This window comes from Methylobacterium phyllosphaerae (genome assembly GCF_001936175.1).
In the GTDB taxonomy this organism is placed as follows: domain Bacteria; phylum Pseudomonadota; class Alphaproteobacteria; order Rhizobiales; family Beijerinckiaceae; genus Methylobacterium; species Methylobacterium fujisawaense.
The window spans coordinates 3,276,244-3,722,902 of sequence record NZ_CP015367.1; the positions used below are offsets into that span (position 1 = coordinate 3,276,244).

The 446,659-nt window shown below is 70.8% G+C and carries 419 protein-coding genes, 4 tRNA genes and 3 pseudogenes (2 of these 426 running past the window's edge); 194 read left to right on the top strand and 232 right to left on the bottom strand.

From position 1 onward, the window contains the following. From MCBMB27_RS14855 to MCBMB27_RS14895, 9 genes are all read right to left on the bottom strand, one after another. Positions 1-280, bottom strand: the 5' end (the start) of a protein-coding gene (locus tag MCBMB27_RS14855; RefSeq protein WP_043350466.1) for a uracil-DNA glycosylase. 350 nt of this gene lie to the left of the window's left edge; only the first 280 of its 630 coding nucleotides appear in the window; the start codon lies at positions 278-280; its stop codon lies beyond the left edge, outside the window. After that, positions 270-1,028 carry a PIG-L deacetylase family protein gene (locus tag MCBMB27_RS14860; protein WP_075380767.1) on the bottom strand — a complete coding sequence of 253 codons (759 nt, stop codon included), beginning with the start codon at positions 1,026-1,028 and terminating at the stop codon, positions 270-272. Before MCBMB27_RS14860 ends, MCBMB27_RS14855 begins: the two co-directional genes overlap by 11 nt. 157 nt (positions 1,029-1,185) lie before the next feature. After that, positions 1,186-2,424, bottom strand: a complete 1,239-nt coding sequence (locus tag MCBMB27_RS14865; protein WP_053609051.1) for a glycosyltransferase family 4 protein — start codon at positions 2,422-2,424, stop codon at positions 1,186-1,188. A gap of 85 nt (positions 2,425-2,509) precedes the next feature. Next, positions 2,510-3,382 (bottom strand): sugar phosphate isomerase/epimerase family protein, encoded by an 873-nt coding sequence (locus MCBMB27_RS14870; RefSeq protein WP_053609050.1) that lies wholly within the window; start codon positions 3,380-3,382, stop codon positions 2,510-2,512. Further along, positions 3,379-4,980, bottom strand: a complete 1,602-nt coding sequence (locus tag MCBMB27_RS14875) for a YcaO-like family protein (protein WP_053609049.1) — start codon at positions 4,978-4,980, stop codon at positions 3,379-3,381. The genes MCBMB27_RS14870 and MCBMB27_RS14875 overlap by 4 nt, the downstream gene beginning before the upstream one ends. A gap of 224 nt (positions 4,981-5,204) precedes the next feature. After that, positions 5,205-6,200: a Gfo/Idh/MocA family protein gene (locus MCBMB27_RS14880; RefSeq protein ID WP_053609048.1), complete on the bottom strand. Its 996-nt coding sequence runs from the start codon at positions 6,198-6,200 to the stop codon at positions 5,205-5,207. After that, the gene (locus MCBMB27_RS14885) at positions 6,200-7,381 is read right to left on the bottom strand and encodes a class I SAM-dependent methyltransferase (RefSeq protein ID WP_075380768.1); all 1,182 of its coding nucleotides are present in this window, start codon (positions 7,379-7,381) and stop codon (positions 6,200-6,202) included. Before MCBMB27_RS14885 ends, MCBMB27_RS14880 begins: the two co-directional genes overlap by 1 nt. 44 nt (positions 7,382-7,425) lie before the next feature. Continuing rightward, a complete protein-coding gene (locus MCBMB27_RS14890; protein WP_043348083.1) occupies positions 7,426-8,352 on the bottom strand; it encodes an HD domain-containing protein in 927 nt (308 codons plus the stop codon). 39 nt (positions 8,353-8,391) lie between these two features. Continuing rightward, positions 8,392-9,582: an inositol-3-phosphate synthase gene (locus MCBMB27_RS14895; protein ID WP_043381133.1), complete on the bottom strand. Its 1,191-nt coding sequence runs from the start codon at positions 9,580-9,582 to the stop codon at positions 8,392-8,394. A 324-nt stretch (positions 9,583-9,906) separates the two neighbouring features. Between MCBMB27_RS14895 and MCBMB27_RS14900 the strand changes: the two genes are divergently transcribed. After that, complete coding sequence (locus tag MCBMB27_RS14900) at positions 9,907-11,139, top strand: transglycosylase SLT domain-containing protein (protein ID WP_043381265.1); 1,233 nt, start codon at positions 9,907-9,909, stop codon at positions 11,137-11,139. Positions 11,140-11,347: 208 nt separating this feature from the next. Here the strand turns inward: MCBMB27_RS14900 and MCBMB27_RS14905 are convergent, their stop codons facing one another. Continuing rightward, positions 11,348-13,015 (bottom strand): DHA2 family efflux MFS transporter permease subunit, encoded by a 1,668-nt coding sequence (locus tag MCBMB27_RS14905; protein WP_075380769.1) that lies wholly within the window; start codon positions 13,013-13,015, stop codon positions 11,348-11,350. A gap of 5 nt (positions 13,016-13,020) precedes the next feature. Further along, positions 13,021-14,298: an HlyD family secretion protein gene (locus MCBMB27_RS14910; protein WP_075380770.1), complete on the bottom strand. Its 1,278-nt coding sequence runs from the start codon at positions 14,296-14,298 to the stop codon at positions 13,021-13,023. Between the two features lie 191 nt (positions 14,299-14,489). Between MCBMB27_RS14910 and MCBMB27_RS14915 the strand changes: the two genes are divergently transcribed. Together MCBMB27_RS14915 and MCBMB27_RS14920 are read left to right on the top strand one after the other, a co-directional pair. Next, positions 14,490-15,155, top strand: coding sequence for an HdeD family acid-resistance protein (locus tag MCBMB27_RS14915; protein ID WP_075380771.1), 666 nt, complete (start codon positions 14,490-14,492; stop codon positions 15,153-15,155). 161 nt (positions 15,156-15,316) lie between these two features. Further along, positions 15,317-17,785: a PBP1A family penicillin-binding protein gene (locus MCBMB27_RS14920; protein ID WP_075380772.1), complete on the top strand. Its 2,469-nt coding sequence runs from the start codon at positions 15,317-15,319 to the stop codon at positions 17,783-17,785. 4 nt (positions 17,786-17,789) lie between these two features. Here MCBMB27_RS14920 and MCBMB27_RS14925 read toward each other — a convergent pair whose 3' ends face one another. Next, a complete protein-coding gene (locus MCBMB27_RS14925; RefSeq protein ID WP_043381142.1) occupies positions 17,790-18,218 on the bottom strand; it encodes a DUF1810 domain-containing protein in 429 nt (142 codons plus the stop codon). A 101-nt stretch (positions 18,219-18,319) separates the two neighbouring features. Between MCBMB27_RS14925 and MCBMB27_RS14930 the strand changes: the two genes are divergently transcribed. Next, positions 18,320-18,703: a hypothetical protein gene (locus MCBMB27_RS14930; protein WP_043345682.1), complete on the top strand. Its 384-nt coding sequence runs from the start codon at positions 18,320-18,322 to the stop codon at positions 18,701-18,703. Between the two features lie 52 nt (positions 18,704-18,755). On the opposite strand, the gene MCBMB27_RS14935 is transcribed toward MCBMB27_RS14930, so the two are convergent. Further along, positions 18,756-19,025, bottom strand: coding sequence for a hypothetical protein (locus tag MCBMB27_RS14935; protein WP_043381144.1), 270 nt, complete (start codon positions 19,023-19,025; stop codon positions 18,756-18,758). A gap of 412 nt (positions 19,026-19,437) precedes the next feature. Here MCBMB27_RS14935 and pcaD point away from each other — a divergent pair, with 412 nt between their 5' ends. Beyond that, positions 19,438-20,244 carry a 3-oxoadipate enol-lactonase gene (gene pcaD, locus MCBMB27_RS14940; protein WP_075380773.1) on the top strand — a complete coding sequence of 269 codons (807 nt, stop codon included), beginning with the start codon at positions 19,438-19,440 and terminating at the stop codon, positions 20,242-20,244. 73 nt (positions 20,245-20,317) lie between these two features. On the opposite strand, the gene MCBMB27_RS14945 is transcribed toward pcaD, so the two are convergent. The 10 genes from MCBMB27_RS14945 to MCBMB27_RS14990 all read right to left on the bottom strand — a co-directional run bounded on the left by MCBMB27_RS14945 (position 20,318) and on the right by MCBMB27_RS14990 (position 28,560). Then, entirely contained in the window at positions 20,318-20,644 is a 327-nt protein-coding gene (locus MCBMB27_RS14945; RefSeq protein ID WP_043381150.1) for a hypothetical protein, read from the bottom strand. Positions 20,645-21,014: 370 nt separating this feature from the next. Further along, positions 21,015-21,428, bottom strand: coding sequence for an EF-hand domain-containing protein (locus MCBMB27_RS14950; RefSeq protein ID WP_043349950.1), 414 nt, complete (start codon positions 21,426-21,428; stop codon positions 21,015-21,017). A gap of 339 nt (positions 21,429-21,767) precedes the next feature. Beyond that, positions 21,768-23,387 (bottom strand): ABC transporter substrate-binding protein, encoded by a 1,620-nt coding sequence (locus MCBMB27_RS14955; RefSeq protein ID WP_075380774.1) that lies wholly within the window; start codon positions 23,385-23,387, stop codon positions 21,768-21,770. 147 nt (positions 23,388-23,534) lie between these two features. Further along, entirely contained in the window at positions 23,535-24,596 is a 1,062-nt protein-coding gene (locus MCBMB27_RS14960) for an MBL fold metallo-hydrolase (RefSeq protein WP_075380775.1), read from the bottom strand. An 86-nt stretch (positions 24,597-24,682) separates the two neighbouring features. Next, complete coding sequence (locus tag MCBMB27_RS14965) at positions 24,683-24,919, bottom strand: DUF6894 family protein (protein WP_043349956.1); 237 nt, start codon at positions 24,917-24,919, stop codon at positions 24,683-24,685. Positions 24,920-25,354: 435 nt separating this feature from the next. Next, positions 25,355-26,050, bottom strand: coding sequence for a ribosome maturation factor RimM (rimM, locus tag MCBMB27_RS14970; protein WP_043349959.1), 696 nt, complete (start codon positions 26,048-26,050; stop codon positions 25,355-25,357). 11 nt (positions 26,051-26,061) lie between these two features. Continuing rightward, entirely contained in the window at positions 26,062-26,424 is a 363-nt protein-coding gene (rpsP, locus tag MCBMB27_RS14975; protein WP_020092607.1) for a 30S ribosomal protein S16, read from the bottom strand. Between the two features lie 7 nt (positions 26,425-26,431). Further along, positions 26,432-26,764 (bottom strand): chorismate mutase, encoded by a 333-nt coding sequence (locus MCBMB27_RS14980; RefSeq protein WP_043349961.1) that lies wholly within the window; start codon positions 26,762-26,764, stop codon positions 26,432-26,434. Then, on the bottom strand, positions 26,761-28,323 hold the full coding sequence (gene ffh, locus MCBMB27_RS14985) for a signal recognition particle protein (RefSeq protein WP_043349964.1): 1,563 nt from the start codon (positions 28,321-28,323) through the stop codon (positions 26,761-26,763). The genes MCBMB27_RS14980 and ffh overlap by 4 nt, the downstream gene beginning before the upstream one ends. An 18-nt stretch (positions 28,324-28,341) precedes the next feature. Continuing rightward, positions 28,342-28,560: a glutathione S-transferase gene (locus tag MCBMB27_RS14990; protein WP_043381159.1), complete on the bottom strand. Its 219-nt coding sequence runs from the start codon at positions 28,558-28,560 to the stop codon at positions 28,342-28,344. A 299-nt stretch (positions 28,561-28,859) separates the two neighbouring features. Between MCBMB27_RS14990 and MCBMB27_RS14995 the strand changes: the two genes are divergently transcribed. Then, entirely contained in the window at positions 28,860-29,489 is a 630-nt protein-coding gene (locus MCBMB27_RS14995; protein WP_075380776.1) for an ATPase, read from the top strand. 406 nt (positions 29,490-29,895) lie between these two features. Continuing rightward, positions 29,896-30,933, top strand: a complete 1,038-nt coding sequence (locus MCBMB27_RS15000) for an aromatic ring-hydroxylating oxygenase subunit alpha (protein ID WP_075381983.1) — start codon at positions 29,896-29,898, stop codon at positions 30,931-30,933. A gap of 7 nt (positions 30,934-30,940) precedes the next feature. Here MCBMB27_RS15000 and MCBMB27_RS15005 read toward each other — a convergent pair whose 3' ends face one another. Then, entirely contained in the window at positions 30,941-31,660 is a 720-nt protein-coding gene (locus MCBMB27_RS15005) for a class I SAM-dependent methyltransferase (RefSeq protein ID WP_075380777.1), read from the bottom strand. Between the two features lie 75 nt (positions 31,661-31,735). Here MCBMB27_RS15005 and trmD point away from each other — a divergent pair, with 75 nt between their 5' ends. Further along, positions 31,736-32,485 (top strand): tRNA (guanosine(37)-N1)-methyltransferase TrmD, encoded by a 750-nt coding sequence (gene trmD, locus MCBMB27_RS15010; protein ID WP_043381166.1) that lies wholly within the window; start codon positions 31,736-31,738, stop codon positions 32,483-32,485. A gap of 352 nt (positions 32,486-32,837) precedes the next feature. Next, a complete protein-coding gene (locus MCBMB27_RS15020; protein WP_053609039.1) occupies positions 32,838-34,007 on the top strand; it encodes a phosphoserine transaminase in 1,170 nt (389 codons plus the stop codon). Positions 34,008-34,162: 155 nt separating this feature from the next. Here the strand turns inward: MCBMB27_RS15020 and MCBMB27_RS15025 are convergent, their stop codons facing one another. The 3 genes from MCBMB27_RS15025 to tesB form a co-directional block, all read right to left on the bottom strand. Then, the gene (locus MCBMB27_RS15025) at positions 34,163-35,662 is read right to left on the bottom strand and encodes an ammonium transporter (protein WP_043381174.1); all 1,500 of its coding nucleotides are present in this window, start codon (positions 35,660-35,662) and stop codon (positions 34,163-34,165) included. 81 nt (positions 35,663-35,743) lie between these two features. Next, positions 35,744-36,082 carry a P-II family nitrogen regulator gene (locus tag MCBMB27_RS15030; protein ID WP_010683623.1) on the bottom strand — a complete coding sequence of 113 codons (339 nt, stop codon included), beginning with the start codon at positions 36,080-36,082 and terminating at the stop codon, positions 35,744-35,746. A 299-nt stretch (positions 36,083-36,381) separates the two neighbouring features. Continuing rightward, entirely contained in the window at positions 36,382-37,281 is a 900-nt protein-coding gene (gene tesB, locus MCBMB27_RS15035; RefSeq protein ID WP_078947062.1) for an acyl-CoA thioesterase II, read from the bottom strand. 99 nt (positions 37,282-37,380) lie between these two features. On the opposite strand from tesB, the gene MCBMB27_RS15040 reads away from it, so the two are divergent. Next, complete coding sequence (locus MCBMB27_RS15040) at positions 37,381-38,646, top strand: FAD-dependent monooxygenase (RefSeq protein WP_043758941.1); 1,266 nt, start codon at positions 37,381-37,383, stop codon at positions 38,644-38,646. Positions 38,647-38,653: 7 nt separating this feature from the next. On the opposite strand, the gene MCBMB27_RS15045 is transcribed toward MCBMB27_RS15040, so the two are convergent. The 5 genes from MCBMB27_RS15045 to MCBMB27_RS15065 all read right to left on the bottom strand — a co-directional run bounded on the left by MCBMB27_RS15045 (position 38,654) and on the right by MCBMB27_RS15065 (position 46,262). After that, positions 38,654-39,607, bottom strand: coding sequence for a phosphatase PAP2 family protein (locus MCBMB27_RS15045; protein ID WP_075380779.1), 954 nt, complete (start codon positions 39,605-39,607; stop codon positions 38,654-38,656). Continuing rightward, a complete protein-coding gene (locus tag MCBMB27_RS15050) occupies positions 39,597-40,736 on the bottom strand; it encodes an acyltransferase family protein (RefSeq protein ID WP_083683560.1) in 1,140 nt (379 codons plus the stop codon). Before MCBMB27_RS15050 ends, MCBMB27_RS15045 begins: the two co-directional genes overlap by 11 nt. Before the next feature lie 140 nt (positions 40,737-40,876). After that, complete coding sequence (locus MCBMB27_RS15055) at positions 40,877-41,380, bottom strand: cupin domain-containing protein (RefSeq protein WP_043349987.1); 504 nt, start codon at positions 41,378-41,380, stop codon at positions 40,877-40,879. 183 nt (positions 41,381-41,563) lie between these two features. Further along, positions 41,564-43,096 (bottom strand): glycosyltransferase family 2 protein, encoded by a 1,533-nt coding sequence (locus MCBMB27_RS15060; RefSeq protein ID WP_075380780.1) that lies wholly within the window; start codon positions 43,094-43,096, stop codon positions 41,564-41,566. A gap of 19 nt (positions 43,097-43,115) precedes the next feature. Beyond that, positions 43,116-46,262 carry a rhamnan synthesis F family protein gene (locus MCBMB27_RS15065; RefSeq protein WP_075380781.1) on the bottom strand — a complete coding sequence of 1,049 codons (3,147 nt, stop codon included), beginning with the start codon at positions 46,260-46,262 and terminating at the stop codon, positions 43,116-43,118. A 356-nt stretch (positions 46,263-46,618) separates the two neighbouring features. Between MCBMB27_RS15065 and MCBMB27_RS15070 the strand changes: the two genes are divergently transcribed. The 8 genes from MCBMB27_RS15070 to MCBMB27_RS15105 all read left to right on the top strand — a co-directional run bounded on the left by MCBMB27_RS15070 (position 46,619) and on the right by MCBMB27_RS15105 (position 60,488). After that, on the top strand, positions 46,619-47,623 hold the full coding sequence (locus tag MCBMB27_RS15070; RefSeq protein ID WP_043381190.1) for an AAA family ATPase: 1,005 nt from the start codon (positions 46,619-46,621) through the stop codon (positions 47,621-47,623). Between the two features lie 103 nt (positions 47,624-47,726). Continuing rightward, positions 47,727-48,638, top strand: a complete 912-nt coding sequence (locus MCBMB27_RS15075) for a DUF58 domain-containing protein (RefSeq protein ID WP_075380782.1) — start codon at positions 47,727-47,729, stop codon at positions 48,636-48,638. Between the two features lie 7 nt (positions 48,639-48,645). Further along, the gene (locus MCBMB27_RS15080; RefSeq protein WP_075380783.1) at positions 48,646-51,465 is read left to right on the top strand and encodes a DUF4159 domain-containing protein; all 2,820 of its coding nucleotides are present in this window, start codon (positions 48,646-48,648) and stop codon (positions 51,463-51,465) included. A 214-nt stretch (positions 51,466-51,679) separates the two neighbouring features. Further along, positions 51,680-53,764, top strand: a complete 2,085-nt coding sequence (locus tag MCBMB27_RS15085) for a hypothetical protein (RefSeq protein ID WP_075380784.1) — start codon at positions 51,680-51,682, stop codon at positions 53,762-53,764. 149 nt (positions 53,765-53,913) lie between these two features. Then, entirely contained in the window at positions 53,914-55,827 is a 1,914-nt protein-coding gene (locus MCBMB27_RS15090; protein ID WP_083683563.1) for an extracellular solute-binding protein, read from the top strand. 62 nt (positions 55,828-55,889) lie between these two features. Next, complete coding sequence (locus MCBMB27_RS15095) at positions 55,890-57,689, top strand: extracellular solute-binding protein (RefSeq protein ID WP_236953002.1); 1,800 nt, start codon at positions 55,890-55,892, stop codon at positions 57,687-57,689. Between the two features lie 4 nt (positions 57,690-57,693). Further along, positions 57,694-58,800 carry a microcin C ABC transporter permease YejB gene (locus MCBMB27_RS15100; RefSeq protein ID WP_043350022.1) on the top strand — a complete coding sequence of 369 codons (1,107 nt, stop codon included), beginning with the start codon at positions 57,694-57,696 and terminating at the stop codon, positions 58,798-58,800. A 224-nt stretch (positions 58,801-59,024) separates the two neighbouring features. Continuing rightward, positions 59,025-60,488, top strand: coding sequence for an FAD/NAD(P)-binding protein (locus MCBMB27_RS15105; protein ID WP_075380786.1), 1,464 nt, complete (start codon positions 59,025-59,027; stop codon positions 60,486-60,488). 13 nt (positions 60,489-60,501) lie between these two features. Here MCBMB27_RS15105 and MCBMB27_RS15110 read toward each other — a convergent pair whose 3' ends face one another. Next, positions 60,502-61,293, bottom strand: coding sequence for an AraC family transcriptional regulator (locus MCBMB27_RS15110; RefSeq protein WP_236952718.1), 792 nt, complete (start codon positions 61,291-61,293; stop codon positions 60,502-60,504). Between the two features lie 80 nt (positions 61,294-61,373). Between MCBMB27_RS15110 and MCBMB27_RS15115 the strand changes: the two genes are divergently transcribed. Together MCBMB27_RS15115 and MCBMB27_RS15120 are read left to right on the top strand one after the other, a co-directional pair. Then, positions 61,374-62,570, top strand: coding sequence for an MFS transporter (locus MCBMB27_RS15115; protein WP_075380787.1), 1,197 nt, complete (start codon positions 61,374-61,376; stop codon positions 62,568-62,570). A 64-nt stretch (positions 62,571-62,634) separates the two neighbouring features. After that, complete coding sequence (locus MCBMB27_RS15120; protein WP_075380788.1) at positions 62,635-63,144, top strand: GNAT family N-acetyltransferase; 510 nt, start codon at positions 62,635-62,637, stop codon at positions 63,142-63,144. 81 nt (positions 63,145-63,225) lie between these two features. On the opposite strand, the gene MCBMB27_RS15125 is transcribed toward MCBMB27_RS15120, so the two are convergent. Together MCBMB27_RS15125 and MCBMB27_RS15130 are read right to left on the bottom strand one after the other, a co-directional pair. Continuing rightward, positions 63,226-64,407, bottom strand: a complete 1,182-nt coding sequence (locus tag MCBMB27_RS15125; protein ID WP_043381210.1) for a multidrug effflux MFS transporter — start codon at positions 64,405-64,407, stop codon at positions 63,226-63,228. Positions 64,408-64,550: 143 nt separating this feature from the next. Then, positions 64,551-65,528 (bottom strand): c-type cytochrome, encoded by a 978-nt coding sequence (locus tag MCBMB27_RS15130; RefSeq protein WP_075380789.1) that lies wholly within the window; start codon positions 65,526-65,528, stop codon positions 64,551-64,553. A gap of 308 nt (positions 65,529-65,836) precedes the next feature. Between MCBMB27_RS15130 and MCBMB27_RS15135 the strand changes: the two genes are divergently transcribed. Both MCBMB27_RS15135 and MCBMB27_RS15140 read left to right on the top strand, forming a co-directional pair. Further along, the gene (locus tag MCBMB27_RS15135) at positions 65,837-66,580 is read left to right on the top strand and encodes a 3-deoxy-manno-octulosonate cytidylyltransferase (protein WP_043347096.1); all 744 of its coding nucleotides are present in this window, start codon (positions 65,837-65,839) and stop codon (positions 66,578-66,580) included. A gap of 24 nt (positions 66,581-66,604) precedes the next feature. Beyond that, the gene (locus MCBMB27_RS15140) at positions 66,605-67,462 is read left to right on the top strand and encodes a prephenate dehydratase (protein WP_043347099.1); all 858 of its coding nucleotides are present in this window, start codon (positions 66,605-66,607) and stop codon (positions 67,460-67,462) included. A 3-nt stretch (positions 67,463-67,465) separates the two neighbouring features. On the opposite strand, the gene MCBMB27_RS15145 is transcribed toward MCBMB27_RS15140, so the two are convergent. Next, a complete protein-coding gene (locus MCBMB27_RS15145) occupies positions 67,466-68,191 on the bottom strand; it encodes a tyrosine-protein phosphatase (RefSeq protein WP_043347101.1) in 726 nt (241 codons plus the stop codon). Between the two features lie 213 nt (positions 68,192-68,404). Between MCBMB27_RS15145 and MCBMB27_RS15150 the strand changes: the two genes are divergently transcribed. Together MCBMB27_RS15150 and ppa are read left to right on the top strand one after the other, a co-directional pair. Then, the gene (locus MCBMB27_RS15150) at positions 68,405-68,911 is read left to right on the top strand and encodes a GNAT family N-acetyltransferase (protein WP_043347102.1); all 507 of its coding nucleotides are present in this window, start codon (positions 68,405-68,407) and stop codon (positions 68,909-68,911) included. Between the two features lie 111 nt (positions 68,912-69,022). Then, on the top strand, positions 69,023-69,556 hold the full coding sequence (ppa, locus tag MCBMB27_RS15155; protein WP_043347104.1) for an inorganic diphosphatase: 534 nt from the start codon (positions 69,023-69,025) through the stop codon (positions 69,554-69,556). Between the two features lie 39 nt (positions 69,557-69,595). Here ppa and MCBMB27_RS15160 read toward each other — a convergent pair whose 3' ends face one another. Beyond that, entirely contained in the window at positions 69,596-70,129 is a 534-nt protein-coding gene (locus MCBMB27_RS15160; RefSeq protein ID WP_053609025.1) for a gamma carbonic anhydrase family protein, read from the bottom strand. A gap of 157 nt (positions 70,130-70,286) precedes the next feature. Here MCBMB27_RS15160 and MCBMB27_RS15165 point away from each other — a divergent pair, with 157 nt between their 5' ends. Then, the gene (locus MCBMB27_RS15165; protein WP_043347108.1) at positions 70,287-70,565 is read left to right on the top strand and encodes a hypothetical protein; all 279 of its coding nucleotides are present in this window, start codon (positions 70,287-70,289) and stop codon (positions 70,563-70,565) included. A gap of 604 nt (positions 70,566-71,169) precedes the next feature. Here MCBMB27_RS15165 and MCBMB27_RS15175 read toward each other — a convergent pair. Further along, positions 71,170-71,685 (bottom strand): META domain-containing protein, encoded by a 516-nt coding sequence (locus MCBMB27_RS15175; protein WP_043381219.1) that lies wholly within the window; start codon positions 71,683-71,685, stop codon positions 71,170-71,172. 221 nt (positions 71,686-71,906) lie between these two features. Between MCBMB27_RS15175 and MCBMB27_RS15180 the strand changes: the two genes are divergently transcribed. The 4 genes from MCBMB27_RS15180 to MCBMB27_RS15195 all read left to right on the top strand — a co-directional run bounded on the left by MCBMB27_RS15180 (position 71,907) and on the right by MCBMB27_RS15195 (position 74,577). Next, a complete protein-coding gene (locus MCBMB27_RS15180; protein WP_043355970.1) occupies positions 71,907-72,230 on the top strand; it encodes a helix-turn-helix domain-containing protein in 324 nt (107 codons plus the stop codon). A gap of 171 nt (positions 72,231-72,401) precedes the next feature. After that, positions 72,402-73,139, top strand: coding sequence for a PIG-L deacetylase family protein (locus MCBMB27_RS15185; protein WP_043381221.1), 738 nt, complete (start codon positions 72,402-72,404; stop codon positions 73,137-73,139). Continuing rightward, positions 73,136-73,729 carry a class I SAM-dependent methyltransferase gene (locus MCBMB27_RS15190; protein ID WP_075380791.1) on the top strand — a complete coding sequence of 198 codons (594 nt, stop codon included), beginning with the start codon at positions 73,136-73,138 and terminating at the stop codon, positions 73,727-73,729. The genes MCBMB27_RS15185 and MCBMB27_RS15190 overlap by 4 nt, the downstream gene beginning before the upstream one ends. Next, positions 73,726-74,577, top strand: coding sequence for a glycosyltransferase family 2 protein (locus MCBMB27_RS15195; RefSeq protein WP_075380792.1), 852 nt, complete (start codon positions 73,726-73,728; stop codon positions 74,575-74,577). The genes MCBMB27_RS15190 and MCBMB27_RS15195 overlap by 4 nt, the downstream gene beginning before the upstream one ends. 204 nt (positions 74,578-74,781) lie before the next feature. Here the strand turns inward: MCBMB27_RS15195 and MCBMB27_RS15200 are convergent, their stop codons facing one another. The 8 genes from MCBMB27_RS15200 to MCBMB27_RS15235 form a co-directional block, all read right to left on the bottom strand. Continuing rightward, complete coding sequence (locus MCBMB27_RS15200) at positions 74,782-75,753, bottom strand: HpcH/HpaI aldolase/citrate lyase family protein (RefSeq protein ID WP_043355694.1); 972 nt, start codon at positions 75,751-75,753, stop codon at positions 74,782-74,784. A 147-nt stretch (positions 75,754-75,900) separates the two neighbouring features. Beyond that, positions 75,901-78,651: a phosphoenolpyruvate carboxylase gene (locus MCBMB27_RS15205; RefSeq protein WP_053609022.1), complete on the bottom strand. Its 2,751-nt coding sequence runs from the start codon at positions 78,649-78,651 to the stop codon at positions 75,901-75,903. A 287-nt stretch (positions 78,652-78,938) separates the two neighbouring features. After that, positions 78,939-79,829 carry a succinate--CoA ligase subunit alpha gene (gene sucD / locus MCBMB27_RS15210; RefSeq protein WP_043355698.1) on the bottom strand — a complete coding sequence of 297 codons (891 nt, stop codon included), beginning with the start codon at positions 79,827-79,829 and terminating at the stop codon, positions 78,939-78,941. A 15-nt stretch (positions 79,830-79,844) separates the two neighbouring features. Then, on the bottom strand, positions 79,845-81,023 hold the full coding sequence (locus MCBMB27_RS15215) for a malate--CoA ligase subunit beta (RefSeq protein ID WP_043355699.1): 1,179 nt from the start codon (positions 81,021-81,023) through the stop codon (positions 79,845-79,847). Positions 81,024-81,260: 237 nt separating this feature from the next. Next, positions 81,261-81,905 (bottom strand): methenyltetrahydrofolate cyclohydrolase, encoded by a 645-nt coding sequence (gene fchA / locus MCBMB27_RS15220; RefSeq protein WP_043355701.1) that lies wholly within the window; start codon positions 81,903-81,905, stop codon positions 81,261-81,263. Positions 81,906-81,919: 14 nt separating this feature from the next. Then, positions 81,920-82,783, bottom strand: a complete 864-nt coding sequence (locus tag MCBMB27_RS15225) for an NADP-dependent methylenetetrahydromethanopterin/methylenetetrahydrofolate dehydrogenase (protein WP_043381233.1) — start codon at positions 82,781-82,783, stop codon at positions 81,920-81,922. Positions 82,784-83,017: 234 nt separating this feature from the next. Beyond that, positions 83,018-83,959 carry a D-2-hydroxyacid dehydrogenase gene (locus MCBMB27_RS15230; protein WP_043355704.1) on the bottom strand — a complete coding sequence of 314 codons (942 nt, stop codon included), beginning with the start codon at positions 83,957-83,959 and terminating at the stop codon, positions 83,018-83,020. A 103-nt stretch (positions 83,960-84,062) separates the two neighbouring features. Beyond that, on the bottom strand, positions 84,063-85,271 hold the full coding sequence (locus MCBMB27_RS15235; protein ID WP_043355705.1) for an aminotransferase class V-fold PLP-dependent enzyme: 1,209 nt from the start codon (positions 85,269-85,271) through the stop codon (positions 84,063-84,065). A gap of 537 nt (positions 85,272-85,808) precedes the next feature. Between MCBMB27_RS15235 and MCBMB27_RS15240 the strand changes: the two genes are divergently transcribed. The 3 genes from MCBMB27_RS15240 to MCBMB27_RS15250 all read left to right on the top strand — a co-directional run bounded on the left by MCBMB27_RS15240 (position 85,809) and on the right by MCBMB27_RS15250 (position 88,406). Next, positions 85,809-86,606 (top strand): UDP-2,3-diacylglucosamine diphosphatase, encoded by a 798-nt coding sequence (locus MCBMB27_RS15240; RefSeq protein WP_210274854.1) that lies wholly within the window; start codon positions 85,809-85,811, stop codon positions 86,604-86,606. Positions 86,607-86,616: 10 nt separating this feature from the next. Beyond that, positions 86,617-87,663, top strand: a complete 1,047-nt coding sequence (locus MCBMB27_RS15245) for a glycosyltransferase family 4 protein (protein WP_043355708.1) — start codon at positions 86,617-86,619, stop codon at positions 87,661-87,663. 143 nt (positions 87,664-87,806) lie between these two features. Next, positions 87,807-88,406: a ribonuclease HII gene (locus tag MCBMB27_RS15250; protein WP_043385177.1), complete on the top strand. Its 600-nt coding sequence runs from the start codon at positions 87,807-87,809 to the stop codon at positions 88,404-88,406. Positions 88,407-88,422: 16 nt separating this feature from the next. Here the strand turns inward: MCBMB27_RS15250 and MCBMB27_RS15255 are convergent, their stop codons facing one another. Further along, positions 88,423-90,447 carry a methyl-accepting chemotaxis protein gene (locus MCBMB27_RS15255; RefSeq protein WP_335632072.1) on the bottom strand — a complete coding sequence of 675 codons (2,025 nt, stop codon included), beginning with the start codon at positions 90,445-90,447 and terminating at the stop codon, positions 88,423-88,425. Positions 90,448-90,834: 387 nt separating this feature from the next. Next, the gene (locus tag MCBMB27_RS15260; protein ID WP_051976158.1) at positions 90,835-91,950 is read right to left on the bottom strand and encodes a PA0069 family radical SAM protein; all 1,116 of its coding nucleotides are present in this window, start codon (positions 91,948-91,950) and stop codon (positions 90,835-90,837) included. Between the two features lie 157 nt (positions 91,951-92,107). Between MCBMB27_RS15260 and MCBMB27_RS15265 the strand changes: the two genes are divergently transcribed. Next, a complete protein-coding gene (locus MCBMB27_RS15265; protein ID WP_083683565.1) occupies positions 92,108-92,638 on the top strand; it encodes a hypothetical protein in 531 nt (176 codons plus the stop codon). Between the two features lie 134 nt (positions 92,639-92,772). After that, the gene (locus MCBMB27_RS15270) at positions 92,773-94,221 is read left to right on the top strand and encodes an amino acid permease (RefSeq protein ID WP_043385144.1); all 1,449 of its coding nucleotides are present in this window, start codon (positions 92,773-92,775) and stop codon (positions 94,219-94,221) included. 85 nt (positions 94,222-94,306) lie between these two features. On the opposite strand, the gene moaB is transcribed toward MCBMB27_RS15270, so the two are convergent. After that, a complete protein-coding gene (gene moaB, locus MCBMB27_RS15275; protein WP_043355725.1) occupies positions 94,307-94,864 on the bottom strand; it encodes a molybdenum cofactor biosynthesis protein B in 558 nt (185 codons plus the stop codon). A gap of 140 nt (positions 94,865-95,004) precedes the next feature. On the opposite strand from moaB, the gene maiA reads away from it, so the two are divergent. From maiA to MCBMB27_RS15295, 4 genes are all read left to right on the top strand, one after another. Next, the gene (maiA, locus tag MCBMB27_RS15280; RefSeq protein WP_053609017.1) at positions 95,005-95,652 is read left to right on the top strand and encodes a maleylacetoacetate isomerase; all 648 of its coding nucleotides are present in this window, start codon (positions 95,005-95,007) and stop codon (positions 95,650-95,652) included. Between the two features lie 131 nt (positions 95,653-95,783). After that, entirely contained in the window at positions 95,784-97,115 is a 1,332-nt protein-coding gene (locus MCBMB27_RS15285; RefSeq protein WP_043355729.1) for an NAD(P)/FAD-dependent oxidoreductase, read from the top strand. Between the two features lie 65 nt (positions 97,116-97,180). Continuing rightward, entirely contained in the window at positions 97,181-97,492 is a 312-nt protein-coding gene (locus tag MCBMB27_RS15290; protein WP_043355731.1) for an EthD family reductase, read from the top strand. Continuing rightward, complete coding sequence (locus MCBMB27_RS15295) at positions 97,489-97,794, top strand: hypothetical protein (protein ID WP_043758980.1); 306 nt, start codon at positions 97,489-97,491, stop codon at positions 97,792-97,794. Before MCBMB27_RS15290 ends, MCBMB27_RS15295 begins: the two co-directional genes overlap by 4 nt. A gap of 60 nt (positions 97,795-97,854) precedes the next feature. On the opposite strand, the gene MCBMB27_RS15300 is transcribed toward MCBMB27_RS15295, so the two are convergent. From MCBMB27_RS15300 to MCBMB27_RS15310, 3 genes are all read right to left on the bottom strand, one after another. Beyond that, positions 97,855-101,193 carry a GAF domain-containing hybrid sensor histidine kinase/response regulator gene (locus MCBMB27_RS15300; protein ID WP_075380794.1) on the bottom strand — a complete coding sequence of 1,113 codons (3,339 nt, stop codon included), beginning with the start codon at positions 101,191-101,193 and terminating at the stop codon, positions 97,855-97,857. Positions 101,194-101,247: 54 nt separating this feature from the next. Further along, the gene (locus tag MCBMB27_RS15305; RefSeq protein WP_075380795.1) at positions 101,248-102,519 is read right to left on the bottom strand and encodes an O-antigen ligase family protein; all 1,272 of its coding nucleotides are present in this window, start codon (positions 102,517-102,519) and stop codon (positions 101,248-101,250) included. A gap of 125 nt (positions 102,520-102,644) precedes the next feature. Next, positions 102,645-103,652, bottom strand: a complete 1,008-nt coding sequence (locus tag MCBMB27_RS15310; RefSeq protein WP_043385135.1) for a CobW family GTP-binding protein — start codon at positions 103,650-103,652, stop codon at positions 102,645-102,647. Positions 103,653-103,946: 294 nt separating this feature from the next. Here MCBMB27_RS15310 and MCBMB27_RS15315 point away from each other — a divergent pair, with 294 nt between their 5' ends. From MCBMB27_RS15315 to MCBMB27_RS15325, 3 genes are all read left to right on the top strand, one after another. After that, the gene (locus MCBMB27_RS15315; RefSeq protein WP_075380796.1) at positions 103,947-105,269 is read left to right on the top strand and encodes an efflux RND transporter periplasmic adaptor subunit; all 1,323 of its coding nucleotides are present in this window, start codon (positions 103,947-103,949) and stop codon (positions 105,267-105,269) included. A gap of 16 nt (positions 105,270-105,285) precedes the next feature. After that, positions 105,286-108,435 carry an efflux RND transporter permease subunit gene (locus MCBMB27_RS15320; RefSeq protein ID WP_043758984.1) on the top strand — a complete coding sequence of 1,050 codons (3,150 nt, stop codon included), beginning with the start codon at positions 105,286-105,288 and terminating at the stop codon, positions 108,433-108,435. Positions 108,436-108,578: 143 nt separating this feature from the next. Continuing rightward, on the top strand, positions 108,579-110,114 hold the full coding sequence (locus MCBMB27_RS15325; protein WP_043358068.1) for an efflux transporter outer membrane subunit: 1,536 nt from the start codon (positions 108,579-108,581) through the stop codon (positions 110,112-110,114). A 100-nt stretch (positions 110,115-110,214) separates the two neighbouring features. On the opposite strand, the gene MCBMB27_RS15330 is transcribed toward MCBMB27_RS15325, so the two are convergent. The 4 genes from MCBMB27_RS15330 to MCBMB27_RS15345 form a co-directional block, all read right to left on the bottom strand. Continuing rightward, positions 110,215-111,006, bottom strand: a complete 792-nt coding sequence (locus MCBMB27_RS15330) for a flagellar hook basal-body protein (protein WP_075381986.1) — start codon at positions 111,004-111,006, stop codon at positions 110,215-110,217. Between the two features lie 211 nt (positions 111,007-111,217). Beyond that, the gene (locus MCBMB27_RS15335) at positions 111,218-111,700 is read right to left on the bottom strand and encodes a secondary thiamine-phosphate synthase enzyme YjbQ (protein ID WP_075380797.1); all 483 of its coding nucleotides are present in this window, start codon (positions 111,698-111,700) and stop codon (positions 111,218-111,220) included. Further along, on the bottom strand, positions 111,697-113,430 hold the full coding sequence (locus tag MCBMB27_RS15340; RefSeq protein WP_075380798.1) for a cisplatin damage response ATP-dependent DNA ligase: 1,734 nt from the start codon (positions 113,428-113,430) through the stop codon (positions 111,697-111,699). The genes MCBMB27_RS15335 and MCBMB27_RS15340 overlap by 4 nt, the downstream gene beginning before the upstream one ends. Continuing rightward, positions 113,427-114,485 (bottom strand): ligase-associated DNA damage response exonuclease, encoded by a 1,059-nt coding sequence (locus MCBMB27_RS15345; RefSeq protein ID WP_043358063.1) that lies wholly within the window; start codon positions 114,483-114,485, stop codon positions 113,427-113,429. Before MCBMB27_RS15345 ends, MCBMB27_RS15340 begins: the two co-directional genes overlap by 4 nt. Positions 114,486-114,553: 68 nt before the next feature. Here MCBMB27_RS15345 and MCBMB27_RS15350 point away from each other — a divergent pair, with 68 nt between their 5' ends. Continuing rightward, a complete protein-coding gene (locus MCBMB27_RS15350) occupies positions 114,554-115,501 on the top strand; it encodes a methyltransferase domain-containing protein (protein ID WP_075380799.1) in 948 nt (315 codons plus the stop codon). Positions 115,502-115,570: 69 nt separating this feature from the next. Continuing rightward, positions 115,571-116,365 carry a YoaK family protein gene (locus tag MCBMB27_RS15355; RefSeq protein WP_043358073.1) on the top strand — a complete coding sequence of 265 codons (795 nt, stop codon included), beginning with the start codon at positions 115,571-115,573 and terminating at the stop codon, positions 116,363-116,365. 24 nt (positions 116,366-116,389) lie between these two features. Here MCBMB27_RS15355 and arfB read toward each other — a convergent pair whose 3' ends face one another. Beyond that, on the bottom strand, positions 116,390-116,821 hold the full coding sequence (gene arfB, locus MCBMB27_RS15360) for an alternative ribosome rescue aminoacyl-tRNA hydrolase ArfB (RefSeq protein ID WP_043358059.1): 432 nt from the start codon (positions 116,819-116,821) through the stop codon (positions 116,390-116,392). A gap of 169 nt (positions 116,822-116,990) precedes the next feature. Continuing rightward, positions 116,991-117,287: a BolA family protein gene (locus MCBMB27_RS15365; protein ID WP_043758999.1), complete on the bottom strand. Its 297-nt coding sequence runs from the start codon at positions 117,285-117,287 to the stop codon at positions 116,991-116,993. A gap of 109 nt (positions 117,288-117,396) precedes the next feature. Between MCBMB27_RS15365 and MCBMB27_RS15370 the strand changes: the two genes are divergently transcribed. From MCBMB27_RS15370 to cobT, 4 genes are all read left to right on the top strand, one after another. Then, the gene (locus MCBMB27_RS15370; protein WP_043358056.1) at positions 117,397-118,023 is read left to right on the top strand and encodes a J domain-containing protein; all 627 of its coding nucleotides are present in this window, start codon (positions 117,397-117,399) and stop codon (positions 118,021-118,023) included. A gap of 208 nt (positions 118,024-118,231) precedes the next feature. Further along, positions 118,232-119,215, top strand: coding sequence for a cobaltochelatase subunit CobS (cobS, locus tag MCBMB27_RS15375; protein ID WP_043358054.1), 984 nt, complete (start codon positions 118,232-118,234; stop codon positions 119,213-119,215). Positions 119,216-119,232: 17 nt separating this feature from the next. After that, the gene (locus MCBMB27_RS15380; protein WP_236952720.1) at positions 119,233-119,634 is read left to right on the top strand and encodes a DUF29 domain-containing protein; all 402 of its coding nucleotides are present in this window, start codon (positions 119,233-119,235) and stop codon (positions 119,632-119,634) included. 94 nt (positions 119,635-119,728) lie between these two features. Beyond that, positions 119,729-121,639 carry a cobaltochelatase subunit CobT gene (cobT, locus tag MCBMB27_RS15385; RefSeq protein WP_075380800.1) on the top strand — a complete coding sequence of 637 codons (1,911 nt, stop codon included), beginning with the start codon at positions 119,729-119,731 and terminating at the stop codon, positions 121,637-121,639. A gap of 276 nt (positions 121,640-121,915) precedes the next feature. Here the strand turns inward: cobT and rpmB are convergent, their stop codons facing one another. Then, positions 121,916-122,218, bottom strand: a complete 303-nt coding sequence (rpmB, locus tag MCBMB27_RS15390) for a 50S ribosomal protein L28 (protein WP_043351177.1) — start codon at positions 122,216-122,218, stop codon at positions 121,916-121,918. Between the two features lie 361 nt (positions 122,219-122,579). On the opposite strand from rpmB, the gene MCBMB27_RS15395 reads away from it, so the two are divergent. The 8 genes from MCBMB27_RS15395 (at position 122,580) to MCBMB27_RS15430 (ending at position 131,007) form a co-directional block, all read left to right on the top strand. Beyond that, entirely contained in the window at positions 122,580-123,521 is a 942-nt protein-coding gene (locus MCBMB27_RS15395) for a DUF3108 domain-containing protein (protein ID WP_396652030.1), read from the top strand. Between the two features lie 72 nt (positions 123,522-123,593). Then, complete coding sequence (locus tag MCBMB27_RS15400) at positions 123,594-123,884, top strand: DUF1330 domain-containing protein (protein ID WP_075380801.1); 291 nt, start codon at positions 123,594-123,596, stop codon at positions 123,882-123,884. Between the two features lie 192 nt (positions 123,885-124,076). Further along, the gene (locus tag MCBMB27_RS15405; protein ID WP_043351171.1) at positions 124,077-124,394 is read left to right on the top strand and encodes a hypothetical protein; all 318 of its coding nucleotides are present in this window, start codon (positions 124,077-124,079) and stop codon (positions 124,392-124,394) included. Further along, complete coding sequence (locus tag MCBMB27_RS15410; RefSeq protein ID WP_418287716.1) at positions 124,360-127,836, top strand: helicase-related protein; 3,477 nt, start codon at positions 124,360-124,362, stop codon at positions 127,834-127,836. Before MCBMB27_RS15405 ends, MCBMB27_RS15410 begins: the two co-directional genes overlap by 35 nt. Positions 127,837-127,848: 12 nt before the next feature. Further along, positions 127,849-128,142: an RNA-binding S4 domain-containing protein gene (locus tag MCBMB27_RS15415; RefSeq protein ID WP_075380802.1), complete on the top strand. Its 294-nt coding sequence runs from the start codon at positions 127,849-127,851 to the stop codon at positions 128,140-128,142. 219 nt (positions 128,143-128,361) lie between these two features. Continuing rightward, positions 128,362-128,700, top strand: coding sequence for a ferredoxin FdxA (gene fdxA, locus MCBMB27_RS15420; protein WP_043354612.1), 339 nt, complete (start codon positions 128,362-128,364; stop codon positions 128,698-128,700). Positions 128,701-129,206: 506 nt separating this feature from the next. Further along, positions 129,207-129,812: a CarD family transcriptional regulator gene (locus MCBMB27_RS15425; protein WP_043354614.1), complete on the top strand. Its 606-nt coding sequence runs from the start codon at positions 129,207-129,209 to the stop codon at positions 129,810-129,812. A 319-nt stretch (positions 129,813-130,131) separates the two neighbouring features. Next, positions 130,132-131,007 carry an RNA polymerase factor sigma-32 gene (locus MCBMB27_RS15430; protein WP_012320644.1) on the top strand — a complete coding sequence of 292 codons (876 nt, stop codon included), beginning with the start codon at positions 130,132-130,134 and terminating at the stop codon, positions 131,005-131,007. Positions 131,008-131,213: 206 nt separating this feature from the next. Here the strand turns inward: MCBMB27_RS15430 and MCBMB27_RS15435 are convergent, their stop codons facing one another. Together MCBMB27_RS15435 and secB are read right to left on the bottom strand one after the other, a co-directional pair. Beyond that, positions 131,214-132,446, bottom strand: coding sequence for an MFS transporter (locus MCBMB27_RS15435; protein WP_075380803.1), 1,233 nt, complete (start codon positions 132,444-132,446; stop codon positions 131,214-131,216). A 406-nt stretch (positions 132,447-132,852) separates the two neighbouring features. After that, on the bottom strand, positions 132,853-133,353 hold the full coding sequence (gene secB, locus MCBMB27_RS15440; RefSeq protein ID WP_012320646.1) for a protein-export chaperone SecB: 501 nt from the start codon (positions 133,351-133,353) through the stop codon (positions 132,853-132,855). A gap of 349 nt (positions 133,354-133,702) precedes the next feature. Between secB and MCBMB27_RS15445 the strand changes: the two genes are divergently transcribed. The 5 genes from MCBMB27_RS15445 (at position 133,703) to mltG (ending at position 138,921) form a co-directional block, all read left to right on the top strand. Next, positions 133,703-134,416, top strand: coding sequence for a Tim44/TimA family putative adaptor protein (locus MCBMB27_RS15445; protein ID WP_043354619.1), 714 nt, complete (start codon positions 133,703-133,705; stop codon positions 134,414-134,416). 32 nt (positions 134,417-134,448) lie between these two features. Further along, positions 134,449-135,645 (top strand): murein transglycosylase A, encoded by a 1,197-nt coding sequence (mltA, locus tag MCBMB27_RS15450; RefSeq protein ID WP_170861813.1) that lies wholly within the window; start codon positions 134,449-134,451, stop codon positions 135,643-135,645. Beyond that, positions 135,642-136,277, top strand: coding sequence for a Smr/MutS family protein (locus tag MCBMB27_RS15455; RefSeq protein ID WP_075380804.1), 636 nt, complete (start codon positions 135,642-135,644; stop codon positions 136,275-136,277). The genes mltA and MCBMB27_RS15455 overlap by 4 nt, the downstream gene beginning before the upstream one ends. A 162-nt stretch (positions 136,278-136,439) precedes the next feature. Next, positions 136,440-137,330: a bifunctional DNA-formamidopyrimidine glycosylase/DNA-(apurinic or apyrimidinic site) lyase gene (mutM, locus tag MCBMB27_RS15460; protein WP_075380805.1), complete on the top strand. Its 891-nt coding sequence runs from the start codon at positions 136,440-136,442 to the stop codon at positions 137,328-137,330. A 175-nt stretch (positions 137,331-137,505) separates the two neighbouring features. Continuing rightward, the gene (gene mltG / locus MCBMB27_RS15465) at positions 137,506-138,921 is read left to right on the top strand and encodes an endolytic transglycosylase MltG (RefSeq protein WP_075380806.1); all 1,416 of its coding nucleotides are present in this window, start codon (positions 137,506-137,508) and stop codon (positions 138,919-138,921) included. Between the two features lie 71 nt (positions 138,922-138,992). Here mltG and MCBMB27_RS15470 read toward each other — a convergent pair whose 3' ends face one another. Further along, positions 138,993-139,616 carry a PAS domain-containing protein gene (locus tag MCBMB27_RS15470; RefSeq protein ID WP_236953004.1) on the bottom strand — a complete coding sequence of 208 codons (624 nt, stop codon included), beginning with the start codon at positions 139,614-139,616 and terminating at the stop codon, positions 138,993-138,995. A 255-nt stretch (positions 139,617-139,871) separates the two neighbouring features. Here MCBMB27_RS15470 and MCBMB27_RS15475 point away from each other — a divergent pair, with 255 nt between their 5' ends. Continuing rightward, positions 139,872-140,729 (top strand): YicC/YloC family endoribonuclease, encoded by an 858-nt coding sequence (locus MCBMB27_RS15475; RefSeq protein WP_043385162.1) that lies wholly within the window; start codon positions 139,872-139,874, stop codon positions 140,727-140,729. 52 nt (positions 140,730-140,781) lie between these two features. Continuing rightward, the gene (gmk, locus tag MCBMB27_RS15480) at positions 140,782-141,444 is read left to right on the top strand and encodes a guanylate kinase (RefSeq protein WP_043354630.1); all 663 of its coding nucleotides are present in this window, start codon (positions 140,782-140,784) and stop codon (positions 141,442-141,444) included. Between the two features lie 13 nt (positions 141,445-141,457). Here gmk and MCBMB27_RS15485 read toward each other — a convergent pair whose 3' ends face one another. Then, positions 141,458-141,904: a DMT family transporter gene (locus MCBMB27_RS15485; protein ID WP_075380808.1), complete on the bottom strand. Its 447-nt coding sequence runs from the start codon at positions 141,902-141,904 to the stop codon at positions 141,458-141,460. A 100-nt stretch (positions 141,905-142,004) separates the two neighbouring features. Here MCBMB27_RS15485 and MCBMB27_RS15490 point away from each other — a divergent pair, with 100 nt between their 5' ends. Next, positions 142,005-142,898: a LysR family transcriptional regulator gene (locus MCBMB27_RS15490; RefSeq protein ID WP_075380809.1), complete on the top strand. Its 894-nt coding sequence runs from the start codon at positions 142,005-142,007 to the stop codon at positions 142,896-142,898. Positions 142,899-142,903: 5 nt separating this feature from the next. Here MCBMB27_RS15490 and MCBMB27_RS15495 read toward each other — a convergent pair whose 3' ends face one another. The 10 genes from MCBMB27_RS15495 to MCBMB27_RS15540 form a co-directional block, all read right to left on the bottom strand. After that, on the bottom strand, positions 142,904-143,497 hold the full coding sequence (locus MCBMB27_RS15495) for a biliverdin-producing heme oxygenase (RefSeq protein ID WP_075380810.1): 594 nt from the start codon (positions 143,495-143,497) through the stop codon (positions 142,904-142,906). Then, positions 143,494-146,109 (bottom strand): histidine kinase dimerization/phosphoacceptor domain -containing protein, encoded by a 2,616-nt coding sequence (locus MCBMB27_RS15500; RefSeq protein ID WP_043354636.1) that lies wholly within the window; start codon positions 146,107-146,109, stop codon positions 143,494-143,496. The genes MCBMB27_RS15495 and MCBMB27_RS15500 overlap by 4 nt, the downstream gene beginning before the upstream one ends. Before the next feature lie 84 nt (positions 146,110-146,193). Further along, positions 146,194-147,579, bottom strand: a complete 1,386-nt coding sequence (locus MCBMB27_RS15505) for a dihydrolipoyl dehydrogenase (RefSeq protein ID WP_075381989.1) — start codon at positions 147,577-147,579, stop codon at positions 146,194-146,196. A 134-nt stretch (positions 147,580-147,713) separates the two neighbouring features. Further along, positions 147,714-148,730, bottom strand: a complete 1,017-nt coding sequence (truB, locus tag MCBMB27_RS15510) for a tRNA pseudouridine(55) synthase TruB (RefSeq protein ID WP_051044951.1) — start codon at positions 148,728-148,730, stop codon at positions 147,714-147,716. A 67-nt stretch (positions 148,731-148,797) separates the two neighbouring features. Further along, positions 148,798-149,226, bottom strand: coding sequence for a 30S ribosome-binding factor RbfA (rbfA, locus tag MCBMB27_RS15515; protein ID WP_043354641.1), 429 nt, complete (start codon positions 149,224-149,226; stop codon positions 148,798-148,800). A gap of 103 nt (positions 149,227-149,329) precedes the next feature. After that, complete coding sequence (gene infB, locus MCBMB27_RS15520; protein WP_075380811.1) at positions 149,330-152,260, bottom strand: translation initiation factor IF-2; 2,931 nt, start codon at positions 152,258-152,260, stop codon at positions 149,330-149,332. A 76-nt stretch (positions 152,261-152,336) separates the two neighbouring features. Then, positions 152,337-153,059, bottom strand: coding sequence for an RNA-binding protein (locus tag MCBMB27_RS15525; RefSeq protein ID WP_075380812.1), 723 nt, complete (start codon positions 153,057-153,059; stop codon positions 152,337-152,339). A gap of 25 nt (positions 153,060-153,084) precedes the next feature. Next, on the bottom strand, positions 153,085-154,728 hold the full coding sequence (gene nusA, locus MCBMB27_RS15530; RefSeq protein WP_043354656.1) for a transcription termination factor NusA: 1,644 nt from the start codon (positions 154,726-154,728) through the stop codon (positions 153,085-153,087). 64 nt (positions 154,729-154,792) lie between these two features. Continuing rightward, positions 154,793-155,557, bottom strand: coding sequence for a ribosome maturation factor RimP (gene rimP, locus MCBMB27_RS15535; RefSeq protein WP_043385087.1), 765 nt, complete (start codon positions 155,555-155,557; stop codon positions 154,793-154,795). A gap of 367 nt (positions 155,558-155,924) precedes the next feature. Next, positions 155,925-156,935 (bottom strand): aldo/keto reductase, encoded by a 1,011-nt coding sequence (locus tag MCBMB27_RS15540; RefSeq protein WP_043354665.1) that lies wholly within the window; start codon positions 156,933-156,935, stop codon positions 155,925-155,927. 209 nt (positions 156,936-157,144) lie between these two features. Between MCBMB27_RS15540 and MCBMB27_RS15545 the strand changes: the two genes are divergently transcribed. The 3 genes from MCBMB27_RS15545 to MCBMB27_RS29645 all read left to right on the top strand — a co-directional run bounded on the left by MCBMB27_RS15545 (position 157,145) and on the right by MCBMB27_RS29645 (position 159,023). Next, a complete protein-coding gene (locus MCBMB27_RS15545; protein ID WP_052083662.1) occupies positions 157,145-158,074 on the top strand; it encodes a protein-methionine-sulfoxide reductase heme-binding subunit MsrQ in 930 nt (309 codons plus the stop codon). 68 nt (positions 158,075-158,142) lie between these two features. Continuing rightward, on the top strand, positions 158,143-158,538 hold the full coding sequence (locus tag MCBMB27_RS15550) for a hypothetical protein (protein WP_075381990.1): 396 nt from the start codon (positions 158,143-158,145) through the stop codon (positions 158,536-158,538). Between the two features lie 110 nt (positions 158,539-158,648). Then, positions 158,649-159,023: a hypothetical protein gene (locus MCBMB27_RS29645; protein ID WP_139231556.1), complete on the top strand. Its 375-nt coding sequence runs from the start codon at positions 158,649-158,651 to the stop codon at positions 159,021-159,023. A gap of 12 nt (positions 159,024-159,035) precedes the next feature. On the opposite strand, the gene MCBMB27_RS30250 is transcribed toward MCBMB27_RS29645, so the two are convergent. After that, complete coding sequence (locus MCBMB27_RS30250; protein WP_164706367.1) at positions 159,036-159,212, bottom strand: hypothetical protein; 177 nt, start codon at positions 159,210-159,212, stop codon at positions 159,036-159,038. A gap of 137 nt (positions 159,213-159,349) precedes the next feature. After that, complete coding sequence (locus MCBMB27_RS15555; protein ID WP_075380813.1) at positions 159,350-159,748, bottom strand: DUF4174 domain-containing protein; 399 nt, start codon at positions 159,746-159,748, stop codon at positions 159,350-159,352. Between the two features lie 124 nt (positions 159,749-159,872). Here MCBMB27_RS15555 and MCBMB27_RS15560 point away from each other — a divergent pair, with 124 nt between their 5' ends. Beyond that, entirely contained in the window at positions 159,873-160,892 is a 1,020-nt protein-coding gene (locus MCBMB27_RS15560) for an NADP-dependent oxidoreductase (protein WP_043385082.1), read from the top strand. 168 nt (positions 160,893-161,060) lie between these two features. Then, positions 161,061-161,636 (top strand): single-stranded DNA-binding protein, encoded by a 576-nt coding sequence (gene ssb, locus MCBMB27_RS15565; protein ID WP_043354664.1) that lies wholly within the window; start codon positions 161,061-161,063, stop codon positions 161,634-161,636. Between the two features lie 304 nt (positions 161,637-161,940). Here the strand turns inward: ssb and MCBMB27_RS15570 are convergent, their stop codons facing one another. The 7 genes from MCBMB27_RS15570 to xth form a co-directional block, all read right to left on the bottom strand. Beyond that, positions 161,941-162,417: a hypothetical protein gene (locus MCBMB27_RS15570; RefSeq protein ID WP_043385080.1), complete on the bottom strand. Its 477-nt coding sequence runs from the start codon at positions 162,415-162,417 to the stop codon at positions 161,941-161,943. 163 nt (positions 162,418-162,580) lie between these two features. Continuing rightward, the gene (locus MCBMB27_RS15575) at positions 162,581-162,880 is read right to left on the bottom strand and encodes a GCG_CRPN prefix-to-repeats domain-containing protein (protein WP_075380814.1); all 300 of its coding nucleotides are present in this window, start codon (positions 162,878-162,880) and stop codon (positions 162,581-162,583) included. A 139-nt stretch (positions 162,881-163,019) separates the two neighbouring features. After that, positions 163,020-163,334 carry a hypothetical protein gene (locus MCBMB27_RS15580; RefSeq protein ID WP_043354509.1) on the bottom strand — a complete coding sequence of 105 codons (315 nt, stop codon included), beginning with the start codon at positions 163,332-163,334 and terminating at the stop codon, positions 163,020-163,022. Positions 163,335-163,423: 89 nt separating this feature from the next. Beyond that, positions 163,424-163,711 carry a hypothetical protein gene (locus MCBMB27_RS15585; RefSeq protein ID WP_236952721.1) on the bottom strand — a complete coding sequence of 96 codons (288 nt, stop codon included), beginning with the start codon at positions 163,709-163,711 and terminating at the stop codon, positions 163,424-163,426. Between the two features lie 91 nt (positions 163,712-163,802). Beyond that, on the bottom strand, positions 163,803-164,585 hold the full coding sequence (locus MCBMB27_RS15590) for an SDR family NAD(P)-dependent oxidoreductase (RefSeq protein ID WP_043385070.1): 783 nt from the start codon (positions 164,583-164,585) through the stop codon (positions 163,803-163,805). A gap of 277 nt (positions 164,586-164,862) precedes the next feature. Next, the gene (locus MCBMB27_RS15595) at positions 164,863-165,741 is read right to left on the bottom strand and encodes an SDR family oxidoreductase (protein WP_043354517.1); all 879 of its coding nucleotides are present in this window, start codon (positions 165,739-165,741) and stop codon (positions 164,863-164,865) included. 276 nt (positions 165,742-166,017) lie between these two features. Beyond that, the gene (gene xth, locus MCBMB27_RS15600; RefSeq protein WP_043354519.1) at positions 166,018-166,827 is read right to left on the bottom strand and encodes an exodeoxyribonuclease III; all 810 of its coding nucleotides are present in this window, start codon (positions 166,825-166,827) and stop codon (positions 166,018-166,020) included. Positions 166,828-166,987: 160 nt separating this feature from the next. Here xth and MCBMB27_RS15605 point away from each other — a divergent pair, with 160 nt between their 5' ends. Next, positions 166,988-167,728, top strand: a complete 741-nt coding sequence (locus MCBMB27_RS15605; RefSeq protein ID WP_043354521.1) for a lysophospholipid acyltransferase family protein — start codon at positions 166,988-166,990, stop codon at positions 167,726-167,728. Between the two features lie 9 nt (positions 167,729-167,737). Here MCBMB27_RS15605 and MCBMB27_RS15610 read toward each other — a convergent pair whose 3' ends face one another. Continuing rightward, positions 167,738-168,649 carry a LolA family protein gene (locus MCBMB27_RS15610; RefSeq protein WP_075380815.1) on the bottom strand — a complete coding sequence of 304 codons (912 nt, stop codon included), beginning with the start codon at positions 168,647-168,649 and terminating at the stop codon, positions 167,738-167,740. A 283-nt stretch (positions 168,650-168,932) separates the two neighbouring features. Then, entirely contained in the window at positions 168,933-172,196 is a 3,264-nt protein-coding gene (locus MCBMB27_RS15615; protein ID WP_075380816.1) for a DNA translocase FtsK, read from the bottom strand. Positions 172,197-172,539: 343 nt separating this feature from the next. Between MCBMB27_RS15615 and MCBMB27_RS15620 the strand changes: the two genes are divergently transcribed. The 3 genes from MCBMB27_RS15620 (at position 172,540) to MCBMB27_RS15630 (ending at position 175,635) form a co-directional block, all read left to right on the top strand. Continuing rightward, on the top strand, positions 172,540-174,603 hold the full coding sequence (locus MCBMB27_RS15620; protein ID WP_091954993.1) for an NAD(+) synthase: 2,064 nt from the start codon (positions 172,540-172,542) through the stop codon (positions 174,601-174,603). 116 nt (positions 174,604-174,719) lie between these two features. Next, positions 174,720-174,950, top strand: coding sequence for a hypothetical protein (locus MCBMB27_RS15625; RefSeq protein ID WP_043351157.1), 231 nt, complete (start codon positions 174,720-174,722; stop codon positions 174,948-174,950). 280 nt (positions 174,951-175,230) lie between these two features. Continuing rightward, a complete protein-coding gene (locus tag MCBMB27_RS15630) occupies positions 175,231-175,635 on the top strand; it encodes a PilZ domain-containing protein (protein ID WP_075380818.1) in 405 nt (134 codons plus the stop codon). Positions 175,636-175,638: 3 nt separating this feature from the next. Here MCBMB27_RS15630 and MCBMB27_RS15635 read toward each other — a convergent pair whose 3' ends face one another. Then, a complete protein-coding gene (locus MCBMB27_RS15635) occupies positions 175,639-176,076 on the bottom strand; it encodes an HIT family protein (RefSeq protein WP_043387800.1) in 438 nt (145 codons plus the stop codon). Between the two features lie 193 nt (positions 176,077-176,269). On the opposite strand from MCBMB27_RS15635, the gene MCBMB27_RS15640 reads away from it, so the two are divergent. After that, positions 176,270-177,229, top strand: coding sequence for a cation diffusion facilitator family transporter (locus MCBMB27_RS15640; RefSeq protein WP_075380819.1), 960 nt, complete (start codon positions 176,270-176,272; stop codon positions 177,227-177,229). Between the two features lie 547 nt (positions 177,230-177,776). Further along, positions 177,777-178,037 carry a PepSY domain-containing protein gene (locus tag MCBMB27_RS15645; protein WP_236952722.1) on the top strand — a complete coding sequence of 87 codons (261 nt, stop codon included), beginning with the start codon at positions 177,777-177,779 and terminating at the stop codon, positions 178,035-178,037. Positions 178,038-178,105: 68 nt separating this feature from the next. Here MCBMB27_RS15645 and MCBMB27_RS29145 read toward each other — a convergent pair. From MCBMB27_RS29145 to MCBMB27_RS15670, 6 genes and pseudogenes are all read right to left on the bottom strand, one after another. After that, a pseudogene (locus tag MCBMB27_RS29145) lies at positions 178,106-178,207 on the bottom strand (IS1595 family transposase); the annotation flags it as partial. Continuing rightward, positions 178,207-179,061, bottom strand: coding sequence for an SDR family oxidoreductase (locus tag MCBMB27_RS15650; RefSeq protein ID WP_075380820.1), 855 nt, complete (start codon positions 179,059-179,061; stop codon positions 178,207-178,209). The gene MCBMB27_RS15650 and the pseudogene MCBMB27_RS29145, both read right to left, overlap by 1 nt. A 10-nt stretch (positions 179,062-179,071) precedes the next feature. Continuing rightward, positions 179,072-179,251, bottom strand: a complete 180-nt coding sequence (locus MCBMB27_RS15655; RefSeq protein WP_043351142.1) for a DUF1328 domain-containing protein — start codon at positions 179,249-179,251, stop codon at positions 179,072-179,074. A 112-nt stretch (positions 179,252-179,363) separates the two neighbouring features. Then, on the bottom strand, positions 179,364-180,743 hold the full coding sequence (locus MCBMB27_RS15660; RefSeq protein WP_052083668.1) for a chloride channel protein: 1,380 nt from the start codon (positions 180,741-180,743) through the stop codon (positions 179,364-179,366). A 103-nt stretch (positions 180,744-180,846) separates the two neighbouring features. Beyond that, the gene (locus MCBMB27_RS15665; protein WP_043351140.1) at positions 180,847-181,134 is read right to left on the bottom strand and encodes a GCG_CRPN prefix-to-repeats domain-containing protein; all 288 of its coding nucleotides are present in this window, start codon (positions 181,132-181,134) and stop codon (positions 180,847-180,849) included. Positions 181,135-181,418: 284 nt separating this feature from the next. Beyond that, complete coding sequence (locus MCBMB27_RS15670; protein ID WP_043387797.1) at positions 181,419-182,807, bottom strand: deoxyribodipyrimidine photo-lyase; 1,389 nt, start codon at positions 182,805-182,807, stop codon at positions 181,419-181,421. A 541-nt stretch (positions 182,808-183,348) separates the two neighbouring features. On the opposite strand from MCBMB27_RS15670, the gene MCBMB27_RS15675 reads away from it, so the two are divergent. Beyond that, complete coding sequence (locus tag MCBMB27_RS15675; RefSeq protein ID WP_075380821.1) at positions 183,349-184,461, top strand: NHL repeat-containing protein; 1,113 nt, start codon at positions 183,349-183,351, stop codon at positions 184,459-184,461. A gap of 114 nt (positions 184,462-184,575) precedes the next feature. Here the strand turns inward: MCBMB27_RS15675 and MCBMB27_RS15680 are convergent, their stop codons facing one another. Further along, positions 184,576-185,988 carry a phosphatase PAP2 family protein gene (locus tag MCBMB27_RS15680; RefSeq protein ID WP_075380822.1) on the bottom strand — a complete coding sequence of 471 codons (1,413 nt, stop codon included), beginning with the start codon at positions 185,986-185,988 and terminating at the stop codon, positions 184,576-184,578. Positions 185,989-186,126: 138 nt separating this feature from the next. Then, positions 186,127-187,260 (bottom strand): TRAP transporter substrate-binding protein, encoded by a 1,134-nt coding sequence (locus tag MCBMB27_RS15685; protein WP_236952723.1) that lies wholly within the window; start codon positions 187,258-187,260, stop codon positions 186,127-186,129. Positions 187,261-187,407: 147 nt separating this feature from the next. On the opposite strand from MCBMB27_RS15685, the gene MCBMB27_RS15690 reads away from it, so the two are divergent. Continuing rightward, positions 187,408-187,977: a tyrosine phosphatase family protein gene (locus tag MCBMB27_RS15690; RefSeq protein WP_043759068.1), complete on the top strand. Its 570-nt coding sequence runs from the start codon at positions 187,408-187,410 to the stop codon at positions 187,975-187,977. A 12-nt stretch (positions 187,978-187,989) separates the two neighbouring features. Here MCBMB27_RS15690 and MCBMB27_RS15695 read toward each other — a convergent pair whose 3' ends face one another. The 4 genes from MCBMB27_RS15695 to MCBMB27_RS15710 form a co-directional block, all read right to left on the bottom strand. After that, on the bottom strand, positions 187,990-189,126 hold the full coding sequence (locus MCBMB27_RS15695; protein ID WP_075380823.1) for a branched-chain amino acid ABC transporter substrate-binding protein: 1,137 nt from the start codon (positions 189,124-189,126) through the stop codon (positions 187,990-187,992). A 150-nt stretch (positions 189,127-189,276) separates the two neighbouring features. Further along, on the bottom strand, positions 189,277-190,446 hold the full coding sequence (locus MCBMB27_RS15700) for a polysaccharide biosynthesis/export family protein (protein ID WP_075381991.1): 1,170 nt from the start codon (positions 190,444-190,446) through the stop codon (positions 189,277-189,279). A gap of 261 nt (positions 190,447-190,707) precedes the next feature. Further along, positions 190,708-190,956 carry a hypothetical protein gene (locus MCBMB27_RS15705; RefSeq protein ID WP_043388175.1) on the bottom strand — a complete coding sequence of 83 codons (249 nt, stop codon included), beginning with the start codon at positions 190,954-190,956 and terminating at the stop codon, positions 190,708-190,710. Between the two features lie 187 nt (positions 190,957-191,143). Beyond that, entirely contained in the window at positions 191,144-191,428 is a 285-nt protein-coding gene (locus tag MCBMB27_RS15710) for a DUF3072 domain-containing protein (RefSeq protein WP_043388174.1), read from the bottom strand. 175 nt (positions 191,429-191,603) lie between these two features. On the opposite strand from MCBMB27_RS15710, the gene MCBMB27_RS15715 reads away from it, so the two are divergent. The 7 genes from MCBMB27_RS15715 to MCBMB27_RS15745 all read left to right on the top strand — a co-directional run bounded on the left by MCBMB27_RS15715 (position 191,604) and on the right by MCBMB27_RS15745 (position 197,255). Continuing rightward, positions 191,604-192,176, top strand: coding sequence for a gluconokinase (locus MCBMB27_RS15715; protein ID WP_051044788.1), 573 nt, complete (start codon positions 191,604-191,606; stop codon positions 192,174-192,176). A 4-nt stretch (positions 192,177-192,180) separates the two neighbouring features. Then, positions 192,181-193,002, top strand: coding sequence for a Cof-type HAD-IIB family hydrolase (locus MCBMB27_RS15720; RefSeq protein ID WP_075380824.1), 822 nt, complete (start codon positions 192,181-192,183; stop codon positions 193,000-193,002). 188 nt (positions 193,003-193,190) lie between these two features. Further along, positions 193,191-194,174, top strand: coding sequence for a lytic transglycosylase domain-containing protein (locus MCBMB27_RS15725; protein WP_075380825.1), 984 nt, complete (start codon positions 193,191-193,193; stop codon positions 194,172-194,174). A gap of 232 nt (positions 194,175-194,406) precedes the next feature. Beyond that, positions 194,407-195,393 (top strand): helix-turn-helix transcriptional regulator, encoded by a 987-nt coding sequence (locus tag MCBMB27_RS15730; protein WP_391526971.1) that lies wholly within the window; start codon positions 194,407-194,409, stop codon positions 195,391-195,393. 227 nt (positions 195,394-195,620) lie between these two features. Next, complete coding sequence (cysE, locus tag MCBMB27_RS15735) at positions 195,621-196,472, top strand: serine O-acetyltransferase (protein ID WP_043388169.1); 852 nt, start codon at positions 195,621-195,623, stop codon at positions 196,470-196,472. Positions 196,473-196,565: 93 nt separating this feature from the next. Next, positions 196,566-196,781: a DUF3126 family protein gene (locus MCBMB27_RS15740; RefSeq protein WP_007565940.1), complete on the top strand. Its 216-nt coding sequence runs from the start codon at positions 196,566-196,568 to the stop codon at positions 196,779-196,781. Between the two features lie 144 nt (positions 196,782-196,925). Next, positions 196,926-197,255 (top strand): DUF6949 family protein, encoded by a 330-nt coding sequence (locus MCBMB27_RS15745; protein ID WP_043358025.1) that lies wholly within the window; start codon positions 196,926-196,928, stop codon positions 197,253-197,255. Positions 197,256-197,261: 6 nt separating this feature from the next. Here MCBMB27_RS15745 and MCBMB27_RS15750 read toward each other — a convergent pair whose 3' ends face one another. Next, positions 197,262-197,969, bottom strand: coding sequence for a transglutaminase-like cysteine peptidase (locus MCBMB27_RS15750; RefSeq protein WP_051976324.1), 708 nt, complete (start codon positions 197,967-197,969; stop codon positions 197,262-197,264). Positions 197,970-198,288: 319 nt separating this feature from the next. Between MCBMB27_RS15750 and MCBMB27_RS15755 the strand changes: the two genes are divergently transcribed. Next, positions 198,289-198,546 carry a hypothetical protein gene (locus MCBMB27_RS15755; RefSeq protein ID WP_043358027.1) on the top strand — a complete coding sequence of 86 codons (258 nt, stop codon included), beginning with the start codon at positions 198,289-198,291 and terminating at the stop codon, positions 198,544-198,546. Between the two features lie 6 nt (positions 198,547-198,552). Here the strand turns inward: MCBMB27_RS15755 and MCBMB27_RS15760 are convergent, their stop codons facing one another. The 7 genes from MCBMB27_RS15760 to MCBMB27_RS15790 all read right to left on the bottom strand — a co-directional run bounded on the left by MCBMB27_RS15760 (position 198,553) and on the right by MCBMB27_RS15790 (position 207,054). Continuing rightward, positions 198,553-199,185: a transglutaminase-like cysteine peptidase gene (locus tag MCBMB27_RS15760; protein ID WP_075380826.1), complete on the bottom strand. Its 633-nt coding sequence runs from the start codon at positions 199,183-199,185 to the stop codon at positions 198,553-198,555. 322 nt (positions 199,186-199,507) lie between these two features. Continuing rightward, on the bottom strand, positions 199,508-201,241 hold the full coding sequence (locus MCBMB27_RS15765; protein WP_075380827.1) for an AMP-binding protein: 1,734 nt from the start codon (positions 201,239-201,241) through the stop codon (positions 199,508-199,510). 64 nt (positions 201,242-201,305) lie between these two features. Next, positions 201,306-202,085 carry an enoyl-CoA hydratase gene (locus tag MCBMB27_RS15770; RefSeq protein WP_043347510.1) on the bottom strand — a complete coding sequence of 260 codons (780 nt, stop codon included), beginning with the start codon at positions 202,083-202,085 and terminating at the stop codon, positions 201,306-201,308. Next, the gene (mmsB, locus tag MCBMB27_RS15775; RefSeq protein ID WP_043385725.1) at positions 202,082-202,975 is read right to left on the bottom strand and encodes a 3-hydroxyisobutyrate dehydrogenase; all 894 of its coding nucleotides are present in this window, start codon (positions 202,973-202,975) and stop codon (positions 202,082-202,084) included. The genes MCBMB27_RS15770 and mmsB overlap by 4 nt, the downstream gene beginning before the upstream one ends. A gap of 182 nt (positions 202,976-203,157) precedes the next feature. Next, positions 203,158-204,219, bottom strand: a complete 1,062-nt coding sequence (locus MCBMB27_RS15780; protein ID WP_075380828.1) for an enoyl-CoA hydratase/isomerase family protein — start codon at positions 204,217-204,219, stop codon at positions 203,158-203,160. Beyond that, the gene (locus tag MCBMB27_RS15785) at positions 204,216-205,361 is read right to left on the bottom strand and encodes an isobutyryl-CoA dehydrogenase (RefSeq protein ID WP_075380829.1); all 1,146 of its coding nucleotides are present in this window, start codon (positions 205,359-205,361) and stop codon (positions 204,216-204,218) included. Before MCBMB27_RS15785 ends, MCBMB27_RS15780 begins: the two co-directional genes overlap by 4 nt. Positions 205,362-205,557: 196 nt before the next feature. Then, positions 205,558-207,054 (bottom strand): CoA-acylating methylmalonate-semialdehyde dehydrogenase, encoded by a 1,497-nt coding sequence (locus MCBMB27_RS15790; RefSeq protein ID WP_043385717.1) that lies wholly within the window; start codon positions 207,052-207,054, stop codon positions 205,558-205,560. Positions 207,055-207,170: 116 nt separating this feature from the next. On the opposite strand from MCBMB27_RS15790, the gene MCBMB27_RS15795 reads away from it, so the two are divergent. Both MCBMB27_RS15795 and MCBMB27_RS15800 read left to right on the top strand, forming a co-directional pair. Next, positions 207,171-208,079 (top strand): LysR family transcriptional regulator, encoded by a 909-nt coding sequence (locus tag MCBMB27_RS15795; RefSeq protein WP_043759090.1) that lies wholly within the window; start codon positions 207,171-207,173, stop codon positions 208,077-208,079. 88 nt (positions 208,080-208,167) lie between these two features. Then, positions 208,168-209,331 (top strand): iron-containing alcohol dehydrogenase, encoded by a 1,164-nt coding sequence (locus MCBMB27_RS15800; RefSeq protein WP_075380830.1) that lies wholly within the window; start codon positions 208,168-208,170, stop codon positions 209,329-209,331. Between the two features lie 104 nt (positions 209,332-209,435). Here MCBMB27_RS15800 and MCBMB27_RS15805 read toward each other — a convergent pair whose 3' ends face one another. Beyond that, complete coding sequence (locus MCBMB27_RS15805) at positions 209,436-210,665, bottom strand: ABC transporter substrate-binding protein (RefSeq protein ID WP_043385708.1); 1,230 nt, start codon at positions 210,663-210,665, stop codon at positions 209,436-209,438. Between the two features lie 258 nt (positions 210,666-210,923). Here MCBMB27_RS15805 and cpaB point away from each other — a divergent pair, with 258 nt between their 5' ends. The 7 genes from cpaB (at position 210,924) to MCBMB27_RS15840 (ending at position 218,919) form a co-directional block, all read left to right on the top strand. Next, a complete protein-coding gene (gene cpaB, locus MCBMB27_RS15810; RefSeq protein WP_043349290.1) occupies positions 210,924-211,739 on the top strand; it encodes a Flp pilus assembly protein CpaB in 816 nt (271 codons plus the stop codon). Between the two features lie 5 nt (positions 211,740-211,744). Then, a complete protein-coding gene (locus MCBMB27_RS15815) occupies positions 211,745-213,307 on the top strand; it encodes a type II and III secretion system protein family protein (RefSeq protein WP_374701307.1) in 1,563 nt (520 codons plus the stop codon). 36 nt (positions 213,308-213,343) lie between these two features. Continuing rightward, positions 213,344-214,087 (top strand): CpaD family pilus assembly protein, encoded by a 744-nt coding sequence (locus MCBMB27_RS15820; RefSeq protein ID WP_075380831.1) that lies wholly within the window; start codon positions 213,344-213,346, stop codon positions 214,085-214,087. A gap of 75 nt (positions 214,088-214,162) precedes the next feature. Then, positions 214,163-215,407, top strand: coding sequence for a CpaE/TadZ family protein (locus tag MCBMB27_RS15825; protein WP_043349286.1), 1,245 nt, complete (start codon positions 214,163-214,165; stop codon positions 215,405-215,407). Between the two features lie 57 nt (positions 215,408-215,464). Beyond that, on the top strand, positions 215,465-216,907 hold the full coding sequence (locus MCBMB27_RS15830; protein ID WP_043385702.1) for a CpaF family protein: 1,443 nt from the start codon (positions 215,465-215,467) through the stop codon (positions 216,905-216,907). Between the two features lie 4 nt (positions 216,908-216,911). Next, positions 216,912-217,910 (top strand): type II secretion system F family protein, encoded by a 999-nt coding sequence (locus MCBMB27_RS15835; RefSeq protein WP_043385699.1) that lies wholly within the window; start codon positions 216,912-216,914, stop codon positions 217,908-217,910. A 31-nt stretch (positions 217,911-217,941) separates the two neighbouring features. Further along, complete coding sequence (locus tag MCBMB27_RS15840) at positions 217,942-218,919, top strand: type II secretion system F family protein (RefSeq protein WP_043385697.1); 978 nt, start codon at positions 217,942-217,944, stop codon at positions 218,917-218,919. A gap of 25 nt (positions 218,920-218,944) precedes the next feature. On the opposite strand, the gene MCBMB27_RS15845 is transcribed toward MCBMB27_RS15840, so the two are convergent. Further along, positions 218,945-219,178: a GcrA family cell cycle regulator gene (locus tag MCBMB27_RS15845; protein WP_020095642.1), complete on the bottom strand. Its 234-nt coding sequence runs from the start codon at positions 219,176-219,178 to the stop codon at positions 218,945-218,947. Between the two features lie 403 nt (positions 219,179-219,581). Between MCBMB27_RS15845 and sseA the strand changes: the two genes are divergently transcribed. Continuing rightward, positions 219,582-220,427: a 3-mercaptopyruvate sulfurtransferase gene (sseA, locus tag MCBMB27_RS15850; protein ID WP_075380832.1), complete on the top strand. Its 846-nt coding sequence runs from the start codon at positions 219,582-219,584 to the stop codon at positions 220,425-220,427. 145 nt (positions 220,428-220,572) lie between these two features. Continuing rightward, positions 220,573-221,049 carry a hypothetical protein gene (locus MCBMB27_RS15855; RefSeq protein ID WP_043351364.1) on the top strand — a complete coding sequence of 159 codons (477 nt, stop codon included), beginning with the start codon at positions 220,573-220,575 and terminating at the stop codon, positions 221,047-221,049. A gap of 209 nt (positions 221,050-221,258) precedes the next feature. On the opposite strand, the gene MCBMB27_RS15860 is transcribed toward MCBMB27_RS15855, so the two are convergent. Genes MCBMB27_RS15860 through MCBMB27_RS15875 form a run of 4 tightly spaced genes read right to left on the bottom strand, consistent with a single transcriptional unit; the run spans position 221,259 to position 224,483 of the window. Next, the gene (locus MCBMB27_RS15860; protein WP_043351362.1) at positions 221,259-222,083 is read right to left on the bottom strand and encodes an FTR1 family iron permease; all 825 of its coding nucleotides are present in this window, start codon (positions 222,081-222,083) and stop codon (positions 221,259-221,261) included. 53 nt (positions 222,084-222,136) lie between these two features. Beyond that, positions 222,137-223,570, bottom strand: coding sequence for a 4Fe-4S binding protein (locus MCBMB27_RS15865; protein ID WP_043385688.1), 1,434 nt, complete (start codon positions 223,568-223,570; stop codon positions 222,137-222,139). Then, positions 223,567-223,902: a cupredoxin domain-containing protein gene (locus tag MCBMB27_RS15870; RefSeq protein WP_043351359.1), complete on the bottom strand. Its 336-nt coding sequence runs from the start codon at positions 223,900-223,902 to the stop codon at positions 223,567-223,569. Before MCBMB27_RS15870 ends, MCBMB27_RS15865 begins: the two co-directional genes overlap by 4 nt. Before the next feature lie 17 nt (positions 223,903-223,919). Beyond that, entirely contained in the window at positions 223,920-224,483 is a 564-nt protein-coding gene (locus tag MCBMB27_RS15875) for an iron transporter (RefSeq protein WP_210187521.1), read from the bottom strand. Between the two features lie 353 nt (positions 224,484-224,836). Between MCBMB27_RS15875 and MCBMB27_RS15880 the strand changes: the two genes are divergently transcribed. Further along, positions 224,837-226,963: a carbohydrate porin gene (locus MCBMB27_RS15880; RefSeq protein WP_075380834.1), complete on the top strand. Its 2,127-nt coding sequence runs from the start codon at positions 224,837-224,839 to the stop codon at positions 226,961-226,963. A 34-nt stretch (positions 226,964-226,997) separates the two neighbouring features. On the opposite strand, the gene lipB is transcribed toward MCBMB27_RS15880, so the two are convergent. Further along, positions 226,998-227,729 carry a lipoyl(octanoyl) transferase LipB gene (lipB, locus tag MCBMB27_RS15885; protein WP_043351352.1) on the bottom strand — a complete coding sequence of 244 codons (732 nt, stop codon included), beginning with the start codon at positions 227,727-227,729 and terminating at the stop codon, positions 226,998-227,000. Positions 227,730-227,817: 88 nt separating this feature from the next. On the opposite strand from lipB, the gene MCBMB27_RS15890 reads away from it, so the two are divergent. From MCBMB27_RS15890 to MCBMB27_RS15900, 3 genes are all read left to right on the top strand, one after another. After that, positions 227,818-228,123, top strand: coding sequence for a FliM/FliN family flagellar motor switch protein (locus MCBMB27_RS15890; RefSeq protein ID WP_043351350.1), 306 nt, complete (start codon positions 227,818-227,820; stop codon positions 228,121-228,123). Between the two features lie 121 nt (positions 228,124-228,244). Next, positions 228,245-228,329 (top strand) — tRNA-Leu (locus tag MCBMB27_RS15895). Between the two features lie 513 nt (positions 228,330-228,842). Continuing rightward, positions 228,843-230,393: a DEAD/DEAH box helicase gene (locus MCBMB27_RS15900; protein ID WP_053609921.1), complete on the top strand. Its 1,551-nt coding sequence runs from the start codon at positions 228,843-228,845 to the stop codon at positions 230,391-230,393. A gap of 319 nt (positions 230,394-230,712) precedes the next feature. Here the strand turns inward: MCBMB27_RS15900 and MCBMB27_RS15905 are convergent, their stop codons facing one another. Next, the gene (locus tag MCBMB27_RS15905) at positions 230,713-232,851 is read right to left on the bottom strand and encodes a molybdopterin-containing oxidoreductase family protein (protein ID WP_075380835.1); all 2,139 of its coding nucleotides are present in this window, start codon (positions 232,849-232,851) and stop codon (positions 230,713-230,715) included. A gap of 136 nt (positions 232,852-232,987) precedes the next feature. After that, positions 232,988-234,886, bottom strand: coding sequence for a tetratricopeptide repeat protein (locus tag MCBMB27_RS15910; protein ID WP_051976175.1), 1,899 nt, complete (start codon positions 234,884-234,886; stop codon positions 232,988-232,990). A 303-nt stretch (positions 234,887-235,189) separates the two neighbouring features. Here MCBMB27_RS15910 and MCBMB27_RS15915 point away from each other — a divergent pair, with 303 nt between their 5' ends. The 4 genes from MCBMB27_RS15915 (at position 235,190) to MCBMB27_RS15925 (ending at position 236,577) form a co-directional block, all read left to right on the top strand. Next, positions 235,190-235,375 (top strand): YegP family protein, encoded by a 186-nt coding sequence (locus tag MCBMB27_RS15915; RefSeq protein ID WP_043385745.1) that lies wholly within the window; start codon positions 235,190-235,192, stop codon positions 235,373-235,375. 166 nt (positions 235,376-235,541) lie between these two features. Then, the gene (locus MCBMB27_RS15920; RefSeq protein ID WP_043385676.1) at positions 235,542-235,811 is read left to right on the top strand and encodes a hypothetical protein; all 270 of its coding nucleotides are present in this window, start codon (positions 235,542-235,544) and stop codon (positions 235,809-235,811) included. A gap of 149 nt (positions 235,812-235,960) precedes the next feature. Further along, positions 235,961-236,098, top strand: a complete 138-nt coding sequence (locus MCBMB27_RS30255; protein WP_164706365.1) for a hypothetical protein — start codon at positions 235,961-235,963, stop codon at positions 236,096-236,098. Between the two features lie 26 nt (positions 236,099-236,124). Continuing rightward, positions 236,125-236,577, top strand: coding sequence for an acyl-CoA thioesterase (locus MCBMB27_RS15925; RefSeq protein WP_051976177.1), 453 nt, complete (start codon positions 236,125-236,127; stop codon positions 236,575-236,577). Here MCBMB27_RS15925 and MCBMB27_RS15930 read toward each other — a convergent pair. Further along, entirely contained in the window at positions 236,570-237,109 is a 540-nt protein-coding gene (locus MCBMB27_RS15930; protein WP_043348341.1) for a superoxide dismutase family protein, read from the bottom strand. The genes MCBMB27_RS15925 and MCBMB27_RS15930 overlap by 8 nt on opposite strands. A 109-nt stretch (positions 237,110-237,218) precedes the next feature. Here MCBMB27_RS15930 and MCBMB27_RS15935 point away from each other — a divergent pair, with 109 nt between their 5' ends. From MCBMB27_RS15935 to MCBMB27_RS15955, 5 genes are all read left to right on the top strand, one after another. Further along, on the top strand, positions 237,219-237,998 hold the full coding sequence (locus MCBMB27_RS15935; RefSeq protein ID WP_075380836.1) for a TlyA family RNA methyltransferase: 780 nt from the start codon (positions 237,219-237,221) through the stop codon (positions 237,996-237,998). After that, on the top strand, positions 237,995-239,248 hold the full coding sequence (locus MCBMB27_RS15940) for a class I SAM-dependent RNA methyltransferase (protein ID WP_075380837.1): 1,254 nt from the start codon (positions 237,995-237,997) through the stop codon (positions 239,246-239,248). Before MCBMB27_RS15935 ends, MCBMB27_RS15940 begins: the two co-directional genes overlap by 4 nt. 53 nt (positions 239,249-239,301) lie before the next feature. Beyond that, complete coding sequence (locus tag MCBMB27_RS15945) at positions 239,302-239,574, top strand: hypothetical protein (RefSeq protein ID WP_043348336.1); 273 nt, start codon at positions 239,302-239,304, stop codon at positions 239,572-239,574. 501 nt (positions 239,575-240,075) lie between these two features. Continuing rightward, positions 240,076-241,080 (top strand): magnesium transporter CorA family protein, encoded by a 1,005-nt coding sequence (locus MCBMB27_RS15950; RefSeq protein ID WP_043348324.1) that lies wholly within the window; start codon positions 240,076-240,078, stop codon positions 241,078-241,080. Positions 241,081-241,177: 97 nt separating this feature from the next. Further along, complete coding sequence (locus MCBMB27_RS15955) at positions 241,178-242,863, top strand: methyl-accepting chemotaxis protein (RefSeq protein WP_075380838.1); 1,686 nt, start codon at positions 241,178-241,180, stop codon at positions 242,861-242,863. A 3-nt stretch (positions 242,864-242,866) separates the two neighbouring features. Here the strand turns inward: MCBMB27_RS15955 and MCBMB27_RS15960 are convergent, their stop codons facing one another. From MCBMB27_RS15960 to MCBMB27_RS15980, 5 genes are all read right to left on the bottom strand, one after another. Then, positions 242,867-243,187 (bottom strand): DMT family transporter, encoded by a 321-nt coding sequence (locus MCBMB27_RS15960; protein WP_043385663.1) that lies wholly within the window; start codon positions 243,185-243,187, stop codon positions 242,867-242,869. A gap of 280 nt (positions 243,188-243,467) precedes the next feature. Beyond that, on the bottom strand, positions 243,468-245,153 hold the full coding sequence (locus MCBMB27_RS15965; protein ID WP_075380839.1) for a B12-binding domain-containing radical SAM protein: 1,686 nt from the start codon (positions 245,151-245,153) through the stop codon (positions 243,468-243,470). 243 nt (positions 245,154-245,396) lie between these two features. Further along, on the bottom strand, positions 245,397-246,203 hold the full coding sequence (locus MCBMB27_RS15970; protein WP_043348313.1) for an SDR family NAD(P)-dependent oxidoreductase: 807 nt from the start codon (positions 246,201-246,203) through the stop codon (positions 245,397-245,399). 32 nt (positions 246,204-246,235) lie between these two features. After that, positions 246,236-247,015, bottom strand: coding sequence for an enoyl-CoA hydratase-related protein (locus MCBMB27_RS15975; RefSeq protein WP_043348311.1), 780 nt, complete (start codon positions 247,013-247,015; stop codon positions 246,236-246,238). Between the two features lie 10 nt (positions 247,016-247,025). Beyond that, the gene (locus MCBMB27_RS15980) at positions 247,026-248,765 is read right to left on the bottom strand and encodes an acyl-CoA dehydrogenase (RefSeq protein ID WP_075380840.1); all 1,740 of its coding nucleotides are present in this window, start codon (positions 248,763-248,765) and stop codon (positions 247,026-247,028) included. A gap of 137 nt (positions 248,766-248,902) precedes the next feature. Here MCBMB27_RS15980 and MCBMB27_RS15985 point away from each other — a divergent pair, with 137 nt between their 5' ends. Further along, entirely contained in the window at positions 248,903-249,901 is a 999-nt protein-coding gene (locus tag MCBMB27_RS15985) for an L-threonylcarbamoyladenylate synthase (RefSeq protein ID WP_075381992.1), read from the top strand. A gap of 133 nt (positions 249,902-250,034) precedes the next feature. Here MCBMB27_RS15985 and wrbA read toward each other — a convergent pair whose 3' ends face one another. Further along, positions 250,035-250,637, bottom strand: a complete 603-nt coding sequence (gene wrbA / locus MCBMB27_RS15990) for an NAD(P)H:quinone oxidoreductase (protein WP_043348306.1) — start codon at positions 250,635-250,637, stop codon at positions 250,035-250,037. 131 nt (positions 250,638-250,768) lie between these two features. Between wrbA and MCBMB27_RS15995 the strand changes: the two genes are divergently transcribed. Beyond that, positions 250,769-251,641, top strand: a complete 873-nt coding sequence (locus MCBMB27_RS15995) for a LysR family transcriptional regulator (protein ID WP_043385655.1) — start codon at positions 250,769-250,771, stop codon at positions 251,639-251,641. A gap of 6 nt (positions 251,642-251,647) precedes the next feature. Here the strand turns inward: MCBMB27_RS15995 and greA are convergent, their stop codons facing one another. The 16 genes from greA to tuf all read right to left on the bottom strand — a co-directional run bounded on the left by greA (position 251,648) and on the right by tuf (position 272,675). Further along, positions 251,648-252,121 (bottom strand): transcription elongation factor GreA, encoded by a 474-nt coding sequence (gene greA / locus MCBMB27_RS16000; protein WP_043759113.1) that lies wholly within the window; start codon positions 252,119-252,121, stop codon positions 251,648-251,650. A gap of 98 nt (positions 252,122-252,219) precedes the next feature. Next, positions 252,220-253,224, bottom strand: a complete 1,005-nt coding sequence (gene acuI / locus MCBMB27_RS16005) for an acrylyl-CoA reductase (NADPH) (protein WP_075380841.1) — start codon at positions 253,222-253,224, stop codon at positions 252,220-252,222. A gap of 66 nt (positions 253,225-253,290) precedes the next feature. Further along, positions 253,291-253,875: a hypothetical protein gene (locus MCBMB27_RS16010; RefSeq protein ID WP_075380842.1), complete on the bottom strand. Its 585-nt coding sequence runs from the start codon at positions 253,873-253,875 to the stop codon at positions 253,291-253,293. 212 nt (positions 253,876-254,087) lie between these two features. After that, positions 254,088-255,185 carry a cell wall hydrolase gene (locus MCBMB27_RS16015; protein WP_075381993.1) on the bottom strand — a complete coding sequence of 366 codons (1,098 nt, stop codon included), beginning with the start codon at positions 255,183-255,185 and terminating at the stop codon, positions 254,088-254,090. A gap of 264 nt (positions 255,186-255,449) precedes the next feature. Next, complete coding sequence (rpoC, locus tag MCBMB27_RS16020) at positions 255,450-259,658, bottom strand: DNA-directed RNA polymerase subunit beta' (RefSeq protein ID WP_043385733.1); 4,209 nt, start codon at positions 259,656-259,658, stop codon at positions 255,450-255,452. A gap of 176 nt (positions 259,659-259,834) precedes the next feature. After that, positions 259,835-263,959, bottom strand: coding sequence for a DNA-directed RNA polymerase subunit beta (gene rpoB / locus MCBMB27_RS16025; protein ID WP_043385649.1), 4,125 nt, complete (start codon positions 263,957-263,959; stop codon positions 259,835-259,837). A 246-nt stretch (positions 263,960-264,205) separates the two neighbouring features. Continuing rightward, positions 264,206-264,583 carry a 50S ribosomal protein L7/L12 gene (rplL, locus tag MCBMB27_RS16030; RefSeq protein ID WP_012320773.1) on the bottom strand — a complete coding sequence of 126 codons (378 nt, stop codon included), beginning with the start codon at positions 264,581-264,583 and terminating at the stop codon, positions 264,206-264,208. Positions 264,584-264,631: 48 nt separating this feature from the next. Continuing rightward, the gene (gene rplJ, locus MCBMB27_RS16035; protein ID WP_043348291.1) at positions 264,632-265,150 is read right to left on the bottom strand and encodes a 50S ribosomal protein L10; all 519 of its coding nucleotides are present in this window, start codon (positions 265,148-265,150) and stop codon (positions 264,632-264,634) included. A 515-nt stretch (positions 265,151-265,665) separates the two neighbouring features. Then, entirely contained in the window at positions 265,666-267,309 is a 1,644-nt protein-coding gene (locus MCBMB27_RS16040) for a B12-binding domain-containing radical SAM protein (RefSeq protein ID WP_043348289.1), read from the bottom strand. A 477-nt stretch (positions 267,310-267,786) separates the two neighbouring features. Beyond that, a complete protein-coding gene (gene rplA / locus MCBMB27_RS16045; RefSeq protein ID WP_043348287.1) occupies positions 267,787-268,485 on the bottom strand; it encodes a 50S ribosomal protein L1 in 699 nt (232 codons plus the stop codon). Positions 268,486-268,496: 11 nt separating this feature from the next. After that, complete coding sequence (gene rplK / locus MCBMB27_RS16050; protein ID WP_043348285.1) at positions 268,497-268,946, bottom strand: 50S ribosomal protein L11; 450 nt, start codon at positions 268,944-268,946, stop codon at positions 268,497-268,499. Between the two features lie 217 nt (positions 268,947-269,163). After that, the gene (gene nusG / locus MCBMB27_RS16055) at positions 269,164-269,697 is read right to left on the bottom strand and encodes a transcription termination/antitermination protein NusG (protein WP_012320778.1); all 534 of its coding nucleotides are present in this window, start codon (positions 269,695-269,697) and stop codon (positions 269,164-269,166) included. A 73-nt stretch (positions 269,698-269,770) separates the two neighbouring features. Next, on the bottom strand, positions 269,771-270,067 hold the full coding sequence (gene secE / locus MCBMB27_RS16060) for a preprotein translocase subunit SecE (protein ID WP_043348282.1): 297 nt from the start codon (positions 270,065-270,067) through the stop codon (positions 269,771-269,773). A 182-nt stretch (positions 270,068-270,249) separates the two neighbouring features. After that, positions 270,250-270,326: transfer RNA gene (locus tag MCBMB27_RS16065), tRNA-Trp, on the bottom strand. Positions 270,327-270,390: 64 nt separating this feature from the next. Continuing rightward, positions 270,391-271,281: a DUF1444 domain-containing protein gene (locus tag MCBMB27_RS16070; protein WP_124262968.1), complete on the bottom strand. Its 891-nt coding sequence runs from the start codon at positions 271,279-271,281 to the stop codon at positions 270,391-270,393. A 203-nt stretch (positions 271,282-271,484) separates the two neighbouring features. After that, positions 271,485-272,675 carry an elongation factor Tu gene (tuf, locus tag MCBMB27_RS16075; protein ID WP_043348276.1) on the bottom strand — a complete coding sequence of 397 codons (1,191 nt, stop codon included), beginning with the start codon at positions 272,673-272,675 and terminating at the stop codon, positions 271,485-271,487. Between the two features lie 309 nt (positions 272,676-272,984). Here tuf and MCBMB27_RS16080 point away from each other — a divergent pair, with 309 nt between their 5' ends. Continuing rightward, the gene (locus MCBMB27_RS16080) at positions 272,985-273,848 is read left to right on the top strand and encodes an outer membrane protein (protein WP_043351243.1); all 864 of its coding nucleotides are present in this window, start codon (positions 272,985-272,987) and stop codon (positions 273,846-273,848) included. Between the two features lie 147 nt (positions 273,849-273,995). Here the strand turns inward: MCBMB27_RS16080 and phnN are convergent, their stop codons facing one another. From phnN to phnG, 8 genes are read right to left on the bottom strand one after another with little or no spacing between them, the layout of a single operon-like run. Continuing rightward, positions 273,996-274,526, bottom strand: a complete 531-nt coding sequence (phnN, locus tag MCBMB27_RS16085) for a phosphonate metabolism protein/1,5-bisphosphokinase (PRPP-forming) PhnN (RefSeq protein ID WP_170861900.1) — start codon at positions 274,524-274,526, stop codon at positions 273,996-273,998. Then, complete coding sequence (locus MCBMB27_RS16090; RefSeq protein ID WP_043351241.1) at positions 274,526-275,662, bottom strand: alpha-D-ribose 1-methylphosphonate 5-triphosphate diphosphatase; 1,137 nt, start codon at positions 275,660-275,662, stop codon at positions 274,526-274,528. The genes phnN and MCBMB27_RS16090 overlap by 1 nt, the downstream gene beginning before the upstream one ends. A gap of 10 nt (positions 275,663-275,672) precedes the next feature. After that, entirely contained in the window at positions 275,673-276,380 is a 708-nt protein-coding gene (gene phnL / locus MCBMB27_RS16095) for a phosphonate C-P lyase system protein PhnL (protein ID WP_075380843.1), read from the bottom strand. Beyond that, entirely contained in the window at positions 276,377-277,150 is a 774-nt protein-coding gene (gene phnK / locus MCBMB27_RS16100) for a phosphonate C-P lyase system protein PhnK (RefSeq protein WP_075380844.1), read from the bottom strand. Before phnK ends, phnL begins: the two co-directional genes overlap by 4 nt. Continuing rightward, positions 277,147-278,115 (bottom strand): alpha-D-ribose 1-methylphosphonate 5-phosphate C-P-lyase PhnJ, encoded by a 969-nt coding sequence (locus MCBMB27_RS16105; RefSeq protein WP_167380418.1) that lies wholly within the window; start codon positions 278,113-278,115, stop codon positions 277,147-277,149. The genes phnK and MCBMB27_RS16105 overlap by 4 nt, the downstream gene beginning before the upstream one ends. 11 nt (positions 278,116-278,126) lie before the next feature. Next, positions 278,127-279,233 carry a carbon-phosphorus lyase complex subunit gene (locus MCBMB27_RS16110; RefSeq protein ID WP_043387925.1) on the bottom strand — a complete coding sequence of 369 codons (1,107 nt, stop codon included), beginning with the start codon at positions 279,231-279,233 and terminating at the stop codon, positions 278,127-278,129. Between the two features lie 3 nt (positions 279,234-279,236). Continuing rightward, positions 279,237-279,824, bottom strand: a complete 588-nt coding sequence (gene phnH / locus MCBMB27_RS16115) for a phosphonate C-P lyase system protein PhnH (RefSeq protein WP_075380845.1) — start codon at positions 279,822-279,824, stop codon at positions 279,237-279,239. Between the two features lie 2 nt (positions 279,825-279,826). Then, positions 279,827-280,297 carry a phosphonate C-P lyase system protein PhnG gene (gene phnG, locus MCBMB27_RS16120; RefSeq protein ID WP_170861899.1) on the bottom strand — a complete coding sequence of 157 codons (471 nt, stop codon included), beginning with the start codon at positions 280,295-280,297 and terminating at the stop codon, positions 279,827-279,829. A 79-nt stretch (positions 280,298-280,376) separates the two neighbouring features. Between phnG and phnF the strand changes: the two genes are divergently transcribed. After that, a complete protein-coding gene (gene phnF / locus MCBMB27_RS16125; protein WP_043387929.1) occupies positions 280,377-281,120 on the top strand; it encodes a phosphonate metabolism transcriptional regulator PhnF in 744 nt (247 codons plus the stop codon). Positions 281,121-281,144: 24 nt separating this feature from the next. Here the strand turns inward: phnF and phnE (MCBMB27_RS16130) are convergent, their stop codons facing one another. From phnE (MCBMB27_RS16130) to MCBMB27_RS16165, 8 genes are all read right to left on the bottom strand, one after another. Further along, entirely contained in the window at positions 281,145-282,011 is an 867-nt protein-coding gene (gene phnE / locus MCBMB27_RS16130; RefSeq protein ID WP_075380846.1) for a phosphonate ABC transporter, permease protein PhnE, read from the bottom strand. After that, positions 282,008-282,889, bottom strand: coding sequence for a phosphonate ABC transporter, permease protein PhnE (phnE, locus tag MCBMB27_RS16135; protein WP_075380847.1), 882 nt, complete (start codon positions 282,887-282,889; stop codon positions 282,008-282,010). Before phnE (MCBMB27_RS16135) ends, phnE (MCBMB27_RS16130) begins: the two co-directional genes overlap by 4 nt. A gap of 16 nt (positions 282,890-282,905) precedes the next feature. Next, entirely contained in the window at positions 282,906-283,835 is a 930-nt protein-coding gene (gene phnD / locus MCBMB27_RS16140) for a phosphonate ABC transporter substrate-binding protein (RefSeq protein WP_075380848.1), read from the bottom strand. 97 nt (positions 283,836-283,932) lie between these two features. After that, positions 283,933-284,781: a phosphonate ABC transporter ATP-binding protein gene (gene phnC / locus MCBMB27_RS16145; RefSeq protein WP_053611238.1), complete on the bottom strand. Its 849-nt coding sequence runs from the start codon at positions 284,779-284,781 to the stop codon at positions 283,933-283,935. A gap of 112 nt (positions 284,782-284,893) precedes the next feature. Next, the gene (locus MCBMB27_RS16150) at positions 284,894-285,514 is read right to left on the bottom strand and encodes an LbetaH domain-containing protein (RefSeq protein WP_075380849.1); all 621 of its coding nucleotides are present in this window, start codon (positions 285,512-285,514) and stop codon (positions 284,894-284,896) included. Continuing rightward, positions 285,507-286,193: a DUF1045 domain-containing protein gene (locus tag MCBMB27_RS16155; RefSeq protein WP_075380850.1), complete on the bottom strand. Its 687-nt coding sequence runs from the start codon at positions 286,191-286,193 to the stop codon at positions 285,507-285,509. The genes MCBMB27_RS16150 and MCBMB27_RS16155 overlap by 8 nt, the downstream gene beginning before the upstream one ends. A gap of 27 nt (positions 286,194-286,220) precedes the next feature. Then, positions 286,221-287,369 (bottom strand): glycosyltransferase, encoded by a 1,149-nt coding sequence (locus MCBMB27_RS16160; RefSeq protein WP_075380851.1) that lies wholly within the window; start codon positions 287,367-287,369, stop codon positions 286,221-286,223. A 91-nt stretch (positions 287,370-287,460) separates the two neighbouring features. After that, positions 287,461-290,658: an autotransporter family protein gene (locus MCBMB27_RS16165; protein ID WP_075380852.1), complete on the bottom strand. Its 3,198-nt coding sequence runs from the start codon at positions 290,656-290,658 to the stop codon at positions 287,461-287,463. A gap of 431 nt (positions 290,659-291,089) precedes the next feature. Between MCBMB27_RS16165 and MCBMB27_RS16170 the strand changes: the two genes are divergently transcribed. Further along, on the top strand, positions 291,090-292,718 hold the full coding sequence (locus MCBMB27_RS16170; RefSeq protein ID WP_075380853.1) for an inorganic phosphate transporter: 1,629 nt from the start codon (positions 291,090-291,092) through the stop codon (positions 292,716-292,718). 79 nt (positions 292,719-292,797) lie between these two features. Here the strand turns inward: MCBMB27_RS16170 and MCBMB27_RS16175 are convergent, their stop codons facing one another. Further along, complete coding sequence (locus MCBMB27_RS16175) at positions 292,798-293,046, bottom strand: hypothetical protein (RefSeq protein WP_043385309.1); 249 nt, start codon at positions 293,044-293,046, stop codon at positions 292,798-292,800. Positions 293,047-293,049: 3 nt separating this feature from the next. Beyond that, positions 293,050-293,424, bottom strand: coding sequence for a Ros/MucR family transcriptional regulator (locus MCBMB27_RS16180; protein WP_269466598.1), 375 nt, complete (start codon positions 293,422-293,424; stop codon positions 293,050-293,052). 794 nt (positions 293,425-294,218) lie between these two features. Here MCBMB27_RS16180 and MCBMB27_RS30575 point away from each other — a divergent pair. After that, entirely contained in the window at positions 294,219-294,566 is a 348-nt protein-coding gene (locus tag MCBMB27_RS30575; protein ID WP_075380854.1) for a helix-turn-helix domain-containing protein, read from the top strand. A gap of 32 nt (positions 294,567-294,598) precedes the next feature. On the opposite strand, the gene MCBMB27_RS16195 is transcribed toward MCBMB27_RS30575, so the two are convergent. The 5 genes from MCBMB27_RS16195 to MCBMB27_RS16215 form a co-directional block, all read right to left on the bottom strand. Next, positions 294,599-295,927, bottom strand: a complete 1,329-nt coding sequence (locus MCBMB27_RS16195) for an MFS transporter (protein WP_043352551.1) — start codon at positions 295,925-295,927, stop codon at positions 294,599-294,601. A gap of 282 nt (positions 295,928-296,209) precedes the next feature. Beyond that, the gene (locus tag MCBMB27_RS16200; protein ID WP_043352552.1) at positions 296,210-297,136 is read right to left on the bottom strand and encodes a hydroxymethylglutaryl-CoA lyase; all 927 of its coding nucleotides are present in this window, start codon (positions 297,134-297,136) and stop codon (positions 296,210-296,212) included. Then, complete coding sequence (locus MCBMB27_RS16205) at positions 297,133-298,326, bottom strand: CaiB/BaiF CoA transferase family protein (RefSeq protein ID WP_043352553.1); 1,194 nt, start codon at positions 298,324-298,326, stop codon at positions 297,133-297,135. The genes MCBMB27_RS16200 and MCBMB27_RS16205 overlap by 4 nt, the downstream gene beginning before the upstream one ends. A 100-nt stretch (positions 298,327-298,426) precedes the next feature. After that, complete coding sequence (locus MCBMB27_RS16210; RefSeq protein WP_043352554.1) at positions 298,427-299,347, bottom strand: LysR substrate-binding domain-containing protein; 921 nt, start codon at positions 299,345-299,347, stop codon at positions 298,427-298,429. Between the two features lie 27 nt (positions 299,348-299,374). Further along, positions 299,375-299,749 (bottom strand): hypothetical protein, encoded by a 375-nt coding sequence (locus MCBMB27_RS16215; protein ID WP_043385305.1) that lies wholly within the window; start codon positions 299,747-299,749, stop codon positions 299,375-299,377. A gap of 214 nt (positions 299,750-299,963) precedes the next feature. On the opposite strand from MCBMB27_RS16215, the gene MCBMB27_RS16220 reads away from it, so the two are divergent. The 9 genes from MCBMB27_RS16220 (at position 299,964) to MCBMB27_RS16260 (ending at position 308,664) form a co-directional block, all read left to right on the top strand. Next, positions 299,964-300,599: a LemA family protein gene (locus MCBMB27_RS16220; RefSeq protein ID WP_043352562.1), complete on the top strand. Its 636-nt coding sequence runs from the start codon at positions 299,964-299,966 to the stop codon at positions 300,597-300,599. Between the two features lie 22 nt (positions 300,600-300,621). Continuing rightward, a complete protein-coding gene (locus MCBMB27_RS16225) occupies positions 300,622-301,404 on the top strand; it encodes a TPM domain-containing protein (RefSeq protein ID WP_075380855.1) in 783 nt (260 codons plus the stop codon). Next, positions 301,394-302,026 carry a TPM domain-containing protein gene (locus tag MCBMB27_RS16230; protein ID WP_043352558.1) on the top strand — a complete coding sequence of 211 codons (633 nt, stop codon included), beginning with the start codon at positions 301,394-301,396 and terminating at the stop codon, positions 302,024-302,026. The genes MCBMB27_RS16225 and MCBMB27_RS16230 overlap by 11 nt, the downstream gene beginning before the upstream one ends. A gap of 292 nt (positions 302,027-302,318) precedes the next feature. Then, positions 302,319-303,629 carry a glycosyltransferase gene (locus MCBMB27_RS16235; RefSeq protein WP_075380856.1) on the top strand — a complete coding sequence of 437 codons (1,311 nt, stop codon included), beginning with the start codon at positions 302,319-302,321 and terminating at the stop codon, positions 303,627-303,629. Beyond that, positions 303,626-303,865, top strand: a complete 240-nt coding sequence (locus MCBMB27_RS16240; protein ID WP_043385300.1) for a ferredoxin — start codon at positions 303,626-303,628, stop codon at positions 303,863-303,865. The genes MCBMB27_RS16235 and MCBMB27_RS16240 overlap by 4 nt, the downstream gene beginning before the upstream one ends. After that, the gene (locus MCBMB27_RS16245; RefSeq protein WP_053609134.1) at positions 303,862-305,187 is read left to right on the top strand and encodes an NAD(P)/FAD-dependent oxidoreductase; all 1,326 of its coding nucleotides are present in this window, start codon (positions 303,862-303,864) and stop codon (positions 305,185-305,187) included. Before MCBMB27_RS16240 ends, MCBMB27_RS16245 begins: the two co-directional genes overlap by 4 nt. Further along, complete coding sequence (locus MCBMB27_RS16250; RefSeq protein ID WP_075380857.1) at positions 305,180-306,421, top strand: cytochrome P450; 1,242 nt, start codon at positions 305,180-305,182, stop codon at positions 306,419-306,421. Before MCBMB27_RS16245 ends, MCBMB27_RS16250 begins: the two co-directional genes overlap by 8 nt. A 295-nt stretch (positions 306,422-306,716) precedes the next feature. Then, complete coding sequence (locus MCBMB27_RS16255) at positions 306,717-307,892, top strand: zinc-dependent alcohol dehydrogenase (RefSeq protein WP_075380858.1); 1,176 nt, start codon at positions 306,717-306,719, stop codon at positions 307,890-307,892. A gap of 115 nt (positions 307,893-308,007) precedes the next feature. Beyond that, positions 308,008-308,664, top strand: coding sequence for an SOS response-associated peptidase (locus MCBMB27_RS16260; RefSeq protein ID WP_043357758.1), 657 nt, complete (start codon positions 308,008-308,010; stop codon positions 308,662-308,664). Positions 308,665-308,670: 6 nt separating this feature from the next. On the opposite strand, the gene MCBMB27_RS16265 is transcribed toward MCBMB27_RS16260, so the two are convergent. From MCBMB27_RS16265 to MCBMB27_RS16275, 3 genes are all read right to left on the bottom strand, one after another. Continuing rightward, positions 308,671-309,432 carry a lytic transglycosylase domain-containing protein gene (locus MCBMB27_RS16265; protein WP_053609132.1) on the bottom strand — a complete coding sequence of 254 codons (762 nt, stop codon included), beginning with the start codon at positions 309,430-309,432 and terminating at the stop codon, positions 308,671-308,673. Positions 309,433-309,514: 82 nt separating this feature from the next. After that, positions 309,515-309,775, bottom strand: coding sequence for a hypothetical protein (locus MCBMB27_RS16270; protein WP_043357761.1), 261 nt, complete (start codon positions 309,773-309,775; stop codon positions 309,515-309,517). A gap of 60 nt (positions 309,776-309,835) precedes the next feature. Further along, positions 309,836-310,132, bottom strand: a complete 297-nt coding sequence (locus MCBMB27_RS16275; protein ID WP_051045121.1) for a hypothetical protein — start codon at positions 310,130-310,132, stop codon at positions 309,836-309,838. A 136-nt stretch (positions 310,133-310,268) separates the two neighbouring features. On the opposite strand from MCBMB27_RS16275, the gene MCBMB27_RS16280 reads away from it, so the two are divergent. After that, entirely contained in the window at positions 310,269-310,481 is a 213-nt protein-coding gene (locus MCBMB27_RS16280) for a hypothetical protein (RefSeq protein ID WP_075380859.1), read from the top strand. On the opposite strand, the gene MCBMB27_RS16285 is transcribed toward MCBMB27_RS16280, so the two are convergent. Both MCBMB27_RS16285 and MCBMB27_RS16290 read right to left on the bottom strand, forming a co-directional pair. Next, a complete protein-coding gene (locus MCBMB27_RS16285) occupies positions 310,475-311,101 on the bottom strand; it encodes an MSMEG_1061 family FMN-dependent PPOX-type flavoprotein (RefSeq protein ID WP_043357765.1) in 627 nt (208 codons plus the stop codon). The genes MCBMB27_RS16280 and MCBMB27_RS16285 overlap by 7 nt on opposite strands. A gap of 53 nt (positions 311,102-311,154) precedes the next feature. Then, the gene (locus tag MCBMB27_RS16290; RefSeq protein WP_091955218.1) at positions 311,155-312,321 is read right to left on the bottom strand and encodes a hypothetical protein; all 1,167 of its coding nucleotides are present in this window, start codon (positions 312,319-312,321) and stop codon (positions 311,155-311,157) included. Between the two features lie 369 nt (positions 312,322-312,690). On the opposite strand from MCBMB27_RS16290, the gene MCBMB27_RS16295 reads away from it, so the two are divergent. The 3 genes from MCBMB27_RS16295 (at position 312,691) to der (ending at position 315,488) form a co-directional block, all read left to right on the top strand. After that, entirely contained in the window at positions 312,691-313,299 is a 609-nt protein-coding gene (locus tag MCBMB27_RS16295; protein ID WP_043357769.1) for an NnrU family protein, read from the top strand. A 93-nt stretch (positions 313,300-313,392) separates the two neighbouring features. Continuing rightward, complete coding sequence (locus MCBMB27_RS16300) at positions 313,393-314,103, top strand: tetratricopeptide repeat protein (protein WP_043357771.1); 711 nt, start codon at positions 313,393-313,395, stop codon at positions 314,101-314,103. 29 nt (positions 314,104-314,132) lie between these two features. Continuing rightward, a complete protein-coding gene (der, locus tag MCBMB27_RS16305; protein WP_075380861.1) occupies positions 314,133-315,488 on the top strand; it encodes a ribosome biogenesis GTPase Der in 1,356 nt (451 codons plus the stop codon). Between the two features lie 85 nt (positions 315,489-315,573). On the opposite strand, the gene MCBMB27_RS16310 is transcribed toward der, so the two are convergent. The 5 genes from MCBMB27_RS16310 to MCBMB27_RS16330 form a co-directional block, all read right to left on the bottom strand. After that, positions 315,574-316,692: a carboxylate-amine ligase gene (locus MCBMB27_RS16310; RefSeq protein WP_043759155.1), complete on the bottom strand. Its 1,119-nt coding sequence runs from the start codon at positions 316,690-316,692 to the stop codon at positions 315,574-315,576. Positions 316,693-316,753: 61 nt separating this feature from the next. Next, positions 316,754-317,164, bottom strand: a complete 411-nt coding sequence (locus MCBMB27_RS16315; RefSeq protein WP_043385327.1) for a dihydrofolate reductase — start codon at positions 317,162-317,164, stop codon at positions 316,754-316,756. A gap of 194 nt (positions 317,165-317,358) precedes the next feature. Further along, positions 317,359-318,108 (bottom strand): SDR family NAD(P)-dependent oxidoreductase, encoded by a 750-nt coding sequence (locus MCBMB27_RS16320; RefSeq protein WP_043385275.1) that lies wholly within the window; start codon positions 318,106-318,108, stop codon positions 317,359-317,361. Positions 318,109-318,173: 65 nt separating this feature from the next. After that, the gene (purF, locus tag MCBMB27_RS16325; protein WP_075381995.1) at positions 318,174-319,649 is read right to left on the bottom strand and encodes an amidophosphoribosyltransferase; all 1,476 of its coding nucleotides are present in this window, start codon (positions 319,647-319,649) and stop codon (positions 318,174-318,176) included. Positions 319,650-319,780: 131 nt separating this feature from the next. Further along, complete coding sequence (locus MCBMB27_RS16330) at positions 319,781-320,389, bottom strand: CvpA family protein (protein ID WP_043357783.1); 609 nt, start codon at positions 320,387-320,389, stop codon at positions 319,781-319,783. Between the two features lie 263 nt (positions 320,390-320,652). Between MCBMB27_RS16330 and alr the strand changes: the two genes are divergently transcribed. Both alr and radA read left to right on the top strand, forming a co-directional pair. Next, a complete protein-coding gene (gene alr, locus MCBMB27_RS16335; RefSeq protein ID WP_083683569.1) occupies positions 320,653-321,762 on the top strand; it encodes an alanine racemase in 1,110 nt (369 codons plus the stop codon). 46 nt (positions 321,763-321,808) lie between these two features. Continuing rightward, the gene (radA, locus tag MCBMB27_RS16340; RefSeq protein ID WP_043385270.1) at positions 321,809-323,245 is read left to right on the top strand and encodes a DNA repair protein RadA; all 1,437 of its coding nucleotides are present in this window, start codon (positions 321,809-321,811) and stop codon (positions 323,243-323,245) included. A gap of 108 nt (positions 323,246-323,353) precedes the next feature. On the opposite strand, the gene moaA is transcribed toward radA, so the two are convergent. Continuing rightward, a complete protein-coding gene (moaA, locus tag MCBMB27_RS16345) occupies positions 323,354-324,406 on the bottom strand; it encodes a GTP 3',8-cyclase MoaA (RefSeq protein ID WP_043357795.1) in 1,053 nt (350 codons plus the stop codon). An 81-nt stretch (positions 324,407-324,487) separates the two neighbouring features. Here moaA and MCBMB27_RS16350 point away from each other — a divergent pair, with 81 nt between their 5' ends. Together MCBMB27_RS16350 and MCBMB27_RS16355 are read left to right on the top strand one after the other, a co-directional pair. Further along, complete coding sequence (locus MCBMB27_RS16350) at positions 324,488-324,910, top strand: gamma-butyrobetaine hydroxylase family protein (protein ID WP_043357798.1); 423 nt, start codon at positions 324,488-324,490, stop codon at positions 324,908-324,910. A gap of 202 nt (positions 324,911-325,112) precedes the next feature. Then, a complete protein-coding gene (locus tag MCBMB27_RS16355) occupies positions 325,113-325,439 on the top strand; it encodes a cupin domain-containing protein (RefSeq protein WP_043357801.1) in 327 nt (108 codons plus the stop codon). A gap of 52 nt (positions 325,440-325,491) precedes the next feature. On the opposite strand, the gene MCBMB27_RS16360 is transcribed toward MCBMB27_RS16355, so the two are convergent. Both MCBMB27_RS16360 and mdoH read right to left on the bottom strand, forming a co-directional pair. Continuing rightward, positions 325,492-326,157, bottom strand: coding sequence for a L,D-transpeptidase (locus tag MCBMB27_RS16360; RefSeq protein ID WP_043385259.1), 666 nt, complete (start codon positions 326,155-326,157; stop codon positions 325,492-325,494). A 411-nt stretch (positions 326,158-326,568) separates the two neighbouring features. Next, positions 326,569-328,497, bottom strand: a complete 1,929-nt coding sequence (gene mdoH, locus MCBMB27_RS16365) for a glucans biosynthesis glucosyltransferase MdoH (protein ID WP_075380862.1) — start codon at positions 328,495-328,497, stop codon at positions 326,569-326,571. 271 nt (positions 328,498-328,768) lie between these two features. Here mdoH and MCBMB27_RS16370 point away from each other — a divergent pair, with 271 nt between their 5' ends. Continuing rightward, entirely contained in the window at positions 328,769-330,283 is a 1,515-nt protein-coding gene (locus MCBMB27_RS16370) for an OpgD/OpgG family glucan biosynthesis protein (RefSeq protein ID WP_043385253.1), read from the top strand. Between the two features lie 99 nt (positions 330,284-330,382). Here MCBMB27_RS16370 and MCBMB27_RS16375 read toward each other — a convergent pair whose 3' ends face one another. Together MCBMB27_RS16375 and zwf are read right to left on the bottom strand one after the other, a co-directional pair. Beyond that, positions 330,383-330,583, bottom strand: a complete 201-nt coding sequence (locus tag MCBMB27_RS16375) for a hypothetical protein (RefSeq protein WP_043357814.1) — start codon at positions 330,581-330,583, stop codon at positions 330,383-330,385. Between the two features lie 121 nt (positions 330,584-330,704). Further along, a complete protein-coding gene (gene zwf / locus MCBMB27_RS16380) occupies positions 330,705-332,177 on the bottom strand; it encodes a glucose-6-phosphate dehydrogenase (protein WP_043357817.1) in 1,473 nt (490 codons plus the stop codon). 219 nt (positions 332,178-332,396) lie between these two features. Between zwf and MCBMB27_RS16385 the strand changes: the two are divergent. Then, positions 332,397-332,684: pseudogene (locus tag MCBMB27_RS16385) on the top strand (GIY-YIG nuclease family protein). Between the two features lie 150 nt (positions 332,685-332,834). Here the strand turns inward: MCBMB27_RS16385 and MCBMB27_RS16390 are convergent. Beyond that, a complete protein-coding gene (locus MCBMB27_RS16390; RefSeq protein WP_053609123.1) occupies positions 332,835-333,677 on the bottom strand; it encodes an SDR family NAD(P)-dependent oxidoreductase in 843 nt (280 codons plus the stop codon). A 153-nt stretch (positions 333,678-333,830) separates the two neighbouring features. On the opposite strand from MCBMB27_RS16390, the gene MCBMB27_RS16395 reads away from it, so the two are divergent. Further along, complete coding sequence (locus MCBMB27_RS16395) at positions 333,831-335,009, top strand: endo-1,4-beta-xylanase (RefSeq protein WP_075380863.1); 1,179 nt, start codon at positions 333,831-333,833, stop codon at positions 335,007-335,009. Here the strand turns inward: MCBMB27_RS16395 and MCBMB27_RS16400 are convergent. Continuing rightward, complete coding sequence (locus MCBMB27_RS16400) at positions 334,996-336,153, bottom strand: acyltransferase family protein (protein WP_236952724.1); 1,158 nt, start codon at positions 336,151-336,153, stop codon at positions 334,996-334,998. The genes MCBMB27_RS16395 and MCBMB27_RS16400 overlap by 14 nt on opposite strands. Before the next feature lie 174 nt (positions 336,154-336,327). Between MCBMB27_RS16400 and MCBMB27_RS16405 the strand changes: the two genes are divergently transcribed. Next, the gene (locus tag MCBMB27_RS16405; RefSeq protein WP_075380865.1) at positions 336,328-338,145 is read left to right on the top strand and encodes a L,D-transpeptidase family protein; all 1,818 of its coding nucleotides are present in this window, start codon (positions 336,328-336,330) and stop codon (positions 338,143-338,145) included. Between the two features lie 136 nt (positions 338,146-338,281). Next, positions 338,282-338,815, top strand: coding sequence for a Dps family protein (locus tag MCBMB27_RS16410; RefSeq protein ID WP_043385237.1), 534 nt, complete (start codon positions 338,282-338,284; stop codon positions 338,813-338,815). A gap of 57 nt (positions 338,816-338,872) precedes the next feature. On the opposite strand, the gene MCBMB27_RS16415 is transcribed toward MCBMB27_RS16410, so the two are convergent. Continuing rightward, on the bottom strand, positions 338,873-341,548 hold the full coding sequence (locus MCBMB27_RS16415) for a bifunctional acetate--CoA ligase family protein/GNAT family N-acetyltransferase (protein ID WP_043385234.1): 2,676 nt from the start codon (positions 341,546-341,548) through the stop codon (positions 338,873-338,875). A 405-nt stretch (positions 341,549-341,953) separates the two neighbouring features. Here MCBMB27_RS16415 and MCBMB27_RS16420 point away from each other — a divergent pair, with 405 nt between their 5' ends. Together MCBMB27_RS16420 and MCBMB27_RS16425 are read left to right on the top strand one after the other, a co-directional pair. After that, a complete protein-coding gene (locus MCBMB27_RS16420) occupies positions 341,954-342,367 on the top strand; it encodes a Ros/MucR family transcriptional regulator (RefSeq protein WP_043357841.1) in 414 nt (137 codons plus the stop codon). Between the two features lie 98 nt (positions 342,368-342,465). Continuing rightward, positions 342,466-343,224, top strand: a complete 759-nt coding sequence (locus MCBMB27_RS16425; protein WP_043357842.1) for a restriction endonuclease — start codon at positions 342,466-342,468, stop codon at positions 343,222-343,224. Positions 343,225-343,230: 6 nt separating this feature from the next. Here MCBMB27_RS16425 and MCBMB27_RS16430 read toward each other — a convergent pair whose 3' ends face one another. Both MCBMB27_RS16430 and MCBMB27_RS16435 read right to left on the bottom strand, forming a co-directional pair. Beyond that, a complete protein-coding gene (locus tag MCBMB27_RS16430) occupies positions 343,231-343,872 on the bottom strand; it encodes a DedA family protein (protein ID WP_043385228.1) in 642 nt (213 codons plus the stop codon). 92 nt (positions 343,873-343,964) lie between these two features. After that, positions 343,965-344,444 carry a peroxiredoxin gene (locus tag MCBMB27_RS16435; protein WP_043357846.1) on the bottom strand — a complete coding sequence of 160 codons (480 nt, stop codon included), beginning with the start codon at positions 344,442-344,444 and terminating at the stop codon, positions 343,965-343,967. A 372-nt stretch (positions 344,445-344,816) separates the two neighbouring features. On the opposite strand from MCBMB27_RS16435, the gene MCBMB27_RS16440 reads away from it, so the two are divergent. Then, a complete protein-coding gene (locus MCBMB27_RS16440) occupies positions 344,817-345,491 on the top strand; it encodes a YqgE/AlgH family protein (protein WP_257787385.1) in 675 nt (224 codons plus the stop codon). A 165-nt stretch (positions 345,492-345,656) separates the two neighbouring features. On the opposite strand, the gene MCBMB27_RS16445 is transcribed toward MCBMB27_RS16440, so the two are convergent. Further along, on the bottom strand, positions 345,657-346,640 hold the full coding sequence (locus MCBMB27_RS16445; protein ID WP_043385225.1) for a hypothetical protein: 984 nt from the start codon (positions 346,638-346,640) through the stop codon (positions 345,657-345,659). A 393-nt stretch (positions 346,641-347,033) separates the two neighbouring features. On the opposite strand from MCBMB27_RS16445, the gene dnaK reads away from it, so the two are divergent. From dnaK to MCBMB27_RS16465, 4 genes are all read left to right on the top strand, one after another. Then, a complete protein-coding gene (dnaK, locus tag MCBMB27_RS16450) occupies positions 347,034-348,947 on the top strand; it encodes a molecular chaperone DnaK (protein WP_075380866.1) in 1,914 nt (637 codons plus the stop codon). A 317-nt stretch (positions 348,948-349,264) separates the two neighbouring features. Further along, entirely contained in the window at positions 349,265-350,413 is a 1,149-nt protein-coding gene (dnaJ, locus tag MCBMB27_RS16455) for a molecular chaperone DnaJ (protein WP_043357852.1), read from the top strand. Positions 350,414-350,552: 139 nt separating this feature from the next. Next, a complete protein-coding gene (locus MCBMB27_RS16460; protein ID WP_043357854.1) occupies positions 350,553-351,191 on the top strand; it encodes a class I SAM-dependent methyltransferase in 639 nt (212 codons plus the stop codon). Positions 351,192-351,300: 109 nt separating this feature from the next. Further along, complete coding sequence (locus MCBMB27_RS16465) at positions 351,301-351,621, top strand: hypothetical protein (protein ID WP_075380867.1); 321 nt, start codon at positions 351,301-351,303, stop codon at positions 351,619-351,621. A gap of 57 nt (positions 351,622-351,678) precedes the next feature. Here MCBMB27_RS16465 and deoA read toward each other — a convergent pair whose 3' ends face one another. The 8 genes from deoA to MCBMB27_RS16505 form a co-directional block, all read right to left on the bottom strand. After that, a complete protein-coding gene (gene deoA / locus MCBMB27_RS16470; protein WP_075381997.1) occupies positions 351,679-352,977 on the bottom strand; it encodes a thymidine phosphorylase in 1,299 nt (432 codons plus the stop codon). Positions 352,978-352,979: 2 nt separating this feature from the next. After that, positions 352,980-353,711, bottom strand: a complete 732-nt coding sequence (deoC, locus tag MCBMB27_RS16475; protein WP_075380868.1) for a deoxyribose-phosphate aldolase — start codon at positions 353,709-353,711, stop codon at positions 352,980-352,982. Further along, positions 353,704-354,528, bottom strand: a complete 825-nt coding sequence (locus MCBMB27_RS16480; protein ID WP_075380869.1) for a purine-nucleoside phosphorylase — start codon at positions 354,526-354,528, stop codon at positions 353,704-353,706. Before MCBMB27_RS16480 ends, deoC begins: the two co-directional genes overlap by 8 nt. Beyond that, positions 354,521-354,949, bottom strand: a complete 429-nt coding sequence (locus MCBMB27_RS16485; protein ID WP_051045123.1) for a cytidine deaminase — start codon at positions 354,947-354,949, stop codon at positions 354,521-354,523. Before MCBMB27_RS16485 ends, MCBMB27_RS16480 begins: the two co-directional genes overlap by 8 nt. 87 nt (positions 354,950-355,036) lie before the next feature. Further along, on the bottom strand, positions 355,037-355,795 hold the full coding sequence (locus tag MCBMB27_RS16490) for an anti-sigma factor (protein WP_075380870.1): 759 nt from the start codon (positions 355,793-355,795) through the stop codon (positions 355,037-355,039). 103 nt (positions 355,796-355,898) lie between these two features. Then, positions 355,899-356,534 carry a sigma-70 family RNA polymerase sigma factor gene (locus MCBMB27_RS16495; protein WP_075380871.1) on the bottom strand — a complete coding sequence of 212 codons (636 nt, stop codon included), beginning with the start codon at positions 356,532-356,534 and terminating at the stop codon, positions 355,899-355,901. A 58-nt stretch (positions 356,535-356,592) separates the two neighbouring features. After that, positions 356,593-357,147 carry a glutathione peroxidase gene (locus MCBMB27_RS16500; RefSeq protein ID WP_075380872.1) on the bottom strand — a complete coding sequence of 185 codons (555 nt, stop codon included), beginning with the start codon at positions 357,145-357,147 and terminating at the stop codon, positions 356,593-356,595. Between the two features lie 61 nt (positions 357,148-357,208). Next, positions 357,209-358,333, bottom strand: a complete 1,125-nt coding sequence (locus MCBMB27_RS16505) for a patatin-like phospholipase family protein (RefSeq protein ID WP_075380873.1) — start codon at positions 358,331-358,333, stop codon at positions 357,209-357,211. Positions 358,334-358,706: 373 nt separating this feature from the next. Between MCBMB27_RS16505 and ispG the strand changes: the two genes are divergently transcribed. From ispG to MCBMB27_RS16530, 6 genes and pseudogenes are all read left to right on the top strand, one after another. Beyond that, positions 358,707-360,038: a flavodoxin-dependent (E)-4-hydroxy-3-methylbut-2-enyl-diphosphate synthase gene (gene ispG, locus MCBMB27_RS16510; protein WP_043356351.1), complete on the top strand. Its 1,332-nt coding sequence runs from the start codon at positions 358,707-358,709 to the stop codon at positions 360,036-360,038. A 429-nt stretch (positions 360,039-360,467) separates the two neighbouring features. Further along, positions 360,468-362,486, top strand: coding sequence for a potassium transporter Kup (locus tag MCBMB27_RS16515; protein ID WP_043356352.1), 2,019 nt, complete (start codon positions 360,468-360,470; stop codon positions 362,484-362,486). A gap of 96 nt (positions 362,487-362,582) precedes the next feature. Beyond that, positions 362,583-362,927: pseudogene (locus MCBMB27_RS30990) on the top strand (DUF6968 family protein); the annotation flags it as partial. Between the two features lie 267 nt (positions 362,928-363,194). Next, complete coding sequence (locus tag MCBMB27_RS16520) at positions 363,195-363,674, top strand: (2Fe-2S)-binding protein (RefSeq protein ID WP_043385201.1); 480 nt, start codon at positions 363,195-363,197, stop codon at positions 363,672-363,674. Continuing rightward, on the top strand, positions 363,671-366,001 hold the full coding sequence (locus tag MCBMB27_RS16525; protein WP_043385197.1) for a xanthine dehydrogenase family protein molybdopterin-binding subunit: 2,331 nt from the start codon (positions 363,671-363,673) through the stop codon (positions 365,999-366,001). Before MCBMB27_RS16520 ends, MCBMB27_RS16525 begins: the two co-directional genes overlap by 4 nt. Positions 366,002-366,076: 75 nt before the next feature. Beyond that, positions 366,077-366,460 carry a hypothetical protein gene (locus MCBMB27_RS16530; RefSeq protein WP_043352202.1) on the top strand — a complete coding sequence of 128 codons (384 nt, stop codon included), beginning with the start codon at positions 366,077-366,079 and terminating at the stop codon, positions 366,458-366,460. 152 nt (positions 366,461-366,612) lie between these two features. Here MCBMB27_RS16530 and MCBMB27_RS16535 read toward each other — a convergent pair whose 3' ends face one another. The 3 genes from MCBMB27_RS16535 to MCBMB27_RS16545 all read right to left on the bottom strand — a co-directional run bounded on the left by MCBMB27_RS16535 (position 366,613) and on the right by MCBMB27_RS16545 (position 368,959). Further along, positions 366,613-367,392, bottom strand: a complete 780-nt coding sequence (locus tag MCBMB27_RS16535; protein WP_043385316.1) for a DUF1194 domain-containing protein — start codon at positions 367,390-367,392, stop codon at positions 366,613-366,615. A gap of 311 nt (positions 367,393-367,703) precedes the next feature. Then, the gene (locus MCBMB27_RS16540) at positions 367,704-367,931 is read right to left on the bottom strand and encodes a hypothetical protein (protein ID WP_043352204.1); all 228 of its coding nucleotides are present in this window, start codon (positions 367,929-367,931) and stop codon (positions 367,704-367,706) included. A 314-nt stretch (positions 367,932-368,245) separates the two neighbouring features. Further along, a complete protein-coding gene (locus tag MCBMB27_RS16545) occupies positions 368,246-368,959 on the bottom strand; it encodes an SIR2 family NAD-dependent protein deacylase (RefSeq protein WP_075380874.1) in 714 nt (237 codons plus the stop codon). Positions 368,960-369,079: 120 nt separating this feature from the next. On the opposite strand from MCBMB27_RS16545, the gene MCBMB27_RS16550 reads away from it, so the two are divergent. From MCBMB27_RS16550 to MCBMB27_RS16590, 9 genes are all read left to right on the top strand, one after another. Next, positions 369,080-369,640, top strand: coding sequence for an isochorismatase family protein (locus MCBMB27_RS16550; RefSeq protein WP_075380875.1), 561 nt, complete (start codon positions 369,080-369,082; stop codon positions 369,638-369,640). Continuing rightward, positions 369,637-370,641 (top strand): GlxA family transcriptional regulator, encoded by a 1,005-nt coding sequence (locus tag MCBMB27_RS16555; RefSeq protein ID WP_075380876.1) that lies wholly within the window; start codon positions 369,637-369,639, stop codon positions 370,639-370,641. The genes MCBMB27_RS16550 and MCBMB27_RS16555 overlap by 4 nt, the downstream gene beginning before the upstream one ends. 204 nt (positions 370,642-370,845) lie before the next feature. After that, positions 370,846-372,273 carry a dihydropyrimidinase gene (hydA, locus tag MCBMB27_RS16560; protein ID WP_075380877.1) on the top strand — a complete coding sequence of 476 codons (1,428 nt, stop codon included), beginning with the start codon at positions 370,846-370,848 and terminating at the stop codon, positions 372,271-372,273. A 298-nt stretch (positions 372,274-372,571) separates the two neighbouring features. Beyond that, entirely contained in the window at positions 372,572-373,567 is a 996-nt protein-coding gene (locus MCBMB27_RS16565; RefSeq protein ID WP_075380878.1) for an ABC transporter ATP-binding protein, read from the top strand. Positions 373,568-373,584: 17 nt separating this feature from the next. Further along, a complete protein-coding gene (locus tag MCBMB27_RS16570; RefSeq protein ID WP_043386400.1) occupies positions 373,585-374,847 on the top strand; it encodes an ABC transporter substrate-binding protein in 1,263 nt (420 codons plus the stop codon). A 205-nt stretch (positions 374,848-375,052) separates the two neighbouring features. Further along, a complete protein-coding gene (locus tag MCBMB27_RS16575; RefSeq protein ID WP_075380879.1) occupies positions 375,053-375,988 on the top strand; it encodes an ABC transporter permease in 936 nt (311 codons plus the stop codon). Positions 375,989-375,990: 2 nt separating this feature from the next. After that, complete coding sequence (locus tag MCBMB27_RS16580; protein WP_043386406.1) at positions 375,991-376,881, top strand: ABC transporter permease; 891 nt, start codon at positions 375,991-375,993, stop codon at positions 376,879-376,881. Positions 376,882-377,162: 281 nt separating this feature from the next. Then, the gene (locus MCBMB27_RS16585; RefSeq protein WP_139231610.1) at positions 377,163-377,591 is read left to right on the top strand and encodes a hypothetical protein; all 429 of its coding nucleotides are present in this window, start codon (positions 377,163-377,165) and stop codon (positions 377,589-377,591) included. Positions 377,592-377,750: 159 nt separating this feature from the next. Beyond that, on the top strand, positions 377,751-378,443 hold the full coding sequence (locus MCBMB27_RS16590) for a 50S ribosomal protein L25/general stress protein Ctc (protein WP_043386413.1): 693 nt from the start codon (positions 377,751-377,753) through the stop codon (positions 378,441-378,443). A 70-nt stretch (positions 378,444-378,513) separates the two neighbouring features. Here MCBMB27_RS16590 and pdxH read toward each other — a convergent pair whose 3' ends face one another. Then, positions 378,514-379,137, bottom strand: coding sequence for a pyridoxamine 5'-phosphate oxidase (gene pdxH, locus MCBMB27_RS16595; RefSeq protein ID WP_083683572.1), 624 nt, complete (start codon positions 379,135-379,137; stop codon positions 378,514-378,516). Positions 379,138-379,283: 146 nt separating this feature from the next. Between pdxH and MCBMB27_RS16600 the strand changes: the two genes are divergently transcribed. Continuing rightward, positions 379,284-379,721: an RT0821/Lpp0805 family surface protein gene (locus MCBMB27_RS16600; RefSeq protein WP_374701347.1), complete on the top strand. Its 438-nt coding sequence runs from the start codon at positions 379,284-379,286 to the stop codon at positions 379,719-379,721. 54 nt (positions 379,722-379,775) lie between these two features. On the opposite strand, the gene MCBMB27_RS16605 is transcribed toward MCBMB27_RS16600, so the two are convergent. Beyond that, complete coding sequence (locus MCBMB27_RS16605) at positions 379,776-380,075, bottom strand: hypothetical protein (protein WP_043386416.1); 300 nt, start codon at positions 380,073-380,075, stop codon at positions 379,776-379,778. A gap of 359 nt (positions 380,076-380,434) precedes the next feature. On the opposite strand from MCBMB27_RS16605, the gene MCBMB27_RS16610 reads away from it, so the two are divergent. The 5 genes from MCBMB27_RS16610 (at position 380,435) to MCBMB27_RS16630 (ending at position 386,894) form a co-directional block, all read left to right on the top strand. Continuing rightward, complete coding sequence (locus tag MCBMB27_RS16610; protein ID WP_075380881.1) at positions 380,435-382,054, top strand: glucosamine inositolphosphorylceramide transferase family protein; 1,620 nt, start codon at positions 380,435-380,437, stop codon at positions 382,052-382,054. Positions 382,055-382,190: 136 nt separating this feature from the next. Then, positions 382,191-384,167 (top strand): monovalent cation:proton antiporter-2 (CPA2) family protein, encoded by a 1,977-nt coding sequence (locus MCBMB27_RS16615; protein ID WP_075380882.1) that lies wholly within the window; start codon positions 382,191-382,193, stop codon positions 384,165-384,167. 17 nt (positions 384,168-384,184) lie between these two features. Then, positions 384,185-385,621 carry an MATE family efflux transporter gene (locus tag MCBMB27_RS16620; RefSeq protein ID WP_043386422.1) on the top strand — a complete coding sequence of 479 codons (1,437 nt, stop codon included), beginning with the start codon at positions 384,185-384,187 and terminating at the stop codon, positions 385,619-385,621. Between the two features lie 108 nt (positions 385,622-385,729). Further along, a complete protein-coding gene (locus tag MCBMB27_RS16625) occupies positions 385,730-386,503 on the top strand; it encodes a DUF937 domain-containing protein (protein WP_043356569.1) in 774 nt (257 codons plus the stop codon). 73 nt (positions 386,504-386,576) lie between these two features. After that, positions 386,577-386,894 carry a cupin domain-containing protein gene (locus MCBMB27_RS16630; protein WP_043759221.1) on the top strand — a complete coding sequence of 106 codons (318 nt, stop codon included), beginning with the start codon at positions 386,577-386,579 and terminating at the stop codon, positions 386,892-386,894. 77 nt (positions 386,895-386,971) lie between these two features. Here the strand turns inward: MCBMB27_RS16630 and MCBMB27_RS16635 are convergent, their stop codons facing one another. Continuing rightward, entirely contained in the window at positions 386,972-387,412 is a 441-nt protein-coding gene (locus tag MCBMB27_RS16635) for a hypothetical protein (RefSeq protein WP_236953006.1), read from the bottom strand. Positions 387,413-387,483: 71 nt separating this feature from the next. Between MCBMB27_RS16635 and MCBMB27_RS29650 the strand changes: the two genes are divergently transcribed. The 5 genes from MCBMB27_RS29650 (at position 387,484) to MCBMB27_RS16660 (ending at position 391,985) form a co-directional block, all read left to right on the top strand. Continuing rightward, positions 387,484-388,221 carry a hypothetical protein gene (locus tag MCBMB27_RS29650; protein ID WP_139231609.1) on the top strand — a complete coding sequence of 246 codons (738 nt, stop codon included), beginning with the start codon at positions 387,484-387,486 and terminating at the stop codon, positions 388,219-388,221. A 93-nt stretch (positions 388,222-388,314) separates the two neighbouring features. Continuing rightward, positions 388,315-389,619 (top strand): serine hydroxymethyltransferase, encoded by a 1,305-nt coding sequence (gene glyA / locus MCBMB27_RS16645; protein WP_043386430.1) that lies wholly within the window; start codon positions 388,315-388,317, stop codon positions 389,617-389,619. A gap of 102 nt (positions 389,620-389,721) precedes the next feature. Next, positions 389,722-390,255, top strand: coding sequence for a transcriptional regulator NrdR (nrdR, locus tag MCBMB27_RS16650; RefSeq protein ID WP_075380884.1), 534 nt, complete (start codon positions 389,722-389,724; stop codon positions 390,253-390,255). Further along, entirely contained in the window at positions 390,252-391,361 is a 1,110-nt protein-coding gene (gene ribD / locus MCBMB27_RS16655; protein WP_075380885.1) for a bifunctional diaminohydroxyphosphoribosylaminopyrimidine deaminase/5-amino-6-(5-phosphoribosylamino)uracil reductase RibD, read from the top strand. Before nrdR ends, ribD begins: the two co-directional genes overlap by 4 nt. A 3-nt stretch (positions 391,362-391,364) precedes the next feature. Then, the gene (locus MCBMB27_RS16660; protein ID WP_075380886.1) at positions 391,365-391,985 is read left to right on the top strand and encodes a riboflavin synthase; all 621 of its coding nucleotides are present in this window, start codon (positions 391,365-391,367) and stop codon (positions 391,983-391,985) included. A 6-nt stretch (positions 391,986-391,991) separates the two neighbouring features. Here the strand turns inward: MCBMB27_RS16660 and MCBMB27_RS16665 are convergent, their stop codons facing one another. From MCBMB27_RS16665 to MCBMB27_RS16720, 12 genes are all read right to left on the bottom strand, one after another. Continuing rightward, positions 391,992-392,420, bottom strand: coding sequence for a PaaI family thioesterase (locus MCBMB27_RS16665; RefSeq protein ID WP_043386434.1), 429 nt, complete (start codon positions 392,418-392,420; stop codon positions 391,992-391,994). 108 nt (positions 392,421-392,528) lie between these two features. After that, on the bottom strand, positions 392,529-394,100 hold the full coding sequence (locus MCBMB27_RS16670; RefSeq protein WP_043386436.1) for a SpoVR family protein: 1,572 nt from the start codon (positions 394,098-394,100) through the stop codon (positions 392,529-392,531). A gap of 90 nt (positions 394,101-394,190) precedes the next feature. Beyond that, the gene (locus MCBMB27_RS16675; protein ID WP_043386438.1) at positions 394,191-395,492 is read right to left on the bottom strand and encodes a YeaH/YhbH family protein; all 1,302 of its coding nucleotides are present in this window, start codon (positions 395,490-395,492) and stop codon (positions 394,191-394,193) included. Positions 395,493-395,695: 203 nt separating this feature from the next. Then, entirely contained in the window at positions 395,696-397,648 is a 1,953-nt protein-coding gene (locus MCBMB27_RS16680) for a PrkA family serine protein kinase (RefSeq protein WP_043348452.1), read from the bottom strand. 218 nt (positions 397,649-397,866) lie between these two features. Then, complete coding sequence (locus MCBMB27_RS16685) at positions 397,867-398,310, bottom strand: Ig-like domain-containing protein (protein WP_043348449.1); 444 nt, start codon at positions 398,308-398,310, stop codon at positions 397,867-397,869. Positions 398,311-398,430: 120 nt separating this feature from the next. Then, the gene (locus tag MCBMB27_RS16690) at positions 398,431-398,850 is read right to left on the bottom strand and encodes a hypothetical protein (protein ID WP_043759233.1); all 420 of its coding nucleotides are present in this window, start codon (positions 398,848-398,850) and stop codon (positions 398,431-398,433) included. A gap of 87 nt (positions 398,851-398,937) precedes the next feature. Next, positions 398,938-399,429, bottom strand: a complete 492-nt coding sequence (locus tag MCBMB27_RS16695) for a MerR family transcriptional regulator (protein ID WP_075380887.1) — start codon at positions 399,427-399,429, stop codon at positions 398,938-398,940. 246 nt (positions 399,430-399,675) lie between these two features. After that, the gene (locus tag MCBMB27_RS16700) at positions 399,676-399,996 is read right to left on the bottom strand and encodes an integration host factor subunit alpha (protein WP_043348440.1); all 321 of its coding nucleotides are present in this window, start codon (positions 399,994-399,996) and stop codon (positions 399,676-399,678) included. Positions 399,997-400,162: 166 nt separating this feature from the next. Continuing rightward, a complete protein-coding gene (locus MCBMB27_RS16705) occupies positions 400,163-401,170 on the bottom strand; it encodes a beta-ketoacyl-ACP synthase III (protein WP_075381998.1) in 1,008 nt (335 codons plus the stop codon). A 105-nt stretch (positions 401,171-401,275) separates the two neighbouring features. Further along, positions 401,276-402,310, bottom strand: coding sequence for a phosphate acyltransferase PlsX (gene plsX / locus MCBMB27_RS16710; protein WP_043348438.1), 1,035 nt, complete (start codon positions 402,308-402,310; stop codon positions 401,276-401,278). Positions 402,311-402,455: 145 nt separating this feature from the next. Beyond that, entirely contained in the window at positions 402,456-402,971 is a 516-nt protein-coding gene (locus tag MCBMB27_RS16715) for a YceD family protein (protein ID WP_043386443.1), read from the bottom strand. After that, the gene (locus MCBMB27_RS16720; RefSeq protein WP_043348434.1) at positions 402,968-403,537 is read right to left on the bottom strand and encodes a ubiquinol-cytochrome C chaperone family protein; all 570 of its coding nucleotides are present in this window, start codon (positions 403,535-403,537) and stop codon (positions 402,968-402,970) included. The genes MCBMB27_RS16715 and MCBMB27_RS16720 overlap by 4 nt, the downstream gene beginning before the upstream one ends. A gap of 155 nt (positions 403,538-403,692) precedes the next feature. Here MCBMB27_RS16720 and MCBMB27_RS16725 point away from each other — a divergent pair, with 155 nt between their 5' ends. Next, positions 403,693-404,190: an outer membrane protein assembly factor BamE gene (locus MCBMB27_RS16725; RefSeq protein WP_043348419.1), complete on the top strand. Its 498-nt coding sequence runs from the start codon at positions 403,693-403,695 to the stop codon at positions 404,188-404,190. On the opposite strand, the gene MCBMB27_RS16730 is transcribed toward MCBMB27_RS16725, so the two are convergent. The 8 genes from MCBMB27_RS16730 to MCBMB27_RS16765 form a co-directional block, all read right to left on the bottom strand. Further along, the gene (locus MCBMB27_RS16730) at positions 404,127-404,846 is read right to left on the bottom strand and encodes an HAD hydrolase-like protein (protein ID WP_043759239.1); all 720 of its coding nucleotides are present in this window, start codon (positions 404,844-404,846) and stop codon (positions 404,127-404,129) included. The genes MCBMB27_RS16725 and MCBMB27_RS16730 overlap by 64 nt on opposite strands. Position 404,847: 1 nt before the next feature. Next, complete coding sequence (locus MCBMB27_RS16735) at positions 404,848-406,761, bottom strand: PAS domain S-box protein (protein WP_075380888.1); 1,914 nt, start codon at positions 406,759-406,761, stop codon at positions 404,848-404,850. Between the two features lie 103 nt (positions 406,762-406,864). Beyond that, positions 406,865-407,956 carry an alkene reductase gene (locus tag MCBMB27_RS16740; RefSeq protein ID WP_043348413.1) on the bottom strand — a complete coding sequence of 364 codons (1,092 nt, stop codon included), beginning with the start codon at positions 407,954-407,956 and terminating at the stop codon, positions 406,865-406,867. 197 nt (positions 407,957-408,153) lie between these two features. After that, positions 408,154-408,318, bottom strand: coding sequence for a hypothetical protein (locus MCBMB27_RS29655; RefSeq protein WP_159020342.1), 165 nt, complete (start codon positions 408,316-408,318; stop codon positions 408,154-408,156). Between the two features lie 64 nt (positions 408,319-408,382). After that, a complete protein-coding gene (locus MCBMB27_RS16750) occupies positions 408,383-408,757 on the bottom strand; it encodes a response regulator (protein ID WP_236952725.1) in 375 nt (124 codons plus the stop codon). A gap of 10 nt (positions 408,758-408,767) precedes the next feature. After that, positions 408,768-411,278: a GAF domain-containing protein gene (locus MCBMB27_RS16755; protein WP_051044712.1), complete on the bottom strand. Its 2,511-nt coding sequence runs from the start codon at positions 411,276-411,278 to the stop codon at positions 408,768-408,770. After that, on the bottom strand, positions 411,275-412,075 hold the full coding sequence (locus tag MCBMB27_RS16760) for a Crp/Fnr family transcriptional regulator (protein ID WP_043386450.1): 801 nt from the start codon (positions 412,073-412,075) through the stop codon (positions 411,275-411,277). Before MCBMB27_RS16760 ends, MCBMB27_RS16755 begins: the two co-directional genes overlap by 4 nt. Positions 412,076-412,476: 401 nt before the next feature. Beyond that, on the bottom strand, positions 412,477-414,621 hold the full coding sequence (locus MCBMB27_RS16765) for a sodium-translocating pyrophosphatase (RefSeq protein WP_075380891.1): 2,145 nt from the start codon (positions 414,619-414,621) through the stop codon (positions 412,477-412,479). A 259-nt stretch (positions 414,622-414,880) separates the two neighbouring features. On the opposite strand from MCBMB27_RS16765, the gene MCBMB27_RS16770 reads away from it, so the two are divergent. After that, positions 414,881-415,357: a hypothetical protein gene (locus MCBMB27_RS16770; RefSeq protein ID WP_236952726.1), complete on the top strand. Its 477-nt coding sequence runs from the start codon at positions 414,881-414,883 to the stop codon at positions 415,355-415,357. Here the strand turns inward: MCBMB27_RS16770 and thiL are convergent. The 4 genes from thiL to MCBMB27_RS16790 form a co-directional block, all read right to left on the bottom strand. Then, on the bottom strand, positions 415,277-416,272 hold the full coding sequence (gene thiL / locus MCBMB27_RS16775) for a thiamine-phosphate kinase (protein ID WP_075380892.1): 996 nt from the start codon (positions 416,270-416,272) through the stop codon (positions 415,277-415,279). The two genes, MCBMB27_RS16770 and thiL, sit on opposite strands and share 81 nt — an antisense overlap. A gap of 3 nt (positions 416,273-416,275) precedes the next feature. Then, positions 416,276-416,899 (bottom strand): transcription antitermination factor NusB, encoded by a 624-nt coding sequence (nusB, locus tag MCBMB27_RS16780; protein ID WP_051976213.1) that lies wholly within the window; start codon positions 416,897-416,899, stop codon positions 416,276-416,278. An 11-nt stretch (positions 416,900-416,910) separates the two neighbouring features. Continuing rightward, complete coding sequence (ribH, locus tag MCBMB27_RS16785) at positions 416,911-417,405, bottom strand: 6,7-dimethyl-8-ribityllumazine synthase (RefSeq protein ID WP_043348390.1); 495 nt, start codon at positions 417,403-417,405, stop codon at positions 416,911-416,913. 68 nt (positions 417,406-417,473) lie between these two features. Continuing rightward, the gene (locus MCBMB27_RS16790) at positions 417,474-418,136 is read right to left on the bottom strand and encodes a carboxymuconolactone decarboxylase family protein (RefSeq protein ID WP_236952727.1); all 663 of its coding nucleotides are present in this window, start codon (positions 418,134-418,136) and stop codon (positions 417,474-417,476) included. Positions 418,137-418,310: 174 nt separating this feature from the next. Between MCBMB27_RS16790 and MCBMB27_RS16795 the strand changes: the two genes are divergently transcribed. From MCBMB27_RS16795 to dxs, 14 genes are all read left to right on the top strand, one after another. Continuing rightward, positions 418,311-419,033, top strand: coding sequence for an SDR family NAD(P)-dependent oxidoreductase (locus MCBMB27_RS16795; RefSeq protein ID WP_043348395.1), 723 nt, complete (start codon positions 418,311-418,313; stop codon positions 419,031-419,033). Beyond that, a complete protein-coding gene (locus MCBMB27_RS16800; protein WP_083683575.1) occupies positions 419,030-420,217 on the top strand; it encodes a hypothetical protein in 1,188 nt (395 codons plus the stop codon). The genes MCBMB27_RS16795 and MCBMB27_RS16800 overlap by 4 nt, the downstream gene beginning before the upstream one ends. Next, a complete protein-coding gene (locus MCBMB27_RS16805) occupies positions 420,214-420,705 on the top strand; it encodes an NUDIX hydrolase (RefSeq protein ID WP_075380893.1) in 492 nt (163 codons plus the stop codon). Before MCBMB27_RS16800 ends, MCBMB27_RS16805 begins: the two co-directional genes overlap by 4 nt. Continuing rightward, positions 420,702-421,172: a TIGR02301 family protein gene (locus tag MCBMB27_RS16810; RefSeq protein ID WP_043348384.1), complete on the top strand. Its 471-nt coding sequence runs from the start codon at positions 420,702-420,704 to the stop codon at positions 421,170-421,172. Before MCBMB27_RS16805 ends, MCBMB27_RS16810 begins: the two co-directional genes overlap by 4 nt. 159 nt (positions 421,173-421,331) lie before the next feature. Then, the gene (locus MCBMB27_RS16815; protein ID WP_012320917.1) at positions 421,332-421,586 is read left to right on the top strand and encodes a hypothetical protein; all 255 of its coding nucleotides are present in this window, start codon (positions 421,332-421,334) and stop codon (positions 421,584-421,586) included. Positions 421,587-421,687: 101 nt separating this feature from the next. Then, the gene (gene ygfZ / locus MCBMB27_RS16820) at positions 421,688-422,539 is read left to right on the top strand and encodes a CAF17-like 4Fe-4S cluster assembly/insertion protein YgfZ (RefSeq protein WP_043386461.1); all 852 of its coding nucleotides are present in this window, start codon (positions 421,688-421,690) and stop codon (positions 422,537-422,539) included. Positions 422,540-422,851: 312 nt separating this feature from the next. Continuing rightward, positions 422,852-423,262, top strand: a complete 411-nt coding sequence (locus MCBMB27_RS16825) for a DUF4440 domain-containing protein (RefSeq protein WP_075380894.1) — start codon at positions 422,852-422,854, stop codon at positions 423,260-423,262. A gap of 290 nt (positions 423,263-423,552) precedes the next feature. Then, entirely contained in the window at positions 423,553-423,966 is a 414-nt protein-coding gene (locus MCBMB27_RS16830) for an SRPBCC family protein (RefSeq protein WP_075380895.1), read from the top strand. A 154-nt stretch (positions 423,967-424,120) separates the two neighbouring features. Next, positions 424,121-424,324 carry a hypothetical protein gene (locus tag MCBMB27_RS16835; RefSeq protein ID WP_236952729.1) on the top strand — a complete coding sequence of 68 codons (204 nt, stop codon included), beginning with the start codon at positions 424,121-424,123 and terminating at the stop codon, positions 424,322-424,324. Positions 424,325-424,411: 87 nt separating this feature from the next. After that, positions 424,412-425,026 carry a DNA-3-methyladenine glycosylase I gene (locus tag MCBMB27_RS16840; RefSeq protein ID WP_075380896.1) on the top strand — a complete coding sequence of 205 codons (615 nt, stop codon included), beginning with the start codon at positions 424,412-424,414 and terminating at the stop codon, positions 425,024-425,026. Beyond that, a complete protein-coding gene (locus tag MCBMB27_RS16845; protein WP_043386474.1) occupies positions 425,023-425,613 on the top strand; it encodes an HD domain-containing protein in 591 nt (196 codons plus the stop codon). Before MCBMB27_RS16840 ends, MCBMB27_RS16845 begins: the two co-directional genes overlap by 4 nt. A gap of 50 nt (positions 425,614-425,663) precedes the next feature. After that, positions 425,664-426,176 (top strand): tyrosine phosphatase family protein, encoded by a 513-nt coding sequence (locus MCBMB27_RS16850; protein WP_043348372.1) that lies wholly within the window; start codon positions 425,664-425,666, stop codon positions 426,174-426,176. Between the two features lie 127 nt (positions 426,177-426,303). Further along, entirely contained in the window at positions 426,304-426,564 is a 261-nt protein-coding gene (locus MCBMB27_RS16855) for an exodeoxyribonuclease VII small subunit (RefSeq protein WP_043348369.1), read from the top strand. A gap of 43 nt (positions 426,565-426,607) precedes the next feature. Further along, on the top strand, positions 426,608-428,602 hold the full coding sequence (dxs, locus tag MCBMB27_RS16860; protein ID WP_075380897.1) for a 1-deoxy-D-xylulose-5-phosphate synthase: 1,995 nt from the start codon (positions 426,608-426,610) through the stop codon (positions 428,600-428,602). Between the two features lie 168 nt (positions 428,603-428,770). On the opposite strand, the gene MCBMB27_RS16865 is transcribed toward dxs, so the two are convergent. After that, positions 428,771-429,877, bottom strand: coding sequence for a tartrate dehydrogenase (locus MCBMB27_RS16865; protein ID WP_075380898.1), 1,107 nt, complete (start codon positions 429,875-429,877; stop codon positions 428,771-428,773). Between the two features lie 104 nt (positions 429,878-429,981). Next, positions 429,982-431,910: a chloride channel protein gene (locus MCBMB27_RS16870; RefSeq protein ID WP_236952730.1), complete on the bottom strand. Its 1,929-nt coding sequence runs from the start codon at positions 431,908-431,910 to the stop codon at positions 429,982-429,984. A gap of 221 nt (positions 431,911-432,131) precedes the next feature. On the opposite strand from MCBMB27_RS16870, the gene MCBMB27_RS16875 reads away from it, so the two are divergent. Together MCBMB27_RS16875 and MCBMB27_RS16880 are read left to right on the top strand one after the other, a co-directional pair. After that, a tRNA-His gene (locus tag MCBMB27_RS16875) sits at positions 432,132-432,208 on the top strand. 566 nt (positions 432,209-432,774) lie between these two features. Continuing rightward, positions 432,775-433,308, top strand: a complete 534-nt coding sequence (locus MCBMB27_RS16880; RefSeq protein WP_075380899.1) for an isochorismatase family protein — start codon at positions 432,775-432,777, stop codon at positions 433,306-433,308. A 55-nt stretch (positions 433,309-433,363) separates the two neighbouring features. Here MCBMB27_RS16880 and MCBMB27_RS16885 read toward each other — a convergent pair whose 3' ends face one another. From MCBMB27_RS16885 to MCBMB27_RS16920, 8 genes are all read right to left on the bottom strand, one after another. After that, the gene (locus MCBMB27_RS16885; protein WP_051044938.1) at positions 433,364-433,960 is read right to left on the bottom strand and encodes a sigma-70 family RNA polymerase sigma factor; all 597 of its coding nucleotides are present in this window, start codon (positions 433,958-433,960) and stop codon (positions 433,364-433,366) included. Further along, on the bottom strand, positions 433,957-434,217 hold the full coding sequence (locus tag MCBMB27_RS16890) for a NepR family anti-sigma factor (RefSeq protein WP_075380900.1): 261 nt from the start codon (positions 434,215-434,217) through the stop codon (positions 433,957-433,959). Before MCBMB27_RS16890 ends, MCBMB27_RS16885 begins: the two co-directional genes overlap by 4 nt. A 513-nt stretch (positions 434,218-434,730) precedes the next feature. Next, positions 434,731-434,805: transfer RNA gene (locus tag MCBMB27_RS16895), tRNA-Thr, on the bottom strand. 73 nt (positions 434,806-434,878) lie between these two features. Then, positions 434,879-435,256: a hypothetical protein gene (locus MCBMB27_RS16900; RefSeq protein ID WP_075380901.1), complete on the bottom strand. Its 378-nt coding sequence runs from the start codon at positions 435,254-435,256 to the stop codon at positions 434,879-434,881. A gap of 52 nt (positions 435,257-435,308) precedes the next feature. Further along, on the bottom strand, positions 435,309-435,641 hold the full coding sequence (locus MCBMB27_RS16905) for a hypothetical protein (RefSeq protein WP_075380902.1): 333 nt from the start codon (positions 435,639-435,641) through the stop codon (positions 435,309-435,311). 121 nt (positions 435,642-435,762) lie between these two features. Next, positions 435,763-436,128, bottom strand: a complete 366-nt coding sequence (locus MCBMB27_RS16910) for a response regulator (protein ID WP_043354361.1) — start codon at positions 436,126-436,128, stop codon at positions 435,763-435,765. A 165-nt stretch (positions 436,129-436,293) separates the two neighbouring features. Then, complete coding sequence (hpt, locus tag MCBMB27_RS16915; RefSeq protein ID WP_043354359.1) at positions 436,294-436,860, bottom strand: hypoxanthine phosphoribosyltransferase; 567 nt, start codon at positions 436,858-436,860, stop codon at positions 436,294-436,296. A 152-nt stretch (positions 436,861-437,012) separates the two neighbouring features. Beyond that, positions 437,013-437,411, bottom strand: coding sequence for a hypothetical protein (locus MCBMB27_RS16920; RefSeq protein WP_075380903.1), 399 nt, complete (start codon positions 437,409-437,411; stop codon positions 437,013-437,015). A gap of 304 nt (positions 437,412-437,715) precedes the next feature. Between MCBMB27_RS16920 and MCBMB27_RS16925 the strand changes: the two genes are divergently transcribed. Beyond that, positions 437,716-438,141: a response regulator transcription factor gene (locus tag MCBMB27_RS16925; RefSeq protein WP_075380904.1), complete on the top strand. Its 426-nt coding sequence runs from the start codon at positions 437,716-437,718 to the stop codon at positions 438,139-438,141. Between the two features lie 205 nt (positions 438,142-438,346). Here the strand turns inward: MCBMB27_RS16925 and MCBMB27_RS16930 are convergent, their stop codons facing one another. Next, positions 438,347-438,688, bottom strand: a complete 342-nt coding sequence (locus tag MCBMB27_RS16930; protein ID WP_043354355.1) for a phasin family protein — start codon at positions 438,686-438,688, stop codon at positions 438,347-438,349. A gap of 500 nt (positions 438,689-439,188) precedes the next feature. On the opposite strand from MCBMB27_RS16930, the gene MCBMB27_RS16935 reads away from it, so the two are divergent. The 3 genes from MCBMB27_RS16935 to MCBMB27_RS16945 all read left to right on the top strand — a co-directional run bounded on the left by MCBMB27_RS16935 (position 439,189) and on the right by MCBMB27_RS16945 (position 442,601). After that, positions 439,189-441,108: a heavy metal translocating P-type ATPase gene (locus MCBMB27_RS16935; protein ID WP_075380905.1), complete on the top strand. Its 1,920-nt coding sequence runs from the start codon at positions 439,189-439,191 to the stop codon at positions 441,106-441,108. Positions 441,109-441,208: 100 nt separating this feature from the next. Then, a complete protein-coding gene (locus MCBMB27_RS16940) occupies positions 441,209-442,021 on the top strand; it encodes a universal stress protein (RefSeq protein WP_075380906.1) in 813 nt (270 codons plus the stop codon). 175 nt (positions 442,022-442,196) lie between these two features. Beyond that, positions 442,197-442,601 carry a BLUF domain-containing protein gene (locus MCBMB27_RS16945; protein ID WP_075380907.1) on the top strand — a complete coding sequence of 135 codons (405 nt, stop codon included), beginning with the start codon at positions 442,197-442,199 and terminating at the stop codon, positions 442,599-442,601. Between the two features lie 43 nt (positions 442,602-442,644). On the opposite strand, the gene MCBMB27_RS16950 is transcribed toward MCBMB27_RS16945, so the two are convergent. Then, positions 442,645-442,881 (bottom strand): hypothetical protein, encoded by a 237-nt coding sequence (locus MCBMB27_RS16950; RefSeq protein ID WP_043354346.1) that lies wholly within the window; start codon positions 442,879-442,881, stop codon positions 442,645-442,647. Positions 442,882-442,897: 16 nt separating this feature from the next. Further along, the gene (locus tag MCBMB27_RS16955) at positions 442,898-443,758 is read right to left on the bottom strand and encodes a universal stress protein (RefSeq protein ID WP_043354344.1); all 861 of its coding nucleotides are present in this window, start codon (positions 443,756-443,758) and stop codon (positions 442,898-442,900) included. A gap of 268 nt (positions 443,759-444,026) precedes the next feature. Here MCBMB27_RS16955 and MCBMB27_RS16960 point away from each other — a divergent pair, with 268 nt between their 5' ends. The 3 genes from MCBMB27_RS16960 to MCBMB27_RS16970 form a co-directional block, all read left to right on the top strand. Next, entirely contained in the window at positions 444,027-445,577 is a 1,551-nt protein-coding gene (locus tag MCBMB27_RS16960; protein WP_081948865.1) for a PAS domain-containing sensor histidine kinase, read from the top strand. Beyond that, on the top strand, positions 445,567-446,175 hold the full coding sequence (gene fixJ / locus MCBMB27_RS16965) for a response regulator FixJ (RefSeq protein ID WP_043354340.1): 609 nt from the start codon (positions 445,567-445,569) through the stop codon (positions 446,173-446,175). The genes MCBMB27_RS16960 and fixJ overlap by 11 nt, the downstream gene beginning before the upstream one ends. A gap of 114 nt (positions 446,176-446,289) precedes the next feature. Next, on the top strand, positions 446,290-446,659 hold the 5' portion of the coding sequence (locus tag MCBMB27_RS16970) for a response regulator transcription factor (RefSeq protein ID WP_075380908.1). 80 nt of this gene lie beyond the right edge of the window; 370 of the gene's 450 nt are visible here — the first part of the coding sequence; it begins with the start codon at positions 446,290-446,292; the stop codon falls past the right edge of the window.

Sequence of the window (446,659 nt, forward strand, 5' to 3'; positions counted from 1 at the left end):
GGAAGCGGAACAGGTTCGCGGCGGTGCCGTTCGCGCTGTCGCGGGTCACGAAGCCGGTGCGCAGCACCGCCGGGCCCGGCGTCTCGAGGAGGAGCAGCATCCGGGCGTCGACGCCGCCATCCAGGGGGTCGGGCGCCGGGACCGGGGCGCCACGCTCGGCCGCAATGCGCGCGGCGAGGGCCCGGATCGGGGCGATGTGGGGGCTGCCGATCAGGGCGCGGCGTGCCGCGAGGGCGTCCGGATCGGCCAGGGCCCTCGGCGCCTGCGGCTCAGCCGGCATCGAGCCCGGGGACGGACACGCCGAGCGGGCCGGACAGGCGGAAGCGCTCGAGGCCCTCCTCCCGGGCGAGGCGCGCGTCGAGGCCGGCCAGGCCGCCGAACTGGAAACCGATCTGGCTGGCATAGGCCGCGCAGGCGGCGCGCTTGCGGGCTTGCGCCTCCGGATCGAGGCGCATCACCGGCTCGGGAAGCCCCGCGAACAGCGCGGCCAGCGGCGCCTTCGGCGCGGCCTCCCGCACCGTGTAGGGAAAATCGCGCCACCACAGGATCGGTGACGGCACAGCGAGCCCGCGCAGCGCCCGGACCGCCTGGACGTGATCGACATGGCCGCCGATCGCCTGGGGGGCGAGGATCAGGTCGGGCCGCTCGGCGGCGATCAGATCCGCCAGGGCGGGGGCGAGGTCGCCCACAATGCCGTCGTCGGCGCGGGTCTCGGAGAAGAGTTCCGGCGGCGCGCCGTAGCCCCGGTGCGGCGCCTCCCGGAACTGCAGGTGGACGGGCGGCGCGATGCCGAGCGCGGCGGCGGCGCGGACATCCTCGTCCCGGCGCAGGGCCATGTAGTCGACCTCCGGCGCCAAGCCCTTGTCGAGCTGGCAGGCGAGGGCGAAGCCCGTCGGGTCGGCGACGCTGCCGGTGAACAGGGTCGCCATCACCACGCGCCAGCCGTCCCGCGCCAGGCCCGCCAGGAGGCCGCCGCAGGAGAAGGCCGCATCATCGAGATGGGGGGACAGGGCGAGGGCGATCGGCATGGTTCAGAGCCTGTCGGCTGGGGGGATGCTCCAACCCCGAGCCTCATCCGGAGGTGCCGGAGCGCAGTGCCGGCGCGAGGGCGCCTTCGCGGCTTGCGCCCCGCGGGCGCACCTCAGGACGAGGCCCCGGATGGGACGGCCCAAGTGCGGAGTCCCGTCAGAGCAGGTGTGGCTCGGCGCGGAACCGGCAGCTGGGATCGTCGGGCAGGTCCGTCGCAAAGTCGGTGGCCGGCGTCTCGGAGCGCACCCGCGCGTAGACCTCCATGATCTGCCGCCCGACCGCGTGCCAGGAATAGACCCGCCGGCACTCCTCCAGGCCGGCGCTCGCGATGCGGCGGCGGAGCGCCGCGTCCGTGATGATCCGGGTGAGCGCGGCGGCCTGCGCCGGCACGTCGCCCGGATTCACCAGCAGCCCGTTCTCCCCGTCGCGCAGGCAGTCCGACACGCCGACCGCGTGGCACGAGACGGTGGCGAGCCCGGCCGCCAGCGCCTCCAGGATCGTGTTCGAGAACCCCTCCGCGTAGGTCGGCGAGACGAACACGTCGGCGCGGCGGTAGAGGTCGGGCACGGAGCCGTACTCGGCATAGCCCGTGAAGGCGATCTCGCGCTCGGAGAAGGCGTGCTCCGCGGCGAGCGCCTTGGCCGGGTCCACGTCGGGCCCGATCCCCGAGATCGTGGCCGCGAAGGGCGTGCCCTGCCGGCGCAGGATCGCCAGGGCCTCGATGAAATCGAGCACGCCTTTCCGGCGGTCGACCCGGCCATGGTAGAACAGCCGCACCGGCCCGCCCTGGGGCGCTGGCAGCCCGTCGGGCGTGCCCTGCGCGAAGCGCTCGGTGTCGACCGCGCCGGGCACGATCGTGAAGCGGGCGGGGTCCGAGCCCAGGCGCTCGCAGACCTCGTCCACGAAAGAGGCGCCGCCGATCAGCAGGGCGTTGGCGTGAGCCAGCACCTCGCACATGGCGACCCGGTGGGTCTCGCAGCAGGAGCCGACCCAGTGGCCGTCGCCGCCCTGGATCGAGACGACGCTTGGCACCCCGAGCTTGCGGGCGGCCAGCAGCACCGCCCAGCCGGTCGGGTAGCCGTACTGCGCGTGCAGGATGTCGAAGGGGTTCTGGGCGTGCTCTTGGGCGATCGCGTCCACCATGGTGGCGATGTCGCGCTCGAAATCGCCCGACGTCTGCTCGCCGAGCTGCTCCAGGCCGATCACCCGCACCCCCGGCACCGGCGGCGGCGGCCCGCCGCCGTAAACGCGGGTGCCGAAGGCGTCGCCCCGGTACTGCGAGATCATCGTCACGTCGTGGCCGGCGCCGACCAACTCGCGCAGGAGGTTCTGCGCGTAGACGCTCATGCCCGATATGGCGGGGAAGTAGCGGCGGCTGAGGAAGAGGATTCTCATCGTGCCGCCCCTTCGCGCAAACCGGGAGCGGTGCCGCGTGGCCCCCTCTCCCGCGCCGGCGTCCCGTCTCGCCCCGGCTCGTCTCTCACTGCCATTGCCGCCGCGTCTCCTGCTCGCCGGCCAGAACCGGGCCGGGGCGCCGGCAGCCGCGGAGGTAGTCGAGCGCCTGCGGGATCATCACGTCGGCCCGGTGGCTCTCGCGGGACAGCTCGACGCAGATCAGCTTGCCGAAGTTGATCGCCTCCAGCGCCTCCAGGACGCCCGGCACGTCCATGTCGCCCTCGCCGAAGGGCAGGTGGATGTGGCTGCCGCGCTTCATGTCCTCGATCGCCACGGTGCCGATCCGGTCGGCGAATTCCCGCACGGCCGCCGCCGGCTCGCGCTCGCCCGTGACGAGGCAGTGGCCGGTATCGAGGGCGAGCTTCAGCCCCGGCACGTCGAGGGACGCGTAATCGTCGAGGGTCTCGATCAGCATGCCGGGCTCCGGCTCCAGGCAGGGGACGACGCCCGCCTCCGTGGCGAAGGCCGCGACTTCGTGCAGCCCCTCGGCCAGCCAGCGCCGGGCCTCGCCGGGATCGACGCCGGGCTTCGGCACGCCGGCCCAGAACGAGACCGCCTCGGCGCTCAGCATGCCGCCGATCTCGATCGCCCGCTTGAGGAAGCCGACCCGCCGGGCGCGGCCCGCGGCATCGGCCGTCACGAGCGTCGGCTCGTGCTTGGCGGTGGGGTCGAGGAGGAAGCGGGCGCCCGTCTCGATGACGCAGGTCAGCTCCAGCTTCTCCAGCAGGCTCGCCACCCGGCCGGCCTCCGCCGCCCAGGTTTCGGAGAACGGATCGAGGTGGTGGATGTCCAGCGTCAGGGCCACGCCGTCGTAGCCCGCGGCCTTGATCAGGTGGATCGCGTCGTCGAGGCGGTGGTTGGCCGCGCCGTTGGTGTTGTAGGCGAACCGGAGCGTCATGCCGCCCTCCCCTGACGCTGGGCGAGGCGGAACGGCGCGTGGTGCGATTCCGGCTCGCGATAGAGCGGATAGTGCCGCCCGACGATCCGCTCGGCCAGGGCGACGTCGAACAGCGGCTGCCCCCCGAAACGCTCCAGGGCCTCCGGCGTCAGGCGGACCGGCCGCAGGGTCTCGCTCTCGGTGCCGAACTTGATCAGCGGGTGGTCGCGGTCGATGAGCTTCTTCGTGTTGCGCTCGCCGATCCGGTAGTAGCTCATGGTCTCGACCTCGAGCCCCGGCACGATCGCCTTGACCACGCCGACCCCTCCGCCCGGGGGCGTGCAGTCGACGTAGAGGACGTCGAACCCGGCCTCCGTGAGCCGGTCGCAGGCGATCTTGCCCCTGGCATGCCCGTCCGCGGCCGGGGTCGAGGGCAGGTCCGCGAAGCGCTTGGTGCTCCGCTCCGAATAGACGGTGTCGGCCAGCACGCCGCGCAGGTCGGCGGCGGGCATCTCGATCCATTCGAGCATCGCCTGCAGGGCGCGGCTCTCCTCGAGATCGAGGCTCGGAAGCGCCTTCTGGATGAAGGCGTCGATGTAGCCCGGCGGGGTCACCGTGGCGGCCATGTCGAGGGGGCCGTGGCCGAAGGTCTTGCGCACCCGCGCGGCCTGGAACTCGAGCAGCGCCTTGCGGAGGGCCCGCTCCCGGTCCGGATCGCAGGCCTCGCCGCAAGCCGACAGGGCGATCGGCGCCGGGGTGCGCGCCGGATCCGCGTCGTAGCCGACGACGTAGAGGTTGGTGAGGCCGAACTGGTCGGTGGCGAATTTCGGCAGCGCGTGGATGCCAAGCTCCTTGAGCCGGGCCAGCATCGCGGCATTCTCCGGGCCGATGCCGTCGAGGTCGAGCATCACGCCCTGGTCGAGAGCCCGGAACAGCAGGCCGTTGCCGTCCCGCTGGAGCAGCTCAAGGACGCCGTGGCCCAGCGCAAAGGGCACGTCGGGCCCCGCGCCGAGACCGTTGGTGATCAGGTTGGTGAAGGGTTTGTAGCCCTCGGACAGCTCGAAATAGTCGGTGGCGGCGACGTCGAGCGGCATGAGCACGATCTCGCCCGTGGCGTGCCGGACGCTGGGCGTCCATTCGAGCACCGTGTCCCGGCCCACCGGGGAGCCGGCGGGCAGGCAGAGGGTCAGCGGGTCGGCGACGGATTTGGCGCCGTAGACGCGGGCGAGGTCGGTGTAGCTCGCCCGTTCCTTGGCCCGGGGCAGCACCGCGAGCGAGGGCATCAGGTTCTCGGCAATCTCGGCGACCGCGCCGATCAGCGCCTCGTCGTCGGTGGCGCCGTAGCCGATGCCCGACGGCATCGCGCCCACGAAGAACGGGTCGTCGAGGAACAGGGCCACGAACCAGACCGGGATGCCGGTGCGGTCGAGGGGCGCCAGCGGGAAGCCGACGATGCGCCCTTCCGGCAGGACGTCGAGATAGGCGCGCACGGGATCCGGCAGGGTCTCGGGCAGCCCCTCGATCGGCCGCTTGGCGCCGAAGCGATAGGGGCGCGGCGCCTTGATCCGCGCGTGCCGGGCGCGGTCGTCCTGGTCGTGGAAGCCGTCTGCGTTGCTCACGTCGTGTTCCCGTGTTCCTCGGACCGCCTGCTCACCTTCGTCCTGCCCATCCCCTCATCCTGAGCTACCGGAGCGCAGCGAAGGCCTCGAAGGAGGGCTCTGGACGGCACAGCGCTTCCTGGAGCCCTCCCGCGAGGCCCGCTGGTGCGGGCACCTCAGGATGAGGGTGCGGCTTGGATTGGATAGGTAGCTGTCCGGTGTCTGCTCATCCTGTCCTGCGGTCGCTACCCCTGCCCATAGGCGCGGGCGACGAGTCGCATCGTGTGGAGATCGCGTGCGGCCGAGTACGCCCCCCGCTCCTCGGGCCGGCGCAGGGCCGAGCCGAAGGCGCGCACCTGCTCGGTGAAGGGGGAGCTGTCGGCGTCGAAGGCGAGCGGTTCGACGCGCCCGCTGGCGCCGTCGATGAAGGACAGCGATCCGCCGGACGTCTGGCCCATGGTGTTCTCGGCGATCAGCATCCCCTTCGTACCGACCACCTCCAGGCGGCGGCGGGGCAGCGCGTCGGGGCAATTGTAGGCGACGTGCAGGCTTGCCAGCGCGCCGCCCGCGGTCCGCCCGATCAGCAGGGCGCCGTCATCGACGGAATAGTCCTGGGCCCGGCTCTGGGTCAGGGCCGCGAGGTCGGCGATCGGCTCGTCGAGCAGGAAATCCACGAGGTCGAGCCCGTGCGGGGCGAGGTCCATCAAGGCGCCGCCGCCGGCCTGGGCGGCATCGATCCGCCAGTTGGGCTGGCCGGCCTCCGACCAGTCGCGCCCGAGCCAGCAGGCGTAGACGATCCGCACCGTGGTGACGGTGCCGAGCCGCCCGGCCGCGACCTGGGCGCGGATCGTCCGATGGGCCGGGTGGTGACGCTGATCGAAGGCCGTGCCGTAGAAGATTTCTTGCGATTCGACCGCACGCGCGATGGCTTCCGCGTCCGCGAGCGTCGCCGCCATGGGCTTCTCGCAGAGCACCGCCTTGCCGGCGGCGGCGAGCGCCTCGACGGCGCCGCGGTGGAGATGGTTCGGCGTCGCCACGTAGACCGCCTCGACCCCGGGCTCGGCGATGAGACCGGCGAGATCGGCATGGCCGCGGGCGCCCGCCCGCTCGGCCGCGGCGCGGCATTCCGGGTTCGGATCGCAGACCGCCACCAGCCGGTGCCCGGCGGCGCGGATGCCCGGCTCCATGTAGTCGCGCGCGACCCAGCCGTAGCCGACGATGCCCCAGCCGACCGCGTCCATCACCACCGCTCCGGCAGGTCGACGAATTCGCGCACCCGGATACGCTGCGTCTCCGGGCTATCGAGCGTGCCGTCGAAGGTCAGATGCTCGGGGCCGGGCGAGCGCAGCGGGTAGGTGGCCCGGGAGGCGTATTCCGCCTCGTAGCGCTCCGAGGGCCAGCGGATGACGTAGCCGTCCCCCTCGGGCGCATAGAGCGGGTTGAGCCGCAGCACCGTGCCGGGCTTCGGCAGGGTCAGCCCGTCGACCAGAGCGCGCGGCGCCGGGCGCATGCCGGGGCCGCATACCACCGAGAACGCCTCGCAGGTTCGCAAGGCCCCAGGCTCCTGCGGGCCAGGCGCCCGCGCCTCCACCAGCGCCCGCGTGAGCTCCGCGTCGTCGTAGACCAGGGCGTCGGGGAAATACTCGGCGATCTCCTCGGCGGTCACCGCCCGGCCGGCCGAGAAGCCCGGGCAGTCGCGGTTGTGGATGTGGCTCAGCGCCAGCCAGCCGTCGTCGCCGGCATTCTGGCGGAAGTTCTCCAGCAGGGCCGCCTTGTCGTCGAGGAAGTAGAAGGCGTCGTTGCACACGACGAGGTCGACCGGCGCGCCCGGGATGGGCCAGTGCGGCGAGCCGGCGTCGAAGCAGACGAGCTGCGCCTTCTCGTCCACCACCCAGTGGCGCGCGACCCAGAGCTTGGCGAAGACCACGTCGGCGCCAGCGACCTTGCAGCCGCGCCGCTGCAATTCCCGCAGGTAATGGCCGATGCCGCAGGCGAATTCGAAGACGCAGATGGGCTCGTTCCAGTGCGCCTCCAGAAGCGACAGGCCGGCCAGGAAAGTCGGATCGCTCCAGCGATGCAGGAAATAGTCGCCGACGCGGCCCCAGCCGAGACCCTGGACCGCGTCACGCAGCGTCGCGGTGCGGCGCTCCTTGATGAGGCGGATGACCCCGGCGGGATCGGCCGGGGGCCCGTTCCACCAATCGTCCTGATCGACGAGCAGCGCGGCCAGCGCCTCGTCGGGCTCGCCGGCGTCGAGATGGGCCAGAACCCGCTCGACCAGGGCCTCGCGGTTGATCCGCAGGTACGGGATGCCGTCGATCACGGGCCAGCGGGCGCCGGTCTCCGCATCGCGCAAGGCGTGCGGGCCGTCGGCCTTCAGCGGGTTGCCGGTGTCCGGCGAATGGAGTTCGAACGGGATCATGGTTCTCGGAGCCGCCCGGGCAGATGGGCGGCGGGGTCCGGCGATCAAGGGATGCGCATGTCGGCGAGGACACGATCATGGAAGCCCTTCACCGGGCCGGCATGGACCAGCTCCCACTCGTCGAGCACCATCCCCATCGTGGTCGAGGCCCCGCGCAGATGCTGGGCGATCTGGAGGACACGGTCGATGCAATCCGCCGCGTGGAAGGCGCGGCCCTCCGCGGTGGCGTCGTCGGGCAGCACCGCGCGGGCCCGCTCCACCTGACCCCGCAGGGGCTCGGCGAGCTCGGCCAGCGCCCAGGCGGTGGTGGTCGCCATGATCGGCCCGAGATGGTCGCCGAGCAGCATCTCGCCGGTGAAGCCGGCATCGGGCATCGCGGCGTTGTGGAAGTGGTGCGCCATCGCGGCCAGGAACACGGTGCCGGGGTCGGCCCGGTAGAACGGGCTGAGGCAGACCCCGTAGACCGCTACGATGAGGCAGTGCTCGGCGTGGTTCTCCGGCGGCTCCAGTAGGATCCGGGCGCGGCCGGGACAGGTGACGCCCGCCCGCGGCTGCTGCGCCAGGGCGGCGACGAAGCCCGGCAGCGGTCCGGGCCTGCCGGCCGGCCGCGGCGCGAGCCGCCCGCGCAGGCGCTCGCGCAGAGCCGGGTCGAGCTCCCCGGTGACGGCGTCGAAGCCCGCCACCAGCACCGCCGAGGCCGCCTCCTCCGACAGCCCGGCCGCGGTCAGGAAGGCCGCGTCGAGATCGCAGAGGCGCGTCGCCGCGAGGGTGACGGCGGTGATGTCGAGGGCGACGTCATCGGGCGCGGCGCCCCCGGTGAGGAGGCCCCATCCCTGCGCGAACAGCCGCTCGGCGATCGACCCCTCGCGCCCCGCCGAGCGGACGCGCTTGAGGTCGTTCATCTCGATCAGGAGGTCGCGCAGCGCCTCGGGGGCAGCGCCGGAGGGAGGCGGCTGGTTCTCGCTTGGCATCGTCTCGCTCCGGAAGCCGCCCCTTGGTCGCGACGAGGCCTAGTGCACGCCCAGCCAGTCGCGGAGCATCTGCTCCTGCTTGCCGAAGGCGTGCTCCGGCCCATGGCCGTTCTTGACCATCGGGGCCTTGAAGAAGGTCGAGAGCTGCTCCTGCACGCCGCCGTCGCCGCGCGTGCGGGCGAGGTCGAGGACGCGGGCGATCTCGATGACCAGGGGCGCGGCCAGGATCGAATCCTTGCAGAGGAAGTTCACCTTCACCTGCATCCGCTGGCCCATGAAGCCGGTGACGTCGATGTTGTCCCAGGCTTCCTTGTCGTCGCCGCGCGGGCGGTAATAGTGGATGTGCACGAGGTGGTCCTCGACCGGGTAGCCGAGGATCGAGTCGAGCACCGTGCCCTTGGTGTTGAGCTTCGACTGGAGGGAGTTCGGATCGTTCAGGGCGAGTCCGTCGCGGTTGCCCAGGATGTTGGTCGAGAACCAGCCGTCGACGTGGAGCGCCCGCGCCTTGAAGGCCGGGGCCAGCACCGTCTTCATCATGGTCTGGCCGGTCTTGCCGTCCTTGCCGGCCACCGGGACGTTCAGCTCCTTGGCGAGGTCCAGGAGGGCCGGGACGTCGGCCGCCACGCTCGGGGTGAAGTTGGCGTAGGGGATGCCGCTCTTGATCGCCGCGTAGGCGTAGAGCATCGCGGGCGAGATCGCCTCGTCGCTCGAATCGAGCCCCTTCTCGAAGGCGGCCGTGGAGTTCAGGGCCGGGTCGTTCAGGTCCGGCCAGCGCTCGGTGGAGGCGAGGTTCACCACGACCACGTCGTCGAGGTTGCTCTCCTTCTGGAAGCGGCGGAGGTCGTTGGCGATCACCGAGACCGCCTCGCGGTGGTCCTTGGCGACGATGCGGTTCTGGCCGTCGATGTTCTTGCAGAACTTGGCGCTGCCCACCGCCGGCCAGGGGGTGATGCCCTTCAGGGCCTGTGCGCCGCTCTCGATGTCGTCCTTCGAGAGCACGCCGTGGCCGCTCGCAGCGGACGCGAGGTCGTCGCCGTTGAGATCCCAGCCGCCGAAGACGAGGTCCTTGTAGTCGGCCATGCCGGCCACGGAGAGACCGGCGAGCGGCAGCCCGTCGAGGCGATTGGAGCCGGATTTAATCATTTCGATGCCGGCGATGGCAGTGGTGGCGACGGCGCCTCCCATGCCAACGAACGCGACACCGATGCGGCGACCGGACTGCATGCTCATCGGAAAATGATGTCCTTGTGCGGACGCGGGTGGCGTCTTGGGACGGAAAGTTCGACCCCCCCGGGGCCGTATCTAACTGGCTCGACGGTGCCGCGTTCCAACCCGAATGCGACAACATTGCCCCTCCGTCGTCCGAAGCGCGGCCGGCTCACGGCGTTAACGGCCCCCTAAGCGGCAGGGTTAACCCTTCGTTGACCGTGCCACGCTTGGATCACGGGGCCGTCCCATTGTGGTCACGGCCGGCGTCGATAGGGCCGCCGCTTCCGAAAAAACCCGGCCGTCAGAGCCGGGCGGACGCAAGGACCGATCTGAAGAGGACCAATGATGGGGGTTTTCCCGGAGCCGGCGCGTTGCGCCGACGACGTGAGCCGACTCGTGCCGCCGACCCTGAACGGCACGGGCCATATCGAGGATGAAGCCGTGGCATGGCTGCCGCGGGCCGGACGCGGGACAGGGCGCCGGTCACTTCGCCGCACCGGCCTCGGCCGGATTTCCGGGACGCTGGCCCTGGGGCTCGTCGCCGGGCTCGGCCTGCCGCAGGCCGCCTTCGCGCCGGCGTATTTCGCCCCGGCCGCCCAGGCCCACGACCGGATCGACACCAGCCCGCGCGCCGCTCAGGGGCTCGCACAGACGGCTTCCCAGCCCGCAGCCCCGGCCGTCGCGGCGGACGAGCCGGTCCAGAACACCTGGAACGGCCTTCCGGTTCCAGAGCAGGAGCCCGCCACCACGGCGCTGATTCAGGAAGACCTCGCGGCTCTGCCGCGGGTGACGCAGGAGCAGGGTCAGGACGCGGTCAAGTTCGGCGAGCGCAGCGTGCCGCGCAAGGTGGTCGACACGATCGTCAAGGCCTCCGACGAGGCCGGCGTCGACCCCGTCTACATGATGGCGCTGGCCGACAAGGAATCGAGCTTCGACACGGACGCGAAGGCGGCGACCTCCTCGGCGGCGGGCCTGTTCCAGTTCGTGGCCCGCACCTGGCTGGAGATGATCCGTGATTACGGCGCCCGCTACGGGCTCGCCGAGGAGGCCGCCGCCGTGAAGGGCCGGGGCGCCGCGATCACCGTCACGGGCAGCATGCGCGGCCGGGTGCTCGGCCTGCGCAACGACCCGCGCGTCGCCGCCCTGATGGCGGCCGAGCTGATCAAGCGCGACCGTGAGCGGATCGAGGCCCGGGTCGGGCGCGCGCTGACCACGACCGAGCTGTACCTCGCCCATTTCCTCGGGACTGCGAGCGCCGGGCGCTTCCTGTCGCTCTCCTCCGAGAAGCCCGACGAGGTCGCAGGGCGCGAGTTCCGCACCGCGGCGCGGGCCAATCGCAGCCTGTTCACCGCGAAGACGGGCGGCAAGCGCCGCAGCCTGACCGTCGCGGAACTGCACGGACGGATCGACGACATGATCGACCGGCGGCTGACCCGCTACCAGGGCGTCGCGGCGGTCGCCGAGGCGCTCGACAAGGGCCAGTCCCAGAACGAGATCGTCAGCGCCGAGGAAACGGCGCCGGTGGCCGGCAACCGCCGCGTCGAGGTGACGGAGGCGTTGCCGCCGGACGGCGTGTGAGGATCGCGCAGGGGAAGCGGATCCTGCTGAGGCGCTCGATCGTCTCAACCGGGGCGCGGGGGGCTTCCAACACGCCTCCCGCTCCCTTCAGGTCAGGGGACCCGCACCCGAGTCCGGGGCTCCGGCGCCGGAGCCACCGGGTGATTTGCGCCAATCCGGGTGGACGGGCGCGGCGCCTCGGGATGACGTTCAGCCAAGCCGATCCGCCTCAATGGCCCCCGGCCGGCGCCCCGCCGCCGAGCTTGACGCTCTTCAGGCTCAGCGCCAGCGGGACCGCGCAGGCGGCGACGAGGCCGAGCACCCAGAACACGTCGATATAGGCCCAGTACGCCACCTGCGTGCTGAGCACGCTCCCGATCCACGCGGTCGCCTGGCTCTGGGCCTCGACGCCGGCATAGCCGTGCTCGGAGAAGTACTGCGTCGCCTGCCGCATGGTCTCCTGATAGGCCGGCGCGGTCGGGTTGACGCTCTCCACCAGGCGGCTCTGATGGAACTGGCTCCGGTAGGCCAGGATGTTCTGGGCCAGCGAGACGCCCATCGAGCCGCCGACATTGCGGGCGACGTTGATCAGCGCCGAGGCCTGATCGGTCTGGTCCTTGCGGATTCCCTCGTACGAGGCCGAGGTGATCGACAGGAACACCATGGGCAGGCCGATCCCGATATAGACCCGCGACCACGCGAAGAACGAGAACGTCGTGGAGCCGTCGAGCCGCGTCAGGTCGACCATGCCCAAAGCCACGATGGTCATGCCGGCGGCGATCAGCCATTTCGGCTGCACGTAGGCGGAGACGCGGCCGGTGAGGAACATCATCACCACCGTGACGATGCCCCCCGGACCGAGCACGAGCCCCGACAGCGTGGCGGTGTAGCCGTAATATTCCTGCGTGATCTGCGGGATGAACTGCGTGGTGGCGATCAGGATCGCCCCGGTGAACATCATCACCAGGAAGCAGGAGCCGAACTGGCGGTTGCCGATGAGGCGGAGATCGACGGCCGGGTTCTTCTTGGTCAGGAGCCAGGGGATCATGGCCACGAACGACACGACCATCAGCACGCCGGAGACGTTCATCAGCGTCGAGGTCCCGAACCAGTCCTTCCGCTGGCCCTCGTCGAGGATCACCTCCAGCGAGCCGAGGAACAGGGCGACCAGCACGAAGCCGACGATGTCGAAGCGGATCCCCTTCCGGACCAGCGCACGGCGCTCCTTCTTGGCCGCCGCGCTGTCCTCGATGAGCCAGTACATCAGCCCGAGGGCGATGACCCCCACCGGACCGTTGATCAGGAAGCACCAGTGCCAGGAGGCGTTGTCGGAGAGCCAGCCGCCGAGGGTCGGGCCGATCACCGGGGCCACCACGATGGCGACGCCGTAGAGCGCGAAGGCCTGGCCGCGCTTCTCGGGCGGGAAGGAATCCGCCAGGATCGACTGGGCGAGCGGCGCCATGCCGCCGCCGCCGAGCCCCTGCAGCACCCGGAACAGCAGAAGGGATTCCAGGCTCCAGGCGAAGCCGCACAGGATCGACGAGACGGTGAACAGGGCCACCGACCACATGAAGAACGCCTTGCGGCCGTAGCGCTTGGCCAGAAAGCTCGACGCCGTGAGCGTGATCGCGTTGGCCACGAGGTAACTCGTCACCACCCAGGCGGCCTCGTCGGGGCCGACCGCGAGGCCGCCCGAGATGTAGCGCAGCGCCACGTTGGCGATGGTGGTGTCGAGCACCTCCATGAAGGTCGCCAGCGCCACCACGCCGGCGATCAGCCACGGATTGTGGCCACCCGGCGCCTTCGCGGATGCCGTGCCGCCTCGCGCCTTGCCTCCTTGCGCCTTGCCTGTGTTCGGCTTGCGTCCGGACGCGGCCGCACCGGTCCCGCCGGCCATGGCGGTCACCGCACCGTGACGGTCGGGACGATCGACATACCCGGGCCGATCGACACGTCCGTCGGCCAGTTCTTGACCACGATCTTGACCGGGATGCGCTGGGTCACCTTCACGTAATTGCCGGTGGCATTCTGTGCCGGCAGCAGGCTGAAGGCCGTACCCGAGCCCGGCTGCACCGAAGCCACCGTCCCCTGGATCTTGCGGCCCGGATAGGCGTCGATCTCGATGTCGACCGGCTGGTCCGGCCGCATGTCGGTGATCTGGGTCTCCTTGAAGTTCGCCGTGACCCAGATGTCGTCGGGCACGAACATCGCCAGGCTCTGGCCGGCCTGGGCGAGCTGGCCGATGCCGCCGGTCAGCCGCACGACGCGGCCGGCCTGCACGGCGCGGACCGTCGTGTAGCCGAGGTTCAGTTCGGCCTGCTCCACCTGTGCCCGGTCGCGGGCGAGCTGCGCCTGGGTCGAGGCCTTCTGCGCCTGGAGGGCGCCGATCTGCTTCTGGGCCGCCACCACGCTTGCCTGGGCGCTCTGCAGGGAGGCCTGCCGCTGCTGCAGCGTCGAGGTCGCCGATTGCGATTGCTGGATCGAGCCGGAGCCGCGCTCGGCGAGGTCCTTGTAGCGGGCCGCATCCTCCTGGGCGAACTTCAGCGCCGCCTCGGCGGTGGCGACCTGCGCCTTGGACACGTCGATGTTGGCGTATTGCGCCTGGATCTGCGCATCGATGTTCTTGATGCCGGCCTCGTCGGCCTCGATCTGCGCCTTCGCCTGATCGAGCGCGATCTGATAGTCGCGCTGGAAGATCTGGAACAGGATCTGGCCGGCCTCGACGTGCTGGTTGTCGGTGACCGGCACATCGACGAGGTAGCCGCCGACCTTCGGCTGGACCGCAATGCTGCGCGCGTCGACGAAGGCATCGTCGGTGCTCTCGTAGGGGTGCATGTACAGCAACCAGTAGAAAAACACGCCGACGCAGAGCGCGACGACCGCGAGGCCGCCGAGCAGGAACGCGAACGGGTGGCGCCGCAGGACGTTCGGGCGCCGGGCGTCGTCCTCGCGGTCGTCGGCATCTTCCGCGGCGTCGTCGGATTGGCCGTCCTGCGCCTCTGCGTCGTCGGCCGCATCCTCCGTGCCCGGCTTGCGGGCGGTCTCCTGGGCGGCGCCAGCGTCCCGGGCGGGCTTGGCCCGGCCGAGATCCAGCACGTCCCGTTCGCGCACGGCCGGACGGCCGTCGGCGGGATGCGGGCGCGCCTCACCCTCGGAGGAAGGCCGCTGATCGTCAAACATGGGAAGTCGCCGCCCGATGGCCGGTCACCGCACGGTGACCGGGCTTGTCGCATCGCCCGCCTCAGGCAGCAAAAGCCGGCCGCAGGCTCAAGGTTCCATGCGCGGAGCGGGCCACCGGAACGCAGGCGGCCCTGCGGCGTTCTGCGCCCGGAACCTTTGCCGTTCTCGGGCACCGAGCCCAGGAGTACGCCATGACGCACAGCCCATCCCCGACCCCGCAGAGCCCCGGCTCCGGCTCGCCGACTTCGCCCACCGGCATCCCGCTCGTCGGCGTCGCCCGCCTCGACGCCATGAGCGCGGCGCTGGCGCGGAACTGGTGGCTCGTGGCGCTGCGCGGCGTCATCGCGATCCTGTTCGGTGTCATCGCGTTCGTTGCGCCGGGCGCCTTCGTGCTGTCCCTGGTGCTGTTCTTCGCCGCCTACATGCTTGCCGACGGCATCATTGCCATCGTGGGCGCGGTCCGCGCGGCGCAGCGTCACGAGCGCTGGGGCTTCCTGCTGCTCGAGGGCGTCGTCGACATCGTCGTGGGCGTCGCCGCGGCGCTGGTGCCGGCCGCGGCCGTCTGGGCCTTCGTGCTGCTGCTCGCCGTATGGGCGCTGGTGACCGGCGGCCTGATGATCGCGGCCGCCTTCCGCCTGCATCTGCATTACGGCCGGTGGTGGCTCGTCCTCGGCGGGGTCGTGTCGATCCTGTTCGGCCTCGCGCTGCTCATCAACCCGGGCATGTCGGCCCTGGTGCTGACGTTGTGGATCGGCTCCTACACCTTCGCCTTCGGCATCCTGCTGCTGATCCTGGCCTTCCAGCTGCGCAGCCGGCACGGGGCGGCCGCGGGGCCGGGAACGCCGCTCGGCCGGTGAGCCGGTCCCAAACCGGATCGGGCCCCGTGGCCCGATCCACACGGTCGCGGCGCGATCGACGCGCCGGTCGCCCTGCGTCCCCGCACGCGCGGGACACGGGATCGGATGCGGCCTAGAAGGCTCCCTCGACCGGATCGATCGGTCCCGGAACCCGAACCACGATGACGCCCGACGCGCCGGAACGCGCCCCGGCCGACGGGCCGAACCCGCCGAAGCCGGCTCCAGCCGCCGAGTCCCCGGACCCGCGCCTCGCCGCCCGCGAGGCCGGGCGCGCCGCGCGCGACCTGGCCCGGCATCTCCGGACCATGGTGACCGCGGCCGGCCTTGGCCTCGCGCGCGGTGGCCGGGCCATTTCCGCCCGCGCAGCGGCACGGGCGCGCACGCGGTCGGCTTCGGTCGAGAGGCCGGCCGACACCGGCGTCCCGGAGGTCGATGGGCGCGGCGTCGAGCGGCGGGGCGCCCGGACGATCCTCGGCCGCCGGCACCCGGCCCTGCTCGCCGCCGGCCTGGTGATCCTGCTGCCGGTCCTGGCGCTGGCGGTCTACCTGTTCGCGGCCCTGGTGACCCTGCCGCCGCTCGGGGGCGCCGTGGTCGAGACCGGCCAGCGGGCGATCACCGTGGAGGCCGACGACGGCCGGGTCTTCGCCACCCGCGGCAGCTTCCGCGGCCAGAAGCTCACGGCGGCCGACCTGCCGCCGCACCTCGCCCAGGCGATCGTGGCGATCGAGGACCGCCGCTTCTACAGCCACTGGGGCATCGACCTGCGCGGCCTCGCCCGGGCGGCGTGGCGCAATCTCCGCGGCGGCGGCGTGCGCGAGGGCGGCTCGACCATCACCCAGCAATATGTCCGCCTGACCTCCCTCAACCAGGAGAAGACGCTCTGGCGGAAGGTGCAGGAAGCCTTCCTGGCGCTGCGGGTCGAATCGACGATGAGCAAGGACGCGATCCTGCTCGGCTATCTCGATTCCGCCTATTTCGGCGCCGGCGCCTACGGGGCGGACGCGGCGGCGCGGCGCTATTTCGGCAAGCCCGCCAAGGCCCTGAACCTGCCGGAATCGGCGATGCTGGCCGGGCTGGTGCGGGCGCCCTCGCAGCTCGCCCCGACCCGCAACCTCGGCGGCGCCAAGGAGCGGGCCGACGTGGTGCTCCAGGCCATGGTCGAGACCGGCGCGATCACGCAAGCAGAGGCCGACGCCGCGCGCAAGCAGAGCGTGACCCTGAAATCGCCCCCTGAGGCGCCGCCCGGCACCAACTACTTCCTCGACATGATCGCGGGCGACGTGAAGCGCCTCGCCGGCACCGACGGCGACATGACGGTGCGCTCGACCCTCAACCTCGACCTGCAGAGTCTCGCCGAGGGCGTCGTCGCCCGCCGGCTCGACAAGGACGGCGCCCGCCGCAAGGTCGGCCAGGCCGCCATGGTGGTGCTGTCGAAGGAGGGCGCGATCCTCGCCATGGTCGGCGGCCGCGACTACGAGGACAGCCAGTTCAACCGCGCCGTCCAGGCCAAGCGCCAGCCCGGCTCCCTGTTCAAGCTCCTCGTCTACCTGACGGCCTACGAGAAGGGCTACACGCCGGAATCCGTGATGGTCGACCGTCCGGTCCAGATCGGCGACTGGGACCCGGAGAACGACGACGGGCGCTACCGCGGGCCGGTGCCGCTGCGGACCGCCTTCGCGCTCTCGATCAACACCGTAGCGGCCCAGCTCGGGCAGGATGTCGGCATCCCGGCGGTGATCGCCACCGCGCGCAAGCTCGGGATCCAGTCGGACCTGCCGAACGTGCCGAGCCTCGTTCTCGGCTCGGGCGCGGTGAGCCTCCTGGAGATGGCCCGCGCCTACGGCTCGGTCCTGTCCGGGCGCACGCCGCTCCAGGCCTACGGCATCCAGGCGATCCGCGGGGCCGCGCCGCAGCCGCTTTACGTCCGTGCCGACGCGGCCCCGGGCCAGACGTTGGCGCAGGGGCCGCGCACCATGATGCTCGACTCGCTCCAGGCGGTGGTGGAATCCGGCACCGGCCGCGCCGCGCGGGTGCCGGGGCAGATCATCGGCGGCAAGACGGGCACGAGCCAGGACTTCCGCGATGCGTGGTTCGTCGGGATGACCCCCGACCTCGTGGTCGGGATCTGGGTTGGCAACGACGACGACAGCCCGATGAACCGCATGTTCGGCGGCGAGATGCCGGCCGGGATCTTCCACGACTTCATCCAGCGCGCCTCCGAGAAGCTCGCCAAGGGCAAGCCCCGCCCCTCGGCGGAGCGGGCCGAGCCGCCCCGGGCGCCGGCGCCGGCCCCCACGGTCGAGCCGGCCGCGGTCGGCGAGGTCCGCGGCGTGCCGGAGGTGATCGACACCGGCACCCTCAACCTGCGCGGACGGGTCGTGCGCCTCCTCGGCGTCGTCGGCGAGCGCGGCCATCTCGCCCGCCAGCTCGCCAGCTACCTGCGCCGCCGCGAGGTGGTCTGCTCCGGCCTCTCCGACGGGGCCACGGCCCGCTGCCGCATCGAGGGCGACGACCTCGCCGGGCTGATCCTGGCGGCGGGCGGCGCACGGGCCACGGAGGACGCGCCCCCGGACCTCCTGGGCGCGGAGGAGCAGGCCCGCGCCGAGCGGGTCGGCCTGTGGGGCCGGTGAGGGCTTAGGCCACCTGGAGCTTCGCCAGCGTCCGCGGGTCGGGGACGCCGTCGAAGTAGCGCGCCAGCGCCGCGGCGAAGAGCGGCTCCTCGGGCGCGGCGCGGTCGAACAGCGTCATGCTGGAGCGGAACTTCAGATCGTCGGGCGACCCGAAGATCGCGTGGGCCGAGCGCCCGTCGACGGCGTTGACGGCGGCCGTGCAGGCGCGCAGGCGCGCGCCCAGCACCGGATGCGCCGCATAGGCCTCGGCCTCCGCCAGGGATCCGATCGCGTAGCGCTGCGCCATCGGGCTCGACCCGAGCCCGGCGATCTGCGGGAAGACGAACCACATCCAGTGGCTGCGCTTCGCACCGGCCCGCAATTCCGCCAGCGCGCATTCGTAGATCTCCTCCTGCGCGTCGACGAAGCGGCCGAGTTGGTGGCTGTCGGTCATGGCGCTGCTCCGGTGCTCGGTCCCGCTCCGTCAACGACGTTGCGCCGGTCACGGATGCAGGCTGCGGAGACGGGCGGCCCCGATGGGTGTAAGGGCGGCCCATGCTCGGAACGCTTGTCGCCTTCATGGTCGCGAACCCCGCGATGAGCCACGCCCTGACGGCCACCCTCGAGACTGCCGGCCTGGCGGCCGCGCTGATCCTGCTGCGCAGTCCCCGCCCCGAAGGCATCGCGGCGCTGGTGGTCTCGACCTATTACTATGGCCGCGAGGCCGGGCAGCGGGAACACGACCTCAAGCATGCCGGCTGGGATGCCGTGCAGGCGCATCTCGGCGCCGAGTTCCTGTACGGGTGGTCGCTGCCGAACCTGCAGCAATGGGTGGCGCCGACCTGCGCCGCCTGGGTGGTGGCGGGGGCGATCTACCTGATCCGGTCACGGATGGCGCGCGCGGCGCCCCTTCAGCCGCCGCGCCGCGGGCGCTTCTGACGAGCCGCCCGGCCATCCGTCGCGCGATCAGGCGCGGCGCCGGGCGCCGCGTTCAGGCGTGGGTGAACGGACCATCCGACGGCCCGATCTCGCTGCGGTCGCCGAGAAGCCGCCGGCCCGAGGCGATGATCTGGACCGTCTCGCGGCTGCCGCATTGCCGCCGTGCCAGGGCTTCCAGGTCGCGCAGGTAGTCGATCACCGGACCCCGCTGCCGGTCGCCCCGGCCGATCACCGGCTCGACCTTGGCGGTCACAAGCCCGGCCACCGTGTCCCAGAACTCCGCCGGTCGGATCGCGGCATCGCCAGTCGAAGGGTCGTGCATCGCTCGTCTCCTCCTGCCTCGCGGCGCTCGTTGTCGGACGTTTCCCCCGCCGGTGCATTGACCCATGTTGAAGGCAGCACCCCGATCCGTGCCGGCGCCGGGGGGCTCGCGGCATCGTCATCCGCGCCCGGGCGGATCCGGTGGGCCGCGTCCGGTGCGACGCCCATAACGGATCGTGCCGCCGCGCAATTGTTTCGCATGGACAACAGGGAGACCGTATCCCGCGGAGGATGTGCCAGCTTATGACCCCCCCGCCGCCGCGCCCGCGGCGCAGACCGGCTCGTCCGCCCCCGTGACGCTCCCGCGCCGGCACAGGCCCCCGCGCGCGTCGGCGCCGACAGTCGCGCCGGCGTGACATCTGCGAAGACCTCGCGCGAAGGCCCTCGCGAAGACCTTGGACGGAGACAACCGCATGCCGCAGATCACAGTCGGAGGGATCGGGTTCCGCTACCTCCTCGAGGGGCCGGAAGGCGCTCCCGCCGTCGCATTCTCGAACTCGCTGGGTGCGACCCTGGAGATGTGGGACGCGCTGGTGCCGGCCCTGACCGGGCGCTACCGCACCTTGCGCTACGACACGCGCGGCCACGGCGGCTCGGAAACCCGGGATCAGCCCATCACGGTGACGGATCTGGCCGGTGACCTCGCGGGGCTGCTCGACGCCCTCGGAATCGGCAGGGCCCATCTGGTGGGCCTCTCCCTCGGCGGCATGACCGTGCAGGCCCTCGCGAGCGCCGAGCCCGAACGCGCGCTCAGCGCCACCCTGATGGCGACGGCGGCCCACATGCCGAGCCCGCAGAGCTGGGAGGAGCGCGCCGCGACCGTTCGTGCCCAGGGACTGGCGGCCGTGGTCGAGGCGACGCTCGGGCGCTGGTTCACGCCCGGCTTCGCGCAGCGCGATCCTGCGGCGATCCAGGCGATCCAGGCGATCCGCGAACGCTTCGTCGCCTGCGATCCGGCGGGCTACGCGGTGTGCTGCGGAGCGATCGGGTGCATGGATCTCCGGCCGGCGCTCTCCGCGATCACCGCGCCGACCCTGGTGATCGCCGGGCGCGACGACCCTTCGACACCCCCGGCCATGGCCGAGGAAATCTGCGCCAGCATCGCCCAGGCCGAACTCCTCGTCCTGCCCCACGCCGCCCATCTGCTGGCCGTCGAGCGCGCCGAGGCCGTCGGAGGCTATCTGCGGGCCTTCCTCGACCGTGCGTCCCGGGACACCTAGGCGGCCCTCCGGGCCGCTCCGGTCGATGATGGCGGGCAGCGCCGCATCGACCGGTTGCCGCGGGGATCCCGTTTCAGTGACAGGATAGGCCGGCTTCCGCGGGCGACATCCCCCGCGCCAGCCGACGCCCGGTATGCAGCAGGGCCTGTCGGATGAGGGTCACGGTCGTCGGATCGCCGTCCTGAACCGCCAGACGATAGGCGACGATCAGCGTGTCGCCGATCTCGCCGAGCAGATCCGCGGCGCCCGCATCGGCGGCCTGCCCGTCCCCTTCGGCGCCCAGGGCGGGCGCATCCTCCGCCGATGGCCGTGCGGCGTCCCCGTGCGGCGCCTCCGCGATGGCGCACAGATCCGCGAGCCCGAACCTGTTCGCTCCGTCTTCCGGTGGGTCGTTGCGCATCGTCTTGGCCCCTCAACCATCGTGAGGTTGCACTCACAGGTTGAGAAGCGTCAACCGGCCTCCGGGCCGTCGATGAGCGGTCGAGCGTCGCAGCCCGGTTGCGCCGCGCGGCTATCGGGCAGGCCCGTCCGGAACCTGGCGGCAGGGCGGGGACAGGGGACGGGGGATAGAGGATTTTCGGGCCGCAGCCGAACCGGGTTGAGGATGGGGCTGCGAATTTACCCGCGGTTAACCACAACTTTTACGTGCAGGCTCGATCCTGCAGAGCCCCGCGCGAAGGTGAAGGCCCTGTCGAACGCAGAAGGGCTCCCGCGGCCATCTCCGCGGGAGCCCTTCTCATCGATGCTCCACTGGGAGCGACCGGCCCGTTTTACTTGATGAGGGCGATGAGAGCCTTGCCGGCCTTGGAGTTCAGCTCCTTGGCATCGAGCGTGCCGTCGTTGTCCGGATCGGCCATCTTGAAGCGCTCGCCGACCGCCGCGAGGTACTCCTTCTTGTCGAGGGTGCCGTCGCTGTCCGGATCGGCCCGCTTCACGCCGGCCTGGCTGAGGCGGCCCTTCAGCTCGCGGGCGTCGAGGGTCCCGTCGGCGTCCTTCTCGAGACGATCGAAGGTCGCGGAGGCCACCGCCTCCACTTCCTTCATGTCGACGGTGCCGTCGTTGTCGGTGTCGATCATCTTGACGGCGCTCGCTCCGCCCATCGGCTTCGCCAGCGCGGCCGGAGCAGAGAGGCCGCACACCGCGAGGGTCACTGCCGCGAAGCCACTGATGAAACGAAGGGTCATTGCCAGATGCTCCCGAAAAATTATGCCCGATCTTCCTAGTCGCCGACTCCTCATGCTGCAAGTGCGAAATTGCGCCCCGGGGGCAGATCGGTGCGGCTCAGAGGGCACGGACATAGAGAAAGGGGCCGGCTGCAGCCGACCCCTGAAGAGAGCGCATAGTCGCCGGACGGCGCGCGGCGGCGCGTTTCAGTATCCGTCGCCGGGCCGAATCATCGGACAGTTACCGAATCACGGCCGGCGGCCCGGGCGATCCGCGAGAGAGGCGCCGGCGAGACGGATCCCGAAATCCCTAACCGGCCGCGGGACCGCCGCCCGGGACAATGATCACCGCACGTCCGGTCAGGCGAGGGTCGCGAGATCCTGGAACCAGTGCTGCGCCTGGATGTAGTTCTTCACCCGCGGCGAAAGCGCGTGCGGATTGGTGTCGTGGACCACCCAGACCTGCACGGCATCGTCGACGACGATCTCGTGGATGCGCGCCAGCAGCCTGTTCTGCTCAGCCACATCGAGGCTCGCCTTGACCTTGTCGCAGAGGGCGTCGACCTCGGGATTGCGGTAATGGCTCCAGTTCACCCCGTTCGGGGCGATCTGCCGCGAATCGTAGAAGCGCAGGATCGCGTAGAACGGGTCCGAGGTGACGTAGGCGATGTTGCCGGCGCTCACGCCCTTGAGGCTCGGATCCGCGGCGCCCTGGCGCCACGCGGTGTAGGCCACCTCCAGCTCGACGGTCTTGAACTCCACCTGGATGCCGACCTCCGCCCAGCTCTGCTGGACGAACTCGTTGATCGGCAGCGACAGCATCTGCCCCGTCCCCCCGGTCGGGATCAGCACCGTGGCCTTCACGGGGTTCTTGACCGAGTAGCCGGCCTCCTCGACGAGTTTGCGGGCCTGATCCACGTCGGTCTTGATCTTGAAGCTCGGCTTGCCGAACCACGGGCTCGATTCCTGCACCTGCCCGACGGCCGGCTGGGCGAGACCGCCCATCAGTTCGACGACGCCCGCGCGGTCGATGGCGAGGTTGGCGGCCTTGCGCAGGCGCAGGTCGCGCCAGGGGGAGCCCTCCAGCATTGACAGGTGGTAGTTCCAGACATGGGGCGTCTCGTTGCCCACCACCCGCATGCCGGCGGCCTTCAGGCGCGGCACCGCGTCGGGCGCGGGCGATTCGATCAGGTCGACGCTGCCCGACAGGAGCGCGTTCACCCGGGCGAGATCCTCGGGCACGCAGGTGAGGGTCAGCTTCGCGAGCTTCGGGACCCGCTTCGGGTTCCAGTAGCCGACGTTCGGCAGCAATTCGAGGCGCACCCGCGGCACCAGCTGCCCCAGCCGGAACGGCCCGGTCCCCGAGGGGTCGAAGGCGAACTTCGCCCAGTCCTTCCCGACCTTCTCGTACTGCGCCGGCGATGAGATCAGGAACCAGAGCATCTGGTAGGGGAACAGGCTGTCGGGCGTCTTCGTGACGACCTGGACGGTCTTCGCGTCGAGCTTCCGGTAGCTCGCGACCCCGGGCAGGCGCGGCCGGACCTGGGCGGCCTGCCGCTGGTCGAAATGCGGCGCCTCCTTGTTCAGCACCTTGTCGAAGTTCCAGATCACCGCGTCGGCATCGAAGGTCGAGCCGTCGTGGAAGGCCACGCCCTCCCGCAGGTGGAAGGTCCAGACCTTGGGATCGGCCGGATCGGCCTCCCAGGCGGTGGCGAGCCCGGGCACCATCCGGCCCGGCCGGTCCGCGACGTCGAGTTCCCAGGCGACCAGGGGATCGTAGAGGGTCAGGCCGGTGAACTGGTAGCCGCCGGCCCCCCGGTCGGGCTGACCGGTGGTGAGCGGCAGGTCGGTCATCGAGATGCCGTAGGTCAGGGTGCCGGGGGCCGCGCCCTGCGCGCCGGCCCGGCCCGCCGCCCCGAGCGCGGCGAGGGCGACGCCCCCGGCCATCAGGGATCGGCGTGTCGGCTTGATCGGGTCCATCGTGTCTCTCGGCTGAAGGCGCGGGCGTCGCAGGGCGCGGCACCCGCCTTCAGGCGCGCGGCGGCGCTGTCCGGACCGTGCCCCCATGCGGCACACCGAATGATGCATGCATCATGCCCGACGGGCCGGTCCCCGGGTCCGCTCCGGTCAGACCTCCCAGACCTGGCCGGGTCTGAGGGCGAGGAACCGCCCGGGCGCGATGCCGGCCCCGCCGAGGGCGGCCGTCAGCGCCTCCGCGGGCCGCTCGACGCCCTCGTCGGTGAGTTGGAACGTGCCCCAGTGGTGGCCGAGGGCCTGCTCAGCGCCGAGCAGCGCGAAGGCCCTCACCGCCTCGGCCGGATCGACGTGCTGGGCATGCATGAACCAGCGCGGCTCGTAGGCCCCGATCGGCAGCGTCGCGAGGCGGGGCGGCCCGAAGCGGGCCCGGATGTCGGAAAAGAGCGATCCGTCGCCGAAGCCGGTATCGCCGACGTGGTAATGCACGCCGCGGGGCGAGGTGATCACGAAGGCGCACCACAGCGCCATCCGCCGGTCGTTCACGCCCCGGGCCGACCAGTGGTTGGCGGGCACGAGATGGACCTGCAGGCCGTCGCCGAGATCGACCGACTGCCCCCAGTCGCGGGTCTCGACATGCATCGTGTCGTCGTAGCCGCGCAGGATCGTGTCGTTGCCCAGCGGCGCCACGATCAGCGGCTGGTGCGCCTGCCAGATCCGGGCGAGGCTCGGCCCATCGAGATGGTCGTAGTGATTGTGGGTGACCAGCACCGCATCGATGGGCGGCAGGTCGGCGAAGGCGATGCCCGGCGGGTTGACGCGCTTCGGCCCGGCGAATCGAACCGGGCTCGCACGCTTGGCGAAGACCGGATCGATCAGGATGTTCCGGCCGGCGACCTGCACGAGGTAGCTCGCATGGCCGATCAGCACGACCCGCAGGCCCGCCACGCGCTCGGGCGGCCGGTCGGCGGGATAGGGGCTGGGAAAACTCTTCGGCCAGGGCTCGCGCTGCCGCTTGGCCTGCCAGCGCAGCACGTCGGACAGCGCCTTGTCGGTGGCCTGCTCCGGCAGGAAGAACCGCAAACCGTCGAAATGGTCGGAGGTCGGGCCGCGGTAATAGGGGTTCCGGCCGCGCCGGTGCGCGGCATAGCCGACACCGCCGAGCGTCATGACCGTGGCCGCACTCGCGACCGTGAGCAGGCTGCGCCGTTTCATGGATCCGAGATGGCCGGATCCGGGGGCCGGTCAAGCGCCCGGGTGGCGCGACGGGGAGCCTCAGGCGCCTGCGGGACGCCGCCGGCTCACTCCACCATCTCGGCGGCGAGCGACAGGCGCGCCCGGTAGACGATCTTGCCAACGCCGTCGCGGACACAGGCGACATAGTCCTGACGCTCGACATCCGGCAGCATGTCGCGGGCGATCGCCGACATGATGCGGGTCACCTTGGCGCGGGCGGCGGGGAGGTCCGGCAGGTCGAAGCCGACCTCGTCATGGATCGGCTGCGAGCCGTCGTGCAGGTCGATGAAGAAGCGGGGCATCGGCTCGAAGCGTCTCAAAGAGAAGTCGTTCGCCGAGAAGATTGGTCTTGCTATGGTTAATGATGCCTTAAATTTCAGGTTTTGAGACCGCTCGGTCGCTCGGCCGACGCCGCCGCTGCGACGGCCGGAGGGCGCGCATCGGGCAGTCCGGCGAAGGGCCCGTCCGGTGGATTGCGCCCGTCCTGGGCCTCAGACCGACGAGCTTTTTTCGGGATGAAGGGCTGACTGGAGATCCGCCGCCGCAGCGCCGATGGGCAGCGCGTTGGCCCGGGTTGGGCCCGTTCCGAGGGCCGGCTCGGCGCACGAGAGAACCGCGAGAGAGATTCGCGGAAAACTAACGGAGCTGCGTCCGGCGCGGACGTCCCGGCCCGGACGAGCGAGGGCACGGGCTGCCTCGACTGGGCGACGACCGTTCGACAGGCCGCGCCCGACCCTTCAGCCGGGATCGTCGGCGGGCTTCTCGCCCGGGGGCGCGAACAGATCCTCCGGCGCCGCCACGGTGACGCGGCGCTGCGCCATGTCGAGCACCGGCACGAAAGCCTTGGTGAAGGGCAGGAGCGCCGTGGCGCCGCCGTTCGGAGGGCGCAGCTCCAGAAGATCGCCGCCACCGTAGTTCGGCACGGCCACGATCGTCCCGACGAGTGTCCCGGCCTCGTCCACCGCCGTGGCGCCGATCAGGTCGGCCGTATAGACCTCGTCGTCGTCCTCGGGGGCCGTCAGGCGGTCGCGGGGGATGAACAGGGCGACGCGGTTGAGCGCCTCGGCGGCGCTGCGGCCGGAGACGCCCTTCACCCGGGCGATCAGCATGTCGGGTGATGAACCGGGGGCGAGACGCACGTCGGCGAGCGTCAACGACCGTCCGTCCGCGGTCAGAAGGGCGCCGTAGCCGGCGATCGCCCGCGGATCGCCGGTGTAGGATTTGAGCCTCACCTCGCCGTTGAGGCCGTGCGCCCGCCCGAATTCGCCCAGCAGGACGAGGTTCGGATCGGGCGGCACGGGGAGCGGTGCCGGCTTGGGGGCCGGCGCCTTGGGCGAGGTCGCCGCATCGGGGGCGATCTTGCCGATCGCCGAGCTCGTGCGGCCGCGGCGGCCGCCGTCGCGGGGCGTGGAACCTGCGGGGCGGCGCGCCATGATCGGGCGCCTTACGCGGCGGCGTCCTCGGCGGGCGCCGCGGCCTTCTCGGCGCGCTTGGCGGCACGCTCCTTGGCCTTCTCGCCCGGCTCGGCCTTCTGCGGGTTGTTGCGGGTCGGGCGCTTGGCGAGACCGGCCTGGTCGAGGAAGCGCAGGACGCGGTCGGTCGGCTGCGCGCCCTTGGCGAGCCAGCTCTGGATCTTCTCGTTGTCGAGCACGATGCGGGCCGGATCGTCCTTGGCCTTCATCGGGTCGTAGGCGCCGACCTTGTCGATGAAGCGGCCGTCGCGGGGGGCGCGGGCGTCGGCGACGACGATGCGGTAGTACGGGCGCTTCTTGGCGCCACCGCGGGTGAGACGGATCTTGAGGGCCATGGTCTGACTACTTTCGCTGTTGCTCGATCTGGGACTCGTGGTCCGCCTTGATCGACTGGTGGTGCCGAATGACTTCCTTGACCACGAAGGCCAGAAATTTCTCGGCGAAGTCGGGGTCGAGCTTGGCCTCGACCGCGAGCTTGCGGAGCCGGGCGACCTGACGGGCCTCCCGGTCCGGATCGGAAGGGGGGATCCCCTTTCGGGCCTTGAGCTCGCCGACCCGCTGCGTGCAGCGGAAGCGCTCGGCGAGGAGATGGATCAGCGCCGCATCGAAATTGTCGATGCTCTCCCGCAGGCGCGCGAGTTCGGGATCGACGGCTTGAGCGGAGAGGATGCTCATTTCTTCTTCCCCGGCATGAACCCACCGAGACCCGGCAGCTTCGGACCGCCCAGGCCCGGAAGTCCGGGAAGCTTGGGCATTCCGCCCCCGCCCAGGCCCGGCGGCATCGGCGGCAGCTTGCCGCCGAACTGCTTCTCAAGCTGCGCGATCTGCTCCGGCGTCGGCTCCGGCATGCCGGGGGGCAAGCCGGGCATGCCGCCGCCCATCCCACCGCCGCCGAGGCCGAACATCGAGCCGAGCGCCTGCCCGATCCCGCGCTTGCCCTGGCCCATCGCCTTCATCATGTCGGCCATGGTCCGGTGCATCTTGAGCAGCTTGTTGATCTCGGAGACGTCGACCCCCGAGCCCGCCGCGATGCGCTTCTTGCGGCTGTTCTTGAGGAGGTCGGGGTTCTTCCGCTCCTGCGGGGTCATCGACGAGATGATCGCCCGCTGGCGCTTGAACATCTTCTCGTCGAGGTTGGCGCCCTCGACCTGCTTCTTGATCGCGCCCATGCCGGGCAGCATGCCCATCAGGCCACCGATGCCGCCCATCTTCTCCATCTGGGCGAGCTGCATGGACAGGTCCTCAAGATCGAACTTGCCCTTGCGCATCTTCTCCGCGGTGCGGAGCGCCTGCTCGTGGTCGATGGTCTCGGCCGCCTTCTCGACCAGCGAGACGATGTCGCCCATGCCGAGGATGCGGTTGGCGACGCGGGCCGGATGGAACTCCTCCAGGGCGTCGACCTTCTCGCCGACGCCGACGAGCTTGATCGGCTTGCCGGTGACCGCGCGCATCGAGAGCGCCGCGCCGCCGCGGGAATCGCCGTCCATGCGGGTCAGCACGATGCCGGTGACGCCGAGCCGCTCGTCGAAGGCGCGGGCGGTGTTGACCGCGTCCTGGCCGGTGAGCGCGTCGGCGACCAGCAGCACCTCGTGCGGCCGGGTCGCGGCCTTCACCTCGGCGGCCTCGGCCATGAGGCCCTCGTCCACCGTGGTGCGGCCGGCGGTGTCGAGCATCACCACGTCGAAGCCGCCGAGGCGGGCGGCGTCCATGGCGCGCTTGGCGATCTGCACCGCCGACTGGCCGGCGATGATCGGCAGGGATTCGACGCCGACCTGCTTGGCCAGCACCGCGAGCTGCTCCATGGCGGCCGGGCGGCGCGTGTCGAGGGAGGCGAGCAGCACCTTGCGCTTCTCGCGGTCGGAGAGGCGGCGGGCGATCTTGGCGGTGGTGGTGGTCTTGCCCGAGCCCTGCAGGCCGACCATCAGGATCGGCACCGGCGCGGGGGCGTTGAGGTCCACGGTCTCGGCATCGGTGCCGAGCATCGCCACGAGCTCGTCGTTGACGATCTTCACGACCATCTGGCCGGGCGTCACCGACTTCAGCACGACGGCGCCGACGGCCTTCTCCTTCACCCGGTCGGTGAAGCCGCGGACCACCTCCAGGGCGACGTCGGCCTCCAGCAGGGCGCGCCGCACCTCGCGCATGGCGGCGGTGACGTCGGCCTCGGTGAGCGCGCCGCGGCGCGTCAGCCCCGAGAGGATGCCGGAGAGGCGGTCGGACAGGCCTTCGAACATGATCCTAGAGCCCCGCCGTCACTGTTCGAGCCCGGCGCGCTCGACGCGGCGGGCCTGCAGGGCCGCCTCGAAGCCGCGCACCGCGCTCGCGAACTTGTCCCGGCACTCCGGGTTGCAGAAGCCGACCACGGCCCCGTTGTAGAGGGTCAGCGAATCCGCCGAGATCGGCTTGCCCGACCACGGGCAGGTCTCGTTGATCGCGTCCTCGATGTTCAACGCTTCTTGATCGCGCGTCATGGGATGCCTCGGCCGGCGGATCCCGTCGCCGCGAATCGGCCAACACCCATCGCGCCCGAGGGCGCGGACGCGCTGTCGGGCGTTGACCTCCGGTCTCATGGGACCGGTCGGCTTGGCATCGGTCGATCTGCAACGGATCGGGAGGGCGGGGCGTAGCGGTACACGGCCGGAAAGTCAATTTTCCGGCCCCGCCGCCGGCGGCGGCGTGCCGGAATGGGCGGCCGATCGAAGTGCGGCTTTACCGAACGTTAAGCATGTTCGGATTGTCTTCGTGCCATATTCGCTCAGGACGCCCTCCGATGTCGGAACCCGCCCGCTCCCTCTCGCCGACCGAGTCCGGCAGCTTCCCCGCCACCGGCCCGCTCCGCGACTGGCTGGCGGCGATGAAGGCCCACGCGCCGACGGAGACGCACGGCGACGCGCGGCCGGCCGAGGCCCAGCCGGAACCGAAGCGGGTCCGCGGCGGCGAGGCGGCGTGGTCGCCCCGGGTCGTGCCGGCCCCCGAGGCGCCGCGGGCGGCGACCGAGGATCCCGACATCGCCGAGCTGATGGCCGAGAACCTGATGCTCAAGGCCAAGCTCCGCGTGGAAGCCGGGCGCCAGGACGAGTTGCAGGCGATCCTGGCCGAGGAGATCCGGACCCTGCGCGAGCACATCCGCGACGAGATCGGCTCGCTGGAGGATCTGCGGGCCGAGCAGGAAGAGATCCGCATCGAGCGCGAGGAGTTCCGCGGGGAGCGGGAACGCTTCCGGATCGAGCGCGAGGAGATGCGCGCCGAGCGCGACCGGGCGCTTGCGGACCGCGACGTCCTGCGGTCCGAGCGGCTGACCCTGGTCGGCGAGCGCGATGCCTTGCGCGAGGAGCGCGACTTGTGGCGTGCCCGGACCGAGGCGCTGGCCCAGCCGCTGTTCCAGTCCCAGCGGCGCTGACGCGGCATCCGAACCCCGAAACGACGAAGGGCCACCCGCGAGGGTGGCCCTTACATTGCCGAACCGTGCTGTCCGGCGGAACTGTCCCGAGATCGGGTCTCTGACGCGTCTTAGAGCGACGCGCCGGAGGCGACGGTCCAGGTCCGATGAGCCGAGACACACGGCTGATGACAATGAGACACTGGATCACCTCCTTTCGTTGGTTGCGGGTGACGCGAAGGTAAGTGGCCGCGCCCGGCTTGTGAAGCCCCGCGCCTGCGCCCGTTTGTCCTCTCCCGGCCCGCGCTTCCCCGCATCTCCGGCGGGGCGTATGACGGGTGCCCCGAGGTCAGCCCGTACCGCCTTGAACGCGCCCTTCGCCAATCCGCAACGTCCCGCCGACGAGTCCGCGCTCGATCCCGACGCGATGCGCCAGCCTCTGGGCAATGCGTGGTACTGCGTCGGGCAGGCCCGGAGCCTCGGCACGGCAGGCAGCCGGACGGGCCTGCGGGCCGTGGAACTCAACGGCGAGCAGATCGTGCTGGGCCGCGCCCCCGACGGCATGCCCTTCGCGCTGCGCGACCGCTGCCCCCATCGCGGCATGGCCCTGTCGAAGGGCCGCTTCGACGGCGATACCCTGATGTGCCCGTTCCACGGCTGGCGCTTCGGCACAGACGGGCGCTGCCGCGACGTCCCGACCCTGTCGGAGCACGACGCGGCCGACTTCTCCCGCATCCAGGTGCAGCGCTTCCCCATCCGCGAGAGCGCCGGCTTCCTCTGGGTCAACCCGCATATCGGTCCCGCCACCGGGGCTGTGCCGGAGGTGCCCACACTGGATTTCGCGCCGGCCGGCTCCCTCGTGGTCGAACTCGTGGTCGAGGCCTCCTTCGACCTCACCACCCTGAGCCTCGTCGATCCCGGGCACGTCGCCTTCGTCCACGATTCGTGGTGGTTCCGGCCCTCGAAGCAGCTCCGCGAGAAGGTGAAGACCTTCCAGCCGGTGCCCCACGGCTTCGTGATGACGAGCCACGCCACCACGACGAGCTCGCCGGTCTACCGCCTGCTCGGCGGCGTCCCCGAGGTGGAGATCGAGTTCCGCCTGCCCGGCGTGCGGCTGGAGCGCATCCGCGCGGGTGAGAAGCGGGTGGCGAACTACACCTTCGCGACGCCGCTGACGCCGGACCGGACGCTGCTCACCAACGCCCTCTACTGGAGCATGCCGGCTCTGAACCTGCTCAAGCCGGTGGCGCGCCCGCTGATGCGGCAGTTCCTCACCCAGGACCAGCAGGTGCTTCAGCACGCGCAGGACGGGCTCGACCGCAAGCCCACCATGGTCCTGTTCGGCCAGGGCGACCTGCCCTCGCAATGGTATTTCCGGCTGAAGCGCGAGGCCCTGGAATCGGCCCGCGACGGGCGCCCGTTCGTCAATCCGCTGGAGCGCCGCGAGCTGCGCTGGCGCTCCTGAGGCGCGTCTACCGCGCCGTCGCGTCGTCCCGGCAGGGACGGATCGCCTCCGGCTTCGGGCGTGCCTCCGGCGCGGGCGCCGCGAAGACCGCCAGATAGGCCCCGTCGGTCAGCGGCTGGAAGCCGGTCTCCCGGTAGCCGGCGGCGGCGAGTTCGCAGCGCAGGAGCGCCGGCGGGGTGCCGTGCCGCGAGGGGATCGCGTCGGCATCCACGATCCCGACGCGCCCGCCCGGGCGCATCCCCGCAGCGAGATTGTGGAGCAGGCCGAAGGGCTGGGTGATCTCGTGGTACATGTGCACGAGGATCGCCGCATCCACCGAGGCCGGCGGCAGGCGCGGATCATGGGGCTCGCCCCGCACCACCGTGACGTTTTTCAGCGCCTTCACCCGCGTCTCCAGGGCCGACAGGTAGGCGGGCGTCACGTCCTCGGCGAGCACGCGGCCCGCCGGCCCGACCCGGGGGCTCAGCCGCACCACGTAGTAGCCGCTGCCGGCGCCGATATCCGCCACGGTCTCGCCGGCGGCGATGCCCATCCCCTTGGCGACCTGCTCGAACTCGCCGGCTTTGTCCCGCTCGGCCTCCGAGGACCAGCGCGGCGCGACGATCTCGGCCACCGGCCGGTCGGGCCTGGGAAAGGCGCCCGCGGGCGCACCCGGGGGGCCCAGCGGCTCGGCGGCGAGGGCCGGGCCGGCCAGGGCGACGGAGAGGACAGCGAGGGCACGGATCATGGCCGACAACCCGCGGGGGGCCCCGACGGTGCCGGGTCCGTTGACCGTGCCGCACCCGTCACGCCATCAAGCGCCATGACACGCGCGGACACGCCCTGGCGGGCCACGATCCTCACCCTCTATCCGGAGATGTTCCCGGGCCCGCTGGGCGTCTCCCTGTCGGGCGATGCCCTGGCGCGGGGCGACTGGACCCTGGAGGCCCGCAACATCCGCGCGCACGGCCTCGGCCGCCACCGCTCCGTGGACGACACGCCAGCCGGCGGCGGCGCCGGGATGGTGCTGCGCTGCGACGTGCTCGGCGCCGCCATCGACGCCGCGACCGGGGCGGAGGATCCGCGCCCGCGCCTGCTGATGTCGCCGCGGGGCCGGCCGCTCACCCAGGCCCGCGTCCGCGACCTCGCGGCGGGACCGGGCGCACTGATCGTCTGCGGCCGCTTCGAGGGCGTCGACGAGCGCGTGATCGCCGGACGCGGCCTGGAGGAAGTCTCGATTGGCGACTACGTCCTGTCCGGCGGCGAGATCGCCGCCCTGGTGGTGCTCGACGCCTGCGTACGGCTCCTGCCGGGCGTGATGGGCAAGATGGAATCCGGCGTCGAGGAGAGCTTCGAGGGCGGCCTTCTGGAATATCCGCACTACACGCGGCCCCGCGCGTGGGAGGGACGCGCGATCCCGGACGTCCTCTCCGGCGGCAACCATGCGGCCATCGCCCGCTGGCGGCGGGCGGAAGCCGAGCGAATCACCGCAGAGCGGCGCCCGGACCTGCGCGCCGGGGGCGACCCCGGTCAGGCCGGCTCGAGGTCGATCACCGGGCCGTCGCGGTCGTAATCCAAGGGATCGAGCTGCAGCGGCTGCGGCTCGAGCCGCGGCGTCCGGCTCGCCAGCACGACGCGGGGTATTAAGGCCCCAATAACCAAGAGAAGAACTGACCAAATCGCCAATATCGCGGCGCTGTGGAAAGACATCGGCGCACCTCAAACGCAACGCGGCACCGCATTAAGGCTAACGGGCCTGGATTAATCGACTGTTCCCCGCGTCTCGACGCATTGTCCCGGGCAGGGGCACCGACGCGAAGACTGCTGACGGAACAAGCGCTTGCAAGCCGGCGGGTTTCGGCGCATGCGCGAGCCGGGACACGTCTCCCCGCGGAGGAGCGTCCCTCTGCAAGGATGGATCCGTCATGACCAGCCGCCCCACGCAGCGCCCGCGCGTGCCTCATTTCTCCTCCGGCCCCTGCGCCAAGCGGCCCGGCTGGTCCCCGGCCGCCCTGGCCGACGCCGCGCTGGGCCGGTCGCACCGCTCGCCCCTCGGCAAGGCCAAGCTCGCCCGGGCCATCGACCTGACGCGGTCCGTCCTGCAGGTGCCCGCCGGGTACCGGATCGGCATCGTGCCGGCTTCCGACACCGGCGCCGTCGAGATGGCGATGTGGACGATGCTCGGGCCGAAGCCCGTCGAGGTCGCCGCCTGGGAGGCGTTCGGCAAGGAATGGGTCACCGACGCGCTGAAGCAGCTCAAGATCGCGCCCCGCATCCACCAGACGCCCTACGGGATCCTGCCGGACCTCGCGGCGATCGACACCCAGCGGAGCGACGTGGTCTTCACCTGGAACGGCACCGCGGCCGGGGTGAAGGTGCCGGACGGCGACTGGATCGCGGCGGACCGCGAGGGCCTGACGATCTGCGACGCGACCTCGGCGGCCTTCGCCCAACCCCTGCCCTGGGACAAGCTCGATGTCGTGACCTTCTCCTGGCAGAAGGTGATGGGCGGCGAGGCGGCGCACGGCATGCTGATCCTCTCGCCCCGCGCCGTGACGCGGCTGGAGAGCCACACGCCGTCCTGGCCGCTGCCGAAGATCTTCCGCCTCACCAAGGACGGCAAGCTGATCGAGGGCATCTTCAAGGGCGACACGATCAACACGCCCTCGATGCTGGCGGTGGAGGACTACCTCGACACCCTGGACTGGGCCGAGCGGATCGGCGGACTGCCGGCGCTGCACGCGCGGGCCGACGCCAACGCCCGGGCGATCTACGACTGGGTCGCCCGGACGCCCTGGATCGCGCCGCTGGCCGTCGATCCCGCCACCTACTCCAACACCGGCGTCTGCCTCGTGATCGCCGATCCGGACGTGCTCGCCCGGGGCGATGCGGCGGTCTCGGCCTTCGCGGCGGGGATCGTGGAGCGCCTCGACCGCGAGGGAGTCGCCCTCGACATCGGCGCCTATCGCGACGCCCCGGCGGGCCTGCGGATCTGGTGCGGCGCCACCGTGGAGACCGCCGATCTGGAGGCGCTGACGCCCTGGCTCGACTGGGCCTTCGCGGAGGAGAAGGCGGCGCTGACGCGGGCGGCGTAAAAGCGTCGGGGTCGATGCCCGGTCGCAGCCCCGCATCGTCATCGCGAGCGCGGCGCAGCGAAGCGATGACGGCCTGACGTAAAAAACCCCGGCCCTTTCGGAGCCGGGGTTTTCGTTTGCCTGGACGCGGCCCCGCAGGGCCGCGCCGTCCCATCTCAGTAATTGTAGGCGCGCTCGCCGTGATCGGCGATGTCGAGGCCCTCGCGCTCCTCTTCCTGCGTGACACGCAGGCCGATCGTCACGTCGACGAGCTTGTAGAGGATCGCCGAGCCGAGGCCCGACCACAGGAGCGTCAGGCCGACCGCCTCCGCCTGGATGATGACCTGGCTCACCATGTCGTAGGCACCGACCGCCAGCTCGCCCGGCTTCGAGGTGTAGTCGGGGATGCCGACGCCGCCGAGGTTCGGATCGACCAGGATGCCGGTCGCGAGCGCGCCCAGGATGCCGCCGACGCAGTGGACGCCGAAGACGTCCAGGGAGTCGTCGTAGCCCAGCGCGTTCTTCACGGTGGAGCACATCACGAAGCAGACCACGCCGGCGACGAGGCCGAGCACGATCGAGCCCATGGGGCCGGCGAAGCCGGAGGCCGGGGTGACGGCCACGAGGCCGGCGACCGCGCCCGACAGCATGCCGAGCAGCGACGGCTTGCCCTTGAGCGCCCACTCGGCGAACAGCCACGCCACCGCGGCGCCGCAGGTCGCCACGAAGGTGTTGAGCATCGCCAGCGCGGCGGTGCCGTTGGACTCGAGGTTCGAGCCGGCATTGAAGCCGAACCAGCCGACCCACAGCAGGGAGGCGCCGATCATGGTCATGGTCAGCGAGTGCGGGGCGAGGAGGTCGCGGCCGTAACCGATGCGCTTGCCCATGATCAGGCAGCCGACGAAGCCCGCGATGCCCGCGTTGATGTGGACAACGGTGCCGCCGGCGAAGTCCAGGGCGCCCTTCTGGAAGAGGAAGCCGGCATCCTTGTTGACCGCGTCGAGGGCCGCCTGGGCGGTCGCCTTCGAGGCGTCGTCGGTGGCGGCGGCCAGCGCCTTGGCGGCGTTACCGACGGCGTCCGGGCCGGCCCAGTACCAGACCATGTGGGCCATGGGGAAATAGATGATCGTGACCCAGAGGATCGTGAACACCACCAGCGCGGAGAACTTCATCCGCTCGGCGAAGGCGCCGACGATCAGCGCGGGCGTGATCATGGCGAACGTCATCTGGAAGCACAGATAGGCGTATTCCGGGATCACGACGCCGTTCGAGAAGGTCGCCACCGTCGAGTTCGCGTCGATGCCCTTCAGGAAGGCCTTCGAGAGACCGCCAACGAAGTCGTTGAGGCCGCCGCCGTTGGTGAAGGCGAGGCTGTAGCCGTAGAACACCCAGAGCAGGCCGACGATCGACACGATCGCGAACACCTGGGTCAGCACCGACAGCATATTCTTGGTGCGCACGAGGCCGCCGTAGAACAGCGCGAGGCCGGGGATGCTCATCATCAGCACCAGGGCCGAGGAGATCATCATCCAGGCCGTGTCGCCCTTGTTGGGGATCGGCGACGGCGGCGGCGAAGCGGCTTCCGGGGTCGGCGTCTGTGCGAGGGAGGGCTCGATCAGGAGGGCGGCGATGGCCGCCCCTCCCAAGCCGAGCATGAGGGCATGACGAAGTTTCATGGGCACGTGGCTCCCGGTCTTAAATCCGTGTTGTGTCAGAAGGTCTCGACATCGGCGGGCCCGGACGCGCCGGGCCGCGGATCAGAGGGCGTCGGCGTCGGTCTCGCCGGTCCGGATGCGCACCGCCTTCTCCAGCGGCATCACGAAGATCTTGCCGTCGCCGATCTGGCCGGTGCGGGCAGCCCCGGCGATGGCGTCGATCACGCTGGACGTCAGGTCGGAGGCGACGGCGACCTCGATCTTCAGCTTGGGCAGGAAGCTCACCGCGTATTCCGCGCCGCGGTAGATCTCGGTGTGGCCCTTCTGGCGGCCATAGCCCTTCACTTCCGTCACCGTCAGGCCGTGGACGCCGATTCCGGTGAGCGCGTCGCGCACCTCCTCGAGCTTGAACGGCTTGATGATGGCCATCACGATTTTCATGGGCGACGCCCCCTTCGAAGTCCTTGGGAACCGTTGCCGTCACCCGACTGCGGGATGGCCCGGCCCGGACCATCCGCAAGCTCGGGATGACCCGCGGTCGCAAGCCGCTATTCAAGGACTATGCCAGTCGCGCTTGGCTGGGAACATTTTCGCGGATCGTCATTCTGCCCATCGATTAGCCCGGATCGATCACATCCCGGGCAGACCCGGCGCAGGAGCCGCACAACGATAAGGCAAACTGCACGATTCCGTGCACACAGCGATGTTGCGGATCGGCAACGCACGCGCCGGATCGCGTTTTAATCCCGGATCGGGCGGATCAAACCCTCCTGGGCGACCGAGGCCACGAGGTTGCCGGCCCGGTCGAAGATCTGACCCCGCGCGAAGCCGCGGGCGCCGCCCGCGACCGGGCTGTCCTGCGCGTAGAGGAGCCAGTCGTCGATCCGGACGGGCCGGTGGAACCAGAGCGCGTGGTCGAGGCTCGCGGCCTGGATCGCCGGATCGAACACCGAGCGGGCGTGCGGGATCAGCGAGACGTCGAGCAGGGTCATGTCGGAGGCGTAGGCCAGCACGGCCCGGTGGAGCGCCGGATCGTCCGGCAGCGCCGAGGCCGCGCGCAGCCAGACATTGAAGATCGGGTCGGGGGCCCGGCCGCCCGCGCCCGCGGGCAGGTAGCGGTTCAGGTCGACCGGCCGCAGGGCGATCGGCCGCTCGCGACCGAAATAGGCCGCGATCGCCTCCGGCATCCCGGTGCCGCCGGCGGCCGCCAGGGCCTTGCCGTCGAGGAGACCCTCCGGTCCGGCCACCGCGGGCATCGCCGGCTGGTGCGTCAGGCCCTCTTCCACGACCTGATAGGAGACGGTCGTGGCGAAGATCGCCCGCCCGTGCTGGATCGCCTTGACCCGACGGGTCGTGAAGCTCCGTCCGTCCCGGATGCGCTCGACCTCGTAGACGATCGGCGTCCGGGGGTCCCCGGGCAGGAGGAAGTAGGCGTGGAGGGAATGGGCCGGGCGGTCGTCCGGCACCGTCCGGGTCGCGGCGACCAGCGCCTGCGCCACCACCTGCCCGCCGAAGACCCGCCGCCAGCCCGTCTTGGGGTTCTGGCCGCGGAACAGGTCGACCTCCAGGCGCTCCAGATCGAGGATGGCGATCAGCTCGGCGACGGCATCCGTCATCGCGTCGGTGTTGGCGTCGGTCATGACCCGCGGGGTTTCCGTTCGTTGTCCGCGTGCGACATAGGCTTTTCGAATGCACCAATCCACGCGTCCCACATGCGCGACCCAAGGAGATCCGCCACGATGACGGCCGAGACGCCCCGACCCGGCAGCCGCCGCCTCCTGATCGCCGGCGGCGGCCTGCCCAGCCTCGCCCTGGCCCTGGCGCTCAAGCAGGCCCATGGACCGGCGCTCGCCGTGACGGTGATCGATCCGGGCCGCGCCGATCCCGGGCGGCATCGCGGCCGCGCCTACGCCCTCGCGGCGGGCGGCCGGCGGATGCTCGACCGCCTCGGCCTGTGGCCCCGCGTCGCGGAGGCGGCCGAGCCGATCACCGAGATGGTCATCAGCGACAGCCGCCTCGCCGACCCGGTGCGGCCCGTCTTCCTGACCTTCGGCCGCGAGGCGGAGGACGACCGCGACCCGGGCGAACCCTTCGCCCACATGATCGAGGCGGAACCGCTGGCCGAAGCCCTGGCGGAGGCCTGCCGGGGGGCGGGGGTGTCGATCGTCGCCGCGGGGGTCGTGCGCGCGGTGCCGGAGGGTGCGGCGATCGGTGCGGTGCTGACGACCGGCGAGACCCTGCGGGGCGATCTGCTGGTGGCCGCCGACGGGGCGCGCTCGCGGCTGCGCGAGGCGGCGCGGATCGGCTGGGTCGGCTGGTCCTACCCGCAGGTCGGCATCGTGGCGACGATCGGCCATGCCCGGCCGCACGGGGGACGCGCCGTCGAGCATTTCCTGCCCGCCGGCCCGTTCGCGATCCTGCCACTGCGGGACGGCGGCCCCCTGGGGCACCGCTCCTCCATCGTCTGGACCGAGCGTTCGGACGACGCCGAGGCCCTGCTGTCCGGCGGGCCCGACGAGGTGCTGGCCGAGATCGAGCGGCGGTTCACCCTGGATCTCGGGACCCTCGCGCTGGAGCACGGCCCGAGCCGGCATCCCCTGGCCTTCGGCATCGCCCGTGCCTTCCGGGCCGAGCGTCTCGCCCTGCTGGGCGATGCCGCCCACGTGATCCATCCGATCGCCGGCCAGGGCCTCAATCTCGGGCTCGCGGATGCCGCGGCTTTGGCCGAGGCCGTGACCGAGGCGCTGCGTCTCGGGCTCGATCCCGGCGGACCCGACGTGCTGCGCGCCTACGAACGCGCCCGGCGCTTCGACAGCTTCGCCATGGCGGCGGCCACCGACGGGTTGAACCGTCTGTTCTCGAACGACGCCCTGCCGCTGCGCCTCGCCCGCGACCTCGGCCTCGGGATCGTGGACCGGCTGCCGGGGCTCAAGCGCTTCTTCATCGGCGAGGCCGCGGCCGCGCGCGGATCGCGGCCGCGTCTGATGCGGGGCGAAGCGCTCTGAGCGGGCGTCAGGCCCGCTCCGGAGCGGGACCGGACCCGGAGACGAGCGGGCGGTCGGCCTCCGGGGCCCACCTCCCCCCGAGAGCCCGCGCGGCACAGATCGCCAGGGCGGCGACGACCAGTCCGGCGATCACGTCGACGAAGTAGTGCCCCCCGTCGATCGGCGTGGCGGCGATGAGAAGGGCGTTGACGAGGAGGGCCGGGAACCGCGCCGCGCGCACGCTCCAGAAGGCCCAGATGTAGAGGCCGCCCAAAGCCGCGTGGAAGCTCGGAAACGTGATGATGCCCTCGACACGATCGAGGGAGATCGTCCGGAGCGTGCCGTCGCGCAGGCCGGTCAGATCCGCGACATGGACGTCGGCCGCGGCCGGCTCCAGCTGGGGGAAGTCTGCCGGAGACAGTCCCAGGAACTCGAAGTTCGCCATAGCTGGCGTCAGCGCCGAGATGAGGACCGTCACGGTCCCGGCGATGGCGAAGGCGAGGACGAAGTCCTGCAGGGCCCGCAACCGGCCGCTGAAGCCCAGCAGGATGACCGCCAGCATGGTCTGCAGGATCAGGCTGCGATAGGCGAGCGAGAGCACCAGCCCGAGCCGCGGATGGCCGTCCACGAAGGCCAGGTAGGCGCGCCAGTCCAGACCGAGCCGCTGGTCCCAGGCGTAAAAGGTCGCGTCCCAGAGCGGCCCGCCGGTGCTCGCCACGGCGTAGGACAGGGCGGCCGCGCAGGCGCTGAAGGCGATGACCTGCGCCAGGCCGTCGAGCGTGGCCGCGATGCGCGGTTCGGGACGGCGCGTGCGATAGACCAGCGCCAGGGCTTCGAGGCCCAGGCAGGCGCCGAGGGTGACGAGCGCGCTGTCCCAGGCGAAGCGCAGCCCGGCGATCGCCATCCAGACGCCGGTCGCGACCAGCATGGCGGCGATCAGAGGCCAGCTGCCGACGCGGCCGCGGGGGCGCTCAGCGAACATCGGGGCCGATCGCGTGTGGCGCTGTCATCGAAGGTCTTGAGGCCGGACTGGCCGGGGATGGTCCCGCACAAGTCTTAAGGATCCGCATCGGAAAAGCCCGGCTTCGCCGCGTCGATCCGGTCGCGTCGATCCGGGCCCGCAGGCGCCATCGGCCGGCCAGCCCGTCGACCACGCCCTCGGCGCCCCTGCGGACGGCCCGGATCGGCCCTCGCAGCGACAGGGCCGCCAGCAGGTGCAGCGGCAGACCGACGGCGGCCAGCAGCACCAGAAGACCCCACCTGTCCCAGTCCGGACGATACGGCGCCAGGAGCAGGAAGGCGCCGCTGACGATGTAGAGATCGAAGCTCGTCCGCCCCAGGAAGGCCGCCACCGCGCGCGGCGGACCGCGCAGCCGGTCCGCGACCGCCAGCATGAACCCGCAGCCCGCCACGGCCGTGACGGCGAAGAGCGCCGGGTTGCCGTACTGCCCCGTCGCGACATGGACGAAGTTCCGCGGCGCGCAGAGGAGGAGCACGGCCAGACCGCAGACGCCGAGCAGCGCGGACGCGTCGAGCGCGCGCCGGCCGAGACGCCGGCCCGCGACGTAGAACGGCAGGGCGCCGAGGAGCGCGTGGATCTGCCAGAACGGGAAGGCCTGCGCGCTGCAGATCCAGGACACGGCCAGGGCGGCGCCCAGAACGACCCAATAGGCATGGGGAAAGGCCAGGGCGAGCGCGGCGGCGTAGACCACCCGCACCAGCCCCAGGGCGACCAGGAACCAGAGCACGCTCAGGCTGAGGTCACGGCCGCGCAGCATGTCGAGGAGTGCGCTCCCCGGCGAAACGGTGCCGTCGAGAAGCGGCGGGATCAGCGCGAGGGTGCTGAACGCCAGCGCCGTGAGGACGAGCTTCAGGGCGGAGAGGCTCGCCGCGGCGATATCCTCATCCCCCCTGACCCGGTCGACCATCCCGCAGAGCAGGAAGAAGAACGGCATGTGGAAGGCGTAGATGACCCGCCAGACCGCGAGGGCGGGCCCCGGGTTGGGCCCCGACGGGCCGTAGAAGACGGGCTGCAGGAGGTGGCCGAAGAGGACCAGCAGCACGGCGAGGCCGCGCGCGGCGTCGAGCTGCGTGTCGCGGTGTCGGGCCATGAGATCGGTTCGCGGCATCGGGAACCGGATGATGCCGCGCCATGCTTTAGCAAGCCGTATCACCCGCTTGCGGAATCCACCCTCGACGGCGCCCGCGCAGCGCCGCGCGTCGGGACGCACCGGCGGGCCGCGCCTTGATCTCAGCCGGTGACGAGGGCGCGGGCCCGGCGCAGCCAGCGCAGGGACGCCTCGATCAGGGTCGGGCTGCGATGCTTGAGGATCGCCGATTTCAGCAGCGTCCGGGGCACCTCCCAGAGCTGGACGGATCCCACGGGGAAATGCGCCACGTCGCCCGGCGTCAGGTGATGGCGCCGGCCATCCGCGTCGGTGATGAAGACCTCGCCGTCGAGGATGGTGACGATCTCGTCGGCGTGGTGGGTCCAGCGGAACGTGCTGGCCGTGGTGCGCCACAGGTAGACCTGCGCGCTCCCGTCATGGGTCTGCGCGACTTCCGCGACCTCGGTGACCGGATCGCCCGCGACGACCCAGTGCGCCGGGATCGGCGCCGGGGCAAAGGCGGCCCCGCCGGGCCGGATCGCCGTGCTGGCGACGGGACGCCCCTGCTCGTGCAGCCGGATCTCGGCGAAGGCGCCGGCGCCGACCAGAACCGGCAGGATGGCGGCGGCGACGAGAAACTTCTTCACGGTCAGCTCCGCACCTCGGCGCGCGGCCCGCTTTCAGGCGAAGACAAGACTATCCGCGCATTGCCCGCGCAGGGGTAGCGGCTCGGGCGACCCTGTTCCAGCACAACCCCAAGATCTTCTTGGGTCGTCCTTAATGCGCCCGCGCCGGAGCGGACGCGGCCCGGGCCGCCCGTGCGATCCGGCTCAGGCCGCGTCGGCCCGGCGCTCCGTGATCCAGCGCGTCGCGTCGGCCCGCGGGGCGACGACATCGGTGTCGATGCGCAGTTGCGGGCTGTAGGCCGGATCCTCCGCGATAACGTCGCCCCAGCGGCGCAGGAAGCGCGCGATCTGCGAGCCCGGCGCGAAGCTGGTCTGCCGCGAGGCGCTCTCGTGATGCGCCATCTCGGCGAACGGCGTGTAGACGATGCGGTAGCCGAGCTGCCGCATCTTCAGGCACAGGTCGACGTCGTTGAAGTCGAGGGCGAAGGCCTCGTCGAAGCCGTTCACGGCCTCCAGCACCGCCTTGCGGGTGGCGAAGAGCGCGCCGGTCACCGCCGAGCAGTCGCGCTGCGTCAGGGCCCAGTCGCCGTAGGTCGGCTCGGCCGCGTCCCGGTTGTACCAGGGGTGGGCGAACACGTCGAAGATGCCGCCGGTCATGCCGGCATGCTGGATCTTGCCCGTGGGAAACAGCAGCCGGCCGCCGACCCCGCCGACGCCGCGGTCCAGCGCGAAGGCCAGGAGCGCCTCGATCCAGCCGGGCCGGCGCACGACGAGATCGTCGTTCATCAGGATGACGAGATCCGTCTCGGCCGCGCGCCAGAGCGTGTTCATCTTGGCCGCGTAGTTGAACCGCTCCCCCGGAGCCCGGGTGGTCAGCAGGCGGGTCACGGCGAACCGGTCGGAGCGCCCGCGATAGATCGCGTCGTCGGCCACGTCGTCGCCGATCAGCACGCGGATCCTGTCGGCCGGGTAGGTGCTGCGGCCGAGGCTGTCGAGCAGGTTGATCACATGCGGCTTGGCGCCCTCCACGACGCGGCCCTGATCGTCCTTCGGGCGGCTCTGGTTGGTCGGCACCACCAGGGTCACGCTGGGCCGCGCGTCGAGGGTCCGGCGGATCTCCAGCGTGTCAGCGGTCAGCCCGGGGGCGGCGCGCAGGGGCATGCCGGACGCGTCGAACCACCGGTCGAGGGCGTGGGCGCGGGCCGTACGCGTCGCCTTCGGGCGCTGCAGCGGCGAGGCGATCAGCGTTTGGGGGATCCGGTCGATGCCGATCCCGGCGGAGATCGCGCCGAGCAGGACGCGGAACCACGCGGCACTGCCGTGGCGCTTCCCGAAATCCGGGCTCAGACCGGCCAGGGCCGAGACCCGGATGAGGAGCGGGAAGCCGATATAATCGTCGGCCATGAGGAGGGCCGGGTTGAAGGTCGGCTTGCAATAGACGCTGCGGACCTGACCCGCGCCGTCCACCACGGCGTCATCGCCGTAGAAGATGCCGATATCGGGCCGCTCGGCCATCGCGCGCGTGAGATGCGCCACGAGGTCGGGGCACAGCTCGGAGGCTGCGGGAGCCACGAACACGGCCCGGCAGGCGGGCATCTGACCGGCCGCGATCTGGCCGAGCCGGCGCTCGTCGAGGGGACGGACCTGCGCGTCGAGGGGCAGCGGCAGGATCGCGTCCGGCCACGGGAGCGTGCCCCACGAGGCCGACGGGGCCGGAACCGGCTTCTTCTTCAACACGGGTCGCGTCTCCGGGGAATCAGGACCGTTCGGCGGCGAGCAGGCGGGTCAGGCTCGCCTCCATAGCGGTCGCCACCGCGCCGATGGACAGCCGCTCGCGGATGCGCGCCCTTGCGGCGGCGCCGATCCGGGCCGCGTCGCCGCCGGTCACCGCCCGGGCCGCGTCGTTGAGGGCCCGGGTGAGGTCCGCCTCGTCCACCTGGCCCCATTCGGCGCCGCGCAGATACGGGCCGTAGGTCTGGTCGAGGGCCGTGACCTCCGCCTTCACGGGGAAGCCGCAGGTGGCGTCGAGGAAGTCGCGGCAGCCGCCGTAATCGGTGGCGACCACGACCTTGCCCATCTCCATCGCCTCGGCGATCGTGAGGCCGAAGCCCTCCGAGGAGTGCGACGAGGCGTAGACCGCGCAGAGGTCGAACAGTGCGCCGAGCTCGTTCTGGGAGAGCGGCTGGTCGATCACCACCACGTCGCCCGCCGTTCCGACGAGGTCGAGGAGCTTCTTGCCCTCCTCGGGCAGGTCGAAGACGTGTTTGGTCTTCAGCACCAGTTGCCAACCCGCCTGCCCGAGCCCGGCCGCCCGGAAGGCCCGGATCAGGGCGTGCGGGTTCTTGCGGGCGAGATAGCTCGAGCCGTCGAAGGCGTAGAGGATCACCCGCTTGGACGGGTCGATGGCGAAGGCCTTGCGCAGGTTCGCCTTGGCGGCGGCGCTCGCCGGCTCGCCGGCCTCGTTCTCGACCACGTAGGGCACGACGTCGACCGGGATGTCGGTGATCTGCCGGAAGATCGCCGCGCAGAACTCCGTGGGGGCCCAGATCGCGTCGAGGCCGTCGACGGTGGGCAGCCAGCCGCCGGGCACGTGGGAGGTCTCCCAGACGAACAGCCCGATCTTCAGCCGCGCCGCCGCGGCGATCGCCCGCTGCCGGTCGCTCATCAGCGAGTGCCAGCTGTCGCCGTTGAAGTGCACCAGCGCGACGTCCGCGGGCCCCGAGAAGGTCCGGGCCTGCCACGCGGGCGCCACCCGGGCATGGACGTGGAACGGCCGCTCCATCGGGTGGACGTTCAGCGCGAAGGGCGCGCGGTGCAGGGCGCGGGCGTAGCTGCGGGCCGCGACGCCGAGCCCGTTGGCGTAGTTCATCGGCGAGACGAAGGCGACGCGCAGCGGCCGCTCCGGCGCCTGGGGCTTGCGCAGGTCCGCCCAGACCCTGCCGCCCGGATACGTGTAGGTCACGTCGAGCCGGTCGAGGTCGAAGCCGCGCTCGGCGATCGCCTCCCGCACCGCCGCCCCGCCGATCGCGGCGTGCTCGCCCAGCAGCGAGCGCTTCACGAACGGGAAGCCCTGGGCCAGCATGTTCTCCCAGTCGAACAGGGTGCGGTTGTTGCGCGGGTCGTTGACCAGCGACATGTGCTTGTTCTGGGCCGAGAACAGGCTGCGCATGCCGAGGCCGGCGGCGCGCATCCGTCCCGAGAAGGTCAGCTCGCACTCGGTGATCACCGCGTTCTTATCCGGCCAGTTCGCCACGGCCTGGAGGAACTGGCTGAACGCGTAGGAGGACAGGCAGCGCTTCTTCAGGGCCAGGAAGAAGCTCTGGAGGTGGTGGCTGTAGTAGAAATTGTCGGCGAGCCCGATCACCGCCTCCGGGAAGGCGTCGATCTTGGCGAGCAGGCCGGCGAAGTCGGCGCGGTCGAGGGGCCCGACGAGGCTGTCGTTGGCGAGGTAGAGCGTCTCGGAATCGAGGAGATCGGTGTCCTCCAGGAGGACATGCGCCCAGGCGGCGAAGTCGAAGCCGCGGTTCTCGCGGAGATAGACGGAGGCGCAGAGATCCAGGATCGCCTGGGGCACGGCGTTCTTGTGCTGGTCGGCGGCGATGATCAGGACGAGGTCGGTCCCGTTCTCCGCGAAGGCCCTCAGGTAGGGCTCGACATGGCCGCGGATCCGCCCCTCGGGGCAGTGGGTGATGAACAGGGCCGTGCGGCCGTGCCGGCGGGCCGTGCGCTTCAGGCAGGAGAGGCGCGCGTCGGAGGCTTCCGGCACAGCGGCGCCGGGGACGCGGCGGGTCAGGCGGCCGGCCTCCAGGCCGGTGGTGACGTAGTCGACCAGCGGGTTGAGGCCCAGCGCGGCGACCTTCGGGTAGCGGGCGCGGTACCAGGGCGCGTCGAAGCGCGGCGACGGGCTCGTCGTGCGCCCGCCATCGGCGAGGAAATGCGCCAGCGGGTTCTGCCCGGCCGCGTCGTCGGCCGCGCGGGTCGCCAAGTAGGTCTCGGCGTACCAGCGCGTGTCGAACCAGGGCCCGGGATCGAGCCCCTCGGCGGCGCCGTGCTCCAGGTAGTGGACCAGGGGGTTGAGGCTGTCGGCCCGGACCGCGGCGGATTGCGCCGCGTACCAGTCGGGATCGAACAGCGGATGGGGCGCGTAGCGGCGGTAGCCGCCGGCCATCACGTAGTGCTCCAGCGGCTCGAGCCCGCTGGTCTCCGCCTCGGGGCAGCGCGCCCGGTAGAACGCCGCGTCGAACAGGCCCGACCGGCGGATCAGGTCGACATGCCGGGACAGGCCGGCGAACTCCTCCGGGTTGCGCAGGTAGCCCTGCTTCCGGCCGGTCTCGAAGAAGTGGCTGAGGGCGTTGCCGCCGGCCGCGCGGGCATCCGGGTAGCGGGACAGGTACCAGGCGGTGTCGAACAGCGGCGACGGGTCGGTGTCGGACCGGGACAGGAAATCGGAGAACGCCCGGGCGCGGTGCTCGGCGCCACCGAGATAGCGCGCCGCGTACCAGTCCGGATCGAACAGGGGGTTGGGCCGGAGACCCGCCGCGGCGCCGCGGTCGATATAGTGGAGCAGCGGGTTGATGCCCTCGGCCCGGAGGCCAGGAACGGAATCGAGGTAGAGATCGCCGTGGAACAGCGGGTGCGGCCAGCGGCCCTCGCGGCCGCCATGGACCGCGTAGTGGAGCGCGGGATCGAGTCCCTCGCCGACGACGTCGGGATAGCGCCGCGCGTACCAGGCCGGATCGAACAGGCCGGATTCCTTGACCGCGCGGACGAGGTCCGCCTGACGGGGCTCGCTGCGGCGGCGGCGCTTCAGGCGCCGGGTCAGCGGGCGCGCGAGGGATTGCGCCGCACCGGCGAGGCCGGCCTTCTCCGACGATCCGACGACGAACACATCTCGAAGGCGCATGGTCAGGTCCGGATACGCGGGAAGCCCGCAAAGCTGCCCACGCCGCGATCCGCGAGAGACATCAGAGGGTTCGGCCGGCCCGGCGGTCGCGGGTGAGGACCGCCTCGGCTTGGGCGTCTTCCTAAAGGTCCCGGTCGCCGACGCCAAGACCTGCGCCCGGGGAGGCGGTTTCGCTTCGGGTTGTGGTGTCGGGTCCACGCTGCGATAGCGGCGCCGCGGACCGAAGCATCCGGGCAAAATCGTGCGACGATGGCGTGCGGCGATCCCGACCTTGCCAGCCCGGCACCAGAAGCCCCACACTTGTCGGAATGGCCAGAGGGGTCCCGCGGGGCTCCGGACAGGAGATGGATAGCGGCATGACGCAGGGGATCAGCCCGGCCACGACCCTCGACGACGGCATCGTGGCGACCGCGGAGAGCTGCCTCGCTGCCGTCGGCGCGGCCCGCGAGGCGATCCACGGGGTGATCTTCGGCCAGGAGAAGGTCGTCGATCTCGCCCTCGTGACCATCCTGGCCGGCGGCCACGGGCTGCTGGTGGGCCTGCCGGGATTGGCCAAGACCAAGCTCGTGGAGACGCTCGGCACCGTGCTGGGCCTCGACGCGCGGCGCGTGCAGTTCACCCCGGACCTGATGCCCTCCGATATCCTCGGCACCGAGATCCTGGAGGAGGATGCCGAGCGTCGCCGCGCCTTCCGGTTCGTGCAGGGGCCGGTCTTCACGCAGCTCCTGATGGCCGACGAGATCAACCGGGCGAGCCCGCGTACGCAGTCGGCCCTGCTCCAGGCCATGCAGGAGGGCCACGTCTCGGTGGCGGGCGCCCGCCACGACCTGCCGCGGCCGTTCCACGTGCTGGCGACGCAGAACCCGATCGAGCAGGAGGGCACCTACCCCCTGCCCGAGGCGCAGCTCGACCGCTTCCTTCTGGAGATCGACGTCGGCTATCCCGACCGCGCCGCCGAGCGGCGGATCCTGATCGAGACCACCGGCGTCGACGAGGCGCGGCCGCGCGCGGTGATGTCCACCGAGCAGCTGCTCACCGCCCAGCGCCTCGTGCGCCGGCTGCCGGTGGGGGAGGCCGTGGTCGAGGCGATCCTCGACCTCGTCCGCGCGGCCCGGCCGGATAGCGGCGACGCCCTGGTGAAGGACAAGCTCCTCTGGGGGCCGGGCCCCCGCGCCAGCCAGGCCCTGACGCTCGCCGCCCGCGCCCGGGCCCTGATCGAGGGCCGGGTCGCGCCCTCCGTGGCCGACGTGAAGGCGCTGGCCGAGCCGGTGCTCAAGCACCGCATGGCGCTGAGCTACACCGCCCGCGCCGACGGCGAGACCATCGAGGGCCTGATCGCCAAGCTTGCGGAGAAGCTCTGAGCCTTCGGCAGTATCGAGTGAGGCGGATGCCGGCGAACGTGAAGAACATGCGTGGTCCAAAGCCGTCGTCAGCGCGGAACCCCGCCGAAGGACTGCGCTGACGATGGTGGCGACGAACGCCCTCGACGCGGGCAGGCGCAGCCCCGGCCGGCGCGAGAGCGAGGGCGCGGCCGCCCTCTCCGACAAGTTGCCCCGCCTCGTCCTGGAGGCGCGGCGCGTGTCGAGCCTGCTCGCCCACGGCCTCCACGGCCGCCGCCGGGCCGGGCCGGGCGAGAGCTTCTGGCAGTTCCGCCCCTTCGTCACCGGCGAGGCCGCCGCCCGGGTCGACTGGCGCCGCTCGGCCCGGGACGACCGGCTCTACGTGCGCGAACGGGAATGGGAGGCCGCCCACAACATCTGGCTGTGGATCGACCGCTCGGCCTCGATGGGCTTCGTTTCCGATCTCGCGTCGGCGTCCAAGATCGAGCGGGCTCTGGTCCTCGGTCTGGCCCTGGCGGACGCCTTCGTCGAAGGCGGCGAGCGGGTGGGCCTCCTCGGGTTGACCCGTGCAAGCGCGTCGCGGGGGATCGTCGAGCGTCTGGCCCAGGCGCTGGTGGCCGACCCTGCGGGCCTCACCCAGGACCTGCCGCCCCGTGCCAATCCCGCCCGCTTCGACGAGGTGGTGCTCATCGGCGACTTTCTGACCGCGCCGGACCGGATCGCCGCGGCCGTGCAGAACCTCGCCGGCCGCGGCAGCCGCGGCCATCTCCTGATGGTGGTGGACCCGATCGAGGAGACCTTCCCCTTCACCGGGCAGGCGGTCCTGCACGATCTGGAGGGCGGCCTCAGCCTCGATATCGGCGACGCCGATGCCTGGGGCGCGCGTTACCGCGCCCGGATCGCCGAGCACCGGGCCGCCCTTGCGGCGATCACCCGCGGCCAGGGCTGGACGCTGACGATCCATCGGACGGACCGGCCGGCGAGCGAGGCGGCCCTGCGGCTCGCCACGCTGATCGCCGCCCGCGGCACGGAGTGAGGCCGCCATGCTGGGTCTGACCTTCGCCGCCCCGCTGGCGCTCGCCGCCCTGATCGGCCTGCCGGCCCTGTGGTTCCTGCTGCGGGTGACCCCGCCGCGCCCGCGGCGGATCAATTTCCCGCCGCTGAAGCTCGTCGCGGACCTGATGCCGCAGCGGCAGACCCCGGCGCGGACGCCGCCCTGGCTGCTGATCCTCCGGCTTCTGATCGCCGCCGCCCTGATCCTGGCGGTGGCCGGCCCGGTCTGGAATGCCGGGGGCATCGGGGCCGGAGGCGGCCGCAGCGCCCTCCTCGTGCTCCTCGACAACGGCTTCCCCGCCGCCCACGACTGGCGCGACCGGCTGCGCGTCGCCACCGACGCCGTGGAGGGCGCGGCCCGTGACGGCCGTCCGGTGGCGGTGATCGGGCTCGCCGACGCGCCATCGGCCTTCGAGGCGAAGACGCCGGCCGCCGCCCTGGAGCGTCTGCGCGCCCTGGCGCCGCGCCCGATCCTCCCCGCCCGCGACGCGCATCTCGCCACGATCGAGACGTTCCTGGACAAGAACCGGGGTGCCGCCCTCGTCTGGATCAGCGACGGCGTCGCCGGCGCGAACGATACGCGCTTCGCAAAGGGTCTCGCCGATCTCGCCGGCGACAAGGGCGCCGCCCTCACGGTGCTGCGCGCCGACAGGCCGCCGGCCCTGGCCCTCACCGCCACCGAGAACGCCGGCAAGCTCGTCACGCACGCCCTGCGGGCCGCGCCGAACGGGCGCGATACCGGTTTGATCCGGGCGCTCGACCAGAAGGGCCTGCCGCTCGCCGAGCGCGACTTCGCCTTCGCGGCCGACGCCACCGAGGCGGACGCGACCTTCGAGCTGCCGGTGGAGCTGCGCAACAGCATCAGCCGGCTTGAGATCGCGGGCGAGCGCTCGGCCGGCGCGGTGGTGCTGCAGGACGAGCGCGGCAAGCGGCGCCGGGTCGGCCTCGTCTTCGGCGGCACCCTCGACCAGGCACAGCCCCTGCTGGCGCCGACCTACTACCTGTCCCGGGCGCTCCAGCCCTTCGCGGACGTTCAGGAGCCGCGGGGCGCCAAGGGGATCGCCGAGTCGATCAACCAGCTCCTCGACAATCAGGTCTCGGTCCTCGTTCTGGCCGATGTCGGCGCGCTGGACGAGAAGACCACCGCCCGGATCGAGAGCTTCGTGAAGGAGGGCGGGATGCTGCTGCGCTTCGCCGGCCCGCGGCTCGCTGCCGGCAACGATCCGCTGGTGCCGGTGCGGTTGCGCCGGGGCGGCCGGACGCTCGGCGGCACCCTCTCGTGGGACAGCCCCAAGACCTTGGCGCCGTTCCCGCCCGAGAGCCCCTTCGCGGGCCTGACGCCGCCGGCCGATATCGGCGTGCGCCGCCAGATCCTGGCCGAGCCGGACGGCGACCTGCCGAATCGGACCTGGGCCTCCCTCCAGGACGGCACCCCGATCGTCACCGCGCAGAAGCGCGGCCAGGGCACGATCGTGCTGTTCCACGTCACCGCCGACACGACGTGGTCGAACCTTCCGCTCTCGGGCCTGTTCATCGACATGCTCCGACGCGTCGTGGCGTTGGCTGGCGCCTCGGCGCCGGTGCAGGGGGATCCTTCCCGGGCCACCGCGCCGGTGCTCGCCCCGCGGGTGACCCTCGACGGGTTCGGCGCATTGGGCTCGCCGCCGGCCTCGGCCACCGCGGTGTCGGCCGACTACGTCGACCGGGCGACCCTTGAGCATCCGCCGGGCTTCTACGGCCCGCCGGACGGAGGCATCAGCGTGAACGCCCTGAAACCGGATGATCGGTTGAAGCCCCTCGACGCCGCAGCCCTCGACGGCGCCCGGTTCGGATCCCTGGCGGGCGCCGAGACCCTGGACCTGCGACCGAGCCTGTTCACCCTGGCGCTGCTTCTGCTGGCCCTCGACACACTGGCGGGCCTGTGGCTCGGCGGCTTCCTGCGTCGCGGCGGCCTGGTGGCTCGCCTCCGCGGGCGGCCGGCCGCTCTGGCTCTCGGCGCCCTGCTCCTGCTCGCCGCCCTGCCGGTGCGCCCTGCCCAGGCCGAGGAGCCGCCGGCCAACCGGCCGAACGGCGTCGAATCGGCACTGGTCACGCGCCTCGCCTACGTGATCACGGGCGACGCCGCCGTCGACGAGGCGAGCCGGACCGGCCTCACCGGGCTGACCCAGATGCTCGCCGCGCGCTCCGCCCTGGAGCCGGGTGAGCCCGCCGGCATCGATCCGGCCAAGGACGAGTTGGCCTTCTACCCGCTGATCTACTGGCCGATCGCCCCGAACCGGCCGCAGCCCTCGGACGTGGCGATCCGCAAGATCGACGCGTTCATGCGCAACGGCGGGACCGTCCTATTCGACACCCGGGACGGGCTCACCGCCCGGCCTGGCGGTCCGCCCACCCCGGAGGCCGCGTATCTCCGCAAGATGCTGGCGACGCTCGAGGTCCCGGAGCTGGAGCCGGTGCCCCTCGACCACGTGCTGACCAAGGCGTTCTACCTGGTGGACAGCTTTCCGGGTCGCTACGCCACCGGCCAGACCTGGGTGGAGGCTCTGCCACCGGCCGCCGATGGCGTCGAACGCCGTCCCGCCCGGGCCGGCGACGGCGTGAGCCCGATCATCATCACGAGCAACGACCTCGCCGCCGCCTGGGCGGTGGGGCGTCGGGGCGAGCCGCTCTATCCCGTCGTGGGCGGTGACCAGCGCCAGCGCGAGATGGCGTTCCGGGGCGGCGTGAACATCGTGATGTACACGCTCACCGGCAACTACAAGGCGGATCAGGTCCATGTGCCCGCGCTGCTGGAGCGGCTGGGGCAGTGACGACCGTCGCGACGTTCCCAAGGCCGCCCGTGCTCCCATCCATCGTCCTCGTCCTGAGGTGCGGCCGCGCAGCGGGCGCCTCGAAGGAGCCCTCCAGAGGTCTCGGCGATCCCTGGAGCCCTCCTTCGGGGCCGCTGACGCGGCGCCTCAGGATGAGGGGATTTGATCGGTCGACCGCCTCGTCCCGCATACGCATCCCGGAGGCCGGACCATCATGCTGAGCCTCAGCTTCACCCCCCTCCTGCCCTGGCCGGCGATCGCCGTCCTGGGCGTCATCGTCGTCGTCCTGGCGGTGTTCGCCGTCCTGGCCCGGGGCCGGACCGCTCTGCTGCGCGTGCTCGTCCTCGCTCTCGTTCTGGCAGCGCTCACCAACCCGGCGCTGGTGCGCGAGGACCGGGAGCCCGTGAAGGACGTCGCCGCCATCGTGGTCGACCGGTCCGGATCCCAGGCCCTGGGCGACCGGCCGCAGATGACCGACGCGGTCCGTGCCGAGCTGCAGCGCCGGTTCGGTGCGCTCACCGACATCGAGCCCCGCTTCATCGACGTACCGGATTCCAAGGACGGCGATGACGGCACCAAGCTGTTCACGGCCCTGAGCCAGGCCCTCGCCGACGTGCCGCCGGAACGCCTGGCCGGGATCGTGATGCTCACCGACGGCGTGGTGCACGACATCCCCGCCTCCCTGGCGCAGCTCGGCATCAAGGCGCCGCTCCACGTCCTCGTCACCGGTCATCCGGACGAGCGCGACCGGCAGATCAAGCTCCTGGAGGCGCCCCGCTTCGGCATCGTCGGCAAGGATCTGACGATCCGCGCCGAGGTCATGGAGCGCGGCGGGACCGGCCACGCCGTCGTCACCGTGCGCCGCGACGGCGAGGAGATCGGCCGGCGGGACGTCGCCACCGACAAGCCGTTTTCCCTCAACCTGCGCATCGAGCATGGCGGCCCGAACGTCGTCGAGATCGAGGTCGAGCCGCTGCCGGGCGAGCTGACCACGGTGAACAACCGCGCGGTCCTGCCCATCGAGGGGATCCGCGAGAAGCTCAGGGTGCTCCTCGTCTCCGGCGAGCCGCACCAGGGCGAGCGCACATGGCGCAACCTTCTGAAGTCGGACGCCAATGTCGACCTCGTCCACTTCACCATCCTGCGCCCTCCGGAGAAGCAGGACGGCACGCCGATCTCGGAACTCTCCCTGATCGCCTTCCCGACGCGCGAGCTGTTCGTCCAGAAGATCAAGGACTTCGACCTGATCATCTTCGACCGCTACGCCAATCAGAGCGTGCTGCCGCAGGCCTATTTCGACAACATCGTCCGCTACGTCCGCGAGGGCGGCGCACTCCTCATCGCGGCCGGGCCCGAATTCGCCGGACCGGCGAGCCTGGCGCGCACCCGGCTGGCCGGGATCCTGCCGGGCGACCCGGACGGGCGCGTGGTCGAGAAGCCCTACAAGGCGACGCCGACGCAGGTCGGCCAGCGCCACCCGGTGACCCGCGCCCTCCCGGGCTCGGATGCGAACCCGCCCGCCTGGGGCGACTGGCTGCGCATCGTGGAGGCGCGCACCCGCCCCGGCATCCAGCCGATCCTGTCGGGGGCCGAGGGGCTGCCGCTGCTCGCCCTCTCGCGCGAGGACAAGGGCCGGGTCGCCCTGCTCCTGTCCGACCACGCCTGGCTGTGGGCCCGGGGCTACCAGGAGGGCGGGCCGTATCTGGATCTGCTGCGCCGCCTCGGCCACTGGCTCATGAAGGAGCCGGCCCTGGAGGAGGAGGCGCTGCGCGCGCAGACCACCGGACGCGGCCGCGAGGTCCGGGTGGAGCGCCAGACCATGGCGGACCAGGCCGAGCCGGTCACCGTCACCGGTCCCACGGGCAAGGTGACGACCCTCACCTTGAAGCCCGGTGAACCGGGTCTGTTCACGGCGACCTTCGATGCGGAAACACTGGGGCTGCACACGCTGCGCTCGGGAAACCTCGTGGCCTTCGTGAGCGTCGGCCCGGCCAATCCGCGCGAACTCGCCGACGTGTTCAGCGACACCGAGCGCCTGAAGGCCGTGGCCGACGGATCGAGCGGCTCGGTGCGCCGGGTCGCCGAGGCCGGCGGCGGCATCCAGGTGCCACGCCTCGCCCTGGTGCGCGGCGGCCGCCTCGCGGGCAGCGACTGGATCGGCTTCCGGCCGAGCGACAGCGCCAATATCCGCGGCGTCGAGGTCTATCCCCTGGCACTCGGCCTCGCGGCGCTGGCCGCCCTGGCGGCCGCCCTGCTCGCCATGTGGCTGGTCGAGGGCAGACGGGGCCGGGCGGCGTGACAGGCCTTCGGATGGGGAATGGCCGTCGCTCGCGCCGGGCGGCGTACGGCCCCGCATGGTCGACGGATGGCGGCCCGCGTCCTATGACCCCCTGATATTTCGAGTTGTCCGCGCCCGCGCGGGCCCGATGCAACGGAGACAGCCTGCCCGTGACAGCGCAGACCGTGACTGGACGCCTCCTCGCCGCGACGCTCCTCCTCGCCTGCCTCCAGCTCGGTCCGGCCCACGCGCAGGAACCGGTCGCGATGCCGTCGACGCCGGCCACCCTGCCGGCCGCCAACGGCCAGTGGACCCACGCGATCACGCTGATGGGCCAGCCGAAATACGGCCCCGACTTCAAGCATTTCGACTATGCCGACCCGGCCGCGCCCAAGGGCGGGATGGTCCGGTTCGGGGCCCAGGGCGGCTTCGACAATTTCAACATCGTCGTCGCCGGCCTGAAGGGCGACCTCGAGAACGGCATCCAGCAGATCTACGATTCGCTGATGACCGAGTCCTCGGACGAGCCGTTCACCTCCTACGGCCTGCTCGCCGAGGCTGTGCGGATCGCCCCCGATCTCGGCTCGGTCTCGTACCGGCTGCGCGAAAACGCCCGCTGGCATGACGGCAAGCCGATCACCCCCGAGGACGTGGTCTGGTCTTTCGACGTGCTGAAGGCCAACAGCCCGTTCTACGCCGCCTATTACCAGACCGTGGCCAAGGCCGCGGTGACCGGGCCGCGCGAGGTGACCTTCACCTTCACGGAGACCGGCAACCGCGAGCTGCCGCAGGTGATCGGGCAGCTGCGCGTCCTGCCCAAGCACTGGTGGACCGCCCAGGACGCCAACGGCAAGCCGCGCAGCGTCACCGAGACCACCCTGGAGCCGCCGCTCGGCTCGGGCCCCTACCGGCTCGCGAAGTTCGAGCCGGGCCGCACCACGACCTACACCCGCGTCCCCGACTACTGGGGCAAGGACCTGCCGGTGAATGCCGGGCGCTACAACTTCGACACCGAGCGCTACGAGTATTTCCGCGACGGCACCGTGCTGGTCGAGGCGCTGAAAGGCGATCTCTACGACTTCCGCGTGGAGAACATCGCCCGGAACTGGGCGACCGCCTATGAGGATTTCCCGGCCGTGAAGGAGGGGCGGCTCATCAAGGAGGCCTTCCCCGAGCGCGGCATGGGCATCATGCAGGCCTTCGCGTTCAACACCCGCCGGGACAAGTTCAAGGACCCGCGCGTCCGCCGGGCCTTCAACCTCGCGATGAACTACGAGGAGATGAACAAGGCCCTGTTCTACGGCCTGTACAAGCGCATCAACTCCTACTTCTTCGGCTCGGAACTCGCCTCATCGGGCCTGCCGGAGGGCGAGGAGAAGGCGATCCTCGAGAGCGTCCGGGACAAGGTCCCGCCTGCCGTCTTCACCACGCCCTACGCCAACCCAATCAACGACGGCCCGGAGGCGGTGCGCAAGAACCTGCGCGAGGCCGTCGGCCTGCTGCGCGAGGCCGGCTTCGAGCTGCGCGGCGGCAAGATGGTCAGCAAGGCGACCGGCGAGCCGCTGACCGTCGAGTTCCTGGAGTTCCAGAACACGTTCGAGCGCGTGATCCTGCCGTTCTCCGCGCAGCTGAAGCTGATCGGCATCGACGCCACCCTCCGGGTGATCGATCAGGCCCAATACCAGAACCGCATCCGCAACTTCGATTTCGATGTCACCACGACGTCGTGGGGCGAGTCGCTCTCGCCGGGCAACGAGCAGCGCGAGTACTGGGGCGCGGCGGCGGCCGACAAGCCCGGTTCGCGCAACCTGATCGGGATCAAGGATCCCGGCATCGACGCCCTGATCGAGAAGGTGATCTTCGCCAAGGACCGGCACACCGTGATCGCGGCGACGCGGGCCCTCGACCGCGTGCTCCTGGCGCACGATTACGTCGTCCCGCAATGGTCTTCCGACCAGCAGCGGACGCTGCGCTGGAACCGGTTCGGCCACCCGGCGATCCTGCCGCTCTATGCCAGCTCCGGCTTCCCGACGACGTGGTGGTACGACGAGAAGCTGGCCACCAAGACCGGGGCGCCCCGTTGACGGGCGGTCCCGGGTTGCCGACCCGGCGCGGGCTGGTCCTCGGCGCCGGCGCCCTGGCGGCGATGCCGCCGTGGCGCCGCGCCAAGGCGGCCGACGCCGCCGAGCGCCACGGCCTGTCCAGCTTCGGCGAGCTGAAATACGGACCCGACTTCGCGCATTTCGACTACGTGAACCCGATGGCACCGCGCGGCGGGCGCTTCTCGGCGCAGCTCGCCGCGACGACAGGAAACCAGTCGCTCAACACCTTCAACACGCTCAACATTTACGTGCTGCGCGGCGACGGGGCCGCCGGCATGCCCCTGACCTTCGACAGCCTGATGGTCCGGGCCCTCGACGAGCCGGACGCCCTCTACGGGCTGGTGGCGCGCGCCGTCACGGTCAGTCCGGACGGCCTGACCTACACCTTCGCCCTGCGCCCGCAGGCGCGGTTCCATGACGGCTCGCCGCTGACCGCGCGGGACGCGGCCTTCAGCCTCAAGCTCCTGCGCGACAAGGGCCACCCCGAGATTGCCGAGGTGATCCGGCCCATGACCGATGCCCGGGCCGAGGGCGACGGGCGACTGGTGGTGACCTTCGAGCCGGGCCGCGCCCGGGACCTGCCGCTGTTCGTCGCGCAGCTGCCGCTCTTCTCCGCCGCCTACTACGCCGGCCGGGACTTCGAGGCCTCGACCCTGGACGCGCCCCTCGGCTCCGGGCCCTACCGGGTCGGCACGGTCGATCCGGGCCGGTCCATCGGCCTGGAGCGCGTGCCGGATTACTGGGCCGCCGAGCTGCCGGTGAATGTCGGCCAGAACAATTTCGACGCGATCCGCTACGAGTATTTCCGCGACCGCACCGTGGCGTTCGAGGCGTTCAAGAGCGGCGCCTTCACGTTCCGCGAGGAGTTCACCGCCCGGGTCTGGGCGACCGGATACGATTTCCCGGCGATGACCGAGGCTCGCGTGGTCCGCGAGATGGTGCCGGATGCCCGGCCGAGCGGCACCCAGGGCTGGTGGATCAACACCCGCCGCGCGGCGTTCCGCGACCCGCGGGTGCGCGAGGCGATCGGCCTGTGCTTCGATTTCGAATGGTCAAACCGCAACCTGATGTACGGCGCCTACACGCGCACGGCCTCGTTCTTCGAGAATTCCGACCTCAAGGCGACCGGCAAGCCCTCGGCCGAGGAACTCGCCCTGCTGGAGCCGTTCAAGGACCTGCCGCCGGAGGTATTCGGCGAGGCCTGGACGCCGCCGGTCTCCGACGGGTCCGGCCAGGACCGGGCGCTGCTCAAGCGCGCCGACGCGCTCCTGCGGGAGGCCGGCTGTACCCGCCAGGGTGGCAGCCTCATGCTGCCCGGCGGCCAGCCCCTGACCCTCGAGTTCCTCGATGAGGATCCGGTCTTCCAGGCGGTCACGCAGCCGTTCATCCGCAACCTGGGCCTGCTCGGCATCAAGGCGAGCCTGCGCACGGTCGACCCGTCCCAGTACCAGGCGCGGCTCAAGGATTTCGACTTCGACGTCACGCCGCGCCGCTACAGCAGCGGGCTCACCCCCGGCGCGGAGCTGCGCGAGACCTACGGCTCCCGGTCTGCCGGGACCGCGGGCTCCAACAACCTCTCGGGGATCGCCAACCCGGCGATCGACGCGCTGCTCACCGCCGTCGCCGACGCGACGTCGCGGGCGGACCTGACCACCGCCTGCCGGGCCCTGGACCGGGTCCTGCGGGCCGGGCGCTACTGGGTGCCGATGTGGTACGCCTCGACCCACCGCCTCGCCCTGTGGGACGTGTTCGGCCGCCCGGCCACGCCGCCGAAATACGATCTCGGCGCCCCCGGAACGTGGTGGTTCGACGCCGACAAGGCCAAGCGGATCGGCCGGGACTGACGCCATGCTCGCCTACATCCTGCGCCGCATCGGCCTGATGATCCCGACCCTGTTCGGGATCATGCTGATCACCTTCACGATCGTGCAGTTCGCCCCAGGCGGCCCGGTGGAGCGGGTTCTGTCGCAGCTCCAGGGGCAGCGCGACGGAGCCATGTCCCGTGTCACCGGCGGATCGGGCGACCTCGGCGGTGCCAGCCGGCCGTCGGGCGGTGGCGGCGACGCCAGCTCCCGCTATCGCGGCGCTCAAGGGTTGAGCCCGGAATTCATCGCCAAGCTCGAGAAGCAGTTCGGCTTCGACAAGCCTGCACCCGAGCGCTTCGCCAAGATGCTCTGGGACTATGTCCGGTTCGATTTCGGACGCAGCTACTTCCGCGATGTCACCGTCATCCAGCTGATCAAGGAGCGGCTGCCGGTCTCGATCTCGCTCGGCCTGTGGATGACGCTCCTGTCCTACGCGATCTCGATCCCGCTGGGCATCCGCAAGGCGGTGGCGGACGGCACGCAGTTCGACCGCGCGACCTCCTTCGTGGTGATCATCGGCTACGCGATCCCGGGCTTCATGTTCGGACTGATGCTCATCATCCTCTTCGCCGGCGGATCGTTCTACCAATGGTTCCCGCTGCGCGGGCTGACCAGCGAGGGCTGGGAGAGCTTCTCGACCTGGCACAAGGTGACCGACTACGCGTGGCACATGGTGCTGCCGCTCACCGCCCTGGTGATCGGCGCCTTCGCAACCTCGACCCTGCTCACGAAGAACTCGTTCCTCGACGAGATCCGCAAGCAGTACGTGCTCACCGCACGGATGAAGGGGCTCTCCGAGCGGCGCGTGCTCTACGGCCATGTGTTCCGCAACGCCATGCTGATCGTGATCGCGGGCTTCCCCGGGGCCTTCATCTCGGCCTTCTTCACCGGCTCGCTGCTGATCGAGACGATCTTCTCCCTCGACGGCCTGGGCGAGCTGTCGTTCCGGGCGATCGTCGGGCGCGACTATCCGGTGGTGTTCGCCACCCTCTACATCTTTTCGCTGCTCGGTCTCGCGGTGAACCTGCTCTCCGACCTGATCTACGTCTGGATCGACCCGCGGATCGACTTCTCCGCGCGGGCGACGTGAAGATTTTCCAGGGCGCCCACACCATACGAAAGGATACGGATCGCTGAAATTTCTTCCTCATCACGCGGGACAGAAAAGATTCACCCCGACCCAGACCCCTTCAACACGCATACGCCGGCTGACACAGACCGCATTTGCTGGCAATGTCAGGGCAGGATCGATCCTGATCTGCGACTTTAGGCAGACGGGTCGTGGCAGTGTCTTCTGGCGTAGGCTCGTCGTCGATGTCGGACCAGCACGGAAGCTTGGAAGCCGGGCCGCGCCCCGCTCCCATTGCCGTCATCGGGGCAGGCTTTAGCGGCACGATGGCGGCGATACAGCTGCTCGCCCGCTTGCCGCCGCACCAGTCGGTTCTGTTGTGTGAACGGGCGGAGCGCTTCGGGAGCGGTCGCGCCTACGCCACCGGGAACCCCGACCACCTGCTCAACGTGCGCGCCGCCAACATGAGCGCCTATCCCGACCGGCCCTCCCATTTCGAAGACTGGCTTTCGAAGATCGCCGCGGGTGAGGCGGGCACCGGTGCCGGCAACCCCGCGATCGGGCAGGGACATGTGGGCATCTGGCGGACCCCGGCCGGGACCTTCGCGGCACGCGGGCTATACGGAGATTATCTGGCGGCGCTTCTGACCGAAGCGGTGACAGGCGGTTCGACGCCGCGGCTGCACCTGATCAACGACATGATCATCGACCTCGTGCCGGACGAGGACCGTCTGGTCATGGTTGCCGAGGGCGGCCGACGCGTCGACGTCGCGGGTGCGGTGCTGGCGATGGGCAACCTCGCCCTGCCCCAGGAACCGGAAAGCCGCTTCCGGGGCGATCCGTGGAAGCCGGAGCATGACGCGCGGCTGCATCCGGATCATCCGGTTCTCATCATCGGGACCGGTCTCAGCATGGTCGATGCGGTGATCAGTCTTCGGCGCCAAGGCTTTCGCGGGCAGATCATCGCGCTCTCGCGGCGGGGGCAGATCCCGGCCGTGCACGTACGCGCCGCCCCCTGGCCGCGTCCGGACTTCACGGCCGCAGAGACCCGTTCGATCACCCGGCTTCTGGGCCGGATCCGCCGGGAGGTCGCCTCCGCGGCGGAGGCTCGCATCGCCTGGCACGGGGTGATCGACGCTCTGCGAACGGTTACGGACGCCCTCTGGCTCGGCTTGCCGCCAGCCGACCAGGCGCGCTTCCTGCGCCATCTCCGCCCGTTCTGGGACACGCATCGGCACCGCTCCGCACCGCCCACAGGCGCGGCCATCGCCGACGAGATCGAAGCCGGCTCGCTTCAGGTGCTCGCCGGAAAGCTGGTGGCGATCGAGGATCAGACCGGTGAAGCGCGCGTCACGTACCGGCCGCGGGGGGCATCCGAACCCAGAACCCTCGGCGTGCAGCGCATCTTCGATGTTCGCGGCGTCGGACGGGTCGCGGATACGACCGACCCGCTTCTGCGCAATCTGATCGGTCGCGGCCTTGTCCGGGCCGGTCCGTTCGGCCTCGGTCTTGCCGTGCGCCCCGATCTGACGGTCCTGGGTGCATCCGATACAGCGGCGCGCCTCTGGACTCTGGGCCCGTTGCTCCGCGGCGCATACTGGGAATGCACGGCCGTGCCGGACATCCGCAACCAAGCCGTCGACCTGGCTCGGTCCGTCGCGGCGGCGCAGGAACCGTCCGCATCGCTTGAGCCCTCTGCACAGGCTTGAGAGTCGGTCCCAATCAGGTTGCCGAGCGGGGAGGGTGAGCGTCGAGCACCCGCGCCACCGTCAGTCGTAGTGTCTGGACACTTCGATACCCCACCGCCGCCGCCACAACCCGGGGCGGGCGTCCTTCGGCCGCAAGCGCGAGTGCGCGGATCACCCGGGCCCGGGCCCGCCAATCACCGAAACTCAGGCCCGTCTCGGCGCGGAACCCCCGGGTCAGCGTCCGCCGGCTCGCCCCGGCCCGGTCGGCCCAGGCATCGAGGTCGTCCTCCGAGGCCGGATTCTCGATCAGCTCCAGGCAGACCCGGCGCAGGCGTGCGTCGCGCGGGAGTGGCAGGGCGAGCGGCGTGGCGGGGGCCCGGCCGATCTCGTCGAGGACCAGAGCGGCGAGATGACCGCCGCGGCCATCCTCTGCGTAGAGCACAGGCTCCTCGGCCAGCGCCGTAAGCGCGGAGGCGAGGAGCCGCGACACCGCGATCACCCGGCAACTCGCCGGGAAAGACCGAACCGCGGCGGGATCCAGATAGGCCGAGCACATCGAGACGGCGCCGTGGGTCGCGACCGCGTGCGGCAGCCGCGGCGGGATCCAGAGCGCGTGCCCCTCGGGAACCACCCAGGTGCCGTCCTCCGCGAACGCCATCATCAGCCCGGTCGTGGCGTAGAGCAGCTGCGCGCGGGGATGGAAGTGCCGGGCGAGATGCATCCCGGCCGCGTAGGTCTTGGGCATCACTGCGACCGGGCGCGGGACGTCCTGATAGTCGGCCGCCTCGGTCGACCGCTTCGCGGCGACAGGTGCCTCCGTCAACATTGGCCCGTTCGCATACATATCCGGCCCAACACCACCATCGGGTCAGGCTATCAGCGCGCAGTCCCGGAGGATACGCCGCGATGGATTCCGATACGCTGTCCCGCCGCACCCTGCGCTTCGTCAACGTCGCGCATGCCCTCGACCATTTCGTACTGCTGATTTACCCGACCGCCGTCATCGCCATCGCGGCCCAGACGGGGCTCGGCTACGGCGAGCTGATCGGGCTCGCCACCGGCGCCTTCGTGGCCTTCGGCCTGTGCTCCCTCCCGATGGGTTCGCTCGCCGACCGGTTCGGGCGGCGCAACATGCTGGCGGTGTTCTTCTTCGGTTACGGCCTGTCCTGCCTCGGCGTCGCGAGCGCCTCGACGCCGCTGGCCTTCGCCCTCTGGCTCTGCGTGCTCGGGCTCGCCTCGGCGATCTACCACCCGGTCGGCTCGGCCATGCTGGTGACCCATGCCCGCCGGCTCGGGCGCGACCTCGGCATCAACGGCGTCTGGGGCAATTTCGGCGCGGCCTCGGCTTCCGGACTCACGGCGCTGCTCGCCGCCACCGTCAGTTGGCGCGCGGCCTTCGTGGTCCCGGGCCTCGTCTGCCTCGCCTGCGGGGCCGCCTTCCTGGCCCTGGTGCCGGGCGACGGGGACGGCTCGGGCCAGAAGGCCGGCGGCGCGGCGGTGATCCCGGTGACCCGGCCCTGGGCGCTGCTGGCGATGTTCGCCCTGTCGATCTTCGCGGGCGGCCTGACCTTCAACCTGACGACGATCAGCCTGCCGAAGGTGATCGACGAGGGCGTCGGGCAGGCGCTGCCCCTGGCGCTCACCGGCTCCCTCGCCACCGGCGTGTTCCTGTTCGGCGCGCTGATGCAGCTGGCCATGGGCCGCCTCATCGACCGCTACAGCCTGCCGTCCCTGTTCGTGGCGCTCTCGGTGCTGCAGCCGGTGGGGCTCGGGATCGCCGCCCTCTCCACCGGCCTGCCGCTGCTCGCCGGGCTCGTGCTGGCCATGACGGCGATCTACGGGCAGGTGGTGATCAACGACGCGATGATCGCCCGCTACGTCCCGCCCGTCTACCGGGCCCGGGCCTACAGCCTGCGCTACTTCGTGGGCTTCACGGCGAGCGGCTTCGTGGTGCCGGCGATCGCCCTCCTGCATGACCGCGGCGGCTTCGCGCTGGTTCTCGGCGTCGCCTCCGCCTGCGGCGCGGTGATCTGGCTCTCGGCCCTCGGCTTCCTGCGGCTGACCCAGGGCGGCGGACGGCCCGCTCTGGCGGCCGCCGAGTAGCGCGGCGGTTTGCGGGTCGGGCCCGGCGCTGCTACGCGGCGCCGGTCCGAGCCGCGAGCAACCCGTGACCGATCTGTCCCTCGTCATCCGGCCCGAGCGGCCGGAGGATGCCCCCGCCATCGAGCGGCTTCATGCCCGGGCCTTCGGCCCCGGCCGCTACGCCCGTACCGCCTACCGCCTCCGCGAGGGCGCGGCCGAGCGGATCGATCTCGGCATCACCGCCTCGGTGGGCAGCTTCCTCGTCGGCTCGGTCCGGATGGGGCCCGTGCGGACCGGGGCGACATCCTTCGTGATGCTCGGTCCGCTGGCCGTCGATCCGAGCTTCGCGGGCCGCGGCATCGGCGGTACCCTGACCCGCGCGGCGATCGAGGGGGCGCGGCAGGCGGGCGAGGGTCTCGTGATCCTCGTCGGCGACGCGCCCTACTACGCCCGCTTCGGCTTCACGCCGGTCCCGCCCGGGCGCCTGAGCCTGCCGGGACCGGTCGACCCCGCGCGCCTGCTGTGGCTGGAACTGGCCGACGGATTCTGCGCAGGCGCGTCCGGCCTCGTCGAGGCCCGCGGCGCGTCACTTTAAGGGACACCGCCGCGCGCCTCCGGCAGCGCGCGGGGGCCATGGCGGCGAAGAAAGCTGACGCCGTCGGCGAGCGCGAGCCCGTCAGGCCCGCCGGAGCGCCAGCGCGGCGATCAGCCCGGCGGAGAGGAGCGCCAGCGCCACCGGCGTCGCCGAGGTCGCGGGCCAGGCCGAGGCGGCCGCCGTGAACAGCGCCCCGAAGGTCATCTGCGTGAAGCCGTAGAGGCTGGAGGCTGAGCCGGCCGCGTGCGGATCGACGTTCATCAGCCCCGCCACCGCGTTGGGGCTGAGCAGGCCGACGCCCACCGCGTAGGCGAAGAGCGGCACGATCAGGCTGACGACGCCGAGCATCCCCGTGCGGTCCACGATCAGCAGCGTCAGCGCCGCGGCGATGCAGAGGAGATTGCCGCTCCGCGCCGCCTTTCGGATCGGCACCCGGGTGGCGAGCCGGCTCGCCAGGACGGCCCCGCCGACCATGCCGAACACGACGATCAGGCAGTCGAATCCCACCTCCTGAGAGGAGCGCCCGAGCCGGTCCACGAGGAGGAACGGCGCCACGGCCAGGAAGGCGTAGAGGCTGGTCCCGCCGCAGGCCCCCGCCACCAGATAGGCGCGGAACACGGGGATCCGCACGAGCCGGAGGTACCCGGACAGAACCGCGACGAATCCCGGCAGCGCCACCTTGTGGCGGTTGGTCTCGGGCAGGGTGAAGACCACGAGCGCGCCCAGCAGGGCGACGAGGCCGGCCAGCACCACGAACACGGCGCGCCAGCCGAAGGCCTCGGTCACGACGCCGCCGATCGCCGGCGCCAGGGCGGGCGTGAGCGTCATCGCGGTGGTGAGGATCGCGAGCTTCCGGGCGGCGTCCTCGCGGGTGGAGACGTCGCGCACCATCGCCCGGCCGATCACCAGGGAGCCGCAGGCGCCGAGCGATTGCAGGACCCGGGCGACGAGCAGGACGCCGATGTTCGGCGCCGGGATCGCGAGCAGCAATCCGGCGAGATAGAGGCCGAGGCCGCCGATCAGGACCGGCCGCCGGCCGTACCGGTCCGAGAGCGGGCCGTAGAGCAGCTGACCGCCCGCAAGCCCGATCAGGTAGACGGTGATCGTCAGTTGCGCGCCGGCGGCGTTGGTGCCGAGGTCCACGGCCGCCGCCGCCAGCGCCGGCACGAAGATGTGCAGCGCCACCGTCCCGGTCATGGTCACGGCAACGAGCAGCGGGAGGGGCGCCCGGCGCTCCTCCCCAACGGAACTTCGGTCAGCCAAGGGGTCCTACGCGGTTTTCAATCCGGCACGATGCCGGGGCGCGGCCGCCTTAGAGCAAGGGGCGCGCCCGGAGCCATGCCGGCGGAACGCGCCTGACACGCGAGGGGCGGGACCGTCCGGAGCCCCGCACCCGGCCCGTGCCTCTACTCCTTCGGAAGCGGCTGCGGGGTCGGCAGCGGCGCGTTCAGGTCCTTGGTCGGGCCGCCGACCTCGAGATCCTTCGCCCGGTCGACCGCCTCGGGATTGGCCTGCGCGGGCGGCTCCTTGGCGGCCGGCGCCGTCGGCGCGGTCGGCTCGGCGGGGATCAGGCTCGAAGGCTGACCCTGCTGGTCGCTGTCATGGGCGCCGGCCGGCGGAGCCGGGGCGTTGCGGTCGCTCGATTCGCCGGTCGTCCGCGGGCTGCCGGGCGACTTCGCCTCGACCGGCTTGGCGGCGCCGGTATCGGCGGGCTTGGCCGGGCTGTCCTTGCCTTCGGACGCCTTGCCGGCGGCGGGCTTGTCGGCGGACGGCTTCTCGGCGGGCGCAGCCGCGGGCTTGTCGTCAGGCTTGGCCGCCGCAGGCGCAGCCGACGGGGCCTCGTCCTTCTCGACGGCGGGCAGCGGCTTCGGCGTCTCGGCCAGGGTTCGCAGATAGGCGATGACGTTGGCTCGCTCCTGCGGCGAAGCGATGCCGGCGTAGGCCATCTTCGTGCCCTTCACGTAGCCCTTCGGGTTGGTGAGGAAGCCGTCGAGGTCGGCATAAGTCCACGTGCCGCCCTTCTCCTTCAGGGCCGCCGAATAGTCGAAGCCCGGATGAGAGGCCTTCGGCCGCTCCACGACCCCGTACAGGTCGGGACCGACCTTGTTCGGGCCGCCCTTCTCGAAATTGTGGCAGGCATGGCAGGCCTTGGTGCCGGCCTCGCCCTTCTCGACATTGGCGCTGGCGAGGCGGACGGCGATCGGCTCGACCTTGGCCTCGGGCGCCGCGGCGGCGGCCTCGGGCTGCGGCTCGGGGAGGTCGTAGCCGGCGTTGCCCGCCGGCTTCGGGTGGTAGATCAATTCGGCGACGAAACCCGATCCGGCCGCGAACAGAAGGGCGCCGAGGACCGCACCCAGGACCTTGTTCACCTCGAACGAGTTCATGCTCTTCTCGCAACTCGGCCGTGCCGATCGCGCGCCTGACACGGGCGAGCGGGCTCGGACACCGGACATTGGAAGATTTCGAGGTTGCCTTAGCGGTTCCGGGCGGCTCCTGACAATGCCACCAGAGGGCTCCGCGTCGCTCCAGCGCAGGATTGTTCCACTGAATTGCCCAGCTTGTCACCGAGTGGCACATTTTCTCCACTGCGCTCCGGCCCGTCTCCGGGGGGACGACAATCGGGGGCCGGCCTGTTAAGCAGCCGGCCGCCTGCCGCCGCGGCCCCGATCCGCGCATCCGGATCCGAATCTCGATGTCCGATCCCCTGGTCCTGATCCCGGCCCGCCTCGCCGCGACCCGCCTGCCGAACAAGCCGCTGGCCGACATCGCCGGCGAGGCCATGATCGTCCATGTCTGGCGCCGGGCCATGGAGGCCGGCATCGGCCCCGTGGTGGTGGCCACCGACACGGCGGAGATCGCCCGGACGGTCGAGGCCGCGGGCGGCCTCGCGGTGATGACCCGGGCCGATCACCCATCGGGCTCCGACCGCCTCGCCGAGGCGCTCGACATCGTCGATCCGGAGGGTCGCCACGACGTGGTCGTCAACGTCCAGGGCGACCTGCCGACCATCGACCCGGCGATCATCGGCGCCTCCATCGTGCCGCTGGCCGACCGCACCGTCGACATCGTCACCCTCTGTGCGCCGATCACCGACCCCCACGAGGCCGACAACCCGAACGTGGTCAAGCTCGTCGGCCACATGGTCGGTCCCGGGCGCCTGCGCGCCCTGTACTTCACCCGCGCCCGGGCTCCCTGGGGCGACGGGCCGCTCTGGCACCATATCGGCCTGTACGCCTACCGGCGCAGGGCGCTCAGCCGATTCGTGGCCCTGCCGCCCGGCGAGCTGGAGATGCGCGAGAAGCTGGAGCAGCTGCGGGCGCTCGAAGCCGGCATGCGCATCGACGCCGCCATCGTCGACGACCTGCCGCTGGGCGTCGACACCCCCGCCGACCTGGAGCGCGCCCGCGCCCTCCTCCAGAGCCGGCGCCTGAACTGACCCGACGAACGAATCCAGACCGCCATGACAGACCGCACCATCGCCTATCAGGGGGAGCCCGGGGCGAACTCGCACATCATCTGCGCGGAGGCGTATCCGGACTGGACGCCGCTGCCCTGCCCGACCTTCGAGGACGCTTTCGCGGCGGTGACAGAGGGACGCGCCCAGCGGGCGATGATCCCGATCGAGAACTCGATCGCGGGCCGCGTCGCCGACATCCACCACCTGATCCCGATCTCGCCGCTGCACATCGTGGCCGAGCACTTCCTGCCGATCCACTTCCAGCTGATGGTCCTGCCGGGCACGCAGCGCGAGGCTTTGAAGAGCGTCCACAGCCACGTCCATGCCCTGGGCCAGTGCCGCCGGATCATCCGCCGGCTCGGCCTGAAGGCCGTGGTCGCCGGCGACACCGCCGGGGCCGCCCGCGAGATCGCCGAGATCGGCGACCCGAGCCGGGCGGCTCTGGCGCCCGCACTCGCCGCCGGAGTCTACGGCCTCGACATCCTGGAGCGCGACGTCGAGGACGAGGCGCACAACACCACCCGGTTCGTGGTGTTCTCCCCGGAGCCCCAGCCGGTGGAACAGGGCACCGTGCCCTGTGTGACGAGCTTCGTGTTCCGCGTGCGCAACATCCCGGCCGCGCTCTACAAGGCGCTCGGCGGATTCGCGACCAACGGCGTCAACATGTCGAAGCTCGAGAGCTACATGGTCGACGGCGAATTCACCGCCACGCAGTTCTACGCCGAGGTCGACGGCCATCCGGACGATCCGGGCCTCAGCCGGGCGCTGGACGAACTCGGCTACTTCTCGCGCGAATTGCGGGTGATCGGCACCTACCCGGCCCACCCCTTCCGCGAGATGGCGCGGCCGGCGGCGGAGTGATCCTCACTCCCGCCGGAGCACCCGGTCCACCGCCAGATCCGACCAGAAGCCCGGCCGGAAATCGCGCTTGAGCGCCTCGGGGTCGTAGACGGTCTCGACCCAGGTCAGGAAGTCGAGCCCCTTCGCCTCGCCCTCGAGGCGATACCGGGCGAAGAACGCGTCGAGGATGCCGGTCTTGGCGAAACGGAGATGGCCGTAGCGGGCGGAGAGCTGCCGGGCGGCCTCGGCCACCGGGCGCCCCTCGTGCAGGATCAGGTAGAGGGCCGAGGCGAGGCCGGCCCGGTCGGCGCCGGACTTGCAGTGCATCACCGCCGGGTACTCGATGCCGGCGAAGAAGGCCTTGGCGCCGAGGATGGTGGCCCGGTCCGGCGCTTCCCGCGAGCGGAGCACGAACTCGACCAGCTTGAGCCCGTGGCGCTCGCAGGCCTCGCGCTGCAGCGGCCAGGATCCGTGCTCGCGCCCGCCGCGCAGGGAGATGATCGTCCGCACGCCCTCGGCCCGGAAGCGGGCGAGCTGATGGGGGCCGGGCTGGGCCGAGCGCCAGAGGGCGCCGGAGCCGACGCGGTGCCGGTTGAGATAGGCGAGGCGGAAGACGCCGTGGTCGATCAGCAGCATGCTGGCCCAGGCCATGAGCCGGTCGCCGGGGCCGGCTATCGGCCGCTCGAAGCGGGCGATCCGGGCCATGCGGCGCGCGTAGCGCCTCTCGGGCTTGAGGAAGCGGTTGAACAAGGCCGTGCTGCCGGGGGAACCGAGCCCGGGCTCTATCAGCCGCCCGCCGGCCCGGCAATTCGCGGGCCGGCGGGCCGGCACCGGCATCACGCGACGTCACGCAGGCCGACGCGACGCGGCGCCATTCTTGCCTTCACTCCGCCTGGATCGGCATCGAACCTGCGCGGGCCGCGCGGGTTATCCGCCGGTCGGACGACGGGAGGCCCGAAGCCCATGAGCACGCGCACCACGAGCATCCGCCGGGCCCGCGAGGCCGATCTCGGCGGCTTGTCCAAGGTGTTCGATGCCTCCTGGCGCGAGGCCTATCGCGGCATCATCCCGGGCGTCGCCCTGGAGCGGGTGATCTCGACCCGGGACCGGGCCTGGTGGCAGAGCGCCCTGCGCCGCGGCCGGCCGATCGCGGTGGTGGAGACGGGCGAACTCGTCGTCGGCTACGCGGCCTACGGACGGACGCGCAGCCGGGCGCTCGGCACCGAGGCCGAGATCGACGAACTCTACCTGTTGCCGGAGTATCAGGGCGTCGGCCTCGGCCGGCGCCTGTTCCGGGCGGTGCGCAACGACCTCGCGGATCACGGCCTCACGCGGCTGGGCGTGTGGAGCCTGGAGGACAATGTCCGCGCCGGCGCCTTCTACGAGGGGCTCGGCGGCGTCGCCGGCCCGCGGGCGCTGGACCGCGTGGCGGGCATCCCGCTCCCCAAGGTGGGCTTCCTGTTCGGCTAACGTTTTCCAGCGCTCGTTGCCGGGCCGCACCATCGGCCGATTTGCTTTGCCAAGCGGCGCCACTAAGAGATCCGGGAAGCGGACGAGACCGCATTCCGGAAGCGACACGCCATGAAGATCGACGCCATCCCGCTCGGCAAGAAGCCGCCGCACGACGTCAACGTGATCGTCGAGGTGCCGCTCGGCGGCGAACCGATCAAGTACGAGATGGACAAGGAATCCGGCGCGCTGGTCGTCGACCGGTTTCTCTACACCCCGATGTTCTATCCGGGGAATTACGGCTTCATCCCCCACACCCTGTCGGGCGACGGCGATCCCTGTGACGTGCTGGTGGCCAACACCCGCGCCGTGCTGCCGGGCGCGATCATCAGCGCGCGTCCCGTGGGCGTGATGGTGATGCAGGACGAGGGCGGCGAAGACGAGAAGATCATCGCGGTGCCCTCGCGCCACCTGACCAAGCGGTACGACCGGGTCGAGAACTACACCGACCTGCCCGAGATCACGATCCAGCAGATCCAGCACTTCTTCGAGCACTACAAGGATCTGGAACCCGGCAAGTGGGTCAAGTTCGTCCGCTGGGGCGACAAGGAAGAGGCCCACCGGCTGATCGAGGAAGCGATCGAGCGCGCCAAGGCCAAGAAGTAAGCGGGTCGGCCGCTCCCGCCCGGGAGCGACCAATGTCCCTCAGCCGTCGATGCGGCGCAGCCCGGCCTTGTAGCGCCGGGCATTCTCCACGTAGCGCAGGGCGGCCTGCCGCAGCCCCTCGACCGCGGCCTCGTCGAGGGTGCGCACGGCCTTGGCCGGCGCCCCGACGATCAGGCTGTGATCCGGGAATTCCTTGCCCTCGGTGACCAGCGCGTTGGCGCCGATGAGGCAGCCGCGGCCGATCCGGGCGCCGTTCAGGACCGTCGCCCCCATGCCGACGAGGCTGCCGTCGCCGATGGTGCAGCCGTGCACGATCGCGCCGTGGCCGACCGTGACGTCGCTGCCGATGACGAGGGGAAACCCGGGATCGACGTGCATGATCACGCCCTCCTGGACATTGGTGCGATCGCCGATGCGGATCGGCTCGTTGTCGCCGCGCAGAGCCGCGCCGAACCAGATGCCGACATCGAGGCCGAGATGCACGCGGCCGACCACCTGCGCGTCGGGCGCGATCCAGACCCGGGCGGGGTCGGCGAGGTCGGGGACGTGATCGTCGAGGGCGTAGAGCGGCATGGCGGCCTTTCGTGGGGATCGGGCTTAACGGCCGCGCGATGCGGCCGGGATCGCGACGGATGACGCGCATCGCCTGTCGCGGGAATGGTACGGCGCGTCCAGGCTGCCAATGCTAGGCTGGTTCCGCAAGCAGCCTCGACCTGGACGGGAAACAGAGATGGCGCGATTCCCGGCTCTGATCGGTCTGACGGTGATCCTGCTGACGCAGGGGGCGGGGGCGGCGGACCTGCGGGAGCGGTCGCCCCTGGGCCGGTTCCGGGCGACCTGCGAGGATCTCGCGACCTTCTGCTTCGCCGATGCCTGCGGCGGCGACCAGATCGCCGCGGCCCAGGGCTGCCGGGCGCGCTGCCCGAGCGCGTCGATCATCGATGTCGTGCCGAGCGTCTGCCGGCCGCCCGACGTCCAACCGGCGATAGGTCTCCGGCGCCGGGGCTGAGTTTCCGTCGCGTCCGGTCTCCGGGAGAAAATTCCGCCCGCTGCGGCAACGAAACGCGGAGCGCGGCATTGACCGGTCTCGGACAGTTGAACAACGGGGACGCGCACAGATGCTCGTGAACGCGCGCGAGGCCCGCCGTCGCACTCTGCTGACAAGCAATCTTCACCCGCCCGAGGGCGGCCTGAACGCCGATCCAATTCTATATGGTGTCGCCGCGGGCTTGGCCTCGCTGTTTCCGCCCGTAACGGCGCAAGCGCAGGATCGTTCCGAACCGCGCGGACATGCCGAGGGCGACCGGCCCGGGGACAGGACGGCGTCCCGGTAAGACGCCGCCAGCGCTGTCCGTCAGGAAGCCAGCCGCGCGAGAAGGAGCAGCGTCGCCACAGCCGGCACGGCGGTGGCGAGCCATAGGGCGCCGGGATGAAACCCCGCGGGCCCCGTGAAACGGAGGCTCCGCGTCACCGCGGGACGCGAGGGGTCCCCGCGTCCGATCCCGATTCCGACTGGCATCCGTGGCCTCCTCGATACACGAGGAATGAGCCCCGACGCCCCTCAAGGCCGTCTGAATCGGCGGCCGCCTTCATGCGGCGTGGTGAACCGCTCCTTAAAGGGCGCGGTCGAACTTCAGCTCGCCGTTCGGGCTCTTGAGCACGAGCTGCGAGCCGACCAAGTCCCACACCGCCGAGGTGCGCAGGGCGATGAAGAACGCCTGCTCGGCGGCGGCGAGGCCCTTGTCGCAGCTCTTCTTGGTGAGTGCGAGCGGGCCCACGGCGATGTGCTGCTCCTTGAGCGGGAATGCGGTCGCCGCGAAGGTGTTGCAACCGCCGTAGCCGCGGGCGCGGTACTGCTTGTCGATGATGAAGCTCGGCCGGTCGCCACCCGTGAAGGGCTTTCCGTTGAGGCTCACGGCGGTCCAGGTCGAGTCGAGCGGGAAGATCTTCTCGCTGGCCTTGGTCCCCGGCACGTACTGGGGCTTCTTCTCCTCTTCGCCGCCGGGGCGGCGATTGCCTCGGCCGAAGCCCGTCGGCGAACCGCCCATCTGGGCCTGCGCCTGCGTCACCGCGGATAGGTCCATGGCCAGCACGGCACAGGCCAAGCTCGCGATCAGCACCCCTCTCATCGTCCAGTCCCCATGTCGCGCGCACCGCGCGCAGGTTGTCCCGGTCCGGAGGCGCCACGCCGGCCGCGCAGCACGGCCCCGCGAGAGACCGCTCCGAATCCTTGCGCCTTGGCGGATGCGACAGGATTTCAGCACAATTATGGTCGCGCTCCGACCGGATGTGCCCGGAAACGATCCGCGACCGCAATCGTTGTTGATGATCGCTGAGGAGGAGAGTGAGCGTGGCAGGATCGGACGAGGGCGCACAGAGCGGAACGCAGGCGCCCATCATGAGCCCCGCGCAGTCGCGGGCGGCCCGTGGGCTGCTCGGCTGGTCGCAGGCCGATCTCGCGGGCAAAGTCGGCCTGGACGAGCACTTCGTGCGAGATTTCGAGGGCGGCTACAGCGACCCGCCGAGCGGGCAGATCGAGGCCCTGCGGAGCGCCCTCAGCGCAGCCGGCGCGGTGTTCACCGACGCTCCGACCCTCGGCGTCCATCTGGCGGCCGGACCGGGCGTCGACGAGGGCACCCGCGCCGACGCGCTCACCACCGAGAACGATCGGTAACGCGCGCCGGAACTCCGGAACGCGCCGCTCATGGCGTGTTCAGGCGCAGGATCCGAGAACCAGGGACGCCCGACCCCGCGCACCGTCCTTGGAGCGTCCCGTGATCGATCTCGTCAGCAGCCCGTCGCCGCGCGACCGGCGTCCTGTCTTCGAACGGACCGGAGGCCAGTGATGCGCGCCGACACCTTTCTGGCCGCCGCCGACGCGTTGCCCCTGGCGAGCCTCGATGCCCTCCTGGGGAGCCGGGGGCTGGTGGTCGTCGCGCCCCACCCTGATGACGAGAGCCTCGGATGCGGCGGCCTGATCGCAGCCGCCCGGGCGTCCGGGCGGCCCGTTCACCTCGTCGTGGTCAGCGACGGATGCGGCTCGCACACGCAGTCCCGCCTCTATCCGCCGGAGAAGCTGCGCGCCCTGCGCGAGGCGGAGACGCAGCGGGCCGGAGCGGTGCTCGGCCTCGGATCCGGGGACGTGACCTTCCTGCGCCTGCCCGACGCGCATGTCCCGAGCGACGGGCCGGAGGCCGACGCGGCTGCGGCGGCCGTGGCCCGCGCGGCCGCGGCGATCGGGGCCGGCGCGGTTTTCGTCACGTGGCGCCACGATCCCCATTGCGATCACAAGGCGGCCGCTGCGATCGTCGCCCGCGCCCGACCGCAGATGCCGGGAGTCCGGGTCTATGAGTATCCCGTCTGGGGCTGGACCCTACCGCCCGAGACCGAGGTCGGCCCAAGCCCGACCGGCCTGCGCCTCGACGTCTCCGCCTATCGCGAGACCAAGGCGCGGGCCGTGGCGGCGCACGAATCGCAGACCACCGACCTCATCGCGGACGATCCCCAGGGCTTCCGGCTCGAGCCCGCCATGATCGACCGGCTCTGCGGTCCCTACGAGCGCTTCGTCGCGATCCCCGCATGACCCGGCGGACCCAGACCCTGCCGGAGGATTACTTCCGCGGCATCTACGCCAGCGACCCGGATCCCTGGCATTTCACCTCCTCGCCCTACGAACGCGAGAAATACGCGGCGACGCTCGCGGCCCTTCCCCAGCCGCGCTACCGGTCCGCCTTCGAGCCGGCCTGCTCGATCGGCGTCTTCACCCGCGCCCTCTCGGAACGCTGCGCCCGGCTCCTCGCCACCGATCTCGTCCCGGCCGCCGCGGAGGCCGCCCGGGCGCGATGCGCGGATCGTCCCCATGTCGAGATCCGGCAGGGGACCATGCCGGCGGACTGGCCGATCGGGCCCTTCGACCTGATCGTCCTCTCCGAGTTCCTGTACTTCCTGGCCCCGCCGGATTTCGCCGAGCTCGTGCGCCGGGCCGGCGAGACGATCGCGCCGGGCGGGGACATCGTTCTGGTGCACTGGCTGGGCGAGACCGATTACCCGCTTTCGGGCGATGGTGCCGCCGATGGCTTCATCCGCCTCTCCGCCGCCTTCGCCCAGGTCCTGAGTCAGTCGCGGACCCCCGATTATCGGATCGATGTCCTGCGCGCCGGAACCGCCTCGTGAGCATCGCGGTCATCACGCTCAACAAAGGTCGGCGCGCACACCTGACCCGCCTGCTCGACGGTCTCGGTCGCGGCGATCCGCCCGATCGCTGCGTCGTCGTCGAGATCGGCGGCGATGAGGCGCCCTACCCGGCGCTGCCCTTCCCGGTGGAGCGCGTCGCGTTCCCGCATGCCGGCCTGCCCCTCGCGGCGGCGCGCAATGCCGGGCGCCGGGCGGCCCAGGCCGAGACGCTGATCTTCCTCGACGTCGATTGCATCCCCTCGGCGGGGCTCGTCGCGGGCCTGTCGCGGGCGGTGGCCGAGCAGGACGGCCTGATCTGCTGCGAGATCGGCTACCTGCCGGCCGGCGCGGTGGCGGATGGATGGTGCGCGGCGGATCTGGAGCGGTTCGGCCAGCCGCACCCGGTGCGGGCCTTCCCGCCCGCAGGCGTGGTGGCGCCGGCACCGCAGGCCGGGCTGTTCTGGTCGCTCGCCTTCGCGGTGCGCGCCGAGACCTATGACCGCCTCGGCGGGTTCGACGAAACCTTTTCCGGCTACGGCGCGGAGGACACCGATCTGGCGTTCCGGGCGGAGGAGGCGGGGGTGCCGATCCTGTTCCTAGGAGGCCCCCGGGCCTACCACCAGCATCATCCGGGCTACGACCCGCCCCTGCAGCATTTCCGCGACATCGTCGCCAACGCGGCCCGCTTTCACGACCGGCACGGGATCTGGCCGATGGACGGCTGGCTCGACGGGTTCGCCCGGCTGGGGCTGATCGGGGCGGATCGGTCGAACGGGATCGTCATCCATCGCGACCCGACGCCGGACGAGATGGCTGCGGCGCGGCTGCCGGACGATCGGCCGTTCTAGGGCCGTCGCGGCCGCCGCGCCGCAGAGTTTGTCCCTTCTCCCGAAGAGACTGGTGAGGGGTGAACCCGCTCCGGGGCCTTCTCCAACCCTCATCCGAACCTGTCACGCGGTCACGCGCTTGCCCGCGATCCGCTCTGATCTTCCCCGGGGCCCGGCAAGCCCGGCCCCGGTCATGCAGCTGCTTGGCGCCCCGTTCGGGCGGCCTCAGCCCTTCATGGCGTTCGCCTTCTCGATCAGCGCCTCGGCCATGCGGATCGAGGCGATGTCGATGAGGCGTCCGTCCAGGGACACGGCGCCGCGGCCGGCCTTGGCGGCCTCTTCCATGGCCTCGAGAATGCGGCGGGCCTTGGTGACCTCGGCTTCCGAGGGGGTGAACACCTCGTTGGCGAGATCGATCTGCGACGGGTGGATCGCCCACTTCCCTTCGAAGCCGAGGGCGGCGCAGCGGCGGGCCGCCGAGCGGTAGCCGTCCGGATCCGAGAAGTCGCCGAACGGTCCGTCGATCGGGCGCAGGCCGTAGGCGCGGCAGGCCACCAGCATGCGGTTCTGAGCGAACAGCCACGGATCCTGCCAGTGGGTCTGGCGATTGCCGGCCTCGTCCTTGTCGGTGAGCACCGAGAAGTCGGGGTTCACGCCGCCGATCACCGTCGAGCGGGCGCGGGTCGAGGCGGCGTAATCGGCCACGCCGAAGGACATCGCCTCCAGGCGCTTCGACGACTGGGCGATCGCCTCGACATTGGCCATGCCGAGCGCGGTCTCGATCAGCACCTCGAAGCCGATCTGCTTGTCACGCTTCTTGGCCTGCTCGATCTGGGTGACCAGCACGTCGATGGCGTAGACGTCGGCCGGCACGCCGACCTTCGGGATCAGCACCATGTCGAGCCGCGGGCAGGCTTCGACGATGTCGACCACGTCGCGGTACATGTAGTGGGTGTCGAGACCGTTGATGCGGATCATCATGGTCTTGTTGCCCCAATCCAGGTCGTTGAGCGCCTGGATGATGTTGGTGCGGGCCTTCTCCTTGTCGTCGGGGGCGACCGCGTCCTCGAGGTCGAGGAAGATCACGTCGGCGGCCGACTGCGCCGACTTCTCCATGAAGGTCGGGTTGGAGCCGGGGACCGCGAGTTCGGACCGGTGCAGGCGCGGCTTGGCCTGCTGGATCAGGGTGAAGCTCATCTTGGATTCTCTCTCCTGGTGACGGTTCTGATGCCGTTGCGGGGCTGGACCCCGTTCACCGGCGGCAAATGGCGCGCACTGGGCTGCCTGACAGGGCGCGCAGGCGCGTTTCGGTCCGATCCCTCAACGTGCGAGGCCCGCATCGCCTCACCCGGTCGCCCCGAAGCCGACCGCGATGCAGTTGATGGACAGGAGCAGGGCCGACTTCACCGCCTCGCGCCGGTCCTCGTCGGTCTCGGCGCGGTAGCGGGCGAGCAGTTCCACCTGCTCGCGGCTGACCTGGTTGATGGTCGGAAGCCGCCCCTTCAGGCGGTCCCGGAACAGGGGGAAGCGCTCGGCGAGATCCGCGCCGCCGCTCACCCGCAGCACCATCTCCCGGGTCAGTGCGTATTCGGCCTCGATCATCGAGAAGATCCGGTCCCGGATCGCCGCATCCGGGACGAGGCCCGCATAGGCGCGGGCGATGTCGAGATCGACCATCATCAGCGTCTTCTCGACCTCGTCGAGGACGAGGCGGAGGATGCGGGATTCGTTGAACAGCCGCTTGAGGGTCGCCTCGCCGTCGCGGCCGCGCACGTCGATGAAGCTCGCGAGCCCGGACCCGACCCCGTACCAGCCGGTGATCACGTGCCGGTTCTGCGACCACGCGAACACCCAGGGGATCGCCCGCAGGTCCGAGAGCGAGCGGGCGCCGAACCGGCGGGCCGGCCGCGAGCCGATGTTGAGGAGCGCGATCTCGTCCAGCGGGCTCGCGGCCTGGAAGTAATCGACGAGGCCGTCGGTCTGGAGCAGCTGGACGTAGGCCGCCCGGGACGCGCCGGCCAGCGCCTCCAGGGCGTCGTCGTGGCCGGGCCCCGCCCGCTCGCCGTCGCCGGCGAGCGCGTGCTCGAACACCGAGGCGGCGAGCAGCTCCATCTGGTAGGCGGCGGTGCCGCGGTTGGCGTACTTGAACGAGACGACCTCGCCCTGCTCGGTGGTGCGGAACCGGCCGCGGATCGAGCCCGGCGGCTGGGCCATGATGCCGCGATGGGTCGGCACGCCGCCGCGGCTCACCGAGCCGCCGCGCCCGTGGAAGAAGGCGATGCCGACACCGAGTTCCTCGCCGAGCCGGGTCAGCTTGCTCTGCGCCTTGTAGAGCTCCCAGTTGGCGGCGACGAAGCCGCCGTCCTTGTTGGAGTCGGAATAGCCGATCATGACCTCCTGCACCCCGCCCTGCCAGCGGGTGGAGCGGCGCACCACCGGCACGCCGAGCAGCGCCCGCATGATCGCCGGGGCGGCACGCAGGTCGTCGATGGTCTCGAACAGGGGCACGATCGGCAGCGGGCAGATCTCCGTCCCGGCCGCGTCGAGGAAAACCCCCGCCTCCTTGGCCAGCAGGTAGGCGCCGAGGACGTCCTCCACCGAGCGGGTCATCGACAGCACGAAGGCGCCGAACGCCTCCCGGTCGAGGGCCTCGCGCATCTCGGCGACGAGGGCGAAGGTGGCGAGGGTCTCCCGGGCGGCGTCGGGCAGGTCCTCGAAGGACCGCTCGGGATCACGGGGCCGGGCGAGTTCGGTATCGAGCCACTGGCGCCACGCGGTCGAACCGAGGGCCGGCGGCTCGCCGTCGCCGTTGCGCTGGCGCCAGAGGGCATGGAGCGTGTCGGTGGTCCGCGTGGTGTTCTCGCGCAGGTCGAGCCGGACCGTCGAGAAGCGGAAGATCTCCACCATGCGCCGGACAGGGCGGACGAGATCCCGCGCCAGCGCCCCGCACTTGGCCTCCGTCAGGCCGCGCTCCAGCGTGCGCAGGTCCTCGATCAAGCCGTCGGCGCTGGCGTAGTCGGGACCGGACGGGTGCTCACCTTCGTTGCGGGCGATCGTCGCCTCGATCTTGCGCAGGACGCAGGAGAGATACTGGCGATAAGGCTCGCCCGGGTTGCGCCGGGTGATGGCGCGGGCCTGGCCGCTCTCGGCGAGCTGCCGTTCAAGTTCCGCGTGGAAGCTTTCGGGCAGCGGCAGCGAGCGCTCGGTGAGCGAGAGGGTCCGGCCCAGTTCCCGCACGCCGTCGCGGTAGCGGGTGAGCGAGGCCAGGGCGTTGCGGTGCAGGGTCTGCCGGGTGACCGCAGCCGTGACGTAGGGGTTGCCGTCCCGGTCGCCGCCGATCCAGGAGCCGAACTGGAAGAACGGCGGCACCTTGAAGTCCGTGCCCGGATAGGTCTCGGCGAGGGCCTCGTGCAGGGTCTCCAGGGTCTCGGGCAGCATCTCGAACAGGGTCTCGTCGAAGAAGTGCAGCCCCCAGGCCACTTCCCGCTCGACCGTCGCCTTCTCCAGGTGCAGCTCGCCCGTCATCCAGACCAGCTCGATCTGGTCGCGGAGCTCGTTCATGAGCCCGTTGCGCTCACGATCGGTCCAGCGCGGCATCTCCAGCTCGCGCAGCACGAGGTAGATCCGGCGGAACTTCTCCAGCACCGTCACGCGCTTGCCCTCGGTGGGGTGCGCGGTGAGCGTCGGGCGGATGCGCAGGTCGCTGAGCAGCGCCTGGATCTTCTCCGGGGGCACGCCCTGCCGGCGGGCATCCGCGAAGACCTTGGCGAAGGAGCCGCTGAGCGCGGCACGGCCTTCCGTGCGCTCCACGTGCCGGCGGCGGCGCATCGCGGCGTTCTGCTCGGCGATGGAGATCAGCTGGAACCAGATGCCCTGCACCTGCAGCGCGCGCGCCAGCATCTGCGGCGAGAAGCGCGAGATGTCGGCCGTGCCGTGCAGAACCGCCTCGAGGTCGGGATCGTGCCGGCGGGCGACATCGAGCAGCGCCTGGAACAGGATGTCCAGCGCCTGCTCGGCCGAGGTGCCGACGATCACCGGCGGCGCGAAGGCTGTCGCGTCGACGAGACCTGGATGTGCGTGAAGGGTGCGGGTCATGAGGCCACCTCGTGGCGCGCGGTTTTCTTGGAGGATGTTCAGCGCGAAGCGTCGTCACCGCCGGCTCGGGAGGTACGCGCATCGGCCGGTGCCCAGCGCGACGAGCCCCCTCTCCCGTGCGGGAGAGGGTCGGGGTGAGGGACGCGATGGTTCAGGATCGAGCGCGCCGCCGGTACGCCGATGGACCGCGCCTTCTCCGGAAGGATCCGATCCCTCACCCTGTCCCTCTCCCGCACGGGAGGGGGACCCACGCCGCATTCTGAGACTGTGCGGCAGGCTGGCTGCGGCTACGCCGCCCGGGCCAGCACATCGGCCACCGTCTGGCCGAAGGAACCCGGATCGGGCGCCACGGTGAGGCCGTAGGAGCGCATGATCTCGGCCTTCTCGGCGGCGCTGTCGCCGGCAGCCGAGATGATCGCCCCCGCATGGCCCATGCGGCGGCCCTTCGGCGCCGTGAGCCCCGCCACGAAGCCGATCACCGGCTTCGACATGTTCTCGCGGATCCAGGCCGACGCCTCGGCCTCCTGCGGCCCGCCGATCTCGCCGATCATCAGCACCGCGTCGGTGTCCGGATCGGTCTCGAACAGGGCGAGGTGGTCGAGGAAGGACGAGCCGTTGATCGGATCGCCGCCGATCCCCACCGAGGTGGAGATGCCGAGGCCGAGCTCCTTGAGCTGCGAGGCCGCCTCGTAGCCGAGCGTCCCCGACCGGGAGATCACCCCGACATTGCCGGGGAGATAGATGTGACCGGGCATTATGCCGAGCATCGCCTTGCCGGGGGAGATGATGCCGGCACAGTTCGGGCCGACCACCATCGTGCGGCGATCCCGCGGATAGCGCATCAGGTAGCGCTTCACCCGCATCATGTCCTGGGCCGGGATGCCGTCCGTGATCGAGCAGACCAGCCGCAGGCCGGCATCGGCCGCCTCCATGATGGCGTCGGCCGCGAAGGGAGGCGCCACGAAGGTGATGGACGTGGTGGCGCCGGTCGCCGCCACCGCCTCCTTGACGGTGTTGAACACCGGCAGGCCGAGATGGGTGCGGCCGCCCTTGCCCGGGGTGACGCCGCCGACGACGTTCGTGCCGTAATCCAGCATCTCCTTGGCGTGGAAGGTGCCCTTGTCGCCCGTGATGCCCTGGACGATAATCGGGGTGGTCTCGTCGATGAGGATGCTCATGGCGCGGTCTCCCCTTCAGTGCTGCGTCTTGGCGGTGGCGCAGGCGTCGACCGCCTTCTTGGCCGCCTCCGACAGGGTGTCGGCGGTGATCAGGTCGAGGCCGCTCTCGGCCAGGATCTTCTTGCCCGCCTCCACGTTCGTACCGGCGAGCCGGACCACCAGCGGCACGTCGATCTTCACTTCGCGCGCGGCCTGGACGACACCCTCGGCGACCCAGTCGCAGCGGTTGATGCCGGCGAAGATGTTGACGAGGATCGCCTTCACGTTGCGGTCCGACAGGACCAGCCGGAAGGCCGTGGCCACCCGCTCGGGCGAGGCGCCGCCGCCGACATCCAGGAAGTTCGCCGGCTCGCCGCCCGCGTGCTTGATCATGTCCATGGTGGCCATGGCCAGCCCGGCGCCGTTGACGATGCAGCCGATCTCGCCCTCGAGGCCGATGTAGCTGAGGTTGTGCTCGGCGGCCTGTGCCTCGCGGGGATCGCCCTGCGAGGGGTCGTGCATGTCGGCGATGCCCGGCCGGCGGAACATCGCGTTGTCGTCGAAGGACATCTTGGCATCGAGCGCGAGCACCCGGTCGTCCTTGGTGACGACCAGCGGATTGATCTCCAGCATCGTGCCGTCGCAGTCGCGGAACGCCCGATAGGCGTTCATGATCGTCTTCACCGCAGCCGAGACCTGCTTGATGTTGAGACCGAGCTGGAAGGCGATCTCCCGGGCCTGGAACTGCTGCAGGCCCACCGCCGGCTCGACCACCACCTGGATCAGGGCGTCGGGCTCGTTCGCGGCGATCTCCTCGATGTCCATGCCACCGCGCTGGCTGGCGATGACGCGCACGCGCTCGGCCTTCCGGTCCAGCACGTAGCCGAGGTAGAGCTCACGCTCGAACGGGTCGGCGGTCTCGACGTAGACCCGCTGGACCGGCTTACCCTCGGGGCCGGTCTGGTGGGTGACGAGGCGCTTGCCGAGGAGATCCTTGGCGGCATCGCGGACCTCGTTATAGGTCCGGCACAGCTTGATGCCGCCGGCCTTTCCGCGGGCACCCGCGTGGATCTGCGCCTTCACGGCCCAGAAGGATCCGCCCAATTCCGTAGCCGCGTAGACCGCCTGATCCGGGCTGAACGCGATCGCGCCCTTCGGGACGGCCACGCCGAAGCTCGCAAGCAGCTCCTTGGCCTGATACTCGTGGACGTCCATTCGGCGCCTCCTCCGCGGTTCGTTGCCGCCGTTGATGCCCTTCACTTTAGTTGAGTCGAAGGAATAAGCCCGTCAAATTTTTTGATCTCGGGCTTGACGACGACTTTTTCGCGGTTGCAGCACGGATCGTATTCGATGCTGCGCTGCGGCATACTCAAAAACAACGAGGCCGGGGCATGATGCACCCGGCCTCGACTGTCGATGGTTTGCCGGCGCCAGGATCAAGCGCCGCGGGCGTCAGTTCACTTTGGTCTTCACCACCTCGTAGACCTTCTCGGTCAAGGCCCCGGCCCCGGCCAGAAGGTCTTCGAGTTCCTTCAGCCGCTCGTCGGCGAAGTCCCGGTCCTCGAGACCCTTCGCGTTCACGTAGACGTTGAGCGCTGCGCTGCGCAGTCCGGCATAGGCGGAGAGCACGGCCACGCCGGCATCCGACACGACGTTGAGGTTGCCCTTGTCGGCGGTGATCGCCGCGAGGTCGATCACCGCGCGGCAAGCCCGGCAGCAGGCGAGCGGCACGTCGCAGGCCGTCTTGAGGGCCGCCTGGATTTTCTCCGCGCGGGCCGCCTTCTCGTCGTCGGTGGCCTTGGGCAGGCCGTAGGCCCCCATCACGGCGTCGAAGGCCTGGACGTCCTCCCCGATCATGCCGGTGAGCACGACCCGCAGGCCCTCGGATTTGGCCAGGACCTCCTTCAGCTCGGCCTCGACCTCGACATACTTCTTCTTGCCGATGGTGAGGTTGCAGACCATCGACACCAGAGCCGCGCCCATGGCGCCGGAGATCGCCGCCGCGCCGCCACCGCCGGGGGTCGGGGCGGCGCTGGCGAGTTCCGTCAGGAAGGTCTGGATGGACGCGTTTTCCGGCGCCTGCTGCGTGTCCGACATGGGCGTCCCTCCCGTCAGGCCATCGACTTGGCGAGCGAATAAATCTCCTCGGCGTCGAGCACCTTGTCGGTGCTCTCGAAGAGCTGGCCCACGCAGGCCCGGTGCAGCTTGAGCTTCAACCCGCCGATGCCCAGCGCGCCGAAGGCCTGCTTGCCGTTGCGCTCCTTGCCCTTGTCCATCACGTCGATGCCGCCGATGCCCGTCGGGGGCTGGGCGTTGTAGTCGGCGACGAACTCGATGGACGATTCCTGCGCCCAGGCGGATTCGGGCAGCAGCTCGACGCCGATGGCGCCGGCCGTGAACACGAGGTTCGTGCCCTTCACGAGGGCCACGCGGGACGCCTCGTCGGGGGTGGCGGCGGCCTTCACGTTGACCTTGAAGCGCTTGTTGATCTGGTCCGCGGCAGCCTGGGTCTTGTCGAGGGCGCGGCCCGCGATGGTCACCTCGGCGCCCTCGCCGGCGAGCAGCGCGGCCGAGCGCATGCCGACCGGGCCGGTACCGGCCAGCACGACGGCCTTCTTGCCCTGGAGCGAGCCTGCGGCCTTCGCCACCAGCGCGACGCCCGCGGCGGCCGTGGTGTTGGAGCCGTTGGAATCGAGCATGACCGAGACGCGGAACGGGCCGAAGAACCGCTTCTTGACCGCGGTGAACAGCTCCTCGCCGGCCGCCATGCTGCCGCCGCCGACGAAGATCGCCGTCGACTTCTTCTCGGAACCGCCACGGGTGTAGATCGTGCCGTCGACCAGAGCGCCGACATTGTCGGGGTTCACGCCACCGTAGCCGGCGATGTGGTCGGCGCCGCCGTCGTAGCCGACGACCGTGTCGAACACGTTCGGCACGGCATCGGTGTCGAACAGGAACAGCAGCTTCTTCGTCACGATTCAGACCTTTCTGTCGCGCCCTGCGGCGCTATCGTCTTGTTTTCAAAGGGCGGTCGCAGCGCGCGACCCATCCGCGTCATCGTGCGCCCGAGCTTTCAGATGGCATAGCGGGCGAGGCGCGGGCCCCCTCTCCCGTGCGGGAGAGGGACAGGGTGAGGGGCGCGCCTCATCCGGAGAGTTCTCCTCCCTCACCCCAACCCTCTCCCGCACGGGAGAGGGGGCCTGTCGTGCCTACTCGACCACGTTCTGCGGCTTGCCCGCCACGAACGCCTCGACGTTGTCGACGAGCTGGTCGGCCAGGATCTGCATCGCCTCCTTGCTCGCCCAGGCCACGTGCGGCGTGACGATCAGGTTCGGCAGGTCGGCCTCGCACAGGATGTTGCCGTCCTTGGGCGGCTCCTGCGCCACCACGTCGAACCCGGCGCCCGCGATGGTGCCGTCCTTGAGCGCTTCGAGCAGGGCCGCCTCGTCCACGAGCCCGCCGCGGGCCGTGTTGATGAGGATGGCGCTCTTCTTCATCTTCTTGAACTCGGCCGCGCCGATCATGCCCTTGGTCTCGGGGGTCAGCGGCACGTGCAGCGTGATCACGTCGGACTGTGTCAGGATCGTCTCGAAATCGACCAGCCCGTCCTGCGGGAACACGTCGTAGGCGATGACCGTCATGCCGAGCGCCTCGGCGCGCTTGGCGATCGACTTGCCGAGCGCCCCGTAGCCGACGATGCCCAGCGTCGAGCCGGCGATGTCGTAGATCGGGTAGTCGAAGTAGCAGAACTGCTTGGACTTCGCCCAGTCGCCCCGCTTCACCGAGTTCGCGTAGGGCACGATCGCCCGGCGCAGGGCGAACATCAGCCCGACCACATGCTCCGGCACGGTGTTGAAGGCGTAGTTGCGGATGTTGACGACGGTGATGCCCTGCGCCTTGGCCGCGGCCTTGTCGACCACGTCGGTGCCGGTGGCGGCGACGGCGATCAGCTTCAGGTCGGGGAGCTGCTTCAGCGTCTCGGCCCGCATCGGGACCTTGTTGATCAGCGCGATCTCCGCCCCCTGGAGGCGGGAGACGATCTCTTCCGGCGTCCAGGTCGAGTCGTGCTCGACGTATTCGTGCGGGAAGTTGAACGGTCGGACCCTGGCATCGAGGGATTCACGATCCAGGAACACGATCTTCTTGGTCATAGGACCCCTCTCGTACGACGGGCAGTTTCCTCGATAGTCTTGTTCTTACTTGCGCGTCGGGGCGAGCCCGGCAACCCGGCCCCGCCCCGATCGCGTGCGCCGATTACGCCTTATGCAGCGGATTCTCGCGCAGATAGCTGGAGGCGGCGGCGACGCCCGAGCCCGGCGTGACCTTGATGCCGCAATCGATCATGGCCATCTCGGCGCCCGCGATGGCGCCCAGCAGCGAGAGCTCGTTCAGGTCGCCCAGGTGGCCGATGCGGAACACCTTGCCGGCGACTTTCGAGAGGCCGGCCCCGAGCGACAGGTTGTAGCGCTCGTAGGCGTGGATGATCACCTTGGCGGCGTCGGCGCCCTCCGGCACCACGATCGCCGTGACCGTGTCGGAGTTCCACTTCGGCTCCTTGGCGCAGGGCTTGAGGCCCCAGGCCGCCACGGCCTGACGGGTCGCCTCGGCGAGCACGTGATGGCGGTGGTAGACGTTCTCCAGCCCCTCCTCCTTCACGATCGCCAGGGCCTCGCGCAGGCCGTAGAGCAGCGGCAGGACGGGGGTGTAGGGGAAGTAGCCGGTGGCGTTGGCGGCCAACTGGTCCTTCCAGGCGAAGTAGGCATGGCCGAGCCGGTCGTTGCGGCCGGTGCCGCCCTCGGCGATCTTGAGCGCCTTCGGGCTGATGCAGATCAGGCCGAGGCCGGCCGGCAGCATGAAGCCCTTCTGCGAGCCCGCGATGGCGCAGTCGACCTTCCAGTCGTCCATGTAGAACGGCAGCGAGCCGATCGACGAGATGCCGTCCACGAACAGCAGGGCCGGGTGGCCGGCGGCGTCGATCGCCTTGCGCACCGCGCCGATGTCGCTGGTGACGCCCGTGGCGGTCTCGTTGTGGACGACCATGACGGCCTTGATCTTATGGTCCTTGTCGGCGCGCAGGGCCTCCTCGATCTTCTGCGGATCGGCGCCGGTGCCCCACTCCTCCTCCTGGACGACCACGTCGAGGCCGAGGCGCTGGGCCATGTCGACCCAGAGGTGGCTGAACTGGCCGTAGCGCGAGGTCAGCACCGTGTCGCCGCGGCAGAGGGTGTTGGACAGGGCCGATTCCCAGATGCCGGTGCCCGAGGACGGGAACAGGATGACCGTCCCGGCGGTCGAGCCGAACACCATCTTGGAGTCCTGGAGCAGCGGCCTCACCAGCTCGGGGAAGCTCGGCGAGCGGTGATCCTCCGACGGCACATGCATGGCGCGCAGGACGCGCTCCGGGATGTTCGTGGGGCCGGGAATGAAGAGGTGGTTGCGACCGGGGCGCCGGGTTGCGGCCATGATGTTTCCTCCGAAAAATCCATTGTGCGCGGGCGTGAACCCGCGCCGGGTTGTCCAAGCGTCCTCAGGGAGTCGGTCCGGCGCCGTCGAAAGCGGCTCGCGCCGCGCCCCCTCGAACGCCATCCTCTGCCGTGATCGGGGGGCCTCCGCGGAGCGGCAGGCGGCCTCACGCCGCTCGCGTCGCGGCACGCCCCCGCGCGCCGGTCGCCTCCGAAATGCCGTCCCGTCCAACGGCCTCAGGGCCGTCCTCGCCGCCTTCCTGTCAAGGTCCGGCCGAACTCGTGCCGAGCCGCCGGTTCCTGGTATTATGAGCGGGCGAAGCTCGAAAGGAAAACCGGAAAAACTTCCAGAACTTGGCAAAAAAATTTTTTGTGCGGCGCAACGAAGCCGAGGTCCGGTTGAGATGCTTTGCGGCGCCGCAACGCGGACGGGTGGCCCCGCCGGGACTCCGCGTCATCAAACTGAGATGGGATCGCGCTCTGGATCCCGGCACCGTTCAGCCGCCGGGAGAGGGTTGCCGTGGCCGAGGTTGAGGAGATGCCGGTCCGCGTGCGGACGCTGTTCCTGTCCGACCTGCATCTCGGAACGCGCGGCTGCCAAGCCGGCCTGCTCCTGTCGTTCCTGAAGGATTACGACGCCGACACGATCTATCTCGTCGGCGACATCGTGGACGGGTGGCAGTTGCGCTCGGGCTGGTACTGGCCGCAGGAGCACAACGACGTGGTGCAGAAGCTCCTGCGCAAGGTCCGCAAGGGCGCGCGGATCGTCTACCTGCCCGGGAACCACGACGAGTTCCTGCGCGACTATGTGGGCACGAGCTTCGGCGGCATCGAGCTGGCCGAGACCGCGATCCACGAGGCGGCGGACGGCAAGCGCTACCTCGTGATCCACGGCGACCAGTTCGACATGGTCGTGCGGCACTCGCGCTGGCTCGCCCATCTCGGCGACGGCGCCTACACCCTGGCCCTGTCCCTCAACACCCTGATCAACAAGGTGCGGCGGCGCCTCGGCCTGTCCTACTGGTCGCTCTCCGCCTGGGCGAAGCTGCGCGTGAAGAACGCCGTGAGCTTCATCGGCCGCTTCGAGACGATCCTGGCCGAGGAGGCGCGCCGCCAGGGTGCCGACGGGGTGATCTGCGGCCACATCCACCATGCTGCGGACCGGCCGATCGGCGACCTGCGCTACCTCAACACCGGCGACTGGGTGGAATCCTGCACCGGTCTCGTGGAGCATTACGACGGCCGGATCGAGGTTCTGCACTATCCGAGCCTCCTGCGGGCGCAGGCGGCCGAGGCCGTGCCGCAACCCCTGGCGGGCCGGCGCGCGGTGGCTTGAGGGCACCGCCGTGAAGCTTCTGATCGCCAGCGACGCGTGGCATCCCCAGGTGAACGGCGTCGTCCGCTCCCTGGAGCAGATGGTCCGCCGCGCCCCGGAACACGGCTTCGCGACGGCCCTGCTCTCCGTGGCGGATTTCCGGTCGCTGCCGCTCCCGGGCTATCCCGAGATCCGCCTCGCCTATGCCAGCCGGGAGCGGGTGGCGGCGCGCTGGACGGCGGAACGGCCGACCCACGTGCATATCGCCACGGAGGGGCCCGTGGGGTTGGCCGTGCGGCGCCATTGCCTGGCGCACAACCTGCCGTTCACGACGAGCTACCACACCCGCTTCCCGGAATATCTCGCGGCCCGCGCGCCGGTGCCGGAAGCGTGGTCCTACGCCTATCTGCGCCGGTTCCACGGCGCGGCGCGGGGAACGATGGTCAGCACCGCCTCGCTCCAGGGTGAACTGGCGGCGCGGGGATTCGGCCGGCTGATGCGCTGGACCCGGGGCGTAGACACGGAACGGTTCCGGCCCGCCGGACCGGGGACGCCCGTGCCGGCGGAACTCGCGGACCTGCCCGGGCCGCTGTTCCTCTATGTCGGGCGGCTGGCGGTGGAGAAGAACGTCGCCGCCTTCCTCGCCCTCGACCTGCCCGGCACCAAGGTCGTGGTGGGCGACGGGCCGGACCGCGCGCGGCTGCAGGGTCTCGCGCCGGGGGCGCGCTTCCTCGGCACCCGCACCGGCGCGGATCTCGCGGCGGTCTACGCCGCCTGCGACGTCTTCGTGTTCCCGAGCCTCACCGACACGTTCGGCATCGTGCTCCTCGAGGCCCTGGCCAGCGGCCTTCCGGTGGCGGCCTTCCCGGTGCCGGGCCCCAACGACGTGGTCGGCGGCCGTCGCGTCGGGGTTCTCGATCAGGATCTCCGGGCTGCCGCGCTGGCGGCCCTGCGGCTGTCGCGGGCCGAGTGCCGGGCCGAGGCCCTGCGCTGCGGCTGGGACGTGAGCGCGCGGCAGTTCTTCGGCAATATCATCGAGGCGCATGGCGGCGCGCGCGGCACCCGGGACGCCGCCTGACCCGTGACGGCGCCCGCGCGGGATGGCAGGACGGCGTCATGCCGCCCGCCAAGCCGTCCGCCCCGCCCATCGCCAAATCGCCTGCCAAGTCGACTGTTAAGTCGGTCGGCAAGTCGGTCGCCGCCACGTCGCCGACCAAGCCGATGGCGGGCCGGCCGCCCTTCGATCCCAACCGGGCCGCAGCCTACCCGGCGGTGATCGGCTGCGACGAGGTCGGTCGCGGCGCACTCTGTGGGCCGGTCGTGGTGGCCGCGGTCTGGTTCGATCCGGCGGCGATCCCCGCCGACCTGCTGGGCGCCCTCGACGACAGCAAGCGCGTCCCGGAGCCGGCCCGGGAACGTCTGGCCCCCATGATCCACACCCATGCCCGGGTCGCGGTGGCGGCGGGCTCCCGGGCGCTGATCGACCAGATCAACATCCGCGGCGCAACCCTCGACGCGATGGCGCGGGCGGTCGCCCGGCTCGGCCTCGCCGCGCCCGTGCTGGTCGACGGGCGCGACGCCCTGCCGGGCCTTCCGGGTCGCGCCGTGGTCGGCGGCGACCGGCTGGTGCCGCAGATCGCCGCCGCATCGATCGTCGCCAAGGTGTTCCGCGACCGGCTGATGCGGCGCCTGGCTCAGCGCCATCCCGGCTACGGCTGGGAGCGCAACGTCGGCTACGGCACGGCCGTCCACCGCGCCGGCCTGACGCAACTCGGCCGCAGCCCGCATCACCGGCTCAGCTTCACCCGGGCCTTCGACTGATCCCGGCCCCCAGGGGTCACGCAGCCCGGACGCCGGCCAGGAAGCGACCGACCTCGACGGCGAGCTGCTCCGACTGACGCGTGAGCGCGGTCGCGGCCGTCAGGACGTGGTCGGCCGCGCGCCCCGTCTGGTCGGCCGCCTGCGCAACTCCGGCGATGGTGCCGGTCACCTCCTGCGTCCCCGTAGAGACCTGCGTGATGTTGCGGACAATCTCCTGCGTGGCCACCCCCTGCTGCTCCACCGCCGCCGCGATCGCGGCGGCCACCGCACTGATCTCCCCGATCCGGCCGGTGATCGTCCCGATCGCCTCCACCGCCTGACCGGTGACGGTCTGGATGTCGCCGATCTGCCGCCCGATCTCCTCGGTGGCGCGGCCTGTCTGGGCTGCGAGGTCCTTCACCTCGGTGGCGACCACCGCGAAGCCCCGCCCCGCCTCGCCGGCCCGCGCCGCCTCGATGGTGGCGTTGAGCGCCAGCAGATTCGTCTGTGCGGCGATGCCGGCGATCAGCTCGACCACCGCGTCGACCCGGGCGGCCGCCGTGTTGAGCGCGGCCACCAGCACGGCGGTCCGGTCGGCCTCGCCGACGGCGGCCCGCGCCAGTTCGGACGAGCCCTGGACCTGGCGCGCAATCTCCTGGACGGAGGTGCCGAGCTCCTCCACGGCGGCGGCCACGGTTCTGACGCCGGTGGACGCCTCCTCGGCGGCGGCGGCCACGGTATCGGACTGGCTGGCGGTCTGTTGGGCGGTCGTGGTCATCTGCCAGGCCGTGGTCTGCAATTCGGCCGCGGCGGCGGAGACCTGACCGACGATGCCGGCCACCGCCGACTCGAAACCCTGCGCCATCGTGAGCGTCATGCTCCGACGCTGCGCCTCCGCGGCCAGCGCCGCCTCGGCCGCCTCGGCCTCCAGGGCGCGGGTGCGGACGAGGTTGTCCCGGAAGACCTGCACGGCCGCCGCCATCGCGCCGATCTCGTCCCGCCGCTCTCGGGCCGGGATCGGCACGTCGGCGTCTCCTCCCGCGAGCGCCTGCATGGCCTGGGTCATGGCCCGCAACGGCCGGAGCACCCAACGGAACACGATGACGATACCGCCGACCGCCAGCAGGACCGCTGCGGTCAGGAACAGCACGGCCCCGAAAAGCGCGCGCTGCGACTCGGCGGCGAGGAGCTGGGCCCGGTCGATCATCGCGTCGAGACCCGCGTGGGCCAGATCGAGAAGCGCCCTCCCGTCGGCGATGTCGCGCGCGCGCAACGCATCGGCCTCGATGCCGGGCGCCCTGCCCCGGCTGAGCGCGTCCGTGATCGCGACGCGCCGCCGCGCCGACTCGCCCTCGAAGTTGCTGGCCTGCGCCTTCTGGAAGGCGGCACGCAGGGCGACCGGGACGTCTTCCGTGAACAGGTCGACGACTTTACCCCAGTCCGCCATCAGGCGTCCCCGCTCCTCGGCCGCCGCGATGATCTCCTCCTGCGACCAAGACGCCTTGGCGGCCACCGAGGTTTCCATACGGCGCCAGGAATTGCCGAGTGCGACCCGCGTCGCCCAGCTGGCACGCTTGATGTCGAGGGCCTGCGCGACCGCCGTGTCCCGGCGCGGGATGGCCGCGTCCACCGCGGCGTTGGTTGCCGCGAAGGCGTTGAGGAGGCTCGTGACAGCTGTGTCGAAGGTCTGTCTGAACGCCGCATCGCAGCGTTCCCTCGGGAGCGCGACGACCGCGTCGATCTGTGGCCTCAGCGCCGCCAAGGTCGCCTGCGCGCTCCGAAGCGGCTCCAGCGTCGCCTGGACCGACGGCACGGCGAGGTCGCGCACAAGGGTCCAGAATTCCGTCTCCGCGTCCATCAAGGCCTGCCGCTCGGACAGCTGATCCGCCCTGTCGGCCACCGAGATCGGACCCTCGACGGCCAGGACCTTCTGAACGATGCCCCGCGCCATGCGGGTCGCGATCACCGACCGGAGCAGCGTGCGGCTGACCCGCGTGAGCGTGACGACGCGCTGCCCCTCTCGCGCGTGCTCCACAGCGCTCAGGAGCGTGTCTGTACGCACGGCAAGCAGCATTACTCCCATACTCAGCAATACTAATCCGATAATCGATCCTATTGAAAATCTGAGATACCGAAACAAAGCGTAAGTCCTTTTCAATGAAAACCTAGAAAATGACTTCATAAAGGACAAAAGATCTTTGCTGTCAACCTCGAATTCAAGACTCAATCGAAATATGTATTTTGGCAATTAAGATTAAACCTAGAGTCAACAAGCCGAGTATTCGCGCAATCGAAGTCCCGATTGACGCGACGAGTGCGGTACGTCGCCATTTCCAGCGGAATTGGAGATGGATGATCGATAAGCTGCTGCACCGACGGCGGATTCATCTGGCCCGGCAGGCGCTCCACTCATACGATCTTGGCCAGCCGGGCTCGACGCCGCGCCGTCTCAGAACAGCGACAACTGTGCCCCCGGTCTGCGGAAGAACTCCCGGTTCAGCGCCATCCGCCCGAAGGCGAAGCCGAGTCGCGTGCCGGCGAGCCGGACCCGCTGGCCGATCATCGCCGCGTAGGCCCCCTCCCCGCGGAAGCGGTGGCCGAAGCGCGGGTCGTTCTCGCGCCCGCCCCGGGCTTCCCGCAGGAGCGCGAAGGCCCGCGCCCTGCGCTCCGGATAGTGCTCGGCGAACCAGTCGGCCACGAGGTCGGCGACTTCGCCGGGGAGGCGCAGCAGCGCGTGGCCGATGCGACTCGCCCCGTGCGCACGCGCCTCGGCCAGGATCGATTCGATCTCGTGATCGGTCAGGCCGGGAATGATCGGCGAGACGTTGACCATGACGGGCACCCCCGCCGCGCTCAGCGCGCGCATCGCCGCGAGCCGCTTGTCCGGCCGCGGCGCCCGCGGGTCGAGGCGGCGGGCGAGGTCCGGATCCAGCGTCGGCAACGAGATCGCCGCCAGCACGAGATTGTCCGCCGCCATCGCCGCCAGGATATCGAGGTCGCGCAGCACGAGGTCCGACTTGGTGGTGATGCTGACGGGATGTCGGGCGTCCCGCAGCACCTCCAGCACCGCGCGGGTGATCCGGTGCGCGCGCTCGACGGGCTGGTAGGGATCTGTGGCGGTGCCGAGGGCGATCGTTTCGGGCCGGTAGCCCGGCGCGGCCATCTCGCGGGCCAGCAGCCTTGCGGCGTCCGGCTTGGTGAAGATCCGCGACTCGAAGTCGAGCCCCGGCGACAGGCCGAGCCAGGCATGGGTGGGGCGCGCGTAGCAGTAGATGCAGCCGTGCTCGCAGCCCCGATAAGGGTTGATCGACCGGTCGAAGGGGATGTCGGGCGAGCTGTTGCGGGCGATGATCCGCGTGGAGCGCTCCGGGGTGACCTGCGTGCGCAGGGGCGCCGGCGCGTCCGCCATCCCGGTCTCCTCGTGGAACGTCTCCCGCCGGGCCGGCTCGTGGCGGCCGGTGGGATTGGCCGTGGCACCACGCCCGCGCCGAGCATCCCGCGGCACACCGCTCGGGCCGAGTCGCTGGGCGGGCCGGCCCGAGACGTCATCGGGTATCGACACCATGGCGACTCGTCTCCTGCCCGATCCCGCTCGGAACATAGAGCGAACAACCGTCGGCCGAACGCCTCTTTTTCAGGCAGACACAGCTTTGTCGCCTGTCCGGACAGCGACACGGCCGCCCGACGGCGGCCGGGTGGTTTACGGCGGCGCAGAATCGTCTATGCGCGCGCTCATGCTCTCCGCCGTGACCTATCTGGCCGACCCGGCCGATCCGGACGCGATCGATCGCTTGGCCGACACGCTCAGCGTGCTGGTCTCCGGCGTGGCCGGCGGCCTCATCGGCGACGCGGTGATCGTTTCGGGCAGCGAGAGTGAAGCCGTGGCAGCCGTCGCGGAGGCCACGGGCGCGACGCTCGTGCTGCACCGGGGCGGCAATCCCTACGCCGCGGGCGCTGCCGCAGCCCGCCGGGACTGGATCCTGTGCCTTGAGGCCGGGGACGTTCCGGCCGAGGGCTGGATCCGCACCCTCGACCGCTTCGTCGGGACGGCGCGGCCGGAGACGGCCCTCGGCCGCCTGCACCGTACGGCCGCAGGCTGGCTCGAACGGCTCGTGGGCCGGTTGGAGAGCGTGATGGGCGCCCGGCAGGCCCGGGCCGGGGACGTCGTCCGGCGCGAGGCCCTAATGAGCGGCGGCCCGTTCGCGGCGCGCCTCAAGGTCCGGCCCTTGATCGCCCGGATCGAACGCGCCTGACCGGCAGAATCTTGCGCCGGCCCTCGTTGTTGTCGGTCAGTCCGCCTCTACAACACTTGAAGCGCGGCAGAAATTTCGCCGACTCTACATCTGTGGAAGCGGGCTGACCTGGCTCGACCTGGAAGGATGGTGCAATGGAATCGTCGGGCCTGATGGGGCGCAAATCGGTCGACGACATCGTCGAGAGCGGTGAGGGCGAGCAGCAGCTCTCGAAGTCGCTCGGCGCCCTCTCGATCACCGCGATGGGCATCGGGGCGATCATCGGCGCCGGCATCTTCGTTCTCACCGGCACGGCGGCGGCCCAGTATGCCGGACCGGGGATCATGCTGTCCTTTGTGCTCGGCGGCATCGCCTGCGCCTTCGTCGGCCTGTGCTATTCCGAGATGGCCGCGCTGATCCCGGTGGCGGGGTCGAGCTACACCTACACCTACGCGACGCTGGGCGAGTTTTTCGCGTGGCTCATCGGCTGGGACCTGATCCTCGAATACGCCATGGGTGCCGCCACCGTGGCGGTGGGCTGGTCGGGCTACGTCATCAGCATCCTGAAGACCGTCGGGATCGTGATCCCGGCCCAGTTCGCGAACGCGCCCGGCACGCCGATCGACGGCGGCGGGACGGCTCTGTTCAACCTGCCGGCGGTGCTGATCGTGGCGCTGATCACGATTTTGCTGATGCGCGGGACCAAGGAATCGGCGCGCTTCAACAACATCATGGTCGCGGTGAAGCTCACCGTGGTGGTCGCCTTCATCGCACTGGGCTGGGGCCACGTCGACACCGCGAACTGGAGCCCGCTGATCCCCGACAACGACGGCACCTTCGGGCATTTCGGCGCCAGCGGCATCCTGCGCGGCGCCGGCGTGGTGTTCTTCGCCTTCATCGGCTTCGACGCGGTCTCCACCGCCGCCCAGGAGGCGCGCAAGCCCCAGAAGGACATGCCCATCGGCATCCTGGGCTCGCTGGCGGTCTGCACGATCCTGTACGTGCTCGTCGCCGCCGTGCTCACCGGCCTCGTCCCCTACAAGGAGCTGAACGTCCCCGACCCGATCGCCAAGGGCGTCGACGTGATCGGCATCGGCTGGTTCGCCCTCCTGATCAAGCTCGGGGCGCTGACCGGGCTCACGACGGTGATCCTCGTGCTGCTCTACGGCCAGAGCCGGATCTTCTTCACCATGGCCCAGGACGGCCTGCTGCCGAAGATGTTCTCCCACGTCCATCCGACCTATCAGACGCCGTATCGCAGCCAGGCGCTGATCGGGGCCGTGGTCGCCGTGGTGGCGGCCCTGGTGCCGATCCACATCCTCGGGGAGATGGTGAGCATCGGCACGCTCGCCGCCTTCATCCTCGTCTGCGGCTCGGTGCTCTACCTGCGGCGGACCGAGCGCCACATGAAGCGGCCGTTCCGGGCCCCCGCCGTGCCGGTCGTGCCGATCCTCGGCATCCTGTTCTGCCTGCTCCTGATGATCGGCCTGCCCCTCGACACGTGGCTGCGGCTGGTGATCTGGATGGCGATCGGCCTCGTCGTGTACTTCTTCTACGGCCGCAAGCACTCGGTCCTGCGCCGGAAGGAGGGGAACGCGGCGTAGGTCAGACGGACCGGCCCCTCACGATCCTCCATGACGATCCCGTCATTCCGGGCCGCCGCGGGCGGGCCCGGACTGAGGCTCATCCTCACACCGCGATGCTGGCCCCGCGCCGCAGGTGCTCGTCGAGACGCGGCATGATCTCCACGAAGTTGCAGGGCCGGTGCCGGTAGTCGAGCTGCTGGGCCAGGATCCCGTCCCAGGCGTCCCGGCAGGCGCCCGGTGAGCCCGGCAGCACGAACACGTAGGTCGCGTGCGCGACCCCCGCGGTGGCGCGGGATTGCAGGGTCGAGGTGCCGATCTTGTCGTACGAGATCCGGTGGAACACGGCCGAGAAGCCGTCCATCCGTTTCTCGAACAGCGGCTCCAGCGCCTCGGGGGTGACGTCGCGGCCGGTGAAGCCGGTCCCGCCGGTGGTGATCACCACGTCGACGCCGGGATCGCGCAGCCACGCCTCCACCTGGCCGCGGATCGCCGGGACCTCGTCCGGCACGATCGACCGGGCCGCCAGACGATGCCCCGCCTCGGTGAGGCGCTGCGTCAGGGTGTCCCCCGAGCGGTCGTCCTCCGGGCGGCGCGTGTCGGAGACGGTCAGGACCGCGATGTTCAGGGGGATGAAGCGGCGGGCGTCGGTCTGATCGGCCATCGTGCGGGCTCTCCGGGACGGAAGACCGATATGGGCCGGCCGAAGCCGCTTGTCGCCCCCGGGCGGCCGCGTCCACGTCCCACTTGCGGTGCGCGGGAAACTCGGCTGTGCTCTTCCGATCCCGTCGGAGATCGCTCCCCATGCACATGTACGGCAACTGGCGCTCGGCTGCGGCCTTCCGGGTGCGGATCGCCCTGAAGCTGAAGGGCATCGCCTACGAGGAGACCTTCATCGATCTCGACGCGGGCGACCAGCACAAGCCGGAGTTCCGGAGGATCAACCCGCAGGGCGCGGTACCGGCCCTGTTCGACGGCGACGGGCCGCCGCTCACCCAGTCGCTCGCGATCCTCGATTACCTGGAGGAGACGCGGGGCGGCGTGCGCCTCCTGCCGGAGGAGCCGCGGGCGCGGGCCCGGGCCCGCTCGCTGGCACAGGTGGTCGCCTGCGACACCCACCCGCTCTACGTGCCTCGGGTGCGCACCTTCCTGATGGAGCATTACGGTCTGCCCCGGGAGCGGATGCTGGATTTCCTGCGCAACGCCTTCACGACCGGCCTCGCGACCCTGGAGACGCGGCTGTCCACCGAGGCGGGCACGGGACGCTTCTGCCAGGGCGATTCGGTGAGCCATGCCGATCTCTGCCTCGTCAGCCTCTGGGTCGGGACCGGCATCTTCGGCATCGACACGGCGGCCTACCCGACAGTCGCGCGAATCGCCGAGGCCTGCCTCGACCTGCCCGCTGTCGCGGAGGCACACCCGTTGCGTCAGCCGGGTGCCCCGTCGGCGTGATCGCACGCCACGCGTGCGCGTGAATCCGCGCTGGTGACCTGGGGCCGCGACAAGCGGTTGTGGAATTCGGCGGCCCAGGCCGTGTAAGGAGGCCGGCGATTAATCCCGGTCCGGGGAAAGAAAGAGTGTCGATGGCATCCGTCGAGAACGAGTCCGGCCTGCATCGTGTCGTGGTGGTCGGCGGCGGCGCCGCCGGCCTCCAGCTGGTGACGAAGCTCGGCGACAAGCTCGGGCGCGGCAAGCGCGCGCACATCACCCTCGTGGACCGCGCCCGGACGCATATCTGGAAGCCGCTGCTTCACGAGGTGGCGGCCGGCAGCCTCGATGTGGGCCACCACGCGGTGGATTACCTGCATCACGCCCACATGCACGGCTTCCGCTACCGGATCGGGCGCATGACCGGCCTCGACCGCGAGGCGCGCACGGTCCAGCTCGCGGCGAGCCACGACGCGGAAGGGCGCGAGGTCACGCCCGAGCGCGCCGTCCCCTACGACACGCTGGTGATGGCGGTGGGCTCCACCACGAACGATTTCGGCACGACGGGCGTCGCCGAGCATGCCATCGCCCTCGACACCCAGGAGCAGGCGGTGCGCTTCCACCAGCGCCTCGTGAACGCCTCGCTGCGGGCCCACACCCAGGTCGGCCCGGTCCGGCCCGGCCAGCTCCACGTCACGGTGATCGGCGCGGGCGCCACCGGAACCGAACTCGCCGCCGAGTTGCACCGGACGCTGCGCCACGTCGTCTCCACCGGGCTCGACAAGATCGACCCGGGCAAGGACATCCGCATCACCCTGGTGGAGGCCGCCGACCGGATCCTGCCGGCGGTGCCGCAGCGCCTCTCGGCCGAGGTGATGCAGCTCCTCAACAAGATCGGCGTCGACGTGCGCGTGAAGGCCCGTGTGACCGAGGTGCGCGCCGACGGCGTCCAGCTCGCCGACGGGACCTTCATCCCGTCCGAGCTGGTCGTGTGGGCGGCGGGGGTGAAGGCGCCGCCGTTCCTGCAGGGCATCGGCGGCCTGGAGACCACGCGGACCAATCAGCTGGTGGTGACCCCGACGCTGCAGACGACCCGCGACCCGGATATCTTCGCCATCGGCGACTGCGCCTATCTGGTGGAGGCCGGCTCCGACACGCCGGTGCCGCCCCGCGCCCAGGCGGCCCACCAGCAGGCGAGCCACCTCATCAGCCAGATCCCGGCCAAGATCGCCGGGAAGCCGCTGAAGCCGTTCCGGTACAAGGATTTCGGCTCGCTGGTCTCGCTCGGCGAGTACTCGACCGTGGGCAGCCTGATGGGGTTCGTCCGCGGCAAGAACATGCTCATCGCCGGCCTGTTCGCCCGCATGATGTACCGCTCGCTCTACAAGATGCACGAGCGGGCGCTCCACGGCACGGCCAAGACGGTCCTCGACACCCTGGCGCGCGCGCTGACCCGGCGCACCGAGCCGCGGGTGAAGCTGCACTGACCGTCGCCCCACGAACCGAGGACGGGCGCCCGGGCGGACCGGGCGTGACACAGAAGGGAAGCCTCATGATCCTGGTAAGCGTGATGTATCCGGCCGGCCCGAGCTTCGACATGGGCTACTATCTCGGCCATCACATGCCGCTGGTGCGCGAGCGCTGGTCGTCCCTCGGCCTGCACGAGGCCAAGGTGGTCAAGGGCGCCGGCACGCCGGACGGCGGCACCGCCCCGTTCCAGGTGATGGCGCTGCTGACCTTCGCGTCGGTCGACGCCTTCCAGAAAGCCGTCGCCGCCCATGGCGAGGAGATCTTCGCGGACATCCCGAACTTCACGTCGGCGCAGGCCCAGGTTCAGATCAACGACTTCGCGGAAAGCCCGTGATCGACATCGTCAAGGCTGTTCAGGAGGCCGATCCGAGCCTCGGCACCTACGTGGTCGTGCTGCGCACCGACGCCCGGGCCCTCGACGGCCCGGAACGCTTCACGCCGGACGCGCAGGCCTGGATCGCCGACAAAACGCCCAGCGGCCGGCTGGCCCGGGTGCGGATCCTGCTCGCGCCCTATCCGGGCGCGGAACCGGCGGAGCGGGAGGTCACCGTGGCGGCCTTCACCGACGCCCGGGAGCTCGCCGCCTTCGCGACGACCTGGACCGGCGACCCGCTGCCCGAGACCGACGAGGCATAGGGACCAACCGCGCGGGGCGGCCCCTGTCGGGGCGCCGGCCCGCGCTTCAGCCGCGTCGCATCAGGCCGCGCGCAGCTGCCGGATGGCGCGCAGCGCCGTCGCCCGCTGGATTTCCAGGCGCCGGATCAGCGGCATCAGGTCGGCCCCCGCATGGGCGGCGGCCTCGACCTCGCGGCACAGGCTCGACAGGCCGACGAAGCCCAGGAGCCCCGCCGCCGCCACCAGGGCGTGCGCGTCGTGAGCGATCTGAAGACGGTCGGTCTCGCTCGGCCGGAACCGCTCGGACAGCTCGTTGGCCAGGAGATCGAGCAGCGCCCCCACCCGGTCGGAGCCGAAGCTCGCCGTCATTTCGGTGAGAACCGCGGCATCGAGGACGGCGGAATCGATGTCGGGTACGGTGCGCGGCTCCTCGGCCCGCGCCGGGCGGCGGGCGCCCGGGGCCGTCCAGCGGCTGATCGTGGCGAAGAGATCGGCCCGCCGGAACGGCTTGCCGACATAATCGTCCATCCCGGCCTCGCGCAGTTCCTCGATCTGCGACGGCAGGACGTTCGCCGTCATGGCCACGATCGGGATGTCGCAGGCGGGCGGCGCCAGGGCGCGGATGCGCCGGGTCGCCGTGAGCCCGTCGACCCGGGGCATCTGGACGTCCATGAGCACGAGATCGTAGGCGCGCCCCGCCGCGACGGACGATCCGACCGCCGTGATCGCCTCGGCCCCGTCCCCGGCGACATCCACCGTGTAGCCCTGGGATTCGAGCACCGCGCAGGCCAGTTCCTGGTTGAGCGGGACGTCCTCGACCAGGAGCAGCCGGATCGGGGAGGCTGGCACGGCGCCGGCCGCCGGGGCGGCCACGGACTGCGACCGCAGCAGCGCCGGATCCGCCTCGATCCGGTCCTCCGCCGCGTCGGCGCCCTGCTCGCCCCGCGGCAGCACCAGGCGGAACCAGAAGGTCGAGCCCTCCCCCTCGCGGCTCACGACGCCGATCTCGCCGCCCATCAGGGTCACGAGGTGCCGGGAGATCGCGAGACCGAGGCCGGTGCCGCCGAACCGCCGGCTGATGGAGCCGTCGACCTGACTGAACCGCTTGAACAGCCTGTCCTGCTGCGCCGGCGCGATGCCGATGCCGGTATCGATCACGGAAAACCGCACCGCGTCGCCGGGGCGACCGTCGGCGGCGCGATCATCGCCTTCCCGCTCCACGGTCACCGTAACGGAACCCTCGGGCGTGAACTTCACGGCGTTGTTCAGGAGGTTGAGCAGCACCTGACGCAAGCGTCCCGCGTCACCGATCACGAAGGTCGGAAGGGCCGGGTCGATCCGGGCCTCGATGGCGAGGCCGCTGCGCAGCGCACTGCCGCGCACGATCGAGACCGTCCCGTCCACGATCGAGACCAGCGGGAAGGGGACCGGATCGAGGGTCAGCTCGCCCGCCTCGATCTTCGAGAAGTCGAGGATGTCGTTGACGACCGTGAGCAAGGCCGCTCCGGAACTCTGGATCAGCTCCAGGCGCCGCCGGTCCTCGCTCTGGATCGCATCGCCGTCGAGGAGCAGCTCGGCATAGCCGAGGATGCCGTTGAGCGGCGTGCGGATCTCGTGGCTCATCGCGGCGAGGAACTCGCTCTTGGCCGCGCTCGCGCGCTCCGCCTCGGTGCGGGCCGCCTCGGCATCCCGCGTGGCGGTGCGCAGGGCCGCCTCGACCGCCTTGCGCTCGGTGATGTCGAGATGGAGGCCGACCATGCTCTGAGGGTGCCCCTCGGCGCCGCAGAGCGTCCGCCCGCGCGCGTAGAGCCAGCGCCCGCCGGCCCGGAATTCGGCCGCATAGGAGGTCCCGGACTCGACCGCCCGTCGGATCTCGATCCAGACATCGGCGACGTCGTCGGGATGAATCAATGCGGTCCATTCGGACGCCGACAGCGTGTGCGCAGCGCCGTTATCCCGCAGACCGTGCATCCGGGCGCTTTCCGGGCTCAGCGTGACGAGCCCCGTGCGCATGTCCCAGTCCCAGGTGCCAGCCTCGGCCGCGTCCAGGGCGATGCCCAGCAGGCCGCGGGCCTCCTCGACGGCGAGCCGCGCCGTGATGATGTCGTCGACATCGAGTGCGGTCCCGAGCCACTCCGCCACAGCGCCGTCCGCCGGATCGAGGCGGATCGGAATCAGCGAGATCTTGTGCCACCGGTAGAGGCCGTCGTGGCGGCGGATCCGCCACTGGCCGCTATAGCCCGTCCCGGTCTCGACCGCCCGGGTCCAGGCCGCCTCCATGGCGGGCGCATCCTCCGGGTGGTTCCGGATCAGGCGCTCCGCGCGCTCGGGCCCGATCGGCCCGTAATAGGACTGGAACTGGGCGTTGGCGTAAGTGGACTGTCCGTCCCCGACCCGCATGGTCCAGACCAGCAGCGGCAGCGCTTCGGCGAGGCCGCGATAGCGCAGCTCGCTCCGGCGCACCTCGTCTTCGGCGCGCCGGCGCTCGGTCACGTCGATGAGAACGCCGACGAGGCCGGCATTGGGGTCCTCCCCCCGGCACATGCCGCGGACGACCACGTCGCGGAGCTCGCCGTCCGGACGGATCAGCCGCGCCTCGAAATCGAATCGCGTTCTGCGGGCGACCGCGTCGGCGACGATCGCCTCGAGCCGGGCGCGGTCGTCGGGATGGTAGATCTGCGAGAAGGCGTCGAGACGCGGCGGCGGTGTCGCGGGGTCGCGACCGGCGATGGCGTAGAGGCTGGCCGACCAGACCGGCTGACCGTCCGAGAGGTCCACGCGCCAGTTTCCGACGCTGGCGAGTTGCTCGGCCATCAGGAGCTGGTGGTTCGCCGCCTCCTGAGTGCGGGACCGGGCATGGATCTCGCGATGCTGCTCGCGGATCACCGCCTCGCGGATCGCGGCCTGCGCGATCTCGCGTTCGCGCTTGGCATTGGCCTCCGTCAGCCTCAGATGGGCCACGACGATCGCGGCGAGGTCGCGAAAGGCGGCGGCGTCCGCCGGCGAGAGACCGGCTCGGGGTTCCGGGTCGGCGAGGCAGAAGGTACCGATCCGCAGGCCGGGCTCAAGGCTCAGCGGGATACCGGCATAGAACCGGATCCCGTCCGGCGCAGCGACGGCGGGCAGGTCACGGAAGCGCACGTCGAGCCGGGTGTCGGGTACGACGAGCAGGGCATCGCTGCGGATCGTGTGCTGGCACAGGCTCTGATCCCGCCGCATCGTGGTCGGCAAGGCCTGGCAGGGCGTCTTGAGCCACTGCTGCGTGTCACCGAGGAAGGCCACGAACGCGTGGCGCACGCCGAACAGGCGGCAGGCTGTCCGGCAGACGGCCTCGAAATGCGGCTCGGGCGGCGTGCCCACGATCCCGAGGGCCTCAAGGGCGGCGAGCCGATCGCCCTCGTTGTCCGGCTGTGTGTTCACGTACCGTCTCCGGGTGCGGATTGGCAGCTCGGCCGGAGCCGAGCGATGCCGCGCCTAGCGCCGCGTTTCAAGCGCACCCGCCTGCGGCGCGCCCGCGCGCAGCCGCGCCGCCTCCAGCGCCCAGACCATGCCCAGCATCATGTAGACGTGGCGCCACTTCTCGATATCGATCTGGACCGCCTGCAGGAAGAACATCAGCAGCGCCGGCCAGACGATCTGCGCGTGCGCCCGGACGGGCGACGGCCGTGCCAGGAGCCGGAACCCGACGATGCCGGTGATCACCACGAGGCCGATGAACACCGTGCCCCCGAGCCAGCCCCCGTTGGCGAAGGAGCCGATATACGAATTGTGCGGTTCGAGCCCGAAGATCAGCCGCCAGTGCATCGGCCCCATGCCGAACGGCCGCTCCAGCAGCATCGCGAAGCCGCGGATCTGGTTGCCGAAGCGGCCGGTCTCGCCCTGGTCGTAGTCCTGGGTCAGGGCCGCGCGGGTTTCGAACATCTTGTGGACGTGGTCGACCGAGAGCAGCCCGATCACCGCGACGGTGCCGAGGACGACCGTGGCGAGGGTCAGGAGCACGATGCGGCGGCGCAGGCGCGGGGCGGTGCTGCCGGCATAGACCGATCCCACCATCAGGAGCACCGCGACGACGCTCCCGCCCCAGGAGCCCCGCGAGAACGACAGGAAGATGCCGGCGACGATGATCAGCAGGCCGACGAGCGAGACCAGCGGTCGCCGGGTCGAGCCGGTGAGCAGGCCGTGCATCAGGTAGAGGGCGCCGAGCGTCAGGAAGGAGCCGAACACGTTCGGGTCCTGGAAGGTGCCCGAGGCCCGGTCGTATTTGTAGAACAGGTCCTCGATCCCGAGCCACTGGAGATAGCCGACGATGCCGAGCACCGCCGAGAACACGCAGCTCGCCGTGTAGGCCTTGAGCGCCAGCTCCATCCGGGCGTGGGTGTCGTCCGCGAAGAACATCGCGAAGAAGATGCAGGTGATCGCGAGGTAGATCAGCTGCACCGTCCAAGTGACCGGGAACTCCTCGTTCAGGTAGGGCAGCAGTGCGGAGACGATGGCCGCGAGGTAGAGCAGGAGAAGTGCGACCAGGGGCACCGCCCCGCGGTGCAGCCGCACGCCGAGGCAGAGCCAGAGCAGGATCGTGGGGATCGCCACCGCGTCGTACGGGGAGGTCTCCGAGAAGGCGAAGCAGGCGAAAAAGACGAACGCCGCAAACAGCGCCTTGGCCAGCCCCTCGACGGCCACGATGAGCGGGAGTCCGCCCGCGATCCCGGACGGGACCGGGCCTGCAGGCGCTGCGGTTTGGGCCATGGCTACGCGGGCTCCACGGGCCGGTTACGCTGGCCCGCTCGTGCCGTGATGCCATCCAATCGTTGAGAATCGCCTTCGGGCGGCGCTCAGGGCCCGGCCGCCCCCGTGGGAGGCGGCCGGTCGGCTCACGCGCGGCAGGCCTCGAAGCCCTCCGTGATCGCCGCCGGATCGAGGTTGCGCCCGATGAACACCACCCGCGAGACCCGCTTTTCGTCCTTCCCCCAGTCGCCCTGCACGTCGCCATCGAGGATCATGTGCACGCCCTGGAAGACGAAGCGCTTCGGCTCGTTCGGGAAGGCCACGATCCCTTTGCACCGGAGGATGTCCGGACCCTGCGACTGGGTCAGGTTCGAGATCCACGGCATGAACTTGTCGGGATCGACCTCACCCTCGATCTTGGCCGAGACCGAGCGGATGTCGGAATCGTGATGGTGGTGGTGTCCCGCCTCCAGGAAATCGGGCTCGACGTCGAGGATGCGGTCGAGGTCGAAGGCGTTGCGCTCCAGCACGGCCTCGAGGGGCACCGCGCAGTTCTGCGTGCGGTGAAGCTTGGCCAGGGGGTTGATCGTGCGGATCTCGGCCTCGACCCGGTCGAGGTCGGCCGGGGAGACGAGATCGCTCTTGTTTAGCAGGATCACGTCCGCGAAGGCGATCTGGTTCTTCGCCTCGGGCGCGTCCTTCAGGCGGTCGGACAACCATTTGGCGTCGGCCACCGTCACCACCGCGTCGAGGCGGGCGGCCTCGCCCACGTCCTGGTCGACGAAGAAGGTCTGCGCCACGGGGGCCGGATCGGCGAGGCCGGTGGTCTCGACGATGATCGCGTCGAACTTGCCTCGGCGCTTGACCAGCCCATCCATGATCCGGATCAGGTCGCCGCGCACCGTGCAGCAGACGCAGCCGTTGTTCATCTCGAACACTTCCTCGTCCGCGCCGACGACGAGGTCGTTGTCGATGCCGATCTCGCCGAACTCGTTGACGATCACGGCGTAGCGCTTACCGTGATTCTCGGTGAGGATCCGGTTGAGGAGCGTGGTCTTGCCAGCGCCGAGATAGCCGGTGAGCACGGTGACCGGGATCTTGCCGGCGGCTGAGCCGGATGCGGCCGGGGCGGGAGCGTTGCTCGTTTCGGACATGACGGGTTCTTCGGTGACGGATTCGGGATCGGGCGGGTCAGGCCCCGCGAGCGTTGTCATATTGTAACAAATCCCGTCAAAGGAAGACGGGGCCACACGGTTTCGCGACTGGGGCGCCAGATCGATTGCCTGTCTGACAAGCTTTGCTCTAGGCACGCGTTGCTGCCGGGAACCATCCCGCGGAGCGCCATAGAAAAGCACCAGCGATCGCATTGATCTTGGCGTCGTCCTGGCACGAATCGTACCCTCGTCAATCAGCCCGGTCCCTTGGCCCGGACCTAGAAGATCATCCGCATGGACGCCCGAAATCCGCTGGACCAGGACGAGGCCGTCACCGTGCCCCCGAGCAACCGTCGGTGGGCCCGCCTCCTGGTCGTCGCCGTCCTGCTCGCGGCCGCTGCGGGCCTGGCCTTCGCGTTCTCCGACCGGACCCGCGAGACGGCCTCGAACCTCGTCGCCGCGCTGACGGGGCTGTTCGCACCAGCCAACCCTGACCCGGGCATCGATGTGGAGAAGGCCGGCCCGGTGGAGCGGGTGTTCCGGCCCTCCAAGGAGCAGCGCGCCGCCTTCGAGATCCTGCCGGTCGCCAACCTCGTGTTCCGGCCCGAGGGCACCGCCGAGGGACGGATCGCCCTCAATGAGGACGACAACGTCCCGGTCGTCTCGCCCTATGCCGGCCGCGTGACGAAGGTCCTGGCCCGCGCCGGCGACGACGTGAAGGCCGGCGACGTTCTGCTGACGCTCGAGGCCACCGACATGGTCCAGGCGCAGAACGACTATCAGGCCGCCGTGAACAACCTCCAGAAGCAGCAGGCGCTTCTGAAGCTCGATCAGACCATCGCGCAGCGGCAGCAGGAGCTGTTCCAGGCCCACGCGACGGCCCTGAAGGACTACCAATCGGCCCAGAACGACGTCATCGCCGCCCAGAGCGACCTGAAGACCGCCGAGGGCGCCCTCGACGCGGTGAAGAACCGTCTGCGGATGCTGGGCAAGACCGACGCCGAGATGGCCGCCTTCGAGAAGAAGGGCACGATGAGCGCCGAGACGCAGATCCGGGCACCGATCGCCGGCACGATCGTCCAGCGCAAGGTCGGCACCGGCCAGTACCTCTCCGCCTCCAGCGACCCGGTCTTCGTGATCGGCGACCTGTCGACGGTGTGGCTCGTCGCCAACGTCCGCGAGAGCGAGATCCCGAAGATCCGCATCGGCCAGGAGGTCGAGGCGAAGGTGGCGGGCTTCGGCGCCCGGGTGTTCAAGGCCCGGGTGAACTACATGGCCTCCAGCCTCGACCCGGCGACGCGGCGGCTGGCCGTGCGCAGCGAGGTCGACAACCCGGACCGGGTGCTGCGCCCGGAGATGTTTGCCACCTACACGATCATCACCGGCAAGGGCGAGCCGAGCCCGAGCGTGCCGGTGGCCGCCATCGTGTACGAGGGCGACCGCACCCATGTCTGGGTGGCGCGGCCCGACGGAGCCGTGGAGGCGCGCGACGTCAAGCTCGGCCTGATCAACGGCGACAATGCCCAGGTCGTCCAGGGCCTGCGCGCGGGCGAGCAGGTGGTCACCCGGGGGGCCCTGTTCATCGACCGGGCGGCCACCGGCGACAAGGCGTCCTGAGCGGGGATCCGGTCCGATGAACGCCCTGATCACCTTCTCGCTGCGCCAGCGCGTGCTGGTGGTGCTGCTGTTCGTCGTGATGCTCGGCGTCGGCTACGGCGCCTACACGCAGCTCAACATCGAGGCCTATCCAGACCCGGTCCCGCCGCTGGTCGACGTGATCACCCAGAACCCGGGCCAGTCCGCCGACGAGATCGAGCGCTACATCACCATCCCCCTGGAGGTGGCGCTCGCCGGCATCCCCAACGCCCAGGTCGTGCGGACGATCTCGCTGTTCGGCCTCTCGGACGTGAAGGTCCAGTTCAACTACGAATACACGTACGAGCAGGCGCTGCAGCGGGTGCTCAACCGCCTGTCGCAGGCGCCGACGCTGCCCAACGGAGCGACGCCGCAAATCTCGCCGACGAGCCCGGTGGGCGAGATCATGCGCTACAAGCTCGTCGGCCCGGCGGGCTACTCGCCCATGGACATGAAGACCCTGCAGGACTGGGTTCTGCAGCGCCGGTTCAAGGCGATCCCCGGCGTCGTGGACGTCACGGCCTTCGGCGGCAAGGCCAAGGAATACGAGGTCGCGGTCGATCTGAACCGCCTCCAGGCCCAGGGCCTGACCCTGGTGCAGCTGACCAACGCGCTGAACAACGCCTCGATCAACGTCGGCGGCCAGACGCTGAACGTCGGCCAGCAATCGGCGGTGGTGCGCGGCATCGGCCTGATCCGCGACATGGACGACATCAAGGACACGATGATCAGCCTCGTCAACGGCACCCCGGTGCTGGTGCGGGACGTGGCGGAGGTGCGCGTGTCAAACGCCCCGCGCCTCGGCATCGTCGGCCACGACAACCAGCCCGACATCGTCGAGGGCATCGTGCTCATGACCCGCGGCGGCAAGAGCCTGCCGACGCTGGAACGGGTCGAGGCCGAGATCGACAAGATCAACAGCTCCACGATCCTGCCGCCCGACGTGAAGATCGAGCGGATCTACGACCGCTCGGGCCTGATCCACACCACCACCCACACGGTGATGCACAACCTCGTCTTCGGCGTGGTGCTGGTCTTCGTCGTGCAGTGGCTGTTCCTGGGCTCGCTCACCAGCGCGATCATCGTGGCGGCGACGATCCCGTTCGCCCTCGGCTTCGCGATCCTGATCCTGGTGGTGCGCGGCGATTCGGCGAACCTCCTGTCGCTGGGCGCCATCGATTTCGGTCTGATCGTCGACGCCACCGTGATCATGGTGGAGAACGTCTTCCGCCACATCGCCGAGCCCGACCACGTGAAGGGCGAGACGCCGCCCGACGGCCTGACGGGCCGGCTCGGCACCATCGCGGTCGCCGGGCGCGAGGTGAACCGGGCGATCTTCTTCTCGGCGACGATCATCATCGTCGGCTTCCTGCCGCTGTTCACGATGACCGGCGTCGAGGGCCACATCTTCGGCCCGATGGCCAAGACCTACGCGTACGCGCTGCTCGGCGGCCTGCTCGCCACCTTCACGGTCTCGCCTGCGCTCTCGGCCCTGATGCTGCCGAAGAAGCTCGAGGAGCGCGATACGCTCATCGTGCGGGTGCTGCGCGTCGGCCACGAGCGCGCGCTGGCCTTCGGCCTGCGCAACCGCGTCCTGGCGCTTGCCGTGATGCTGGCGGTTCTGCTGGTCTCGGGGCTCACGGCCCGCAACCTCGGCCTCGAATTCCTGCCGCGGCTCGAGGAGGGCAATCTCTACGTGCGCGGGACGATGCCGGCCTCGATCTCGCTGGAGGCCGGCAACGCCTACGTCCAGCGCATGCGCAAGATCTTCCAGGAGGTCCCGGAGGTCACCACCGTCCTGTCGCACCAGGGCCGCCCGAACGACGGGACCGACGCCACGGGCTTCTTCAACGTCGAGATCCTGGCGCCGCTCAAGCCCATCGACCAGTGGCGCAAGGGCCTCGACAAGGAGACGCTGATCCAGGACCTGAGCAAGAAGCTGGAGGCGGAGTTTCCCGGCATCGAGTTCAACTTCTCGCAGTATATCGAGGACAACGTCCAGGAGGCCGCCTCGGGCGTGAAGGGCGAGAACTCGGTCAAGATCTACGGCAACGACCTCACCCAGCTCACCAAGACCGCCAATGCCGTGAAGGCAGCCCTCGCCAGCGTCCCGGGCGTCACCGACCTGTCGGTCTTCGAATCCCTCGGCCAGCCGACGGTGCGGATCGATGTCGACCGCCACAAGGCCGCCCGCTACGGCCTCTCGATCAGCGACGTGAACACCACCATCCAGGCGGCGATCGGCGGCCAGACCGCGGGCGACCTCTACGAGTACGGCTCGGACCGTCACTTCCCGATGCGGGTGCGGCTCGCCAAGGAGTACCGCTCGTCACTGGCCGGCATCCGCAACATCGCGGTCGGTGCCCAGAACCCCAACGGCGGCGTCATCCAGGTACCGCTCTCCGAGATCGCCGATGTCGACCTCGTCTCGGGGGCCTCGTTCATCTACCGCGAGGACCAGGAGCGCTACATCCCGGTGAAGTTCTCGGTGCGCGGCCGCGACCTCGGCAGCGCGGTGATCGAGGCGCAGCGCAAGGTCGCCGACGCGGTGGACCTGCCGCCGGGCTACCGGCTGGAATGGGTCGGGCAGTTCACCAACCTGAAGGAGGCGGCCACCCGGCTCAGCCTCGTGGTGCCGATCACGCTGCTGCTGATCGCGCTGCTCCTCTACATCAACTTCTCGTCGGTGGCCGACATGCTGCTGACCCTGTCGGTGATCCCGATGGCGATGATCGGCGGCATCTTCGCCCTGGCGCTGACCGGCACGCCGTTCTCGATCTCGGCGGCGATCGGCTTCATCGCGCTGTTCGGGATCTCGACCATGGAGGGCGTGATCCTGCTCGCCTACTACAACCAGCTGCTCGACGAAGGCTGGAAGCGGCAGGAGGCGGTCTGGCACGCCGCCGTGGTACGCATGCGCCCGGTGATGATGACCTGCGTGGCGGCCTGCGTCGGCCTGCTGCCGGCGGCGGTTTCCACCGGCATCGGCTCGCAGGTGCAGAAGCCGCTGGCGCTCGTGGTGGTGGGCGGCATCATCCTGGCGCCGAACCTGATCCTCGTGGTCGTGCCGGTGCTGATCTCCCTGTTCTCCCGACGGCACCCGAACCCGGACGCACAGGCCCGGTCCGCGCATCGGGCCGCCGCGTGAGCCGGTTCACGACCGCACGGGCGGGGGGTCTGCCCGTTGCAGGGGCGCCACAACGGCATCCCCGCGGGCGCCAACAGGGGACAGTTGCATTGACTTGGATGCGGTCCGCGCCGCTCTACCGAGGTGGGGTTTTCGGGGGCGGGATGGTGGACTTTGCGCCGGGACGGTGCAGACGGGCAGCCGCTGTGCTGGCGGCCTCCCTGTGCCTGTCGGCCTGCGCGGTCGGCCCGAACTTCGTGCCGCCCGAGGACCCGCCGGTCGGCCGCTACACCAAGGAGCCGCTGCAGAATCCCTCCGCGGCCGACAAGATTCGGACCCGGCAGGGCGGCTCGGCCGACCAGAGCTTCGTCTCCGGCGCCGACATCCCCGGCCAGTGGTGGACCCTGTTCCATTCGAAGGCGCTGAACCGCCTCGTGGAGCAGGCCCTCGCCAACAACCCGACGCTGGAGGCCGCGCAGGCCTCCCTGCGGGTGGCGCAGCAGAACGTGCTGGCCCAGAAGGGCACGCTCTATCCGAGCCTGACCGCGACCCCGCAGATCCAGGGCGCCCAGGCGCCCGGCCTCGACCTGCAATCGCCCCTCAACAACCAGAACCAGTATCTCTACAGCCTCTCCACGCCGCAGGCGGTGGTCTCGTACAATCCGGATGTGTTCGGCGGGAACCGCCGGCAGATCGAGTCCCTGGAGGCCACCACCGAGAACCAGCGCTTCCAGCTGGAGGCGGCCTATCTGAGCCTGACCGCCAACGTGGTCGCCGCCGCGATCCAGGAGGCGTCCCTGCGGGCGCAGATCGACGCGACCCGCAAGGTGATCCAGGCGCAGACCGAGGTGCTGCAGCTCTACAACAAGCAGCTCTCCCTGGGGCAGATTGCCGGGGCCGACGTGGTGCAGCAGCAGGCGGCGCTGGCGCTGTCGCAGCAGCTGCTGCCTCCGCTGGAGAAGGCGCTCGCGCAGCAGCGCAACCTGCTCACCGCGCTGGCCGGGCGCCTGCCCTCGGACGAGGTCTCCGAGACCTTCGACCTCGCCGCCCTGCGCCTGCCGACGCGGCTCCCGGTGAGCCTGCCCTCGCGGCTCGTGCAGCAGCGGCCCGACGTGAAGGCGGCGGAGGCCCTGGTGCAGCAGGCGAGCGCCACGGTGGGCGTCGCGGTGGCGAACCGCCTGCCGCAATTCAGCCTGACCGCCACGGGCGGCTCCAGCGCCACCCGGATCGCTCAGGTCACAAGTCCGGGGGCGGCGTTCTTCACGATCATCGGGCAGGCGACGGCGCCGATCTTCGATGCCGGCACCCTGTTCCGGCGGCAGCGCGCCGCCGAGGAATCGCTGACGGTGGCGCAGGCGCAGTACAAGGCGACGGTGATCACCGCCTTCCAGAACGTCGCCGACGCGCTGCGGGCGCTCCAGGCCGACGCGAAGGCCGTGGCCGCCGCCGACGCGGCGGTGAGCGCCACGAACCAGAGCCTGGGGCTGATCCGCAAGCAATACACGGCGGGGGCGATCACCTCCTCGCAGGTGCTGATCGCCCAGCAGGGTTACCTCTCGGCGCTGGTCACCTCGGCCGCGGCGCGCGCCACGCAGTACGCCGACACCGCCGCCCTGTTCGTGGCCCTGGGCGGCGGCTGGTGGAACCGCGCCGACGTGGCGCCGCCCCCGCCCGAGAAGGACCCGCTGAAGTTCCTGTGACTGGTTGCCCCGTGTCGTGACCGACCGCGTCCTGACATTCGCCCCCGTCCCGGGGGCCACCCTGATCCTGGACGACCGCTCGGGCCGCCCCGCTACCGCGTCAGGTGTACATCGCGATGGCGTCCTGCAGCATCTGGTCGGTGGTGCTCATGACCTTGGTGTTGGCGGTATAGGCCTGCTGGGTCTCGATCATCTTCGAGAACTGATCCGAGATGCTGGCGTTCGACTGCTCCACGGAGCCGGCCGCGATGGTCGCGCCGTTGAGGCCGTAGCTCGGCGTGCCCGACTGCCCCGTCGCCACGTAGGTCCCCCCGTCGAGGGAAGCGAGATTGTCCTGCAGTCCGAACTGCGCCAGCTGCAGCGAGCCGAGCGCCACGGAGCTGCCATCCGCGGCCGTGCCGGTGAGCGTGCCGGCCGGCGCGACCGTGAGGCTCGACAGGGTATTGGCGCCGGTGGGGACTTGGACGGGCGCGGTCGCCGACGGGCCGGCGAACAGGTAGTAGCCCGCACCGTTGCTGAGATAGCCGCTGGCGTCCGGTGCGAAGTCGCCGCGTCGCGTGTAGCCGGTATCCCCGGTGAAGCTCGGGCTCTGGGTCGTCCCGGTGTTCTTCCGGACGATGAAATAGCCGTTGCCCGAGATGGCGAGATTGGTCGATACGCCGGTCGACTGCACCGTACCCTGGATGTTCAGGCTGTTGCGCGTGCCCGGCGACACCCCGCCGGCCAGCTGTGTGCTGCGATCGGTCTCGGCCAGCATGTCGGCGAAGCTCGTCTCGGTGGACTTGAACCCCGCCGTCTGGGTGTTGGCGATGTTCCCCGAGATGTTGTTCAGGGCGAGCGACTGCGCCGAGGCGCCGGAAATCGAATTCGAGAGCGCGGTGAAAAGGCCCATCGGGGTCTCCATTCGCCGGAGCGGCACGGCTCCCGATCCGACGACGACCCATAGGCGCGCACTATGGTTAACCGACGGTGTGTTTACACATGTTGCTGAGCCGGCCCGGGGGCGTCGGGGGTAGCGGGGCGCCGCAATCCCGCCGCGCCGAGCCCGATCCGGTCGCACTGGCCCGGGTCGCTTCGCTCCACCTGCGGCGACCGTGGAGGCGTCAGGCCCCGAGGGCGCTCAGCACGATCTCCCGCCGATGCGGCCGGTCGCGGTGCTCGATCAGGTAGATCCCCTGCCACGTGCCGAGCGCCAGCGTTCCGTCGACCAGCGGGATGGTGAGGGCCGAATCGGTGACCAGGGTGCGGATATGGGCCGGCATGTCGTCCGGTCCCTCGGCGCCGTGGACGTAGCCGGCATTGCGCGGCGCGAACCCGTCCAGCGCGGTCATCAGGTCGGTCTGGACGTCGGGGTCGGCATTCTCCTGGATGGTGAGCGAGGCCGAGGTGTGCCGGCAGAACACCGTGACGAGACCGTCCCGGATGCCGCTGCCGCGCACGAAGGCCGCCACCGCGGCGGTGAAATCCGTGAAGCCCGGCCCCGCGGTTGTGATGGTGAGGCGCCCGCTCGCGTGGCGCTCCACGGCGCCGGAGGCCAGCGCCTCGACCGGACCGATCGTGCCGGCCCTGGTGTTTCCCCGTCTCATCCGGTCTCCTCCATCAGGGCCGCCCCCGGCGCGATCTCGCGCTCGCCGCGAGCGAGGATCCGTTCCAGCACGTCGATCCGGTCCGCCTCGGCGGGCGGCTTGTCCCAGCGGATGCGGCTGACCCGGGGGAAGCGCATCGCCACCCCCGATTTGTGCCGGGTCGAACGCTGGACGCCCTCGAAGGCAATCTCCAGCACCAGCCCGGCGTCGCGTCCATGGGCGACCTCGCGCACCGGGCCGAAGCGCTTGGTGGTGTTGTTGCGGACGTAGCGGTCGAGCTTGGCGAGTTCCGCGTCGGTGAAGCCGTGATAGGCCTTGCCCACCGGCACCAGCTCGTCGCCGCCCTCGGGCGCCGCCCGCCAGACCCCGAACGTATAGTCCGAGTAGAAGGACGAGCGCTTTCCGTGCCCGCGCTGGGCGTACATCATCACGGCGTCGACGATGTGCGGCTCGCGCTTCCACTTCCACCACGGTCCCTTGGGACGGCCCGGCAGGTAGGGGCTGTTCCGGCGCTTGAGCATCACGCCCTCGATGGCGTCGGCATCCTCGCCCGCCCCCACCGAGGCCGGATCCGCCCGTGCGGCTGCCAGCGCCGCCCAATCCGCGAAGGGCACACGGGGCGAGATATCGATCCGCGCGTGGTCGAGGCGGGTGACCAGCGCCTCCAGCTTCTCCCGCCGGGCCTCGAAGGGTTCGGCCCGGAGATCCTCGCCCGCGAGGGTGAGGAGGTCGTAGGCCCGGACATGGGCGGGAAACTCCTCCAGGAGCTTGGCCGTCACCGCCTTCCGGTTCAGGCGCTGCTGGAGGACATTGAAGCTCTGCACGCGCCGCTCGCGCAAAATCAGCAATTCGCCGTCGATCGCCCCCGTGAAGGTGATGGCCTCGGCGAGATCCGGGAACGCCCCGGTGATGTCCTCGCCGGTGCGGGAATAGACCTTTCCGACTTGCTGACCCGCCCGGTCGGGGCCGCCGACGAGCTGGACGCGGATGCCGTCCCACTTCCACTCGGCCGAGAAGGCCTCGGGCTCCAGCTTCTCGAGGTCGGCCTCCTCCTCGATCGGGTGCGACAGCATCGGCGGCCGGAACGGGGCGGGATTCAGGGTCTCGGGCCGCTCGGCCCGGCCCTCGACCCAGGCGAACAGGGTCGCGAAGGGCGGGGTCAGCCCGTGCCAGACCTCCTCCACGGCATCGGCCTCGTGGCCGCCCAAGGCGCCGACGGCCGTCTTGGCGAGCCGCGCCGAGACGCCGACCCGCAGGTTGCCGGTGACGAGCTTCAGGAGCGCCCAGCGCCCGGTCTCGTCGAGGGCATCGAGCCAGCCGGCGAGATGACGGGAGAGCTCGCGCTTGGGGATCGTGCTGAGCGTCTCGACGACTTCGGCCAGACTCGGTGGCGGCGGGTTGTTGTGGCCGATCCCGGCGGCCCCATCCCCTCCCGCTTCTGCGGGGGGGGAGAGAGATGGGACGGGCCAGATCAGCGCCGTCGTCTCGGCGAGATCCCCGACATAGTTGTGCGACAGCCGGAACAGGACCGGGTCGATCCGCTCCTCGACGAGTCCGCGGATCAGCGCCGGCTTGGCCTCGCGGAAGCTCAGCGTGCCGGTCATGGCGCCGAGCGCGTAGCCGCGTTCAGGATCGGGGGTGCGCGAAAAGTAGTCCTGCAGCATCCGCAACTTGGCGTTGCGGCGCGGCTCGTAGGCGAGGCGGTCGAGGAGGTGGGCGAATGCGTTCACGCCGCCGCCTCCGTCCCGGAGCCGGCCTCGACGGAGCCCGGCTCGGCCTCGCCGTCATCGCCGTAGCCGAGCAGGTGGAGGGGCTTGGCCTTGATACCCTGCGTCCCGCACCAATGGACCAGCGCATCCTCCTGACCGTGCGTGACCCAGACCTCGCCGGCACCGGTGTCGCGGATGGTGCGGCACAGGTCCGGCCAGTCGGAATGGTCGGAGATCACCAGCGGCAGCTCGACGCCCTTCTGGCGGGCGCGGGCGCGCACCCGCATCCAGCCCGAGGCGAAGCAGGTCACGGGATCGGGGAACTTCCGGGACCACAGATCCTGGATCGACGAGGGTGGGCAGATCACGATCGCCCCCTGCAGGTCCTTGCGCTCGGCAGCCACGACCTTGGGCGTGTCGCCCAGCGGCACCCCCTCCTCCTTGTACAGCGTCGTCAATTTCTCCATGGCGCCGTGCAGGTGGATCGGGCGGTCCCAGCCCTCCTCCCGGAGAAGCGCCATCACCCGCTGCGCCTTGCCGAGCGCGTAGGCGCCGACGATGTGGGCGCGTTCGGGGAACAGCCGCGCCGAGTCGAGGAGCTTGCGGACCTCGCCCCGCGTGTCGGGATGCGTGAAGACCGGCAAGCCGAAGGTCGCCTCGGTGATGAACACGTCGCAGGGCACCACCTCGAAGGGCAGGCAGGTCGGATCCGGCGCCCGCTTGTAGTCGCCCGAGACCACGACCCGGACCCCGTCCCGTTCGATGGCGATCTGCGCCGAGCCGAGCACGTGGCCCGCCGGCGCGAAGCGCACGGTGACGTCGCCGACGCGGAGCGCCGCACCGAGCGGCGCCTCCTGCCGCTGGCGGCAGAACTCCGCGCCGTAGCGCACCGCCATGATCCGCAGGGTCTCGGGCGTCGCCAGAACCTGTCCGTGGCCGGCGCGGGCATGGTCGGCGTGCCCGTGGGTGATCAGCGCGCGCTCCACCGGCCAGGTCGGATCGACGTGGAAGCGCCCGAGCGGGCAATAGAGACCCTCGCGGGTCAGGGTGAGGAGATCGCTGGCGCGTATCGGCATCGGGTCCGTGCAGCCGGTGGAGTCCGCCGGTGGCCCCGATATATAGGCGCCCCCGACCCGGCAGACGCATGGCCTCGCAGCTCAGTTCCGGCGACCTCCTCGCCGATCGCCGCTATCGCTACGCGGAGGCCTGCTTGGCCGACGGCGACCATGCGGGCGCCGCCGACCTCGCCGAGCAGGTCCTGGACCTTGCTCCGCGCTACGCGCCCGCCTGGCTCCTGCTGGGCCGGGCGCGGGAGGGTCTGGCGGCCTCCGGCGCCGATCCGGCCCTGCGTGCCGCGGCGGCACGCGCCTATGCCAGCGCCCTCGAGATCGATCCGGAGGACAGGCTGGGCGTGCGCACGCATCTCGTCCGCCTGGGTGTCGGCGACGGCCTCCCGGTCCTGTCGCCCGCCTATGTCCGGGCTCTGTTCGACGACTACGCGCCGTGTTTCGAGCACCACCTCGTGGAGGGCCTGGGCTATGTCGGCCCGCAACGCGTCCGCGACGCCCTGCCGGGCGTCCCGGAGCGCTTCCCGGTCGCGCTCGATCTCGGCTGCGGCACGGGGCTGATGGGCACCGTTCTGCGCGACCGGGTCGATCATCTCACCGGGATCGACCTCTCCCCCGGGATGCTGGCAATGGCGCGGGCCAAGACGTGGCGGGATCGGCCGCTCTACGACCGCCTGATCGAAGGCGACCTCTCCGCCGCCCTGGCGGACCTGCCGGAGGCCTGCGCCGATCTCTGCCTCGCCGCGGACGTCCTGATCTACGTGGCGGACCTCGCCGCGTTCCTGACGGGGATCGGCCGAGTCCTGCGACCGGGCGGGCTCGGCGCCGTCACGGTGCAATCCTACGACGGTGCCGGCTCGGTCCTGGGCAAGGACGGACGCTATGCCCATGCCGATGCCCACATCGCGGCGACGGCCATCGGCGCCGGACTGGAGATCCTGACTCTGCGTCCCGCCCACATCCGGCGCGAGGGTGGGCGGCCGGTGCCGGGGCGCGTCGTTGTGCTGCGCCGCACATCGGCATGAAACCGCTTGGCTCTTCGTCCATTGTTTGTCGGCCGCGAATGGGCGCGGCCGCTCGATCGGGGGATCAGCATGGCGGATTACGGAAACAGGACAGGCCGCGCGACACCGGAGCGGAAGCCAGAACCGCCGGCCGACAAGTCCTTTCCGGCCGATCCGCGGACCCGCATCCCGTTCGCGATCGCCCTGGCCGCGCTCGCGGGTTGCGCCGATTCCATCGGCTTCCTGGAATTCTCGCAGCTGTTCATGTCGTTCATGTCGGGCAACACCACCCGCTTCGGCGTGGCGGTGGCCAATGGCGACTGGGAGAACGTCACCCGCGTCGCCAGCACCATCTGCATGTTCTGCTTCGGCGCCTTCCTGGGGACCCTGATCGCCGCCTGGGTCGGGCGCTGGCGCCTCGCCGTGCTGCTGACGCTCCAGGCCCTGCTGCTCGCCGGCGGCCTGCTGATGCCGTGGGGCACCTTCGCCTATCCGCTGCACGCCTATCCCATCGTCCTGGCGCTGGGCCTTCAGAACGCGACGCTGCAGGACGAGGGCGGCCGCTCCCTGGCGCTCACCTACGTCACCGGCGCCGTGGTGCGTTTCGGCACCGGCTGCGCCAACCTGCTGCTCGGCACGGTGGCGCCCTCCTTCTGGATCCAGGCGCCGCTCTGGGCCGGTCTCAGCACCGGCGCTGTGGTGGGCGGCCTGCTCGACATCCGTTACGGCGAATCGGCCTTCCTGTTCCCGGCGGCGCTCGCCGCCATCCTGGCGCTGATCGCGATCGTGCTGACCATCGCCAAGCCGGGCAGCACGCTGGTGGCGGGCTCCTCTCCGGCGCCCGACGCCAGCCCGAAGGCCGAGGTCATCGACGCCATCCACTGAGATCCCACCGGGGCGGGCGCGGGATCAGCCGTCGGAATCCCGGTAGCTGCCCCGGCCCTGCTTGATCACGGCACGGCTCTTCTTGGCGACGATCCGCCGTTCCTTGGAGCCCTTCGTGGGCTTCGTCGCCCGGCGGATCGGGGGCGGCGGCTTGGCGGCCTCGGCCACGAGGTCGACGAGGCGCTGCAGGATCTCGGCCCTGTTGCGCTCCTGCGTCCGGTGCCGCTGCCCGATGAGGACCAGGACGCCGTCCTTGGTCATGCGCCGCCCCGCGAGCCGCACCACGTTCGCCTTCACGCGGTCATCCACGGAGGGCGAATCCAGGACCGGCCAGCGGAGCTGGACCGCCGTCTCGACCTTGTTGACGTTCTGGCCGCCCGCGCCCGAAGCACGCATGAAGGACAAGGTGATCTCGTCCTCCGCGATGGCGATGCGCGGCGTCACCCGCAGGGACATGGCGGCCTCTCCGACAGGATCGTCAACGGCCGCCGCGCCCGCTTGTCGGGCGCGGGGCGGAGGATGCAGAGGGGTATCCCCATAACCACATTCCCCTCCATCCGCTGCCCCGCCCACGCCACCGCCCCGCGCGGACCGAGGGCTGCCCGTGGGCGGCCGCGCGGCCGGGTCAGGCGGCCTCGGCCGGCGTGCGGGCGCGCACGGCGAGGGCGTGGAGACCGCGCTTGAACGCATCGTCCAGGACTGCGTTCACCAAGCGGTGCCGCTCCACGCGGCTCTTGCCCTCGAACGCCGACGCGACGATGTCGAGCCGGTAGTGGGTCTCGCCCCCCGGCCGTGCCCCCGCATGACCGGCATGCAGATGCGACTCGTCGATCACGTCGAGGCGCGCCGGCGCGAGTTGCTCCCGCAGCCGCGTCTCCATCCAGTCCCGCAGGGTGCCCCCCGCGCCCACACCATCCGTCATCCTGCCCTCGCGTCGCGTTCGTGGGCTGCCGTCAAGCCCGATCCCGCGCATGCGTCATCAGGCCCGGTGCCCTTGTGTCTCAGGTCTGCCCCCTCATAATCGGCCCGTCATGGATCTCAACTCGCGCCTGTTCGACAGCATCCGGATCAAACCGTCCTGCGACGAGCCGAAAGCCGCGGCCGAGGGCGTCTGCGAGAGTCCGGGCTGCACCCATCCGGGTCTGTACCGGGCGCCCAAGGGCCGGAAGGCGGAGGGCCAGTACTGGCGCTTCTGCATGGACCACGTCCGCGCCTACAACGCGACCTACAACTACTTCGACGGTATGAACGATGCCGCCGTCCAGGCCTATCAGAAGGACGCGATCATCGGGCATCGCCCGACCTGGGCGATGGGCGTGAACCGGACCGGCCAGGCGAAACCGGCGGACGAGCCAGCCCGCGACTGGGCCTATGTCGATCCGCTGGGCATCCTGCGCGGCGAGGGCGTCGGCGATGCCCGCCGGCGCGCGCGTCAGCCCGAGGAGCCGCGCAAGCCCCGCCACTCGGCCACGGTCCGCCGGGCCCTCGACGTGATGGGCCTCGAGGAAGGCGCGGATTCGGCCGCCATCAAGGCGCAGTACAAGATCCTGGTGAAGCGCTTCCACCCCGACGCCAACGGCGGCGACCGGTCGTTCGAGGAGCGGCTGCGCGACATCATCCGGGCTCACGACGTGCTGCGTGGAGCCGGACTCTGCTGACCGGCACGAACCCTGCACGCCGGTTCGCATCCGGGATAGGGCAATCCGCACGGCGCGACCCTATATGGGGTCGATGCCGGTCGGTGGCGCCCGGGCGCGTCGCCGTCTAAGGATGGCTTCGCCCCGCCGCGGAGGCCCGGCTCGACGTCCTTTCGCGCGGATGCTCCACTGCTAGGGAGTGGAGCGACCGCGCCTCACGAGGTTCCGAATGCTCTCTGACGATACGCCCGCCGCGCTGCCCGACCGCACCGTCTCCGTCCGCGATGTCTTCGGCATCGACCTCGACCTCAAGGTCCCGGCCTATGCCGAGCCCGAGGAGCACGTGCCGGATCTCGATCCGGACTACATCTTCGACCGGGAGACGACGCTCGCGATCCTGGCGGGCTTCGCGCGCAACCGCCGCGTGATGGTCACCGGCTATCACGGTACCGGCAAATCGACCCATATCGAGCAGGTGGCCGCCCGGCTGAACTGGCCGTGCATCCGCATCAACCTCGACAGCCACGTCTCGCGCATCGACCTCGTCGGCAAGGACGCCATCGTCCTGAAGGACGGCAAGCAGGTCACCGCCTTTCAGGACGGCATCCTGCCCTGGGCGCTGCAGAACAACGTGGCCCTCGTGTTCGACGAGTACGATGCCGGCCGCCCGGACGTGATGTTCGTGATCCAGCGCGTGCTGGAACTCTCGGGCCGCCTGACGCTCCTCGATCAGAAGCGCGTGATCCGCCCGCACCCGGCCTTCCGGCTGTTCGCCACGGCCAACACGGTGGGACTGGGCGACACCTCGGGCCTCTATCACGGCACCCAGCAGATCAACCAGGGTCAGATGGACCGCTGGTCGATCGTCACGACGCTGAACTATCTGCCCCACGACCGCGAGGTCGACATCGTGCTCTCGAAGGCCACGCATTACCGGAGCGACCAGGGCCGCGACATCGTCAACCGGATGGTGCGGGTGGCGGATCTCACGCGCAACGCCTTCATGAACGGCGATCTGTCCACCGTCATGAGCCCGCGCACGGTGATCACCTGGGCCGAGAACGCCGACATCTTCAAGGATATCGGCTTCGCCTTCCGGGTGACCTTCCTGAACAAGTGCGACGAGCTGGAGCGGACGCTGGTGGCCGAGTTCTACCAGCGCGCCTTCGGCAAGGAGCTGCCCGAGAGCGCGGTGAACGTCGCGCTGAGCTGATCTGCATGGAGGACGCGATGGCGCATCCGGCCCCGACCCGCGAGGACGCTCCGGCGGCTCCGCATGCCGAGGGGCGGACGCGCTACGCGGATGATCTCTATAGCTGGGTTCAGGAGCAGGTGGCGTTGCTCCGCGCCGGCCGGGTGGACGCCCTCGACCTCGACAACATCGCCGAGGAGCTGAGCGACGTGGGCCTGAGCGAATATCACCGGCTCACCAGCGCTGTGGAGATCGTCCTGCTCCACATGCTGGAATGGGATCATCAGCCGGAACGCCGCAGCTCGACGCTCAGCATCGCCGAGCACCGTGAGCGCATCCTGATCCAGCTGCGGAAGAAGAGCCCCGGGTTGAGATCCAGCCTGGACGAGCGCAGCGCGACGGGTTCCGCCTCGGTCGCCTCGGGGCGGCCCGGCAGATGAGGCGCTCGCCCAAAACCCTGCCCGCGGAGTGTCCCTACAGCTGGGACGACATCCTGAATCGCCCCTTCGAAGTCGACGTCGACCGGTAGCCAGAATGTCCATCTCCAACCGCAAGCCCGGCGAGCGCCGCGAACCCGTGGCCGAGCCCCTGAAGCGCTCGGTGGCCGGCTGCCTGCGCGCCATCGCCCGGCGCTCCGAGGTCGAGGTCACCTACGCCACCGACCGGCCGGCGCTCACCGGCGACAAGGCCCGGCTGCCCGAGCCGCCGCGCAAGCTCTCGGCGCAGGACGTCGCGGTGCTGCGCGGCAATGCCGACGCCATGGCGCTGCGGCTCGGCTGCCACGACGTCGCCGTCCATCGCCGCCTCGCCCCCGAGAACGCCGCCGCCCGGGCAGTCTACGACGCGGTCGAGCAGGCCCGGGTCGAGGCGATCGGCTCGCGCCGGATGGCGGGCGTCGCCAGCAACATCTCGGCGATGCTGGAGGACCGCTACCACCGCGGCGGCAAGTACGAGACCATCACCGACCGGGCCGACGCCCCCATGGAGGACGCGGTCGCCCTGATGGTGCGCGAGCGCCTGACCGGCCAGAAGCCGCCCGAGGCTGCAACCAAGATCGTCGAACTGTGGCGCGAGCATATCGAGTCCAAGGCCGGCCCGAATCTCGACGGGCTGATCGGCTCGATCGAGGACCAGCGCAAGTTCGCCCGCTCGGTGCGCGATCTCCTCACCTCCCTCGACATGTCGGACGAGACGCCGTTCGACGCCGAGGATGACGAGAACGACGACGAGAACGACGCCCAGGACGAGGAGCAGAACCCGAGCGAGGGCGATTCGGAGGAGAAGAGCCAGGGCGAGCGCGCCGAGATCGAGACCTCCGAGGAAGCCTCCGACGAGATCGAGGACGGCGCCCAGGAATCCGCCGATGCGCCCTCGGGCGAGCTGCCCGAGGAGGCGGAGGATGCGGAATCCGAGGAGGCCTCGGAGGCCTCGCGGCCGCCCCAGCGGCAGGGCAACGAGGCGCGTGGACCTGAATACCGGGTGTTCAACCCCCGGTTCGACGAGGTCATCCACGCCGAGGAGCTGTGCGACGCCGACGAGCTGGCGCGCCTGCGCTCCTACCTCGACAAGCAGCTCTCCCATCTGCAGGGGGTGGTCGGCCGCCTCGCCAACCGGCTTCAGCGTCGCCTCCTCGCCCAGCAGAACCGCGCCTGGGACTTCGACCTGGAAGAAGGTCAGCTCGACCCGGCGCGGCTCGTGCGCGTGGTCATCGACCCCTACCAGCCCCTCTCCTTCAAGCAGGAGAAGGATACGAACTTCCGCGACACGGTCGTCACGCTGCTCCTCGACAATTCCGGCTCGATGCGCGGCCGGCCGATCACCGTGGCGGCGACCTGCGCCGACATCCTGGCGCGGACGCTGGAGCGCTGCGGCGTGAAGGTGGAGATCCTGGGCTTCACCACCCGGGCCTGGAAGGGCGGCCAGAGCCGCGAGGCGTGGCTCGCCGCCGGCAAGCCGCCGAATCCCGGCCGCCTGAACGACCTGCGCCACATCGTCTACAAATCGGCCGACGCCCCCTGGCGGCGGGCGCGCAAGAACCTCGGCCTGATGATGCGCGAAGGTCTGCTCAAGGAAAATATCGACGGCGAGGCGTTGGATTGGGCGCACAAGCGCCTGCTCGGCCGGCCGGAACAGCGCAAGATTCTGATGGTGATCTCAGACGGCGCGCCGGTGGACGATTCGACCCTGTCGGTCAATGCCGGCAACTACCTCGAACGGCACCTGCGCTGGATGATCGAGGAGATCGAGACGCGCTCGCCGGTGGAATTGCTCGCCATCGGCATCGGCCACGACGTGACGCGGTATTACCGCCGCGCCGTGACGATCATCGACGCCGAGGAACTCGGCGGGGCGATGACCGAGAAGCTCGCGGAGCTGTTCGAGGAGAACGGCACGCCGGCACCGACCGGCCGGATGCTGCGCGGCGCGGCGGGCGGGCGGCGCTGACCGTCCGCGGGCCTTCTTCGGCCTCGAGGCCCATCCGCTCCGGCCTCTCATCCTGAGATGCCGGAGCGCCGCGGAGGCCGCGAAGGAAACCTCCGTCAGGCCGCCCGATCCCTGGAGCCCTCCTTGGCGGCCCGCTGACGCGGGCCCCTCAGGATGCGGTCGTGAACGGGATCTTCCGGATCACTGTGCCTGTTGCGCGCAAGCGGAAACCGCCGCGGCCTCGGGGGCCACGGCGGTTCGAACCGTCCGATGAAGGATGGCGTGAAGCCCGGAGACTCAGGCCGCGACGGCCGGGGCCTCGGCGAGCTTCTTGTGGATCTCGCGCTTCAGGAGGCGGGCGGTCTGCGACAGGTCACCCTCGCCAGCCTTGATCAGGAAGGCGTCGAGCCCACCGCGGTGCTCCACGGAGCGCAGGGCGTGCGCGGTGACCCGCAGACGGACGCGCTTGCCGAGCGCGTCGGACTGGAGGGTGACGTTGCACAGGTTCGGCAGGAACCGGCACTTGGTCTTGCGGTTCGAGTGGCTCACGAGGTGGCCGACCTGAACGGCCTTGCCGGTGAGTTCGCAGCGGCGCGCCATGATAAAAAACGATCCCGTCTCGTTCCGCCCGAATAGACCCGATCGCGACCGGCGCGATCATCGTCGCAGCAGGCGGCGCCCATTGCGTGTTCCAGGTCCGGCGGAGTCCTGTTGAAGGCGCGAGCCTATAGGCGACGAAGGCGCGCCGCGTCAAGGTGCCCGCCGACCGCAGAGCCGCCCTGGCCGCCCCGGCCGCCCAACGGTCTGTTAACCACGATGCCGGGATATAGCCTTCTTCCACCTGCAGGAAGGTGCCTCTCCCGGCTCCGGGCCTCGAGAGGCGTCCGACGCGCGGGGGTGTTCGAGAGGGTGTGTCCGAGCGCGTGTCTTGGGCCGCCCGCCCTGGGATGCGATCCGGATCATGAGCGCCACGCCAATCCGTCGGATGATCAAGCCTGTGACAAAGCACGCTGCCGGGCGCCTCGCGGGCAGCCTCCTCGCCCTCGCCGCCCTCATGGCTCCGGCCGATGCCGCCTCGCGGGCGTCGCGCGCGAAGCGGGCCGCCGGGGCTGCCGCGACCGTGGCGGTCGATTACGGCATCAACCTCGCCGGCCTGCCGATCGGCACGGCGCGGCTGGCCGGTTCGTTCGACCGCGACCGCTACCTTATGGACGTGTCGGCGGTGCTCACGGGCCTCGTCGGCGCGATCACCGGCGGCAAGGGCTCGGCCAGGGCCTCCGGAAGCTTCGCGGCGGCACCGCAGCCCGGCGCCTTCGCCATCGCGACCCAGACGGCCAGTTCCGGCATCGCGGTGCGCATGGCCCTGGCGCACGGCAACGTTGTCCAGGCCGAGATCACGCCGCCCCTCGTCGACATGCAGGACCGCGTCCCGGTCACAGCCTCCAACAAGCGCGGCATCATCGACCCGGTCAGCGCCCTGCTGATGCCGACTCAGGGGCGCGGCGAGCCCCTCGATCCGGAAAACTGCAACCGCACCCTGCCGGTCTTCGACGGCGCCACCCGCTTCAACGTGGTGCTGAGCTACGCCGAGACGCGCCCGGTTCAGAAGCCCGGCTATGCCGGCCCGGTGCTCGTCTGCAACGCCCGCTACCAGGCGGTGGCCGGCCACCGCCCGGACCGGCCGGGGGTGAAGTTCATGGAGGAGAACCGCGAGATGTCGGTCTGGCTCGCCCCCGTCGAGGGGACGCGGGTCCTGATCCCGCTGCGCATCTCGGTGCTCACCACGATCGGCACCAACATCATCGAGGCGACGCGCTGGAGCCAGGGCGGCAATGCGGGGACGACCGGGACGGCCGGCGCCGCCGGCACCAGCGTCGCACAGGCGAGCCTGCCCGGGCAGTAGCGGCGGTTTGACCGCCCGCGGCTTTCCCGGCACGTCCGCGCGGCGCGACAGCCGCGCCAGGGAGGTCAGCCAATGCCCAAGGGCTACATCATCGTCCGGATGACGGTCACCGATCCGGAGACCTACAAGGAGTACGCCGCCCTGGCCTCCGAGGCCATGCGCAAGTATGGCTGCACGCCGCTGGTGCGCGGCGGCCGCTGCGAGGCGCTGGAGGGCGAGGCCCGTCCGCGCAACGTCGTGCTGGAATTCGAGTCCTACGAGGCGGCGCGCGCCTACTATTTCTCGCCCGAGTACCAGGCCGCCGTCGCCAAGCGCCGGCCGGCGGGGATCGGCGAGGTGGTCCTCGTCGAAGGCGTCGACTGATCCGCCTGGCGTTCGGAGCCCGCGGTCGATGCAGCCCGCGCCGCCCTCAGCCCGGAGCGCCGCGCCCTCGGGCAGCGCGAGGCCTGAAACCGTGGCGCTCTCCCTCACGTGCCTGCGGGCCCAGAGGAGGCGGCTCCGGAGCGCGCGGCCGGAGGTGGAGGAAATCTTCACGTTCCCGGCGATAATCGGCGGATGCGCCCGCTTGCTCTCCGAATCGCCCTCGCCTTGGCCGTCGTCACCGGCCCGGCGGCCGCGCAGCCCCTGAGCGCCGGCACCGCCGATCCGGGCTGCGGCGGCGACGCGTTCTCGTCGGCCGAAGTCGTCGAGCACCGGCCGCCGCGGCGCGGCCCCCTCGTGGCGGTGCCCGACACGCTCTGCGCCGACGTGGCACCGCAGCCGGGCACGCCGACGACGCAGATCGACATCTTCCCGATGATCACGCCCCAGATTGGACCTGGCGGGGGCGGCATCCCATATGAGGGCGGACCGTCCCGGCCCTACCGTCCCTGAGACGCGGCCGGCCGGTCGAACCCGCCTCCCCGCCCGCGCCGCGACGGCGCCGCGACGGCCTTCCCGTTCGAAGGAACCGCCGACCATCGACGCGCTGCTCCGCCCCTCGCCCAGCCGCTCGCTGTCCCGCGATGCCCGCGCCCGCGGCGTCACCGCGGTCCTCGGGCCGACCAACACCGGCAAGACGCATCTCGCCATCGAGCGGATGCTCGCGCACCCGACCGGGATGATCGGGTTGCCCCTGCGGCTTCTCGCCCGGGAGGTCTACCTGCGCGTCGTCGCCAAGGTCGGCCCCGAGAAGGTCGCGCTGGTCACCGGCGAGGAGAAGATCAAGCCGGACCGGCCGCGCTACTGGATCTGCACCATCGAGGCGATGCCTCGCGACCTCGACGTGGCCTTCGTGGCCATCGACGAGATCCAGCTCGCCGCCGACATGGACCGCGGCCACGTCTTCACCGACCGCCTGCTCTACGTCCGCGGCCGGGAGGAAACCCTCCTGATCGGCTCCTCGACCATGCTGCCTTTGGTTCAGGACCTGATCCCCAACGTCCACACCACGACCCGGCCGCGGCTCTCGCAACTGACCTTCGCGGGGGAGAAGCGGCTGTCGCGCCTGCCCCGGCGCACCGCGATCGTCGCGTTCTCGGCCGAGGAGGTCTACGCCATTGCCGAGCTGATCCGGCGTCAGCGCGGGGGCGCCGCAGTGGTGCTCGGCGCGCTCTCCCCCCGGACCCGCAACGCCCAGGTCGAGATGTACCAGGCGGGCGACGTGGACTACCTCGTCGCCACCGATGCCGTCGGGATGGGCCTCAACCTCGACGTCGACCACGTCGCCTTCGCGGCGAACTGGAAGTACGACGGCACCCGCTTCCGCAAGCTCACCCCCGCCGAGATGGGCCAGATCGCCGGCCGCGCCGGGCGCCACCTCGCCGACGGCACCTTCGGCTCCACCGGGCGCTGCCCGACCTTCGAGGCCGAGCTGGTGGAGCGGATCGAGAGCCACGACTTCGATCCCCTCCGCATCCTGCAATGGCGCAATCCGGACCTGCGCTTCGGAAGCCTGGAGGGCTTGCAGGCGAGTCTCGACGAGCACCCGCGCGAATCGGGGCTGACCCGCGCCCCCATGGGCGAGGATCAGCAGGCCCTCGAGATCCTCATGAAGGAGGACGACATCCGCGACATGGCGCGCAGCGCCGCCACGGTGAGGCGGCTCTGGGACGTCTGCGGCGTGCCGGACTACCGCAAGGTCCATCCGCAGGTGCACGCCGATCTGGTGGCCCAGCTCTACCGATTCCTCATGAAGGGGATGGCCGGCCGCATCCCCGACACGTGGTTCGCCGAGCAGGTGGCCATGATCGATCGGACCGACGGCGACATCGACACCCTTTCCCGTCGGATCGCCCAGGGACGCACCTGGACCTTCGTCGCCAACAGACCCGACTGGCTGCGCGACCCGGAACATTGGCAGGGCGAGACACGTCGGGTAGAGGACAGACTGTCCGACGCCCTGCACGAACGCCTCGCGAGCCGCTTCGTCGACCGGCGCACCAGCGTCCTGATGCGGCGCCTGAGAGAGAACACGATGCTCGAAGCCCAGATCACCGCCGACGGTGACGTCACCGTCGAGGGTCAGCATGTCGGCCACCTTCACGGATTCCTGTTCGTTCCCGATGCCAGCGCCGAAGGGCACGAGGCCAAGACCCTGAGGAGCGCCGCCGAGAAGGCGCTCGCGGGCGAGATCGAGGCGCGGGCCGAACGATTCGCCGCGACCGCCGATTCGACCCTCGTGCTCTCGCATGACGGCACGATCCGGTGGACCGGCGCGCCGGTGGCCAAGCTCACCCCCGGCGAGAAGCTGTTCGCCCCGCAGATCCGTCTGCTGGCGGACGACAGCCTGACCGGCGCGCACCGCGAGAAGGTGGAGGCCCGCCTGGATGCGTGGCTGAAAGCCTACATCGTGCGCCTGCTCGGCCCTCTGATGGAGATCGAGACCGCGGCGGACCTTACGGGTCTCGCCAAGGGCATCGGCTACCAGGTCGTCGAGGCGCTGGGCGTGCTGGAACGCTCGAAGGTGGCGCACGAGATGCGCAGCCTCGATCAGGACGGCCGCGGGGCGCTGCGCCGCCACGGCGTCCGCTTCGGCGCCTACCACATCTTCCTGCCGGCCCTGCTCAAGCCGGCGCCGCGGACGCTCGCGGCGCAGCTCTGGGCCCTGCGCAACGGCGGCCTCGACCAGCGCGGCCTCGACGAGATCGCGCATCTGGCCGGCTCCGGCCGCACCTCGATCAAGGTGGACCGCGAGATCGCCAAGGGGCTGTACCGCGCCGCCGGCTTCCGGGTCAGCGGCGAGCGCGCGGTGCGCGTCGACATCCTGGAGCGGCTCGCCGACCTGATCCGCCCGGCCATCGCCTATCGCCCCGGCACCACCCCGGGCGCCCCACCGGACGGAACGGCCGACGGCGACGGCTTCGTGGCCACCGTCGGCATGACCTCCCTGGTCGGCTGCTCGGGCGAGGATTTCGCCTCGATCCTGAAGTCCCTGGGCTACAACGTGGAGACGCGTCCGGGCCCCGCCATCACGGTGCCGCTCGTCCCCGCCGCGGCCACGGCGCCGGCCGCACAGGCCGCCCCGGCCGAGGCGTCTTCCGACGAGGCCATTGCCGCGCAGGCGGATGCCGCGGAGCCGGCCGGCGACGAGGCTCCGGCCGCGGAGGACGGCGAGACCGCCGCGGAACACGCCTCCCCGGGGGATGAGGTTCCGGCCGTCGAGGCCGAGGCGTCCCCGACCGAGGATCAGGCGTCGGACCTCGCAGCCGATGCGACCGCCGGAGAGCAGGCCGAGGAGCCCGCGGGCGATGCGCCGCACGCGGAGGCGACCGGCGCCGGATCGGAGCAATCGGACCAGGCTCCCCAGGAGGCTGCGCCGGCCGCCGAGCCGGTCTCCGCCACCGAGGAGGCCGCGCCCGGCACGGCCGAGGCGGAGCCCGCTGCGGCCGATGCGGCCGAAGGCAAGGCCGCGGAGGGCGAACCCGCCGCGGAGGTTCCGCAGATCGACGTCTGGCGCCTGCAGCGGCATCAGCGCCCGGCGCACCAGCGTCCGCAGAATCGCCCCCGCGGCGCGGGACGCGGCCGGGATGCGGGCCAACCGGGCCAGAACCCGGGCCAGGGACGCGCGGATGGCGGCCGGCCGGAGCAGCGTCGCGCCGAGGGTGGCGAGGGCGGCCCGCGGCCCGGACGGGATCGCGGTCCACGCCGCGACCGGTTCGAGGGCGGTCGGCCGGAACGCCGCGACGATCAGCGCAATGCGGAGCAGCGCCATGCCGGCCCGCGGCCTGACCAGCGGCCGCCCCGGCGCGAGCGGGCGCCCGACCCGGATTCGCCCTTCGCCAAGCTCGCCGCGCTGAAAGCGCAGCTTGAGGCCGGCGACGGCGGGAAGCGCTGACCTTCACCGCGGATGCGGGAGGACCGGCAGCGCCTCGACAAATGGCTGTGGTTCGCGCGCTTCGCGCGGACCCGGTCCCTGGCAGCGCGGCTGGCCTCCGACGGGTTCGTCCGGGTGAACGGCAGCCGGGTCGAGAACCCGGCGCGGGCGATCGGCATCGGTGACGTGGTGACGGTGGCCGCGCCGCACGCGACCCTGGCTGTAAGGGTCCTCGGCCTCGGCGTACGGCGCGGCCCCGCCCCGGAAGCGCGGCTGCTGTACGACGATCTGTCCGGCGGCGGGCCGCCGGTCGAGACGCACGAGTGATGAGGCTGTGCCACAGCCCCCGCGCGAGCGGACCGTCGCGGACCGCATGCGGCGCACACGCGCTTGTCAGCCCGGGAGGCAGGGTCTAGAGCCGTTGGCCTCCGAAGCCCGGCTCCGCGCCGGGCCTCACCGGCGTTCCCCTCGCAGCGCCCGCTGGCGCGCGCAGGCCGTCCCCAGGCTCTGCCCGGGCCAAGTCGAGTTTTAGGACGAAGACATCCGATGACCTACGTCGTCACCGACAATTGCATCAAGTGCAAATACACGGACTGCGTCGAGGTCTGTCCGGTGGATTGTTTCTATGAGGGCGAGAACATGCTCGTCATTCATCCGGATGAGTGCATCGATTGCGGCGTGTGCGAGCCGGAATGCCCGGCCGAAGCGATCAAGCCCGACACGGAGTCGAATCTGGACACGTGGCTGAAGCTGAACGCCGACTACGCCAAAACCTGGCCGAACATCACGCAGAAGAAGGAAGCTCCGGCCGACGCCAAGGAGTGGGACGGAAAGGCCGGAAAGCTGGAGGCGCATTTCTCGCCGAATCCTGGATCTGGCGACTGAGCTCGGGGCGAATTCACAGGATCTGACGCGCATGCGCCCGCGGCTTTCCAGTGGGCGGGAAGTTTTTTCAGCCCCGCCGCTTCGCTGAAGGCCTCCTCGGGGCTGCGTCATACGAAGCCCAGATACGCGGCCAGGTCATTCCTGTCCCATGGCACCAGTGTAAAACTCTTTGACGCCGCGCTTGGTCCGCGCGTGCGTCTTCAGGGATGCTTTGATCTGCGCGCCGGATTGTGGTAGACAATCTGCCTGCCGTCGCTTGCGCCTGACGTGCTCCCTCCGGCTGAAACGCCTTCGATTTTCGGTTGTTAGGAGTAGTACGCGATCGGCCGCCGAAGGAGACTTCGGCGGACGCGCCAGGTGTTTGCACGGCCGCGCCGGGGAATGACCGGGATCGTCGCGCTGGGCGCGGGGGTTTCGGGAGCGGCGAGGCAGACCGGGTGTCCCGCCCGGAAGAACACGGTTTCGCGCGGCGCCGAACGCTGCGCGCCAGTGGAGGCCCTTCTCGCATGACCACAGCCAAGAAGACGACGACCACAGGCCGGCAGGGCTTCAAGACCGGCGAGGCTGTCGTGTATCCGGCCCACGGCGTCGGTCGCATCACCGCGATCGAGGAGCAGGAAATCGCGGGCTACAAGCTTGAGCTGTTCGTGGTCTCGTTCGAGAAGGACAAGATGGTCCTGCGCGTCCCCACAGCGAAGGCCAACAGCGTCGGCATGCGCAAGCTCGCCGAGCCGGAACTGGTGAAGAAGGCTCTCGACCTTTTGACCGGCCGCGCCCGGATCAAGCGCACCATGTGGTCGCGCCGCGCGCAGGAATACGAGGCCAAGATCAACTCGGGTGATCTGCTCTCCGTCACCGAGGTCGTGCGCGACCTGTTCCGCTCCGAGGCCCAGCCCGAGCAATCTTATTCCGAGCGCCAATTGTACGAGGCGGCTCTGGACCGGATCGTGCGCGAGATCTCTTCGGTCAACCGCATCACCGAGACCGAGGCGCTGAAGCTGATCGAGCAGAGCCTCGCCAAGTCGCCCCGCCGGGCGAAGAACGAGGCCGAGCCCGAAGCCGAGGCCGAGGGGGACAGCGAGGGCGACGACCTTCAAGAGGAAGCCGCCTGAGGCGGGCATCGCATCGCGACAACGACATTCAACCCGGCCCTGGTGGCCGGGTTTTTTCTTGCGTCCGCGCGGCCGGCTCCCCCCGACGGCCCTGACCGTTCGCGAAGGCCTGGGCTGGACGGCGCGGGGCGGGATCCCATGTCTTCCCGACGGAACACGAATTCGTGGCCGCTGCGTTGTCGCATTGTGGGGCATCGGGACGGAACTTTCCCGTTTTGCCTTCCGTTGTCGGTTGCCTGGCGTCACCCCCCGGTGGCGCCTGCGCGTCGGGCCCTTGGGTCCGACGCCGCAACAGCACTCGGCAACAAGAGGCAGGCGGATGGCTGAGATCGCGGGAATTCGACGGCAGTTCATACGGACTGCCATGGAGGCGCCCTTCCTGGCCCGGGAAGAAGAGCGGGGCCTCGCCGTCCGATGGAAGGACGAGCGCGACGAGCGGGCCCTCCACCGTCTGATCTCGGCCCATATGCGCCTCGTCATCGCCCTGGCGGGGCGTTTTCGTCACTACGGCCTGCCCATGGCCGACCTCGTCCAGGAAGGGCATGTCGGCCTGATGGAGGCCGCGGCCCGGTTCGAGCCGGAGCGGGACGTCCGCTTCTCCACCTATGCGACGTGGTGGATCCGCGCCTCGATCCAGGATTACATCCTGCGCAACTGGTCGATCGTGCGCGGCGGGACCTCCTCGGCGCAGAAGGCCCTGTTCTTCAATCTGCGCCGGCTGCGCGCCCGGTTGATGCAATCCACCGAGGAACATGTCGGCGACGAGATCCATCGCCGCATCGCCAGCGCGATCGGCGTCTCCCGTGACGACGTCGCCCTGATGGATGCGCGCCTGTCCGGCCCCGACATGTCGCTCAACGCCCCCGTGGGCGAGGACAGCGACGCGTCCTCGGAGCGGATGGATTTCCTGGTCGACGGGGCCGACCTGCCGGACGAGACCGTGAGCGCCACGGTCGACGGCGAGCGCCGCCTCAGCTGGCTGCAGCAGGCTCTGACCGTTCTGTCCGAGCGTGAGCTGCGCATCCTGCGCGAGCGCCGCCTCGCCGAGGATCAGGCGACCCTGGAAGCCCTGGGCCAGCGGCTCGGCATCTCCAAGGAGCGGGTCCGCCAGATCGAGAACCGGGCCCTGGAAAAGCTGCGCCGTGCGCTCGCCGACCGCTTTCCCGCCGCCACGGGCAGCCCCCATATCGGCTGAGCGGCACGCAGCGTCATCGTCACGAAGCCCGGCCCGGCGGCCGGGCTTTCGTGTTTCAGAAGGGTCGCCCATGCGACGGGCCGCCGTGGTCGGGCCGGCTGCCCGACATCTCCGGCGCAGCGGGTGTGCCTGCGGATATACCTGCCTGCGCGTGCGATGACGGGGGCCGGTGCCGTGGTCGCGAGCGGGATATCGCCGCGCGCCCGTTACGCCTCCTGAACAACGGGGCTGCGCCGCTCCCGCCGGCGCCGGCGGCGGCCGGCCTCAGGGGTGGCGTCGAGCCAGATCACGAGCGCCAGGGCGACGAGCGCCGGCACGCCGAGGGCCAGGAAGGCACCGGACCAGCCGAACAGCCCGTATGACAGGCCGCCGTACCAACTCGAGAGCGCGCCGCCCACGCCCTGCACCGCGTTGACGCTGCCGAGCGCCGTCTGGGTCCGGCCCGATCCCCAGGTCAGGTCCGCCACCACCACGGGCACCGCCACCCCGACGATGCCGGAGGCCACGCCGTCCAGCACCTCGGCGGCGATCAGCCACACCGGATCGTCGATCAATCCGGACATGAGCGCGCGCACCGGCAGCACGGCGAAGGCCACCATCAGCAATTGACGGCGTCCGCGCCTGTCGGCCAGCGAACCGGCAAACAGAGCCACGGGCACCATGACGAGTTGCGCCACCATGACGTAGCGCGCCGTCCACGTGGTGGCGTCGGCCGCGGTCGCCACGAGCTTCTGCCCGAGCAGCGAGAGCATGCCGCCGTTCCCCAGGTTGAACAGGGTCAGCGCCACGGTCAGCACCAGCAGACGGCGGTTGCCGAGAACCTGACGCAGGCCGCTGCGCTCGGGTTCGTCCGCGTCGTCCTCCTTCCAACCGACGGCGCGGCGCCGGTTCCAGGCGCCGGCGGGCGTCGTCAGCGTGGCGCCGATCGCCGCCACAGCCATGCCGCCGAGGACCCAGAAGGCGATCGCAGGCCCGAAATAGCCGGTGCCGAGGCTGATGCCCCCCGCCGCGACCAGGATGCCGATGTGGTTGAAGGCCTGGTTGCGGCCCTGCTGGGCGGGGAAGCGGTCCTTCCCGACGATGCCGAGGGTCAGCGACGCGACCGCCGGCAACAGCAGGGTGCCGCCGGCCGCGGCGAGCAGCTGCGCGCACAGGACCGCCGGAAAGCTGCGCGCCGGGAGGAGCAGCAGCGTGCCCGCCAGGATCGCCCCGCAGGCCAGGGCGATCAGCAGGCGTGGCCGGGGGAACCGATCCACCAGGGCACCGAACGGGCCGCTCAGGAACAGCGTGCCGAACCCCACCAGCGTGACGACGAAGCCGACCCGGGCGGGGCTCCACGAGGCGGATTCCGCCAGCCAGGTTCCCAGAAAGGGGCCGAGGCCGCCCTGGATGTCCCCGATGAACAGGTTGATCAAGGCGAGGTTTGTGGTGGGGGCCATGCGATCCTGGAGCCGTTTCGGGCCCCGGACGTGAACGGGGCCCCCGGAACGGTCAAGCCCGGAACGCAGCCTCCGTCGCGGAGCAGGGCGGCGACACCCACATGCGGGGCGACGTGCAGCGTCTTCGGCGAGAGAGCGGGCGAAACCCTGCACGGTCCGCGGCGCGGCCGCCCTGACCGGGACCGGGGTCCTCGTCGGCGGCGGCGATGGGCAGGCGCGCGGTGGCAGCCCTGGCGCCCAGCACGGCACCCGAAGGCGCCGGGAAGGTCGGCGGCCGGTTCGAACTGCCCGACCTGCCGGGCAGCTTCGTCGCACTGAGCGCCGCGCTCCTGAGCGGACGCCCTGTGCGCGCGGGCGGCGGCCTCTCGGAGTCCCGGCGGCCGCCGCGCGGCCGCCGGTCGTCACCTCAGGAGGCGAGCGGGCCCTGGGCGCCCTGCTGCTCCATCACCTTCTGCCGGTAGAGGCCGACGAAATCGATCGGGTCGATGTACAGGGGCGGGAAGCCGCCGTTGCGCACCGCCTCGGCCACGATCTGGCGGGCGAAGGGGAAGAGCAGGCGCGGGCACTCGATCATCACCGCCGGATGGATCTGGTCGGCCGGGATGTTGAGCAGCCGGAACACGCCGGCATAGGTCACCTCGAAGGCGAACAGCACTTCGTTCTGGATCTTGGCGTCGCCCTCGAGCTTCAGCTCGACCTCGAAATCGGTCTCGGAGAGCTGCTGCGCGTTGACGTTCACCTGGATGTTGATCTGCGGCCCCTGGCCCTCCTTGGGCTGAAGGGAGCGCGGGGCGTTCGGATTCTCGAAGGAGAGATCCTTCGTGTACTGCGCCAGGGCATTGATGGTCGGCACATCGCCCTGCGGCATGCCGCCGCCGTTGCCGTTCGCTGCCGGGGAATCGGCCATGCGGATCATCCTTCTCGATCGACCGGCGGGGCCGGCGCGGGTTGTTGTCGCGGCGGGAGCCGCTGGATCACGCCGCGGAACTACCCAAACGGCAGGGCCGCTAACACGCGCGCCGGGCCTGGACAAGCGAAGTGACAGGCGAGGTGACCGGGCGCTGGCGCCGGCGGCACCGGCAACCCATATCGCGATTGCGTGCGGGACCAGTTGACCCCGACGATACAACCGGCTCGCTCCCGGCGCGTTGGTCGGATATGAGTCGGCCAGACCTATGCGCGCTTAGCCGGCGCCGCACCGGGCATGACCTGAGCAAGGGGCACAGGGTCTCGCCGCGGCCACCATCGGATCGGTGATGCAGGACAGTTTCGACGTAACAACGATCATCTTCCTGGCGCTGGCCGTCTTCGTGATCTGGCGTCTGCGCTCCGTGCTCGGTCAGAAGACAGGCGCCGAACGCTCGCCGTTCAAGCCGGTCGACCGCAGCCGCACCGAACCGCAGGCGCGTTCCGACGGCGACAACGTCGTCCGGCTGCCGGGTGCCGACCGGGTGCAGGCCGCGCCGCCGACCGCCGCCGCGCCGCGGGACTGGCGGGGGATCGCCGAGCCGGGATCCGAGGTCGCCCGCGGCCTCGAGGCCTGCGTCCAGGCGGAGCCCGGGTTCGACCCGCGCGCCTTCGTCGAGGGCGCGAAATCCGCCTACGAAGCCATCATGATCGCCTTCGCCAAGGGCGATCGGAAGACCCTGCGCGGCCTGCTGTCCAAGGAGGTCGGCGAGGCTTTCGAACGCGCGATCGCCGAGCGGGAGCGCAACCGGCAGACCCTGGAAACCACCTTCGTCTCCATCGACAAGGCCGAGATCGTGGCCGTCGAGGTGCGCAACCGGGTGGCTCACGTCACCGTGCGTTTCCTGTCGAACCTCATCACCGCCACCCGCAACGCGGACGGCAAGGTGGTGGACGGCAGTGCCGAGACGGTGGTCGAGGTTCCGGATGTTTGGACCTTCTCCCGCACCCTCGGCTCGCGGGACCCGAACTGGCAGCTCGTGGCCACCGAGGCCGGCGCCTGAGCCCGTGACAGGCGTGCCGTGACGATCTTGCCGTGCCGATTCCCCATGCCCGGTCCGGAGCAGTCCCGGCCGCCCTCCTCGCGTTCCTGCTGAGTCCATCCGTGTCCGCCGCGCCGACGGCGGTCGGCGGTGCGGTCCTGAGCCCCGTCGCCCCGGCGGACCTGCCGGGCTTTCCCGGTGCGCAGGCGGAGGCGGCGCTCGACGCCTTCCGGCGGGTCTGCGCGGCACCGGCGCCCGCCCAGCCCCAGCCGGACGGCGTCGCGGGCGATCCGGCCGCCCTCGCCGAGGCCTGCACGGCCGCGGCCGGCCCCGTGCCGGACGCCGCCGCGTTCTTCCGCGAGCGGTTCGACGCCTTCCGCATCGATCGGCCCGGCGCGGATCGGCCCGGCTTCCTGACCGGCTATTTCGAGCCGGAGCTCACGGGCTCCCTCGCGCCCGGGCCGGATTTTCCGACGCCGGTGCTCGCCCGTCCCGACGACCTGATCTCCCTCGCCCCCGGCGAAACCCGTCCGGGGCTCGATCCGACCCTGCGCGCCGCGCGGGCCACCGCGGACGGATTTGCCCCCTATCCCGACCGCGCCGCCATCGACGACGGAGCCCTCGGGGCGCATGCGAAGCCGATCCTGTGGCTGCGCGACGCGGTCGATCTGCTGGTCTTGCAGGTCCAGGGCTCCGGGCGCGTCCGGCTACCGGACGGTCGCGCGGTGCGGGTGCTGTACGACGGCCGCAACGGACGCCCCTATACGGCGGTGGCCAAGCTCATCGTCCAAGAGGGGCATCTGCCGCTCGAGGGCCTGACGCTCGCCCGCTGGACCGGCTGGCTGCGCGCGCATCCCGAGATCGCCAAGCGCCTGATCCGCACCAACGCCTCGTACATCTTCTTCCGCCTCGCCCCGGTCGCGGATCCGGCTCTCGGGCCGCCCGGCGCCGCGAACGCGCCGCTCAGCCCGGGCCGCAGCCTGGCTGTCGATTCGACCCTCTGGCGGTACGGCCTGCCGTTCTGGCTCGCGGGGCCGCTGCCCGGCGCGGCGCAGGACGGAGCCCCGGACGCTACCGGGCGCCTCGTCATCGCCGCCGATACCGGATCGGCGATCGTCGGCCCTGCCCGCGGCGACCTCTTCGTCGGCACCGGTCCTGCGGCCGGCGTGGTCGCCGGAAACCTCCGCGACGCCATCGGATTCGTGGTCCTGTTGCCGCGCCGCGCCGCTGCGCCCGGAGCCGCACCGTGAGGCCCCCGCGCCGCGGGCGCCGCCTGACCGCGGGCGAGGTCCGCCTCTGGGACGCGATCGCCAAGCTGGTGACGCCGTTGCCGGGCCGCGCGTCCCCGACCCCCGAACTTCCCCCACCGCCGGCGCCCCCGACCGCCGCCATGCCGCCCCTGTCGGCCCCGATCCTGAAGCCCAGCGCGCCGCCAACCGCCAAGAGGCCGCGGGCGAAGCATCCGCCGAAACCGGCACCGGAGCCGCCGCGTCCGGCAACCGCCGCGCCGTATCAGCCGCCGCCGCAGCGCCACAGCCCGAGCACCAGCCTGGAGCGGACCGCCAAGGTCGGCCTGCGCCGCGGGCGACTGGCGATCGAGGCGCGGATCGACCTGCACGGGATGGTGCAGACGGAGGCCCATGCCGCGCTGACGGGCTTCCTGCTCCGGGCGCGGGCCGCCGGGCATTCCTACGTGCTGGTCGTGACCGGCAAGGGCGGACCGGATTACGCGGAGGCCTTCGCCGAGCGCGGGGTGCTCCGCCGCAGCGTACCGCACTGGCTGCGGGGGCCGGAACTGCGCGGCATCGTCCTCGGCTTCGAGGAGGCCGCCCGCCACCATGGCGGCGGCGGCGCGCTCTACGTCCGTCTGCGGCGCCGATAGGGGTCCGGAACCCGGCGCCGCACGGCGCGCAGCGGCCCGTTCACCGGTGTCCGCAGCCTGCGCGGCAAACCGCGCCGGAGCCGCGCGGTTGCGGCCCGGACCGATCCCGCCGATATCCGGAGCCGGCGCATGAGGCGCCACGCACGCAAAGTCGCGAGAGAGATGCCGGAGCTTCCCGAAGTCGAGACGGTGCGGCGGGGCTTGGCGCCCGCCCTGGTCGGAGCCCGCTTCAGCCGTGTCACCCTGCGCCGGGCCAACCTGCGCTTCCCCTTCCCGGATCGCTTCGCCGCCCGGCTGGAGGGGCGGACCGTCACGGACCTCGCGCGCCGGGCGAAATACCTCACCGCCGCGCTCGACTCGGGCGAGACCCTGGTCATGCATCTCGGCATGAGTGGGCGGTTCGACGTGGCCCTGCCGGACGGCAGCAACCTGTCGCCGGGGGATTTCTACCTCGAAGGGGCCCAGGGCACGCCCAAGCACGACCATGTGGTCATGGCGATGAGCACCGGCGCCACGGTGACCTACAACGACGCCCGCCGCTTCGGCTTCATGGATCTGGTCCCGAGCGCGGATCTCGCCCGCTGCCGCCACTTCGCTAGGATGGGCATCGAGCCCCTCGACGGACTGACGGGCGCGGTGATCGCGCAGCTCTTCCGCCACAAGATCACGCCGCTGAAGGCCGCCCTGCTCGACCAGCGCCTGATCGCAGGCCTCGGCAACATCTACGTGTGCGAGGCGCTGCACCGGGCGCGCCTGCACCCCGAGGCCCCGGCCGGGAGCCTCGTCCGGCCCGACGGGCGCCCGACGCCCAAGGCCAACGCCCTCGCCAAGGCGATCGTGAAGGTCCTGCAGGAGGCCGTGGAGGCCGGCGGCTCGACCCTGCGCGACTACGCCCACACGGATGGCAGCGCGGGGGCGTTCCAGCACGCCTTCCGGGTTTACGACCGAGTCGGATTGTCCTGCAGCCGGCCGGGATGCGGCGGTTCCATCACCCGCATCGTCCAGGCGAACCGCTCGACTTTCTTCTGCGCGACCTGCCAGCCCCCGGACTGACCGCAACGAACCTTGCGTCGAACCTTGCGTCGAACCGTGCGTCACTGCGCCGCGAAACGGCAATTTCGCCACAAACCCGGCTAGGGTCTAGCGCCTCGACGTGCGCACCCGGTTGCGGGCAGCCGATCCCGGCCCGCAACGCGTGACGGGTCGCGCGGGCCCAGACAGGATCCCGATGTTCTTCCGCCGCTCAAAGACGCCCGCGCCCGAAACCACCGCGCAGGATCCGACGGGCGAGCCCGCCCTGCCGCAACGGCTCTCGCCGCGCTCCCCCGGCGAGGCGATCAAGCCGACGGTCGCGCCCCCGCCCCCGGAGAAGCCCGAGCGCGAGCGGAGCGGCCTCGTGGGCCTCATCAGCGGAGCCCTGACCTTCGCGGTCGTCATCGCCATCGCGGCGATGATCGGGATCACGCTGTTCCAGCGGCAGGTGCGCGAGCCGGGGCCGCTCGCGACCGACAAGGTTGTTGTGATCCCGACCCACAGCGGAACGGCGGAGATCGCCGAGACCCTGAAGCGCGAGGGCGTGATCGACCATACCGGCCTGTTCGAGTTCGCCGCCCGCTTCGGCGGCCGGCCGGCGCTCCGGGCCGGGGAATACGTGTTCAAGGCGCATGCGAGCATCTCCGACGCCCTCGACACCATCGCCACCGGCCGGCAGGTCCAGCACGCCATCACCTTCCCGGAGGGCCTGACCTCCGAGCAGATCGTCAGCCGCCTCAACGACAATGACGTGCTCACCGGCGAGATCAACGAGATCCCCCCGGAAGGTTCGCTCCTCCCCGACACCTACAAGTTCGAGCGCGGGACCACCCGTCAGCAGATCGTCAACCTGATGAAGGCCAAGCAGCGCGAGGTTCTGAACCAGATCTGGCTGCGGCGCAGCGCCGACGTGCCGGTGCGGACCCCGGCCGAGATGGTCACCCTCGCCTCCATCGTGGAGAAGGAGACCGGCCGTGCCGACGAGCGGCCCCGGGTGGCCGGCGTCTTTATCAACCGCCTGAACAAGCGGATGAAGCTGCAATCCGACCCGACGATCGTCTACGGCCTCGTGGGGGGCCGCGGCACCCTCGGGCGCGGCATCCTCCGGTCGGAGATCGACCGGCCGACGCCCTACAACACCTACGTCATCGAAGGCCTGCCGCCGGGGCCGATCGCCAATCCCGGCCGGGCCGCCCTGGAGGCGGTGGCCAACCCCTCCCGGACGAAGGACCTCTACTTCGTGGCGGACGGCACCGGCGGCCACGCCTTCGCCGACTCCCTCGAGGCGCATCAGCGCAACGTCGCCCGCTGGCGGGCCGTGGAGAAGAGCCGGCAGGCGCCGCCGGACGCCGTCGACAAGGTCGAGCCGGGTCCGGACCCGGCGACGCCGGGCCGCGCCTCGGCCTACGCGCCGGGCGGTGCGCCTGCGGCCAACGGGATCAACACCAACGCGGCCTTCGCCGCGGATACGGGCGCGCCGGGTTCGCGGGCCTTCGACGCCTCCGAGGGCACGCGCCTCGACCCCCTGAAGAACCGCAGCTACGACCTGGGCTCGCCCAAGACGGTACCGGCCCTGAGCGAACCGGCCCCGGCGCCCCGGGGCCGGCGCTAGGGATTAGCTCCGACCGGACTGCTGCGACGCGTCGTCAGACGTGACGCAGCCGCGCCGGGCTCACGCAGGGCTCAATGCGCCTTCGGGTTTCGCGGGCGCCGCTGCCCGTTCGGAGGAGGACCCGACAGGGACGCCGCGATCTGGCGTCCCAGCTCATACAGCAGGGCCTCCAGCAGCGGCTGCACCCGCTTCGCCTCGTCGAGCCCGAGATCGCCGAGGCGCTCCCACAGACGCATCGCGCCATCCGCCATCTGCTCGACGACGGAGCCCTGCTCGGCCGGCGCCCCGAGAAAGCCCGCCGGGGGCTCGAACGGCCCCTCGGTCCGGCTGTCGGTGATGTCGATCACGATCCCACGCCCATAGACCAGCCCGTCCGCGCGGCGCTCGAACCGGCCGCGGGCCAGCACCCAGCGTACGAGCCCGGGGGCGGGCACGATGCGATGCTCCCACGCGAAGAGGCCGCCCTCGTCGCGGACACGGCGGCGCTGAATCTGGTCCCGGGCGAGGTCCTCCGGATGGAAGAGCGCGGAGAGCTGCTCCCAGCTCACGCCCTGCGCCGCCTCGGCCTCGGTCAGCCCGAAGATCCGGGCCATCGTCGCATCCCCGCGCACGCGTCCCAGATGCGGCACGTCCTCCCACATGCCGACGCCCAGCGCGGACATGCCGAACGGCGTGAGCGCGGACCTGGTCAACACTGATCGTGGCATGCGCCATCCGGGTTCTTGTGAAAACGACCCGGACCTACGAACACAACTTGATCTTGAAATGCAATGTTGGCGGCGTCGTACGAAAGTCGATCCGTGACGTCCTCGGTGGCGCGGGGGCGACGGGACCCGCGCGCGGGCCGGGATGGGTCCGTAGCAGGGACCGGCCTCTTCCCCGTGGAGAGATCCGTGCTACAGGCCCCGATCTTCACGGGGACGGGGGTCGGCGTGGCCCAGATCACGAGCATGACCGGTTTCGCCCGGGCGGCCGGCAGTACCGGACCGGTCCACTGGGTCTGGGAGGTCCGCAGCGTCAACGGGCGCAGCCTCGACGTGCGCACCCGTGTGCCGGCCGGCTATGACGGGCTCGGCGAGACCGCCCGCACCGCCCTGCAGAAGACCCTGACCCGCGGCCAGTGCCAGCTGACCCTGACGCTCACCAAGCCGGAGACCACCGCGCGGGTGCGGATCAACGAGACGCTGCTGGCGAGTCTCGCCCAGGCGGTGGCCCGGGTGCCGGTCCCCGAGGGCGTGGCCCCCGCCACGATGGACGGGCTGCTCGGCGTCCGCGGCGTGATCGAGGTCGAGGACGAGGCGGCGGACACCGACGCCCTCGCCCGGGATCTGGCCGCAGGCGTGGTCCAGCTGGTCGCGGATCTCGTCGAGGCCCGCCGCGCGGAGGGGCGGCAGCTCGAACAGGTCGTCATCGGCCAGGTCGACCGGATCGCCGCGCTGACCGAGGCCGCGGAGGCGAATCCCGCGCGTCAGCCCGAGGCCGTGCGGGCGCGTCTGGAGGCGGCCGTCGCGGCGCTGGGCGGCAGCGGCCTCGATCCGGACCGTCTGCATCAGGAGGCGATGCTGCTCGCCGGCAAGGCGGACGTGCGCGAGGAACTGGACCGGCTTCGGGCCCATGTGACGAGCGCCCGGGAGCTGCTGGCGGCCGGCGGCGCGATCGGCCGGCGCCTGGACTTCATCGCCCAGGAGTTCGGCCGCGAGTCCAACACGCTGTGCGCCAAGGCCAACGACATCAGCCTGTCGCGGATCGGCCTGGACCTGAAGGCCGTGGTCGAGCAGTTCCGCGAGCAGGTCCAGAACATCGAATGATGCCGGATCAGGATGTGAGAGTACGGATGCGAAACGTCGGGGAGCCACGCGCATGACCGAGCAGGGTGGGAGCGTCTCCGATTCCATCGCGCGGCGGGGGTTGATCCTGATCCTCTCCTCGCCCTCCGGGGCGGGGAAGACGACCCTGACGCGGGCGATCGCCCAGGATCCGAGCTGGGCGCTGGACCTGTCGATCTCCGTGACCACGCGGGGGCGCCGCCCCTCCGAGATCGACGGGCGACACTACCACTTCATCGATCGCGAGGCCTTCGACGACCTGCGCAACCGGGACGACCTGCTCGAATGGGCGGAGGTCCATGGCAATTTCTACGGCACGCCCCGGCGGCCGGTGGAAAAGGTGCTCGGCTCCGGCCGGGACATGATCTTCGACATCGACTACCAGGGCACGCGGCAGGTGCGCTCCAAGCTCGCCCAGGACGTGGTGACGGTCTTCATCCTGCCGCCCAGCATGGCCGAGCTGCGCCAGCGCCTGGAGCGCCGGGCGGAGGATTCGGCCGAGACGATCGAGAAGCGTCTCGCCAATGCCCGGACCGAGATCCAACGCTGGGTCGAGTACGACTACGTCATCGTCAACGACGACCTGCAGAACGCCTTCCGGGCCCTCCAGGGCATCCTGGCGGCGGAGCGGCTCCGGCGGACGCGCCGCACCGGCCTCACCACCTTCGTCGAGGGGTTGCTGGCGGAGACGCCGTGACGCGGACCCGGCTCTACCGGCGGATCAGCACGACGCCGCCGATCAGGAGCGCGACCCCGAAGAGGCGGGGCAGATCGACGGGCCGTTGCGCCAGGCCGAGCAGGCCGACCTGATCGAACAGCAGCGAGGCGAGCATCTGGCCCGTGACCAGAAGGGCGAAGAAGGTCGCTGCGCCGAGCTTCGGGACGAGCAGGATGGCGAGCCCGATGAACAGCGCGCCGAACAGGCCGCCGCTCCAAGTCCACCACGGGATCCGCCCGGCCACGCTTACGGCCGGGGCGGGATCGCGCAGGGCTACGGCGAGCAGAGCCATGCAGGCGAGACCGACGGCGTAACTGGAGACGCCAGCCCAGGACGCCGAGTCGAGGCCCGCGCGCAGGTTGGCGTTCAGGATCTGCTGCAGGACGAGTCCGGCGCCCGCCAGGACGGCGAGCAGGGCGGAGAGTGCGAAGGCGAGCATCGAGAACGGGCCTCTCGGGTCAGGGTGCCGGGCCTCATTGACAACCGGCACGGTCGATGCCGTCAAATGCCGCCAAGACCCGATTCCATGCACGTTCGGCATGATCAACCCCGCGCATCTCGACCTCTTCCGCGCCGTGATGCGTCACGGCGGCATGACGCGTGCCGCCGAGGTCCTGGGGATCGGTCAACCCCACATCAGTCGTGCCATCGCACAGCTCGAGGCGACACTCGGCTTCACGCTGTTCGTGCGCGGCCACGGCAGCGCCCTCCCGACCCCGGAAGGCGAGGCCTTCGCCCACGAGGTTGCGCAGACGTTCGCCGGGCTGGATCACCTGCGACAAGCCGCGTGCCGCATCCGCGAGCGCGGCACCGGCGGTCTCCGCGTTGCCTGTCAGCCTTCCCTGGCCGCCGGGCTGCTGCCCCGCGCGATCCGGCGGCTCGACGCGGAATGCCCCGGTCTCCGCATTTCCGTCCACGTCCCGAGCCCGGACACGATCTGGTCCTGGGCCGCCTCGGGCCAATGCGATCTCGGACTGGCCCGGCCGCGGTCCGGCCATGCGGGCGTGATCGCCGAGACATTCCTGCGGGTCGCCGCCGTGTGCGTGCTGCCCCGCGGGCACGCCCTGGCCCGCCGACGGGCCATCACGGCGGCGGATCTCGCCGATGTGCCGTTGATCGCGGCCGGATCGAGTCCCGTGCAGGCGGCGACCGAGGCGGCCTTCGCGCAGGCCGGCGTGACCCCGCATTTCGCCCTGATGGCCGAGTACACCGCGGCGCGCTGCGGCCTCGTCGCCGAAGGTCTCGGAGTCGCCATCGTCGACCCGGTCCCGGCCCGGGCTCTCGGCGGATGGCCCATCGTGCTGCGGCCGTTCCGGCCCGAGATCCCCATCGAGACCGTGCTGGTGCGGCCGGCGGGACGGCCGCCGGGGCGCCTCGCCGAGCGGCTGATGGTCCATCTGGCGGCGGAGCGTGACGCCCTCGGCGCACGCTGATCGGCTCAGGCGGCGACCGGAGTCTCCGGACCGGGACCGAGCCACGCGCCCATCGCCGAGAAGGTCGACACGGCCGCGCCGGTGAGCGCAGCCTCCGCGGCCGGGTCCTCGCCGAAGATCTCCAGGCGCGTCCGGAAGGCCGCCCACATCGCCCCCGCGGCGGGCCCGTGCGCCCGGTAATAGGCGAGGCCAGCGCCGGAGAAGCCGTGCAGGCCGGCGATGTGGCGGCCGATCAGCTGGCCGCCCAATGTCGAGCCTTCCAGCACGTAGAGCGCGCCCATGGCGGCGGCCGGTCCGTCGAAGACCAGGGAAGTCGGTCGCGGGAGCGCCGCGACCGCGGAGGGCGTCAGGCCGAGATGGTCGAGATCGGCGGCGAGGCGCGTGAGACGGCGGCGCGGCGCCAGGAAAACCTCATCGGCGAGCCCGGACCCGATGGCGGATTCCCAGACCGCGTGGAACCCGTAGAGACGCCCCAGCAGGTTGCGATAGCCGCTCAGGGTCGCGACCCGCGCCTGCCAGTCCAGGGACGCCTCCAGCGCCCGGTGAGCCGGATCGGTCGCGGCACGCAGCCGCGCATGCAGGCCGTCGCGGGTTCTCACGCGGTGATCGTGAAGCAGGCGCCGGGATTGTTGGCGACGGTGAGCTTGGCGTTGATCTGATCGAGCATCGCCCGGATCAGCTTCATGCCCAGTCCCGAGCCCTTGCTCCGCGCCTTGGCGTCCGCCCAGTCGTCGGGCAGGCCCGATCCGTCGTCGCAGACCCGCAACTGGACCTCGCCGGGGCCCGATGCCGAGACGCTGACCTCGACACGGCCACCGCCTGTCGGGTTGGCCGCATACTTGAAGGCGTTGGTGACGAGTTCCGTCGCGATCAGCGAGAGCGCCACCGCCTTGCGGTAGGGCACCATCAGGCCCGGCTCCGCAGAGAGATCGACGGCATGCCCGTCGCCTGCCAGCCCCGCGAGGTCGTTGCACAGGCTCTCGATGGTCTGGCCGAGATCCACCTCGTCGAACCGGTCGGCCTGGTACAGGCTGTCATGCACCCGCGCGACGCTCATCACCCGCGCGGAGGTGTCGGCGAAGGCCTGCCGCGCCTCGCCGTCGGCGATCTGGCGCCGCTGCATCTGCAGGAAGGCCGAGACGATCTGCAGGGAGTTCTTCACCCGGTGGTCGATCTCCCGGGTGAGCAGATCCTTCTGCTCGAGGAGGCGCTCCTTCTCGGCGAGCAGGCCGGTGAGCTCGTCGATCTTGCGGCGTTGGCGCAGCACCACGCCCTCGACGGCCTCCGCCAGGGAGCCGGCGAGGTGGACCTGCCATTCCGCCCAGGGCGCGGCGAAGCCGGTGCGCTCCTCGACCCAGCGCTCGAAGGAGCGGCGGGGCAGCACCGCCACCGGGCCGCTGCCGGCCAGGACGGGCTTGCGCGGGTCGCCACCCCAGGTCACCGTGCTGGGCACCTCCGGCCGGAACCACAGCAGCAGGTTCTCGCGCGAGGCATCGACGAAGACGGCGAGCAGGCCGCTGGCGATCTCCCGATGCGGACCCGCCTCCGGATAATCCGCGGTGAAGCTGTCGCTGCTGTAGGCGACCTCGCCCGCCGGCACGCCCGCCCGCAGCCAGCCCGCGATCGCCGCCACCATGTCGACCGGCGGCGTCCGCCCGATCCCCGTGACCCGGTCGCCTGAAACGATGCCGGCGCCGGTGGCGCCGAACAGGTCGAGCAGCGTCGTCGTGCCGCCGGTCAGGGCCGCCACGAAATCGTCGGATCGGGTCAGGCCGCGCACGAGACGCCCCTCGACGTCGAGATGGGCCTGCCGCTCGGCCCAGAGCCGGCGCGATTCGATCTCCTGCACCCGCATGGCGAAGGCGTCGGTCAGCACCGTGGCGGCCGCACGGGTCTCCGGCGTGACGTAGTGCGGGCGGCGATGATGCCCGATCATCAGGCCCCAGAGCCGCCCCTCGACCATGATCGAGATCGACATGGAGCCGTTCACGCCGAGATTGCGCTGGTACTCCAGGTGGATCGGCGACAGCGTGCGGTGCTGGGCGAAGGTCAGGTCGATCGGGCCGTTGCCGGCGCCGGGCGCCGAGACCAGCCCGACGGGCACGCTGTCCCGATCGATGACGAAGCGGCTCTTGGCCTTGGTGTAGAGGGCCCGGGCCTGGGCGGGGATGTCGGAGGCGGGGAAGCGCAGGCCCAGCAGGCTGCGCGACCAGTCGGGCACCTTGTCCTCGGCCACGGCCTCGCCGTTCCAGTCCGTGTCGAAGCGGTAGACCAAGACCGCCTCGAAGCCGGTGAGCGCCCGGATCTCGAGGGCTGCGATCCGGGCGATATCCGCCAGGGTCCCCGCCTCGCGCAGGCGGCCGACGGCGAGTTCGGTATCGGCCTGACTGGCGGTGGCGAAATCGTCGGCCGAATCGGGCTCCAGCTCCATCTCCACGATGAGGCGGCCGGCATGGGCATGGGCGACGGCGTGATAGGCGGTCCCGCGGCCCGGGAATGCCAGGGTCCGGCGCAGGGACGCGCCGTCATGGAGGGTCCCGCGCGCCAGACGGGCGCGGATCGCCGCCACGAAATCCGCCGGCAGCACGTCCGCGAGGGGGCGCCCCGCCAGAGGCGGCTCGATCGGATCGACGATCTCGCCGACATTGGCCGAATAGGCGACCACCAGGAGCGTCCCGGCGTCGGCGGCGAGCATCACGGCATTGGGCTGGATCGAGCCCGGGATGTGGATGGGCTCACGCTCGCACAGGCTGGCATCCACCGGCTCGGCGCGCACCCGCCGGCCGATCGCCGCCATGACGGCCTCGCGCGAGTGGTCGGCCCCGAGGCTCTCCACCGGATCGATGGTCAGCCATGTCACCGGGCTGCCCCCGGCGATCTGGCCATGGCGCATATGGATCCGGGCCCGCAAAGGCTGCGGCAGCCGGCCGAAGACGTAGTCGAAGGTCTCGTCCAGCGTCCCGCGGCGGGCCCCTGCCAGAAACCGGCCCCGGAAATTCGGCACGTTGGTGCCCGGCATCACGTCGCGGAAATAGTCCCGCCCCAGCACGGCCTCGCGCGAAAGGCCCGAGATGGCGCTCGCGCCCTCGCTGAAGGCCACGACGGTGCCAGCCGAATCGAGCCCGATCACGCCCTGGTCCAGGCGGTCGAGCGCGTCCGGCGCGATGGCGTCGAGATCGACGTCGGTATTGGGGGCCTGGCTGGGCGGCATCAGGAGCGAAACCGGCTCATTCAACTGGGTATGGCGACGGGATGGGCCGAGCGCAATGCTTGTGATGTCAGCAAGATCAAAACCTCAAGTGCTCTGTACGATCTTAGACATCGCCCTGAACAGCCCTTCCTCAACCGTAGGGTGGTACACTGGCTGATCGTGCAGGGTCTGGGCGGTCTGCTTGTGCGCGACTGCGTAGGTGAGCAGGTGCGCGAGGTGCTCTACGGACGGTCCGAGCATCTCGCCGCCGAGGAGGTGCCCCGACCGGTCGGCCCAGAGCCGGATGCCGCCGCGATTCGTCCCCTCGACGCGGGCGCGGCCCTGATCCGAGAAGTCCATCGTGCCGACGACCCGTCCCGCATTCTCCGGATCGTAGGGGGCGCCGATCACCGCCGCCTGAGGATGGGTGAAAACCATGGCGAGGCGGGTCCAGGGGGCGGGGGCCGCGACCGGGCGGCCCGCGGCCAGGGCGGCAGCGTTGCCCCCCGCGATCCGGCCCTGGCGGCTGGCCTCGTGCAGGACAGGGCGCCAGCCGTCGGCATCGCCCGCGATCAGGATCGGCGCGCCCGCGCAGACGAGGCTGTGCCGGTCGAATTCCGGCACTCCGTCCTCGTCGCGGCGGAGGCCCGCCGCCTCAAGCCGCAAGGCATCCAAGTTGGGGGCCCGGCCGGTGGCGGCCAGCACCCGCGACGCCCGGGTGACCTGTTCGCGCCCGTCACGGTCGATCCAGTGCAGGCATACGCCGTCGCCGTCCGGCGCTGCCGTCCGAACCTCGGCACCGAGGTGAAGATCCAGGTCCGCTCCGAAGATCGCGGCGGCCTGCCGGGCGAGTTCCGGCTCGCTCAGGCCGGCGACGGTGTCACCCGCATCGATCACCGTGACGGCGACACCGAGCCGCGCGATCGCCTGGGCGATCTCGATCCCCACGGGCCCGGCCCCGAGAATGGCCAGCGAATCCGGGAGATCGGGGATTTCGAAGAGGGTATCGGTGGTCAGGACGCGCGCGCCGAGACCCTGCAGGGCTTCCGGCACGATCGGGCTCGACCCGGTGGCGATGACCGCCGCCCGGAAGCGGATCCGGATGGCGTCTCCGATCACCAGCGTGCGGTCGCTCTCGAATCGGGCGGTGCCGCGGAGGCGTTCGTCCTCGGGGAGATCCGCGAGACCGTCGACGACGCTGGCGACGAACCGGTCGCGCTCCGACCGGAGACGCCGCAGCACCGCAGGCCCGTCCACCGTGACGCCGGAGACCCGGATGCCGAACAGCCCGGTGTTGCGGGCCGCGTGGGCGGCAGCGCCCGCGGCGATCAGGAGCTTCGACGGCATGCAGCCGACGCGCGCGCAGGTCGTCCCGCCAGGCCCGCGCTCGATCAGCACCGACCGCGCCCCCGCGGCCGAAGCGGCGCGATGGGCGGCGATGCCGGCTGTGCCGGCACCGATCACCGCCACGTCGTAGTCGAGTTCGCGCATGAGCATCCCGGACCGTTCGCCGGAGCCAAAGCGGTACGGCCGAGGTTCGTTCCGCCTGCGCGATCACGTCTCAGGGCGGCACGGACCGGGCGGGGCTCCGCACGCGCCGGACCGGGCGGTGCGGAGCCGGCGTTTCAGGCGCTGCGGCCAGGGGCCGTGCCGCCGAGGTGGAACACCCGGTGGGGGATCAGTTCGCCACGCTCTACATCGCCGACGGCGACCAGAATGCCAGCACAGGTTGCGAAGGCCTTGCCTTCGACGGGGGCGTCCCGGCCCCGCAGGATCACCGGCTGGCCCCGCATCAGGCGCAGGCCCAGATCACGGGAGACCGCGACTTCCGGGATGGCATCGAGGGCCGTCTCCACCGGACGCAGATAGGCGAGCGCCGCCTCCGGGCTGCCGTCGGTCAGGGCCGAGACCGGGCAGGCCTCGGCCTCGGAGAAGGGACCGACGCGGGTCCGGCGCAGGGCCGCCACATGGCCGTAGCAGCCGAGCATCCGGCCGAGGTCGCGGGCCAGCGCCCGCACGTAGGTGCCCTTGCCGCACTCCGCCTCGATCACGGTGCGCTCGCCGTCATGCTCGACCACCGCGAGCCGGTCGATCTGCACCGGCCGGGCCACGAGTTCCACCACTTCGCCCTCGCGGGCGAGGTCGTAGGCGCGCTCGCCCTGGATCTTGATCGCCGAGTAGCGCGGCGGCACCTGCTCGATGGCGCCCACGAAGGCCGGGAGCGCGGCCTCGACCGCCGCACGGTCCGGGCGGGTCTCGCTGGTGGCCACGGGACGCCCCTCGGCATCGTCGGTATCGGTCTCGATGCCCCACTGCACGGTGAACCGATAGGCCTTCCGGCCGTCCATCACGAACGGGACGGTCTTGGTCGCCTCGCCGAGGGCGATCGGCAGGATGCCGGAGGCCAGCGGATCGAGGGTGCCGGCATGGCCCGCCTTCTTGGCGTTGAAGGCGCGCTTCACCACCGCGACCGCATGGGTCGAGGTCATGCCGACATGCTTGTCGAGGATCACCCAGCCCGAGACGTCCCGGCGCTTCGGGCGGTCGGGACGCGGCCCGCGCTGCGGACGGCGGCCCTCCGGGCCACGACGCTCAGCGCCCGGCACGGGAGCCTGGTGCTCGGCCGGCGGAAGATCTTCCATGGAAACCGTCATGTCCGCGTTGTCCCCCGGGGTCGATGCCCCGTCCCTTTCTGTTGGGTATCGGGACTCAATGCCCCGTCCCGGTCTCCGGTTCGTCGTCCTCGTGCCCGGTCTCAAGGTCGCGCTGGACCCGCTCGTCCCGCAGCAGCTTGTCGATGCGGGCCGCCTCGTCGAAGGTCTCGTCCCGTCGGAACCGCAGTTCCGGGGCGAATTTCAGGTTCACCCGCCGCGCCACCTCCTGGCGCAGCACCTTCCGGTGGCGCTCCAGGGCGGCGATCACCGGCGCCTCGTCGAGACCGCCGAGCGGCATCACGTAGGCGGTGGCGAGCTTCAGGTCGGGCGACATCCGCACCTCCGGGACGGTCACGACATGCGTGCCGAGCACCGGATCCTGGATGTCGCCGCGCTGGAGCACCTCGGCGAGCGCGTGGCGCACGAGTTCGGCCACGCGCTGCTGGCGCTGCGAGGGGCCGGTGGAAGTCGGTTTCTGGGCCATTCTGTCTCGGGCCTTTCCGCCGGAGCGGACGGCTCACGTCCTGAAAACGAAAAGACGGCCGCGGCAGGTGCCGCGGCCGCCCTGTCCGGATGAGTCCGGCGTGTCAGAGGGTGCGGCGGATCTCCTCGACCCGGTAGCACTCGATCACGTCGCCGGCGCGCATGTTCTCGAAGTTCTCGAAGGCCATGCCGCACTCCTGGCCGGAGGTGACTTCCTTCGCATCGTCCTTGAAGCGCTTGAGGGTCTTCAGCTTGCCCTCGTGGATCACGACGCTGTCGCGGATCAGGCGGACATGGGCGCCGCGCTCGACGATGCCGTCCTGGACGCGGCAACCCGCGACCTTGCCGACCTTCGAGACCTCGAAGACCTCCTGGATGACGGCCTCGCCCAGGCGCTCCTCGCGGAGCGTCGGCGGCAGCATCCCCGACAGCGTGGCTTTGATGTCGTCCACGAGGTCGTAGATGATGTTGTAGTACCGGATCTCGATGCCGGCCCGCTCGGCGGCCTCGCGGGCCTCCTTGAGGGCGCGCACGTTGAAGCCGATAACCACCGCCTTGGAGGCCTGCGCCAGGGTGATGTCCGACTCGGTGATGCCGCCGACACCCGCCAGAAGAATGCGGGCCGCGACCTCGTCGTTGCCGAGCTTCTCCAGCGCGCCCGAGATCGCCTCGACCGAGCCCTGCACGTCGCCCTTGATGACGACCGGCAGTTCCTTCCGGCCGGCGCCTTCCTTGAGGTCGCGCATCATATCGACGAGCGACCGGTTGGCGCCGCCGGTCCGGGCGTTCTGACGCTCGCGCTTCTGGCGGGCGCGGTACTCGGTGACCTCGCGGGCGCGGGCCTCGCTCGGCACCACGGTCACGCGGTCGCCGGCGTCCGGCGTGCCGTTGAAGCCCAGCACCTCCACGGGGACCGAAGGCCCGGCGTACTGGACGTTCTCGCCGAGGTCGTCGATCAGGGCGCGCACGCGGCCCCACTCGGCGCCCGCCACGACGATGTCGCCGGTGAACAGGGTACCGCGCTGGACCAGGACCGTGGCCACGGGGCCGCGACCGCGGTCGAGCTGCGCCTCGATGACCGTACCCTCGCCGTCGCGCTTCTCGTTGGCGCGCAGGTTCATGATCTCGGCCTGGATCTGGATACCCTCCAGAAGCTCCGGCAGTCCTTCGCCGGTCTTGGCCGAGACCTCGAACTCGAGGGTCTCACCGCCCATCGACTCGACCTGGATGTCGTGCTGCAACAGCTCGGTGCGGACCCGCTCCGGCTTGGCATCCGGCTTGTCGATCTTGTTGACCGCGATGATCAGCGGGACACCGGCCGCCTTGGCGTGCTGGATGGCCTCGATGGTCTGGGGCATGACGCCGTCATCGGCCGCGACCACGACCACGACGATATCGGTGACCTTGGCGCCGCGGGCGCGCATCGACGTGAACGCCGCGTGGCCCGGGGTGTCGATGAAGGTGATCATGTCGCCGGACGGCGACGCGACCTGATAGGCGCCGATGTGCTGGGTGATGCCGCCGGCCTCGCCCTCGACCACGTTCGCCTTGCGGATCGCGTCGAGCAGCGACGTCTTGCCGTGGTCGACGTGGCCCATGATTGTGACCACCGGCGGACGGGGATCGAGATCCTCCTCCAGATCCGGCTCGTCGGACGACAGGCCCTCCTCGACATCGGATTCGGCGACGCGACGGACCGTGTGACCGAGCTCCTCGGCGATGAGCTGGGCGGTGTCCGAATCGATCACGTCGGTGATCTTGTGGATTTGGCCCTGCTTCATCAGCATGCGGATCACGTCGACGGCCCGCTCCGACATGCGGTTGGCGAGTTCCTGGATCGTGATCGTCTCGGGGATCGTCACCTCGCGGGACAGCTTCTCCTTCTGCTCCACCTGACCGCGGCCGCTCATGCGCTGCTGACGGCGGCGGAACGAGGCGACCGAGCGTGTCCGCTCGTCCTCGCCCGAGGTGGCGTTGGCGATGGTCAGGCGACCGCGGTTGCGGTCACCGCCCGGAGACTTCGGCGTCTTGGGCGGCGTGATGATCTTGAGCGGCATGCCGGGACGGCGGATGACCCGCTTGGTCTCGGACTCGTCGTCGTTGGTCTGGGCACCGCGACCGGCCGGCCGCGCCGCGGCGCCGGCACCGGCAGGACGGGCGGCGGTCGCCGGCGTCGCGCTCTTCTCGGGCTCGGGCGCCGGAGCGGGCTTGGCCATGAAGTTGAGATCGCGCGGCTTGCGCGAATCGGCCGTGATCGTCTTGCGCGGCTCGCCCGTGGAGGGTCGGGGCGTCAGCGGGGGGCGCGGCGCGGCCGGAGCCGCGGCGGGCGCAGCCGGACGCGCAGCAGCCGGACGGGCCGGCGCAGCGGCCGGACGCGCGGGCGCAGCCGCGGCCGGACGGGCAGCGGCAGGCGGCGCGGCAGGCGCTTCGGCCGGACGGGCAGGTGCAGCAGCGGCAGGCGCAGCGGCGGTGGGGGCGGGAGCGGGTGCGGGAGCGGCCGCCTGGGTTTCGGCTGCCTTTTCTGCAGCCTTGGCGGCCTCAGCCGCCGCAGCCGCGGCTGCCGCAGCCGCGGCCTTGCGCTCCTCCTCCTCGCGGCGGCGGGCCTCGGCGGCCTCGCGTTCGCGGCGGGCCTGCTCCTCGGCTTCGCGGCGGCGCGCCTCGGCCTCGGCCTCGGCCTTGCGGCGGGCCTCGGCCTCACGGCGCTGCGCGTCGGCGAGGGCTGCCGCGCGGGCGGCGCTCTCCTGTTCGCTCAGCGTGCGCAGGACCACACCCGAGGCCGGCCGCTGGGCCGGACGGGGGGCCGCGGCCGCGGGCGCGGCCGGTGCCGGACGCGGTGCGGGTGCAGGCTCACGGGCAGGAGCGGCCGGAGCCGCGCCGATCACGCGGCGCTTCACCGTCTCGACCACGACCTGCTTGGAGCGGCCATGGGAGAAGCTCTGACGCACGGTGCCCGCCTCGATCGGCCGCTTGAGGGAAAGCGGCTTCGGGGAAGTCCGATTCAGAGTCTTGTCGCCCGGGTTATTCGTATCGCTCATTCAGCCTGAACCCTGAGGGTTTCCATCGTCCCGTGAACCGACGCCCGGTGGCGCCGGCCAAATCCGTCCTGCGTCGTCAACGTGAGGCTTCATCGATCCCGCCGATTTGGGCTGGATCGGGCTCCCCGGTCGCCGCGGCGGCGCCCTCGAAGGAGCGTAGCCGACGCCAACGCGACAGGCAGCCGGCGGCTCCGGCTCCTGCGACGAGCGCAGCGTGTATCACATGACCCCGACCTAAAGCCATGTCCAATTCGTCTTCGAACAGGTCATCGATGATCGGGATCCTTGACATGGCCTCGCCATGGCGCCTGTGCAAGGCCGACGCGATCTTCCGCCGGCCATCCGGGCTCGCCTCGGCGGCGTGGATCACCGCGATGGCACCGGGCTGGCCGCCGATCGCCGCCTCGACCTTCGAGAAGCCCGCGACGATGCAGCCCGCCTTGTTGGCGAGCGCGATGGCCTGCCGCAGATCCTCCCGGAGCCCCGCGGCGATCCGGTCCGGCAGATCGGGCGCGGCCGGGGTCGGCCCCTTGAAGGCCCGCGAGAAAAGATTCTTGCGCACGGCGGTGGCGACCGCCTCGCGCCGGGCGCTGATCCAGGCGCCGCGCCCCGGGAGCTTGGCGCGCAGGTCGGGGACGACGCTGCCGTCCGGCCCGCGCACGAACCGGATCATCGCCTCCGGCGCCTGGGCGACGCGCGTGACGAGGCAGGTCCGCTCGGGCGCGCGGCGGCCGGGGCCGGCATCGAGCCCCCCGGCAGCCAGCCCGTCCTCGGGCAGGGTCGTGTCGTCCGCGACCATCGCGTTTCCGCCGCCGGCCTTCGGCTCAGCCCTCGGCCCGGGCGGCTTCTTCGCCCTCGGCCGCCTCGGCCCCTTCCTCGGCCCCTTCCTCGGCACCGTCTTCGCCTTCCGGCTCCGGCAGCGCCTCGATCCAGCCGGCCTTGAGGCGGGCGGCCATGATCAGAGCTTCCGCCTCGGCGCGGGACAGGTCGAAGCCGTCGAGGTAGCCCGCATGACGCACCGCTTCGGGGCCGCGGCCTTCCGTGTAGCCGACGAGATCATCGGTGGCGCAGCCCGCCAGATCCTCGACGCTCTTCACGTCGTTCTCGCCAAGGGCGACCATCATGGGCGTGGTGATGCCCTCGATCTCGCGGAGCTCGTCGGCGACGCCGAGCTCGGTGCGGCGGGCGTCGTGGGCCTGCTCGATCCGGGCGAGGTGGTCCTGGGCGCGGGCCTGGATCTCGGTGCCGGTCTCCTCGTCGAGACCCTGGATGCCGGAGAGCTCCTGGATGTCGACGTAGGCGATCTCCTCGACGTTGCGGAAGCCTTCCGCCGCGAGCAGCTGGCCGACGGTCTCGTCGACGTCCAGCGCCTCCATGAAGACCTGGGTCCGCTCGGCGAACTCCTTCTGGCGGCGCTCCGACTCCTCGGCCTCGGTGAGGATGTCGATGTCCCAGCCGGTGAGCTGGGAGGCGAGGCGCACGTTCTGGCCGCGGCGGCCGATGGCCAGCGACAGCTGGTCGTCCGGCACCACCACCTCGATGCGGTCGGCCTCCTCGTCGAGCACCACCTTCACCACCTCGGCGGGCTGGAGGGCGTTGACGATGAAGGTCGCCTCGTCCTCGGACCACGGGATGATGTCGATCTTCTCGCCCTGCAGCTCGCCGACCACGGCCTGCACGCGCGAGCCGCGCATGCCGACGCAGGCGCCAACCGGGTCGATGCTGCCGTCACGGGAGATCACCGCGATCTTGGCGCGGGAGCCCGGGTCGCGGGCCACAGCCTTCACCTCGACGATGCCGTCGTAGATCTCGGGCACTTCCTGGCCGAACAGCTTGGCCATGAACTGCGGGTGCGAGCGCGACAGGAAGATCTGCGGCCCGCGCACTTCCGAGCGCACGTCGAACAGGTAGGAGCGGATGCGGTCGCCCGGCCGGAAGGTCTCGCGCGGGATCATCTCGTCCCGGCGCACGATGCCCTCGCCGCGGCCCAGATCCACGATGACGTTGCCGTACTCGACCCGCTTCACGATGCCGTTGAGGATCTCGCCGATGCGGTCCTTGTACTCGTCGAACTGGCGGGCGCGCTCGGCGTCGCGCACCTTCTGGACGATGACCTGCTTGGCCGACTGCGCGGCGACGCGGCCGAAATCGAAGGGCGGCAGGGTGTCGGAGATGACGTCGCCGACGAGGGCCCCCGGGTTGTAGCGGCGGGCCTGGTCCAGGGTGATCTCGCGGGCGTCGTTCTCCACCTGATCGACGACCAGGAGGTGGCGCGAGAGGCGCAAAGCCCCGGTCTTCGGGTCGATCTCGGCGTGAACGTCGGTCTCGGCGCCGTAGCGGGAACGCGCGGCCTTGGCGATCGCCTCCTCCATCGCATCGATGACGATGGAGCGGTCGATCACCTTCTCGCGGGCGACCGCATCGGCGATCTGGAGGAGTTCGAGCCTGTTGGCGCTGACGACGGCCATCGGTGTCGGTCCTTCTCTTCCGTCAAATCTTCGAGCCGACCGCCGGGCGGCCGACATTGAGGTCTCAATGCAGCGAATCGCGGTCCTTCAGCCGGGACGCCTTGGTCACGACCGGCTTCTTCGGACCGGTCCGCGCCGGCTTCTGGAGCTTGGCCGCGGGGCTGGCCTTCCGGGGCCCCTTCGGCTGGAAGGGGCTGCGCGCCGGCGGCGCCGCGCGCTCCTCGGCGGGCTCCGCGTCGTCCGTCTCCTCGGCCTCGTCCGCGGGGGGCGGTCCGCCGCGGCGGAGCGATTCGCGGATCAAGTCGTCGGTGAGGACGAGATGGGCCTCGGCGAGGTCCTTGAGCGGCAGGTCGATGCGGCTCGGCAGCCCTTCCTTCACGTCGGGCAGGTCGATCGGGACCGTCTGCCTGTCCAGATCCGGCGCGCCGAGGATGCCGCGGAAGCGCTTGCGCCCGTCGAGCGGCGGGCTCAGCTCGACCTTGGCCTCGTAGCCGACCCAGCGGGCGAAGTCCGAGATCCGCACCAGCGGCCGGTCGATCCCCGGCGAAGAAACTTCCAAGTTGTAGGCGCCACCCACCGGATCGTCGACGTCGAGGATCGGCGAGATCGCGCGGCTCACCGCCTCGCAATCGTCGATGGTGAAGGAGCCGTCCGGCCGCTCCGCCATGATCTGCACGGTGCAGCCGTTGATGTTGGACATCTTCACCCGGACCAGCCGGAAGCCGAGGCCCTGGAGCGGCCCCTCGATCGCCTGCGCGACGCGCGCGGCGACACCGGCCTCGCGGACCAGGCGCTTTTCGGACAGATCCGCTTCGATCTCGGACGACATGGGTTTGAGCGCGCAACCTTCGCGGCGTTCTGCGTGGCCCGCCCGCGGCGTGCGGCCTTGTGCGGCGAGAGGCTCTGCGGCGAAAAAAAAGAGCGGACCCGGTGGGGCCCACTCCCGAACCGCAGCCTCTCGACTGCCATCAGAACTGTTGAGAGCTAGATAGCGACCCTCGGCCGGGAGCGCAAGACGGATCAGGCGCACGACGCAGCCCTGTTCGTCCCGATCTCGGCCTCATCCTGAGGTGCCGGAGCGTCGCGGCGGCCTCGAAGGAGGCCTCGAAGGCGGTCTCCAGGGATCGCGCGCTGTCCGGAGGGCTCCTTCGAGGCGCGCGCACCTCTGGATAAGGGGGTTGGGGATCGGCTGCCTTTCAGCCGCCGCGCGGCACCCGCCCCTCCAGCGGATAGGCGGGATCGTTGTAGCCCGGCGTGGTCGGATGGCCCGCAGCCACGAACCCGTCCACCAGCGCCTCGTCCTCCGGGGTGAAGGCGTAGTCGAGGGCGCCGAGATATTCCTGCCACTGCGCCTCGGTGCGCGGCCCGGCGATGACGCCGGTGACGAGGCGGTTGTTCAGCACCCAGGCGGTGGCGAACTGGCCGGCCGTGATGCCCCGCGCCTCGGCGTGCGCCTTCAGGGTCCGGGCGATGCGCAGGGATTCCGGGCGCCACTCGGTCTGCATCATCCGGGTGTCCTGGCGACCGGCGCGGGATTCGGCCGGCGGCGGGGCATCCGGGTCGTACTTCCCGGTGAGCACGCCGCGGGCGAGCGGCGAGTACGGCACGACGCCGAGCCCGTAATGGGCGCAGGCCGGCAGGTGCTCGGTCTCGGGCATGCGGTTGAAGGCGTTGTAGTAGGGCTGGCTCACCACCGGCCGGTCGATCCCCAGCTCGTCGCAGAGCCGGCAGATCTCGGCGACCCGCCAGGAGCGGTGGTTCGAGACGCCGAAATGGCGGATCTTGCCCGCCCGCACGAGGTCGGCCATCGCCCGCACCGTCTCGGCGAGCGGCGTATCGTGGTCTTCCTTGTGCAGGTAGTAGATGTCGATGACATCGGTGCCGAGGCGGCGCAGGCTGTCCTCGGCGGCCTTCATCACGTGGACCCGCGACAGGCCGCGGTCGTTGACGCCCTCGCCCGTCGGGTTGGCGACCTTGGTGGCCAGGATCCAGGCGGCGCGGTCGCCCTTGATGGCCCGGCCGGTGATCTCCTCCGAGCGGCCCTCCGTGTAGACGTTGGCCGTGTCGATGAAGTTGATCCCCGCCTCCCGGGCGCTGCCGACGATGCGGCCGGCGGTGGCCTCGTCGGTGGGGCCGCCGAACATCATCGTGCCGAGGCAGATCGGCGAGACCTTGAGGCCGGAGCGGCCGAGTTTGCGGTACTGCATGGGATCCATCCGGTGTCCGTCGCCCCGCTATCTCGCCGCGGCGCGGCCGAGGTCAACCGTGCCGGGCGACAGGCCCGTGTAACCTGCGCCCGGCCGCGGCGAACCGACCCGTGCCGGCACCGGAGCCCGGGGGCGGCCGTTCTCGCCGTGGCGCATGTCGCTGGCGGGTCGCCGCCGTCCCTCACCGAAAAAGAGCCTGTCCGAGACCCATGATCGACCGCTCGGCCGTTCTCCCCGCCATCCCCCGCCCCTGGCTCGACCGGGCCGGTCGCCTCTCGTGGCTGAAGCTCGCGGTCTTCCTGGCCTGCATCGCCCCGGCCCTGTACCTCGCGGCCGCCTACCGGCTCGACGCGCTGGGCGCGAAGCCGATCACCGCGCTGATCCACGCGACCGGCGAGTGGGCGGTGCGCTTCCTGCTGTTTTCCCTGGCGATCTCGCCGCTCCGCCGCATCGCCGACTGGGCGAAGGTCATCGCGGTGCGGCGGATGCTCGGCATCACCGTGATGGCCTACGCGGTGGCCCATCTCACCCTCTACGCCGTCGACCAGAACCTGATCCTCACCAAGGTCGTCTCGGAGATCGCCCTGCGGCTTTACCTGACGATCGGCTTCGTGGCGCTGATCGGCCTGATCGCCCTCGGCCTGACCTCCACGGATGCGGCGATCCGGAACCTCGGCCCGAACTGGAACCGGCTGCACCGCCTCGTCTACACGATCGCCGTCCTGGCCCTGGTCCACTACTTCCTGCAGTCCAAGATCGACGTCACCGATCCGGTCTTCTCGGCCGGCCTGTTCCTGCTGCTGATGGGCTGGCGGGTGATGCGGCGGTTCAAATGGCCGGAGCGGCCCTGGTCGCTCCTGCTGCTCGCGATCCTCGCCGGCCTCGCCACCGCGGGTCTCGAAGCCGCCTGGTACGGGCTCGCCAGCGGCGTACCGGCCAGCCTCGTGCTCGCCGCCAACCTGGACTTCTCCGGGCCGATCCGGCCGGCCTGGTGGGTGCTGGCGGTCGGTCTGTCGCTGCCGCTCCTGGCGCTGGTGCGCCGTCCGAAGGCGCGCGCCGCCGGCCCGGCGCCGACGAGGCGGCCGGCCGCCACGCCCCGCCGGGATCCGGTCCGGGAGCCCTTGTCGCCGCGGGCCTGATGCAGCAGAACCCGCTCCCGGTCCTCCGCCGCCGGCGGCCCCGGGCCCAGCGGAGCTTTCAAGACGCCATGCGCGGCACGCTTCTCCTGATCGCGGGCTTGCTCGCGCCGACGGTCGCCCTCGCGACGCCGCCCGCACCCGCGAAGCCGGCCGCCAAGGCGGCTCCCGCCGCGCCGCCCCCGGCGGCCGCGGCACAGGCCGTCGCAGCCTGCACGGCGCCCGAGCCGCCGCCGGCCTCGGCCCGCCCGACCAAGCCGGCGCTGCCGCAGAAGCCCGCCTGCCTCGACGCCAAGGAGGGCTGCCCGGGCTGGGAGGGCTACAGCTACAACGACGCGATCAAGGCCTATAACCTGCAGGCGCAGGCGTTCCGGCCGATCGCCGAGGCCTACCTGCAGAAGCTCAACGCCTACGTGAAGGCGAGCGCGGACTACGCCCAGTGCGAAATCAACGCGATGCAGAAATAGCCGGCTGAACGGCAACCGACAGCACCACACGGGGAGGGTTCAGGCGCATTGGCGCTAGCTCCGGTGATGATGGCCGCGATCCCCGCGCGCCCGATCACGCCGAGGCCCCCGTGCCCGCTCGTCGTTCCCTCGTCCGCACAGCTTTCTGCGCCCTGCTCCTCGCCACGGGCCCGGCGCTGGCCGCCGATTTCGACGGTCCCTACGCGCCTCCTCATGGCTATGGCGATCCCGCTCAGGAGGAGGAGCCGGAGCGCCGACCGCCGCCGCCGCCACGTCCCGAGGCCGCGTTCCGCGGCCCACGCTTCACGGCGGCGCCCCCCGAAGCGTGCCGGGAATTCGTGCGGCGTCGGTTCGATCCGGATGGCGCGCCGGTTTTGCGCCGGGTGCGGGTCTGCGACGAGCCAGTCGTCGACCGCGGGCCGCCCCCGCCGCCTCCGCCGCCGGAGGACATTCCGCCCCGTCGCTGGGGCGGACCGCGCTGGTAGGGTCGCGCCGGCTCAGATGCGGGCCGGCGCCTTCTTGAGGGCGGCCGCGAAGGCCTTGAGCTGGCGGTTCAGATCCGCCAGCTCGTTCAGCGCGATGGTCTTATGGCCGTCGCGGACCGCGCGCTCGATATCCTCGACCTGCAGGTCGACGAGGCGGCGGATGGCGGTGGCGACTTGTTGTCGGGTCATCGATTCGAGCGTCTCGTCCGAGCGTCCTGGCGGGCCTCAACGGACGGCCGATACGCGGCCGTCGACACGTTTCGGTGATAGGCCGGTAGGCTTAACCGTTGGTGTCCGCACCCCGTCGGTTCACAGGGGATCCGGCCCTAGCGGCGCTCGCGCATCTCGGCGCGGCGCATCGGCATCGCGTCGATCGTGGCGAACAGCGCCTGCGGGGCGATCGGCTCCTTGGCGGTGAGCTTGGCGCCGCCGTCCTTGCCGATCAGCACGGCGCGGAAGCTGTCCGCGGGCAGGCCGAGCCGGGTGCGCAGGGCCTGCGCCTGCGCCCCGGACCCGACCGCTTCCAGCACCACGAGGTCGCGGTCGGCGAGACCGGTGCGGGCCGAACCCAGGGCCGCCCGCTGCGCCCGGAGATCCGCGTCCCCGGCCTCGGGCGCCGACAGGACCAGCACCCGCGCGCGGTCCCGATAGGCGTCGAGGGGACCGGCCAGGGCGGCCCCTGTCGCCATCGCCGCCAGCCCGAATCCCAGTGCCGTTCCCCGCATGCCGCCGCTCCGCGCTCCCGAGACGGGACAACGCGCGAGCCGTCCGGGAGATCACAGCCGCGCCTTTGCCTCCACGGTCCGGCGCCCCAGATCGGAGGCGACAGGCAATAACCGGGAGTTCGCCATGACCACCGCCATGAACCGACGCATCGTCCTGGCCTCGCGCCCGCACGGTGAGCCGCGGCCCGAGAACTTCCGCCTGGAGGAGGTGCCGGTGCCGCAGCCCGGACCCGGCCAGGTCCTCCTGCGCACCCGCTGGCTGTCCCTGGATCCCTATATGCGCGGCCGGATGAGCGACGCGAAATCCTACGCGGCGCCCGTCGAGATCGGCGCGCCGATCACCGCCGAGACGGTGGGCGAGGTGGTCGCCTCGAACCACCCGGACTATGCCGTGGGCGAGATGCTGACCGCCTTCGCGGGCTGGCAGGACTATTTCGTCACCGACGGCAAGGGCTCGCGCAAGGTCGATCCCGCCGCCGCCCCGCCCTCGACGGCGCTGGGCGTGCTCGGGATGCCGGGCATGACCGCCTATACCGGCCTCCTCAACATCGGCCGGCCGAAATTCGGCGAGACCGTCGTGGTGGCCGCCGCCGCCGGCCCGGTGGGCTCCCTGGTCGGGCAGATCGCCAAGATCCACGGCGCCCGCGCCGTCGGGATCGCGGGCGGCCCCGAGAAGTGCCGCTACCTCACGGAGGAACTCGGCTTCGACGCCGCCGTCGACCATCGCGGACCCGACCTGCCCGGCGCGCTGGCCGCCGCCTGCCCGAAAGGCATCGACGTCTACTTCGAGAATGTCGGCGGCGCGGTCTTCGCCGCCGTGATGCCCTTGCTCAACCCCTTCGCGCGGATCCCGGTCTGCGGGCTCGTCTCGGCCTACAACGCCACCGAGGTGCCCGCCGGCCCGGACCGCCTGCCCGGCCTGATGCGTGCGGTCCTGACCAACCGGCTGCACATCCAGGGCTTCATCGTCTGGGACTTCGCCGAGCAGGCCGAGACGTTCCGCAAGGAGGTCGCCGGCTGGATCCAGGACGGACGCGTCCGCTATCGCGAGGACGTGGTCGAAGGCCTGGAGAATGCCCCGGAGGCGTTCATGGGCCTGTTGAAGGGCCGGAATTTCGGCAAGCTCGTCGTTCGCGTGTCCTGACGGCTTCTTGCCGCCGATCTGGAACGGATATAGAACAAACAGACCCGACGGCGCTGCGGAAAGCGGGCACAAGCCCGCCCCGCAGGTTGCCGCTCCGGAGGCCCGGGCGCATGGTTCGCGCGCCGCCGGGCAAGTGCCCAGTGAGATCCGTACGACTAGGAGAGAGCGATGGCGGGCAGCGTCAACAAGGTGATTCTGGTGGGCAATCTCGGGCGTGATCCCGAGATGCGCCGCCTCGGGTCGGGCGACCCGGTCTGCAACCTGCGGCTCGCGACGTCGGAGTCGTGGAAGGACAAGGCGACCGGCGAGCGCAAGGAGAAGACCGAGTGGCACTCGGTCGTCATCTACAACGACAACCTCGCCCGGGTGGCCGAGCAGTACCTGCGCAAGGGCTCGAAGGTCTATATCGAGGGCCAGCTTCAGACCCGGAAGTGGACCGACAATTCCGGCGTCGAGAAGTACACGACCGAGGTGGTGCTCCAGCGCTTCCGCGGCGAGATGACGATCCTCGACGGGCGCGGCGGCGGCGGCGACTTCGCCGGCGAGGAAGAGGGCGGCGGCCAGATCAGCCGCGGCGGGGATTTCGGGGGCGGCCGGGGCGGTGACCGCGGCGGCGATTTCGGAGGCGGTCGCGCCCAGGGCGGCGAGCGGCGTCCGGCTCCGGCCTCCTCGGGCGGTGGCGGCAACGGCGGCGGCGGCGGAAGCCGCGGCGGCTACGACCTCGACGACGACATCCCGTTCTAGGCGCCGTCGGTCCGGTCGGGACAGCGCCGCCGGCGCCGGTCGTGGCGCCGGCGGCGTCTCTGCAGGCTCGGATGCTTTCCCATCTCGGGCCGCTGCATGCGCGCCTCCCCTCGCGGTGAGGAACCGAAGGTGGGGGCGACGCCGGATCGCGCGATCCGGTGCCCTCTCCACCAATCCCAACCCGGCCCCCCTCCCCGCCAGAATCAGGGGGCCGGTCGCATCGCTTCGACCGTCGGGGCCTGTCTTGTCGGGCGCCAGGTCCGAGCGGGATCGGGACCCTCTCGGGCCGCGACCGCGAAGCGGCTCAGCCCTTGAGCTGCCTGTTGCAGGCCGAATAGTAGCCGCCGCCCTTCTCGATCCACTTCATGCCGCCCAACGTGCCGGCGGCCTTGGCCGCGTTGTAGCTGTCGAGACAGGTGTGCATGCGGGCCTTGCCGGCCGATTCCTTGGCGTATTTCGGATCGATGGCGCGGGGGAAGGCGGCCGATCCGGCGGCGGCGGCCGGTGTCGTTCCGGCGCGCGAACCGGCCGCCGGCGGGGCCGCGGGCGCGGCGGTCGTCGCGGTCGGCGACACCGGGTTGGGGGCGGTCGTCGGGGCGGTATCGGCCGCCGCGCCGCACTCGGCCTTGCGGAAGTCGTTCCACTTCTGCCCGTTGAGCGTCCCCGCCTGCTTGGCGGCCTGATACTTTGCCGAACACTCCTTGGTCGACAGGGCAGCGGCCGGCGAGGCACCGGCCGCCACGCCGGCAATCATCAGGGATGCAAATACATAGCGGCGCATATCGAAAAATCTCCGGGACACTATGTGTCGTCCCGGAAGAGACTAATACGGCTCTATCCCGTCGTGAATATGCGGGTGTCCGTTCCGGCGGGACAAGTCGGCAACCAGGCCCGGATCCGGTCCGATCCGGATCCGGGGTATGGTCCCGAGCCGGCCGCGCGGGCTACCAGCCGCCGTGGAACCGGCGCGGGCCGTCATAGCCGCCATAGCCGCGCTCGTAGCCGCCGTAGCCCGGCCGCCCGTAGGGCCCGCGGGGACCGCCCCAGCCCCAGCCGCGCTCGTTGGGCCGGCAATGGCCCCAGGGATTGGGGTGGAAGCCGGGACCGCAGCCGCCGGCCACGCGCTCGATCACGACCCCGGCATCGGGGAGGCCGTAGCCGAACGGTGCCGCGTTCGCCGCCGTGGCGGTGGCGAGCCCCGCCGTGACCACCGCGACCAGGCCGAGCATCTTGGAGCGCATCATGACACGATCTCCTGAACCAGCGGGCCGGACGCACCGGACCGATGGCAGGAGGATGCACCGGTCGCCGTGAACCGGGACAGGTCCGGCCATTCATCAACCCGACGGGATCGGCCGGACGGGCCCACGCGCGACGGATCGGTCAGGCGGCCTGAAGCCGGACCGGGGTCGGCGCGGCGGCCCGTGAGCGCGCGTAGAGGTCGGCGCCGACGGCCTGGCCCGCCGCCTTGACGAGCGTGGCCTCGTCGCAGGACCGCGCCACCTTCAGGCCGAGCGCCGCGAGCCGCGCGTTGTCGGCGCAATAGGCCGCGATCCGGGCTCGCCCATAGGCCGGCATCGGGGCGAGCAGCCGGTCGCGCTCCGCGTCGTCGGCGCGGAACAGCGCCGAGATCAGCTCGATCGGAACCGGGTACCGCGCCAGGGCGCTGGGATGGGGGCGGTTTCCGTCGCGCGTCATGGATGCCTCTCCGCTTCGCTGTGCGGTGGAAGGTTCGGCAACCATAGTTAACGATCAGTTGTGATGGTCGCCGACCCGAGGCGGATGTCTCAGCGGCGCGGCGGGTTCACCCAGGCGCCGCCGTCGGCGTGGTGCGGCCGATCCGTGTCCGCGGCCGGGATCAGGAGCTGCGCGTCCGCCCAGCGAGACGCCGCGCCCGGCGCCGCCGGTGTGATCGCCCCCGTCGTGACCGGGTCGATCCAGGCAGGCGGGCCTTCGGCGAGTGACGCGCCCGGATCCGGCAGATTGCGCTCGTAGCCGGCGACGACCGCCGTGAGGGCGATCGCGGCCAGGAGGAACGCTAGACCGTCGAGGATCATGGAGCCGAGTCTCGGCATGGCACCCGCGCCTGTTGACCAAGCTTCGGGGCTACGGCGGCAGGGTTAACGAACCCTGTCCGAAACCGGGAGATCCGGCCCTGCGTCGGGCTCAGGCGTTCCGTCCGCCGCGCAGGGTTTTCAGGCCGATGCCCGTCGCCTCGAAACCGCCGTCGACGGCGAGCTGCTGGCCGGTGATGTAGGAGGCGCGCTCCGAGCAGAGGAAGACGATCGCCTCCGCGAGTTCCGTCTCCAGCCCGTAGCGGCCGAGCGGGACGGTGTCGTGATAATCCGCCCGGATCTCGGGGCTGTGGACCGCCTTGGCCATCGCGGTATCCACCGGGCCGGGGGCGACGGCGTTCACGCGGATGCCCCAGCGCGCCAACTCGACGGCCTGCTGCTGGGTGAGCTGCGCCAGCGCCGCCTTGCTGGTGCCGTAGGCCGTCCGCAGGGTCGAGGCGCGCAGGCCCGAGATCGAGGTGACGTTCACGATCGCCCCGCCGCGCTCGGACAGGAGCGGCACGGCGGCCTGCGTGCACAGGAACGGACCGGACAGGTTGACCGCGAGCACCCGCGACCAGTCCGCAAAGGTGGTCTCCATCAGCGGCTTGAAGATCGCGATGCCGGCATTGTTGACCAGGGCGTCGAGCCGCCCGAACCGGTCGCCGACCTGCCGGATCGCCGCCGCGACCGCCTCGGGCTCGGAGACGTCGGCCGTCACCGCCAGCGCGGCCTCCGGACGGCCGAGCCGCTCCGTCGCCGCGGCCACGCCCGGACCGTCGATATCGAGCAGGGCGACGTTCCAGCCATCCGCGAGGAAGCGGGTCGCGGTGGCGAGCCCGATGCCGCGGGCAGCCCCCGTCACCAATGCGGTCCGGGTCTGGGCATCGCTCATCGTCGTCTCCGTCGGGGGCGGCCGCACCCGGATGGCGCGACGCGGCGTTCGGGTCCGCAGCGGTGCGACCGCCGCAGGCCAAGCCCGGGACACCTACAGGTCCCTCCCGCCGTTGAAAACCGATCCGCCGTCGATGTCCGATGCATCGCGCGGGCGCCGTCGCGCCTGTCGGCCGCCGGCCGGTCCGCGGCGGCCGACAGGCGCGCCGACACGACCGAGGCGGCTTCCCCCTCTCGGGATGCGAAGATAGGCTCGAGCCTCCGCGCGGACCCGGCGCTCAGAGCATCGGGATGCCGCCGGTGACCGGCACCAGCGCCCCGGACATGTAGCTGCCCTCGCGGGAGGCGAGCAGCACGTAGGCCGGAGCGAGTTCCGCGGGCTGGCCGGCGCGGCCGAGCGGGGTCTGCGCGCCGAGCTGCTCGATCTGCTCCGGACTCTTCACGATCGGCTGGATCGGCGTCCAGACCGGCCCCGGGGCGACGCAGTTCACCCGGATCCCCTTCGGCGCCAGCAGGTTCGACAAGCCGATGGTCAGACTCGCGATCGCGCCCTTGGTGGCGGCGTAGATCAGCATGCTGGGATCGGCGACCTTGGCCTGCACGCTCGTGCTGTTCACGATCGCCCCCCCGGGCTTCATGTGCGGCACCGCGGCCTGGGCGAGGTGGTACATGGCGAAGACGTTGGCGCGGAACGAGCCCTCGATGTCGGGAGCCTTCACGTCGTCGAGGCTGTCGTTCACCACCTGGGCGGCGGCGTTGTTCACGAGGACGTCGAGGCGCCCGAACGCCGCCACGGTCCTCGCCACGAGGTCGCGACAATGGTCCTCGTCGCGGATGTCGCCGGGAAGGAGCAGGCAGCGCCGGCCGGCCTTCTCGACCCAGGCCTTCGTGTCCTCGGCATCCTCCTGCTCGACGTCGAGATAGGAGATCGCCACGTCGGCGCCTTCGCGGGCATACGCGATGGCCACAGCCCGGCCTATGCCGGAATCGCCGCCGGTGATCAGCGCCGCGTGGCCCGTGAGGAGCCCCTTGCCGACATAGCTGTCCTCGCCGTGGTCGGGCCGCGGCGTCATCTTGGAAGTCAGGCCCGGCCGGGGCTGCTGCTGGTCGCCGGGAAAGGGCGGCTGCGGCCCGGCCTCGCGCGGATCGTCGGTCATCGGGGAGGCTCCGGGTCGTGGGCGATCCACGGGATCTAGGGCTGCCTCCAGGGCCGCCGCCTGCGCCCGGCCGTCACAGGCCGGGCGAGGGTACCGAACCGTCTCAGAAGGCGCGGGTGCGCCCGGAATGCGGGCCGCCGTAGCGGCGGCGCAGGAAGGAGACGACCTTGGGGAGGAGGAAGGCGATCAGGATCTTGCGCATCGGGGCTCGCTCACGTCACGGGTTCGTGAGCGGGCAATGCTCGGACCGCACCCCGGTTCCGTGCGGGCGCCGGATCAGAGTTCGAGGGTCAGGGTGACCGGCGCGTGGTCGGAGGGACGCTCCCAGGCGCGGGCCTCGCGCAGCACCTCCACCTTGCGGACCGTCCCGGCGAGGTCCGGGGACACCCAGGCGTGGTCCAGGCGCCGCCCCTTGTTGGCCGCCGACCAATCGGGGGAGCGGTAGCTCCACCACGTGTAGATCTTCTCGGGCTCCGGGGTGAGGTGGCGCGCCGCGTCGATCCACCCCGCCTCCCCGCGCAGGACCTCCAGCGCCTCGGTCTCCACGGGCGTGTGGCTGACCACGTCGAGGAGCTGCTTGTGCGACCAGACGTCGTGCTCCAGGGGCGCGACGTTGAGGTCGCCCACGAGGATCGCCGGCCCGGAGACGCGCTTGCCACCCCAGGCGCGCAGTTCGGACAGGAAGTCGAGCTTGTGGGCGAATTTCGGGTTGAGGTCGCGGTCCGGCACGTCGCCGCCGGCCGGGACGTAGAAATCGTGCAGCACGATGCCGGCGGCGGCCCCCGCTTCCGGCCCCAGCACCGCCGAGATGTGGCGGGCATCCTGGCGCTCGCAGAACCCCATCACGGCGCGGGTGTGCAGGGGGAAGCGGGAGAGGATCGCGACGCCGTTGTAGCCCTTCTGCCCGGCGAACATCACGTGCTCGTAGCCCGAGCCGCGCAGGGCCTTCAGCGGGAAGGCGTCGTCCGGGCATTTGGTCTCCTGGAGGCAGAGCACGTCCGGCTTGTGCTCGGCCAGGAAGCGCAGCACGAGGTCGATGCGCAGGCGCACCGAGTTGATGTTCCAGGTGGTGACGGTGAGCTGCACGGGCGGCGCCGGGGTTCGGTCGGAGGTGCGCTCCGATAGCCGATTTCGCGGGCCGCGACAGTCCGCTCGACGCCGGCGGCGCGAAATGCCGTGCGTCGGTGCCCGGCAGGCGCTATGCCCGTGCCCTGCCCTGTCCCGGGCCCCTCGTCGAGGCGCCGCCATGGCACATGCCCGCTCGCTCCTGTTCGCCGCCTACTGGGCCGCCTGGACCACCCTGTTCCTCGCGCCGCTCGCGGTCTTCCTCCTGTCGGGGTCCCCCGAGCGGCCGATCCGACGGGCGACGCGCCTCTGGGCGCGCGGCATCCTGGCCGGGCTCCGGCACATCGTCGGCCTGCGCTACGTGGAGGAGGGCCGCCAGCACCTGCCGGCCAAGCCCTGCCTGATCGTCGCCAACCACCAGTCGACCTGGGAGACCCTCGCCTTCCTGGTGCTGGTGCCGGACGTGGCGATCGTCGCCAAGCGGGAGTTGCTGGCGATCCCGGTGGTCGGCTGGTTCCTGCGACGCTCGCCGATGATCGTCATCGACCGCGGCAACGGTACGCAGGCCTTGCGCACCATGATCGACGAGGGCCGCGCCGCTGTCGCGGCGGGCCGGTCGGTGCTGATCTTTCCGGAAGGCACCCGCGGCGGCATCGACGCGCCGCTGCGCTTCAAGCGCGGCGTCGAGCTGCTCTACGGACGGCTCGGCCTGCCGGTGGTGCCGGTGGCGCTGAATTCCGGGCTGTTCTGGCCGGGGGGCATGGCGACCCGGGCCGGGACCGTGGTGGTGAGCTACCTCACGGCCGTCGCGCCGGGCCTGACGGCCGCGGAGTTCCTGCGCGGCACCGAGGGGGCGATCGACCGGGAGCTCGACCGCTGGCGCCCCATCGGCCTCGACGGCCTCGGCGCGAAGGCGGCCTGAGGGCGCCCCCTAGGGCTGCGCTTGCTGGATCTGCTGCTGCACGGCCTTGTCCTCGGCACGCCCGTAATTGATGAAGAACAGGTTGCCGTCGACGCTCTTGCCCTTCTGAAGGTTCGAGAGCGTCACCGTCGTGATGTAGCCCTGCGGATCGGTGATCCGCCACTGCGACAGGGTCTTCACGTCGGCATCGAAGAACAGCTGGATCTTCGAGGTGCCGCCGAGGGTGGCGCGGTCCTCCAGGCTGATGCGGACGCCGCCCGGATCGTTGGCCACGTCGATGACGGTGAGGTCGCGGGCGAGGTCGATCTTCTCGCGCAGCAGGAATTTCAGCGGCGTCTGGGCGATGAAGTAGAGGTCCTGCGTGTTGAGCTTGCGGTCGCGCACCGCCACCGAGGTGCCGTCGGCGATCACCTCGAGCGGAGAGGGCTGGTCGTAGTCGAAGCGCAGGCGGCCGGGCTTGGCCAGCGTCAGCTTGCCGCCGATCCGGCGCCCATCGGCGCCGATCTGCATGAAGTTGCCCGTCAGGGTGTTGATCCCGTTGAAGTAGGCGTTGGCCCGGGCGAGCAGCGTCGCGGCATCCGCGGGCTCGCCGGGGGCGATCGCCGTCGGCGCGCCCACCGCCGCGACCTTGGGCTCGGCGGCCTTGTGCTCGGCCTTGCCGGACTTGGCATTGGCCGCCTTCGTGTCCTTGCCCGCCGGGTCCTTGCCGGAATCCTTGCTCGCCTCCTTGGCCTTGGGCGCGGGCTTCTTGGCCGGCGCGGGGGCCGGCGGGGCAGCCTCGGGCTGCGGCGCGGGCTCCTCCTTGTGGCCGAACAGGCTGTCGATGAAGGCGCCCACCTGCGCCTCGGCCGGGTTGGCGGTCGCGAGCCACAGCCCGGCGGCGATCAGGGAGCCGGCTGTGCGGATGCGGCGGCCGATCATCGGCAGAGTCTCCTGGGGAACCACGGCGTGGGCTCCGGCGGCAAAGGGAAAGCGGAACGTGACGTCAGCGAGCGGGTGAAGACGTCGCGCCCCCCGTCGTCTGCGCGAGCGGCGCGCGGCAACCCAGGAGCTCCACGGTGCCGGACGGCGCGCTGCCCTGGGCTGCTTCGCTCCGCTCTCACGGACGGGACGGGTTTCGCAGCGGCCCGTTAGAACCCCGCCCTGTGGCGAAGATGCGACGTCCGGGCCGCCCCCATGGGGGAGCGGCCCGGGGCGCGGCGTCTCACTCGTCGTCGTACACGCCGCTCGACATGTGGGCTGCGCCGGCGACCAGGATCTCGCGCTTGCCGGCATGGTTGGCCGGGCCGACGATCCCCTCGATCTCCATCCGCTCCATGATCGAGGCGGCGCGGTTGTAGCCGATCTGCAGACGGCGCTGGATGTAGCTCGTCGACGCCTTCTGGTCGCGCAGCACCACCTCGATCGCCTGCTTGTACAGGTCGTCGGACTCGCCGCCGGTCGCCGCCGCGAAAGCGCCGATGTCGAAGACGGGGGCCTCCTCCTCGGGCTCGTCGCCGCGCTCGGCCTTGTCGGCCGCGGCGGCCTTGCCCCGGCCCGACCGGCCGCCCTCCTTGGCGGGCTCCTCGGGCGAATCGTCGGCCGTGACGGCGTCGAGGTAGCTGGGACGGCCCTGGCGCTTGAGGTGCGCCACGACGGTCTCGACCTCGCTGTCCGAGCAGAACGGCCCGTGCACCCGGGTCGTGCGCCCGCCGCCGGCCATGAACAGCATGTCGCCCTGGCCCAGAAGCTGCTCGGCGCCCATCTCGCCCAGGATCGTGCGCGAGTCGATCTTGCTCGTCACCTGGAAGCTGATCCGGGTCGGGAAGTTCGCCTTGATCGTCCCGGTGATCACGTCCACCGACGGCCGCTGCGTCGCCATGATCAGGTGGATGCCCGCCGCCCGCGCCATCTGCGCCAGACGCTGGATCGCCCCCTCGATGTCCTTGCCCGCCACCATCATCAGGTCGGCCATCTCGTCGACCACGATCACGATGTACGGCAGCGGCGCCAGGTCCATCGCCTCGTCCTCGTAGACCGCCTCGCCGGTGTGGCGGTCGAAGCCTGTCTGGATCGTGCGCGTGATGGTCTCGCCCTTGTCGCGGGCCTCCTTCATGCGGGCGTTGTAGCCGTCGATGTTCCGGACGGCGATCTTGGCCATCTTCTTGTAGCGCTCCTCCATCTCGCGCACGGCCCACTTGAGGGCGATGACCGCCTTCTTGGGGTCGATGACCACGGGGGAGAGCAGGTGCGGGATGCCGTCGTAGACTGACAGCTCCAGCATCTTCGGATCGACCATGATCAGCCGGCACTCCTCCGGCTTCAGCCGGTACAGCAGGCTGAGGATCATGGTGTTGATCGCCACCGACTTGCCCGAGCCGGTGGTGCCGGCCACCAGCAGGTGCGGCATGCGCGCGAGGTCGGCGATGATCGGCTCGCCGCCGATGTTCTTGCCCAGGCACAGGGCCAGCTTGTGCTTGCTCTCGGCGAAGTCGGCCGACGAGAGGAGCTCCCGCAGGTAGACGGTCTCGCGGGTCTCGTTCGGCAGCTCGATGCCGATGACGTTCCGGCCGGGCACCACCGCGACGCGGGCCGAGACCGCCGACATCGACCGGGCGATGTCGTCCGACAGGCCGATCACGCGGCTGGACTTGGTGCCCGGTGCCGGCTCCAGCTCGTAGAGGGTGACGACCGGGCCCGGCCGCACCGCCAGGATGTCGCCGCGCACGCCGAAATCCTGGACCGTCTGCTGCAGGTTGAGGGCGTTCTGCTCCAGCACGTCGGCATCGACCTCCTCGCTGCCGCCCGGCGCCGGCAGGGCGAGCAGTTCGAGGGACGGCAGCTCGTAATCGGCGTTCTCGATCGGCGCGATCTCGAGATGGCGGCCGGCCGGGATCAGGTGGGCGCGGGGCGCGACGAGCGGGACCGCAACCGGCGCGGGGGCCGGCAGGGCGGCGACCGGCTCGGACGGTTCGTCCGCGACGGGCTCGGCCTCGCTCTCAACCTCGGCTTCGACCGGCTCGGGCTGCGGCGCCAGCTTGCCCCGGAGCAGGACCGGGCGCGGGGTCATCGGGATCACCACGCGCTCGGCTTCGGCGCGCGCGGCGGCCGGCGCGGCCGCAACCGGGGCCACAACCGGGGCCGGAACGGCTTCGGGCTGGGCCGGGGGCGCCGGCGGTAGGGTGCTCGGCTGGCCGGCCGCGCGGATCGCCGCCCGGGCCGCCATGGCGCTCAGCGCCGGGGCCCGGCGCGGAGCCTCGGAGACCGGCGCGGCCGGAGGCTCGGCGGCGGCGCTGCCGGGACCGAAGACCAGCGACAGGCCGGAGGCCGGGGCCGCGGCGGGGGGCAGGAAGGCGCTCCGGATCGCGGCGGCCTCCTCGGTCCGCGGGCCGGAATCCGTGCCGTTATCCTGCCCGTCGGCGGGGCGCGGCGGCTGGTCGAACCGCACGAGCCGGTCGAGCACGTAGACCGGCCGCGGCGGCAGCGAGCGCAGGTGCGAGATGTCGAGGGGCATCGAGACGAAGCGCTCGTCGGACGCCGCCGGCGCGGTGACGGCCTCCGGGGCCGGGGGCGCCTCGGCGGACTGCGCCTCCAGGGCCGACCAGGCCTCGACGGACGACCAGTCGCCGCCGTCGAACCAGGGCTGGACCTCGGACCAGTCGGGCAGGTCGGACCAGTCGCGGGCCGGGGCCTCGGCGACGGTTTCGACGCTCTCGGCGACGAAAGGCGCCGCCGCGACGGGGGCGATCACCGCCGTGGACGCGGCCAGCTCGACGGCGGGCCGGACCGGGCGGCGATCCGGCGTGCGGAAGAAGCGGACGCCCGGCGGGGCGACGAAGGGCTGGCGCCACAGGGGCACCGGCTCCGCGTCCAGCGCGGCGGCTTCGGGCGGGACCGGCATGACGGCGACGCGCTCCGCCGCCTCGGCGGCGGTCTGCTCGTGCGCGATGCGCTCCCGCTCGGCCTCCTCGCGGGCGGCCCGCTCGGTCTCCAGGGCGAGGGCGGCCGCCTGCGCCTCGGCGCGGGCGCGCTCCAGGGCGACGCGCTCGGCCTCCAGGGCGCGCTGGCGGCGCTCCTGCAGGACCGAATCGGGGGTGCGGGTGTAGCGCACGGCCGAGGGGGCGGCGGCCTGGACCGGCGCGGCGACCGGCGCACCGGCCGGCACGCCCTCGGGGGCGATGGCGGCGGGGCGGCGCGGCTGGCGCACCAGCACGCCCGGCGAGGACGCGCTGCGGTCGATCCGGCTCTCGAAGGCCGGCGCATCCAGGGCGTCGAGGCTCGCCCGGTCGTCGAAGACCTGCTCCGGCCAGTGCGGTTCGGGCGCGGCCGCGCGCGGGGCGCGCTCGGCGGCCTCGCGGCCGACCATCGCGCCCGGCGGCGTGAGCCAGCTCGGCTCCGCCCGGCGCCCGGGGGCACCGTAGGACGGGCGGGCGGGGAGTCCGGCCGGGGAGCCGGACAGGCGGCGGGTGAGGCTCGCGCGGAGCGCCATCAGCCGGTGCGCCAGGGCTCCCAGAGAGAGGCCCGAGCGGTCGCCGCCGCGGACGGGGCGGGCGGGGTCACGGTGGGAGTACGGAGGCCGTCCCGATGCGCGCATGGGTTCTCAGACGATACTCGAAACAGGGATCCGCCGACGCGCGGCGGCTGTTCCTGAGTTAGGCCATTCGTCGTTAATGGAGGCTTGCCACGGGCCGCGCTGCGGAAACCATGCCGGGAACAGAGCGGTTCGTGCGCCGTGCAGCCAACCCGCCGCGGGCGCCGACCGCGTCCGATCGCCCGTGCCGGGCCGCATGCCATATGATACCCGCAGCCATTCCTCATCCGGACAGGTGCCCGTGTCTCCAGCCACCTCCGAATCGCCGGCGCGCTTCCGCTCCCTCTACCGCCACGGCTTCGCCCGGGTTGCGGCCTGCACAGGCCGGAGCCACCCGGCCGAGCCCGAGCGCAACGCCGACGCGATCCTCGACCTCGCCCGGAGGTGCCACGATTCGGGGGCCGCGCTGGCGGTCTTCACCGAACTCGGCCTCTCGGCCTACGCGATCGAGGACCTGCTGCTCCAGCAGACCCTGCTGGACGCGGTCGAGGCCGCCGCCGCCCGGGTGATCGCCGAATCGGCCAATCTCCGGCCGCTGCTGCTGGTCGGCGCGCCGCTCCGCTGGCGCCACCGCGTCTACAATACCGCGCTCGCCATCCAGGGCGGCCGCCTGCTCGGCGTCGTGCCGAAGACCTTCCTGCCGAACTACCGGGAGTTCTACGAGAAGCGCCACTTCGCCTCCGGCGCCGGGATCACCGGCGAGGCCATCCGGGTCGCCGGCCACGAGGCGCCGTTCGGCACCGACCTGCTGTTCCCGGCCGAGGACCTGCCGGGCCTCGTGGTCGGGGTGGAGATCTGCGAGGATCTGTGGGTTCCGGAGCCCCCGGGCATGCGCGCGGCCCTCGCCGGCGCCACGGTGCTGGCCAACCTCTCGGGCAGCCCGATCACCGTCGGCCGGGCCGAGTCGCGGGCGCTCCTCTCGCGGGCGGCCGCGATGCGCGGCGCCTGCGCGTATGTCTATGCCGCCGCCGGCCAGGGCGAATCGACCACCGACCTGTCCTGGGACGGCCAGACCAGCATCGACGAGCTGGGCGTGCGGCTGGCCGAGGGTGAGCGCTTCCCCGCGGGCCCGGTGACGACGCTCGCCGACATCGACCTCGACCTGATCGCCCAGGAGCGCCTCCAGGCCGGCAGCTTCGACGACGACGCCCGGCGCCATACCCTGCCCTATCGCCGGGTCCCGTTCCGGCTCGACCCGCCGGAGGCCGATCTCGGGCTGATCCGGCGGATCGAGCGCTTTCCCTTCGTGCCCGCCGACCCGACGCGCCTCGCCCAGGATTGCTACGAGGCCTACAACATCCAGGTCGCCGGCCTCGCCCAGCGCCTTGAGGCCACCGGCACCCGCCGGGCCGTGATCGGCGTCTCGGGCGGCCTCGATTCGACCCACGCGCTCATCGTGATCGCCAAGGCCTTCGACCGCCTCGGTTATCCGCGCTCGGACATCCTGGCCTACACGCTGCCGGGCTTCGCCACCTCGAACGCCACCAAGACCAATGCCCACGCCCTCATGAAGGCCCTGGGCTGCACGGCCGCCGAGATCGATATCCGCCCGGCCGCCCGGCAGATGCTCGCCGACATGAACCACCCCTTCGCCAGGGGCGAGGCGGTCTACGACGTGACCTTCGAGAACGTGCAGGCGGGCCTGCGCACCGATTACCTGTTCCGGCTGGCCAACCAGGCGGGCGGCATCGTGGTCGGCACCGGCGACCTCTCGGAGCTGGCGCTCGGCTGGTGCACCTATGGCGTCGGCGACCAGATGAGCCACTACGCGGTCAATGCCGGTGTGCCGAAGACGCTGATCCAGCACCTGATCCGCTGGGTGATCGGCCACGGCGAGGTCGGGCCGGACGAGGCGCGCACCCTCCAGGCGGTCCTCGACACCGAGATCTCCCCCGAGCTGGTGCCGGTGGACCAGGATGACAGCCCGCAGAGCACGGAAGCCACGATCGGCCCCTATGCGCTGCAGGACTTCAACCTGTTCTACACGCTGCGCTACGGGTTCCGACCCTCGAAGATCGCCTTCCTGGCGCTCCACGCCTGGGGCGACAGGGACAGCGGCTTCTGGGCGCCGGACTTCCCCGAGGCCAAGCGGGTCGCCTACGACCTGCCCGAGATCCGCCGCTGGCTCGGCGTGTTCCTCACCCGCTATTTCGGCTTCAGCCAGTTCAAGCGCTCGGCGCTCCCCAACGGGCCGAAGGTCTCGGCCGGCGGCTCCCTCTCGCCCCGGGGCGACTGGCGCGCGCCCTCCGACGGGTCGGCGCGCATCTGGATCGCGGAGTTGAACCGAAACGTCCCCGAAACTTGACCGACACAAACTCGACCGATTGTGCCATTATGAGCACGGTCAAGCCGATTCTTCGCAATGCAAAATACCGTATTGGGAAAATTTGGCTTTGAGGGCGGCCAGGCGGAGGACTTCGGATGCGAAGCTACAACCTGTTCCAGCTCAAGAGCGTCGAGGGTCTCTGCTGCGCGGTGCCTGAGGCGAGCACGGTCCCGCCTTTCATCGGCGCCGGCCGCTGGACCTTCGGCGGCAAGCTCTGCGACGGCAGCCGGCAACCCCTCGATTTCGACGACCGAGCCGCCGACACCGCCGTGCGCTTCAACGGATTCTACCTGTTCCAGACGGTGGACCGGCGCTTCATCGCGTGAGCGGGGGCATCGGGAAGGACTGAGCGCGCCCATGCGGCGCGCGGGCCGAGCCGCCCGCCGGCGTTCCGCAACGCAGCACGAAGAACGCCGTCCGCCCGGCGGCGCCAGCCGCGCCGGTTGGAAACCGGATCGCCCCGCGCGCCGAGCCGGGACCCGGCGATGGGACCCCCGTCGGCAGGGATCCCGCCGCGCGGCGGGCCCCGACTCTGCGATCGCAACGAAGATTCCTTAAGGGCTGGCGTGCAGGACTGGCGGCATCGTCAGCTTCGGAGCCGGCCGCATGTCGGAGCATCGCAGAGAGGCGCGCCAGAGGGTCTTCCTCAAGGGTCGCATCGTCTTCAACAACGGCTCGTCGAGCTTCGATTGCCTCGTGCGCGACATGTCCTCCGCCGGTGCGCGGCTCGTCATGAGCGACGCCACCACGCTCCCGGAGGCCTTCGATCTCTACATCCCACAGAAGGATCGGACCTACCGGGCCATCCTGCGCTGGCGCCGGGAGGACGGCATCGGCGTGACCTTCGAGCAGCCGGCCAGCGCCGCGCCCGCGTCGCCCGTTGCGGCCGGGACGGACGCCTCCGTGACCCTGCTGCTGAAGCGCGTCAGCGAACTCGAAACCGAGAACGCCGCCCTGCGCCGCCTGCTCGCCAGCATGGCCCAGTCGGCCGATCCGGCGAGCGCGGCCTGATCCTCAGCCCTGCCCCTCCAGGGCCGCGCGGATGCGTGCGGCATGCTCGGCCAGGACCGCGTTGTCGGCCATCCCGCCCTCGTGGCGCTTGAGCGGCACGCCCTCACGCCGCGGGATGATGTGGACGTGCAGGTGAAAGACGGTCTGGCCGCCGGCCGGCTCGTTGAACTGGAAGAGGGTCAGCCCCTCGGCCTGGAACGCCGCCTTCACGGCGCGGGCGACCTTCTGGACGCGCGCCATCAGGACGCCGAGCGACTCCGGATCGGCATCGAGCAGGCCCCGCGCCGGCGCCTTCGGGATCACCAGGGTGTGGCCTTCCCCCTGGGGCATCACGTCCATGAAGGCCAGCGTATGGTCGTCCTCGTAGACGCGGTGGCAGGGGATCTCGCCCCGCAGGATCTTGGCGAAGATGTTGTCGGGATCGTAGGGGGCGTCGGCCATGCTGCCTCCGGGTCTCCGTGAGCGGTCGTCGAGCGGTTGCAGGTTGCACGGGCCACCCACCCGCGTCCACACGGGAACAAGCGGCCTGCCGCAACGCTTGCCTCGCCGCGGCCGCAGCGCCGTGCCGGGCTCCGTCGGTCCGGCTTCCAACGAGGCGCGCAGGTCGGCACGCGGCGCGCGCAAGGAGTTCCGGATGGCGCACGAGAGCACGGGGGCGATCTACGCGGCCGCGGGGGCCAATCTCGCCATCGCGGCGGCGAAGTTCGTGGGCGGTGCGCTGACCGGCTCGACGGCGATGCTCGCCGAGGGCGTGCACTCGGTGGTCGACACGGCCAATCAGGTGCTGCTGCTCGTCGGCATGAAGCGGGCCGGGCGCCCGGCCGATGCCCGCCACCCGTTCGGCTACGGGCGCGAGATCTACTTCTACGCCTTCGTGGTGGCGCTGATGATCTTCCTCGGCGGCGGCCTCTTCGCGATCTACGAGGGGATCGAGCGGATCCGCCATCCCGAGCCGGACGTCGATGCCGAGCTGTTCGGCTATCGGCTGCCGGGCCTCTGGGTGAATGTCGGGATCCTCGGCTTCGCCATCGCGGCGGAGGGCACCTCCTTCGTCGTGGCGATGCGCCAGTTCTGGGCCGAGAAGGGCCAGCATTCGGCCGTGCGGGCGATCCGGCGCAGCAAGGATCCGACCCTGTTCACGGTGCTCGCCGAGGACACCGCCGCCCTGATCGGCCTCGTCATCGCGCTCGCGGGCGTGGCCCTGTCGCATATCCTGGAGATGCCGAGCCTCGATGGCTGGGCGTCGGTGGGCATCGGCCTCGTGCTCGTCGGCATGGCGGTGTTCCTCATGGTCGAGACCCACGGCCTTCTGATCGGCGAGGCGGCCGATCCCGAGATCGTCGCGGCGATCACGGAGCTGGCCCGGGCCGAGCCGGGCGTGCTCCACATCAACGAGGTGCTGACCCAGCACCTCGGCCCCTCCGACATCCTGGTCAATCTCAGCATCGACATGGCCGACGACCTCAGCGCCGGGGATGTCGAGAGCCTCGTCACCCGCCTCGACCGGGCGCTGAAGGCGCGCAGCCCCGACGTGACCCGGGTGTTCATCGAGATCCAGCACCACGGCGACCACACGGTGCGGCGGGCGGCCTGAACGGGACTCGCTGGGCCCCCGGCCCGCAGGTCTCGCATCTGAAGCGGCGAAGCCGGATCGCGGCGTCGATCCCGCGTCCTCACGCGGGGACGCATCAGACGGCGGCCGGTCGAGCATCCGGGCGAGGAGGGTCGGCCCCTCGCCGGGACGGCCATGAGAACGTGCGGTGCCCCCGATCTCGTGGCGGAGATCGCCGCGCTTGCGACCACCCACGTCATCGCCCGCGGGGCGCTGCGTCCCTTGTGCCCTCTCGGGCGAGGGTCAGGGTCGCCCGGCTCGTCCCGATGACGGCCTGTTCCACGCCTGCACGGCTGCCCCCTTCGAGGGACGCGGCGTCTGCGAGACAGACCTGAGTTCGGCCATCTCCTGCATCGCGACGAGAGCGGCGTCGCGACATTGGCTCAGTCTTTCGGAACGGCAATTCTATCGTTCGGCCGTCCGCCAGGGCCGGTGACTGAAGCGGCCGGCAGAAAATGACGATGCGATACCCCCCGGATGACTGGGGCGCCCTAGATCATTCTCCGCGTGACCTCATGAGATACAGACAATGATCAAGCGAACGATGCTCGCACTCGTCCTTGCCCTCGGCGCAAGCGCGCCCGTCACCGCCATGGCCGATCAGCCGGGGCCGGACTGGATGCCGGTGGAACAGGTCAAAGCCAAGCTTCTATCGTCGGGCTACACGTCGATCACGAAAATCGAGGCCGACGATGGGCATTGGGACGGCGAAGGGATCAAAAACGGACAGAAAATGAAGTTCGAGCTTGATCCCAAGACGGGGGAAATCCTCGGCGAGGCCCCCCATTAGGGAGGCCGAGGGCGGACCATGCGTTGCGGGTGTGCCGCCGGATCGTCGGTCGTTCGTGCTTCGACCTGACGTGTTTTCGGCTTGCCGGGCTCAACGCCGATGAAGGTCTCGTCCGCCTCCACGAGACCAGTGCTGCCAGCCGGCGCGTCCATCGGGACGGGCGCGCCGTTCAGTCGCTCCGGCCGACCTGACGGAGGCTGAGCGCCCAGAGCCGTTCCTGCACGGCCTCGTCGCGGCTCTCGGCCGAGGAGACCTTCGGCTGCCCGTGCGAGAAGTAACGGCCGGTGACGCCATCGAGGTCAGGGGCGCTGGCCACGCGGAGGGAGGTCCGTGCGCCCTTCTCGGGCGTGATCAGGAACGGCCGCATCAGGGCCCAGGCCGCGCCGAACAGGCCGCCGGTGTTCTTGGCGAAGCCGGTATTGACCACCCCCGGATGGACGGCGTTCACCGTGATGCCGCTGTCGCGCAGCCGGCGGGCCAGGGCGTAGGTGAACAGCACGTTGCCGAGCTTGGCCTGGGCATACGCCCCCATCGCCCGGTAGCGCCGGGCGCCCTCGATGTCGTCGAAGTCGATATGCCCCCGGTAATGGGCCGCCGAGGCGACGTTGACGATCCGCGGCCTTCCGCCGGCCGCCACCGCTTGCCTCAGGGGATCGAGGAGTTCCAGGGTCAGGAGCACGTAGCCCAGATGGTCGAGCGCCCAGGTGCGCTCGATGCCGTCGGCGGTCAGCGTGCGCCGGTCGAAGATCGCGCCGGCATTGTTCACCAGCACGTCGAGGCGCGGATAGGCCACCCGCAGAGTCTCGGCGAGCCGGCGGATCTCGGCCTGCGCGGACAGGTCCGCGCAGTGCGGCTCCACGGCGGAGCCGGGCACCGCGGCGCGCATCCGGTCGGCGCAGGCCTGCAGCTTCCCGGCGTCCCGGCCGACGATCGCGACCCGCGCGCCGAGGCGCGCGAGCCCCAGGGCCGTCTCGTAGCCGATGCCGCCGGTCGCCCCGGTGACGAGGCAGACCGTGCCGCGCACGGCGCCGGCCTCAGAAGACCGCCTGACCGACCGCGAAGGCGATGACCACGATCACGATGGCGATGACCAGGAACAGCCCGAACAGGATGCGGGCCAGCGAGCCGGCTCCCGAGGCGATGCCGGTGAAGCCGAGACCGCCGGCGATCAGCGAGATCACGAAGCAGATGAGGGCCCATTTCAGAAGGGTCATGACGTCACTCCGGCTGCGGCCCGGCGCGGGGCCTGTCGCTTCTGCCTCAACCGACGCCAAGCGAGACCGTTCCGCGGATTCCGGCCCGCGCCGCTTATAGTCTTACGTGAGGTCAACCGGTCTTCGCCACGGGCTGCGCCGGCACGTCGGCGCGCTCCAGCATGATCTCCGCCAGGGTGTGGTAGAGCCCGCCCCGGCAGACCGCCTTGGAGGCGGCGTCGGCCAGGAGGGCCGCGACCATCAGCGGGATCACCATCGCGTGGTTCTGGGTCATCTCGGTGACGATGACGAAGCTGGTGATCGGCGCCTGCAGCACGCCGGTCAGGTAGGCCACCATCCCGATCAGCACCACGGCGCCCACGGGCATGTCCGGCAGGAGGCCGTGGACCGTGCCGCCGAGGCCGGCGCCGACCGCCAGGGACGGCGCGAACAGGCCGCCGGGGATGCCGCTGATCGAGCTCAGCACGGTGGCGCCGAATTTCAGGGGCGCGTAGGTCCAGCCGGCCGCCGCATCCCCGTGGAGGATGGCCCGGGCCTCCTCGTAGCCGGTCCCGTAGGCCGCGCCCCCGGAGGCGAGGCCGCAGAGGGCGACGCACAGCCCGCAGACCGCGGCGAACACGACGGGCCGCCGCCGGATCAGCCGCCCGGCCGCCCCGGGCAGGCCGCGGGCGAACAGGATCACGACGCGGCTGAACAGCCCGCCCGCGAGGCCGCCGACCACGGCGACGAGCGGCACGATCCAGGCCGCCGCCAGCGGCAGGGCGGCATCGGTCGTCCCGAAATAGGTGTAATTGCCCAGAAGCCCGAGGGAGGTCAGGCCCGCCGCGACGATCCCGGCGACGATCAGGCCCGAGGAGCGCGCCTCATAGGCGCGACCCAGTTCCTCGATGCCGAACACGATGCCGGCCAGCGGCGTGTTGAAGGCCGCCGCGACGCCGGCCGCGCCGCCCGCGAGCAGCAGCCCGGGCAGGCGCTCGGGCGTCAGGCGCCCGAAGGCCGCCATGATCGCCGCGCCCACCTGCACGGTGGGCCCCTCGCGGCCCGCCGAGGCGCCGCAGAGCAGGCCCAGGAACAGGACCAGCACCTTGCCCACCGCCACCCGCGGCGAGATCAGGGAGAAGCGGAAGCGCGCGTCCCGGGCATGCCGGGCGGCGATCACCTGCGGGATGCCCGACCCTTGCGAATTCGGGAAGACCGTGCGGGCCAGGAGCGCCGCGAGGGCGAAGCCCGCCGGCGTCAGCACCAGGGCGATCAGCGGCGAGGGCGCGGTGAGGCGCCGGAACCCGTCCTGCGCGAGGTCGGCGCCCTTGGCCATCAGCACGGCGGCGAGGCCCACGCCGATGCCGCCGACCAGGAAGAGCAGGCGCCCGCGCCAGAGGGGAAAGGCCTCCATCGAGGCCGACCGCAGGCGCATGATCGAGCGGCGGTAGCGCGAGCGTTGCGGCGGCGGGGCATCCCGGGTGTCCCCAACGTCGTCCCGCATCTCGACCATGAAAGAGCACCTCGTCCGCGCAGCCGGAGCGGACGCTATAGCGCAACGGTCGAGGAAAGACCCGTTTCAAGGGGGGCCGGCACGCGCGTGCCGGCCCCACCGCTCACCAGCGGTAATGCCACGCGGCTCGGCGCCACCCCCCATGATGGTGCCAGCCCCAGGGGCGGTGCCAGCCCACCCGGCGCCAAGCCCAGGGACGGTGCCAGCCGTAGACCACCGGCCGGGCGTAGTAGACCGGGCGGTAGGCGTAGGGACGCCAGTTCGGCTTGCACCAGCCGGACCAGCCCCGGTGGAAGCCCGGGCCGCAGCCCTGGGCGGCGTCCGCCGTGCCGACCGTGGCGGTCAAGGTTCCGAGCGCGAGGAGTGCTGCGCCTGCAAGCTTCATTCGCATCGTCGTCCTCCTTTCAGTCGCAAGCTATAGCGATGATCCGGCCTCGGTCGGACCGAGATGTCACCGGATGTTGTCCGGCCGTTTGCGAAGAGCCGGAAGTGCGCTCGAAACACCCGGAGCCGGGACAGCGTTTCTTCACAAACCTGTGTGCTGCAGAGACCCGGGATCCGGCCGGAGAAAGCGTTGCAATACGGTGGGAGACCGCACGGACCGGGCGCGCCGTCGCGCGATGATTGCGACGATGCTCCTGCGCCCGGAAAGCGCGGGACGGGCGGCGCGCCCCCTCACCCCTCGGCCGCGCAGAGCGTCTCCACGGCCCGCACATAGGCCTTGGCGTCGAACTTCTTGAGCGAGTTCTCGCTCTGATACCGCACGGTGCCGAAGATCTTGCGCTTCTGCCAGGGCCGGTCGTGCAGGCCGTACACCCAGGCGACGTTGGTGAAGGAGTTCGGATCGCGCCCGTCGAGGAAGTAGCGGTTGTTCAGCCGCAGCGTCCGGGCGAAGCCTTCCTTCGGCGACGGGGACCATTCGAGGATCTTCTTGCCCCAGTACATCCGCAGCTGATTGTGCATGTAGCCGGTCTCGCGCATCTCGCGCATCGCGGCGTTCCAGTAGCGGTCGTGGGTCTCGCCGGCGGCGAGCTGCTTCTCCGAGTAGGCGTGCGGGCGCGCGTCCGTCGCGTGCTCGGCCAGCGTCTTGCGCGCCCAGTCCGGCACGGCCTTGTCGTAGTCGTCGTACCCCTCCGTGTAGAAGACGTGGTTCATGGCGAGCTCGCGCCGGACGATCAGCTCCTCCAGATAGGCACCGCGGTCGTCGGAATCGCCGATCCCGGCCTCCCGGACCGCCAGGGCGATCTCGACCGGCGAGATCTGCCCGAAATGCAGGTACGGGCTCATGTGCGAGGCGGCCGCCGCCTCCGGCCTGTTGCGCCCCGCGCCGTAGCCGGCAAACCCATCCTTCAGGAACGCCTTCAGGCGCTTGCGGGCCTGCGTCTCGCCGCCGGTGAACCGCTTCACCGGCCCGACCGCCCGGTCGAGGCTCATCCCGGCGAGCACCGCCTCCGGATCGGAGACGTCGACCGCGCTCTTCAGCTTCAGGCGATCGGCCTTGTGCTTCACCGTGCGGGGCTTCAGCGCCGCGATGAACGGGTCCCACAGCCGGTTCAGCTTCGGCCGCAGCGTCCGGGCGGCGTATTCGTGCTTTCCCGAGGCCGTCTCGACCGGCACGACGACGTCGCCCTCGACCTGGACGATCCGCGTCGTCACCGCCTCGGCGATCTCCCGGTACCAGCCCTTCTGGATGGCGAGATAGCCGCGGTCGAGGACGAGGAGCGCCGCGTCCGCGGCGAGGTCGATGGCGATTTGCGCGGGCGAGACCTTGCGCATGACGAAGCCGATCCCGCGCTTCTCCAGGCCCGCCTTCGCATCCGCGAGACCCTGCAGCAGGAAGGCGTAGTGCCGGGCATTGGCTTCGGGAAAGCCGCTGGCGCCGTCGAGCAGGCCGAAGCAGGCGACGACCGGCAGGCCGAGGCGGTTCGCCTCCTCGATGGCTAGTTCGAGGGCCGGGTTGAACGTTGCCCGGTTGGCCTGCTGCAACAGGTACAGGACGTAGGCGCCGTCTCCGCGGGGCTCGACATCGTTGAGGATCCGGATCCGCTCACCCTGGATCGCCATGCTGACCTGCCCCTTGCTTGGCGCGCCGCGCCGGAAACTTGGCTGGAGAAGGTAGAGCGTTCGGGCAATTCGTCCGTCCGGACGGCGCGGATGAAAAGCCGCAGTCGAACCCTCGGGCCGGGCCCGGGTTCGATCCTGCAAAATCGCGATTCATCAGCGGCTTGCGCAATGATCGATCGGATTCCGTGGACACAAAGCAGGTTTCGATCGGGCCGGCCGATCTGCGACATTTTCAACACAGGCCTGCGGCGATGCGTGCGCGGGCACACAAAGGACAGCCCTGCTGTCCTGAATGCCCTTGAATTTTCCGTCCAGGGGCGCAGATTGTGCAGCGCGGGAAGGCGATGGCGTCGCCCTCTCGCAGCCCTTCTTGGGCGTTTCCTCCCTAGACTTCGGGCCGCTCCTTCGGGAGTGGCCTTTTTTCTGTCCGGATGGTGGTCGGGCAGCCTCTGTCACCGAAGCGCGTGCGTCCCGCTGGATCCCGCCGGACCCGGCCGCCAGACTGGCGGTGAGCGCCGGGACAGGCGCCGGAGGACACGCCATGAGAATCGTCACCGCCCTGCCGGCGCTCGCCTGCCTGCTCGCCCTCGCGGGCCCTGCGACCGCGGAGCCGCCGCGGTTCCAGGTCGACCCGTCCTGGCCGAAGCCGCTGCCGAACGACTGGATCATGGGTCAGGCGGCCGGCGTCGCCGTCGACGCCCAGGATCATGTCTGGGTGGTCCAGCGGCCGCGGACGCTCACCGACGACGAGAAGGCGGCCAGCCTCGATCCGCCGCGCACGAAGTGCTGCAGGCCCGCCCCGCCGGTTCTGGAATTCGCCCAGGACGGGACGCTGCTGCGGAGCTGGGGCGGCCCCGGCACCGGCTACGACTGGCCGTCCAACGAGCACGGGATCCAGATCGACGGCCAGGGCTTCGTCTGGATCGCCGGCAACGGCGAGCAGGACGGCCAGCTCCTGAAATTCACCCCCGAGGGCAAGTTCGTCATGCAGATCGGCAAGTCCGGTCCGCAGACCGACAGCCAGGACACGACCCGCCTGGGCAAGCCCGCCAACGTCGATTTCGACATGGCGGCCAACGAGGTCTACGTCGCGGACGGCTACTTCAATCACCGCATCATCGTTTTCGACCGGGACACGGGCGCGTTCAAGCGGATGTGGGGCGCCTACGGCAAGCCGCCGACCGACGACAAGCTCGGCCCCTACGATCCGGCGGCGGCCCCGTCCCGGCAATTCGCCAACCCGGTCCATTGCGTGCGGATCGCCCGGGACGGGCTGGTCTATGTCTGCGACCGGACCAACGACCGCATCCAGGTCTTCAAAAAGGACGGGACCTTCGTGAAGGAGATCCTTGTCGAGAAGAACACCCGGGCCAACGGCTCGGTCTGGGAACTGGCCCTCTGGCCGGACGCCGACGAGACCTACCTGCTCAATGCCGACGGGGCCAACAACGAGGTGCGCACGCTCGCGCGGGATACGGGTGAGGTGGTCGGCGCCTTCGGCCGGAACGGGCGCATGGCGGGCCAGTTCCACTGGGTCCACAACCTCGCGATCGACTCGCAGGGCAACGTGTTCACCACCGAGGTCGACACGGGCAAGCGGGCGCAGAAGTTCCTGGCCCTGGGACAGTTCGTCCTGCGCAAGCGGACGCCGTAAGCGGCGGCGCCGGGATCCGCGGCGGCGCCCTCGGCCCTGTCCCGACGGCGCCGGCCGCGCCGGCGTGCCGTCGTTCCGGCCCGGGTGGAGGGAGCGGGCGCGACCGCCGGCCCCTCAGCGCGTCGCGCTGGTCCCTGCCCGTTGCGCCGCCAGCGCGGCGGCCTTGCCGGCCGCCGTATAGAGGTCGAGGCGGGCGTAGACGCCGAATTCCGAGCCGTCGTCGAGGAAGCCGCCGCCCGGTCCCTGCGTCTCGGTGAGGATGGCGTTGGCCTCGTCCAGCGTCAGCGCCGGGAAGGCCGCGGTAAGCAGGTGCCCGGCCTCCGGGGCGATCTTGGTGACATCCTCCTGCCGGCCGGCGGTCTCCGGGTGCACCACCGGCAGGCCGTAGGTCTGGGTCGCCGCGTAGAAGGCCGCGTTGGCGGCCGGGTCCTTGAAGCGGCCCGTATCCTTTGCGGCACAGGCCGCCACCGTATCGCCGCAGCCGGCCTTCAGCGCCTCGGCCATCGCCGCGCGGGCCTCGGCCAGGAGCGCCCGGTAATCGGTCACGCCCACCGTCCTGTCGGCCTCGGCGGTCGCCTGATCGAGGACGGCCGGATTCTTCCGGATCTGGCCGACATAGACCGGATCGTTGGCGAGCAGATGGGCCAGGGCGTGCAGCGAGGTCGCCCGGCCGCCCAGCACGTCCATGGCGTAATGCGCCCCGACGATGATCCGGTCGTTGCCGTACTCGGCGGCGCGGGCGACCATCTGCTGGTAGCGCTCGGGGACGAGGAGCGCGAGCACCATGGACTCGGTGTAGCCGTAGGTGGTGTGGCCGCTCGGATAGGACGGGCTGTTGACGAGATCCTGCGCGGGGCCGCGCAACCAGTCGAGGCTGTGGGACGGAGCGCCGAAGTAATCCTGGCCGCGATAGGCCCGCAGGCGCGGCAGGGTCTGGAACGGGCGCGAATTGCCGTAGCGGTCGGCGCCGGGGCTGCCGGCGGGCCGGTCATAGGCCTTGCCGAACACGTCGGTCACGGCGCCGTCCGCCAGGATCGCGGCAGCCGCGTCGGTGACCGGGGTCTTGCCGTTGGTGGTGGCGTTGGCGAAGAAGTATTTGCCGGAATTCGAATCCGATTTGGTGACGTTGTTGGTGTAGCCGATCAGGTTGGCCACCGCCGGCGCAATGCTCGTGAAGGTCTTGTAGTCGCTGTAGGTCGCCTTGGCCTGGTAGGCCTGCGCGAGGGTCGTGCCCAGACCGTCCGCGAGGCCGGCGGCGTTGCCGTCGGTGATGAAGCAGTCCCGCAGGGCGAGCTGCTGCTGCTCCGGGAACGGCAGGAGCGTCGGCTGCTTGAGGTCGCCGGTCTGGATGTCGCCGGTGACCTGCAGGTTCGCGTCGAGCGCCGCCTTGCCCGCGGGTGAGGCCTGCAACCGCGCCACCGGGACCAGCCCGCGCAGGGCCGTCAGGTTGGCGGCCGATTGTGCGACGGCCTGAAGGGGCAAGGCCGCCCCGAGCAGCGCCAATCCGACCCGCAGCGTCCCGAACATGCAGCCGTCTCCCTCGCCGAAGCCGTGCCGGACGCTAGAGCCGGCCGCCCTCGCGTTGCAATCGCGCGCGGCCCCGGCATCCCCATCTTTGACGGGGCCCCCGAGGCCGGAGCCGGATCCCCTGCGGCGGCGCGCGCTTCAGCCCCGCGCCCGGGCGCGGATCATGAAGTTGTCGTAGGTGTATTCCGCCACCTGGAACCAGAGGTACTCCTCGTTGCGGAAGGTGCGCATCGCCTCGTAGACGCGACGGAAATCGGCGTTCTTGGCGGCGATCTCGGCGTAGACGTCGTTGGCGTTCTTCAGGGCGGCTTCCATGACGTCCTGGGGGAAGGGCCTCAGCTGCGCACCCCCGGCCACCAGCCGGCGCAGGGCCTGCGGGTTGCGGGCGTCGTACTTGGCCTGCACGTCGGCGCCGACCTCGGCGGCGGCGGCCCGGAGGATCGCCTGGTAGGATTTCGGCAGCGCCTTCCACGCCTCGGCGTTGAACCAGAAGTGCAGCATGGCGCCGCCCTCCCAGAAGCCGGGATAGTGGTAGATCGGCGCGACCTTCTGCAGGCCGAGCCGCTCGTCGTCGTAGGGGCCGATCCACTCGGCGGCGTCGAGCTTCTTGCTCTCCAGCGCCGCGTAGATCTCGGGTCCCGGCACCGCCTGCGGCTGGACGCCGAACTTGGTCAGCACCTGGCCGCCCATGCCGCTGATCCGGAACTTGAGGCCCTGGAGGTCCGCGAGACTCTTGATCTCCCGGCGGAACCAGCCGCCCATCTGCGCGCCGGTATTGCCGCCCGGCAGGCAGACCAGCCCGGCCTTGGCGAAGATCTCGCCGAACAGCTCGGCCGCGCCCCCGGCCAGCCACCACGCGGCGGCGCCCCGGGCGTTCAGGCCGAACGGCACCGCGGTGGCCAGCGCGAAGGTCGGATCCTTGGCCATGCCGAGGGTCGCGGGCCCATGGCCCATCTCAACGGTGCCGGCGGCCACGGCGTCGAGCAGCCCGTCGGCCGGCACCGGCTCGCCGGGGCCCTGAACCTGGATCTGGAAGCGCCCGTCGGTGGCCTCGGCGACGATCCGGCTGAGCGCCTCGGGGGCGCCGTACAGGATGTCGAGCGTCTTGGCGTAGGCGGAGGACAGGCGCCAGCGCAATTCCGGGGCACTCTGGGCCCGGGCCGGGGCGGCGAGCGGCCCGGTGAGCGCCGCGGCCGCGCCGAGGCCGGCGGTCAGCACGCTCCGGCGCCGGGTCCCGGCCGAGGGGGATCGCGCGAGGTGAGGTTCGTCCAACGGCATCTCGTCCGAGCAGGTCCGGTCCGACCGGGGCCGGATCGGAGGTCGCAGGTAGCACGTCCGTGCCGGTACTCGAAAGCCGCGGGCGCCGGGGCGGTTCCGTCGCGCCTCGAAACCGGCCTCCGCCCGTGCTAGGCGCCGGGGATGCGAACCGAGCCCGCCGTCACCCTGCACACCGTCTGCGGCCTTGAGGAGCTGGCCGGCCACGGCGCCCGCGGCGTCAGCCACGTCCTGTCGCTGCTCGATCCCGGAACGCCGGAGCCCGAGGCCTTCACCGCCTACGGCGCCCATGCCCGCACGACCCTCCGGTTCCACGATTGCCTCGCCCCGGGCGAAGGCCTCACCCCGCCGGAGCCCGAGCATGTCGGGGCGATCCTCGATTTCGGGCGGCACCTCGACGGCGCCGGCCATCTCCTGGTCCATTGCCATTACGGCCTGTCGCGCTCCACCGCGGCGCTGCTGATGTTGTTCGCGCAGGCCGAGCCCGCCACCCCCGCCGCCGCTCTGGTCGAGCGTCTCCACGCCCTGCGCGAGCCCGCTTGGCCGAATGCGCGCATGATCAGCTTCGCCGACACGATGCTGAATCGGGAGGGACAGCTCAGCGCGGCGGTGCGGCGGCTGCACGCTCTGCAACTGCAGGTCCGCCCGCATCTCGCCGAGCTGCTGCGCGGTCTCGGCCGCGGCGCCGAGGTCGAGGCCGCGCAGGCGCTGTGAGCGGCGGGGCGCTCACTTCCCGGCCGGCGTGAAGCTCCCGTCCTTCCAGACATAGAGCACATAGCCCTGCGCGGTGACGTCGCCCTTGGCGTCGAAGCCGACCGTGCCGAGCACGAGATCGAACCGCTCCGTATGCAACGCCTGCGCGATGGGGCGCGCCTCGGTTGAATGGGCGAAGTTGCCGGCCGCAACCAGGGCCTGCATCGCCGCATACCCGTAGATCGTCGAGCCGGTGGGATCGACGCCCTCGGCCTTGAAGGCCTTCACGACGGCCGCGGCGGCGGGCTGCCGGCTCGGGTCGAGGTAGAAGGTCATCAGCACGCCGTTGCTCGCCGATCCGGCGGTCTTGGCGAAATCCGGCGTGGCGATGGCCGAGGTGCCGAACCATTGCGGCCGGTAGCCCCGGTCCGCGGCGATCTTCACCAAGCGGCCCATCTCGGCGGCGTCGCCGCCATAATAGACGACCTCGATCCCCGCGCCCTTGAGGCGGTCGGCCAGGGCGGAATCGTCGGCGTCGCTGGGCGAGAACGACAGGAACAGCGCCTCGTTCACGCCGATGCGGTTGAGATTGTCCTTCGTGGCGGCGGCGAGGCTGCGGGCGGCGGGCGTCTGGTCCTGGATGAGAGCGATCTTCCGGTCGCGGAACCGCTCGGCCAGAACGGCGGCGGACAGGCGGGCCTGATCGTCGTCGCGCCCGCACACCCGGAAGATCGTCGGCAGCCCCCTGTCGGTGAGCCGCGCCGCCACCGAGGCCGCGGAGATCATCACCACGCCGTTCTGGGCGTAGATGTCGGAGGCGGCGATCGAGGCGTTGGAGCAGACATGGCCGACCACGAGCCGGACGTTGCCGCGCACGAAATGGTTGGCCACCGCCGTGGCGGTGTTGGAATCGCAGGCATCGTCCTGCACGTCGAGGGTGACGGGCTGGCCGTCGAGTCCCCCCATGGCGTTGGCGTCCCGGGCCGCAGCCTCGACCCCCCGCAGCACCTGCTCGCCGACCGCCACGTAGGGCCCCGACCGCGGGACGGCCACGCCGATCACCACGTCGGCCGCCGCAGGAGTGGCCGGCAGGAACGCGAGACACAGGCTCAAGGCGATCAGTGCGCGCCGGAGCGGCCCGTGGGCGGGGACGAAACGTCCGATCTTCATCGGGCTCTTCTGGGCATCCTTGCGCGGCGGGTCAGCGCGACGGCGGATGCGGCTCCGTAGCCCCGATCCCGCCCCGCACCCTGTGCCCATACGCGAGGACGCGGAGAAACGCGATTTTTTTCCGCCGCTGTCCCGTATGCGGACCGCCTCCTACTTGGCGTAGGAGTAGGCCAAGGCGGCGGAGGAGACTGGTCCGGTGACGCCGCTGAAGGCGGTGAGCACCTTCTGGACCTCGGTGAACGGCGCGTTCGACACGTAGATCAGATCGCGGTTGCGCATGCGGAACGCCTGGGAGACGAACAGGCTGTTGGGATCGCGCATGTCGATCCGGTAGACCACCGGCACCAGCGGCGTGCCGAGCAGCCGCGAGCTGGGGCTGAGGCGCCGCACGACGCTGGCCGGCTCGAACCGGAAGATGAACGTCCCGGCCGGGTCGGCGGCGAAGTCCGACAGGCCGCGCGCCTTCGCCAGCGCCTGGGCCAGGGTGATGCCGTCGGCCTGGAACGGCAGCTCGGTGCTGTTGCCCAGCGCGCCCACCGCGATGAAGGTCTGCGGGTCGCGCACCAGGGTGAGCACGTCGTTGGGCCGCAGGTAGATGTTCTCCTTGGGGTTCGACACCACCGTGGTCAGCGGCACGGTCGCGGTCACCGGGCCGCGCGAGAGCCGCACGAAGGTCTCGTTGACCGGCGCGCGGTTGCCGCCGGCGGCGGCGATGACGTCGAGGATGCGGTCGCCGTGGCCCGAGAGCGGCAGGCGGGCGCCGGCGGCGCCCTCGCCGGTGACGGTCACCGCCTGGCTGATCGGCCGGGTGACCGAGACCAGCACCTGCGGCTGGATGGCCTTGCCGGCGAGTTCGTTCTCGATGAGCGCCTGGACGTCCTGGGTGCGGCGGCCGGCGACCTTGATGCGGCCGGCGTAGGGCACCGAGATAGCGCCGTCGCGCCCGACGGGCTGCTCGGGGATGAGGGCGGACTTGGAGCCCGCCGAGAAGCGGTCGGCCACCAGCGGCCCGGAGAACAGGCCGCCCGACCCGGCTTCCCAGATCGAGACCGAGACCATGTCGCCGACGCCGATCACCGGCTCCGAGGAGGGACGGTGGTCGCCGAAGGAGGCGAGCAGGCTGTCCAGCGGCCGGCCGCGCAGGGCCTCGACCACCGAGGGCGTGACGTCGATGATCTCGTAGCGGGCGAGCAGGCCGCCGTCGGCGGTGGCCACCTCCGCCCCCGCCTGGATCGCGCTCGCCGTCGGACCCGCCGCAGGCAGGTACGTGCAGCCCGACATCGCCGTGACGGCGAGCAGGACAAGGGGAAGTTTGCGCATCCAGATGTTGCCCATCGGTATTGCCGAGCCCGTGCCTAGCCCATGGCGGCCCAGGTGTCCGTAGCGGGTGAGCCACACTCCGGCCGGCACGGCCAAGACTGCGAAGTCATCCTCGTTAAGCACAGCTTTTTCGGGGCATAGAGACGACGAATGCCGGGCGTTCGCCCGCGGTCGCAATATCGAGATACAAATCGGGACGTCATCAGCGGCCGCACATTGGCCGCTCCAGCCCAATGGCCAAAAATCCCGCGACCGATCGGCTCAATTTCCCTGCGTGACCGCCGCGGTGATGTCGCCGTAGACGACGCTGACGCGGGACACGTAGTACCGGATGCTGCCGACGGCGACGAGGAAGATCATGCCGCCGAGCAGGGCGTATTCCATTGCCGTGGATCCGTGGACGTCGCGGGCGAACCGTACGGCCTCGGCACGAATCCGATCCGTCAAGCCGAACGCCGTCGGAATCCGCACCGCACGCCGTCCTGCTTCGCCGCCGCCCGGCTCATCCATGGTCGAACGTGCCTTCTCAGTCCCGCTGCCCGCGCGGCCTCACGCGCTGCATGGGGCATAACCTCTCGCCATTGCCGCCGGCTTAACGAGGTGTTCGAAACAGGCCACCTTGTCCATTCCGGCCGGGATACGCCGCCCGGACGTAGACGGCGGCGGGCGCGCCCGGGGGAAACGCGCCCGGCTTGGCTCAGGCGTGGCCAGCCTTATGGCGAAGGTCGTCGATCCGCTTCGAGGCTTCGGCCTTGTCGAGGTCAGGATCGAACGCCGCCGGCTCCTTGGCCTCTTCCGAGAGCGTCTTCAGATAGGAAGCCTGCGCGCCGGTCATCGGCTCGCCGCCAGTCGTCCACTGATCCGGGTCCTTGATCTGGTTCGACACGTCCTTCGGGTCGGTCTTGGGGTTCTCCGTAGCGTCCTGATTTGATCCGGTACCCCGGCCGGCCTTCGGTGTTGCCTTCGCGGTTGTGCTAGCCATGCGACTCATGTTCCCTAAATGTTCGGCGTCTGCGGGGTGAACGCGCCCGGCCGCGCCGCGGTTCCTGCGGGCGCCGCGGCCCGTTTGCATCCCAGGCGATCTTCCCTTCTGGAAACCCGCTCCTATTGATGTGAGGGGCAGCGCCCCGACGCGCCTCGGAGCCAGGGTGGTCCGGATGACGTCCCAATCGGAGCCGGCGCCGGATGCCGGAACGGCCGCCGCCGGTCAGGTGCTCGTTGTCATGGGCGTCTCGGGTTCCGGGAAGAGCACCGTGGCGGCGCTGATCGCCGAGACGCTTGGCTGGATCTTCGTGGACGGCGACAGCTTTCACACGCCGGAGCACGTGGCGAAGATGCATGCGGGCCTCGCCCTCGACGATGCGGATCGCGCGCCCTGGCTGGCCCGGATTGCGACTTGGATCCAGCAGCGCCTCGACGCTGGCGAGTCGGGCGTGGTGGCCTGTTCGGCCCTCCGCCGCGCGTACCGGGACGTTCTCACCCGCGGGAGCCAGCGGGTTCGCCTCGTCTATCTGGACGGCGACCGGACCCTGATCGCGCAGCGCCTCGCCGAGCGGCAGGGCCATTTCATGCCGCCGCGTCTCTTGGACAGCCAGTTTGCGGCCCTGGAGATTCCGGGGGCCGATGAACACCCGATCACGGTCGGCATCCGCGAATCGCCCGAGGCCATTGCCGACCGGGTGGTCGCGGAACTCGCGGCCGAAATGCGCCGGGATACGGTTGGGAAGTGAGCGGATGATTGCAGGATCCGGCAAGGCTTCGGGCATCGCCCTGGTGATCTCGGACGTCGATGGAACCCTGGTGACCGGCGACAAGCGCCTGACCGAGGCGACGGTCACGGCCGTCCGGCGGCTGAGAGCGGCCGGCATCGGCTTCAGCATCGCCTCGGCCCGGCCGCCGATCGGGCTGCGGAACCTGGTCGCCGAACTCGAGCTCGACCTGCCGATGGGGGCGTTCAACGGCGCGAGCGTCGTGCGGCCGGACCTCTCGACCATCGAGGAACGGACCATCCCCGAGGCGGCGGCCCGGTCGGCCCTCGACCGGCTGTTGGCCGAGGGACTGGACGTCTGGGTTTTCGCCGAAGGGGCGTGGTGGCTGCGCGACCCGGAGGGTCCCTATACCGACCTCGAACGCCGCACGATCGGCGCGGAGCCCCGCGTCGTCGCCGATCTCGGCCCACTCATGGGGAGCGCAGCCAAGATCGTCGGCGTCAGCCGCGACCACGCCCATCTGGCAGCCTGCGAAGCCCGGATCGGGGCGGCCCTGGCCGGTCAAGCCACCATCCACCGTTCGCAGAAATACTACCTCGACGTGACGCCACCCCATCTCGACAAGGGGCGATTCGTCACCTGGATGAGCGCGCATCTCGCCATCCCGCCGGAGCGGATCGCCACCTTCGGCGACGCCGGCAACGACCGTCCGATGTTCGCGCAAAGCGGATTCTCCGTGGCGATGGGCAATGCCGAAGCGGCGGTGAAGGCGGCTGCGCGCGCGGTCACCGACAGCAACGACGCGGACGGCTTCGCCCATGGGGTCGAGCGCTTCCTCCTTCCCTGACCGCCCGGCCGCCGCCCCGGGCATCCCTTTGGATCGCCGCGCCGCCGCGTGACGCGCCGCTGTGGCACGCGGATCACAAACGCTCCCGACACCCCGGCCGCCCACAGGCTGCCGAACCGGGGCCGCTTTCCGGCCTCATTTCCCCGTGACCTAGCTTGACCACAGAACAAGCAGCACCGGGTCTCGGAATGCATCGCCTCATCCTGGCCGCCGTCCTCGCGGTCGTGCCCGCAGCCGCCTTCGGGCAGAGCGCGCACGACAATATCGACGCGTTGATCGAGCAGCAGGCCAAGGCGAACGGCGTGCCGGCAAGCTTCGTTCACGCCGTCGTCAAGCGCGAGAGCAACTACAATCCGCGGGCCAAGGGCGGCAGCGCCCTCGGCCTGATGCAGATCAAGCACGCGACTGCACGCAGCCTCGGCTACACCGGCGATGCGGCCGGCCTGTACGATCCCGAAACCAACCTTCGCTACGGCGTAGCCTATCTTGCCGGCGCCTATCGGACCGCCAAGGGCAATCTCGGCCAAGCGTATCAATACTATAACCGCGGCTACTACTACGCAGCCAAGCGCCAGGGCATTTCCACGGAAGTCGCCGCGGTGGTGGCGCCCGTCGCGGCCTCGGCCAGCGCCCTGGCGAGCCTGTTCAGCGGCGGCGCCGCCGAGACCCGGAACACCGCGGCGGCCTCAGCCCTGGCCTACGCGCCCACCGCGGCCGCAGTGGCGGAGGTCCCGACCGAGGCCGTCGAGGTGCCGCTGCCGCCGCGTCGGCCGGCCGCCCTGGCCGGCACCACGATCGAGCTCGCCAGCCTGTCCCTAGATCCCGCCGCGAATTCTGCGGCGACTCCGGCCGCCGCGCAGGCGGCGGCGGTTCCGTCCGTGGAGGTGCCGCTGCCGCCGCGTCGACCCGCGGGTCTCGGGAGCGCCCTGGCGGCGACGGAGGCCGCGCCGGCGCAGATCGCGGAACTCCGGCTCTCGCCACAGGCCACGGCAGCATCCGCTCCGATGTCCCCGGCCGCCGCTTCGGCACCGGCCAACGAGGCGGCGGTCGAGGCGATCGAGGTGCCGCTTCCGCCGCGTCGCCCGTCCCTGCAGATGCTCGCCGCCGCCACGCCGCGCCGCGACCCGGCCGCGGCCCCCGTGCGCGAGGCCACCGCTCTCCCGGTCGAGTAGCTCCGCCATTACGGAGCGGCCGCGCGTCGGGGAACCCGGTGCGGATCGGCCCTCTGCCCACACAAGGATCATGCCCAAGGCTTGACCATCGCACCGTTCCGCAACACATAGGCGCCACGCCAGCAACGTGGTTGGATCGGCACGGACCGAAGCCGCAAAACAGCGGCCGTGCGCGCATGGCGCGCGACGGATCTCAGGGCAGGAACGCCGGTTCAGGCGCGCGAGGTCGGGCATTCTATCGCCCGACGGTACGGTAGGGCGCGATCGATCTCGAAGCGGCAGGCATGCAGGGCACCGACCCTGCTCTCAAGCTGGCAGGAAAGCGAACGGCGCCATGAGCGGCGTGGTGGAACAGGAATCACTTTTTCTCACAGACCTCGGGCGACGCGTCAGGCACGCGCGCACCGTGCGCGGCCTGTCGCGCAAGGTTCTGTCACAGACCTCCGGCCTGTCCGAGCGCTACATCGCGCAGCTGGAAGGCGGCCAGGGCAACGTCTCCATCATCCTGCTCCGGCGGGTGGCCAACGCCATGGGCGTGCGACTGGACGACCTGATCACCGGCAATGACGGGCTGCCCGATTGGCCGGTGGTGCGCGACCTGCTCGCCCAGGCCAGCCCGGCCCAGATCGCCGCCGCCAAGGACGCCCTGTCCGGCGGTAGCCGACCGGAATCGAGCAACCGCCCGCGGGTAGCGCTGATCGGCCTGCGCGGCGCCGGCAAATCGACCCTTGGCAAGCTCGCGGCCGAGCGCCTGGGCTGGACCTTCGTGGAACTCAATGCCGAGATCGAACGGGAGAACGCCCTCTCGGTCCAAGAGATCTTCGCGATCTACGGCCAGGAGGGCTACCGCCGGCTGGAGCAGGCGGCCCTGCGTCGCCTCACCGAGCATCCCGGGCCGCTGATACTGGCTACGAGCGGCGGGATCGTTGCGGAGCCGTTGACCTACGACCTTCTGCTGCAAGCCTTCTACACGATCTGGCTGCGCGCGCGGCCGGAGGAGCACATGAGCCGGGTCCGCGAACAGGGGCACCTCGCGACGACGGGCGACCATGCCTCTGCGATGCAGGAACTGCGGGCCGTCCTGGCGAGCCGCGAGCCGCTCTACGCGCGGGCACCCGCCACGGTGGACACCTCCAACATCCCGGTCCAGACGATGCTGGACCGCCTGACGGCAGCCATCGAGGCGCGGTTCGGCCAAGCTGCGCCGCTGGCGGACTGACCGTCGCTCGTTCGCTGACAGCCATGCGGCCAATGCGGCTTTCGGGTCGCGCCGGCCCTTGATCGCGGCGGTGCAGCGCACCACGCTAGGTCCGAACACGCGGCCCAGCGATGGCCCGGCCCGTTTCCGCCCCGGACAGCGCCCCCTTCCGCTCGATCGGGCGACGGGTCCGCCGCCGCAGGCATGACCGACAGCGAATCCGAAGTTCTGGACATGAGCATCCGCCTATGAGCGCCAGTCCTGCCTTCACGCACCAGTCGCACGACCTCACGCACCTCGACCCGGTTTGGTCGCGGCTGCGCGCAGAGGCGGAGGATGTCCTGCGCACCGAGCCGCAGCTCGCCTCCTTCATCGTGGCGACGATCCTGAACCACACCACGCTGGAGGGCGCGGTCTCCCACCGGGTCGCCGCCCGGCTGGGGCATCCGTCGCTGCCGGCAGAACTCGTCGCCCACGCCTTCCATGAGGCGATCACGGTGGATCCGGACATCGGGCAGGCCTTCCGCGCCGATATCGGTGCGGTGATCGACCGGGATCCGGCGACACTCCGGGCGCTGGAACCGGTCCTCTACTTCAAGGGGTTCCACGCGCTCCAGGCTTACCGCCTCGCCCATCATGTCTGGAACCGCGGCCGGCGCGACCTCGCTCTCTACCTCCAGAGCCGGGTCTCGGAGGTGTTCCAGTGCGACATCCATCCGGCGGCGCGGATCGGGCGGGGCGTCTTCCTCGACCACGCCACGGGGCTTGTGGTCGGCTCGACCGCGGTGATCGAGGACGACGTGTCGATCCTCCACGCCGTGACGCTGGGCGGCACCGGCAAGCAGCGCGGCGACCGCCACCCCAAGATCCGCCGCGGCGTGATGATCGGCGCCGGCGCCAAGATCCTGGGCAATATCGAGGTCGGCGCCTGCGCCCGGGTGGCGGCCGGCTCGGTCGTGCTGAGACCGGTACCGCCCAACACCACGGTGGTCGGCGTGCCGGCGCGGGTGGTCGGCACCGCAGGCTGCGACGATCCCGCCCGGGCGATGGACCAGTTCGTCGCCTTAGACCAGTTCATCCACTTGGGCGACGGGATCTGAACCGCAACGCCGTCGCGCTTGCCGCTCCGCCCGAGGCGTGGCAAGCCCTCGGCCCATCCGCGGCGCCAGCGCCGCCAGGGGAGATCGATCAGCGTGACCAAAGCCGAGACCGCGAAGCTTCAGGACTATCTGCGCCGCAAGTTCGCGAACAACAACATCCGCCTCACGGCGATGAAGACCGGCGACTCCGCCGAGGTATTCATCGGCGAGGAATCGATCGGCGTGATCGCCGACGACAAGGAGGATGGCGACGATTCCTTCGTCTTCCGGATGGCAATTCTCGACATCGATCTCGAGGAAGAGGCCTAGCCGACGACGCGGCTGACCCCGCATCCCCGGTGGGGCTGCGCCGGCCCACGCCTGTGCACGGATTAACGCTACCCAAGACTCGTGCTTAACAAGCGGTAAACGGCATGAGTACAGTGCGCGCAACCTGTATCAGGAGCGCGAATAATGGTCCTCACGCCCGCCGCCATCGAGTCGATCCGGACCCTGTGCATCGGACTGGCACTGTCCGGCTTGATCGCCAGCGCCTTCGAGCTGTTCGCAGCGCGGCGGGCGAGCTTCAGCCTGCTGGAGCGGGGCGGCCTCCCGGCAGTGGCCGCCCTGCCGATGCTGGCCTTTTCGGCGCCGTTCATCATCCTGCGCAACACGGTGCGCGGCCGGCGGATCGAGGGCCGGCCGATGCCGTTCGTGATGCTGGCGACCATCGTCGCGTGCGGCTGGAGCCTGCTCTCGGGCCGGGTCGCCCTTGACCTCGCCGCGATGCTGGTCGGCGTCTGACCAGATTCAGGGCTCGGCGGTGGCGACCTGTGCGGTGCCGTCCTTGCCCTCGAGGGAGACCCAGGCCGGCCCGTCCTGACCGGCCTGCTTGATGAAGCTGTAGCCGGTACGCCGCCAGGAGCGGATCGCGTCGGTCTTGTTGTCGAGAATGAAGTCGCCGCGATCGGTGCGAACCGTGAGCACCGCGTGGCCTTCGTTGGTCTCATCGATGACCACGGTCATCAGCAGGGCACGCCGCGGCAGGCCGCGCTCCACCAGCATCCGCCGTTTCAGCAACTGGTAATCCTCGCAGTCACCGAAGCCGTCATCGGGAAAATCCCAGCGATCCACGACGCCCCAATGGGCCTGATCGGTGATGGGCTTGATGCGGGCGTTCACTCGACGGTTGACGCTCTGCAGGGTCCGCCACACCGCCATGGTGAGCGGGATCGCGTTGGGCTCGGCAATGTCGACCACGCATTCCTGGGGCGTCCGCGCGCAGAAATCCGTCCAGCCCGCGATGGCGCGCACCGACCCAGCCTGTTCGACGGCGGTCACCTGATCCGGAAGAACGAGCCGGGCATGGGCATGGGTCGTCGCGCCGCCCATCGTGAGGATCGCGCCCACCAGCGCGAAGCTCGCGGCTTGGCGCGCCCGGCGCACCGCATGAGCCCAGCCCCGCCATTGCAGGGCGCCGAACACCTGACACGAGATTCCGCCATCCGCGTGCCGCATGGCCCAAGCCCCCGCCGCCCGATGATGACGGAAGGGTGACACGACCACGTGCGACGCACAATGGGTCAGGGCGAGACTGACAACGCGCGTCGAGCCCTATCGGTTCCGATTTAAGAGACGTTTGCATCCGCAGAGCTGACCCGAAACACATGCACGGAGCGAATAGCCGCTCTGCGCCCCCTCCGAGGGTCTTGATTCAGGTCAGTTTTGCCGGCTTCTCAGGGATGCTCACGCGCAGGATTCGCGGCGGGCCCGATCGAATTGCAAGAAGCCAGCCAGCCCGTCGCGGACGGGACTGCGCCTCAGGAAAGGACCCGCAATGCAGCCCGCCATCCAGCAGGTGATCAGAGCGCTCGCCGAGGATGGTCGGGCCGGCGCGATCAATATCGCGGAGCACGCGGTGGATTCCTATCTCGCCGATGCGCCGAGCGAGGGCGACAGGGCGCTGTCGCGGGACATTCTGGTGCGGGATCTCGCCAGCCTTCGCGGCGTCGCCCCCCATCTCGCTGCCTTCATCGGCCGGGTCGAGGCCTATGTGGCGAGCCTTGCCCAGCCGTCGCTGAGCCGGGCGGCCTGAGACGGATCAGCGGTTGGCGGTGGTGACCGGGGAGGTGACGCCGCCGAGCGAGACCCAGGCGACGGCGTCCTGGCTCTCGCGCTTGATGAACACGTAGCCGGTCTTGTGCCAGGGCAGGATCGCGTTGGTCTTGTTGTCGAGCACCAGGTCGCCCCGGTCGGTGATCAGGGTGAGCACCGCGTGGCCCTCGCCCTTCTCGTCGATCACCACGGTCATGCGCATCGCCCGCCGCGGCAGGCCGGCCTGGGCCAGCAGATGGCGCTTGAGCAGCTGGAAGTCCTCGCAGTCGCCGATGCCGTCCTCGGCCAGATCCCACCGGTCGGCCACGTGCAGGTGGTCCTGATCGGTCATCGGCTCGACCGCCTTGTTGACCCGCCGATTCACCGACACGATCGTCGCCCAGGTCGCGGGCGTCAGGCTGATCCGGGCCGGTTCGCCCCGGTCGAGCGCGCATTCGGCCGCGTAGGTCTGGCAGAAGGTCGTCCAGGCCGCGATCGGCTTGGCGTCGCCCAGCACCCGGGCATTGTCTTCCGTCGGCAGGCTCGCAAGCGTCTGCGCCTGGGCCGTGGCGGCGAGGCCGAGCAGCGTCGCTGCTCCGACCAGCATCCCCCGAACCGTCTTGAGAAGCCCCGCGCCCATCGAACCCGTCCCCGTTGTTGAGAACAGGATTGCGCCGCAGAGCCTCCGCGCCGCTGAAGCGGATGCGCGCAATTTTATCGATCGGCCGGCGCGGGCCGGCTGACATGCGGCAGCGTCGACGGGAGACTTGAGAAGCCTTGTAAATCGCGGGCTTCGGTTTGGGGAAACGGAAACCTTGAGGGTTTGTCACCCGCCAACATGCAGTCTTGGCGGGGCGCCATCGTCGTTGCGAGCGGAGCCCGCCAATCCCCTGGCGCCCCATCGGCCGGCGTCGCGCTGCCCAGGATCGCTTCGCTGGCGTGCGACGACGGCGTGGACGCGGTCAGCCCGCGGTCTGGTCGAGCTTGCGCTCCGCCTCACCCTTCAGTTCCGGGAAGTCCGCCTGCGTGTAGGCCCGGCCCCGGTGCGGATCCTCGGTGATGCCCTCGTGCTCCAGGCGGCGCAGTTGCACCCGCCGGATCTTGCCCGAGATCGTCTTGGGTAGGTCGGTGACGAATTCGAGGCCGCGCAGGCGCTTGAACGTCGCGAGCCGGGCATTGGTGAAGCGGAAGATGTCGAGCGCCGTCTCCGGCCCAGGCGTGGCCCCCGCCACCAGGGACACGTAGGCCTTCGGGATGGTGTGGCGCATCGGATCGGGCACCGGCACCACCGCCGCCTCGGCCACGGCCGGATGCTCGATCAGCACGCTCTCGAGTTCGAAGGGGCTGATCCGGTAGCCCGACGACTTGAACACGTCGTCGGCACGTCCCACGAAGGTGTAACAGCCCTGATCGTCCACGAAGGCGACATCGCCGGTATGGTAGAGATCGCCGTCGGCTCCCGACAGATGGCCCTGGCCGTCGTCGTAGCCCTGCATCAGGCCCGCGGGCCGGTACGCGCCGAGTTCCAGGCAGACCTCGCCCTCTGAGGCCGGCTGGCCGTCGAGGTCGAGGACGCGCACCCGGTAGCCCGGCAGGGGCCGACCCAGGGCGCCCGGCACCACCGGCTGCCCCGGCGTGTTGGCCATGAGCGCCGTGGTCTCGGTCTGGCCGTAGCCGTCGCGGATCGTGAGGCCCCAGGCGCTCTTCACCCGCTCGATCACTTCGGGATTCAGGGGCTCGCCCGCCGCGCAGACCTCGCGCAGGGCGAGCCGCTTCCCGGTCAGATCCTCCTGGATGATCATCCGCCACACGGTCGGCGGCGCGCACAGCGTGGTGGCACCGGTGCGTTCCAGCTGCGCCAGCAGGGCGGCGGCGTTGAACGGCGCTTGATTGATCACCAAGATCGTCGCGCCGGCATTCCAGGGCGCGAAGAACGAGGACCAGGCGTGCTTCGCCCAGCCCGGCGAGGAGACGTTGCAATGCACGTCGCCGGGCTGGAGCCCGAGCCAGTACATCGTCGAGAGCGCTCCCACCGGGTAGGAACGGTGGCTGTGACGCACCAGCTTCGGCTTCGCCGTCGTGCCGGAGGTGAAGTAGAGGAGCATCGGGTCGTCGGCCCCGGTCGGCCCGTCCGGCGCGAAGGTCTCCGACGCTCCGAACGCGTCGTCGTAGGCCGCCCAGCCTTCCGTCGCAGCCCCGGTGACGAGGCGGATGGCGCCGCCCGTGTCGAGGCCGGCGAACCGCGCGATCTGCTCCGGCCCGGCCACGATCGCCCGCGGGCGCCCGCGGGCGAGGCGGTCGGCCAGCTCGTCGGCGGTGAGCAGCGTGGTCGCCGGGATGACAACGGCGCCGAGCTTCATCGCCGCCAGCATGGTCTCCCACAGGGCCGGCACGTTACCCAGCAGCAGGAGCAGATGGTCGCCGCGCTTTAGGCCGAGCTGCCGCAGGTGGTTGGCCACCTGGTTGGAGCGGCGGGCGATCTCCCCGAAAGTGAGGCTCTGCTCGGCCCCGCTGCCGGCCTCGACGATCCGCAGGGCGGCCCGGTCGCGGCTCTCGGGACCGGCGAGGACGGCATCGAACCAGTCGAGCGCCCAGTTGAACGGCACCGGATCCGGCCACGCGAAAGCCGAGACGGCAGCGCCATAATCGGTGCGATGGGCCAGCAGAAGGTCGCGGGCCTCCCGGAAGCTCGGCATGGTCGTTCCCCTCCCCGTCTTGTGGTCTTGGCGCCCCGACCCCATCGGCCGGGGCGGGCTGCGCTCAGGTATTCTCGAACCGAGGCGGCCGCTTCTCCACGAAGGCGGCCATGCCCTCCTTCTGGTCCTTGGTGGCGAACATGGCATGGAAGACCCGCCGCTCGAAGCGGATGCCTTCGGTCAGCGTGGTCTCGTAGGCGCGGTTGACCGCCTCCTTGGTCATCATGGCGATCGGCAGCGACATCGCCGCGATGGTCGCGGCCGCCGTCATGGCCTCGTCGAGGAGCCGGTCGGCGGCAATCACCCGCGAGACGAGGCCCGAGCGCTCCGCCTCGGCGGCATCCATCATCCGGCCGGTCAGGCACATCTCCATGGCCTTGGCCTTGCCGACGAAGCGGGTGAGCCGCTGGCTGCCGCCGATTCCCGGCATCACCCCGAGCTTGATCTCGGGCTGACCGAACTGTGCGGTGTCGGCGGCCAGGATGATGTCGCACATCATGGCGAGCTCGCAGCCACCGCCCAGCGCGTACCCCGCCACCGCGGCGATGATCGGCTTGCGCACGGCGATGAAGCGGTCCCAGTCGGCGAACCGGTCGCCCGCGTACATCTCCGCGTAGGTGGCGTGCTGCATCTCCTTGATGTCGGCCCCGGCCGCGAAGGCCTTGGCCGAACCGGTGATGACGATGCAGCCGATATTCGGATCCGCATCGGCCTCGGTGGCCGCCCGGATCACCTCGCCGGTGAGCTGTGCGTTGATGGCGTTCAGCGCCTTCGGCCGGTTGAGGGTGATCAGAAGGACGCGCCCGCGCGTCTCCGTCAGGATCGTCTCGTACGCGTCGCTCACGACTCGCCTCCCTGCCCGCGGAGCATATTGATGATCGCGGAAAAGTCCTCTCCCCCGTGACCGGCGCCCTCGAACAATCCGTAGACCTGCGCGGCCTCTGCGCCGAGGGGTGTCGCGGCGCCGGAGGCCAGGGCGGCGGCCTGGGCGAGCCGGAGATCCTTGAGCATCAGCGCCGCCGCGAAGCCCGGTTTGTAGCCGTTGTTGGCCGGCGAGGTCGGCACCGGGCCCGGAACCGGACAGTAGGTGGTCAGCGACCAGCATTGGCCCGAAGAGACCGAGGCCACGTCGTAGAGCGCCTGGTGCGACAGGCCGAGCTTCTCGCCGAGCGCGAAAGCCTCGCTGACGCCGATCATCGAGATGCCGAGAATCATGTTGTTGCAGATCTTGGCCGCCTGCCCGGCGCCGGCATCGCCGCAATGGAACACGTTCTTGCCCATCGCCTTGAGCAGCGGCTCGGCCTTCGCGAAGGCGGCCTCGGCGCCGCCGGCCATGAAAGTCAGCGTCCCGGCCTTGGCGCCGCCGGTCCCGCCGGAGACCGGCGCGTCCACCGACAGGCATCCCTGCGCCTCCGCGAGGGCGTGGGCCTTGCGGGCGCTCTCGACGTCGACGGTGGAGGAATCGATCAGCAGCGTGCCGGCCGGCAGCGCCGCGGCGAGCTGCGTCCAGACCTCGACCACGTGCCGTCCGGCGGGCAGCATGGTGATGACCACGTCCGCGCCCTCGGCCGCCGCCAGGGCCGAGCCCGCAACGGTAATCCCCTCGGCGCGGGCGGCCTCGAGCGAGGCCGGGACAAGGTCGAAGCCGCGCACCGTATGGCCCGCCTTCACGAGGTTGGCCGCCATGGGTCCGCCCATGTTGCCGAGACCAATGAACCCGATGGTCTGTGCCATCCCGTCCTCCCTGAGTTGTTTATCGCCTGTCCCACCCTCGCCCTCATCCTGAGGTGCCCGCGTCAGCGGGCCTCGAAGGAGGGCTCCAGAACACGCCGCAATCCCTGGAGCCCTTCTTCGAGGCCTCCGCTGCGCTCCGGCGCCTCAGGATGAGGGGATGAGTGGGAGAAGACGAAGCTTCATCACACCGCCCCAGTGCGCGATTCTGGAAAGACCGGCGCCGCCCGCTTCTCCAGCCAGCGGGCGATCCGGGCCGGATCGACCGCGTCAAGGCTTGGCGGGTTCCAGCGCGGGGTCTTGTCCTTGTCGATCACAGCGGCGCGGATGCCCTCGCGGAAATCGCCCTCGTCCAGCACCGCCAGGGACGCGTGGAACTCGCGTTCCAGGCAGGCCTCCAGGCTCGGCGCGCCGCGCCCGAGGCGCAGCAGGCAGAGCGTCAGGACGAGGCTCGACGGCGACTTCGTCAGCAGGATGTCGCGGGTCGCCGCCGCGAAATCCGAGCCGTCGGCCGCCAGCGCCGCCAGGATCTCGTCGACCATGTCGAAGGCGAAGCAGCGGTCGATCATGCTCCGGTGTGCGGCCAGGGGCGCCGGATCCGGTTCCCGGGCGAGACGCCCGATCAGGTCCCGCACGCCCGCGTCGCCGGCATCCGGCGCCAGGGCCGAGAGCGCGTCGAGGAGATCGGGAAGGGCCCGGGACGGCACCATCGCGTCGGCCAACCCGCACAGGATCGCGTCGGCGGCACCGACCGGCTCGCCGGTCAGGCCGAGATAGGTGCCGAGCTCGCCGGGCGCGCGGGGCAGGAGCCACGTGCCGCCGACATCCGGCAGATAGCCGATCCCGGTCTCCGGCATGGCGATGCGCGAGCGCTCGGTGACGATCCGGTGGGCGGCATGACCCGACAGGCCGACCCCGCCGCCCATGGTGATGCCGTCCATCACCGCCACGAAGGGCTTCTCGTACTGGGCGATGCGGGCGTCGAGGCGGTACTCGTCCCGCCAGAAGGATTCGGCGAAGGCCGTGCCGTCGCTCTCGTAGAGGCCGCGCAGGTCGCCGCCGGCGCACAGCCCCCGCTCCCCCTCCCCGGTGAGCAGCACCGCCGCGATGCCGGGATCGGCGGAGAACTCATCGAGGGCCCGATCGATCGTGCCGACCATGCCGTGGGTCAGGGCGTTCAGGACCTTCGGGCGGTCGAGGCGCAGGCGCCCCAGGGCGCCGACCCGCTCGACGATCACGTCGGTCATTGGCGGTCTCCGGTCAGCGCGCGGGCGATGATCACCCGCATGATCTCGTTGGTGCCTTCAAGGATCTGGTGCACGCGCAGATCCCGGACGATCTTCTCCACCCCGTACTCGGCGAGGTAGCCGTAGCCGCCGTGGAGCTGGAGCGCGTCGTTCGCCACCGCGAAGGCCGCGTCGGTGACGTGGCGCTTGGCCATGGCGCAGAGCTGGGTGGCGGCGGGATCCTTGGCGTCGAGGGCGGAGGCCGCATGGCGCAGGAAGGTGCGCGAGACCTCCAGGCTGGTCGCCATGTCGGCAAGCCGGAACTGCAGGGCCTGGAAATCGGTGAGCTTCGCCCCGAAGGCGCGCCGGTCGCCCATATAGGCGAGCGCCTTGTCGAGGGCCGCCTGGGCGCCCCCGAGGGAGCAGGCGGCGATGTTGAGCCGCCCGCCGTCGAGGCCGCTCATGGCGATGCGGAACCCCTGGCCCTCGGCGCCCAGGCGGTTGGCCACCGGCACGCGGCAGCCGTCGAAGCGTACGGCGCGGGTCGGCTGGGCGTTCCAGCCCATCTTGCGCTCGTCGGCGCCGAAGGAGAGGCCGGGCGTCCCCTTCTCCACCACGATGGCCGAGATGCCCGAAGGGCCGGCCTCGCCGGTGCGGACCATGCAGACGTAGAGGTCGCTGGCACCGGCCCCCGAGATGAACTGCTTCTCGCCGGTGAGGACGTAATGGTCGCCGTCGCGCTCGGCGCGGGTGCGGAGCGCCGCCGCGTCGGAGCCCGAGCCCGGCTCGGTGAGGCAGTAGCTGGCGATCCGCTCCATCCCCATCAGGGATGGGATCCAGCGCCGGCGCTGGTCGTCGTCGCCGTAGGCGTCGATCATCCAGGCGCACATGTTGTGGATCGACAGGAACGCCGCCACGGTCGGGCAGCCGGTGCTGAGCGCCTCGAAGATCAGGGTCGCGTCGAAGCGGGAGAGGCCGGAGCCGCCGAGATCCTCGCGGACGTAGATTCCCGCCATGCCGAGGGCGGCGGCCGCCCGCAGGGTCTCGACCGGGAAGGTCTTGTCGCGGTCCCAGTCGAGGGCGTGGGGGGCGATGTGCTCGGCCGCGAAGCCCTGTGCCATCTCGCGGATCGCGATCCGGTCCTCGTCGAGCCCGAAACTCATTGGGCACTTCCTCTCGTTCGCCACCCAACTGCACGGGGCTCGCACATCCACCGCCACGATGCGCGACGTGCCCCCTCTCCCGTGCGGGAGAGGGTTGGAGTGAGGGATCAGGTCTTTCCGGAGAGTCCCCGCCCCTCACCCTGTCCCTCTCCCGCACGGGAGAGGGACCCGCGCCCCATCCTTGGACCGTCGCGGCCTACCGCATCGTCGGGATCGAGAATTCCGCCCCGCTCTTGATGCCGCTCGGCCAGCGCTGCGTCACGGTCTTGGTCTTCGTATAGAAGCGGATCGAGTCCGGCCCGTGCTGGTTCAGGTCGCCGAAGCCCGAGCGCTTCCAGCCGCCGAAGGTGTGGTAGGCGATCGGGACCGGGATCGGCACGTTGACGCCGACCATGCCGACATTGACCCGGGCGGTGAAGTCCCGGGCCGCGTCGCCGTCCTGGGTGAAGATCGCGACGCCGTTGCCGTACTGGTGGGTCGAGGGCAGCGCCAGCGCCTCCTCGTAATCTTTCGCCCGCACCACCGAGAGCACCGGGCCGAAGATCTCTTCCTTGTAGATGGTCATGTCGGGGGTCACGCGGTCGAACAGCGAGCCGCCCATGTAGAAGCCGTTCTCGTAGCCCTGGAGCTTGAAGCCGCGGCCGTCGACCACGAGCTCGGCGCCCTCGGAGACGCCCTGGTCGATGTAGCCCGCGACCTTCCGGACCGCCTCGGCGGTGACCAGCGGGCCGTAATCGGCCGAGCCGTCATGCGACGGGCCGATCTTGAGCGACTCGACCCGCGGGATCAGCTTCTCCATCAGCCGGTCGGCGGTCTTCTCGCCCACCGGCACCGCCACCGAGATCGCCATGCAGCGCTCACCGGCCGAGCCGTAGCCGGCGCCGATCAGCGCGTCGACCGCCTGGCCCATGTCGGCGTCCGGCATGATGATCATGTGGTTCTTGGCGCCGCCGAAGCACTGCGCACGCTTCCCCGTCTCGGCGGCGCGCACGTAGATGTATTCGGCGATGTGCGACGAGCCGACGAAGCCCACCGCCTTGATGTCTTCATCATCCAGGATCGCGTCGACCGCTTCCTTGTCGCCGTTGACGACGTTGAGGATGCCGGGCGGCAGGCCCGCCTCCAGGAAGATCTCGGCGATGCGGATCGGCACGCTCGGGTCGCGCTCGGACGGCTTCAGGATGAAGGCGTTGCCGCAGGCGATCGCCGGGGCGCATTTCCACAGCGGGATCATGGCCGGGAAGTTGAACGGCGTGATGCCGGCGACCACGCCCAGCGGCTGGCGCAGGGAGTAGACGTCGATGCCGGGCCCGGCGCCCTCCGTGTACTCGCCCTTGAGCAGGTGCGGGATCCCGCAGGCGAACTCCACCACCTCGACGCCGCGCTGGATGTCGCCCTTGGCGTCCGGCACGGTCTTGCCGTGCTCGGAGGCGAGAAGCTCAGCCAGGGAATCGTTCTCGGCGCGGATCAGCTCCAGGAAGCGCATCATCACGCGGGCGCGCTTCTGCGGGTTGGTGGCCGCCCAGGCCGGCTGGGCCGCCGCCGCGTTCTCGACGGCGGCGCGCATCTCGGCCTTGCTGGCCAGCGCCACCTTGGCCTGGACCTCGCCGGTCGAGGGATGGAACACGTCGGCGAACCGCCCGCTCTCGCCGCCGACAGCCCGGCCGCCGATGAAGTGCCCGATCGTGCGCATGCGCGCCTCCCTGTGATGATGCGTTTGATTTTGATGCACCCTAACAGGATCCCTTGAGCGATAAAGCCGGATGCGCTTACAGCCGTCGTGCATCGATGCACAGCGGGAGTGCGGCCATGGCCAGGACGGGGCCCAACTGGGACGACCTGCGCTTCTTCCTCGCGGTGGCGCGGACCGGGACCCTGAGCGCCGCCGGAGCACGCACCGGCACCGAGCACACCACGGTCGGCCGGCGGATCCGCGCCCTGGAGGAGGGTCTCGGCGCCCGCCTGTTCCATCGCAGCAATCTCGGCTACGCGCTCACCGAGGACGGGGCGAACCTGCTGGGCGTCGCCGAGGCCATGGAGAGCGCGTTCCTGTCGGCGAGCGCCGCCACGGGGGCGGCCCAGACGGTCTCCGGCACGGTGCGGATCGGCGCGCCGGACGGCTTCGGCAGCGTGTTCCTCGCCCCCCGGATGCACCGGCTCACCGCCCGCCATCCGGGGCTGGAGGTGGAGATCATGGCCACCGCCCGGATCTTCAGCCTGTCCAAGCGCGAGGCCGACATCGTGATCAGCCTCTCCGGCCCGCAGCAGGCCCGGGTGGTGGCACGCCGGCTCACCGATTACCGGCTGTTCGTCTACGCGGCCGAATCCTACCGCGCGGCCGCGCCGCCGATCGCCGAACTCGCGGACCTGCCGGCCCATCCGTTCGTCGGCTACATCGAAGACATGCTGTTCACCCGCGAGTTGAACTACCTCGGGGCGCTCGGCCCCGCGGTCTCGGCGCGGCTGCGCTCGACCAACCTCCTGGCCCAGGTCCACGCGACGCTCGGCGGAGCCGGCCTGTGCATCCTGCCTGCCTTCATCGCGGCGGCGCATCCCGGCCTCGTGCCGGTGCTGCCGGAGGCGGTCTCGCTGACGCGCTCGTTCCACATGCACATCCACGAGGACCACCGGAAGGCGGCCCATATCCGCGCCGTGGCGGGGTTCATCGCCGGAGAGGTGAAGGCCGCGGGGGCGCTGTTCGCCGGGCCGGCGGTGTAAGCCGGGACGGTTTCGCGGAATCCGCCGGCGCCGTAAGATCGGCCGGCTCCGGCAGGTCAGGTCACGCGCCGGGTGGAAGGATCAAGAGATGGTCGCCTCGATCGCCCTGCCCCGGCTGATGCGCGTCGGCGCCGGCGCCTCGCGGCTCCTGCCGGAGGTGCTCGGCCAGCTCGGCCTGTGGCGGCCCTTCGTGGTCACCGACCCCTACCTCGCTGGCAGCGGACGCACCGACACGCTGCTGGAACGGCTGACCAGGGCGGGCGCCAAGGCGACGATCTTCTCCGAGACCGTGCCGGACCCGACCGTCGCCTCCGTGGAGGCGGCGCTCGCCGCCCTGCAGGCGGGCGACTTCGACTGCGTGGTCGGCTTCGGCGGCGGCAGCCCGATGGACACCGCCAAGGCGGTGGCGGTGCTCGCCCGCCACGGCGGCCACATGCGCGACTACAAGGCGCCCCGTCAGCAGGACGAGCCCGGCCTGCCGATCGTGGCGATCCCCACCACCGCGGGCACCGGCTCGGAGGCCACCCGCTTCACCATCGTGACCGACGAGGCCTCCGACGAGAAGATGCTGTGCATCGGACTCGCCTACCTGCCGGTGGCGGCGCTGGTGGATTACGAGCTGACGCTCACCAAGCCCAAGCGGCTCACGGCGGATACCGGCATCGACGCGCTGACCCATGCCATCGAGGCCTACGTCTCGCGCAAGGCGAACATGTTCTCGGACGGGCTGGCACTTCAGGCGATGGGCCTGATCGCCCCGAACCTGCGGCGGGTCTGGACCGATCCGGGCGATCGGGCGGCCCGGGAGGCGATGATGCTCGGGGCCACCCAGGCGGGCATCGCCTTCTCGAACGCCTCGGTGGCGCTGGTCCACGGCATGAGCCGGCCGATCGGGGCACATTTCCACGTGGCCCACGGGCTCTCGAACGCGATGCTGCTGCCGGCGGTCACGGCCTTCTCGGCCCCGGCCGCCATCGACCGCTACGCGGCCTGCGCCCGCGCCATGAAGATCGCCGGGCCGGACACCGACGACCGGTCCGCGGTCTCGGCCCTGGTGTCGGAACTGGAGGCGCTCAACGACGACCTCGACGTGCCGGGGCCGCAGGAATACGGGATCGACCCGGCCCGCTGGGAGGCGCTGCTTCCCACCATGGCGGCCCAGGCGCTGGCCTCCGGCTCCCCGGCCAACAACCCGCTGGAGCCCAGCGCCGACGAGATCGTGGCGCTGTACCGGCGCGTCTGGGCGGGGTGAGAGGGTTCGTTGCGAGCGCCAAGGCGGCGCGAGGCCGGTGATCCGAGCGCCGCCTTGGCGCTCGGATCGGCTCGCACAGCGCGGTGTTCGACGAGTCCTAAACCCTACTTCGCCGCCGTCAGCGGGCAGCCGCTCTCGGCCGGGGACGCGAAGGCCTCCTTGCCGGGGATCGTGGCGAGCTGCCGGTAGAGATCCCACGGGCCCTTCGACTCGGCCGGCTTCTTGACCTCGAACAGGTACATGTCGTGCACCATGCGGCCGTTCGGCTGGACGATCCCGCCATGGGCGAAGACGTCGTCCACCGGCAGCGCCTTGAGCTTGGCGTTGACCGCATCCGTCTCGTCGGTGCCGGCCGCCTTGACGGCCTTCAGGTAGGACAGGACCGCCGAGTAGGTGCCGGCCTGGATCATGTTGGGCATCCGGCCGGTGCGCTTCATGTAGCGCTGGCCGAAGGCCCGGGTCTCGTCGTTGGCATCCCAGTACCAGCCCTCGGTGAGCGTCAGGCCCTGCGCGACCTTCAGGCCGAGCCCGTGCACCTCCGAGAGGGTGAACAGCAGGGCCGCGAGCTTCTGGCCGCCTTCGACGATGCCGTACTCCGCGGCCTGCTTGATCGCGTTCGAGGTGTCGAGCCCGGCATTGGCGAGCCCGATCACCTTGGCCTTCGAGCCCTGCGCCTGGAGCAGGAAGGACGAGAAGTCCTGGTTCGAGAGCGGGTGCCGGACGCTGCCCAGCACCTTGCCGCCGTTGGCGAGCACCACCTTGCTGGTGTCGGCCTCCAGCGCCGAGCCGAAGGCGTAGTCGGCGGTGAGGAAGAACCACGTGTCGCCGCCCGCGCGGGTCAGCGCGCCGCCGGTGCCCACCGCCAACGCCCGCGTGTCGAAGGCCCAGTGATAGCCGTAGGGCGTGCAGGCCTTGCCGGTGAGGTCGCTGGTGGCCGCTCCGGTGGTGATGGTGATCTTCTTCTTTTCCCTGGACAGGCCCTGGACCGCCAGCGCCACCGAGGACGTGGTCAGCTCCATGATCGCGTCGACATTGTCGCGGTCGTACCATTGCCGGGCGATCGCCGAGGCGATGTCGGGCTTGTTCTGGTGGTCGGACGAGAGGATCTCGATCGGCACGCTGCCGATCTTGCCGCCCATGTCCTCCACCGCCATGCGGGCGGCCTCGACCGAGCCCTGACCGCCATACTCGGCGTAGAGGCCGGATTGGTCGTTGAGGATGCCGATCCGGACCGCATTGTCCGAGAAGGTCCCCTGCGCGGCCGCCGGTACGGAGCCGAGTGCGGTCCCCGCGAGGGCAGCCGCCAAAACCGCGCTGCCGAATGTCCTGATCATGTTTCCCCCCGGTTCGCCCGAGCGCCCGCTTCTGAGGCGGTTCCGGTGGCACGATAGGTCACGAAGCGGTGATGCACCACGGCCGAGTTCGGGTGGATGCTGAAGGATCCTGCGGATTGTGACGCGCTTCTCGGGCGCCCCGTTTCCGGACCGGCGACAACGCCAGAGGTTATAATACCTTAACCATAATTACACGAATCCCCGCGCAGGTTCGGGTCATGGACGGCAATTCGGCCGTCTCCGGCGCGTGGCGATGCGATGAACCCAGCCCGTTTCGCCGTCCTCGGTATCGCCCTCGCGGCGGGAACCGGGGCGGCCTTCCTGATGAGCGGCGGCGATCCGCCACCGCCGCCTCCGCCGCCGAAGGCCGAGGCGCCGCCGCAACCGATGACCGACGTGCTCGTGGCCGCCATCGACATGCCCATGGGTCAGGTTCTCCGGGCCGCGGATCTGCGCTGGCAACCCTGGCCGGACAGCGCCGTGACGGCAGGCTACGTGACCCGCAAGATCAACCCCAAGGCCCTCGAGGAGACCGTGGGCGCCTCGGTGCGCGCAGGCTTCCTGGCGGGCGAGCCGATCCGCGCGCAGAAGCTCGTGCGCCCGGAGAGCGGATTCATGGCGGCGATCCTGCCGGCCGGCATGCGCGCCGTCGCCATCGTCACCGACAGCCGCGGCACCAACTCGGCCGGCGGCTTCATCCTCCCGAACGACCGCGTCGACGTGATCCGCACGTTCCGCGACGAGTCCAATTCGCGGGCCAACAACAGCGACGTGCAGCTCTCCCAGACGATCCTGACCGACATCCGCGTCCTCGCGATCGGGCAGCTGGTTCAGGAGAAGAACGGCACCAACGTGGTCACCGGCGAGACCGCGACGCTGGCCGTCACGCCCGCGCAGGCCGAGACCCTGGCGCTGGCCCAGAAGGTCGGCGCCCTCACCCTTTCGCTGCGCAGCCTCGCCGATGCCGGGCGGCCGCCCGAAGCCACGCCGCTGGCCGATGCGTCTGTGGCGCAGATGCCCGAACCCGCCTTGACCGTGGTGCGCTTCGGCGTCGCGCGGCAGCAGACGCCGTGATCGCCATGACCGCTCCGTCCCCCCACCCGCGCCCGATGGGCCGCCCCGCCGGCCGCGCGGCCGGCGCCCTCGCCCTGCTGGCCGTCCTGTCCGGACCGGCCCCCGCGCAGGACCGCCAGACCTTCGGTCCCGCGCCGATCCTGACGGTCGGCGCCGCGGAATCCGCCTCGACCCGGCGGGTCGAGCTGACCGCCGGCCGCTCCGTGATCGTCGACCTGCCGCGGGACGCCAAGGAGGTGTTCGTGGCCAACCCCGCGGTGGCCAACGCCGTGGTTCGCTCGACCCGCAAGGTCTTCGTGATCGGCATGGCCGACGGCGCGACCTCGATCTTCATCATGGATGCCGAGGGCCGCCAGATCGCCGCCCTCGACGTGTCGGTGGCGCGGGATCTCAACCTCGGGACCCTGCGCGAGTTGCTCGGCCAGAGCATCCCGGGCGGGCGCTTCGACGTGCGCTCCTCGGGGGCCTCGGTGCTGCTCTCGGGGTCGGTGAATTCCTCCGCGGACGCGCAGCAGGCGATCGACATCGCCAATGCGTTCGTGGGGCTGGGCGGCGGGGGCGCGGCGGGGGCCGCAGGGGCACCGAGCGGCGGTGTCACCGCGGGCGCGCGCGGCGCCGTGATCAACAACCTCACGATCCGCAACAAGGACCAGGTGATGCTCCGCGTCACCGTGGTGGAGGTGTCGCGCAACGTCCTGAAGCAGTTCGGGATCAACATGACCGGCAACTGGTCGGCGCTGAACCCGCTCGGTTCCGCGACGTCACCGGCGCTGATCAACAACCTGCCGTTCCCCATCAACCCATCGGCTCCGAGCGGCAACCAGATCCAGGCCTCGATCCAGTCGGGCGGCTTCTCGCTCCAGGCGACCCTGAAGGCCTTCGAGCAGGCGGGCGTCTCGCGGATCCTGGCCGAGCCGACGCTCACCGCCATCTCCGGGGAGGCCGCGAAGTTCCTGGCCGGCGGCGAGTTCCCGGTGCCATCCTCGGCCGCCTGCACGGTGGGCGGCGTGTGCACCCCCGGCATCACCTACAAGCCCTACGGCGTCGCCCTGTCGTTCACGCCGGTGGTGCTCGCCGACAACCGCATCTCGATCCGCGTCGCAACGGACGTGACCGAGATCGATCCACAGCAGAACTTCACCTACGTCGTCGGGAACAACTCGGTCGCGGTGCCGGGCACCCGGGTGCGGCGCTCCGAGACCACCGTCGAGCTGCCCTCGGGCGGCGTGATGATGACCGCCGGCCTGATCCAGCAGGTGAACAAGCAGGCGATTTCCGGCCTGCCCGGCCTGATCAATCTTCCGATCCTCGGCGCGCTGTTCCGCTCCCGCGACTACCAGCGCCAGGAGACGGAGCTGATGATCATGTGCACCCCCTACATCGCCCGGACGATGGAACCGAAGCAGGTGAGCCGGCCGGACGACAACTTCGTCGATTCCACCGACGGCCAGGCGGTGCTGCTCGGCCAGATCAACCGGCTCTACGGCAAGGTCGCCTCCCCCGGGGCGGCCGCCGCGCCGCCGCTCGGACGCACCTATCGCGGCCGCGTCGGCTTCATCGTCGAGTAGCGCCCCGCGTCACCGCCGCGCCCCAGGATCGGAACCATGACCGGACGTCCCACGCCCACCCTGCCGCGCCGCGCCGCGAGCCTGCTCGCCGCCTGCGCGCTGGGCGCCCTCGCGGCGGCCTGCAAGAGCGATCCCGCCACCACCGGCGGGATCGACGTGACGGATTACCGCGCACGCCACCCGATCGTCCTGACGGACGGGGCCCGCAACCTCGACGTGTTCCCCACCGGCGTGGGGCATCTGGATCCGCGCCAGGCGGCCGATGTCGATGCCTTCATGCTCGAATACCGCCGGTACGGCCGCGGCGCCCTGCTGATGGAGGTTCCGCAGGGCGTCCCGCCCAACCAAGTGGCCGCTGTCCAGAGGACCGCCTCGGTGCTCGGCCGGTTCGGGACGCAGAACGGCATCGGCGTCCGCGAGATCACCGTCACCGGCTACGTGGTCACCGCCCCGACCCTCGCCGCGCCGATCCGGCTGAGCTTCCAGCGCATGCAGGCCAAGGTGTCCGACGCCTGCGGCCTCTGGCCTCAGGATCTCGGGACCCGAAGCTTCGCCTACGATTACAGCAACCAGCCGAGCTGGAACCTGGGCTGCGCCACGCAGTCCAACGTCGCCGCCCAGGTCGCAGATCCGGTCGACCTTGTGCGCGGCCGCCCCGAGGGTCGGATCGATACGGTCAAGCGCGTCCGGGACATCGGGCAATTGCGGGACGGCAAGGATCCGTCAACCACATGGCGGCAAGATGGGCAGACCGCCGTGAAGTCCCAAGTCACCAACTGAGACAGCCGGCGTTGGGACGGGCAGCCCCGCCGCTCCCCGACGCCGCGCCCCGAACGCGAACCCGAAAGCGCCGTCATGGCAGACCTGTCCGAGACGAGCGAGCGCACGATCGCCCCGGTGCCCCGGATCACCATCCAGGCATTCTGCGAGACCGGCGAGACCGCCGCGATGATCGAGGGCGCAGCCCTCGACCGGCGCATGCAGAAGGCGCAGGTCAAGGTCCGGATGGGCGGCGGCGCCGCCGCCATCGAGGCCTATCGGCACGCGCCGACGCCCAACGTCATCATCATCGAGATCCAAGGCGCGCGCTCGAAGCCGATCGAGTGCCTCGATGCCCTGGCCGAGGTCTGCGACGAGGGCACCCGCGTCGTGGTGATCGGCCACCTCAACGACGTGATGCTCTACCGGCAGCTGATCCAGCGCGGGGTGTCCGACTACCTCATGGTGCCGGTCGAGCCCCTGACGCTGATCGCGGCGATCTCCGACCTGTTCACGGCCCCAGGCGTCAAGCCGGTGGGGCGGACCGTGGCGGTCTACGGCGTGAAAGGCGGCATCGGCGCCTCCACGGTGGCGCACAATTTCGCGTGGTCGGTTGCCCGGAACCAAGGCGTCCAGACGGTGATCGCCGATCTCGACATCGCCTTCGGCACCGCCTCGCTGAACTTCAACCAAGATCCGCCGCAGGGCATCGCCGAAGCGGTCTTCGCCCCCGAGCGGCTGGATTCCGCCCTGGTGGAGCGGCTGCTGTCCAAGTGCAGCGACAACCTGAGCCTGCTCTCGGCGCCGGCGAGCCTCGACCGGACCATCGACCTGTCCGAGCCGGCCTTCGACGCGCTGATCGAGCACATGCGGGCGAGCGTACCCTGCGTGGTCCTGGACATCCCGCATCAGTGGAACGCGTGGTCGAAGCGCATCCTGACCGCGGCCGACGAGATCCTGATCGTGGCCGGTCCCGATCTCGCGTGCCTGCGCAACGCCAAGAACCTTCTCGGCGCGCTGAAGCACGGGCGCCCGAACGACCAGCCGCCCCGCGTTCTGCTGAACGGCGTCGGCGTACCGAAGCGGCCCGAGATCGGCACAGCCGAGTTCGCCAAGGCCCTGGAGACCCCGGTCGCCCTGTCGATCCCGTTCGAGCCGACGCTGTTCGGCACCGCCGCCAATAACGGCCAGATGATCGCCGAGATCCAGGCCGGATCGAAGGTGGCGGAGCTGTTCAACGATCTGGCCGCCATGACCCTCGGGCGTCCGGAGAGCCGGCGGGGACGTCCGAGCCTGCTCGAGCCGCTGCTCGCCAAGCTCGCCGGCCGCAAGGCATCCTGATGTGGATACGATCCTTCGTCCCACGGGCTCCGCAGGTCAGCGTCGGAGGGCTGACCCATGTTCGGTAGGCGACACGCCGGCGGCACATCGGTGGCCCCCCCGCCGATACCGCAGGCCCGGACCCCTGCGCCGGCCACGCCGGTCCTGCGCGATGCCGCGGCTCCGGTCGCGCGTCCGGCACCGGCGGCGCCCGTCGTCGTCGAGACCGCGCGGTCCGAGGATTATTACCGCACGAAGAGTCTGATCTTCGGCGCCCTGATCGAGGCGATCGACCTGACGCAGCTCTCGCGCCTCGATGCCGAGACGGCGCGCGAGGAGATCCGCGACATCGTCACGGAGATCATCGGGCTCAAGAACATCGTCCTGTCGATCTCCGAGCAGGAGGAGCTGCTCGACGACATCTGCAACGACGTCCTCGGCTACGGCCCGCTGGAACCGCTGCTCGCCCGCGACGACATCGCCGACATCATGGTCAACGGCGCCCACCGGACCTTCATCGAGGTCGGCGGCAAGATCCAGCTGACCAGCGTCCGGTTCCGCGACAACCAGCAGCTGATGAACATCTGCCAGCGGATCGTCAGCCAGGTGGGCCGGCGCGTCGACGACGCCTCGCCGATCTGCGACGCGCGCCTGCCGGACGGGTCCCGCGTCAACGTCATCGCGCCGCCGCTGGCCATCGACGGCCCGGCGCTCACCATCCGCAAGTTCAAGAAGGACAAGCTGACCCTGGAGCAGCTCGTCCGCTTCGGGGCGATCTCGCCCGAGGGCGCCGAGGTTCTCAAGATCATCGGCCAGTCGCGCTGCAACGTGGTCATCTCGGGCGGCACGGGCTCGGGCAAGACCACGCTGCTGAACTGCCTGACCGCCTTCATCGAGCACGACGAGCGGGTGATCACCTGCGAGGACGCGGCCGAGCTGCAGCTCCAGCAGCCCCATGTGGTCCGCCTGGAGACGCGGCCGCCCAACATGGAGGGCCAGGGCCAGGTCACCATGCGCGATCTCGTCAAGAACTGCCTGCGCATGCGGCCGGAGCGGATCATCGTCGGCGAGGTGCGCGGACCGGAAGCCTTCGACCTGCTCCAGGCGATGAACACCGGTCACGACGGCTCGATGGGCACGCTCCACGCCAACAGCCCGCGCGAATGCCTGTCGCGTATCGAGTCGATGATCTCGATGGGCGGGTTCACCCTGCCGTCCCGGACCCTGCGCGAGATGATCTGCGGCTCGATCGACGTGGTGATCCAGGCCATGCGCCTGCGCGACGGCTCGCGGCGCATCACCCACATCACCGAGGTGCTCGGGATGGAGGGCGACGTCATCACCACGCAGGACGTCTTCCTCTACGACATCGTCGGGGAGGACGCGAACGGCAAGCTGATCGGGCGCCACCGTTCCACCGGCGTCGGCCGGCCGAAATTCTGGGAGCGGGCCCGCTACTACGGCCTGGAACAGCGGCTCGGCGAGGCGCTCGACGCCGCCGAGATCATCGACCGGAGCTGAGCGCATGCCGGACCTGCCCGCCGCGGCCGCCGGCGCCTCCAACCTGCCGCTCGCCGCGGGCCTCATCGGCATCGCGGTCGCGGCGGTCGCCTACGTGGCTGTCCTGCCCCTGCTCGGCGGCGAGCGCCGGGCGAACAAGCGTCTGAAGTCGATCAGCGTCTCCGCCTCCGGCGCGGCGACCCGGGGCGTCGCGGTCAACCGGCGCGAGCAGGTCGCCAAGACGCTGAGCGAGATCGAGGCGAAGGCCAAGGGCGCCTCGAAGGCCAGCGTGGAGCTGAAGCTCGCCCGCGCCGGCCTCGGATGGACGAAGCGGACCTTCTATACGATCTCAGCCGCCAGCGGCGGCGTCCTCGGGCTGCTGATCTTCGTGATCACCGACAATGCCCTCGCGGCGCTCGGGGCCGCTTTCGCGGGGGGCTTCGGCCTGCCGGCGTGGCTGCTGCGCCACCTGCGGCTCAAGCGCATCGCGAAGTTCAACAAGGAGCTGCCCAACGCCGTGGACGTGGTGGTCCGCGGCATCCGAACCGGCATCCCGGTGGGCGACTGCTTCCGCATGGTCTCGCGCGAGGCCGAGGAGCCGGTGCGCAGCGAGTTCCGGACCGTCGTGGAGACCCAGGCCATGGGCCTGTCGCTCGGCGAGGCGTGCACGCGGCTGTTCGAGCGGGTGCCCACCGCCGAGGTGAACTTCTTCGCCATCGTGATCAACATCCAGCAGCAGTCGGGCGGCAACCTGTCGGAGGCGCTGAACAACCTGTCCACGGTGCTGCGCGACCGCGCCAAGATGCGCGGCAAGGTCCAGGCGATGAGCATGGAGGCCAAGGCCTCCGCCTCGATCATCGCCTGCCTGCCCTTCGCGGTGGCGGGCATCACCGCCCTGACGAGCCCCGACTACATCTCGCTGCTCTGGACGACCGATACCGGTAAGGTCGCCCTGGTCGGCGCGGCGATCTGGATGTCCATCGGCATCTTCACGATCAAGAAGATGATCGCGTTCGAGTTCTAGGCGCGGTGCGCCCTCTGCCGGATACCGCCCGATGATCGAAGACATTGCCGAGAAGCTGTTCGATCCCCGCTTCATGGGCACGCTCCTGACCGCGGTCGCGGCGGCGGCGACCGCCTACGCGGTGGCGCAGCCCTTCCTGGAAACCGACAAGCTCAGCAAGCGGATGAAGCTCGTCAGCGACGAGCGCGAGCAGATCCGGCGGCGCGAGCGGGTGAAGGCGGACGGGCCGGCGACCCGGGCCACGCTGCGCGTGGAGCCGAAGGCCTACATGAAGTCCATCGTCGAGCGGTACCAGCTGCGCCGCTGGCTCGGCACCGACACGGCCAAGCGCATGCTGATGCAGGCAGGCTATCGCGGCCCGGGGTCGGAGACGGCGTTCCTGTTCTTCCGGTTCGTCGTGCCGCTCGCCTCGGTGATCGCGGCCCTGTTCTACCTGTTCGTGCTCGAGGTTCTGGATTCATCCTACCTCGTGCGGTTCGGGCTGGTGGTCGGCGCGGCCTATGCCGGCATCAAGGCGCCGGAGCTGTTCCTGGTCAACGCCGCCAAGAAGCGCCAGACCGAGATCCGAAAGGCGTGGCCGGACGCCCTCGATCTCACGCTGATCTGCGTGGAATCCGGCATGGCGATCGAGAACGCCTTCCGGAAGGTCAGCACCGAGATCGCCACCTCCTCGGTCGTGCTGGCCGAGGAACTCGCCCTGATGACCGCCGAGATGTCGTTTCTGCCCGACCGGCGGCAGGCCTACGAGAATCTCGTGCTGCGCACCGGCCTCGAGCCGGTGAAATCCGTCGCCACCGCGCTGATCCAGGCGGAGCGCTACGGCACGCCGGTGGGACAGGCGCTGCGGGTGCTGAGCCAGGAGAGTCGCGACCTGCGCATGAACGAGGCCGAGAAAAAGGCGGCCGCCTTGCCGCCCAAACTCACAGTGCCGATGATCTTGTTCTTCCTGCCCGTGCTGTTCGTGGTCATCATCACCCCCGCCGTCATCCAGGTCATGCGGACACAGTGACGGCCGGGACGAAGAGACGCTTCGCTCAGCGGATGCGGCCGGGCCGGGTCGGCTCGAACACGATGCGGCGGTGATAGGCGCACCAGCTCTTGCCGTCGGACACGGGTGCCCCGCAACAGACGGCTCGGTCGTTCGGCTCACCGATAATGTACTTGCACACGAAGGCTCCGGACTGCGCGAAGGGCACGCGCAGGTCGGCCGACGGCTCCTCGACGGTCTCGGCGTCGCCAATCTGGGACATACGGACGAGTTGATTCATGGCGTTGATCGGCTCAATAAGTATCCTGCTCGGTGGATCATGCACCCCGGCAGACAAGGGAAGTTTGAACGCGTCTCGTTCAGGCGACGGACCCGGCGCGCATCCGCAAGCGGGGCGCCCGGGTCGGCCAACACGATGCCGGCCGGACGACCGACGCGATTGGCGTCATTATGCTGTCGTAACTGGGGTTACGGCTCTTTAAAACAAGACCAGCCTGCGTCGGGTGCATCGGACCACGGTGCGGGATGCGTAGCTCGGCGCATTCGCGCATCGCTTCGATTGGCATTGGCCGGGCCTGACGAATCCGCCGGACGCTCGCCTCCGAACCTGTCCCGGGCGTGCAACGCGGTGCGACCTGTGTTTCTGTGAGCCTGCAACGCGAACAGAGCCGGATCCGCTGACCATGGCCCACGCGCCCCTCGTGTCACCCGAATGGCTGCACGACCGCCTACAAGCTCCCGACATCGTGGTCCTGGACGCCTCCTGGTACCTGCCGGCCGCAGGCCGGGACCCCGAGGCCGAATACCGCGCGGCCCACATTCCCGGCGCCCGCCGCTTCGATCTCGACGCCATGAGCGACACCGAGTCGAGCTTGCCGCACATGCTGCCGCGGCCCGAGGTGTTCGCCGCCCGGATTCGCGCCCTCGGCGTCGGCGACGGCATGCAGATCGTGGTCTATGACGGTCAGGGCCTGTTCTCGGCTCCGCGTGTCTGGTGGATGCTCAAGGCCTTCGGCGTGCGGGACGCCCTGGTCCTGGACGGCGGTCTCCCGGCCTGGATCGCGGCAGGCTACCCCACCGAGGAAGGCGAGCCGCACCCGCACGAGCGTCGCCACTTCTCGGCCCGCCTCGATCACGGCGCGGTGGCGGATGCGGACGACGTGGCGCGGGCGCTGGAAACCGGGTCGGCTCAGGTGGTCGATGCCCGTTCGGCGACACGCTTCCGCGGCGAGGAGCCCGAACCCCGGCCCGGCGTCCGACCGGGGCATATGCCGGGCGCCTGCAATCTGCATTACGCGGCACTCCAGCGTGACGGCCGGATGAAGACCCCGGAGGAATTGAAGTCGGTCTTCGCCGAGAACGGCGTCGATCCGGACCGGCCGATCGTGACCACCTGCGGCTCCGGCGTGACCGCGGCGATCATCGCGCTCGCTCTCGAGACCATGGGCCGCCCGGCGCGAAGCCTCTACGACGGCTCCTGGTCGGAATGGGGCGCCGATCCGGCCCGCGCGGTCGCGACGGGCGCCTGAGAAGCCGGCGGGCCGCCAGAAACCTGCCCTCGGACATGGCGGGCTGCCGCCGTGTCCGGACCGATCTGATCGTGTCCTTGAAACCTTCGTGGCAGATTTCGATATATCGAATGCGCCTGCGGTTGGGCGCTCCACGGAGAAAATCATGCCGCTTCACGACACGACCGCCCTCTCGGGCACCATCCGGCACGTCTTCGCCCATCGTTTCACCCTCGAGGCGGGCGGCGAGACACATCTGGCCGATCTCGGCCCGAAAGGCGTGGACGCGTTTCCGATCACGAGCGGGCTGCACGTGACCCTGGAGGGCGAGCGCCGTCCCTCGGAGATCAAGGTCACACGGATTTCGGCGGCGGGCCGGGATCCGGTGGAGATCCATCACAAGAAGCCCCACCACGCTCCCGGCTCCAAGCGGGCGGATGGCCCCGCCGATCCCGCGCATGCCCTCGCGGCGGCGGCCTCGGCGGGTTGGATGGTCGTAGACGCGCCGCGCCGCAAGCCGAAGCATTTCGAGGTGCTGGCGCGCCGGCGCGAGGGGGCCGACACGGAACTGCACATCGATTTCGGCGGCACGATCTACAGGGAGAAGCCGGCCGATCGCGCGAAATGGGCTGCCCCGGCCTGAGGGCCGCAGCCCGATCCCCCTCCGCCGCATCGCCGATCGGTGCGGCGGAACCGGTTGCCTCGCGTCGAGGACACACAGCCGGGCGATCCTTGGCCCGGGACGCCCGCACCCCGGCGCCGGATCTGCCCCGACCGTGTCAGGCGGGCAGCGCACAGTCTCCGCACATCACGCTGTCCGGCGGTCCGGCGGCCATGGGGTCGGACGCCGTTCTACGCCGCCCGCACCGCGCGGCGCTGGTCGGCGGCGCTCCATTGCATCAGGCCGATCATCACCGCGATGGTGGCGATGTAGACCAGACCCTGCAGGGCGGTCGGGCGGTCCGTGTAGCCGACCAGGGCGTGCAGGACGCGGCCGGGCCAGGAATTCTCGGCGATCAAACCGGAGCTGTTCCACAGGGTGTGGCCGAGGACGTCCACCACGCCGGCATTGCTCAGAAACTGCGCGGCCTGCGCAGCCAAGCCGGCCGCGAGGAAGATGATCAGCACGCTCGTCACCGAGAAGACGTAGCGGCTCGGAATCGAGGCGAGGCCGAGATAGGTGACCGCCGAGAGGAGCACGCCCGCACCGATGCCGGCGACGGCGCCGAACTGGATGTCGGCCCCTGAGGTGCCCGAGGCCACGAGGCCATACAGGAACAGCACCAGCTCGGCGCCCTCGCGCAGGATCGCGGCGCCGATCACGATCGAGAGGGCCGCCGCCTCCCGCTCCCCCGATCGCACCGCCGCGCCGGCGGCGCGCAGCTCGCCCGCAAGTTCCTTGCCGTGCTTGCTCATCCAGGTGTTGTGCCAGACGAGCAGCAGCACGGCGACGATCAGGACCGCGGCGTTCAGGATATCCTGCCCGCTGCCCTCGAAGGCATCGGAGATCTTCTCGGCGAACAGCGCCACCAGGGCGGCACCCGCGAGGCCGCCGGCAACGCCGAGCAGGACCCAGCGCATCCGGCCCGGGATGCCCCGGGTGGCCGCCAGCACGATGGAGATGATGAGGCCTGCCTCGATGACTTCGCGGAAGGCGATGACGAAGGCGCCGATCATGGCGGTCTCCAGGGGTTATGCGAGAGCGTGAAGCACCGCGCGCGGACCGCGCGCTACCAGATCCAGAACAGGAGCACCCAATTGGCCACCGACAGGGCGGCCGCCCCAGCGATGCAGGCCGCGGCCGCCACCCGGCGGACCCCACCGACGGCAAGCCCCGCCACCTGCCAGGCGAGCCAGACGCTCCACAGGCTCGCGCCGGCGAGCAGGGCCGTGCGGATCTCCGCCACGTAGGGGATCACGATGCCGTCGCCGCGGAGGAACGTGACGGTCAGCGCCGACAGGCCCAGGAAGACGCCGCAGCCCGCCACGGGGATCAGCGTCTGGGTCAGGTGGTGGAAGCGGCGCAGGGACCAGCCCCCGAGGGACAGGGTCGCGAGCGCCACGATCCCCGACAGGGCAAGCCCGAGGACGATCGTCGCGGCGCCGATGTAGGCCAGCAGCAACCCGCCGTCGAGGAGGGTCATGACGTCGTTGCGGTCGGGGTAGTTCGTCAGCACGAACCAGGGCGCCGAATGCTCCAGGGGCCACGTGGTCCCGCGTTCGATGAGCCACGTGGCGGCCCATTGCTTGGCGTCGACGTACCAGGGACTCGACGACCACTGGAAGGCGCCCACCGCCAGCGCCAGCATGCCGAACAGGATCAGCATGGTCTGGTCGAGGCTGGGCTCCTCGCCCGCAACGCGGACGATCTCGTGATTGGGGGAGCGCAGGGCGAGTCGCACGGCGCCGCGATGGCCGCTGCAGCGCCCGCACATATGGCAGGCGCCCGCGCCGCGCATGGTCTTTACCGGCACGAGGGGCGCGCAGTTGAAGCTCTCGGTGCCCCCGACGGGCTTGGGCGAGACCGCCCAGGCGGCGCTGTCGACCTGGAAGCTGACCGGCGCCAGCTTCGACAGCACCGCGAAGACGCCGTTGACCGGGCAGAGGTAGCGGCACCAGACGCGCTTGTTGCGCCCGTAGAGCAGGCCGACCACGATCGCCGCCAGCGTCGAGCCCCCCAGGACCGCGAGGACCGGCTTGGGATAGCCGTAGACGCTGGTCATCTGCCCGTAGACGGTGGTGCCGGCAAAGGCCACGAAGGGCCAGCCCTGCCAGGTGATCCAGCGCGGCACGGCATAGCCGCGGCTCCAGCGGCTTGCGAATTCGCTGAGTGCGCCCTCGGGGCAGAGCACGCCGCACCATGCACGGCCGACCAGGACCATGCTCACCAGCACGAACGGCCACCAGATCCCCCAGAACGCGAACTGAGCGGCGAGCGTCAGGTTGGTCCAGATATGGGCGGCGTTGTCGGGGAGCGGCAGCAGCGCCGGGACGATCACCAGAACCGCGTAGACGGCAACGATCAGCCATTGCACGGCCCGGATGATCCAACCGTACCGGCGCAGCCCGTCGCCGAACCGGGCCAGCGCACCGTCGATGACGGATCGACGCGGCGGAACACGGCTCAGGGCAAGGGAGGCTGGCGCTGTCGTCGACGCGCTCATTTGGCCACCAAAGTCGCCTTCGCCTCCGGGTGGAAGTCGTCGAACACCTGGTAGGTGCCGGCATCGAGGGTGCGGAACACGATCGCCGAGGTCGAGCCCGCGGCCAGCGCCTTCTCGCGCTTGAGTTCCGTGCTCTCGAACTCAACCGGGCTCTGGCCGGTATTCGAGATCTCCAGCTTGAACCGGGTGTTGGCCGGCACCTCGATCACCGCCGGAAGGATCACCCCATCGCGCATCTCGACCTTGATGACCGGCATGTCGTCGGCCCGCGCGGACGCGACGGCGACCAGCAGCACGGCGGCAGGGGCGAGGAAGCGCGACAGGCGGGACACGGACAGCTCCGGCAAATTCAGTAGGCGCCCTTCTTGCCGACACCGGCGAAGGTGAAATCCTGCGTAACCGCGAAGGGCTCGAACCACGGACCGACCCCTGTCTCCTTGTCCACGTGGCGACCGAAATGGCTGTCCTTGCCCGGGGGCGAGACCATTACTTTGAGGCGATAGCGGCCGGGGCCGAACAGCTTGACGTTATCGCCGTAATGCGGCCCGTCATTGGCCACCATCGGCATCAGCACTCCCGACACCGTCTGGTCGGTGGGCTTGTCGCCATCGAGCTTCACCGCCTCGAACCGGACGTCGAGGGCCGGCACCCAGTCCCCCTCGGCGAAGCCGTTGCGGTTGTCCTTGGCGGCGCGGATATCGGTTTCGAGGTGGATGTCCGACTTGGCGGCCTCGCGCATCATGCCGGGAGGATCCATCTCGATCGGCTGGAGATAGACGGCGGCGACCTCCAGGCCGTTCTGCGTCACATGCGGACCGATGGGCACTTCCTTGGCCGTCGCGGGGCCCGCGAAGGCGAGGAGCGAGGCCGCGGCGAGGCCGCGGAGAAGCGGAGTGATGTGCGAAGCCTGCATGCGGTCGCACATAATCCACCCCGCTCGAAGTTCAAACTGGAATCGCATCGATCTCAAATAATAACAATTCTAATCTGAGACCACCTTGGGGAGCCATGATCGTATTCGCATGTCTTTCCGGCACCAAGACGCGGTCATTGCAAAAGCTCACGGAGATGTTCGCTCTACGATGACCCTCTGCATCTTGACCGAGACGGCGGGACCGGGATTGTCATTCCACTGCCATGCCGAGCGTCGAGGATGGCGGGCGGAACGGAGATGACTTGCGAGGCGGCCTGTGGCGAGAAGGCGCACCCTGGCTTGCGCGATGCCGAAGACCGTTTTAGCAAGTGCTATACTTTTTTGTGAGTCGGATGAGAACCCGTTCCGTGCCCCTGGTCCGCACCGCAGCCCTCATTCTGACGACGCCCCTTCTCGTCCCGGTCGCCGCGCGGGCGGCCGACTTCGCCGCGCCGCGCCCCGACGCCGCCCGGCCGACCTACACCGACTGGTCGGGCGGCTATGTCGGCCTCGAGGGCAGCGCCGGCGGATCCTACGGGGCCTACAATTTCGGTCCGACGACGATCGGCGGCCGGCCGATCCCGGCCTTCAAGAGCGGCGATTCCACGGGCCGCAGTGACCAGGGGCGCAACGCCACCACGGCCGTGGGCGGCGTGTTCGGCGGCTGGACCTGGCAGGCCGGGCCGTGGGTCTACGGCATCGAAGCGAATCTCGATCTGGCGAATCTGAAGCGTCCGGTCCCCGCGACCGTCGCGGGGTTCGGCTACGCGGATGCGGATCCGGCCTTCAACGTCGTGCGCGCCAAGACGAATCTCTATGGCGCCCTGCGTGCCCGACTCGGCTACAGCTTCGATCGCTATCTGATCTACGGCACCTTCGGGCTCACCGGTGCGAACGCCCGGTTTCTCGCCAGCTATCCGGATCTCGACACGGGCGGCCAGACCACCGCGCAGCGGGAATTGGGCTATGTCGGCTTCACCCTGGGCGCGGGCGTGCAATACGCCATCACCGACAGCCTCGCCCTGGGCATCGACTACCGCTACATCGATCTCGGCGGCAGCCGGCGCTTCCCGCTGGGCGTGGTGCCCGGCGACACGGGTGGACCGGTCACGACCCGGGCGAGCTTCACCTCCAACCAGCTGTTCGCACGGCTGATGTGGTTTCCGGGCGGCTTGAAGGTGCCGCCGGACCCGGACGAGACCGCTCCGCACGACCCCGACAACGGCGATACCGGCCGCTTCTCGCTGCACGGGCAGACGACCCTGATCGCGCAGGCCGTGCCCGGCTTCCGCTCGCCCTACGAGGGCGCGCAGAGCCTGATCCCCCATCAGGCCCGGCAGACCACCACGGCGACGATCTTCCTCGGCCTCAAGCTCACCGACAGCACCGAGATCTACTACAACCCCGAATTCAGCCAGGGCTTCGGCCTATCGCGGACGCTGGGCGTCGCCGGCTTCGTCAACGGCGAGGCGCAGAAGGCGGGCGCCCCGTTCCCGAAGCTGCGCTCGAACCGCTACTACGTGAAGCAGACCTTCGGGCTGGGCGGCGAGACCGTGGATGTGCCGGACGGTCCGAACCAGGTGGCCACCCGCTACGATGCCGAGCGGATCACGCTGATCGCCGGCAAGTTCGCGCTGGGCGACTTCTTCGACGGCAACATCTACGCGCACGACCCGCGCGTGGACTTCTTCAACTGGTCGCTCTGGGGCGCCTCGGCCTGGGACTTCCCGGCGAACCTCCCGGGCTTCACGCAGGGCGTCTACGCCGAGTACAACCGGCCGGAATTCGCCATCCGCGCGGCCTACACGCAGGTGCCCAAGGAGCCGTCGAGCGACGTGCTCGACCCGCGGGTGTTCCGGCGTGCGGGGCTGAACGTCGAGTTCGAGGAGCGCCACGTCCTCCCGTGGCTGGAGCAGCCCGGCAAGATCCGGATCGGCCTGTTCTCGAATGTCGGTGTCTCGGCCAACAACCGCGACGTGGTCACCCTGACGCAGCTCGGCCTGTTCGACGACATCAACGACGCCGTCGCGGCGACAAGGCGCCCCCGCCGCAAGACCGGCGGCTACATCAACCTGGAGCAGGGGCTGACGCCGGAACTCGGGCTGTTCGCCCGGGCGAGCCTGAACGACGGGCGCACCGAGAACATCTCCTTCACCGACATCGACCGGAGCTTCTCCGGAGGCCTGTCGCTGAAGGGCAAGGCCTGGGACCGGCCCGACGACACGATCGGCATCGGCGCCGCGATGAACGGGCTCTCGCCCTCACACCGGGCCGCCTTCGCGGCCGGCTACCTCGGCCTGCTGATCGGCGACGGGCGGCTGAATTACGGCACCGAGCGCGCGCTGGAGACCTACTACGCCCTGAACCTCACGAAATTCGTCACCCTGACCTTCGACTACCAGTTCATCGACAATCCCGGATACAATCGCGACCGCGGCCCCGCGCATTTCTTCGCCTCGCGGTTGCACGCGGATTTCTGATCGGCGCGGCCGGAGGCATCGGCGGCATGCCCGATCAGTCCGCCGCCTCGGTCACGGTGGCCCCGAAGAGCGCCTCGAAGGCGGCGCGGAGCTGCATGTCGACCTCCGGCAGGCTCACGGGCAGGCCGAGATCGACGAGGCTCGTCACCCCGTGCTCCCGGACGCCGCACGGCACGATCCCGTCGAAATGCGCGAGATCGGGCTCGACGTTCAGGCTGATGCCGTGGAAGCTGACCCAGCGGCGCACCCGGATCCCGATCGCCGCGATCTTGTCCTCGACGCGAGGCCCCTTCTCGGGCCGGCGTACCCAGACGCCGACCCGATCCTCCCGGCGCTCGGCGCGGACATTGAAGGCGGCGAGCGTCTCGATCAGCCACGCCTCCAGGCTCGCCACATAGGCGCGCAGGTCGCGGCTGCGCCGGTCGAGGTCGAGCATCACGTAGGCGACCCGCTGGCCGGGGCCGTGATAGGTGTATTGCCCGCCCCGGCCCGTGGCGTGGACCGGGAAGCGGTCCGGTGCCACCAGATCCTCCGGTCGGGCCGAAGTCCCGGCCGTGTAGAGCGGCGGGTGCTCCAGCAGCCAGACGCATTCGGGCGCCGCGCCGCGGGCGATCGCCTCCACACGCGCCTCCATCCAGGCGAGGGCGGCCGCGTAGCCCACGGGCGCGTCGCTCACGCGCCAGCCCACCGGGCCGGCGACCGGATCTGCGCCGGGCCGCTTCGGGAAGGCGTGCGGGCGGACCGTGAGGCGGGGCGCGTTTACCAAGAGTTCATCATCCTGCGTCGATGGTCGCAGCCTTCAACATTCGCGGCCGGCGCTGGCAAGGACCGGCCGTGAGACAGGATGGCGGCTGGTGGCGATCTTCGAGACCCTGAAGGTCGATCTGACAGTGGTGCTGGGCCGCGCCCGCATGCCGCTGCACATGCTGCTGCGCATGGGCCGCGGCGCCGTGATCGAGCTGGAAGCCAGCGACAGCGACATGGTCGAGATCCTGGCCAACGACCACCCGATCGCCCGCGGGCAGATCGTGGTGACCGGCGACCGCATCTCCGTCGAGGTGACCGAGCTGATCCGCAAGGCGGCCTCGATCGTGGAGCCCGGCATCAGCATCGGCGACGGCGCGGCGCCTTTCCTGGAGGGCGGCTACGATTCCCCGTGAGCGAGGCGCTTGTCGGCGGCGGAACGATCTGTTATCCGCTGCGCCGCGCGACACGAAAGCGGCCCCGGGTTTTCCCGCGGCGCGCGACGGTCGGGCAAACGGACCGGTCTTCGCGTCCGATGCGGCCATGGCGGAATTGGTAGACGCGCTAGCTTGAGGTGCTAGTCCCGAGAGGGGTGGAGGTTCGAGTCCTCTTGGCCGCACCACATTGTTTCGGTTGCCCCGGATCTGCGGCAGCCCGGATGTGGTGCAAGACAGGGCGGTGCGCCGCCGATTGCGACACAACATCAGAGTAAGCCGATCCGCTCTGCGGAATCGCGGCCCGGTCCCGATCGACCGAAAGCTCGGGCGCCCTGGCGCTGCGGGAGGCGGAGAGCCATGCCCGGATCGCCGGCCGTGTTCGCGGGCTCGACGGAGCACTGGTACCGGTCCGCGTGGCCCTCGGCCTGATCGCGCCGCAACCCGGCCCTGCATTGACTTCGCAGTCGCACAGCCGCATATCGGCGCTGCAGCGTCAGCGGCCGTCATGGCCCGCTTGAGGGGGCTGCGTGACGGATCGGGCGCCTTCCCGGCGTGATCCGGCCCCCCTCTTCATAACGTGCATGCACCCGGGCCGCCCCATCACGCGGGCTGCCCCCTGCCAACGGACCGGCCCCAACACGGCATCGATCGCGTGCGACGCGAGGCGCCCGGCCGGCCCTGCTGCATCGGATACATCCTTGACCCAATTCACCGATTTCGGCCTCGCCCAGCCCGTGCTGCGGGCGCTCAGCGAGGCCGGCTACGTCGCGCCGACCCCGATCCAGGCCCAGGCGATCCCGCCCGCCATGGAAGGCCGCGACCTCTGCGGCATCGCCCAGACCGGCACCGGCAAGACCGCGGCCTTCGCGCTGCCGATCCTGCACCGCCTCTCGCTCTCGGACCGCCGCGCGCCGCGCCGCGGCTGCCGGGTGCTGGTGCTCTCGCCCACCCGCGAGCTCGCCAACCAGATCGCCGAATCCTTCTCGGATTACGGCCGTCACCTGTCCTTCACCAACACGGTGGTGTTCGGCGGCGTCACCATCAGCCGGCAGGAGCGCGCCCTGGCGCCGGGCGTCGACATCCTCGTCGCCACCCCCGGCCGGCTGATCGACCTGATCGAGCGTCGCTCACTGATCCTCGACGGCGTGGAGATTCTCGTCCTCGACGAAGCCGATCAGATGCTCGACCTCGGCTTCATCCACGCCCTCAAGCGCATCGTGAAGATGCTGCCCGAGAAGCGCCAGAGCCTGTTCTTCTCGGCGACCATGCCGAAGAATATCGCCGGCCTCGCGGCGCAGTACCTCACCAATCCGGTCCAGGTCGCGGTGACGCCCGTCGCCACCACGGCGGAGCGGGTCGACCAGCAGGTGATCTTCGTCCACACCGGCGCCAAGCAGGCGCTGCTCGGCCACATCCTGCGCGATCCGGCGATCGAACGCGTCCTGGTCTTCACCCGCACCAAGCACGGCGCCGACCGCGTCGTCCGCGGGCTCGACAAGGTCGGCATCGCGGCGGCGGCCATCCACGGCAACAAGAGCCAGCCGCAGCGCGAGCGGGCGCTGGCGTCCTTCAAGGACGGCTCCTGCCGGGTTCTGGTCGCCACCGACATCGCGGCCCGCGGCATCGACGTCGAGGGCGTGAGCCACGTGGTCAATTTCGACCTGCCGAACGTGCCGGAGAGCTACGTCCACCGGATCGGCCGCACCGCCCGGGCCGGCGCGGACGGGCTCGCCATCTCGTTCTGCAACGACGAGGAGAAGGCCTACCTGCGCGACATCGAGCGGGTGACCCGGCAGAAGGTGCCGGTGGCGGGCTTCCCCGAGGGCTTCACCCCGCCGTCCCGCCAGGAGGCGGCCGAGATCGCCCGCGAGGAGGAGCGCCGGCCCGAACGGCAGCAGCAGCGTCCCGGCGGCGGCCGCCAGGGTCAGCGGCCCCGGCAGTCGCAGGGCCGTCCCCAGCAGGGTCGGCCGGAGGGTGGCCGCGGCTTCGGCGGTCCCGGCCAGGGTGCGCCCCGGCAGGGCCGGCCCCAGGAAGGCCGGGCCGACGCCCGCGGCGACGGGCGGGGTCATGCCCCGCAGGGCCGCGATGTCCGCGCCGACCGGCCGGCACGACCGCAGGGCGAGCGCCCCAACCAGGGCCGTCCGAATCGCGACGCCCGGCCCCAGCGGGCCGATGCCCGGCCGCGCAGCGGCGGGGGCGGCGGCGAGGGTCGCAGCATCGGCTGGTTGGAGCGGGCGCCCCGCTCCTGAGCGTCACATTCGAGCCGCCCGGGACGGATCCGTCCCGGGCGGCTTTCCATTTCAGCGCAGGCCGCGGCCGCGAAGCCGCGCCGCGCGGCGATCAGTTTCCCCCTGACGCCCGTGACCATGCCTCGGGCCCTTGCGGCCCCGCACGCGGCGAGGGCGCCGCCGGCCGGATGGCGGGCGGGGACGCCCCGCGACCCCGTCTCCCCATGAGGGCTCCGCTATCCCCGCGCGCGCAGCGACGCACGCCAGCCGGCACCACATCCCCGGCTGTGACGCTGCCCCGGCTCCCGTCGCTGCGCGCGGTTCCCATCACAGGACTCGGTCAGTTCGCCCGCGAGACCTCTACGAGGTTGTCGGAGAACGAGGGGGCGTGGCCCATATCGGTGAAGGCCGCCGACGAGATGCTGTTGACTGTCCCCTCGTTGAGCTGGCGCCAGTAGCCGAGGGTCGCCACCACGATTCCGTGCGTGACGTCGTCGGTGACGCGCGCGACGCCCTTGAAGGCGCCCCGGGCATTGGCGACCTGGACGCGGTCGCCGTCGACGATGCCCCGGGACTCGGCATCGGTCGGGCTGATCATCACGAACTGCTCGCCCTGGCCCTTCTGCTTGTCCGCCATGTTGGCGTAGCAGGAATTCAGGAAGTAGTGGCTCTTGGGCGAGACGATGTTGAGCGGGTAGCGCTTGGCCAGCTCCGGATCGTTCGCGTGCGATTCCCGCGCACCGACATAGTCGGGCAGCGGGTCGAGGGGTTCGCCGGGCTGGAAGCCCTCGTACATCTGCCGGAACGGCGGCGCGACGAAGTTCGTGGCGCCCTCGATCTTGAGCATGCACTTGCCGGTATCGGTCGGGAAGTTGCCCTCCCGGTGCGGGGCGCGGTCGTCCGGCGTGCCCACCTTCAGGCGGGCGAAGCCATGCGCGCGCATGTAGGCGAGGTCGATCCCCGCGCAGGCGGGCGAGGCCCAGTCGACGTAGTGCTCCAGGCACTCCGCGTCCGACCATTTGAAGTTCTCTTCCTCGAAGCCGAACCGGGCGGCGAGCCTGCGGAAGATCTCGTTGTTGGGGATCGCCTCGCCGGGCGCCTCCGCGCACTTGGTGTTGTAGGTGAGGTAGAGGTGGCCCCAGGAGAGGATCATGTCCTCCATCTCGGCGCCCATCGCGGCCGGAAGCAGGATGTCGGCGTAGGCGGCCGTGTCCGAGATGAAGTGCTCGGCCGAGACCATGAACAGGTCCTCCCGCATCAGGCCCGCGACGATCTTGTCGGTCTCGGGGGCCTGCGTCACCGGGTTCGAGTTCCAGCACATCATCGACATGATCGGCGGGTCGAGCTTCAGCTCCCCGGTGAGCGCGCGGCCGATCTGCAGGTTCGAGACGACCCGGGTGCCCTCCGGGATCAGGTCGGGCCGGCACATGACGTCGAACTTGTAGGGATGCTCCCAGACCGGGAACTGCGTGACGCCGCCGCCGACATGGCGCCACGCACCGGTGAGCGCCGGGATGCAGGTGACCGCCCGGATGGTCTGGCCGCCGCCGAAATGCCGCTCCAGCGCCACGCCCATGCGGATGCCCACCGGCTGGGCCGTCGCCATCTCGTGGGCGAGCCTGCGGATGTCGGCCGCCGGGACGCCCGTGATGGACTCCGCCCATTCCGGCGTGCGCGGGGCGGCCCGCTCCTTCAGATCGGCGAAGCCGATCGTGTGGTTGTCGACGTAGTCCTGGTCGACGAGGCCCTGCGCGATGATCGAGTTGATCAGCGCCATGGCGAGGGCGCCGTCGGTGCCGGGCTTCGGGGCGATGTGCCAGTCGGCGGCCTTGGCGGTGCGCGACGCGTAGGCGTCGATGACGACGACCTTGGCGCCCTTCTTCTGCGCGTCCTTCACGATCGCCCAGTGGTGGAGGTTCGTGCTGACCGAGTTGCAGGCCCAGATGACGATGTACTTGGAGTGGATGTAGCTCTCCGGATCGAGGCCGGCGGTCGGCCCGACGGTGAGGAGCCAGGCCGTGCACGAGCCCTCGCCGCAGAAGGTCCGCTCGGTCACGGTGGCGCCCATGCGGTTGAAGAAGGCGTCGCCGCCGTTCAGCCCGTGCACGAGGCCCTGGTTGCCGAGATAGCTGTAGGGGGCGATGGCCTGCGGCCCGTACTGGTCGATGATCGCCGTCCAGCGGCTGACGATCTCGTCGAGCGCCTCGTCCCAGGTGATGCGCGCGAATTGCTTGGAGCCCTTCGGGCCGACGCGCTTCATCGGGTAGAGCACCCGGTCCGGATGATAGTGGCGCTTCTCGTAATCCTTCAGCTTCACGCAGAGGCCGCCCCGGGTCATCGGGTGGTCCGGGTTGCCGCGCACGCTCAGAAGCTCGCCGCCCTTCACCTCGAACAGCATGGAGCAGGTGTCGGGACAATCATGCGGACAGGCGCCGTAGAAGACCTCTGAGACGGCCTCGGCCTGGACGATCTCGTTCATCGTTTCCTCCCTGACCCCGCAGGCGTCTCGTTATTATGCGTGTTTCTCGGCGCGGGTCGGGTCCAGCCTATATCGGGAAGAAGAAAAATTCTAATTCGAGCGCGGTGCCCGATCCGCGCCGGGCGGACGCGCGGGGTCAGCCCTCCGGCAGTCCAGCGCGGCGCAGGCCCTCGTAGATGCGTGCCCGCTGGGCCAGGAAGGTCGGATCGGTGGAGGTCAGGCTTCGGTAGCGGGCGAGGGTGTAGCCGGGGCGCAGCCTGAGGAACTCGGCGAGGGAGGCCCGCGCCTCCACATCCCGGCCGAGCCGCGCGAAGGCGCAGGCGAGATAGAGGTGGGGGAAGTCGAAGAGCGGGTTCACCGCCGCCGCGCGGCGCAGCGGCTCGATCGCCTCCTGATCCTGCCCGAGATGGAGCTTGGCCAAGCCGTCCCGGGCGAGCCACGCCCCGAGCAGGGGATCCTTGGGGCTGAGGCGGATGGCGGCGGCGATGTCGCGCTCCGTCTCCTCGGCCCGTCCGAGGAAGATCTGGATGAGGCCGCGATAGGCGTAGGCCCGGGCGAAGCTGGGATTCAGGGTGAGCACCCGGTCGAACGCCGCGAGGGCCTCCGCGTAGCGCGATCGGGCGCGCAGGGTCTCCCCGCGCAGGTAATGCGCGAAGGGATGTGTCGGGTCGCCCTGGAGGACCGATGCGATCGCCTGCTCGGCCGTGTCGAGATCCGCCGTCCGCTCGGTCGTCCAGCCGTTCAGCACCCCGTCGACGAGCACCTCGGCGAGCCCCAGGCGCGCATCGACATTGGCCGGATCGAGGCCGAGCGCGCGCTCGAACAGCGGACGGGCCTGGGCGTGGTTGTCGCGGGCGAAGGGCCGGTTGAGCAGCGCCTGTCCGCGCATGACCAAGTCCACCGCATCCGCCGGCTGGCCCGACCGGGCCTGCGTGGCGGCCTCGAGAAGACGCACGCCGAGAGCGCGGCCGACCTGGGCGACGAGGACGTCCTGCGCGGCGCCGACGGCGGTCCGCGGTCCGTCGTAGCGGTCGGCCCAGAGGGCGGCGCCGGTCTCGGCATCCGTCAGTTGCACGGCGAAGCGCACCTGCTCGCCGCTCTGCCGAAGGCTTCCCTGCACGACGTAGCGGACGCCGAGTTCGCGGCCGACGGCGCGCGGCTCGAGAGGCCGCCCCCTGTAGGCCTGTGCCGTACCGTGCGCGATGACGAAGGTTCCCGGGGCGCGGGCGAGATCGGCGGAGAGATCCTCGGCGAGCTGCTCGGCGAGATAATCCTGGTCTGCTTCGCCGCTCTGGTTCGCCAGGGGCAGGACCACCAGGGACAGTCTCGGGCGCAGAGGCTCGCCCGGCCCATCCGTGCGCTCGGATCCGACGAGACGGGGCCAGGTCAGAGCCAGCCCCGCGGCGGCGAGGACCGCGACGGCGCCGAGAGTCGGCCGGAGGGCGGCGCGGGCGCGGCCCGCCCGGATGGCGCGCGACGTCCGCTGGTCCGGGGGCGGCACGGCGTAGACGCGCACGGGGCGTGCGATGTTCTTGAGGCGCTGCGGGCCGAGATCGATGAACGGGATTTCCGAGAGACCACGAACCTGCAGGTAGGCGGCTTCCGAAAGCCTCAGGGCACCGGGCTCGGCGGCGCTCTGCAGACGCGCGGCGATGTTGACGCCGTCGCCGAAGAGATCGCCGTCATGCACCATGATGTCGCCGAGATGGATCCCGATGCGGAGACGGAACTGCGCGGCCTCCCCCTCGGCCTCGGCGAGGGCTCGCTGGATCGCCACCGCACAGCAGACGGCATCCATGACCGAGGCGAACTCGGCCAGCACGCTGTCCCCGGCCGTGTTGGCGATCCGTCCGTGACGGGCCGCGATCATCCGGTCGACGATCCGCCGCGTGGCCTGGAGGGCGCGCATGGCGCCGCTCTCGTCGGCATGCATCGCCTTCGAATAGCCGGCGATGTCGGCGGCGAAGATCGCGGCCAGCCGGCGTTCCGGAACCGACCATTCCGATGCGCTGGACAGTGCCCTGTTCTCGCTCATCGCGATCCGTTCACGCCACGGCGACCCGGCAAGCCCGACCGTGGCCGCGTGATTCGCCACCCGCAGCGATGCAGCCGAATACTGCTTTGATCCAATGATGTCGAGCGAACACAGGCATTCGTACGCGCAAAATAAAGAATCGAGCCGGACTCAAGTCCGTCGCCGGGACTTCTCGAGCGCCCCGCAGCGGATGGCCCTTCCGCGACCGTCGCCCGACAGGACGGCCGCTCCGGCGCGGGCAGATCCTTTTATTGGCCGCGCCGTGCCCCCATTTCTGCCGACGGACGAAAGGGGGCCTGCATCATGCGGTTCGAACTCTATCGGGACGCCAAGGGTGAATGGCGCTGGCGCCTCCGGGCGCGCAACGGCGAGGTGATCGCCGAATCCGGTGAAGGCTATAGCCGCCGCGAGGATTGCGAGCACGGCATCGCCCTCGTGCGCCAAAGCGCCGAGGCCCGCATCGAGGACATGACGACGAAGATCGCCTGACCCGTCGGGTCTCAACCCGCGATCAACCCTGTCCGAAACGTCGCAGCGGTTATGCTGCAACGCTTCCGCTCGCCTACGCGTTGCAGCGTTTCGGACCGGGCGGAGGGCCCTCGCTTCCCGTGCGGTTCGTCGACCAGGACGTAACCACACGAAGGGAGTCGAGACCGTGCTGAGGAAATTCCTGCTCGCGGCCCTGCTGGTGCTGGGCTTCGCGGCTGCGGCGCCGGAGGGCGCGTCCGCCGCGCCCATCGGCCCGGGGCTGGCCCTGCCCGCCGAAGCCGCGCCGGCAGTAGCCGAGAAGGCCCAGTACTACTACCGCCGCCGCTTCTACGGCCCGCGGCCCTACTGGCGCCGCCCCTATTACCGTCGCCGGTTCTACTACGGCCCGCGGCCGTTCTACCGCCGTCCCTATTACGGCCGCCGGTTCTACTACTGAGCGGTTCTCCGACCTGACCGGCCCGGCGGCTCCCTCGAGCCGCCGGGCTTTTTCATGCGCCGATTCGGGGTGCGCGCGGGCGGCCCTTGCTTTATCGTGCCGGGAACGGGACCGCCGACGGCAGATCGGTGCGCCCGAGAGGAAGCCCGATGAACGATATTGCGCAACGCGCCGAGCCTGCGGCGGCGACGCCGGACCTCTGGCAATCCATCCCGCTCGAATGCATCCTGAGTGCGGTTGCCGTGCTGCTGGCGGCGGGTCTCAAGCTCGCCGGCCTGATGTCCTGACGGCGCAGACGGGGCGGATGGACGGCATGCAGCACGTCACACTCTCACCGGCCGGAAGCGCGACACCGCCCGTGGAGGTCGATCTGCCCAAGGGCGACCTCACGGTGCGCACCATCGCCATGCCGGCCGACACCAATGCCAACGGCGACATCTTCGGCGGCTGGGTGCTCTCGCAGATGGACCAAGCCGGTGGCATCGCGGGGGTGGACCGGGCGCAGGGACGCGTGGTCACCGTGGCGCTCGAATCCATGACCTTCATCCGGCCGGTCCGGGTCGGCGACGTGCTGTGCGTCTATACCCGGGTGGCGCATGTCGGCCGGACCTCGATGAAGATCGAAGTCGAGGCCTGGGCGCGGCGCTTCTGCACCCAGGTTCGCGAGCGGGTCACGCAGGCCACGTTCACCTTCGTGGCCATCGACGAGGCCGGCCGCCCGCGGCCGATCCCGCCGGCGGTGCCCTCGCCCTCCGCGACTACTTGATCACCCCGCAGGCGATCCGGTCGCCGGCGCCGCCGATCGGCTGGCTGGTGTGGTCGTCCTCGTTGGCGTGAATGATCAGTGCCGCGCCGTCACCATCCTTGAGGCCGCCCTCGCCGTTCAGCGGCGTCTCGCTCGAGACCTCGGCATTGGCCGAGCCGTCCTGCGCGGCGTAGAGGTTCGGCAGGTCGCCCTCGTCGGGCCCCTCGGCGTTGAGCAGCCCGTGCTTGCTCTGGTCGTGGTTCACGTGGGCCTTCGAGTTCATGAACTTCGGATCCGAGCAGTCGCCCACGGCATGGAAATGCATCCCGTGCCAGCCGGGCGGCAGACCACCGGGCTGGATCGTCACGCGCAGGACCAGGGCATTCGCCCCGTCGCGGATCGACAAGGCGCCGATCGCGTCGCCCTTGGCGTTCTTGATCGGCGCCGTGTAGGTCTCTGCCGGTTTGGCGACCTCCTTCGGAGGCTCCTGCGCCAGGGCGGCGCCGGCGGCGACAGTCCCGAGCAATGCGAGCAGCGGCAGGGTGCGGGTCATACGGTGGCTCTCCTCTCCGGCCCGGTCTAGTTAGGGAGCGCGCCGGCCTTCGACAGGGCGGCGGCCCGAAACCTCCGTCGCAGATCTGCCGGGACCGCACGAAGCCCTGATGACCCGAGACCGGCCTATCCCGGACCGCGCGCCGCCCACGGACGATCCGTCCCCGCGTCGCGCCGACCTGTTCCTCGTGGCGCACGGCCACTTTGAGAGCCGGGCCCGGGCCCAGGCTGCGATCCGCGCCGGGCTCGTGCGGGTCGACGGGCACCCGCTCGCCCGCCCCTCGGACACGATCGCCCCGGGGGCACGGGTCGAGGCGGAATCCGAGCATCCCTACGCCTCCCGCGGCGGCATGAAGCTCGCCGCCGCCCTGGATGCGTTCGGCCTCGACCCGGCCGGCCGTACCGGCCTCGACGTCGGCGCCTCGACGGGCGGCTTTACCGACGTGCTGCTGGCCCGCGGCGCCCGCCACGTCCACGCGCTGGATGTGGGCCGGGGGCAATTGCATCCGCGCCTCGCCGGGGATCCGCGGGTGACCAACCGGGAGGGGACCGACATCCGCGTCCTCGACCCGGACGCCCTCGTCCCGCGCCCCGATCTCGCCAGCGTGGACGTGAGCTTCATCGGTCTGCGCCTCGTCCTGCCGGTCCTGCCGCCGCTGCTCGCCCCGGGAGCGGAGGTCGTCGCGCTGATCAAGCCGCAATTCGAGGCTGGGCGCGGGCGGGTCGGCCGCGGCGGCCTCGTGCGCGACCCGGCGGTCCACGCAGAAGTCTGCGCGGCCATCCGCAAAACCCTGGAGGCGCTCGGCGCCGAAATCCTGGGCCTCATCGACTCGCCGGTGCCGGGCGGCGACGGCAATGCCGAGTTCCTGATCGGTGCGAGGTTGCCGTGAGCGAGACAGCCGACATCGAGACGGTCACGATCCGCGACCTCGGCACCCGCGGCGACGGGATCGCCGAGGATGGGATCCTCGTGCCCTACACCTTGCCCGGGGAACGCGCGGAAATCCGCCGGGAGGCGCGGCGCGGCGACCTCATCGCCGTCACGCAGGCCTCCCCCGACCGGGTCGCGCCGTTCTGCCCGTACTACATGCGCTGCGGCGGCTGCCGCACCCAGCACCTCGCGCGGCCCGCGGAACTCGCCTGGAAGCGCGGCCTCGTCGCGCAGGCCCTGTCCCAGGCCCGCCTCGACGTGGCCCCTGCCCCGATCATCGACGCGCACGGGACCGGGCGTCGCCGCCTCACACTGCACGTGCGGGAGATCGATGGCCGTGCCGAGGCCGGGCTGATGGCGGCGCGCAGCCACGCGCTGGTCCCGATCGACCATTGCCCGATCACCGTGCCGGCGCTGCACGCGGCCCCTGCGGTGGCGCGCCGCCTCGCCGCCCCCCTGGGCCATGGGCGCAAGCCCCTCGACGTGGCCGTTACCGCCACCGACCAGGGCCTGGACGTCGATCTGCGCGGCCACGGCCCGGTGAGCGCCGGCGTGGGCACCGCGCTGGTGCGGATCGCCGGCGAACTCGGCCTCGCCCGCCTCTCCCTCCACGGCGAGCGGCTCATGGAGGCCGAGCCGGTCTCGGTCACTGCCGACGCGATCCGCCTCTACCCGGCGCCCGGCGGATTCCTGCAGGCGACCGCCGCCGGACAGGCGACGCTCTGCGATCTCACCCTGACGGCCCTCGGCCCCCGTGTCCGACGTGTCGCCGACCTGTTCGCGGGCTGCGGGCCGTTGAGCCTGGCGATCGCCCGGACGGCCGCCGTTCACGCCGTCGAGTCCGACGCCGCCGCCCTGGCCGGGCTCGAACGATCCGCGCGCATGGCCTCGGGCCTGCGCAGGATCACCACCGAGCGCCGCGACCTGTTCCGGCGGCCCCTGCTCCCCCTCGAACTCGAGGCCTTCGATGCGGTGGTGTTCGACCCGCCCCGGGCCGGCGCGGAGGCCCAGGCCCGCCAGCTCGCCGCCGTGCGCGTGCCCCTCGTGATCGGCGTCGCCTGCGACGCCGGCACCTTCGCCCGGGATGCGGCGACGCTGGTTGCCGGCGGCTACCGGCTGGAGGCCGTCACGCCGGTGGACCAGTTCCGCCATTCGGGCCATGTTGAGATGGTTGGCGTGTTCCGACGCGAGCCGGCGCGGCGCCGATGAGGCAAGCAACCCGCAGTGAAGTTCGGCGTTCTCTCGAAGACTGGAGAGGTTCCATGAGCCGAGGATATTTTCGTCTCGCAGGTCTGGCCGCGCTGAGTCTCACCCTCTCGGCTCCCCTCGCGGCACAGACGGTCGCGCCCGATCAGACGGGCACCGGCGGCGGCCCGGCCTCGACGATCACGGCGCCGAACACCAACAGCCTCGGCGTCACCAAGCCGCCGGGCACGTCGCTCGGGGCCGCCGAAGTGCCGTCCCGCACGGAGGAGCGGCGCGAGCGCGCCCTGACCGATCGGATCGAACGCAGCATCTGCGACGGCTGCAACTGAGCCTGGGTCCGGGGCACTCGCTCGCGGTCGGCGGACCTTGCCGCCGCAGGGTCGTCCTGGGCCGGGCGGCAGGCGACCACCGCCGCCAGGGTGAGCCCGGCTCGCCGGACGCGGGGACGATGCCACCCGGACCGAGCAGGCGCCTCTCCGGGCGGCGATGGCCGAATTCGGCGGGATCGCCCAGACGACGGTCGGCTGACGGCGCCCAGGCCGGACGAACCGGTTGCGCCCGCGGCGATCCATGAGACGGTCCATGAGAGGGCGCGCGACCGCTCCGTCACCCCTATTCAGCGCCCTTTCGACGCCAAGGCCCTCGGCGAGGCGGCGACCGGCCCCGCAGCGACCGACCCCGAGCTGTTCCGAGGGATTGGGCGGCGATGTCACGGAAGCGTCAGAAAACAGCGCCACATCCGCGGCACAGCTTGCATCGATCGTCGCGGTGCCGGATGCGGGCTGCGGCCCTGCGCTGTCCCGTGACCGATCCGTATCCGAGACCTGCTCGTGATCTTCATCCACCAGCCCGCCATCGGCGCCGGAGCCACGCTGCTTGAACGCCGCGTCATCGATCTCCAGGACACGATCCCCGAAGACACCGTCTGGCTCGACCTGATCCGCCCGAGCCGCGAGGAGGAGCTGAAGGTCGAGGCCTTCGCCGGCATCGAGGTGCCGACCCGCGAGGAGATGAAGGACATCGAGCCCTCGGAGCTGCTCTACGTGGAAGACGGCGCCCGCTACATGACCGGGCGCGTGCTCTCGAAGGTCAGCGATGCCGAGGAGCCGGGCCTCGCCGGCATCACCTTCATCCTGCGCGGCAACCGGCTCGTCACCGTGCGCCACGAGGAGCCGCAGGCCTTCCGCATGTACACGCAGCGCGCCGGGCGCTCGATGGGCAACGGCAGCGCGTCGGCCACCTCGGGCGAGACCATCCTGGCCGGGCTGATCGAGGCGGTGATCGACCGGGCCGCCGACGTGCTCCAGCTCCAGGGCGAACGCATCGACCGCCTGTCGGGCAAGATCTTCGAAGTGCAGGAGGATCCGTCCGCCCGCAACACCGCCCTTCAGGACACGTTACGCGCCCTCGGCCGGCACGGCGATCTCATCTCCAAGCAGCGGGAGAGCCTCGTCTCCATGGAGCGTATTCTGCTCTCGCTGTCGGCGACCTACCGGACCAACAAGGCCCCGCGCGATCTGCGCGAGGATGTCCGCTCCACCCTGCGGGATCTTCAATCCCTCGAGGAGCACGCCACCTTCCTGTCCACGAAAATTCAATTTTTGCTCGACGCAACACTCGGTCTTGTCAATCTTGAACAGAACAACATCATCAAGCTGTTCTCGGTCATGGCGGTCGTCTTCATGCCGCCGACGCTGATCGCGTCGATCTATGGCATGAATTTTAAAGCCATACCCGAACTAGATTTCTCATTCGGATACCCGATGGCGCTGGTCATGATGGTCGTCGCAGCGGTATTCCCTTACTTTTTCTTTCGCTGGAAGAAGTGGCTTTAACGGCAAAGTCTGCTCCAGGACCGGAAAAATATTAAGGTCTCTGCGGGAGCATGGTGAGACCTGCAGGCGCGGCATGGCCGCGATGACGGAACCTCCCATGCGTTTCTCCCTCAAGACGGTTCTCGCCGGTGCGATCGGCCTGCTTGCCCTCGCCGCCGTCGGCCAGGGAATCGCCAGTGTCGTGAGCCTGTCGGAGATCGAGCGCAACGCCGCGGCGATCTCCCAGCAGGCCCTGCCCACGCAGAACCAGGCCGAGGCCATCGGGACGGCCGTGCGGGACGCCCGCCTGCGGCTCTACCGGCTGGTGGTGGCCTCGCCCGACGCGGCAGCCCTGGACAAGAACCAGACCGCGCTCACCGACACCCTCGGCGAGCTTTCCGGCCTCCGTCAGGCTTACCAGGAGCGCCTGACGGGTCCCCAGGACCGGGAGATCTACGAGCGCTTCACCACCGCCTGGAACGCCTACCAGAACGTCCAGCTACAGGTGGTCGAGCTGATGATCGCAGGCGATCAGCCGGGCGCGCTCGCGCTGGTGCTGGACCCCGCGACGGGTGCGCAGAACGATGCCGCGGTGGCGAGCCTGACCGAGTCCATCGCCTCTGCCCGGGCACAGACCGCGGCCAATGTCGCCGTGACCGTGCAGGCGGCGACGCGCGCCAAGCTGATCGCGATGGCCGCCACCGTGGTGGGCCTCGTGGTCGCCGCCGCCGCGATGCTGTTCGCCCTGTTCGGGATCGCGCGCCCGATCGAGCGCATGACCGGGGCGATGGGCCGCCTCGCCCAGGGCGACGAGAGCGTGCCGGTCCCGCACACCGGGCGCCGCGACGAGATCGGCGCGATGGCGGCGGCCGTACAGGTCTTCAAGGACAACCTGATCCACACCCGCGCCCTGGAGCGGGAGACGGCCCAGGCCCGGGAGGGCGCCGAGGCGCAGCGCCGGCGGGCCGTTCACGCCATGGCCGAGTCCTTCGAGGCCGCGGTCGGCGGCGTGCTGACGCGGGTGGCGGACGCCGCCCTCGGCCTGCGGGCCGAAGCCGAGGCGATGACCAGCACGGCCACGCACACGGCCGAGCGCTCGGTCACGGTGGCGGGGGCCGCGCAGGAGGCCGCCCAGCATGTCGGCACCGTCGCGGCGGCCGCGGAAGAACTCGGCGCCTCGGTGCAGGAGATCGGCCGCCAGGTGGACGGGTCTGCCGAACTCGCCCGGAGCGCGGTGGTCCAGGCCGGCGCCACCGCCGGCCTCGTGCAGGACTTGAGCACGGCGGCGGGCCGGATCGGCGATGTCGTGCGCCTCATCACCGACATTGCAGGCCAGACGAACCTGCTGGCGCTCAACGCCACGATCGAGGCGGCCCGCGCCGGCGATGCGGGACGCGGCTTCGCGGTGGTCGCCAGCGAGGTGAAGCAGCTCGCCGCCCAGACCGCCAAGGCCACCGAGGAGATTGCCGGTCAGGTCGGCCGAATCCAGGGCGCCACCGGACAGACCGTGGACGCCATCGACGGCATCGCATCCCGCATCCGCGAGATCGACGGCGTGGCGACCTCGATCGCGGCCGCCGTCGAGCAGCAGGGCGCGGCGACCCGGGAGATCGCCCGGAACGTCGCCGAGGCCGCATCCGGAACCAGCGCGGTCACCGGGACGATCGACGCAGTGGCGCGGGCGGCCGACGACACGGGCTCGGCCGCCACACGGATGCTCGCCTCGGCGACAAGCCTCTCGGAAGAGACGGCCGAGCTGCGGCGGGAGATCGACGGCTTCCTGCACACCGTGCGCGCGGCCTGACGCTCAGCCGGGGCTCGACAGCTTCATCAGGACGAGCCCGGAACCGATCAGGCCGGCCGCGAGGATCCGGCTGGCGCTCGCCTGCTCGCCGAGCACGGCGATGCCGACCAGGAAGGCGCCGACCGCGCCGATGCCGGTCCAGATCGTGTAGGCGGTTCCCAGGGGCAACGTGCGCATCGCCAGCGCCAGGAAGCCGACACTGCCGGCCATCGACACGGCCATGATCGCGGTCGGCCAGAAGCGCGTGAAGCCGTCCGACTGCTTCATCGCGTAGGCCCAGACGACCTCGAGAACGCCCGCGATGACGAGAGAGATCCAGGCCATGGCGGCCCTCCTGAAAGGGCCGGGCCGTCCCGGACTTGTGCCCCGTTAACCGGAGGGAGGACGTGGCCTCGCGCGGGATCAGCTAAGGTTTACGGGGGACGGCGGCAAGGGCGCCGCACGGGCCCGATCCACGGACCTTATTCTGAGGTGACCACGAAGCGGGCCTGGAAGGCGGGCTCCCGGAAGCGCGCCGCCCGATGGCGGTCTCGTTCGAGACCAAAGCTGCGCTCCGGCACCTCGGGACGAGGGCGCGGGTCGGATGACCCGAACCGACGCCCCGTCACGCCACCGCAGCCAGGTGCTTCACCTCGGCCCGCGCCACAACCTTGCCCACGGGCGGCGCCTTGCAGGTCTCAGCCTCGGGGGCCAGGACCGGCGGCTGCACCCAGCGGCCAGCGTCGAGGTCCGCGATCCGGCTGTTGATCTCGCGGATGACGTAGCGCGAGAACGGGTAGACGTGCAGGTAGATCACCATGTTGGTGACCACCGCCTCCAGGGCGGCCGGATTGCGCCGGGCGGTCTCCAGGAACACGCTCCAGAAGTGCTTGGCGAGCTCGGGACGGCGCACGGTCATCCGCCAGCACACGCGCAGCAGCGAATAGAGATCGTGGGCGATGTGGCGCCAGTTCAGCTTCTGGGCGGCGAATCTCGGCCGCTTCACCTGCCGCGCGACCACCCGGACCCGGTCGAAGAAGTTCGGCGGGTCGTAGATCTCCTGGAGGACGTCGCGGTAATCGGCCAGCACGTCGCGCTGCGGACGCAGGGTCACGAAGTTGATGCCCTGCGTGCACTGGTCGCCCTGGTCGGCCGTGGTCGCCGCGTAGTTCTCGTAGAGGCGGCCCTCCTTGCGCAGGCGGCGCGAGAGCTGCGTGTTCGGCAGCGCGAAGAGCAGGCCGACCATGGCGATCGGGATGCCGGTCTGGCTGATGCACAGCGACATCGCCTTGCTGATGCTGTCCTTCTCGGTGTCGAAGCCGACGATGAAGCCGGCCGTGACGAACATGCCGTGCTCGTAGAGCTTGTGCACGCTGTCGGCGATCGAGCGCTTGGTGTTCTGCTTCTTCTGCGTCTGGATCAGCGTCGCCTCGTCGGGCGTCTCGATCCCGGTGAACAGGGCGAAGAAGTTCGCGTCCCGCATCATCCCGAGCAGCTCGTCGTCGTCCGCGAGGTTCAGCGAGGCCTCGGTGGAGAACTTGAACGGGTAGCCGTGATCCTCCTGCCACTTGATCAGGTGCGGCAGGAACAGCTTGATGGCCTTCTTGTTGCCGATCAGGTTGTCGTCGACGAAATCGACATGGCCGCGGTAGCCGAGGCCGTAGAGCCGGTCGAGCTCCGCCAGCATCTGCGGCGTGGTCTTGGTCCGCGGGGCGCGGCCGTAGAGCTCGATGATGTCGCAGAACTCGCAGGTGAACGGGCAACCGCGGGAGAACTGGACGCCGATGTAGAGGTAGTGGCTGAAGGTCAGCAGGTCGAAGCGCGGGATCGGGCTCGTGGTGACGTCGGCCTTGAACTTCTCGGCCGTGAGCCGGCCGCGGCGCTCGCCGGCCTCCCAGGCGGCCACGAACTTGTCGAGGATGCCCTCGGCCTCGCCCAGCACCAGGAAGTCGGCCTTGTCGTAGACCTCGGGCGTCGAGGTCGGCGCGGGGCCGCCCACGCAGACCGGAGTGCCGAGCGCCACGCAGCGGTCGATGACCACGAGGCAATCCGGCTCCTGGGGGAGCATGCCGCCGGTCATCACGAGGTCGGCGGCGCGGATCTGCTCGTCGGTCAGCTCCTCGCAATTGCGGTTGACGAGCGACACCTGCCAGGCCGGCGGCAGCATCGCGGCCAGCGTGATGAGGCCGAGCGGCGGCGCGGGCGCGCGGGCGCCCTGCAGCTCCATGGCCTCTTTGAAGTTCCACATGGAGTTTTCGTAGAACTTCGGGAACACCATCAGCACGCGCGGGGCCGTGTTCGCTTCCGACATGCCAGTTTCCCTCGTCCACACATACCCGGCCCCGCCGGCTCCAGACGGAACCGGGTGCAGGATCGCCCTCTGACCTGCGGGTCAATTAAGGCCGTTTTTCGCTCCCGCAGCAATCGGCACCGCCAATCCCGACAGGACGCCGGACCGAACGCCGAAAATCGCCCCACCGGGGAGCGTTGAGGCTTGTTTGGCCCGTCCGTCGGGAGCGTGCGCCGGTTCCACGACACGCCCGACAAGGGCCCGTCACGGCCCGACCCGGAACCGCTCCGGCTGCGTCCCGTCGGCGTCCGTGAAGCCGTAGATCCGGGCGAGGTCGCCGGCATGCAGCACCGCACCGGCCCGGGCGGCGATATCCGGATCTGCCGCCAGCGCCGCCAGCGCCCGGCCGGCGTAGAGCGGGCTCTCGGTGGCGTGCACCTCCTGGCCGAGATCGCGCGCCCGCTCGGTGGCGACGAAGCCCGGTGAGAGGCCGAGGGCGGTGACGCCGTGGGGCGCGAGTTCGCGGGCGAAGGCCAGGGTCAGCCGGTTGGTGGCGGCCTTGGCGGAATCGTAGAACACGTCACCGAGGTAATCCTCGGTCCCGAAGGAGACGAGCGCCAGCAGCCCGGTCCGCGCCGCCACCAGGGCGGGGGCGACCGCGCGGGCGAGCAGCAGCGCCGGCAGCGGCCCGGCTTCGAGCAACCCGAGATACGGCTCGGCCGAGCGGCGCCAGAACGGCGTGCCCCATCCGGCCCCGTCCGGGTAGCGCTCGCCGTCATAGCCCTCGTTGCCGCTCCACACGCTGCAGGCCACGACGTCGATCCGACCGAACCGGCGCAGGGTCCAGTGGACCAGCGCGTCGGTGGCGCGCTCGGAGCGGTGGTCGCAGAGGTAATGGTGACCCCGCCCTCCGGCCGCGTCGACCATGCGGGCGGTGTCCTCGATCGCCTCCGGGCGCATCTCGGTGCGCGGGCCGGTCTCGCTGGAGCGCGCCGTGACGATCACCGTGGCCCCGGCCTCTCCCAGCGCGCGGGCGAGCCCCCGGCCGACGCCCCGCGACGCGCCCGCCACGAGGCAGATCTTCTTGGAGAGGTCGGGCGGGGTCACGCCGAGACGGGCTTGGTGCGGTTGAGGAAGGCGGCGAGCCGCTCCTGGGATTCGGGCGAGCGCAGCTGCGCGTCGAAGGCCTTGGCCTCCGCTTCGAGGGCGGCCTCGACCTGCGCCTGATCACCCCGGATCAGCGCCCGGGTTGCCGCCAGCGCCCCGCGGGGCAGGGCGGCGAGGCGCGCCGCCTGCGCGACCGCCTGCTCCACCAGCATGTCGGCCGGCAGCACCGCGTTGACGAGGCCCAGCGCCTGCGCCTCGTCGGCCTCGAGCGGCCGGGACAGGAGCAGCAGCTCGGTCGCCCGGAGGCGCCCGACCCGCAGGGGCAGCAGGTAGCTCGAGGCCGCCTCCGGCACGAGGCCGAGTTCGACGAAGGGCATGCGCAGCCGCGCCGCCGGGCTCGCGTAGACGAGGTCGCAATGCAGGCAGAGCGTCGCGCCGATGCCCACCGCGATCCCGTCGACCGCCGCCACCATCGGGGTTCGGGTGCGGGCGAGCTGGCGGATGAAGGCCAGCGCCGGCGAGGCGCTGAACCCGTCCCCGGCACGATCCCCGGAGGACTGGCCCATGAAGTCGGCGAGGTCGTTGCCGGCGCTGAACATGCCGGGCTGCCCGGCGAAGACCACGGCGCCGATCCGGTCCGAGGCGTCGGCCTCGACCAGAGCTGCCCGCATCGCGTCGTACATGGCGCCGGTGAGCGCGTTCTTCTTCTCCGGGCGGTTCAGGGTGATCAGGCGGACGCCGCCCGAGAGGTCGTCGATCGCGACGGGTTCGGCCATGATCCGCTCCTCAAACCGCCAGCGCCAGGGTGGCGTCGTCCGTGAAGGCGCCGCCCGCCACGACGGTCTGCTCCAGGCCGCCGGCTGCGGTGAGCAGGTTCTCGGCGTAGAACCGGGCGAGCGCGATGCGGGCGGCCTGCGCCGGATCGGTCTCGCCGGCCTTCAGGGCGGCGTTGGCGGCGAGCGCGCTGCGGGCGAGGCAGGCGCCCCCGAGCGTCAGGCCGAACAGGCGCAGATACGGCGTCGCGCCCGCCAGCGCCGCCTCGGGGCGGTTGGATCTCAGCGCGGCGAGCTGGTGGCTCGTGGCCCGGTCGAGGCTGCCGATCCCGTCGCGCAGCCGTGCCGCCATGTGGCCGAAGGCGGGATCGCCGGCCTTGAGCAGGCCCTCGGCCGCCCGGCGCATCCAGGCGATCTGCGACCGGGCCGTGGCGCCGCCGTTCAGCGGCAGCTTGCGGGCGGTGAGGTCGATCGCCTGGATGCCGTTGGTGCCCTCGTAGATGCCGAGGATGCGGGCGTCGCGCATGAGCTGCGCCGCCCCGGTCTCCTCGACGAAGCCCATGCCGCCATGGACCTGCACGCCGAGCGAGGTCACCTCGTTGGCGAGGTCCGTCGCGAAGGCCTTCGCCACCGGCGTCAGAAGCGAGGCGCGGTCCAGGGCGGGCTGCCCCTCCGGGCCCTTCGACGCGTCGAGGGCGGCGGCGGTGAGGTAGCAGATGGCGCGTGCCGCGGCCGTGTACGCCTTCATGGTCAGCAGCATCCGCTGCACGTCCGGATGCGCCACGATCGGGCTCGTCGCCTCGGCGGCCCCGATGGCCTTACCCTGGCGCCGCTCTTGCGCGTAGGCGAGCGCCCGCTGGGTCGCGGCCTCGGCCACGCCGACGCCCTGCAGGCCGACGTTGAGCCGCGCCGCGTTCATCATCGTGAACATGCAGGCGAGGCCCTTGTTCTCCTGGCCGATCAGCCAGCCGGTGGCGCCGCCATCGTCGCCGAAGGCCATGGAGCAGGTCGGCGAGGCGTGGATGCCGAGCTTGTGCTCGATGCCGGAGCAGCGCAGGTCGTTGCGGGTCCCGTCCGGCAGCACCTTCGGCACTAGGAACAGGGAGATGCCCCGCGTGCCGGCGGGCGCGTCGGGCAGACGGGCCAGGACGAGGTGGACGATGTTGTCGGCGAGATCGTGCTCGCCGTAGGTGATGTAGATCTTGGACCCGGTGATCCGGTAGGTGCCGTTGCCCGCAGGCTCGGCCCGGGTGCGCAGCAGGGCGAGGTCGGAGCCCGCCTGCGGCTCGGTCAGGTTCATCGTGGCGGGCCATTCGCCCGAGACCAGCTTCTCGAGGTAGCGCGCCTTCAGGTCGTCGGAGCCGTGGGCCGCGAGCGCCTCGATGCCGCCCTGGGTCAGGAGCGGGCAGAGGCCGAAGGCGAGGTTGGCGCCGTTCCACATCTCGGTGCAGGCGGCCTCGATCAGCTTCGGCAGGCCCTGGCCGCCATGGTCGGCCTCGGCCGAGAGCCCGTTCCAGCCGCCCTCCGTGAAGGTGCGGTAGGCCTCGCGCCAGCCGGGCGGCGTGGTGACCCGCCCCTCCGCGAAGGGGGTGCCGTGCCGGTCGCCGACCCGGTTGAGCGGCGCGATCACGCCGGCGGCGATCCGCCCGGCCTCGCTCAGGATCGCCTCGGCGTCGTCCGGATCGACGGAATCGAGCCCGGCCACGTGCCGGAGGGTGAAGAGCATCTCGGGGACCGGGGCGCGGTAACTCATACGATCCTCCCGTGTTGCGGCCCGCCCGCTCGTTCGATCCGGGGCGGGTTTGACCGCGCCCGCGCACCGGCGCTAGGGCGGGGCGAGGATAGGCGCGCGGGGCTCGCATCGCCATGACCTCGGAGACGGCTTCCCGCATGAATGATCCCGGGTCAACGGGTCCGACCGCGACCCGCCGGCTTCCCCCCGACGCGGCCGGCATCGCGGAGGCCGCCGCGCTTCTGCGGGCGGGGCGCCTCGTCGCCTTCCCCACCGAGACGGTCTACGGGCTCGGGGCGGACGCCACCGATGCCGCCGCGGTGGCGGGCATTTTCGCCGCCAAGGATCGGCCGCGCTTCAACCCGCTGATCTCGCATCTGGCTGATGCGGACGCGGCCCTGGCGGAGGGGGTCTTCGACGCGCAGGCCCGCCGCCTCGCCACGGCTTTCTGGCCGGGTCCCCTGACCCTGGTCGTCCCGGCCCATCCGGGCACGCGGGTCTGCGACCTCGCCCGCGCCGGCCTGCCGAGCCTCGCCCTGCGGGTGCCGGCGCACCCGCTCGCCCAGGCGCTCCTCGCGGAAGTCGGCCGTCCGGTGGCGGCGCCCTCGGCCAACCGCTCCGGGCGCGTGAGCCCGACCCGGGCCGCCCATGTCCTCGACGATCTCGCCGGCCGGATCGCCGCGGTGCTCGACGGTGGCGACACGATGGTGGGCGTCGAGTCGACGGTGGTGGCCTGCCTCGGCGGCGCGCCGCGGCTGCTGCGGCCGGGCGGCATCACGCGGGCGGCGCTCCGGGACGTGCTCGGCCTCGATCCGGGATCGCCGAAGGCGGCCGACGCCGACCGGCCGGCGGGCCCCGGCATGCTCGCCTCGCATTACGCGCCCCGGGCGCGGGTCCGCCTGGATGCGGTGCGGATCGAGCCCGGCGAGGCGGTGCTGCTGTTCGGCGCCGGGCGCCCGGCCGGTCACGAAACCGCGCGGGCCAGCCTCAACCTGAGCCCGTCGGGCGATCCCGCGGAGGCCGCGGCCCGCCTGTTCGGCGCCCTGCGCGACCTCGATGCCTCAGGGGCCGGCACCATCGCAGTGGTGCCGATTCCGGAAGACGGCCTCGGCGAGGCGATCCGCGACCGCCTCGCCCGGGCCGCCGCGCCCCGCTGACGGCGCAGAAATTTTTGCCGGCAGCGGAACAGATGTCGGCCTGATCCGTTTATTGATCACGAAGGCCTTCTCAGCCCCCAATGGCCTTTTTCCTTTCAGGCTCGGAGCAATCCGAGCCTTTTTTCTTGCCTTCTCAGTCTCGGGCCAGCTTGGCGGCAATGCCGGCCACATGGCGACCCTGGAAGCGGGCCCCCTCCAGTTCCACGGCGCTCGGCTGGCGGGATCCGTCACCATCCGCGATCGTGCTGGCTCCGTAGGGTGTTCCGCCCTTGACCGCCTCGACACCGCCCTGGCCCTGGAAGCTGTAGGGCAGGCCGACCACCACCATGCCGTGGTGGAACAGCACCGTGTGGAAGCTCGTCAGCGTCGTCTCCTGGCCGCCATGCTGCGAGGCCGTCGATGTGAAGACGGAGCCGACCTTGCCGACCAGCGCGCCCTTCATCCAGAGACCGCCGGTCTGGTCGATGAACTGCTTCATCTGCGACGCCATGTTGCCGTAGCGGGTCGGCGTGCCGAAGATGATGGCGTCGTACTGCGCCAGTTCGTCCACGGTGGCGATCGGGGCCGCCTGATCGAGCTTGAAATGGCTCTGCCGGGCGACCTCCTCCGGGACCAGCTCCGGCACGCGCTTCACGACGACCTCGGCCCCGGTCTCGCGGGCCCCCTCGGCGACCGCGTAGGCCATCTGCTCGACGTGACCGTAGGTCGAGTAGTACAGCACCAGAACCTTGGCCATGGACGGGTCTCTCCTGTGTGTCGGGCGGCCGAATCGTCGGCCAGCGTCGTGCCCCTCCATCGCGCATTTGGCGCCTTGCAAGAATGCCCCACCATGCAAGAGTGATCTTGCGCAGACGCAAGGACCCGGGTGTGGCGCTCGACTGGGACGAGTTTCGGTTCGCAAAGGCCGTGGCCGACCGCGGCGGCCTGACCGCGGCGGCGGCGGATCTCGGCATCAACCACTCGACGGCGTTCCGACGCCTCGCGGCCCTGGAGGCGAAGCTCGATACGCGCCTGTTCGAGCGGCTGCGCACGGGCTACGTGCCGACCCCCGCCGGACAGGCGATGATCGCGGCGGCCGGGCGGATCGAGGCGGACGTGGCGCGGTTCACCCGCGTGGTCGCCGGCCAGGGCGAAACCCCGTCCGGCGAATTGCGGGTGACCGCGCCGGCCGGCTTCGCCGCAGAGCTGCTGATGCCGATGCTCGCGAGCTTCACGGAGCGGTACCCCGACATCCGGATCGAGCTGATCCTCGCCGAGGCGACGCTCAACCTGTCGCGCCGGGATGCCGACGTCGCGATCCGGATCAGCCGCGAGCCGAGCGAGACTCTGGTCGGGCGGCGTCTCGCAGTCACGGCGTGGGGGGTCTACGGCCGGGCCGACCGCGCCTATGGCGACCTCGCCCGAGAGGCGTGGATCAGTCCGGGACCGCTGGTGGCAGGGGGCTCGTTCATGCGCTTCGTGGAGGCGCGGGTGCCGCCCGACCACATCCGCCTCCGGCTCAACGCGGTGATCGGCCTGGAGGCGGCCGTGCAGGCCGGCCTGGGGATCGGCCCGCTCCCCTGCTTCACGGCCGACGTCAATCCGGCACTGCAACGCCTGTCCGGGCCGCATCCGGAGTTGGGGGCGGATCTCTGGATCCTGACGCATCCGGACCTGCGCCACGCGGCACGGGTCCGGGTCTTCATGGAACATATTGCCGAGGCGCTGTTGCCCCTGCGACCGCGCTTCGAAGGCCGCTGAACCGGCTCAGCGGATCTCCGCCACCTCGACCTCGTTGCCGTTCACCTCGACCACGTCACCGATCGTCTTGCCGGTGATCGCCCGGGCGAGCGGCGCCACGTAGGAGATCGAACCCTTGTGCGGATCGGCTTCGTCCTCGCCGACGATCCGGAAGGTCTGGCGGGTCTCCTTGCCGGACTCGTCCTCCCGGACCACCGTGACGGTGGAGCCGAACTGAACCGTGTCGCCGGCCTTGGGCTCGACGAGCTGCGCGGTGTTCTTCCGGGCCGCCCAGTAGCGCAGGTCGCGCCCGATGCGGGAATCCTCCGCCTTGTCGGCAGGGTCCAGCGAGGCGACTTCCTTCTCCAGGCGGGCGACTTCGGCCTCGATCTGCGCGAGGCCTTCCGGCGTCACGAAATTCGTGTGCGGCGAGATCGGCCGATCCGGCAGATTCTCGAACGCTTCTCCACCCTCGGGCTCTTTGACGAATGCAACGCTCATGAAAACATCAACACGCGATGCACGGCAAAGGTTCCGGGGCCGCGGCGAAATTCCGGTCCAGCCCGGTGCCGGGACGGGTTGGCCGAAACCCCTGAGGATCAGCGCGGACCGCCCGCCCGATCCACCTCCACCACGATCCGCCCGCGCACCTTCCCGGCCAGGATCTCAGCGCCGAGCCGGCCGACTTCCTCCAGGGGGACACGGCTCGTCATGGCGGCGAGCTTGCCCAGATCCAGATCCCGGGCGAGCCGCGCCCAGGCCTCGCGACGCTTCGGCTGTGGGGTGGTGACGCTGTTGATGCCGAGCAGCGAGACGCCGCGGAGGATGAACGGCGCCACCGAGGTCGGCAGATCCATGCCCTGCGCCAACCCGCAGGCGGCGACGGCGCCGTCCGCCTTGGTCATGGCCAGCACGTTGGCGAGCGTCGTGGAGCCGACCGCATCGACCCCCGCGGCCCAGCGCTCCTTGCCGAGCGGCTTGCCGGGCTTCGACAACTCGGCCCGGTCGAGGATCTCCGCAGCGCCGAGGCCCTTCAGGTAGTCGGATTCGCCGTCCCGGCCCGTGGAGGCGACGACGTGCCAGCCCGCCCGCGCGAGGAGGGCCACGGCGACCGAGCCGACGCCCCCGGAGGCGCCGGTGACGATGACCGGGCCGTGCTCCGGCGTCACGCCGTGGGCCTCGAGGGCCATGCAGCACAGCATCGCCGTGTAGCCGGCGGTGCCCACCGCCATGGCCTGCTCGGGCGTGAGCCCCTGCGGTAGCGGCACCAGCCAGTCGCCCTTCACCCGGGCGCGCTGGGCGTAGGCGCCGAGATGCGTCTCGCCGACGCCCCAGCCGGTGAGCACCACCGCGTCACCCGGTTTGTATTCGGGATGGTCCGAAGTCTCGACGATCCCCGAGAAATCGATGCCGGGGATCATCGGGAAGCGGCGCACCACCGGCGACGTGCCGGTGAGGGCGAGGCCATCCTTGTAGTTCAGGGTCGAATGCGTCACCCGCACGGTGACGTCGCCGTCCATCAGGTCGGCGTCGTCGAAGTCCTTGAAGGCGAGGCTCTGGCCGGCCTCGTTCTTCTCGACCACCCAGGCCTTGAACGTCCCCATCGTCACCTCCCGTGTTGCGCGGTGAGGTGTCGCCGGGACGTCCGGAATCAAGCCTTCGCGGCCGGATCAGTACCCCTCGTACCGGCTGCCCGTGTAGAAGCCGAGCCCGACGCCGATATCCGAAGAACTGGCCCCGGCAATGCCGACGGCGTCCGGGATCGAGCCGACCAGCGGGCCACCGTAAGAGGCCGGCCGGTAACCGTAGCCGCCGCCGACCGGCACCCAGCCGGCCCGGGCGGGCGCCACGAGGACCCGGCGGCTGACGCTGGCGTATTCCGGCGGGATCGTCTCGGGGATCGATTGCGCCGGACGGACCAGCACGGTCCGCGTGCGCACGGCGAAGCGCGGCGGCGTGGTGACCCAGCAGCCAATCAGCTCACCGCCGGGACCGCGGCTCGTCTGCCAGTAGCGGCCACCCGGCGAGACCATCACGCGCTCGGACACCGTATCGTAGACCGGCGGCGTGGTCCGGTAGACCGTGCGGGGCGGACGGACCAGCACGTTCTCCTGCACGGTGTCGTAGACCGGCGGCGTGACGACGTGGCGGTAGCATTCGGAGCCGTAACAGCCGCCGGCCTGGGCGGGTGCGGCAAGGAGAACGCCGCCGAGGGCGGCGGCCAGGAGAGCAGTGCGAGCGACCGGCGCGGTCATGGAAGTCCTCTGATACGCATTACAACGAGAAGCGGCGCGCAAGCGGCGCTCGTCTCGACGTACCAGAGGCCAGACTCGTTGCCCGGCGCGCAAGCATTATCGGGAACGAAGGTAAAATTAACCCTTGGTTTCGACTGCTTAGTCGTCGCCTACCTAGGTAGCATTGTTCGAATTTTCCACAGTCTCTCTTACGAAGTCAGGCCAGAGCCGCCTCAGGTCTGACCCGCCCGGAGCTGGTAGAAGATGTGCCGGCCGATCACGTCCATCTTGCGCAGGCGGCGCGCCCAGCCCGGACGGACGTAGTCGGCGTGGTAGTGGGTCGCGGCGCCGACCTCGGCGAGGTAGGTCCGGCCCTCGATCACCGAGCGGGCGATGCGGGTCGCCGATTCCCAGGCGCCCGCATCGGTGATGCGCAGGGACTTGCCCTCGCAGGCGAAGGAGAACTGGCAGCCCATGTAGTGGTGCCGGTTCTGGTAGACGACGCCGCAGACGCTCGCCGGGTAGAGGCCGCTCTTCACGCGGTTGAGCACCACCTGGGCGACGGCGGCCTGGCCGGCCTCCGGCTCGCTCCGGGCCTCGAAATAGACCGCCTCCGAGAGGCAACGCTGCTCCTTGTCGAGGGCGTTCGGGTCGATCAGGTCGGCGTAGCGCCGGCGCGCATCCTCGGGCACCGGCTGGGCGCTGTCCGGGCGCTCCGTGCGGATCGCGAAATCGGGGAGCGCGAGACTCGCCGCGGCGATCTCCACGGGGATCGCGTCCGCGGGCGCCGGCGTCGTGGACGAGAGGGCGATGGCGCGGGGCACCGGCGGGGTCGAGCCGTCGAAGCGCTCGGGCCCACCATCCGCGGTGAGGTCGGCCGTGCCTTCGCCCGTGGAGGCCGCCGTGCCGGCGCCGGTGGTCAGGCCGAGATCGGGCACGGGGACGAAACCGGCCTCCGGCTCGGAATCCGGATCCCAGACCGCAGCCCCCTGCGTCAGCACGCCGGTGACGCTGCCGGTGACGTCGCCGAACACCAGGGCGCCGCCGAGTTCCCGCAGGTTGGCGGCCCGGCGGGCGAAGCTCTCGGCCGGCGGCCGGGTGGGGTTGCCCTTGCCGCCCCGCTGCACCACCGGGAAGACGTGCGCACCGGTCTTGAACACCGTCTGGGGCGGCTCGTCACCGAGGCGGCGCAGGGCAGATCCGATCAGCAGGGTGCCGGGCGGCAGGGGCGGAACGGTCTCGGCATCGATCACCCCGAGCCGGCTCGCCCCGATGGCGTTCTCCGTGCCGGCATCGGCCGTGAACGACACCAGCAGGCCGAGCCCGACCATCCAGGGCGTCATCGCCGCCGAGAGCCAGCGCAGGCTCGATTCCCGTCCTCGTCTCGTGCCCACGACGCCAGACCCGCACTCACGCACCCGAACCGGCCCGATCCTCCCCGTTTCCAGGGTGTTTCTGGGGCCGCTCAGGATTTATCGCGCGGCATGGTTGAGCCTCGGTTAAGTCGGCCGCCGTGCAGGCGTCCCGGTTTGGAGAGCAACCACGAAAAAGGGCGGCCCGAAGGCCGCCCTTGTCTCTCAATCCTGCCTGTCGCCTTATTCGGCGGCGGGCGGAAGCTCCTCGACCGGCATCGCGCCGCTCTCGGTCTGCTTCTGCTGGAGGATCATCGCGTCGCGGCGGCGGGCGATGGAGCGGATGTCCGCCACCATCGACCCGGTGCCGGCCGGGATCAGCGATCCAACGATCACGTTCTCCTTCAGGCCTTCCAGGGTGTCGACCTTGCCGTTGACCGCCGCCTCGGTGAGGACGCGGGTGGTCTCCTGGAACGAGGCCGCCGAGATGAACGACTTCGTCTGCAGCGACGCCTTGGTGATGCCGAGCAGGACCGGAACGCCCTGGATCGGCTTCTTGCCCTCGGCAAGCAGCTTCTCGTTGAACTCGGTCAGCTCCGTCCGGTCAATCTGGTCGCCCGAGAGGATGTCCGAGTCGCCGCCATCGGTCACCTCGACCTTCTGCAGCATCTGACGGACGATCACCTCGATGTGCTTGTCGTTGATCGACACGCCCTGCAGCCGGTAGACCTCCTGGATCTCGTTGACGAGGTAGGCGGCGAGTTCCTCGACGCCCTTGATCGCCAGGATGTCGTGCGGAGCCGGGTTTCCGTCGACGATGTAGTCGCCGAGCTCCACCACGTCCCCGTCCTGCAGGTGGATGTGCTTGCCCTTCGGGATCAGGTACTCGACCGCCTCCGAGCCGTCATGCGGCGTCAGCGTGAGCCGACGCTTGTTCTTGTAGTCGCGGCCGAACGCGATGGTGCCCGACTTCTCGGCGATGATCGCCGCGTCCTTCGGGCGCCGTGCCTCGAACAGCTCCGCCACCCGCGGCAGACCGCCGGTGATGTCGCGGGTCTTGGCCGAGTCGGTCGAGACGCGGGCCAGGATGTCGCCGGCCTTGACCGTCGCGCCCGGATCGAAGCCGATGATGGCGTCGACCGGCAGGAAGTAGCGGGCGTCCGAGCCGCGCGGCAGCTTGAGCGCCTTGCCCTCCCGATCGACCACGACCATCGCGGGCTTCAGGTCCGAGGTCCGGGCCGAGCCGCGCCAGTCGACGACGACGCGCTTGGCGATGCCGGTCGACTCGTCGGTGGTCTCGGTCATGGACTGGCCGTCGACCAGATCCTCGTAGGCCACGAGGCCGTCGACTTCGGTGAGGATCGGACGGGTGTAGGGATCCCACTCGGCGATCCGCTGCCCGCGCTTGATCTTGTCACCCTCGTCGACCCGGAGCTTGGCGCCGTATTGCAGGCGGTGGACCGCCCGCTCGACGCCGTCCGACCCCACGATCACGACCGCCACGTTGCGGCCGGTGGCGATCAGGTCCCCGTCCGTGTTCTTGGCGACGGCGCGGTTGCGGATCTTGATCGTGCCTTCGAAGCTCGACTCGATGAAGGACGAGTCGGCGATCTGGGCCGCACCACCGATGTGGAAGGTGCGCATCGTGAGCTGCGTGCCCGGCTCGCCGATCGACTGCGCCGCGATGACGCCGACGGCCTCGCCCATGTTGACGGGCGTGCCGCGGGCGAGGTCGCGCCCGTAGCAGGTGGCGCAGACGCCGCTCTTGGTGGCGCAGACCAGCACCGAGCGGATCTTCACCTCCTGGATGCCGGCGGCGTTGATCGCCGGCAGGTGCCGCTCCTCGATGGTCTCGCCGGTCTTGACGATCACCGTGCCGTCCGCGGCCACGAGATCCTCGGCCGTGGCGCGGCCCAGGATGCGGGTGGCGAGCGTCGCCACGACCTGGCCAGCATCCACGATGGCGCGCATCTTGATGCCGTTGGTCGTGCCGCAATCCACCTCGCGGATGACGGCGTCCTGGGCCACGTCGACGAGACGGCGGGTCAGGTAGCCGGAGTTGGCGGTCTTCAGGGCGGTGTCGGCCAGGCCCTTACGGGCACCGTGCGTGGAGTTGAAGTACTCCAGAACGTCCAGGCCTTCCTTGAAGTTCGAGATGATCGGGGTCTCGATGATCTCGCCCGACGGCTTGGCCATGAGGCCGCGCATCGCCGCGAGCTGCTTCATCTGGGCGGGCGAACCACGGGCGCCGGAGTGGCTCATCATGTAGATCGAGTTGATCTGCTTGTCGGCGCCGTGCTCGTCCTTCTGGACCGCGGAGATGCGGCCCATCATCTCGGCGGCCAGCTTGTCCGAGCACTTGGCCCAGGCATCCACCACCTTGTTGTACTTCTCGCCCTGCGTGATCAGGCCGTCGTTGTACTGCTGCTCGTAATCCTTCACGAGCGCGCGGGTCGTGTCGACGATCGACCACTTGTTCTCCGGCACGACCATGTCGTCCTTGCCGAACGAGATGCCGGCCTTGAACGCGTGGTTGAAGCCGAGCGCCATGATCCGGTCACAGAAGATCACCGACTCCTTCTGACCGCAGTGGCGGTAGACGGTGTCGATCATCGCCGAGATCTCCTTCTTGGTCATCAACTTGTTGACGACCTCGAAGGGCACCTTGGCGTGCTTCGGCAGGGCACCGGACAGGATCACCCGGCCAGGCGTGGTCTCGTAGGTCTTGGTCAGGGGCTGATTGTCCGGGCCGATGCCGGTCCAGCGCCACTTGATCTTGGTGTGCAGCGACACGGCCTTGGCGGCCAGGGCGTGCTCCAGCTCGCCCATGTCGCCGTAGACGCCCTGCATCGGGTTCTTGGCGTTGTCCGCCTTGAACTCGCCCGGCATGCCCTCGGCCACGATCGACAGGTAGTAGAGGCCGAGCACGATGTCCTGCGACGGCACGATGATCGGCTGACCGTTGGCCGGGTGCAGGATGTTGTTGGTCGACATCATGAGGACGCGCGCTTCCAGCTGCGCCTCGAGCGACAGCGGGACGTGCACGGCCATCTGGTCGCCGTCGAAGTCGGCGTTGAACGCGGCGCAGACCAGCGGGTGCAGCTGGATCGCCTTGCCCTCGATCAGCTTCGGCTCGAAGGCCTGGATGCCGAGGCGGTGCAGCGTCGGCGCGCGGTTCAGCATCACCGGGTGCTCGCGGATCACCTCATCGAGGATGTCCCAGACCTCCGGCTTCTCCTTTTCGACCAGCTTCTTGGCCTGCTTGACGGTGGCCGAAAAGCCCTTGGCGTCGAGGCGCGCGTAGATGAACGGCTTGAACAGCTCCAGCGCCATCTTCTTGGGCAGACCGCACTGGTGCAGCTTCAGCTCCGGGCCGACCACGATGACCGAGCGGCCCGAATAATCGACGCGCTTGCCGAGCAGGTTCTGGCGGAACCGGCCCTGCTTGCCCTTCAGCATGTCGGCGAGCGACTTCAGCGGACGCTTGTTGGCGCCCGTGATGACGCGGCCGCGGCGGCCGTTGTCGAACAGGGCGTCGACCGCCTCCTGCAGCATCCGCTTCTCGTTGCGGATGATGATGTCGGGCGCGCGCAGCTCGATCAGCCGCTTCAGGCGGTTGTTGCGGTTGATGACGCGGCGGTACAGGTCGTTGAGGTCGGAGGTCGCGAAGCGGCCGCCGTCCAGCGGGACCAGCGGGCGCAGGTCCGGCGGGATCACCGGGACGACCGTGAGGATCATCCATTCCGGCTTGTTGCCGGACATCTGGAAGGCCTCGATGATCTTGAGCCGCTTCAGGAGCTTCTTGGGCTTCAGCTCCGACGTCGTGACCGCGATCTCCTCGCGCAGATCGTTGGCGATCTTGTCGAGGTCGAGTTCCTGCAGGATGCGCCGGATGGCCTCGGCGCCGATCATGGCGGTGAACGAGTCCTCGCCGTACTCCTCCTGGGCGCGCAGGTACTCCTCCTCCGACAGGAGCTGACGCTCCTTCAGGGGGGTAAGGCCCGGCTCGATGACGCAGTAGGACTCGAAGTACAGGATCCGCTCGAGGTCCTTGAGCGCCATGTCGAGCAGCAAGCCGATGCGCGAGGGCAGCGACTTCAGGAACCAGATATGCGCGACGGGGGCGGCCAGCTCGATATGGCCCATGCGGTCGCGCCGGACGCGCGCGAGGGTGACCTCGACGCCGCACTTCTCACAGATGACGCCCTTGTACTTCATGCGCTTGTACTTGCCGCACAAGCACTCGTAGTCCTTGATCGGCCCGAAGATGCGCGCGCAGAACAGGCCGTCGCGCTCGGGCTTGAAGGTCCGGTAGTTGATGGTCTCGGGCTTCTTGATCTCGCCGTACGACCAGGAGAGGATCTTCTCCGGGGACGAGATCGAGATCTTGATCTGATCGAAGCTGACCGGCGTGGCCTGCTGGTTGAAAAGGTTCATGACCTCTTGGTTCATGATCCGCTCCTTGTTGACGCCGGCAGCCCCGCGCCGGGCCACCGCGTCCTGAAAAAGATCCGGCGCCGCACCCCGCACGGGCGCTGCTCACCGTCGTCGAACCCGGAAGGCCCCTCCCCTCCCCGCTCGACCGTGGCGGCGGGATCCGCCGCCACGGGAGGTGTTTGTGACTGGCTCTACTCGGCCGCGTCGGCCGGCGGCTCCAGCTGATCGTTCGCGGCCTTCTTCGAAGACGTCAGCTCGACGTTGAGGCCGAGCGAGCGCATCTCCTTGACGAGCACGTTGAAGCTCTCGGGGATGCCGGCCTCAAAGGTGTCGTCGCCGCGGACGATCGCCTCGTAGACCTTGGTGCGGCCGGCCACGTCGTCCGACTTCACCGTGAGCATCTCCTGCAGCGTGTAGGCCGCGCCGTAGGCCTCCAGCGCCCAGACCTCCATCTCACCGAAGCGCTGGCCGCCGAACTGCGCCTTGCCGCCCAGCGGCTGCTGGGTGACGAGCGAGTACGGGCCGATCGAGCGCGCGTGGATCTTGTCGTCCACGAGGTGGTGGAGCTTCAGCATGTAGATGTAGCCCATCGTGACCTTGCGGTCGAAGGGCTCGCCGGTCCGCCCGTCGTAGAGCGTCGACTGCGCCGAGCGGTCCAGCCCGGCCATCTCCAGCATCTGCTCGATGTCGGCTTCCTTGGCGCCGTTGAACACCGGCGTGGCCATCGGCACGCCACGGCGGACGTTGTTGCCGGCCTCGGCCAGCTCCTCGTCCGTCAGCCCGTCGAGCTCGCCCGGGGAGTAGATCGCCTTCATCTCCTCCCGCAGCGGCGCGATGTCCTGCGACTTCAGATAGGCATCCACCGCCTTCGACACCTTGCGACCCAGGCCCGCAGCCGCCCAGCCCAGGTGCGTCTCCAGGATCTGGCCGACGTTCATGCGCGAGGGCACGCCCAGCGGGTTGAGCACGATGTCGGCATGCGTCCCGTCCTCCAGGAACGGCATGTCCTCGATCGGCACGATCCGCGACACGACACCCTTGTTGCCGTGACGGCCGGCCATCTTGTCGCCCGGCTGGATCTTGCGCTTCACCGCCACGAAGACCTTGACCATCTTCATGACGCCGGGGGGCAGCTCGTCGCCGCGCTGCAGCTTCTCGACCTTGTCGAGGAAGCGCTGCTCGAGGCGCTTCTTCGACTCGTCGTACTGCTTCTGCATCGCCTCCATCTCGGTCATGAGACGGTCTTCGATGACGGCGAACTGCCACCATTGCGAGCGCGGGTAGTCGTTGATCAGCTCGCGGGTGAGCGTGGTGTCCTTCCGGAAGCCCTTCGGGCCGGCCACCGGCGCCTGACCGATCAGCACGTCCGCGAGGCGCGCGTAGGTGTTGCGGTCGAGGATCGCCTGCTCGTCGTCGCGGTCCTTGGCGAGCCGCTCGATCTCCTCGCGCTCGATCGCCTGGGCGCGCTCGTCCTTGTCGACGCCATGCCGGTTGAACACGCGGACCTCGACGATCGTGCCGGTGACGCCCGGCGGCACCCGCAGCGAGGTGTCGCGCACGTCCGAGGCCTTCTCGCCGAAGATGGCGCGGAGGAGCTTCTCCTCCGGCGTCATCGGGCTCTCGCCCTTCGGGGTGATCTTGCCGACGAGGATGTCGCCCGCATTCACCTCGGCGCCGATATAGACGATGCCGGCCTCGTCGAGGTTCTTGAGCGCCTCCTCGGAGACGTTCGGGATGTCGCGGGTGATCTCCTCCGGCCCGAGCTTGGTGTCGCGGGCCATCACCTCGAACTCCTCGATGTGGATCGAGGTGAACACGTCATCCTTCACGATCCGCTCGGAAAGCAGGATCGAGTCCTCGAAGTTGTAGCCGTTCCACGGCATGAACGCGACGAGCACGTTCCGGCCGAGCGCCAGCTCGCCGAACTCGGTCGAGGGACCGTCGGCGATGATCTCGCCCTTCTTCACGAACTCGCCGACGCGGACCAGCGGCTTCTGCGTGATGCAGGTCGACTGGTTGGAGCGCTGGAACTTCTGCAAGCGGTAGATGTCGACGCCGGGCTTGTTGGCGTCGGCCTCCTCGGTGGCGCGGATGACGATACGGGTGGCGTCCACCTGATCGATGATGCCGGCCCGGCGAGCCGCGATGGCGGCGCCGGAATCCCGGGCGACCACCGCCTCCATGCCGGTGCCCACGAACGGGGCGTCGGCGCGGACGAGCGGCACCGCCTGGCGCTGCATGTTCGAGCCCATGAGCGCGCGGTTGGCGTCGTCGTTCTCAAGGAACGGGATCAGCGCCGCGGCGACCGAGACGAGCTGCTTCGGCGACACGTCCATGAGATCGACGCGCTCGGGCCCCACGACGATCACCTCGCCGGCCCGACGGCAGACCACGAGATCCTCCGTGAGCTTGCGGGCCTCGTCCATCTGGGCGTTGGCCTGAGCGACGTAGTACTTCGCCTCCTCCATGGCCGAGAGGTAGGCGACCTCGTCGGTGACCACGCCGTCGCGGACGCGGCGGAACGGGGTCTCGATGAAGCCGTACTTGTTCACCCGCGCGAAGGTGGCGAGCGAGTTGATCAGGCCGATGTTCGGGCCTTCCGGCGTCTCGATCGGGCAGATGCGGCCGTAATGGGTCGGGTGCACGTCGCGCACCTCGAAGCCGGCGCGCTCGCGGGTCAGACCGCCCGGGCCGAGCGCCGACAGGCGGCGCTTGTGCGTCACCTCGGAGAGCGGGTTGGTCTGATCCATGAACTGCGAGAGCTGCGACGAGCCGAAGAACTCGCGCACGGCCGCGGCGGCGGGCTTCGCGTTGATGAGATCCTGCGGCATGACCGTGTCGATATCGACCTGGCTCATGCGCTCGCGGATCGCGCGCTCCATGCGCAGGAGGCCCAGGCGGTACTGGTTCTCCATGAGCTCGCCCACCGAGCGGACGCGGCGGTTGCCGAGGTGGTCGATGTCGTCGACCTCGCCCTTGCCGTCGCGCAGCTCCACGAGCGCCTTCACCACCGCGAGCATGTCCTCCTTGCGGAGGGTGCGCACGGTGTCGGCGGCGTCGAGGTCGAGGCGCATGTTCATCTTCACGCGGCCGACGGCCGAGAGGTCGTACCGCTCGGAGTCGAAGAACAGCGAGTGGAACATCGCCTCGGCGGTCTCGAGGGTCGGCGGCTCGCCCGGGCGCATGACCCGGTAGATGTCGAACAGCGCGCCCTCGCGGTTGGAGTTCTTATCCACCGCCAGCGTGTTGCGAATGTAGGGGCCGACATTGACGTGGTCGATGTCAAGCACCGGGAGCTCGGTGATGCCGACATCATCCAGGCTCTTCAGGAGCTTGTCGGTAATCTCCTCGCCGGCCTCGGCCCAGATCTCGCCGGTCTGCGCGTTGACGAGATCCTCGGCCACGTACTGGCCGACGAGATCCTCATCGGTGGCCTTGAGGAACTTGGTGCCCTTGTCGGTGATCTGACGGGCGTTGCGGGCGTTGAGCTTCTTGCCGGCCTCGAGCACGACCTCGCCGGAATCGGCGTCGATCAGGTCGACGGTGGCCTTCATGCCCTTCATGCGCTCGGCGTCGAAGGGCACGCGCCAGTCGGCGCCGTCGCGGTCATAGACGACCTTGTTGTAGAAGGTCGACAGGATCTCCTCGCCGTCGAGGCCGAGGGCGTAGAGCAGCGACGTCGCCGGCAGCTTGCGCTTCCGGTCGATGCGGACGTGGACGATGTCCTTGGCGTCGAACTCGACGTCGAGCCAGGAGCCCCGGTACGGGATGATGCGGGCGGCGAACAGGAGCTTGCCCGAGGAATGGGTCTTGCCCTTGTCGTGGTCGAAGAACACGCCCGGCGAGCGGTGCATCTGCGAGACGATCACGCGCTCGGTGCCGTTGACGATGAAGGTGCCGTTCTCCGTCATCAGGGGCATGTCGCCCATGTAGACGTCCTGCTCCTTGATGTCCTTGACCGACTTCGCCTGCGTGTCGGGATCGACATCGAACACGATGAGGCGCAGCGTGACCTTCAGCGGGGCCGCGAAGGTGATGCCGCGCTGGCGGCACTCGTCGACATCGTACTTGGGCGCCTCGAAGGTGTAGCGCACGAACTCGAGCAGGGCCGTGGAGGCGAAGTCGGAAATCGGGAACACCGACTTGAACACGCTCTGCAGCCCCTCGTCGGCGCGCCCACCCTCGGGCTCGTCGACCATCAGGAACTGGTCGTAGGACGCCTTCTGAACCTCGATGAGGTTCGGCATCTCGGCAACTTCCTTGATCTTGCCGAAGAACTTCCGAATGCGCTTGCGACCGACCAGCGTGTTGGCCATGTGACCTCGCTCCTACCCGCGTACCTCTCGCCCGGGGAAGCGTTCCCGAAAGGGACCTCCCGCACCGGGCCGCGACGCGCGCCCCGCCGGGCAGCGCCACCGAACCGAAACTTCTCGCCGGTCCCTTCCGGGACCATCCGCCGAAGCGGCCTAAAGCCCGCGGGTGTTGCACCCGCGGGCTCCGGTCACGACAGGCCCGAAGCGGACCTCCGTGGGGTGATGGGCCGGGACCGGCCCATCGTCGACTTACTTGAGCTCGATCTTGGCGCCGGCCTTCTCGAGCTGGGCCTTGAGCTTCTCGGCCTCGTCCTTGGCAACGCCTTCCTTGACCGGCTTCGGCGCGCCCTCGACGAGGTCCTTGGCTTCCTTGAGGCCGAGGCCGGTGATCGCGCGGACCTCCTTGATGACCTCGATCTTCTTGTCGCCGGCGGAGGCCAGGACGACCGTGAACTCGGTCTGCTCCTCGACGGCGGCGGCGGCGCCACCGGCAGCCGGGCCGGCGGCAACGGCGACGGCAGCGGCGGCCGAGACGCCCCACTTCTCTTCGAGCATCTTGGCCAGGTCAGCGGCCTCGAGCACGGTCAGCGAGGACAGGTCGTCGACGAGCTTGGCGAGATCAGCCATTTTGAATTCCTCTCAATATCGGTTCGAACGGATGGTTTTTGAAGGGCCTCAGGCGGCCTCGTCCTTCTTGGCATAGGCCCCGAACACGCGGGCGAGCTTGGCCGCCGGCGCGTTGACGACCTGAGCGATCTTCGTCGCGGGAGCCTGCACGAGGCCCACGATCTTGGCGCGCAGTTCGTCGAGGGACGGGAGCGAGGCGAGGGCCTTCACGCCGTCCGGGTTCAGGGCGGTCTTCCCCATCGCGCCGCCGAGGATCACGAGCTTGTCGTTGGCCTTGGCGAAATCGACCGCGACCTTCGCGGCTGCGACCGGGTCGCCGGAATAGGCGAGCAGGGTCGGGCCCTTCAGGAGCGGCTTGATGGAGGCGACGTCCGTGCCATCGAGTGCGATGCCGGCGAGGCTGTTCTTGGCGACCTTCACGGTGGCGCCAGCCTGCTTCATCTGCGAACGCAGCTTCTGCATGTCGGCGACCGTGAGGCCCTTGTAGTGGGCCACGACGACAACGGCGCTCTCACTGAACACGCCGTTGAGCGTCGAGACGAGATCAGCTTTAGCTGTCCGGTCCACTGGGCTCTCTCCGGTTGGCGGAACCCGATCTCGGGTCCGCCGGTTGCACATGCCGCCCGGACGTCATCTCGGCCAAGAGACCGGGAACGTCCGAACGACGCTTCGCGGCCCTGTCCCCGCGCGTGCCCCTGGAGGCCGCCTCGGGCGAGTTGGTTCAAACCGACACCCCTCCGCGGCCGAGGCCTGGGCGAGGCTTTTCGAATTCGGTCTTCCCCGTCTGTGCAGGCTTGGGGATTAAGCCGGCGAGCCGGCACCTGCAGTCTCGGACAGGACATGGCCGGACAAGGCTCCGCGGGGCTCGTCGCCCCTGGGATCCGTCCGGCCTTTGCCACCCGGTTGCCCGGGCGACATTTCGAGCGGAAACCGGCCGATCGGCCGTCTCCTTCCGTGAGGATGAAATGCGTGAGGCGCGGTGTATAGAGCCTAGCAAGCCGCCTGCCAAGGGCTGAAGCGCGACTTTTCCGCCGCAGGCAAGGACTTGCTGCGGAATCTCCGGACCTGACCGGCAACCCGCCTCACGCGGCCTCGCGTTCCGGCGCCAGCCTGCGCCGGGCCGATTCCCACCAGCTCCGGTCGCGGGCCGCCTTCGCCTCCGCGGCCTTGGCGGCGTAGAAGGAGGCGTTGTGCTCGCCGCGCAGGGCCTCGCGGGTGAAGCGGATCAGGTGGTGGGCCACGAAGCCCATGTTGAACACCGCCTCGATCTGCCCGCGCTTCAGCGCGTAGCCGGCCGCACTCCAGAACGGCTTGCGGTAATCGGAAAAGATCCCGACCCGGGTGATGATGTTGAACCCCAGGATCAGGCCCCGGCGGAGATTGGTGAAGGTCAGCTTGCCGGCGGTCGGCGTGGTGATGCGGTTCGGGTAGGTCACCGCGCATTGGTGCTTGAAGCGCTCGAAGATCTTCTCCGGCGTATAGGCGTGCGCGATGGCCCGGCGCCAGCTGCCCACCACGGTGTCGTGCGGGCGCTTGAACAGCACGTTCGATTCCAATGCCGCATCGTGGACGAGCCGGCCCTCGCGTTCCAGCCGGTCCCAGAGCGGGGTCTTGGGCAGGGCCTGGAGCAGGTTGATGGTCAGCACGGGAATGGCCGAGCGGTCGATGAAGTCGATCAGGTTCTGCTCGGATTTGTCGGTGTCGGAATCGAGGCCCAGGATAATGCCCGAGGTCACCTCCAGCCCGTAGGAATTGAGGGTCTCGATCGCCTCGTACATCGGTACGGCGGCGTTGTGGGTCTTGTCGATGCCCTTGAGGGCCTCGGCCTCCGGGGTCTCGATGCCGACGAACACCGTCATGAAGTTCGCCTGCCGCATCAGCTCGAGGATCTCGGGCTGCTTGGCCATGTTCAGCGTCGCCTCGCAGGCGAACTGAAGCGGGTAGTTGTTCTTCTTCTGCCACGCCACGAGGTGCGGCAGCATCTCGCGGGTCGCCTTGCGGTTGGCGATGAAATTGTCGTCGACGAAGTAGACGACGGCCGGATGGCCGGGCTGGCTGATGATGGCGTCGAGCTCGGCGCACATCTGCTCGGGGCTCTTGAGCCGCGGCTGGCGGCCATAGAGCTGCGGGATGTCGCAGAACTCGCAGCGATAGGGGCAGCCCGAGGAGAATTGCAGCGAGCCGATCAGATAGCGCTTGAGCGGTGCGTGGTCGTAGGCCGGGGCCGGGAAGTCGGCGAGCGCGAGCCGGTCCTTCGTCTCCAGAACCACCTGGGCGGGCGGGGGCGCGACATCGGCGTCGAGGCGCGCGACGAGCTGGTCGGTGGCGTCGCCGATCTCGCCGACATGGAGATAGTCGAAGTCGCCATATTTCTCCGGCGCGCCCGAGACCGAGGGACCGCCCAGAACCGTGACCTTGCCGGCGGCCCGGGCACGGTCGCGGATGTCGTGGATCTGCGGTTCCTGGATGTGCATGCCAGAAACGAACACCGCGTCGGCCCAGGCGAACTCGGCCGGGCTCGCGCGGCGGATATTCTCATCGATGAATCTGCATTCCCACGCCTCCGGCATGTAGGCCGCGATCAGCAGCAGCCCCTGCGGCGGCATGAACGCCTTCACCCCGCCCATCAGCGGGTAGGCGTGGGAGAACGTCCCGAAGGACGGCGTGTAGGCGGGAAAGACGCACAGGATGCGTCGCTTGGAGGTGACCGTCAGGGTGCATCGCATGTCGGCCTATCTAGCACAGCCGCGCGCGTTGGCGCCCCCTCTGCCGTTAAGAATGGCGTGAAGGAGAACGGCGCCGCTGTCGCGGCCTGTCGCGTGCCGGGTTCCGGATAGGATCCGCTTCACCCGTCCGGAAAAGGGGTACGGGTTTATTTCTCACCGGCCCTTCCCGGGCACAGGGCGCGTCAGCGATATGCGACCCGGGATCCAGCACGAGAATCGCCGCGATTCGGCCCCGCCGATCAGATCCGCCGACGGGCCTCGGACGGGACCAGCATGGTCACGCCGTAATCCGGGGCGTTTCCCGGCAAGGTACCCACGCGATGCGCCGGATCGGTCGCCGAGCCCGCGTCGAGCGTGCCGTTCCGGCGGCTCGCCCGACTGTCGCGGCGGGACGGCTGCTCCGTCCGCATGCCCGCAACGGAAAACGCCCGGCCGTTTCCGGCCGGGCGCTCCGCAGCGTAGACGCTATGCCTTGCCTCAGGCGGTCAGAACCGTGTTCGGCTCGACCTTCACGCCCGGGCCCATCGTCGAGGTGACGGCGATGCGCTGGACGTAGGTGCCCTTGGCGCCCGCGGGCTTCGCCTTGGCGACGGCGTCCGCGAAGGCCTTGATGTTCTCGACGAGCTTGTCGGCATCGAACGAGACCTTGCCGACGCCGGCATGGACGATGCCGGCCTTCTCGACGCGGAACTCCACCGAGCCGCCCTTGGCGCCGGCGACGGCGCCCTTCACGTCCATGGTGACGGTGCCGACCTTCGGGTTCGGCATCAGGCCGCGCGGGCCCAGCACCTTACCGAGACGGCCGACCAGCGGCATCATGTCCGGGGTCGCGATGCAGCGATCGAACTCGATCTTGCCGCTCTGCACGATCTCCAGCAGGTCCTCGGCGCCGACGATGTCGGCACCGGCGGCCTTGGCGTCGTCCGCCTTGGCGCCGCGAGCGAAGACCGCCACGCGCACCGTCCGGCCGGAGCCGTTCGGCAGGTTGCAGACGCCGCGGACCATCTGGTCTGCGTGGCGGGGATCGACGCCGAGGTTCATGGAGACCTCGACGGTCTCGTCGAACTTCGCGGTCGCCCGCTCCTTCACCAGCTTGATCGCCTCGTCGAGGGGATAGAGCTTGGTGACCTCGATGCCCTCGCGGGCGGCGCGGATGCGCTTGCCTTCCTTAGCCATGCTATCCTCCCTCAGGCCGTCACTTCGAGGCCCATGGCCCGGGCGGAGCCGCGGATCATGGCAACGGCCGACTCGATCGAGTCGCAGTTGAGGTCGGGCATCTTCTTCTCGGCGATCTCGCGCAGCTGCGCCTCGGAGATCTTGCCGACGGTCGGGCCCTTGCCCGGGGTCTTGGAACCGGAGGCCGGCTTCTTGCCGAGCTTCAGGCCGACGGCCTTCTTCAGGAAGAAGGTGACCGGGGGCTGCTTCATCTCGAAGGTGAAGGACCGATCCTGATACGCGGTGATGATCACCGGGATCGGGGTGCCCTTCTCCATCTGCGCGGTCTTCGCGTTGAAGGCCTTGCAGAATTCCATGATGTTGAGGCCGCGCTGACCGAGCGCGGGACCGATCGGCGGCGACGGGTTGGCGGCGCCGGCCGGGACCTGAAGCTTCACGTAGCCCGTGATCTTCTTCGCCATGGGACTGCTCCCAATGAGAATCCGCCCCCACGCGGCCTGAAGCGCGGCGGGTCGGACGGTTGCAGGTCGCGGTGCGAGCCGTGGATCCCGGAGGCGAGGCCGGGCGGATCTCCCGCGGATGATGCCCCAGCCTCAGGAGGATGGGGCAAGTTCGCGGCCGCCGCACAGCGACGGCCGGAAGGACGCGGCGGCCTCAGGGCCGCCGAAATCAGGAGGCTCAGGCCTTCTCGACCTGGGCGTATTCGAGCTCCACCGGCGTCGCGCGGCCGAAGATCGACACGGCCACCTTGAGGCGGGAGCGGGCGTCGTCGATCTCCTCGACGGTGCCGTTGAAGCTGGCGAACGGACCGTCGGCGACCCGGACGGTCTCGCCGATCTCGAAGGAGATCGAGGGCTTCGGCCGGTCGACACCCTCGGCGACCTGGCCCTTGATCCGCTCGGCCTCGGCGTCGGGGATCGGAACCGGCTTCGACTTGTCGGCGCCTAGGAAGCCCGTGACCTTCGGGGTGTTCTTGATGAGGTGGTAGACCTCGTCGGTGAGGTCGCACTTCACCAGCACGTAGCCGGGGAAGAACTTACGCTCGGCATCGACCTTCCGGCCGCGGCGGACCTCCACGACCTTCTCGGTCGGGACCATCACCTCGTCGAACAGCTCGGTCAGCCCGCGCTGAGCCGCCTGATCCTTGATGGACTGGGCGACCTTGTTCTCGAAGTTCGAGTAGGCGTGGACGATGTACCAGCGCTTCGACACGGTTCCGTTCAACTCCGACAAGTCCGCGGGGTCTCCCCCGATCGGCGGCGAGCCGCCCTCGTACGCCTCCGACTCAGACGCCCAAAATCAGGCCGACCAGGAAGCGCAGGGCCTGATCCACGACCGTGAAGAACAGGCTCGCGGCCACGACCATCACGAAGACCATGATCGTCGTGATCGTGGTCTCCCGGCGGGTCGGCCACGTGACCTTGCGGGCCTCGTCGCGAACCTGCGCGATGAACTCGCCCGGCGTGGCACGCTTCTGCGGCGCCCGGTTCGGCGTCGCCGGCCGGGCCGGCGGCGGATTCGCGGGACCGCGGGCTGCGCCGCGCACCAGGTCCACCTTCTTGGTCGCTTCGTTCGATGCCATGGCGCCAGTATCTGTGCGTGTTCGGCCCCGAGGCAGAGACCGCATCCGGGAATGCGAATGTCGGCGCCGAGGACCCGGATGGGCCCGCACCGACGGTCGCTTCAGATCTCGGATTGCGCCCGCTCTAGCGCAACTCCCCCGGCTTGTCGACCGGGCCACCGCGCGGGATCGGGCTGAATGTCTGGCAGGAGTGGAGGGACTCGAACCCGCAACCTCCGGTTTTGGAGACCGGCGCTCTGACCAGTTGAGCTACACTCCTAGCGCACCGCCCAATGCCTCATCGCGGCGCGGCTTGCAAGAGGTTCGCCGCCGATCGCCGCGCATCACCGGCCGTGATCCGCCCGCTCGGCGGCGGTCAGGGGCCGGAGCCCGCCCCGGTCGAAGCGGAACAGCTCGTCGCTGCGGCCGTAGGGGCCGGCGCGCATCTGCGTGGTGGCCTCTGCGGCCAGCTCGCGCCGCGCAGGACTGTCGGCGGGCCACGCCATGAGCAGATTGCGGGTCGGCCCGGTCAGCGTGATGCCGTCGGCCTTCAGCGCCTTGCGGATCTCCTCGAGCCAGTCCGGCACGAGCAAACGCGCGAGGGCGTAATTGTCGTCCTCCCTGGCGAGGGCGGCGACGGGCGTGCGGTCCGCGACGACGAGCTGGAACGGCACATCCTTGGAGGCCCCCGCGAGGTTCCGCACCGCCGTGGCTTCCACCACGGCAGGATCGACGTGCCAGCCGGCGATCATCTCGCGGGTGACGTACTGGTAGCGCCTGGACTCGTCGAGCACGTAGACGACGTGCAGCGTCTCGGAGAACCGGCGATGCGCGAGCTGCGGGTTCTGCTGAAGGATCTCATCCGGCACCAGCTGCACGCGCAGGCGGCCCTTGATCGCCGCGAAATCCGCCGGCTCCGGCGCAGGGCCGGCCTTGGCGAAGGCGAGGCCGAGGAATTCGTCGACCTCCCGCCGGCGCTCGGCCTCGGTGAGACCGCGGACATGCTGGTGGAGATTGGTGAGATCGAGCGTCTGGGTGCCGATGCCGAGCTGCGCCGGATCGGCATTGAGGTCGATCGCCACGTCCGGTCGACGGATCCGGATCTGCTTGATCACCGCGTCGCGAAAGCGGCCGTCGCTCAGGTCGTCTGCCCGCGCGCCGACCGGCAGGAACACGGAGCCGGCACAGATCAGGACCAGCAATCGCGCGGCCCGCCGAGCGGAATCTCCGAACATCCGAGCCTCCCCCAAGACAAGGCGGAGACAAGACAAAACAACGCCGGCACCCCGTCAAGACGGAGGCCGGCGCGAGTCACATCGAAGTCGATGGCCTGAGCCCTGACGCACCCCCGTGGTCTAGAGATGACCACGGACCATCCGCCGGCTGACGGCGCGGGACCGGCGCATCGTCTGTCGCGACGCGCCGGCCCTGCTCGAGCTCAATCGTTGATGGCGGCGACGACGCCGGCACCGACGGTGCGGCCGCCCTCGCGGATGGCGAAGCGCAGCTTCTCCTCCATGGCCACCGGCACGATCAGCGCCACGTCCATGGTCACGTTGTCGCCCGGCATCACCATCTCGGTGCCCTCGGGCAGCGTCACGATCCCGGTCACGTCGGTGGTGCGGAAGTAGAACTGCGGCCGGTAGTTGGTGAAGAACGGCGTGTGGCGGCCGCCCTCTTCCTTGGTCAGGATGTAGGCCTCGGCCTTGAACTTGGCGTGCGGCTTCACCGAACCCGGCTTGCACACGACCTGGCCGCGCTCCACGTCCTCGCGCTTCGTGCCGCGCAGCAGCACGCCGACGTTGTCGCCCGCCTGGCCCTGGTCGAGCAGCTTGCGGAACATCTCCACGCCCGTGACCGTCGTGGTCTGCGTGTCGCGGATGCCGACGATCTCCACCGTCTCGCCGACCTTGACGATGCCGCGCTCGACGCGTCCCGTCACCACCGTGCCGCGGCCCGAGATCGAGAACACGTCCTCGATCGGCATCAGGAACGGCAGGTCGATCGGACGCTCCGGCTGCGGGATGTAGGCATCCACCGTCGCCATCAGCGCCAGCACCGCCTCCTTGCCGATCTTCGGCTCCTTGTCCTCAAGCGCCATCAGCGCCGAGCCCTTGGTGATCGGGATGTCGTCGCCGGGGAAGTCGTACTTCGACAGGAGCTCGCGCACCTCCAGCTCGACCAGCTCCAGGAGCTCCTCGTCGTCGACCATGTCGACCTTGTTGAGGAACACCACCAGCGCCGGAACGCCGACCTGGCGCGCCAGAAGGATGTGCTCGCGGGTCTGCGGCATCGGGCCGTCGGCCGCCGAAACCACCAGGATCGCGCCGTCCATCTGCGCCGCGCCCGTGATCATGTTCTTCACGTAGTCGGCGTGCCCGGGGCAATCCACGTGCGCGTAGTGACGGTTCTGCGTCTCGTACTCCACGTGCGCCGTCGAGATCGTGATCCCGCGCGCCTTCTCCTCCGGAGCCTTGTCGATCTGGTCGTAGGCCGTGAACGTCGCCCCGCCCGTCTCCGCCAGAACCTTCGTGATCGCCGCCGTCAACGACGTCTTGCCGTGGTCAACGTGACCAATCGTGCCAATGTTGCAGTGCGGCTTGGTGCGGGAGAACTTTTCCTTGCCCATTATTCCCATTCCTGCGGCGGGGACCACACAAGGGCCCCGAATCCTGGTCAGCCGCCCCGAAGCTCGGACAGGGGCGAAAAACGCGGTCCGCTTAGAGGGTCGGCCGCCAGGGATCAAGCTCCGCGGCGCGCGGGCGCCCGACGACCGGCTCTGCTGTCAAGCCGCGGCCATGAGTCTTGAACGCCGAAACATCAATCACAGGCAGTATCCACGCCGCTTTCGCGTCACAGTGTGGCTTCGCGGGCATAGCGGGATCCGTGCGGCCGAGCTTAAGTGGGGACAACAACGCATCACCTCGGACCCCCCGCCATGATGAAGAAGTTCCTCCTCGCCACCGCCGCGACGGCGCTGGTCACGACGGCCGCTTCGGCCGCCGACCTGCCGCGCCGGGCCGCGCCGCCGCCGGTCTTCACGCCGGTGCCGGTCTTCACCTGGACGGGCTTCTACGCCGGTCTCGAGTCCGCCTACACCTTCACGGATCGTGAGCGCATCACCACGGTCGGCGTCCAGCCGGGCAACGCCACCAATGTGGCCCTCGGCCGCCGTCCCTTCCTGACCTCGACCACGCAGGACGGCTTCGCCAACATCGGCGGCACCGCCGGCTACAACTACCAGTTCACGCCGGGCTCCGGCATCGTCGTCGGTCTCGCCAACAGCATCGACTGGACCGACATCACCAAGAACCGCGTCGTCCTCGGCACCGGCAACGTCGCCGGCGGCCCGCCGAACATCAGCCAGTTCCGCCAGAGCCTCGACTGGCTCGGCACCCTCACGGGCCGCGTCGGCTACGCCTTCGACCGCGTCCTGGTCTACGGGATGGGCGGCCTCGCCTACGGCAACGTGTTCCACGACGCCAACTTCTACACCCCGGGCGGCCGCCTGCAGTTCGCCGGCCGCTACGACGACTTCAAGGTCGGCTACGCCTACGGCGGCGGCATCGAGTTCGCCCTGCCCACCGACAGCTTCCTGAACACCTTCGCGCTCGGCCGCTACATCGGCATCAAGTACGACGCCATCACGGTGAAGGCCGAGTACCTGCACTACGACCTCGGCAGCCAGAACGTGCTCGTCGGCGCGGTCCCGGGTGTCGGCAACGGCGCGTACATCTCGCGCTTCCGCACCGAGGGCAGCATCGTTCGCGCCGGCTTCAACTACAAGTTCGGCGGCCTCTGAGACCGACGGCGCCGGGGCTTCCCCGGCCGAGACCAACATGGGCGGGTGCCGATATCGGCACCCGCCCTTTTTCGTTGCTCCGGCGCGATCGGTGCATCGGCCGGCGCGACCCGGCAGTCGCACCCGGCGTGCGACGAAGATGTCCCGTCAGCAGGCGCGCAGATGCGCGACGAGCCGCGACGCGGCGTCGCCCGGGGAGCCGGTGTTGAGGATCGTCAGATCCGCGACGACGTCGCCCTCCCGGGCGAGACGCGCGGCGAGGTCGCCGTCCTGCGGCCGGCCCCGGGCGGCGATACGCTGCGCCAGGATCTCGGGCGGCGCGGTGACTTCGACGACGCTCACCCGCGGGCAGGTCCTCCGCGCCTCCGCGACGACGCGGCGCGAGACGTTGCAGATCACCACCTGACCGTCGGCGGCGCGCCTTCCGGCCTCCGCCGGGAGGGCGTAGCCGAGGCCATGGGCGCGCCAGCTCAAGGTGAAGCGGCCGGCCGCGCAGCCATCCGCGAAGGCAGCCTCGTCGATCTCGTCGTTGTCCTCGTCCGCCGAGGGTGGCCGGGTCACGAGACGCCGCGGGAAGACGTAGCGCGGATCGTCCGCCAGGGCCGCCCGGGCCAGCCGGATCAGCGTGTCCTTGCCGGCGCCGCTCGGGCCGACCACGAGGACGAGGCAGCCCGGCATCAGGCGACCCGCCGGCCGGCGCGCCAGACCTCGCGGACCACCGGCACGCCCTCGGCCCGCTGCACGCGCACGAGATCGGCCCGCAGCCCGGGCGCCAGGGCGCCCCGGTCGGTGAGCCCGGTGGCGCGGGCGGGATTGGCCGTGACGGTGGCCAGCGCCTCGGGCAGCGTGATCGACGGTGCCTGCTCGGGCAGCAGGAAGGCCGCCATCAAGAGGCTCGCCGGCACGTAGTCCGACGAGAGGATGTCGAGGTGCCCGGCCTCGGCCAGCGCCAGGGCGGCGACGTTGCCGGAATGCGAGCCGCCGCGGATCAGGTTCGGCGCTCCCATCATCACGGTGATGCCCTGGCGGTGCGCGGCCTCGGCCGCCTCCAGGGTGGTGGGAAACTCGGCCAGCCGCACGCCTTCGCCGACCGCGAGGTCGACATCCGCCAGGGTGGTGTCGTCGTGGCTCGCCAGCGGGATCCCCATCTCGCGGGCGAACTGGACCAGGGCCGGCCGGTTCTTCGCATTCAGCGACCGACCGTCGCGGATCTTGCGCTCGGTGTTGGCGCGGATCTCCTCCATGGGACGGCCGCCGCGCGTGGCGTAGGTGTAGTACTTCTCCATGTCGCGGAACTGCCGCTGGCCGGGGGTGTGGTCCATGAGCGAGATCAGCCCCACCGGGTAGCGGGCCGTGAAGGTCGCCACCGTGTCGAGCACATCCGTGGAGGGCAATTCGCAGCGCAGATGCGTGAAGTGCTCGGCCCGGAACAGGTCGCCGGCCCGCGCGGCGGCGATGGCGCCGGCGAGCTGCTCCAGCTCGGAGCCGAGGCCGCTGCCGTCCGGGTCGCTGCCGGCGCGGAGCGAATCGAACACCGTGGTGATGCCCGAGGCGGTGATCTGCGCGTCGTAGGCGAGCACCGCGCCGAGCGGATGCCAGCGGACCTTGGGGCGCGGCGCGTAGTGGCTCTCCAGATGGTCGGTGTGCAGCTCGATCAGCCCGGGGATCAGGTAATCGCCGCCGCAATCGAGGCCGCGCGCGGGCGCCCGTCCCTCGCCGATCTCGATGATCGCCCCGTCGGAGACGGCGAGCCAGCCGCGCTGCACCCGGTCGGGCAGGACCAGGGTCGCGTTCTCGAGGATGAAGTCGTCCATCGTGAATTCCTCAGGCTGCCCGGGCTTGCGGCGCGAAGCGGGTGACATCGACCACCCGGGTCGCCACAGCCTCGCGCATCTCGCTGTCGTGGAAGATGCCGAGCACGCCGGCGCCGGCCTTCAGCTTCTCGCGCACGAGGTCGGCCACCACGGCGCGGTTCTGCGCGTCCAGGGAGGCGGTCGGCTCGTCGAGGAGCAGGAGCGGCCGGTCGGCGATCAGGCCCCGGGCGATATTGACCCGCTGCTGCTCGCCTCCCGAGAAGGTCGCGGGCGGCAGGCCCCAGAGCCGCTCGGGCAGGTTGAGCCGGGCGAGGAGGTCCTTGGCCCGGGCGCGGGCCGCCTCTTCGGACAACCCGCCCTCGCGGCCGGCGGCCTCGACCACGTCGAGGGCCGGGACCCGCGGGATCACCCGCAGGAACTGCGACACGTAGGCGATGACCCGCGCCCGCAGCGCCCAGACCACTCGCGGATCGGCCCGGACGACGTCCACCACCGCCTCGCCGTCGCGGACCCGGATGGCGCCGGCATCGCAGCGGTAATTGCCGTAGGCCATCTTCAGGAGCGAGGACTTGCCCGCCCCCGAGGGGCCGCCGAGCACCACGCACTCGCCGGGCTCGACCACGAGGCTCACGCCGCCCACCACCGGCAGGACGATCCCGCCGCGCAGGTGCAGGGTGAAGCTCTTGGCGACGTCCTGGAAGGTCAGAAGCGCAGTCATGCGGCGAGCACCGAGGCGACGAGGAGCTGGGTGTAGGCGTGCTCGGGATCGTCGAGCACCCGGTCGGTAAGGCCGGTCTCGATCACCCGGCCGGCCCGCATCACGGCGATCCGGTGCGAGAGCAGCCGCGCCACCGCGAGGTCGTGGGTCACGATGATCACCGCGAGGCCGAGTTCGGCCGAGAGGCGCCGGATCAGGTCGAGGAGCCGGGCCTGGACCGAGACGTCGAGGCCGGAGGTCGGCTCGTCCATCAGCACGAGGCGCGGCCCGGTGACGAGGTTGCGGGCGATCTGGAGGCGCTGGCGCATGCCGCCGGAGAACTGGCTGGGCGGGTCGTCCACCCGGCCGGCCTCGATCTCGACCCGGCCGAGCCAGTCGAGCGCCTGGCCGCGGATCCGGCCGTAATGGCGCTCGCCCATGCCCATCAGCCGCTCGCCGACATTGCCGCCGGCCGAGACCGCCATGCGCAGGCCCTGGCGGGCGTCCTGCCGGACGAAGCCCCAGTCGGTGCGCATCAGCCGGCGCAGCGCCGCGGGTCCGAGATCGGCGAGGCTGCGGGTCTGCCCGTCGCGCATCCGGTAGCGGACCTCACCCGAATCGGGCGCCAGCTCGCCCGCGAGCAGCGACAGGAGCGTCGACTTGCCCGAGCCGGACTCGCCCACGATGGCCAGCACCTCGCCCTCCGTGATGTCGAGGTCGATGCCCGCGCAGGCGAGCCGGTTGCCGTAGGTCTTGGTCAGGCCGTGGGCGGAGAGGAGCGGCGCGCTCATCGGGCCGCCTCCGCGACACGGGTCTCGCAGATGTCGGTGTCGGAGCAGATGAACATCCGGCCTCCGGAATCGTCGGTGACCACCTCGTCGAGGTAGTGGCCGCGGGCGCCGCACAGGGCGCAGGGCTGCGTGAATTCCTGCACGCGGAACGGGTGATCCTCGAAATCGAGGCTGCGCACCCGCGTGTAGGGGGGCACCGCGTAGATCCGCCGCTCGCGGCCCGCGCCGAAGAGCTGGAGCGCGGGGCAGTCGTCCATCTTGGGATTGTCGAATTTCGGCGTCGGCGACGGGTCCATCACGTAGCGGCCGGCGACCTCCACCGGGTACGCGTAGGTGGTGGCGATGTGCCCGTGCCGGCTGATGTCCTCGTAGAGCTTGACGTGCATGGCGCCGTACTCGGCCAGCGCGTGGAGCTGGCGCGTCTCGGTCTCGCGCGGTTCGAGGAAGCGCAGGGGCTCGGGGATCGGCACCTGATAGACCAGAATCTGCCCCTCGGTGAGCGGCGTCTCGGGGATGCGGTGGCGGGTCTGGATCACCGTCGCCTCCGTCGTGCGGGTGGTGGTGGCCACCCCGGAGGTCTTGGCGAAGAAGCGGCGGATCGAGACCGCGTTGGTGGTGTCGTCGGCCCCCTGGTCGATGACCTTGAGCACGTCCGATTGCCCGAGGATCGCCGCCGTGACCTGCACGCCGCCGGTGCCCCAGCCGTAGGGCATCGGCATCTCGCGGGAGGCGAAGGGTACCTGGTATCCCGGCACCGCGATGGCCTTGAGGATGGCGCGGCGGATCATCCGCTTCGTGCCCTCGTCGAGATAGGCGAAGTTGTAGCCGGAGCCGCGCGTGCTTGCTGCCGCGTCGAGGACTGACGCGACGAGCCCACTCTCCCGTTCGGGAGAGGGAACCTGCGCGTCATCCGGCGCGCGGCCCGGAAGCTCCCGAGAAGCGGAGCCACCAAGGAAGGGGGACATCCCTGTCGCGCTCATTCGGCGGCCTCCTGCATCTCGACGGTCTCGGTCTTGCGCTCGAACTCGGCGCGCAGGCGTCGGACCAGCTCCAGCTCGGCCTGGAAGTCGACGTAGTGGGGGAGCTTCAGGTGCTCGACGAAGCCGGTCGCCTGGAGACTGTCGCAATGGGCCAGCACGAATTCCTGGTCCTGGGCGGGGCTCGCCACCGGCTCGCCGAGCTCCTCCGCGCGCAGCGCCCGGTCCACCAGGGCCATCGCCATGGCCTTGCGCTCGCTCTGCCCGAAGCTCAGCCCGTAGCCGCGGGTGAACTGGGGCGCGGCCGCGCCCGAGCCCTTGAACTGGTTGACCATCTGGCACTCGGTGAGCCGCACCCGGCCGAGCGGGACCGCGAAGCCCAGCTCCTCGGGCACGAACTCCACCGCCACCGCGCCGACCCGGATCTCGCCGACGAACGGGTGGGTGCGGCCGTAGCCGCGCTGCGTCGAGTAGGCGAGGCCGAGCACGAAGCCCTCGTCGCCCCGGGCGAGCGCCTGGAGGCGCAGAGCCCGGTCGGCGGGGTAATCCACGGGCTCGCGGGTGAGGTCGCCCACGGGGGCGCCGTCGTCCGGCGGCGAGGCCTCGATCAGCCCGTCCTGGGCCAGCAGGTCGGTGACCCGCGGGCAGGTTCCGGCATCGGCGCGCGGCTCGGCCTCGGCGGCGGGCTCGGAGGCGGTATCCGCCGCGAGCGCGAAGTCGACGAGCCGGTGGGTGTAGTCGAAGGTCGGCCCGAGCACCTGCCCGCCGGGCAGGTCCTTGAAGGTCGCGGAGACCCGGCGCTCGACCGCCATGGTGCCGGTGTCGACCGGCGCGGAGGCGCCGAAGCGGGGCAGCGTGGTCCGGTAGGCGCGGACCAGGAACACCGCCTCGACCACGTCGCCGCGCGCCTGCTTGAGCGCCAGGGCCGCGAGGTCCGGATCGTAGAGCGAGCCCTCGGTCATCACCCGGTCGACGAGCAGCGCCATCTGCTCGCGGATCTGCGCCACGGAGAGTTCCGGAACGGCGGGGTCGCCCCGGCGGGCCTCGGCGAGGAGCCGATGGGCGTTGTCGATGGCGGCCTCGCCGCCCTTCACGGCCACGTACATGGGTCAGGCCTCCGTGACCGTCGTGGAGCGCGGCAGACCGGCCACGCGGCCGGGCGCGGTGAGGATCAGGTCGACGCCCAGCGGAAAGTCGGCGCGGTTCTCGGCGCATTGCGCCGCGAAGCCGTCCGGCAGAGGTCCCGGCGCGACCCGGACCGTGCCCCGGACGCCCGGGCCGGAGAGGCTCAGCCCCTGCCCATCCGTGATCGTGTCGAGGGCGAGCACCAGGGTGGTGGAGGTGTCGGGGTAGGCCGGCGTGCCGAGGGCGAACCGGCCCAGCGGCGGGCAGCGTCGAGACTCGCGGACCAGCGCGAAGGCGGCCCGGGCCGGATCGTCGGTGAGCGGCGCGTCGGTGTGAAAGCGCAGGTAGGCCGCGACGTCCGCGGCTTCGGCGAGGGCCGGATCCAGCCAGACCGGCGTGTCGGCGTCGGTGAGCGCCAGTGCGACGGCGGCCAGTTCCCGCGTGAGCGGCGCGGGCGGCGCGAGGAACGGGGCGAGCGGCCGGATGAGCCCGGGGCGGGCGAGGGCGTCCATCACGGCGCGGAAGGTGCCCTGCGCGTCGTGGACCGGATCGGCGAAGCCGGGGGCGAGCATGCTCAATCGTCTCCGCGGGCGAGGGTCAGGAAGTCGACCCGGGTGGCCGCCGTGCGCCGGGCCGCCTGTTGCCGGTCCGCCGCGAGCCGCCGGGCGGCGGGCGCCAGGGCGGCCTCGACCCGGGCGCGCCGGTCCGGGTCCTGCCAGAGGGCGTCGAGGATCGCGGCGAGCCGCGCCTTCGTGCGGTCGCGGCCGAGATGGTAGGCGAAGCCGGCCGGTCCGTCCGCGAGGCGGATGGCGGCCCGGGTCACGCTGACCTCGCCGAGGTTAAACGGGCGCCCGTCGCCGCCGATCCGGCCTGAGGCCATCACGAGTCCCGTCTCCGGCGGCCGGAGATCCGCGGCGGCCGGGGTGTCGAGGACCGACAGGGCCGCCTCCAGGTCCGTGCGGCTCGCCTCGGCACAGAGCGCCATCACGGCCTGGCGCGCCCCGATCTCCCCCTCGGATGCCGGATGTCTCGGGCTCGTCGTCATCGCGAATCCCTCCGTCGCTCGGTTGTATAGGTGTATAGACAACTGGCGTGCGCCGCACAAATGAAGTTTGGATGACAGGATGGATGCACAGGAGCAGGCACCCGGCCTCGTCCGGGGCGAGGGTCTGACGGCGTGGCGGCAGATCGCCGACGCGCTGACGGCCGAGATCGCGGCGGGGCGCTATCCGCCGGGACAGCAGCTGCCCGCCGAGGCCGCCCTGGCGGCGCGCTTCGCCGTGAACCGGCACACCGTGCGACGTGCCCTCGCGGCGCTCGCCGAGGGCGGGCTCGTGCGCGCCAGCCAGGGCCGGGGCACCTTCGTGGAGGAGGCACCCCTCGCCTACCCGATCGGGCCGCGCACGCGGTTCTCCGAGATCGTCGCCGGGGCCGGACGCGAGGCCTGGGGCGACCTCGTCGCCTCGACCACGGTCCCGGCCGGGCCCGAGCAGGCGGCAGCCCTGGCCCTCGCCCCCGGCGCGCCGATCCTGGAGCTGCTGACGGTCCACCGGGCGGACGACGCCCCGCTCTCGACGGCGCTGACCTGGCTGCCGCTGCCGCGCTTCGCAGGCTTCGCCGAGGCCTATGCCGAGCGCGGCTCGATCACCCGGGCCTTCGCGGCCTGCGGCCTGCACGATTACACCCGGCTCTCGACGCGCATCCGCGCCCGGCCGGCCGATTCCGCGGAGGCGCAGCGCCTCGACATCGCCCCGGGGCGGGTCGTTCTGGTGGTGTCGAGCGTCAACATCGATCCCGCCGGCGTTCCGATCCAGGCGAACCGCACCCTGTTCGCCGCCGACCGGGTGGAGCTGGTGATCGGCGGGTGATCGGCGGTTTATCGGGCCGGCGACTCAGCGCGCCGCCGGCCCGATGATCGCCCGGCGCAGGCGGGTCGAGACCCAGTCGATCGCCGCCACGGTGACGAGAATCATCAGCACCAGGAAGGCGACCTGCTGCAGCTCCAGAACGCGGATCAGCTCGGTGAGGTACTGACCGATGCCCCCGGCGCCGACGATGCCGATGATCGTCGCCGACCGGGTGTTCGACTCGAAGAAGTACAGGACCTGGCTCGCCAGCACCGGCAGGACCCCGGGGATCAGCCCGAAGCGGATGCGGTGCAGGCGCGAGCCGCCCGAGGCGACGACGCCCTCGCCGGCACGCTTGTCGCAGGTCTCGATCGCCTCGGAGAACAGCTTTCCGAGCGCCCCGAAATCCGAGCACGCGATGGCGAGCGCCCCCGCGAAGGGGCCCAGGCCCACGACGTTGATCCAGATCAGCGCCCAGATCAGCACGTCCACCGAGCGCATCACGTCGAGGCCGCGGCGGACGGCGAACCGCGCGAAGGGGTTGGGCACGACGTTCCGGGCCGCCAGGAACGCCACCGGGAAGGCGAAGACCGCCGCCGTCAGCGTGCCCAGGAAGGCGATGCCCAGGGTCTCGCCCAGCGCGTGCAGGAAGGTCCAGAACTGGCCCTCCGGGGACGGCGGCAGCATCAGCACCGCGAAGGTACCGAGCCGCCCGAGCCCGTGGAGGATCCGCGCCATCGAGAAGTCGAGGCGCCAGTAGCCGAACGCCGCGAGCCCGATCAGGACGGCGAGCAGGGCGGCGAGCCGCGCCCGCCCCGGCCAGTCGGTGCGGAACTGCGCGGGGTAGCGCGCGCGCAGGCGGGCGAGGTCGGCCCGGGCCGCCGCCCGCAGGGCCTCGGGACGCGGGCTCATCGGGCCTGCTCCGCGCCGATCAGGCGGTGACGGACCCGCTCGGTGGCGAGGTCGATGCAGAACACGGTCAGGATGATCAGCACGAGGATCGCGCTCACGTCCGCGTAGTAGAAATTGCGGATCGCCACGAGGAATTCCTGGCCGATGCCGCCGGCGCCGACAAAGCCCATCACCCCGGCCCCGCGCACGTTGATCTCGAAGCGCAGCAGCGCGTAGGAGGCGAAGTTCGACAGCACCTGCGGCAGCACCGCGAAGCGCACCGTCTGGACCCAGGTGGCGCCCGAGGCCGACAGGCCCTCGACGGGCCGCATGTCGATGTTCTCGACCACCTCGGAGAACAGCTTGCCGAGCGCCCCCGTGGTGTGGATCGCGATGGCGAGCACGCCCACCATCGGGCCGAGTCCGAAGGCGATCACGAAGATCAGGGCGAACACCACCTCGGGGACGGTGCGGCACAATTCCAGGAGGCGCTTGGCGCCGACGCGCAGCAGGCGCGACCGCATGAGGTTGACGGCGGCCACGAAGCTGAGGGCGAAGCCCGCGAGCCCCCCGAGCAGCGTCCCGAGATAGGCCATGAGCAGGGTCTCGCCCAGCAGGCCCAGCCATTTGGGCAGGCCCCAGTACCAGGCGCGGACGTCCTCGAGCGGGTGATCGAGGCTGATCGGCGGCAGGATCTGCTGGATGTAGGCGGTGAACTTGCCGATGTTCTCGGCGAAGACCAGCGGCCGCACCTCGGCGACCAAACCGGCGACCAGGGCGAGCGCCGCCACAAGGGCGAAGCCCGCCAGCGTGCGGCGGCGCGCAGCGCCGGTCGCCGCCGCGTACAGGCCGGAGAGGGCGGCTTCCCGCTCCGGCGACAGGGGTGTCAGACCGCGCAAGGCGGGCGGGCCCGGATCAGGACTTCCGGCGCTGCTCGTCGTTGAACCGCAGCATGTCGATGATCGGCTGATAATCCTTGAGGGTCACCGGCGTCAGATCCTGGTCCTTGCCGTCGGAGAGACGGTCGAAGGCGGCCTTGTCGGCCTTCGGCAGGGCCACGAAGGCGTCCCGGATCTTGGCCTTCAGGTCGTCCGGCAGGCTCGTCAGCATGGCGAAGGGCCCCTCCGGCAGGAAGTCGGACTTGAACACGATCCGGAAGTCCGATTGCTGCATCGGCGTGCCGTCGGGCTTCTTGAGCATGCCTTTGGCGGCCATGCGGGTGACCATCGTGTCGGTCTCGGAATTCCACAGGTTGGCGGCGGCGTCGGCCGTGCCCTGGGTGAGCGCCAGCACGGCGTTCTCGTGGCTGCCGGCGTAGAAGGTCTTGCCGAAGAACTTCTCCACGTCGTAGCCGGCCCGCTTCAGGAAGAAGCGCGGCGCCTGGTTGCCCGAGGTGGAGTTCGGATCGACCAGGGCGAGGTTCTTGCCCTGGAGATCCTCGACGGTCTTGTAGGGGCTGGAGGCCAGAACGTAGACCACCGAATAGTAGCCCGAGGCGCCGGTCTCGTGCTTCTGGTTGACGATCGGCTCGATCTTCACGCCGGTCATCACGGCCCGCGCGAAGGAGGCCGGCCCGTACCACGCGATCTGGATGTTGCCGGCCCGCTGGCCCTCGATCACGGCGGCGTAGTCGCTCGCCACCCGCAGCTTCACCGGCACGCCGAGCGTCTTGGTCAGGTAGGCGGTGAGCGGCGCCCAGCGGTCGGCGGTGCCCGAGGCGTTCTCGGCCGGGATCACGCCGAGCGTCAGCTCCGGATACTGGGCCTTCCAGTCCTGGGCGGCGGCCGGCAGGCCGAGGAGGGCGAGAGCCGCGGCGGCGCCGGCGAGAGTGCGTCGGGTGATCATCGTGTCGTCCTTCGTGACGGCGTAGGGCAGGAAGTTCGGCCGGCCGGAGGCCGGTCGGGCGTTTCCCGAATGATTGTTGGGGCTTGGAGGGCCCGGATCAGGCGCCGAGGGCGGCCTCGCGGACCGGCCGCGCCGGCACGAGACCGGGCCTGCCGGGCATCGCGGCCCGCTGCTCCGCCTCGCGCTGCGCGGAATCGTCCAGCACCTCGCCGGCCTCCAGGCCGTAGAGCCGGCGCGCCACGTCCTCGGTGAGGTCGAACGGTCCGCCCTCGAACACGACCCGCCCGGCCGCGAGGCCCACGAGGCGGTCGCAATAGGCGCGCGCGAGGTCGAGGGAATGCAGGTTGCACAGCACCGTGATGCCGTAGCGCCGGTTCACCTCGGCCAGCGCGTCCATCACGAGCCGGGTGTTGCGCGGGTCGAGGGAGGCCACCGGCTCGTCGGCGAGCAGGATCTCGGGCTCCTGCACGAGGGCGCGGGCGATGGCGACCCGCTGCTGCTGCCCGCCCGACAGGCCGTCGGCGCGCTGGCCGGCGAACTCGCCCATGTCGAAGCTCTCCAGGGCGGCGAGCGCCATGGCCCGGTCTTCGGCGGACCATTGCCGCAGCAGGGAACGGTAGCTCGGCACGTGGCTGAGCCGGCCCATCAGCACGTTGGTCATCACGTCGAGGCGGCCGACGAGGTTGAACTGCTGGAAGATCATGGCGCAGCGGGTCCGCCATTCGCGCAGGTCGCGGCTCCGCAGGGTGGTGACCTCACGGCCGTCGTGGAGAATGCGCCCCGAACTCGGGTCCGCCAGCCGGTTGATCAGGCGCAGCAGCGTCGACTTGCCGGCGCCCGACCGGCCGATCACGCCGACGAAGCTGCCGGGCTCGATCCGGAGCGACACGCCGTCGACGGCGCGCCGGTCGCCGTACTGGCGCGTGAGATCCTCGATAACCAGCATGCCACCATCCGCCGGGGAATGGCCGCAGGTAAACGCCGATTTCACGACGATTGGATGACGAATACAGATCGGTTATGTTTGCCGGCGCAATTCTTACATATTGATAGCCGGCTTAACCTTCATAGCGCTCGAGGAATGCTTCGATGGGCAGGCCGCGGAAATCCGGAAGCGCCCGGCGCAGCCGTTCGTGATCCCAGTCCCACCATGCCAGGCGCATCAGACGTTCGGCGACGGCCTCGGGGAAGCGGCGCCGGACCGGTTTGGCGGGATTGCCGACAACGATCGTGTAGGGTTCGACGTCGCGGGTGACGATGGCGCCCGCGCCGACCACGGCGCCGGTGCCGATGGTGCGGCCGGGCAGGACAACGACGCCGTGGCCGATCCAGACATCGTGGCCGATCGCCACCGGGCTCGCCCGGCGCCGGTCGAAGAAGGCGGGCTCGTCGGACTCCTCCGGCCAGTAGGCCCGTGCCCGGTAGGTGAAATGCGCCTGCGACGCGCGCTCCATCGGGTGGTTGCCGGGATTGATCCGCACGCTGGCGGCGATCGAGCAGAACTTGCCGATGGTCGTGTAGATCACCTCGCAATCCTGACCGATGTAGGAATAATCGTCGAGGATCGTCTCGGTGAGGCGGGTTCGCGCGCCGACCTCCGTGTAGTGACCGAGGCGGCAATCCACGACCCGGGCGCTGGGATCGCGTGCGGGTTCGAGTCCGAGGGGACGGTCAACCACGGGGCTCTCCGAAGGGCAGGCGCGCCAGGAGCCGGAACGGGCCGGACCCGTCCTGGGTCAGGAGGCACACGGCGTCGATCACAAGGGGCTCCGGCCCCGCGGCGGCGTAAGCCTCGGACAGGCGCCGGTGCCAGGCTTCGCGCTCCGCCTCCGGCAGGGCGTCGGTCAGGGTCATGTGGAAGCGGAAGGCCTCGAACACGTACGGGTAGCCCCAGCGCGCCAGCAGGGCCCGCCCGCGCGGGTCGAGGCGCTCCGGGCGGCGCTTGGCGCGCTCGGCCTCGGTGAGCGGCGCACGGAACGGGTCGAGGGCGGCGACGCACTCGGCGGCGAAGAGCCCCAGCTCCGGCGGGGGAGCTTCCGGCACGAGGGCGAGGAACGGCCCGAGGGCGGCGACCCGGAGCGGGCCCACCGCCACCGGCAGGTGCGCGGCCGCGAGGTCACGGGTGGCGGCGACGAGATCCGCCTCCGTGGTGCCCGCCGCGAGGCGCAGCGGCGCCTTGAGGGTGGCGTGGAACCCGTAGATCCGGGCCCCCGCCGTGACGGCGGCGAGGTCGCTCAAGCCCTCCGGGTGCGGGACCGCCGCCCCCGAGACGGGGTCGGTGCCGAGGACGGACCGGCCGAAGGCCTCCAGCCGGGAACCCGGGGCGGGCAGGCAGTAGAGAGCGTAGCGGCGCGACACCTTTCGGCCTCCGATCGTCGGCCGCCGTCAGGCCGTCGGCGCGTAGGGACGCGCCTCGGCGGCCCGCCGGGGGCGCACGTCCATGGCGTTGCCCCGCCACACGATGGCGCTCTGCATCCAGGCGCCGAGCCAGATCGCCGGGATCAGGGCGTCGCGCACCAGGAAGGCCGCCAGCAGGCGGGGCGAACGGTGCCAGCCCGCGCGGATCGCGAGCCGGTGCTCGGCGGCATAGCACAGGCCGGCGAGGCCGGCAGCGCCGACGAGGCCCGTGAAGCTGCCGGCGCAGAGGGCGATGAGAAGCGCCGGCAACAGGACACCGCTGCCGATCTCGGGAGCGAAGAACAGCGGGAAGGTCACGCGGCGCAGGCGCGCCCAGCGCAGCTGCCGCGCCCAGACCTCCTGGAAGCCGCGCGGCCCGAGCGGCTGCTCGAACGGGCTCGCCACGAGGTGGACCCGCTTGCCGGCGGCCCGGACGAGCTTGGTGGCGGCCGCGTCCTCGGCGATCTCGGCCGCGAGCGCCTGCAGGCCGCCCTGCGCCTCAAGAAAGGGCTTGTGCCACAGCATGCTCTTGCCCTGCGCGAAGCCCAGCCCGAACGCCTCGGCGGCGTATTGCCAGCGGGCCTGCAGGGTGTTCAGGAAGGCGCATTCCACCTCGGCCATGAAGCTGCCCGGGCGCGCCCCGGCGGGGGTCGAGCAGACGAGGCCGGTATCGTCCCGCCACGCCGCCTGGAGCCGCTGGAGGTAGTCCGGCGGCATGGCCACGTTGGAATCGGCGAGCACCACCCAGTCGTGGACGGCGGCCCGCCAGCCGCGCAGGCAATTGTTGAGCTTCGGGTTCTCGCAGAGGCGCTCGTCGCCGAGGATCAGGCGGGCGGGCACGCGCGGATGGGCCGCGATCAGCCGCCGGACCATCGGCACGATCGGGTCCCCGGGGTCGGCCACGCAGAAGATCAGCTCGTAGGACGGGTAGTCGAGGCGGAAGCTCTGGGTGAGCATCTCCTCGCTGTAAGCCTCGATCCCGTGAAGCGGACGGACCAGGGAGACGGGCGCGCCGTCTGGAAACCGCGACGGCCCGTGGCTCCGGCCGAGGCGCCGGCCCGCGACGCCGATGCTGACGATCTGGACGAGGGCCAGAAGCGCGCCGAGGGACAGGGCCGGCACCGTGGCGTCAAGCATGCGGATCCCTCGATCGATGAAGCGAGCGGTCCGGTCCGCTAGCGGCCGGACCGCGTCAGGCGTGTGACAGAGGCGACGTCGTCCGGCGTGTTCAAAACCGGAGAGTGAAGGTGCCCTTCACGGCCTGATCCTGGGCGCGGGCGCCGGTCTGGCCGGTATAGGCCACGCCCAGGCTCGCGTTCGGCGCCACCGCCAGATCGAGCCCGACCTGCGCCACCAGCGCGTCCCGGTCGATCGGCACGCCCGCGCTCAGGAAGGCCGGGCCCGTGCCGAACCGCAGCAGGGCCGTCGGCACCACGTCGCCGAACGCCCGCCGGTAGCCGACCAGACCCCGCAGCGTCACCGGAAGACCCAACCCCAGCTCCAGACCCGTCTGCGCCCGCACCCCCACGGTCGCCGCGCCCAGATCGTAGTCCCGCGCGACGCTCGCCAGCGCCGCCGCGCCCCCGGTCTCCGCGAAGGCGTCCCGCCGGATGCCGACATACGCCCCGCCGACGAACGGCTCGACGTAGGAGGCCGTCGGCGGCACCGGCACCGCGACGCCGTCCCTCGACACCAGAGCCGCCGGAGCCGGCTGGCCGAGCGCGATCCTCCAGCCGATCTCGCCGAAACCCTGCACCGTATAGCCGCCGCCATGGCCGCTCAGCGTGTCCGACAGCCCGTACAGCACCGCCCGCCGGGTGCGCGTGTCGGTCTCGGCGTAGAGCGCTCCCAGCCGCACCGACAACGGCCCGACCTCATAGCCGCCATACAGGCCGCCGAAGCCGCTCTTGAGCGTGGCGCTCTCCGCCCGGCTCGTGCCGCCGGACCGGCCGGCGCTGTCGAGATACGCCTCCGTGTAGCCGCCGACCACGCCGACGCGCAGCCCGTTCGACACGCGGACATCCGCGCCCGCCGCGAAGCCGGCGATCTGCCGGTCGAGGTTGAACGCGTTGCCGCCGCCCTCGGCCGTGCCGAAGGCGCCGAAGCCCTGGCCCCAGAGGCCGAACACCTGCGGGTCGAGGGTCCGCACCGGCACGCCCGCCACCACCGGCTGGCGCCCCGGCAGGTCGGCCGCGTAGGCGGCCGGCAGGGTGCCGTAATCGAGGCCGGTGCCGGGGCTGCCCCAGCGCAGGCGGTCGAGCACCGCCTCGCGCACGAAGAACGCGGTCTCGTAGGCGGTGGACACGGTGCCGGCATGGATGTCGCCGGCCAGCGCCCGGAAGCCGGCATCGGCCTCGGTGGTGGTGAAGGCGACCGCCGCGTCGAAGAGCCGGCCGCCGCCGGCCGCCTGGACGGCGTTGGCCGCCGCCATGCCGTTGCGGCTGGTGGCTGACGCGGCGAACGGCACGTCGTTGCGGGTGAGGGTCAGGTCGACCGCGTCGGTCCGGTAGCGCAGGCCCGGGCTGAGGAAGGCGAGGTTCGCCGTCACGCCGGCGAACTGGCCCGAGACGCCGCCGGCGGCGGAGAGGATCGTGTAGGTGGTGCGCGGATTGTAGGCGCCCGAGGCGGCCAGCACCTGGACGGTGCCGCCCGACAGGGTGGCGCTGCCGGTGGCGGCGATGCGGTCGGCCTGTCCGGCGGCGTTGGCCTCGACCCGGTAGGTCGAGCCGGCCGCGAAGGCGGCATTGCCGGCGACGGTGAGCGTGCCGATGGAGTTGCCCGGCGCAACCGTGCCCCCCGAGAGCGCGCCGATCCCGCCCACCGTGCCGGAGCCGCCGAGCAGGCCGCCGGCGCCCACGAAGACAGTCCCCGCGATGGTGCCGTTGGCGTAGAGCGCGCCGCCCTGTCCGATGCCGACATCGATGCCGAGGCGGTCGGTGGCGTCCATGCGCAGGGTGCCGGTGACGTTCCCGAAATACCCGGCGGCCGCATAGAGGTCGAGGCGGCTCCAATAGCTCAGGGGGCTGCCGTAGAAGGCGGCCAGCGCGTTGGTCTCGGTGTTGACCAGGATCTGGTTGATCGTGCTGGTGGCGAGCTGGCCGTAGAGGCCGCCGTTGGGCGCGAGGGTCCGCGCGGCGGCGGTCGATCCGCCGTAGAGCGGCGCGAGCAGGATCGAGGCGTCCGGCCCGCCGGCGGGAGCCGCCTCGCGGGGCGCCTGGGCGAAGCTGAGGGTCGGCAGGCCGTAGGTGAGGCGTTGCTGGTAGGCAGCCTGGTTACCGGCCGACGGCACGTAGGGATTCCCGGCCGCGTTGGCGGCGCTGCCCGCGCAGGCGGCGACGGTGTTGCCGCACTGGGCGGCGAGGTAGGCCTGCAGCTGGCTCTGGGCCGCCACGAACTGGGCGGGCAGGTTGATCGCCGTGCCAGTCACCGCGGCGTTGTTGATATAGGCCGGGTTGGTGAAGGCCTGGGCGAGGTCGTAGGTGGCGAGCGCCCGTCCGCCGATGATGTCCAGGGGGTAGTGCACGCCCAGGACGATGCGGCTGTTGGCGTAGTCGGCCGCCCGGGCCAGCATGCTCTGGTATTGCTGCGGCACCAGCATCGCGAGCAGGATGCCGTCGGTGAACGCGTAGGTGGTGTGCCCGCTCGGAAAGGACGGGTTCGTGGCGATGCCGTTGAGCGCGGTCGGGTCGAAGGTGTTGAACCGGGCCGGCGCCGCCTGGACGGGCCGCGAGGAACCGTAGACATCCTGGCCGGCTTGCGTGTTGGTCACGCCGTAGGCGAGGTCGTAGACGCTGTTGGTCGTGTTCGGCAGCCCGTTGGCGGTGGGCAGGCTGTAGCCCGCCGGCGCCACGGCCGGCACCGCCACGTAGTTGGCCGGGGTCACGCTCGGATTGTTGGCCGCGCCGTTGGCATAGTAGTTCTTGGCGACGCCCAGGTTGTTGCCTGTGAAACCGTAGGCACCGGCCAGCAGATTGACCACGCTGCCCAGGGGTCCGCTCGCGCCCTGCTCGACCCCGCGCTGGTAGATCGGGCCGAGTTGGGCACCCAGGCCGCCGACGAGCTGTTGCGGAACGATGCCGTTGATCGGCGTCTGGGCCGGCAGGCCGCCCGCGAGATTTGCAGCCACGCCGTATGTCCCGAGCCCGGCCGAGGACAGGTCGTTGCGCGCCGAGCCCAGCAGGTTCTTGTCGCTGATCGCGAGCTGCTGCTGGGCGAGCCCCGCGGCGGTGTTGATCGCGATCGACTGCGCCAGGTTGAGCTGCAGCGTCTGCTGACCGGTCGCCGTCGTGTTGAGCGTCAGGTACGGCGCCAGCAGATTGAGGACATTGACGTCCGAAGCGGTCGTGTTGGCCGTCTGTGCCTGCGCGCCCGGTCCGAAGGCAGCGACCGCCAACGCCACGATCGAGACGCCATATCGAAATGTCATGCCAACCCCCAAAGCGCGCGGCGATTCAGCCTGCGAGCCGGAGATTTAGCGAACTCTACGCGCTCGCCTTCGTCATAATCCAGTCACAAATCTAAAATCTTACATTTGTATCCTGCCAGCAACAGGATCAAAACTTTGCCGGCGCAAATCATATCATGACTCATCTTCGTCTTAACCTTGCAGCGCGTGCCGTCATGACATGAGGATCGGGGCGATGGCCGTCCGTCATCGCAACGGGCCCGGCACAGACCGCCCATCCTCGGCGGCCCGAACACTGGGACGGCCCGGACACTGGGGACGGGACGAAATCCCGCAAATCGCTTCGGCCGGATGCCGTTGCGCGAGGCTGGACGCGGGATCGACGTCACCCGACCGTCACGGGCACATTTTAATCCCGGCTCACCATCACGAATGATTCCGCGCGAGGGTTCATGTCCGATTCCGCCGTGGCGCCGTCGGGGGCGGTCGCAGGCCGGCAGGTAGGGGGCCCGCGCCTCGACCACGGACTGCATCTCGGCGGGGTGGTCGCCTTCCTCCTCGTGCTGGTGGCGGGCCTCGGCTACGCGGTGGTGAGCCTGATCGCGGACATGAACGCCGTCGGCGAGGCGCCCCTCGCCTACGGCGCCTTCGCGCTGCTCGGCCTCGCCTTGCTGATCGCCCTCGCCTTCGAGTTCGTGAACGGCTTCCACGACACCGCCAATGCGGTCGCCACGGTGATCTACACCCACTCGATGCCGCCGCTCGTCGCGGTGATCTGGTCGGGCGTCTTCAACTTCCTCGGCGTGATGCTCTCCTCGGGCGCCGTGGCCTACGCCATCGTGACGCTGCTGCCGGTGGAGCTGATCCTCAATGTCGGTTCGCATGCGGGCTACGCGATGATCTTCGCGCTGCTGCTGGCGGCGATCCTCTGGAACCTCGGAACCTGGGCGTTCGGGCTGCCCAATTCCTCGTCCCACGCGCTGATCGGCTCGGTGCTCGGCGTCGGCCTCGCCAACCAGCTGATGAACGGCGGCGACGGCACCGCGGGCGTCGACTGGAGCCAGGCCCTCAACGTCTTCAAGGCGCTGCTGTTCTCGCCGGTCTGCGGCTTCGTGCTGGCGGCGCTGCTGCTGCTCGCCCTGAAATTCGCGGTGCGCCGCAAGGATCTCTACGCGGCGCCGAAGGGCGAAGCGCCGCCGCCCCTGTGGATCCGCGGCCTGCTGATCCTCACCTGCACGCTGGTCTCGTTCTTCCACGGTGGCAACGACGGGCAGAAGGGCATGGGCCTGATCATGCTGATCCTGATCGGCGCCGCCCCCACCGCCTACGCGCTCAACCGCACCATGGCGGACGACACGACGCCCGCCTTCGTGCAGGCTTCGACGGCGGCGGGCGCGGTGTTCTCCGCCCGGGCGCCCGGCGCGGAGGTGCCGGACGCCGCCGCCGCGCGCCGGACCGTGACGGAAGCGCTGAAGACCAAGGACCTGAACGCGCCGCCCGTCTACGCCGCGCTGGCGGCGCTCGCGAACGACATTGCCGCCAGCGTGAAGAATTACGGCGCGATCCGCACGGTGCCGGCCGCCCAGACCCAGAACCTGCGCAGCGACATGTACCTCGCCGCCGACGCGGTGCGCGTGCTGCCGGGCTCCGGGGCCGATCTCTCGGAGGCCGACAAGGCGACCCTCAAGCGCTACGCGGGCCTGCTCAACGACGGCACGCGCTACATCCCGGGCTGGGTCAAGGTCTGCGTCGCCCTCGCCCTCGGCCTCGGCACCATGGTCGGCTGGAAACGCATCGTCGTCACGGTGGGCGAGAAGATCGGCAAGACCCACCTGACCTACGCGCAGGGTGCCTCGGCGGAGATCGTCGCGGCCGGCACGATCGGGCTGGCCGAACTCTACGGCCTGCCGGTCTCGACCACCCACATCCTGTCATCCGGTGTCGCCGGGACGATGGCGGCCAACGGCTCGGGCCTGCAGATGGCCACCGTGCGCAACATGGCACTCGCCTGGATCCTGACCCTGCCGGCGGCGATCACCCTCGCGGCCGTGCTGTTCTACCTCCTGCGCCACATGTTCTGATCCGGCGTCTGGCCGGCTGGCCGGAGACCGGGCGTCATCCCATGGGGAGCAGCCCGGTCTCCGGCTTCCGTCGGCCCCCTCAGGAACCCGCCATCGCCCGCACGAAGGCCAGGCAGGTCCGGCGCGCGGCCGGATTCTCGATCGCCACGAACGCCGAGACGAGGTCGGCCGCCTGGGCGATGGCCGCGTCGGGCCGGTCGGCATCCGGGAAGAAGCTCGCCACCGGCACGTCGAGAATCCCGGCGATGCGGTACAGCGCATCCTTCGAGGCCGCCCCGGGGGGAGGCTTGTGGGTCCGGGCGGGACCCGGGGACGAGGCGGGCACCATCACTCACCCCGCCTTGTGGCCGAGCTGGATCGCCCGGGCGATCTCGGAACGCCGGGCCGCATAGCCCGGGGCGACCATCGGGTAATCGGCCGGCAGGCCGTACTTGGCCCGGTAGCGCTCGGGCGTGAGGCCGTGGGCGGTCAGGTGGCGCTTCAGGGTCTGGTAGGCGCGGCCGTCGATGAAGCTGATCAGGCCCGCTTCCTGGATCGAGGCGTCGACCTGCTCCTGGCTCAGGCCGCCTGCCCCCGAACCCGATGGGTCGCGGCGGAGGACTGCGATCGCCGAATGCACTTGGTCGATGAGAGCCGGCAGGGCCCCGACGTCGATCGCGTTGCGCGAGACGTAGGCGGCGACGATGGCGCCGACCTTCTCCAACATGAACGTTGAACGGGCTGCGCTGAGGTTATCCATAGGAGACATCACCATTGAAAGGCCTGGCACCATGCGCCTGATCCACGACTGCCGGTCGGGGTGAACCGGGACCGCGGACGCGGATCAGGGTGCCGGATCGAAGGCCGGAGAATTGCTACCTCAAGTTGATATCGCACCAATTCTTGAGGTTGCAGATAATATACAATATGAGCGGGCCGGGGTTTGTCCGTGAGCGCGAGGTTTTTTGATCCGTCGCGCAGGGCGATCGATCCTCGAATTGGTTACCGCGGCATTCACTGTTTTCGGCCGCGAAGATCGGCATCCGAACCCGTTTTCGGCGTCGGCAGCCGCCTGTCGGGCTCCAGCCCGGGACGGTTCACCGGTGCCGTCTGCCGGGTCCGGGCACGGCCGTGCGGGATCTGCTCCGCCCGACGACGTCCCGCAGCCGACCGCTCTCTGCCCCCATCTCGGCGTCGCGGGGATCGATCCGTGCAGACTCTGTTCTCAACCGTCGGTCTTCCACCGCAGGACAGCGTCCGACGGTGGCGGGAGATCATCTCCGACCCCCTCATGACGGTCGAGCTTCGGACGCTCCGAGCAGAGCCTTTTGCGGCCAGGCGGGAACGCGCGGAGGTCGGTTCCCTCGTCGTGGTCGATCGTCAGCCGCTGGTGGTGATGACGGAGACGGACAGTCGCCGGATCCTGGATGTGCCGCGCGACCGTCTGGAGCGCGGCTCGGACCGGCCCGGCTCTACACGGCCCTGACCGTCGGCGCCGATCGCGCATCCGCAAGCCTGGCAATGAGCGTCTTCAGCGAGCTGATCCGTGTCCGCGACCGTCTCGGGGCAGCCGCAGCCGCGCGCATGACGGAGATCGGCATCGACTTGATCATCGCCGGTCTCTCGGAGCGGCTGGCCCGGGAGGTGCCCCAGCCCGTCAACGGCAGCGTCGTGGTCCAGCGCGCCAAGGCCCATCTGGAATCCGCCGCCCGGCGGCTGGCCGATCCGGCCTGCGCGCACCTGTCGATCGGCCTGCTCGCCTATGGCTGCGGCTTCGCCGGCCAAGCCCACTTCGTCCGCCGCTTCAAGGAGCGCCACGGGGCAGCGCCCCGCGCGTATCGGCAGGCGGCCCTGGTGGGCGTCCCGTAGCTCGTCGGCCCGGGACGCCCGATGCGGCCGGATCAGGCCGCCCTGTCGCTCCGGCGCAGGCTCGCCGGCATGGCGAAGAGCGCGAGCCCGGCGGCGACGAGGCAGAGCACCCCGATGCCGTACAGGGCCGGCGTCGTCGAGCCGGTCAGGTCCTTCACCCAGCCGACCATCACCGGGCTGACGATGCCGCCGAACTGGCCCAGCGTGTTGATCAGCGCGATCCCGCCCGCCGCGCCGACGCCGGTGACGAGCTTGGCCGGCAGCGTCCAGAAGGTCGGGATCGAGGCGACGATGCCGGCGCCCAGCAGGGCCAGGGCGAACATCAGCGGCACGATGTGCTTGTCGAACAGGCCGGCGCCGAAGAAGCCGAGCGCCGCCGTGATGGCGAGACCCGCGACGAATTTCGGCCGCTCGCCAGAGGCGTCGGAGAGACGCCCGATCACGACCATGCTGATCGCGCCGCAGATGTAGGGAATCGCCGTGAGGAAGCCCACCGAGGCCGCCTGGCCGCCGCTCGCGGTCTTGATCAGGTCCGGCCCCCAGAAGTTGAGGCCATACGAGCCGATCTGGAGCAGGAAATAGATCAGCGCGATCATCAGGAAGCCCGGCTGCCGGATCGCCCCGAGGAGCGAATGGTCGCCGATCTCGCGGTTGTGGTGGGCGATGCGGCTGGACAGGAGCGCCTTCTCGGGCTCCGAGAGCCAGCGGGCGTCGGCGATCCGGTCGTCGAGGCGCGTCAGCACGAGCAGGCCGAGGACGAGGCAGGGCAGGCCGCCCGCCAGGAACAGCCATTGCCAGCCGGCGAGGCCGCCGACGCCGTTGAGGCCGCCGAGGATGAGGCCCGCCACCGGCGCGCCGAAGATGCCCGAGAAGGCCGAGGCCACGAACATGAAGCTGGTGATCCGCCCGCGATGCGAGGCCGGGAACCACAGGGTCAGGTAGTAGAGGATGCCCGGCGCGAAACCCGCCTCCATGGCGCCGATCACGAAGCGCAGGGCGTAGAAGTGCCATTCGCTGCGGATGAAGATCATCAGCGCGGTGGCGATGCCCCAGGAGATCATGATCCGGGCGATCCAGCGGCGCGCCCCGACCCGGTACAGCATCAGGTTCGAGGGCACCTCGAAGATCACGTAGCCGACGACGAACATGCTCGCGCCGAGCCCGTAGGCGACGTTGCTGAAGCCGAGGTCGCTCTGGAGCTGGAACTTGGCGAAGCTGATGTTGATGCGGTCGAAGAACGCGAACATGTAGCAGATCATGATCAGCGGCATGAGCCGCCACGCGACCTTGCGGACGACGCTCGTCTCCGTCACCGCACCGGCCTCGACGGCGGCCGGCGAACCCGACAGGGCTGCGGTCATGGTTTCCTCCGTGTTGTTGTTTTCGGACACGTGGTGGGGGGCGCCGCCTTCGGACGGGCGGCTTGCCCCGGGTGAGCTCAGAGCCTGTTCGACTGGGCTCCTCCAACCCGCGCCCTCATCCTGAGGTGCGGCGAAGCCGTCTCGAAGGAGCCCTCCGGTCCGAAGCGCGATGCCTGAAGACCTCCTTCGAGGCCTCCGCTGTGCTCCGGCACCTCAGGATGAGGGCGCGACCAGGATCTCCCTCGCGTGGCGCGGGATCGCGGCCGCAGGGTCAACGCACTCTCAGGCGGCCTTGGCCGGCGCCGGGTGGAGATCGCAGGGGCGTCCAGCCTTGGCGACCTGGCCGGGCACGTCGTGGCCGACGAGGCGAGGCAGATCCCGCGACAGGCCGATCAGCGCCGGAAGGTCGAGGCCCGTCGGCACGCCCATCTCGTGGGCCATGCTGACGAGGTCCTCGGTGCAGATGTTGCCGGTGGCGCCGGGCGCGAACGGGCAGCCGCCGAGGCCCCCGAGCGCCGCGTCGAAGCGGCGGGCGCCCGCGTCGTAGGCGGCCAGCACGTTGGCGAGGCCGAGACCGCGGGTGTTGTGGAAATGGAGCGTCAGGCGCCCGGGGCCGACCAGCGGCAGGACCCGCGCGACGAGGCGGCCCACCTGCCGGGGATTGGCCATGCCGGTGGTGTCGGCCAGCGTCACCCCGTCGATGCCGAGGGACAGGTAGCGCTCCACTTGCGCGACGACCTTGTCGACCGGCTGGTCGCCCTCGAACGGGCAGCCGAAGGCGGTCGCCACCGTGGCGTTGGTGCTGACCGGGGCGCCGCGCACCGAATCCATGATCCGGGCGAAGCCGGCGATCGAGTCGGCCGGGCTCATGCCCATGTTGGCGCGGTTGTGGGTCTCGCTCACCGAGGCGACGAGGTTGATCTCGTCGACCTTGGCGGCGAGCGCCCGCTCGGCGCCCTTCGGGTTCGGCACCAGGGCGACGTAAACGGTGCCGGGCCGGCGCCGAATCCCGGAAAAGACCTCGGCTGCGTCGGCGAGCGCCGGCACGGCCTTCGGCGAGACGAAGGAGGAGACCTCGATCCGGCTGAAGCCGGCCGCCGCCAGGGCGTCGATCAGGCGGATCTTCTCCGCCGTCGGCACGAAGACCGGCTCGATCTGGAAGCCGTCGCGGGTGGCGACTTCCTGGACGATCAGCGTGTCGCCGCTCATGCCACGGCTCCCTTCTCGCGCAGCGCGGCGATGCGCGCCGGGTCGAGACCGAGCTCGGCGAGCACGGAATCGGTGTGGGCGCCCAGCGCCGGCCCCTGCCAGCGGACCTCGCCGGGCGTGTCGGAGAGCTTCGGCACGATGCCGGGCATCTTCACCGCGGTCCCGCCGGGCAGTTCCGCCTGCAGGATCATGTCGCGCGCCTGGTAGTGCGGATCGGCCACGATGTCGGCCACCGAGTAGATCCGGCCGGCCGGCACGTCGGCGGCGTCGAGGACGGCGAGCGCCTCCTCGACGGTCTTGGTCTTCGACCAGTCGGCGATGGTGCCGTCGAGCATCGCGGATTGCTGCGAGCGGCCCTCGTTGTTGCGCAGTGCCGGGTCGTCGGCGAGGTCGGGCCGGCCGATCGCCGTCATCAGGCGGCGGAAGATCGGGTCGCTGTTGCCGGCGATGACCACGTAGCCGCCGTCCCGCGTCGGATAGGTGTTCGACGGGGTGATGCCCGGCAGGGCGCCGCCGGTGCGGGTGCGGACCTCGCCCAGCAGGTCGTATTCGGGAACGAGGCTCTCCATCACGTTGAACACGCTCTCGACGAGCGAGACGTCGATGACCTGGCCCGCGCCCTGTCCGGTCTTGACCCGCAGCAGAGCCATCAGCGCGCCGATGACGCCGTGGAGCGAGGCCAGGGTGTCGCCGATGCTGACGCCGACCCGCGCCGGCGGAGCCTCCGGGCTACCGGTGGTGAAGCGGATGCCGCCCATCGACTCGCCGATGGCGCCGAAGCCGGGCCGGTCGCGGTAGGGCCCGGTCTGGCCGTAGCCCGAGATGCGGACCATCACGAGGTTGGGGTTGAGCGCCGAGAGCACGTCCCAGCCCAGCCCGAGCTTCTCCAGACCGCCGGGCCGAAAGTTCTCGACCACGACATCGGCGCTCTTGGCGAGCTGCTTGACGATGTCGAGGCCGTCCGGAGACTTCAGATTGACCGCGATCGACTTCTTGTTGCGCGACTGCAGGTACCACCAGAGCGAGGTGCCCTCGTGCATCTTGCGCCACTTCCGGAGGGGATCGCCCTCACCCGGGGGTTCGACCTTGATGACCTCCGCGCCGAATTCGGCCATCAGCCGCGTGGCGAAGGGCGCGGCGATCAGCTGACCAAGCTCGAGAACGCGGATACCGCTGAGCGGACCGGACACGGCTTTCCTCCATCTTTGGTTGCCTGGAAAATACGGCCGTTTCCGCCGCGAAGTCCAAACGCCATGCATCATCGTGCGTTCGCGAGCGGAGAACGCAGACTCAGCGCCCGGCGGCCCGGAGATGGTCCAAGAGGAGCGCCGCCGCCGGGGATACCGGCCCGGGCCGGACCACGAGGCGCAGCGTGCGCGCCGCCCAGGGATCGGTGAGCGGCACCGCGGCGAGCCGCATCGGCGGTCCGAGCAGGGCGTAGACATGTTCCGGGACGGTCCCGAGGCCCAGGCCGACCTGCGCCATCCGGCAGATGGCGTCGAAGCTCGGGACGTGCATGCGCAGACGCAGGGGCCGGCCGAGGCGCCGGGCCTCGTCGCGCAGGGCGGCGTAGATCGAACTCTCCGCGTGCAGCCCGACATGGTCGTAGTCGAGGGTATCGGCCAGGGCGACGGCGCCGCGGCGGCTCAACGGATGCCCGACGGGCATCACGAGGACGAGGCGGTCGCTTCGGTACGGGTAGGCGGTGAGGCTGCGGGTGTCGGTGTTGTCGGCACAGAGGCCGAGATCGGCGAGTCCCTCCTCGACGCCGGCCACGACGCCGCCGCTCGGGCGCTCCTCGAGGTCGACCCGGATCCCGGCCTGCGCCGCCAGGAAGGCCTGCAGGTCCTCGGGCAGGAATTCCACGATGGCCGAGAGGTTGGCGAGCACCCGCACGAAGCCGCGCACGCCCCGGGCGTGCTCGGCGAGTTCCAGGGCGATCTGCTCGGCGCTCGCCAGCATCCGGCGGGTGTGGTGCAGCAGGGTCTCGCCCGCCGGCGTGAGCCGCATGCCGCGCGGCTCGCGGGTGAGCAGGGTGCAGCCCAGCGCGTGCTCCAGCTCGGCGAGGCGCTTGCTCACCGCCGAGGGCGCGATCGCCGCCCGGCGGGCCGCGCCGTTCAGGGTCCCCTCCGCGCAGATGGCCGCGAACAGCCGGAGGGTCTTCAGGTCGAGGCGGCTGAGGGTTGCGGCCGCGGGCAGGTCGGCGGACATCCGGTGACGGCTCGGTCAGGCGTGCCGTCAGTCGCGGGATCCGACCGGCTGGCCGTAGGTGCCGAGACCGGCCTTGGCCCCCTCCCGGTTGACGAGGCCGAGCCGCAGCACCGCCTGTTCCAGGTAGTCGATCGCGTCGACGAGATGGGCGCGCGCCTCGGCGATGCTCTCCTCGCCCTCCTCGACCGGCGTCTCGGCAAGCTTCACCGCGGCGATCAGGACCCGGTCGCGTTCGTCCTCGATCCGTGGGTCGCGGGCGAGGTGGCCGCGGACCCGGGCGTCGAACGCCTCGATGATCGACCAGGGCAGCGCGTCCTTGCCGGAGGGCGCCCGGTACGCCAGGGCGTGGCGCCGCGCGGCGGCGCTGGCGGCCCGGACATGATCGGCGAGTGCTGCATCCATTCCCGGTCTCCGCGGCGCCGCGCCGATGGGTCCACCCGATGACCGACCCGAGGTCCGAACGTGCGCCGACCCGGTCCGTTGCCGAGGCCCTTACCGGGCGGCACCACAATCCTTCAAGGCCGAGGACGCGGGGACCTTACCTTGGCGGTTCCGGCGCTTATCTCTCGTGTTCGTGATCAAGCGGCCGAGTCTCGGCCGGCAGATGGGGGACGATATGGGAACGACGCTGACGGCCGGTGCGGGGCGCCGGACATCGCCTGCGGCGCGCCTTTTCGGCGTGCTCTCGGTGATCCTGGTGGCCGCGGGCCTCTCCGGCTGCGGGGCGGTCAACCGGGTGCCGACGCTGCAGGAGCAGGCCAAATCCGCCTGGAGCGAGGTGCAGAACCAGTACCAGCGCCGGGCCGACCTGATCCCCAACCTCGTCGAGACCGTGAAAGGCTACGCCCAGCAGGAGAAGGACGTGCTGATCGGGGTCACCGAGGCCCGCGCCAAGGCCTCCAGCGTGAAGGTTGACGCCTCCACGGTCAGCGATCCGCAGAAGTTCAAGGAGTATCAGGACGCCCAGAACCAGCTCTCTGGGGCGCTCGGCCGCCTGCTGGTGACGGTGGAGAAGTATCCCGACCTCAAGTCGAACCAGAACTTCCTCGCCCTGCAATCCCAGCTTGAGGGCACGGAGAACCGCATCGCGGTGGCGCGGCGCGACTACATCACCGCCGTCCAGGCCTACAACACCGAGGTGCGCACGATCCCGGGCCGCTGGATCGCGGCGATCCTGTATCCCGACGCCAAGCCGATGGAGACCTTCACGGCGACGCCGAACGCCGACCGGCCGCCGAACGTGAAGTTCTAGGGTGCGGCACCGGGGGCGGACCATGCCCGTCCGGGCGCGCCTCGCCCTGTCGCTCGCCGTCCTGGCAGCCTGCCTGACGGTCTCCGCGATCGGGGCGCTGGCGGCCGAGCTGGCCTTCCCGGCGCTGACCGGCCGCGTGATCGACGCGGCCGGCATCCTCACCCCGGAGCAGCGCGGCAGGCTCGACGCCAAGCTGAAGGCGCACGAGGACAAGACCTCGGACCAAGTGGTCGTTGCAACGGTTCCGAACCTGCAGGGCACGACCGTCGAGGATTACGCCAACCGCCTGTTCCGGGACTGGAAGCTCGGGCAGGCCAAGACCAACAACGGCGTCCTGCTGCTCGTGGCGCCGAGCGAGCGGAAGGTCCGGATCGAGGTCGGCTACGGCCTGGAGGGGGCGCTGACCGACGCCCTGTCCAAGGTCATCATCGCCAGCGCCATCACCCCGCGCTTCAAAACCGGCGATTATTTCGGCGGCCTCAATGCCGGCGTCGACGGCATCCTGTCGATCCTGTCGGGCGACGCGCAGGAATGGCAACGCAAGCCGCAGGTGCGGGCCGACGAGGTCGATCCCGCCCAGGTCGCGGTCTTCATCGCCCTGTTCCTGATCGTGCTCTTCGTCGCTTGGCGCATGAGCCGGAGCGGAAGAACGGGGCGGGGCGGCGGCCTCGTCATCCTGCCGGGCCCCGGCTCGGGCGGATGGGGCGGCGGCTTCTCGGACAGCGGATCGTCGGGGGGTTTCGACGGTGGTTTTTCCGGCGGCGGCGGCTCGTCGGGCGGCGGAGGAGCCTCCGGTGACTGGTAGACGCGCGGATGTTCTGACGTCGGAGGCGCGGGCGCGACTCGCCCGCGCGGTGGCCCGGGCGGAAGCCGGGACATCCGGCGAGATCGTCGTGATGGTCAGCCGGCGCGCCGGCGCCTATCGCTCCGTGATCCTGCTCGCGACCCTGGCGGCGGCGCTGCTCCTGCCCTGGCCGCTGATCGCCCTGACGGCCTGGAGCGCCGCGTCGATCCTGCTGGCGCAGGCGGCCCTCGTGGCCGCGATCCTCGTCGCAAGCCAGAACGAGCGGCTGCGCATGGCCCTCGTGCCGCGCCAGCTGCGCCGGGCCCGCGCCCGGGAGGCCGCCCGCCGGGCCTTCTGGTCCCGGGGCCTGAGCCTGACGCGCCGCCGCACCGGCGTACTGCTCTACCTGTCGCTCGCCGAGCGGCACGCGGAGATCGTCACCGATCTCGGCGTCCTCCGGGAGATCCCGCCCACCGCCTGGGACGGGATCCTCGCCGAGCTGGTCCCGGCCCTCGGTCGCGGCGCCGTCGAGGATGGCCTGACGGCGGCGGTCGAGCGTGTCGGCGCCTGCCTGGCGGAACATCTCCCCGCGGAGCCCGGCGACCCGGACGAGTTGCCGAACCGGGTGGTCGTGGTCGACTGACGGCTTTCCGGTCCGCTGCCGAGGACGGCCGCCACGGCCGGTGCGCCCCTGCCTTGGACAGGCCGCGCGCGCCTCGTGGCATCCGACATTCGGATCTTGCGCGGTTGTTCGGCCGGGTGCGATGGTGCGGTGCCGCACGAAGCACCCTCCGGTTGTGTAACTGCGCAGGCCCGGCTGCGATTCCCCCTGTGAGTCCGGCGCGCCGGGGGCCACGGGGCCGCTGCGCATGAAGGCGCCGGCACCCTGATCCGAAGCGCCGCCGGCTCGACCGGCTGCGCTCGAAGAGGCCGTGATGAAGATCCTGATCGCCGCGACGCCGCTCACCGGCCACGTGAACCCGCTCCTCGCCATCGGGCGGACGGCTGCCGCCCGGGGGGACGACGTCCTCGTTCTCACCGACCCGGCCTTCCGGCCGAAGGTGGAGGCGGCGGGTCTGCGGTTCACGCCGTACGCGGACCATGATGCGGCCGCGTACCGCGAGACCGAACTGCCCGCCGGCCCGGAGCGCTACCGCCGGGAATTCAAGCGCCGCTTCGTGGATCCCATGCCGGTCCAGGCCGCCGCCCTGCGGGCGCTGATCGCCGCCGAGGCCCCCGACGTGATCCTGGCCGGCAGCATGTTCCTCGGGGTGCTGCCGCTGCTCCTCGATACCGCGCCGCGGCCGCCCATCGTGACCGTCAACGTCAGCTTCCTGTTCCTCGACCGGCCCGACCACGCGCCCGTGGGCCTCGGCCTGCCCCCGGCCCGCGACCGGGACGACCTGGTCCGCTATGCCAGCCTCAAGGCCGGCATGGACGCGGCCTTCGTCAACCCGGTGCGGGCCTATACCGACGCGACGCTCGCGCGGCTCGGCCTGCCGCCGCTGCCGGCCTCGCTGCCGCATTCCATCGTGATCCTGCCGGACCTGTTCCTGCAGCCGACCGTGCCGGGCTTCGAGTACGATTACGGCACCCTGCCCTCCGGCCTCCGCTTCATCGGCCTGCTCCAGCCGCCGACGCCGCCCGCGCCGCTTCCGGACTGGTGGCCCGAGCTGGAACAGGCGAACGCGGCGGACCGGCCCGTCGTGCTGGTCACCCAGGGGACGCTGGCCAACGCGGATTTCGGCGAGCTGGTCGAGCCGACCCTCGCGGCCCTGGCCGACCGGGACGATCTGCTGGTCCTGGCCACCACCGGCGGCCGTCCCGTGGACGCGCTGACGGGTCCGGTCCCGGCCAATGCCCGGGTGTCGTGCTTCCTGCCGTTCCGGGACTTGCTGCCGCGGGTGAGCGTGCTCGTCACCAACGGCGGCTACGGGAGCGTCTCGCAGGCCCTCGCCGCCGGCGTGCCGATCGTGTCGGCCGGCCTGACCGAGGACAAGGCGGAGGTGAACGCGCGCATCGGCTGGTCCGGCGTCGGGATCAACCTCGGGACCAACGCACCGAGCCCGGAGGCCATCGGCGCCGCGGTGGGGCGCGTGCTCGACGAGCCCGGCTTCCGGACGCGCGCCGGGGCGCTGCGGGACGCCTTCGCGGCCCGGGACGCCATGGCCTCCATCCTGACGGCGGTGGACGACCTCGCACGGTCAGGTGCCGGCGGCGCAGGCCGTCTCGCGAGGTCGGCATGAAGCCGGCCGCCGGCGCCGGGGCGCTCCGGGTCGTCGTCGACCTCAACCGCTGCCAGGGCTACGCCCAGTGCTGCTACGCCGCACCGGAGGCCTTCGCCATCCGCGGCCATGAGATACTGTTCTACGATCCTGCGCCGCCGGCCGACCGGCGCGGCGCCGTCGAGCGGGCCGTCGAGGCCTGCCCGGTCCGCGCCATCAGCCTCCAGGCCGGCCCGGATGACGGAGACGCCCCGTGACCCCCGAACCCGCCGGCATCGTCGTGGTCGGGGCATCCCTCGCCGGCCTGCGCGGCGCCGAGGCGCTGCGGCGGGGCGGCTATGACGGCCCGCTCACCCTGGTCGGCGCCGAGCCGCACCGCCCCTACGACCGCCCGCCCCTGTCGAAGCACGTGCTCGCCGGGGAACTCGCCGCCGACGCCACCCGGCTGCCGGAACTGACCGACCTCCACGCCCGCTGGCGCCTCGGAAGCCCGGCCGTTTCCCTCGATCGGGCGGCCCGCACCCTTCGGCTCGCCGACGGGTCGGTCCTGGCCTACGAGGCCCTCCTCATCGCTACCGGCGCCGAGGCCCGGCCCTGGCCGGCCGAGACCGGCGGCGGGCTCGCCGGCCTCTTCACCCTGCGTGGGCGCGACGATGCCGCGGCTCTCCGGGAGGCCCTGGTTTCGCGCCCGCGCCAGGTGCTCATCGTGGGCGGCGGCTTGATCGGCTGCGAGGCGGCGTCGTGCCTGCGCGATCTCGGCCTGCCCGTGACCCTCGTGGATCCGAATCCGGCGCCCCTGGCTCGAGGCCTGGGAAGCTTCGTCGGCGGGGTGATCGCGTCGTGCCTGCGCGACGCCGGCGCGGCGTTCCGGCCCAACACGATGGTGCACGCCTTCGAGGGCGATGCGGCTGGGCATGTGGCACGGGCCCGACTGGCCGACGGCAGCACGATCGAGACCAACCTCGTCATCGCGGCCCTGGGGGCGACCCGGGCGACAGGCTGGCTGCGGGGCGCGGGCCTGAAGGCGGATGCCGGCGGGGTGACCTGCGACGCGGCCTGCCGGGTCCTCGACGCCGACGGGGCGCCTTGCCCGGACATCTACGCCGCCGGCGACGTCGCCCGGTGGCCGATCCCGCTCTACGGCGATCGCCTGATCGCGGTGGAGCACTGGGGCAACGCCGTCGAGCAGGCGGCCCACGCCGCGCGCAACATGCTGGCCGGCCCCGGCGACCAGCGCCCCTACGCGCACCTGCCGGCCTTCTGGTCGAGCCAGTTCGGGATCAACATCAAGGTGATCGGGCTTCCCGAGGGCGCCGATTCCGTCGCGGTGGTGCAGGGGTCTCGGTCCTCCCGGCGCTTTCTCGCCGTTTACGGCCGGGCCGGGCGCAGCATCGCGGCCGTCTCGTTCGATCAGGCCCGCTGGCTGCCCGCCTACGCGGAGGCGATCACGGCCGGCGCCGCCTTCCCGCCGATCATCGACGCCACCGACCAGCCGCGCGTTCAGACCGCCGCCCCGGGCTTCCCGTCTCCGCGCCAAGCCGCCCCGGCGCGCCCATCCACCGAGACCGTCGATGTCTGACGACGCATTGTTCGCCGCCGTGATGGATCCGGCAAACCGAGCCGATCCGTACCCGCTCTATGCCCGGTTGCGGCAGCGGCCGGTCTCCCGCCAGCGCGACGGCAGCTACGTCGTCTCCACGCACGCGGCGATCCGCGGATTGCTGTTCGATCCGCGGCTCAGTTCCGAGGATCTGCCGCCGCCCCGGCGTCCGCGCACCGGCAACCCGCTCAAGGACCTGATCCTCAATCCGATCAAGAACCGCATCAGCGCCACGCACCGACCGTTCATCTTCCGCGACCCGCCGGACCATGACCGGCTGCGCAGCCTCGTCATGCGGGAATTCTCGATCGCGCGCGTGCAGGCCCTGCGGCCACGGATCGCCCGCGAGGTGGACGCCCTGATCGATACATGTCGGGGACGCCGGGAGGTCTGCCTCGTCAGCGATCTCTCCTATCCCCTGCCGGTGACGGTGATCTGCGAATTGCTCGGCGTTCCGCGGGAGGACGAGCCGCGGTTCCAGGCCTGGGCGACGCAGCTCGCCACCGCGGTGGAGCCGGACGCGCGCCACGACGACGCGACCCGCCGCAAGATCGTCGGGGCCTTCGACGAGATCGCCGCCTACATGCGCGACCTCATCCGCGAGAAGCGGCGGCGCCCGACCGACGACATGCTGAGCGGTCTGGCCGCGCCCGGTCCGGACGGCCGCAAGCAGCTGAGCGATTTCGATCTCCTGTCGACGGCGGTCCTTCTGCTGGTGGCAGGCCACGAAACCACCGTGAACCTCATCACCAACGCCATGCTGACCCTGCTCCGGCATCCCGAGCAGCTGGAGCGGCTCCGCGCCGATCCCGAACGTGCCCTCCGCCTGATCGAGGAGGTTCTGCGCTACGAACCGCCGGTGCATTTCCGGACCCGCAAGGCCCTCGGCGCGATCACGGTGGCCGGCGAGACGATCCCGAAGGGCGCGCCCGTCATCCTGCTCTTCGCCGCCGCGAACCGCGATCCGGCCCGGTTCGACGCCCCCGACCGCTTCGATCCGGACCGGTCCGATATCGAGCATTTCGGCTTCGGCGGCGGCCTGCATTATTGCGTCGGCGCGCCTCTGGCGCGGATCGAGGCCGAGATCGCCCTGGTGGCGCTGAGCCGCCGCCTGATCGCCCCGCGTCTGCCGCAGGATCCGCCCCCCTATCGCCCGGGCGCGTCCCTGCGCGGTCCGGAGCAGCTCCCCATCGGCATCGACGGGATCGCCTGAGGCAGGCAGACCTGGCACCGTCTCGAACCGTAAAAGGGCGGTGAACACCGCTGTTTCACGTGAAACATTTGTAAACCTCTCGTCCTGAGCCGGTCCAGCAGCCCCGCCCAGCGTGAGATCGACGGCCCTGAACGTGTCGGTGGCCACAACGCTGCGGCCCGGCGGCCCGAGGGTTAGGCTGTCGGCGAGGCGATTCCCAAACGCGATCCCGGGGAACTTGGCCGTACCGCCGACGGCTTTACCCGGAAGGCGGCCGAGCCGGCCGCATTCCCGAAAGTCTTCGGAGATCCTCGCGATGAAGGCACTGTGCTGGCACGGCCGCAACGACATCCGCTGCGACACGGTCCCGGTCCCGGTCATCGAGGATTCCCGCGACGTGATCATCAAGGTCACGAGCTGCGCGATCTGCGGCTCGGACCTGCACCTGATGGACGGCCAGATGCCGACCATGAAGAGCGGCGACGTCCTCGGCCACGAATTCATGGGCGAGGTCGTGGAGGTCGGGAGCGGCTTCACCAAGTTCAAAAAGGGCGACCGGATCGTCGTGCCCTTCAACATCAACTGCGGCGCATGCCGCCAGTGCAAGCTCGGCAATTACTCGGTCTGCGAGCGCTCCAACCGCAACGCCGAGATGGCGGCCGCGCAGTTCGGCTACACGACGGCCGGCCTGTTCGGATACTCGCACCTGACCGGCGGCTATGCCGGTGGCCAGGCCGAGTATGTCCGTGTGCCGATGGCCGACGTCGCGCCCATGAAGGTGCCGGAGGGCATGGACGACGAATCCGTCCTGTTCCTCACCGATATCCTGCCCACCGGCTGGCAGGGCGCGGAGCATTGCGAGATCCAGGGCGGCGAGACGATCGCGGTCTGGGGCGCCGGCCCGGTCGGCATCTTCGCGATCCAGTCGGCGAAGATCATGGGGGCCGAGCTGATCATCGCCATCGAGACCGTGCCCGAGCGCATCGCCCTCGCCCGGAAGGCCGGCGCCACTGACATCATCGACTTCATGAACGAGGACGTGTTCGAGCGAGTCAAGGAGATCACCAAGGGCCAGGGTGCCGACGGCGTGATCGACTGCGTCGGCATGGAGGCGAGTGCCGGCCATGGCGGCCTCACCGGCGTGCTCTCTGCCGTCCAGGAGAAGCTGACCGCCACCGAGCGGCCCTACGCGCTGGCCGAAGCCATCAAGGCGGTCCGGCCCTGTGGGATCGTCTCGGTGCCCGGCGTCTATGGCGGACCGATCCCGGTCAACATGGGCTCGATCGTCCAGAAGGGCCTGACCCTCAAGAGCGGCCAGACCCATGTGAAGCGCTATCTCGAGCCGCTGACCAAGCTGATCCAAGAGGGCAAGATCGACATGACCTCCCTGATCACCCACCGCTCGCACGACCTCGCGGATGGGCCGGACCTCTACAAGGCCTTCCGCGACAAGAAGGACGGCTGCGTGAAGGTGGTGTTCCACCTGAACTGAGGCGGCGCGCTCCGGCCGCCGATCGGCCGGGGCGTATCCCCGTATGCCTGGCTGGGCGCGGTATCCCGGAAGCGTGTAGAGCCGGCGCCGTGCCCACCAACCGCCCGGGACGCCCATGTGCAACCTCTACAGCCTGCGAACCGGCCCCGCGGATCTGCGCCGGGCCTTCGCGATCGCGGAGGACCGCACCGGAAACCTTCCGCCGTTGCCGGCTATCTTTCCCGACCAGCTGGCGCCGGTGGTCCTGAACGGCACCGCCGGACGGGACCTCGCGATGATGCGCTGGGGCATGCCGGGGCCGAAGGCGTTCGGCGAGCATCCGATCACCAACGTGCGCAACGTCGCGAGCCCGCACTGGCGACCCTGGCTCGGGGTCGCCCATCGCTGCCTCGTGCCGGTCACCGCCTTCAGCGAGTACGCCGACACCAAGCCGCGCAAGACGCCGGTCTGGTTCGCCCTCGACGAGGATCGGCCGCTCTTCGCCTTCGCGGGGATCTGGCGGCCCTGGACGGGCGTGCGGGGGACGAAGCGCGAGAACCCGGACCGGGTCGCCGCGGAGCACCGGCTGTTCGCCTTCCTGACGACGGAGGCGAACGGCGTCGTCGGGCCGGTCCATCCCAAGGCGATGCCGGTGCTGCTCACGCAACCGGAGGAATGGGCGACCTGGCTCGAGGCGCCCACCGCGGAGGCGCTCCGGCTCCAGCGCCCGTTGCCGGATGCCGCCATGCGCGAGGTCGCCCGGGGGGCGCGGTCGGACGGGGCCGAGGACTGATCCGCCCTACCCGCCCGCCGGCTCGCCGGAGGGATGGCCTGTGGGGGCGGCCGTCACGCCGCGGGCCCGCCAGCGCTCCAGCACGGCGGCGTTGAGCCGGGCGATCCGCGCGCGGTGCGCCTCCCAGAACGAGAGCGGCGGCGTCGGCTCGGCGACCACGCGCGTCCGGTGGACGGGGCGCCCCTGCTTGTCGGCGAGGCGGAACGGGACGGCCGGGCGCGCGCTTGCCCGGACGAGGCGCGCTTCGGGATCGGCCAGGATCGCCTGGGCGCGGGCGCAGTAGAGCTGCGACAGGGGCGAGATCACCTCCGACCCGTGTCCCGCCCGGTACTTCATCAGGGCGCGGCAGAGGTCGCCGTCGGCCCGGCGCCAAGCTTCGGCGAGATAGCGTACGCCGTAGCGAACGTTGATCTCCGGGGCCGCCAGCTCGGCGACGGTGCCCCGGAAGCCGAGCATCGCCGCGGTGGTGGGCCGGACCTGCATCAGACCGACCTCGCCGACGCTGCCGACCACGGTGGGATCGTAGCCGCTCTCGATCCGCGCGACGGCGTCGGCGACCGCGAGCGGCAGGCCGGTGCCGGCGGCCTCGCGGGCGATGAGCGGCAGGAAGCGGGCTCGCGCATCGGCGACGGCCGGCGCCGGCGCGGCAACCGGGGGAACCGGCGGCAGGGACGCCATGCCGAGCGCATGCACCGCCAGAAAGGTCGCGGGCCGGGCCTGCGCGGGAGCCGCGCAGGTCAGCAGCAGGAGAAGCAACGGAGCGCGCATCGGCCGCCACGGAGAGGGTCCGGGACCTGTCTATCCCGGCCGCCTCAACGAAGCCTTTCGCCGCCCCGGCGACGGGCCGAAGCTACTGCACCGGCCCGCGCTCGCGCGCCTGCAGCAGCCGCAGGGCCTCGCCCAGGACCGTGTGAAGGTCGGCCACGCCCTGGGGGCTGAGCGGCAGGCCGACCCGCTGCCCGTGGATCGTGCTGAGGACCAGCATGGCGAGATCCTCGCCGATCAGCAGGTTGGATCCCGGCAGGCAGAGCGGCAGGACGAAATCACCCTCGACCTCACCGAGGACATCGACCGCATCCGCGGGCCGAAAGGGCGGCTTCCGATCGGTCATCGCTCCCCTCCTCGCTATCCGCGCGGCGCCGATGGGCCGCCCGGAGACTCATACCGTGCCTCAACCCGGATCCCGGTCGGGCATCCGCAGAGACCGCACCGTGAGCGTGTCGATCTCCAGCGCGCCGATCTCCAGGGAGCCGACCCGGGCCCGCCCCACCGAAAGGCGTCCGATCACGAAGGCGCCCACCGCGACGACGCCGAGCGCCGCGGCCCCGAGGGCCAGCGCACCCAGCGCTGACGCCCCGACCGTCCCGGCGCCGATGGCCCCCGCGCCCAGAAGCGCCGTGTCGCGGGGGTCGGCCGACGCCGTCCCGACCGTCCCGATCTCGGCCTCCGGAACCCTCGAATGCGGCATGCGGGATCCTCTCCGGCCGGTCCACTCCGACGACAGCTATACGCGACATTAACCGCGTTTTCACGCCGCGCGCTGACGATGGTCCTCGGTCCCCGCACCCCGGACAGTCCGTCTGCAGCCAGAGAGGACGTCGCCCGTGCAGCATCTGCTCCCGGCCTTCGCGATCTTCGCATCCGGCTGCCTGCTGATCCATGTCGGCCGTGCCTATGCCCGGGCAACCACGATGCTGCTCTCGGGCACCGCCCTGATGCTGAGCGTGACCCTCGGCACAATGGTCTGCCAGCGGATCGGCCAGCCGGTGCGCTCCGTCGCATCCGACGCACGAGCCCTCGGCCAATCCGGTCAGTAGAGCCGCGTCCGGTAGGCGTCGGCGATGGTGGCCTCGGCCTCCGCCACGTCGGCGGCCGCGGTCTGATCGGACAGGATGCGTCCCAGGCTCGGGAAGGTGTCGCGCGCGACATGGCGCGCCGGATCCCAGAGCCCGGAGCGGATCATCGCCTTGCCGCAATGGAAGAACGCCTCGCGCACCTGCACGACGAGCCCCGCGGCCGGCACCTTGCCCTGGGCGCGCATGGGCTCGAGCAGCGCGGCGTCCTGCGTCAGCGCGGCGGTGCCGTTCACCCGGAAGGTCTCGTCGATCCCCGGCACGAGGAAGATCAGCCCGACGCCCGGGCTCTCGAGCAGATTGAGGAACGTGTCGATGCGGTTGTTGCCGCGCCGGTCCGGGATCACCAGGGTCCGGGAATCCGCAACGGCGACGAAGCCCGGCGCATCGCCCCGGGGACTGGCGTCGACATGGCCGGCCTTGTCCGCGCTCGCCACCACTAGGAACGGCGCGAGAGCGATGAAGCGGCGGCCGTAATCGTCGATGTGGTCGAGCACCTTGCGGGCGGCGAGCGGTCCGACGGGCCCGAACTGCCCGCGCAGCGCGGCGGCATCGCGAATCGGCGTATCGGCTTGCGCGTCCATGCGAACCTCTCACGCCCTGAGTGGCGCGGCGGCCGCATCCCGGTCAAGCGCGATCAGGGCCAGACGTGGATCGCCACCGGGCGGCGCAGCAGGTCCCGGTCGGAGGTGATCGTGCAGCCCTCCGTGCGCAGGCGCGCGAAAGTGAGCAGCGCCCGGTCTCCGACATCGTCGAAATTGCGGCCCCGCGCGTCCGGATCGAGCAGCGACGGATAGGCGATGAGCGGCGCCGTGGCCGCGCACGGGTCGTCGTAGAGGGTTGCGCCCGCGAGGAGCAGGCGCGGGCTGTCCCAGGTGATCAGGTCGCGGGAGGTGGTCCAGTAGAAGCCGGATTGCGGGAAACCCTCGGCCGCCTTGGCCATGAACACGGCGATCCAGGCGCCCGAGCCGCGGTGCCGGACGACGGCCCCGACCGGGCCCGGGAACGGCCCGACCGGCCGGCAGGTCGCCGTGTTCGGGCGGGCGGCGCGGTAGGGGTCCGGGAAGGCGGCGGTGAAACCGGTGCCGGTCCAGGCGCGCCAGCGGGTCGGATCGGCCGGATCGTCGCTGCGGAACAGGCAGATCCCGGATTCCTGGTCGCTGCCGGGCCGGGTCCAACCGGTGGTCGAGGCGAGGAAGTACCGCCATCTCCCGTCCGCGACGATGTTCGACGGATTGAAGAAGCCGCGGTGGCGGCCCTGGTCGATCTCCTGCCGGAATGGGGCTCCGGCGACCACCACGGGCGGACTCTGCCGCTTGAAGCTGCGGCCGCCATCCGTCGAGGTGGCGGCCGTGATCGTGTTGTACCAGCAGGCCATGTAGGTGGCCGCCGGACAGCGGCCCGGATGCTCGTTGGCTTGGTACTCGTGGTGGAGGAGTGCGGCCACGCGGGCGCCGTCCTCGGTCCAGGTGGCGGTGATCCAGGAGCGGTCGTCGTAGGCCGCAGGATCGGATTTCTCACCCGAATCGAGCACCACCGTGCAGTCGAGCTTGAGCTGGCCGAGATCCGGGCCGCGCAGCGCCCGGTTGCGGTAATGCATCCCGTAGAGCGCCACCGCGCCCGCGGCGTCGCGGAAGGCGCGGGCCGGCGCGTCGGGGACGTCGGCGCCGTCGCAGGCATCGCGGCCGGCCTTGAAGATCTCCGTCGGCGGCCCGACCAGGGTCAGGGCCGAGAGCGGGGGATCGGCGGAGGCGGGGGTTGCGAAGGGGATCAGGACCAGCAGCGCCACGCGCCCAAGGCGCACCGCCCTCCCACACCCTTCTGCGGGGGAGGGTTTTCTGTGAAGCGGGCGGGGAGCGCGGCGGCGCGACGGTGCGGGCTTCAGCGCAGGTGGCGGTCCCTCCGGAAACGGGGCTCCCCTCGCCCGACCCGGGCTGACAACCGTGACGCCCTCCCCCGCAGAGGAGGGAGGGAGACTGCGCGGCGCCGGCTGCTCAAACCCGCGCGATCGCAGCGTGGTACCGCCGCGTCGCATCCCGGACACCCGATCCGCCCAGCCCATGGTCGCCATCCGGCTGCGTCCCGGCCGCGCCTGGACAAACAGGCGGAGATTCGCTTGAGAACCATTACAGAGTGCTTGCCGCCGGCCGTGCGGCCCGACTGAAAGTCTCCTATGGTTCTCCTGATCCTCGGGCTGGTGCTGTTTCTCGGCACGCATGCCTTCTCGATGGCCCGCACCCGGCGCGCCGCGATCGTCGACCGGATCGGCGAGGGCCGCTACAAGCTCGGCTACATCGCCCTGTCGCTGCTCGGGCTGGTGCTGATCGGCATCGGCTTCCACGATTACCGCCTCGCCGGATACATCCCGGTCTGGGATCCGCCGGTCTGGACGCGCCACCTCGCCCTGACGCTGGTCTGGCTCGCCTTCGTGTGCCTCGCCGCCGCCTACCTGCCGGGCCATATCCGCGCCAAGGCCAAGCACCCGATGCTGCTCGCCGTGAAGATCTGGGCCACCGCGCACCTCCTGGCCAACGGCGATCTCGGCTCGATGCTGCTGTTCGGCGGCTTCCTCGCCTGGGCGGTGGCGGCGCGGATCAGCGCCAAGCGCCGGGCTCTCGCCCCGGGGGCGGTCGCGGCTCAGCATGGCGGGCCGGCGGTGGCGCCGCAGGGCTGGCGCAACGACATCCTGGCTCTGGTGATCGGGACGGCCGCGTGGTTCGTTTTCGCCCGCTATTTGCACTATCCGGTGATCGGCGTGCCGGTCTGGCCGGGCACCGCCTGAGACACTGCCTGTCGCCAACCCCGCGCCCGTGTGTTAGGCGCGGGGCCCGAACGAGACGAGGTGGTCCGCTGAAATCATGCGGGCCGGGATAGAATGGCCGAGAACAACGAGTTCCTTCGCGAGGTCGACGAGGATTACCGCCGCGACCGGATCCTCCAGATCTGGAAGCGCTACAGCGGCGTGATCATCGCGCTCGCCGTGCTCGTGGTGGCGGGCGTCGCGGGCTGGCGCTACTGGCAGGCCCAGCAGCGCGCGGCGGCCGAGGTGGCCTCGGTGCAGTTCGACGACGCCAACCGCCTCGCCAAGGACGGCAAGGTCGCGGAGGCCGACAAGGCCTTCGACGCCCTGGAGGCGCAGGGCCCGGCGGGCTACCGCCTGCTCGCCCGGTTCCGGGCGGCGGCCGAGACCGGCAAGCGCGACGCCGCGGCAGGCGCCGCGGAGTTCGACAAGCTCGCCGACGATACCGGCCTGGGCGACGGCCTGCGCGACCTCGCGCGCCTGCGCGCGGCCCTGCTGCGCCTCGACGGGCCGAACCCGGATCCGGCGCTGGCCAACCTCCAGGGCCTGGCCGCCGGCACCCCGTTCCGCCACACCGCCCGGGAGATGCTGGGCCTCGCCGCCTTGAAGAAGGGCGATTACGAGGAGGCCGGACGCTGGTTCGACCAGATCGTGGCCGATCCTGATACCCCGCGGAACCTGCGGGATCGGATCGAGGTCTACGCGGCGATCGTCGCGGGCGGCCCCGTGACGGTGACCGAGGCCAAGCCCGAGCCCGCTGCCCCGCCCCCGCCGATCACGCGCTGATTTCTGTTCGGACTGTTTCGAGAACCACCATGGATATGCCGACCGTCGCGATCGTCGGGAGGCCGAACGTCGGCAAGTCGACCCTGTTCAACCGCCTCGTGGGCAAGAAGCTCGCGCTGGTCGACGACCGCCCGGGCGTCACCCGCGACCGGCGCGAGGGCGACGTCACCTTCGGCGGCCTCCAGTTCCGGGTGATCGACACCGCCGGCCTGGAGGAGGCCGACGCCGCGACCCTCACGGGCCGGATGCGGATGCAGACCGAAGCGGCGATCCTCGCCGCCGACGTGGTGCTGTTCGTGATCGACGCCCGCGCCGGCGTGCTGCCGGCCGACCAGCCCTTCGCCGAACTGGTGCGCCGGGCCGGCTGCCCGGTGATCCTGATCGCCAACAAGGCCGAGGGCGGGGCCGGGCTCGCCGGGGCCTACGAGGCCTTCACCCTCGGGCTCGGCGACCCGATCCCGTTCTCCGCCGAGCATGGCGAGGGCCTGGGCGAGCTGCACGAGGCGCTCAAGGGCGCCCTGCCCCAGCGCGACGAGGACGAGGACGAGGAGGACGACGCGGACGCCCCTGGCGGCCGGTCTCTTAAGGTCGCCATTGTCGGTCGCCCGAATGCCGGCAAGTCGACGCTGATCAACCGCATGCTCGGCGAGGACCGGCTGCTCGTCGGCCCCGAGGCCGGCATCACCCGCGACTCGATCTCCCTCGATTGGGAATGGCGCGGGCGGCGGATCAAGCTGCACGACACCGCCGGGATGCGCCGCCGCGCCCGGATCGACGACAAGCTGGAGAAGCTCGCGGTCTCGGACGGGTTGCGCGCCGTGCGCTTCGCCGAGGTGGTGGTGGTGCTCCTCGATGCCACGATCCCCTTCGAAAAGCAGGATCTCACCATCGTCGACCTCGTCGAGAGCGAGGGCCGCGCCCTGGTGATCGGCCTCAACAAATGGGACCTCGTGGCCGACCAGCCGGGCCTGCTGAAGCAGCTGCGCGAGGATTGCACCCGCCTGCTGCCGCAGGTGCGCGGCGTCGCGGTCGTGCCGCTCTCGGGGCTGGCCGGCAACGGCGTCGACAAGCTGATGCAGGCGGTGGTGCAGGCCTCCGAGGTCTGGGACCGGCGGATCTCGACCTCGCGCATCAACGACTGGCTGAACGAGGCGACGTCCCGCAACCCGCCGCCGGCGGTGTCGGGCCGGCGGATCAAGATCCGCTACGCCACGCAGGTGAAGAGCCGGCCGCCGCATTTCGCGCTGTTCGGCAACCAGCTCAACGCCCTGCCGAAATCCTACACGCGCTACCTCGTGAACGGCCTGCGCGAGGCCTTCGACCTGCCGGGCACACCGATCCGCCTGAGCTTGCGGACCTCGCAGAATCCGTTCGACAAGGGCTGACCCAGCCGCGGCCGGGCGGGGGTCCCCGTCGAGGCCTGCGTTGCATTCCCGCACCTCAGGATGCGGCGGGCGGACGGGGCCCGCTCTACCGCGCCGCGTCGGCGATCCAGTCCACCGCCGCCGCCAGCGCGGCGCGCTCGTCCTTGCCCTCGGACAGCGCGGCCTCGAAAGCCGCGATCTGCCCGTCCGCGCTGGTCCCCTCGGCCACGATCGACCGGGCCCGGGCCACGTCCGCTGCACAGCCGAGGGCGTCCGCATCCTCGGCCACGAGGGCGAGCACCGCCTCCAGCGCCTCCGGGAACGGGACGGCGTCGCCCCGCGCCTCGTCGATCAGCGCCGCGGCCACGCCGCTGTGCTGAGCGCGCCAGAGGTTCTCGGAGGCCAGCGCCCGCGAGACGCCGTCGAGATCGGCATGGAGGTCGGGCCGGCGCACGCACAGGCGCACGAGGCAGCGGAACAGGGCGGCGACGCACAGCGAATCGTCGAGCCGCGTGCAGGCATCGGCGATGCGCAATTCCAGCGTCGGGAACTTGATCGAGGGGCGCAGCGACCACCACAGGAAGCTCGCATCGGCGATGGCGCCCGAGCGGGTCATGATGGCGACGAACCGCGCATGGGCGGCGGCATCGGAAAAAAGCTCCGGCAGGCCGGTGCGGGGCAGCTCGCCGAAGACGCTGAGCCGGTACGCCTTGAGCCCCGTCGCCTCGCCCTGCCAGAAGGGCGAGGAGGCCGAGAGGGCGAGCAATAGCGGCTGGAACGGCAGCAGCCGGTTCATGAGATCGATGCGGGCCTCCGGGTCCGGCACCTCGACATGGACATGCATCCCGCAGATCAGGGCCCGCCGGGCGGCGATGCCAACATCCGACAGGATGCCCTTGTAGCGTTCGCCGTCCGTGGCGGTCTGGCGCGACCAGCGCGCGAGGGGATGCGTGCCGCAGGCGAGGAGCGCCAGCCCATTCTCCGCGGCGATGCCGGCGAGCCGGGCCCGCTGGCCGCCGAGATTCGCCCGGGCGGCGCTCGCGTCGGTGAGCGGCGGGGTGCAGACTTCGACCTGTGCGGCGACCAATTCGCGTCCCGTCTCGGGGAGTTCCGCCTTCACCCGCGCGTGGAAGGCGGCGAGGTCGCCGCGCGGTGTCCCACGGGTCTCGGCATCGGCCAGGAAGTATTCCTCCTCGATGCCGAAGCGGTAGCTGTGGGCGCTCATCGTGGCCTCCGGAAACGCGACGCGTGCGCGGCCAACGCGCCGGCTCACGGGAAGGTGCCGTTCAAGCCGCGCGCAGCGGTCCGCCCACCAGCCAGGCGGGATCGAACCAGCGGTCGGCCTCGCCGTCGTAGGGCAGGCGGGTGATGTCCCAGTTCTGGATGTACTTGGCGTAGACGTTCCACACCGCGATCCCGCCGCCGACGAAGATCCGCCGGCCGGGATAGCGCTTGAGCACCGCCTCCGGATCCTCGTGGCTGCGGATCACGTCGATGGTGCGGTCCTTGAAGGCGAATTCGGGCACCGAGGCCACCGTCTTCGGCCCGGCGATCAGGACATGGCCCATGGTCAGCGCGAAGAAACGCGTCACGTCCTCCACGAACAGCGGATCGGTGTTGCCCTCCCAGGGCAGCTGGCCGTTGAGGCCGAGCTGGCCGCGCAGGCCGATCGCACAGATGCAGCGGACGTCGATCATGGGAAGCAACTCAGACAGGAAGATCAGGCCTCCCCCATCCCCCCTCATCCTGAGGTGCCCGCGCGAGCGGGCCTCGAAGGCGGGGTCCAGGGATCGCGCGACCTGTGGAGCCCGCCTTCGAGGCCTCCGCTGCGCTCCGGGACCTCAGGATGAGGGGGGCGGTGGGGTGCGTGTTCGAATAACAGGGTACCGGCTCATTCAGGTGCGCGGAAACTCAGCACCCGGTCGGTGGGGAAATCGTAGAGCTTGCCGGTCTCGGCCCAGTCCGGCGCGGCGAGCCGCACGAAATGGGGGGCGAGGTCCTCGGGCGTCTTGAGGGTCTCGGGGTCCTCCCCGGGCATGGCCGAGCGGCGCATGCCGGTCCGCAAGGGTCCGGGATTGAGCAGCATGGCCCGGATCGCCGTGCTCTCGTTCTCGGCCGCGTAAGTCCGCACCAGGGCCTCCAGTGCCGCCTTCGACACCGAGTAGGGTCCCCAGTAGGGCCGGCACTTCGAGGCCGCCCCCGAGGAGACGAAGATCGCCCGCCCGGCATCCGACATGCGCAGCAGCGGATCGAGGGAGCGGATCAAGCGCCAGTTGGCGGTGACGTTCACGTCCATCACCTGCCCCCAGATCTTCGGGGTGATGTGGCCGATGGGCATGAGCGCGCCGAGGATGCCGGCATTGGCGATCAGGATGTCGAGGCGCTTCCAGCGCTCGTTGATCGCCGCGCCGAGGCGGTCGATCGCGTCGTAATCGGCGAGGTCGAACGGCACGAGGGTGGCGCTGGAGCCGGCCGCCCGCACGGCGTCGTCCAGCTCTTCCAGGGCGCCGACGGTGCGCGCCACCGCAATCACGTGGGCGCCGGCGCCGGCGAGCGCCAAGGCGGCAGCGCGCCCGATGCCGCGGGACGCGCCGGTGACGACCGCGACGCGGCCTTCCAGGGGTTTCTGAGACTCAGCCATGGAGAGGACCTAGCGCATTTCCGCCCGCGGGGGATGCCCGTCCGCGCACGGAATCCGCAGATCCGTCAATCCGCCTCGGCCAGCATGGCGAAGCGCTTCGGGCCGGCGATGGAGAGGTCCGTGAGGCCGGTCGGGTAGTCGCCCGTGAAGCAATGGTCGGTGTATTGCGGGCAGGCGGCGTTCCGGGCCTCCTCGCCCATTGCCCGGTACAGGCCGGGGATCGACAGGAAGGCGAGCGAATCCGCGCCGATATACTTGCGCATCGCCTCGAGATCGTGGGTCGCGGCGAGCAGCTTCTCCCGCTCGGGCGTGTCGATCCCGTAGAAATCCGGGTAGGTGATCGGCGGCGAGGCGATCCGGAAATGCACCTCGGCGGCCCCGGCCTCGCGCATCATCCGGACGATCTTCACCGAGGTCGTGCCGCGCACGAGGCTGTCGTCCACGAGAACGATGCTCTTGCCCTCGATCGCCGCGCGGTTGGCCGAGTGCTTCATCCGCACGCCGAGTTCGCGCACCGACTGGGTCGGCTGGATGAAGGTCCGCCCGACATAATGGTTGCGGATGATCCCCATCTCGAAGGGAATCCCGGTCTCCTGCGAGAAGCCAAGCGCCGCCGGGACGCCAGAATCCGGCACCGGCACGACGATGTCGGCCCTAACGGCGGCTTCGCGGGCCAGTTCCCGGCCGATCGCCTTGCGCACCCCGTAGACGCTCTTGCCGTTCACCACCGAGTCCGGCCGGGCGAAGTAGATGTACTCGAAGATGCAGGGCCGCATCGGCACGGCGTCGGCGAAGCGGATCGACTCGATCCCCTCCTCGGAGATCACCACGATCTCGCCGTTCTCGATGTCGCGGACGAACCGGGCGCCGATGATATCCAGTGCGCAGGTCTCGGAGGCCAGCATGTAGCGGCCGTCGAGCTCGCCCAGCACCAGCGGGCGGATGCCCAGCGGGTCGCGGGCACCGATCAACTTCTTGTTGGTGAGCGCCACGATCGCGTAGGCGCCCTGGATCGCCTGCAGGGCGTCGATGAAGCGCTCGATGATCCGCGGCTTCCGGGAGCGGGCCGCGAGGTGGAGGATCACCTCGGTGTCGGAAGTCGACTGGGTGATCGCACCGTCGCGGACGAGGTCGCGTCGGATCGACAGGGCGTTGGTGAGATTGCCGTTATGGGCGACTGCCAGCCCGCCGCTGGCGAGCTCCGCAAAGAGCGGCTGGACGTTGCGCAGGATCGTCCCGCCGGTGGTCGAGTAGCGCACGTGCCCGATGGCGGCGCGGCCCTTCAGGCGGGCGATGGTGTCGCCGTCCGAGAAGGAATCACCCACGAGGCCGGGGCGCCGTTCGGAGTGGAACACCGAACCGTCGAAGGAGACGATGCCGGCCGCCTCCTGGCCGCGGTGCTGAAGGGCGTGCAGCCCCAGCGCGACGATGGCCGAGGCCTCCGGATGGCCGAAGATGCCGAAGACGCCGCACTCCTCCCGGAGCGTGTCGCCATCGAGATCGAAATTGAAAGCGTCGGTGGAGGCGGCGGCGTGTGACATGAGGCGGTCGATCACTCACAGATCCCGGCGGCGAAGGGCCGACGCGCCGGTCGTCGCGGAAGCAATCCGTGCACCACCGGAACCGCTATCTAGGCGTTCCGCACGACGAGTCCTACGGCGAATACCGCAGATCAGCGTCGCGTCGGGGTCGGCGCGGTCTCGGTCCGGCGCTGGGGCGCCGCGTCGGTCTCGGCCGGGGCGTCGGCTGCCTCATTGGGCGGCGTGGCGACCTTCGGCTTCTTGAACTGCTTGAGGAAGCCTTCCGGATTCTCGGGCAGCTGCGCCACGAGGGCGTCGCCGGACTTCTCCAGCATCGGGCGCGTGCGGGCCTGGGCGGCCCAGTCCGGCACCTTGCCCTGGACCAGCCAGGACAGGAACACCCAGCCGATCACGCAGATCAGGAAGCCGCGGGCCGCGCCGAACAGGAAGCCGAGGGAACGGTCGACGGCACCGATCCGCGAATCGAGCACCACGTCGGAAATCTTGACCGTGATGATCGACACGATGATCAGGGTGCCGAGGAAGATCGCCGCGATCGAGGCGACCAGCGCGACGGTGTCGCTGTTCACGTGCTGCTTCACGGTCGGCAGCAGCATCGGATGGAGCGTCCAGGCGACCGCGGCGGCGGCAACCCAGGCGACGATCGCCAGCACCTCGCGGGTGACGCCGCGCACGGCCGCGAGCAGCGCGGAAACCGCGACGATGCCGAGCACGGCGAGATCCAGGACGGTAAACGGCATCGTTAAACTTTTTGGTACCCGCGGGGATGCCGTGTCCGACCTGCGGCTCCCCCGGACCGCGGTGGATTTATACCAAGCCGGATCTCGGCCGTCACCCTCGCGAGCCCGCCTGATCGCGCGCTGTGCCGTCCTTGCATCAGCCGCGCCGTTCACCAGGGCGCGAGCCGCCGCGCCGAGAGCCCGGCTCCACCCGGGCGCCGTACCGGTGCTATGGGTCCGGCCTGGGGTCCGGTCTGTGCTTCCGGAGCCCCGGTGGTGAATGGATGGAGGCGGTCTGCGTGGCCGAGGCCGGACCTGTGACGGAGATCGGCGCCCACGGCGCCCGGCTCACGATCGACCTCGGGGCGATCGTGGCCAACTGGCGGATCCTGGCGGTCCGCGGCGCGGGCGCCGACTGCGCCGCCGTGGTGAAGGCCGACGCCTACGGCTGCGGCATCGGTCGCGTCGGGCCGGCCCTGTGGGCCGCCGGCTGCCGGACCTTCTTCGTCGCCCATCTGTCGGAGGGGGTCGCGGCCCGTGCCGCCCTGCCCGAGGCGGCGATCTACATCCTGAACGGTCTGCCACCGGGCGTCGCGGAAGCCTTCGCGGCGCACGAGCTGCGCCCGGTGCTGGGCAGCATCGCGGAGTTGTCGGACTGGGCGGCGCTCTCGTCCGGCCGCCTGCCGGCGGCACTCCACGTCGATACCGGCATGAACCGTCTGGGCCTGCCCGTGCCGGAGGCGCTCGATCTCGCGGGCGATGGGCGGATCACCGCGGCCGGGATCGACCTGCTCCTCAGCCACTTCGTCAGCGCCGAGAAGCCGGAGGATCCGGTCAACGCCCGGCAGATCGCCGATTTCGCCCGCGTCCGGGCGGCGTATCCGCAACTCCGGGCCTCGCTGGCGAACTCGTCGGGCGTCTTCCTCGACGGGGCCCGGCACGATCTCCTGCGGCCGGGCTACGCCCTGTTCGGCGGCAACCCGATTCCGGGGGGCGCCAACCCGATGCGCCCGGTGGTGCGGCTGGAGGCGCTGATCGCACAGGTACGCGACGTCGCAGTCGGAGCGACCGCGGGCTATAACGGCCGCTGGACCGCGCCCCGGCCGAGCCGGCTCGCGACGCTCTCCCTCGGCTACGCCGACGGGTTCCCGCGGGCGATCAGCGGGCGCGGGCAGGCGCTGGTCGGCGGCGTGCCCTGCCCGATCCTCGGCATCGTCTCGATGGATCTCATCATCCTCGACGTCACTGCGGCGCCCGCCGCGACGCGCGGCGCAACCGCGGTGCTGATCGGCGACGGCCTCGACATCGACGCGGTCGGGCGCTCTGCCGGCACGATCGGCTACGAGATCCTGACCGGGCTGGGTTCTCGTTATGTTCGAGATTATGTAGGCTGAGCCACCTCCCCGCTGATCCGCCGGACCGACGGCGCCCCGGATTCGAATGGCCAAGATCCATCAGACCTTCGTCTGCCAGTCCTGCGGGGCGGTCTACAACCGCTGGCGCGGGCGCTGCGAGGCCTGCAACGGCTGGAACACGATCGTCGAGGAGGCGCCTTCGGCTCCCGGGCAATCCGGGCCGGCGGCGACAAGGCCGTCGCGCAACCGCGGCCGGGTCTTCCCGCTGGAGGGGCTGACCGGCGAGGCCAAGGAGGCGCCGCGCATCCCCTCGGGGATCGGCGAGCTCGACCGGGTCACCGGCGGCGGCTTCGTGCGCGGCTCGGTGATCCTGCTCGGCGGCGATCCCGGCATCGGCAAGTCGACCCTGCTGATGCAGGCCTCCGCCGCCATGGCCGGGACCGGTGAGCGGGTCGCCTACATCTCGGGCGAGGAGGCGGTGGGACAGGTGCGCCTGCGGGCGGAGCGGCTGGGGCTCAGCGCGCTCCCCGTGCAGCTCGCCGCCGAGACCAATGTCGAGGACATCGTCGAGACCCTGAGCCAGGGCCGGCCGCCGGCCCTGGCGATCATCGACTCGATCCAGACCATGTGGACCGAGACGGTGGAATCGGCCCCCGGCACGGTGACCCAGGTGCGCTCCTCGGCCCAGGCGCTGATCCGCTTCGCCAAGACCACCGGCACGGCGGTGATTCTCGTGGGCCACGTCACCAAGGACGGGCAGATCGCCGGCCCCCGGGTGGTCGAGCACATGGTCGACGCAGTCGCCTCCTTCGAGGGCGACCAGGGCCACCATTTCCGCATCCTGCGCGCCGTGAAGAACCGGTTCGGGCCCACCGACGAGATCGGCGTGTTCGAGATGACCGATGCGGGCCTCAGCGAGGTGCCGAACCCGTCCGCCCTGTTCCTGGCGGGCCGCGACCATCAGGCGGCCGGCACCGCGGTCTTCGCCGGGATGGAAGGCACCCGGCCGCTTCTGGTGGAGATCCAGGCCCTGGTGGCGCCATCGTCACTCGGCATGCCCCGGCGCGCCGTGGTCGGCTGGGATCCGAACCGGCTGTCGATGGTGCTCGCCGTGCTGGAGGCCCATGGCGGCATCCGGCTCGGGAGCCACGACGTCTACCTGAACGTGGCGGGGGGCCTGCGCATCACCGAGCCGGCGGCGGATCTGGCGGTGGCGGCCGCCCTGGTCTCCTCCCTGTCGGGGGCGGTGCTGCCGCCGGAGACCGTGTATTTCGGCGAGATCGGCCTGTCGGGGGCGATCCGGCCAGTGGCCCAGGCCGGATCCCGGCTCAAGGAGGCCCAGAAGCTCGGCTTCGCCAAGGCCTTGATCCCGCAGGGCCGGGGCGAGGGCGAGAAGGCGCTGTCGGTGGAAACGCTGCGCCACATCGCCGATCTGGTGGCGGGTATCAGCGCGGGCGCGCCGCGGAAGGGGTCCGGGCAGCGCGGGCGGCAACAGGCGCGCTACGCCGACGAGGAAATGTGAGGTCGTCGAACGACGGCCTGCGCCGGCAGGCTCCACACCGTTCGAGGGACGAGCGCGGATTCCCTGTCCCACACGCGAGAGGGCGCGCGTGGCGCCGGGGTTGGTCTGTCAGCCGCCCGTCACGCTCATGTGCCGCGGCACGGCGGCCGGGCGCTGGCGCTCGATGACGAAGTCGTGGCCCTTGGGCTTGCGGGTGATCGCCTCGACCACGGCCGCGGCCAGCACCGCGTCGTCCTGGGAGGCGCGCAGCACCGCCCGCAGATCGGCCGAATCCTCCTGACCGAGGCACATGTAGAGCTGGCCGGTGCAGGTCAGGCGCACCCGGTTGCAGCTCTCGCAGAAATTATGGGTCAGCGGCGTGATGAAGCCGAGCTTCCCGCCGGTCTCCTCGACGCGCACGTAACGCGCCGGGCCGCCGGTGCGGTCGGGCAGCGGCGTGAGGGTGTAGCGGGTCTCCAGGCGCTGCCGGGCCACCGACAGGGGGAGGAACTGGTCGGTCCTGTCCGCCTCGATCTCGCCGAGCGGCATGACCTCGATCAGCGTCATGTCCATGCCGAGGCCGTGCGCCCAGGCGATCATGTCGGGGATCTCGTCGGCGTTGACGTCGCGCAGCGCCACCGCGTTGATCTTGACCTTCATCCCGGCGGCCCGCGCCGCCGCGATGCCGTCGAGCACCACCGCGAGATCGCCCCGGCGGGTGATCTCCCGGAACTTGTCGGGGTCGAGGGTGTCCAGCGAGACGTTGATCCGGCGCACGCCGAGGCTCGCCAGCTCGTCCGCGTAGCGCGTGAGCTGCGTGCCGTTGGTGGTCAGCGTCAGCTCCTCCAGCGCGCCGGAATCGAGGTGGCGCGAGAGGCGGCGGAACAGGTGCATGATGTCGCGCCGCACCAGCGGCTCGCCGCCGGTGATCCGGAGCTTGCGGACGCCCCGGGCGATGAACACGCCGCAGAGCCGGTCCAGCTCCTCCAGGGTCAGCAGATCGCGCTTGGGCAGGAACTGCATGTGCTCGGACATGCAGTAGGCGCAGCGCAGATCGCAACGATCCGTCACCGAGATGCGCAGATACGAAATCGCCCGCTGGAACGGGTCGATCAGCGGGGCGGGCCCGGCGGGCACGCCGACCGCGGACGTCTGCGGCGTCAGGGAGCTGTCATCGAGCATCGTCCGGCATATGATGTCCCGGACGGTCGCGGGCAAGCAGGTCCCGCGCCGCAGCCCCAGATTGCGTGAGGAGTGTGACCCGTGAGCGAGGATCTGTGGCCGACTGAGATCCGCCTGTCGGCCGATCGGCGGGTGCTCAACGTCGCCTTCGAGGACGGGGCGCGCTTCGCCCTGCCGGCCGAGTACCTGCGCGTGTCGAGCCCCTCGGCCGAGGTGCAGGGCCACTCACCGCTGGAGCGCAAGGTGATCGGCGGCAAGCGGTCCGTGGCGATCCTGGCGGTGGAGCCGATCGGCAACTACGCGGTGAAGCTCGGCTTCGACGACATGCACGACACCGGCATCTATGGCTGGGGCTACCTCCACACCCTCGGCCGCGAGTACGAGACGCGCTGGACCACCTATCTCGGCGAACTCGCCGAGCGCGGCCTCGACCGCGACACGGCGCGGCAGGCTTCGGTCAAGTCCGGCGGGGGCTGCGGCTCGGGTTCGTGCGGGTGCCATTGAGGGCCGCGGCGGACGCTGCTCGCCGCACCGTTTCCGGCGCGGGATGCCGCGACGACCGGCCGCCGCGGCTCGGCGGCTGAAGCCGCGCCACCCTGGGGCGTCGCGCCGCGTGCGCGAGGACGGCGTGGGTCACTGCGCCGCCCGGTAGGCCGAAGCCTTGCATCGCCATGACGGCACACCGACCGCTTCCCTTGGAGCCGCCATGGCCTTCGCCTGCACCATCCCAGCCGTCCCGACCGTCCAGCAGGACGACGCCACCGTGCGCATCACCCGCTGGGACTTCCCGCCGGGCGCCGTGACCGGCTGGCACGAGCACGGCTGGCCCTACTTCGTGGTGATGCTGATGGATGGGATCCTGCGCGTCCACGACGGCACGGCGGTGAGCGAGACGGCGCTCGCGGCCGGCCAATCCTACATGCGCCCGGCCGGCATCCGGCACGACGTGATGAACGGCTCGGACCACCCGATCGCCTTCGTGGAGATCGAGGTGAAGCGCCCGGACGCGCTGGTGATCCTGCCGGGCGCCTGAACGCGAAAGGGCCGACCTGTGACGGTCGGCCCCTCCCAAAGGTCCGAACGCCTCAGCGCTGGACGATGACCTTCGTGCCGACCTTGGCGCGGGTGTAGAGGTCCGTCACGTCGTCGTTGGTCATGCGGATGCAGCCCGACGAGACGGCGGTGCCGATGGTCTCCGGCTCATTGGAGCCGTGGATCCGGTAGATCGAGCCGCCGAGATACATGGCGCGGGCGCCCAGCGGGTTCTCGAGGCCGCCCTTCATGTAGCGCGGCAGGTCGGGCCGGCGCTTCAGCATGGTCGACGGCGGGCGCCAATCCGGCCACTCGCGCTTCATCGTGATGGTCTGCACGCCACCCCAGGTGAAGCCCGGCCGGCCGACGCCGACGCCGTAGCGCAGGGCCTGACCGCCGCCCAGCACGTAGTAGAGCCGCCGCTCGGCGGTGGAGACGACGATCGTGCCGGCGCCGTAGGGGCCGTTATAGGCCACCGTCTCGCGCGGGATCGCCGACATCTGCGGGACCGCGGCGTCGGCGTTCAGCGGGTCGGCGGGGTTGAGCGAGGCGTTCGCCACCGGCACCGCAACCGTCTCGACGGCTTGCGGGCGCACGCGCACGGTGAGCGCGTCGTTCAGGGGCTGGCGGGTCAGCGGGTCGATCTCGTAGGCCAGAACCGGCGCGGCGGAGGCGGCCACGCCGAAAAGCCCGATCAGGGCGGGGAGAAAACGACGCATCAAAGCCTCTCGGGGCAGGCGCGGACTATGGCGGGAACGCGGCGAATACCGGGGCACGATGCCGTGCCGATCCTCGCCAAGGGGTAAACGCTCGCGCCTCGAATCCAAGCCTGAAACCGCCCCGCCCGGGCGGTTCCGCCCGCCCGTGACTCGATGGCAACACTGTGGCAGCTTGGCCGTAGCCCCGGGATGAATGCCGACGGTCCCGGCGTCCGGTGCCTTCGCCCCGCCGGCGAAGGCCTGCTCGCATCCCGTCTCCGGTCGATGGCGCCGGCACCACCGTCCTTGCGCGCCGAGAGAAGCAATCCCGTCCGCGTGGCAGGTCCTTCAGCCCTGCGCGCCTGGGGCGCTTCGCTGCGCGCGACGACGGCAAGGGCCGGCTCGAACGACGGCCCGCGACCGGCGCCCGAATCAGGCCTCGTCGGCGGCGAGCCAGATGGCCGGCTCGCGGGGGACCGTTCGGAGCGGAGCCGGTGCGGAGGGCAGGCCGCGGAGCTGGGCGAGTTCGGCGAGCTCCGGCGCCTGCGCGGTGTCGTCGGCGTTCAGGAACAGGCCGCGCGCCCGGGCGGCGCGGCCGAGATCGGCCCGGCTCGTCCAGACGCTCTGGGCCGGGCTCGTGAGGAGCGCCAGGGCCAGCGGCGCCATCCAGAGGGCGAGCCACGCGTTCCCGACAAGGAGCAGCGCGAAGACCATCAGCCCGCCGACCACCACGGCGTCCGCCTGGAGCCGGAAGGCCTCCGCCCAGGACAGTTGCCGATCGTCGCGATCCTGCGTCTCCCAGCGCACCACCCGGCCGAAGAAGGTCGAGACCACGGCCCCGGCGGTGAACAGGGTCAGGACCGGCCACAGGAACACCCACACCGCCTGCTCCAGGGCGGCGCTCGCGAGCAGCGCCCGGGTGCCGCCGAAGGCCGCCCGGCGCTCCGGCGATGCCAGGACATGGACGAGGCTGAGGAGCTTCGGCAGGGCCAGGATTGCGAGGCTGAGGGCGGCCAGGGCGTGGGCGGCCGCGCCCTGCCCGGTCAGCCCGTAGGCCAGGAGGCCGAGATCGCCGGTCCGGGCGGCCTGCCACGCGGCGAGGCCGAGGAAGGCGATCCAGAGCGGCAGCATCCCGTAGGAGAGGATCCCGACCAGGAGATGCCAGCGGCTCGCCGCGTGCAGGCCCGCCCAGGGCAGCACGCGCAGGTGCTGGAGATTGCCCTGGCACCAGCGGCGCTCGCGGCCGAGCAGGTCGATGAGGTTGGTGGGCATCTCCTCCCAGGTGCCGCCCATCTCGGGCAGGAGCCGCACCTCCCAACCGGCGCGGACCATCAGCGCGCCCTCGACGATGTCGTGGCACAGGATCTCGCCGCCCAGCGGCTCCCGGCCCGGGAGCTTCGGGAGCTGCGCATTCTCCGCGAAGGCCTCGATCCGCAGGATCGCGTTGTGCCCCCAGTAGCTGCCCTCCGGCCCCTGCCAGGTCTCCAGGCAGCGCAAGGCCAGCGGCGCGTAGAGGCGGACGGCGAATTGCTGGATGCGGGCGAAGAGCGTGTCGCGACCGGCCGCGTAGGAGACGGTCTGGATCAGGCCGGTGCGGGGGCTCGCCTGCATCAGCCCGACGAGCCGGGTCATGGCCGCGGCGGTCATCAGGCTGTCGGCGTCCAGCACGATCATGAAGGCGTATTCGGCACCGTAGCTGCGGCAGAACTCGCCGATGTTGCCGGCCTTGCGGCCGAGATTCTCCGCCCGGCGCCGGTAGCGGATCCGCGGCAGGGCCGGATCCTGTGCCGCCCAGGCCTGGATGCGCGCGAATTCGTGCTCCTCCACGGCGGCGATCGCCCCGTCCCGCGTGTCGGAGAGGACGAAGATGTCGATGCCCTGCGCGTCGGTACGGGCCAGCGAGCGGGCCATCACCCGCAGGCGGGCGAACACCGCGACCGCGTCCTCGGCGTGGATCGCCACCACGGCGGCGGTGCGTCCGGTCCCAGCCGGCCCGGCACCCGCCGCTTCCGAGCAGCGCTCCAGCGCGGATTTCGCCCGGTCGCCCAGGAGGGAAGCGACGAACCCGTAGACGTACTGGCAGGCGACGAAGGCCTGCCAGCCCATCACGAGGCCGAACAGAACCAGGACCGCCCAGGCAAGCGGGCTGACGCCCGCCGGATAGGCGAGCGCGGCGAGCCACACGAGACCGCCGGCGGTGCCGAGGCTCGGGACGGCCAGGGCCAGGCGCCGGGCGCGCAGGGCGCCGCGGCCCGCGCCGGTCCAGACCTCGCGACAGGATGCGGCGTCCGACGGATCGGGTATGGCGGGATCCGCGTTCCGGTGCGACCGCTCGGCGGAGGAGGTGACGCGTGAGGACATGGCGCGAGGAACTCGACCGTGGAAGGCTGCCGGCCGCCCGGCCGTCGGAGGCCGGGAACCGATGACCGTGGATACCGATGTGCGGGGTGAGGACACGGAGCCGACCCGGCAGCACAGACCGCCGGAAGCCGAACGGATCAATCCCCCCTCCCGACGCCGCGTTCTTCGAACAGCTCTGGCCGCGGCTGCCGGCACGGTTCTACCTAGCGCGGCTGATCTGAATGGGTCCAGAACGTGGGCCGGGCCGGCGCTTCCGCCGCAGGGGGGCGCAATGACCTTCGAAACCCTGTCGGCGGAGGCGGCACGCCTCGCCGCGGCCCCCTATGCCGCCCCGCCCGAGGATCTTCCGCCGGCGCTCGCCGCCCTCGACTACGACGGCTACCGCGCCATCACCTTCCGTCCGGCCGAGAGCCTGCACCTCGGCGACCATTTCAGCGCCCAGCTGTTCCACCGCGGCTTCCTGCAGCGCAAGCGCGTGGCGCTCTACCTCCAGCCGCGGCGCGGGCCGGCGCGCCCGATCCCCTACGAGACCCGCCTGTTCGATCTGGGCCGGCGGCTCGCCGGCCAGAGCTTCGCGCCGGATCTCGGCTTCGCGGGCTTCCGCCTGCACTACGCCTTCCCGGACATGCCGGCGTGGCGACCGAAGGGCTTCCAGGAGGAGTTTCTCGTCTTCCTGGGGGCCTCCTATTTCCGCCTGCGCGCGGCCCATCAGGAATACGGGCTCTCGGCCCGGGGGCTCGCCATCGGCACGGGCGCGCCGGAGGGCGAGGAATTTCCCGACTTCGTCGCCCACTGGATCTGCGAACCGGAGCCGGAAGCCCGCACCCTGACGGTGCTCTCGCTGCTCGACAGCCCGAGCGTGGCCGGCGCCTTCCGGTTCGCCATCAGCCCCGGAGACCCGGCGCGGATCGCCGTCACCGCGGCGCTCCATCCACGCCGGTCGATCGCGAAGCTCGGGCTGGCCCCCCTCACCAGCATGTTCCTGTACGGGCAGAACGGGCCCGGGGCGCGGGGGGCCAAGCCGTTCGACGACTTCCGGCCGCAGGTCCACGATTCCGACGGCCTCTGCGTCGCGGCCGGGGCCGATTCGGCGCGGGTCGACCGGATCTGGCGGCCCCTGGTCAACGGGCGCAAGCAGCCGCAGATCTCCGCCTTCGCGGCCCGGCCGCTCGCCGGCTTCGGGCTGCTGCAGCGGGAGCGGACCTTCGCGGCCTATCTCGACGTCGAGGCGCGGCACGAGGCGCGACCGGGCCTGTGGGTGGCCCCGGATCCCGCCGGGGGCGCCTTCGCGAACGGCGCCGTGCAGCTCTTCGAGATCCCGTCGGGCGAAGAGTACATGGACAACATCGTGGCGGCCTTCGTGCCCGCGGCGCCGGCGCAGCCCGGCGCGCCGCTGCATCTCACCTACGGCCTGACCACGGTGGGGGCGGAGCCCGTGCCGGCGATCCCGGACGCCGCCCTCGCCCGGGTGACCTCGACGCGATTCGGGTCCGCGGAACGCCTGCGCCCCATCACCCCGCCGAGCCCGCAGCGGCGGCTCTGCGTGATCGATTTCGAGGGTCCGGGCCTGCCGAAATCTGCCGACGAGGCGGTCACCGCCGAGGTCTCGGCCAGTGCCGGCACGATGCACGAGCCGGTGGCCAACTTCGTGCCGCAGACCGGCGGCTGGCGGATCTATGTCGAGTGGCGCCCGCCGGAACCGATGCCGGCGGGCGACGTCGTGCTGCGCGCCCGGCTGGTCCGCGGGACGACGCCCCTCAGCGAGACCTGGGACGCCGCCCTGTAACCCCGTGATCGCGCGCGACGCGAAGCGACCCGGGGCAGCGCGACGCCGGGTCTCGCCGCTCCGACCGGGGCGCGGCGCGACGGTTCGGGCGGCGAACGCTCAGGCGGTCCGGCGCTCCTGCTCCAGGCGGCGGGCCAGGCGGGTGGCGCCGTAGACCTCGCTCAGGCGGCGACGGGCGGCGGAGACCGGCGGGGCCTGCCGTTCGACATGGGCGGCGGCGATGACGCGCAGGGCGGCGGCGACCGAACGCTCCAGGCGACGCTCGGCCTGAGCGGCCGCGTCGTGATGATTGTCCAGCATTGATGATCCCTCGTGCTGCGCCGTATCCGCCCTCTCGCGGGGCGGTATCCGACGGCGCAGACAGATTTCACATCTGGCTTGACCGTATCAAGGCAGCTTGGCCGTAAGCCGAAGACCGTCGTTACCGCAGTTCCTCGTGCCAGGTCCGGCCGTCGCGCTCGATCAGCGCGATGGCGGCGGTCGGCCCCCAGCTCCCAGCCGGGTAGGGCCGCGGCGCCTCGGGCCGGTCGGCCCAGGCCTTGAGCACGCCGTCCGCCCAGGCCCAGGCGGCCTCGACCTCGTCGCGGCGCATGAACAGGGTGGCGTTGCCGCGGACCACGTCCATCAGCAGGCGCTCGTAGGCGTCGGGATAGCGCTGCTTGAAGGTCTCCTCGAAGGAGATGTCGAGATCGGTGGGACGCAGGCGCAGGCCGCCGGGGCCCGGATCCTTGGTCATCACCTCGAGCTTCATGCCCTCCTGCGGCTGCAGGCGGATCACGAGGCGGTTCGGCTCGCGGCCGAAGGCCTCCTCGGGGAAGATCGAGAACGGCGAGGCGCGGAATTGCACCACGATCTCCGAGAGCTTCCGGGGCAGGCGCTTGCCGGTGCGCAGGTAGAACGGCACGCCGGCCCAGCGGCCGGACTGGATCTCGACCTTCATGGCGACGAAGGTCTCGGTCCGGCTCTCGTGGCCGAGCTCGGAGAGGTAGCCCTCGACGGGCTTGCCGTCGACGGCGCCCGCCACGTACTGGCCGCGCACCGTCACGCTCTGGATATCGTGCGTGGTGATCGGCTTGAGGGCGCGGAGCACCTTCAATTTCTCGTCGCGGACCGAGTTCGCCTCGAGGTTGAGCGGGCTCTCCATGGCGGTGAGGCACAGGAGCTGCAGGATGTGGTTCTGCAGCATGTCGCGCATCGCGCCCGACGTGTCGTAGTAGCCGGCCCGGCCCTCGACCCCCACCGTCTCGGCGACCGTGATCTGGACGTGGTCGATCACGTCCGAGGTCCAAAGCCGCTCGAAGATCGTGTTGGCGAAGCGGAGCGAGAGCAGGTTCTGGACCGTCTCCTTGCCGAGATAGTGGTCGATCCGGAAAATCTGCGATTCGGGGAAGACCTCGCCGACCGCGTCGTTGATCGCCCGGGCCGATTTCAGATCCTTGCCGATCGGCTTCTCCAGCACGACGCGGGACTTCTCGCCGACGAGCCCGTGGGCGGCGAGGTTGCGGCAGATCGAGCCGTAGAGGTCGGGCGAGGTGGCGAGGTAGTAGGGCCGGACCTGGTCGGGCCGCTCGTCGAGCTTGGCCACGAGGTCCGTCCAGCCGCTGTCGCCGGCGCCGTCGACCGCGACGTAGTCGACGTGGTCGAGGAAGCGATGGAGCATGTCTTCCGACAGGTCGGCGGCGGGGACGAAACGCTTCAGGGCGTCGCGGGCATGCTCGCGGAAGGCGTCGAGGGACAATTCCGAGCGCGAGGCACCGATGATCCGGCTCGTCTCCGGGATCTGCCCGTCCCGGAAGCGGTAGAACAGGGCCGGCAGAAGCTTTCGCGCGGTCAGATCGCCGGTCGCGCCGAACACGACGCAGTCGAAGGAGGCGACGGGAATGATCGTGGCCAAGTGCGGCTCCCGGTTGTCGTGCGCTGGTCTCGTGCGGCGGCTGCGTCGCACTGACCTAGCCCGTGTGCAAGGGCTTCGCCAGACTCGGGGCGCGGACCAGCGCTGCCCGGGCCGGGGCGCGGCCGCGACAGCTTTGGGCAACCCGATGACGTCACGCTCCGTCTTTGCGAGCACGGCGAAGCAACCCAGGGCCGCGCGCCGGCGTCGGAGGGCAGCACGATGCGTGAGCCGGCCGTCTACATCATGGCGAGCCGCCGCAACGGGACGCTCTACACGGGCGTGACATCCAACCTCGCCCGGCGGGTCTACGAGCATCGCGAGGCGCTGCTCCAGGGCTTCACCAGCCGCTACGATTGCAAGCGCCTCGTCTGGTAAGAGCGCTATCCCACGATGAATGAGGCCATCACGCGCGAGAAGCAGATCAAGGCGGGCTCACGGAAGAAAAAGCTCGCGCTGATCGCGGCGATGAATCCGGATTGGAACGACCTGTATCCAGATCTCGCGTGAACAGGTCCGGCGTCGCGGCTCCCTGGATTGCTTCGCTGCGCTCGCAAGGACGGTGAACGCGGCAACCCGCGCGCAGTCACGCGACCCGTCTCGCTCCTCCGTCATCACGAGCGGAGCGAAGTGACCCAGGGCCGCGCGAGGCCGTATGGGTCACCCCTCCATGTACCGCTTGAAGCCTTCGGAAAAATCCGGGTGCCAGCGCGACAGGGCGGGCCGGTTCTCGATGATGTCGCCCGCCGCCCAGGCGATCCGCTTCGCGTCCTGCGCCCGGGTGGTCTCGTTGTCGGGGCAGAGGATGTAGAAGTCGCCGGCGGCGAGCCGCTCCAGCATGAAGGCCACGGTCTCGTCGGGCGTCCAGGCTCCCGCGGGCTTCTCGGCGACGCCCCGGGCCTTGGTGAGGCCCGTATAGACGAAGCCCGGGATCAGCAGGTGGGCGGTGGTCCGGCATCCTTCGCGGTTGCGCAGCTCGTGGGCGAGCGCCTCGGTGACCGCCTTCACCCCCGCCTTCGAGACGTTGTAGGGCGCGTTGCCCGGCGGCGTGGTGATGCCCTGCTTCGAGCCGGTGACGATGATCGCCCCAGGCTTGCCGCCCGCGATCATGCCGGGCGCGAAGGCGTGGATGCCGTTGACCACGCCGCCGAGATTGGTGCCCAGGATCCGCGTCCAGGTGTCGGCGTCGGAGAACAGTTTCCCACCGGCCTCGATGCCGGCATTCAGCATCACCAGGGCCGGCGGCCCGGCCTTGGCGACGGCAGCCGCCAGGGCTTCCACCGCCCCGCGATCCGACACGTCGGTGGGTATGGCCCGGACCTCGACGGCGGCGAGTTCGGCCACGGCGGCGCGGGCCGCGTCCAGGGCCGGCCCCGGCAGGTCGGCGAGCCAGACGTTCATGCCGGCCCGCGCGAAGGCCTGCGCGGCGGCGAGCCCGATGCCGCTCGCAGCGCCGGTGACGACCGCGCTGCGGCCGGGGCTGATCGCGGGGTTCTGGCTCATGACGGATCCTCGGAGGCGTGGCGCCCTTCAGATGGGGCGAGCCGGACGGAAGGCGAGTTCGAGCCGGATCCCGCGACCCGGCAGAACCCGCGGATCGCCGCGGCGGCGGCTTCTGCTAGGGTGACCGGACACCCTTCGGAACGAAGCACCCGGATGCCCCCTCCCCCGAGCCGCCGGTCGATCCTCGCCGGTGCGGCCTCCCTCGGCCTCGCCCATGCGGCGCGTGCGGCCGGCCCGGCGGGGTTCGGTCCCCTCGGCCGTCCGTCCTGGTCGGGCGACAGCCTCCAGGCCGCGGCGGCCGCCAAGGGCCTGCTCTACGGCTGCGAGGTCCCGTTCCACCGCTTCGATTCGACGCCCGCCTACCGGCAGGCGGTGGCGCGGGAATGCGGCATCCTCGTCTGCGGCACCGAGATGAAGATGGAGGAGGTCCTGCCCGCGCCCGGCAAGACCGACTTCGCCCGCGGCGACGCAATCCTGCGCTTCGCGCGGGGAAACGGCCAGCGCATGCGCGGCCACACGCTCGTCTGGCATGCGGCGCTGCCGCCCTGGGTCGGCCCGCTGCTCGGCCGGGCGAGCGCCGTCCAGGCCGAGGATTTCATGCGGCGCTGGATCGAGACGGTGGCCGGCCACTACCGGGGCCAGATCGTCGCCTGGGACGTGGTCAACGAGATCTTCGGCAACGAGGCCGATCCCGACCGCGGCGGGGGCCTGCGCGACTCGCCCTGGCTCGCCGCGATCGGCCCCGGCTACGTCGATCTCGCGTTCCGGATCCTGCACGAGACCGACCCGGCGGCCGCCGGCACCTGGAACGAGGACGCGGTGGAGCAGGGCGTGCCCTGGATGGAGGCCAAGCGCACCAAGGTCCTGCGCCGCCTGGAGGCGATGCGGTCCCGCGGCGTGCCGATCCGGCGCTTCGGGCTTCAGTCGCACCTCACCAGCACGATCCCGATCGACCAGGGCCAGCTGCGGCGCTTCCTCCGGGAGATCGGCCAAATGGGGCTCGGCATCGCGATCACCGAACTCGACATCGACGACCGCGCCTTCCCGTCCGACGTGGCGACCCGCGACCGGAAGGTGGCCGATTACGCCCGGCGCTACCTCGACGTGGTGCTGGACGAGCCCGCCTGCCTCGACGTCCTGACCTGGGACATCTACGACCCCGACACGTGGCTGAACGACCATCCCTACCGCAAGCGGCCCGACGGCCTGCCGCAGCGGGCCCTCCCCCTCGACGCGCAGTTCCGGCGCAAGCCCCTGTGGCACGCCATGAAGGCGGCCTTCGAGGCCGCGCCGGATCACAAAGCCGCCCGCGAGACGCTCAGGCGGGCGTGACGCCGGCCCGGCGCCCGTCCTCGGCCAGGCTCGGCTCGGGCGGCCGGTCCGCGAGGAGCCGGCGACGAAGGCGCGCGCAGGGGCGCTCGACGACCGCGTACATCCCCCAGCACCACAGCAGCGTCACCGGGAAGGCCGCCAGCATCAGCCCGACGCCGTGCAGCCCGGGCCTCACGTGCAGCACCAGCGCCACCACGGTCATGTGTGCGAGGTAGAAGCTGTAGGACCACAGCCCGAGCTGGCGCATCGGCCGGCTGGCGAGCAGCCGGACCATAGGCCCCCCGCCGTGCAGCAGGTACGCGAAGGGCACGAACAGGGCGGCGCTCTGGAGCGTGTAGCGCAGGCTCTCCCGGAAGGCGGGCTCGCGGACCGCCAGGGTTCCGAGGATCACCGCGAGGCTGGCCGCGACGTGCCAGGCCGTGGGGCGCCACGCCCGGTCGGCCGGGACCACCGGGTTGTTCCACAACCCGAGGCAGCAGCCGAACAGGATCGCGTCGATCCGCGTGTGGGTCCAGCTGTAGTTCAGGCTGTAATCCGGCAGCCGCCAGACGTTCTCGCACCGGATCGCCAGCACCACAGCGCAGAGCCCCAGGCAGGCCAGAGCCGCACGGCGCGGCCGGAGGCGCCCGAGCCAGAGCACGAAGGCCAGCGGGAAGACGAGGTAGAAGTGCTCCTCGATGGCGAGGCTCCACAGCGGCACCGGCAGCACTGCCTCGGTGCCGAACAGGCCGGGATAGTTGGTCAGGAACGTCGCCTGTCCGAGGATCGCCGCCGGTTCGACGTGCATCCAGTCCAGCCATCCCGCCCCGTAGAGGGCGCCGGAGGCGAGCAGGGTCAGGTACATCGGGGGCAGGATGCGCAGGCTGCGCCGGAGGTAGAAGGCCGGGAGCGACACCGCGCCCGTCTGCGCCCGCTCGATCCGCAGGAGCGTGGTGATCAGGTAGCCGCTGAGGAAGAAGAAGACGGTGACGCCGAAGCCGCCCGGCACCACGTGGCTGTAGCCGCAATGGGCCGCGAACACGATCAGGATGGCGAGTGCCCGCACCCCGTCGAGCTGAGGCAGGTAGGGCATCGTCTTCGGGACCAGAAACCCGGAATCCGGCATGGCGGAGGTCGATCTCCTGTCGCGACGGGGGCCCAGCATAAGCGCCCTTTCCGTGCGGACGGACATCCGCACGGCACGCTGAGCGGCTGGACCAGTGTCCGGATGGTGAATCCGGGACTCAAGGCCCCGGCAAGACCGGAGGAGATTGGTAACCACGGCCGTCCATGATCCTGCCCGACCGCCCTGTCTCGGGCGCCGTCGGGAGTGTTGCGTATGGTCCCGGTCCCGCCCCGCCGTCACGCCCGCCCGCACGCCGCCCTGGGCGCGGGCCTGTCGCTGCTGGCGCTCCTCGGCGCACCAGCCGTGGCCCTGGCGCAGGGCGCCGGCGCGGTGCAGGGCAGCCCGGTGCCGCCGCTCGCCGTGCCGGTCGCGGTGCCGCCCGCCGCCACAGGGGAGGCCGCGAAGGGCCAGGAGCCCCGGATGCCGGAGGCGAAGGGTGAGGCGAAGGGCACGGCCGGCAAGGCGGCGGATGCCAAGCGCCCTGAAACCAAGCCGGCCGAGGCCGCGCCGGAGCCTGTCCCGGCGCAGGGGAAGGCGCAGGATGCCAAGGCCCAGGATGCCAAATCCCCGGACAACAAGGCTCAGGACACCAAGTCGTCGGACAACAAGTCGTCGGACATCAAAACCCAGCAGGCCAAGCCTCAGGAGGCGGCCAAGAAATCCCGAGAGCCGGCCCCGCTGGTCTACGCCAAGGTCTCCACCGACCCGAACCCGACGCTGACCCCCCGGACGTTCCTCGACACCCTCCGGGCGGCCGAGCGCTACGCGGCCTTCGCGGAGGCCGGCGGCTGGGAGCGGCTGCCCGAGGACCTCGCGCGCCTCAAGCCCGGCGAACGCAATCCGGCGATCCCCGCCCTGCGCCACCATCTGACTCTGACCGGCGACCTGCCGGCGGATGCCCCGCCGAACGACCGCCTCGACCCGCCCCTGGTGGCGGCGATCGCGGCGTTCCAGGCGCGCCACGGCCTCCCCGACAGCGGCATACTTGGCCGGCTCACCATCAATGCGCTCAACGTGCCGGCTGCGGTGCGCCAGCGCCAGCTCGCCGCCTCCGCGGCCCGGCTGATGGGCTCGAAATTCCCGTTCGGCGACCGCTACGTCGTGGTCAACATCCCGTCCGCCGCCGTGGAGGCGGTGGAGAACGGCGCCGTTGCGCGCCGCTACGTCGCGGTGGTCGGCTCCCCCGACAAGGCGACGCCGCCGGTCGAGACGCGGATCACCGACATCAACTTCAACCCGACCTGGACCGTCCCGGCCTCGGTGGTGAAGAACGAAATCATCCCGCAGATGCGCAAGAATCCGGGCTATCTCGCCAAGAACCACATCCGGATCCTCGGCCCCTCGGGCGAGGTCGATCCGACCCGGATCGACTGGGCCGGCGAGAAGGCGGTCAATTACACGTTGCGGCAGGATTCCGGCTTCGACAATTCGCTGGGTCAGGTGCGGATCGACATGCCGAACCGCTTTGCCGTCTACATGCACGATACGCCGGCAAAATCGCTCTTCGCCGCCAGCGTGCGATTCCACAGCCACGGCTGCGTCCGGGTGGGCCAGGTGAAGGAACTCGTCGGCTGGCTGCTCCAGGGCACGGACGGGCCCAACGGGCCGGGCACCAACTGGGGCCCGATCGAGATCGAAACCGGGATCGCCGACGGCGAGCGCCGCGACATCAAGCTCGCCAAGCCGGTCCCGGTCGTCTTCGTGTATCTCACCGGCTTCGCCACGCCGGACGGGAAGGCGCATTTCCGCGACGACATCTACGCCCTCGACACGCCGGCTCCGGAACCGGCCGCCACCGGCGCGATCCCCCCCGCAGCACCCCCGGGTGCGGACGCGGCCTCCGCGAAGCCGGCCTCCGCCGGTGCCGCGCCGACCGCGCCCCGGCCCGGCGCCGCCCACGACGCGAAGCCGGCCCCGGCGCGGGCCGCTGCGACCAAGCCCGCCGCAGTCAAACCGACCCCCGTGAAGCCCGCGGTGGGCCGCTCGGCCGCCGAGCGCCATAGTTTGGAATCTGTCGAACCTATCCGCTAAGCCCAACCCAGCCATGCGATTCTCGGTCCACCGGAACCTCCCGGCAGGCCCGTCATTGGCTCAGGGAACGCGCATCGGCCCGTTTTCAGCGAGACGGGGCGACGCGCCGAGCCACGGAATCAGACTGGAGACCACCATGGCCAAGGCCAAGCCGAGCAGCCGCATCGAGAGCGCGCGGCTGAACACCCCGACCGACCTTGATCCGAACGACGTGCGGACGATCGCCGAGGGCCTGACGATCCTGAGTTCGGACCTGTTCGCCCTCTACATCAAGACCAAGAACTTTCACTGGCACATGAGCGGACCCCACTTCCGCGATTACCACCTCCTGCTGGATGAGCAGGCCGCTCAGATCTTCGAGATCATCGACGCCGTGAATGAGCGCGCCCGCAAGATCGGCGGCACGGTGCTGCGCTCGCTCGGCCAGGCCAAGAGCCTGACCCGCGTGGCCGACAACGATGCCGAGTATGTCTCGCCCCTCGACATGCTCAAGGAGCTGCGCGACGACAACAAGGCCCTCACCGCCAACATGCGCACGCTCCACGGCGTGACCGATGAGGCAGGCGACGTGGCGACGACCTCGCAGCTGGAGGAATGGATCGACCAGTCCGAGGAGCGCACGTGGTTCCTCTACGAGACCACCCGCAACGCCACCGACAGCGGCCACTGAGCCGCGCCTCCCGGCATCGGCACGGCCGATGTCGGGTCCGGCCTCGTCGCGCCGCCGCTAACTGCCGGCGAGATCGAGGTGCACCTTCACGAGACCCGGGTCGTCGGGATCCCGCCCCTGCGTGAACCCGAGGCGGCGGCACACCGCCAGCATCGGCCGGTTCTCGGCGAGCACCGTGCCCTCGACCCGCCCGATGCCCTCGGACTGCGCCCAATCGATCATGAGGCGCATCAACGCGAAGGCGAGGCCGGTCCCCCGGGCATCGCGGCCGACCGCGATCGCGTACTCGCCGCTCTCATGGTTGGCGTCGGCATGCAGCCGGACTGCGCCGAGCATGCGCTCGCCGCCGCCCGGTTCGATCTCCGTGGCTACGAAGGCGATGGCGCGGGCGTAGTCGAGCTGCGTCAGACGCGCCAGGAAGGCGTGGCTGAACTCGCGTACCGGGCCGAAGAACCGCAGCCGCAGATCCTCCGGGTCGAGTCCCTTGAAGAAGGTCAGGAACAGGCCCTCGTCCTCCGGGCGCACCGGCCGCACCCGCACCGTCCGGTCCTTGAGGTTGAGCGTCCGGACCCATTCGGCCGGGTAGGGCCGGATCGCGAAGCGCGGATGGCCGCGTCCGTCGGCTCCGCGCTCGGCGCGCCCGATCCGGACCCGCGCGTCGAGGGCGAGCACGCCGGTCTCGTCGGCCAGAAGCGGGTTGATGTCGAGTTCGCGCACCTGCGGCAGGTCGGCGGCGAGCTGGGACAGCTTCACCAGCGTCAGCGCGATCGCCCCGAGATCGGCGGCGGGCACGTCGCGGTAGGCTTCGAGGCGCCGCGCGACCCGGGTGCGGGCGATGAGGTCGCGCGCGAGGGTCAGGTCCAGCGGCGGCAGGCCGAGGGCGCGGTCGTCGATCACCTCCACGGCGGTGCCGCCCCGGCCGAAGACCACGACCGGGCCGAACACCGCGTCCTCGGCGAGCCCGGCGATCAGCTCGCGGCGCTGGCCGCGGCGGACCATCGGCTGCACGGCAAAACCGGTCACCCGGGCATCCGGCCGCTCCCGGCGCGCGCGGGCCAGGATGCTGCGGGCCGCGTCCGCCACGTCGGCCTCGCTGGTCAGGTCGAGATGGACGCCGCCGATGTCGGATTTGTGCACCACGTCCGGCGAGACGACCTTCAGCGCCACCGTACCGCCCGCCGCGATGATCGGCCACGCGGCCGCCGCCGCCGCGTCCTTGTCGGGCGCCAGCGTGATCGGCACGGTCGGAATCCCGTAGGCCTCCAAGAGGCCGTTGACCGCCACCGGGTCGAGCCAGGCGGCCCCCTGCTGCAGCGCCCCGGCGACGATCGAGCGGGCCCGCGCCGTGTCGGGGGAGAAGTCCCGCGGCAGCGAGTCCGGCGTGCGCATCAGGTCGTCCTGCGCCTCGCGGTAGCGCACGAGGTGCAGGAAGCCCTCGATCGCCTCGGAATCGGTGGTGAAGTGCGGGATCCCGGCCTGCGCGAAGGTCTCGCGCCCCGCCTCCGCGTCGCCCAACGAGACCGCGAAGACGGGCTTCTTGCGGGATTGGCCGGCCCGGGCGGTCTCGACCGTCTCGGCGATGGCACGCGCCACCGCGCCCGCCTCCGAACGAATCGTGGGCACGTGGATCGCCAGCACGGCGTCGCTCGTCCGATCGGTCAGCAGGGGTGCCAGCGCGGCGGAGAAGGCCGGCCCGGCGGCATCGATGCCGAGATCGAGAGGGTTGCCCGGCGCGCGGCCGTCCGCCTCGGCGGGCGCCGCCAGGGTCCCGGCCCGCTCGATCAGCCGATCCGCGGCGAGCAGCCCGATGCCGCGGCCGTTCGACACGATCGCCAGCCGGTGGCCCGGAAAGGGCCGCTGGCGCCCCAGGGTCTCCACAGCGGAGAACATCGCGTCGAGGTCCGGCACGGCCAGCAGGCCCGCCCGCCGGAACGCCGCCGCGTAGACCGCATCCGGACGGGCCAGGGCGCCGGTATGGGTGGCGGCGGCGCGCGTGTCCGGGCGGTGCCGGCCGGCCCGAAGCACCACGACGGGCTTGGCCCGCGCGGCGGCCCGGGCGGCCGACATGAAGCGGCGGGCATCCGCGACCCTGTCGAGGCAGAGCAGGATCGCACGGGTGTGATAATCGGCAGCGAAGTGGTCGAGGCAATCGGCCACGCCGATATCGAGGACGCTGCCGAGCGACAGAACCGCCGAGAAGCCGGTCCCGTGGCGGGCGCCCCAGGCGACGATGGCGGCCGCGACCGTGCCGGATTGCGAGACGAGGGCGAGGTCGCCGGACGCGGGGGCATGGGCGAACAGGCTGGCGTTGAGCTTGGCACCCGGCACCGCGAGGCCGGCGCTGTCGGGACCGAGCAGGCGCAGGCCGTGGGCGCGGGCGATCCGGTGGGCGACCGGGCCGGGATCGTCCGGCTCGGACCCGAGCCGGGCGGTGAGGATCACCGCCGCCCCGGCGCCGATCGCGGCGGCCTGCGCGACGACCTCGGGCACGCGCGGCGGCGGCACCGCGATCAGAACGAGATCGGGGGCGACGGGGAGATCCGCGACCCTGGGCACGCAGGGCAGCCCCTCGACCGTCGCCTGATCGGGCTGGACCGGCAGGATCGCGCCGGGAAAGCCCGCGGCGCGCAGGCTGTCGAACACGCTGCGCCCCAGTGAGCCCACGCGGGCGACCGCACCCACCAGGGCGACCGACCGGGGCGCCAACAGTTTGTCGAACCGGTATGTGCTCATGACCGGCGGCTCACGGCGCCGCCGTCACGGGATGAGCTTCCGCAGGCCGTTCGTGCCGGCACGCATCTGGTCCCCCGCTTCGTCCGATCGGGCACGGCTCATGGAACGCCCGCCGCCCCCTCAGATGGCGCGATCCGGCGCGCCTGCAACGCCCGCGCGGCACGCGACATGGGGACACCGAACGATCGCCCCGACGGCATCGTTGGCGACGTCTTTTTGTCCAATATCCAGCGCGCTTTATCCACTCCAAGACGGCAGTTGTGGGCGTGTGTAGATTGGTCTTGCTATTAAATTCCCACCACCATAGTAACTGCTGCTTAACTACCCTGTATCGGGTTGAGCAGAGACAGATTCCGGCCGGCACCTCGGGTTGGCGGCGAGCCGGGATCGACAGGAGGTTATGGGATGGACGCCACGGGTGAAGGGCAACCGGACTATCTCGCGCTGTCCGTCGACATCGTGTCGGCCTTCGTGAGCAACAATCCGGTGCCTGCGCCGGAGCTGCCCGGGCTCATCGCGGCCATCCACGCGACGCTGCACGGTCTCGGCGAGCCGGCCATCACGCCGACGGAGGAGTTGCGGCCGGCCGTGCCGGTCCGGCGCTCGGTCCAGCCCGACTTCATCGTGTGTCTGGAGGACGGCAAGAAGTTCAAGTCGCTCAAGCGCCATCTGCGCACGCACTACAACCTCACGCCCGAGGAATACCGGACGAAATGGGGCCTTCCGCCCGATTATCCGATGGTGGCGCCGAACTACGCCGCGGCGCGCTCCAGTCTCGCCAAGAGCATGGGCCTCGGCCACCAGCGGCGGAAGGGCTGAGGGCGCGCCGAGCGCGTCCACAGCTTTCGGATCCGGGTTAGGCATCGGGCAAGCCAAGCTTGCGAGGGTCAGGGGCCCGTCAGCGCCTCAGAGACCCGATGCCCGGCAAGCCCAATCCCGTTGCCCGCCTGTTCTGGACGGCCGTGATCGGCCTTCCGTTCGGGCTCTGGTACGGCCGGCCGGCCCTAGCCGCGACGGGTCTGGCCCTCGTCCTGGTCCTGATCCGGCATCTCGGGCGCAAGCGCCGCTTCCGTGCCCGGGTGCGGCGGATCGCCCGGGCGCATGCCGACACGCTGGCACTGCGGCGGCGTCAGGAGAGCTACTGCGATCCTTACGGCAACTGGATCGAGGACGGCTGGCTGCGCGAGCGGGACTACTTTCTCGACCGGACCGTCCTGCCGCAGCTCGGCCCCCGCTTCGCCGACCTCGCCGAGGTGGAGCACGCGCGGATGCTGGCGATCATCGAGGCCGAGGCGGCGGCCGTCGCCCTCCCGGAGGAGGACGAGGCGCCGGGGGACGGGCTGGACTACGAGCGCTACTGCGCCGAGCGCCTGACCCGGGCGGGCTGGCGGACGCACCGGACGCCGGCGAGCGGCGACCAGGGCGCCGACATCGTCGCGGTGCAGGACGGCCTGCGCCTCGTGGTGCAATGCAAGCGGCTGAGCAAGCCCGTCGGCAACGCCGCCGTGCAGGAAGCGGCCGCGGCGCTGCGCTACTGGGACGGGGACCGGGCCGCCGTGGTCTCCAATGCCGGCTTCACCCCGGCCGCGCGCCGGCTCGCCACGGCGACCGGCGTGCTCCTGATGCATCACGAGGCGCTGGACACCCTCGACGCGCACGACCTCGCGGAGGCGTGACGGTCGTCAGGCAAGCGGCCCGGGGATGGCGGTCTCCGCCTCGCTGAGCAGCCGCGCCTCGTGCCGACGCACGAACAGCCAGAGGGCCAGGCCTCCGAACACCACGAGCGCCAGCAGGGTCAGGCCGACCGGGCCGACGATGTGCTCGATCTGGCGCCCGCAATAGTAGGAGCCGATCCCCATGCTGCCGGCCCAGACGACGCCGCCGAGGGCGTTGAAGGCGAAGAAGCGCCGGGCATCCAGACGGTTGACCCCGGCGAGCACGGCCGCGTAGGCGCGCAGCATCGCGGTGAAGCGGCCGAAGAACACGATCTTGCCGCCGTGCCGGCGGAACAGATACTGGCCGAGCTTGAGCCGCCCGTGATCGAGGGCGATGAGGTGACCGTAGCGCAGGAGCAGCGGCATGCCCCAGCGCCGCCCCGCCCAATAGCCGACATTGTCGCCCAGGATCGCCGCCGCCGCGGCCGCGGCGATGACAAGGCCGATATTCAAATTGCCGGTGCTGCCCGCATAGACGGCGGCCGAGATCAGCACCGTCTCGCCGGGGCATGGCACGCCGGCGCTCTCGAGGGTGATGATCACGAAGATCGCGATGTATCCGTAATTCGCGATCAGCTCGGCGATGGGCAGATCGTTCAGGAAGGCCATGCGGTCCTCGGGGCCGGTCTCCGGGCAAAGCCCGGCGACACAAGCGGATGGATCGTGGCCTTAAAAGGGCCGATCCGCGGAGTGCGGCGCGGTCAGAGGACCTTCAGCAGGGCCTCGGCGCCCGAGGCCTCCGCCTTCGAGGGCGTCTCCTCGACGTTGAGGATCCGGACGACGCCGTCCTCGACCAGCATCGAGTAGCGCTTCGAGCGCATCCCGAGGCCGAAACCCGTGCCGTCCATCTCGAGGCCGATGGCCTTGGCGAAATCGGCGTTGCCGTCGGCCAGGAATTCCAGCCCTTCCGCGCCGCTCGCCTTCGACCACGCGTCGAGCACGAACACGTCGTTGACGCTCGTCACCGCAATGGCATCGACGCCGCGTCCGAGGATCTCGTCCTTGTGGGTGACGAAGCCCGGCAGGTGGTTGCGGTGGCAGCTGGGGGTGAACGCGCCCGGCACGCCGATCAGGACCACGCGCCGGCCCTTGAACACGTCGTCGGTGGTGCGCGCGATCGGGCCCTCGGGGCCGATCACCCGGAAGGTGGCCTGGGGCAGGTGGTCGCCGACCTGGATCATCGCGGGTCCCTCGTTGTCGCGCGCTGGGATGGCGCGCGTGAGCAGCGCGCCTGACCTAGCGTGGCAGGGGATGCCTGTCGAGGATGCGGCCCAGTCCGGCTTGAACCACACGCACGGGCCGAGGCGCTTGATGCCGAGGCGCTTGATCTTGTGAGACCGCTCGATCCGCGCCCTCTGCTCCCCAACGTCGAGAGTGGGAGAGGGCACGAAACCCGCCGTGACCATCGGGCCGCGGCCGCAACCGCGCCGGCCGCGACCCGGACCGACTACGGCATTGCGGGACACGGATTGCGACGCGCACAAGCTTGAGGGAGGCTTGCTGCGTCCCTATTGCCCGCTGGACAACCAGGAGACGGGGCGTAGCATGGACGCATGGCGCACCCTCCGCACCGCAGGCCCGATCCCCCGTCGGCAGCGTCTTCGCTGGCCGGCAAGGCCGCGTCGCCGCTTCAGACGGAGCTGTCGGGTCCGAACTTCCTCGACGGGCAATTCCTCGTGGCCATGCCCGGCATGGCCGACGAGCGCTTCGCCCGTTCGGTGATCTATGTCTGCGCCCATTCCGCCGACGGGGCGATGGGCATCATCGTCAACAAGGCGGCGACCGACATCAGCATGCCGGACCTCTTGGTCCAGCTCGACGTGGCGCCCGAGGCGGATGCGATTCGCCTGCGCGAGCGGGTCGGCCACATGCCGGTCCTGATGGGCGGTCCGGTGGAAGGACGGCGCGGCTTCGTGCTCCACAGCGACGATTTTCACATCCAGCAATCGACGCTGATCATCGACGACGGCATCTGCCTGACCGCAACCGTGGAGATCCTCCGCGCCATCGCCAGCGGCGAGGGGCCGGCGAGCGCCGTGCTCGCGTTGGGCTATGCCGGCTGGCAGGCGGGGCAGCTGGAGAGCGAGATCATGGCCAATGGCTGGCTCAACTGCCCGGCCGACCCGGCCCTGATCTTCAACGCCGACCTCGACGCCAAGTACGACCTCGCCCTGCGGGCCAACGGCATCGACCCGGCGATGCTGTCGATGACCGCCGGCCGGGCCTGATCGACATCGACCTCAGAGATTTGCGGCGCCCCGGTGCTTGCAAGCGGGGCAATCCCGCCGGCCCAGGCTGTCCGGCTTCCTTCCGCCCTGGGCCGCTGCCCTGCGCTCGCGATGCCGCGGGCGTCAGAGCGCCGGGCCGACGGAGCCGGCGCGCCGCGCCTCCACCTATTCCGGAAGCACGTCGCCGCCGCCGGCCGCGTCCGGGTTCATGCCTTCGACGGCGGGCTTGGGACGCGGCCTGCGCGGCGCGACGGCGGCCGTGGGCGTCGCCGTGTTGGCGCCGAGCCGGGTCGCCAGGGCCAGGGCGCGGTTCTCCGTCACCCGCAGGTGGCAGAACCCGTGTGTGCCCTCCCGCGCATAGGTGCGGCAGAGCTGCTCCCGGTCCGACGAGAAGGCCGCCTGCTCGCTGACGATCGGCCGCACGTCCTCGCGCCGGGCGCGCTGGGTCATCAGCTTGTAATTGTCCCGAACGGCCTTGTCGGCGACGCCCCGGGCGGTGTCGAATTCGCCGGCCCGCGGGATCAGGGTGGCGGCGGCCGGCCCCCAGAGGCCCACCGGCGTCGTGGCGCAATCCGCCGCCGAGAAGGTACAGATCGGGCCCGCACCGAGGCTCGAGACCAGGACGCCGCCCTCGGTCACGTCGAAGCGCAGCGGGCACTCGGCCCCGGCCGCCTCGAAGCGCGGCACGCCCTCGGGCTTGCCCTCGGCGCTGAGCGTCACCGGGTTGCCGCCGGCGAGGGGAACCGTGCAGGACTCCGCCGGCTGCGAGATCTTGGTCCCCGGCAGCTTGATCCGTGCCGTGACGGCGGTGCCGGACCGTTCCAGCTTCAGGGTTCCGGACAGGCCGTTGAGCTGCAGATCCTGGCCGATCACGCCGTCCTCGGAGGGCGTCTTCAGAACGATCGGGCGGGCCGGCGCAGGGGCGGGCCGGGGCGCCTCAGGGGCCGCGGGCGGACCCGGCTCGCCCGGCGCGGCCGGAGCCGGCGGCGCCTCCGGGAGGCCGCGGGGCGGCACCGGCGGCCGCTCCGGCTTGATGCCGAACAGGCGCTCGAAGAAATTCTGGGCCTGCGCCGGAGGGGCGGCGAGCATCCCGGGCGCCGCGACGGCGACCGCCAGGATCGGAAGCAGGAGACTGCGGATCGGGCGCATCGGACTCTACGACGGGGACACGAAGTGGCGGGGCCACGCGCAACCCCTTGTCGAAGCGTTAACACGGCGTCGATGGCGCCGACGTGGCAGCGAAGCAACAAAATGCAGTCACGCCGCCGGGCAGAGGGCGGCCCTGCGGCGAGATCCTGCCGGAATGACAAGGATATGGCGCGCCTGTGCGGGATGAATGCCGCCGCGCAGGCTTCGCCTTGCGAGCCCGGAACGGGGTTCTTATATCGCCCTCGACGCGGGATTGCGCGCTGGGTTTCAGCCGTTCACGGCCCTTGATCCGGCCCGGGTCCCATACTCACATCACCTCCGTACACCGCCATGGGCCGAGCTGCTTCGGGGCTCGGCGGTCTGCTTGAACGCGACGAAAAGAGGGATCCCGCCATGGGTAAAGTTATCGGCATCGACCTGGGCACCACCAATTCCTGCGTGGCCGTGATGGATGGCACGCAGCCCAAGGTCATCGAGAATTCGGAAGGCGCGCGCACCACGCCGTCGATCGTCGCCTTCACGGATGACGGCGAGCGGCTCGTCGGCCAGCCGGCCAAGCGCCAGGCGGTCACGAACCCAGAGCGCACGTTCTTCGCCATCAAGCGGCTGATCGGCCGCACCTACGACGATCCGCTGACCCAGAAGGACAAGGGCCTCGTCCCCTACAAGATCGCCCGCGGCGACAACGGCGACGCCTGGGTCGAGGCGGACGGCAAGAAGTATTCGCCGTCGCAGATCTCCGCCTTCACGCTGCAGAAGATGAAGGAGACCGCGGAGGCCCATCTCGGCCAGCCGGTGACGCAGGCGGTCATCACCGTCCCCGCCTACTTCAACGACGCCCAGCGCCAGGCCACCAAGGATGCCGGCAAGATCGCGGGCCTCGAGGTTCTGCGCATCATCAACGAGCCGACCGCGGCGGCGCTCGCCTACGGCCTCGACAAGAAGAAGGCCGGTACGATCGCGGTCTACGACCTCGGCGGCGGCACCTTCGACGTGTCGATCCTCGAGATCGGCGACGGCGTGTTCGAGGTGAAGTCCACCAACGGCGACACCTTCCTGGGCGGCGAGGACTTCGACAACCGGATCGTCGAATACCTGACCTCCGAGTTCAAGAAGGAGCAGGGCATCGACCTGACCAAGGACAAGCTCGCCCTCCAGCGCCTCAAGGAGGCGGCCGAGAAGGCCAAGATCGAGCTGTCCTCGGCCACCCAGACCGAGATCAACCTGCCCTACATCACCGCCGACAACACCGGCCCGAAGCACCTCGCGCTGAAGCTCAGCCGGGCGAAGTTCGAGTCGCTGGTCGACGATCTGGTGCAGCGCACGATCGAGCCCTGCCGCAAGGCGCTCAAGGATGCCGGCGTCTCGGCCTCCGAGATCGACGAGGTGGTGCTGGTCGGCGGCATGATCCGCATGCCGAAGATCCAGGAGGTGGTGAAGGCCTTCTTCGGCAAGGAGCCCCACAAGGGCGTCAACCCGGATGAGGTCGTGGCCATCGGCGCCGCCGTGCAGGCGGGCGTGCTCCAGGGCGACGTCAAGGACGTCCTGCTCCTCGACGTGACCCCGCTGTCGCTGGGCATCGAGACGCTGGGCGGCGTGTTCACCCGGCTCATCGACCGCAACACCACGATCCCGACCAAGAAGTCCCAGACCTTCTCGACGGCGGAGGACAACCAGAACGCCGTCACGATCCGGGTCTTCCAGGGCGAGCGCGAGATGGCGGCCGACAACAAGCTGCTCGGCCAGTTCGACCTCGTCGGCATCCCGCCGGCGCCCCGCGGCATGCCGCAGATCGAGGTGACCTTCGACATCGACGCCAACGGCATCGTCAACGTGACGGCCAAGGACAAGGCGACCAACAAGGAGCACCAGATCCGCATCCAGGCCTCGGGCGGCCTGTCGGACGCCGACATCGACCGGATGGTGAAGGACGCCGAGGCGAATGCCGAGGCCGACAAGAAGCGCCGCGAGCTGGTCGAGGTGAAGAACCAGGGCGAGAGCCTGATCCACGCCACCGAGAAGTCGGTGACCGAGTACGGCGACAAGGTCCCGGCCGCCGACAAGGGCGCGATCGAGACCGCGATGACCGCGCTCAAGACCGCCCTCGAGGGTGAGGATGTCGAGGCGATCAAGGCCCGCACCACGGACCTGATGCAGGCCTCGATGAAGCTCGGCGAGGCCATGTACGCTGCCAATCAGGCGGCCGGCCCCGACGCCGGTGCCGAGGCGGCCTCCGAGAAGAAGGACGACGTCATCGACGCCGACTTCCAGGAGGTCGACGAGAAGGACCAGAAGAAGCGCGCCTGAGGCGCGGGTCGGAGACGACCGTGCGGGGCCGGAGCGATCCGGCCCCGCCTTTGCTTGACACGCGCTGTTGCGCAGGCGCCGCAGGACGCGGGATATCGCCCGGATCGGAGCCGCGGGCTGCCAGCCCGTGCTAGAGCGCGAATCGCGACGTGCATCGGTCCGCACATCCTGCGCAAACCCGCGTCCCGAAGCCCCGCCGCGGCGGGCGTCGGCGCGGCGGGGTCCAGGGATCACGGCGCCGTCTGGACGCCTCCTGCGAGGCGGCCGCGCCGCGCCCCGAGACAGGGCGCGGATGGATTGTCCGGAGACGGGTTGGGATGTCGAAGCGGGACTATTACGAGATCCTGGGGGTCACTAAGACCGCCACGGAAAGCGAGATGAAGGTCGCCTTCCGCAAGCTCGCGATGACCTTTCATCCCGACCGCAATCCCGGCGACAAGGACGCCGAGATCAAGTTCAAGGAGATCAACGAGGCCTATCAGTGCCTCTCCGACGGCCAGAAGCGTGCCGCCTACGACCGGTTCGGCCACGCGGCCTTCAGCCAGGGCGGGGGCGGCGGTCCCGGATTCGGCAACGAGTTCGGCGACTTCATGTCGGATATCTTCGACAATTTCTTCGGTGACGGCCGCGGCGGCGGCGGCGGCGCGCGCGGGCGCGGCGGCACACCGGGCCGCGAGCGCGGGGCGGATCTGCGCTACAACCTCGAGATCACCCTGGAGGAGGCCTTCACCGGCAAGGCCGAGACCATCCGGATCCCGACCTCGGTGACCTGTGAGGCCTGTGACGGCTCGGGCGCCAAGCCGGGCTCGAAGCCCCGGACCTGCCCGACCTGCGCGGGCTACGGCCGCGTCCGGGCCGCCCAGGGCTTCTTCGCCATCGAGCGTACCTGTCCGAACTGCCACGGCCGCGGCGAGATCGTCGACGATCCCTGCACGTCCTGCCAGGGCGCGGGCCGCGTCAACCGCGAGCGCACCCTCTCCATCAACGTGCCCGCGGGGGTCGATGACGGCCTGCGCATCCGACTCGCCGGCGAGGGCGAGAGCGGCCTGCGCGGCGGGCCGGCCGGCGACCTCTACGTCTTCCTGTCGATCAAGCAGCACGAATTCTTCCAGCGCGACGGGGCCGACCTGTTCTGCCGGGTGCCGATCTCGATGGTGACGGCCGCCCTCTCGGGCGAGATCACCGTGCCGGTGATCGACGGCTCGCAGACGCAGGTGCGCATCCCTGCGGGCACGCAGACCGCCAAGCAGTTCCGCATCAAGGGCAAGGGCATGCCGGTGCTCCGCTCGCGGGAGGTCGGCGATCTCTACATCCAGGTCTTCGTCGAGACCCCGCAGAACCTGACCAAGCGCCAGCGCGAGCTGCTCCAGGAGTTCGATCAGTCGGCCTCGCCGGAGAATCATCCAGAATCCGCCGGCTTCTTCTCGAAGGTCCGAGACTTCTTCGGGGGCGCGGTCCGGCCGTGAGCCGGATCCGAATCCTGGGAAGACCCGTTATGCAAGCGGCCGGCGTGGCTTGGGTCCCCTAGGCGACGCGCCGCCTTGACTGTAAGACAACGCCGTTCTTCAGCCTTTCATTCTCATTCGGCATCAAGGAATCCAGGACTTGCCGCCGCTCCGCCGTCCCAACGCGAAGGCTCCTGTCGGCAGGAGCGCGATTTTCGGGCCGCGGCGCGACCCCCTGGAGGACGAGGCCCGGTTCCTGCGTTCGTGGCTCGAGCGGCCCCTCGTCACGGGTGCGGTGACGCCGTCGGGCAAGATGCTCGCGCGCACCATGGCCGCCTATGTCGACCCGCGCCTGGAAGGACCGGTGGTCGAACTCGGCCCCGGCACCGGTCCCGTGACCGAAGCGCTGATCCGGCGCGGCGTTGCGCCGGAGCGCCTGATCCTCGTGGAATTCAATCCTGATTTCTGCCGCCTCCTGACCCACCGCTTCCCCGGTGTGCGGGTCATTCAGGGCGATGCCTACAACATGCGGGCGAGCCTTCAGGACGTGCTGACGCAGCCCGCGGCGGCCACGATCTCGAGCCTGCCGCTGTTCACCAAGCCGTTGGAGCAGCGGCTGGACCTGCTCAACACCGCCCACGACCTGATGCGGCCGGGGGCTCCGTTCGTGCAGTTCACCTACGCGGTCGTGCCGCCGATCCCGGCCCGTTGCGAAGCCGGCAGCTATACCGCCGACCGTTCCAACCGGGTGTGGCTGAACCTGCCCCCGGCCCGGGTCTGGGTCTATCGCCGACCCTGACATGAACACGGCCTGAGCGAACAGGTCACGTTTGCGTCAACTTGAAAGGCGCATACCTGAGACACGGCCGGACGCGCCAACGCGGCCGGCGTGGAACAGGAAAGCGCCGATGTTCACCAAGACTGCACGGACCCGCTTTGCAGCCGCCCTTGCCTTCGGCGAGCTGGCCTTTGCGGCCCCGGCCATGGCCGCTCCGCTGAGCCTCGACGCCGGGCTTCAGGCTGACAGCGGGGACATCCACACCGTCCAGTATGGCTACGGCTACGGTCCCCGTCACGGCGGCTGGGGCCACCATGGCTTCGGTCCGCGCCATCATCATCATGGCGGCTGGGGACGGGGACGCCATTACGGCTGGCGCAACCATGGCTTCGGCCCGCGTCACCACCATCACGGCGGCTGGGGCCATCGCCACGGCTACGGCCGCTGGTAAGCACTGACGGCGTGCGTCTCGCTCAGGCGGGGCGCGCGCCGGCCCTCACGCCGGCCCTCATGCCGCCCTCACCCGTTCGATGACGGGCGGCCGCTCCGACGGCGCGTCGCCGATCCGGTAGGCGGCGCGCAAGGCAGCCTCCGCGCGATCCGCCGAGGCCTCATCGGCGGCGTGGACGACCCCCAGCAGGCTACCGGACGCACCGGGGCCGGCGAGATCCGTGAAGCCCACACGCGGATCGATGGAGTCCCCCGGCTGCGTCCGCCCGCCACCGAGCCCGATCACCGCCAGGCCCAAAGCCCGTGTGGCGACCGCCGCAACGGTCCCTTCCTGGTGGACCGGCCGCCGCACCGGCGCCGCGGGCAGATAGGTTGCCGGCCTCTCCAGAAGATCACCGGGCCCGCCGAGAGCCGTGACCATGCGGGCGAAGCAATCGGCCGCCCGGCCCGACGCGAGCGCCTGCTCCAGTCGCTCGGCGGCGCTGTCGCGGTCCGGCGCCAGACCGCCGACGACCAGCATCTCGGCTCCCAGTGCCAGCGTGACCGCGTGGAAGCGCGGCTCGCGGCGGTCGCCTGTCAGATACGCGATCGCGTAGGCGACCTCGACGGCGTTGCCGGCCGCACTGGCCAGCGGCGCATCCATGTCGGTGATCAGCGCGGCGGTGCGCAGGCCGGCGCCCTCCGCCACCGTGACGATGCTCTCGGCCAGGGCCCGCGCCTCCGGCAGCGTCGCCATGAAGGCCCCGCCCCCCTGCTTGACGTCCATCACCAGCCCGTCGAGCCCGGCGGCGAGCTTCTTCGACAGGATCGAGGCGGTGATCAGGTCGAGGGACTCGACCGTGCCGGTCACGTCGCGGATCGCGTAGAGGCGCCGGTCGGCCGGGGCGAGGTCGGCGGTCTGGCCGATGATCGCGCAGCCGACGTCCCGGACGACCCTGCGGAACGCGTCCAATCCGGGCGTCGCGTCATAGCCCGGAATACTGCCGAGCTTGTCCAGCGTCCCGCCTGTATGGCCGAGGCCGCGCCCCGAGATCATCGGCACGTAGCCGCCGCAGGCCGCGACCATCGGCGCCAGCGGCAGGCTCACCGCGTCGCCGACGCCGCCGGTCGAGTGCTTGTCGAGGACCGGCCCCGGGAGATCCCAGGCGAGGACGCGGCCCGACTCGGCCATCGCGCGGGTCAGGGCCACCCGCTCCGGAAGGGAAAGCCCGCGGAAGAACACCGCCATGGCGAAAGCCGCCGCCTGCCCCTCCCCCACCGTGCCGTCGGTGAGGCCACGGACGAAGGCGTCGATCGCCTCCGGGTCGAGGGGAAGGCCGTCGCGCTTGGCCCGGATCGTCTCCTGAGGCAGCCGCACGTTCACGACTCCCGGGCCTGGATCAAGGCCGCGAACAGGCTGCTCGCCCCGAGCCGGAAGGTCTTGGGATTCACCCAGGCGGGACCCATGAGGCGGTCGGCAAGAGCCAGGTAGGTGGCTGCGTCGGCAATGCTGCGCAGGCCGCCGGAGACCTTGAGGCCGGCGGGCCGGCCGCTCGCCCGGATCTCATCCAGCATCGCCTCGGCAGCCTCCGGCGTCGCCGAGACCGCGCTCTTGCCCGTGGAGGTCTTCAGGAAGTCGGCGCCCGCCTCCAGGGCGATCCGGCTGGCCTCCCGGATCCGATCGGGATCGGCGAGCTCGCCCGTCTCCAGGATCACCTTGAGGATCGCGGATCCGCAGGTGTCGCGCACCGCCTCCACCATGTCGCGGGCGATCGCCGCCTCGCCCCGCAACAGGGCGCGGTAGGGCAGGACGAGGTCGATCTCGTCCGCCCCGTCGCGCAGGGCCTCGGCGGTGTCGTCGGTGGCGCGGGCGCAATCCTCGCCACCGTCTGGGAAGTTGATCACCGTGGCGATCCGGATGCCGGTGCCCGCGAGCGCCCGCGCGCCCTGCTCGATGAAGCGCGGCCAGACGCAGATCGCCGCGACGCCGCCGCGCTTCGCGTCCCGGCAGAGGGCGTCGATCCTGGGTTCGGTACAGGTCTCGCCGAGATCGGTGAGGTCGAGGAGCGGCAGGGCCCGGCGGGCGACCGCGCCGGCTTCGGACTTAGTCATCGGCGGTCTCTCCATCGGGCAGATGGGCCACGAAGGCCCGGATCAGGCGGCCGAGATCCTCCGCGGCCCGCGCCGCCACCGCCTTCGTCTCCGCGTGGTGCGGCGCGCCCCCGGCGATCCCGGCCGCGAGGTTCGTCACCACCGAGACCGCCGCCACCGGCAGGTCGAGGAACCGGGCGAGGATCACCTCGGGCACCGTGGACATGCCCACGAGGTCGGCCCCCAGGATGCCGGCCATCCGGACCTCCGCGGGCGTCTCGAAGCTCGGGCCGGAGAACCACGCGTAGATCCCCTCCCCGAGGGGCAGGCCGCAGGCCGCCGCCGCCGCGCGCAGCCGCGTCCGCAGATCCGGATCGTAGGCCGCGGTCATCGGCACGAACCGGGCGTCGCTGGCCTCGCCGATCAGCGGGTTCAGGCCGGACAGGTTGATGTGGTCGGCGAGCAGCACGAGGCTGCCCGGCCCCGTCCCAGGCCGCAGCGATCCGGAGGCGTTGGTGAGCAGCAGACGCCGGGCGCCGAGGTGCCGGGCGCAAGCGAGGGGCACCCGCATCACCGCCGGATCGCCGCGCTCGTAGGCGTGGGCCCGCCCCTCGAAGATCAGGACCGGCCGCCCCGCGAGGCGACCGCGGTGCAGCCGGCCGCCGTGACCGCTGACGCCCGGCCCCGGAAAACCGGGAATCGCCGCGTAGTCGAGGACGATGGCATCCGTGAGGGCGGCGGCGATGCCGCCGAGGCCGGTGCCGGTGACCACCGCGCAGGCGTAGGGTCCTGCGAAACCGGCGTCGCGCAGGGCGTCGCGGGCAGCCGCCTCACTCACCCAGCGTCTCCGGGCCGAAGGATTCCGGCAGCAGCTCCGCCAAGGTGAAGCTGCGGGCGACGCCGCCCGGTCCGGCGGCATGAATCGGCGTGTCCGGTCCGGCGAACTCGCGGATCCGCTGGCGGCAGGCACCGCAGGGCGTCACCAAGCCGACGCCGTCGCCGCAGACCAGGATCGCCGCGATGCGCCGGCCTCCGGCCGCCACCATGGCGGCGATCGCTCCGGCCTCCGCGCAGGTCCCGACCGGGTAGGCGGCGTTCTCCACGTTGCAGCCGGCATGGATGACGCCGCGCTCGTCGCGGAGCGCCGCACCGACCGGGAAGCGGGAATAGGGCGCATGCGCCCGGTCACGCACCGCCCGGGCGGCCTCGAACAGGGCGGCGAGCCCGTCATCGTCCCGTGCTGAATCCGCGGCCTGCATGGCCGATCTTTGGCACCCGCCGGGGCGCCCTGTCGAGGGGGCCGGGGCGGGGTCAGCGCCCTCCGGCCGGGTGCCGCCGGGGCGCCGTCAGCGGATCACCGCGCCGAGGAGGCGCGCCGCCTGCCGGAGATCCGTGTCGTCCCGCGGGCCGCTCAGGGCATAGGCCGTGTCGCCGGCATTCCACGACACGACGTCGCCGTCATCCGAGCCGGTGAGCGTCGTCGGACCGCCGCGGATGCCGCGGGTGGCGAACAGCGACGCCTCGCCGAACCGACCGGCCTCCAGGGCGACCTCGATCCCGGTGCCGTGCCGGGCGGGGAAGACCTGGATGTCGCGGACGCGCCAGCCATCCGGCAGGGCCGGGAGATCGATGCCCGTCGCCGAGCGCAGGCGCGGCCGGTCGTAGACCGGATCGTCGGCTTGGCCACCCATGCTCTTGCGCAGCTGCGCGACGACCCGGGCCTGGCGCGCATCCGCGATCAGGGCCGGGTCCGGCGTCGCCGCCTGGGTGTCGGGAACGCCGAAGCGGCCGATCTCGTCATGGGCGAGCCAGCCCGCCCCCACGAGCACCGCGATGGCCGCGGCCCGCTTCAGGCGCGAGGCGACCCGGCGCCAGCGCAAATTCCGGTCGAAGCGACGCGCCAGAACGACGTTCCGGTCCGGCCCGGGCCCGGGAACGCGCTCGAAACAGGCCCGCAGGGCGTCGCGATCGTGCATCTCGGCCATCACCCGGGCCGCGGCCTCGGGGTTGGCCGCGAGATGGGCCTCGACGTCGAGACGGCGCATCGGGTCGATCTGCCCGTCGACGAAGGCGATGAGATCGTCGTCTGTGATCGGATCGATCATCGTGAAAGTCCTCGAATCCAGCGTGCCCGGAGGCGATCCGCCGGTCGCAATCGTTCAATCGGCACCGGCGCCCGCGGGCGCCGGACCTGTGTCGGCGCGGTCCTCAGCTCTCGCCGACGGCGCGTCGGAGGTGCCAGTGGGACCCGCTTTTCGGCTCATCGGACACGACGAGCCGGAGGGTGGAGGGTGGCCCGCGACGCGTCTCGGGTGCCCGGGACGGTTCCCCTTCGCCGGAGGCCCGGTCGGCCCGCGTCCCCTCTTCGAAGGCCCGCAGGGCCGCCCGGCCGCGGCCGAGACGGGACATCAATGTGCCGATCGGAATGCCCAACACGGCGGCCGCATCGGCGTAGGCCATGCCTTCCAGCGTGACGAGATGGAGCGCGGCGCGCTGCTCCTCCGGCAGCTTGAGGAACGCCTGCCGAATCTGGGCGAGGCGCACCTGGCCCTCCTGGGCCGGCGGGGCCATGTCCTCGGTCATCCGCACCAGCGTGTCGGCGTGACGGGCCTCGACCTGCCGGCGGCGCTGCTCGTCGATGAAGGCGTTGTGCAGCACCGTCATCATCCAGGTGCGCAGATTGGTATTGGGCCGGAGCGTGCCCTGCATCTCCAGCGCCCGCACCAGGGTATCGTGCACGAGATCGTCGGCCCGCAACGCGTCGCGGGTCAGCGAACGCGCGTAGCGCCGCAGGGGCACCATCAGGTCGAGGAGGTCCGGGCGCGTGTTCTTGTCCGATGCCATGGGATGTGAACGCGAGGCAGCGGCCTTTTAATCCCGCCTGTCGGCCGGGTCTCGGATGTCAGGCCTGATCGAGGGCTGCCGCGATGCCCGAGATCACCCGCGGATCCGTCGGCTCGACCTGCGTGGCGAAGGCCGCCGCCAGGGTGCCGTCCCGGGCGATCAAGTACTTGTGAAAATTCCAGCGCGGCGTCTCGGCCGGGCGCTCGGCCGCTGCCCAGCGGTAGAACGGGTGGGCGCCCGGCATCTTCACCCGGGTCTTGGCGGTGAGCGGGAAGGTGACGCTGTGATTCTTCCGGGCGGCCTCCGCGATGGCCGGGCCATCCAGCGGCTCCTGATTGCCGAAATCCGGCGAGGGCACGCCCAGGACCGTGAGCCCCCGGTCGCCGAACCGCGTCCAGAGCGTCTGGAGCCCGGAGAGTTGCCCGGCATAGCCGCAGGCCGTGGCGGTGTTGACCACCAGGATCGGCTTTCCCGCATAGGCCGAGAGCGGCATCGGCGCGCCCTCGGGCGTCTCGAAGGCGAAGTCCGTGGCCCGCGTGGCCTCGGCGGCGCGGGCGGTGCCGGCAAGGCCGGCACCGATCAGGATGAGAGCCTCGCGGCGCAGCAGCGTCATGGCAGGTCTCCGGCTCGGACGTCCCGCGGCCGCAACGGGCCAGGTCGGACGGGGGATCACCTCATTGATATGCCTGCTGCAGGTCGACCGTACAGTCTCGGCCGACTGCGTCATAATTCTCCGCGAGCCAGGCTTGCGCGGCGGCGCGGCCCTTATCGCGCAGGCGCTTGAAGACGGTCCAGCGGGCGTCGAGCTTGGAGGCGGCGTTGTAGTCCTCCAATGCGTCGGTCCCGTCGATGCGGTGCACCAGGACCCGGCGATACTGGCCCTGGCCGAGAACGCCTTCCTCGATCAGCCCGTCGAGGAAGTCGATCGCCCGCAATTCCCGCATCAGGTTGGCGTTGAAGGTGATCTCGTTCAGCCGGTCGCGGATCTCGGCCTCCGTGCGCGGGGTCTCCCGCCGCTCCACGGGGTTGATCTGCACGAGCACGATGTCGCGGGTCTGGGCGCCGCGATGCAGGGGGTAGAGCGGCGGATTGCCGAGATAGCCGCCGTCCCAATAAGGCACGCCGTCGATCTCCACCGCCTGGAAGACGGTGGGCAGGCAGGCCGAAGCCATCAGGTGATCGACGGTCAGCCGCTCACGCTCGAAGACCGCGAGCTTGCCCGTCCAGACATTGGTGGCCGAGACGAACAGGCCCGCCGTGTCGGCCTCGCGCAGGCGGTCGAAATCGACCTGCTCGGCCAGCGCCTTGCGCAGCGGGTTGATGTTGAGCGGGTTCGACACGTAGGGGCTCGGCGCCAGCATCTTGGCCCAGAACTCAGCCACCGGATTGCCCTTCCACAGGCTGAACAGGCCGCTGACGAAGTTGCGCTGGGCCGGGCCCAGGTCGCCGTCGAGGCTGACCTCGCGCCAGAACCGCTCCAGACCCTCGCGGGCTCCGTCCGGGCCGCCCTTGAGCCAGCCATCCACGAGGACGACGGCATTCATCGCTCCCGCGCTCGCCCCCGTGACCGCCTCGAAGCCCAGACGCCCATCTTCGATCAGCGCATCGAGGACGCCCCAGGTGAAGGCGCCGTGCGCACCGCCGCCCTGCAGCGCCAGGGCCACCGGCTTCTCCGCCTTGGGCCCGGCCAGCACGTGGCCCGACCCCTGGGCGGACTGCGCCTCGATCACGTCCGAGACGGGTGACTCGGGGACGGCAGTGGCCGGATTGTGCGGCTCGCCGCCGGATTGCTCGTTCATGTCGGCCTCCTGGTCCGGCCGCTTAGATGGGATGCTGCATTGCAGCATCAACCGTCGGCCACGCCTGCGGTCCGCGGCCCGCGCCCCCGCCGACCCGAGCGAATCGGCAACAGAGGCGGACGAAATCCCGATGGCGCCGAAGGCAAACGCCGCGCGGACGTGCAGCAAACTCGACATCCGCGCCCGGATACGACATGACAGCCGCGATGCTGTCATGCGCGATGCTGTCCTGCGTGGCGCCGGCTTGACGCGGCGCCGGGTCGTCCGCAGCTAACCCGCGACAGCCCCGAAGTTCCGGCGAAGCGTGTCCCGGGACAGACCCGGCAGCCCTCAGGCTCCGGCGTCCCGTGAGGCGCGCCCGCGAAGGTCCACGATGGAAGTCATGGAAGCCACCCGTTCCGAAAGCCCTGCCGCCGACAACCCGCTGGCCGGTGGCGGCCCGGAAATCGCCGGCCCCGCGCCGCGCCACCGCACCGTCGGCGTGACGGTCGGCGAGGGCGAAGGCGCGGTCACGGTCGGCGGCGGCGCGCCGATCGTCGTCCAGTCGATGACCAACACCGACACGGCCGACATCGACGCCACGGTGGCGCAGGTTGCCCAGCTCGCCCGGGTCGGCTCGGAGCTGGTGCGCATCACGGTCGACCGGGACGAGGCGGCGGCGGCGGTGCCGAAGATCCGAGAGCGCCTCGACCGGATCGGCGTCCACGTCCCGCTGGTGGGCGACTTCCACTACATCGGCCACAAGCTGCTCGCCGACCACCCGGCCTGCGCCGAGGCGCTCGCCAAGTACCGGATCAATCCCGGGAACGTCGGCTTCAAGGACAAGAAGGACACCCAGTTCTCGGCGATCATCGAGCAGGCGATCAAGCACAACAAGACCGTGCGGATCGGCGCCAACTGGGGCTCGCTCGACGGCGAGCTGCTCACCCACCTGATGGACGAGAACGCCAAGGCGCCGCGGCCGATCGATGCCCGCGCGGTGATGCGCGAGGCGATGGTGCGCTCCGCGATCAGCTCGGCCGACCGCGCCGTGGAACTCGGCCTGCCGCAGAACAAGATCATCCTCTCGGCCAAGGTCTCGGCCGTGCAGGACCTGATCGCCGTCTACCGCGAGGTGGCGCGCCGTTCGGATTACGCGATCCATCTCGGCCTCACCGAGGCCGGCATGGGCTCGAAGGGTCTCGTGGCCGCCTCCGCCGCCATCGGCGTGCTCCTCCAGGAGGGCATCGGCGACACGATCCGCTACTCGCTCACCCCGGAGCCGGGCGGCGACCGGACCGTCGAGGTCAAGGCCAGCCAGGAACTCCTGCAGACCATGGGGTTCCGCACCTTCGTGCCGATGGTAGCGGCCTGCCCGGGCTGCGGTCGCACGACCTCGACCACCTTCCAGGAACTCGCCCGGGACATCCAGAACTGGATCGTCACCTCCATGCCGGAGTGGAAGAAGTCCTATCCGGGCGTCGAGGGGCTGAACGTCGCCGTGATGGGCTGCATCGTGAACGGCCCGGGCGAATCGAAGCACGCCGATATCGGCATCTCGCTGCCCGGCACCGGCGAGACCCCGACCGCGCCGGTCTTCATCGACGGCAAGAAGGCCATGACCCTGCGCGGCCCGACGCTGGCCAAGGATTTCGAGACGATCGTGATCGACTACATCCAGCGCCGATTCGGTCAGCAGGGCGGGACGCGCACCGCCGCCGAGTGAGGCGCGGTGCGGGGGTAAACACCCCCGGCCCGCTCCCGTCGCGGCTCGGTGAAGTCTATCCTCGCCCGGGAGGACACCTCCCGCCGCACCGGCATTCCGGGGCTCCATGGGCGGGCCCGGAAACAAGAACCCGCGTCGATTCAGGCGCTTGATCCATCGGCGCATCGGGTCGGCATGCGAGCGTGTCGCGCCTCCGGCGCATCGCATTCGGACCTGAATCGCACCGAGACCCAGCTCCGCGATCTTCGCAGAGGCACACGGTTTCCGGCCGCACGAGGGCATGATAGCAAGGCCACACGATCCCGCGAGCGGTCGGCCCGGTGGCCGGCCCGCACGGTTCGGCGGAGTGTTCGCGTGTTCTGCCCGGCCCCGACTGGCCCCTGAGCCGAACCGCGAAGCGCCGGCCACGCCCGAGCTTCCGACATCCCCATGAGCCACAACTTCGCACCCGGCGTAGCAGCCCAGCCCGCGCCCGCAGCGCCCGACGCCGCGCGGGAGGCCGCCGCGGCGTCCGACGAGACGACCGGCCAGACGCCCATGCACGGGCCGGCGACCTCCGGCACCCTCGATGCCCCCGAGAAGGCGGAGACGCGCCACGGCCATGCCGGCTTCTGGACGCTCCTCGTCGGCTCCGTCGGCGTCGTCTACGGGGATATCGGCACCAGTCCGCTCTACGCCTTCCGCGAGGCGCTGGTCCCCGCCCGCACCGACGGCATCCTGCTGCCCGAGGAGGTGATCGGCACCGTCTCGCTGATCCTCTGGGCGCTGTTCATGATCGTGACGGTGAAATACGTCGCGATCCTGCTGCGCATGGACAACAACGGCGAGGGCGGCATCCTCTCGCTGATGGCGCTCGCCCGGAAGGCGCTGGGCGGCTCGCGCATCGTGTTCATGCTGGGATTGATGGGCGCCTCGCTGTTCTACGGCGACGCGGTGATCACCCCGGCGATCTCGGTGCTCTCGGCGGTGGAGGGCCTGAAGCTCGTCACCCCCGCCCTCGACGATTACGTCCTGCCGATCACCGTGGTGATCATCGTCGCGCTGTTCCTCGTGCAGAACCGCGGCACCGGCAAGGTCGCGGCCTTCTTCGGGCCGGTGACCATCGTGTGGTTCCTCGCCATGGCGCTGGCGGCACTGCCGCATATCGGCCTGCACCCGGAGGTGTTCCGCGCCGTCAATCCCTGGCACGCCGTGAACTACCTGCTCGGCCATGGCACCGGGGCGCTGGTGGCCTTGGGCGCGGTGTTCCTGGCGGTGACCGGGGCCGAGGCGCTGTTTGCCGATCTCGGCCATTTCGGCCGCAAGCCGATCCAGCTGGCCTGGATCGGCCTCGTCTTCCCGGCGCTCGCCCTCAACTATCTCGGGCAGGCGGCCCTGGTGCTGGAGAAGCCCGACACCGCCGACCCGTTCTTCCAGCTGGTGCCGGCCTGGGGCCTGCTGCCGATGGTGATCCTCGCGACGATCGCCACCGTGGTGGCGAGCCAGGCGGTGATCACCGGCGCCTTCTCGTTGTCCCGGCAGGCGATCCAGCTCGGCCTGCTGCCGCGGCTGGAGATCCGCCATACCTCCGAGTCGCATGCCGGGCAGATCTACCTGCCGCAGATCAACGGGCTGCTGATGGTGGGCGTCGTCCTGCTGGCGGTGCTGTTCAAGACCTCCTCGTCGCTGGCCTCGGCCTACGGCATCGCGGTGACCGGTACGATGCTGCTCACCGCCTCGCTGACCTTCCTGGTGATGTGGCGCATGTGGAAATGGTCGCCGGTGGCGGCGGCCGCCGTGATGCTGCCCTTCATCGTCCTGGAGTTCCTGTTCCTGCTGTCAAACCTGATCAAGGTGGTGGAAGGAGGCTACGTGCCGCTGCTGCTCGCCGGCGGCCTCATCATCCTGATGTGGACCTGGGTGCGGGGCGTCACGATCCTGTTCAACAAGACCCGCAAGACCGACGTGCCGCTCGTGGAACTGGTCGGCATGCTGGAGAAGAGCCCGCCCCACCACGTGCGCGGCACCGCGGTGTTCCTGACGAGCGATCCCGAGATCGCCCCGGCCGCGCTCCTGCACAACCTCAAGCACAACAAGGTGCTGCACGAGAAGAACGTGATCCTCACCGTCGAGACGGTGGACACGCCCCGCTCCAACGAGGCCGACAAGGTGCGGATCGAGCCGGTGGGCCCGCATTTCTACCGGGTCGTGATGAAGTTCGGCTACATGGAGACGCCGAACATCCCGAAGACGCTGGTGCTGCTGCGCCGCCAGGGCTTCAAGTTCGACATCATGGCGACGTCGTTCTTCCTGTCGCGCCGCTCGATCCGGCCGGCGGCGCATTCGGGCATGCCGCTCTGGCAGGACCGGATCTTCATCACCCTCGCCAAGAACGCGAACGACGCCACGGACTTCTTCCAGATCCCCACCGGACGTGTGGTGGAGGTGGGGACGCAGGTGACGGTCTGAGGGCCGCGCCGCCATGGTCATCGGCGCGCGCGTCCTGACGATCCGTGGGCCGGTGGCGGACATTCCCGGCGCGGTCCGGCTCGAGCGCCGGAAGACACGGACGGGCACGGGATCTGCCGCTTCACGATCGGCCGGCCCGAGGAGCCGTGCAACAATTTCGGGGCCGGCGTCGATGCGCTGCGGGCCGTCCACTTAGCGATGCAGAGGTCCGGCATCGACCTCAAGGTCAGCGCGGCCCACGAGACCGGCACCCGGGCGGGGGCAAAGCCCGGGCATGGGCCGGCTCTCCTATTCCGTAGAACGGCCACGCGCGTCCGATCGGCGCGGACAAGGTCTCGAGGAGCGAGGGCCCTGCGCTCCCTGTGCGAGCGGAGCGAAGCCACCCGGCACGCCACGCGCACCGGGTGCGCGCGGTCGTGGATCACGTCGTGCCCCGCGTGAGGCATGCTGCCTGTGATCGCACGCCCTGACGATGTGCGCCGCCGCACGCGGCATGTCCTGAGCGCAACCACTCGCGGATGACCGGCCGCGTCCCTGCGTTGCGCCCGGCCCGAGGCCTGATTTAGAATACTTATTATTCTGAGCTTGAGCGTTAGCCCGGCGGCCCGGCCGCATCGGTGAACGTTAGCCGGCAAATCCGGCCTTGGCCTCCGGCCCGGCTCAGACCCGACTGATCGCCGCTCCGGCGCCGCCAGACAGGACGCAACGATGATCAAACTCACCGTGAACGGGGCTGCGCGCAGCTTCGACGGCGACCCCGACATGCCGCTGCTGTGGTACCTGCGGGACGAACTTGGGCTCACCGGCACGAAGTTCGGCTGCGGCGTCTCGCTCTGCGGGGCCTGCACCATCCATCTCGGCGGGACGGCGACCCGTGCCTGCATCACCCCGGTCTCGGCCGCCGCCGGCCAGGAGGTCGTCACCATCGAGGGGCTGTCGCCGGACGGCAACCACCCGGTGCAGGTGGCGTGGCGCGACCAGAACGTCGCCCAGTGCGGCTTCTGCCAGTGCGGCCAGATCATGCAGGCCGCCGCGCTCCTGAAGGACACGCCGAAGCCGTCCGATCAGGACATCGACGACACCATGAGCGGCAACATCTGCCGCTGCGGCACCTACCCGCGCATCCGCGCCGCGATCCATCAGGCTGCCGGCCAGCCGGCGCCCGCCACCAAGGGAGAGCGCCTGTGATCCACGACGCGAAGATGAGCGCCCAGCTCGCCGCCGGCACCAAGCCGGCCCTCGACAATGTCAGCCGCCGCGGGATCCTCGGCGGCGCCGGCGCTCTCGTTCTGGCCCTATCGCTGCGTCCGGCGCGAGCCGACGAGACCCAGACCGCCGAGCAGAAGGCCCAAAAATTCGGCGCCGACGGCATGCCGCACGGCTGGCGCGACGATCCGAAGATCTTCGTCGCCATCGCGCCGGACGGCACCGTCACGGTGACCAACCACCGTTCCGACATGGGCCAGGGCATCCGGACCTCGGTGGCCTTCACGGTCGCCGACGAGCTGGAGGCCGACTGGTCGAAGGTGAAGGTGGTCCAGGCCTGGGGTGACGAGACCCGCTTCGGCAACCAGGACACCGACGGCTCGCGCTCGACCCGCCACTTCTTCCAGCACTTCCGCCACGCCGGCGCCGCCGCGCGGCTGATGCTGATCCAGGCCGCGGCCAAGCAATGGGGCGTGCCGGCCTCCGAGGTGACGGCGGTCAACCACACCCTGACCCACGCCAAGTCGGGCCGCACCCTCGGCTACGGGGCCGTGGCCCAGGCCGCCGCCGAGCTGCCGGTGCCCACCGACGTCAAGCTGAAGGACCCCAAGGACTTCCGCTACATCGGCACCGGCAAGGTCGGGCTGATCGACAATTTCGACATCACCACCGGCAAGGCCGTCTACGGCCTCGACACCAAGCTCGACGGGATGCTCTACGCGGTCGTCGCGCGCCCGGCCGTCTATGGCGGCACGGTGAAGTCCTTCGACGACAGCGAGGCCAAGAAGGTCCCGGGCGTCGTGAAGATCTTCAAGATCGACGGCGGCACGATCCCGTCCGAGTTCATGCCGCTCGGCGGCGTCGCCGTGGTGGCCAAGAACACCTGGGCGGCCCTGAAGGCCCGGGACGCCCTCAAGATCACCTGGGACGACGGTCCGAACGCCGGCTACGACACGGACGCGTTCCGCAAGGAGCTGGAGGCCGCGGCCCGCAAGCCCGGCAAGGTCGTGCGCACGCAGGGCGACGTCGACGGCGCCCTCGCCAAGGCCAAGACCAGGGTCGAGGCCGAGTACTTCGTGCCCCACCTCGCCCAGGCGCCGATGGAGCCCCCGGCCGCGGTGGCCCGCGTGAAGGACGGGTTCTGCGAGGCCTGGGCCTGCACGCAGGGTCCGCAGGCGGCCAACGACCGCCTGATGAAGGCGCTCAAGCTGCCCGACGACAAGGTCAAGGTGAACGTGACGCTGCTCGGCGGCGGATTCGGGCGCAAGTCCAAGCCCGACTACGTGGTCGAGGCGGCGCTCTGCTCGCAGGCCGTGGGCGGCGCCCCGGTGAAGCTCGCCTGGACCCGCGAGGACGACCTGCACCACGGCTTCTACCACACGATCTCGGTGGAGCATCTGGAGGCCGGCCTCGACGACAAGGGCATGCCGGTGGCGTGGCTGCACCGCTCGGTGGCGCCGACGATCGGCTCGATCTTCGCGCCCGATCCGAAGCACGAGCTGCCGTTCGAGCTCGGGATGGGGCTGGTCAACACGCCGCTGAACATCCCGAACATGCGGCTGGAGAACCCCGAGGCTGCCGCCCATGTCCGCATCGGCTGGTTCCGCTCGGTGTCGAACATCCCGCACGCCTTCGCGATCCAGTCCTTCGTGTCGGAGCTGGCGCACGCCGCCGGCCGCGAGCCGAAGGAGTACCTGCTCGACCTCATCGGACCCGATCGCAAGATCAGCCCGACCGAGATCGGCGACGTCTGGAACTACGGCGAAGACCCGAAGCGCTACCCGATCGAGACCGGCCGCCTGCGCGGCGTGATCGAGGCGGCCGCCAAGGGAGCGGGCTGGGGGCGGCAGATGCCCAAGGGCACCGGCCTCGGCATCGCCGGCCACTACAGCTTCGTCACCTACACGGCGGTGGCGGCCGAGGTGGAGGTCGACGACAAGGGCCAGGTGAAGGTGAAGGCGATCGACATCGCGGTCGATTGCGGGCCGCAGGTGAACCCGGAGCGCATCCGCTCGCAGATGGAAGGCGCCGTGGTCATGGGGATGGGGCTCGCCCTGACCTCCGAGATCACCTTCAAGCAGGGCCGGGCGGTGCAGAACAACTTCGACGGCTACGAGGTCCTCCGGATCGACGCCGCCCCGAAGGTGGTCCGCGTGCACCTCGTGCCGACCGGCAATTGGGACGGGCCGCTCGGCGGCGTCGGCGAGCCCGGCGTGCCGCCGGTGGCGCCGGCGATCGCCAACGCGATCTTCGCGGCCACCGGCCGCCGGGTCCGGCAATTGCCGATCCGCGATCAGCTGAGCGCCTGAACCGTCACCCGTCGCGAGACGTTGGGGCCGCAGGGGGAACCTGCGGCCCCATTCTTTTGGAAAGTACCCGACCCGATGATGCGTCCCGCCCTGACGGCCTGCCTGACCCTGATCCTGACGGCAGCCCCGGCCCTCGCCTCGCCCTGCGGCGACCGGATCGACAGCGTTTCCAAGCGGGTTCAGTCCGAGATGAGGCAGTCGATCTCCGCCTCGACCAGCGGCCAGGGCAATGCCGCCAAGCGCGGCGGCGAGGGGGTCACCGGCACGGAGGGTCAGCGGGCGAAGGAATCCCCCGAGGCGCCGCCGGAGAAGTCGGCCCAGGCCGGCCAGGGGGCGGATGCCGCCCAGCAGGCGCAGGTCGCCCTCGAGGAGGCGCGCACGGCCGACTCGAAGGGTGACGCCAAGGGCTGCGAGGCGGCCCTGTCCCGCGTCGAGCAGCAGTTGAAGAAGACACCCTGAGGCACTTCATAAAACGGGCTGACGGGTTCGATGCGCGAGGCTGGCCGCTCCCGCATCGATCCAAGCCACCTCTCTCATCCTGAGGCCCGCTGCGCGGTCACCTGAGGATGAGGGGAAGGGTTCGACGTGAGCCCTGGCTGGCTTTGCCGCCCTCACCGGCCCAGCGCGCTGATCTCGATCACGAACTTCCGCCGCAACGCCCGCGAGAAATCGCCGTAGCCGGCGGCCGCCAGCAGGAACGCCCCCGGGCCGCCGATGACGTGGGCGCGGTACCATTGCTCCAGGCTCGTGCGTTCCTGCGGCAGCGGGGTCGGGAGCAGGCCGTAGCCCGGCGCCCGATAGGCCCCGGCCCCGACCACGTCGTTCTCGCCCGGCACCAGGATCGGCAGGCCGTTGACCGTCGCGCCGGTGGCGAGCAGCGCCGCATGCGCCTCCGCGAGGCTGTCGGCGTCGGTGCAATTGTCGATCCCGTCGCCGGAGACGTCGACCACCACGCGCTCGGCCGGGATCGGGAGCGTCGGGAGCACGGCGTCGGTCACCGTGCGGAACATCTGGCCGAGGCAGGTGAACTCGCCGGCCTGCCGGGGCGTGGCCCGGACCAGGGCGGCGGTCGCCGCAGCATCGACGCGGTTGGCGATCCGCCGCCAGCCGACCGCGAGGTTCGCCCGGTCCGCCCAGGTCACCATCGCGAACAGGATCCCGCCCGGATTGCCGGTGATCGCGCCGATCACCGACGGATCTTCCAAGGCCTCCGCGATGCCCTCCATCTGGAGCCGGAAGCGGGATTCGTCGACGGATTGCGACACGTCCACCGAGACGACCAGCGCGGTGGCGACGCTCTCGGGCGCGGCCTTGGCGGGCGCCAGCCCGAGGAGCAGGAGGCCGGCGCCCCGCAGCGCGCCGCGGCGGATCCATCCCGAACCCGTCCGCATCATCGGCCTCGGCACTCCCGGAAGGCGCGGCCCTGCGGCCGTCGCGCATCCGTTAGGCCACGTTTCGACGGGACGCGAAACCGGCCTTTCGGGGGGGCCGCCGCGCGGCCCCGCCCGTCGGACCGACGCGCTGCGGGCAGGCCCGGATGCGCGTCGGCAGGGTGTCGTGCGGGCGCGAAGCCCGGCCCCGGTGAGGAGGATTCGCTCCGGCGGCGGTAGCCCGCTCATCTCGGAGGTGGCCCGTCCTCCGGCCCCATCCCTGGGCCGGCCGCGGGGTCGTCGAGGACGGCCTCGGCCGCCCCGGAAGGTGCTTAGGCCGCCGCCGCGGCGGCGAGGGCGTGCCGGTTGCCGTTCAGGCCGGCGCAGAGATCGTCGATCTCGGCGAGGTCCAGCGCCTCGCCGGCACGGCCGGCGATGGTGTCGATCAGGTGATCCTGGCGGGGATCGAACGGATGACCCTGCATCCGGTAGAACTGGTAATAGCGCAGCGCCGCCAGGACGGTGTCACGCTCGCGGTCGGTTACGGTGAAGTGCTGCATGGGTAGTTGCTTCCCCTTGTGGCTTCAACGAACGCCCGGGTAGGCCGCGACGCCGATCCCGAGCTTGACTGTTGTAACCCGTGGGCAACTGCCCGACCAGTTCTTGACAGCTCGCGCCGATGTGATTCGCGTCATTTAAGATTTTGATCCTGGCCGGATCCGGGCGATCACGGATCGAAAAATCCTGTTCTCACAACAGCTTGGCAAACCGGCTCGCGAATGCCGCGCGGTCGGACCCGGCCGTTGCCCGTCCCGAGTCTCCGCATGGACCCTCATGGACCCTCATGGACCCGCGCCGCCGCCCCCGGGCCCGCCTAGAGGCCGAGTTCGGCCAGATAGCGCGGCAGTGCGGCGCTCGCCGGCCCGTACCGGGCCTCGTCGAAGGCGTCGGCGTTGTCGGACGGCTCCAGGTTGACCTCGCAGGTCGGGATGCCGAGCGCCCAGGCCTGCCGGACGTAGCCCGCCGCCGGGTAGACCGCCCCCGACGTGCCCACGGCCACGAACAGGTCCGCCCCGGCCAGCGCAGCCTCGATCGCATCGAGGTGCATCGGCATCTCGCCGAACCAGACCACGTCCGGCCGCATCCGGCCCGACGCGCCGCAGGCGGGGCAGCGATCGGCCCGGCTCAGGTCGGCGCACCACGGCGTGACCGCACCGCAGGCGCAGCAGCGCGCCTTGAGCAATTCGCCGTGCATGTGGGTGACCGCCTGCGAGCCGGCCCGCTCGTGCAGGTCGTCGACGTTCTGCGTGCACAGGAACAGCCGCCCGCCCCGCGCGGCGAGCCGCGCCTCGGCCTGCGCCAGAGCGACATGCGCGGCGTTCGGCTCGGCCGCGACCGCGCCGCGGCGGCGATGGTCGTAGAAGTCGAGCACCGTGTCGGGGTCGGCCGCGTAGGCCTCCGGGGTGGCGAGCCGCATCGGGTCGAACCGCGCCCAGATCCCGCCGCGGTCCCGGAACGTGCCGAGCCCGCTCTCGGCCGAGACGCCCGCCCCGGTCAGCGCGAAGATCGTCCTGGGATGGTCCGTCATGCGGTGCTCCTGCTCGCCGGAAATTGGCCGGATATGTCCGCTGGCTGGCAGCGCGGTTTCTTTCGCCCAGGGCCAAGCCGAGGAATCCTGCGGCTCGCTTCACCGAGCGGGAGACACGAAATGTCCGATGTTGCGCTGCTGGTCATCGATGTCCAGGAATCCTTCCGGCACAGGCCCTTCTGGAACGACGCCGATGTCGCGCCCTTCACCGAGCGCCTGCAGACGCTCATCGACGGTGCCGCGGCGCGCCGGATTCCGATCCTGCAGATCTTCCACCTCGCCGAGAGCGGTCCCTTCGCCGCCGCCTCCGGCCATGTCCGCACCCTGGAGCCGATCGTGATCGCGCCGACGGCGATCTTCCACAAGCGCCGGCACAGCGCCCTGGTCGATAGCGGCCTGCCCGGCTGGCTGACGCAGCACGGCATACGGCGCCTGATCGTATCCGGCATCCGCACCGAGCAATGCTGCGAGACCACCACCCGCCACGCCTCCGACAGCGGCTGGCAGGTGGATTACGTCACCGAGGCGACGCTGACCTTCGCGATGACCCATCCGTCCGGACGCCGGTTCACGGCGGACGACATCAAGGCCCGCACCGAGCTGGTGCTGATGGACCGCTTCGCCCGCATCGCCACGGTGGAGCAGGCGCTCGCCGGTCGGGACTTGCCGGTCGCGGCATGAGCGGGACGGCGCGGCGCATCCCGGTCCTCGTGGTCTTGCCGCCGCGCACCCTGCTGCTCGACCTCGCGGGACCGGTCGAGGTCCTGCGCATCGCCGGGGCGGCTCAGGAGCGGGTCGCGTTCTCGGTGCGCTACGTGGCGCCGCAGGCGCGCACCCGCTGCTCGATCGGTCTGGATCTCGGCGGCACCGAGCCGCTGCCGGAGGCGATCGCGCCGGGCACCGTGGTGCTCGTGCCGGGCGCGTCGGCCCGGGTGCTCGGCGGCGAGGCCGATCCGGACGAGGGCGCCGCCGAAGCGCGGATCGTCGACTGGCTGCGCGGCGCGGTCTGGCCGGGCCACACCCTGGTGACGGTCTGCGACGGTACGCTGCTGGCGGCCCGGGCCGGCCTGTTCGACGGCTATGCCTGCACCACCCATCACGCGAGCTGCGCCCGGCTCGCCGCCCTGGCGCCGCAGGCGCGGGTGCTGGAGAACAGGCTGTTCGTGCAGGACCGGGACCGGTTCAGCAGCGCCGGCGTGACCGCGGGCGTGGACCTGATGCTCCATCTCGTCGCCGAATGGGCCGGCCCGGCCGCGGCGCTGGCGGCGGCCCGGACCCTGGTGGTCTACATGCGGCGCGGCCCCGACGACCCGCAGCTCTCACCCTGGCTCGAAGGCCGCAGCCACCTGCACCCGGTGGTGCACCGCGCCCAGGACGCGATCGCCGCCGAACCCGCCCGCGCCTGGTCCCCCGAGATCCTCGGCCGCCTCGCCGGGGCGAGCCCGCGCAACCTCGCCCGGCTGTTCCGGGTCCATGCCGGGATGACGGTGACCGACGCGGTCAACCGCGCCCGGATCGCGCTGGCCCGGGACCTGATCGCCCAGACCGACCTTGCCCTGGAGCAGGTCGCCGACCGCGCGGGCTTCGGCTCGGCCCGCCACATGCGGCGGGTCTGGCGTCAGTTCCACGACGCCGCGCCCTCGAATCTCCGAACCCAAATCTTGGTTTCGAAAGGTCCGTGACCTTTCGCGGGTCCAGGGCGGAGCCCTGGGGCCTCAGGGGCACCGCCCCCGAACCCCTGCCAAAGGGGTGAGCCCTTTGGGATCCCCCTGACCACGCTCTGGACCCCGCCAGATGGCTGTGCCCTCCTCGCATCGTCCGAATCGGCGCGGACGATGCATCCGCCCGTCCCGACAGGCGCCCGCGGGCGCGGAGGAGAGCGCATCATGCCCGAATTCGACCTGGCGATCCGCGGCGGGACCGTGGTCACGGCGAGCGACACGGTTCGGGCGGATGTCGGCGTGCGCGGCGGCCGGATCGTGGCTGTGGCCGAGGGCATCGCCGACGCCGCCCGGGTGATCGACGCCTCCGGCCTGCTGGTCCTGCCCGGCGGCATCGACAGCCATGTCCACATCGCCCAGGATTCGGGCCCCGGCATCGTCATGGCCGACGACTTCGCCAGCGCCACTCGGGCGGCGGCGGCCGGCGGCAACACCTGCGTGATGCCCTTCGCGCTCCAGCCCCGGGGCGCCTCCCTGCGCGGGGCGGTCGACGCCTACCGGGCCAGGGCCGAGGGCCAGTGCCACGTCGACGTGGCGATCCACATGATCATCTCGGACCCGACCGAGGCGGTGCTCGGCCAGGAGCTGCCGGCCTTGGTCGCCGACGGCTACACCTCGTTCAAGGTCTTCATGACCTACGACGACCTCGTGCTGAACGACCGCCAGCTCCTCGACGTGTTCCACGTCGCGCGGCGGCAGGGCGCCCGGGTCATGGTCCACGCGGAGGGCTACGACGCAATCCGCTACCTCAGCGAGCGTCTGGAGCGGGCGGGCGAGACGAGGCCCTACGGCCACGCCCTGTCGCGCCCCGAGATCGTCGAGCGGGAGGCGGCCCACCGGGCCATCAGCCACGCCGAGCTGATCGACCTGCCCATCGTGATCGTCCACGTCTCGGGCCGCGAGGCCACCGAGCAGATCGCCTGGGCTCAGGGACGGGGCCTGAAGATCCGGGCCGAGACCTGCCCGCAATACCTGACCCTGACGGCCGAAGACATGAAGGGGCTCGGCCAGGACGACCCCATGGCGGGGTCGAAATACGTCTGCTCGCCGCCGACGCGGGACGTCGAGAGCCAGGAGGCGGTGTGGTCGGGGATCCGGCGCGGGATCTTCGACGTGGTCTCGTCCGACCATTGCCCGTTCCGCTACGACGACCCGCAGGGCAAGCTGAACCCGCGGGGTAAGACCTCCTTCCGCTGGATCCCGAACGGTATCCCCGGCATCGAGACGCGGCTGCCGGTGTTCTTCTCGGAAGGGGTCTCGAAGGGGCGCATCAGCCTCAACCAGTTCGCCGCGCTCTCCGCCACGAACCACGCGAAGCTCTACGGACTCTACCCGCGCAAGGGCTCGATCGCCCCGGGCTTCGACGCCGACCTGACCCTCTGGGACCCGAACCGGCGCGAGACCATCCGCCAGGCGAACCTGCACCACGGCTCCGACTACACGCCCTGGGAGGGGTTCGAGGTCACCGGCTGGCCGGTGATGACCATCGCGGGCGGGCAGGTCATCGCCGAGGACGGCCGGGTCCTGTCCGAGCCGGGCCGCGGGCGGGTGCTGGACCGGGCGGTCGATCCGGCCGAGCGGCGGGAGGCGTAGCCTTGGCCCGCCGCTTGCTCTCCGGTGTCGGATGGCGGGCGACACAGGGGGAATCGATGTTGCGGACGCGGCGTCGACCGGATCGAGCGCGGGTCCCCTCTCCCGTGCGGGCGAGGGACAGGGTGAGGGGCGTGCGGCGTCCGGATAGGGCGCGCACGGCAAGGGTGTGCCCCGTCCTGAACGTTCTCGTCCCTCACCCCTACCCTCTCCCGCACGGGAGAGGGGGCGTGTCGCGGCCTTCAAGAGTGATCGTGCCACTCTTGTATCTTGCACATCGCCGGAAGCAGGCGAGCCTCACATGAATGTCGAGCTGATCGGCCTGACCAAGCGCTACGGCGCGGCGACCGCGGTCGATGCCATCGACCTGAAGGTGCCGTCCGGGGCCTATTGCTGCCTGCTCGGCCCCTCCGGCTGCGGCAAGACCACCACGCTCCGGATGATCGGCGGCCACGAGCGCGCCAGCGCGGGCGACGTGGTGATCGGCCCGAAGGCAGTGGGCGACGCGGCGCCGTCCGAGCGCGGCACCGCCATGATGTTCCAGAGCTACGCCCTGTTCCCGCATCTCGATGCGCGGGACAACGTCGCCTTCAGCCTGCGGATGCGCGGAATCGGCAAGGCGGAGCGCCGGGCCAAGGCCATGGCGATGCTCGACCTCGTGCAGATGGGCCACCTCGCCGGGCGCCTGCCGGCCCAGCTCTCCGGCGGCCAGCAGCAGCGCGTCGCGCTCGCCCGCGCCCTCGTCACCGGCCCGAAGGTGCTGCTGCTCGACGAGCCGCTCTCGGCGCTCGACCCGTTCCTGCGGGTCCGGATGCGGGTCGAGCTGAAGCGGATCCAGACCGAGCTGGGCCTCACCTTCATCCACGTCACCCACAGCCAGGAGGAGGCGATGGCGCTCTCCGACCTCGTGGTGGTGATGAATGCCGGGCGGATCGAGCAGGCCGCCGACCCGCGCACCGTGTTCGAGCGGCCGGCGACCGCCTTCGTGGCCCGGTTCATCGGCGGCCACAACGTGATCCGCCTGCCCGACGGGCTCATCGCCGTGCGGGCGGACCGGATGCGCCTCGGCGCCGAGGCCGGCCCCGCCGCGCGGCCGGCCCGGGTGGTGGCTGTCGAGTACCAGGGCACCAGCGTCCATGTCGGCCTCGACGCAGAGGGGCTGGAGCGCGCGCCTGAGAGCCCCGCCGCCCTCACGGCGATCCTCAGCGACGCGGATTTCGCGGCCCGCCCGCTGCGCCCGGGCGACACGATTCCGGTCGGCTGGGACGCGGCCGCCGCCCACCGCCTCGACGCGTAACCGGTACGGAGACGACGATGGATGCTTTCTCGAAGCCGAGCCGGCGCACGCTCCTGAAGGGGGCCGCCGCGCTGGCCGCGACGCCTGTCACCGGCTTCCCGGCGGTGCACGCCGCCGAGCCGGTGACCCTGCGCTACCTCGGCACCGCGGTGAACCAGTCCGCCGACATCGCCAGGAAGGTGAAGGAGGATCTGGGCCTCACCATCGAGTACATACCGGTGGTGACCGACGAGGTGACCAAGCGCGTCGTCACCCAGCCGAATTCCTTCGACCTGGTCGACACCGAGTATTTCAGCCTCAAGAAGATCCTGCCCTCCGGCAACCTCCAGGGCATGGACGCCAAACGGATCAAACTGGCCGACAAGATCTCGTCGATCTTCACCAAGGGCGAGGTGGGGGGCCGGAAGATCGGCGACCAGGGCACGGCCCCCCGGAAGGTCTTCTATCTGGAGGGCCAGGATTCGAAAAAATTTGCCGGCGAACAGACCGAGTGGATCTCGCTGATCCCCACCGTCTACAACGCCGACACGCTGGGCATCCGGCCGGACCTGATCAAGATCCCGGTGACGAGCTGGAAGGAGCTCCTGAACCCGGCCTTCAAGGGCAAGGCCTCGATCCTCAACATCCCGTCCATCGGTATCATGGACGCCGCGATGGTGGTGGAGGCCACCGGCGACTACACCTACGGCGACAAGGGCAACATGACGCGCCCTGAGATCGACCGCACCATCAAGGTGCTGATCGAGGCCAAGCGCGCCGGCCAGTTCCGCGCCTTCTGGCAGGACTTCAACGAATCCGTGAACCTGATGGCCTCGGGCGAGACGGTGATCCAGTCGATGTGGTCGCCCGCCGTCACGAAGGTGCGCGCGCAAGGCGTGCCCTGCACCTATCAGCCGTTGAAGGAAGGCTACCGGGCCTGGGCCTCGGGCTTCGGCATCCCCAAGACCCTGAGCGGCAAGAAGCTCGATGCCGCCTACGATTTCATCAACTGGTTCCTGTCCGGCTGGGCCGGGGCCTACCTGAACCGACAGGGCTACTACTCGGCGGTGCTGGAGACCGCACAGGCGAACATGCAGCCCTACGAATGGGCCTTCTGGATGGAGGGCAAGCCCGCCGAGAAGGACATCCTCGGTCCCGACGGCACCCTGATCGAGAAGGCCGGCGCCACCCGCGACGGCGGCTCCTTCGACGCGCGGATGGGCGCGGTCGCCTGCTGGAACGCCGTGATGGACGAGAACACCTACATGGTGCGCAAGTGGAACGAGTTCATCGCGGCGTGAGGGCGGTGGGCGCCCCCTCCCCGTCCTTCTCCCTCCGCGGGCCCTCGGAGACGCCCGTCCTGCGCGGCCACGCGGCTGCCGGATGGAACGCGGGCCCCCTCTCCCGCACGGGAGAGGGGGCGCGGTGCGCCTCGCGGGAGCCGATGTGTGAACATCGGAGCCCGCAGAGGGGGAGGGAAGCGGCGGCGCGCGTGGGGCGAATCCGATGACCGATCTCGCCCTGCCCGCCGCCGAGACCGCCGCGCGGACCGCAGCCCCCACCGTTGCGGGCCGCCCGCGCCGCCGCACCCTCGCCTATCTCCAGGCCGCGCCGCTGGCCCTCGTCTTCCTCGTCTTCCTGGTGGTGCCGCTGGTGCTCACCGGGATCGTCTCGCTGTGGGAGTACAACGAGTACGAGATCATCCCGGCGCTGACCCTGCAGAACTACGCCGACGTCTTCGACGGCTGCCTGTCCGCCGACCTCTGCACCACGCTGCGCACCTATCTCTCGACGGTGAAGTTCGTCGCGCTGACGCTGGCGATCACCCTGCCGCTGGGCTTCGCCATCGCCTACTTCCTGGCCTTCCACATCCGCTCCGGCACGGTGCGGATGGGGCTGTTCCTGCTCTGCACGATCCCGTTCTGGACCTCGAACGTGATCCGCATGATCTCGTGGATCCCGCTGCTCGGCCGCAACGGCCTCGTCAACGACACGCTCCGTGCCCTCGGGCTGATCCGCGCGCCGATCGAGGGCCTGCTCTACTCCGACTTCGCGGTGGTCCTGGCCTTCGTGCACCTCGACACGGTGTTCATGATCGTGCCGATCTTCAACAGTCTCGCGCGGATCGACCGGCGCCTGATCGAGGCGGCGCGCGACGGCGGCGCGTCCGGCGCGCAGATCCTCTGGACCGTGATCCTGCCGCTGGCCAAGCCCGGCATCGCCATCGGGACGATCTTCGTGACGACCCTGGTGATGGGCGACTTCGTCACCGTCGGCGTCATGGGCGGCCAGCAGATCGCCAGCGTCGGCAAGGTGATCCAGGTGCAGATGGCCTACCTGCAATTCCCGGCCGCCGCGGCCAACGCCATGGTGCTCTTGGCTGCCGTGCTGCTGATGATCCTGGGACTCACCCGCATGATCGACCTCCGGCGGGAGCTGTAGCGATGGACCGGCCCCGCGGCCTCGCCTTCTATCTCCTGGCCGGCGTCTTCGCCCTCTACGTCCTGTTCCTCTACGGGCCGACGCTGACCATCCTGGCCCTGAGCTTCCAGGGGCCCTCCGGCGGCCTGACCTTCCCGATGAACGGCGTGTCGACCCACTGGTTCGCCAAGCTCTGGGAGGGCGTCGGCGTGGTCGACATCTGGGCGGCTCTGCGGCGCTCCCTGGCCCTCGGCCTCGTGGTGATGGCGCTCACCGTGACGATCGCCTTCTATGCCGGCCTCGCCTTCCGGAAGGGGTTTCGGGGGGCCGGCCTCGTCTTCGCCCTGGCGGTGTCGAGCCTGATCGTGCCCTCGATCGTGGTCTCGCTGGGCATCGGGCTGGAGTTCCGGCTCCTCGACGATGCGATCAAGGCGCTCGCCGCCGCCACCGGCTGGGGGTTCCTGGAGGATCACGGCACGCTCATGGGCCTCTACACCTCGGCGCTGGGGGCGCACCTGACCTGGACGCTGCCCTTCGGCCTGCTGATCATGTTCGCGGTCTTCAACCGGTTCGACCCGGCCTACGAGGAGGCCGCCCGCGACCTCGGCGCCAGCGGTCCGCAGACGCTGCGCCACGTGGTGGTGCCGATCCTCGCCCCCGCCCTGGTCGGCGTCGCGCTGTTCGGTTTCACCCTGTCGTTCGACGAACTCGCCCGCACCAGCCAGGCGATCGGCGGCCGCAACACCCTGCCGCTGGAATTGCAGGGCCTGACCACCACGGTGACGACGCCGGAGATCTATGCGCTGGGCACGATGACCACCGCCGTCTCGGCGCTGGTGATCGGGACGGCGCTCGGCCTGACCCTGTGGCTGCAGAAGCGCCGGGCGCGGCGGGCCATGGCGGGGTTGCGGTAGGGCGCTTACCCGCTCACCCTGGAGGCCGTCGAGTCGACGAGGTTCGCGGGTGTGGCCATCTGGTTCCGTTGCGATCGCGATCCTCGCTTACGGCCGCGGCAATACGGTTCTGATCGAGATCGAGACGCCTGCCGGACGGCTGGAGGCTGTCGGCGAACTGGAGCAGATCGGCCGAACCTTGTATTTTCGTCGCGCCCACATCCAGGGGCTGCACAAGGGTGCCCTTGGGCGAGCGGGGCTGAACGCGATCGGCGCGGAGATCCTGAGAGAGGCTGAAGTCGATGCGGTCGTCATTGAAGGAGGCGCTCGAACGACAGGAGCGGGACCGAAACGGGGGCGCCGGCCACCACCCTTCCGGTATCCCCGTTGAACTCGTGCTTCAGATTTCGGCCTCGAACGATCAGCCCGTCGACCTCGTGAAGGCCCTGATGGCATTCGGCCTGGACTTGCACGAGGCGCACGACATCGTCGATCGCTTGGCGAGCGGAGAAAAGGTCGCGACCACCCTATACCTGACCGCCGAGGGTGAATCGCCTTTCGCATTGAGCCGCTTCGGTGTGATGGTTGGCGCCCCCCAGCCGGTCGACGCGGCTTCCATCCCTGTGGATGTGCTGAACGCGATCGAGGCGTGGCGCCTGTCCGAGCCGGAGCGTCCCACCCGGGATGAGGCGATCGGCATCATCCTCCGCCGCGGCCTCGCGGCCGCGTAAGGGCTCCACCGCAACATTGCCAACCCACCCCCATCCGTGTATGCGCAGCCCGCGCCCCCGAGACACCCTTGGAGGCAGGGGCGCGTCGGGAAGGGCTTGGCCGTCCGCACAGGGCGGCCTTTTCGCGTTCCGGCTCCAGCAATTCGTAAGGATCACGCCATGAGCGCAGTCAAGACGCTTGAGGCCGTGGCACGCGACCGGGTCGGCAAGGGGGCCGCCCGGGCCGTTCGTCGCCAGGGCCAGATTCCCGCCGTCATCTACGGCGGTGGCCAGCCGCCGCAATCCATCGCGGTCGATCTCATCCGCACCCGCACCCTGATCTACGCGGGCGGCTTCAAGACGACGCTGTTCGAGATCAACGCTGGCGGCAAGAAGATCCGCGCGATCCCGCGCGACTTCCAGCTCGACCCGGTCTCCGGCGTGCCGCTGCACGTCGACTTCCTGCGCGTCGTCTCGGGCCAGACCGTCACCGTCGAGGTGCCGGTGCACTTCGTCAACGAGGACGCGGCCCCCGGCATCAAGAAGCTCGGCGGCACCCTCAACATCGTGGCCCACACGCTCGCCCTCGACGTCGCCCCGGATCAGATCCCGGACGCGATCGAGGTCGACCTGACCGGCCGCGCGATCGGCGACGTGATCCACGTCTCCGACATCAAGATCCCGGCCGGCACCTACACCGGTGAGGCGACCGATCCGGTGGCCAACATCGTGCCGCCGACCGTGCTGGGCGCCGAGGTGGAGGCCGAGGAGGCCGCCATCGCCGAGGCGCAGTCGGCCGAGGCCGCCGAGGAGAAGGCCGAAGCCGAGGCCGAGACCTCCGAGGACGAGAAGAAGGACGGCGAGGAGGCCTGAGCCTCGTCGCACTGCTCCGCACTCTCGAGAGCCCCGGCCCTGCCGGGGCTCTCTTCGTTCGGGCGGGCGGTCAGGGATAGAGCCGCGCGCGGCTCCAGCCATCGCCGGCCCGGGTGAAGCGGACCCGGTCGTGCAGGCGGAAATCGCCGTTCTGCCAGAACTCGAGGGTGACCGGCGCGATGCGGAAGCCGGTCCAGTGCTCCGGCCGGGGGATCGGCCCTTCGCCGTAGCGCTCGGAGAGGTCCGCCACGGCGCTCATCAGCGTGGCGCGATCGGCGAGCGGGCGTGATTGCTGGCTGGCGATGGCGCCGAGCCGGCTCTCGCGGCGGCGGCTCTGGAAATAGGCATCCGCCTCCTCGGCCGTCACTGGCGTGATCGGGCCCCGGGCCCGCACCTGCCGACGCAGGCTCTTCCAGTGCAGCACCAGGGCGGCTTGCGGGTTCTGGGCCAGCTCCTCCCCCTTGGTGGATTGCGTGTTGGTGTAGAAGACGAAGCCGCGGGCGTCGACGCCCTTCAGCAGCACCATCCGCACGTCCGGCAGCCCGTCCGACCCGGCGGTGGCGAGCGCCATCGCGTTCGGGTCCTCGGGTTCGGCCGCCTCCGCGTCCTTCATCCAGGAAGCGAACAGCCCGAAGGGGTCGTCGCTCAGTGTGAAGTCCGCGCTCTTCGGGTCATCGGTCCTTAACTGATCCACGCCAAGACTCCTGCCTGCCGCGTCAAGGGCCTGAGGGGGCACCGACATCGGCATGTTCGGTCGAGCGGAAAGCCCGTCGTGAGTCAGGTGTAATGCGGCGATGCGCGTGTAAAGGGCCAAGCCGGCGGGCGCGCATCTGCGCGTCCGTGTCGGTCGTGTCGGTGGCGATGGCCCTGTGCGGCTGCAGCCAGCCTCTGCTGATCTTCCGGGGCGATCCCCCGGCGGCGCCGCGCGTGGTCGAGGAGCCCACCGTCACCGGCAGCATCGAGAAGCGGCCTGTGAGCTTCGGGGACGACCTCGCCGAGGAGGATTGGCGCCGGGCGCGTGCCGCCCTGGGCGTCGCCCTGGATCCGCAGGGCAACGGGCGGCCCGTGAAATGGGACAATCCGGAGACCGGGCTTCACGGGTCGGTCAACCCGACCGGCCTGCCCTATGTCTCGGACGACCTGATCTGCCGCAACTTCCTGGCCTCGGTGATCGGACCGGCCCGCAGCCGCTTCGTCCGCGGCACCGGCTGCAAGCTCTCGGGCGGTCCATGGACGCTGAAGCGCGTCCGGAGCGCGAGCGGCGCCGGCCGCTCCTGAACGAGGCCGCCGTGCCCGGCGGCCTCAGCCAAGTCTTTCAGCCGGCGAGGTTTCTCAGTAGGGGTGGCCGTAATACGGCCGCACGCGCAACCGCGGCTGCGCCGCCGGCGGGGCGGCGTAGCGGGCCGCGGCCTCCGGATCGTAGGTCCGGATGTAAGGGTCGAGGGCCGGATCGCGGTAATTGCCGTTGTTGACCCCGGCCGAACGATCGTTGCCGCTCAGCGCCGCGTAGGGCGAAAGGCCGCTGCCGCTGTCGCCGCCACCACCACCGCCGCCGCCCCAGGCAAAGGCCATCCCCGGAGTGGCGGCGAGGAGCATCGCCGCGAGGGGCACCGTCAGCGTCTTGCGCGTCATGTCCTGTCTCCGCACCATGTCATTGCCAAGCGAACGGTCCAGCTGAAAGCGCGGTTCCCTCAAAGGCGGACTCTGGCGCGAACCGTCGCGGCTTCACGGCATTGTATCACCGTCTGCCAACACCCGCCTATTCGACGCCCTGAATTTCGATTTTTTCGGTTCACCGCCCAGAAATCGTCTCCGCTGTTAAGATTGAATCGGTAGACATCGATCCGGCCGTGCTTGATCGTGGCGCGGCGTAACAGAATTCGAGCCTGCGCGGCGACCGTATCGGCGGTCACCGCCGGGCGCATACCGGGTCTGGCTGCCGTGAACGTCGATACGAAAGCCGACACGCGGGGCATGAGGCCGACCGGCTGATGGAGCGGGCGACCGGAGGCATGGACCGGCCATCGGCGGCCGGCGGCCGGGCTCCCGCCCGGGCCGAGCCTTCGCCCTCGCGGACGCTCCCCCGCAGCCGGACCGTCACCGTTCGACTGGACCGCCGGGCGCTGCGCGGCTGGCATATCCGCCTTCTCGACCAGCTCGGGCAGCGGCCCGACCACCGGATCCGCGTCGCATGGGTCGACCACGCGGGGGGGCTGCCGCCGAACGCGGAACTCCTGTTCCGGCTGGAGGCCACCATCCACGGCCTGCCCCGGCCGGGCCTGGCCACGGCGGCCGAGCCGGTGGCGCTCGCGTCCTACGAGGCGAGCCCCGCGGGCGAGGAGCTCAGCAGCAGCAGCGCCCACGATCTCGTCCTCGATCTCTCGAGCGCGCCTGCGGAACCGGGATCGGCACCGGCGTGGCGGCTCGACTATGACGGGATGCCGGGCGAAGCCGGCCTGCTCGCGGCCCTGTTCGCCCATGGTGCCCCGGTGGCGGCCCTGCGTGGAGCGGACGGCAAGCCGGTGGCCTTGGGGCGCCTGGGCGCGGAATCGCATACGGTGATGCTCGCGGCCTTCGAGGGCTACCTCGCGCGGACCATCACGCTGATCCTCGCCGCCCTCGACGGCGCCGCCTCGACGGAGCTTCCCGACGGCGCCGGGGCGCCCCTGCAGCCCGCGACCGCCTACGACCTCGGCGGCCTGGGCGCCCGGCGGCGGGCCGCCGGGGGGCTCGCCCGGCAGATCGCCCGCAGGCTCTACGCCCTCTGCTTCCACGGCCCGCACTGGCGGGTGGGCTGGCGCCGGATCGTCGGCCCCGACCTGATCGATCTGCGCCGGCATCCCGAGGGCGGCTGGCAGGTCCTTCCCGACGACGGCCGGCGCTTCTACGCCGACCCCTTCGCGATCGCCCGGGACGGCGCCGTGACCCTGTTCGTGGAGGAGTTCGACTATCGCCGCGGCAAGGGCGTGATCGCCGCGGTGGGCTTCGGGGAGACCGGACCCCGCGGCCGTCCGGAGCCGGTGCTCGAACTCGAGACCCATCTCTCCTACCCGTTCGTGTTCGAGGCGGACGGACAGGTCTGGATGATCCCGGAATCCCACGCCTCCGGCACGATCGACCTCTACCGGGCCACCGACTTCCCGCGCGGATGGGTCCACGAGGCGGTGCTCCTCGACGGGGTCGTGGCCGGGGATGCGACCCTGCTGCAGCATGGCGGCCGCTGGTGGATGTTCGCCACGGTCCGGGCCGGCGGGGGGAGCTATTCCGACACCCTGCATCTCTGGCACGCGCCGCATTTCCGCGGGCCCTGGACCCCGCACCGGCACAACCCGGTGTTGATCGATATCGGCTCGGCCCGGGCCGCGGGCCCGATCGTGGCGCGCGACGGCGGCCTGATCCGGCCCGTCCAGGATTGCCGCGAGGGCTACGGCGCGGCGCTCGGCCTCGCCCGGATCCTGCGCCTCGACGAGGAAGCCTACGCGCAGCGGGTCGAGACGCGCCTGCGGCCCGGGGCGGCCTGGCCGGGCACGCGCCTGCACATGCTGAGCGCCGCCGGCGGCTTCGAGTTCATCGACGGCTCGCACCGGGCCCGCACGCGACTCCTGGGCTGATCCCGGCCCGCGCCGCGCCCGGCGCGGACCCGTCGGTGCCGAACGGCACCCGCGGACGGCTCGCATCCCGGCCCCGCGCACGCTAAGCGGGGGGCTCCACCCGCGCCGATCAAGCAGAACCGCCGGGACGATCACCATGGCGAGCCCCGTCGAACATGCGAGCTTCCTGCCGCCGGTCCTGACCTTCCTCACGGCGGCGGTGATCGGCGTGCCGATCTTCCGGCTGATCGGCCAGAGCGCCGTGCTGGGCTACCTCGTGGCCGGTGTGCTGATCGGGCCCTCGGGCCTGTCGCTGATCGCCGAGCCCGAGACGGCGGCGAGCGTCGCCGAGATCGGCGTGGTGCTGCTGCTCTTCATCGTCGGCCTGGAACTGCACCTGTCGCAGCTCGTCTCGATGCGGCGCGACATCTTCGGCCTCGGGACCGCGCAGCTCGTCCTCTGCGCGCTGGTGCTCGGCGGCGCCGGAATCCTGGCGGGCCTCAGCTTGGGCGCCGCCGCGGTGATCGGCCTCGCGCTGGCGCTCTCGGCCACCGCGGTGGCCCTGCAGCTCCTGGAGGAGCGGGGCGATCTCTCCAGCGCCTATGGCGGCCGCGCCTTCGCGGTCCTGCTGTTCCAGGACCTCTCGGTGGTCGGCATCCTGGCGCTGATGCCCCTGCTGGCCTCGGCGGGGGAGGCGACCGACGTCTCCTGGCTCGGGGAAGCGGCCCTCTCCACCGGCAAGGCGCTCGCGGCGATCCTGGCGGTGGTGCTGGTCGGCCGCTACGGCCTGAACCCCTTCTTCCGGCTGCTCGCCGCGAGCGGCGCCCGCGAGGTGATGACCGCCGCCGCGCTCCTGGTGGTGCTCGGCACCGCGCTCCTCATGGAGCAGGTCGGCCTGTCGATGGCGATGGGCGCGTTCCTCGCCGGCATCCTGCTGGCCGAGTCGAACTTCCGCCACCAGCTGGAGGCCGATATCGAGCCGTTCCGCGGCATGCTGCTCGGCCTGTTCTTCATGAGCGTCGGCATGTCGATCGACGGCAACCTCGTGCGGGAGGTCTGGCCCGCCCTGTTCGGCGCCACCCTGGCGGCGATCCTGGTCAAGGTCGCCATCGTGGCCGGCCTGTTCCGGCTGTTCGGCTCGGACACGCTGGGGGCCCTGCGGGGGGCGGCGGTTCTGGCGCCCGCGGGCGAGTTCGCCTTCGTGCTGCTGCCCCAGGCCCAGGATCTCGGCCTCACCGGGGTCACGGCGACGCGCTTCGCGGTGGCGCTCGCCGCGCTGACCATGCTGATCGGTCCGATCGCCGCCAAGGGGCTCGACAAGCTGATCGAGCGGCGCACCGCGCGCAGCACCCGCGCGCTGGAGGCGCCCTCCACCGAGCTGACCGAGAGCGGCGACGCCAGGGTGCTGGTGATCGGCTTCGGCCGCTTCGGGCAGGTGCTGACGCAGGTGCTGATGGCCGAGGGCATCCCCGTCACGGTGATCGACAAGGACGTGGAGCAGCTCCGCGCGGCCTCGCGCTTCGGCTTCCGCATCTATTACGGCGACGGCACCCGGCTCGACGTGCTCCGCGCCGCCGGGATCGGCCGGGTCGAGCTGGTCTGCATCTGCGTCGACGACCGGGAGGGCGCTCTCAAGATCGTCGACATCGTCCACGAGGAGTTCTCCAGCGTGCGCACCTTCGTGCGCGCCTACGACCGCCTGCACGCGGTGGAGCTGATGAACCGGGACGTCGACTACCAGATCCGCGAGACCGCCGAATCCGCCCTCGCCTTCGGACGGTCGGCGCTGGAGGGGCTCGGCCTGTCGCCGGAGGCCGCCTCGGCCCGGGCCGACGACGTGCGCAAGCGCGACATCGCCCGCCTCGTCCTGCAGCAGGCGGGCGCCCTGCCGGACGGCGCCGGCTGGATGCGCGGCGCCGCGGCGGGTCTGAAGCCCGAGCCGCTGACCATTCCGGTCCGGCCGGCGCGGGCGCTCAGCACCGAGACCCGCGACCTCGTGGGCAGCGACCGGCGCGAGGCGGCCGAGCGGCTGCTGGAGAAGCCCGCACTGGCGCCGCAGGAGACGGACGCCGCCGAGGGCGAGGCCGATTCGGAGGCGGAGCTGGAAGCGGAAGGCAGCGCCCGGGATGCGTGACCGGCCGGATGTCTGACATGTCCGACGGGCCGCCCCCGGCGGAGGCGGGCCGCTTCGTCACCGGCTCGATCCTCCGGCACGTGGTGGTGATGGCCGCCACCGGATCGGTGGGGCTGATGGCGATCTTCGTCGTCGACCTCTTGTCGCTGCTCTACGTGTCGACGCTCGGCGACCCGAACCTCACCGCGGCGGTCGGCTTCGCCGGCATCGTGCAGTTCTTCGCCACGGCGGTGAATATCGGCCTGATGATCGCCGCCGGGGCCCTGGTCGGGAAGGCCGTCGGCGCGCGCGACCGCGCGGCGGCGCGGCGCCTCGCGACCTCCGCGCTGGTCCTCGGCAGCCTCGTGGCCGCCCTCATCGCGGTGCTGATCGCGCTGCTCGCCGACCCGCTCCTGGGCCTGATCGGCGCGAAGGGCGAGGCGCTGCGGGTGGCGATCCTGTTCCTCCACATCACCCTTCCGTCGAACCTGCTGCTCGCCGCCGGCATGCTGTTCACCGGCCTGCTGCGCGCGGTGGGCGAAGCCAGGCAGGCGATGTCGGTCACCCTGGCCGGAGCGGTGGTCACCGCACTGCTCGATCCGCTGCTGATCTTCGGGGCCGGCCTCGGCGTCACGGGCGCGGCGATCACCGTCTGCGTCGCGCGCGCGACCTTCGTGGCGGTGGGCGTCCGCGGCGTCGCCCGGCACGGACTCCTCCGCCGGCCGCACCTGTCCGACCTGCCGGCCGACGCCGCCGCCCTGGCCGGCGTCGCGGGACCGGCCGTGCTCACGAATCTCGCCCCCTCGGTGGCGAGCGCGTTCCTGGCACGGCTGTTCGCCGGCTACGGGGCCGATGCGGTCGCCGCCGCGTCGGTGATCGACCGCCTGACGCCGGTGGCCTTCGGCGGCCTGTTCGCCCTGTCGGGGGCGATCGGCCCGATCCTGGCGCAGAATTGGGGCGCGGGCCTGTTCGACCGGATGCGCGGCGTGCTGCGCGCGGCGGTCCGGGTGACGCTGGCCTATGTCGCCGTGGTCTGGCTCGTCCTGGCGCTGACCCGGGGATGGCTCGCCACCCTGTTCGGCCTGCACGGGGTCGCGGCCGAGCTCTTCGGCTTCTTCTGCCTCGTCGGCGGCGCGATCTGGTTCTTCAACGGGCTGCTGTTCCTCGGCAACGCCGCCTTCAACAATCTCGGCTTCCCCCTGCGCTCGACGCTGCTGAACTGGGGGCGCGCGACCCTCGGCACTGTCCCCCCGGCGATGCTCGGGGCGGCGCTCTACGGCCCCCGCGGCGTGGTCGCCGGGATGGGCGTGGGATCCCTGGTCTTCGGCGCCCTCGGCATCCTGCTGGCCCGCCGCACGGTGGACCGCCTGGAAGGGAGCGGCCGGCGCGGGCGTGAGCCCGAGGCTGCGGCGGCGGTGCTGGAGAGGCCGGCGCCGCTGCCGCCGGGCCATGCCCATCCCGAGCCGTTGCACTGAGACGGCGGAGAAGGCGCAAGTTCCGCGGGGAAGAACTGGTATTTCCCCGCGTGACGGGTCACCATACCCTGTCTCGGCCTGTCCCGGCCGGGGCAGGATCGAGGCGTCATGTTCAACCCGCTCGAGATGTTCCAGGCCCAGGGCGAGGCCGGCCTTCAGGCCATGGCCCAGCAATTCGGCCTGACGACTGAGCAGACGGCCCGCGCCTTCGAGGCGCTGATGCCGGCCCTGACCCTGGGGCTCCAGCGCAGCGTCGGCGTGGACCCGACCGGCTTCGCCCGGATGTTCGGGCTGGAAGCCGCCAAGCCTGCGCCGCCGCAGGGCTTCGAAGCCCTCAGCCAGATGTTCGGCTCGGCGCAGCTGATGCAGGCCGTGCTGCGGCAGGCCTCGGCCACGAGCGGCGTCGGCGCGCAGGTGCTGCGCCAGATGCTGCCGATGATGGCGGGGGCCGTGGTGGCGAGCATCGTCCATGTCATGCTGAACCAGCCGCAGGCCGAGCCCGCGCAGGCGCGGTCGAGCCCGCCGCCGCCCGTTCCGTTCCCGTTCGGGCCGGCCTGGGCCGAGATGGCCAAGGCGATGATGCCCGCGGTCCAGCCGCCGGCGCCGCCGCCGAAGCCGGCCGCCAAGCCGACCGCGAAGCCGTCGCAGGGAACTGCAGGCGAAGCCGGCTCGGATGTGTTCCAGCAGATGATGCGCACCGGGGCCGAGGTTCAGGGCAACAACATCCGGGCGATGCAGGAGCTGTTCGAGACCTTCTGGCCTGCCTCCGGGGGCGCGACGCCCCAGTCCTCGGACGGCACCCCGGCACGTCCCGATCCGGCGCCCGCCGATCCCGCGGCGGGCAAGGGCCGGCGCGGTCGCCCGTCCGGCGGGACCGGTTGACGCAGGGACAGGGCCCGGGCGGACGTTGACCCCGCGGATCGAAGCGGCAACCTGTCGCCGAGGAGATCCGCCGATGAGCGACCATTTGACCGCCTGGGACGATCGCACGGAGAGCGTCGCCGGGAATGGCGTCGCCAAGCGCGCGATCCCGGGTGCGGGTGCCAGCCTCGTGCGCGTGGTGGTGCCGGCGGGCATCTCGGCGCCGGCCCACAGTCACGACCACGAGCAGTTCGTGCAGGTGCTCGCGGGCTCCGGGGTCCTGGAGACCGAGCAGGGTCGCAAGCCGTTCTCGGCCGGCAGCGTGTTCCACTTCCCGGCCGGGGCGTGGCACGCGGCCGAATTCGAGACCGAGACGGTCTTGATCGAGACGAACCTCGCGGCGCAGGTCTGACATAGGTCCGGCGGGTGTGGCTGGTTCGGCCGGGACTCCTCGGCCGGCTCAGGCTCGGCGCTGAGGAGGAGGACGGATCATTCCGGTCCGGCGCCGAGTTGCCGTTCCAGTTCCTCAGCCGCGGGCACCGTCTCGCGCGCGTACCGGACGGCCTGATCGGCGGTCAGCAAGCGACCGTCCTCGGGAAAGAAGGCGAGCCCCCCGACCGATGTCACGCAGACCGTGATCGCCATCAGGGCGCCGATGGATTCCGCGATGGTGCCGAACCAGAACGCGTACACGCATGGCCAGGAGCCGGCGAAGTCGGTCTCCGGATAGGTTTCCTTCAATTCCGAGAACAGCACGATCGAGCACTCGAAGCCCGAGGCCCGGCCGCGCCGCACGGCCAGCAGATGCCCCGACGAGGCCGGCGGAATCGTCGTTCCACGAAGCTGCAGATCGAAACCGAGCGCGTCCAGGCCGGCCTGCCAATCCGATACGCCGGCGAGTGGTCTCGGACACAGGGCGTACGCTTCCATACTCACGCGAGCACGACTCCGCGTGTGACGGCGACAGAGATGCGCCTCTTGACGGAGATGCCGCGGAGCAGATGGATCTCGATGACCGGGACGCTGTCGTCGACACCTGCGCCGGCCCGCAGGGCACGGATGCGGCGCGGCGACAGACCCGTTTCGCCGGTCTTGATGTCCCAGATCGCCCGGACCGGCGCTGCGCTGGTCCGGCCATCCCGGAGAAGAACATGCGTGCGTCTGCTGCCGGACAGGCCGTGGCGGACGATGTCGCCGGCGACGAAGCTCTGCTCGACACCGTGCCTGCCGATCCCGGGGAGATCCAGCGCGCGCAGGCGGGCCGCCAGGCTGGCGTGGATCTGGAACCCGTAGAGGAACCCCTCTCCCGGCTCGGTGCTCGCGACGACGTCCTTCAGGACATCGAGGATCTCATCGGTCTTCGCATCGATCCGAGGATCACCCGTTCGATCCTTGCGAACGACGGTGAGCGACCCGCCCTCTCCGCACCACCGACCATCGCGGCCCCGTCGCCGATCCAGTCTGAATCCGGCTTTGATGCCCTGGCGTTCCAGAGCAACGAAGGCTCGGCTCAAGCGAAGCTCCGCGAGGGAATACGCCCAGATCACATCGGGATCATGATCTCGCATCGCGCCAGAACCGCCGCCTTTGTTCCTGTTTTATTCCATGATTCTTTTCCTTCCATTAAGCGATCGCAGGTTGCATTAGGAAAAACACTTCGACCTCATCCGGACGAGCGGGCGCCCGGCCTGCGGCAAATTATTCTTGGCGCGCGAGCAAAATGCCTGCGCTTGGCCTGAGCCGTCGGCGCGTGTAGGAATCCCACCTTGAACGCCCGCCCGTGCACGCCGACGAAAGGCCGGGCATCGCCCCTACCAGAACAGAGGCAGACCATGAGCGCCGGTACCGCCGCCGACAAGCACTTCTCCAACAGCTTCTTCGCCGCCCCCCTCACGGAGACCGATCCCGAGATCGCCGAGGCGGTGGCCAAGGAGCTCGGCCGTCAGCAGCACGAGATCGAGCTGATCGCCTCGGAGAACATCGTCTCCCGCGCCGTGCTGGAGGCGCAGGGCTCGGTGCTGACCAACAAGTACGCGGAGGGCTATCCGGGCCGGCGCTACTACGGCGGCTGCCAGTTCGTGGACATCGCCGAGGATCTCGCCATCGAGCGCGCCAAGCGCCTGTTCGATTGCGGCTTCGCCAACGTGCAGCCGAACTCGGGCTCCCAGGCCAACCAGGGCGTGTTCCTGGCCCTGATGCAGCCCGGCGACACCTTCCTGGGCCTCGACCTCGCCGCGGGCGGCCACCTGACGCACGGCGCCCCGCCGAATGTCTCGGGCAAGTGGTTCAAGCCGGTCTCCTACACGGTGCGCCGCGAGGACCAGCGGATCGACATGGAGCAGGTCGCCCAGCTCGCGCAGGAGCATAAGCCGAAGGTGATCATCGCCGGCGGCTCGGGCTACCCGCGCCACTGGGACTTCGCCAAGTTCCGCGAGATCGCCGACTCGGTGGGCGCCTACTTCATGGTCGACATGGCCCATTTCGCGGGCCTCGTTGCGGCCGGCGTCCATCCGTCGCCGTTCCCGCACGCCCATGTCGCCACCACGACGACCCACAAGACGCTCCGCGGCCCGCGCGGCGGCATGATCCTGACCAACGACGAGGCGCTGGCCAAGAAGTTCAACTCGGCGATCTTCCCGGGCATCCAGGGCGGCCCGCTGATGCACGTCATCGCCGGCAAGGCCGTGGCCTTCGGCGAGGCGCTGAAGCCCGAGTTCAAGATCTACGCCCGCCAGGTGGTGGAGAACGCCAAGGCGCTCGCCGACACGCTGATCTCGGGCGGCTACGACATCACCTCGGGCGGCACCGACAACCACCTGATGCTGGTCGACCTGCAGCGGAAGGGCCTCACCGGCAAGGCGGCGGAAGCCGCGCTGTCGCGGGCGCACATCACTTGCAACAAGAACGGCGTGCCCTTCGACACGCAGAAGCCGACCATCACCTCGGGTATCCGGCTCGGCACCCCCGCCGGCACGTCCCGCGGCTTCGGCGTCGCCGAGTTCAAGCAGATCGGCGGCTTCATCGTCGAGGTGCTGGACGGGCTCGCCGCAAAGGGTGAGGCGGGCGACAGCGCGGTCGAGGCCGATGTCAAGAGCCGCGTCCATGCCCTCACGGACCGGTTCCCGATCTACGGCTGAGGCGTGAGCGGGGCCGGTCTTTCGGGCCGCCCTTCGGTGGATTAGGAAACGGCCGCGGATCCGACCGGTCCGCGGCCGTTTCCATGCCCGAGTATCCCATCCATGCGGTGTCCCTATTGCGGCGGCTCCGAGACCCAGGTGAAGGACTCGCGGCCCTCCGAGGACGGGGCCGCGATCCGGCGGCGCCGGGTCTGCCCCGACTGCGCCGGCCGCTTCACCACCTTCGAACGGGTGCAGCTGCGCGAGGTCGTGGTGCTCAAGCGCTCGGGCAAGCGCGTGCCCTTCGACCGGGACAAGCTTCAACGTTCCATCGACGTGGCGCTCCGCAAGCGCGCCGTCGATCCGGAGCGGATCGAGCGGCTGGTCAGCGGCATCACCCGGCAGCTCGAGAGCGCCGGGGAGCCCGAGGTGACCTCCGAGGCGATCGGCGAACTGGTGATGGCGGGGCTCAAGGGTCTCGACGACGTCGCCTACGTGCGCTTCGCCTCCGTCTACAAGAACTTCCGCGAGGCGAAGGACTTCGAGGACCTGCTCGGCACGCTGAGCGACGGTAGCCCGGTGCCGGCGGCCGTGCCGGGGCCGGACGCCGAGCTGGAGCCCGAGGTACCGGGGCGGCGCCGCGCCGGCCGCCCATGAGCGACGATACCCACTTCATGCGCCTCGCCCTGGCGCTGGGCCGCCGCGGTCTCGGCACCACGTGGCCGAACCCGTCGGTCGGCGCCGTGGTGGTCGAGCCCGGGACCGGGCGCATCCTCGGGACGGCGGCGACGGCGCGGGGGGGACGCCCGCACGGGGAGCCTGTGGCGCTGGCCGCCGCGGGGGACGACGCCCGCGGCGCGACCCTCTACGTGACCCTTGAGCCGTGCTCACATCACGGCCGCACGCCGCCCTGCACCGACGCCATCCTGGCCTCCGGGATCGCCCGGGTGGTCAGTGCCCTGGAGGATCCCGACCCGCGGGTGGCGGGGCGGGGCCACGATCTCCTGAGACAGGGCGGCGTCGCGGTCGAGACCGGGCTGATGCGGGATGCGGCGGCGCGCGACCATGTCGGCCACATCATCCGGGTGACACGCGGCCGCCCGGCCCTGCACCTCAAGCTCGCCCGCACCCGCGACGGCTTCTGCGCCGCCGCCGGTCCGGAGCGCCTGCGCATCACCGGCCCGGTGGCGGACGGGGTGGTCCATCTCTGGCGCGCCCATGCCGACGCGATCCTGATCGGCATCGGCACCGCCCGGGCGGACGACCCGTCGCTGACCGTCCGGCTGCCGGGCCTAGAAGGGCGCTCGCCCCTGCGGGTCGTGCTCGACACGCATCTGCGGCTCTCGCCCGCCAGCGTCCTGGCGCGGACTGCCCGCGACACGCCGACCCTGGTGCTCACCACCCGCTCGGCCCCGGCCCATGCGCGGCGCGCCCTGGAGGCGCTCGGCGTCGAGATCGCGAGCGTCCCGGCGGACGCGGCCGGCGGGATCGATCTCCCGGCGGCCCTGGCGCAGCTGGGCGAGCGCGGCCTGACCCGCCTGTGCAGCGAGGGCGGCCCCCGCCTTGCGGAGGCGCTGGCACGGGCCGATCTGATCGATACCTGCACGCTGGTCACCGGTCCGGTGGAACTGGGACCGGCGGGCGGTCTTCCGGCGCTGGGGCCCGCCCTGGCGGAGGCCCTGGCGGGCGACCGGTTCCGCGAGGCCGAGCGGCTTACGTTCGGGCCCGACGAGGCCGTGACCTACGAGCGCAACAGGACGTAAGCGATGTTCACGGGGTTGGTCAGCGACGTCGGCACGGTCGTCTCGGTCTCGGGCGAAGGTGATCTGCGCCGGATCGCGATCCGCGCCTCCTACGACCCGGCGACGATCGCGCTCGGCGCCTCGATCGCCTGCGCGGGCCCCTGCCTCACGGCCGTGTCGGTCGAGCCGGCCGAGGGCGGCTGCGTCTTCGCGGTGGACGCGGCCGCCGAGACCCTGGCGCGCACCACCGTGGGCGCCTGGGCGGCGGGCACGCGGATTAACCTCGAACGCTCCCTCAAGATCGGCGATGAACTCGGCGGCCACTTGGTCACGGGCCACGTCGACGGTCTCGCCGAGATCGTGGAGCGCGAGAGCGTCACGGCGGGCGCCTGGGGGCCGAGCGAGCGGTTCACGCTCCGGGCGCCGGCGGCCCTGGCGAAGTTCATCGCCGAGAAGGGGTCGGTCTGCCTCGACGGCACCTCGCTCACGGTGAATTCGGTCCAGGGCGACCTGTTCTCGGTGCTGCTGATCCCCCACACGCTCCAGGTCACCACCTGGGGTGAGCGGCGGCAGGGCGACCGCCTGAACCTGGAGGTCGACCTGATCGCTCGCTACGCCGCCCGGCTCGCGGAGGCGCGGGCCTGAGCGTCCTCAACGCGGCGGGATCGAGTAGGTGCCGGTGGCGTGGCAGACGAGGTCCGGGCTGCCGACAGCGGTGATCGCCACCTCGCCGACGGCGAGCCGCCGCCCGAGCTTGAGCAGCCGGCATTCGGCCACGAGATCCCCCGTGGCGGGCTTGCGCAGGAAGTTGAAGTTGAGACTCGTGGTCACCGCGAGCGCCACCGGCCCGATATTGGCGAGGATTGCCGCGTAGAGGGCATAGTCGGCGAGCGCCATCATGGCCGGCCCCGACACCGTCGCGCCCGGGCGCAGGAAGCGCTCGTGGGCCTCCAGCCGCATCCGCGCCGAGAGCGGTCCCACGGCCTCGAGGTGGTAGGCCCGCCCGCCCGCCTGCATCTGCGGGAACTCGCGGTCGAGGAAGTCGCGGGTCTCGGCGAGGGTCAGGATCGTGGCGGTCATGGGCCCTTGCAGCACGGGCGCTGCCGGGAGGCAATCCGAAGCCCGCCTCCCGTCGATCCCCCCGCATCCTGCGGTGTCCGGATGGAATCAACCGTCGCGCGGCTCCGATCAGAAGAAGATCGGCCGTGCGCTGGCGGTGATCTCGCCCAGCACCGTGCCGGTGGCCGGCTCGATCTCCTTGAGCACCACGTCGTAGCCCCAGAGGTCGGCGAGGTGCTGCAGGACCCGCTTGGCGTCGTCCTTCTGCAGGGTGATCTTGTTGATCGCCTTGTGATGCAGGATCAGGCGCCGGTCGCCCTCGAGATCCACATCCACCACCTCGATGTCGGGATCGAGCCACGCGACGTCATACTGACGCGCGAAGGCGCGGCGCAGCTTGCGGTAGCCGCGCTCGTCGTGGATCGCCTCGACCCGCAGCTCCGGCTCCTCCGGATCGTCCACGACGTGGAACAGGCGCAGGTCGCGCATCAGCTTGGGTGACAGGAACTGCTGGATGAAGCTCTCGTCGCGGTAATTCTCCCAGCAGTCGCGCAGGACCGCCATGGCGTCGCCGGTGCCGGCGATGTCGGGGAACCACGCCCGGTCCTCGTCGGTCGGCTGCTCGGCGATGCGGGCGATGTCCTGCATCATGGCGAAGCCGATCGCGTAGGGGTTGTGGCCGCCGTAGGAGCGGTCGTCGTAGTTCGGCTGCCGGATGACGTTGGTGTGCGATTGCAGGAATTCGAGGTAGGCCGCCTCGGTGATCTGCCCGGATTCCGACAGGGCGTTCATGATCCGGTAGTGGCAGTACGTGGCGCAGCCCTCGTTCATCACCTTGGTCTGGCGCTGCGGGTAGAAGTACTGGGCCACCAGGCGGACGATGCGCAGGATCTCGCGCTGCCAGGGGCGCAGGCGGGGTGCGACCTTCTCCAGGAAATAAAGAATGTTCTCCTGGGGCAGCTCCAGCAGCGCCTTGCGCCGCTCGGCGGCCATGTCGGAGCGGACGGCGCCGACCTTCTGCGGCAGGGTCCGCCAGAGATCGTTGTAGATCTGCTCCCCGTGCTCGATCCGCTCGCGCTCGCGCCGCTGCTCGGAGGCGAGGTCCGGCCGCTTCTTGCGCGGATAGCGGTGGACCCCCTGGCTCATCAGCGCATGGGCGGCGTCCAGCACCTGCTCCACCGCCTGATGGCCGTAGCGCTCCTCGCAGCGGGCGATGAAGCCCTTGGCGAAGTCGAGATAGTCCAGGATGCCTTCGGCGTCGGTCCACTGCCGGAACAGATAGTTGTTCTTGAAGAAGTGGTTATGCCCGAAAGCGGCATGCGCGATGACGAGCGTCTGCATCGTCGCCGTATTCTCCTCCATAACGTAGGAGATGCACGGGTCGGAGTTGATGACGATCTCGTAGGCGAGGCCCATGAGGCCGCGGCGGTACCCGGACTCGTGCTGGGCGAAGTGCTTGCCGAAGGACCAGTGCTTGTAGAACAGCGGCATGCCGATCGACGCGTAGGCGTCGAGCATCTGCTCGGCCGTGATGATCTCGATCTGGTTCGGGTACCAGGACAGGCCGAGCTGCGGTCCGGCCACCGCCTCGCAGGCGTCGTGGATCCGTCGGATCGTGTCGAAATCCCAGTCGTTACCGGTGAACAGGGGTTTCTGGCCCCCGGAGATGGTCTGGGGCGTCCGTGCCTTGACGAGCGTCATGCGGCCTCCCGTTCGATTGCTTGGATCCGGCCAACTCCGCGTCTCGCCCTCCCCCGCAGAGGCGGGAGGGACGCGTCGCGCCACTCCGTGTCACGCCTCCGCCTCGGCACGGCCTTCCTTGCGGCCGAACAGCTCGCGGAAGACCGGGTAGATCTCCCGGCGGTGGTTGACCTTGCGCATGGCGATCGGACCGCCGGCCTTGGCGATCGCCTCGTAGGTCCGCCACAGGGTGGTGCGGTGCTCCACGAAGCCGGCGCGGGGGCCGTTCTCGTCCCCCACCTCGAGATAGGCGAAGTGCTGGCAGGCCGGCAGGATGTGCGACCGCAAGAGTTCCGTCGAGGTCGGCCCGTCGGAGGAGACGTTGTCGCCGTCCGAGGCCTGGGCGGCGTAGATGTTCCAGTCGTTCGGGTCGTAGCGCTCGGCGATGATGCGCTTCATCTCCACGAGCGCCGAGGAGACCAGGGTGCCGCCGGTCTCCCGGGAGCCGAAGAAGGTCTCCTCGTCCACCTCGGTCGCCCGGTCGGTATGGCGGATGAAGACGATCTCCACGTGCCGGTAGCGGCGCGTCAGGAAGATGTGCAGCAGGATGTAGAACCGCTTGGCGAGGTCCTTCATGTGCTCGGTCATCGAGCCCGACACATCCATCAGGCAGAACATCACCGCCTGGGCGATCGGCCGCGGATAGGGCTCGAACCGGCGGAAGCGCAGGTCGATCGGATCGACGTAAGGGATCCGCTTCGACCGCTCGCGCAGCCTGAACAGGGCCTGCTCCAGTTCCGAACGCTCTGGATCGCCCTCCGCCAGGGCCTGGATCTGCGCCTCCAGGGCCGCGACTTCCTCGGGCTTCGGCCGCTTGAGGGCGATCCGCCGGGACATCGAGTTGCGCAGGGTGCGGGTGAGCGCGAGATTCGCCGGCGAGCCGGTGACCGTGTAGCCCGCCCGGCGCAGCCCCTCGGTTTCCACCACGGCCAGCCGCCGCTTGGCGAGGTCCGGAAGCTCCAGGTCCTCGAGGAAGAGCTCCAGAAACTCCTCGCGGGTGAGGACGAAGCGGAACGCGTCCTCGCTGTTCTCGCCGCCCTCCCCGCCTTCACCGGCACCACGGCCGCCGCCGCTGCCCGGGGGCCGCTCGATCGTGTCGCCCTCGACGTAGGTCTTGTTGCCGGGCAGGATGTGGTCCTGCAGGCCCGTGCCGGGCTGGCGCGAGAAGCGGGGCTCCCGGACGCCGTCCGCCGGCACGGTGACGCGGCCGTCCTTGCCGAGATCCTTGATGTCCTTCTCGCGGGCGGATTCCCGCACCGCGCGCTGGGCCACGTCCTTCACGCGCCGCAGGAAGCGCTGGCGGTTCGGGAGGCTCTTGCCGCCCGGGTTCAAACGTCGGTCGACGATATGCATCCGCTGCGAAAACCCTCGTCCGCGTGTTCCGGCCGGGTCCGGACCCTTGTCGTACCATGCTGTTACCGGAGGGATGGATCCCTCTTTTGCAGCAGGGCCGAGATCTTCACCGGCCGGTCGTCCGAAACTGTGGCGGCAAAGGGTCGGATCTCAGGGTCGAACCCTGGGCCGGCCGGATTGGACCCGGCCGGACACCCCGCGCCTCAGCCGGCCTGCTTCACCCGCATGTACCATTCCACCAGGCGGCGAACCTGCCGCTCGGTGTAGCCGCGCGCGACCATGCGCTCGACGAACTCGCCGTGCTTCTTCTCGGTCTCGCCATCCTTCTTGGAACCGAAGGAGATCACCGGCAGCAGTTCCTCCACCTGGGAGAACATTCGCCGCTCGATCACCTCGCGCAGCTTCTCGTAGGAGGTCCAGCTCGGGTTGCGGCCGCCGTGCTGGGCTCGGGAGCGCAGGGCGAACTTGACCACCTCGTTGCGGAAGTCCTTCGGATTGGCGATCCCGGCGGGCTTCTCGATCTTGGTGAGCTCCTGGTTCAGGAGCTCCCGGTTCATGAGCTGCCCGGTCTCGGCATCCTTGAAGTCCTGGTCCTCGATCCAGGCGTCGGCATAGTCGATATACCGGTCGAACAGGTTCTGCCCGTAATCGTGGTACGATTCGAGATAGGCCTTCTGGATCTCGTGCCCGATGAACTCCGCATAGCGCGGGGCCAGCTCGGTCTTGATGAATTCCAGGTACTTCTTCTCGGTCTCGGGCGGCAGCTGCTCGCGCTTGAGCGACTGCTCCAGCACGTACATCAGATGCACCGGATCGGCCGAGACCTCGGTGGTGTCGTGGTTGAAGGTCGCGGCCAGGACCTTGAAGGCGAAGCGGGTGGAGATTCCGTCCATGCCCTCGTCGACGCCGGCCGTATCCTTGTATTCCTGCATCGAGCGGGCGCGGGGATCGACCTCGCGCAGGGACTCGCCGTCGTAGACCCGCATCTTCGAGAAGACGTTGGAATTGGCGTGCTCGCGCAAGCGGGACAGGACCGAGAAGCGCGCCAGCATCTCCAGCGTGCCGGGGGCGCAGGCGGCGTCCGAGAGTTCCGAGCTGGAGATCAGCTTCTCGTAGATCCGCTGCTCCTCGGTGACGCGCAGGCAGTACGGGACCTTGATCACGTAGATCCGGTCGATGAAGGCCTCGTTGTTCTTGTTGGTCTTGAAGGTCTGCCACTCGGCCTCGTTCGAGTGGGCCAGGATCACGCCGGTGAACGGGATCGCGCCGATATTCTCGGTGCCGACGTAGTTGCCCTCCTGCGTCGCCGTGAGCAGCGGGTGCAGCATCTTGATCGGCGCCTTGAACATCTCGACGAACTCGAGGATGCCCTGGTTCGCGCGGTTCAGGCCGCCCGAATACGAGTAGGCGTCTGGATCCGCCTGCGACAGGGTCTCCAGGCGCCGGATGTCGACCTTGCCGACCAGCGAGGAGATGTCCTGGTTGTTCTCGTCCCCCGGCTCGGTCTTGGCGATGGCGATCTGGCGCAGCCGGGAGGGCCGGACCTTGATCACCTTGAAGCGCGAGATGTCGCCGTTGAACTCGTCGAGGCGCTTGAGCGCCCAGGGGCTCATCAGGCCGGTCAGCCGCCGGCGCGGGATGCCGTAACGGCGCTGGATCTCCTCGCCCATCGTCTCGGGATCGAACAGGCCCAGCGGGCTCTCGAAGACCGGCGAGACCTCGTCCCCGGCCTTGAGGACGTAGACGGGGTGAACCTCCATCAGGAGCTTCAGCCGCTCGGCCAGCGACGACTTACCGCCGCCCACCGGGCCCAGCAGGTAGAGGATCTGCTTGCGCTCCTCCAACCCCTGCGCGGCGTGGCGGAAGAACGAGACGATCCGCTCGATCGTCTCCTCCATGCCGTAGAACTCCCGGAAGGCCGGGTAGGTCCGGATCGTCCGGTTCATGAAGATCCGGCCGAGGCGCGAATCCTTGGCGGTGTCCACGAATTCGGGTTCGCCGATCGCCGCGAGGATGCGCTCGGCGGCCGAGGCGTACATCAGGGGCTCGTCGCGACAGGCCTCCAGGTACTCGGAGAGCGTCATCTCCGTGTCGCGGCGGGCCTCGTACCCTCGGGCGAAGCTCTGGAAAAGGTCGTTCGTCGCATGCATGGGCATTCGATAACCCTCTCAGACCGTGACAGCTTCATCCTGTCTCGGCTTGGATGCAACCGACAGGCCCGCTTTTGTCGCAGTGCGGCGAGCGTGGCGCCCGGCATGTCGATTGCTTGCAACACTCCCGAGCGCTGAAGGCCGCACAGATGAGACTCCGTGCGGCCCTCGAACGGCTGCACGAGCCGCTGAACTGGGCAGATACCGCCTAAGCGGGCCCAGGCTCACAAATCCGTGCCCTCTTTCTTGCCATCGTCTCCCGATTTGGCACCGGACGCCGCGACCGTAATCTTGACGGTCTGCGTCTGCACTTGACCGTCGGAGCTCTTGACCTCGAACGTCACTTCGTCGGTTCCGGTGAAGCCGGAGTTGGGCTGGTAGAACAGTGCCTGGACGGCCGCCTCCTTGTTGGGACAGCGATAGCTCGCCGGTGTCTTCAGCTTGCCGACCTTGGTGATCACCGAGCCGTTCTTGGGCGGCCCCGAGACCTTGAACTCGGGCATCGGCCCAGGAGAACAATCCTTCTTGAGGTTCGGCGCGATCTCGATGCGCACGGTCTTGCCGGGCGCCACGGTCTTGGTTCGGCTGGCAGGCGCCTGGGCCAGCGCCGGGCCGGCGAGGGCCATGCTCCCGACGAGCAGCGCGGCGAGCGGACGAAGGGCAATCATGGAAGCGTCTCTCCAGTGCCGAGCCGGGACCTGTCTCCGGACGCGCGTCCGGATGCCCCGTTCCTCGGTGGAGACCATGTGGGGACGCCGCGCACGGGCGTCGAGGGCCCGGACGGCCCCTTAATTCTGGAGCGCCGCCGCGACGATACCGGTGATGCGGGCGATCTGCGCGGCATCGAATTCGCCGGCCAGGGCGGCGGCGAGCCGCCCTTCGACCCGCGCGCGCTCCCCGGCATCGGCAAGCGGAGCGGGGGGAATCTCATCCTCGGCCAGACGGCAGACCCGGCGAATCGTCTCGGCGGCCGCGAGGAGTTTCTCCCGGTCGGTGGGACCCATCTCCCAGAGCGGATTGCGCAGGCGGCTGATCACGCGCTTGGCGTCGCGGTACTCGCGGTCGACGCCGGTGGCCGCCTCGATCTGGCTGACGAGGAACATCAGTTCCAGGACTTCGGACGCCGCCTCCGGGCATGTGCGGACGATCCGCATGATGCGGGCCATCAGTTCCTGGCTGGGCGTCAACTTGGGTTTGGGCGCGGCCATGCGGGCGACAACGCAGGTTGTCGCCGGAAAGTTCGCTGGCCGCGTGTCGGATCGCGCGGTCGTGCCGACACGGTCAGGCTGGGCCGGTCAGGCCTCCAGGTCGGGCATCTCGCGCAGGCCATCGAGCAGGGCGCGGCAGGCCCGCAATTCCTCCAGGGCTTCGGCCAGGGACGCCCGGTCGGAGGCTCCGAGAGTGCCGGACCGGGAGCCCGCCTCCGTCTCGACCTCCTGAATCAGGGGTTCGGCCGCCACGGCCTCGCCGCGGCCGACCGCCTGCACGAAGCGGACGCCGTTCTCCTTGAGGACCCGCTGCGCCCCCGCGATGGTGTAGCGCTGCACGTGCAGGAGATGCCGGATGCCCGCCACCAGCTCGACATCCTGGGGCCGATAATAGCGCCGTCCGCCCGCCCGCTTCACGGGACGGATCTGGCCAAAGCGGGTCTCCCAGAACCGCAGCACGTGCTGGGGCACGTCGAGTTCCTCGGCCACCTCGCTGATCGTCCGGAACGCGTGAGCGCTCTTCTCGCCGATCCCGGTCGGCGGTTCGTCGGTCTGTGCGGCGGCGAGGGCTGGCGGCATGGGTGTCTTGCGAATGGGCTCGGAACGCCCCGATCTTGACCGGTCGCAGGGTCGCACTCAAGCCTGAGAGGCCGAGGAATCCGGCGGCGTTTGGAGCGGGTGCCGCTTGTGCGGTGCGTCGTGTGCCGGGCTCCCGTTCACCGTCCGCGACCTTGCGGGCATCCGGGACAAGGGCGGGGGCAGGATGAACCGCAGCCCGTTCCGGGGCGCAGGCCCCGCAGGAGGCGGCCCCGCACGCGGACCCGCTCAATCGTCGTCGTGAACGCCCGTGCCATTCAGGCCGTTGATCTTGGCCTTGAGCACGTTGGACGGCTTGAACACCATCACCTGCCGCGGCTCGATCGCGACCTCGACCCCGGTCTTGGGGTTGCGGCCGACGCGCTTGCCCTTGCTGCGCACCACGAAGGAGCCGAACGAGGACAGCTTCACCGTCTCGCCGCTCGCCAGGCAGCTGCAGATCTCCGACAGCACGGTCTCGACGAGGGCGGCCGACTCGGTCCGCGACAGGCCCACCTGATGGTAGACGGCCTCGCTCAAGTCGGCGCGCGTCACCGTCTTGCCTGCCATGCCGTGTCCCCTCGCCCGCATCGTTCGCCCCATGACGCATGGTGCGGCACGCGCGGCCACACCAAACGCTGAAGGCGTATCCCTATGATCCGGCACGCTAATCGGCGCTCCGCCCCCGGTCAACCGCAGCGGGGCCGCGAATCGTTTCAGGCGCCCGCTCGAAGCCTCACCAGCGGATCAGCGCCGCACCCCAGCTGAACCCGCCGCCGATCGCCTCGATCATCACGAGGTCGCCCGCCTGGATGCGACCGTCCCGCCGCGCCACGTCGAGGGCCAGGGGAATCGAGGCCGCCGACGTGTTGCCGTGGCGGTCCACCGTCAGCACGATCTTCTCCCGGGCGATTCCGATCTTGTCAGCCGAGGCCTCGATGATCCGGCGATTGGCCTGATGCGGCACGAACCAGTCGAGCTCCTCCGCGGTGACGCCCGCCTGCGCGAAAGCCTCGACGATCACGTCGGTGACCTGCCCCACGGCGAACCGGAACACGTCGCGGCCCTCCATGCGCAGGTGGCCGGTGGTGCCGGTGGAACCCGGACCGCCGTCGACATAGAGCTTTTCCCGGTGGCGCCCGTCCGACCGCAGGCTCGCGCTGAGCACGCCGCGGTCCCCGGCCTCGTCCTGCGCCTCCAGCACGATGGCGCCGGCCCCGTCGCCGAACAGCACGCAGGTGGTGCGGTCCTTCCAGTCGACAATCCGCGAGAAGGTCTCGGCGCCGACCACCAGCGCGCGGCGGGCCGCGCCCGTGGTCAGGAACTTGTCGGCGGTCGAGACCGCGAAGACGAAGCCGGCGCAGACCGCCTGCAGGTCGAAGGCCGCGCCCTGATGGATGCCCAGCGCCGCCTGGATCTGGGTCGCGGTCGCCGGAAAGGTGTGGTCCGGCGTCGAGGTGGCGCAGATCACGAGGTCGATGTCGTCGGCGGTCAGGCCGGCATCCTCCAGGGCGGCCCGGGCCGCGCGCGCGCCGAGGACCGAGGTGGTCTCGTCGGCGGCCGCGATGTGCCGCTGGCGGATCCCGGTCCGCTGGACGATCCACGCGTCGGAGGTGTCCATCTGCTCGGCCAGATCGGCATTCGTCACCACCCGTGCGGGCAGGCTCGATCCGGTCCCCACCACCACCGAGCGCAGAGGGGGCGCGCGCCGGTGCGGCTCGGGGTCAGTGCGGAGGGTTGCCATCATTGTCCTTCCCGGACGACGCCAGATTCACAATTTCCAGTTGTGAAGCCGCAGCCGTCCGATTTCCATCCCATCCGTCGACGGGGGCTCAGTCCGGCACTGGCGTCACGCCGGCGCCAGCGCCGCGGTCTGGTCGAGCATCTCGCGGATCGTGCGGATCATGTCATGGCGCGCCATGTCGTGCGCCAGATCGATCGCCGCGGCGAAGCCCTGCGCATTCTCCGAACCGTGGCTCTTGATGACGATGCCTTCGAGGCCGAGGAACACCCCGCCATTGGCCCGGCTCGGGTTCATCTTGTCCTTGAGGGCCTTGAAGGCCTGCCGGGCGAACAGGGCGCCGATCTTGGCGGCCAGCGTCCGGGTCATGGCGGCGCGGAGATACGTGCCGATCTGCTTGGCGGTGCCCTCGGCGGTCTTGAGGGCGATGTTGCCGGTGAACCCCTCGGTCACCACCACGTCGACGGTGCCGCGCCCGAGATCGGTGCCTTCGACGAAGCCGTGATAGGTGAGGCCGGGGCTCTCCATCTCGCGCAGGATCCGGGCGGCCTCCTTGACCGCCTCGTTGCCCTTCATCTCCTCGGTGCCGACATTGAGCAGGCCGACGGTGGGCCGGTCGAGGTCGAACACGATCCGGGCCATGGCGGAGCCCATCACGGCCATCTCGACGAGGTGCTCGGCATCCGTGCCGATGGTGGCGCCGACGTCGAGCACGACGCTCTCGCCGCGCACGGTCGGCCACAGGCAGGCGATGGCCGGACGCTCGATGCCCGACATGGTCTTCAGGCAGATCTTCGACATCGCCATCAGGGCGCCGGTGTTGCCGGCCGACACGCAGGCATCGGCCTGCCCGTCGCGCACCGCCTGGATCGCCTGCCACATGGACGATTTGCCCCGGCCCTGGCGCACCGCCTGGCTGGGCTTGTCGTCCATGGCCACGGCCACGCTGGTGTGGCGGATCTCGACGCAATCCTTGAGCCGGGGCTCCTTGGCGACCAGCGGCGCGATCACGGCCTCGTCGCCGAACATCAGGAAGGTGGTGCCGGGATGGCGCTCCCGGGCCAGGGCCGCGCCGGGCACGACCGTGGTGGGCCCGTGGTCGCCACCCATGGCGTCGAGCGAGATGCACACGCGTTGGGACATGTCGGTAGCGGGTCGCGGGTCTCGGCGGGAAAGGGTTCAGACGTCGGCGGGACGGGGCCCGCCGGGCGCGGCGGACCATAGCGATACCGGCCCGGCGGGCAAATGAAATCGGGCGGCGCGGGCTTCCGGGCGGTCGCCGACGGCCTCAGGCTCCGCCGTCGCGGAGCTTGCGCAGGCCGTCGAGGGGCCCCGCATCGTCGCCCGCCACCACCGGCTCGAAGGTGATGCCGGGCTTGCGCGGATAGGGATCGAGGCCGAGCGCCAGGAACTCGGCGGTGAGCGCACCGAAATCGATGCGGCCGCCGACCAGCGGGTCGGGGATGTCGGCTTCCTCGGCCTCGGTGCCGGCGAGCCGGTCGGTATCGGTGAACACCACCTCGACCGGTTCATGGACCGGCGCCTCGAAGGGTTCGAGGCTCACGGTGCAGACCTGCGTCACCAGGGCTTCCACCGCGCCGGTCACGGTGAGACGGCTGGTCGGCCCCTCGATGGCGAAGCGCCCGACCAGATCGCGGATCCCGGGGATGCCGAAATCGGCGGCGAGCGCCGCGCATTCGGCCGGGCTCGCCTCCACGGTGACGGCGCCGCGCCCCTGGGGCAGGCGCTCGACATTGACCCAGCGCGCGAGGGGAAAGCCCTCCTGGCCGGCGTGGCGGGTCATGAATTTCCTCCATCTCCAGCGTGGACCGATGCCGGCGCGAAGCCGTCCGGCTCCGGGAAGGGCGGCCCAGCCCCGAGCAGCCCGTCCAGATCGGCGCCGGCGAGGGCGGCGTCGGCGGACTGCACGTAGGCGGCAAGACCGCGCCCGTCACCCTCGCCGCCCAGCACGTTGCGCACGAGAACGGCGCGCAGCGCCGCCGCGTCGCCGGCCTCCAGGGCGGCATCGTAGCCCTCGGCCCGGCCGTAAAAGGCGGCGCCGAGCTTCTTCATCCGCTTGGACACGCCCATGTCGCCGACACCGAGTTCGCGCAGCGAGGCGTCGAGCTGGGTGAAGACGGAATTCACGAGATCCTGGGCCACCTCGGACGCCGGCGCCGGCAACCGGTTCAGCCGGCGCAGGACCAGGATCGCGTGCAGGCAGAGGGCCTCGAACCGGCCCTCCACGGTATCGGGCACGCCGAGGCGCGTGTAGAGGCCCGGCCGGCGCGCGGCCATGCTCAAGGCCACGTGCAGCCCCTCGACGGCGCGGCGCCGCGCGCTCGCGCGCCGGAACAACCCGGCGATCATCGGTGCCGAACCCCGGCCATCTGTGGCCAAGCTTGCCTTGTCAAAGCCATAACCCCGCGGTACGGCAACCCACGCCCAGGGCGCAAGCGCCGTCGGAGCCCCGTGTCGGCGACGACGGTTGCGCCCCGTCCGTCAACACGCTCTCTGGGGGCCCGATGCGGCGCCGTCTCGTCCAGTCCTTCGCGCGCCTCGCCCTGCTCGGCCTTGCGGGAACCGGCCTGTCCGGCTGCATCGGCGAGGAGCTGCGTCACGGCTATCAGGTCGACCAGGCGGCCCTCGCCACGATCAAGCCCGGCATGAGCCCCGAGCAGGTCCTGCAGATCCTCGGCACGCCGTCGACGGTGTCCACCGTGGGCAACAAGTCCTGGTACTACATCTCGCAGAACACCCGCCGGACGATCATGTTCCTGGGTGAGCAGGTCGAGGACCAGAAGGTGACGGCGGTCTATTTCTCGCCCGCCTTCAAGGTCGAGCGGGTGGCGCTCTACGGCCTCCAGGACGGCCGGATCTTCGACTTCATCGAACGCACGACGCCGACGAGCGGCGCCGACCGCGCCTTCCTCAGCCAGCTGTTCCGCGGCCTGACCCGCTACGAGCCGTTCGGCAGCGGCAGCGGCACCAGCGTCGTGCCGGGCGCCAATCGCGGCATGTGATCGGCCTCGCCCGCCACGAGGCGGGCGATCTCCGCCGGCTCCGAGAACAGGTGCTCGGGGCCGAGGGCCGCGAGAGCCCGGGAATCGGTATAGCCCCAGGCCACGGCGCCGAAGGGACAGCCCAGGGCGCGCGCCGCCTCGAGGTCGCGGATCTCGTCGCCGATGCAGAGAGCCCGGTCGGGCGCCACGCCGGTCCGTGCGAGCAGCGTCCGCAGCCGACGCGCCTTCCCGAAGACCGAGGCCCCGCAGGCATAGGTGCCGATGCGGTCGGCATTGTCCGGTCCGAGCACCCGCCGCACCGTGTCGGCGCGGTTCGACGACAGGATCGCCAGCGGCACGCCCGCCTCCGCGACCGCGGCCAGCATCGCCGGAACGCCGGGAAACAGGGCGATCTGGCCGGCGTCGCGCGCGGCCAGCCTGTGCATGTGGCGGGCGATGAGCGGCAGCTTCCAGCGCGGGATGCCGAGATGGGCCACGATCGCCCGGGCGCCCAGGAGCCGCAGACCCTCGACCTCATGGGCCTCGACCCGGCGGAAGCGGTAGCGGTCGGCGACCCCGTTCAGAACCGAACAGAACCACGGGAAGCTGTCGGCCAGGGTGCCGTCGAAATCGAGGACGACGAGACGCGGCCGTGGAGCGGCCGGCGGCCGGGTCATGTCAGGTCCGCAGGTTCTCGAGCGGGACACAGAGCCGCATCAGGAGACCGCCCGGCGCCCAGTCGTGCTCCAGCACGCCGTCGAGCTGGCCGGCGACGCTGCGCTCGGCCAGAACGGTGCCGAACCCCTTCCGGAGCGGCGCGCCGGCAACCTGGGGGCCGCCCTCCTCGCGCCATGTCAGCGTATAGCGGCCTGCCTCCCGGGCCCCGCTCAGCGAGACGCCGCCCTCCCGCGTCGAGAGCCCTCCGTACTTGACCGCGTTGGTCGCCTGCTCGTGCATGATCAGGGCGAGGGCGGTGGCGGTGCGCTCGCCGATCTCGGCATCGTCCCCGGTGATCACCACGCGCGCGCGTCCGTTCTCCTCGTAGGCGGCCATGATCAGGCGCATCAGCCCGAGCACCGTCTGACCGGCCACCGGCGGGGCGCTGTCGGGGGAATGGGGGCGAACATATTCGTGGGCCCGGGCCAGGGCGCCCAGTCGCTCGCGGAACGCCGCCACGAACGGCTTGGCCGCAGGATCGCTCCGGGCGGTCAGCGCGGCGAGGCCGCCGACCACCGCGAAGATGTTCTTGATCCGGTGCGACAGCTCGCGGATCAGAAGGTCCCGCGCCTCCTCGGCGCGCTTCGCTTCGCGCAGGTCGCGGGTGACGGTGGCGTATCCCACCTCGGTCCCCATCGGATCGCGCACCGGGAAGATGTTGTAGAGCACCGCCAACGGCTCGCCGGTGACGAAGTGCCGGAAGGCCAGCTCGCCCTCCCAGAACCCGTCCCGGCGCACCGCCGGCATGACGGTCTCGGCCAGGATCCGGCGGCTGTCGTCGGTGAAGAAGTCGGACACCGTGCACGCCCGGGCGGCGGCGAGGTTGGGCAGGCCGACCAGGGCCAGGGCGGCCTCGTTGAGATGGGTGATCTCGCCCTCGAGGGTGCAGAGCCCGATGAAGTCCTTGGAGGTCTCGACGATCACGGCGAGCTTGCGGGCTTCGGCCTCGGCACGCTTCAGGTCGTCGATATCGGTACAGGTCCCGAACCAGCGCTCGATCCGCCCCTCGGCGTCCCGGATCGGCATGGCGCGCCCGAGCGTCCAGCGGTAATCGCCGTTGTGGTGGCGCAGGCGGTACTCGATCTCGTAGGGCTCGCCCGTCCTGAGGCAGTGGCGCCACCGCGCCCAGGCCCGCTCTTGGTCCTCGGGGTGGAACACCCCGTTCCAGCCCTCGCCGTCGGTGGAGCCGTAGGGCACGCCGGTGAACTCGTACCAGCGGTCGTTGTAATAATCGTGGAACCCGTCCGGCCGGGTGGTCCAGACCATCTGGGGCATGGCGGAGGTCATCACGCGGAAGCGGCGCTCGCTCGCGGCGATCTCCGCCTCGCGGGCGGCGACCCGCGCCAGCGTCCGGCGATGCTCCAGCAGGCTCGAGATCTGACGTGCCAACGCCAGCAGGGTCGCGGTCTGCTCGGAATCGAGGCCATCCGGCCGCGGGGCCCGGTCCAGCACGCACACGGCACCGATCGGAATGCCATGATTGCCGCGGATCACCGCGCCCGCATAGAAGCGGAAGGCCGGCGCCCCGGTCACGAGGGGGTTCTCAGTGGTCCGCGGGTCGGTGGTCAGATCCGGGATGACGAGAAGATCGCCCGCCTCGATCGTATGGGCACAGACCGAGCAGTTGATCGGCAACTCGCGCTTGCCGAGGCCCACCTCCGACTTGAACCACTGCCGCTCGGCATCCACCAGGCTGACGAGGGCGACCGGCGCGCGGCAGACATAGGCTGCGACCCGCACGAGATCGTCGTAGAGCGGCTCCGGCTCCGAATCGAGGATCGCGAGATCACGAAGTTCCGCGATCCGATCCGCGGCGCTCCAGCGTCCATCGGTCGGTCCGGCTTCCGCGAGCGCGTGAGGTGCAGGCACATCCATGGTCCTGCCCTCACATAGGCGCGCAGCGGCGCCCTGCCTAGGGACCGCCGCGCTTTCCTGCCGTGCCCGCCGGGGCCCGGCAGACGATGCTGGCCGGGGCGCGTCAGGCGGCGCGGGACTTCGTCAGGGTCGGGTAGTCGATGTAGCCCTCGGGGCCCTGGCTGTACCACGTCGCGGCGTCGTCCTTGTTGAGCGGCGCCTTCTGGGCGATCCGCTCGACGAGGTCCGGATTGGCGATGAAGGTCCGGCCGAACGCGATGGCGTCGGCCTCGCCGGCATCCAGAACCTTCTGGCCGCTGATGCCGTCGTAATCGGCGTTCAGGATCATGGGGTTGCGGAACACGCGCCGCATCGCCGGGGCGATCGGCGGGTGGTCGGCCTTGCCGAAGGTGCCGTTCGGCCCCGGCTCGCGCATCTCCAGGAAAGCGATCCCGACATCGGCGAGCGCCTGGGCGGCGGCCACGAACAGCGGCTCCGGATCGGAATCGTTGCAGCCCTGGATCGCGCCGTTGGGCGAGAGCCGCACGCCGGTGCGCTCCGGCCCGGCCACCTTCGCCACAGCCTCGGTCACCTCGCGCAGCAGCCGCACGCGGTTTTCGATGGAGCCGCCGTACTGGTCGGTGCGGTGGTTGGTGCCGTCACGGAGGAATTCGTCGATCAGGTAGCCGTTCGCGGCGTGGATCTGCACGCCGTCGAAGCCGGCCGCCAGGGCATTGGCGGTGGCCCGCTCGTAATCGGCGAGCAGGCGCGGCACTTCCGAGACCTCCAGCGGGCGCGCCTCGGCATAGGGCTTCTTGCCGGAATACGTGTGCGCCTGGTCGGGCGCCGTCGTGGCAGAGGCCGAGATCGGCTTCTCGCCGCCCAGGAAGTCCGGGTGGACCAGCCGCCCCATATGCCAGATCTGGCAGACGATCTTGCCGCCCTTGTCGTGCACGGCCTTCACGATCGGCCGCCACGCGTCGACCTGGGCGTCGGACCAGATCCCCGGTGCGTAGGGCCAGCCGAGACCCTCCTGGCTGATGCCGGTGGCCTCGGTGAGGATCAGGCCGGCGCCGGCGCGCTGGGCGTAATACTCGGCCATGATCGGGGTCGGCACGTGCTCGCGGGTGCCGCGGCCGCGCGTCAGGGGCGCCATGAAGATCCGGTTCTTCGCCTCGATGGCGCCGATACGGATCGGGTCGAGCAGGGACGGCATGAGGTACCTCGTTGTGGTGCGGCGCAGGCCGCGTCCGGTTTTATTCCCGCGCCGAGGTGGCGCTGCGCCGCCGCGATGCCAAGGTGCAGCGCAGCAGGGCTGACAGGCGCGTGCGGGGGCGCACACGGTGAATGGTGAACAGCCGGGCTCCCTCGGAACCCGGCCCTGTCGACTGATCCGCACCGTGCGGTCCGCGGTCACCGTTCGGGCCGGTCGACGAGAAGGCGCTCACCGATGCCGCCGTCGGTCGCCGGGTCGGCGCCGATGCGCCCGTGTCGTCGCCGCGCGTCTCCGGATATCCGGAGTCGACGCCGGCCATGCGGCTTCGGTTCGTCCGGTCCGGCCTGGGTGTCGGTCTCCATGCCGGGCCGCGCGGCCGATCCCGGAGAGGCAGGATCCGGCTCGGCCGATCGCCCCGACGTCCGGTCAGGCTGCGAGTTCGCGCATCGCCGCGGCGACCTCGTCGCGGCGGTAGGGCTTCTCGAAGAAGCGCCCGCGCTCTGGCAGATCCCCGGGTTCGGGCTGAATCTTCCCCGAGGTCATGATGATCTCGACCGGCGGCCAACGGTCCCGGATCGCATGGGCGAGGTCCAGACCCGCCATGCCGATGCCGAGGTCGATGTCGGAGAAGACGAGGACGATGTCGGGCCGCGCCTCCATAAGGCGCACCGCTTCCTCGGCGTCGAACGCTTCCAGGGCCTCGAACCCCGCATCCTCGACGAGGTCGACAGCCATGAGGCGCATGACCGGCTCATCCTCGATGACGAGGATGGCATTCCGCCTCGCAGTCCCTGCAGCCACGGCTCGCTCCCTATCCATGCTGCAATTGGACGAGCAGCGCACGCAGCGTCGCTTCGAAGCCAGAGGAAGGGTAACGAAGGTCGACGCCGCCGGATCCGGCCAGTCCCAAACGAATGAGGCGCGAGCCGAACCCGGCGCGCTTGGAGTGCGCGGGGGCCACAGGTGGCGGGCCGCCCCGCTCGACCCAGTCGAGCACGACCTCACGCTCCCCGATGCCGTCATCCAGGCGCCACGTCACGGCGACCCGCCCGTCGGGGACCGACAAGGCCCCGTATTTGGCGGCGTTGGTCGCCAGTTCGTGCAGCAGGAGCGAGACCGAGAGCGTCGCGCGCGGTCCGAGATCGAAATCGGGGCCCGTGACCGTGATGCGGTCGCCATGCCCCGCGGCGCCGAGGACCGCATGGACGACCTCGCGGACCGGGGCGCTCGTCCATGTCTTGTGGAGGAGCACGTTGTGGGCGGTCGACAGCGCGTGGATGCGCCGCTCGAAGGCCTCCACAGGAGCGCGGTCGGGGACACCGCGAAGGGTCTGCGTGGCGATCGACAGCACCATCGCGAGCATGTTCTTCAGGCGATGCGAGATCTCCTCGTTGAGGATGCGCTGCTGCTCCTCGGCCTCGAGCCGGGCGACGCCCGACTCCAGACGCTCGGCGACGTTGCGCACGAAGGCCAGGGTTTCCGGCGACCATCGGCGGGGCTTGTCGTCCTGCACGATGAACACCGCCACCGTGCGTCCCCGCTCGCGAACCGGCATGTTCACGAGCGCGCCGATGCCGACGTCGAGCATCAGCCGGGGATCCGAGGACGTTCTCGGATCGGTTCGCACGTCCTCGATGACCAGCGGCTCGCCGCGCCGAAGGTGCTCGCGGATGTCGCCGAAATCGGCGTAGCGGTGCCGCCCGGCGATGCTGGCGACGCCCGGTGCGGTCCAGCCCTCCTCGATGTCGACGAATTCGACGTCGCCGTCGATATGGCCATAGCCGGCCCGCGTGACGCCGAGGGTCGTGCCGACGATCTCGGCGGCGGCCTGGATCATCTCCGGGGCCTCCGTCAGGTCGCGGAACCGGTCGCCGAGGCTCAGCAGGGCCGTACGCCGCGCCTCGGCCTGGACCCGGTCGGTGACTTCGAGGAAGGTGACGGCGAAGCGGTCGGCGCCGATGGCGAAGGCGCGGCCCTCGTACCAGCGGTCGAGCGTCCCGACCCGCCGCAGGAACTCGCGCGGTTCCGCGCTCTCCACCACCTGTGCGAACTCATTGACCCAGGCGTCCTCGATACCGGGGAAGACCTCGCGGATGGTCCGGCCGGCAACCTGGTTCACGTCGATGCCGACGAGGTCGCCCCAGGCACGGTTGACCTCGACGTAGCGCCAGTCGGTCACCTGTCCGGCCTCGCGGATGACTTCGCCGACGATGAAGCCCTCGCACAGCCGCTCGAACAGGCTGCGCCAGTAGGCCCGGCTCTCGGCGAGGGCGTCCTCGCCGTCGAGGCGCTCGTGGACCGCCGCCATCAGGCGGGCGAGCGTCTCGAAGAACGCCACGGTCTCGCGGTCGAAGGCGGCCACCCGCGTCGAGGCGAAGGCGATGACCGCGCAGAGTTCGCCCCGGCTGACGATGGGGAACCCGGCATAGGCGTCGAGGCCGTTGCCGCGGGCCACCTCCCATCGCGGATCGAGACTGGCCTGCAACCCGCTGAGGATCAGGGGCTGGCGGGTCTCCGCGACGATGCCGCAGAGCGGAGTCCCGAACGGCAGGCGCTTCAGGCGCTCGCGCCCGTCCGGAGAGATGTTGACCGCGTGGGTCAGGCGCAGGTGCTGCCGGTCCGGCGTTACGTCGTAGAGGCAGGCCCGGTCGAACCCGAGGGCGTCGGCCCCGTCCCTCAGAATGGGTTCGAGGACCGCGGAGGGGTCGTCGGCGGTGAGCAGGGCCGTGGAGGCGGTGGCGATGACGTCGAGCCGGTGCGCCCGCCGCAGCTCGGCGGCCTGGAACGCAAGGACCTGATCGCGTTCGTCCACGGCCCGGCGCATCTGCAGCTGGGTGACGACCTGGGCCGCCAGGATGCGCAGGTCCTCCTGCTGCTCCGGGGTCAGCCCCTGGGGCCGGGGCACCGTGTCGATGACGCAGAGCGAGCCGAGCACCTGCCCGTCGGGCGCGCGCAGGGGCGCCCCGGCGTAGAACCGGATGAACGGCTCCCCAGTGACGAGGGGGTTGTCGGCCGTGCGCGGGTCGGCCGCGAGGTCGGGCACGATCAGCAGGTCCGGCTCGGCCAGCGCGTACTTGCAGACCGAGCGCTCGAGGTCGGTCTCGCACGAAGGAAAACCGATCCGTGCCTTGAACCACTGGCGGTCGGCGGCCACGAAGCTGACGAGGGCGACCGGGGTCAGGCACAGCCGGGTCGCCAGCCGCACGATGCCGTCGAAGGCGGCCTCGGGCGGGGTGTCGAGGATGCCGTAGGCCTTGAGCGCGGCGAGACGCAGGTCGGCGGCGATGAGATGCTCGACGCCTTCCATGTCGATCACGGTCATGCGGAAATGGCCCCGTGCGTCGCCAGGGGATCGGGCGCGCCGTCGGGGTCGAGCGCGACGAGGGTTCCGGCCGGCGTGAAGGTCGCGCCGAGGACGAGGGCGAAGTGCTCCTGCACCCGGCGATGGCATTCGCAGGACGCCGCCTGCAGAGCCGGCCGGTCGCGGACCGTGATCCTGGCCCGGCCCATCTCGATAAGCCCCTGGGCCTGGAGCCGGTTGAGGATGCCGCTGAGATAGGTCCGGCGCACCCCGAGCATCTCCGCCAGCATGTCCTGGGTGACCGGCAGGACGTCGGTGGCGAGCCGGTCGTGCAGGGCGAGCACCCAGCGCGCGCACCGCTGTTCGATGGGATGGGCGGCATTGCAGGCGACGGACTGGACCACCTGCGCGAGGAGGCAGTCGGCGTAGCGCACGAGGGCGTTGCGGATCGGCAGCGAGGTGCGCTTGGCCGCCTGCATCCGCGCCGCGTCCAGCCGCACCGCCGCCCCGCCCATCTGAACGACGGCGCGGTTGAAGGCCGGGAGGTAGCCCTGGCTCACGACGCCGCCGAGCGCCCCCTCACGACCGACGGTCGCGGTCTCGATGGTGCGGCCCTCCTCCAGCGGCACGATCAGGGAGACCACCGTCCCGTCGAGCGGGAAGATCATCGCGGTGACCTCGTCCCCCGGCTCGAACAGGACGTCGCCGCGCACCAGTGTGACCACCTCCGCATGGGGGAGAAGCCTCGACCGTTCGACGGGTGGCAGCGAGCGGAGCAGGAGGTTCCGCTCCAGCGGGGACGGTGAGTTCGGCGGCATCGGTCGCGGCAGGCTGGCGCTACGAGCCGGCATAGCCCAGCTTGGCCGCCGCGTCCGTTCAAGAGTGAACACTTCCCGCTAAAATGATGGCCGGCGGACGCGAAGTCTCGACATGACGGATTGGCGCAGTCGTTCACGGACGGCGCAGCGTCCTGCAGGTGGCTGCGCCGACCGCGACGGTCCGAGAGTCAAACCCCGGCACCGCCCGATCGGGTGCCCGTGCCCCTCGCCCGGTCGGATCGGCGATGACACATCCGCAGGATCCGCCCGGCTCCGTGCGGGCCGGAAGCGGATTGGCTGCAGACGGCCGCCCGGATCCGGTGCGGCCGGTAATCCCTCAGATGGCCCGCAAGCGGAACCGAGAGGTCGGAAAGCCGACCTTCGGTTCGGCCATCCATCGATCAGCTGTGTGCCAGCACCGCGAGCAGCAGCAGGGCGATGATGTTGGTGATCTTGATCGCCGGGTTCACCGCCGGACCGGCGGTGTCCTTGTAGGGATCGCCCACCGTGTCGCCGGTCACCGCCGCCTTGTGGGCCTCGGAGCCCTTGCCGCCGTGGTGGCCGTCCTCGATGTATTTCTTGGCGTTGTCCCAGGCGCCGCCGCCCGAGGTCATCGAGATCGCCACGTAGAGTCCGGTGAGGATCACGCCGAGCAGGCTCGCCCCCACCGTGGCGAAGGCCTGGCTCTTTCCGGCGATGAGCTGGATCACGAAGAACAGCACAACCGGCGACAGCACCGGCAGGAGCGAGGGGACGATCATCTCCTTGATCGCCGCGCGGGTCAGCATGTCCACCGCCCGTCCGTAATCCGGCCGGTCGGTGCCCTGCATGATCCCGGGCTTCTCCCGGAACTGGCGCCGGACCTCCTCCACCACCGCGCCCGCCGCGCGCCCGACCGCCGTCATGGCGATGCCGGCGAACAGGAACGGGATCAGGCCGCCGAGCAGCAGGCCGACCACGACGTAGGGGTTGGACAGGGAGAAATCGACGCTGACGCCCTGGAAGAAGCGGTACTGTGTCGGGCTCGCATTGGCGATGAAATAGTTCAGGTCCGACGTGTAGGCGGCAAACAGAACCAGCGCGCCGAGGCCCGCCGAGCCGATGGCGTAGCCCTTGGTCACCGCCTTGGTGGTGTTGCCGACCGCGTCGAGGGCGTCCGTGGACTTGCGCACCTCCGCGGGCAGGCCCGCCATCTCGGCGATGCCGCCGGCATTGTCGGTGACCGGCCCGAAGGCGTCGAGCGCCACGATGAAGCCCGCCAGCGCCAGCATGGCGGTGACCGCGATGGCGATGCCGAACAGGCCGGCGAGCGCGTAGGTGCTGATGATGCCGGCCACGATCACGATGGCCGGCAGCGCGGTCGATTCCAGCGAGATCGCCAGCCCCTGGATCACGTTGGTGCCGTGGCCGGTCACCGACGCGTCGGCGATCGACTTCACCGGGCGGAAGTTGGTGCCCGTGTAGTACTCGGTGATCACCACGATCAGCGCCGTGATGGCGAGCCCGATCACCGCGCATCCGAACAGGCCGCCCGACGTGAAGGTGACGCCCGTGGAGGTGGTGAAGGTCGTCGAGAAGCCCCCGAGCAGGGTCATGTTGACCGCCGCGATCGCCCCGATCGACAGAACGCCTGCGGCGATCAGGCCCTTGTAGAGGGCGCCCATGATCGACTGGTTGGCCCCGAGCCGCACCGCGTAGGTGCCGGCGATGGAGGTGAGGATGCAGGCCGAGCCGATGGCCAGCGGGTACAGCATCATCGGCTCGAGGACGTCGCGGCCGCTTCCCGTGGGACCGGAGAAGAAGATCGCGGCCAGCACCATCGTGGCGACGACCGTCACCGCGTAGGTCTCGAACAGGTCGGCCGCCATGCCGGCGCAGTCGCCGACATTGTCGCCGACATTGTCGGCGATGGTGGCGGGGTTGCGCGGATCGTCCTCCGGGATGCCGGCCTCGACCTTGCCGACGAGGTCGCCGCCGACATCGGCGCCCTTAGTGAAGATGCCGCCGCCCAGCCGGGCGAAGATCGAGATCAGCGAGGCGCCGAAGCCCAGGGCGACGAGCGCGTCGATCACCTCGCGGCTCGACGGGTCGAGATGGGCGCCGCGGGTGAGGAACAGGTAGTAGAGGGCGACGCCAAGGAGCGCGAGGCCCGCCACCAGCATGCCGGTCACCGCCCCCGACTTGAAGGCGACGTCGAGGCCGCCGCCCAGCGAGGTGGAGGCGGCCTGGGCCGTGCGGACATTGGCCCGGACCGAGACGTTCATGCCGATGAAGCCCGCCGCCCCCGACAGCACGGCGCCGATCAGGAAGCCGACCGCGACCTTGATCCCGAGGAAGACGGCGAGGAGGACGAACAGGACGACGCCGACGAGGCCGATCGTCGTGTATTGCCGCCGGAGATAGGCCTGCGCGCCCTCGGCGATGGCGGCGGCGATCTCCTGCATGCGCTGCGTGCCGGCATCGCGCCGCATCACGTCGAGGATCGTGACGATGCCGTAGGCGACGGCGCAGAGCCCGCCCACGATGATCAGAAGCAAGGGAATCATTCGACCGTCCTTGTCATTATCGTGCCTGGCGTGGGCTTGTGATTGTCGAGCTTGACCGCCGGACGACGGCCATGGGACGCGGTGCTCAGATTCGGGGCTTTCCTTCCCAGAACAATACCTTGATTGCCAAACTTCGCCGGTGAGCGCAAACGCCGCGCGGGAGAATACGCTCAGGCCTCGGATCTCATGCGCCCGCGCGCGCGGTCCTCGCAGGCCCACGATTTCGCATTATTTTGCATTGCCCGGCGGCATGGGGGCGATGGCAACCGGGCATCGCCGCATCCGCGGGCTGAGCCGGCGGTCGATTAACGTTCTTTTAACCCTCCGGTATTCTATTTTTAGTTGTATTCTGACGGGGCTCGCGATGAGCAGTGACCACGCCGCCAAGCTGGCGGCCACGCTTGAGGTGTTGCGCGGTGCAGTCGGCTTCCTGATCGCCGAACGGGTCGCGGCGCAACCGGTGGCGATCCAGGATGACCTGATCTCCGCGCTGCAGGACGCCCTCTCCCGGACGCCCGGCATGGGCCGGGATCCGGTGAGCCCTTGGATTCCGGTCGTCGCGGCGGACATGATCGACGAGGTCCGTCGTCAGATCGGGCATCCGGCCGGAGCCGCGGCCAGCCTCGGCGTCGCACGATCCGGGCCGGCTCAGATCTCAGAAGTGGCTGAAGGACCCAGCCGCGAATACGCGCTCGGCGCCATCGCGCATTTCGAAGCGCGGCGGGCCGTCGCCTGATGTGACGGTGCCGATGGCCGAGACGGTAAGACCGGCGGCGGCCGCCTCGGCCTGGAAGGCCGCGACATTCTCCGGCGCAACGGTACAGAGGATCTCGTAATCGTCGCCACCGGTCAGGACCGCGTCGATCAGCGCGGGCTCGGCCGCGCAGGCGCGCCGGGCGGCATCCGAGAGCGGCAGGGCGGCGGCCGCGACCCGGGCGCCGCGACCCGCGCCCAGCATCTTGGCGAGATCGCCCGCGAGGCCGTCGGACACGTCCATGGCCGCCGAGGCGTAGCGGCGGACCGCCGGCGCCGCGGCGAGCCGCGGGCGCGGATGCAGGTAGCGGTCGGCGAGCTCGGCCTGCAGCGCCGGGTCCAGCCCGGCGACCCAGGGCGCCGCGGGCTCCAGGCGGAGCCGCAGGCCGAGGGCGGCGTCGCCGATCGTGCCGGTGACGCAGATCCGGTCGCCGACCCGCGCGGTGGTGCGGCGGACGATGGTGCCGGTCGGCACCTCGCCGAACAGGCTCACCGAGATCAGCGCCGGGCCACCGGAGCGTACCGTGTCGCCGCCGAGGAGCGGACAGCCGGCCTCCGCCGCCGCCGCGCCGAGCCCCGCCGCGAAGCCGTCGAGCCAAGCCTCCGTCCAGTCATCGGGGAGCGCCAGGGTGAGCAGGAAGCCGCGCGGGGCCGCGCCCTTGGCGGCGATGTCGGAGAGGTTCACGCCAAGGGCCTTCCGGGCGATCGAAGCCGGCGGATCCTCCGCGAAGTAGTGGATCCCCGCCACCACGGCATCGGTGGTGAGGACGAGGTCGTGGCCCGGCGTGGGCGTCAGCGTGGCGGCGTCGTCCCGCAGCCCGTGGGCGCCCGGCCCCGCGAGGGGGGCGAAGTAGCGGGCGATCAGCCCCTCCTCGGAAGCACGGGCCGACCCGGCCAAGGCTCAGGCTTTCCCGGCGGGCGGCTTTCCGGCGGATGGCTTTCCGGAGGACGGTTTGCCGACGGACGATTTACCGGGAAGCGGCTTCGACGAGCCCGGCTTGCCGGACGCCTTCTGAGCCCCGACCTCCCCCGGCCGGACCTCCCGGGCGAGCCGGTCGAGCACGGCATTGACGAGGCCGGGCTCGTCGGCCGTGTAGAAGCTGTGGGCCACGTCGACATATTCCGAGATCGCCGCGGCCGCCGGCACGTCGCGGCGGAACATCAGCTCGTAGGCGCCCGCCCGCAGGATCGCCCGGAGCACGATCTCGATGCGCCGCAGCGGCCAGCCCTGGGCGAGGGCCTGATCGAGCTTCGGGTCGATGGCCCGCTGCTCCTCGACCGTGCCGCGCAGGAGGTCGCGGAAGAAGGCGGTCTCGGCCGGGGGATGGACGATCCCGTCGACCTCCTGGCCGATCCAGAAGGCCTCGAACTCGGCGAGCGCGTCGAGGACGCCCTTGCCGGAGATGTCCATCTCGTAGAGCGCCTGCACCACGGCGAGGCGGGCGCCGCTGCGCAGGCTGATCTTGGCGGGCTTGCCGGCGGGCTCGGCGCCCGTCTCCGGCTGGGTGTCGGTGGTCCCGGTCATGGGGGTATCCGTCATCGGGTGCGCGCGGCTTCGGCGGCGCGCTTCAAAGCGAGCACGCCGAGGGCAGCCTCGGCGGCACCGCCGCCCTTGTTCATCTCGGCGACCCGGGCACGGGCGAGGGCCTGCGCCTCGGTCTCGACCGTGAGGATGCCGTTGCCGAGGGGCACGCGGCGCTGCACCGACAGGTCCATGAGCGCCCGGGCGCTCTCGCCGGCGACGATGTCGTAGTGGCCGGTCTCGCCGCGGATGACGCAGCCCAGCGCCACCACCGCGTCGTAGGGCTCGGCGTCGAGCAGGATCGCCACGGCGGCGGGGATCTCCAGGGCGCCCGGAACGGTCACCACGATCGCCTGCGCGGAGGCGGCCGCGATGGCCGCGCGGGCCCCGGCGAGGAGTTCGTCGGCGATCGCGTCGTAGTAGCGCGCCTCGACAACGAGGATCCGGGCGCCGGCGAGGGCCGGGTCGGTGGGCTTGGGCGCCGAGTCGGCGCGGGTATGGGCGACCATGGCTCTCGTCCGGCCGGGTTTTCGGGAATGGGCGGGCGGCACGTCGGGCGCCCGCACGGGGAGGACGGTTAGACCGAAGCGGCCGGCGCCACAAGCGGTGCGGGATCTTGGCTCAGGCCTGGTCGCGCGGGCGGCGCCGAAGCCGGCCCCGCCAGCGGCGGCAGCGGAGGCGCCGCGGGCCCGCCCGCCGGCAGGGCCGTGCGCGCGACGTTCATCGTCATGGCGAGGAGCGCGTAGTAGCCGTTGATGCCGGCGAGGTCGATCGCCCCCTGCTCGCCGAAGCGCGCCACCAGGGCCGCGTAGGTCGCGTCGCTCACCGCGCGGTTGCGCATCAGCTCGGTCGAGAACGCGTAGGCCAGCGCCTCGTCGGCGCTCATCGTGTCGGGGCGGCGTCCTTCGGCGAGCGCCTGCGCGGTCTCGGGGGCGACCCCGGCCTTCAGGGCGATCGGGTGGTGGATGGCCCACTCCACCGGCTGGCTCCATTCCCGCGCGACCACCAGGATCGCGAACTCGCTGACCCGGAGCGGCAGGACGCTGCCGTAGCGCAGGTACTGGCCCATCCGGCTCGCGCACAGCATCAGCTCGGGGCTGCGCAGGAGCGGCACGAACGGCCCGAAGACCGGGACGCCGCGCTCGGCCTGGAACGCGGCCGCGGCCTCGGTCTGCGCCGGGGACAGGCTGTCGGCCGGGATCTCCGGCATGCGCTCCGCGCTGGTCTGCCCGCTGGCCATGCGTTTCTCTCCCCTGCCTCGACCCCGACCCGCGGGGCGCTCTGGATTTCCGGCCCCCGTGCGCCTAGACCATTGAGGCTCACCGGCACGCACCGCGCCCGACCGGGCCGCGACCCCTGAACGCCAGCGAGGCTTACGGCTTTGGCCCTCCCCGTCAACGAACGCCGGCGCATCATGCTGCTCACGGGCGCGAGCCGGGGCATCGGTCACGCCACCGTCAAGCGCTTCTCGGCCGCGGGCTGGCGGGTGATCACCTGCTCGCGCCACGCCTTCCCGGAGAACTGCCCCTGGGAGATGGGGCCCGAGGACCACCTGCAGGTCGACCTCTCCGACGCGCAGGACACGGCCCGCGCCGTCGAGGAGGTGCGGGGCCGGCTCGCCGCCGAGGGCGGGGTTCTGCACGCGCTGGTCAACAATGCCGGCATCTCGCCGAAGGGGCCGGAGGGCGAGCGCCTCGGCGCCCTGGCCACCGAGTTCGACACGTGGCAGCGGGTGTTCCAGGTCAACCTGTTCGCCACGATCCTGCTGGCCCGGGGCCTGCGCGAGGAACTCGCCCGGGCCAAGGGCTCGGTCGTCAACGTGACGTCGATCGCAGGCTCGCGCGTCCATCCCTTCGCGGGGGCGGCCTACGGCACCTCCAAGGCGGCGCTCGCCGGCCTGACCCGCGAGATGGCCGCCGATTTCGGGCCGCTCGGCGTGCGGGTGAACGCGATCTCGCCGGGCGAGATCGACACGTCGATCCTGTCGCCCGGCACCGAGAAGCTCGTCGAGCAGATCCCACAGCGCCGGCTGGGCACGCCGGACGAGGTCGCCAAGGCGATCTACTTCCTGTGCACCGAGGCCTCGTCCTACGTGAACGGCGCCGAACTCCACATCAACGGCGGCCAGCACGTTTGACCAGACCGGGCGCTTCCTCTGGCGCATCCTCGGGCACGGCGGCCGCGCGCCGGCACCCGGCGCCGGGCCGCGGGCTCCGCGCCGTCGTCCTGGGCCTCATCGTGAGCGTCGCGCCCGTCGCGGGGGCGCGGGCCGAGCCCGGGATCCGGATCCTCGACCTGCCCTTCAAGGTGCGGGCGCTGCGCGGCTCGCGCAGCGAGGCCGCGGTCTCGGTGGCGACCTCCGGGCTCCTGCCGATCACCGGCGCCAAGACCGGTCCGCAGACCGGCGGCCAACAGGCCGGCGACGAGGAGAGCGCGCCGATCGCCGTGGTCTGGGGCGACGAGGGCGGCGCCGTGCTCGCCCTCGCCGAGGGCCGCGTCACCGTGCGGCCGATCGGCAAGGAGGCCGTCGAGGGGCTGACCGCCGCCGAGACGCCGCGCGGGGCCCTGCCGGGCTCGCGCCGGACGCTCTCGGGACCCCTGAGCGCCTATCTCACCGGGCGCACCCGCGCCCCCGACGGCGGCCCGGCCGCCGCGGTCCTGACGATCCGCGAGCGCCAGCCGATGGCGGTCAGCACCGATCCGAAGCCCGTGCCCGTGGCCACCGTGACGGTGCCGGCGGGGGGCGAGGCGGTGTTCGCGCCCCTGCGGCCGCGCCTGCTGCGCCTCGGGGGCCGGCCGGCGCTCCTGGCGGCGACGCTGTCGGGCGCGGATGCCGGGGGGCTCGCGCTGATCGACCGGCCCGCCGGCGATCCGGACGCGGCCTGGGCCGTCACCGCCCGCACGCCCGCCCAGCCGGGGCCACCGCTGAAGATCGTCGGCATCGCCGATTTCTCCGGGTCCGGCGAAAGCCAGGCCGCGACGGTCAGCGCCAAGGGCAGGCTCCAGCTCTGGACGCTCCGTCCCGACCGGATCGAGGCGGCCGGCGAGGCCGAGGGCTACGCGGCGGGCGACGGCGATTCGGATCTCGCCGTCACCACCCCAGCCGGCGGCGGCCCCGAACTCGTCCTGCCGGTGGCGGGCCGCCCGGAGATCGCCTTCGTGGCAGCCAAGGGCGGCCTGCGCGAGCGGGCGCGTGTGGCCCTGCCGGTTCCCGCCGAGACCGGCATCGTCGTCCTCGGCGAGGGCGCCGCGGCGCGGCTGCTCGTCGGCCTCGCCGACGGCCGGGTGGCCGTCGTGGCACCCGATGGAGGCACGCCGTGAGTGCGGGCGCACCGGATTCCGACAGCCGCCTGTTCCCGGCGCGGCCCTTCGTGGGCGCGTCGATCGCGGTGATCCGCGGCGACCGCGTCCTTCTGGCGGCGCGGGCCAACGAGCCGATGCGCGGCGTCTGGACCCTGCCGGGCGGTCTCGTGGAAGCGGGGGAATCCCTGGCCGAGGCGGCCCTGCGCGAATTGTCCGAGGAGGTCGGCCTGCCCGCGGAGGTTGTCGGCGTGCTCGCGCCCACCGAGATCATTCTCCGGGACGAAGCCGGCCGCGCCCGACATCACTACGTCGTCCACCCGCACGCCGCCCTGTGGCGCGGCGGCGAACCCGTGGCCGGCCCCGAGGCGCTGGGGACCCGGTGGGCGACGCTCGCGGAGGTCGCGACCCTTCCGACCACCCCGGGACTGGTCGACACCCTGCGCGAGGCCTTCGCGCGCGTGGATGCACATCCTGCGCGGACGGGCGGCGGGGAGGCGACGGCGTGAGGCGGCCGACGACGATCCTGTGCCTGCTGGCGCTCCTCACCGGCCTGGTCTCCGGGCCGGCCCTGGCCCAGCAGCGTTCCGGCCGAGGGGCCGCGCCCGCCAAGGAAACCGCCCGGGAAGCCGCGAAGGAGGCCCCCAAGGAGGCGAACGCCCCCGCGGACGTGCCCGCCCCCTACGACCGGGACCTGCTGCGCATGTCCGAGATCATCGGAGCCCTGGCCTTCCTGCGCAACCTCTGCGGAGCGCCGGATGCGTCCGACTGGCCGGCCCGCATGAAGGCCCTGATCGAGTCCGAGGGCGTGACCCCGGTCCGCCGCGACCGCCTGGCCGGCGCCTATAACCGCGGCTACCGCGGCTATGCGCTCACCTACCGGGTCTGCACGCCGGCGGCCCACGAGGCCGCCGCCCGGTACGTCGCCGAGGGCGACCGGCTGTCGCATGCCCTGGCCGGCCGTTTCGGAGGGTGATGCAGGCGCAACACACGCACCGGCGATGCCGGCGAAACATCGGATTTGAGCGCCCGTGTTAACCGATCCGAAATTCTCGGCTGGCCGAGCCGCCGGGACCCGCCTATCATCCATTGTGTCCGCCGGGCCCCGTGTCCGGCGCAATGGAAGTATCCGGCTATGCAGCACAGCTCTCACACCGCCCCCATCGAGGTCGATGTCGAGGAGAAACGCGTCGCGCTGAGTTACGTCTCGGAAGCGTTCGCGGAAGGCTGCCTCGATGGTCTCGACGGTGACTGCATGGCCCAGGCCGCCCTGTTCGCGGCGTTTCAGGAACTGGTGACCACGTACGGCGAGGAAGCCACCGCCCGGTACGCCGAAGGATTCCCGGAGCGCATCCGCGGGGGCGCCTTCACCACCACCCTGCAGCATTGAGCGTGTGAGCGCGGACGGTTGAGGCACGGGCGGTCAGCGACTACGTCCCGGGTCTGCGGTTCGGCGCGCCGGACCGCCCGCCGCCCGAGGAGCCGCCGCCCATGCCCGTTGCCCTGTTGCCGGACCGCGTCCTGGTCACCGTCGTGGGACCGGACGCCACGACGCTGCTCCAGGGCGTCCTGACCTGCAATGTCGAGACGCTCCAGCCCGGTGAGGCGCGCCTCGGCGCCCTGCTGACGCCGCAGGGCAAGATCCTGTTCGACTTCCTGGTCTCGCGGATTCCGGACGGCTTCCGGCTCGACGTGCAGGCCGACAAGGCTGCAGACCTCGCCAAGCGCCTGACGCTCTACCGTCTGCGCGCGCAGGCGACGATCGCCGCCGACCCGACCGTCGCGGTGGCGGCCGTCTGGGCCGGCGCCGTCCCGCCCGCGGCCGAGGCGGTAGCGGATTCCCGCGCGGCCGATCTCGGCGCCCGCCTCTACGCCGCCGCTGGCGCATTCTCGGCGGACGCGACGGAGGCCGATTACCACGCGCACCGGATCGCCCTCGGCGTGCCCGAAGGCGGACGCGACTACGCCTTCGGCGACGCCTTCCCGCACGAGGCGCTGATGGACCAGCTCGGCGGCGTCGACTTCCGCAAGGGCTGCTATGTCGGCCAGGAGGTGGTCTCGCGGATGCAGCACCGGGGCACGGCCCGGACCCGCATCCTGGCCGCAGCCTATCCCGACACCGCGCCCCAGCCCGGCACCGAGATCACGGCGGGCGGCAAGGGGCTCGGCACCACGGGCAGCGCCGCCGGAACCCGCGGCCTCGCCCTGGTCCGCATCGACCGCCTGGGCGACGCGCTGGCGGCCGGCGAGACCCCGCGGGCGGGCGAACGCCCCGTGACGCTGGAGCGCCCGGCCTACGCGACCTTCGCGATGCCGGATGTTGCGACGAGTGCGGCGGGCTGAGGCCGGATCGCATTCCGCGGGCGCCGCATACTCCGGGACAGGGGCCCCGCGTTACCGATCGCAGCCCGATCCCGGGCATTCGCATCGGAGCACGATCAGCTGGCGCGTGGGGTGGCTTCCTGCGACCCCGGGGCGGCATGCCGGCGATCGTTAGAGGTTCCCAGGAGCCGTCATCCTTCGGCCGGCATCCCAGGCCGGCCCGGGGTCGATCGGGAGCCGTCCCGGACCTTCTGCCCTGAAGCGGATGCTCGCCTCCGGGCCGCAGCGACGGCCAGATCGGTCGCATGGGCGGGGACATCGAGGAGGACGACGATGACCTTCCAGGACGAGATCGCAGCGTTCTTCGCCAGCTACGTCGCGGCGTTCGCGCGCCGCGACGCCGATGCGTTGAGCGAGCTGTGGGAGCCGGTCGGACTGTTCCCGTCTCCGACCGGCAACTTCGCGTTGCCGAGGGAGGCATTTCGCGACCATTGCGTGACGCTCATGGACTTCTATCGCAAGCAGGGGGTTGTCCAGCCCCTGGGCGAACTCCGGTCGGCGGTGGAACTCTTCCCGAACGTCGCCCAGGCTCGGATGACCTATCGGATGCGGGGCGAGGGAGACGCACTCGTCGCCGAGTGGGACCACGTCTACATTCTGCGCCGCTCCGACCGCTGGCGCGTATCGCTGACGATCGCTGACGGTGAAATGGCGGCATGGGCCGCACGAGGGGCGCAACTCTGATTTGCGAATGTCGGGCGCTCGACGCCACACAGGACGCCTGTTGCTCAGGCGCCTCGCGAGAAAGCGGAAGCGCTGACAATCTCGGAAGGGTCGCGAGCAGGCGCGACGGCGATGTCCATTCCGGTGCGTTTGCCGCTCTGGAGCGAAGCCTCGCACATCCACCCCTCGCCGACATACGCGCCTTTGCACCCGCGGCCGTCGTCGACATCATTTCGGAGGTTGCCACCGTAACTGATCTGAGATGAGGTGCGCCCCTCGAAAGCTCGACATCGACGGGATTGCGACCACAAATGACTCAGAATCGGATCACCGTGGAAGCAACGGCTCCCGCACCCCTCGATGTCGCCTGGAAGGCCTATACATCGCCCGACCAGATCATGCAGTGGAACTTTGCCTCCGACGACTGGCATTGCCCAGCCGCAAGTGTCGATCTGAAGGAAGGCGGCAAGTTCACGTCCCGCATGGAAGCGAAGGACGGAAGCATGGGCTTCGATTTCGAGGGCACTTACACAAAGATTATTCCGAACACGCGAATCGAATATGCGTTTGGTGATCGCAATGCGGTGGTCGAGTTCACCCCATCGGGCGAGCAAACGCACGTAAAGATTGCGTTCGATCCCGACGAACAAGTCCCCATCGACCACCAGCGCGACGGCTGGGCGGCGATTCTTGGAAACTTCTGCCAGCATGTCGGGAGGCGTTGAAGCCCGCCCAACGAGAACGACGACCGAGACCGCTGTCCGGCCGGAGCGGGCGTTTCCCTCCCGCCCCGACAACGCCAGTCCTGTGCCTTCCCTCTCATCCCTCGAGCGGACAGCCTGCAAGCGTTGAGGAGACCCTCCAGACGACCAGGAGAGGATGCTCGAAATCGAAGAGGACGATCTATCTCGCGAGCAGACACGCGCATTGCTGGCGCTTCATCGTGCAGGCCCGCACGCGTCCTCGCCGCCCGGCCACGTGTTCGCGCTCGATCTCTCAGGCTTGGAATCACCGGGCGTGACCGGGTTGACGTCGCAGAAGGCGCGCGCCGGCCCTGCGACCGGATCAATCCCCCATGCGTGAAGCCGGAGCGGAGCGCGCCGCGAAAGCCGCTGCGCGTTCCCCATTCCGACGATGGCGTTCCGCTCCTGTTCTCGTTAACGTGGCCGGATGTCCGAGACTGGCCTGATCGACCATTCCGACGGCTGCCCCCGCTGCTGGTGGGCCGGCCTCGACCCGCTCTATGTCGCCTATCACGACACCGAATGGGGCGTGCCCGAGTATGACGGCCGGGCCCTCTACGAGAAGCTGATCCTCGACGGCTTCCAGGCCGGCCTGTCCTGGATCACCATCCTGCGCCGCCGGGACGGGTTTCGCGACGCCTTCGCGGGTTTCGATCCGGAGCGGATCGCCCGCTTCACCGAGGACGATGTCGCGCGGCTGATGGCCGACACCCGCATCATTCGCAACCGCGCCAAGATCCAGGGCACCATCGCGGGCGCCCGGGCTTGGCTGCGGATCGAGGACCAGGGCCCCGGCTTCTCGCGCTTCCTCTGGGATTTCGTCGACGGCCGGCCGATCCAGGGCAAAGCCCGGACCCGTGCGGGGATCGCCACCGAGACGCCGGCCTCCCGGGCGATCGGGAAGGCCCTGAAGGCGGAAGGCTTCTCCTTCTGCGGGCCGACCATCGTGCACGCCTTCATGCAGGCGGTGGGCATGGTCAACGACCACCTCGTCGGCTGCCACCGGCACGGACCCTGCGCCGAACTGGGCCGACCCCGATGAGCGAGCCGCCGCGCGCCTGGCAGCGCATGCTCTCCGGCCGGCGCCTCGACCTCCTCGATCCGGCGCCCGGGGACATCGAGATCGCCGACATCGCCCACGGCCTCGCCCGGGTCGCCCGCTGGAACGGCCAGACCCATGGGCCGCACGTCTTCTCGGTGGCCCAGCACAGCCTGCTGGTCGAGGCGGTGGGCCGCCATCTCGACGCCGCCTGTACCGATCCGGACGGGCTGGAACTCCTGCTGCACGACGCGCCGGAATATGTCGTGGGCGACATCATCTCGCCCCTGAAGGCCGCCCTCGGCGACGCCTATCGCGGCATCGAGCTGCGTCTGCTCGCCGCGGTGCGCCGCCGCTTCGGCCTGACCGCCCCGGTGCCGGCGCTCGCCCGTTTGGTGAAGCAGGCCGACCGGATCGCAGCCCATGTCGAGGCGGTGCGCCTCGCCGGTTTCGCCCGGGACGAGGCCGAACGCTATTTCGGCCCCGCCAGGGCGCTGCCCGAACCGGTGCTGGTCCTGGCCGAGCCGTGGCCGACCGCCGAGGCCGAGGCGCGGTTTCTCGCGCGATTCCACGCTCTGTGTCCGACCTGACGAATCTCCGCCCTCGATCCGTCACGATCGCAGGTCACTGGCGCCAGACCATGCCGACCCTCCACGTCTGTCCCCTCTCGCGTCTGCCCGAGACGGTCGCCGCCACCGATGCGAGCCACGTGCTCACGCTGATCAATGTCGGCACGCCGCTGGAGCGGCCGGCCGCGATTGCGGCGGAGAACCACGTCGTCATCGGGGTCAGCGACATCGCCGCGTCGCGCGACGGGCACGTTTTGCCGGCTGAAGAACATGTGGCCCGGGTGCTCGACTTCATTCGGGCCTGGCCGCGGGAGAAGCCGCTCGTCATCCACTGCTATGCCGGGATCAGCCGGTCGACAGCCGCCGCCTATATCGCAGCCTGCGCGCTGGCGCCGGAGCGCGACGAGGCGGCGATCGCCGAGGCCCTGCGCGCAGCTTCGCCTTCGGCGACGCCCAACCCCCTGTTCGTGGCCATCGCCGACCGCATGCTCGGCCGCGACGGCCGCATGGTCGCGGCGATCGCGCGCATCGGTCGCGGCGCCGACGCCTTCGAGGGCACGCCGTTCAGCCTGGCGCTGGCGTGAGCCGAAGTGTGGCGCAAACGCCGCCGCGTGGCTCCAAAACGGTGCGGATCCGGCCAGCGGATTGGCCCCCCGGGTTGTGGGCACCGGGTTTCGCGCCGTACAACCACCCCCAAAGGAAGTATCTGGGATGAGTGCGAGCAGACCCGAGGGGGCCCCCGCCGCCGGCGACCTGCCCTTCGAGAAGGCGCTGGAACAGCTGGAGGAAATCGTTCGCCGGCTTGAGCGGGGCGACGTGCCCCTCGACGAATCGGTGGCGATCTATGAGCGCGGCGAGGTGCTGAAGAAGCATTGCGAGGCGCTGCTGAAGCGGGCCGAGGCCCGGATCCAGCGGATCACGCTGGGCTCCGATGGGCGGCCCGAGGGCGTTGCCCCACTCGACATGTCCTGAGGCTCGGCGGTCAAACCGATCCCATCCGTTAGAGGTTGATGCCGTGGCAATTACCCCCGAGCAGAGTGCGCTTCTCGATCGTGTCCCGAATCCTGCGGCGCTGCGGCGTCTTCCGGAATCGGATCTTCCGGCTGTTGCGGAGGCGGTGCGCGCCGAGATGATCGACGCGGTGTCGATCACCGGCGGCCATCTGGGCTCGGGGCTCGGCGTGGTCGAGCTGACGGTGGCGCTGCACCACGTGTTCGACACCCCCGACGACCGCATCGTCTGGGACGTCGGCCACCAGTGCTACCCGCACAAGATCCTGACGGAGCGCCGCGACCGCATCCGGACCCTGCGCCAGGGCGGGGGGCTGTCGGGCTTCACCAAGCGCAGCGAGAGCGTCTACGACCCGTTCGGCGCCGCCCATTCCTCGACCTCGATCTCGGCGGCGCTGGGCATGGCGGTCGCGCGCGACCTCGACAACGCCACCGCCAAGGTGAAGGGCCGCCCGCAGAAGCGCCGCAACGCCATCGCGGTGATCGGCGACGGCTCGATGTCGGCCGGCATGGCCTACGAGGCGCTCAACAATGCCGGCGCCCTGCACTCGCGCCTGATCGTCATCCTCAACGACAACGACATGTCGATCGCCCCGCCGGTGGGCGCCATGTCGGCCTATCTCGCGCGGCTGGCCTCGGGGGGCGCCTACCAGTCCCTGCGCGAGACCGCCAAGCAGCTCGGCAAGCTGCTGCCGAAGGCGCTCTACCAGCGCGCCGCGGCGGCCGAGGAATACGCCCGCTCGCTCGTGGTCGGCGGCGGCACGATGTTCGAGGAGATGGGCTTCCACTATGTCGGCCCGGTGGACGGGCACAATCTCGACCACCTGCTGCCGGTGCTCAAGAACGTCCGCGACGCCGAGCACGGCCCGATCCTGCTGCACGTCGTCACCCAGAAGGGCAAGGGCTACGCGCCGGCCGAGGCGAGCGCCGACCGCTACCACGGCGTGGTCAAGTTCGACGTGATCTCGGGCGTGCAGGCCAAGGCCAAGCCGAACGCGCCGGCCTACACGCGGGTGTTCGGCGAGAGCCTGATCAAGGCGGCGGATGCCGACGACAAGGTGGTGGCGATCACCGCCGCCATGCCGGGCGGCACCGGCATCGACCTGTTCGGCAAGGCGCATCCGGACAAGACCTTCGACGTGGGCATCGCCGAGCAGCACGCGGTGACGTTCGCGGGCGGGCTGGCCACCGAGGGCTACCGGCCGTTCGTGGCGATCTACTCGACGTTCCTGCAGCGGGCCTACGACCAGGTGGTGCACGACGTGGCGCTGCAGAACCTGCCGGTGCGGTTCTGCCTGGACCGGGCGGGTCTGGTGGGCGCGGACGGGGCGACGCATGCCGGCGCGTTCGACCTGGCGTATCTGTGCTGCCTGCCGAACATGACCGTGATGGCGGCCTCCGACGAGGCCGAGCTGGTGCACATGGTGGCCACCGCCCACGCGCATGATTCGGGCCCGATCGCCCTGCGCTACCCGCGCGGCGAGGGCGTGGGGGTCGAGCTGCCGGAGCGGGGCGCGGTGCTGGCGATCGGCAAGGGCCGGGTGGTGCGCCGGGACGCGGAGGCGCGGGTGGCGATCCTCAGCCTGGGCACGCGGCTGGCCGAGGCCTCGAAGGCGGCGGACACGCTGTCCGAGCAGGGCGTGGCGGTGACGGTGGCGGATGCGCGGTTCGCCAAGCCGCTGGACGAGGCGCTGATCCTGGATCTGGCGCGGGACCACGAGGTCCTGCTGACGATCGAGGAGGGCTCGCGGGGCGGGTTCGGCGCGATGGTGCTACACCTGCTGTCGGAGACGGGGGCGCTGGACGCGGGCGGGGTCCGGGTGCGGACACTGACGCTGCCGGACACCTACCAGGACCACGACAGCCCCGAGAAGATGTACGCCGAAGCCGGCCTCGACGCCAAAGCCATCGTCAAGGCGGCCCTCGATGCCCTGCCGGCGGCGTCCGGCAAGGCGGAGCCGGCCAGCAACGTGGTGAGCGTGCGCCGCCGTCCCCGCTGATCGCGCGTTTCGCGACGGCGCTCCGCCCCGCGCACCGCGTCCTGAGGGGCCGGAGCGGAGCGCAGGCCCCGAAGGCGCCTTCCGGAGGTCGCGCGATCTCCGGAAGGCGCCTGCGAGGCGGCTCCGCCGCACCCCAGGATGAGGGTGCGGCAGGGCGAACCCGCCTCCCTAGCCCAGCGCCTGCGCCACCGCCTTGCCGCAGGCCTGCGTGTCGGCGTTGCCGCCGAGGTCGCGGGTGCGCAGGGTCCGCTCGGACAGTACCCGTTCGATCCCGCTGACGATCTCCCGGGCGGCTTCGTGCTCGCCGAGATGCTCCAGCATCATCGCCCCCGACCAGATCTGACCGATCGGGTTGGCGATCCCCTGGCCGGCGATGTCCGGCGCCGAGCCGTGGACCGGCTCGAACACGGACGGGTGCACCCGCTCCGGGTTGATGTTGCCCGACGGCGCGATGCCGATCGTGCCCGTGCAGGCGGGCCCCAGATCCGACAGGATGTCGCCGAACAGGTTGGAGGCCACCACCACGTCGAACCGGTCCGGGTTCAGGACGAAATGCGCGGTCAGGATGTCGATGTGGTACTGGTCCCACCGGACGTCCGGATAGGACTCGGCCACCGCCTTCACCCGCTCGTCCCAGTACGGCATGGTGATCGAGATGCCGTTCGACTTCGTGGCCGAGGTCAGGTGCTTCTTCGGGCGCTTCTGGGCCAGCTCGAAGGCGAATTTCAGGATCCGGTCGGTCCCGTGGCGGGTCATGATCGTCTCCTGCAGGGCGAATTCCCGGTCGGTGCCGGCGAACATCCGGCCGCCCGCGTTCGAGTACTCACCCTCGGTGTTCTCGCGGACCACCCAGAAGTCGATATCGCCGGGCTTGCGGTCGGCGAGCGGGCACTTCACCCCCGGCATCAGCCGCACCGGGCGCAGGTTGGCGTACTGGTCGAATTCCCGCCGGAACAGGATCAGGGAGCCCCAGAGCGAGATGTGGTCCGGCACGCGCTCGGGCATGCCGACGGCGCCGAAATAGATCGCGTCGTGGGTCTCGATCTGCGCCTTCCAATCCTCCGGCATCATCCGGCCGTGCTGCTCGTAGTAGTCGCAGCTCGCGAAATCGAACCAGTCGAGCTGGAGCGAGAAGCCGTGGCGCTTGGCCGCCTGCTCCAGCACGCGCACGCCCTCCGGCACCACCTCCTTTCCGATACCGTCGCCGGGAATGACGGCGATGCGGTAGCGGCGGGACGGGCTGTTCGGGTGGCCGGGTTTTTCTTGGCCGGGCATGTGTCCTCCACGCATGTCGGAGATCGGGCTTTTGCTGAGCCCGGGTCGGAGACGTCAGGGTGATTGTTGCACCCGGGCGTGCGGTCAACACGCCGGCCTGACAATCAGTCGGTTTCGCCCGCCATCGCCCGGCGCTGGCGGTCGAGTTCCTCGCTGTAGCGCTTCAGCGTGTGGCTCTCGGTGAGCAGGCCCAGCACCTTGCGGCTCTCGGCACTCTCGACGACTGCGAGCGCCTCGCTCTCCGTGCGGTCGAAGGCGGCGGCGGCGTCCTTGGCGTTCATGCCCGGCGTGAGGAAATCGTCCCCATGGAGGAGCAGGTCGGCGAGCACGGGCTGCGCGTCGGCGCCGGAATCCCGGGACGCCGCGTGCGCCTCGGGCACGTTCACGATGCCGGCATAGCGCCCGCCCCCGTCCACGGCGATCACCCGAGAGGGCGAGCCGAGGGGATGGGCACGCAGGAAGGTGGGCAGCGGCGTATCCACCGCCACGGTCCCGGGATTGCGGCGCATCAGGCGGCCGACGGTGAGCGAGCGGATCCAGCCGACATCGTGGGGGCTGCGGATGCTCTCGCCGCGCAGGTGGAAGCGCCAGGTGGCGAAGGAGTAGCCGAAGGTCTTGCGCACGGTGAGCGAGGACGCGATCACCGCCGCCAGCACGACGCCGGTGATCGGCAGGCTGCCGGTGACCTCCAGCGCCAGGAACGTCATGGTCAGCGGACCGCCGATGATCGCGACGGCCAGGGCGCTCATGCCGATCACCGCGTAGGCCAGGGGCGTGAGGCCGAAATCCGCGAGCGGCGGCACCAGCACGGGGGCGAGGGCGGCGAACAGCTTGCCGGCGATGGCGCCCAGGAACAGGGACGCGAAGAACAGACCGCCCCGGAACCCCGAGCCGATCGAGATCGCCGACGCCACCGCCTTGGCGGCGAACAGCCCGGCCAGGGCGGCGATGCCGTGTCCCTGCCCTTCGGCGGCGAAGTGCATGTGCAGGGCGCCGTGACCGCCCGAGAGCACCTGCGGCGTCGCCAGCAGCGCCAGCGCGCCGACGCACAGCCCCCCGAAGGCGGGCGCCGCCACCCGCGGGACGCCCGAGGCCTGGACGAGGCGCTCGACCAGGGTGACCCCGCGCATGATCAGGATGCCGAGGCCCGCACAGACCAGCCCGAGGGCGAGGCTCGGCAGGATCTCCAGGCTGGTGACGTGCGAGGTCGTGACCGCCTGCATGTCCCCGAGATCGACGAGCGGCTGGGCCACGATCAGCGACCGGGAGATCAGGTTGCCGCACAGGGCCGCGACGATCACGGGCGTCAGGGTGGCGATGGAGTAGGTGCCGATGATCAGCTCGAAGGCGTAGAAGGCGCCGGCGAGCGGCGCGCCGAAGCCGGCCGCGATAGCCCCGGCCGCACCGCAGCCCACCAGGGTGCGCAGGTCGCTGCGCCGCACCTCGAAGGCGATGCCGAGCCGCGAGGCGAGGCCGGAGGCGATCTGTGTGTAGCCGGCTTCGAGCCCCACCGAGGCGCCGGACCCGTTCGAGATGACGTTCTGGAGTGCGAGGTAGAGGCTGTCGCGCAGGGACATCCGGCCGCCATGCAGGGCGTTCGCCTCGATCGGGTCGATGGCGGGACGCTTGCGCGGGCCGCGGACGTAGTTGGCGGCGACGATGAGCAGGCCGAGCACGCCGCCGCCCAGGCAGGGCCCCACGAGGAGGAGCACCGGCGACACGGCATCGACGGCGCTGAGGCGCGCCCCCGCGGGCAGCTGGTAGAGCCCCTCGCGCAGGGTCTGGGTGATCCAGGTCATGGCGGAGACCGCCACGCCGGCGACGCAGCCCACCAGGGTCGCCAGGGCGACGAGGCCGCCCTCGCTCCGGCGAACGAGGCTGCGCAGCCGTCCGGGGGCCTGGATGAGGCCGATCCCGGCCCAACGGCGACGGGTCCGCCGGCTCGGCCGGACGGCCGATCGGGCCGGGACATCGGCCGATCCGTCGCCGGGCGCCCTGCCCCCGCCGGCGCCCGCTGGCTGTCGCGCGCTCACGGTCCGCCTCTTCGCCTCCGGTCGGTTCGACTGGCGGGGCCGACGCGTCGGCCCCGCCGTCGCAGTTACAGCCGGGGTCGATCCCGTTGCAAACGGGCGCGTGCCGCAGGGGCGCTGCCGGCCCGGCGCGGGGGAGCCGGACGGCGCTATCCACGGAGTCGAAATCCCGTGCACACATCGCCTTGAAAACTGCCGCGGCCCACGATACACCCCGCGCCAGTGCCGCCGTAGCTCAGTTGGTTAGAGCACCAGATTGTGGATCTGGGGGTCCCCCGTTCGAGCCGGGGCGGTGGTACCATTCATTCAGTTCGACAGCGCAAGGGGTTGGCGGATCGCCGGCCCCTTTTGCTTAGGGGGATGCGTCCGGCGCCTCCCGGATCCGGCGTTCTCGACGGACGAGCGTCTCGGGACGACCGCACAGCTTGGGCGATCCCGACGGCCTTAGGCGTGGTTGGGCGCGGCGTGCGGGAGATCGTCCACCGTTCACCGCGGATGGCCTAGCGCGACGGCGGATGCGGGGCGAGCCGGCCCGGGATGGACGCCATGGTGCAGCGGCAGCAGCCCGGCCTCGCAGCACCCTTGAGGCGCCCCAGGCCGTCGGGAGAGTGGGGGCGCGCCCCGCCCTCCGGCCGGCAGCGGTGGCGACCACAGCTCGCGTCGGATATCGCTCGTCCGATCGGCCTCGCGGGCGCGCCTGTCGGATCGGACGGGCGCCGGGTCGCGCGCCCGTCGGCCCCGGTGAGCGGACGGCCGATGGTCCGGCATGCCCAATCCGGCAGGCAGGCAGCCGCAGCACCACATGAGCGGACCGGACGTCCGACCGAACCCGTTCCGGCGTGCGCGCCCCATGCGAGATCCGAACCGATGCCCCTGATCGATCCCGCTCGCTCGCTTCTCCTGATCATCGATGTTCAGGTCCGGCTGATGCCGGTGATCGCCGACGGAGCCGGGATCCTGGCCAATACGGGCCGCCTCGCCGCCGCCGCGCATCGCCTCGACGTCCCGATCCTGGTCACCGAGCAGAATGCCGGTGGCCTCGGCCCCACCGTGCCGGAACTGGCGCCCGAGCCCGGGACGGCCTTCCCCAAGATGAGCTTCAGTGCCACCCGGACGCCGGGCTTCCTCGAGCGGCTGCCCGCGGATCGGGACCTCGTGGTCACCGGCTGCGAGGCGCATATCTGCGTGCTGCAGACTGTTCTCGGGCTTCTCGAGGCCGGGCGCCGCGCCTGCGTGGTGTGCGATGCCGTGGGTTCGCGGCGGACGGAGAGCCGGGCGGCCGCGCTCACTCGGATGGCCGCCCACGGGGCCGAGATCGTCACCACCGAGATGGTGGTGTTCGAGTGGCTCGGCACGGCGCGCCACCCGCGATTCCGCGAGATCATGACGCTCATCAAGTAGGCGCCGGCGCGGGTCCCGGCCCGCCGAGCCGGCATCCCCTTCGACGGTAAGCGGCCTAGGGACCGTCCAGGGCCGCACGGGTCTGCGCGTCGGGACCGATATCGTCGGCGCCGTTCATGCCCAGAACCTCGATCAGGCGCATCCGGGCGCGGCTGACCCGGCTCTTGATCGTGCCGACGGCGACGCCGCAGATCGCCGCGGCCTCCTCGTAGGTGAAGCTCTGGGCGCCGACCAGGACCAGCGCCTCGCGCTGAGCCGGCGGCAGACGGTTCAGGGCGCTCTGGAACTGCGCCATCTCCATCCGGATCTCCTGCTCCGGGAGGGCGCTGAGCCGCCCGGCATGCACGCCGTCGGCATCCTCCACCTCGCGCTTGCGCTTGCGCTGCTCGGAGTAGAACAGGTTCCGCAGGATCGTGAACAGCCACGCGGTCAGGTTGGTCCCGCGGCGGAAGCTGGCGGCGTTGATCCACGCGCGCACCAGCGTGTCCTGCACGAGATCGTCCGAGCGGTCGAGGTCGTAGGTCAGCGAGAACGCGAAGGCCCGCAGGGCCGGGATCGCGCCCAGAAGGAGGTCGCGCATCTCGGCATCGGCCCCGACGGGCGCCGGACCGGATCCGCTCCCCGCGGGGGCGGCTTGCAGCATCAGGGTCATTGCGAGGCCTCCGTGTCGGAGCAGGCGGCGAGGTCGTCGAGCAGCATCCGGAGCCGGTCCGGAATCGGCAGCGCCAGCACCCCGGCGTAGTGCAGGCGCAGGCCGCGCCCGATCCGGTCCCGCGCCGCGCCGTCGATCGAACGACCGGGCGCACCGGCCCGCCGCGCCGGGCGCGGCCCGACCGCGGCGCATCCCTCGGTCGCATCCGGCGCTCCGGCGGAGCCCGCCCTCGCCCGATCGTCCTCGTTCCCTGACATGGTCGCGCCCCCTGCCGTGCCCGATGCGGCCCCGGAGGCCCGGCCTCCGCCGGACCGGTCTCGGCGCGGCGGAGACGCATCTCATCGCTGTCCGGCACGGCTGGTAGGCGCGACGGATTTAATCGGCTCTGAACTGCGCATTCATCTAATTTTAATTATCAAATGGCCCAGCTTGGGCCGAATTTTCAGGACATATACTCAGTTACAATTCAGAAATACTTGTCTTCAGCTTGGCTGTACCGAGGATGCGCGGAGGCACCTGAACGGACGCTGACCGCGCTCCGGGCCGCCTGTCCGACCGGGCGCGGTCTCGCTCCTCCCGAAGCCGAACGTGCCGCGACCAGCCCCGTCCTGGCGCGCGCCGCGCGCGGGTGCGTCGACGGCAGACCCGGTCCCGGGCTCCTTCCAGGGGGGAGGCGATTCGGAGGGGCGCTGTCCCGACCGCTGCGTGAGGAGAGCGGTCGCCGCGCTCCGGGAGCAGGCCCAACCCACTCTGATCGTGCGGAAAACGTCTGGTGCCGGTGGAGAGGATCGAACTCCCGACCTTCGGTTTACAAAACCGCTGCACTACCGCTGTGCTACACCGGCTCGCGAGACGCTTGCTACCAGCCGCCGTGCCGCCGCTCAACCCGAGGGGCGCGAAGAATTGCGGCGGCCCGCCTCATTGGCCCGAGCGGCGGATCAGGCGCTTGAAGCGCTGGTCCGCGGTATCGAGGCGGTCGGCGATGCCGCGGCGGATGCACTTCCCGACGGAATCGCCGGCGTAGAAGCCGACCGTCTGGTCCTGGTATCGGCAGGCCTGGATCGGCGGCCAGGCCACCACCCCCGCGACGACCAGGAGCACGACCAGGCTGTCGACGACGAGCCAGCCCTTCCAGCCGAGCCGGAGGCGGTGCCCCCGTTCGGGTGCCCGGCTCCCGCGGGGGGGACGGTTCGCCGCTTCGGGGCCGACCCGTGCCATGCGGGCGCGGAACTTCGCCTCCTCGAGGGCATCGGACGCACCTTCGGACGCGGCGGGAAGAAGCGGGCGGCTGGACATGGCGGACTCACGGGGAGCGGAGCAGAGCGCGGCGGCACGACACGCCGAAGGTTCAGTTGATGAGCCGCTTCAGGAGGGCGAGGTTGTCCTGGATCGAGAGGACGCTGCCGAGCATCTCGTTGCGGGCGCAGGCACCGGCCCCGACGAGGCCGAGCCAGCCCGCCGCCGGACGGCCGCTGCAATCGGCGAAGCTGCCATACAGGAACAGCGCCGCCGGCACCGCAAGGACGGAGATCTTGATCAGCGAAGACAGCCGCCCGAAAAAGCCCTTGCGTGCCCGCTGCGGCTCGTCCCGATCCGCCCGCCAGGTCGCATCGTCCGGCTCCCAGGCATAGCGGTCCGCTTGATAGGCTGCCGCGTCGATGTCCCGGTCCCGGCGATACATGGCGAGGGCGCACTCGGTCTGATCCAGTCGGGAGCAGATTGCCACGCCTTCGTGAAGCTCAACCTAAGGGAAATGTTTAAGTTCGTCTGAACGGGTGGACTGTCCCGCCGGGCCGGTCGCCTCAGGCCGCCAGCGCCCGCTTCACCGTGGCGCGCAGATCCGCCAGGGAGAAGGGCTTGGTCAGGACATCGGTGACGATGGCATCGAGCCCCCGCGCGCGCTCGCGCTGATCGGCGAAGCCGGTCATCAGCAGGATGGTCAGGTCGGGGAAATCGCGCTTGGCCGCCAGGGCCAGCGCGATGCCGTCCATGAGCGGCATGCGGATATCGGTGAGCATCAGATCGAAGCCGCCGTCGGCCTCGTTGAGGCGATCGAGCCCGTCGCTGCCATCGCTGGCCGTGACGACCGCATGGCCGTCGATCTCCAGCCCCCGCTTGAGGAAGCCCCGGACGGTCTCTTCGTCATCCACCAGGAGGATGCGCGCCATGTGGTCCCGTGATCGTCCCCGAAGCCCGCGAGCGCCCCGTCGCGATGATGCGGACGCCCAAACGTCGACAGACACAGGCGAATTTGCCGCCTGTCAAGACGTCGCACGTCGAATCGTCAATCCTGTCGTGCAGCGCGGCGAAAATGCCGCGCCGCGGCGTCTCGGTCAGGCATCGAACAGATCCGGGCCGCCATCCCCGTAATCGACCACGCCCACGAAGGGCAACTGCCGGAAGGCGTGCGCGGCATCCATGCCGTAGCCGACGACGAAGACATCGGGGCAGACGAAGCCGACGAAATCCGCGTCGATCGTCACGGCGCGCTTGCCGGGCTTCTCCAGCAGCACCGCGGTGAGGACGCGCCGGGCGCCGCGGGCCATCAGCAGGTCCTTGGCGAAGACGACGGTGCGGCCCGATTCCAGGATATCGTCCACGAGCAGCACATCCCGCCCGCGCACCTCGCTCTGCACGTCGCGCAGGATCTCGACCTGACCGCTGGACACGGTCCCCGTACGGTAGCTCGACAGGTGCACGAACTCGACCTGCGGCGCGAGGCCGACCCGGTGGAGCGACCGGAGCAGGTCGGCCGCGAACATGAAGCTTCCCTTGAGCACGGCCACGACGAGGAGGTCCTCGGGCCCGGCAGCCAAAATCTCCTGGGCGAGTTCATCGTTGCGCCTGGCGATGGCCGCCTCGTCGAACAGGGTCCGGACGCGCCGTTCAGGGGTGCTCATCACTCGTATCCCGAAGCCCGTTCGCGGGACGGGATCCGCCACCGCACTGGAGAGGGTCTTAGCGTCCCGGGCGCCGTCGGGAAACTCCGGATCCGAAACGACGGCGGGCCGACATCAAGTCGCGCCCGCAGGATCCGCCGACGCCGGGAGCGTCAGGCCTCGGTTCCCTGCCGGAACGGGCGGAGCAGGCGGGTGAGCCGGCGCCGGCGCGGCGCGGCTGCGCCGGCATGCCGCTCGGCCGTCACGTCCGGCAAGGGCTCCGGTCGGGGCTCCGGTCGGGGCTCCGGTCCGGACTCCAGCCCGGACTCCAGGTCCATCCCCTCCGGCGCCTCCGCGGGCTCGACATGCCGCACCTGTTCCAGGACGTCCGCCACGATGCGGGGAATGGGGCGCTCGTGCTCCTCCAGCAGCAGCGACGCGGTCCAGAGGCGGCTGGCATTCGCCAGCGGCAGCGTTCCCTGGGTCAGGCGCTCCATCAGCATCCGATCGGCCAGCGACGCCGCCAGCGCGCTCACGATCTCGAGTTGATCCTGCTGTGTCGTGCTGTTCATGGCAGTCTTCACGCTCAGACGATATTCAATTCATGCGGTCGAGAGCGTAGGCGGACAAATTTGGCAATTCTATAACCCACACCAGAACCGGGGAATGCCCGCGAACAAAACCAGAGGACAACGAAACGACACGCCTTCCGGTCCCCTGCAGGAGCCGGTGCGCTGGGCGGTGCTGGCGGGCCTGGCCTGAGCCGGCCTTGAGGCAGGTCAAGGCCGGGATCCGGATCGCGCCCCATCCTGGCGGTCCCGAACCCGGACCGGCGCCCCGCCGACGAACCTGCCGATCCAGCCGCCGATACACCTCATGCCTGCCCTGCCCGACCTCATCTACGTGGTGGACGACGACGCGGCCGTCCTCCACTCCACCCGCTTCCTCCTGGAAAGCGAGGGCCTCCGGGTCGAGACCTTCGCGGACGGACCGGAACTGCTGGCCGCCTTCCCGGGGCCGAGCCCGGCCTTCGTCCTCCTCGACCACGTCCTGCCGGGGCTCGACGGCCTGGAAGTCTGCGCCAGGCTCCACGACCTCGATGCCCGCGTGCCCGTGGTCCTGATCACCGGACACCCCAACCCCGCCATCCGCGCCCGGGCCCGCGCCGCCGGGATCCCGCTGGTCGACAAGCCCCTCGCCTTCGACGCGCTCCTCGGGCTCCTCGCCCCGGACGCCGCCCGAGACACAGCCCGAGAGGCCGCCCCGGCGCCACGCCCCGCGCCCCTCCCCCAGCCGGCCTGACCACACCCGGCGGAAACCAGACCGGCCAGAGCGAAATACGGCGCGCATCGGGCCGGCGCGCGAACACCCGGCGGAGGGCGGAACGGGTCGGCTGATCGACCTGCGGCCCGTCCTGCCACCCCCATCATGCCACCCCCGTCCTGCCCCCACCGCAGCAGAAGCCATCGAGACGGGCGCGCCCGGAATGGCGCGGCGGTCCGGCCCCTCAGGCCGCCTTGGACACCCCCTCGGCGGAGGCCGCCTCGACGACCTCGTGCGACAGCGTGCGCGCCTCCGCTTGGTAGTCGGCCATGCTTCTGGTCAGGAACGCCGTCTGAAGCTCGAACGCATCCTTGAGCGAGCCGCATCGGGTGAGCGCCGCCAGATGGTCCGCCTGGGCCTGGAGACGGCAGCCCGTGAAGCGCACCGTCTCCGTGGCGATGCGCAGCGGCAGATCGACGGCAAAGGCGCGCCACGCGCCGAAGCCTGTACCCAGGCCGGCCTTGATGGACTCCATCGGGTCGGTGGACGACGGTGCCTGAAGAGGCGTCACGGTCTCAGAAGCCATCGGGATCTCCTGTCTCGACATCCGGGCCACGAATGAAGTTCCGGTACGATCCGCATTGATTCAGATCAATATCTCAAATCCAATACAAATCTTCGCTCAGATATTATTGAGAAAAACCCGACCGGACAGGTCGGACGCCGCCGGATGCGCCGCCCCGCGACCCTATCCAAGGCTCGGCGCCAGTTCCGGATCTCTCGGGCATCGCAGGCCGCGGCCCGTCCGCGCACGGGGCTCGGCCCTCGCTCCCACGCTCCGGTCGCGAAGGGAGAAGCCGACGCGACGCGTCGAGAGCCGCACCGAGCCCGCGATGCCCAACGGCTTCACCGTCGTCCGCAGCCCCGTCCCGGTCGGTGCGCCGGCATCGCGGGGGCCGGAACCTGGCGTGGTCCCGCCCCACGGGCCTGAGCCCGGCCCGGTTCGACGGGGACGGTTTGATCCAACGCAAGGCCCGCGAGCCAGGCGGGCCCTAGCTCGGCGGCGCGGACGGAGGCACCCTCAACATGGCCACGGCGGCGGTAGGCTCAACCGGAACAGGATGGTCGGCCGCCGAGTGGGGGACGCGGGTGCGAAGGTGGCTGGCGGTCCTGCCGCTGGCGGGCCTCTGCGCGGGCCTCCTGGCGCAGGCGCTCGGGCGTCCGGATTTCGCGATGGCGGCCTGGGCGTTCGCAACCCTGGCGGTCCTGGCCGTCCTCCTGACGCAGGTCGTGACGAGCTTGGCGCGCGGCGATGTCGGGCTTGACCTCGTTGCCCTTCTCTCGATGGGCGGCGCCCTCCTCCTGGGTCAGACGCTGGCCGGTGCCGTCATCGCCCTGATGTACGCGGGCGGCCAGTCGCTGGAGGCCTATGCCACGGGCCGGGCCGGGGCGGCGATGACGGCGCTGATCGCGCGCCAGCCGCGCACCGCCCTGCGCGAGGAGGGCGGTGTGTTGCAGGAGGTCGCCCTCGCGGCGCTGGTCCCGGGGGACCGGATCCTGGTCCGTGTCGGTGACGTCGTGCCGGTGGACGGGTGGGTCGCGGCGGGCCGGGCGGTGCTCGACCGGTCGAGCCTGACCGGCGAGGCGCTTCCGGTCACCCTCAAGGCGAACGAGCCCGTGCTCAGCGGCACGGTGAATGCCGGCACGCCGTTCACCCTCTTGGCGGAGCGACCCGCGGCCGAGAGCACCTATGCCGGGATCGTCCGCCTGGTCGAGGCCGCCCGGGCCCAGAAGGCGCCGATGGCGCGATTGGCGGACCGCTACGGGCTCGGATTCCTCGCCCTCACGCTGGCTTTGGCCGGCGGCGCCTGGGCCGCCACGGGCGACCCGATCCGGGCCCTGGCGGTGCTGGTCGTCGCCACGCCGTGCCCGCTGATCCTGGCGGTGCCCGTCGCCCTCGTCTCGGGACTGTCGCGCGCGGCCGGCATCGGCGTGCTGATCAAGGGCGGCGGCGCGCTGGAGATGCTCGCCCAGGTGCGGGTCCTGGTGATCGACAAGACCGGCACCCTGACCCGCGGCTCCGCCCGGCTCGCCGCCCTGCGAACCCTCGGCGCGCACGGGGAGGCCGAGGTCCTGCGCCTCGCGGCGTCCGTCGATCAGGCCTCGGGCCACCCGGTGGCGCGGGCCCTGGTCGAGGAGGCCCGGGGGCGCGGCCTGATCCTTCCGCAGCCCTCGATGGTCGCGGAATCCCCCGGCGAGGGGGCGAGCGGCCGGGTGGAGGGGCGGCTCGTCATCGTCGGAGGCGCGCGCCTGATGCGCCGGCACGGCATCGTCTTCCCACCGGCGGCCGGCCCCCGACAGGCCGCGGCGGCGGCATCGACGGTCCTGGTCGCCGTCGACGGCACGCCGGCCGCGGTCCTGGACTTCGCGGACCCGCTGCGGACGGATGGCGGCCGGGCGCTCATGGACCTTCGCGCCTGCGGGATCACGCGCGTGGTGCTCGCGACCGGCGACCGGCGCGGCGTCGCCGAGGCGCTCGTCGCCGGCCTGCCCGTGGACGCCATCGTGGCCGACCTCGATCCGGCGGCCAAGACCGGCACCGTGGCCGCCGAGCGTCGGAACGGCCTCGTGATGATGGTGGGCGACGGGGTCAATGACGCGCCCGCGCTGGCGGCGGCCGATCTCGGCGTGGCCCTCGGCGCCCGAGGCGCGGCGGCGGCGGCCGAGGCGGCCGACGTCGTCCTGCTGGTGGACAGCCTGGCGCCGCTGCCGCAGGCGATCCACATCGCGAAGCGCGCCCGCGCCATCGCCCTCCAGAGCGTGTGGATCGGCCTCGGCCTGTCCCTCGCCGGCATGGTCGCGGCGGCGCTGGGCCATCTCTCGCCGCTTCAGGGGGCGCTCCTTCAGGAGGCCATCGACGTCGCGGTGATCCTCAACGCCATGCGCGTGCTCGGCGGCCCCCGGGACGGGCGCGAGCCGACGGCGGAGGCCGTGGGCCATCCCTGACGCCCGCCGGCAGCCGGCGGGCTTGCGCTGGATCAAGGTGGCCCCTCGCGGCTCCAGCGAGGCTCCCCGCGTCGGCATCGACGCGGGCCGGAGCTGAGCCATGGACTACGCCAACATCCTCGTTTCCGCCGACCTCGGCGAAGCGGCGCTGGACCGGATGCGCCTCGCCGCCGGCCTCGCCCGGCGCTTCGCGGCGACGCTCACGGGCGCGGCGGCCCATCCGGTGCCGGCCCCCCTCCTGGTCCGCGATGTCTACGATGCCGTCGCGCAGGAGCAACGCAACACGGCACAGGTCCAAACCATCCTCGAACAGGCGCAGGCCCTGTTCCGGCGTGCCGGGACCGAGGGGATCGGCACGGACTGGCGCGCCGGCTTCGCGGACGCCGTCACGCACGTCATCGAGACGGCCCGCGCCGCGGACCTCGTGGTCCTGAGCCGGCGGGGACCGGGCGACGCGGATCCGGGACCGCTCGGCGTGCCGCCCGGGCCCGTCCTCATGGAGGCCGGCAGGCCGGTCCTGGTGGTGCCGCCGGGGCTCGCGAGCCTGACGGGGTCGCGCATCGTTATCGCGTGGCGGGACGGTCCCGCAGCGCGGCGGGCCGTGTCGGCGGCTTTGCCATTCCTGCGGGCGGCGGACCGGGTCCACGTGGCGACCGTCGGCGCCGATGCCCGGCCCGACGGTGCGGACGACGTGGCCGGCCACCTCGCGCGGCACGGCGCGCACGTCGCCGTCCATCACCTGCAAACGGAGGAGGATGCCGGCTCGGAGATCCTGCGGTTCGCCCTGCGGCAGGATGCGGATCTGATCGTCACGGGCGCCTACGGCCATTCCCGGTTGCGGGAATGGATGTTCGGCGGCGTCACGCGCGATCTCCTCGAGCGCTCCCCACGCTGCTGCCTGATGAGCCACTGAGCCCGCGCTTCGTCGGGGCCGCCCGTTCGCAGGCTGGACGAGCGCTTCCCGATCGCGGGCGTCGAACGGCACCATCCCGCGGTGCCCGCGTTCCGGTCCGATCCGTGCGACGAGGCCAGGCTCGCCGGCCCGGACGCGTCAGGGTCGCGCTGGGCGGCGGCAGGGAGGCAGAGCCATGGACAGTCGGCTTCTCTACGTCAGCCGGCGGAGATCCTCCGAGGCCGACGTCCGGAACATCGTCGAGACGTCTCTGTCCCGGAACGCCCGGCTCCGGGTCACGGGAGCCCTCGTGGCGTCGCGCACCCGGTTCGCGCAGATCCTGGAGGGGCCGCGCCCCGCGGTCGATGCCCTGATGGACAGCATCCGTCGCGACCCGCGGCATACGGAGGTGGCGGTGCTGCTGTACGACGACATCGACCGGCGGCGCTTCGCCGACTGGAGCCTCGCCTATTCCGGCGCCTCCGTTTACGTCGACAGGCTGATCGCAGCCCTGACCGCGCGTGCCCCGGCGCAGCCGGACCCGGCCGACCTGCGCCGCCTGATCCAGGCCATCGAGGAACTCGCGCGGGCCCGGCTCTGACACCGCCGCACGGGCCGGGGAGCCGACGGCGCCCGCGGAGCCGTCATTCGACGAAGCCCCAGCCGGCCTCGAGGGCGCGGCGCTCCTCCTCGGTCAACGGGTTGGCCCAATCGGGCGCGTTCGGCGCCCGCACCGGCGGCACCGCCTCGACGGGTTCGGGGCGCACCGGCGGCACCGCCTCCGCGGCTTCGGGGCGCGCCGGGGCGCCACGGGGCGGCGGCTCACGCTTGCGCGTCGGCCCGGTGGTCGTGCCGCTCCGGGCTGTTGGTCGCTTGCGCATCGCCGACCCCCTAGGTTCAATGGGACAGGAACAGCGGCACGGGACAGTTCCGCAGGAGCGAGCGGGTGACGCCGCCCAGGAAGAACTCCCGCTTGGGAGAATGCCGGTAGGCTCCCATCACGACCAGGTCGGCGCGGAACAGGCCGGCCTGGCTGCGCAGGGTCTCGGCGATGCCGTCCCCCTTCGGCAGGTCGTTGACGACGACGTTCACGCCGTGCCGCGCGAGGTGGGGCGCGAACTCGGCCCCGGGGACGGCCTCGTGGATCTCCGCGTCGTCGCAGACCGAGACGACCTCGATCGCTTCGGCGGCGCGCAGGAACGGCAGGGCATCGTTGGCGGCCCGCGCCGCCTGCGCGCTGCCGTCCCAGGCGACGATGATCCGCCGTGCGGCGAAGGCGTCGCGGCCCGGCGGCACCGCGATGACCGGCCGCCCGCTCTCGAAGAGCGCCCGCTCGATGGTCTCGCGATCGAGGTCGAACCGTCGCGGTCCCGCGTCCAGGACCGTGAGGTCGTGCAGGCGCGCCTGCGTGGCCAGCCGGGTCACGACGTCCGGGTAGGTCAGCCCCGGCGCCTCCGTCGTGCAGACAACGCCGACCTGGGCCGCATCGCCGGCCGCACGCTCCGCGATGGAGCGCGCCAGCGCGTCGAGACGGCGGTCCACGAGGGCCTCGCCCACGTAGTCGAACTCGCCGAGCCACGCGTCGTCGCCCGTGAGGCGCCAGGAGGCCGACTGCACGGTGAGGTGCGCATTGGCCGCCTTGGCCAGCGTCAGCCCGTAGCCGATCGCCGCGATGGGGGGATCGAACTCGCCCTCCACGGTCGTGCCGACGAGGACGTCGCGAATGCCCGCGAGTGGGGAGCGGGAGGGGCTGGACATGGAGCGTCTCCGATTCGTGCCGGCCCCATGGTTCGTCCCGTCGCGGCTGGGCAGCCTTGATCCACCTCAAGCGGCCCACGATGCGGAGTGTTCAATTTCGCACATTCGCCCGACGGGATCGTCTATATTCGACCAACAACACTGCCGAAAGGCTGTTCACTGATTCCAAAATGCAGTAATTTTTGGTTGTCATGGCGCAACCGATTGGAAGTTCGGGACGGATGCGTTTTCATCGTCGCGGCCCGCAGGACCTCTCCGGGTGCAAGCGATGACGAACCCCGTCGACGCGCCCGGCCACCCTCGCGACGATGCCACCGCTCAGACCGGCGACGACCTGCGGTTGACGCTCGACGAGGTGGGCATCTGCATCTGGTCGCTGGACATCGTGACCGGTCGCGCCACGGTGTCGCCGACCTGTGCCCGCCTGTTCGGCGTCCCGGCCGAACGATTGACCACCTTCGCCGCCTCACAGGCCCTCGTGCATCCGGAGGACCGTCCAGCCCGCGCGGAGGCCATCGAGAGAGCCGTGCGGGAGGGGGGCAGCTACGAGGTCGATTACCGCGTCCTGCGCCCCGACGGGCATGTCTGCTGGCTGCGCTCGCGCGGCCGGGTGCAACTCGACCCGGAACGCAGCCCCTTCCGGCTCCGCGGGGTCGTGCTCAATATCGACGAGCAGAAGCGGGCCGAGGTCGATTTGCGGGCCCGCGAGGCTCACCTGCGCTCGATCCTCGACACCGTGCCGGAGGCCATGGTCGTCATCGACGAGGCAGGCCGGATCCATTGGTTCAGCGCGGCGGCCGAGCGTCTCTTCGGCTACGCGGCCGACGAGGCGGTCGGTCGGAACGTCCGCATCCTGATGCCGGAGCCGATGCGGAGCGAGCACGACGCCTACCTCGACCGCTACCGGCGGACCGGCGAGCGCCGCATCATCGGCACCAACAGGGTCGTGACCGGCCTGAGGCGGGACGGCTCCACCTTCCCGATGGAGCTGGCCATCGGCGAGATGCGCGCGGGCGAGCAGGTCTTCTTCACCGGGTTCATCAACGACCTGACCGAGCAACGCCGCACGCAGGCCCGTCTCGAGGAACTCCAGGCGGAGCTGGTCCACATGTCCCGCCTCAGCGAGATGGGCGAGATGGCTTCGACGCTGGCCCACGAGTTGAACCAGCCGCTCGGGGCCATCAGCAACTATACCAAGGGCTGCAAGCGCCTTCTGGCGCATCCCAGTCCCGAGAACGTCGCCAAGACGGTGGAGGTGCTCGATAAGGCCGCGGAGCAGGCCTTGCGGGCGGGACAGATCATCCGGCGCCTGCGCGAGTTCGTCACCCGCGGCGAGACCGAGAAGCGGGTCGAGCCCGTCGCGAGCCTGATCGAGGAGGCCAGCACGCTGGCCCTGGTCGGGGCCCGGGAGCAAGGCGTTGTCGCGCGCGTGCACGTGGATCCGAGGGTCACGTCCGTCCTGGCCGACCGCGTTCAGGTTCAGCAGGTCCTGATCAACCTGATGCGCAACGCCCGCGAGGCCATGCAGCAGGGGCACCGGCGCGAATTGCGCGTCGAGGCCTGCCCCGCGGGAACGGACCACGTCGAGATTGCCGTCGTGGACACCGGGCCGGGCATCTCGGACGCGGTGGCGGACCGGCTGTTCCAACCCTTTGTCACCACCAAGGCGAGCGGGATGGGCGTCGGGCTCTCGATCTGCCGCACCATCGTCGAGGCTCATGGCGGCCGCCTATGGGTCGAGCGCAACGAGGCCGGCGGGGCAACCTTCCGGCTGACGCTGCCGGCCGCGCACGATGGAGACCTCGGTCATGCCAGCTAGCCTTGTGCACGTGGTCGACGACGACCCGGCCATGCGGGACTCGGTCGGCTTCCTGCTCGGCACCGAAGGCTTCGAGGTGCGGCTCTACGAGACTGCGACCGACTTTCTCCAACGGCTCGTCGAGCCGGCAGCGGGCTGCGTCCTGACCGATATCCGCATGCCCGGTCTCAACGGCCTGGAGTTGCTCCGCCGCCTGCGGGCATCCGGCCACAAGCTTCCGGTTATTATGATGACCGGGCACGGGGACGTCCCGCTCGCGGTGGAGGCGATGAAGCTCGGCGCCTGCGACTTCATCGAGAAGCCGTTCGACGACGAGGCCCTCCTGCAGGCGCTGCGCTCCGCCCTGGAACGCAACGGCGCGGCCGAGGCGGTCGATCCGACGCTGCGGGAGTTCGTCCGGCGGGTCGGCACCCTGAGCGAGCGCGAGCGGCAGGTCCTCGACCAGCTGGTCGCCGGCGGCACCAGCAAGGAGATCGGCCGCACGCTCGACATCAGTCCGCGCACCGTCGAGATCTACCGGGCGAAGCTTATGGCCAAGACGCAGGCCGGCACCCTGCAGGAGCTGGTGCGCTGGGCGGTGCTGGCGGGCCTGGCCTGAGCCGGCCTTGAGGCAGGTCAAGGCCGGGATCCGGATCGCGCCCCATCCTGGCGGTCCCGAACCCGGACCGGCACGCCGCCGACGAACCCGCCGATCCAGCCGCCGATACACCTCATGCCTGCCCTGCCCGACCTCATCTACGTGGTGGACGACGACGCGGCCGTCCTCCACTCCACCCGCTTCCTCCTGGAAAGCGAGGGCCTCCGGGTCGAGACCTTCGCGGACGGACCGGAACTGCTGGCCGCCTTCCCGGGGCCGAGCCCGGCCTTCGTCCTCCTCGACCACGTCCTGCCGGGGCTCGACGGCCTGGAAGTCTGCGCCAGGCTCCACGACCTCGATGCCCGCGTGCCCGTGGTCCTGATCACCGGACACCCCAACCCCGCCATCCGCGCCCGGGCCCGCGCCGCCGGGATCCCGCTGGTCGACAAGCCCCTCGCCTTCGACGCGCTCCTCGGGCTCCTCGCCCCGGACGCCGCCCGAGACA

Bases quoted from the DNA above. Each gene is read 5' to 3' on its own strand.
- MCBMB27_RS14890 (WP_043348083.1), bottom strand. From the start codon at position 8,352: ATGCCAAGCGAGAACCAGCCGCCTCCCTCCGGCGCTGCCCCCGAGGCG.
- MCBMB27_RS16270 (WP_043357761.1), bottom strand. From the start codon at position 309,775: ATGACCGATCGGAAGCCGCCCTTTCGGCCCGCGGATGCGGTCGATGTC.
- MCBMB27_RS16535 (WP_043385316.1), bottom strand. From the start codon at position 367,392: ATGCGGACGGGTTCGGGATGGATCCGCCGCGGCGCGCTGCGGGGCGCC.
- MCBMB27_RS16905 (WP_075380902.1), bottom strand. From the start codon at position 435,641: ATGTATCGCCGGGACCGGGACATCGACGCGGCAGCCTATCAAGCGGAC.
- MCBMB27_RS15555 (WP_075380813.1), bottom strand. From the start codon at position 159,748: ATGCGGGGAACGGCACTGGGATTCGGGCTGGCGGCGATGGCGACAGGG.
- MCBMB27_RS16080 (WP_043351243.1), top strand. From the start codon at position 272,985: ATGATGAAGAAGTTCCTCCTCGCCACCGCCGCGACGGCGCTGGTCACG.
- MCBMB27_RS16960 (WP_081948865.1), top strand. From the start codon at position 444,027: ATGACGAACCCCGTCGACGCGCCCGGCCACCCTCGCGACGATGCCACC.
- MCBMB27_RS15635 (WP_043387800.1), bottom strand. From the start codon at position 176,076: ATGGCCGACGCCCCCTACGATCCCGACAACATCTTCGCCAAGATCCTG.
- MCBMB27_RS16670 (WP_043386436.1), bottom strand. From the start codon at position 394,100: ATGACGCTCGTCAAGGCACGGACGCCCCAGACCATCTCCGGGGGCCAG.
- pcaD (WP_075380773.1), top strand. From the start codon at position 19,438: ATGCCGCAGATCACAGTCGGAGGGATCGGGTTCCGCTACCTCCTCGAG.
- MCBMB27_RS15820 (WP_075380831.1), top strand. From the start codon at position 213,344: ATGACCGGACGTCCCACGCCCACCCTGCCGCGCCGCGCCGCGAGCCTG.
- MCBMB27_RS16585 (WP_139231610.1), top strand. From the start codon at position 377,163: ATGCGGTCGTCATTGAAGGAGGCGCTCGAACGACAGGAGCGGGACCGA.
- MCBMB27_RS15965 (WP_075380839.1), bottom strand. From the start codon at position 245,153: ATGTCGGAAGCGAACACGGCCCCGCGCGTGCTGATGGTGTTCCCGAAG.
- MCBMB27_RS14895 (WP_043381133.1), bottom strand. From the start codon at position 9,582: ATGAGCATGCAGTCCGGTCGCCGCATCGGTGTCGCGTTCGTTGGCATG.
- phnD (WP_075380848.1), bottom strand. From the start codon at position 283,835: ATGATCACCCGACGCACTCTCGCCGGCGCCGCCGCGGCTCTCGCCCTC.
- MCBMB27_RS14990 (WP_043381159.1), bottom strand. From the start codon at position 28,560: ATGACGCGCGATCAAGAAGCGTTGAACATCGAGGACGCGATCAACGAG.
- MCBMB27_RS15640 (WP_075380819.1), top strand. From the start codon at position 176,270: ATGGCGCACGAGAGCACGGGGGCGATCTACGCGGCCGCGGGGGCCAAT.
- MCBMB27_RS15270 (WP_043385144.1), top strand. From the start codon at position 92,773: ATGGAATCGTCGGGCCTGATGGGGCGCAAATCGGTCGACGACATCGTC.
- MCBMB27_RS14880 (WP_053609048.1), bottom strand. From the start codon at position 6,200: ATGGACGCGGTCGGCTGGGGCATCGTCGGCTACGGCTGGGTCGCGCGC.
- hydA (WP_075380877.1), top strand. From the start codon at position 370,846: ATGCCCGAATTCGACCTGGCGATCCGCGGCGGGACCGTGGTCACGGCG.
- MCBMB27_RS15425 (WP_043354614.1), top strand. From the start codon at position 129,207: ATGACCACAGCCAAGAAGACGACGACCACAGGCCGGCAGGGCTTCAAG.
- MCBMB27_RS16565 (WP_075380878.1), top strand. From the start codon at position 372,572: ATGAATGTCGAGCTGATCGGCCTGACCAAGCGCTACGGCGCGGCGACC.
- MCBMB27_RS16605 (WP_043386416.1), bottom strand. From the start codon at position 380,075: ATGACGCGCAAGACGCTGACGGTGCCCCTCGCGGCGATGCTCCTCGCC.
- MCBMB27_RS16545 (WP_075380874.1), bottom strand. From the start codon at position 368,959: ATGACGGACCATCCCAGGACGATCTTCGCGCTGACCGGGGCGGGCGTC.
- MCBMB27_RS15660 (WP_052083668.1), bottom strand. From the start codon at position 180,743: ATGGTCGAGATGCGGGACGACGTTGGGGACACCCGGGATGCCCCGCCG.
- MCBMB27_RS16445 (WP_043385225.1), bottom strand. From the start codon at position 346,640: ATGCGCCCGATCCGCAGTCTCCTGCTTCCGATCCTGGCGGTCGCCGTC.
- MCBMB27_RS15785 (WP_075380829.1), bottom strand. From the start codon at position 205,361: ATGAGTTTCGGGCTCGACGAGGACCGGATCGCGATCCGCGAGATGGCA.
- MCBMB27_RS15355 (WP_043358073.1), top strand. From the start codon at position 115,571: ATGGCGGATTACGGAAACAGGACAGGCCGCGCGACACCGGAGCGGAAG.
- MCBMB27_RS15910 (WP_051976175.1), bottom strand. From the start codon at position 234,886: ATGAGCGAGAACAGGGCACTGTCCAGCGCATCGGAATGGTCGGTTCCG.
- fchA (WP_043355701.1), bottom strand. From the start codon at position 81,905: ATGTCGGACACGCAGCAGGCGCCGGAAAACGCGTCCATCCAGACCTTC.
- MCBMB27_RS15720 (WP_075380824.1), top strand. From the start codon at position 192,181: ATGATTGCAGGATCCGGCAAGGCTTCGGGCATCGCCCTGGTGATCTCG.
- rplL (WP_012320773.1), bottom strand. From the start codon at position 264,583: ATGGCTGATCTCGCCAAGCTCGTCGACGACCTGTCCTCGCTGACCGTG.
- MCBMB27_RS15250 (WP_043385177.1), top strand. From the start codon at position 87,807: ATGGCGGGCCGGCCGCCCTTCGATCCCAACCGGGCCGCAGCCTACCCG.
- MCBMB27_RS15800 (WP_075380830.1), top strand. From the start codon at position 208,168: ATGGTCGCCTCGATCGCCCTGCCCCGGCTGATGCGCGTCGGCGCCGGC.
- MCBMB27_RS15190 (WP_075380791.1), top strand. From the start codon at position 73,136: ATGACCCGGCGGACCCAGACCCTGCCGGAGGATTACTTCCGCGGCATC.
- MCBMB27_RS15500 (WP_043354636.1), bottom strand. From the start codon at position 146,109: ATGCCGCCCAGCCAGGCCCCCAATACCGACGTCGATCTCGACGCCATC.
- MCBMB27_RS16590 (WP_043386413.1), top strand. From the start codon at position 377,751: ATGAGCGCAGTCAAGACGCTTGAGGCCGTGGCACGCGACCGGGTCGGC.
- sucD (WP_043355698.1), bottom strand. From the start codon at position 79,829: ATGAGCATCCTCATCGACGAGACCACCCCGATTATCGTCCAGGGCATC.
- MCBMB27_RS16925 (WP_075380904.1), top strand. From the start codon at position 437,716: ATGCCTGCCCTGCCCGACCTCATCTACGTGGTGGACGACGACGCGGCC.
- rimP (WP_043385087.1), bottom strand. From the start codon at position 155,557: ATGTCGTCCGAGATCGAAGCGGATCTGTCCGAAAAGCGCCTGGTCCGC.
- MCBMB27_RS15205 (WP_053609022.1), bottom strand. From the start codon at position 78,651: ATGACCCGCACCCTTCACGCACATCCAGGTCTCGTCGACGCGACAGCC.
- MCBMB27_RS16285 (WP_043357765.1), bottom strand. From the start codon at position 311,101: ATGGACGCGCAAGCCGATACGCCGATTCGCGATGCCGCCGCGCTGCGC.
- MCBMB27_RS16490 (WP_075380870.1), bottom strand. From the start codon at position 355,795: ATGATCGATCCGATCACAGACGACGATCTCATCGCCTTCGTCGACGGG.
- MCBMB27_RS15815 (WP_374701307.1), top strand. From the start codon at position 211,745: ATGACCGCTCCGTCCCCCCACCCGCGCCCGATGGGCCGCCCCGCCGGC.
- MCBMB27_RS30575 (WP_075380854.1), top strand. From the start codon at position 294,219: ATGAGCGTCTTCAGCGAGCTGATCCGTGTCCGCGACCGTCTCGGGGCA.
- MCBMB27_RS15670 (WP_043387797.1), bottom strand. From the start codon at position 182,807: ATGGCGATCCAGGGTGAGCGGATCCGGATCCTCAACGATGTCGAGCCC.
- MCBMB27_RS16615 (WP_075380882.1), top strand. From the start codon at position 382,191: ATGGCGAGCCCCGTCGAACATGCGAGCTTCCTGCCGCCGGTCCTGACC.
- MCBMB27_RS16840 (WP_075380896.1), top strand. From the start codon at position 424,412: ATGTCCGAGACTGGCCTGATCGACCATTCCGACGGCTGCCCCCGCTGC.
- MCBMB27_RS30250 (WP_164706367.1), bottom strand. From the start codon at position 159,212: ATGACCCGACAACAAGTCGCCACCGCCATCCGCCGCCTCGTCGACCTG.
- MCBMB27_RS15235 (WP_043355705.1), bottom strand. From the start codon at position 85,271: ATGGCCGCAACCCGGCGCCCCGGTCGCAACCACCTCTTCATTCCCGGC.
- MCBMB27_RS15915 (WP_043385745.1), top strand. From the start codon at position 235,190: ATGCGGTTCGAACTCTATCGGGACGCCAAGGGTGAATGGCGCTGGCGC.
- MCBMB27_RS15750 (WP_051976324.1), bottom strand. From the start codon at position 197,969: ATGCGGCACGCGGATGGCGGAATCTCGTGTCAGGTGTTCGGCGCCCTG.
- MCBMB27_RS16955 (WP_043354344.1), bottom strand. From the start codon at position 443,758: ATGTCCAGCCCCTCCCGCTCCCCACTCGCGGGCATTCGCGACGTCCTC.
- ssb (WP_043354664.1), top strand. From the start codon at position 161,061: ATGGCGGGCAGCGTCAACAAGGTGATTCTGGTGGGCAATCTCGGGCGT.
- MCBMB27_RS15590 (WP_043385070.1), bottom strand. From the start codon at position 164,585: ATGAGCGATGCCCAGACCCGGACCGCATTGGTGACGGGGGCTGCCCGC.
- MCBMB27_RS15405 (WP_043351171.1), top strand. From the start codon at position 124,077: ATGCGCCCGCTTGCTCTCCGAATCGCCCTCGCCTTGGCCGTCGTCACC.
- rpsP (WP_020092607.1), bottom strand. From the start codon at position 26,424: ATGGCCCTCAAGATCCGTCTCACCCGCGGTGGCGCCAAGAAGCGCCCG.
- maiA (WP_053609017.1), top strand. From the start codon at position 95,005: ATGCACATGTACGGCAACTGGCGCTCGGCTGCGGCCTTCCGGGTGCGG.
- MCBMB27_RS15075 (WP_075380782.1), top strand. From the start codon at position 47,727: ATGGTGGCGACGAACGCCCTCGACGCGGGCAGGCGCAGCCCCGGCCGG.
- MCBMB27_RS16555 (WP_075380876.1), top strand. From the start codon at position 369,637: ATGAGCGGGACGGCGCGGCGCATCCCGGTCCTCGTGGTCTTGCCGCCG.
- MCBMB27_RS15310 (WP_043385135.1), bottom strand. From the start codon at position 103,652: ATGTCCGAAACGAGCAACGCTCCCGCCCCGGCCGCATCCGGCTCAGCC.
- infB (WP_075380811.1), bottom strand. From the start codon at position 152,260: ATGAGCGATACGAATAACCCGGGCGACAAGACTCTGAATCGGACTTCC.
- MCBMB27_RS14900 (WP_043381265.1), top strand. From the start codon at position 9,907: ATGGGGGTTTTCCCGGAGCCGGCGCGTTGCGCCGACGACGTGAGCCGA.
- MCBMB27_RS15240 (WP_210274854.1), top strand. From the start codon at position 85,809: ATGCCGGTCCGCGTGCGGACGCTGTTCCTGTCCGACCTGCATCTCGGA.
- MCBMB27_RS16890 (WP_075380900.1), bottom strand. From the start codon at position 434,217: ATGTCAGGGAACGAGGACGATCGGGCGAGGGCGGGCTCCGCCGGAGCG.
- MCBMB27_RS15065 (WP_075380781.1), bottom strand. From the start codon at position 46,262: ATGCGCCTTCGAGATGTGTTCGTCGTCGGATCGTCGGAGAAGGCCGGC.
- MCBMB27_RS16435 (WP_043357846.1), bottom strand. From the start codon at position 344,444: ATGATCCAGGTCGGCGACCACCTGCCCCAGGCCACCTTCCGGGTGATC.
- MCBMB27_RS16265 (WP_053609132.1), bottom strand. From the start codon at position 309,432: ATGCGCGCTCCGTTGCTTCTCCTGCTGCTGACCTGCGCGGCTCCCGCG.
- MCBMB27_RS16885 (WP_051044938.1), bottom strand. From the start codon at position 433,960: ATGACCCTGATGCTGCAAGCCGCCCCCGCGGGGAGCGGATCCGGTCCG.
- MCBMB27_RS15315 (WP_075380796.1), top strand. From the start codon at position 103,947: ATGGACGCCCGAAATCCGCTGGACCAGGACGAGGCCGTCACCGTGCCC.
- MCBMB27_RS14860 (WP_075380767.1), bottom strand. From the start codon at position 1,028: ATGCCGATCGCCCTCGCCCTGTCCCCCCATCTCGATGATGCGGCCTTC.
- MCBMB27_RS16690 (WP_043759233.1), bottom strand. From the start codon at position 398,850: ATGGCCGCGCCCAAACCCAAGTTGACGCCCAGCCAGGAACTGATGGCC.
- MCBMB27_RS15645 (WP_236952722.1), top strand. From the start codon at position 177,777: ATGATCAAGCGAACGATGCTCGCACTCGTCCTTGCCCTCGGCGCAAGC.
- MCBMB27_RS15825 (WP_043349286.1), top strand. From the start codon at position 214,163: ATGGCAGACCTGTCCGAGACGAGCGAGCGCACGATCGCCCCGGTGCCC.
- MCBMB27_RS15005 (WP_075380777.1), bottom strand. From the start codon at position 31,660: ATGATCCGTGCCCTCGCTGTCCTCTCCGTCGCCCTGGCCGGCCCGGCC.
- ribH (WP_043348390.1), bottom strand. From the start codon at position 417,405: ATGGTCGCCCATACCCGCGCCGACTCGGCGCCCAAGCCCACCGACCCG.
- MCBMB27_RS15160 (WP_053609025.1), bottom strand. From the start codon at position 70,129: ATGCCGCTCTACGCCCTCGACGATCACGTCCCCGACCTCGCCGACCCC.
- MCBMB27_RS16540 (WP_043352204.1), bottom strand. From the start codon at position 367,931: ATGCAGCACTTCACCGTAACCGACCGCGAGCGTGACACCGTCCTGGCG.
- MCBMB27_RS16935 (WP_075380905.1), top strand. From the start codon at position 439,189: ATGGCCACGGCGGCGGTAGGCTCAACCGGAACAGGATGGTCGGCCGCC.
- MCBMB27_RS16240 (WP_043385300.1), top strand. From the start codon at position 303,626: ATGAAGCCGGCCGCCGGCGCCGGGGCGCTCCGGGTCGTCGTCGACCTC.
- gmk (WP_043354630.1), top strand. From the start codon at position 140,782: ATGACCGAGCAGGGTGGGAGCGTCTCCGATTCCATCGCGCGGCGGGGG.
- MCBMB27_RS16730 (WP_043759239.1), bottom strand. From the start codon at position 404,846: ATGACCCGGCCGCCGGCCGCTCCACGGCCGCGTCTCGTCGTCCTCGAT.
- MCBMB27_RS15000 (WP_075381983.1), top strand. From the start codon at position 29,896: ATGCGCCAGCCTCTGGGCAATGCGTGGTACTGCGTCGGGCAGGCCCGG.
- mdoH (WP_075380862.1), bottom strand. From the start codon at position 328,497: ATGTCCTCACGCGTCACCTCCTCCGCCGAGCGGTCGCACCGGAACGCG.
- hpt (WP_043354359.1), bottom strand. From the start codon at position 436,860: ATGAGCACCCCTGAACGGCGCGTCCGGACCCTGTTCGACGAGGCGGCC.
- MCBMB27_RS16910 (WP_043354361.1), bottom strand. From the start codon at position 436,128: ATGGCGCGCATCCTCCTGGTGGATGACGAAGAGACCGTCCGGGGCTTC.
- MCBMB27_RS16505 (WP_075380873.1), bottom strand. From the start codon at position 358,333: ATGAACGAGCAATCCGGCGGCGAGCCGCACAATCCGGCCACTGCCGTC.
- rplA (WP_043348287.1), bottom strand. From the start codon at position 268,485: ATGGCTAAGGAAGGCAAGCGCATCCGCGCCGCCCGCGAGGGCATCGAG.
- MCBMB27_RS15135 (WP_043347096.1), top strand. From the start codon at position 65,837: ATGTCCGATCCCCTGGTCCTGATCCCGGCCCGCCTCGCCGCGACCCGC.
- MCBMB27_RS15030 (WP_010683623.1), bottom strand. From the start codon at position 36,082: ATGAAAATCGTGATGGCCATCATCAAGCCGTTCAAGCTCGAGGAGGTG.
- MCBMB27_RS16175 (WP_043385309.1), bottom strand. From the start codon at position 293,046: ATGGTGCCCGCCTCGTCCCCGGGTCCCGCCCGGACCCACAAGCCTCCC.
- MCBMB27_RS16725 (WP_043348419.1), top strand. From the start codon at position 403,693: ATGCGGCGCCGTCTCGTCCAGTCCTTCGCGCGCCTCGCCCTGCTCGGC.
- MCBMB27_RS15490 (WP_075380809.1), top strand. From the start codon at position 142,005: ATGATCAACCCCGCGCATCTCGACCTCTTCCGCGCCGTGATGCGTCAC.
- MCBMB27_RS15130 (WP_075380789.1), bottom strand. From the start codon at position 65,528: ATGAACTCGTTCGAGGTGAACAAGGTCCTGGGTGCGGTCCTCGGCGCC.
- MCBMB27_RS15865 (WP_043385688.1), bottom strand. From the start codon at position 223,570: ATGAGCGCGTCGACGACAGCGCCAGCCTCCCTTGCCCTGAGCCGTGTT.
- MCBMB27_RS15285 (WP_043355729.1), top strand. From the start codon at position 95,784: ATGGCATCCGTCGAGAACGAGTCCGGCCTGCATCGTGTCGTGGTGGTC.
- MCBMB27_RS16770 (WP_236952726.1), top strand. From the start codon at position 414,881: ATGGCAACCGGGCATCGCCGCATCCGCGGGCTGAGCCGGCGGTCGATT.
- MCBMB27_RS16400 (WP_236952724.1), bottom strand. From the start codon at position 336,153: ATGCTGGGCCCCCGTCGCGACAGGAGATCGACCTCCGCCATGCCGGAT.
- MCBMB27_RS15765 (WP_075380827.1), bottom strand. From the start codon at position 201,241: ATGCCGAGCTTCCGGGAGGCCCGCGACCTTCTGCTGGCCCATCGCACC.
- MCBMB27_RS15095 (WP_236953002.1), top strand. From the start codon at position 55,890: ATGCCGCCGTGGCGCCGCGCCAAGGCGGCCGACGCCGCCGAGCGCCAC.
- MCBMB27_RS16225 (WP_075380855.1), top strand. From the start codon at position 300,622: ATGCCCGTCCGGGCGCGCCTCGCCCTGTCGCTCGCCGTCCTGGCAGCC.
- MCBMB27_RS14885 (WP_075380768.1), bottom strand. From the start codon at position 7,381: ATGATCCCGTTCGAACTCCATTCGCCGGACACCGGCAACCCGCTGAAG.
- MCBMB27_RS15560 (WP_043385082.1), top strand. From the start codon at position 159,873: ATGACCACCGCCATGAACCGACGCATCGTCCTGGCCTCGCGCCCGCAC.
- tesB (WP_078947062.1), bottom strand. From the start codon at position 37,281: ATGACCGACGCCAACACCGACGCGATGACGGATGCCGTCGCCGAGCTG.
- moaA (WP_043357795.1), bottom strand. From the start codon at position 324,406: ATGCTCGATGACAGCTCCCTGACGCCGCAGACGTCCGCGGTCGGCGTG.
- MCBMB27_RS15550 (WP_075381990.1), top strand. From the start codon at position 158,143: ATGCGCGGCACGCTTCTCCTGATCGCGGGCTTGCTCGCGCCGACGGTC.
- mutM (WP_075380805.1), top strand. From the start codon at position 136,440: ATGCCGGAGCTTCCCGAAGTCGAGACGGTGCGGCGGGGCTTGGCGCCC.
- MCBMB27_RS15435 (WP_075380803.1), bottom strand. From the start codon at position 132,446: ATGGCCCCCACCACAAACCTCGCCTTGATCAACCTGTTCATCGGGGAC.
- MCBMB27_RS15215 (WP_043355699.1), bottom strand. From the start codon at position 81,023: ATGGACGTCCACGAGTATCAGGCCAAGGAGCTGCTTGCGAGCTTCGGC.
- MCBMB27_RS16390 (WP_053609123.1), bottom strand. From the start codon at position 333,677: ATGAGCCAGAACCCCGCGATCAGCCCCGGCCGCAGCGCGGTCGTCACC.
- MCBMB27_RS15540 (WP_043354665.1), bottom strand. From the start codon at position 156,935: ATGCAGTACCGCAAACTCGGCCGCTCCGGCCTCAAGGTCTCGCCGATC.
- ygfZ (WP_043386461.1), top strand. From the start codon at position 421,688: ATGCCCGTTGCCCTGTTGCCGGACCGCGTCCTGGTCACCGTCGTGGGA.
- MCBMB27_RS16660 (WP_075380886.1), top strand. From the start codon at position 391,365: ATGTTCACGGGGTTGGTCAGCGACGTCGGCACGGTCGTCTCGGTCTCG.
- MCBMB27_RS16300 (WP_043357771.1), top strand. From the start codon at position 313,393: ATGGCCGAGAACAACGAGTTCCTTCGCGAGGTCGACGAGGATTACCGC.
- MCBMB27_RS15945 (WP_043348336.1), top strand. From the start codon at position 239,302: ATGAGCCGAGGATATTTTCGTCTCGCAGGTCTGGCCGCGCTGAGTCTC.
- MCBMB27_RS15025 (WP_043381174.1), bottom strand. From the start codon at position 35,662: ATGAAACTTCGTCATGCCCTCATGCTCGGCTTGGGAGGGGCGGCCATC.
- phnK (WP_075380844.1), bottom strand. From the start codon at position 277,150: ATGAGCGCGCCGCTCCTCTCCGCCCACGGCCTGACCAAGACCTACGGC.
- MCBMB27_RS16755 (WP_051044712.1), bottom strand. From the start codon at position 411,278: ATGACCGTGATCGACATGGAAGGCGTCGAGCATCTCATCGCCGCCGAC.
- MCBMB27_RS16235 (WP_075380856.1), top strand. From the start codon at position 302,319: ATGAAGATCCTGATCGCCGCGACGCCGCTCACCGGCCACGTGAACCCG.
- MCBMB27_RS16440 (WP_257787385.1), top strand. From the start codon at position 344,817: ATGGCGCACCCTCCGCACCGCAGGCCCGATCCCCCGTCGGCAGCGTCT.
- nusB (WP_051976213.1), bottom strand. From the start codon at position 416,899: ATGACCGGGACCACCGACACCCAGCCGGAGACGGGCGCCGAGCCCGCC.
- MCBMB27_RS15415 (WP_075380802.1), top strand. From the start codon at position 127,849: ATGCGGGAGGACCGGCAGCGCCTCGACAAATGGCTGTGGTTCGCGCGC.
- MCBMB27_RS16375 (WP_043357814.1), bottom strand. From the start codon at position 330,583: ATGCTGGACAATCATCACGACGCGGCCGCTCAGGCCGAGCGTCGCCTG.
- der (WP_075380861.1), top strand. From the start codon at position 314,133: ATGGATATGCCGACCGTCGCGATCGTCGGGAGGCCGAACGTCGGCAAG.
- radA (WP_043385270.1), top strand. From the start codon at position 321,809: ATGGCCAAGATCCATCAGACCTTCGTCTGCCAGTCCTGCGGGGCGGTC.
- MCBMB27_RS16950 (WP_043354346.1), bottom strand. From the start codon at position 442,881: ATGCGCAAGCGACCAACAGCCCGGAGCGGCACGACCACCGGGCCGACG.
- MCBMB27_RS16610 (WP_075380881.1), top strand. From the start codon at position 380,435: ATGGAGCGGGCGACCGGAGGCATGGACCGGCCATCGGCGGCCGGCGGC.
- MCBMB27_RS16815 (WP_012320917.1), top strand. From the start codon at position 421,332: ATGCAGCACAGCTCTCACACCGCCCCCATCGAGGTCGATGTCGAGGAG.
- MCBMB27_RS16255 (WP_075380858.1), top strand. From the start codon at position 306,717: ATGAAGGCACTGTGCTGGCACGGCCGCAACGACATCCGCTGCGACACG.
- MCBMB27_RS15710 (WP_043388174.1), bottom strand. From the start codon at position 191,428: ATGGCTAGCACAACCGCGAAGGCAACACCGAAGGCCGGCCGGGGTACC.
- MCBMB27_RS16940 (WP_075380906.1), top strand. From the start codon at position 441,209: ATGGACTACGCCAACATCCTCGTTTCCGCCGACCTCGGCGAAGCGGCG.
- MCBMB27_RS15365 (WP_043758999.1), bottom strand. From the start codon at position 117,287: ATGACGGATGGTGTGGGCGCGGGGGGCACCCTGCGGGACTGGATGGAG.
- MCBMB27_RS16360 (WP_043385259.1), bottom strand. From the start codon at position 326,157: ATGCGTCGTTTTCTCCCCGCCCTGATCGGGCTTTTCGGCGTGGCCGCC.
- MCBMB27_RS15975 (WP_043348311.1), bottom strand. From the start codon at position 247,015: ATGGCCGAACCCGTCGCGATCGACGACCTCTCGGGCGGCGTCCGCCTG.
- MCBMB27_RS16425 (WP_043357842.1), top strand. From the start codon at position 342,466: ATGCCCGGCAAGCCCAATCCCGTTGCCCGCCTGTTCTGGACGGCCGTG.
- rpoC (WP_043385733.1), bottom strand. From the start codon at position 259,658: ATGAACCAAGAGGTCATGAACCTTTTCAACCAGCAGGCCACGCCGGTC.
- MCBMB27_RS16260 (WP_043357758.1), top strand. From the start codon at position 308,008: ATGTGCAACCTCTACAGCCTGCGAACCGGCCCCGCGGATCTGCGCCGG.
- MCBMB27_RS14870 (WP_053609050.1), bottom strand. From the start codon at position 3,382: ATGACGCTCCGGTTCGCCTACAACACCAACGGCGCGGCCAACCACCGC.
- MCBMB27_RS15330 (WP_075381986.1), bottom strand. From the start codon at position 111,006: ATGGGCCTTTTCACCGCGCTCTCGAATTCGATTTCCGGCGCCTCGGCG.
- MCBMB27_RS15580 (WP_043354509.1), bottom strand. From the start codon at position 163,334: ATGACGCGCGACGGAAACCGCCCCCATCCCAGCGCCCTGGCGCGGTAC.
- MCBMB27_RS15175 (WP_043381219.1), bottom strand. From the start codon at position 71,685: ATGAGAGGGGTGCTGATCGCGAGCTTGGCCTGTGCCGTGCTGGCCATG.
- MCBMB27_RS15780 (WP_075380828.1), bottom strand. From the start codon at position 204,219: ATGACCGACGTGATCGTCGAGCGGGTCGGCGCCCTGGGGCGCCTGCGC.
- MCBMB27_RS15935 (WP_075380836.1), top strand. From the start codon at position 237,219: ATGACCCGAGACCGGCCTATCCCGGACCGCGCGCCGCCCACGGACGAT.
- MCBMB27_RS16930 (WP_043354355.1), bottom strand. From the start codon at position 438,688: ATGGCTTCTGAGACCGTGACGCCTCTTCAGGCACCGTCGTCCACCGAC.
- alr (WP_083683569.1), top strand. From the start codon at position 320,653: ATGGAGGCGGTCTGCGTGGCCGAGGCCGGACCTGTGACGGAGATCGGC.
- MCBMB27_RS15050 (WP_083683560.1), bottom strand. From the start codon at position 40,736: ATGGCCCGACACCGCGACACGCAGCTCGACGCCGCGCGCGGCCTCGCC.
- MCBMB27_RS16835 (WP_236952729.1), top strand. From the start codon at position 424,121: ATGCTCGAAATCGAAGAGGACGATCTATCTCGCGAGCAGACACGCGCA.
- MCBMB27_RS15755 (WP_043358027.1), top strand. From the start codon at position 198,289: ATGCAGCCCGCCATCCAGCAGGTGATCAGAGCGCTCGCCGAGGATGGT.
- secB (WP_012320646.1), bottom strand. From the start codon at position 133,353: ATGGCCGATTCCCCGGCAGCGAACGGCAACGGCGGCGGCATGCCGCAG.
- MCBMB27_RS16900 (WP_075380901.1), bottom strand. From the start codon at position 435,256: ATGTCCAGCCGCCCGCTTCTTCCCGCCGCGTCCGAAGGTGCGTCCGAT.
- MCBMB27_RS14965 (WP_043349956.1), bottom strand. From the start codon at position 24,919: ATGCCCCGCTTCTTCATCGACCTGCACGACGGCTCGCAGCCGATCCAT.
- MCBMB27_RS29650 (WP_139231609.1), top strand. From the start codon at position 387,484: ATGGATCTCGATGACCGGGACGCTGTCGTCGACACCTGCGCCGGCCCG.
- MCBMB27_RS14925 (WP_043381142.1), bottom strand. From the start codon at position 18,218: ATGACCGACAGCCACCAACTCGGCCGCTTCGTCGACGCGCAGGAGGAG.
- moaB (WP_043355725.1), bottom strand. From the start codon at position 94,864: ATGGCCGATCAGACCGACGCCCGCCGCTTCATCCCCCTGAACATCGCG.
- MCBMB27_RS15655 (WP_043351142.1), bottom strand. From the start codon at position 179,251: ATGACCCTTCTGAAATGGGCCCTCATCTGCTTCGTGATCTCGCTGATC.
- MCBMB27_RS16500 (WP_075380872.1), bottom strand. From the start codon at position 357,147: ATGACGCTGCTGCGCCGCGAGGCTCTCATCCTGATCGGTGCCGGCCTT.
- phnF (WP_043387929.1), top strand. From the start codon at position 280,377: ATGGATGCACAGGAGCAGGCACCCGGCCTCGTCCGGGGCGAGGGTCTG.
- MCBMB27_RS16945 (WP_075380907.1), top strand. From the start codon at position 442,197: ATGGACAGTCGGCTTCTCTACGTCAGCCGGCGGAGATCCTCCGAGGCC.
- MCBMB27_RS15700 (WP_075381991.1), bottom strand. From the start codon at position 190,446: ATGCGCAAACTTCCCCTTGTCCTGCTCGCCGTCACGGCGATGTCGGGC.
- MCBMB27_RS30255 (WP_164706365.1), top strand. From the start codon at position 235,961: ATGAACGATATTGCGCAACGCGCCGAGCCTGCGGCGGCGACGCCGGAC.
- MCBMB27_RS14935 (WP_043381144.1), bottom strand. From the start codon at position 19,025: ATGCACGACCCTTCGACTGGCGATGCCGCGATCCGACCGGCGGAGTTC.
- MCBMB27_RS15905 (WP_075380835.1), bottom strand. From the start codon at position 232,851: ATGAACGAGATCGTCCAGGCCGAGGCCGTCTCAGAGGTCTTCTACGGC.
- MCBMB27_RS16680 (WP_043348452.1), bottom strand. From the start codon at position 397,648: ATGCCCATGCATGCGACGAACGACCTTTTCCAGAGCTTCGCCCGAGGG.
- MCBMB27_RS16740 (WP_043348413.1), bottom strand. From the start codon at position 407,956: ATGCCGTCCCTGCTCGACCCGATCCGTATCGGCGCCATCGAGGCGAAG.
- MCBMB27_RS16180 (WP_269466598.1), bottom strand. From the start codon at position 293,424: ATGTTGGAGAAGGTCGGCGCCATCGTCGCCGCCTACGTCTCGCGCAAC.
- MCBMB27_RS16920 (WP_075380903.1), bottom strand. From the start codon at position 437,411: ATGAACAGCACGACACAGCAGGATCAACTCGAGATCGTGAGCGCGCTG.
- MCBMB27_RS16700 (WP_043348440.1), bottom strand. From the start codon at position 399,996: ATGGCAGGCAAGACGGTGACGCGCGCCGACTTGAGCGAGGCCGTCTAC.
- MCBMB27_RS16735 (WP_075380888.1), bottom strand. From the start codon at position 406,761: ATGGATGTGCCTGCACCTCACGCGCTCGCGGAAGCCGGACCGACCGAT.
- MCBMB27_RS16465 (WP_075380867.1), top strand. From the start codon at position 351,301: ATGTTCACCAAGACTGCACGGACCCGCTTTGCAGCCGCCCTTGCCTTC.
- MCBMB27_RS16220 (WP_043352562.1), top strand. From the start codon at position 299,964: ATGGGAACGACGCTGACGGCCGGTGCGGGGCGCCGGACATCGCCTGCG.
- cysE (WP_043388169.1), top strand. From the start codon at position 195,621: ATGAGCGCCAGTCCTGCCTTCACGCACCAGTCGCACGACCTCACGCAC.
- MCBMB27_RS16015 (WP_075381993.1), bottom strand. From the start codon at position 255,185: ATGGTCGGGCTCGGCCTGCTGGTGTCGTTCACGGCCGATGCCGGCACG.
- MCBMB27_RS15445 (WP_043354619.1), top strand. From the start codon at position 133,703: ATGCAGGACAGTTTCGACGTAACAACGATCATCTTCCTGGCGCTGGCC.
- MCBMB27_RS15380 (WP_236952720.1), top strand. From the start codon at position 119,233: ATGGCGCATCCGGCCCCGACCCGCGAGGACGCTCCGGCGGCTCCGCAT.
- MCBMB27_RS15305 (WP_075380795.1), bottom strand. From the start codon at position 102,519: ATGGCCCAAACCGCAGCGCCTGCAGGCCCGGTCCCGTCCGGGATCGCG.
- MCBMB27_RS16855 (WP_043348369.1), top strand. From the start codon at position 426,304: ATGAGTGCGAGCAGACCCGAGGGGGCCCCCGCCGCCGGCGACCTGCCC.
- MCBMB27_RS15150 (WP_043347102.1), top strand. From the start codon at position 68,405: ATGAGCACGCGCACCACGAGCATCCGCCGGGCCCGCGAGGCCGATCTC.
- MCBMB27_RS16090 (WP_043351241.1), bottom strand. From the start codon at position 275,662: ATGGACGACTTCATCCTCGAGAACGCGACCCTGGTCCTGCCCGACCGG.
- MCBMB27_RS16795 (WP_043348395.1), top strand. From the start codon at position 418,311: ATGCTGCTCACGGGCGCGAGCCGGGGCATCGGTCACGCCACCGTCAAG.
- ffh (WP_043349964.1), bottom strand. From the start codon at position 28,323: ATGTTCGAAGGCCTGTCCGACCGCCTCTCCGGCATCCTCTCGGGGCTG.
- MCBMB27_RS16515 (WP_043356352.1), top strand. From the start codon at position 360,468: ATGAGCCACAACTTCGCACCCGGCGTAGCAGCCCAGCCCGCGCCCGCA.
- MCBMB27_RS15615 (WP_075380816.1), bottom strand. From the start codon at position 172,196: ATGGCGCTCCGCGCGAGCCTCACCCGCCGCCTGTCCGGCTCCCCGGCC.
- MCBMB27_RS15725 (WP_075380825.1), top strand. From the start codon at position 193,191: ATGCATCGCCTCATCCTGGCCGCCGTCCTCGCGGTCGTGCCCGCAGCC.
- MCBMB27_RS15985 (WP_075381992.1), top strand. From the start codon at position 248,903: ATGAATGATCCCGGGTCAACGGGTCCGACCGCGACCCGCCGGCTTCCC.
- glyA (WP_043386430.1), top strand. From the start codon at position 388,315: ATGAGCGCCGGTACCGCCGCCGACAAGCACTTCTCCAACAGCTTCTTC.
- MCBMB27_RS14950 (WP_043349950.1), bottom strand. From the start codon at position 21,428: ATGACCCTTCGTTTCATCAGTGGCTTCGCGGCAGTGACCCTCGCGGTG.
- MCBMB27_RS15875 (WP_210187521.1), bottom strand. From the start codon at position 224,483: ATGCAGGCTTCGCACATCACTCCGCTTCTCCGCGGCCTCGCCGCGGCC.
- MCBMB27_RS16210 (WP_043352554.1), bottom strand. From the start codon at position 299,347: ATGTCCGCCGACCTGCCCGCGGCCGCAACCCTCAGCCGCCTCGACCTG.
- MCBMB27_RS15260 (WP_051976158.1), bottom strand. From the start codon at position 91,950: ATGGTGTCGATACCCGATGACGTCTCGGGCCGGCCCGCCCAGCGACTC.
- MCBMB27_RS15020 (WP_053609039.1), top strand. From the start codon at position 32,838: ATGACCAGCCGCCCCACGCAGCGCCCGCGCGTGCCTCATTTCTCCTCC.
- MCBMB27_RS15855 (WP_043351364.1), top strand. From the start codon at position 220,573: ATGCCGCTTCACGACACGACCGCCCTCTCGGGCACCATCCGGCACGTC.
- MCBMB27_RS15475 (WP_043385162.1), top strand. From the start codon at position 139,872: ATGACCGGTTTCGCCCGGGCGGCCGGCAGTACCGGACCGGTCCACTGG.
- MCBMB27_RS16880 (WP_075380899.1), top strand. From the start codon at position 432,775: ATGCCCCTGATCGATCCCGCTCGCTCGCTTCTCCTGATCATCGATGTT.
- MCBMB27_RS16110 (WP_043387925.1), bottom strand. From the start codon at position 279,233: ATGTACGTGGCCGTGAAGGGCGGCGAGGCCGCCATCGACAACGCCCAT.
- phnN (WP_170861900.1), bottom strand. From the start codon at position 274,526: ATGCCGGGCTGCCTCGTCCTCGTGGTCGGCCCGAGCGGCGCCGGCAAG.
- MCBMB27_RS15040 (WP_043758941.1), top strand. From the start codon at position 37,381: ATGACGGCCGAGACGCCCCGACCCGGCAGCCGCCGCCTCCTGATCGCC.
- tuf (WP_043348276.1), bottom strand. From the start codon at position 272,675: ATGGGCAAGGAAAAGTTCTCCCGCACCAAGCCGCACTGCAACATTGGC.
- MCBMB27_RS15610 (WP_075380815.1), bottom strand. From the start codon at position 168,649: ATGATCGGCCGCCGCATCCGCACAGCCGGCTCCCTGATCGCCGCCGGG.
- cobT (WP_075380800.1), top strand. From the start codon at position 119,729: ATGTCCATCTCCAACCGCAAGCCCGGCGAGCGCCGCGAACCCGTGGCC.
- MCBMB27_RS14955 (WP_075380774.1), bottom strand. From the start codon at position 23,387: ATGGACCCGATCAAGCCGACACGCCGATCCCTGATGGCCGGGGGCGTC.
- MCBMB27_RS16580 (WP_043386406.1), top strand. From the start codon at position 375,991: ATGGACCGGCCCCGCGGCCTCGCCTTCTATCTCCTGGCCGGCGTCTTC.
- MCBMB27_RS15570 (WP_043385080.1), bottom strand. From the start codon at position 162,417: ATGCGCCGCTATGTATTTGCATCCCTGATGATTGCCGGCGTGGCGGCC.
- MCBMB27_RS15690 (WP_043759068.1), top strand. From the start codon at position 187,408: ATGCGAACCGAGCCCGCCGTCACCCTGCACACCGTCTGCGGCCTTGAG.
- acuI (WP_075380841.1), bottom strand. From the start codon at position 253,224: ATGGGGACGTTCAAGGCCTGGGTGGTCGAGAAGAACGAGGCCGGCCAG.
- MCBMB27_RS15880 (WP_075380834.1), top strand. From the start codon at position 224,837: ATGAGAACCCGTTCCGTGCCCCTGGTCCGCACCGCAGCCCTCATTCTG.
- MCBMB27_RS16665 (WP_043386434.1), bottom strand. From the start codon at position 392,420: ATGACCGCCACGATCCTGACCCTCGCCGAGACCCGCGACTTCCTCGAC.
- MCBMB27_RS15715 (WP_051044788.1), top strand. From the start codon at position 191,604: ATGACGTCCCAATCGGAGCCGGCGCCGGATGCCGGAACGGCCGCCGCC.
- phnG (WP_170861899.1), bottom strand. From the start codon at position 280,297: ATGACGACGAGCCCGAGACATCCGGCATCCGAGGGGGAGATCGGGGCG.
- MCBMB27_RS15070 (WP_043381190.1), top strand. From the start codon at position 46,619: ATGACGCAGGGGATCAGCCCGGCCACGACCCTCGACGACGGCATCGTG.
- MCBMB27_RS16215 (WP_043385305.1), bottom strand. From the start codon at position 299,749: ATGGATGCAGCACTCGCCGATCATGTCCGGGCCGCCAGCGCCGCCGCG.
- mltG (WP_075380806.1), top strand. From the start codon at position 137,506: ATGTTCTTCCGCCGCTCAAAGACGCCCGCGCCCGAAACCACCGCGCAG.
- MCBMB27_RS15585 (WP_236952721.1), bottom strand. From the start codon at position 163,711: ATGCCGAGACTCGGCTCCATGATCCTCGACGGTCTAGCGTTCCTCCTG.
- MCBMB27_RS16310 (WP_043759155.1), bottom strand. From the start codon at position 316,692: ATGAGCGCCCACAGCTACCGCTTCGGCATCGAGGAGGAATACTTCCTG.
- phnC (WP_053611238.1), bottom strand. From the start codon at position 284,781: ATGCTGGTTATCGAGGATCTCACGCGCCAGTACGGCGACCGGCGCGCC.
- MCBMB27_RS15605 (WP_043354521.1), top strand. From the start codon at position 166,988: ATGGCACATGCCCGCTCGCTCCTGTTCGCCGCCTACTGGGCCGCCTGG.
- MCBMB27_RS16570 (WP_043386400.1), top strand. From the start codon at position 373,585: ATGGATGCTTTCTCGAAGCCGAGCCGGCGCACGCTCCTGAAGGGGGCC.
- MCBMB27_RS14910 (WP_075380770.1), bottom strand. From the start codon at position 14,298: ATGTTTGACGATCAGCGGCCTTCCTCCGAGGGTGAGGCGCGCCCGCAT.
- MCBMB27_RS15630 (WP_075380818.1), top strand. From the start codon at position 175,231: ATGTCGGAGCATCGCAGAGAGGCGCGCCAGAGGGTCTTCCTCAAGGGT.
- MCBMB27_RS16410 (WP_043385237.1), top strand. From the start codon at position 338,282: ATGGCCAAGGCCAAGCCGAGCAGCCGCATCGAGAGCGCGCGGCTGAAC.
- MCBMB27_RS15745 (WP_043358025.1), top strand. From the start codon at position 196,926: ATGGTCCTCACGCCCGCCGCCATCGAGTCGATCCGGACCCTGTGCATC.
- sseA (WP_075380832.1), top strand. From the start codon at position 219,582: ATGGCCCACGCGCCCCTCGTGTCACCCGAATGGCTGCACGACCGCCTA.
- MCBMB27_RS14905 (WP_075380769.1), bottom strand. From the start codon at position 13,015: ATGGCCGGCGGGACCGGTGCGGCCGCGTCCGGACGCAAGCCGAACACA.
- MCBMB27_RS16760 (WP_043386450.1), bottom strand. From the start codon at position 412,075: ATGCCGCCGAACTCACCGTCCCCGCTGGAGCGGAACCTCCTGCTCCGC.
- MCBMB27_RS15265 (WP_083683565.1), top strand. From the start codon at position 92,108: ATGCGCGCGCTCATGCTCTCCGCCGTGACCTATCTGGCCGACCCGGCC.
- MCBMB27_RS15290 (WP_043355731.1), top strand. From the start codon at position 97,181: ATGATCCTGGTAAGCGTGATGTATCCGGCCGGCCCGAGCTTCGACATG.
- MCBMB27_RS16695 (WP_075380887.1), bottom strand. From the start codon at position 399,429: ATGCCGCCAGCCCTCGCCGCCGCACAGACCGACGAACCGCCGACCGGG.
- wrbA (WP_043348306.1), bottom strand. From the start codon at position 250,637: ATGGCCAAGGTTCTGGTGCTGTACTACTCGACCTACGGTCACGTCGAG.
- MCBMB27_RS15115 (WP_075380787.1), top strand. From the start codon at position 61,374: ATGGATTCCGATACGCTGTCCCGCCGCACCCTGCGCTTCGTCAACGTC.
- MCBMB27_RS15080 (WP_075380783.1), top strand. From the start codon at position 48,646: ATGCTGGGTCTGACCTTCGCCGCCCCGCTGGCGCTCGCCGCCCTGATC.
- MCBMB27_RS14920 (WP_075380772.1), top strand. From the start codon at position 15,317: ATGACGCCCGACGCGCCGGAACGCGCCCCGGCCGACGGGCCGAACCCG.
- MCBMB27_RS16765 (WP_075380891.1), bottom strand. From the start codon at position 414,621: ATGATTCCCTTGCTTCTGATCATCGTGGGCGGGCTCTGCGCCGTCGCC.
- MCBMB27_RS16355 (WP_043357801.1), top strand. From the start codon at position 325,113: ATGGCCTTCGCCTGCACCATCCCAGCCGTCCCGACCGTCCAGCAGGAC.
- MCBMB27_RS16635 (WP_236953006.1), bottom strand. From the start codon at position 387,412: ATGGAAGCGTACGCCCTGTGTCCGAGACCACTCGCCGGCGTATCGGAT.
- MCBMB27_RS16530 (WP_043352202.1), top strand. From the start codon at position 366,077: ATGATGCGTCCCGCCCTGACGGCCTGCCTGACCCTGATCCTGACGGCA.
- MCBMB27_RS16165 (WP_075380852.1), bottom strand. From the start codon at position 290,658: ATGACATTTCGATATGGCGTCTCGATCGTGGCGTTGGCGGTCGCTGCC.
- MCBMB27_RS15705 (WP_043388175.1), bottom strand. From the start codon at position 190,956: ATGGATGAGCCGGGCGGCGGCGAAGCAGGACGGCGTGCGGTGCGGATT.
- MCBMB27_RS15955 (WP_075380838.1), top strand. From the start codon at position 241,178: ATGCGTTTCTCCCTCAAGACGGTTCTCGCCGGTGCGATCGGCCTGCTT.
- plsX (WP_043348438.1), bottom strand. From the start codon at position 402,310: ATGTCCCAACGCGTGTGCATCTCGCTCGACGCCATGGGTGGCGACCAC.
- MCBMB27_RS15845 (WP_020095642.1), bottom strand. From the start codon at position 219,178: ATGAATCAACTCGTCCGTATGTCCCAGATTGGCGACGCCGAGACCGTC.
- fixJ (WP_043354340.1), top strand. From the start codon at position 445,567: ATGCCAGCTAGCCTTGTGCACGTGGTCGACGACGACCCGGCCATGCGG.
- MCBMB27_RS15840 (WP_043385697.1), top strand. From the start codon at position 217,942: ATGATCGAAGACATTGCCGAGAAGCTGTTCGATCCCCGCTTCATGGGC.
- MCBMB27_RS15665 (WP_043351140.1), bottom strand. From the start codon at position 181,134: ATGCGAATGAAGCTTGCAGGCGCAGCACTCCTCGCGCTCGGAACCTTG.
- MCBMB27_RS15575 (WP_075380814.1), bottom strand. From the start codon at position 162,880: ATGATGCGCTCCAAGATGCTCGGCCTGGTCGCGGTGGTCACGGCGGGG.
- MCBMB27_RS16250 (WP_075380857.1), top strand. From the start codon at position 305,180: ATGTCTGACGACGCATTGTTCGCCGCCGTGATGGATCCGGCAAACCGA.
- MCBMB27_RS16395 (WP_075380863.1), top strand. From the start codon at position 333,831: ATGCCCCCTCCCCCGAGCCGCCGGTCGATCCTCGCCGGTGCGGCCTCC.
- MCBMB27_RS15350 (WP_075380799.1), top strand. From the start codon at position 114,554: ATGGCCTCGCAGCTCAGTTCCGGCGACCTCCTCGCCGATCGCCGCTAT.
- MCBMB27_RS15830 (WP_043385702.1), top strand. From the start codon at position 215,465: ATGTTCGGTAGGCGACACGCCGGCGGCACATCGGTGGCCCCCCCGCCG.
- MCBMB27_RS15505 (WP_075381989.1), bottom strand. From the start codon at position 147,579: ATGCGCGAACTCGACTACGACGTGGCGGTGATCGGTGCCGGCACAGCC.
- truB (WP_051044951.1), bottom strand. From the start codon at position 148,730: ATGGAAGATCTTCCGCCGGCCGAGCACCAGGCTCCCGTGCCGGGCGCT.
- fdxA (WP_043354612.1), top strand. From the start codon at position 128,362: ATGACCTACGTCGTCACCGACAATTGCATCAAGTGCAAATACACGGAC.
- MCBMB27_RS15545 (WP_052083662.1), top strand. From the start codon at position 157,145: ATGATCGACCGCTCGGCCGTTCTCCCCGCCATCCCCCGCCCCTGGCTC.
- rplK (WP_043348285.1), bottom strand. From the start codon at position 268,946: ATGGCGAAGAAGATCACGGGCTACGTGAAGCTTCAGGTCCCGGCCGGC.
- MCBMB27_RS15345 (WP_043358063.1), bottom strand. From the start codon at position 114,485: ATGCCGATACGCGCCAGCGATCTCCTCACCCTGACCCGCGAGGGTCTC.
- MCBMB27_RS15185 (WP_043381221.1), top strand. From the start codon at position 72,402: ATGCGCGCCGACACCTTTCTGGCCGCCGCCGACGCGTTGCCCCTGGCG.
- MCBMB27_RS15805 (WP_043385708.1), bottom strand. From the start codon at position 210,665: ATGATCAGGACATTCGGCAGCGCGGTTTTGGCGGCTGCCCTCGCGGGG.
- MCBMB27_RS15335 (WP_075380797.1), bottom strand. From the start codon at position 111,700: ATGAGACGGGGAAACACCAGGGCCGGCACGATCGGTCCGGTCGAGGCG.
- MCBMB27_RS16405 (WP_075380865.1), top strand. From the start codon at position 336,328: ATGGTCCCGGTCCCGCCCCGCCGTCACGCCCGCCCGCACGCCGCCCTG.
- MCBMB27_RS16170 (WP_075380853.1), top strand. From the start codon at position 291,090: ATGTCCGATTCCGCCGTGGCGCCGTCGGGGGCGGTCGCAGGCCGGCAG.
- MCBMB27_RS15410 (WP_418287716.1), top strand. From the start codon at position 124,360: ATGAGGGCGGACCGTCCCGGCCCTACCGTCCCTGAGACGCGGCCGGCC.
- rbfA (WP_043354641.1), bottom strand. From the start codon at position 149,226: ATGGCCCAGAAACCGACTTCCACCGGCCCCTCGCAGCGCCAGCAGCGC.
- MCBMB27_RS16705 (WP_075381998.1), bottom strand. From the start codon at position 401,170: ATGGCAACCCTCCGCACTGACCCCGAGCCGCACCGGCGCGCGCCCCCT.
- MCBMB27_RS16415 (WP_043385234.1), bottom strand. From the start codon at position 341,548: ATGAGCACATACCGGTTCGACAAACTGTTGGCGCCCCGGTCGGTCGCC.
- MCBMB27_RS16430 (WP_043385228.1), bottom strand. From the start codon at position 343,872: ATGGCCTTCCTGAACGATCTGCCCATCGCCGAGCTGATCGCGAATTAC.
- greA (WP_043759113.1), bottom strand. From the start codon at position 252,121: ATGAGCGTTGCATTCGTCAAAGAGCCCGAGGGTGGAGAAGCGTTCGAG.
- MCBMB27_RS16845 (WP_043386474.1), top strand. From the start codon at position 425,023: ATGAGCGAGCCGCCGCGCGCCTGGCAGCGCATGCTCTCCGGCCGGCGC.
- cobS (WP_043358054.1), top strand. From the start codon at position 118,232: ATGCTCTCTGACGATACGCCCGCCGCGCTGCCCGACCGCACCGTCTCC.
- MCBMB27_RS15960 (WP_043385663.1), bottom strand. From the start codon at position 243,187: ATGGCCTGGATCTCTCTCGTCATCGCGGGCGTTCTCGAGGTCGTCTGG.
- MCBMB27_RS16675 (WP_043386438.1), bottom strand. From the start codon at position 395,492: ATGCATATCGTCGACCGACGTTTGAACCCGGGCGGCAAGAGCCTCCCG.
- MCBMB27_RS16160 (WP_075380851.1), bottom strand. From the start codon at position 287,369: ATGCTTGACGCCACGGTGCCGGCCCTGTCCCTCGGCGCGCTTCTGGCC.
- ppa (WP_043347104.1), top strand. From the start codon at position 69,023: ATGAAGATCGACGCCATCCCGCTCGGCAAGAAGCCGCCGCACGACGTC.
- MCBMB27_RS16010 (WP_075380842.1), bottom strand. From the start codon at position 253,875: ATGACCGCGCCGGTCGCTCGCACTGCTCTCCTGGCCGCCGCCCTCGGC.
- MCBMB27_RS16295 (WP_043357769.1), top strand. From the start codon at position 312,691: ATGGTTCTCCTGATCCTCGGGCTGGTGCTGTTTCTCGGCACGCATGCC.
- MCBMB27_RS15325 (WP_043358068.1), top strand. From the start codon at position 108,579: ATGGTGGACTTTGCGCCGGGACGGTGCAGACGGGCAGCCGCTGTGCTG.
- nusA (WP_043354656.1), bottom strand. From the start codon at position 154,728: ATGGCCGTCGTCAGCGCCAACAGGCTCGAACTCCTCCAGATCGCCGAT.
- MCBMB27_RS15795 (WP_043759090.1), top strand. From the start codon at position 207,171: ATGGCCAGGACGGGGCCCAACTGGGACGACCTGCGCTTCTTCCTCGCG.
- MCBMB27_RS15085 (WP_075380784.1), top strand. From the start codon at position 51,680: ATGCTGAGCCTCAGCTTCACCCCCCTCCTGCCCTGGCCGGCGATCGCC.
- MCBMB27_RS15835 (WP_043385699.1), top strand. From the start codon at position 216,912: ATGCCGGACCTGCCCGCCGCGGCCGCCGGCGCCTCCAACCTGCCGCTC.
- MCBMB27_RS15395 (WP_396652030.1), top strand. From the start codon at position 122,580: ATGAGCGCCACGCCAATCCGTCGGATGATCAAGCCTGTGACAAAGCAC.
- MCBMB27_RS16195 (WP_043352551.1), bottom strand. From the start codon at position 295,927: ATGACCGCAGCCCTGTCGGGTTCGCCGGCCGCCGTCGAGGCCGGTGCG.
- MCBMB27_RS14865 (WP_053609051.1), bottom strand. From the start codon at position 2,424: ATGAGAATCCTCTTCCTCAGCCGCCGCTACTTCCCCGCCATATCGGGC.
- secE (WP_043348282.1), bottom strand. From the start codon at position 270,067: ATGGCATCGAACGAAGCGACCAAGAAGGTGGACCTGGTGCGCGGCGCA.
- ispG (WP_043356351.1), top strand. From the start codon at position 358,707: ATGGAAGTCATGGAAGCCACCCGTTCCGAAAGCCCTGCCGCCGACAAC.
- phnH (WP_075380845.1), bottom strand. From the start codon at position 279,824: ATGCTCGCCCCCGGCTTCGCCGATCCGGTCCACGACGCGCAGGGCACC.
- deoC (WP_075380868.1), bottom strand. From the start codon at position 353,711: ATGACTAAGTCCGAAGCCGGCGCGGTCGCCCGCCGGGCCCTGCCGCTC.
- MCBMB27_RS16790 (WP_236952727.1), bottom strand. From the start codon at position 418,136: ATGGCCAGCGGGCAGACCAGCGCGGAGCGCATGCCGGAGATCCCGGCC.
- MCBMB27_RS16200 (WP_043352552.1), bottom strand. From the start codon at position 297,136: ATGAGCGGCGACACGCTGATCGTCCAGGAAGTCGCCACCCGCGACGGC.
- MCBMB27_RS15680 (WP_075380822.1), bottom strand. From the start codon at position 185,988: ATGTTCGGGACGCTGCGGGTCGGATTGGCGCTGCTCGGGGCGGCCTTG.
- MCBMB27_RS29655 (WP_159020342.1), bottom strand. From the start codon at position 408,318: ATGGAGACCGACACCCAGGCCGGACCGGACGAACCGAAGCCGCATGGC.
- rimM (WP_043349959.1), bottom strand. From the start codon at position 26,050: ATGGCGCGCCGCCCCGCAGGTTCCACGCCCCGCGACGGCGGCCGCCGC.
- MCBMB27_RS16275 (WP_051045121.1), bottom strand. From the start codon at position 310,132: ATGCCGCATTCGAGGGTTCCGGAGGCCGAGATCGGGACGGTCGGGACG.
- purF (WP_075381995.1), bottom strand. From the start codon at position 319,649: ATGTCACACGCCGCCGCCTCCACCGACGCTTTCAATTTCGATCTCGAT.
- MCBMB27_RS15110 (WP_236952718.1), bottom strand. From the start codon at position 61,293: ATGTTGACGGAGGCACCTGTCGCCGCGAAGCGGTCGACCGAGGCGGCC.
- MCBMB27_RS14995 (WP_075380776.1), top strand. From the start codon at position 28,860: ATGTCGGAACCCGCCCGCTCCCTCTCGCCGACCGAGTCCGGCAGCTTC.
- MCBMB27_RS15930 (WP_043348341.1), bottom strand. From the start codon at position 237,109: ATGACCCGCACCCTGCCGCTGCTCGCATTGCTCGGGACTGTCGCCGCC.
- phnE (WP_075380846.1), bottom strand. From the start codon at position 282,011: ATGAGCCCGCGTCCCGAGGCCCTGCGGGCGGCGGCCCGGGCCGACCTC.
- MCBMB27_RS16850 (WP_043348372.1), top strand. From the start codon at position 425,664: ATGCCGACCCTCCACGTCTGTCCCCTCTCGCGTCTGCCCGAGACGGTC.
- phnL (WP_075380843.1), bottom strand. From the start codon at position 276,380: ATGACTGCGCTTCTGACCTTCCAGGACGTCGCCAAGAGCTTCACCCTG.
- MCBMB27_RS15430 (WP_012320644.1), top strand. From the start codon at position 130,132: ATGGCTGAGATCGCGGGAATTCGACGGCAGTTCATACGGACTGCCATG.
- MCBMB27_RS16315 (WP_043385327.1), bottom strand. From the start codon at position 317,164: ATGATCGACGTCCGCTGCATCTGTGCGATCGGCCTGCGCGGCCAGCTC.
- MCBMB27_RS16520 (WP_043385201.1), top strand. From the start codon at position 363,195: ATGATCAAACTCACCGTGAACGGGGCTGCGCGCAGCTTCGACGGCGAC.
- MCBMB27_RS15790 (WP_043385717.1), bottom strand. From the start codon at position 207,054: ATGCGCACGATCGGGCACTTCATCGGCGGCCGGGCTGTCGGCGGCGAG.
- dnaJ (WP_043357852.1), top strand. From the start codon at position 349,265: ATGTCGAAGCGGGACTATTACGAGATCCTGGGGGTCACTAAGACCGCC.
- MCBMB27_RS14915 (WP_075380771.1), top strand. From the start codon at position 14,490: ATGACGCACAGCCCATCCCCGACCCCGCAGAGCCCCGGCTCCGGCTCG.
- MCBMB27_RS16420 (WP_043357841.1), top strand. From the start codon at position 341,954: ATGGACGCCACGGGTGAAGGGCAACCGGACTATCTCGCGCTGTCCGTC.
- MCBMB27_RS15320 (WP_043758984.1), top strand. From the start codon at position 105,286: ATGAACGCCCTGATCACCTTCTCGCTGCGCCAGCGCGTGCTGGTGGTG.
- nrdR (WP_075380884.1), top strand. From the start codon at position 389,722: ATGCGGTGTCCCTATTGCGGCGGCTCCGAGACCCAGGTGAAGGACTCG.
- MCBMB27_RS16040 (WP_043348289.1), bottom strand. From the start codon at position 267,309: ATGCGATGCACCCTGACGGTCACCTCCAAGCGACGCATCCTGTGCGTC.
- arfB (WP_043358059.1), bottom strand. From the start codon at position 116,821: ATGTCCCTGCGGGTGACGCCGCGCATCGCCATCGCGGAGGACGAGATC.
- MCBMB27_RS15140 (WP_043347099.1), top strand. From the start codon at position 66,605: ATGACAGACCGCACCATCGCCTATCAGGGGGAGCCCGGGGCGAACTCG.
- MCBMB27_RS16550 (WP_075380875.1), top strand. From the start codon at position 369,080: ATGTCCGATGTTGCGCTGCTGGTCATCGATGTCCAGGAATCCTTCCGG.
- MCBMB27_RS14930 (WP_043345682.1), top strand. From the start codon at position 18,320: ATGCTCGGAACGCTTGTCGCCTTCATGGTCGCGAACCCCGCGATGAGC.
- MCBMB27_RS16495 (WP_075380871.1), bottom strand. From the start codon at position 356,534: ATGGCATCGGACAAGAACACGCGCCCGGACCTCCTCGACCTGATGGTG.
- MCBMB27_RS15760 (WP_075380826.1), bottom strand. From the start codon at position 199,185: ATGGGCGCGGGGCTTCTCAAGACGGTTCGGGGGATGCTGGTCGGAGCA.
- MCBMB27_RS15200 (WP_043355694.1), bottom strand. From the start codon at position 75,753: ATGAGCTTCACCCTGATCCAGCAGGCCAAGCCGCGCCTGCACCGGTCC.
- MCBMB27_RS15860 (WP_043351362.1), bottom strand. From the start codon at position 222,083: ATGATCGGCGCCTTCGTCATCGCCTTCCGCGAAGTCATCGAGGCAGGC.
- MCBMB27_RS16105 (WP_167380418.1), bottom strand. From the start codon at position 278,115: ATGTCCCCCTTCCTTGGTGGCTCCGCTTCTCGGGAGCTTCCGGGCCGC.
- MCBMB27_RS15400 (WP_075380801.1), top strand. From the start codon at position 123,594: ATGCCCAAGGGCTACATCATCGTCCGGATGACGGTCACCGATCCGGAG.
- mmsB (WP_043385725.1), bottom strand. From the start codon at position 202,975: ATGGCACAGACCATCGGGTTCATTGGTCTCGGCAACATGGGCGGACCC.
- MCBMB27_RS15695 (WP_075380823.1), bottom strand. From the start codon at position 189,126: ATGAAGATCGGACGTTTCGTCCCCGCCCACGGGCCGCTCCGGCGCGCA.
- dnaK (WP_075380866.1), top strand. From the start codon at position 347,034: ATGGGTAAAGTTATCGGCATCGACCTGGGCACCACCAATTCCTGCGTG.
- MCBMB27_RS16625 (WP_043356569.1), top strand. From the start codon at position 385,730: ATGTTCAACCCGCTCGAGATGTTCCAGGCCCAGGGCGAGGCCGGCCTT.
- MCBMB27_RS15370 (WP_043358056.1), top strand. From the start codon at position 117,397: ATGGATCTCAACTCGCGCCTGTTCGACAGCATCCGGATCAAACCGTCC.
- MCBMB27_RS15165 (WP_043347108.1), top strand. From the start codon at position 70,287: ATGGCGCGATTCCCGGCTCTGATCGGTCTGACGGTGATCCTGCTGACG.
- MCBMB27_RS14945 (WP_043381150.1), bottom strand. From the start codon at position 20,644: ATGCGCAACGACCCACCGGAAGACGGAGCGAACAGGTTCGGGCTCGCG.
- trmD (WP_043381166.1), top strand. From the start codon at position 31,736: ATGACACGCGCGGACACGCCCTGGCGGGCCACGATCCTCACCCTCTAT.
- MCBMB27_RS15595 (WP_043354517.1), bottom strand. From the start codon at position 165,741: ATGACCGACGATCCGCGCGAGGCCGGGCCGCAGCCGCCCTTTCCCGGC.
- MCBMB27_RS15105 (WP_075380786.1), top strand. From the start codon at position 59,025: ATGTCGGACCAGCACGGAAGCTTGGAAGCCGGGCCGCGCCCCGCTCCC.
- MCBMB27_RS14980 (WP_043349961.1), bottom strand. From the start codon at position 26,764: ATGAGCATCCTCTCCGCTCAAGCCGTCGATCCCGAACTCGCGCGCCTG.
- MCBMB27_RS16370 (WP_043385253.1), top strand. From the start codon at position 328,769: ATGACCTTCGAAACCCTGTCGGCGGAGGCGGCACGCCTCGCCGCGGCC.
- MCBMB27_RS15230 (WP_043355704.1), bottom strand. From the start codon at position 83,959: ATGACCAAGAAGATCGTGTTCCTGGATCGTGAATCCCTCGATGCCAGG.
- MCBMB27_RS16830 (WP_075380895.1), top strand. From the start codon at position 423,553: ATGACTCAGAATCGGATCACCGTGGAAGCAACGGCTCCCGCACCCCTC.
- MCBMB27_RS16720 (WP_043348434.1), bottom strand. From the start codon at position 403,537: ATGATCGCCGGGTTGTTCCGGCGCGCGAGCGCGCGGCGCCGCGCCGTC.
- MCBMB27_RS14960 (WP_075380775.1), bottom strand. From the start codon at position 24,596: ATGAAACGGCGCAGCCTGCTCACGGTCGCGAGTGCGGCCACGGTCATG.
- MCBMB27_RS16320 (WP_043385275.1), bottom strand. From the start codon at position 318,108: ATGGCTGAGTCTCAGAAACCCCTGGAAGGCCGCGTCGCGGTCGTCACC.
- MCBMB27_RS15925 (WP_051976177.1), top strand. From the start codon at position 236,125: ATGCAGCACGTCACACTCTCACCGGCCGGAAGCGCGACACCGCCCGTG.
- MCBMB27_RS15525 (WP_075380812.1), bottom strand. From the start codon at position 153,059: ATGGTCGCGGACGACACGACCCTGCCCGAGGACGGGCTGGCTGCCGGG.
- MCBMB27_RS15980 (WP_075380840.1), bottom strand. From the start codon at position 248,765: ATGAGTTACCGCGCCCCGGTCCCCGAGATGCTCTTCACCCTCCGGCAC.
- rpmB (WP_043351177.1), bottom strand. From the start codon at position 122,218: ATGGCGCGCCGCTGCGAACTCACCGGCAAGGCCGTTCAGGTCGGCCAC.
- MCBMB27_RS16630 (WP_043759221.1), top strand. From the start codon at position 386,577: ATGAGCGACCATTTGACCGCCTGGGACGATCGCACGGAGAGCGTCGCC.
- MCBMB27_RS15045 (WP_075380779.1), bottom strand. From the start codon at position 39,607: ATGTTCGCTGAGCGCCCCCGCGGCCGCGTCGGCAGCTGGCCTCTGATC.
- MCBMB27_RS16865 (WP_075380898.1), bottom strand. From the start codon at position 429,877: ATGCCCGGCCAAGAAAAACCCGGCCACCCGAACAGCCCGTCCCGCCGC.
- MCBMB27_RS15100 (WP_043350022.1), top strand. From the start codon at position 57,694: ATGCTCGCCTACATCCTGCGCCGCATCGGCCTGATGATCCCGACCCTG.
- MCBMB27_RS15485 (WP_075380808.1), bottom strand. From the start codon at position 141,904: ATGCTCGCCTTCGCACTCTCCGCCCTGCTCGCCGTCCTGGCGGGCGCC.
- MCBMB27_RS16620 (WP_043386422.1), top strand. From the start codon at position 384,185: ATGTCCGACGGGCCGCCCCCGGCGGAGGCGGGCCGCTTCGTCACCGGC.
- MCBMB27_RS15625 (WP_043351157.1), top strand. From the start codon at position 174,720: ATGCGAAGCTACAACCTGTTCCAGCTCAAGAGCGTCGAGGGTCTCTGC.
- MCBMB27_RS16715 (WP_043386443.1), bottom strand. From the start codon at position 402,971: ATGACCCGCCACGCCGGCCAGGAGGGCTTTCCCCTCGCGCGCTGGGTC.
- cpaB (WP_043349290.1), top strand. From the start codon at position 210,924: ATGAACCCAGCCCGTTTCGCCGTCCTCGGTATCGCCCTCGCGGCGGGA.
- MCBMB27_RS16070 (WP_124262968.1), bottom strand. From the start codon at position 271,281: ATGTTCGGAGATTCCGCTCGGCGGGCCGCGCGATTGCTGGTCCTGATC.
- MCBMB27_RS15675 (WP_075380821.1), top strand. From the start codon at position 183,349: ATGAGAATCGTCACCGCCCTGCCGGCGCTCGCCTGCCTGCTCGCCCTC.
- MCBMB27_RS16685 (WP_043348449.1), bottom strand. From the start codon at position 398,310: ATGATTGCCCTTCGTCCGCTCGCCGCGCTGCTCGTCGGGAGCATGGCC.
- MCBMB27_RS16575 (WP_075380879.1), top strand. From the start codon at position 375,053: ATGACCGATCTCGCCCTGCCCGCCGCCGAGACCGCCGCGCGGACCGCA.
- MCBMB27_RS16330 (WP_043357783.1), bottom strand. From the start codon at position 320,389: ATGCCGTTTACCGTCCTGGATCTCGCCGTGCTCGGCATCGTCGCGGTT.
- rpoB (WP_043385649.1), bottom strand. From the start codon at position 263,959: ATGGCCAACACGCTGGTCGGTCGCAAGCGCATTCGGAAGTTCTTCGGC.
- ribD (WP_075380885.1), top strand. From the start codon at position 390,252: ATGAGCGACGATACCCACTTCATGCGCCTCGCCCTGGCGCTGGGCCGC.
- MCBMB27_RS16485 (WP_051045123.1), bottom strand. From the start codon at position 354,949: ATGCAGGCCGCGGATTCAGCACGGGACGATGACGGGCTCGCCGCCCTG.
- MCBMB27_RS16825 (WP_075380894.1), top strand. From the start codon at position 422,852: ATGACCTTCCAGGACGAGATCGCAGCGTTCTTCGCCAGCTACGTCGCG.